At 59.0% G+C, this 455,523-nt stretch carries 436 protein-coding genes, 11 tRNA genes, 2 rRNA genes, 1 other RNA gene, 1 pseudogene, 2 riboswitches and 1 other annotated feature (1 of these 454 only partly in view); of the genes and pseudogenes, 176 read left to right on the top strand and 275 right to left on the bottom strand.

The genetic code is table 11. The features are described 5' to 3' along the window. From rseP to rpsB, 8 genes are all read right to left on the bottom strand, one after another. Positions 1-1,121 carry the 5' portion of a sigma E protease regulator RseP gene (rseP, locus tag GWQ29_RS05550; protein WP_275918934.1) on the bottom strand. The gene continues 232 nt to the left of window position 1, outside the view, so the window shows 1,121 of its 1,353 coding nt (coding positions 1-1,121); its start codon is at positions 1,119-1,121; the stop codon falls past the left edge of the window. A 171-nt stretch (positions 1,122-1,292) separates the two neighbouring features. Continuing rightward, the gene (gene ispC, locus GWQ29_RS05545; protein ID WP_265461648.1) at positions 1,293-2,486 is read right to left on the bottom strand and encodes a 1-deoxy-D-xylulose-5-phosphate reductoisomerase; all 1,194 of its coding nucleotides are present in this window, start codon (positions 2,484-2,486) and stop codon (positions 1,293-1,295) included. A gap of 67 nt (positions 2,487-2,553) precedes the next feature. Continuing rightward, positions 2,554-3,411 (bottom strand): phosphatidate cytidylyltransferase, encoded by an 858-nt coding sequence (locus GWQ29_RS05540; protein ID WP_240292249.1) that lies wholly within the window; start codon positions 3,409-3,411, stop codon positions 2,554-2,556. Positions 3,412-3,437: 26 nt separating this feature from the next. Next, entirely contained in the window at positions 3,438-4,214 is a 777-nt protein-coding gene (gene uppS / locus GWQ29_RS05535; protein WP_265421701.1) for a polyprenyl diphosphate synthase, read from the bottom strand. 72 nt (positions 4,215-4,286) lie between these two features. Further along, positions 4,287-4,844, bottom strand: a complete 558-nt coding sequence (gene frr, locus GWQ29_RS05530; RefSeq protein ID WP_005312078.1) for a ribosome recycling factor — start codon at positions 4,842-4,844, stop codon at positions 4,287-4,289. Between the two features lie 57 nt (positions 4,845-4,901). Next, complete coding sequence (gene pyrH / locus GWQ29_RS05525) at positions 4,902-5,636, bottom strand: UMP kinase (protein ID WP_005312076.1); 735 nt, start codon at positions 5,634-5,636, stop codon at positions 4,902-4,904. 71 nt (positions 5,637-5,707) lie between these two features. After that, entirely contained in the window at positions 5,708-6,589 is an 882-nt protein-coding gene (gene tsf, locus GWQ29_RS05520) for a translation elongation factor Ts (RefSeq protein WP_021139738.1), read from the bottom strand. A 104-nt stretch (positions 6,590-6,693) separates the two neighbouring features. After that, entirely contained in the window at positions 6,694-7,422 is a 729-nt protein-coding gene (gene rpsB, locus GWQ29_RS05515; protein WP_005312073.1) for a 30S ribosomal protein S2, read from the bottom strand. Between the two features lie 363 nt (positions 7,423-7,785). On the opposite strand from rpsB, the gene map reads away from it, so the two are divergent. From map to GWQ29_RS05495, 4 genes are all read left to right on the top strand, one after another. Beyond that, positions 7,786-8,574, top strand: coding sequence for a type I methionyl aminopeptidase (gene map / locus GWQ29_RS05510; protein ID WP_111589309.1), 789 nt, complete (start codon positions 7,786-7,788; stop codon positions 8,572-8,574). 89 nt (positions 8,575-8,663) lie between these two features. After that, complete coding sequence (glnD, locus tag GWQ29_RS05505) at positions 8,664-11,351, top strand: bifunctional uridylyltransferase/uridylyl-removing protein GlnD (RefSeq protein WP_275918933.1); 2,688 nt, start codon at positions 8,664-8,666, stop codon at positions 11,349-11,351. 135 nt (positions 11,352-11,486) lie between these two features. Continuing rightward, entirely contained in the window at positions 11,487-12,314 is an 828-nt protein-coding gene (dapD, locus tag GWQ29_RS05500; RefSeq protein WP_005312067.1) for a 2,3,4,5-tetrahydropyridine-2,6-dicarboxylate N-succinyltransferase, read from the top strand. Positions 12,315-12,442: 128 nt separating this feature from the next. Next, the gene (locus GWQ29_RS05495; RefSeq protein WP_131731367.1) at positions 12,443-12,826 is read left to right on the top strand and encodes a DUF3461 family protein; all 384 of its coding nucleotides are present in this window, start codon (positions 12,443-12,445) and stop codon (positions 12,824-12,826) included. Between the two features lie 256 nt (positions 12,827-13,082). Here GWQ29_RS05495 and ptsG read toward each other — a convergent pair whose 3' ends face one another. The 6 genes from ptsG to GWQ29_RS05465 form a co-directional block, all read right to left on the bottom strand. Continuing rightward, positions 13,083-14,513 (bottom strand): PTS glucose transporter subunit IIBC, encoded by a 1,431-nt coding sequence (gene ptsG / locus GWQ29_RS05490; protein WP_265461645.1) that lies wholly within the window; start codon positions 14,511-14,513, stop codon positions 13,083-13,085. 431 nt (positions 14,514-14,944) lie between these two features. Beyond that, positions 14,945-15,856 (bottom strand): MalM family protein, encoded by a 912-nt coding sequence (locus GWQ29_RS05485; protein WP_265461644.1) that lies wholly within the window; start codon positions 15,854-15,856, stop codon positions 14,945-14,947. 140 nt (positions 15,857-15,996) lie between these two features. Further along, complete coding sequence (locus tag GWQ29_RS05480) at positions 15,997-17,271, bottom strand: maltoporin (RefSeq protein ID WP_265461643.1); 1,275 nt, start codon at positions 17,269-17,271, stop codon at positions 15,997-15,999. Positions 17,272-17,795: 524 nt separating this feature from the next. Further along, complete coding sequence (locus GWQ29_RS05475) at positions 17,796-18,236, bottom strand: flavodoxin (RefSeq protein ID WP_265461642.1); 441 nt, start codon at positions 18,234-18,236, stop codon at positions 17,796-17,798. 90 nt (positions 18,237-18,326) lie between these two features. After that, complete coding sequence (gene truC / locus GWQ29_RS05470; protein WP_005312035.1) at positions 18,327-19,067, bottom strand: tRNA pseudouridine(65) synthase TruC; 741 nt, start codon at positions 19,065-19,067, stop codon at positions 18,327-18,329. 55 nt (positions 19,068-19,122) lie between these two features. After that, positions 19,123-19,458 (bottom strand): YqcC family protein, encoded by a 336-nt coding sequence (locus tag GWQ29_RS05465; RefSeq protein WP_265461640.1) that lies wholly within the window; start codon positions 19,456-19,458, stop codon positions 19,123-19,125. Between the two features lie 307 nt (positions 19,459-19,765). On the opposite strand from GWQ29_RS05465, the gene GWQ29_RS05460 reads away from it, so the two are divergent. The 5 genes from GWQ29_RS05460 to GWQ29_RS05440 all read left to right on the top strand — a co-directional run bounded on the left by GWQ29_RS05460 (position 19,766) and on the right by GWQ29_RS05440 (position 22,721). After that, on the top strand, positions 19,766-20,794 hold the full coding sequence (locus GWQ29_RS05460) for a DUF3549 family protein (protein WP_275918932.1): 1,029 nt from the start codon (positions 19,766-19,768) through the stop codon (positions 20,792-20,794). A 72-nt stretch (positions 20,795-20,866) separates the two neighbouring features. Continuing rightward, positions 20,867-21,166: a DUF3301 domain-containing protein gene (locus tag GWQ29_RS05455; RefSeq protein ID WP_005312029.1), complete on the top strand. Its 300-nt coding sequence runs from the start codon at positions 20,867-20,869 to the stop codon at positions 21,164-21,166. A gap of 124 nt (positions 21,167-21,290) precedes the next feature. Continuing rightward, positions 21,291-21,527 (top strand): DUF2789 domain-containing protein, encoded by a 237-nt coding sequence (locus GWQ29_RS05450; protein ID WP_005312027.1) that lies wholly within the window; start codon positions 21,291-21,293, stop codon positions 21,525-21,527. Positions 21,528-21,624: 97 nt separating this feature from the next. Then, entirely contained in the window at positions 21,625-21,930 is a 306-nt protein-coding gene (locus tag GWQ29_RS05445) for a hypothetical protein (RefSeq protein WP_159165773.1), read from the top strand. A 5-nt stretch (positions 21,931-21,935) separates the two neighbouring features. Then, positions 21,936-22,721 carry a Zn-ribbon-containing protein gene (locus GWQ29_RS05440; protein ID WP_275918931.1) on the top strand — a complete coding sequence of 262 codons (786 nt, stop codon included), beginning with the start codon at positions 21,936-21,938 and terminating at the stop codon, positions 22,719-22,721. A gap of 91 nt (positions 22,722-22,812) precedes the next feature. Here the strand turns inward: GWQ29_RS05440 and syd are convergent, their stop codons facing one another. Beyond that, positions 22,813-23,361: a SecY-interacting protein gene (syd, locus tag GWQ29_RS05435; RefSeq protein WP_275918930.1), complete on the bottom strand. Its 549-nt coding sequence runs from the start codon at positions 23,359-23,361 to the stop codon at positions 22,813-22,815. 178 nt (positions 23,362-23,539) lie between these two features. On the opposite strand from syd, the gene queF reads away from it, so the two are divergent. The 7 genes from queF to GWQ29_RS05400 all read left to right on the top strand — a co-directional run bounded on the left by queF (position 23,540) and on the right by GWQ29_RS05400 (position 32,703). After that, on the top strand, positions 23,540-24,388 hold the full coding sequence (queF, locus tag GWQ29_RS05430; protein ID WP_275918929.1) for an NADPH-dependent 7-cyano-7-deazaguanine reductase QueF: 849 nt from the start codon (positions 23,540-23,542) through the stop codon (positions 24,386-24,388). Between the two features lie 116 nt (positions 24,389-24,504). After that, a complete protein-coding gene (locus GWQ29_RS05425; protein ID WP_275918928.1) occupies positions 24,505-26,775 on the top strand; it encodes a hypothetical protein in 2,271 nt (756 codons plus the stop codon). Between the two features lie 91 nt (positions 26,776-26,866). Continuing rightward, the gene (locus tag GWQ29_RS05420; protein ID WP_275918927.1) at positions 26,867-28,486 is read left to right on the top strand and encodes a GGDEF domain-containing protein; all 1,620 of its coding nucleotides are present in this window, start codon (positions 26,867-26,869) and stop codon (positions 28,484-28,486) included. Positions 28,487-28,647: 161 nt separating this feature from the next. After that, positions 28,648-30,003 (top strand): nucleotide 5'-monophosphate nucleosidase PpnN, encoded by a 1,356-nt coding sequence (gene ppnN, locus GWQ29_RS05415; protein ID WP_275918926.1) that lies wholly within the window; start codon positions 28,648-28,650, stop codon positions 30,001-30,003. A 165-nt stretch (positions 30,004-30,168) separates the two neighbouring features. Then, entirely contained in the window at positions 30,169-30,966 is a 798-nt protein-coding gene (xni, locus tag GWQ29_RS05410) for a flap endonuclease Xni (RefSeq protein WP_275918925.1), read from the top strand. A gap of 164 nt (positions 30,967-31,130) precedes the next feature. Then, positions 31,131-32,138, top strand: a complete 1,008-nt coding sequence (locus GWQ29_RS05405; RefSeq protein WP_111589298.1) for an isocitrate dehydrogenase — start codon at positions 31,131-31,133, stop codon at positions 32,136-32,138. A 121-nt stretch (positions 32,139-32,259) separates the two neighbouring features. Continuing rightward, on the top strand, positions 32,260-32,703 hold the full coding sequence (locus GWQ29_RS05400; RefSeq protein ID WP_275918924.1) for a hypothetical protein: 444 nt from the start codon (positions 32,260-32,262) through the stop codon (positions 32,701-32,703). Between the two features lie 84 nt (positions 32,704-32,787). On the opposite strand, the gene rlmM is transcribed toward GWQ29_RS05400, so the two are convergent. The 6 genes from rlmM to dinB form a co-directional block, all read right to left on the bottom strand. Beyond that, positions 32,788-33,882 (bottom strand): 23S rRNA (cytidine(2498)-2'-O)-methyltransferase RlmM, encoded by a 1,095-nt coding sequence (rlmM, locus tag GWQ29_RS05395; RefSeq protein WP_059112140.1) that lies wholly within the window; start codon positions 33,880-33,882, stop codon positions 32,788-32,790. Then, complete coding sequence (locus GWQ29_RS05390) at positions 33,875-34,261, bottom strand: DUF423 domain-containing protein (protein WP_275918923.1); 387 nt, start codon at positions 34,259-34,261, stop codon at positions 33,875-33,877. The genes rlmM and GWQ29_RS05390 overlap by 8 nt, the downstream gene beginning before the upstream one ends. Before the next feature lie 32 nt (positions 34,262-34,293). Next, complete coding sequence (locus GWQ29_RS05385; RefSeq protein ID WP_058393503.1) at positions 34,294-34,932, bottom strand: alpha/beta fold hydrolase; 639 nt, start codon at positions 34,930-34,932, stop codon at positions 34,294-34,296. Further along, positions 34,925-35,845, bottom strand: a complete 921-nt coding sequence (locus tag GWQ29_RS05380) for a transcriptional regulator GcvA (RefSeq protein WP_005312000.1) — start codon at positions 35,843-35,845, stop codon at positions 34,925-34,927. The genes GWQ29_RS05385 and GWQ29_RS05380 overlap by 8 nt, the downstream gene beginning before the upstream one ends. Before the next feature lie 282 nt (positions 35,846-36,127). Beyond that, positions 36,128-38,269: a methyl-accepting chemotaxis protein gene (locus GWQ29_RS05375; RefSeq protein WP_275918922.1), complete on the bottom strand. Its 2,142-nt coding sequence runs from the start codon at positions 38,267-38,269 to the stop codon at positions 36,128-36,130. 66 nt (positions 38,270-38,335) lie between these two features. Beyond that, positions 38,336-39,388 carry a DNA polymerase IV gene (gene dinB / locus GWQ29_RS05370; protein WP_275909022.1) on the bottom strand — a complete coding sequence of 351 codons (1,053 nt, stop codon included), beginning with the start codon at positions 39,386-39,388 and terminating at the stop codon, positions 38,336-38,338. 130 nt (positions 39,389-39,518) lie between these two features. Here dinB and GWQ29_RS05365 point away from each other — a divergent pair, with 130 nt between their 5' ends. Continuing rightward, entirely contained in the window at positions 39,519-39,737 is a 219-nt protein-coding gene (locus GWQ29_RS05365) for a hypothetical protein (protein ID WP_275909023.1), read from the top strand. Positions 39,738-39,833: 96 nt separating this feature from the next. On the opposite strand, the gene nqrM is transcribed toward GWQ29_RS05365, so the two are convergent. The 8 genes from nqrM to GWQ29_RS05325 are packed head-to-tail and all read right to left on the bottom strand — an operon-like array spanning position 39,834 to position 46,932. Then, complete coding sequence (nqrM, locus tag GWQ29_RS05360; RefSeq protein WP_005311992.1) at positions 39,834-40,058, bottom strand: (Na+)-NQR maturation NqrM; 225 nt, start codon at positions 40,056-40,058, stop codon at positions 39,834-39,836. A gap of 11 nt (positions 40,059-40,069) precedes the next feature. Continuing rightward, positions 40,070-41,107: an FAD:protein FMN transferase ApbE gene (locus GWQ29_RS05355; protein WP_021139367.1), complete on the bottom strand. Its 1,038-nt coding sequence runs from the start codon at positions 41,105-41,107 to the stop codon at positions 40,070-40,072. Between the two features lie 3 nt (positions 41,108-41,110). Next, the gene (gene nqrF / locus GWQ29_RS05350; protein ID WP_005311988.1) at positions 41,111-42,334 is read right to left on the bottom strand and encodes an NADH:ubiquinone reductase (Na(+)-transporting) subunit F; all 1,224 of its coding nucleotides are present in this window, start codon (positions 42,332-42,334) and stop codon (positions 41,111-41,113) included. 18 nt (positions 42,335-42,352) lie between these two features. Continuing rightward, entirely contained in the window at positions 42,353-42,949 is a 597-nt protein-coding gene (gene nqrE, locus GWQ29_RS05345) for an NADH:ubiquinone reductase (Na(+)-transporting) subunit E (RefSeq protein ID WP_021139368.1), read from the bottom strand. Between the two features lie 3 nt (positions 42,950-42,952). Next, a complete protein-coding gene (locus tag GWQ29_RS05340; protein ID WP_265421686.1) occupies positions 42,953-43,585 on the bottom strand; it encodes an NADH:ubiquinone reductase (Na(+)-transporting) subunit D in 633 nt (210 codons plus the stop codon). Further along, positions 43,578-44,366, bottom strand: coding sequence for a Na(+)-translocating NADH-quinone reductase subunit C (locus GWQ29_RS05335; protein ID WP_021139370.1), 789 nt, complete (start codon positions 44,364-44,366; stop codon positions 43,578-43,580). The genes GWQ29_RS05340 and GWQ29_RS05335 overlap by 8 nt, the downstream gene beginning before the upstream one ends. Next, entirely contained in the window at positions 44,356-45,585 is a 1,230-nt protein-coding gene (locus GWQ29_RS05330; protein WP_021139371.1) for an NADH:ubiquinone reductase (Na(+)-transporting) subunit B, read from the bottom strand. The genes GWQ29_RS05335 and GWQ29_RS05330 overlap by 11 nt, the downstream gene beginning before the upstream one ends. A gap of 3 nt (positions 45,586-45,588) precedes the next feature. Further along, a complete protein-coding gene (locus tag GWQ29_RS05325; protein WP_275918921.1) occupies positions 45,589-46,932 on the bottom strand; it encodes a Na(+)-translocating NADH-quinone reductase subunit A in 1,344 nt (447 codons plus the stop codon). Between the two features lie 83 nt (positions 46,933-47,015). Here GWQ29_RS05325 and GWQ29_RS05320 point away from each other — a divergent pair, with 83 nt between their 5' ends. After that, a complete protein-coding gene (locus GWQ29_RS05320) occupies positions 47,016-47,330 on the top strand; it encodes a hypothetical protein (protein ID WP_059112150.1) in 315 nt (104 codons plus the stop codon). A gap of 43 nt (positions 47,331-47,373) precedes the next feature. On the opposite strand, the gene GWQ29_RS05315 is transcribed toward GWQ29_RS05320, so the two are convergent. Further along, positions 47,374-47,694, bottom strand: a complete 321-nt coding sequence (locus GWQ29_RS05315; RefSeq protein WP_059112151.1) for a BolA/IbaG family iron-sulfur metabolism protein — start codon at positions 47,692-47,694, stop codon at positions 47,374-47,376. A gap of 194 nt (positions 47,695-47,888) precedes the next feature. On the opposite strand from GWQ29_RS05315, the gene GWQ29_RS05310 reads away from it, so the two are divergent. From GWQ29_RS05310 to GWQ29_RS05285, 6 genes are all read left to right on the top strand, one after another. Further along, complete coding sequence (locus GWQ29_RS05310) at positions 47,889-49,022, top strand: methyltransferase (RefSeq protein WP_275918920.1); 1,134 nt, start codon at positions 47,889-47,891, stop codon at positions 49,020-49,022. 24 nt (positions 49,023-49,046) lie between these two features. Continuing rightward, positions 49,047-49,619 carry a YajG family lipoprotein gene (locus GWQ29_RS05305; RefSeq protein WP_275918919.1) on the top strand — a complete coding sequence of 191 codons (573 nt, stop codon included), beginning with the start codon at positions 49,047-49,049 and terminating at the stop codon, positions 49,617-49,619. A gap of 17 nt (positions 49,620-49,636) precedes the next feature. Beyond that, positions 49,637-50,188 carry a peptidylprolyl isomerase gene (locus GWQ29_RS05300; RefSeq protein ID WP_270688449.1) on the top strand — a complete coding sequence of 184 codons (552 nt, stop codon included), beginning with the start codon at positions 49,637-49,639 and terminating at the stop codon, positions 50,186-50,188. A 115-nt stretch (positions 50,189-50,303) separates the two neighbouring features. Further along, positions 50,304-50,633, top strand: a complete 330-nt coding sequence (locus tag GWQ29_RS05295) for a hypothetical protein (RefSeq protein ID WP_275918918.1) — start codon at positions 50,304-50,306, stop codon at positions 50,631-50,633. Between the two features lie 85 nt (positions 50,634-50,718). Continuing rightward, positions 50,719-52,098 carry an MFS transporter gene (locus GWQ29_RS05290; protein ID WP_275918917.1) on the top strand — a complete coding sequence of 460 codons (1,380 nt, stop codon included), beginning with the start codon at positions 50,719-50,721 and terminating at the stop codon, positions 52,096-52,098. Between the two features lie 156 nt (positions 52,099-52,254). Next, positions 52,255-53,097, top strand: a complete 843-nt coding sequence (locus GWQ29_RS05285) for an outer membrane protein OmpK (protein ID WP_021139380.1) — start codon at positions 52,255-52,257, stop codon at positions 53,095-53,097. A gap of 133 nt (positions 53,098-53,230) precedes the next feature. Here GWQ29_RS05285 and GWQ29_RS05280 read toward each other — a convergent pair whose 3' ends face one another. After that, positions 53,231-53,713 (bottom strand): YajQ family cyclic di-GMP-binding protein, encoded by a 483-nt coding sequence (locus tag GWQ29_RS05280; protein WP_005311958.1) that lies wholly within the window; start codon positions 53,711-53,713, stop codon positions 53,231-53,233. Between the two features lie 199 nt (positions 53,714-53,912). On the opposite strand from GWQ29_RS05280, the gene GWQ29_RS05275 reads away from it, so the two are divergent. Together GWQ29_RS05275 and GWQ29_RS05270 are read left to right on the top strand one after the other, a co-directional pair. Beyond that, the gene (locus GWQ29_RS05275; RefSeq protein WP_275918916.1) at positions 53,913-54,845 is read left to right on the top strand and encodes a 2-dehydropantoate 2-reductase; all 933 of its coding nucleotides are present in this window, start codon (positions 53,913-53,915) and stop codon (positions 54,843-54,845) included. A 35-nt stretch (positions 54,846-54,880) separates the two neighbouring features. Continuing rightward, a complete protein-coding gene (locus tag GWQ29_RS05270) occupies positions 54,881-55,456 on the top strand; it encodes a DJ-1 family glyoxalase III (RefSeq protein WP_275918915.1) in 576 nt (191 codons plus the stop codon). A gap of 110 nt (positions 55,457-55,566) precedes the next feature. Here GWQ29_RS05270 and alsS read toward each other — a convergent pair whose 3' ends face one another. Beyond that, positions 55,567-57,237: an acetolactate synthase AlsS gene (gene alsS, locus GWQ29_RS05265; protein WP_275918914.1), complete on the bottom strand. Its 1,671-nt coding sequence runs from the start codon at positions 57,235-57,237 to the stop codon at positions 55,567-55,569. Positions 57,238-57,264: 27 nt separating this feature from the next. Then, on the bottom strand, positions 57,265-58,044 hold the full coding sequence (gene budA / locus GWQ29_RS05260) for an acetolactate decarboxylase (protein ID WP_275918913.1): 780 nt from the start codon (positions 58,042-58,044) through the stop codon (positions 57,265-57,267). A 109-nt stretch (positions 58,045-58,153) separates the two neighbouring features. Between budA and GWQ29_RS05255 the strand changes: the two genes are divergently transcribed. Further along, positions 58,154-59,038, top strand: a complete 885-nt coding sequence (locus tag GWQ29_RS05255) for a LysR family transcriptional regulator (RefSeq protein WP_275918912.1) — start codon at positions 58,154-58,156, stop codon at positions 59,036-59,038. 287 nt (positions 59,039-59,325) lie between these two features. Here GWQ29_RS05255 and GWQ29_RS05250 read toward each other — a convergent pair whose 3' ends face one another. From GWQ29_RS05250 to atpD, 9 genes are read right to left on the bottom strand one after another with little or no spacing between them, the layout of a single operon-like run. Then, on the bottom strand, positions 59,326-60,207 hold the full coding sequence (locus tag GWQ29_RS05250) for a F0F1 ATP synthase subunit gamma (RefSeq protein ID WP_275918911.1): 882 nt from the start codon (positions 60,205-60,207) through the stop codon (positions 59,326-59,328). Then, positions 60,204-61,745, bottom strand: coding sequence for an alternate F1F0 ATPase, F1 subunit alpha (locus tag GWQ29_RS05245; RefSeq protein WP_275918910.1), 1,542 nt, complete (start codon positions 61,743-61,745; stop codon positions 60,204-60,206). Before GWQ29_RS05245 ends, GWQ29_RS05250 begins: the two co-directional genes overlap by 4 nt. Further along, complete coding sequence (locus GWQ29_RS05240; protein WP_275918909.1) at positions 61,735-62,523, bottom strand: hypothetical protein; 789 nt, start codon at positions 62,521-62,523, stop codon at positions 61,735-61,737. The genes GWQ29_RS05245 and GWQ29_RS05240 overlap by 11 nt, the downstream gene beginning before the upstream one ends. Before the next feature lie 3 nt (positions 62,524-62,526). Further along, positions 62,527-62,808, bottom strand: coding sequence for a F0F1 ATP synthase subunit C (locus GWQ29_RS05235; RefSeq protein ID WP_099991851.1), 282 nt, complete (start codon positions 62,806-62,808; stop codon positions 62,527-62,529). A gap of 2 nt (positions 62,809-62,810) precedes the next feature. Further along, positions 62,811-63,527, bottom strand: a complete 717-nt coding sequence (locus tag GWQ29_RS05230) for a F0F1 ATP synthase subunit A (RefSeq protein WP_265432998.1) — start codon at positions 63,525-63,527, stop codon at positions 62,811-62,813. After that, positions 63,517-63,819 (bottom strand): ATP synthase subunit I, encoded by a 303-nt coding sequence (locus GWQ29_RS05225; protein ID WP_275918908.1) that lies wholly within the window; start codon positions 63,817-63,819, stop codon positions 63,517-63,519. The genes GWQ29_RS05230 and GWQ29_RS05225 overlap by 11 nt, the downstream gene beginning before the upstream one ends. Further along, a complete protein-coding gene (locus tag GWQ29_RS05220) occupies positions 63,809-64,144 on the bottom strand; it encodes an AtpZ/AtpI family protein (RefSeq protein WP_275918907.1) in 336 nt (111 codons plus the stop codon). Before GWQ29_RS05220 ends, GWQ29_RS05225 begins: the two co-directional genes overlap by 11 nt. Beyond that, complete coding sequence (locus GWQ29_RS05215) at positions 64,137-64,526, bottom strand: F0F1 ATP synthase subunit epsilon (protein WP_270688414.1); 390 nt, start codon at positions 64,524-64,526, stop codon at positions 64,137-64,139. The genes GWQ29_RS05220 and GWQ29_RS05215 overlap by 8 nt, the downstream gene beginning before the upstream one ends. Next, entirely contained in the window at positions 64,516-65,937 is a 1,422-nt protein-coding gene (gene atpD, locus GWQ29_RS05210; protein ID WP_275918906.1) for a F0F1 ATP synthase subunit beta, read from the bottom strand. The genes GWQ29_RS05215 and atpD overlap by 11 nt, the downstream gene beginning before the upstream one ends. A gap of 533 nt (positions 65,938-66,470) precedes the next feature. On the opposite strand from atpD, the gene GWQ29_RS05205 reads away from it, so the two are divergent. Beyond that, positions 66,471-74,981, top strand: a complete 8,511-nt coding sequence (locus GWQ29_RS05205) for a glucoamylase family protein (protein ID WP_275918905.1) — start codon at positions 66,471-66,473, stop codon at positions 74,979-74,981. A 269-nt stretch (positions 74,982-75,250) separates the two neighbouring features. On the opposite strand, the gene GWQ29_RS05200 is transcribed toward GWQ29_RS05205, so the two are convergent. Both GWQ29_RS05200 and GWQ29_RS05195 read right to left on the bottom strand, forming a co-directional pair. Beyond that, on the bottom strand, positions 75,251-76,150 hold the full coding sequence (locus tag GWQ29_RS05200) for a hypothetical protein (protein WP_275918904.1): 900 nt from the start codon (positions 76,148-76,150) through the stop codon (positions 75,251-75,253). A 63-nt stretch (positions 76,151-76,213) separates the two neighbouring features. Continuing rightward, on the bottom strand, positions 76,214-76,636 hold the full coding sequence (locus GWQ29_RS05195) for a hypothetical protein (protein ID WP_275918903.1): 423 nt from the start codon (positions 76,634-76,636) through the stop codon (positions 76,214-76,216). 99 nt (positions 76,637-76,735) lie between these two features. On the opposite strand from GWQ29_RS05195, the gene GWQ29_RS05190 reads away from it, so the two are divergent. Beyond that, on the top strand, positions 76,736-77,683 hold the full coding sequence (locus tag GWQ29_RS05190) for an IS481 family transposase (protein WP_275918902.1): 948 nt from the start codon (positions 76,736-76,738) through the stop codon (positions 77,681-77,683). On the opposite strand, the gene GWQ29_RS05185 is transcribed toward GWQ29_RS05190, so the two are convergent. The 10 genes from GWQ29_RS05185 to GWQ29_RS05140 form a co-directional block, all read right to left on the bottom strand. After that, the gene (locus GWQ29_RS05185) at positions 77,637-78,389 is read right to left on the bottom strand and encodes a hypothetical protein (RefSeq protein ID WP_275918901.1); all 753 of its coding nucleotides are present in this window, start codon (positions 78,387-78,389) and stop codon (positions 77,637-77,639) included. The two genes, GWQ29_RS05190 and GWQ29_RS05185, sit on opposite strands and share 47 nt — an antisense overlap. Positions 78,390-78,452: 63 nt before the next feature. Beyond that, positions 78,453-79,595: a hypothetical protein gene (locus GWQ29_RS05180; RefSeq protein WP_275918900.1), complete on the bottom strand. Its 1,143-nt coding sequence runs from the start codon at positions 79,593-79,595 to the stop codon at positions 78,453-78,455. Between the two features lie 12 nt (positions 79,596-79,607). Further along, on the bottom strand, positions 79,608-83,042 hold the full coding sequence (locus tag GWQ29_RS05175; RefSeq protein ID WP_275918899.1) for a toxin VasX: 3,435 nt from the start codon (positions 83,040-83,042) through the stop codon (positions 79,608-79,610). Continuing rightward, positions 83,039-83,887 (bottom strand): DUF4123 domain-containing protein, encoded by an 849-nt coding sequence (locus tag GWQ29_RS05170; RefSeq protein WP_275918898.1) that lies wholly within the window; start codon positions 83,885-83,887, stop codon positions 83,039-83,041. Before GWQ29_RS05170 ends, GWQ29_RS05175 begins: the two co-directional genes overlap by 4 nt. 20 nt (positions 83,888-83,907) lie before the next feature. Continuing rightward, a complete protein-coding gene (gene tssI / locus GWQ29_RS05165; RefSeq protein WP_275918897.1) occupies positions 83,908-85,953 on the bottom strand; it encodes a type VI secretion system tip protein VgrG in 2,046 nt (681 codons plus the stop codon). Between the two features lie 11 nt (positions 85,954-85,964). Continuing rightward, positions 85,965-86,264 carry a type VI secretion system PAAR protein gene (locus GWQ29_RS05160; protein WP_275918896.1) on the bottom strand — a complete coding sequence of 100 codons (300 nt, stop codon included), beginning with the start codon at positions 86,262-86,264 and terminating at the stop codon, positions 85,965-85,967. 187 nt (positions 86,265-86,451) lie between these two features. After that, entirely contained in the window at positions 86,452-86,970 is a 519-nt protein-coding gene (gene hcp1, locus GWQ29_RS05155) for a type VI secretion system effector Hcp1 (protein ID WP_021140316.1), read from the bottom strand. A gap of 230 nt (positions 86,971-87,200) precedes the next feature. Next, the gene (locus tag GWQ29_RS05150; RefSeq protein ID WP_275918895.1) at positions 87,201-87,971 is read right to left on the bottom strand and encodes a LuxR family transcriptional regulator; all 771 of its coding nucleotides are present in this window, start codon (positions 87,969-87,971) and stop codon (positions 87,201-87,203) included. 348 nt (positions 87,972-88,319) lie between these two features. Further along, complete coding sequence (locus GWQ29_RS05145) at positions 88,320-88,922, bottom strand: histidine phosphatase family protein (RefSeq protein ID WP_265461619.1); 603 nt, start codon at positions 88,920-88,922, stop codon at positions 88,320-88,322. 52 nt (positions 88,923-88,974) lie between these two features. Then, on the bottom strand, positions 88,975-90,468 hold the full coding sequence (locus GWQ29_RS05140; protein WP_275918894.1) for a DASS family sodium-coupled anion symporter: 1,494 nt from the start codon (positions 90,466-90,468) through the stop codon (positions 88,975-88,977). A 267-nt stretch (positions 90,469-90,735) separates the two neighbouring features. On the opposite strand from GWQ29_RS05140, the gene GWQ29_RS05135 reads away from it, so the two are divergent. Next, positions 90,736-91,641, top strand: coding sequence for a LysR family transcriptional regulator (locus tag GWQ29_RS05135; RefSeq protein ID WP_275918893.1), 906 nt, complete (start codon positions 90,736-90,738; stop codon positions 91,639-91,641). A 756-nt stretch (positions 91,642-92,397) separates the two neighbouring features. On the opposite strand, the gene GWQ29_RS05130 is transcribed toward GWQ29_RS05135, so the two are convergent. Further along, a tRNA-Ser gene (locus GWQ29_RS05130) sits at positions 92,398-92,485 on the bottom strand. Between the two features lie 198 nt (positions 92,486-92,683). On the opposite strand from GWQ29_RS05130, the gene GWQ29_RS05125 reads away from it, so the two are divergent. Beyond that, a complete protein-coding gene (locus GWQ29_RS05125) occupies positions 92,684-93,433 on the top strand; it encodes a DsbA family protein (RefSeq protein ID WP_275918892.1) in 750 nt (249 codons plus the stop codon). 137 nt (positions 93,434-93,570) lie between these two features. Here the strand turns inward: GWQ29_RS05125 and galE are convergent, their stop codons facing one another. The 21 genes from galE to GWQ29_RS05020 form a co-directional block, all read right to left on the bottom strand. After that, positions 93,571-94,596: a UDP-glucose 4-epimerase GalE gene (gene galE / locus GWQ29_RS05120; RefSeq protein WP_275918891.1), complete on the bottom strand. Its 1,026-nt coding sequence runs from the start codon at positions 94,594-94,596 to the stop codon at positions 93,571-93,573. An 83-nt stretch (positions 94,597-94,679) separates the two neighbouring features. Further along, positions 94,680-95,699 carry a hybrid-cluster NAD(P)-dependent oxidoreductase gene (locus GWQ29_RS05115; protein ID WP_275918890.1) on the bottom strand — a complete coding sequence of 340 codons (1,020 nt, stop codon included), beginning with the start codon at positions 95,697-95,699 and terminating at the stop codon, positions 94,680-94,682. A gap of 132 nt (positions 95,700-95,831) precedes the next feature. Next, a complete protein-coding gene (gene hcp, locus GWQ29_RS05110; RefSeq protein ID WP_275918889.1) occupies positions 95,832-97,481 on the bottom strand; it encodes a hydroxylamine reductase in 1,650 nt (549 codons plus the stop codon). 218 nt (positions 97,482-97,699) lie between these two features. Then, positions 97,700-98,167 carry a Dps family protein gene (locus GWQ29_RS05105; protein WP_275918888.1) on the bottom strand — a complete coding sequence of 156 codons (468 nt, stop codon included), beginning with the start codon at positions 98,165-98,167 and terminating at the stop codon, positions 97,700-97,702. A gap of 131 nt (positions 98,168-98,298) precedes the next feature. Beyond that, complete coding sequence (locus tag GWQ29_RS05100) at positions 98,299-98,841, bottom strand: DUF3833 domain-containing protein (protein WP_192896222.1); 543 nt, start codon at positions 98,839-98,841, stop codon at positions 98,299-98,301. 14 nt (positions 98,842-98,855) lie between these two features. After that, positions 98,856-99,398, bottom strand: coding sequence for a chalcone isomerase family protein (locus tag GWQ29_RS05095; protein ID WP_275918887.1), 543 nt, complete (start codon positions 99,396-99,398; stop codon positions 98,856-98,858). Beyond that, on the bottom strand, positions 99,355-99,573 hold the full coding sequence (locus GWQ29_RS05090) for a TIGR02450 family Trp-rich protein (RefSeq protein WP_021140946.1): 219 nt from the start codon (positions 99,571-99,573) through the stop codon (positions 99,355-99,357). The genes GWQ29_RS05095 and GWQ29_RS05090 overlap by 44 nt, the downstream gene beginning before the upstream one ends. Continuing rightward, positions 99,570-100,049, bottom strand: a complete 480-nt coding sequence (locus GWQ29_RS05085; protein ID WP_275918886.1) for a DUF2878 domain-containing protein — start codon at positions 100,047-100,049, stop codon at positions 99,570-99,572. The genes GWQ29_RS05090 and GWQ29_RS05085 overlap by 4 nt, the downstream gene beginning before the upstream one ends. Positions 100,050-100,051: 2 nt before the next feature. After that, positions 100,052-101,308 (bottom strand): cyclopropane-fatty-acyl-phospholipid synthase family protein, encoded by a 1,257-nt coding sequence (locus GWQ29_RS05080; protein WP_234593174.1) that lies wholly within the window; start codon positions 101,306-101,308, stop codon positions 100,052-100,054. 121 nt (positions 101,309-101,429) lie between these two features. After that, positions 101,430-102,182: a DUF1365 domain-containing protein gene (locus tag GWQ29_RS05075; RefSeq protein ID WP_275909042.1), complete on the bottom strand. Its 753-nt coding sequence runs from the start codon at positions 102,180-102,182 to the stop codon at positions 101,430-101,432. Continuing rightward, positions 102,179-103,438, bottom strand: coding sequence for an FAD-dependent oxidoreductase (locus tag GWQ29_RS05070; RefSeq protein WP_275918885.1), 1,260 nt, complete (start codon positions 103,436-103,438; stop codon positions 102,179-102,181). Before GWQ29_RS05070 ends, GWQ29_RS05075 begins: the two co-directional genes overlap by 4 nt. Then, positions 103,435-104,169, bottom strand: coding sequence for an SDR family NAD(P)-dependent oxidoreductase (locus GWQ29_RS05065; protein ID WP_275906455.1), 735 nt, complete (start codon positions 104,167-104,169; stop codon positions 103,435-103,437). The genes GWQ29_RS05070 and GWQ29_RS05065 overlap by 4 nt, the downstream gene beginning before the upstream one ends. Continuing rightward, positions 104,166-104,594, bottom strand: coding sequence for a nuclear transport factor 2 family protein (locus tag GWQ29_RS05060; RefSeq protein WP_021140940.1), 429 nt, complete (start codon positions 104,592-104,594; stop codon positions 104,166-104,168). The genes GWQ29_RS05065 and GWQ29_RS05060 overlap by 4 nt, the downstream gene beginning before the upstream one ends. Position 104,595: 1 nt before the next feature. Continuing rightward, positions 104,596-106,017: a deoxyribodipyrimidine photo-lyase gene (gene phrB / locus GWQ29_RS05055; protein ID WP_275909044.1), complete on the bottom strand. Its 1,422-nt coding sequence runs from the start codon at positions 106,015-106,017 to the stop codon at positions 104,596-104,598. Then, a complete protein-coding gene (locus GWQ29_RS05050; protein WP_275906457.1) occupies positions 106,014-106,916 on the bottom strand; it encodes a MerR family transcriptional regulator in 903 nt (300 codons plus the stop codon). The genes phrB and GWQ29_RS05050 overlap by 4 nt, the downstream gene beginning before the upstream one ends. Positions 106,917-107,288: 372 nt before the next feature. Next, entirely contained in the window at positions 107,289-108,233 is a 945-nt protein-coding gene (locus GWQ29_RS05045) for a DUF523 and DUF1722 domain-containing protein (protein ID WP_059167975.1), read from the bottom strand. 174 nt (positions 108,234-108,407) lie between these two features. Next, positions 108,408-109,037, bottom strand: coding sequence for an outer membrane beta-barrel protein (locus GWQ29_RS05040; protein ID WP_087756313.1), 630 nt, complete (start codon positions 109,035-109,037; stop codon positions 108,408-108,410). 189 nt (positions 109,038-109,226) lie between these two features. Then, on the bottom strand, positions 109,227-109,775 hold the full coding sequence (locus GWQ29_RS05035; RefSeq protein WP_275918884.1) for a DUF3157 family protein: 549 nt from the start codon (positions 109,773-109,775) through the stop codon (positions 109,227-109,229). A 105-nt stretch (positions 109,776-109,880) separates the two neighbouring features. After that, complete coding sequence (locus tag GWQ29_RS05030; RefSeq protein WP_234595732.1) at positions 109,881-110,753, bottom strand: hypothetical protein; 873 nt, start codon at positions 110,751-110,753, stop codon at positions 109,881-109,883. A 44-nt stretch (positions 110,754-110,797) separates the two neighbouring features. After that, positions 110,798-111,076, bottom strand: a complete 279-nt coding sequence (locus GWQ29_RS05025) for a DUF6482 family protein (RefSeq protein ID WP_005311907.1) — start codon at positions 111,074-111,076, stop codon at positions 110,798-110,800. 31 nt (positions 111,077-111,107) lie between these two features. Continuing rightward, on the bottom strand, positions 111,108-111,704 hold the full coding sequence (locus tag GWQ29_RS05020; protein ID WP_275918883.1) for an HAD family phosphatase: 597 nt from the start codon (positions 111,702-111,704) through the stop codon (positions 111,108-111,110). A gap of 170 nt (positions 111,705-111,874) precedes the next feature. Then, positions 111,875-111,997: a sequence feature (Phe leader region), on the top strand. A gap of 38 nt (positions 111,998-112,035) precedes the next feature. On the opposite strand from GWQ29_RS05020, the gene pheA reads away from it, so the two are divergent. After that, on the top strand, positions 112,036-113,208 hold the full coding sequence (pheA, locus tag GWQ29_RS05015; protein WP_265461599.1) for a prephenate dehydratase: 1,173 nt from the start codon (positions 112,036-112,038) through the stop codon (positions 113,206-113,208). A gap of 68 nt (positions 113,209-113,276) precedes the next feature. Here the strand turns inward: pheA and GWQ29_RS05010 are convergent, their stop codons facing one another. Both GWQ29_RS05010 and GWQ29_RS05005 read right to left on the bottom strand, forming a co-directional pair. Next, the gene (locus GWQ29_RS05010) at positions 113,277-113,702 is read right to left on the bottom strand and encodes an LPP20 family lipoprotein (RefSeq protein WP_021140532.1); all 426 of its coding nucleotides are present in this window, start codon (positions 113,700-113,702) and stop codon (positions 113,277-113,279) included. A 16-nt stretch (positions 113,703-113,718) separates the two neighbouring features. After that, on the bottom strand, positions 113,719-114,339 hold the full coding sequence (locus GWQ29_RS05005) for a FlgO family outer membrane protein (RefSeq protein WP_005311899.1): 621 nt from the start codon (positions 114,337-114,339) through the stop codon (positions 113,719-113,721). A 194-nt stretch (positions 114,340-114,533) separates the two neighbouring features. On the opposite strand from GWQ29_RS05005, the gene GWQ29_RS05000 reads away from it, so the two are divergent. From GWQ29_RS05000 to GWQ29_RS04965, 8 genes are all read left to right on the top strand, one after another. Then, entirely contained in the window at positions 114,534-115,688 is a 1,155-nt protein-coding gene (locus GWQ29_RS05000) for a flagellar assembly protein FlgT (protein WP_125606212.1), read from the top strand. A gap of 50 nt (positions 115,689-115,738) precedes the next feature. After that, positions 115,739-115,815: transfer RNA gene (locus GWQ29_RS04995), tRNA-Arg, on the top strand. A gap of 264 nt (positions 115,816-116,079) precedes the next feature. Next, positions 116,080-117,138, top strand: a complete 1,059-nt coding sequence (locus GWQ29_RS04990) for a PQQ-dependent sugar dehydrogenase (RefSeq protein ID WP_275918882.1) — start codon at positions 116,080-116,082, stop codon at positions 117,136-117,138. A 20-nt stretch (positions 117,139-117,158) separates the two neighbouring features. Continuing rightward, positions 117,159-117,284 (top strand): entericidin A/B family lipoprotein, encoded by a 126-nt coding sequence (locus tag GWQ29_RS04985; RefSeq protein WP_021140529.1) that lies wholly within the window; start codon positions 117,159-117,161, stop codon positions 117,282-117,284. A gap of 100 nt (positions 117,285-117,384) precedes the next feature. Continuing rightward, on the top strand, positions 117,385-118,287 hold the full coding sequence (locus tag GWQ29_RS04980; protein ID WP_275918881.1) for a DMT family transporter: 903 nt from the start codon (positions 117,385-117,387) through the stop codon (positions 118,285-118,287). A gap of 95 nt (positions 118,288-118,382) precedes the next feature. Continuing rightward, a complete protein-coding gene (locus GWQ29_RS04975; RefSeq protein WP_275918880.1) occupies positions 118,383-120,326 on the top strand; it encodes a methyl-accepting chemotaxis protein in 1,944 nt (647 codons plus the stop codon). Between the two features lie 508 nt (positions 120,327-120,834). Next, entirely contained in the window at positions 120,835-122,280 is a 1,446-nt protein-coding gene (locus GWQ29_RS04970; protein ID WP_275918879.1) for an OprD family outer membrane porin, read from the top strand. 114 nt (positions 122,281-122,394) lie between these two features. After that, positions 122,395-123,225, top strand: a complete 831-nt coding sequence (locus GWQ29_RS04965; protein ID WP_275918878.1) for an SDR family oxidoreductase — start codon at positions 122,395-122,397, stop codon at positions 123,223-123,225. Positions 123,226-123,343: 118 nt separating this feature from the next. On the opposite strand, the gene GWQ29_RS04960 is transcribed toward GWQ29_RS04965, so the two are convergent. Further along, a complete protein-coding gene (locus GWQ29_RS04960; protein ID WP_005311886.1) occupies positions 123,344-123,676 on the bottom strand; it encodes a DUF1904 family protein in 333 nt (110 codons plus the stop codon). A gap of 70 nt (positions 123,677-123,746) precedes the next feature. Here GWQ29_RS04960 and GWQ29_RS04955 point away from each other — a divergent pair, with 70 nt between their 5' ends. The 4 genes from GWQ29_RS04955 (at position 123,747) to GWQ29_RS04940 (ending at position 127,320) form a co-directional block, all read left to right on the top strand. Next, on the top strand, positions 123,747-124,625 hold the full coding sequence (locus tag GWQ29_RS04955; protein ID WP_275918877.1) for a TraB/GumN family protein: 879 nt from the start codon (positions 123,747-123,749) through the stop codon (positions 124,623-124,625). 193 nt (positions 124,626-124,818) lie between these two features. Further along, positions 124,819-124,968, top strand: coding sequence for a DUF3149 domain-containing protein (locus GWQ29_RS04950; RefSeq protein ID WP_005311880.1), 150 nt, complete (start codon positions 124,819-124,821; stop codon positions 124,966-124,968). A 158-nt stretch (positions 124,969-125,126) separates the two neighbouring features. Further along, positions 125,127-125,708, top strand: a complete 582-nt coding sequence (gene smrA, locus GWQ29_RS04945; protein ID WP_113721813.1) for a DNA endonuclease SmrA — start codon at positions 125,127-125,129, stop codon at positions 125,706-125,708. Positions 125,709-125,841: 133 nt separating this feature from the next. Continuing rightward, the gene (locus GWQ29_RS04940) at positions 125,842-127,320 is read left to right on the top strand and encodes a carboxypeptidase M32 (protein ID WP_275918876.1); all 1,479 of its coding nucleotides are present in this window, start codon (positions 125,842-125,844) and stop codon (positions 127,318-127,320) included. A gap of 69 nt (positions 127,321-127,389) precedes the next feature. On the opposite strand, the gene GWQ29_RS04935 is transcribed toward GWQ29_RS04940, so the two are convergent. After that, positions 127,390-127,791 (bottom strand): VOC family protein, encoded by a 402-nt coding sequence (locus GWQ29_RS04935; protein WP_058393543.1) that lies wholly within the window; start codon positions 127,789-127,791, stop codon positions 127,390-127,392. Between the two features lie 188 nt (positions 127,792-127,979). On the opposite strand from GWQ29_RS04935, the gene GWQ29_RS04930 reads away from it, so the two are divergent. Together GWQ29_RS04930 and GWQ29_RS04925 are read left to right on the top strand one after the other, a co-directional pair. Continuing rightward, on the top strand, positions 127,980-129,548 hold the full coding sequence (locus GWQ29_RS04930; protein ID WP_275918875.1) for an AlkA N-terminal domain-containing protein: 1,569 nt from the start codon (positions 127,980-127,982) through the stop codon (positions 129,546-129,548). After that, positions 129,535-130,029 carry a methylated-DNA--[protein]-cysteine S-methyltransferase gene (locus GWQ29_RS04925; protein WP_021140519.1) on the top strand — a complete coding sequence of 165 codons (495 nt, stop codon included), beginning with the start codon at positions 129,535-129,537 and terminating at the stop codon, positions 130,027-130,029. Before GWQ29_RS04930 ends, GWQ29_RS04925 begins: the two co-directional genes overlap by 14 nt. On the opposite strand, the gene GWQ29_RS04920 is transcribed toward GWQ29_RS04925, so the two are convergent. Continuing rightward, positions 130,002-130,667: a class I SAM-dependent methyltransferase gene (locus tag GWQ29_RS04920; RefSeq protein WP_275918874.1), complete on the bottom strand. Its 666-nt coding sequence runs from the start codon at positions 130,665-130,667 to the stop codon at positions 130,002-130,004. The genes GWQ29_RS04925 and GWQ29_RS04920 overlap by 28 nt on opposite strands. 221 nt (positions 130,668-130,888) lie before the next feature. On the opposite strand from GWQ29_RS04920, the gene GWQ29_RS04915 reads away from it, so the two are divergent. Next, on the top strand, positions 130,889-131,836 hold the full coding sequence (locus tag GWQ29_RS04915; RefSeq protein ID WP_275918873.1) for an IS481 family transposase: 948 nt from the start codon (positions 130,889-130,891) through the stop codon (positions 131,834-131,836). Positions 131,837-131,839: 3 nt separating this feature from the next. Here the strand turns inward: GWQ29_RS04915 and tapY2 are convergent, their stop codons facing one another. The 6 genes from tapY2 to tppA are packed head-to-tail and all read right to left on the bottom strand — an operon-like array spanning position 131,840 to position 138,129. Beyond that, positions 131,840-132,115: a type IVa secretion system protein TapY2 gene (gene tapY2 / locus GWQ29_RS04910; RefSeq protein WP_265461900.1), complete on the bottom strand. Its 276-nt coding sequence runs from the start codon at positions 132,113-132,115 to the stop codon at positions 131,840-131,842. Further along, positions 132,112-135,723: a PilC/PilY family type IV pilus protein gene (locus tag GWQ29_RS04905; protein ID WP_275918872.1), complete on the bottom strand. Its 3,612-nt coding sequence runs from the start codon at positions 135,721-135,723 to the stop codon at positions 132,112-132,114. Before GWQ29_RS04905 ends, tapY2 begins: the two co-directional genes overlap by 4 nt. An 11-nt stretch (positions 135,724-135,734) precedes the next feature. After that, positions 135,735-136,172 carry a type IVa pilus pseudopilin TppD gene (tppD, locus tag GWQ29_RS04900; RefSeq protein ID WP_275918871.1) on the bottom strand — a complete coding sequence of 146 codons (438 nt, stop codon included), beginning with the start codon at positions 136,170-136,172 and terminating at the stop codon, positions 135,735-135,737. After that, positions 136,169-137,155 (bottom strand): type IVa pilus pseudopilin TppC, encoded by a 987-nt coding sequence (tppC, locus tag GWQ29_RS04895; protein ID WP_219598365.1) that lies wholly within the window; start codon positions 137,153-137,155, stop codon positions 136,169-136,171. The genes tppD and tppC overlap by 4 nt, the downstream gene beginning before the upstream one ends. Next, positions 137,152-137,718 carry a type IVa pilus pseudopilin TppB gene (tppB, locus tag GWQ29_RS04890; RefSeq protein WP_275918870.1) on the bottom strand — a complete coding sequence of 189 codons (567 nt, stop codon included), beginning with the start codon at positions 137,716-137,718 and terminating at the stop codon, positions 137,152-137,154. The genes tppC and tppB overlap by 4 nt, the downstream gene beginning before the upstream one ends. Before the next feature lie 3 nt (positions 137,719-137,721). Further along, entirely contained in the window at positions 137,722-138,129 is a 408-nt protein-coding gene (gene tppA, locus GWQ29_RS04885; RefSeq protein ID WP_219615116.1) for a type IVa pilus pseudopilin TppA, read from the bottom strand. A 393-nt stretch (positions 138,130-138,522) separates the two neighbouring features. Here tppA and GWQ29_RS04880 point away from each other — a divergent pair, with 393 nt between their 5' ends. From GWQ29_RS04880 to GWQ29_RS04870, 3 genes are all read left to right on the top strand, one after another. Next, positions 138,523-139,389 (top strand): AraC family transcriptional regulator, encoded by an 867-nt coding sequence (locus GWQ29_RS04880; RefSeq protein ID WP_234593084.1) that lies wholly within the window; start codon positions 138,523-138,525, stop codon positions 139,387-139,389. 236 nt (positions 139,390-139,625) lie between these two features. After that, positions 139,626-140,357, top strand: a complete 732-nt coding sequence (locus tag GWQ29_RS04875; RefSeq protein WP_275918869.1) for an AzlC family ABC transporter permease — start codon at positions 139,626-139,628, stop codon at positions 140,355-140,357. A gap of 23 nt (positions 140,358-140,380) precedes the next feature. Beyond that, on the top strand, positions 140,381-140,692 hold the full coding sequence (locus GWQ29_RS04870; RefSeq protein WP_234578583.1) for an AzlD domain-containing protein: 312 nt from the start codon (positions 140,381-140,383) through the stop codon (positions 140,690-140,692). A gap of 657 nt (positions 140,693-141,349) precedes the next feature. Here GWQ29_RS04870 and ispH read toward each other — a convergent pair. The 6 genes from ispH to murJ all read right to left on the bottom strand — a co-directional run bounded on the left by ispH (position 141,350) and on the right by murJ (position 148,853). Further along, positions 141,350-142,285, bottom strand: a complete 936-nt coding sequence (gene ispH, locus GWQ29_RS04865; protein WP_059111730.1) for a 4-hydroxy-3-methylbut-2-enyl diphosphate reductase — start codon at positions 142,283-142,285, stop codon at positions 141,350-141,352. Then, positions 142,285-142,737: an FKBP-type peptidyl-prolyl cis-trans isomerase gene (gene fkpB / locus GWQ29_RS04860; protein WP_270686802.1), complete on the bottom strand. Its 453-nt coding sequence runs from the start codon at positions 142,735-142,737 to the stop codon at positions 142,285-142,287. Before fkpB ends, ispH begins: the two co-directional genes overlap by 1 nt. After that, the gene (gene lspA, locus GWQ29_RS04855; RefSeq protein WP_096119710.1) at positions 142,734-143,234 is read right to left on the bottom strand and encodes a signal peptidase II; all 501 of its coding nucleotides are present in this window, start codon (positions 143,232-143,234) and stop codon (positions 142,734-142,736) included. The genes fkpB and lspA overlap by 4 nt, the downstream gene beginning before the upstream one ends. Further along, a complete protein-coding gene (gene ileS / locus GWQ29_RS04850; protein ID WP_275918868.1) occupies positions 143,234-146,095 on the bottom strand; it encodes an isoleucine--tRNA ligase in 2,862 nt (953 codons plus the stop codon). Before ileS ends, lspA begins: the two co-directional genes overlap by 1 nt. Next, the gene (gene ribF / locus GWQ29_RS04845; RefSeq protein WP_059111817.1) at positions 146,095-147,069 is read right to left on the bottom strand and encodes a bifunctional riboflavin kinase/FAD synthetase; all 975 of its coding nucleotides are present in this window, start codon (positions 147,067-147,069) and stop codon (positions 146,095-146,097) included. Before ribF ends, ileS begins: the two co-directional genes overlap by 1 nt. Before the next feature lie 224 nt (positions 147,070-147,293). Further along, entirely contained in the window at positions 147,294-148,853 is a 1,560-nt protein-coding gene (gene murJ / locus GWQ29_RS04840; RefSeq protein WP_275918867.1) for a murein biosynthesis integral membrane protein MurJ, read from the bottom strand. A 191-nt stretch (positions 148,854-149,044) separates the two neighbouring features. Between murJ and rpsT the strand changes: the two genes are divergently transcribed. Continuing rightward, the gene (gene rpsT, locus GWQ29_RS04835; RefSeq protein ID WP_005892298.1) at positions 149,045-149,308 is read left to right on the top strand and encodes a 30S ribosomal protein S20; all 264 of its coding nucleotides are present in this window, start codon (positions 149,045-149,047) and stop codon (positions 149,306-149,308) included. 49 nt (positions 149,309-149,357) lie between these two features. Here rpsT and GWQ29_RS04830 read toward each other — a convergent pair whose 3' ends face one another. The 8 genes from GWQ29_RS04830 to rppH form a co-directional block, all read right to left on the bottom strand. Continuing rightward, entirely contained in the window at positions 149,358-149,660 is a 303-nt protein-coding gene (locus GWQ29_RS04830) for a metalloregulator ArsR/SmtB family transcription factor (protein ID WP_005313481.1), read from the bottom strand. Positions 149,661-149,709: 49 nt separating this feature from the next. Continuing rightward, the gene (gene nhaR, locus GWQ29_RS04825) at positions 149,710-150,642 is read right to left on the bottom strand and encodes a transcriptional activator NhaR (RefSeq protein WP_021138578.1); all 933 of its coding nucleotides are present in this window, start codon (positions 150,640-150,642) and stop codon (positions 149,710-149,712) included. Continuing rightward, a complete protein-coding gene (locus tag GWQ29_RS04820) occupies positions 150,629-151,033 on the bottom strand; it encodes a hypothetical protein (RefSeq protein ID WP_265422198.1) in 405 nt (134 codons plus the stop codon). Before GWQ29_RS04820 ends, nhaR begins: the two co-directional genes overlap by 14 nt. Further along, a complete protein-coding gene (nhaA, locus tag GWQ29_RS04815) occupies positions 151,030-152,220 on the bottom strand; it encodes a Na+/H+ antiporter NhaA (RefSeq protein WP_059168770.1) in 1,191 nt (396 codons plus the stop codon). Before nhaA ends, GWQ29_RS04820 begins: the two co-directional genes overlap by 4 nt. A 224-nt stretch (positions 152,221-152,444) precedes the next feature. Next, positions 152,445-153,239, bottom strand: a complete 795-nt coding sequence (gene thyA / locus GWQ29_RS04810) for a thymidylate synthase (protein WP_275909287.1) — start codon at positions 153,237-153,239, stop codon at positions 152,445-152,447. Further along, positions 153,236-154,063, bottom strand: a complete 828-nt coding sequence (gene lgt / locus GWQ29_RS04805; protein WP_275909288.1) for a prolipoprotein diacylglyceryl transferase — start codon at positions 154,061-154,063, stop codon at positions 153,236-153,238. Before lgt ends, thyA begins: the two co-directional genes overlap by 4 nt. 67 nt (positions 154,064-154,130) lie before the next feature. Further along, on the bottom strand, positions 154,131-156,410 hold the full coding sequence (gene ptsP, locus GWQ29_RS04800) for a phosphoenolpyruvate--protein phosphotransferase (protein WP_265422192.1): 2,280 nt from the start codon (positions 156,408-156,410) through the stop codon (positions 154,131-154,133). A 12-nt stretch (positions 156,411-156,422) separates the two neighbouring features. Next, a complete protein-coding gene (gene rppH, locus GWQ29_RS04795; protein WP_005313497.1) occupies positions 156,423-156,950 on the bottom strand; it encodes an RNA pyrophosphohydrolase in 528 nt (175 codons plus the stop codon). A 733-nt stretch (positions 156,951-157,683) separates the two neighbouring features. Between rppH and mutH the strand changes: the two genes are divergently transcribed. Together mutH and GWQ29_RS04785 are read left to right on the top strand one after the other, a co-directional pair. Further along, on the top strand, positions 157,684-158,358 hold the full coding sequence (mutH, locus tag GWQ29_RS04790) for a DNA mismatch repair endonuclease MutH (RefSeq protein WP_275918866.1): 675 nt from the start codon (positions 157,684-157,686) through the stop codon (positions 158,356-158,358). A gap of 83 nt (positions 158,359-158,441) precedes the next feature. Then, positions 158,442-158,765, top strand: coding sequence for an isoamylase early set domain-containing protein (locus GWQ29_RS04785; RefSeq protein WP_005313501.1), 324 nt, complete (start codon positions 158,442-158,444; stop codon positions 158,763-158,765). A 128-nt stretch (positions 158,766-158,893) separates the two neighbouring features. On the opposite strand, the gene rplS is transcribed toward GWQ29_RS04785, so the two are convergent. The 5 genes from rplS to ffh form a co-directional block, all read right to left on the bottom strand. Continuing rightward, positions 158,894-159,241 (bottom strand): 50S ribosomal protein L19, encoded by a 348-nt coding sequence (gene rplS / locus GWQ29_RS04780; protein ID WP_005313505.1) that lies wholly within the window; start codon positions 159,239-159,241, stop codon positions 158,894-158,896. Positions 159,242-159,273: 32 nt separating this feature from the next. Next, positions 159,274-160,023 (bottom strand): tRNA (guanosine(37)-N1)-methyltransferase TrmD, encoded by a 750-nt coding sequence (gene trmD, locus GWQ29_RS04775; RefSeq protein ID WP_005313508.1) that lies wholly within the window; start codon positions 160,021-160,023, stop codon positions 159,274-159,276. Between the two features lie 34 nt (positions 160,024-160,057). Continuing rightward, a complete protein-coding gene (gene rimM / locus GWQ29_RS04770) occupies positions 160,058-160,579 on the bottom strand; it encodes a ribosome maturation factor RimM (protein ID WP_005313510.1) in 522 nt (173 codons plus the stop codon). Positions 160,580-160,603: 24 nt separating this feature from the next. After that, on the bottom strand, positions 160,604-160,852 hold the full coding sequence (gene rpsP, locus GWQ29_RS04765; protein ID WP_021141082.1) for a 30S ribosomal protein S16: 249 nt from the start codon (positions 160,850-160,852) through the stop codon (positions 160,604-160,606). A 179-nt stretch (positions 160,853-161,031) separates the two neighbouring features. Then, positions 161,032-162,411, bottom strand: coding sequence for a signal recognition particle protein (gene ffh / locus GWQ29_RS04760; protein WP_042467608.1), 1,380 nt, complete (start codon positions 162,409-162,411; stop codon positions 161,032-161,034). A 298-nt stretch (positions 162,412-162,709) separates the two neighbouring features. Between ffh and ccsA the strand changes: the two genes are divergently transcribed. Beyond that, entirely contained in the window at positions 162,710-163,501 is a 792-nt protein-coding gene (ccsA, locus tag GWQ29_RS04755) for a cytochrome c biogenesis protein CcsA (protein WP_034523623.1), read from the top strand. Positions 163,502-163,540: 39 nt separating this feature from the next. Further along, positions 163,541-164,821 (top strand): CNNM domain-containing protein, encoded by a 1,281-nt coding sequence (locus tag GWQ29_RS04750; RefSeq protein ID WP_021138818.1) that lies wholly within the window; start codon positions 163,541-163,543, stop codon positions 164,819-164,821. Between the two features lie 31 nt (positions 164,822-164,852). On the opposite strand, the gene GWQ29_RS04745 is transcribed toward GWQ29_RS04750, so the two are convergent. Continuing rightward, positions 164,853-165,326 carry an Rrf2 family transcriptional regulator gene (locus GWQ29_RS04745; protein WP_034523613.1) on the bottom strand — a complete coding sequence of 158 codons (474 nt, stop codon included), beginning with the start codon at positions 165,324-165,326 and terminating at the stop codon, positions 164,853-164,855. A 111-nt stretch (positions 165,327-165,437) separates the two neighbouring features. Between GWQ29_RS04745 and hmpA the strand changes: the two genes are divergently transcribed. Beyond that, positions 165,438-166,631 (top strand): NO-inducible flavohemoprotein, encoded by a 1,194-nt coding sequence (gene hmpA / locus GWQ29_RS04740; RefSeq protein WP_169046788.1) that lies wholly within the window; start codon positions 165,438-165,440, stop codon positions 166,629-166,631. 96 nt (positions 166,632-166,727) lie between these two features. On the opposite strand, the gene GWQ29_RS04735 is transcribed toward hmpA, so the two are convergent. The 8 genes from GWQ29_RS04735 to GWQ29_RS04700 form a co-directional block, all read right to left on the bottom strand. Then, entirely contained in the window at positions 166,728-167,318 is a 591-nt protein-coding gene (locus GWQ29_RS04735; protein WP_169046789.1) for an SEL1-like repeat protein, read from the bottom strand. Positions 167,319-167,787: 469 nt separating this feature from the next. Continuing rightward, positions 167,788-168,723, bottom strand: a complete 936-nt coding sequence (mdh, locus tag GWQ29_RS04730) for a malate dehydrogenase (RefSeq protein WP_017411604.1) — start codon at positions 168,721-168,723, stop codon at positions 167,788-167,790. 221 nt (positions 168,724-168,944) lie between these two features. Beyond that, entirely contained in the window at positions 168,945-169,607 is a 663-nt protein-coding gene (gene artM, locus GWQ29_RS04725) for an arginine ABC transporter permease ArtM (RefSeq protein ID WP_005313537.1), read from the bottom strand. A gap of 2 nt (positions 169,608-169,609) precedes the next feature. Then, positions 169,610-169,735: a hypothetical protein gene (locus GWQ29_RS04720; RefSeq protein WP_275918865.1), complete on the bottom strand. Its 126-nt coding sequence runs from the start codon at positions 169,733-169,735 to the stop codon at positions 169,610-169,612. 2 nt (positions 169,736-169,737) lie between these two features. Then, positions 169,738-169,863 carry a hypothetical protein gene (locus GWQ29_RS04715; protein ID WP_275918864.1) on the bottom strand — a complete coding sequence of 42 codons (126 nt, stop codon included), beginning with the start codon at positions 169,861-169,863 and terminating at the stop codon, positions 169,738-169,740. Between the two features lie 2 nt (positions 169,864-169,865). Then, positions 169,866-170,516: an arginine ABC transporter permease ArtQ gene (gene artQ / locus GWQ29_RS04710; RefSeq protein ID WP_275918863.1), complete on the bottom strand. Its 651-nt coding sequence runs from the start codon at positions 170,514-170,516 to the stop codon at positions 169,866-169,868. A 3-nt stretch (positions 170,517-170,519) separates the two neighbouring features. Further along, positions 170,520-171,257: a transporter substrate-binding domain-containing protein gene (locus GWQ29_RS04705; RefSeq protein WP_005313547.1), complete on the bottom strand. Its 738-nt coding sequence runs from the start codon at positions 171,255-171,257 to the stop codon at positions 170,520-170,522. A gap of 25 nt (positions 171,258-171,282) precedes the next feature. Beyond that, positions 171,283-172,023 (bottom strand): ATP-binding cassette domain-containing protein, encoded by a 741-nt coding sequence (locus tag GWQ29_RS04700; protein ID WP_005313549.1) that lies wholly within the window; start codon positions 172,021-172,023, stop codon positions 171,283-171,285. A gap of 201 nt (positions 172,024-172,224) precedes the next feature. On the opposite strand from GWQ29_RS04700, the gene argR reads away from it, so the two are divergent. After that, positions 172,225-172,695: a transcriptional regulator ArgR gene (argR, locus tag GWQ29_RS04695; RefSeq protein ID WP_005308670.1), complete on the top strand. Its 471-nt coding sequence runs from the start codon at positions 172,225-172,227 to the stop codon at positions 172,693-172,695. A gap of 103 nt (positions 172,696-172,798) precedes the next feature. Here the strand turns inward: argR and GWQ29_RS04690 are convergent, their stop codons facing one another. The 5 genes from GWQ29_RS04690 to glnK form a co-directional block, all read right to left on the bottom strand. Beyond that, positions 172,799-173,704, bottom strand: coding sequence for a Dyp-type peroxidase (locus GWQ29_RS04690; RefSeq protein WP_265461909.1), 906 nt, complete (start codon positions 173,702-173,704; stop codon positions 172,799-172,801). Positions 173,705-173,792: 88 nt separating this feature from the next. Then, entirely contained in the window at positions 173,793-174,827 is a 1,035-nt protein-coding gene (locus GWQ29_RS04685) for an ABC transporter ATP-binding protein (RefSeq protein WP_275918862.1), read from the bottom strand. Between the two features lie 73 nt (positions 174,828-174,900). After that, positions 174,901-176,526: an iron ABC transporter permease gene (locus GWQ29_RS04680; protein ID WP_169046792.1), complete on the bottom strand. Its 1,626-nt coding sequence runs from the start codon at positions 176,524-176,526 to the stop codon at positions 174,901-174,903. 39 nt (positions 176,527-176,565) lie between these two features. After that, entirely contained in the window at positions 176,566-177,573 is a 1,008-nt protein-coding gene (locus GWQ29_RS04675) for a Fe(3+) ABC transporter substrate-binding protein (RefSeq protein ID WP_234577295.1), read from the bottom strand. A gap of 251 nt (positions 177,574-177,824) precedes the next feature. Further along, positions 177,825-178,163, bottom strand: coding sequence for a P-II family nitrogen regulator (gene glnK / locus GWQ29_RS04670; protein WP_265461911.1), 339 nt, complete (start codon positions 178,161-178,163; stop codon positions 177,825-177,827). 201 nt (positions 178,164-178,364) lie between these two features. Here glnK and arfB point away from each other — a divergent pair, with 201 nt between their 5' ends. Both arfB and GWQ29_RS04660 read left to right on the top strand, forming a co-directional pair. Further along, the gene (gene arfB / locus GWQ29_RS04665; RefSeq protein WP_005313563.1) at positions 178,365-178,781 is read left to right on the top strand and encodes an alternative ribosome rescue aminoacyl-tRNA hydrolase ArfB; all 417 of its coding nucleotides are present in this window, start codon (positions 178,365-178,367) and stop codon (positions 178,779-178,781) included. Between the two features lie 43 nt (positions 178,782-178,824). Beyond that, positions 178,825-179,319, top strand: a complete 495-nt coding sequence (locus GWQ29_RS04660; RefSeq protein ID WP_159165465.1) for a methylated-DNA--[protein]-cysteine S-methyltransferase — start codon at positions 178,825-178,827, stop codon at positions 179,317-179,319. 319 nt (positions 179,320-179,638) lie between these two features. Here GWQ29_RS04660 and GWQ29_RS04655 read toward each other — a convergent pair whose 3' ends face one another. The 7 genes from GWQ29_RS04655 to GWQ29_RS04625 form a co-directional block, all read right to left on the bottom strand. Next, positions 179,639-180,835: a NupC/NupG family nucleoside CNT transporter gene (locus tag GWQ29_RS04655; RefSeq protein ID WP_059111745.1), complete on the bottom strand. Its 1,197-nt coding sequence runs from the start codon at positions 180,833-180,835 to the stop codon at positions 179,639-179,641. 182 nt (positions 180,836-181,017) lie between these two features. Continuing rightward, positions 181,018-181,953 carry a LysR family transcriptional regulator gene (locus tag GWQ29_RS04650; protein ID WP_275919013.1) on the bottom strand — a complete coding sequence of 312 codons (936 nt, stop codon included), beginning with the start codon at positions 181,951-181,953 and terminating at the stop codon, positions 181,018-181,020. Between the two features lie 82 nt (positions 181,954-182,035). Continuing rightward, positions 182,036-182,569, bottom strand: a complete 534-nt coding sequence (locus GWQ29_RS04645; protein WP_058394924.1) for a glutathione peroxidase — start codon at positions 182,567-182,569, stop codon at positions 182,036-182,038. 67 nt (positions 182,570-182,636) lie between these two features. Next, positions 182,637-183,200 (bottom strand): NnrU family protein, encoded by a 564-nt coding sequence (locus GWQ29_RS04640; RefSeq protein ID WP_275918861.1) that lies wholly within the window; start codon positions 183,198-183,200, stop codon positions 182,637-182,639. A gap of 212 nt (positions 183,201-183,412) precedes the next feature. Further along, entirely contained in the window at positions 183,413-184,546 is a 1,134-nt protein-coding gene (locus GWQ29_RS04635; protein ID WP_275918860.1) for a glycerate kinase, read from the bottom strand. Positions 184,547-184,555: 9 nt separating this feature from the next. After that, on the bottom strand, positions 184,556-185,818 hold the full coding sequence (locus GWQ29_RS04630; RefSeq protein WP_275918859.1) for a GntP family permease: 1,263 nt from the start codon (positions 185,816-185,818) through the stop codon (positions 184,556-184,558). A 119-nt stretch (positions 185,819-185,937) separates the two neighbouring features. Then, the gene (locus GWQ29_RS04625) at positions 185,938-187,053 is read right to left on the bottom strand and encodes a sugar diacid recognition domain-containing protein (RefSeq protein WP_275918858.1); all 1,116 of its coding nucleotides are present in this window, start codon (positions 187,051-187,053) and stop codon (positions 185,938-185,940) included. Positions 187,054-187,261: 208 nt separating this feature from the next. Between GWQ29_RS04625 and GWQ29_RS04620 the strand changes: the two genes are divergently transcribed. The 5 genes from GWQ29_RS04620 (at position 187,262) to GWQ29_RS04600 (ending at position 191,301) form a co-directional block, all read left to right on the top strand. After that, entirely contained in the window at positions 187,262-187,636 is a 375-nt protein-coding gene (locus GWQ29_RS04620; protein WP_005313595.1) for a YacL family protein, read from the top strand. A 50-nt stretch (positions 187,637-187,686) separates the two neighbouring features. After that, positions 187,687-187,986, top strand: a complete 300-nt coding sequence (locus GWQ29_RS04615) for a hypothetical protein (protein ID WP_275918857.1) — start codon at positions 187,687-187,689, stop codon at positions 187,984-187,986. Positions 187,987-188,162: 176 nt separating this feature from the next. After that, complete coding sequence (locus GWQ29_RS04610; RefSeq protein ID WP_169046798.1) at positions 188,163-188,993, top strand: CPBP family intramembrane glutamic endopeptidase; 831 nt, start codon at positions 188,163-188,165, stop codon at positions 188,991-188,993. Positions 188,994-189,196: 203 nt separating this feature from the next. Then, entirely contained in the window at positions 189,197-190,513 is a 1,317-nt protein-coding gene (locus tag GWQ29_RS04605; protein ID WP_275918856.1) for a sphingomyelin phosphodiesterase, read from the top strand. Then, the gene (locus GWQ29_RS04600) at positions 190,510-191,301 is read left to right on the top strand and encodes a hypothetical protein (RefSeq protein WP_275918855.1); all 792 of its coding nucleotides are present in this window, start codon (positions 190,510-190,512) and stop codon (positions 191,299-191,301) included. Before GWQ29_RS04605 ends, GWQ29_RS04600 begins: the two co-directional genes overlap by 4 nt. Positions 191,302-191,376: 75 nt before the next feature. Here the strand turns inward: GWQ29_RS04600 and GWQ29_RS04595 are convergent, their stop codons facing one another. Beyond that, positions 191,377-192,861 (bottom strand): alkaline phosphatase D family protein, encoded by a 1,485-nt coding sequence (locus GWQ29_RS04595; RefSeq protein ID WP_275918854.1) that lies wholly within the window; start codon positions 192,859-192,861, stop codon positions 191,377-191,379. A gap of 90 nt (positions 192,862-192,951) precedes the next feature. Then, on the bottom strand, positions 192,952-194,172 hold the full coding sequence (locus GWQ29_RS04590) for a DEAD/DEAH box helicase (RefSeq protein ID WP_169046801.1): 1,221 nt from the start codon (positions 194,170-194,172) through the stop codon (positions 192,952-192,954). 149 nt (positions 194,173-194,321) lie between these two features. Between GWQ29_RS04590 and GWQ29_RS04585 the strand changes: the two genes are divergently transcribed. Then, a complete protein-coding gene (locus GWQ29_RS04585) occupies positions 194,322-195,134 on the top strand; it encodes a transporter substrate-binding domain-containing protein (RefSeq protein ID WP_111588084.1) in 813 nt (270 codons plus the stop codon). 69 nt (positions 195,135-195,203) lie between these two features. On the opposite strand, the gene tpx is transcribed toward GWQ29_RS04585, so the two are convergent. Further along, entirely contained in the window at positions 195,204-195,704 is a 501-nt protein-coding gene (tpx, locus tag GWQ29_RS04580; RefSeq protein WP_131731649.1) for a thiol peroxidase, read from the bottom strand. Positions 195,705-195,942: 238 nt separating this feature from the next. Between tpx and GWQ29_RS04575 the strand changes: the two genes are divergently transcribed. Further along, on the top strand, positions 195,943-198,354 hold the full coding sequence (locus GWQ29_RS04575) for a zinc/cadmium/mercury/lead-transporting ATPase (RefSeq protein ID WP_275918853.1): 2,412 nt from the start codon (positions 195,943-195,945) through the stop codon (positions 198,352-198,354). Positions 198,355-198,561: 207 nt separating this feature from the next. Here GWQ29_RS04575 and pulA read toward each other — a convergent pair whose 3' ends face one another. After that, positions 198,562-202,596 (bottom strand): pullulanase-type alpha-1,6-glucosidase, encoded by a 4,035-nt coding sequence (pulA, locus tag GWQ29_RS04570; protein WP_275918852.1) that lies wholly within the window; start codon positions 202,594-202,596, stop codon positions 198,562-198,564. Positions 202,597-202,863: 267 nt separating this feature from the next. Here pulA and GWQ29_RS04565 point away from each other — a divergent pair, with 267 nt between their 5' ends. Continuing rightward, on the top strand, positions 202,864-203,274 hold the full coding sequence (locus GWQ29_RS04565; protein ID WP_275918851.1) for a hypothetical protein: 411 nt from the start codon (positions 202,864-202,866) through the stop codon (positions 203,272-203,274). A 57-nt stretch (positions 203,275-203,331) separates the two neighbouring features. Here the strand turns inward: GWQ29_RS04565 and dmeF are convergent, their stop codons facing one another. After that, positions 203,332-204,282 (bottom strand): CDF family Co(II)/Ni(II) efflux transporter DmeF, encoded by a 951-nt coding sequence (dmeF, locus tag GWQ29_RS04560; RefSeq protein ID WP_275909303.1) that lies wholly within the window; start codon positions 204,280-204,282, stop codon positions 203,332-203,334. A 71-nt stretch (positions 204,283-204,353) separates the two neighbouring features. Between dmeF and GWQ29_RS04555 the strand changes: the two genes are divergently transcribed. From GWQ29_RS04555 to GWQ29_RS04545, 3 genes are all read left to right on the top strand, one after another. Continuing rightward, on the top strand, positions 204,354-204,629 hold the full coding sequence (locus GWQ29_RS04555) for a metal/formaldehyde-sensitive transcriptional repressor (RefSeq protein ID WP_021138847.1): 276 nt from the start codon (positions 204,354-204,356) through the stop codon (positions 204,627-204,629). A 190-nt stretch (positions 204,630-204,819) separates the two neighbouring features. Then, positions 204,820-206,016 carry an amino acid aminotransferase gene (locus GWQ29_RS04550; protein ID WP_155602265.1) on the top strand — a complete coding sequence of 399 codons (1,197 nt, stop codon included), beginning with the start codon at positions 204,820-204,822 and terminating at the stop codon, positions 206,014-206,016. 58 nt (positions 206,017-206,074) lie between these two features. Continuing rightward, a complete protein-coding gene (locus GWQ29_RS04545; protein ID WP_265421078.1) occupies positions 206,075-206,998 on the top strand; it encodes a LysR family transcriptional regulator in 924 nt (307 codons plus the stop codon). Positions 206,999-207,109: 111 nt separating this feature from the next. Here the strand turns inward: GWQ29_RS04545 and GWQ29_RS04540 are convergent, their stop codons facing one another. The 6 genes from GWQ29_RS04540 to GWQ29_RS04515 all read right to left on the bottom strand — a co-directional run bounded on the left by GWQ29_RS04540 (position 207,110) and on the right by GWQ29_RS04515 (position 211,861). Then, a complete protein-coding gene (locus GWQ29_RS04540; protein WP_005313662.1) occupies positions 207,110-207,433 on the bottom strand; it encodes a DUF1820 family protein in 324 nt (107 codons plus the stop codon). A 198-nt stretch (positions 207,434-207,631) separates the two neighbouring features. Then, positions 207,632-208,552 (bottom strand): YjjW family glycine radical enzyme activase, encoded by a 921-nt coding sequence (locus tag GWQ29_RS04535; protein WP_275909304.1) that lies wholly within the window; start codon positions 208,550-208,552, stop codon positions 207,632-207,634. Beyond that, the gene (locus GWQ29_RS04530; RefSeq protein WP_275918850.1) at positions 208,542-210,068 is read right to left on the bottom strand and encodes a YjjI family glycine radical enzyme; all 1,527 of its coding nucleotides are present in this window, start codon (positions 210,066-210,068) and stop codon (positions 208,542-208,544) included. The genes GWQ29_RS04535 and GWQ29_RS04530 overlap by 11 nt, the downstream gene beginning before the upstream one ends. 116 nt (positions 210,069-210,184) lie before the next feature. Further along, positions 210,185-210,526: an AzlD domain-containing protein gene (locus GWQ29_RS04525; RefSeq protein ID WP_087756528.1), complete on the bottom strand. Its 342-nt coding sequence runs from the start codon at positions 210,524-210,526 to the stop codon at positions 210,185-210,187. Between the two features lie 2 nt (positions 210,527-210,528). Then, complete coding sequence (locus GWQ29_RS04520; protein WP_125597588.1) at positions 210,529-211,248, bottom strand: AzlC family ABC transporter permease; 720 nt, start codon at positions 211,246-211,248, stop codon at positions 210,529-210,531. Between the two features lie 136 nt (positions 211,249-211,384). Further along, positions 211,385-211,861: a L,D-transpeptidase family protein gene (locus GWQ29_RS04515; RefSeq protein WP_192873302.1), complete on the bottom strand. Its 477-nt coding sequence runs from the start codon at positions 211,859-211,861 to the stop codon at positions 211,385-211,387. A gap of 265 nt (positions 211,862-212,126) precedes the next feature. Here GWQ29_RS04515 and GWQ29_RS04510 point away from each other — a divergent pair, with 265 nt between their 5' ends. Next, a complete protein-coding gene (locus tag GWQ29_RS04510) occupies positions 212,127-215,276 on the top strand; it encodes a S41 family peptidase (protein ID WP_275918849.1) in 3,150 nt (1,049 codons plus the stop codon). Here the strand turns inward: GWQ29_RS04510 and GWQ29_RS04505 are convergent. The 5 genes from GWQ29_RS04505 to pgaA form a co-directional block, all read right to left on the bottom strand. Then, complete coding sequence (locus GWQ29_RS04505; protein ID WP_275918848.1) at positions 215,259-216,554, bottom strand: ferric reductase-like transmembrane domain-containing protein; 1,296 nt, start codon at positions 216,552-216,554, stop codon at positions 215,259-215,261. The genes GWQ29_RS04510 and GWQ29_RS04505 overlap by 18 nt on opposite strands. A gap of 178 nt (positions 216,555-216,732) precedes the next feature. After that, positions 216,733-217,047, bottom strand: coding sequence for a hypothetical protein (locus tag GWQ29_RS04500; RefSeq protein ID WP_017412598.1), 315 nt, complete (start codon positions 217,045-217,047; stop codon positions 216,733-216,735). Next, positions 217,034-218,284, bottom strand: a complete 1,251-nt coding sequence (gene pgaC / locus GWQ29_RS04495) for a poly-beta-1,6-N-acetyl-D-glucosamine synthase (RefSeq protein WP_275918847.1) — start codon at positions 218,282-218,284, stop codon at positions 217,034-217,036. The genes GWQ29_RS04500 and pgaC overlap by 14 nt, the downstream gene beginning before the upstream one ends. Next, positions 218,281-220,245, bottom strand: a complete 1,965-nt coding sequence (gene pgaB, locus GWQ29_RS04490; protein WP_275918846.1) for a poly-beta-1,6-N-acetyl-D-glucosamine N-deacetylase PgaB — start codon at positions 220,243-220,245, stop codon at positions 218,281-218,283. Before pgaB ends, pgaC begins: the two co-directional genes overlap by 4 nt. Further along, positions 220,245-222,629, bottom strand: coding sequence for a poly-beta-1,6 N-acetyl-D-glucosamine export porin PgaA (pgaA, locus tag GWQ29_RS04485; RefSeq protein ID WP_275918845.1), 2,385 nt, complete (start codon positions 222,627-222,629; stop codon positions 220,245-220,247). Before pgaA ends, pgaB begins: the two co-directional genes overlap by 1 nt. A gap of 669 nt (positions 222,630-223,298) precedes the next feature. On the opposite strand from pgaA, the gene GWQ29_RS04480 reads away from it, so the two are divergent. Next, positions 223,299-225,488, top strand: coding sequence for a glycoside hydrolase (locus GWQ29_RS04480; RefSeq protein ID WP_275918844.1), 2,190 nt, complete (start codon positions 223,299-223,301; stop codon positions 225,486-225,488). A gap of 68 nt (positions 225,489-225,556) precedes the next feature. Here the strand turns inward: GWQ29_RS04480 and GWQ29_RS04475 are convergent, their stop codons facing one another. Then, positions 225,557-227,407, bottom strand: a complete 1,851-nt coding sequence (locus tag GWQ29_RS04475; protein WP_275918843.1) for a M3 family metallopeptidase — start codon at positions 227,405-227,407, stop codon at positions 225,557-225,559. Positions 227,408-227,688: 281 nt separating this feature from the next. Between GWQ29_RS04475 and GWQ29_RS04470 the strand changes: the two genes are divergently transcribed. Both GWQ29_RS04470 and gbpA read left to right on the top strand, forming a co-directional pair. Further along, positions 227,689-229,386, top strand: a complete 1,698-nt coding sequence (locus tag GWQ29_RS04470; protein ID WP_275918842.1) for a methyl-accepting chemotaxis protein — start codon at positions 227,689-227,691, stop codon at positions 229,384-229,386. Positions 229,387-229,650: 264 nt separating this feature from the next. Beyond that, positions 229,651-229,736: riboswitch (cyclic di-GMP riboswitch) on the top strand. 66 nt (positions 229,737-229,802) lie between these two features. After that, entirely contained in the window at positions 229,803-231,227 is a 1,425-nt protein-coding gene (gene gbpA / locus GWQ29_RS04465; protein ID WP_275918841.1) for an N-acetylglucosamine-binding protein GbpA, read from the top strand. A 74-nt stretch (positions 231,228-231,301) separates the two neighbouring features. On the opposite strand, the gene cbl is transcribed toward gbpA, so the two are convergent. The 6 genes from cbl to GWQ29_RS04435 all read right to left on the bottom strand — a co-directional run bounded on the left by cbl (position 231,302) and on the right by GWQ29_RS04435 (position 237,242). After that, positions 231,302-232,249: an HTH-type transcriptional regulator Cbl gene (gene cbl / locus GWQ29_RS04460; RefSeq protein ID WP_058395371.1), complete on the bottom strand. Its 948-nt coding sequence runs from the start codon at positions 232,247-232,249 to the stop codon at positions 231,302-231,304. A gap of 186 nt (positions 232,250-232,435) precedes the next feature. Further along, on the bottom strand, positions 232,436-233,503 hold the full coding sequence (locus GWQ29_RS04455; RefSeq protein ID WP_234575925.1) for a sulfate ABC transporter ATP-binding protein: 1,068 nt from the start codon (positions 233,501-233,503) through the stop codon (positions 232,436-232,438). A gap of 85 nt (positions 233,504-233,588) precedes the next feature. Continuing rightward, positions 233,589-234,482: a sulfate ABC transporter permease subunit CysW gene (gene cysW / locus GWQ29_RS04450; protein WP_275918840.1), complete on the bottom strand. Its 894-nt coding sequence runs from the start codon at positions 234,480-234,482 to the stop codon at positions 233,589-233,591. Then, positions 234,479-235,318, bottom strand: coding sequence for a sulfate ABC transporter permease subunit CysT (gene cysT, locus GWQ29_RS04445; RefSeq protein ID WP_192896063.1), 840 nt, complete (start codon positions 235,316-235,318; stop codon positions 234,479-234,481). The genes cysW and cysT overlap by 4 nt, the downstream gene beginning before the upstream one ends. Before the next feature lie 278 nt (positions 235,319-235,596). Next, a complete protein-coding gene (locus GWQ29_RS04440) occupies positions 235,597-236,172 on the bottom strand; it encodes an alpha/beta hydrolase (protein ID WP_275918839.1) in 576 nt (191 codons plus the stop codon). A gap of 68 nt (positions 236,173-236,240) precedes the next feature. Next, entirely contained in the window at positions 236,241-237,242 is a 1,002-nt protein-coding gene (locus tag GWQ29_RS04435; protein WP_275918838.1) for a sulfate ABC transporter substrate-binding protein, read from the bottom strand. A 208-nt stretch (positions 237,243-237,450) separates the two neighbouring features. Between GWQ29_RS04435 and GWQ29_RS04430 the strand changes: the two genes are divergently transcribed. From GWQ29_RS04430 to GWQ29_RS04410, 5 genes are all read left to right on the top strand, one after another. Then, on the top strand, positions 237,451-238,713 hold the full coding sequence (locus GWQ29_RS04430; protein WP_275918837.1) for an MgtC/SapB family protein: 1,263 nt from the start codon (positions 237,451-237,453) through the stop codon (positions 238,711-238,713). A 79-nt stretch (positions 238,714-238,792) separates the two neighbouring features. Beyond that, on the top strand, positions 238,793-239,383 hold the full coding sequence (locus GWQ29_RS04425; RefSeq protein WP_005313735.1) for a sugar O-acetyltransferase: 591 nt from the start codon (positions 238,793-238,795) through the stop codon (positions 239,381-239,383). Beyond that, positions 239,380-239,721 carry a DUF1294 domain-containing protein gene (locus GWQ29_RS04420; RefSeq protein ID WP_021138873.1) on the top strand — a complete coding sequence of 114 codons (342 nt, stop codon included), beginning with the start codon at positions 239,380-239,382 and terminating at the stop codon, positions 239,719-239,721. The genes GWQ29_RS04425 and GWQ29_RS04420 overlap by 4 nt, the downstream gene beginning before the upstream one ends. A 175-nt stretch (positions 239,722-239,896) precedes the next feature. Next, the gene (locus GWQ29_RS04415; protein WP_111588049.1) at positions 239,897-240,109 is read left to right on the top strand and encodes a hypothetical protein; all 213 of its coding nucleotides are present in this window, start codon (positions 239,897-239,899) and stop codon (positions 240,107-240,109) included. A gap of 202 nt (positions 240,110-240,311) precedes the next feature. Next, positions 240,312-240,767, top strand: a complete 456-nt coding sequence (locus tag GWQ29_RS04410; protein ID WP_275918836.1) for a hypothetical protein — start codon at positions 240,312-240,314, stop codon at positions 240,765-240,767. Positions 240,768-240,833: 66 nt separating this feature from the next. On the opposite strand, the gene GWQ29_RS04405 is transcribed toward GWQ29_RS04410, so the two are convergent. The 4 genes from GWQ29_RS04405 to GWQ29_RS04390 all read right to left on the bottom strand — a co-directional run bounded on the left by GWQ29_RS04405 (position 240,834) and on the right by GWQ29_RS04390 (position 242,958). Then, positions 240,834-241,475 carry an FMN-binding negative transcriptional regulator gene (locus GWQ29_RS04405; RefSeq protein ID WP_275918835.1) on the bottom strand — a complete coding sequence of 214 codons (642 nt, stop codon included), beginning with the start codon at positions 241,473-241,475 and terminating at the stop codon, positions 240,834-240,836. Positions 241,476-241,727: 252 nt separating this feature from the next. Next, the gene (locus tag GWQ29_RS04400; RefSeq protein ID WP_275918834.1) at positions 241,728-242,243 is read right to left on the bottom strand and encodes a DUF4865 family protein; all 516 of its coding nucleotides are present in this window, start codon (positions 242,241-242,243) and stop codon (positions 241,728-241,730) included. 5 nt (positions 242,244-242,248) lie between these two features. Beyond that, a complete protein-coding gene (locus tag GWQ29_RS04395; RefSeq protein ID WP_275918833.1) occupies positions 242,249-242,641 on the bottom strand; it encodes a tautomerase family protein in 393 nt (130 codons plus the stop codon). Beyond that, positions 242,632-242,958, bottom strand: a complete 327-nt coding sequence (locus tag GWQ29_RS04390; protein ID WP_005891792.1) for a carboxymuconolactone decarboxylase family protein — start codon at positions 242,956-242,958, stop codon at positions 242,632-242,634. Before GWQ29_RS04390 ends, GWQ29_RS04395 begins: the two co-directional genes overlap by 10 nt. A gap of 96 nt (positions 242,959-243,054) precedes the next feature. Between GWQ29_RS04390 and GWQ29_RS04385 the strand changes: the two genes are divergently transcribed. Further along, positions 243,055-243,948 carry a LysR substrate-binding domain-containing protein gene (locus GWQ29_RS04385; protein WP_275918832.1) on the top strand — a complete coding sequence of 298 codons (894 nt, stop codon included), beginning with the start codon at positions 243,055-243,057 and terminating at the stop codon, positions 243,946-243,948. Positions 243,949-244,076: 128 nt separating this feature from the next. On the opposite strand, the gene argH is transcribed toward GWQ29_RS04385, so the two are convergent. The 5 genes from argH to argC form a co-directional block, all read right to left on the bottom strand. Next, positions 244,077-245,462 carry an argininosuccinate lyase gene (argH, locus tag GWQ29_RS04380; protein WP_111588055.1) on the bottom strand — a complete coding sequence of 462 codons (1,386 nt, stop codon included), beginning with the start codon at positions 245,460-245,462 and terminating at the stop codon, positions 244,077-244,079. A 193-nt stretch (positions 245,463-245,655) separates the two neighbouring features. Continuing rightward, a complete protein-coding gene (locus tag GWQ29_RS04375) occupies positions 245,656-246,891 on the bottom strand; it encodes an argininosuccinate synthase (RefSeq protein ID WP_275918831.1) in 1,236 nt (411 codons plus the stop codon). A 70-nt stretch (positions 246,892-246,961) separates the two neighbouring features. Next, positions 246,962-247,873, bottom strand: coding sequence for an ornithine carbamoyltransferase (locus tag GWQ29_RS04370; RefSeq protein ID WP_265461943.1), 912 nt, complete (start codon positions 247,871-247,873; stop codon positions 246,962-246,964). A 25-nt stretch (positions 247,874-247,898) separates the two neighbouring features. Continuing rightward, positions 247,899-248,678, bottom strand: coding sequence for an acetylglutamate kinase (gene argB / locus GWQ29_RS04365; RefSeq protein ID WP_058395388.1), 780 nt, complete (start codon positions 248,676-248,678; stop codon positions 247,899-247,901). A gap of 16 nt (positions 248,679-248,694) precedes the next feature. Next, entirely contained in the window at positions 248,695-249,702 is a 1,008-nt protein-coding gene (argC, locus tag GWQ29_RS04360) for an N-acetyl-gamma-glutamyl-phosphate reductase (protein WP_021139683.1), read from the bottom strand. Positions 249,703-249,980: 278 nt separating this feature from the next. Here argC and argE point away from each other — a divergent pair, with 278 nt between their 5' ends. Together argE and ppc are read left to right on the top strand one after the other, a co-directional pair. Then, positions 249,981-251,126 (top strand): acetylornithine deacetylase, encoded by a 1,146-nt coding sequence (gene argE / locus GWQ29_RS04355; protein WP_219593355.1) that lies wholly within the window; start codon positions 249,981-249,983, stop codon positions 251,124-251,126. Positions 251,127-251,338: 212 nt separating this feature from the next. After that, positions 251,339-253,972, top strand: coding sequence for a phosphoenolpyruvate carboxylase (gene ppc, locus GWQ29_RS04350; protein ID WP_021139685.1), 2,634 nt, complete (start codon positions 251,339-251,341; stop codon positions 253,970-253,972). 161 nt (positions 253,973-254,133) lie between these two features. On the opposite strand, the gene arsC is transcribed toward ppc, so the two are convergent. The 5 genes from arsC to GWQ29_RS04325 all read right to left on the bottom strand — a co-directional run bounded on the left by arsC (position 254,134) and on the right by GWQ29_RS04325 (position 258,426). Continuing rightward, positions 254,134-254,565, bottom strand: coding sequence for a glutaredoxin-dependent arsenate reductase (gene arsC / locus GWQ29_RS04345; protein ID WP_275918830.1), 432 nt, complete (start codon positions 254,563-254,565; stop codon positions 254,134-254,136). Positions 254,566-254,567: 2 nt separating this feature from the next. Next, positions 254,568-255,638, bottom strand: a complete 1,071-nt coding sequence (gene arsB / locus GWQ29_RS04340; protein ID WP_275918829.1) for an ACR3 family arsenite efflux transporter — start codon at positions 255,636-255,638, stop codon at positions 254,568-254,570. Positions 255,639-255,734: 96 nt separating this feature from the next. Further along, positions 255,735-257,534, bottom strand: coding sequence for an arsenical pump-driving ATPase (gene arsA / locus GWQ29_RS04335; protein WP_275918828.1), 1,800 nt, complete (start codon positions 257,532-257,534; stop codon positions 255,735-255,737). Between the two features lie 75 nt (positions 257,535-257,609). After that, positions 257,610-258,053 carry an arsenite efflux transporter metallochaperone ArsD gene (gene arsD, locus GWQ29_RS04330; protein WP_275918827.1) on the bottom strand — a complete coding sequence of 148 codons (444 nt, stop codon included), beginning with the start codon at positions 258,051-258,053 and terminating at the stop codon, positions 257,610-257,612. Between the two features lie 4 nt (positions 258,054-258,057). Then, complete coding sequence (locus tag GWQ29_RS04325; RefSeq protein ID WP_021139691.1) at positions 258,058-258,426, bottom strand: helix-turn-helix domain-containing protein; 369 nt, start codon at positions 258,424-258,426, stop codon at positions 258,058-258,060. 370 nt (positions 258,427-258,796) lie between these two features. Between GWQ29_RS04325 and mutS the strand changes: the two genes are divergently transcribed. Beyond that, a complete protein-coding gene (gene mutS, locus GWQ29_RS04320) occupies positions 258,797-261,352 on the top strand; it encodes a DNA mismatch repair protein MutS (RefSeq protein WP_275918826.1) in 2,556 nt (851 codons plus the stop codon). Positions 261,353-261,432: 80 nt separating this feature from the next. On the opposite strand, the gene GWQ29_RS04315 is transcribed toward mutS, so the two are convergent. Together GWQ29_RS04315 and GWQ29_RS04310 are read right to left on the bottom strand one after the other, a co-directional pair. Beyond that, complete coding sequence (locus tag GWQ29_RS04315; protein WP_169046834.1) at positions 261,433-263,031, bottom strand: BCCT family transporter; 1,599 nt, start codon at positions 263,029-263,031, stop codon at positions 261,433-261,435. Positions 263,032-263,040: 9 nt separating this feature from the next. Next, positions 263,041-263,568 carry a hypothetical protein gene (locus GWQ29_RS04310; protein WP_159165506.1) on the bottom strand — a complete coding sequence of 176 codons (528 nt, stop codon included), beginning with the start codon at positions 263,566-263,568 and terminating at the stop codon, positions 263,041-263,043. 161 nt (positions 263,569-263,729) lie between these two features. On the opposite strand from GWQ29_RS04310, the gene GWQ29_RS04305 reads away from it, so the two are divergent. Continuing rightward, entirely contained in the window at positions 263,730-264,209 is a 480-nt protein-coding gene (locus GWQ29_RS04305) for a MarR family transcriptional regulator (protein ID WP_005313803.1), read from the top strand. Between the two features lie 79 nt (positions 264,210-264,288). Here GWQ29_RS04305 and GWQ29_RS04300 read toward each other — a convergent pair whose 3' ends face one another. Further along, on the bottom strand, positions 264,289-264,870 hold the full coding sequence (locus GWQ29_RS04300) for a YjaG family protein (protein ID WP_265462632.1): 582 nt from the start codon (positions 264,868-264,870) through the stop codon (positions 264,289-264,291). A gap of 162 nt (positions 264,871-265,032) precedes the next feature. On the opposite strand from GWQ29_RS04300, the gene GWQ29_RS04295 reads away from it, so the two are divergent. Continuing rightward, a complete protein-coding gene (locus GWQ29_RS04295) occupies positions 265,033-265,977 on the top strand; it encodes a D-2-hydroxyacid dehydrogenase (RefSeq protein WP_275918825.1) in 945 nt (314 codons plus the stop codon). A 71-nt stretch (positions 265,978-266,048) separates the two neighbouring features. Here the strand turns inward: GWQ29_RS04295 and mepM are convergent, their stop codons facing one another. Next, the gene (mepM, locus tag GWQ29_RS04290) at positions 266,049-267,386 is read right to left on the bottom strand and encodes a murein DD-endopeptidase MepM (RefSeq protein WP_021139696.1); all 1,338 of its coding nucleotides are present in this window, start codon (positions 267,384-267,386) and stop codon (positions 266,049-266,051) included. A 260-nt stretch (positions 267,387-267,646) separates the two neighbouring features. Between mepM and GWQ29_RS04285 the strand changes: the two genes are divergently transcribed. Then, entirely contained in the window at positions 267,647-268,945 is a 1,299-nt protein-coding gene (locus GWQ29_RS04285) for a LapD/MoxY N-terminal periplasmic domain-containing protein (RefSeq protein WP_275918824.1), read from the top strand. Further along, complete coding sequence (locus GWQ29_RS04280; RefSeq protein WP_005313814.1) at positions 268,942-269,883, top strand: TAXI family TRAP transporter solute-binding subunit; 942 nt, start codon at positions 268,942-268,944, stop codon at positions 269,881-269,883. Before GWQ29_RS04285 ends, GWQ29_RS04280 begins: the two co-directional genes overlap by 4 nt. Here GWQ29_RS04280 and GWQ29_RS04275 read toward each other — a convergent pair. Both GWQ29_RS04275 and znuA read right to left on the bottom strand, forming a co-directional pair. Continuing rightward, positions 269,878-270,552, bottom strand: coding sequence for a transglutaminase-like cysteine peptidase (locus GWQ29_RS04275; protein ID WP_021139699.1), 675 nt, complete (start codon positions 270,550-270,552; stop codon positions 269,878-269,880). The genes GWQ29_RS04280 and GWQ29_RS04275 overlap by 6 nt on opposite strands. Positions 270,553-270,627: 75 nt before the next feature. After that, the gene (gene znuA / locus GWQ29_RS04270; protein ID WP_275918823.1) at positions 270,628-271,563 is read right to left on the bottom strand and encodes a zinc ABC transporter substrate-binding protein ZnuA; all 936 of its coding nucleotides are present in this window, start codon (positions 271,561-271,563) and stop codon (positions 270,628-270,630) included. A 94-nt stretch (positions 271,564-271,657) separates the two neighbouring features. Between znuA and znuC the strand changes: the two genes are divergently transcribed. Beyond that, a complete protein-coding gene (znuC, locus tag GWQ29_RS04265; RefSeq protein ID WP_021139701.1) occupies positions 271,658-272,422 on the top strand; it encodes a zinc ABC transporter ATP-binding protein ZnuC in 765 nt (254 codons plus the stop codon). A gap of 20 nt (positions 272,423-272,442) precedes the next feature. Next, positions 272,443-273,222, top strand: coding sequence for a zinc ABC transporter permease subunit ZnuB (gene znuB, locus GWQ29_RS04260; RefSeq protein ID WP_005313824.1), 780 nt, complete (start codon positions 272,443-272,445; stop codon positions 273,220-273,222). Between the two features lie 108 nt (positions 273,223-273,330). On the opposite strand, the gene GWQ29_RS04255 is transcribed toward znuB, so the two are convergent. After that, positions 273,331-274,239: a LysR substrate-binding domain-containing protein gene (locus tag GWQ29_RS04255; protein ID WP_275918822.1), complete on the bottom strand. Its 909-nt coding sequence runs from the start codon at positions 274,237-274,239 to the stop codon at positions 273,331-273,333. Between the two features lie 91 nt (positions 274,240-274,330). On the opposite strand from GWQ29_RS04255, the gene GWQ29_RS04250 reads away from it, so the two are divergent. After that, a complete protein-coding gene (locus GWQ29_RS04250; RefSeq protein ID WP_005313828.1) occupies positions 274,331-275,188 on the top strand; it encodes a DMT family transporter in 858 nt (285 codons plus the stop codon). Position 275,189: 1 nt separating this feature from the next. On the opposite strand, the gene GWQ29_RS04245 is transcribed toward GWQ29_RS04250, so the two are convergent. Beyond that, entirely contained in the window at positions 275,190-275,771 is a 582-nt protein-coding gene (locus tag GWQ29_RS04245; RefSeq protein WP_275918821.1) for a uracil-DNA glycosylase family protein, read from the bottom strand. A 102-nt stretch (positions 275,772-275,873) separates the two neighbouring features. Between GWQ29_RS04245 and rarD the strand changes: the two genes are divergently transcribed. After that, positions 275,874-276,776, top strand: coding sequence for an EamA family transporter RarD (gene rarD / locus GWQ29_RS04240; protein ID WP_275909329.1), 903 nt, complete (start codon positions 275,874-275,876; stop codon positions 276,774-276,776). On the opposite strand, the gene GWQ29_RS04235 is transcribed toward rarD, so the two are convergent. Next, entirely contained in the window at positions 276,758-277,492 is a 735-nt protein-coding gene (locus tag GWQ29_RS04235) for an ABC transporter substrate-binding protein (RefSeq protein ID WP_275918820.1), read from the bottom strand. The genes rarD and GWQ29_RS04235 overlap by 19 nt on opposite strands. Before the next feature lie 44 nt (positions 277,493-277,536). Here GWQ29_RS04235 and GWQ29_RS04230 point away from each other — a divergent pair, with 44 nt between their 5' ends. Then, positions 277,537-277,947 carry a GIY-YIG nuclease family protein gene (locus GWQ29_RS04230; RefSeq protein WP_265462622.1) on the top strand — a complete coding sequence of 137 codons (411 nt, stop codon included), beginning with the start codon at positions 277,537-277,539 and terminating at the stop codon, positions 277,945-277,947. On the opposite strand, the gene pspG is transcribed toward GWQ29_RS04230, so the two are convergent. The 4 genes from pspG to GWQ29_RS04210 form a co-directional block, all read right to left on the bottom strand. Continuing rightward, positions 277,944-278,162: an envelope stress response protein PspG gene (gene pspG, locus GWQ29_RS04225; RefSeq protein WP_265462621.1), complete on the bottom strand. Its 219-nt coding sequence runs from the start codon at positions 278,160-278,162 to the stop codon at positions 277,944-277,946. The genes GWQ29_RS04230 and pspG overlap by 4 nt on opposite strands. Before the next feature lie 46 nt (positions 278,163-278,208). Further along, the gene (locus GWQ29_RS04220; RefSeq protein ID WP_275918819.1) at positions 278,209-278,415 is read right to left on the bottom strand and encodes a PspC domain-containing protein; all 207 of its coding nucleotides are present in this window, start codon (positions 278,413-278,415) and stop codon (positions 278,209-278,211) included. Positions 278,416-278,417: 2 nt separating this feature from the next. Then, complete coding sequence (gene pspA / locus GWQ29_RS04215) at positions 278,418-279,080, bottom strand: phage shock protein PspA (protein WP_021139707.1); 663 nt, start codon at positions 279,078-279,080, stop codon at positions 278,418-278,420. 210 nt (positions 279,081-279,290) lie between these two features. Continuing rightward, complete coding sequence (locus tag GWQ29_RS04210) at positions 279,291-280,019, bottom strand: 1-acylglycerol-3-phosphate O-acyltransferase (protein ID WP_059111801.1); 729 nt, start codon at positions 280,017-280,019, stop codon at positions 279,291-279,293. 176 nt (positions 280,020-280,195) lie between these two features. Here GWQ29_RS04210 and GWQ29_RS04205 point away from each other — a divergent pair, with 176 nt between their 5' ends. From GWQ29_RS04205 to GWQ29_RS04165, 9 genes are all read left to right on the top strand, one after another. After that, positions 280,196-280,573 carry a hypothetical protein gene (locus tag GWQ29_RS04205; RefSeq protein ID WP_005313850.1) on the top strand — a complete coding sequence of 126 codons (378 nt, stop codon included), beginning with the start codon at positions 280,196-280,198 and terminating at the stop codon, positions 280,571-280,573. Between the two features lie 50 nt (positions 280,574-280,623). Beyond that, a complete protein-coding gene (locus GWQ29_RS04200) occupies positions 280,624-282,666 on the top strand; it encodes a protein-disulfide reductase DsbD domain-containing protein (protein ID WP_275918818.1) in 2,043 nt (680 codons plus the stop codon). Continuing rightward, the gene (locus GWQ29_RS04195; RefSeq protein WP_275918817.1) at positions 282,663-283,394 is read left to right on the top strand and encodes a DsbA family protein; all 732 of its coding nucleotides are present in this window, start codon (positions 282,663-282,665) and stop codon (positions 283,392-283,394) included. Before GWQ29_RS04200 ends, GWQ29_RS04195 begins: the two co-directional genes overlap by 4 nt. Before the next feature lie 2 nt (positions 283,395-283,396). After that, positions 283,397-283,921 (top strand): protein disulfide oxidoreductase, encoded by a 525-nt coding sequence (locus tag GWQ29_RS04190; protein ID WP_275918816.1) that lies wholly within the window; start codon positions 283,397-283,399, stop codon positions 283,919-283,921. Positions 283,922-284,105: 184 nt separating this feature from the next. Next, positions 284,106-284,582: a DoxX family protein gene (locus GWQ29_RS04185; protein WP_275918815.1), complete on the top strand. Its 477-nt coding sequence runs from the start codon at positions 284,106-284,108 to the stop codon at positions 284,580-284,582. 301 nt (positions 284,583-284,883) lie between these two features. Continuing rightward, on the top strand, positions 284,884-285,168 hold the full coding sequence (locus GWQ29_RS04180) for a DnaJ domain-containing protein (RefSeq protein ID WP_005313867.1): 285 nt from the start codon (positions 284,884-284,886) through the stop codon (positions 285,166-285,168). 6 nt (positions 285,169-285,174) lie between these two features. After that, a complete protein-coding gene (locus GWQ29_RS04175) occupies positions 285,175-285,705 on the top strand; it encodes a hypothetical protein (protein ID WP_021139714.1) in 531 nt (176 codons plus the stop codon). Between the two features lie 13 nt (positions 285,706-285,718). After that, positions 285,719-286,480 carry a hypothetical protein gene (locus tag GWQ29_RS04170; protein WP_005313872.1) on the top strand — a complete coding sequence of 254 codons (762 nt, stop codon included), beginning with the start codon at positions 285,719-285,721 and terminating at the stop codon, positions 286,478-286,480. Between the two features lie 11 nt (positions 286,481-286,491). Beyond that, positions 286,492-287,397 (top strand): hypothetical protein, encoded by a 906-nt coding sequence (locus GWQ29_RS04165; protein WP_275918814.1) that lies wholly within the window; start codon positions 286,492-286,494, stop codon positions 287,395-287,397. 299 nt (positions 287,398-287,696) lie between these two features. On the opposite strand, the gene GWQ29_RS04160 is transcribed toward GWQ29_RS04165, so the two are convergent. Further along, positions 287,697-288,020, bottom strand: a complete 324-nt coding sequence (locus tag GWQ29_RS04160; protein WP_275918813.1) for a hypothetical protein — start codon at positions 288,018-288,020, stop codon at positions 287,697-287,699. A 287-nt stretch (positions 288,021-288,307) separates the two neighbouring features. Here GWQ29_RS04160 and GWQ29_RS04155 point away from each other — a divergent pair, with 287 nt between their 5' ends. The 3 genes from GWQ29_RS04155 (at position 288,308) to GWQ29_RS04145 (ending at position 290,042) form a co-directional block, all read left to right on the top strand. After that, on the top strand, positions 288,308-288,559 hold the full coding sequence (locus GWQ29_RS04155) for a hypothetical protein (protein WP_345893276.1): 252 nt from the start codon (positions 288,308-288,310) through the stop codon (positions 288,557-288,559). A 70-nt stretch (positions 288,560-288,629) separates the two neighbouring features. Continuing rightward, positions 288,630-289,004 carry a hypothetical protein gene (locus GWQ29_RS04150; RefSeq protein ID WP_017413199.1) on the top strand — a complete coding sequence of 125 codons (375 nt, stop codon included), beginning with the start codon at positions 288,630-288,632 and terminating at the stop codon, positions 289,002-289,004. Between the two features lie 240 nt (positions 289,005-289,244). After that, complete coding sequence (locus GWQ29_RS04145) at positions 289,245-290,042, top strand: CPBP family intramembrane glutamic endopeptidase (protein WP_275918811.1); 798 nt, start codon at positions 289,245-289,247, stop codon at positions 290,040-290,042. 472 nt (positions 290,043-290,514) lie between these two features. On the opposite strand, the gene GWQ29_RS04140 is transcribed toward GWQ29_RS04145, so the two are convergent. The 9 genes from GWQ29_RS04140 to nudF all read right to left on the bottom strand — a co-directional run bounded on the left by GWQ29_RS04140 (position 290,515) and on the right by nudF (position 299,267). Continuing rightward, positions 290,515-290,943, bottom strand: a complete 429-nt coding sequence (locus GWQ29_RS04140; RefSeq protein WP_275918810.1) for a hypothetical protein — start codon at positions 290,941-290,943, stop codon at positions 290,515-290,517. 106 nt (positions 290,944-291,049) lie between these two features. Then, a complete protein-coding gene (gene parC / locus GWQ29_RS04135; protein ID WP_021141155.1) occupies positions 291,050-293,344 on the bottom strand; it encodes a DNA topoisomerase IV subunit A in 2,295 nt (764 codons plus the stop codon). Positions 293,345-293,428: 84 nt separating this feature from the next. After that, positions 293,429-295,324 carry a DNA topoisomerase IV subunit B gene (parE, locus tag GWQ29_RS04130; RefSeq protein ID WP_275918809.1) on the bottom strand — a complete coding sequence of 632 codons (1,896 nt, stop codon included), beginning with the start codon at positions 295,322-295,324 and terminating at the stop codon, positions 293,429-293,431. Between the two features lie 228 nt (positions 295,325-295,552). Continuing rightward, positions 295,553-295,954, bottom strand: a complete 402-nt coding sequence (locus GWQ29_RS04125; protein ID WP_275918808.1) for a GFA family protein — start codon at positions 295,952-295,954, stop codon at positions 295,553-295,555. A gap of 37 nt (positions 295,955-295,991) precedes the next feature. Further along, complete coding sequence (locus GWQ29_RS04120) at positions 295,992-296,615, bottom strand: NUDIX hydrolase (protein WP_275918807.1); 624 nt, start codon at positions 296,613-296,615, stop codon at positions 295,992-295,994. Between the two features lie 2 nt (positions 296,616-296,617). Then, the gene (locus tag GWQ29_RS04115) at positions 296,618-297,205 is read right to left on the bottom strand and encodes a YqiA/YcfP family alpha/beta fold hydrolase (protein WP_275918806.1); all 588 of its coding nucleotides are present in this window, start codon (positions 297,203-297,205) and stop codon (positions 296,618-296,620) included. 12 nt (positions 297,206-297,217) lie between these two features. Next, entirely contained in the window at positions 297,218-298,036 is an 819-nt protein-coding gene (gene cpdA / locus GWQ29_RS04110) for a 3',5'-cyclic-AMP phosphodiesterase (protein ID WP_011898312.1), read from the bottom strand. Between the two features lie 34 nt (positions 298,037-298,070). Beyond that, a complete protein-coding gene (locus tag GWQ29_RS04105) occupies positions 298,071-298,517 on the bottom strand; it encodes a DUF1249 domain-containing protein (RefSeq protein WP_021141263.1) in 447 nt (148 codons plus the stop codon). Between the two features lie 108 nt (positions 298,518-298,625). Then, the gene (gene nudF, locus GWQ29_RS04100) at positions 298,626-299,267 is read right to left on the bottom strand and encodes an ADP-ribose diphosphatase (protein WP_275918805.1); all 642 of its coding nucleotides are present in this window, start codon (positions 299,265-299,267) and stop codon (positions 298,626-298,628) included. Between the two features lie 306 nt (positions 299,268-299,573). Between nudF and tolC the strand changes: the two genes are divergently transcribed. Continuing rightward, on the top strand, positions 299,574-300,899 hold the full coding sequence (gene tolC / locus GWQ29_RS04095) for an outer membrane channel protein TolC (protein WP_125597039.1): 1,326 nt from the start codon (positions 299,574-299,576) through the stop codon (positions 300,897-300,899). Between the two features lie 168 nt (positions 300,900-301,067). Here tolC and hldE read toward each other — a convergent pair whose 3' ends face one another. Further along, positions 301,068-302,495: a bifunctional D-glycero-beta-D-manno-heptose-7-phosphate kinase/D-glycero-beta-D-manno-heptose 1-phosphate adenylyltransferase HldE gene (hldE, locus tag GWQ29_RS04090; protein WP_059169799.1), complete on the bottom strand. Its 1,428-nt coding sequence runs from the start codon at positions 302,493-302,495 to the stop codon at positions 301,068-301,070. 296 nt (positions 302,496-302,791) lie between these two features. Here hldE and lpxL point away from each other — a divergent pair, with 296 nt between their 5' ends. Both lpxL and GWQ29_RS04080 read left to right on the top strand, forming a co-directional pair. Then, positions 302,792-303,715, top strand: coding sequence for an LpxL/LpxP family Kdo(2)-lipid IV(A) lauroyl/palmitoleoyl acyltransferase (gene lpxL / locus GWQ29_RS04085; RefSeq protein ID WP_169046854.1), 924 nt, complete (start codon positions 302,792-302,794; stop codon positions 303,713-303,715). Between the two features lie 154 nt (positions 303,716-303,869). Next, positions 303,870-304,337: an energy transducer TonB gene (locus GWQ29_RS04080; RefSeq protein ID WP_275918804.1), complete on the top strand. Its 468-nt coding sequence runs from the start codon at positions 303,870-303,872 to the stop codon at positions 304,335-304,337. A gap of 94 nt (positions 304,338-304,431) precedes the next feature. Here GWQ29_RS04080 and GWQ29_RS04075 read toward each other — a convergent pair whose 3' ends face one another. Next, on the bottom strand, positions 304,432-305,400 hold the full coding sequence (locus GWQ29_RS04075) for a CYTH domain-containing protein (protein ID WP_275918803.1): 969 nt from the start codon (positions 305,398-305,400) through the stop codon (positions 304,432-304,434). Between the two features lie 169 nt (positions 305,401-305,569). Between GWQ29_RS04075 and GWQ29_RS04070 the strand changes: the two genes are divergently transcribed. Then, positions 305,570-306,250, top strand: a complete 681-nt coding sequence (locus GWQ29_RS04070; RefSeq protein WP_021140558.1) for a TIGR00153 family protein — start codon at positions 305,570-305,572, stop codon at positions 306,248-306,250. Positions 306,251-306,275: 25 nt separating this feature from the next. Beyond that, positions 306,276-307,541: an inorganic phosphate transporter gene (locus GWQ29_RS04065; RefSeq protein ID WP_021140559.1), complete on the top strand. Its 1,266-nt coding sequence runs from the start codon at positions 306,276-306,278 to the stop codon at positions 307,539-307,541. A gap of 65 nt (positions 307,542-307,606) precedes the next feature. Here the strand turns inward: GWQ29_RS04065 and GWQ29_RS04060 are convergent, their stop codons facing one another. Then, complete coding sequence (locus GWQ29_RS04060; protein WP_275918802.1) at positions 307,607-308,848, bottom strand: multifunctional CCA addition/repair protein; 1,242 nt, start codon at positions 308,846-308,848, stop codon at positions 307,607-307,609. A 266-nt stretch (positions 308,849-309,114) separates the two neighbouring features. Here GWQ29_RS04060 and GWQ29_RS04055 point away from each other — a divergent pair, with 266 nt between their 5' ends. From GWQ29_RS04055 to mltC, 5 genes are all read left to right on the top strand, one after another. Then, positions 309,115-310,758, top strand: a complete 1,644-nt coding sequence (locus GWQ29_RS04055) for an ExeA family protein (protein ID WP_275907912.1) — start codon at positions 309,115-309,117, stop codon at positions 310,756-310,758. Continuing rightward, positions 310,758-311,438, top strand: a complete 681-nt coding sequence (gene exeB, locus GWQ29_RS04050; protein ID WP_021140562.1) for a GspB family T2SS assembly factor variant ExeB — start codon at positions 310,758-310,760, stop codon at positions 311,436-311,438. The genes GWQ29_RS04055 and exeB overlap by 1 nt, the downstream gene beginning before the upstream one ends. A gap of 101 nt (positions 311,439-311,539) precedes the next feature. Further along, the gene (mutY, locus tag GWQ29_RS04045; protein ID WP_275918801.1) at positions 311,540-312,601 is read left to right on the top strand and encodes an A/G-specific adenine glycosylase; all 1,062 of its coding nucleotides are present in this window, start codon (positions 311,540-311,542) and stop codon (positions 312,599-312,601) included. 8 nt (positions 312,602-312,609) lie between these two features. Beyond that, positions 312,610-312,882, top strand: a complete 273-nt coding sequence (locus GWQ29_RS04040) for an oxidative damage protection protein (protein WP_005313967.1) — start codon at positions 312,610-312,612, stop codon at positions 312,880-312,882. Positions 312,883-312,971: 89 nt separating this feature from the next. After that, a complete protein-coding gene (gene mltC, locus GWQ29_RS04035) occupies positions 312,972-314,072 on the top strand; it encodes a membrane-bound lytic murein transglycosylase MltC (RefSeq protein WP_275918800.1) in 1,101 nt (366 codons plus the stop codon). A gap of 68 nt (positions 314,073-314,140) precedes the next feature. Here mltC and GWQ29_RS04030 read toward each other — a convergent pair whose 3' ends face one another. Next, a complete protein-coding gene (locus tag GWQ29_RS04030) occupies positions 314,141-314,521 on the bottom strand; it encodes a NirD/YgiW/YdeI family stress tolerance protein (RefSeq protein ID WP_275918799.1) in 381 nt (126 codons plus the stop codon). Positions 314,522-314,758: 237 nt separating this feature from the next. Between GWQ29_RS04030 and GWQ29_RS04025 the strand changes: the two genes are divergently transcribed. After that, complete coding sequence (locus GWQ29_RS04025; RefSeq protein ID WP_275918798.1) at positions 314,759-315,766, top strand: SGNH/GDSL hydrolase family protein; 1,008 nt, start codon at positions 314,759-314,761, stop codon at positions 315,764-315,766. 59 nt (positions 315,767-315,825) lie between these two features. On the opposite strand, the gene GWQ29_RS04020 is transcribed toward GWQ29_RS04025, so the two are convergent. Then, positions 315,826-316,560 (bottom strand): transporter substrate-binding domain-containing protein, encoded by a 735-nt coding sequence (locus GWQ29_RS04020; RefSeq protein WP_212540919.1) that lies wholly within the window; start codon positions 316,558-316,560, stop codon positions 315,826-315,828. Between the two features lie 232 nt (positions 316,561-316,792). On the opposite strand from GWQ29_RS04020, the gene ompA reads away from it, so the two are divergent. Beyond that, complete coding sequence (ompA, locus tag GWQ29_RS04015; protein ID WP_275910243.1) at positions 316,793-317,824, top strand: porin OmpA; 1,032 nt, start codon at positions 316,793-316,795, stop codon at positions 317,822-317,824. A gap of 75 nt (positions 317,825-317,899) precedes the next feature. Here ompA and GWQ29_RS04010 read toward each other — a convergent pair whose 3' ends face one another. Genes GWQ29_RS04010 through GWQ29_RS04000 form a run of 3 tightly spaced genes read right to left on the bottom strand, consistent with a single transcriptional unit; the run spans position 317,900 to position 321,385 of the window. Continuing rightward, a complete protein-coding gene (locus GWQ29_RS04010) occupies positions 317,900-318,469 on the bottom strand; it encodes a PqiC family protein (RefSeq protein WP_131731584.1) in 570 nt (189 codons plus the stop codon). Then, positions 318,469-320,115, bottom strand: a complete 1,647-nt coding sequence (gene pqiB / locus GWQ29_RS04005) for an intermembrane transport protein PqiB (protein ID WP_275918797.1) — start codon at positions 320,113-320,115, stop codon at positions 318,469-318,471. Before pqiB ends, GWQ29_RS04010 begins: the two co-directional genes overlap by 1 nt. Continuing rightward, on the bottom strand, positions 320,108-321,385 hold the full coding sequence (locus tag GWQ29_RS04000) for a paraquat-inducible protein A (protein WP_111588862.1): 1,278 nt from the start codon (positions 321,383-321,385) through the stop codon (positions 320,108-320,110). Before GWQ29_RS04000 ends, pqiB begins: the two co-directional genes overlap by 8 nt. Positions 321,386-321,560: 175 nt before the next feature. Between GWQ29_RS04000 and hfq the strand changes: the two genes are divergently transcribed. Beyond that, positions 321,561-321,920 (top strand): RNA chaperone Hfq, encoded by a 360-nt coding sequence (gene hfq / locus GWQ29_RS03995; protein ID WP_005313994.1) that lies wholly within the window; start codon positions 321,561-321,563, stop codon positions 321,918-321,920. A 136-nt stretch (positions 321,921-322,056) separates the two neighbouring features. Here hfq and GWQ29_RS03990 read toward each other — a convergent pair whose 3' ends face one another. The 4 genes from GWQ29_RS03990 to dapA all read right to left on the bottom strand — a co-directional run bounded on the left by GWQ29_RS03990 (position 322,057) and on the right by dapA (position 326,428). Next, positions 322,057-322,647 (bottom strand): beta-phosphoglucomutase family hydrolase, encoded by a 591-nt coding sequence (locus tag GWQ29_RS03990; RefSeq protein ID WP_234591928.1) that lies wholly within the window; start codon positions 322,645-322,647, stop codon positions 322,057-322,059. 65 nt (positions 322,648-322,712) lie between these two features. Beyond that, complete coding sequence (locus GWQ29_RS03985; RefSeq protein WP_219593081.1) at positions 322,713-323,816, bottom strand: HDOD domain-containing protein; 1,104 nt, start codon at positions 323,814-323,816, stop codon at positions 322,713-322,715. Positions 323,817-323,820: 4 nt separating this feature from the next. Then, positions 323,821-325,461 (bottom strand): sensor domain-containing diguanylate cyclase, encoded by a 1,641-nt coding sequence (locus tag GWQ29_RS03980; RefSeq protein ID WP_059169272.1) that lies wholly within the window; start codon positions 325,459-325,461, stop codon positions 323,821-323,823. A gap of 94 nt (positions 325,462-325,555) precedes the next feature. After that, positions 325,556-326,428, bottom strand: coding sequence for a 4-hydroxy-tetrahydrodipicolinate synthase (gene dapA / locus GWQ29_RS03975; RefSeq protein WP_111588866.1), 873 nt, complete (start codon positions 326,426-326,428; stop codon positions 325,556-325,558). A 279-nt stretch (positions 326,429-326,707) separates the two neighbouring features. Here dapA and rsmC point away from each other — a divergent pair, with 279 nt between their 5' ends. The 9 genes from rsmC (at position 326,708) to GWQ29_RS03930 (ending at position 331,694) form a co-directional block, all read left to right on the top strand. Further along, positions 326,708-327,736 (top strand): 16S rRNA (guanine(1207)-N(2))-methyltransferase RsmC, encoded by a 1,029-nt coding sequence (gene rsmC, locus GWQ29_RS03970; protein WP_275918796.1) that lies wholly within the window; start codon positions 326,708-326,710, stop codon positions 327,734-327,736. A 107-nt stretch (positions 327,737-327,843) separates the two neighbouring features. After that, a complete protein-coding gene (glgC, locus tag GWQ29_RS03965; protein WP_257981519.1) occupies positions 327,844-329,103 on the top strand; it encodes a glucose-1-phosphate adenylyltransferase in 1,260 nt (419 codons plus the stop codon). Next, complete coding sequence (gene glgA / locus GWQ29_RS03960) at positions 329,093-330,553, top strand: glycogen synthase GlgA (RefSeq protein ID WP_265462594.1); 1,461 nt, start codon at positions 329,093-329,095, stop codon at positions 330,551-330,553. The genes glgC and glgA overlap by 11 nt, the downstream gene beginning before the upstream one ends. Positions 330,554-330,669: 116 nt before the next feature. After that, positions 330,670-330,755 (top strand) — tRNA-Leu (locus GWQ29_RS03955). A 54-nt stretch (positions 330,756-330,809) separates the two neighbouring features. Further along, a tRNA-Leu gene (locus GWQ29_RS03950) sits at positions 330,810-330,895 on the top strand. A gap of 44 nt (positions 330,896-330,939) precedes the next feature. Continuing rightward, positions 330,940-331,025, top strand: a tRNA-Leu gene (locus tag GWQ29_RS03945). Positions 331,026-331,069: 44 nt separating this feature from the next. After that, positions 331,070-331,155: transfer RNA gene (locus GWQ29_RS03940), tRNA-Leu, on the top strand. A 71-nt stretch (positions 331,156-331,226) separates the two neighbouring features. After that, positions 331,227-331,312, top strand: a tRNA-Leu gene (locus tag GWQ29_RS03935). Positions 331,313-331,421: 109 nt separating this feature from the next. Next, complete coding sequence (locus GWQ29_RS03930) at positions 331,422-331,694, top strand: late competence development ComFB family protein (RefSeq protein ID WP_059111923.1); 273 nt, start codon at positions 331,422-331,424, stop codon at positions 331,692-331,694. Here GWQ29_RS03930 and GWQ29_RS03925 read toward each other — a convergent pair. After that, on the bottom strand, positions 331,689-331,898 hold the full coding sequence (locus GWQ29_RS03925) for a hypothetical protein (RefSeq protein WP_265462593.1): 210 nt from the start codon (positions 331,896-331,898) through the stop codon (positions 331,689-331,691). The genes GWQ29_RS03930 and GWQ29_RS03925 overlap by 6 nt on opposite strands. Before the next feature lie 301 nt (positions 331,899-332,199). On the opposite strand from GWQ29_RS03925, the gene nhaC reads away from it, so the two are divergent. Next, complete coding sequence (nhaC, locus tag GWQ29_RS03920; protein ID WP_087756607.1) at positions 332,200-333,609, top strand: Na+/H+ antiporter NhaC; 1,410 nt, start codon at positions 332,200-332,202, stop codon at positions 333,607-333,609. A 90-nt stretch (positions 333,610-333,699) separates the two neighbouring features. Here nhaC and GWQ29_RS03915 read toward each other — a convergent pair whose 3' ends face one another. The 5 genes from GWQ29_RS03915 to treR all read right to left on the bottom strand — a co-directional run bounded on the left by GWQ29_RS03915 (position 333,700) and on the right by treR (position 339,324). Further along, positions 333,700-334,032 (bottom strand): hypothetical protein, encoded by a 333-nt coding sequence (locus GWQ29_RS03915; protein WP_017412399.1) that lies wholly within the window; start codon positions 334,030-334,032, stop codon positions 333,700-333,702. Positions 334,033-334,407: 375 nt separating this feature from the next. Beyond that, the gene (locus tag GWQ29_RS03910; RefSeq protein ID WP_275918795.1) at positions 334,408-335,007 is read right to left on the bottom strand and encodes a sugar O-acetyltransferase; all 600 of its coding nucleotides are present in this window, start codon (positions 335,005-335,007) and stop codon (positions 334,408-334,410) included. Positions 335,008-335,022: 15 nt separating this feature from the next. Next, entirely contained in the window at positions 335,023-336,684 is a 1,662-nt protein-coding gene (gene treC, locus GWQ29_RS03905) for an alpha,alpha-phosphotrehalase (RefSeq protein ID WP_275918794.1), read from the bottom strand. A 70-nt stretch (positions 336,685-336,754) separates the two neighbouring features. After that, complete coding sequence (gene treB / locus GWQ29_RS03900; protein WP_011898304.1) at positions 336,755-338,185, bottom strand: PTS trehalose transporter subunit IIBC; 1,431 nt, start codon at positions 338,183-338,185, stop codon at positions 336,755-336,757. 191 nt (positions 338,186-338,376) lie between these two features. Then, positions 338,377-339,324 (bottom strand): trehalose operon repressor TreR, encoded by a 948-nt coding sequence (gene treR / locus GWQ29_RS03895; protein ID WP_275918793.1) that lies wholly within the window; start codon positions 339,322-339,324, stop codon positions 338,377-338,379. Positions 339,325-339,464: 140 nt separating this feature from the next. On the opposite strand from treR, the gene GWQ29_RS03890 reads away from it, so the two are divergent. From GWQ29_RS03890 to ansB, 3 genes are all read left to right on the top strand, one after another. Then, the gene (locus GWQ29_RS03890) at positions 339,465-340,415 is read left to right on the top strand and encodes an AEC family transporter (RefSeq protein ID WP_275918792.1); all 951 of its coding nucleotides are present in this window, start codon (positions 339,465-339,467) and stop codon (positions 340,413-340,415) included. A gap of 81 nt (positions 340,416-340,496) precedes the next feature. Continuing rightward, on the top strand, positions 340,497-340,691 hold the full coding sequence (locus GWQ29_RS03885) for a heavy metal-associated domain-containing protein (protein WP_265421008.1): 195 nt from the start codon (positions 340,497-340,499) through the stop codon (positions 340,689-340,691). Positions 340,692-340,822: 131 nt separating this feature from the next. Further along, on the top strand, positions 340,823-341,881 hold the full coding sequence (gene ansB, locus GWQ29_RS03880; protein ID WP_275918791.1) for an L-asparaginase 2: 1,059 nt from the start codon (positions 340,823-340,825) through the stop codon (positions 341,879-341,881). Positions 341,882-341,982: 101 nt separating this feature from the next. Here ansB and GWQ29_RS03875 read toward each other — a convergent pair whose 3' ends face one another. Continuing rightward, positions 341,983-342,969 (bottom strand): sodium:calcium antiporter, encoded by a 987-nt coding sequence (locus GWQ29_RS03875; RefSeq protein WP_275918790.1) that lies wholly within the window; start codon positions 342,967-342,969, stop codon positions 341,983-341,985. Positions 342,970-343,058: 89 nt separating this feature from the next. After that, positions 343,059-343,165: riboswitch (yybP-ykoY riboswitch) on the bottom strand. 204 nt (positions 343,166-343,369) lie between these two features. Here GWQ29_RS03875 and GWQ29_RS03870 point away from each other — a divergent pair. Then, positions 343,370-343,957, top strand: coding sequence for a superinfection exclusion B family protein (locus GWQ29_RS03870; protein ID WP_275918789.1), 588 nt, complete (start codon positions 343,370-343,372; stop codon positions 343,955-343,957). A gap of 72 nt (positions 343,958-344,029) precedes the next feature. Here the strand turns inward: GWQ29_RS03870 and GWQ29_RS03865 are convergent, their stop codons facing one another. The 4 genes from GWQ29_RS03865 to GWQ29_RS03850 all read right to left on the bottom strand — a co-directional run bounded on the left by GWQ29_RS03865 (position 344,030) and on the right by GWQ29_RS03850 (position 347,715). Beyond that, positions 344,030-344,488 carry a methylglyoxal synthase gene (locus tag GWQ29_RS03865; protein ID WP_021139003.1) on the bottom strand — a complete coding sequence of 153 codons (459 nt, stop codon included), beginning with the start codon at positions 344,486-344,488 and terminating at the stop codon, positions 344,030-344,032. 88 nt (positions 344,489-344,576) lie between these two features. Beyond that, positions 344,577-346,682, bottom strand: a complete 2,106-nt coding sequence (locus tag GWQ29_RS03860; protein WP_275918788.1) for a DUF885 domain-containing protein — start codon at positions 346,680-346,682, stop codon at positions 344,577-344,579. 201 nt (positions 346,683-346,883) lie between these two features. Further along, positions 346,884-347,363: a bacterioferritin gene (gene bfr / locus GWQ29_RS03855; RefSeq protein WP_005314068.1), complete on the bottom strand. Its 480-nt coding sequence runs from the start codon at positions 347,361-347,363 to the stop codon at positions 346,884-346,886. A 145-nt stretch (positions 347,364-347,508) separates the two neighbouring features. Continuing rightward, entirely contained in the window at positions 347,509-347,715 is a 207-nt protein-coding gene (locus tag GWQ29_RS03850) for a bacterioferritin-associated ferredoxin (protein WP_275918787.1), read from the bottom strand. Between the two features lie 138 nt (positions 347,716-347,853). Here GWQ29_RS03850 and GWQ29_RS03845 point away from each other — a divergent pair, with 138 nt between their 5' ends. Beyond that, positions 347,854-348,168, top strand: coding sequence for an HlyU family transcriptional regulator (locus GWQ29_RS03845; protein WP_275918786.1), 315 nt, complete (start codon positions 347,854-347,856; stop codon positions 348,166-348,168). Next, complete coding sequence (locus tag GWQ29_RS03840) at positions 348,165-350,231, top strand: GNAT family N-acetyltransferase (protein WP_275918785.1); 2,067 nt, start codon at positions 348,165-348,167, stop codon at positions 350,229-350,231. The genes GWQ29_RS03845 and GWQ29_RS03840 overlap by 4 nt, the downstream gene beginning before the upstream one ends. Here GWQ29_RS03840 and GWQ29_RS03835 read toward each other — a convergent pair. Continuing rightward, positions 350,218-350,937, bottom strand: coding sequence for an SDR family NAD(P)-dependent oxidoreductase (locus tag GWQ29_RS03835; protein WP_275918784.1), 720 nt, complete (start codon positions 350,935-350,937; stop codon positions 350,218-350,220). The genes GWQ29_RS03840 and GWQ29_RS03835 overlap by 14 nt on opposite strands. A gap of 208 nt (positions 350,938-351,145) precedes the next feature. Here GWQ29_RS03835 and GWQ29_RS03830 point away from each other — a divergent pair, with 208 nt between their 5' ends. Both GWQ29_RS03830 and GWQ29_RS03825 read left to right on the top strand, forming a co-directional pair. After that, on the top strand, positions 351,146-352,159 hold the full coding sequence (locus tag GWQ29_RS03830; protein ID WP_005314079.1) for a chemotaxis protein: 1,014 nt from the start codon (positions 351,146-351,148) through the stop codon (positions 352,157-352,159). A 352-nt stretch (positions 352,160-352,511) separates the two neighbouring features. Further along, on the top strand, positions 352,512-353,204 hold the full coding sequence (locus GWQ29_RS03825; RefSeq protein ID WP_275918783.1) for a B3/4 domain-containing protein: 693 nt from the start codon (positions 352,512-352,514) through the stop codon (positions 353,202-353,204). A gap of 97 nt (positions 353,205-353,301) precedes the next feature. Here the strand turns inward: GWQ29_RS03825 and GWQ29_RS03820 are convergent, their stop codons facing one another. From GWQ29_RS03820 to GWQ29_RS03810, 3 genes are read right to left on the bottom strand one after another with little or no spacing between them, the layout of a single operon-like run. Further along, entirely contained in the window at positions 353,302-354,474 is a 1,173-nt protein-coding gene (locus tag GWQ29_RS03820; protein ID WP_059113481.1) for a nucleoside recognition domain-containing protein, read from the bottom strand. Beyond that, positions 354,455-354,805, bottom strand: a complete 351-nt coding sequence (locus GWQ29_RS03815; RefSeq protein ID WP_275918782.1) for a hypothetical protein — start codon at positions 354,803-354,805, stop codon at positions 354,455-354,457. Before GWQ29_RS03815 ends, GWQ29_RS03820 begins: the two co-directional genes overlap by 20 nt. Next, entirely contained in the window at positions 354,806-355,321 is a 516-nt protein-coding gene (locus tag GWQ29_RS03810) for a ClbS/DfsB family four-helix bundle protein (protein ID WP_275919012.1), read from the bottom strand. 132 nt (positions 355,322-355,453) lie between these two features. Between GWQ29_RS03810 and GWQ29_RS03805 the strand changes: the two genes are divergently transcribed. Continuing rightward, the gene (locus tag GWQ29_RS03805; protein ID WP_265462582.1) at positions 355,454-355,786 is read left to right on the top strand and encodes a hypothetical protein; all 333 of its coding nucleotides are present in this window, start codon (positions 355,454-355,456) and stop codon (positions 355,784-355,786) included. Between the two features lie 176 nt (positions 355,787-355,962). Here the strand turns inward: GWQ29_RS03805 and GWQ29_RS03800 are convergent. The 5 genes from GWQ29_RS03800 to plsY form a co-directional block, all read right to left on the bottom strand. Next, positions 355,963-356,038 (bottom strand) — tRNA-Asn (locus tag GWQ29_RS03800). 8 nt (positions 356,039-356,046) lie between these two features. Beyond that, positions 356,047-356,122: transfer RNA gene (locus GWQ29_RS03795), tRNA-Phe, on the bottom strand. A 10-nt stretch (positions 356,123-356,132) separates the two neighbouring features. Then, a tRNA-Thr gene (locus tag GWQ29_RS03790) sits at positions 356,133-356,208 on the bottom strand. A 50-nt stretch (positions 356,209-356,258) separates the two neighbouring features. Then, positions 356,259-356,334 (bottom strand) — tRNA-Phe (locus GWQ29_RS03785). 47 nt (positions 356,335-356,381) lie between these two features. Next, the gene (gene plsY, locus GWQ29_RS03780) at positions 356,382-357,044 is read right to left on the bottom strand and encodes a glycerol-3-phosphate 1-O-acyltransferase PlsY (RefSeq protein ID WP_059169255.1); all 663 of its coding nucleotides are present in this window, start codon (positions 357,042-357,044) and stop codon (positions 356,382-356,384) included. A gap of 169 nt (positions 357,045-357,213) precedes the next feature. Between plsY and folB the strand changes: the two genes are divergently transcribed. From folB to GWQ29_RS03765, 3 genes are all read left to right on the top strand, one after another. Beyond that, entirely contained in the window at positions 357,214-357,585 is a 372-nt protein-coding gene (gene folB, locus GWQ29_RS03775) for a dihydroneopterin aldolase (RefSeq protein WP_275908312.1), read from the top strand. A 52-nt stretch (positions 357,586-357,637) separates the two neighbouring features. Beyond that, positions 357,638-358,147, top strand: coding sequence for a 2-amino-4-hydroxy-6-hydroxymethyldihydropteridine diphosphokinase (gene folK / locus GWQ29_RS03770; RefSeq protein WP_059113475.1), 510 nt, complete (start codon positions 357,638-357,640; stop codon positions 358,145-358,147). Positions 358,148-358,271: 124 nt separating this feature from the next. Next, complete coding sequence (locus tag GWQ29_RS03765) at positions 358,272-358,760, top strand: YbaK/EbsC family protein (RefSeq protein WP_275909893.1); 489 nt, start codon at positions 358,272-358,274, stop codon at positions 358,758-358,760. Between the two features lie 21 nt (positions 358,761-358,781). On the opposite strand, the gene mdtD is transcribed toward GWQ29_RS03765, so the two are convergent. The 4 genes from mdtD to GWQ29_RS03745 form a co-directional block, all read right to left on the bottom strand. After that, positions 358,782-360,170, bottom strand: coding sequence for a multidrug transporter subunit MdtD (mdtD, locus tag GWQ29_RS03760; protein WP_275918781.1), 1,389 nt, complete (start codon positions 360,168-360,170; stop codon positions 358,782-358,784). A 61-nt stretch (positions 360,171-360,231) separates the two neighbouring features. Beyond that, complete coding sequence (locus GWQ29_RS03755) at positions 360,232-361,359, bottom strand: GTP-binding protein (RefSeq protein WP_275918780.1); 1,128 nt, start codon at positions 361,357-361,359, stop codon at positions 360,232-360,234. Between the two features lie 71 nt (positions 361,360-361,430). Further along, positions 361,431-362,825: a D-arabinono-1,4-lactone oxidase gene (locus GWQ29_RS03750; protein ID WP_212539633.1), complete on the bottom strand. Its 1,395-nt coding sequence runs from the start codon at positions 362,823-362,825 to the stop codon at positions 361,431-361,433. Between the two features lie 193 nt (positions 362,826-363,018). Further along, positions 363,019-363,942, bottom strand: coding sequence for a LysR family transcriptional regulator (locus GWQ29_RS03745; RefSeq protein WP_058394577.1), 924 nt, complete (start codon positions 363,940-363,942; stop codon positions 363,019-363,021). A gap of 176 nt (positions 363,943-364,118) precedes the next feature. Between GWQ29_RS03745 and GWQ29_RS03740 the strand changes: the two genes are divergently transcribed. After that, entirely contained in the window at positions 364,119-364,868 is a 750-nt protein-coding gene (locus tag GWQ29_RS03740) for a 3-oxoacyl-ACP reductase family protein (RefSeq protein WP_275908308.1), read from the top strand. Between the two features lie 257 nt (positions 364,869-365,125). Here the strand turns inward: GWQ29_RS03740 and GWQ29_RS03735 are convergent, their stop codons facing one another. The 3 genes from GWQ29_RS03735 to GWQ29_RS03725 form a co-directional block, all read right to left on the bottom strand. After that, positions 365,126-366,709 carry an EAL domain-containing protein gene (locus tag GWQ29_RS03735; protein ID WP_275918779.1) on the bottom strand — a complete coding sequence of 528 codons (1,584 nt, stop codon included), beginning with the start codon at positions 366,707-366,709 and terminating at the stop codon, positions 365,126-365,128. Between the two features lie 334 nt (positions 366,710-367,043). Further along, a complete protein-coding gene (gene acnB / locus GWQ29_RS03730) occupies positions 367,044-369,641 on the bottom strand; it encodes a bifunctional aconitate hydratase 2/2-methylisocitrate dehydratase (protein ID WP_275918778.1) in 2,598 nt (865 codons plus the stop codon). Positions 369,642-369,869: 228 nt separating this feature from the next. After that, on the bottom strand, positions 369,870-372,128 hold the full coding sequence (locus GWQ29_RS03725) for a patatin-like phospholipase family protein (RefSeq protein WP_275918777.1): 2,259 nt from the start codon (positions 372,126-372,128) through the stop codon (positions 369,870-369,872). Between the two features lie 258 nt (positions 372,129-372,386). Here GWQ29_RS03725 and GWQ29_RS03720 point away from each other — a divergent pair, with 258 nt between their 5' ends. Both GWQ29_RS03720 and GWQ29_RS03715 read left to right on the top strand, forming a co-directional pair. Next, positions 372,387-374,297 (top strand): methyl-accepting chemotaxis protein, encoded by a 1,911-nt coding sequence (locus GWQ29_RS03720; RefSeq protein ID WP_275918776.1) that lies wholly within the window; start codon positions 372,387-372,389, stop codon positions 374,295-374,297. Between the two features lie 163 nt (positions 374,298-374,460). Further along, the gene (locus tag GWQ29_RS03715; protein ID WP_275918775.1) at positions 374,461-376,107 is read left to right on the top strand and encodes a methyl-accepting chemotaxis protein; all 1,647 of its coding nucleotides are present in this window, start codon (positions 374,461-374,463) and stop codon (positions 376,105-376,107) included. Between the two features lie 313 nt (positions 376,108-376,420). Here GWQ29_RS03715 and GWQ29_RS03710 read toward each other — a convergent pair whose 3' ends face one another. From GWQ29_RS03710 to ampD, 6 genes are all read right to left on the bottom strand, one after another. After that, positions 376,421-377,377 carry a sensor domain-containing diguanylate cyclase gene (locus GWQ29_RS03710; RefSeq protein WP_169046902.1) on the bottom strand — a complete coding sequence of 319 codons (957 nt, stop codon included), beginning with the start codon at positions 377,375-377,377 and terminating at the stop codon, positions 376,421-376,423. Between the two features lie 129 nt (positions 377,378-377,506). Further along, on the bottom strand, positions 377,507-378,934 hold the full coding sequence (lpdA, locus tag GWQ29_RS03705; RefSeq protein WP_021139031.1) for a dihydrolipoyl dehydrogenase: 1,428 nt from the start codon (positions 378,932-378,934) through the stop codon (positions 377,507-377,509). 160 nt (positions 378,935-379,094) lie between these two features. Then, positions 379,095-381,020, bottom strand: coding sequence for a pyruvate dehydrogenase complex dihydrolipoyllysine-residue acetyltransferase (gene aceF, locus GWQ29_RS03700; RefSeq protein WP_275918774.1), 1,926 nt, complete (start codon positions 381,018-381,020; stop codon positions 379,095-379,097). An 85-nt stretch (positions 381,021-381,105) separates the two neighbouring features. Then, a complete protein-coding gene (aceE, locus tag GWQ29_RS03695) occupies positions 381,106-383,766 on the bottom strand; it encodes a pyruvate dehydrogenase (acetyl-transferring), homodimeric type (RefSeq protein WP_275918773.1) in 2,661 nt (886 codons plus the stop codon). 79 nt (positions 383,767-383,845) lie between these two features. Then, the gene (gene pdhR / locus GWQ29_RS03690; RefSeq protein ID WP_005314150.1) at positions 383,846-384,610 is read right to left on the bottom strand and encodes a pyruvate dehydrogenase complex transcriptional repressor PdhR; all 765 of its coding nucleotides are present in this window, start codon (positions 384,608-384,610) and stop codon (positions 383,846-383,848) included. Positions 384,611-384,886: 276 nt separating this feature from the next. Beyond that, complete coding sequence (gene ampD / locus GWQ29_RS03685; protein WP_169047635.1) at positions 384,887-385,459, bottom strand: 1,6-anhydro-N-acetylmuramyl-L-alanine amidase AmpD; 573 nt, start codon at positions 385,457-385,459, stop codon at positions 384,887-384,889. Positions 385,460-385,608: 149 nt separating this feature from the next. Here ampD and GWQ29_RS03680 point away from each other — a divergent pair, with 149 nt between their 5' ends. From GWQ29_RS03680 to yacG, 9 genes are all read left to right on the top strand, one after another. Then, positions 385,609-386,079 carry a retropepsin-like aspartic protease gene (locus tag GWQ29_RS03680; RefSeq protein WP_011898292.1) on the top strand — a complete coding sequence of 157 codons (471 nt, stop codon included), beginning with the start codon at positions 385,609-385,611 and terminating at the stop codon, positions 386,077-386,079. A 4-nt stretch (positions 386,080-386,083) separates the two neighbouring features. Beyond that, positions 386,084-386,941 (top strand): carboxylating nicotinate-nucleotide diphosphorylase, encoded by an 858-nt coding sequence (gene nadC / locus GWQ29_RS03675; RefSeq protein WP_275918772.1) that lies wholly within the window; start codon positions 386,084-386,086, stop codon positions 386,939-386,941. A 335-nt stretch (positions 386,942-387,276) separates the two neighbouring features. Beyond that, positions 387,277-387,699 carry a pilin gene (locus GWQ29_RS03670; RefSeq protein ID WP_021139037.1) on the top strand — a complete coding sequence of 141 codons (423 nt, stop codon included), beginning with the start codon at positions 387,277-387,279 and terminating at the stop codon, positions 387,697-387,699. A 3-nt stretch (positions 387,700-387,702) separates the two neighbouring features. Further along, positions 387,703-389,409, top strand: coding sequence for a PilB family type IVa pilus assembly ATPase TapB (gene tapB / locus GWQ29_RS03665; protein ID WP_058394588.1), 1,707 nt, complete (start codon positions 387,703-387,705; stop codon positions 389,407-389,409). A 132-nt stretch (positions 389,410-389,541) separates the two neighbouring features. After that, positions 389,542-390,783, top strand: coding sequence for a type II secretion system F family protein (locus GWQ29_RS03660; protein WP_021140339.1), 1,242 nt, complete (start codon positions 389,542-389,544; stop codon positions 390,781-390,783). A 127-nt stretch (positions 390,784-390,910) separates the two neighbouring features. Continuing rightward, positions 390,911-391,786: an A24 family peptidase gene (locus tag GWQ29_RS03655; RefSeq protein WP_275918771.1), complete on the top strand. Its 876-nt coding sequence runs from the start codon at positions 390,911-390,913 to the stop codon at positions 391,784-391,786. A gap of 18 nt (positions 391,787-391,804) precedes the next feature. Beyond that, the gene (gene coaE, locus GWQ29_RS03650) at positions 391,805-392,419 is read left to right on the top strand and encodes a dephospho-CoA kinase (RefSeq protein WP_275918770.1); all 615 of its coding nucleotides are present in this window, start codon (positions 391,805-391,807) and stop codon (positions 392,417-392,419) included. A gap of 37 nt (positions 392,420-392,456) precedes the next feature. After that, positions 392,457-393,179 (top strand): cell division protein ZapD, encoded by a 723-nt coding sequence (gene zapD, locus GWQ29_RS03645; protein ID WP_162626251.1) that lies wholly within the window; start codon positions 392,457-392,459, stop codon positions 393,177-393,179. Between the two features lie 9 nt (positions 393,180-393,188). Beyond that, on the top strand, positions 393,189-393,383 hold the full coding sequence (gene yacG / locus GWQ29_RS03640) for a DNA gyrase inhibitor YacG (RefSeq protein ID WP_005314167.1): 195 nt from the start codon (positions 393,189-393,191) through the stop codon (positions 393,381-393,383). A 77-nt stretch (positions 393,384-393,460) separates the two neighbouring features. Here the strand turns inward: yacG and mutT are convergent, their stop codons facing one another. The 20 genes from mutT to rsmI all read right to left on the bottom strand — a co-directional run bounded on the left by mutT (position 393,461) and on the right by rsmI (position 416,379). Further along, positions 393,461-393,868, bottom strand: coding sequence for an 8-oxo-dGTP diphosphatase MutT (gene mutT, locus GWQ29_RS03635; RefSeq protein ID WP_099994491.1), 408 nt, complete (start codon positions 393,866-393,868; stop codon positions 393,461-393,463). Positions 393,869-394,034: 166 nt separating this feature from the next. Further along, positions 394,035-396,755: a preprotein translocase subunit SecA gene (gene secA, locus GWQ29_RS03630; RefSeq protein WP_021140335.1), complete on the bottom strand. Its 2,721-nt coding sequence runs from the start codon at positions 396,753-396,755 to the stop codon at positions 394,035-394,037. Between the two features lie 59 nt (positions 396,756-396,814). Further along, a complete protein-coding gene (locus tag GWQ29_RS03625) occupies positions 396,815-397,720 on the bottom strand; it encodes a M23 family metallopeptidase (RefSeq protein ID WP_021140334.1) in 906 nt (301 codons plus the stop codon). Positions 397,721-397,863: 143 nt separating this feature from the next. After that, positions 397,864-398,787, bottom strand: coding sequence for a UDP-3-O-acyl-N-acetylglucosamine deacetylase (lpxC, locus tag GWQ29_RS03620; RefSeq protein WP_017412296.1), 924 nt, complete (start codon positions 398,785-398,787; stop codon positions 397,864-397,866). Between the two features lie 101 nt (positions 398,788-398,888). Next, a complete protein-coding gene (gene ftsZ / locus GWQ29_RS03615) occupies positions 398,889-400,040 on the bottom strand; it encodes a cell division protein FtsZ (RefSeq protein WP_005305686.1) in 1,152 nt (383 codons plus the stop codon). A gap of 40 nt (positions 400,041-400,080) precedes the next feature. Next, entirely contained in the window at positions 400,081-401,340 is a 1,260-nt protein-coding gene (ftsA, locus tag GWQ29_RS03610; protein WP_005314183.1) for a cell division protein FtsA, read from the bottom strand. Further along, positions 401,321-402,073 carry a cell division protein FtsQ/DivIB gene (locus GWQ29_RS03605; RefSeq protein WP_166541517.1) on the bottom strand — a complete coding sequence of 251 codons (753 nt, stop codon included), beginning with the start codon at positions 402,071-402,073 and terminating at the stop codon, positions 401,321-401,323. Before GWQ29_RS03605 ends, ftsA begins: the two co-directional genes overlap by 20 nt. A gap of 97 nt (positions 402,074-402,170) precedes the next feature. Then, positions 402,171-403,625: a UDP-N-acetylmuramate--L-alanine ligase gene (gene murC / locus GWQ29_RS03600; protein WP_219614712.1), complete on the bottom strand. Its 1,455-nt coding sequence runs from the start codon at positions 403,623-403,625 to the stop codon at positions 402,171-402,173. Then, positions 403,622-404,707 (bottom strand): undecaprenyldiphospho-muramoylpentapeptide beta-N-acetylglucosaminyltransferase, encoded by a 1,086-nt coding sequence (murG, locus tag GWQ29_RS03595; RefSeq protein WP_275918769.1) that lies wholly within the window; start codon positions 404,705-404,707, stop codon positions 403,622-403,624. Before murG ends, murC begins: the two co-directional genes overlap by 4 nt. Further along, entirely contained in the window at positions 404,704-405,888 is a 1,185-nt protein-coding gene (gene ftsW, locus GWQ29_RS03590; protein WP_005314192.1) for a cell division protein FtsW, read from the bottom strand. Before ftsW ends, murG begins: the two co-directional genes overlap by 4 nt. Continuing rightward, positions 405,885-407,168, bottom strand: a complete 1,284-nt coding sequence (gene murD / locus GWQ29_RS03585) for a UDP-N-acetylmuramoyl-L-alanine--D-glutamate ligase (protein ID WP_275918768.1) — start codon at positions 407,166-407,168, stop codon at positions 405,885-405,887. Before murD ends, ftsW begins: the two co-directional genes overlap by 4 nt. Before the next feature lie 3 nt (positions 407,169-407,171). Beyond that, positions 407,172-408,254 carry a phospho-N-acetylmuramoyl-pentapeptide-transferase gene (gene mraY, locus GWQ29_RS03580; RefSeq protein ID WP_005314196.1) on the bottom strand — a complete coding sequence of 361 codons (1,083 nt, stop codon included), beginning with the start codon at positions 408,252-408,254 and terminating at the stop codon, positions 407,172-407,174. Then, positions 408,248-409,603 carry a UDP-N-acetylmuramoyl-tripeptide--D-alanyl-D-alanine ligase gene (gene murF / locus GWQ29_RS03575; RefSeq protein WP_275918767.1) on the bottom strand — a complete coding sequence of 452 codons (1,356 nt, stop codon included), beginning with the start codon at positions 409,601-409,603 and terminating at the stop codon, positions 408,248-408,250. Before murF ends, mraY begins: the two co-directional genes overlap by 7 nt. After that, on the bottom strand, positions 409,600-411,084 hold the full coding sequence (gene murE / locus GWQ29_RS03570; RefSeq protein ID WP_275918766.1) for a UDP-N-acetylmuramoyl-L-alanyl-D-glutamate--2,6-diaminopimelate ligase: 1,485 nt from the start codon (positions 411,082-411,084) through the stop codon (positions 409,600-409,602). The genes murF and murE overlap by 4 nt, the downstream gene beginning before the upstream one ends. Before the next feature lie 98 nt (positions 411,085-411,182). After that, positions 411,183-412,937: a penicillin-binding transpeptidase domain-containing protein gene (locus GWQ29_RS03565; protein ID WP_219597965.1), complete on the bottom strand. Its 1,755-nt coding sequence runs from the start codon at positions 412,935-412,937 to the stop codon at positions 411,183-411,185. Next, positions 412,934-413,248: a cell division protein FtsL gene (gene ftsL / locus GWQ29_RS03560; RefSeq protein ID WP_005314205.1), complete on the bottom strand. Its 315-nt coding sequence runs from the start codon at positions 413,246-413,248 to the stop codon at positions 412,934-412,936. Before ftsL ends, GWQ29_RS03565 begins: the two co-directional genes overlap by 4 nt. 3 nt (positions 413,249-413,251) lie before the next feature. Then, positions 413,252-414,190, bottom strand: a complete 939-nt coding sequence (gene rsmH / locus GWQ29_RS03555) for a 16S rRNA (cytosine(1402)-N(4))-methyltransferase RsmH (RefSeq protein WP_021140325.1) — start codon at positions 414,188-414,190, stop codon at positions 413,252-413,254. Continuing rightward, positions 414,191-414,649: a division/cell wall cluster transcriptional repressor MraZ gene (gene mraZ / locus GWQ29_RS03550; protein ID WP_021140324.1), complete on the bottom strand. Its 459-nt coding sequence runs from the start codon at positions 414,647-414,649 to the stop codon at positions 414,191-414,193. Between the two features lie 448 nt (positions 414,650-415,097). Next, positions 415,098-415,484: RNase P RNA component class A (rnpB, locus tag GWQ29_RS03545), an RNA gene on the bottom strand. A gap of 61 nt (positions 415,485-415,545) precedes the next feature. Next, on the bottom strand, positions 415,546-416,379 hold the full coding sequence (rsmI, locus tag GWQ29_RS03540; protein WP_005314319.1) for a 16S rRNA (cytidine(1402)-2'-O)-methyltransferase: 834 nt from the start codon (positions 416,377-416,379) through the stop codon (positions 415,546-415,548). A gap of 199 nt (positions 416,380-416,578) precedes the next feature. Here rsmI and GWQ29_RS03535 point away from each other — a divergent pair, with 199 nt between their 5' ends. Genes GWQ29_RS03535 through dolP form a run of 4 tightly spaced genes read left to right on the top strand, consistent with a single transcriptional unit; the run spans position 416,579 to position 419,862 of the window. Continuing rightward, entirely contained in the window at positions 416,579-418,366 is a 1,788-nt protein-coding gene (locus tag GWQ29_RS03535) for a penicillin-binding protein activator (RefSeq protein WP_275918765.1), read from the top strand. Then, entirely contained in the window at positions 418,287-418,679 is a 393-nt protein-coding gene (locus GWQ29_RS03530; RefSeq protein ID WP_096119763.1) for a YraN family protein, read from the top strand. Before GWQ29_RS03535 ends, GWQ29_RS03530 begins: the two co-directional genes overlap by 80 nt. A 9-nt stretch (positions 418,680-418,688) precedes the next feature. After that, positions 418,689-419,279: an SIS domain-containing protein gene (locus GWQ29_RS03525; protein ID WP_005314325.1), complete on the top strand. Its 591-nt coding sequence runs from the start codon at positions 418,689-418,691 to the stop codon at positions 419,277-419,279. Positions 419,280-419,283: 4 nt separating this feature from the next. Then, positions 419,284-419,862 carry a division/outer membrane stress-associated lipid-binding lipoprotein gene (gene dolP / locus GWQ29_RS03520; RefSeq protein WP_265462648.1) on the top strand — a complete coding sequence of 193 codons (579 nt, stop codon included), beginning with the start codon at positions 419,284-419,286 and terminating at the stop codon, positions 419,860-419,862. A gap of 53 nt (positions 419,863-419,915) precedes the next feature. Here dolP and GWQ29_RS03515 read toward each other — a convergent pair whose 3' ends face one another. From GWQ29_RS03515 to zapE, 8 genes are all read right to left on the bottom strand, one after another. Beyond that, entirely contained in the window at positions 419,916-420,341 is a 426-nt protein-coding gene (locus GWQ29_RS03515; RefSeq protein WP_017412546.1) for a ClpXP protease specificity-enhancing factor, read from the bottom strand. Beyond that, positions 420,338-420,967, bottom strand: a complete 630-nt coding sequence (sspA, locus tag GWQ29_RS03510) for a stringent starvation protein SspA (RefSeq protein ID WP_005314352.1) — start codon at positions 420,965-420,967, stop codon at positions 420,338-420,340. The genes GWQ29_RS03515 and sspA overlap by 4 nt, the downstream gene beginning before the upstream one ends. An 87-nt stretch (positions 420,968-421,054) precedes the next feature. Beyond that, positions 421,055-421,789, bottom strand: coding sequence for a cytochrome c1 (locus GWQ29_RS03505; protein WP_265462647.1), 735 nt, complete (start codon positions 421,787-421,789; stop codon positions 421,055-421,057). Continuing rightward, positions 421,786-423,003, bottom strand: coding sequence for a cytochrome bc complex cytochrome b subunit (locus GWQ29_RS03500; RefSeq protein ID WP_005314360.1), 1,218 nt, complete (start codon positions 423,001-423,003; stop codon positions 421,786-421,788). The genes GWQ29_RS03505 and GWQ29_RS03500 overlap by 4 nt, the downstream gene beginning before the upstream one ends. A gap of 2 nt (positions 423,004-423,005) precedes the next feature. After that, on the bottom strand, positions 423,006-423,599 hold the full coding sequence (petA, locus tag GWQ29_RS03495; RefSeq protein ID WP_005314362.1) for a ubiquinol-cytochrome c reductase iron-sulfur subunit: 594 nt from the start codon (positions 423,597-423,599) through the stop codon (positions 423,006-423,008). A gap of 295 nt (positions 423,600-423,894) precedes the next feature. After that, a complete protein-coding gene (gene rpsI / locus GWQ29_RS03490) occupies positions 423,895-424,287 on the bottom strand; it encodes a 30S ribosomal protein S9 (RefSeq protein WP_005314365.1) in 393 nt (130 codons plus the stop codon). A gap of 15 nt (positions 424,288-424,302) precedes the next feature. Further along, positions 424,303-424,731 carry a 50S ribosomal protein L13 gene (gene rplM, locus GWQ29_RS03485; RefSeq protein ID WP_005314367.1) on the bottom strand — a complete coding sequence of 143 codons (429 nt, stop codon included), beginning with the start codon at positions 424,729-424,731 and terminating at the stop codon, positions 424,303-424,305. Between the two features lie 266 nt (positions 424,732-424,997). Beyond that, entirely contained in the window at positions 424,998-426,092 is a 1,095-nt protein-coding gene (gene zapE / locus GWQ29_RS03480; RefSeq protein WP_275918764.1) for a cell division protein ZapE, read from the bottom strand. 140 nt (positions 426,093-426,232) lie between these two features. Here zapE and GWQ29_RS03475 point away from each other — a divergent pair, with 140 nt between their 5' ends. From GWQ29_RS03475 to GWQ29_RS03415, 13 genes and pseudogenes are all read left to right on the top strand, one after another. Next, the gene (locus tag GWQ29_RS03475; protein ID WP_005314374.1) at positions 426,233-426,613 is read left to right on the top strand and encodes a YhcB family protein; all 381 of its coding nucleotides are present in this window, start codon (positions 426,233-426,235) and stop codon (positions 426,611-426,613) included. A gap of 81 nt (positions 426,614-426,694) precedes the next feature. Then, positions 426,695-428,056, top strand: coding sequence for a Do family serine endopeptidase (locus GWQ29_RS03470; RefSeq protein ID WP_275918763.1), 1,362 nt, complete (start codon positions 426,695-426,697; stop codon positions 428,054-428,056). 89 nt (positions 428,057-428,145) lie between these two features. Then, positions 428,146-429,276 carry an outer membrane-stress sensor serine endopeptidase DegS gene (gene degS / locus GWQ29_RS03465; protein ID WP_111588915.1) on the top strand — a complete coding sequence of 377 codons (1,131 nt, stop codon included), beginning with the start codon at positions 428,146-428,148 and terminating at the stop codon, positions 429,274-429,276. A 316-nt stretch (positions 429,277-429,592) separates the two neighbouring features. Continuing rightward, positions 429,593-429,952: a transcriptional regulator gene (locus GWQ29_RS03460; RefSeq protein WP_021140220.1), complete on the top strand. Its 360-nt coding sequence runs from the start codon at positions 429,593-429,595 to the stop codon at positions 429,950-429,952. Between the two features lie 18 nt (positions 429,953-429,970). Further along, positions 429,971-430,336, top strand: coding sequence for an SFCGS family glycine-rich protein (locus tag GWQ29_RS03455; RefSeq protein WP_021140219.1), 366 nt, complete (start codon positions 429,971-429,973; stop codon positions 430,334-430,336). Then, the gene (locus tag GWQ29_RS03450; protein ID WP_021140218.1) at positions 430,336-430,632 is read left to right on the top strand and encodes a DUF4312 family protein; all 297 of its coding nucleotides are present in this window, start codon (positions 430,336-430,338) and stop codon (positions 430,630-430,632) included. The genes GWQ29_RS03455 and GWQ29_RS03450 overlap by 1 nt, the downstream gene beginning before the upstream one ends. 40 nt (positions 430,633-430,672) lie before the next feature. Continuing rightward, positions 430,673-431,449, top strand: a complete 777-nt coding sequence (locus GWQ29_RS03445) for a DUF4311 domain-containing protein (protein ID WP_005314394.1) — start codon at positions 430,673-430,675, stop codon at positions 431,447-431,449. 11 nt (positions 431,450-431,460) lie between these two features. Continuing rightward, the gene (locus GWQ29_RS03440; RefSeq protein ID WP_021140216.1) at positions 431,461-432,111 is read left to right on the top strand and encodes a DUF4310 family protein; all 651 of its coding nucleotides are present in this window, start codon (positions 431,461-431,463) and stop codon (positions 432,109-432,111) included. A gap of 186 nt (positions 432,112-432,297) precedes the next feature. Beyond that, the gene (locus GWQ29_RS03435) at positions 432,298-433,437 is read left to right on the top strand and encodes an amidohydrolase/deacetylase family metallohydrolase (RefSeq protein ID WP_275918762.1); all 1,140 of its coding nucleotides are present in this window, start codon (positions 432,298-432,300) and stop codon (positions 433,435-433,437) included. Then, positions 433,421-434,536 (top strand): DgaE family pyridoxal phosphate-dependent ammonia lyase, encoded by a 1,116-nt coding sequence (locus tag GWQ29_RS03430; RefSeq protein WP_275918761.1) that lies wholly within the window; start codon positions 433,421-433,423, stop codon positions 434,534-434,536. Before GWQ29_RS03435 ends, GWQ29_RS03430 begins: the two co-directional genes overlap by 17 nt. Then, positions 434,536-434,610, top strand: a pseudogene (locus GWQ29_RS03425) (2-dehydro-3-deoxyphosphooctonate aldolase); the annotation flags it as partial. The gene GWQ29_RS03430 and the pseudogene GWQ29_RS03425, both read left to right, overlap by 1 nt. A gap of 34 nt (positions 434,611-434,644) precedes the next feature. Then, positions 434,645-435,385, top strand: a complete 741-nt coding sequence (locus tag GWQ29_RS03420) for a KDGP aldolase family protein (RefSeq protein ID WP_270690995.1) — start codon at positions 434,645-434,647, stop codon at positions 435,383-435,385. Positions 435,386-435,488: 103 nt separating this feature from the next. Further along, positions 435,489-437,393, top strand: coding sequence for a PRD domain-containing protein (locus GWQ29_RS03415; protein ID WP_275918760.1), 1,905 nt, complete (start codon positions 435,489-435,491; stop codon positions 437,391-437,393). 18 nt (positions 437,394-437,411) lie between these two features. Here GWQ29_RS03415 and npr read toward each other — a convergent pair whose 3' ends face one another. The 10 genes from npr to GWQ29_RS03365 all read right to left on the bottom strand — a co-directional run bounded on the left by npr (position 437,412) and on the right by GWQ29_RS03365 (position 444,226). After that, positions 437,412-437,684 carry a PTS phosphocarrier protein NPr gene (gene npr, locus GWQ29_RS03410; protein ID WP_005314403.1) on the bottom strand — a complete coding sequence of 91 codons (273 nt, stop codon included), beginning with the start codon at positions 437,682-437,684 and terminating at the stop codon, positions 437,412-437,414. A gap of 20 nt (positions 437,685-437,704) precedes the next feature. Further along, positions 437,705-438,571: an RNase adapter RapZ gene (gene rapZ / locus GWQ29_RS03405; RefSeq protein WP_005314405.1), complete on the bottom strand. Its 867-nt coding sequence runs from the start codon at positions 438,569-438,571 to the stop codon at positions 437,705-437,707. 42 nt (positions 438,572-438,613) lie between these two features. Further along, positions 438,614-439,060 (bottom strand): PTS IIA-like nitrogen regulatory protein PtsN, encoded by a 447-nt coding sequence (ptsN, locus tag GWQ29_RS03400; protein ID WP_005314406.1) that lies wholly within the window; start codon positions 439,058-439,060, stop codon positions 438,614-438,616. A gap of 2 nt (positions 439,061-439,062) precedes the next feature. Then, positions 439,063-439,350 carry a ribosome hibernation promoting factor gene (gene hpf / locus GWQ29_RS03395; RefSeq protein WP_005305957.1) on the bottom strand — a complete coding sequence of 96 codons (288 nt, stop codon included), beginning with the start codon at positions 439,348-439,350 and terminating at the stop codon, positions 439,063-439,065. Positions 439,351-439,371: 21 nt separating this feature from the next. Then, complete coding sequence (locus GWQ29_RS03390) at positions 439,372-440,811, bottom strand: RNA polymerase factor sigma-54 (protein ID WP_059112774.1); 1,440 nt, start codon at positions 440,809-440,811, stop codon at positions 439,372-439,374. Between the two features lie 65 nt (positions 440,812-440,876). After that, complete coding sequence (gene lptB / locus GWQ29_RS03385; protein ID WP_005314412.1) at positions 440,877-441,602, bottom strand: LPS export ABC transporter ATP-binding protein; 726 nt, start codon at positions 441,600-441,602, stop codon at positions 440,877-440,879. 3 nt (positions 441,603-441,605) lie between these two features. Next, on the bottom strand, positions 441,606-442,133 hold the full coding sequence (lptA, locus tag GWQ29_RS03380; protein WP_005314414.1) for a lipopolysaccharide transport periplasmic protein LptA: 528 nt from the start codon (positions 442,131-442,133) through the stop codon (positions 441,606-441,608). Continuing rightward, entirely contained in the window at positions 442,120-442,680 is a 561-nt protein-coding gene (gene lptC / locus GWQ29_RS03375; protein WP_275918759.1) for an LPS export ABC transporter periplasmic protein LptC, read from the bottom strand. The genes lptA and lptC overlap by 14 nt, the downstream gene beginning before the upstream one ends. Beyond that, positions 442,677-443,231, bottom strand: coding sequence for a 3-deoxy-manno-octulosonate-8-phosphatase KdsC (kdsC, locus tag GWQ29_RS03370; protein ID WP_275918758.1), 555 nt, complete (start codon positions 443,229-443,231; stop codon positions 442,677-442,679). Before kdsC ends, lptC begins: the two co-directional genes overlap by 4 nt. Further along, positions 443,231-444,226, bottom strand: coding sequence for a KpsF/GutQ family sugar-phosphate isomerase (locus GWQ29_RS03365; RefSeq protein ID WP_034524103.1), 996 nt, complete (start codon positions 444,224-444,226; stop codon positions 443,231-443,233). Before GWQ29_RS03365 ends, kdsC begins: the two co-directional genes overlap by 1 nt. A gap of 207 nt (positions 444,227-444,433) precedes the next feature. On the opposite strand from GWQ29_RS03365, the gene mlaF reads away from it, so the two are divergent. Genes mlaF through murA form a run of 7 tightly spaced genes read left to right on the top strand, consistent with a single transcriptional unit; the run spans position 444,434 to position 448,952 of the window. Continuing rightward, on the top strand, positions 444,434-445,234 hold the full coding sequence (gene mlaF / locus GWQ29_RS03360; RefSeq protein WP_011898278.1) for a phospholipid ABC transporter ATP-binding protein MlaF: 801 nt from the start codon (positions 444,434-444,436) through the stop codon (positions 445,232-445,234). Beyond that, positions 445,234-446,013 (top strand): lipid asymmetry maintenance ABC transporter permease subunit MlaE, encoded by a 780-nt coding sequence (gene mlaE, locus GWQ29_RS03355; RefSeq protein WP_005314426.1) that lies wholly within the window; start codon positions 445,234-445,236, stop codon positions 446,011-446,013. Before mlaF ends, mlaE begins: the two co-directional genes overlap by 1 nt. A gap of 7 nt (positions 446,014-446,020) precedes the next feature. Next, entirely contained in the window at positions 446,021-446,512 is a 492-nt protein-coding gene (gene mlaD / locus GWQ29_RS03350; protein ID WP_125608556.1) for an outer membrane lipid asymmetry maintenance protein MlaD, read from the top strand. 9 nt (positions 446,513-446,521) lie between these two features. Next, positions 446,522-447,154, top strand: a complete 633-nt coding sequence (gene mlaC, locus GWQ29_RS03345; protein WP_005314430.1) for a phospholipid-binding protein MlaC — start codon at positions 446,522-446,524, stop codon at positions 447,152-447,154. Then, positions 447,151-447,423: an STAS domain-containing protein gene (locus GWQ29_RS03340; RefSeq protein WP_096119776.1), complete on the top strand. Its 273-nt coding sequence runs from the start codon at positions 447,151-447,153 to the stop codon at positions 447,421-447,423. The genes mlaC and GWQ29_RS03340 overlap by 4 nt, the downstream gene beginning before the upstream one ends. Next, complete coding sequence (gene ibaG / locus GWQ29_RS03335) at positions 447,423-447,680, top strand: BolA family iron metabolism protein IbaG (RefSeq protein WP_005306001.1); 258 nt, start codon at positions 447,423-447,425, stop codon at positions 447,678-447,680. The genes GWQ29_RS03340 and ibaG overlap by 1 nt, the downstream gene beginning before the upstream one ends. Positions 447,681-447,695: 15 nt before the next feature. Beyond that, complete coding sequence (murA, locus tag GWQ29_RS03330) at positions 447,696-448,952, top strand: UDP-N-acetylglucosamine 1-carboxyvinyltransferase (protein WP_275918757.1); 1,257 nt, start codon at positions 447,696-447,698, stop codon at positions 448,950-448,952. Positions 448,953-449,043: 91 nt separating this feature from the next. Here the strand turns inward: murA and pmbA are convergent, their stop codons facing one another. Continuing rightward, positions 449,044-450,387: a metalloprotease PmbA gene (gene pmbA / locus GWQ29_RS03325; protein ID WP_275918756.1), complete on the bottom strand. Its 1,344-nt coding sequence runs from the start codon at positions 450,385-450,387 to the stop codon at positions 449,044-449,046. 112 nt (positions 450,388-450,499) lie between these two features. Here pmbA and yjgA point away from each other — a divergent pair, with 112 nt between their 5' ends. Continuing rightward, the gene (gene yjgA, locus GWQ29_RS03320; RefSeq protein WP_021140203.1) at positions 450,500-451,024 is read left to right on the top strand and encodes a ribosome biogenesis factor YjgA; all 525 of its coding nucleotides are present in this window, start codon (positions 450,500-450,502) and stop codon (positions 451,022-451,024) included. A gap of 90 nt (positions 451,025-451,114) precedes the next feature. On the opposite strand, the gene GWQ29_RS03315 is transcribed toward yjgA, so the two are convergent. The 4 genes from GWQ29_RS03315 to GWQ29_RS03300 all read right to left on the bottom strand — a co-directional run. Continuing rightward, positions 451,115-454,198: a transglycosylase domain-containing protein gene (locus GWQ29_RS03315; RefSeq protein WP_275918755.1), complete on the bottom strand. Its 3,084-nt coding sequence runs from the start codon at positions 454,196-454,198 to the stop codon at positions 451,115-451,117. Between the two features lie 217 nt (positions 454,199-454,415). Then, positions 454,416-454,733: a PTS system regulator TmaR gene (tmaR, locus tag GWQ29_RS03310; RefSeq protein WP_005314445.1), complete on the bottom strand. Its 318-nt coding sequence runs from the start codon at positions 454,731-454,733 to the stop codon at positions 454,416-454,418. A gap of 360 nt (positions 454,734-455,093) precedes the next feature. After that, a 5S ribosomal RNA gene (gene rrf, locus GWQ29_RS03305) occupies positions 455,094-455,208 on the bottom strand. A gap of 123 nt (positions 455,209-455,331) precedes the next feature. Beyond that, positions 455,332-455,523, bottom strand: a 23S ribosomal RNA gene (locus tag GWQ29_RS03300); the annotation flags it as partial.

Below are 455,523 nucleotides of genomic sequence, written 5' to 3'. Positions count from 1 at the left end.
TAATCGGCACTGCTGCCTGCCCCTTTGGCAATGGAGATGGGACCGCTCAGGTTATCCAGAGATACGATGCCACCAATCAGCTTGCCAATCATGTCAAAGGTCAGCGTGGTCAGGCTCCAGGTCTTCTGGGCTCCCTGCCACAGGGCCTGCAAAGGCCCATACTGTAACAGAATTCGATACTCATCCGGTAATGGAACCAATTGCGGTGACAAGCCGACAAAACCGACCAGCTGGCCACGCACTTTTTTCACATCCGGAGTCAGGGTCAGGGTCAGTTCACTGCCTGCCCGCTCCACCACGACCTGCAATGGCTGCTCGGGGGATTGCTGGACCTGGTGCACGAACTGGGCCCACTCGGTGACCTCCTGCTCGCCCACCCGCTTGATGCGATCGCCCACCTGCAGGCCGGCTTTTTCACTGGCGCTCGCAGGCACTATGGCCTCGACCACGGGCAGTACCTTGCCGCCGAGGGGCACTATCCCCAGGCTGCCGACGGGGGACTCTTTGTCCGGATCGAACGTCCAATCCTCCAGCACGAGGGTCTTGTCCACCGCATAACTGGTGTTGGCCGCTTTCAGCTTGAGCTGGACGGCATCATCACCCAGGTGGCTGATGAGGGCATAGGTCACGCTCTCCCAGTCACCGGTCGCCTTGTCGCCGACACCGACGATCTCCATGCCGGGTTCGACCCCGGCCGCCGCCACAATGGAGGCGGGACGCACCTCCCCCACCACGGGTTTGACGGCAGGGACACCGATCATGAACATCAGCCAGAGGGCAAACAGGGCAAACACGAAGTTCGCCATGGGGCCCGCTGCCACTATGGCCATCCGCGCCCAGACACTCTTGTGATTGAAAGCAAATTGCTCATCGCCGGGTTTGAGCTCATCTACCCGACCATCCAGCATCTTGACGTAACCGCCGAGCGGGATCAGTGCCAGCACATATTCGGTGCCATCCTTGCCCATCCGGCGCCAGATAGCCTTGCCAAACCCGATGGAGAAGCGCTCGACCTTGACGCCGCAACGGCGGGCCACCCAGAAGTGGCCAAACTCATGCACCGCAACCAGCAATCCGAGGGCGATGATAAAGGCACCAATGTTCCACAGCACGCCGCCCATCAGCCTATCACCTCGAGATCACACCCATTCGAATCACCGAAGGAGGCAGTAACAAAGGCAGGTTTGTCATTCCACAGCACAGCACTCATCAGCCAGTTACCTCGATTTCATGCATGGTCCGGTACCCAAAGGCAACGATAAAGGCAGCACAATGCCACGAAATACCACTCATTAGCTAAGCTCCTCAATCAAATTGTGAGCACGGGCACGGGCCGCACCATCCAGCGCAATCAAATCCTCCAGTGAACCCACAGCGGAACTCCCCAGCGCCACCATGGTGGCCTCATTGACTCTGGCAATATCCATAAAACCGATCCGCTCTGCAAGGAAAGCCGCAACGGCCTCTTCATTGGCGGCATTGAGCGCCGTGGTCGCCGCCTGCCCTTGCTGACAGGCACTCATGGCCAGTGCCAGACAGGGATAACGCTCATAATCGGGCCGGATAAAGCTGAACTCTCCGACACTGAAGAAATCCAAAGGTTCCACTCCGGACTCAACTCGAGCCGGATAAGCCAGGGCATGCGCTATGGGGGTACACATGTCCGGATTGCCAAGCTGGGCCATCACTGAGCCATCCTTGTACTGCACCATGGAGTGGATCACTGACTGGGGATGGATCACCACCTGGATCTGCTCGGGCGCGGCGTTGAACAGCCAGCGCGCCTCTATGTACTCCAGCCCCTTGTTGATCATGGTGGCGGAGTCGACCGAGATCTTGGCTCCCATGGACCAGTTCGGGTGGGCGATGGCCTGGGCCGGCGTGACCTGTGCCAGCGCATTGATATCGGTATAACGAAACGGACCGCCTGAGCCGGTCAGCAGTATCCTGCTGATGCCCGCCCCTGCCAGATCGCAGTAGCCGGGCTGGCGCTGAATGGCTTCGGGCAGGCACTGAAAAATCGCATTGTGTTCGCTGTCGATGGGCAGCAGCTCGGCGCCATGCTCGCGCACCGCCTCCATGAAGAAGGCCCCGGACATCACCAGCGCCTCCTTGTTGGCCAGCAGGATCCGTTTGCCGGCACGCACTGCGGCCATGGTCGGTGCCAGACCCGCCGCACCGACGATGGCCGCCATCACGCTGTCGGCATCGGGGTGAGCGGCCACGTCACACAGAGCGGCAGGACCGGACAGCACCCGCGTCGCGCTACCGTGGGTCTTGAGCTGGCCCGCCAGTGCGGTCGCGGCAGCCTCATCCACCATGACGGCAAAACGGGGGGAAAACTCGAGACAGTCCCGCACCATGGCATCCACGCTGCGAGCGGCGGTGAGCGCCAGTACTTGCCAGCGCCCGGGATTGCGGCGCAGTACCTTGAGCGTACTCTGACCGATGGAGCCGGAGGCTCCCAGAATCACCAGGTTATGCATCAGAACTCCTGCTTGAGTAACAAACCAATGGAGCCGGAAGCGCTCAAAACCATCAGCAAGATGTGCATCAGAACTCCTGACTGAGTAACAGATAACTGAGCAGGAAGACTGGCAGGGCCGCGGTCAGGCTGTCGATCCGGTCGAGGATACCACCATGACCGGGCAATAGAGTGCCAGAATCCTTGATGCCTGCCTCCCGCTTGAACATGCTCTCGGTGAGATCGCCGAGCACGGAAGCCAGCACGGCCAGCAAGGAGCAGAACAGCACTATCGCCATCTTGGCGGGTACAAAGCCCATGAACCAGGTCACACCGACCGCCAGCAGGCTGGCGGTAAAGAGACCACCGCACATGCCTTCGATGGTTTTACCCGGGCTGACGGCCGGCGCCAGCTTGTGTTTGCCAAAGGCCTTGCCGAAAAAATACGCGCCAGAATCTGCCGCCCAGACCAGCCCCATGACGAACAACAAGATCCAGGACCCCATCATGGGGTCGTGATAGAAGTTGTAACCACGAATGGCCACCAGGGACCAGAAGAAGGGCACTAGGGTCACCAGACCAAACAGGGATTTGAGCCAGATGGACTCTTTCCACAACCTGGCGCTCCGGGGATAGCGCAATACCAGCAGCAGCCCGAACAGCCACCAGCTGACGGCGGTCCAGAGCACGCCCATCACCAGCGGATGCAGATGGGGGGTCCAGAGCTGATCGACCGGCAGCCAGAACAGGCTGGCACCGAGCAACAGACAGAACACCAGCGGCAACCATTGCTGCGGCTGGGCAGAGACGAAGCCACTCCACTCGCGGCTGGCCAACAGAAACACCAGAGCTGCCAACAGGGCAAAGAATTTCAACGGCAGGAAAAATAGCGCTCCCAATACCAGGGGAACAAGCAGTAATGCGGTAATAATTCGTTGTTTTAGCAAAAGAAACCTCTCTCTTGGGAGGGGATTTAGCCGGTCTGATGCTCGGCGATCAATTCCCGTATCTGTTCACCCGTACACCCGAAGCGACGCTCGCGGGCAACGAAAGAGGCAACGGCCTCACTGAACTCGGCCTCGTTGAAATCGGGCCACAATACCGGGGTAAAATAGAGCTCGGCATAGGCGAGCTGCCATAACACAAAATTGCTGATGCGATGATCGCCGCCGGTCCGGATCAGCAGATCGACAGGTGGTAAATCCGCCATGCAGACCTGCTCGGCCAGCAGGGACTCATCGATGGCATCGGCATCCAGCTCGCCTGCCGCCACGGCTCGGGCCAGTTTACGGGCCGCCTGGGCGATATCCCACTGACCACCGTAATTGGCAGCAATGTTGAGGGTCAGCCCCTTGTTGTCTGCAGTCAAAGCCTCGGCCTTGGCGATCCTGGCCTGCAAGCGCTCGCTGAAACGGGCGGTATCTCCGATCACCTTGAGCCGGATCCCGTTGCTGTGCAGTTGCTTGACCTCGCGGCCCAGCACTGTCATGAAGAGTTCCATCAGGGCACTGACCTCCCCTTCCGGACGCCGCCAGTTCTCGCTGGAGAACGCAAACAGGGTCAACGCCTCTATCTTGGCGCGCGCGGCAAACGTCACCGCCTCACGAACAGACTTCACGCCCGCCTTGTGGCCATAAACTCGCATCTTGCCACGACTCTGAGCCCAGCGCCCGTTGCCATCCATGATGATGGCCACATGACGAGGCAAGGACGAATTGGCACAATCACCTAACGCTGCCAAAAGCGACATTCATTTCTCCCACAAAGACAAAAGCGCCGTGCAGGGGCACTACACGGCGCTCGTAATATACCTGTCAGAGGCTTAGATTTCCATTAGCTCCTTTTCCTTCGCGGCCAGGGCGTCATCCACCAGCTTGATGAAGGAATCGGTGAGTTTCTGGATCTCTTCCTGGGCACGACGGTCATCGTCTTCGGAGATTTCTTTGTCTTTGAGCAGTGCTTTCAGATCGGCGTTGGCATCACGACGGATGTTGCGCACAGCCACACGGGCACCTTCCGCTTCGGCACGGACGATCTTGGTCAGATCGCGGCGACGCTCTTCGGTCAGCGGCGGCAGGGGCACACGCAGGGTCTGACCGTTGCTGGACGGATTCAGGCCCAGATCGGAGGTCAGGATGGCCTTTTCTACCGCCTGGATCATGGAACGGTCAAAAATGGAGATGGACAGGGTGCGGGCATCTTCTGCCACCACGTTGGCCAACTGTTTCAGAGGAGTGGCAGCACCGTAATACTCAACCTGGATACCGTCGAGCAGGCTCGGGTGAGCACGGCCGGTACGGATCTTGGACATCTGGGTCTTGAGCGACTCTACGCTCTTGGCCATACGGTCCTTGGCGTCGTTTTTAATCTCGTTGATCACAGTGGTTTTCCTTTTGGCGAACGAGCCATCACGCGGCTCGTGTCTATCATATTTATCTTATTTGCCGATGTGGTGGATCAGCGTGCCTTCCGGCTCACCCATGATAACCCGACGCAATGCACCCGGTTTGTTCATGTTGAACACGCGGATCGGCAGATCGTGGTCACGGGCCAGAGTAAAGGCTGCAAGATCCATCACCTTGAGCTCTTTTTCAAGCACTTCGTTGTAGCTGAGCTCATGATACAGCACGGCGTCCGGATTCTTAACCGGATCCTCGTTGAATACGCCATCGACCTTGGTCGCCTTGAGCACAACATCGGCTTCGATCTCGATGCCACGCAGGCAGGCTGCAGAATCGGTGGTAAAGAAGGGGTTGCCGGTACCGGCAGAGAAAATCACCACTTTGCCGGCGCGCAGCTGGCTGATGGCCTCGGCCCAGCTATAGGAATCGCAGACACCCTGCAGGGAGATGGCAGACATCAGACGGGCATTCACATAAGCACGATGCAGGGCATCACGCATGGCCAGACCGTTCATCACGGTAGCCAACATACCCATGTGGTCGCCCACCACGCGGTTCATGCCCGCTTTGGCAAGACCGGCACCACGGAACAAGTTGCCGCCACCGATGACCAGACCGACCTGAACACCCAACTCAACCAGTTCCTTGATCTCTTGGGCCATCCGCTCCAGCACAGCGGGATCAATGCCAAAACCCTCGGATCCTTGCAGGGCTTCACCACTCAACTTCAGAAGAACACGTCTGTATGCAGGCTTGGGATTGGTACTCATGTCACTGATTCCTGGTCATATAAAGACCGCGACATAAGTCGCGGTCTGGGGAAACGGAAAAACCGGTTCGATTAGGCCTTCTGAGCGGCCGCGATTTGGGCTGCTACTTCAGCAGCGAAATCGGTCTCTTGCTTCTCGATGCCTTCGCCCACTTCGAAACGGGTGAAAGAGACAACGTCAGCGCCTTCTTTCTTCAGCAGCTCGGCAACGGTCATGGAAGGATCCTTCACGAACGGCTGACCAGTCAGGGAAACCTCACCGGTGAACTTCTTCATGCGGCCTTCAACCATCTTCTCGGCGATCTCTTTCGGCTTGCCGGAGTTGATGGCGATGTCGATCTGAATTTCGCGCTCTTTGGCAACGACTTCAGCAGACACGTCTTCAGGCTTGACGAACTGCGGGCTGTTGGCAGCAACGTGCATGGCCAGATCTTTGGCCAGCTCGGCAGTACCACCGGTCAGCTTGGTGATAACACCAATGCGGGAACCGTGAACGTAGGTGCCCAGGTTGTCACCTTCAACCAGCATCACGCGACGCAGGTTCATGTTCTCACCGATCTTGGCGATCAGGTTGGTGATGGTCAGTTCGACGGACTCACCGTTACCGAAGTCAGCCGCTTTCAGTGCGTCAACGTCAGCAATTTTCTGGGTCGCAGCGATATCGGCGATCTTCTGGCCCATTGCCATGAAGCTGGCATCTTTGGCGACGAAGTCGGTTTCGCTGTTCAGCTCGATCATGACGGCAACGTTGCCTTCGGTACGAGCAAAGATCACGCCTTCAGCAGCGATACGGCCTGCTTTCTTGGCGGCCTTGGCCTGACCGGATTTACGCATGTTCTCGATTGCCAGCTCGATATCACCAGCGGCTTCTTCCAGCGCTTTTTTGCAATCCATCATGCCAGCGGCAGTGCGCTCGCGCAGTTCTTTTACCAGGGCGGCAGTAACGTTAGCCATGTCCAGTATCCTCGGTCTTGAATTGACAAGAAACAGGGGCCACAAGGGCCCCTGCTAACCAATTACATCAGCTTGGTTAATAAGGGCTTTACAGTCCTTATCAATTACTCAGCTTCAACGAAGCCATCTTGTTCAGCTTGAACAACGATGTCCTGAGCGCGAGCTTCCAGTACGGTGTCAGCAGCAGCATTCAGGTACAGCTGTACGGCACGGATAGCATCGTCGTTACCCGGGATGACGTAATCAACGCCGTCCGGGTTGGAGTTGGTATCAACGATGGAAACTACCGGGATACCCAGGTTGTTGGCTTCTTTGATAGCAATGTGCTCGTGGTCGGCATCGACAACGAACAGCACGTCAGGCAGGCCGCCCATGTTCTTGATACCACCCAGGCTCTTCTCGAGCTTGTCCATTTCGCGAGTACGCATCAGCGCCTCTTTCTTGGTCAGCTTTTCGAAGGTACCGTCCTGGCTCTGGGTTTCCAGATCTTTCAGACGCTTGATGGACTGACGAACGGTTTTCCAGTTGGTCAGCATGCCACCCAACCAGCGGTGGTTGACATAGAACTGGTCACAACGACCGGCGGCATCTTTTACGGCTTCAGACGCGGCACGCTTGGTACCTACGAACAGTACCTTGCCTTTCTTGGCAGCTACGGAGCTGATGAAGTTCATGGCATCGTCAAACATCGGAACGGTTTTTTCCAAGTTGATAATGTGAACCTTGCTGCGGGCACCAAAGATGTAGGACTTCATTTTCGGGTTCCAGTAACGAGTCTGGTGACCGAAGTGAACGCCGGCTTGCAGCATGTCGCGCATAGAAACTTTAGCCATTATATACCTCTGTATTGGGGTTAGGCCTCCACACATCCCATGTAACCGACCCCAAAGGGGCACCCCGGTACAGGTGTCGATGTGTGTGTGTTATTGATTAAGGGTGATGAAATGGTGGACGCAAGTTCCCCATTCCGGCGCGCTTTATACCATACCTTTGCTCAGGACACCACCGACCACAGTGCTAAAAATGGATCCCTGCGCGCAATGCTGACCAGAGGATTTGACGTTGTGATGACAATCACACTGGAAGTAAACGGGGGTTGGGGATAAAATTTTGGCCTGATTGCAAACGCATCTATTTTTCATTACCTGATTGTTGGGCATCGACAGGATGCGCAGTCAGGCCCCAAGAGAGATCCCATGTCCATTAAAATCAAGACACCGGAAGAGATTGAAAAGATGCGCGTTGCCGGCCAGCTGGCCGCCGATGTGCTGATCATGATAGCCCCCCACGTCAAGGCAGGCGTCACCACCGATGAGCTGAACACCCTGTGCCACGACTATATTGTCGACGTGCAGCAGGCTATTCCGGCTCCGCTCAACTACCACGGCTTCCCCAAGTCCATCTGCACCTCGGTGAACGACGTGATTTGCCATGGCATCCCAAACCACAAGAAATTGCGCGAAGGGGACATCATCAACCTGGACATCACAGTCATCAAGGATGGCTACCACGGCGATACCTCCGCCATGTTCATCGTGGGTGAGACCACACCGCTGCGTCGCCAGCTGTGCAAAGTCGCCCAGGAGAGCCTCTACGCGGCCATCAAGCAGGTGCGTCCCGGCATGTGCATCACAGAGATAGGTGCCCTGATCCAGCCCATCGTCGAGAAGGCCGGTTTCTCCGTGGTGCGTGACTACTGTGGTCACGGCATCGGCAGCGAATTCCACGAGGAGCCGCAAATCCTGCACTACCGCAATGGCGGCAAGCTGGAGCTCAAAGCGGGCATGTGCTTCACCATAGAGCCCATGGTCAACAGCAAGAAGTATCACTGCCGCATCAACCCGAAAGATGGCTGGACAGTGACCACCAAGGATGGCGGCGATTCCGCCCAGTGGGAACACACACTGCTGGTGACTGACGATGGCTGCGAGGTGCTTACCCTGCGCCCCGATGACACTATCGACCGCTATATCAAACACGGTTAACATCAAAAACCCCGGCGCCGAAGCGAGAAGGCACCGGGGTTTGTTTTTATCAGCCGCTGCGTATGCGTGCGACAAGAGCGTGAGATGCCATGGATGCCAGCCTGCTTTCCCCCCATCTGTTACCCGACGATCAGCTCACCCGTGACAACTGCAAAGAATATCTGGGCCGCTTTCTCGGCTGGTTGCACGCCCGTTTCGATGCCGGCGACAACATCATAGAGCTGGTTGCGACCCGCTCCGAATACATGGATGCGCTGCTGACCCGACTGTGGCAGAAGTTTGGCTTCGACAAGACAGATCTCAGCCTGATAGCCGTCGGCGGCTATGGCCGCGGCGAGTTGCATCCCCACTCCGACATCGACCTGCTCATCCTCTATGAAGGGGAGGAGCTGGACGAGGTGCTGGGACTGCGCATCGGTGAATTCATTACCCTGCTGTGGGATCTCAAGCTGGAGGTGGGTCAGGCGGTACGCAACGTGGCCGAGTGCATCGAGCAGGGCCGCGCCGACATCACGGTCGCCACCAACCTCATAGAGGCCCGTTTCATCACAGGCAGCAAAGCCGGTTTCGATCAGCTCACCCTGGCCACGCGTCCCGAGCGCTTCTGGCCGAGCGAGCAGTTCTTTCAGGCCAAGCGCGAAGAGCAGGCCCTGCGCCACCAGCAATTTCTTGGCACTGCCTACAAGCTGGAGCCCGACCTCAAGAGCAATCCTGGCGGACTGAGAGATATTCAGACCCTGGCCTGGGTCGCCCGCCGCCACTTCGGCGCCACCACATTGTTCGAGATGACCAGCCACGGCTTTCTCAACCGGGCGGAGTACCGTGAACTGCTCGATTGTCAGAACTTCCTGTGGAAGGTGCGCTTCGCCCTGCACATGGCCATCAACAAGGGTGACAACCGGCTGCTGTTCGACCGCCAGCGTACCGTGGCCCAGATGTTGGGGTTCGAGGGGGAAGGCAACAGCCCGGTCGAGCAGATGATGAAGCGCTTCTACCAGACGGTGCGGCGAGTCTCCGAGCTCAACGAGATGCTGCTGCAGTTGTTTGACGAGGCGATCCTCGGCAACACCGCCATGGACGTGCGCCGCCTCTGCGACGAATTCCAGCTGCGTGGCCGCCTCATCGATGCGGTGGACTCAGAGCTGTTTGGCCGTGAGCCCGCGGCCATACTGCGGCTCTTCTACCAGATAGCCCAGCATCCCGAGATTGCCGGCATTCACTCCGCCACCTTGCGCCAGCTGCGCGAGGCGAGGCGCAAACTCAATTGCTGGCTGCAGGATTTGCCCGATTGCCGCCGCCTCTTCATGGCGCTGCTGCGCCACCCCAACGGCATCGGCCAGCCCCTCACCCTGATGCACAAGTACGGCATACTGGCGGCCTACCTGCCCCAGTGGAACCTCATCGTCGGCCAGATGCAGTTCGACATGTTCCACGCCTATACGGTCGATGAGCACACCCACAGGCTGCTCAAGAACATTCACCAGTTTCCCAATCCGGCCAGCCGCCAGACCCACCCGCTCTGCCACGAGGTGTTTACCCGGCTGCGCAAGCCGGAACTGCTCAGCATAGCGGCCCTGTTCCACGACATCGCCAAGGGGCGGCGCGGGGATCACTCAGAGCTAGGCGCCGTGGACGCGCTGGAGTTCTGTCAGCTGCATGGCCTGGATCGCTACGAGAGCCGACTGGTGGCCTGGCTGGTGCGCCACCATCTGCTGATGTCGGTCACCGCCCAGCGCCGCGACATCTACGACCCTGACGTGGTCACCGACTTCGCCCAGAAGGTGCGCGACGAGCAGCACCTCGACCTTATCTATTGCCTGACGGTGGCCGATATCTGCGCCACCAACGACACCCTCTGGAACGACTGGAAAGGCACCCTGCTGCGCGAACTCTATTTCGCCACCCAGAAAGCCCTGCGTCAGGGGCTGGAAAACCCGCCCGACATGCGACTGCGCATTCGTGAGAACCAGCGCCAGGCCAAGCAAATTCTGGCACAGCGGGACGTGCCGGAAGAGGCCATCAACCAGCTGTGGAGCGATTTCAAGGCCGACTACTTCCTGCGCCACACTCCTGAGCAGATCGCCTGGCATTGCCGCAAGATCATCGAGCACGGCGACAATCCGGCACCGCTGGTGATCATCGGCAAGCACCCGACCCGGGGTGGCAGCGAGGTCTTTATCTACTGCCGCGACACACCAAATCTGTTTGCCACCGTGGCCTCGGCACTGGATCAGAAAAACCTCAACATTCATGATGCCCAGATCATGAATTCCCGCAGCGACTATGTGCTGGATACCTTCGTGGTGCTGGAGCCCAGCGGCGAGCCCATCAGCCCCAACCGCACCGCCACCATCAGAAAGGCGCTGGAGAAGGCCCTGCAGGAACCGGGCAAGCTGGTGCTGCGCAACAAGCCGCTGTCCCGGCGCCACCGTCAGTTCAGCGTACCGACCCGGGTGGTGTTTCTGCCCCACAAGGGCGAAACCCGTCACACCCTGCTGGAACTAACGGCACTGGATACCCCTGGCCTGCTGGCTCGTATCGGCGCCGTGTTCCAGCAGTGTGGCCTCTCCCTGCATGCGGCCAAGATCACCACCATAGGCGAGCGAGTGGAGGACTTTTTCAGCCTCACCACACTGGCGGGGGAGCCGCTGAACCAGGCCGAACAGCTGGCGCTGGAGGATCGACTGGTAAGCCAGCTCAACCCGCAGGAATCGGCGGATGAAGCTCCTGACGGCGAGCCGTTGACCGGCCTCACAAGGCGCCTTTCCTCATCCTGATTCTTCAAATAGAACAAGTGGTTGGGCCACATGAGTATAATAAATCGCCATTCTCCTGAAGAAATCGGCTTGAGCCCTTAAAAACAATTGGAAAAGTGTGATACAACAAACCGAATTTTTTAAAGGAAACCTGTCATGACCGAGTTGCAACAGATCATCGAAGCGGCCTTCGAGCGCCGTGATTCCATCACTCCCGGCTCCGTCGACGCCGCCACCAAGTCCGCCATCCTGCAGACCATAGACCTGCTGGACGCCGGCAAAGCCCGTGTCGCCGAGAAGATTGCCGGCGAGTGGGTGGTACACCAGTGGTTGAAGAAGGCGGTGCTGCTCTACTTCCGCATCAATGACAACGGCATCATCAAGGGCGACGATGCCCAGTACTACGACAAGGTTCCTCTCAAGTTCTCCGACTACACCGCCGAGCAGTTCAAGGAAGCGGGTGTGCGTGTGGTGCCGCCTGCGACGGCTCGCAAAGGCTCCTTCATCGCGCCCAATACAGTGCTGATGCCTTCCTACGTCAACATAGGCGCCTTCGTTGATGAAGGCACCATGGTCGATACCTGGGCTACTGTGGGCTCCTGCGCCCAGATCGGCAAGAACGTGCACCTCTCAGGCGGCGTCGGCATCGGCGGCGTGCTGGAGCCGTTGCAGGCCAACCCGACCATCATCGAAGACAACTGCTTCATCGGTGCCCGCTCCGAAGTGGTTGAAGGGGTTATCGTCGAGGAAGGTTCCGTCATCTCCATGGGCGTCTTCATCGGCCAGTCCACCCGCATCTATGATCGCGAAACCGGCGAAATTCACTACGGCCGCGTGCCGGCGGGTTCAGTGGTCGTTTCTGGCTCCCTGCCCTCCAAGTGTGGCAAGTACAGTCTCTACGCCGCCGTCATCGTCAAGAAGGTAGATGCCAAGACCCGTGCAAAGGTCGGCATCAATGCCCTGCTGCGTTCCATTGACGAGTAATGCCTCTCACCATTGAGAGCAAGGGCGCCTGATGGCGCCCTTTTGATTTTGGCGCCCCTGTCACAGGCAAGCCACATCGACTCGGTTAAGATAGATTGGTCAGGATCGTTTCAAACCGAGGAAGCCCGATGTACGAGAATCTGAAGAGCCTGGGGATCCAGGAACCCACCTCAGTGGACAGCTATACCCTGCGCCAGGAAGCCAATCACGACATCCTCAAGATCTACTTCAAGAAGCAGAAGGGCGAGTTCTTCGCCAAGAGTGTCAAATTCAAATACCCTCGCCAGCGCAAGACCATGCTGGTCGACTCGGGTACTCATGAGTACAAGGATGTCACCGAGATCAACGCCAATCTCAAGTACGTGGTGGATGAGCTGGACAACCTGACTCAGGGCGTACATATCCAGGCAGACCCGGATATCAAAAAGAAGATACTGCGTGACCTGCGCCATCTGGAAAAAGTGGTGCAGAACAAGATCAGCGAAATAGAGCGGGATCTGGAAAAACTGTAAGCCAGTACCAACAACAAGGGCGCCCATCAGGCGCCTTTTTTTGAGCTTGAATACGTGTCACACCACTGGCTCATGACGCTGGTATCAGGTGTTGGCACCTCACGCCTGCGCACTGCTCCCTTGAAGCACTTTTCGATACAGCAAGCCAAGATATCTGAATATGCCTTATCCAGGCTCTTTACCAGATCAAAGAGCGGCCAGCAAAAAGGGAGGCTTGCGCCTCCCTCTTCGGAACTCCGAAATCCAGGCAACAGGATTAGTTGCTCTTCATCCAGATATCCATGTCGGTTTTCAGGTTGTCGGACTTGGTACCGAAGATGGCTTGAACGCCGGAGCCAGAGACTACCACACCGGCAGCACCCAGTTTCTTCAGACCAGCCTGGTCAACCTTGGCCACATCCTTCACGCCAACACGCAGGCGGGTGATGCAGGCATCCAGAGAGGCAATGTTCTCTTTACCACCGAAGGCAGTAACCAGAGCTTCAGACATGCCGTCCTTGCTTTGGCTGACAGTCTCTTCAGCAGTCTCGTCTTCACGACCCGGGGTTTTCAGGTTCATGGCACGGATCACCACTGTGAAGACCACGTAGTAGATGACGGCGTAGACCAGACCCAGACCAACCAACAGCAGCATGTTGTCGGCACGGGGTGATTGCACCACGAAGTCGATGAAGCCGTTGGAGAAGGTATGGCCATGTACAACGCCCAGCATGTTGGTCAGCACGTAAGCCAGACCGGCCAGCAGAGCGTGAATCGCATACAGTACAGGTGCCACGAACAGGAAGGAGAATTCGATAGGCTCGGTGATACCGGTCAGGAAGGAGGTCAGGGCAGCGGAGGCCATGATACCAACAATCTTGGCGCGGTTTTCCGGCTTGGCAGAGTGAGCGATGGCAAACGCAGCGGCAGGCAGACCGAACATCTTGAACAGGTAACCACCGGCCAGTTGACCGAAGCCGTTACCGGCAGCACGGGAAGCGTCATCAGCAGTCAGGAAGCAGGTCATGATACCGTGAACAGTCTCACCGGCTGCGTTGACACAGGTACCCGCCTGATAGAAGAAAGGCACGTTCCAGATATGGTGCAGACCGAACGGGATCAGGGAGCGCTCAACCACGCCGTAGATACCGAAGGCCAGTACCGGGTTCTGGTTGGCAGCCCAGTCGGAGAAGGCACCGATGGCACCACCGATCGGCGGCCAGATGAAGGAGAGCACAACACCCAGGCCGATGGAAACAAAGCCGGTGATGATGGGCACGGCACGCTTACCGGCGAAGAAGCCAAGGTACTCGGGCAGCTGGATCTTGTAGAAACGGTTGAACGCCCAGGCAGCGACACCACCGGCGAGGATACCCCCCAGCACACCGGTATCTATGCTCTCTACGCCCATCACAGGTGCCATGACCTTCAGGGTCGCGACCATGATGCCGTAGCCGACGATGGCAGACAGACCGGATACACCGTCGTTATTGGTAAAGCCGAGGGCCACACCCACTGCGAACAGCAGGGCCATCTGGCCAAATACGGAACCACCAGCTTGCTCCATCAATTGGGAGACAATTTCTGGCAACCAGCTGAAGTGAGCGGCGCCCACCCCCAGCAGAATACCTGCAACTGGCAAGACCGATACTGGCAGCATCAGCGCCTTACCGACCTTTTGCAGATTAGAGAAAGCATTTTTAAACATGTGTGCGCTCCTGAATGAATTGTCTTCCCGTAAACGGTTCAGTCCAATTGATAGACGATCACGAGCATCATCTTTCATTGTCGTGAATTCGATTGGGGTTGTTTATTTTGACCAGCTGAATATAACCCAGCAGATCGGAAATTTCTTCCATCAGGCACAAGGGAATAAAAATTTTGGAGGGGAGATCACAAGATAATTTTGGGGGGAATTGCAGATTAATCAGGGATATATTTAGGCATTTTCATTGTATGCCATAAATATGAAAAGTGCTGTTTCGCATTGTATTTTAACCAATCAAACCAATACACAAGGAAACGCATTGTAACCAAACGTAACAGTTTGCTGTTTTTTCTATTTTAGTCTACCGATTAAAAAGGCCTCCAACAAGGGAGGCCTCAAATAAATATTATATTTTAAAGACCGGACAATATTCAGCCTTTCTGGGAACGCTTGACCGCATCAACAAAGACCGATTTCGCCTTGGTCGAACCGGCCCGCTCCGCCTCGCTGACCAATCTCATCGCCTTGTCGATGTCGCCGGCTTTCACCGCTTTCTCGATCTGGGATTGATAGAAGGCTTCGGTTTCGCTCAGCATGGGGGCCGCGCTCTTGACTGCGCCGGCTGTCGCCAGGGGCACGACAAGCTTGTTCGGTGCCGTGTTGACTACTGGGGTGTTGGCATCAATCACATCCTGATAGACAGGTTTGTAATAGTTGCTCTCGGTTTTAACGCCACTCAAATCCTCTACAGAGAGGCTGACCACGCCCCAGGGGGAGTGCGGAATGACAGGATCTTTTTCACCATAATCAACCACCCCCAGCGACTTGGTCATCAGCTTGGAAGGGCTCAAGATGGTGGTTGTTTTGTCCAGACCGCTCTGGTCTGTGTAGATCACCATGTAACTTTCGTTATTGGGGTTACCGACATAGGAGCGATCCACGGTAAACACGGCTTCCATACGATCCCCCTGCAGCATGCGTGCAGGCTCGTACTTGAACACGTCGCTGCCCAACTTGCGGGTCACATTGAATTTGGAATCAAGCATCAAGACGGTCGGGTTGAACAGCGATTTGTCGATCAACCCATCAACCGTGATGCGCAGGTCACCGGAGTTGACCGGCAACCGGAAGGCGGCAAAGTGGCTTTTCCCTTCGCTGAAAGTGTAAACGGGGGAGCTGCCATCAATGGGGATAAGCTTGGTTGCGCCCGGTTGTATGTCCTGAAACGGCAGACTGGCTACATCGCGGCAGCAGCTGCTAACCGTAGCCAATTGGCTCATCGCAACGTCGCGATTTCCCATGATGGACTTGAACTCCTGGGTCGGCGCTACCGTCGTTTCCAACGTGGCGCACCCACTCAGCACAACAGAACAGAACACAGTCAAGGCTAATCTTGAATATCTCATCGCGTGACCCTAAGAAATGTGTTGTAAAAAAAGCGCCCCCGTCATGCGGGGGCACTTGTAGTCATGACATTAGCAGCTTACCACCAAGCTTCAGCTTGAACACCGAAGTTCCAAGAATCATCCTGTTTCACGCCGTTCTCATCCGGACGGAATTGGCCATCAGAATCCAGATAGGAGGCATAAACGCGGATCTCCGGACGAGCCCAGAAGCTGGAGCCTGCGGACCATGCTTGTGCCAGGGTGTACTTCTTGCCGGTAGTGCTGGTGTCGGTACCATTGTTTGGCTTGTAGCTGTCATGGTGATAGCCAAGTTCGGCAATGGTCTTCATGGTGTCATTCCACTTGTACATCGGGCGAACGACTACGGAGAAAGTATCCTTGTCGGCGGTATCGTTCTCCAGATCACTGGCAGTACCGTAAACCAGTTGGTGACCAAATTCGACCTTGTCGCCAACCGGCAGTACACCCCAGTTGATGAAGCGCCAGCCATCGCCTTTTGATGCAGACTGGCTCATGCCACTACCAGAACCACTACCATAATCAACAGCTTGAGAAGCATAGCCATCAGCAAAATACTGAACGACAGTTTTGTTGAAGCCACCCAGCATGGACTGAGTCAGCTCTGCGGTCAGCATATGACCATTTTTCTCGTAATCCTTGCTACCCAGAGCGGCTTTCTGCTCATCGGTCAGATTGCCACGGGCGTAGTCATAACCCAGTTCAAGCGAACCGTCTTTCCACAGCGGAATGCCTGCGTAACGCAGATCCAGCACGTCAGTATCAACACGCTTGTCTACGCCAACCCCGCCAACAAACGCATCATAATCTTCCCACGGGTCATTACGCAGCCATGCAAAGGAGAGTTTGCCCGGGCCTGCCTGGATGTTTTCTACACCAGCGCCGGCACCAGACACATCCCAGTAGTAGAAGTCGGAGATGTGGATGTCGTGACGTTGATAGTAACGCTTACCGGCCCACAGGGTAGCTTCCGGCGCGAAGCCCAGCACGCCCTTGGCCTGGACGTTGAATTGGCGCAGAGCAAAGTCGGCATCGCTGCCGTTGGTGCTTTCCCAGTCACGACCCTGCTGACCGGAAACCATTGCAAACATGGAGTCTACGTAGAAGGACTTGCCATCCTTGTTGTAAGCCTCTTGACCCAGCTGAACTTCGCCGTAGGTCTCGGCTTCGTTGCCCAGACGACCGACTTTCTGTTTGGTGTAAGTTTGCAGGCTGCCGTTATCGGAAGTACCGACACCGGAACGCATGTAGCCGTGGAAATCAACGGCGAAGGCGGCTTGGGAAGCCAGGGCTGCGGTTACTGCTGCAGCGATCGGGAGCCACTTTGCTTTCATTTTCATTTTCCTTATTCCCGCTGAGAGGAGTGTGATCCTGATATTCAAGTTCTTATCACCTAGAAAAACGTTTCGGTGATAACCGGGATGGATTATAGGTAGCCAATTTCGAGACAAACATGAGCTGATTCACAAAATGGCGACAAATCGCCCACCACCACAACCAAGGGGGTTCAATGAAGATTAAAGACCAATAACTAGCAATAAATCACCCTTAAAACATAAAAAAACAGCTCAAAAAAATCTTGAAAACGCTATCAACAATTAATTTGCTTCGAGCATTAAGGTGAAAAATATCAATTCAATGACAAAAACATGACTGAAATCGCTTTCAATGCGGAACTTTTAATTTCCCTGCATGTCGGTCAGGACTGGAATAAAAGCCCAAATACATGATTGGGTGACAGGGAAATAATCGGCGAAATGATGGGAAATAGACTCAACTGACAGGTCTGAAACGCAGAAATAAACACCCCCGTGGACGAACCCATCGGGGATGAATAAAAAATGACGAGGAAATGGCCTTAGAGTTTATTTTCCCAGCCGGTGAGCCAGGCCAATGCCACCTTTTCCGGCTCATCATCGACGGCGGCATCTATCTCGAGGCGGGGTAATAGTGCACTCGCCCCCAGCTCCTGCAACAAACCGTCGAGCTGACGACCGGCACCGCAAAAGTGTTCGTAGCTGCTGTCCCCCATGGCGATAAGGGCATAACGCCAGCCTTTCATATAAGGAGCCCGATCCGCCAGGGCGGCGGCCAAGGGTTGCAAGTTGGGCGGAATATCGCCCTGCCCCGTGGTGGCGGTGATCAGCAGCAGGAAGCGGGAGGCATCTATGTCTTCCAGCACGGCCTCATCGAAAATCTGACATACATGTCCGGCTTGCTGCAGATGTTCAGCCAGCGTCTCGGCCACCAGCATGGCTGAGCCATAGACGGTTCCCACTACAAGATCTATCTGAGCCATAACGGATTCCTTTGACGAGTATGGCTTTACAGCATGCCACAACGCCGTCAAAGGCAACACCCTGTCAGGATGCGGGAATAGAGGGGATGATCAGTAGTCACTTTCACTGCCAGGCCAGCCCAGCTCGGCGAACAGCTGCAATAGATCAAGGCCCAGCGGCGCCTGGATCCGCATCGGGACCTTGAGGATCGGGTGCTCGAAACTGAGAGTACGAGCTACCAGCAACAGGCGTTCGCAGCCGAAGTGCTCACGAAAGAAGCGATTGTGGCGACCATCACCATGAGTGGTATCGCCCACTATCGGGTGGAAAAGATGTTCCATATGGCGGCGCAACTGATGCTTGCGACCGGTTTTCGGGAACAACTTGACCAGACTATAGCGACTGGTGGGGTGCTTCTTGGAAACCGCATGAGGCAGTTCGACCTGATGCAAGCAACGAAATGCTGTTACCGCCTCCTGGGCCGGGCGATCAGGATTGCTCATGGCATCGGCGATCTTGTCCAGCTGCTCCTTGAGGGGGTAGTCGATCACCCCCTGCTCCGGGGCCCAGCCCCGCACAAGCGCCAGATACTCCTTGTGTACCTGCCGGGCGGCAAAGGCCTCTGTCAGGATACGGGCAACGGCAGGATCCAGAGCAAACAGCAGCACGCCCGAGGTGGGGCGATCGAGGCGATGCACAGGGTAGACATGGCGGCCTCCGATCAGATCCCGGGTCATCTGCATGGCGAACCGGGTCTCGGCCTTGTCGAGCCAGCTGCGGTGCACCAGCAGACCGGAGGGTTTGTTGACCGCTACCAACCAATCATCCTGATAGAGCAGAGTCAGTTTCATTGCATCACCACATCGTCACTCGGCTGCGTCTCTCTCTGAAAGCGCAAGGTCAGACTCATTTTTCCACCACTTTACCGGTCAGCAACAGATCGAAGCGACCGATGAGACGCAGCAGGCTCGCCATCTCGGCCAGCTCGTTCTTGTAGACCTCGCTCGCCATGGGATAGAGGGAGACGCTGGTAGGCAAGGGGGCTTGCAGCATGACAAGCTGCTCCATGCGCGGGATCAGCACGAATTGCAGCCACTGATCGAAGCTCAGGGTATCGACACAGAACGGCAGCTCGCTCGCCAGAGCCTCTTTGCCTGGATACTCGTCTTGCCAGCGCCCCAGGCGCTGCAACTCGGCAGTGAGTTCACCCAGCAGGCCGGCTACCAGCAGATATTGATTCATCTCGTTCTCTTCCTCATTACTGCGATACCGGCCTGACGCTCCTCTGCATGGCAGATAAAGGCTGGCCGGGTTCCTCAAAAAAGGGCGCTACTATACACCGTCCCCCTCCCCCTCTGCCATGTTCCATTGGCAAGCAAGACTCAGCGTCCCCCACTGGCTATCTGATACAACCGCTTGATACAGATTGACCCGCAAGTGGGCTAATGCGTCTTTTTCAGCTCGTAACAGGGTGGCCTTGGTGCCCCCACTGGCTATCTGATATAAGCGCTTTATAATCGGCCCGCATCACTCTTAGCCGGATCACATCATGTCTACCATCAATACGCTGACCGAGTTTCTGACCCAGGCCGATACCCAGTTTCAACTGTTTGACATGGGTCGCCAGGTGCGACCGCTGGCAAGCGACGCCTTCAAACGCATAGAGCAGCAACAAGAGCCCTATCCCTGGCCACTGCAGCAGCATGCCTGGCTCGGCGTTCATTTCTTCCAGCCGGCAGAATCCCGACACTATCTCTGGTTCCTCAAGTTTGCACTCGATGAGCGTGGCCTGCTCATCGGCAGCGGCCCCAAGCTCTTTATGGATCAAGTGGTCGAGACCCTCGGCTACAAGCTGACCGGCGATCTGGATGAAGAGAAGGCCCAGCGACTGGCCGACAATCCCTATACTTTCCGTCCTGCCGAAGCCAAGATGGCCAGCCTGCATGCCAAGCTGGCTCGCCAGCTGGAACAGGCTCCTTCCGCCTACTATGAGGGCCTGTGCCACTATCTGGCTGCGCCGGGTGACGAGGGCTGGCAGGCGTTGGGACTGCAAGGTTTTGCCGACATGGCGGAGCGACTGCAGGACGAACGCAACCTGGCGCTGGTGTGCAAGGCCCTGCCAAAGCTGCCCCAAGCCCCGCTCTACGCCCTGTGTCAGAGCCTGGAAAATGTCCCGCTGCCGCCGGCCGTGCAAGGTGCCCTGTTCGAGCGGATCGGCAAGGAACAGGAAACTGCCGAGCCCAATGCCGAAACCCTGGCCTACCTGTGTCGGGCGCTGGCTTCCTGCAACGGCAATGCGATGCGCACCAACAAGCTGCTGACCCTGCTGCAAACCCAGCCAAGCCCGGCCTTGTTGCTCGCCATCGCAGGGCGCCTCTGGCCCGACCTCAAAGAGCCAAGCCTGCTCAACCTGTTCCTGGAACAGTTGGCGCTGCAGCCGACCCAGTTCTTCAATCAGGTGTTTGCCGAACTGGTGACCTTGCCGGCCCTGCGCAATGATATGCTGGCAAGACTGCGTGATCCTGAGCGCAGCAATGCACTCGGTCAGGCTATCGGACGTCTGTTTGCCTCGGCGTAACGGTTAATGGAATAACGGCCAGGTGGGCTGCCGCCTGGCAAAGACAACTCCAGATCACACAAGGAGCCCTTGATGGGTGAAATGCTCGGTATCTTGCTGCTTATCCTCGTCGGGGGCGCCTTCTGGCATCAGCGCCGCCAAGCGGAGCTCGCCTGGCAATACATGCGCCGCTACTGCCAGCATCACGATCTGCAACTGCTGTCTCTGGCACGCAGCCACCGCGCGCTGGCACACAGGCCGCTGCGACTCTTGACCTATTACGAGTTTGAATTTTCCAGCGATGGCGAGAGCCATTATCAGGGACAGTTGCGTATGCAGGGACTGCATATAGTCGGTGTCGACCTGCCGCCCCATCGCATCCCCGCCCAATAAGGCCCCCGGTAGCCAGATACGAGGCCAGAGCGGCCCTATCCCCCGGACGCATGCCATCCCAGTAAACAAGACGCGGCGGATCACAACCTATAATGTTCAGGGATGTCCCCTGGGAGAGATCAAGATGGAACTGTTGACCCACGACCTGCCTGCCCTGTTCGCCCAGCTGGGCCTGCCCAATGACGAGCTGAGCCTGCACCGCTTCATCCACGAACACAAACTGGACAATCAGACCCTGCTGCCCGAAGCCAGCTTCTGGACCCCATCCCAGGCTGGCTTCCTGCGCGATGCCCTCTGGAATGACTCGGACTGGTCGGAAACCATAGACCAGCTGGATGTGCTGCTGCGCCAGACCGACTGATCCCTTCTTTTACCACCCGCTTTCCAGAGGAGAGCGGTTTGGTTAAGCTCTGTGCCCCGTCAAGCCCGTATTACAGCACTACTGCGCAGGAGCCCCCATGTCCGCCCAAGAGATCATCCGCATCGCCAACGAACTGGCCGCCAAGGGGATCACCCCCTCCACTGCCATGGTCAAGGCCCGCCTCAGTCAGCCCGTTCCCATGGCCGAACTGCTCAAGGTGCTGAGCCAGTGGAAGCAGCAGCCCCACCCCACAGAACCGGCCCCGGCGAGCACGCCAGCCGCTGCCAATACCGGCACGCAGGCCGATGCCGTCAACCTGCAACAGTTGAGCGAGCAGCTCAACCGGCTCGAGCAGAAAGTCGATCGCCTGACCACCCTGCTGCTCCAACGCCAACCAGACTGAGCCCCATGTATATTCTCGAACTTTGCTTTGAGTGCTATCGCGATACCTCCCTCGGTGAGGCCGAACGGGCCATCGTCAACTACCTGGACATGCTGCGCTATCAGGGCCAGATCCTGGGACGGGAGTGTCCCACCAGCATGCATGAAGGGCAGTTCGTCAGCCGGGTGGTCTGCCCCGAACAGGACAGTCTGCATCCGGACAACCAGAGCGAACAGGTCAAGCTGGCTGAACAGCAGCTCAATCAGGCGGGTCTGCTCGCACCCAAGCTCCAGCTGCAAGGGATGGATTTGCTCTCCGACAGCACTGACCCTTGCGGTCACACCGACGAGCGGCCGAGCTGGATGCTGCTCTACACCAGCTTCCTGCACACCTGCTCGCCACTGCGCTGCGGTGACCACTTCGCTCCCATACCGCTCTACCGGCTGCCTGCCGTCGCCAACGGCGATCACAAGCAAATTATCAAGTGGCAGGAGGATTGGGAGGCGTGCGATCAGCTGCAGATGAACGGCTCCATCGCCGAACATGCGGCACTGCACGAGATAGGCGAAGTGGGCAGCCGCCTCCATCGGCGCGGCAGCGATCTGGTCAAGCAGCTGGAGGCCCTGAGCGGCATTCCCACTTACTACTACCTCTACCGGGTCGGCGGGCTGAGCGTATCCGAAGAGAGAAACCGCCCCTGTCCAGGCTGCGGCGGTGAGTGGGCACTGACAGCGCCGCTGCACGATATCTTCGACTTCAAGTGCGATCCCTGCCGGCTGATCTCCAACCTCTCCTGGGATTTCAAGGATTGAGCCTCCTCCCTTGAGATGGCACTACCTTGTGTCCAGATAGCAGAAGGGCCTTGCCGGATGGCAAGGCCCTTCTCGTCTCACAGAGACAGGATCAATAGGGCAGGGTTTCCAGCCGCTCGAGGAAGGCTGGCAGCGAGGGGGCCAAGGTGAGACGGCGACCGGAATCGAGCCACTCCAGCCATACCTGACCGCTATCGTTGTCCAGCGACACCAGGGTCATCTCGTTGCGGGTGGTGGCTATGAACAGCGATGGCGTGCGCTTTAACTTGCGCAGCATCAACAGATGACCGATGAGGTTTTCCCTGAGCAGGTCCAGATCCGCCTCGTTCCACGGCAAGATGAGCTCAAGGCGCAGCCCCTTATAGGAACAGGGGATGGGGCGACTGAACCAGTGACCAAACAGCGCCTGAGCCGCGGGATGCAGCACCAGCTCCAGCGCATTGGCCATGGCCGAAAAATCGGCCGCTTGCTGGCGCTGGTGAGGGCGCCAGGCGACCCGCCCCTCTCTGGGCTCATCCAGCTCGCAAGGGGAGCGCCAGTCAGCTTCCCACTCACACAGGGGCAATCCCCGCCTTGCCTCGCCATCACGCTGCCAGCGCAAAAAAAAGTGTTCCAGGGCAGACAAGACTTGATCCGACATCGAAATTCCCCACAATTGCTGCCAAAGTTCGCTATTGCACCATCAAACCCACGAGCAGACAAGGTGAAGCATGAGACGTCGCCATCCGGTGGCGATCCCCTGCAATATCCAGGTAGGGGCAAGCGCCCCTGACGCTGCCGGCGCAATGGCCCATTCAACGTCCGGATCCATAAACACAATGAGCAAACAAGAGAAATACGCCGGTGCCAGCGCCTTGCAAGGGCTGAGCCTGGGTCAGCAATCTGCCTACATCAGTCAGTACAGCCCTGCCCTGCTGCAACCTGTGCCGCGCAGCCTCAATCGCGACGACCTCGGCTTGACCGGCGAGTTGCCTTTCCAGGGTTGCGACATCTGGACTCTGTACGAGCTCTCCTGGCTCAATGCCAGGGGTAAACCCATGGTGGCTGTGGGTGAGGTGTCCGTGCCCGCAGTGAGTGCCAACCTCATCGAGTCCAAGTCGTTCAAGCTTTATCTCAACTCCTTCAACCAGACCCGTTGCGACTCGCTGGAAGCGGTACAAGCCATGCTGGTCAAGGATCTGAGTGCCTGCGCCGGCAGCGAAGTGAGCGTGACGCTGTTCCCCCTGGCACAGGCTCCGCACCACATTGCCGCCTTGCCGGGTGAGTGCATCGATGAGCAGGATATAGAGGTTGATTGCTATGAATTCGATGCCAATCTGCTGCAAGGGGCCGCGGGCGACGAAGAGGTGGAACAGACGCTGCACAGTCACCTGCTCAAATCCAACTGCCTGGTCACCAGCCAGCCCGACTGGGGCTCAGTGGTGATCCACTATCGCGGCCCACGGCTGGATCGGGAAAAACTGCTGCGCTACCTCATCTCGTTTCGCCAGCACAACGAATTTCATGAACAGTGCATCGAGCGCATCTTTACCGATCTCAAGCTCCTCTGCCGCCCGAGCCAGCTGACAGTGTATGCCCGCTACACTCGCCGTGGCGGGCTGGATATCAACCCGTTTCGCAGCGACTGGGAGCTTCCACCCGCCAACCTGCGGCTGATCCGGCAGTAAAGTTGGAGTCCTGGCTGACAGAGAAGGACCTTGGCTATCGTATCTGTCAGTAAACTCTGGACGTGCAGGGGGGGGCTTGGATAACATGCCCACACCCCTGTGCTGTCCTTAATACAATGAATCAACTGTTTTTTCTGGCAATGATGATGTCCTCCCTGTCGGCTCCTGATCTGGATCTGGCCAAGGAGCAATTGTCTATCGATCTGCAGCAGGCCCAAACCCTGGTACTGACCGATCCTGCCAGATGTGTCCAGATCACCTCTGCCTTCCTGACACGCACAGCCAATAATCCCAAGCAAATCATCAGCAATCGCCAGGAATATGGCTATCGCGAGCCATTGCTGAGCTATGGCACGGCAGCCCAGGCCACGGGCGCCCACCTGCTCAAGGGGGAATGCCTGCTGCAACTGGGCCAGTTCCAGGCGGCCCAGAAGGCGCTTGATCAAGGCATTGCCATGGCCACCAAGGAGCAGCAGCTGGAGTTGCAGGCCCACGGCCTCTATCTGAAGATCCGCAGCCAGAATCTGCAGGAGCACTCCCATGGCGCCAGCGCCACTCTGCTCGGCCAACTCGAGACCCTGCTCAGCACCCCCAGCCTCAAAGAGAGTCAGTTGCAGGTATACAGCCGCTTGCTGCGCACCAACGCCAGCATAGAGGCGCACCAGTTTGACGAGGCCAAACGCCAGCTGGCAGAGGCACGGCGCTGGGCCGATCAGGCCAAGAACCCGCTGGCCAGCGCCTGGGTCAGCGCTGTGAGCGGCGATCTCTACCATGCCCTCCAGCAGCCCCAACTCTCTCTTGGTGACTACATAGATGCCCAGCAACAGGCGAGAGGACTGCAGGATCCCCTCTTCCTCGGCCTGCTGTCGAACCAGATAGTGAACCTCTATCAGGCGGAGCAGGAGCCACAGAAGGCACTGCAATATGCCAATGAGGCCGCCAACTACTTCCACGCCCTCGGCAATCCCTCCCTGCTCAGCGATGCACTGATCGTGCTGGCCCGCCTCAACCGGGATCAGGGCGAGATGAACATGGCGCTGGTCTACTTCTTCAATGCGCTGGATCTGCTGGACGAGGGCAATAACCGCACCCGCATCGCCAATCTCAAGTACGAGATAGGCAAAACCTATCTGCAGACCGGCAATCTGACTCTGGCCCGCAACTACCTCACGGCGGCCCGTCAATCCCACGAACTGGGGGACGACAAGGAGCCGCTGATCGACACCCTGCTGTTGCTGGGTGAGCTGCACCTCAAGCAGAAGGAGGCGGGCATCGCCATCCTTCAGCTGGAAAATGCGCTGGCGCTGGCCAACCAGATTGGCGACGCCCAGCGCCAGTTCGAGATCTTCCGTCTGCTCTCGGTGGCCTACGAGCAGAAGGGCTACCTCAAGCAGGCGCTGGACAGCTACAAGAATTTCCACCAGCGCAGCGAGCAGGTTCGCCAGCAGCAGGTCGATCTGGAGCAGGAGGCGATCCGCGACAACTATGTCCAGGTGGAGCGGGAACAGCAGATCAAGGAGCTGGAGCAACAACTGGATACCAGCCAGCATCAGCAGGATCGCTACCTCTGGTCGAGCGTGATCACTGGCCTGCTGCTGACCCTGTTCATCTATCTGTTCTTCACCCTCTGGCTCAAGCTCAGGGTCGCACGCCTGCAGGGCAAACAACTGGGTGAGGCCATCTTGATCGAGCCACGCACCGGCCTTGCCAACTGGCAGCGGCTGATGAGCCGCTGGCCGCGGGAGATGGCAAGACGCCAGCAAAAATCAGAACGCTGGTATCTGAGCGAACGGCCCACCAGCGAATTCGACGACAAGTTGCATTACCTGCTGTTTCGGGTGCCCTTCCTGGTGAACAGCCTGGAGCAGCACGGCTATCAGGTGAGCCGAGAGATAGAGCAGGCTTTCGGCGCTTATATCAAGGGGCTGACACCGCAGGATGGCCGCATCTATGATTTGCGCGAAGGCCATCTGCTCTACGTGGTGCCCCAGCGCCACGTGGAGGACCTGCACAAGCTGGCTCAGGATCTGCTCGCGGCCTTTGCCGCTTTCCCCTGCCAGCACTCGCTGGATCGCCACATCAGCCTCGGTATCGTCAGCCACCCCTTCCTGCCCAAGGCGGCGACCGCCCTCGATCACCACGGCCTGTTCGACCTCTGCTATCTGGCACTGGCCGGAGCCATTCAGCTCAGCGAAAAATATCAGCAAAACGTCTGGCTGGAGCTTGCCGCCATCGATTGCCAACAGGCCGCATTTTTTAATGGGGATGTGTGGCAATGCTGCTTGATGGCAATTGACAAGGGACTGGTAAAAGTAAATTCTTCTCATGAAAAGCAATGGGTTAATTGGCTTCGACTTTCACGGACGAAAGCACCGGATAACCAATAACCCTATAGATAATCAACTGGGTCTGGAACTGGGTTCGACCGCCGTTGCTATCCAACACAAAAACGATAATGACAACAGGGCGACCTGAATAATGAATGATATCGCTGCCGTAGCAGGACAATTGGCCAGACTCAGGGAATCCCTTCAGCAAAAGCAGCTGGAGCTAGACGGCATAGTCACTTTTTCCGATGCAGAGCGAGCCCGCAGCATCCAGTTCATCGGTAAATTGATGCAGGCCTGTCGTGGCCATGACAGGGAGCTGGACAACAAGCTCGCCAAGCTCAAGCAAAAACTCGACGGCAATCCGCCGCTCTCCTCGCTGGATGCCGACCTCGCCGTCATCGAAAAGCTGTTGCAGCAACATGGCAATGCGCTGGAAGAGTCCATCAGCCTGACCAAGTCCGCCATCGACCTTGGCACCAAACAACTCAAATCCATCAAGGGCTTCCCGGAGGATACCCGCAAGTCCCTCAAGGAGTTTCTGGCAAGCCCGGATGGCTATGGCATCGGCGACCATCAAAAGAAAGTGATCCGCCTGCTGGAGTTTTACCAGCAGGCCATCAAGATCCAGCTGCTGCCGACCCAGCCCCTGCTAGCCCCGATGCCCGCCGCCAGCGTGCAGACCATGGCCATCACAGAGCTCTCGTCCCCTGAGCCTGCGATCCCGTTTGACGCCAGGGCTCACGCCCATATCGCCGACGAGTTGCAGCGGCTCATCACAGAGCTGGATTTTGCCGGCGCCGTTGGCGAGAGTCTGGCGGATATCCGCCGCCAGTTGCTCAATGGCATCACGCCGCCGCTGCTGGCGGAGATCTGCCTGCAGGTAATAGAGCTCATCATTGAGGGCACCCGCGAGGAGCGAAAATCCTCCCAGGCTTTCCTGAGTACCCTCAACGAGAGCCTCTCTGCGGTGCATTTCAGCTTCACCGAGTCCCTCGACGAGGGGCGCGCCCTGCAAAGCGCCACTCAGGATACCCGTCAGGCCATCGACAAGGAGCTGCGAGCCCTCGACCATACCCTGTCCAGCCACGACGCCTTCGGCGAGCTCAAGGATGCCATCTCGGGCCATATGGGTGCCATCAACATGCTGCTGCAGGACAGGGAAGCCATGGCTACCCGTGAGCGCCACCTGCTCACCCGCCTCTCCACCATGGAGGCCAAGCTGCGCCTGATGAAGGAGGAGACAGCCGAGTACAAGAAGCGGCTCACCATCCAGAAACACAAATTGTTCCTCGACAGCCTGACCCAGGTACATAACCGGGCGGCGCTGGACGAGCGGCTCGAACTCGAATACAAGCGCTGGCTGCGCTACAACACCCCGCTCTGTCTGGCCATCATCGACATTGATCACTTCAAGAACATCAATGACAACTATGGCCACATGGCCGGCGACAAGGCGTTGAAGGTGGTGGCCAAGGCATTGCAGGGCGCCCTGCGCGATACCGACTTCATCGCCCGCTTTGGCGGTGAGGAGTTCGTGGTGCTGCTGCCGAACATCAACCCGGACAAATACCAGAAGCCGCTGGAGACACTGCGCCAAACCATCAAGAGCATTCCGTTCCGCTTTCGGGATGCCAGGGTCGAGATCACCATCTCCATCGGTGCCACCCTGTTTCGGGAAGGGGATCACACCACGGATGCGTTCGAGCGAGCCGACAAGGCGCTCTACAGCTCCAAGCACTCGGGTCGGGATCAGGTCAACCTGGCCTGAATGCGGGCTGAGTTGCGGCTAAAAAAGCAGCAAACGCACTTCTCCCCTATTCCCCTGCCCTACCGCTTACATCTACTATCAAATTCAAGGGATGCCACATGGCATCCCGTTTTCTCCCCAGGGAAAAGCACAACGATAACAAGCGAGTGAAAGGGGAACTTATGATTACGCACATCAATCCTGTGGGCAGCATGGACTTGCTGTCACAACTCGAGGTGGATCGCCTCAAACAGACTGCTTCCAGCGATATCTATCAACTGTTTCGCAACTGCTCGCTGGCGGTGCTCAACTCAGGTAGCCATACCGACAGCTCCAAAGAGATACTGGAGCGTTTCAAATCCTTTGATATCCATGTGATCCGGCGCGAGCGCGGGGTCAAACTCGAACTGTTCAATGCCCCCGAGCATGCCTTTGTGGATGGCGAGATCATCCGTGGCATTCAGGAGCACCTCTTCTCCGTGCTGCGCGACATCCTCTATGTGTCGACCCAGCTGGAGTCGAACCGACTGGTCAACCTGACCAGCTCCACCCATATCACCAACGTGGTGTTCGCCATACTGCGCAACGCCAAGGCGATCCTGCCGGGGGCGGATCCCAATCTGGTGGTCTGCTGGGGCGGCCACTCCATCAACCCCACTGAATACCAGTACACCCGCGAGGTCGGCAGCGAGCTGGGATTGCGCGAGCTCAACATCTGCACCGGTTGCGGTCCGGGTGCCATGGAGGGGCCCATGAAGGGGGGCGCCGTCGGCCACGCCAAGCAGCGGGTACGCAATGGCCGCTACATAGGTCTGACCGAACCTTCGATCATTGCCGCCGAGCCGCCCAACCCCATCGTCAACGAGCTGGTGATACTGCCGGATATCGAGAAACGGCTGGAGGCTTTCGTGCGTCTGGGCCACGGCATCATCATATTCCCGGGCGGGGTCGGCACGGCCGAAGAGCTGCTCTATCTGCTCGGCATCATGATGCATCCGGCCAACGAGCGCCAACCCATGCCGATTATCCTGACCGGTCCGAAAGAGAGCGCCGATTACTTCCGTGCCATCGATGACTTCGTCAAGGCCACCCTGGGCGAACCCGCTACCAGCCTCTACCGGATCATCATCGGCGATGCGCCGGAAGTGGCCCGGGTGATGAAGGAAGCGATGCCGAAAATTCGCGAATATCGCAAATCGGTCGGCGATGCCTACTCCTTCAACTGGTCCCTCAAGATTGAGCCCGAGTTCCAGCTGCCGTTCGAGCCGGATCATGCCAGCATGGCCAGCCTGGATCTGCATCGCAACCAGCCGCCCCAATTGCTGGCAGCCAACCTGCGCCGCGCCTTTTCCGGCATCGTCGCCGGTAACGTGAAGGAAGGGGGCATCCGCGCCATCGAGAAGAAGGGCCCCTTCAAGCTGCACGGCGACAAGGAGCTGATGCACCTGATGGACAAGCTGCTGGAGAGCTTCGTCAAACAACAGCGCATGAAGCTGCCTGGCACCCAATACGTCCCCTGTTACGAGATAGTTCGTTAAAGGCTGTTAGTCGCCGGTGACCAGCGACAACATGGCACAAGGGGCGCAGCAGCGCCCCTTCCTTTTGCCATCTGTATGAGCATCTGACGCTCTGGCACCACCTGAACACTGTCATCAAGGCTGCCAGTTGTTACAATGGCGCGTCCTGACTGCCAAGAGCCCCCTATGCCACACCTGCTTATCATCGATGCCCTCAACCTCATCCGCCGTCTGCACGCGGTGCAAGCCCAGCAGGCGCTGACCCCGGCCCAGGCGCTCATCGCCACCCGTACCAATCTCATCAATACCTGCCGCAAGCTGCTGACGGGCAGCGAGCCGACCCACGTCATAGCGGTATTCGACGGCGAGATACACAGCTGGCGCAAAGAGGTCTACCCGGCCTACAAGGAGGGACGAACCCCCATGCCGGTGGAGCTGCGTGAAGGTCTGAACACGCTGCAGGATGCATTCTGGGAGTGTGGCGTAGACGCTTTGCTCTCCCAGACCGATGAGGCGGACGATCTCATCGCCACCATGGCCAGCGGCATCGCCAAGCACGGGGCAAGGGCCACCATCATCTCTACCGACAAGGGGTTCTGTCAGCTCATCTGCCCGCAGATCCAGATCAGGGACTATTTCAACAAACGCTGGTTGGATGCCGCCTTCGTCGAGCAACAATATGGCGTGGACCCGGCCCAGCTGGTGGATTTCTGGGCCCTGACCGGCATCGGCGGATCCAATATCAAGGGGGTACCCGGCATAGGCCCCAAGACGGCGACCCAATTGCTGCAGCAATATGGCAGCCTGTCGGCGCTGCTCGCGGCCTGTCAACAGGAGGAGGCCAGCAAGCCCTTGCTCAAGCTTCGCCAGTATCAGGACGATGCCCTGCTGGCCCAGCGTCTGGTCCGGCTGCAGCGTGATATTCCCCTGGGTTTCAACTTGCGGGAAATACGCTATCCCCCAGCACCCGAGAGCGAGGCATGACACCGGCTTGCCCCATTGACCAGCAATCCTGCCAATCATGACGGGACTCACCCTTGCTGTTGACAAAAACAGATAGAATGTAAAGAAACATGGAGGGTTAGTTGTATAAATGGTATAAAACGGCCGAATCCTCCCCCTCTGTTCCCTAGAAGTGGATACCTCTCATGTCAAAAAGAAAGATTACCGTTATCCCGGGCGACGGCATTGGCCCCAGCATCATCGAATCCGCCATCCAGATCCTGACCCACGCCGGTTGTGACTTCGAATACGAGTATGCGGATGCCGGTCTGGTCGCGCTGGAGAAGCACGGCGAGCTGCTGCCCCAGGCAACCCTGGATCTGATCGAGAAGAACAAGGTCAGCCTGAAAGGCCCGCTCACCACCCCGGTCGGCGGCGGCTTCACCTCCATCAACGTCTCCCTGCGCAAGAAATTCAACCTCTACGCCAACGTACGCCCCGTCATCTCCTTCAAGGGCACCAAGAGTCGTTACGACAACATCGATATCATCACAGTGCGCGAGAACACCGAAGGGATGTACTCGGGCGCCGGCCAGAAGCGCAGCGATGACAACAATAGCGCCGAGGCGATGAGCATAGTTACCCGCGACGGGGCAGAACGCATCGTCAAGTTTGCCTTCGAACTGGCCCGCCAGGAAGGACGCAAGAAAGTGACCATCATCCACAAGGCCAACATTCTCAAGTCCACCTCTGGCCTGTTTCTGGAAGTGGCCCGCGATGTCGCCGCTCGCTACCCGGATATCCAGAGCGAAGAGATGATTGTCGATGCCGCCTGCATGAACCTGGTGATGTACCCGGAGCGGTTCGATGTCATGGTCACCACCAACCTGTTTGGCGACATCCTCTCGGATCTGTGCGCCGGTCTGGTGGGCGGTCTGGGTATGGCACCTGGTGCCAACATCGGCGATGGCGCCGCCATCTTCGAAGCGGTCCATGGCTCGGCGCCGGATATCGCAGGCAAGAACATCGCCAACCCGACCTCGGTGATCCTCGCCTCCATCCAGATGCTGGAATACCTGGGCATGCAGGACAAGGCTGAGCGCATCCGTGAGGCAGTGCGCGCCACCATCGAATCCGGTGATCGCGTGACCCGGGATCTCGGGGGGACCGCCTCTACCAGCGAGTTCACCCAATCCATCATAGACCGTTTGTAATTCATCTTAATTCGTTGATTCAAAAGGGGAGCTCAGGCTCCCCTTGTTTTATCTCGCGGCGCGCTACCCGCCTAGTCAATTGACTACTATGTTCAATGCATAAGGGATAAGGAGATCCATTATGCGCGCTATTTTTCCCCTGTTGCTTGTCAGCAGCAGCGTCATGGCAGTAGACAGACCGGTCGAAAATGCTTGGAAACAGCTTCCGGCAGCCCAGTCGCAGCCCGCCAGTCAGGTATGGCGTTCCAGTCTGGATACCAATGATCTGCTCAAGGCACCCAAACCGCTCTCCTTCGGGGTAGACATCATGACGGACAGCGATGGCAACCAGCAGGTTACCACATACCAGAAGCTGAATTTGACGGCGGAGAAGAGCGTGAGCCTCTCCTTCGAGCACCACAAACCCAGGATCAAGTTCAAGGCTGCTGGCATGAATACGGCCATCAAACTCAGAGGGGATGGGGTCAAGTTGCAGTTCAATCCGATCGACAAGAGCATCCCCCTGCAGATAGAGCTCAAAGTGACGGATGACGAGTCATCCCTGCGTCTCGACTACCGCTTCTAACACTGGCTGCATGGCGCAGATAGCAAAAGACCGATGGCATCGCTGCCATCGGTCTTTTTTCTGCTCACGGCAAGGGACAGGATGTCACTCCTTGGCTTCCAGCTTGGAGACCCAGTACTTGTTGTAGACGTGTACCGTGATCTCTTCGCGATCGTGATAGAGCTGCTTGGCCTGAATGACGAAGGCGTTGTCTACCTCCTTGAGCAGGCCGCGCAACACCTCTATGTTGTGTACCGCTTCGGCGTAACGCTTCTTCATCGGCAGCTTGAGGTTGAACATGGCCTCCTGACAGTCGTTCTCGCGGAACCAGTCGGCGATCATGTGAACAACCCGTGCCGGCTTCTCCACCATGTCACACACCAGCCAGTAGATATTCTTCTTGCTGGGGCGCCACACAAAGCCATCATCACGCAGGTGCTTCACCTGACCGGTATCCATCAGGGACTGGGCCATGGTGCCGTTATCCACCGCTGTCACCATCATGCCGCGACGCACCAGCTGATGGGTCCAGCCACCCGGACAGGCGCCCAGATCGACCGCTTTCATGCCGGAGGTGAGGCGCAGGTCCCACTCTTCCCGCGGTACGAACACATAGAAGGCCTCTTCCAGCTTGAGGCTGGATCGGCTCGGTGCATCCGGCGGGCAGCGCAGACGGGGAATGCCCATGTGGAATTCGGAGTTGTTGAACGAGTAGGAATACCCCAGCAACAGGTGATCGTTGGCCATGAAGAAGGCGTGGAACACCGGACGGTGCGGCGTCTCTTTCTTGGTCAGCAGCTCCTTGCTGCGCAGGGCCTGACGAAGCGGCACTGTGAACTTGCGGCAGAAGGCCGACAGCTCTTTCGCTTCGTTGGTATCGGCGGTTTCAACTCGCAGATCGCCACAGATGGTGTATTCACGGGTCGCTTCTATGATGGGCGAGATCCGATCAGCCACATCCAGATCCTTCAGCTCGTGGGTCACCACCAGCATCTGACGGATAAAGATAAGCTCCCTGAATGGCAACTTGCGCGCCAGCAGATCGGCCTGCTCCTCGTCATACAACTCGAATATCACGTAACCGCTGTCGTCCTTGACCCGGGCGAAACCGTAGCACTGCATGTTACTGGCACGCTCGGTGATCTCTGCCGCCGCCTCTTTCTCAAAACCGGGGCGGCAATAAAGCAGCAGATTATTCATTTTTTCCTCCAAGACGACAGCCAGCCCATATCAGAGCCGCCCATCCCAACATAAAACAGAGGCCACCGGCCGGGGTAATGAGCCCCAGCCCCTTGCTGCCAAGCAGCACCATGGCGTAAATACTGCCGCAGAATCCAAGGATCCCCAGCAAAAATGCGGTGCCAGCGAAGGTGATTACCTTGCTGCGCACACCGCACCAACCCAGCACCAGCAGGGCCAATGCGTGAAAAAACTGATAATGCACGGCGGTGTTGAACGCCGCCAGCTGCGAAGCCGTAATACCGCTCGTCGCCAGACCGTGGGCGCCATAAGCCCCCAGCATGGTCGCCGTCAGGCCAAAAAAACCCGCCAGTACCAGCCAATGTCGATGGATCTGCATTCTTACCCTCCTCGTTCTCTCCGTCGCGACCGTCAGCCCTGTGCCAGCGTCGCCGCAATGAAGCACCTGATATGATCAGCCGCCTGCTGCAGGTTCTCCTGCTCGCTCACGCCGCTGGCTTTTCGCGGTTTGAAGCCATGGTCACCATCGGTCAGCCAGTGGACCGATACGTGGGGTGAGAAGGGAAAATCTGCCAGTTCGGCGCGCGTGCCGAAGGTGTCGCGCTCCCCTTGCAACAGCAGGGTCGGCGTCTTGATCTGCTTGAGCACCTCGCCCCGCCAGCGGTCGGGCTTGGCCGGGGGGTGGAAAGGATACCCGAGAATGAGCAATCCTGCAGCATTCATCTCGTCCCCACCTTCGCCATACAGCTCTGCCGCCATGCGCCCCCCCATGGACTTGCCCGCCAGGAACAGCCTTGGGTGAGCGAACAGCTGCGCCATCTGGCGCCAATGGTCGAGCAATACCGGCTGCCTGTCCGGCGGCCTGCGCTTGCCATCCTGGGCCCGCTTGGTCATGTAGGGGAAGTTGAAACGCACTACCTCGATATCGGGCCCCGCCAGCAGGCGTGACAGCTCGCAAAGAAAGGCGTGTTCCATGCCGGCCCCGGCGCCATGGGCCAGCAGAATACGAACGGGGGCATCACTCGCCCCCTCTCTCATCACATCAGGCATCGGCGAGCCGTGCCCTGCGACGAGCCTCTTCCTGCTCCACCAGCTCCAGCATCCAGTCGCGGAAGGCCACTATCTTGCCCTGATCGGACTGCTGCTCCTGACATACCAGGTAGAACGCATTCTTGCTCACCAGCACCTGCTCGAACGGGCAGATAAGGCGCCCCGCTTCGATTTCTGGCTGGGCAAGCACACTGTGACCAAGCGCCACCCCCTGACCGTGGATCGCCGCCTGGATCACCATGGTGGAGTGACTGAAGATGGGCCCCTGATTGACGTTGGGCGCATCGATGTCGAGCTGGCGAAACCAGGCTTTCCAGTCACGGCGGGAGGTATCGTGCAACAGAGTGTGGCGGATCAGATCATCCGGGGTGCGCAGTGGCTTGGGGCCGGTCAGCAACAGCGGCGAGCAGACAGGGATCAGGTACTCGGTGTGCAGCTTGTCGGCACGCAGTCCAGGCCAGTTGCCACGGCCGTAGTAGATGGCCACGTCCACATCGTCGGTCAGCGATCCCTCGTCCATGTCCACCGCCTTGATCCGTACGTCTATGTCCGGATGACGTTCGCTGAACTTCACCAGTCTGGGTACCAGCCACTGGATGGCAAAACTTGGCTGCAAGCTGACGGTGAGCGCCCCCTTGGCACTGCGGGCCAGCAGCTTGTCGGTCGCCTCCGAGATGGAGGTGAAGATGTCTTTGATATCGAGGAAGTAACCCTGCCCCTCTTCGGTCAACAGCAAGGAGCGGTTCTTGCGGCGAAACAGCTTGATGCCGAGATACTCTTCCAACGCCTTGATCTGGTGGCTGATGGCAGCCTGGGTCACAAACAACTCTTCCGCTGCCCGGGTGAAGCTTAAGTGACGAGCCGCGGCTTCGAATGCTTTCAGGGCATTGAGCGGGGGTAAACGACGAGACATGAGACCAGCCGACGATGAGTTTTTCTAATGGGCCGCATTATAATTTGTCGGTTGCGGGTCGACCAGTGAATAAACATAATTCGCTTCGCAATCCGTTGTCATATGGCTCACTTTTTCTCTTCCATGTTGGTTTACATGTGATTTTTGTGAGTCAGTGGTCTGCGATTGTGGTGTTGTGTTTCTTCCTCTGCGGGAAGAGGGGCTTAAATCGGACCGATTTAACCCAGTCTGTCATCTGAATGTGTTTGGCGCCTCCGGTTGGATGGCGCCTTTTTTCTTATCCTATACCTTGAACTGCCCCACCAGCTGCTGCTGTTTGTCCGCCAGCGCCGACAACTCGCGACCGTTTTCGGCGGAGGCCGCCGCCTCGGCCCGTATGGTATGGCTCACATCGCGAATGTTGCTGACGTTGCGATTGATCTCGTCCGCCACCCCGCTCTGCTCCTGCGCTGCCCTGGCAATCTGCTCGTTCATCTGATGAATGGTCGCCACCGCATGGATGATCTGCTCCAGCACGCTGACCGACAGATCCACTTTTGTCAGCGTCACATCCGCCTGGCTGTGACCCGTCATGATCGCCTTGACCACGGCCTCGGTACCGGACTGAAGCTGCCCTATAAGGGTCTGGATCTCGACGATGGCATTCTGGGTACGCCCCGCCAGATTGCGCACTTCGTCGGCCACCACGGCGAAGCCACGGCCCTGTTCACCGGCCCGCGCCGCCTCGATGGCGGCGTTCAGCGCCAACAGGTTGGTCTGCTCGGCGATCCCCTGGATCACCACCAGTATGTCGTTGATGTTGTCGCTGTTGGCGGCGAGTCGCTCCACCACAGGTTTGGCATCGCTGATCACCGCCATCAACTTGCGCATGGCCTCCTGGGTATCGGCCACCACATACTTGCCCTCCTGCGCCGAGGTATCTGCCTGGTTGGCCGCCGCCACCGCCGAGTTGGCGTTGCCCGCCACCTGCAAGGCAGTGGCACTGAGTTCCTCGAATGCAGTCGCCACCAGATCCACCTCCTGGTACTGGGCCTGCATGCCGGCACTGGTGCGTTCGGCAACCTGAGCCGCCTGCTCCGCACTGGCGCGGGTGCCCGCAACGGTATCGATCACCTGACTGATGGTGGATTGCAATTTGTTGAGGAAGCTGTTGAACCACTTGGCCAACTCGCCAATCTCGTCATTGCGATGCAGGTCAATCCGCTGGGTCAGGTCTCCCTCCCCCGTGGCTATGTCCTTGAGGCGAGCCACCACGGCGCGAATGGGGGCGACTATCTGACGAGCCATCAGCCAGATGCAGAGCAAGGCAACTACCGAAATCACGCCGCCAATCACCAGTTGGGTGACCACGCTGCCATTGGCCTGGTTGGAGAGTTCGTCTTGCAGCTGGCGGGCCGAGGCCAGCACAACGGTGCGGGGAAGCTCGATATAGATGCCCCATTTGTGCTCGGTGCCGCGCATGCTGACCGGCACGAAGGTTTGCAGCAGAGTCCCGTCAGGGCTCCAGCGTGTCATTGTCTGCCCCTGGCCGATCCAGCCTTTCAGATCGCCAGTCAGTGCCTGATATTGCTGCCCCAACGGGCTGCCCAAGGTGACGTCAAACCCATCCACCCCGGCGGCTCGCCCTTCGTGACTAACCAGCAATACCTTGCCCTGTCCGTCGTACAGCGCCTGATCCATCTCCTTGACCAGACTTTGCAGGGTCGCCAGCGAGATATCGACCCCGACCATGCCGAGCAGGGTCTCCTGCTCCAGCAGGGGCACTGTCACCGAGGTCATCAGCACCTTCTGCGACCCCACATCATCGAGGTAGGGCTCGAGCAGGCAGAGCGCCTTGCTGCGAATGCTGCAACGATACCAGTCGTTCTCCACGCCACCTGCTGCCGTGGGGCTCTCGTCCGCCAGCACGGATTCGTCTTGCACCTCAGCTTCTATCTTGCCGTCGACCCGGGCCCAGTAAGTGGAGAAGCGCCCCTTGTCATTGGCACCCAGCTCGCTGGAACCGTGGTAGTTGCTGTCTTCCCCATCCAGCTGATCGGGCTCGAACACCGCATAGACACCAAGCAGGTTGGCGGAAGCCGCCGCCGCATCGTGCAGTTGCTGATTGACGGCACCACGCAGCGCCTCGGAAGAGCCAAAGTTGTCGGCCGCATTCTTGCGCTGGAACAATATGCTCTGAGCCAGCAGAGTGGTACGAAAATAGGCCTCATCCAGATAGCTGGTGACCTTGGCCGCCTGCTCGGATCCCATCGCCTTCATCCAGTTTTCGGCCGAGCGTTGCGCCTCCTCAGTGGTGGAGGTCAGCACCTGATCCTGCATCCGGGCGGCGCTATAAAGAGAAGAGGCAACCAGGGCACCAGCACTGGCCAATAAACAACAACCGGCGATCAGGGTGATCCGCCCCTGAACAGAAAGAGAACTCATGCCACCATTCCTAGCTCATACAGATGTGATCAGTGTATCGGTTTTGGATACAAAAACTTAACCTAATCAAGCAAAATCCAGGCTCAGCTGGTTAACTTCCCCGTCACGAGGCAGGCCCACCACCAGTCCTAGCAGTCGAATGGGCTTGCCCTGCGCCCGAAGCAGCCCTTCATGGAGCAGATCGTGAAACAGCTCGGGCTGATAGCCGCCACGGCGATAGACAGTGGTCTGCTGAAAATCGGCGAACTTGAGCTTGATCCCCTGCCCCATTAACTGCTCCCTGGCATAGCCAGCGGCAAAACGACGCTCCAGCTCGGGAATAAGCTGGCTCAGTACCTGCCAGCAGGCGGCCTCATCCAGCACATCGCTGGCCAGCGTTGTTTCCACGCCAATGGTTTTACGGATCCGCTGCGCCTGCACCGGCTGATCATCACGGCCCCAGATCCGGCCCGTCAGCATCTCCCCCAACTTGCCAAACCGGGCGATCAGCTCATCACTGCTGAGCACTCTCGCATCCTCACACGAATAGAGTCCCTGGGACTCCAGCCGATCGGCCGTCTTGCGCCCAATCCCCGGCAACTTGGCCAAAGGCAACTGGCGCACGAACTCATCCACCTCCTCTGGCCGGATCACGAACAGGCCGTCGGGTTTGCGCTGCTCCGACGCGAGTTTGGCCAGAAATTTGTTCGGTGCGACCCCGGCCGAAGCGGTCAACCCCAGTTCGGTCACTATGGCATGGCGGATCTCGGCCGCCATCAGGGTGGCACTGCCACCACAGCAGTTACTGTCGGTGACATCGAGGTAGGCTTCGTCCAGCGAAAGCGGCTCCACCAGCTCGGTGTAACGCAGGAAGATGGCGCGCAGCTGACGGGAGGTCTCCTTGTAGACCGCCATTCGTCCCGGAATGAGTACAAGCGGCGGGCAGAGCTTCTTGGCCAGGCCACTCGGCATGGCGGAGCGCACCCCGAAACGGCGCGCCACATAGTTGCAGGTCGAGATGACCCCCCGCCGATCGGAGGAGCCCCCTATCGCCAAGGGTACGTCCCGCAGAGCCGGGTTGTCCCGCATCTCTACCGCCGCATAAAAGCAGTCCATGTCGATGTGAATGATTTTGCGCATACCACTGTACGAATAAACAGTTAACTCACCCATGCTAACCCAGCGCACCCGTTTCTGCCATCGGCATGAAACAACGAACAGGCATAAACTCTTAAGGCACCACTCACAACAACTGACAAGGAGGAAGGGCATGAGAGCACTCTGGCTGGGAGTAGGACTGGGACTCTGCCTGCTGCCGCTGTTTGGCAGTACCAAGGACCACCCGACCGCCGAATGCAGCTGGCTGCATGATCGCATCGAGACACTGGAGAAGGCCATCAAGCAAGGGGATGAGCTGGGAACACGGGAGGAACTGGCGCGCTGGAAGGTCGAGTTCAAAAAGAAAGCCTGTCATCAATACGACTACTGAATCACCCTTCCACCAAAGAAAAAGCGGGCTGACCCCAAGGTCAGCCCGCCTGTCATTCAGCCTTGGCCCGAGTGCAACTCGAAAACCCAGGCCCGCTCAGATGATCCGGTTATCGGTCAGCATCTTGCGACGGGCCTCTTCCTTGGCCATCTTCTTCTTGCGGTTGTCACAGGGTTCCGGGCAATCGCACTCTTTTTCGATACCTATAGTGCCCAGTCCACCACAGGAGCCGGAAATGGTCTTCTTCTGGAAGATGTAACCTATGGCCATGGCCACTACAACGACCAGAAATACCCCGAAGGTGATCAGAAAAATCTGCATGCTAGTGCCCCTTACTTTCTAACCAGGTACTGTTTGAACGCATCTGAATAGGCTTCGTCAAACCCATCGGCCGTCTTGGTGATCACGAAGATCGCCAGTCCGCGCTCCTTGGCATACGCCAGGCTCTTCTCGGGCCCGAGCACCATGAACACGGTCGCCAACCCGTCTGCGGTCATGCAGGAAGGGTGAATGACGGTCACCGACACCATGCGATGCTGGATGGGTTTGCCCGTCATGGGATCGATAGTGTGGGAGAAACGCTGGCCATCCATTTCGTAGTAATTGCGGTACTCGCCTGAAGTGGCAACCCCGTTGTCCCCCGGCACTATCACTTCCTGCACCGAGCCGGCATTGGCGGTCGGCTTCTCGATGGCCACGCGCCAGGGGTGCCCCTTGCCGTTGACGCCATTGATCCGCAGCTCGCCGCCGATCTCCACCAGATAATTGCGAGACCCCATGGACTCCAAATACTCGGCCACCTTGTCCACCCCGAAGCCCTTGGCAATGGCAGAGAGATCCACGTAGAGGTCCGGAATATCTTTTTGCAACGTATCTGCATCGGCGGAGGTGATCACATGCAAATTGCCCAGACCAGTCTTCTGACGGGTCTGGGTGATCAGCTCCTCGGAGGGGATCCTGGTCGGACGCGCATCCGGCCCGAAGCCCCACAGATTGACCAGAGGGCCGACGGTAACGTCAAGCGCCCCACGGCTCTCACGGCCCAGATGCAGGGATTCAGTTACCACCCGGGCGGTATCGCGAGAGACCACCACAGGGGTCGAGCTTCTGTGCTGGTTGAAGCGCGACAACTCGGAATCGGGGCGGTACGTCGACATCTGGTCGTTGACCCGCTCCAGCAGAATGTCTACTTCAGCCTGAAACTTGGCCGGATCCTGGATGATCTCATCCGCGACCTTGATGGAATAGTAGGTACCCATGGTGCTGCCGGTGATGTGGATCTCCGGCTTGGATTGGACCGTTTCCTGACCGCACCCAGTCAAGAAAAAGGCTAGCCCTAAGGCTAGCCAGGTCTTTACAACGCTGTGCATTTATTAACCACCAAAGTCATCCAGCAGGATGTTTTCGTCTTCAACACCGAGGTTCTTCAGCATGTTGATGACGGCAGCATTCATGACGGGAGGTCCACACATGTAGAACTCGCAATCTTCCGGCGCCTCGTGGTTCTTGAGATAGTTCTCGAACAAGACGTTGTGGATGAAGCCGGTGTAGCCATCCCAGTTGTCTTCCGGTTGCGGATCAGACAGGGCGACGTGCCACTGGAAGTTGTCATTCTCGGCCGCCAGCATGTCGAAATCTTCGACATAGAACATCTCGCGCTTGGAACGGGCACCGTACCAGAAGCTCATCTTGCGATGGGTCTTCAGGCGACGCAGCTGGTCGAAGATATGGGAGCGCATCGGCGCCATACCCGCACCACCACCGACGAACACCATTTCGGCATTGGTATCTTTGGCGAAGAACTCACCGAACGGACCCGAGATGGTCACCTTGTCGCCAGCCTTGAGGCTGAAGATATAGGAGGACATCTGGCCGGGAGGCGCAGTCCAGTTGCTGGGCGGCGGGGTCGCGATCCGCACGTTCAGCATTATGATGCCGAACTCTTCCGGATAGTTGGCCATGGAATAAGCACGAATGATCGGCTCGTTGACCTTGGACTCCAGTTCGAAGATCTTGAAGCGATCCCAATCCCCGCGATACTCCTCGGGAATATCGAAGTTCTTGTACTGCACGTGGTGAGCAGGGGCTTCGATCTGGATATAACCACCGGCGCGGAACGGCACGCTCTCGCCATCGGGGATCTGCAGCTTGAGCTCCTTGATGAAGGTGGCCTTGTTATCGTTGGAGATAACAGTACAGTCCCACTTCTTCACCCCGAAGATCTCTTCAGGCAGCTCGATATCCATGTCGGAACGCACTGTGACCTGACAGGCCAGACGCTCCCCATGACGGGCTTCACCCTTGCTGATGTGATCCAGCTCGGTCGGCAGAATATCACCGCCGCCAGCTTTCACCCGCACCTTGCACTGACCACAGGAGCCACCGCCGCCACAGGCGGAGGAGACGAAGATGCCGCTGCCGGCCAGCACGCCGAGCAGCTTGCCACCCGCCGGGCTGGTGACAGCCTTGGCCGGGTCGCCGTTGATGCTGATTGTCACGTCACCTGCGGTCACCAGCTTGGACTTGGCGAACAGAATAACTGCCACCAAAGCCAGCAGGATCACGGTGAACATGACCACACCCAGAATAATTTCCATCTATTATTCCTTTTCCGATTACAGGGAAATACCAGAGAAGGACATAAAGCCCAGCGCCATGAGTCCCGCGGTGATGAAGGTGATGCCCAGTCCACGCAGACCTTGCGGCACGTCGGAGTACTTCATCTTCTCGCGGATCCCCGCCATCGCCACGATGGCAAGCATCCAGCCAGCACCCGACCCCACGCCATAGACCACAGACTCCACAAAGTTGTAGTCACGCTGCACCATGAAGGAGACGCCACCGAAGATGGCGCAGTTCACGGTAATGAGCGGCAGGAAGATACCGAGCGCGTTGTAGAGCGCAGGGAAGTACTTGTCCAGCGCCATCTCCAGGATCTGCACCAGGGCTGCAATCACACCGATAAAGGTGATGAAGCTCAGGAAGCTGAGATCCAGGCCGGAGACCAGAGCACCATCCTTGAGGACGTAGTTGTAGATCAGGTTGTTGGCCGGAACGGCAACGGTCTGAACCACGATAACGGCAATCCCCAGACCCATGGCGGTCTTGACCTTCTTGGACACTGCCAGGAAGGTACACATCCCCAGGAAGAAAGAGAGGGCCAGGTTTTCGATGAAAATCGAACGAATCAACAGACTCAGATAGTGTTCCATACCTTAATCCTTCGCCTCCACCTGCTTGGGATCCTTGGTGCGAACGCCCCAAATGATCAGACCAATGATGAAGAACGCACTCGGCGGCAGCAGCAGCAGACCGTTAGGCACATACCAGCCACCATTGTTCACCAGCGGCAGCAGCTCGATACCGAACCAGGTGCCGGAGCCCAGGATCTCACGCACTGTGGCCACGGTCAGCAGCACAGCGCCATAACCCAGACCGTTACCGATACCATCCAGGAAGGAGGGCAACGGGGCGCTCTTCATGGCATAGGCTTCGGCACGACCCATCACGATACAGTTGGTGATGATGAGGCCCACGAATACCGACAGTTGCTTGGAGATCTCATAGGCATAAGCCTTGAGCACCTGGTCAACCACGATAACCAGTGACGCTATGATCGCCATCTGGGCGATGATCCGCACACTGTTCGGGATCTGGTTGCGGATCAGGGAGATGAACAGGTTGGAGAAGGCAGTGACCGCGGTAACGGCCAGCGTCATCACGAATGCCGTCTTCATCTGGCTGGTAACGGCCAGCGCGGAACAGACACCCAGCACCTGCAAGGCGATGGGGTTGTTGCCGAGCACAGGCGTCAACAGCAACTTCTTCATTTCGCTCTTGTCAGCCATTGTTGATTTCTCCTGCACGAATCTTGGCCAGGAAAGGACCAAAGCCCTTGGGTCCCATCCAGAAGTCGAACGTGTGCTGTACACCGTTACCGGTCAGAGTCGCGCCAGACAGGCCATCGATCTCATGCTTGGAACCTTCAGGGGCGTGGCCCTTGATGACTCGCAAGGCTGGCATGCCGTCCTGATCGAACAACTTCTTGTCCTTGAACAGACCTTGCCAGACCGGGTTTCCAATCTCGCCGCCCAGACCCGGGGTTTCACCATGGTCATAGTAGGTGATGCCCTTGATGGTCTCGCCATCTGCCGCCACGGCAACGAAGGCATACATGGTGGACCACAGACCCTGGCCATAAATTGGCAGAATGATGTTGTCGACCTTGCCTTGCGCATCCTTGGCGAAGAACACAGGGATCAGCCTGGAGATTTGACGCAAACCAGCCTTGTCATCGGCAGGTGCCAGACGAATGCTTTTTGCCGGGTCTTTCGCTGCCAGCTTGGTGTCGAAGTTGTCGGCATCGCCGTCAACGAATTCACCGGTAGTCAGGTCAACCAGACGCGCTTCAATCTTGTCACCGTACAGTTGGGCCAGGTCACGCTTGGCCACACTGCTGATATCGACACCGGCAACGGACAGGATATTGCTTTGCTTGTCCAGCGCCTTGTTTTCCAGCTGAGCCGGACGCAGCCCCACAGCAGCCACTGAGACCACGATGGAACATACCAGACACAGACCAGCCACGACGGTAAGGGTGCCGACGGTAGAGTCTTTATTAAACGCCACGAGCGATCCTCCGCTTGATGTTCGCCTGCGCCACGAAATGGTCAAACAAGGGGGCAAACAGGTTGGCAAACAGAATGGCCAACATCATGCCTTCCGGGAACGCTGGGTTCACCACCCGGATCAGCACTACCATGACGCCGATCAGGGCGCCATACCACCACTTGCCCTTGTTGGTAAAGGCGGCGGAGACCGGATCGGTCGCCATGAATGCCATACCGAAGGCAAAGCCGCCCAGCACCAGATGCCAGTGCCACGGCATGCTGAACATGGGGTTGGTATCGGAACCTATGACGTTGAACAGCAGGGAGGTGGCGACCATACCGATCATCACGCCTGCGATGATGCGCCAGGAGGCGATCCGCATGTAGACGATCATGGCAGCACCGATGAGGATCATCAGGGTAGAGACTTCACCGATGGAACCCGGCAGGTTGCCAAGGAAAGCGTCCATCCAGCTGATGGCCTGGCCGGTTGTACCGTTGATCAGCGCCATCTGACCGCCCTGGGCCCATTGGCTCAGCGCAGTCGCGCCCGAATAGCCATCAACGGCAACCCAGACGGCATCACCGGAGATCTGGCCCGGGTAGGCGAAGAACAGGAACGCACGACCCGCCAGGGCCGGGTTCAGGAAGTTCTTGCCGGTACCACCGAACACCTCTTTGGCCATCACCACACCGAAGGTGATGCCCAGAGCGGCTTGCCACAAGGGCAGCTCTGGCGGCACTATCAGGGCGAACAGGATGGAGGTCACGAAGAAGCCTTCGTTGATCTCGTGCTTGCGCACCATGGCGAACAGCACTTCCCAGAAACCACCGACCAGGAACACGGTCAGGTAGATGGGCAGGAAGTGAGCCGCACCGATCAGCATCTTGCTGCCGATACCGGCAACCGCTGGATCCAGTGAGGCTCCCAGCAGAGTCGCTATGGTGTATTGCCAGGTATCGGCACCGGCCGCGCTGCCCAGATGGGCGATGGCGGCGATGGACTGGTTGCCGACGTTGAACATGCCCCAGAACATGGCCGGGAACACGGCCAGCCACACCATGATCATCATGCGCTTCAGATCGATCGCATCACGGACGTGGGCAGCGTTGCGGGTCACGGACCCGGGGGTATAAAACAGGGTGTACGCCGCTTCGAACAGGGCATAGTACTTGGCGTACTTGCCACCCGGCTCGAAGTGATGTTCCATATTTTCAAGAAGTTGCTTGAAACTCATCGCTTAACCTTCCAGTTCTATCTTGGTCAGGCACTCACGCAAGATCGGGCCGTACTCTGTCTTGCCGGGGCAGACGAAGGTACAGAGCGCCAAATCTTCCTCATCCAGCTCAAGGCAACCGAGCGCTTGCGCACTGTCGGCATCGCCGGAGACCAGATCCCGCAGCAGCAGGGTCGGCAGGATGTCGAGCGGCATCACACGCTCATAGTTGCCGATAGGCACCATGGAGCGATCACTACCGTTGGTGGTGGTAGTGAAGTTGATGAGCTTGCCCTTCATCAGATGAGAGAGCGTCGTACGGGTGATGGAGAATTTGCTGGCACTGGGTTTGACCCATCCCAGAAACTCTTTCTCACGACCTTCACTCAGCACGCTCACCTGATTGTGGTAACGACCCAGGTAGTCATGGACTCCTTCGGCCTTGGCACCACTGAGCAGGGAACCGGAAATGACGCGGTTTTCACCCGCGCGCAGCTCGTTGTTGGTCAACTGGCTGATGCAGGCACCCAGACGGGTACGCAGCAGGCGTGGCTTGAGTACGTTCGGGCCAGCCAGGGCGAGCACCTTGTCGGTGAAGATCTGGCCAGTGGTGAACAACTTGCCGTACGCGATGACATCCTGATAGTTGATATGCCACTGCACCTTCTTGGCGCTGACCGGATCCAGGAAATGGATATGGGTGCCAGGCAGACCGGCAGGATGCGGACCGACGAACACTTCTTCTTTGACTTGCGCCAGAGAAGCGTGCGGCAGGCTGGCCTCGCCTTTACAGACGTAGACGGCGCCATCGGTCAGGCGCGTCAATACGGCCAGACCATCGAGGAAAGCCTGTGACTGTTCCTTGATGATGAGCTCGGCATTGGCAGCCAGCGGGTTGGTGTCCATGGCGGTGACGAAAATGGCACGGGGAGAAGACTCCACGGCCGGCACCTTGCTGAACGGGCGAGTACGCAACGCAGTCCATTGGCCTGATGCGACCAGGATCTCCTGCACCTTGCTGCGCGCGAGCTGTGCCAGCTCGGCAGACGCAAAGTGTTCAAAGGTCACCTGCTCGTCGGACCCATCGATATCGATGACAACGGATTGCAGAATGCGCTTGGCACCCCGGTTGATCTCTGAAACCACACCGGTGGCAGGGGCCGTGAATTTAACGCCAGGGTTCTTCTTATCTTCGAAGAGCTCCTGACCTTTAATGACGCGATCACCTACTTTGACAAGCATAGTAGGACGCATCCCCACGAACTCTTCGCCGAGTGTAGCAACACGGGTGATGGCCGGGCCATCGTAGATTACTTGCTCCGGAGCACCCAGCACGGGGATGTCCAGTCCTCTTTTAATTGTAATCATACTCACTTGCACTACCGTTAAGGGAAGACAGGTTGGTTAGCGCCGAGAAATACATCACGACGAGTTGTTGAATGAGCCCGTTCATGTTGCAGGATAATGTCGAAGCGACAAACAAATCAGCAACATACAGGGTCATTCAAAAGCGCTTGAGTTTAGCACTTATGGCAAGTCAGCTTCTATGCAAAATGGGGAAAATCCCCGCTCTATCACAAAATCATCGAAATTTAATCGCGCCGTTTTTTTCGCTAAACCTCAGGCTCTGCGTTGAGTTAGCCATTAATACCCCAAAATGGGTAATAGTTTTTATGTTCAAAAATGGATTAGAAATTTTGATGTCTGGGCAGGGGAATAGCGCCCTGCTTCCGGACACAAGACGCAGCCCAAAAAACGTTTGTTAATTGTTAACTGGTCGCGGATTAAGTAACTGATTAGTCAATAATGTTAGGTCAGCCCATTTTTGCTGACACAGCTCGGCGTCTTTGGTGCCTGTTCCCGTTGCAACCACTCCTGCTCCGTATAGGTATGCAACGCCAGTGCATGAATGGCGCCAGCCAGCTCGTCGGCCAACACGGCATTGACCTGACGATGACGGGCCAGCAACCGGTGACCTTCGAAATGCGGGCTCACCACCACCACCTTGAAGTGGCTCTCGGAACCCGGTGCCACCCTGTGCATATAGCTTTCGTTGACGACCTCAAGATGAGTGGGGGACAAGGCAGCGGCCAGCTTGGCCTCTATCTGTTGTTGCATGGTCACGAGCATCACTCCCAAAATAGATGTCCGGCCATTGTAGCCAGAGTTGGCGGTATGACGAAATTGCCCCGCGTGGGAAAATGGCCGCAAATTTGCCCCGCCCACACAGCTGCCGGACTGGTGAAATTCTCCGCCCCCGCTAGAATAGCGCCACTTTGCGCCCCGTCGGCGCCTGTTTTATGAATCACGTTGGACTCTCGCTTATGCAAACCCTTCTCGACACGGCTCATTGTCATCTGACCCTGTATCGCTACCCACGCCAGAGCCAGGATCCGTTGCAAGCCTGGGATGCGGCAGACGAGTATCTGATCAATACCCTGGCTGAGACGCCACTCGAACAAGCCGGCCCCGTCATCATCATGAATGACGGCTTCGGCGCACTGGCGGCGTTTCTGCATCCTCACGCCCCTGTCTGTGTCAGCGACTCCTATATCAGCGAGCGGGCGACCCTTGCCAACCTCGCAGAGAACGAACTGGATCCTCACGCCATCAGATTGCAGGATGCGCTGGCGCCGCTGCCCCCTGCCCCGGCACTGGTAGTGATCAAGGTATCCAAGTATCAGGCGCTGCTGGAGCAGCAACTGCTGGCATTGCGTGCGGTGGTCACACCGGCTACTCGCGTCATTGCCGCCGGCAAGGCCAAGGACATTCACAGCTCGACCCTGGCACTGTTTGAAAAATACCTGGGGCCAACCCGCACCTCGCTGGCCTGGAAGAAGGCGCGCCTGATCCATTGTGAGCCGCAAGCGATATACCCGGAACTGGCCAACCCCTATCCGACGGTCTGGCCGCTGGAGGGCACCGGCATGCTCATCCACAACCATGCCAACGTGTTTTCGCGCACCAGCCTGGATATAGGTGCCCGCTTCATGCTGGACAATTTGCCTGTCCACAGTGCGCGCAAGGTGATCGATCTCGGTTGCGGCAACGGTGTGCTGGGGCTGGCTCTGCTGGCGAAGGATCCCGAGGTGGAAGTGACCTTCATCGACGAGTCCTATATGGCAGTGGCCTCGGCGCAGCTGAACGTCGAGCACAATCTGCCAGACGGCCTGCCGCGGGCCCGCTTCATGGTCAATAACTGTCTCGACGGTGTGGCTGTCGGTTCGGCGAACAGGATCCTCTGCAATCCCCCCTTCCACCAGCTGCAGGCTATTACCGATCATATTGCCTGGCAGATGTTCACCGATGCCCACCGGGTGTTGCCCCAGGGGGGCGAACTCTGGATAGTAGGCAACCGTCATCTGGATTATCACAACAAACTCAAGCGCCTGTTTGCCAACGCACAAGTCGTTGCGTCGAACAGCAAATTCGTTATTTTGAAAGCCATCAAACGCTAAAGATAAGGTTAAAGGAAACCCATGATGAAAAAGTCAATCTTGCTGCTGGCCGCCCTGATGCTGGGTGGTTGTGCCACTCACTGGCCGGAAACCGCGCTGCTGAACCCGCAGGTCATCCCCTCCAACCAGCAGTACTACTCTGGCAACCGCATCACCCTGGAAGGGGTCGACAAGCGTGAAGCCGCCTACGTCTTCTCCATCAAGAAGAAAGAGAAGGCAGCCGTGCTGGTCAACAGCGAACAGCCGCTCAACAACCTGCTGGCCGAGAAACTGGCCGAAGGGCTGCGCAGTCAGGGACTGATCGTTGGCAACAGCGGTACCACCAACCTGACCCTGGCCATCTCCAGCGCCGCCGTCACGGTGGAAGAGAAAACCTTCACCTATGTCACCAAGTCCCACGTCAGCCTGCAGGTGATTGCCGACTTCCAGGGCAGCAAGCTGACCAAGCAGTTCAACATGTCTTCCAGCAAGGAAGGTCCGGGGGAGCCGAGCATGGCCGAACTGGAATCCATCCTGAACCAGCAATTGGGCAGCCTGCTGCAACAGATCATGACGGATGACGCTCTGCGTGGTTACCTCAAGGGTCAGCCGAGCTGAGAAAGGAGAGCTAAACAATGAAGAAACTCTGGTTACTGGCCATGCTGATCGCCCCGCTGGCGTTTGCCGGCCCCAAGGTCAGGATGGAGACCAACCACGGCAATATAGTGGTGGAGTTGGCATCCAAACAGGCGCCGCAGACGGTGAAGAACTTCCTGCGCTACGTAGCGGACGGCAGTTATGACGGCAGCCTGTTCCACCGGGTGATCCAGGATTTCGTGGTGCAGGGGGGCGGCTACAACCAGCAGTTCCAGCAACTGCCGACCTTCGATCCCGTGGTCAACGAATCCAAGGGCGGCCTGCCCAACAAACGCGGCAGCATCGCCATGGCCCGTACCCAGGCCGTGGACAGCGCCACCCGCCAGTTCTACTTCAACCTGACCGACAACAATAACCTCAACGCCAATGCCAGCGCCGGTTATACCGTATTCGGCCAGGTCGTGCAGGGTATGGATGTACTGGACAAGCTGGCCCAGGTGCAGACGGGTTACAGCTCCATTCTGCGCGCCAACGACGTACCCACCAGCCCCATCATCCTGAAGAAGGTGGTGTTGCTGGCGGAGAAATAACGCGAGCCGGATCACATTCCTCCGCGTCTTTGCCCGGGTCACCGGCGCCCCTTTCTATACTCTGGCCCTGCCCCGTTTCCCGGGGCATGGCCCACCCGAGGAGAAGGAGGTTCCGGTGATCTACCACCAGAACTTAACCCAACACGCCGTCCCGCTGGCTCGGGCGGTTCGTCACTTTCTGGCACGAGAAATCCCCTATCAGCAGTTGGAAGCCTTGAGCTGGCAGCTCCTCTCCCACTGGCAAGATTTGCCCCACGCTCCCTATAACACCCAAGCCGCCACCGATCAGGAGGGGGTCTTCTGGTTCCTGCTGCACAGCCTGCATCAGTGGGATGAGCAGCAGATCATCGCCGATGTCTGGCTGCGCATGCAGCTGATGGCGTGTGCCAATTATCTGACCATGGAAGGCCCCTGCCCCCGTCACTGCATGGGTTCCCGCCCCTGAATCCTGGTCCGCCCTGCTCGGCTTGCCTTGGCTATCCCCCCCGAACCTGACAAAATGGCGCAATTTTCCCAGAGGAGTCAGGTATTTGAACACTGTCCGCACACCGAGCTGGCGAGACTCGCTCGCCGTCTATCTTGAGTCTCGGGTCCTCATACTGTTTGCCATGGGCTTCTCTTCCGGTCTGCCGCTGCTGCTGGTGTTTGGCACCCTGTCGTTCTGGCTGCGCGAGGCCGATGTCAGCCTGACCGACATAGGTTACATGAGCTGGGTAGCACTGGCTTATGGCTTCAAGTGGCTGTGGTCACCGCTGGTCGATCGACTGCCCCTGCCACTGCTCTCCCGCTGGCTGGGGCGGCGTCGCAGCTGGATGCTGCTCTCCCAGATACTGATTGCCGCATCACTGGTGGGCATGGCCTTCTGCGATCCCAAGACCCAGCTGGCCCAACTGGCCCTGTTCGCCCTGTTGGTGGCGTTCGCCTCCGCCACTCAGGACATCGTCATCGACGCCTATCGCATCGAGTCGGCGCCGGAGCGGCTGCAGGCAGCCATGGCCGCCTCCTATATGACAGGTTATCGACTGGCGATGATCATGGCGGGTGCGGGGGCACTGGCGCTGGCAGCCTGGCTTGGCAGCAACACCGGCTATGACTACAACGGCTGGCGACTCACCTATCTGCTGATGGCGGGACTCATGTCTCTTGGCGTCATCACCACACTGATCTGCCATGAGCCGGATATCGATCTCGCCGGTCAGAACAAACAGCAGGAGGCGCGCAAGGCGCTGCTGCTCTCCCATGGCTGGCCAACCTCGCTGGCCGGAGTCGGTGCCTGGATCTATGAGGCCATCTGGTGTCCGTTTGCCGATTTCTTCCGCCGTTACGGTGGATCGGCCATGCTGATCCTCGGGCTCATCGCCTGCTATCGCATCTCGGACGTGGTGATGGGCGTGATGTCCAACAGCTTCTACGTGGACATGCAGTTCAGCAAGACAGAAGTGGCCACCATTACCAAGGTGTATGGCGTCATCATGACGCTGGTGGGTGCTGCCCTGGGGGGCGTGCTGGTGATGCGCTTTGGTACCTTGCGGATCCTGTTCCTCGGCGCCCTGCTCACCGCCAGCACCAACCTGTTGTTTGCCCTGCTCAACGAAGTGGGCCACAACCTGCAGCTGCTGACCCTGATCATCTCGGTCGACAACCTGAGCGCCGGCATAGCGACTGCCGCCTTCGTGACCTATCTGTCGAGCCTGACCAACGTGGCCTTCTCCGCCACCCAATACGCCCTGTTCAGCTCAGTCATGCTGCTGATGCCCAAGCTGCTGGCAGGTTTTTCCGGCCGCTTTGTCGAACAGTTTGGCTACAGCACCTTCTTTATTGGCACCAGCCTGCTTGGCATTCCGGTGTTGATCCTGATCGTCATGGTTGCCAGACGAGGAAGGGCTTTGCTCTCGGAATCGGACAAATAGCAAGCGTTTGCGTGAAATTGGGGGTGATTAGATTCACACTTCCGAATAAAGTTCCCCGGTGCTTGTTTCTCCGATGAATTTATTTGGCTAGAATCCCTCCCGCTCCTTGTGGGCAGGCTACGGAAAACCTCAACTAACGCACAAGAGACCAATAAAATGGCCAAATTTACCAAGACTCTGATCGCTGCCGGTCTGCTGGCTGCTGCCGCTACTCCGGCCTTCGCTGCTGACTACAGCGGTGACATCCACAAGAATGATTACAAGTGGATGCAGTTCAACGTCATGCACACCATCGACCAGCGTCCCTTCACCTCCGGTCAAGATAGCTACAACGATACCTATTTCGAAATGGAATTCGGTGGTCGCTCCGGTCTGTTTGACCTGTACGGCTACGTTGATGTGTTCGACATCTTCGACTCCCGTCACAGCGACAAGCACAATGGTCAGAACCTGTTCATGAAGTTTGCGCCGCGTATGTCTCTGGATGCGCTGACTGGTAAAGATCTCTCCTTCGGCCCGGTGCAAGAGGTGTACATCGCCTCCCTGAACAACATCGGCGACAACCAGATGGAAAACATGATCGGTCTGGGTGCTGATGTCATGGTTCCCTGGTTCGGCAAAGTTGGCATGAACCTGTATGCCCGCCACGCTACCGAAAACCAGTTCTTCACCGAAGAAGAAGGTGACTGGAACGGTTACTGGTTCGCCATGAACTGGTTCAAACCTTTCTATACCTTCAGCAACGGCAGCTTCGTTTCCTATCAGGGTTACCTGGATTACGCCTTCGACCTGGATACCCACAACCGTGCTGACCGTACCAGCGACAACATGGCGACCTTCCACGGTATCTACTGGCACTCCGACCGCTACGCAGTGGGTTATGGCCTGAAGTACTTCATGGATGCCTACGGCACCAAAGACGGCTCTACCGCGTTTGACGGTACCGCCTGGAAGAGCTCTGGCTTCAGCCACTACTTCTCCGTTACCTACAAGTTCTAATCGAACGGGTAATGTGGACACAAAAAAACCGGAGCAGCTGCTCCGGTTTTTTTATGGCTCTGACATCGAGCCTTTTACTATCGCACTATGTGCAATCGAACAAGGGGGAGGGCCAAACCCTCCCCGCCCGTCATCAATCGCGGAAATTCTGGAACTGCATCGGCTGACCCAGCTCGGCACCACGTACCAGCGCCATGGCTTCCTGCAGATCGTCACGCTTCTTGCCGGTGACCCGCACTTCATCACCCTGAATGGCGACCTGCACCTTGATCTTGGAATCCTTGATCAACTTCACCAGCTTCTTGGCGATCTCTTTCTCAATCCCCTGCTTGAACTTGACGTTCAGGTGGAAACGCTTGCCTGAGTGAACGCTGTCACCCACGTCCATTGAGCTGTTCTCGATGTTGCGCTTGAGCAGGGCTGCGCGCAGGATCTCGACCATCTGCTTGAGCTGGAAGTCGGCATCGGCCTCCAGCTTTACTTCTTCCTTGTTCAGCTCGAAGCTGGCTTCAACACCACGAAAATCGAAACGGGTCGCCAGTTCACGATTGGCGTTATCGACGGCGTTCAACACCTCGTTCATTTTGACTTCAGAGACAATATCGAATGACGGCATGTCAGGGCTCCTCATGTTGCGCTATAAGGGCGCAAATCTACCAGAAAACCGGCAAATTTGCTGATTTCGATGGGGTTGCTCTGCTAGAATCCCCTGCGCACAGGAATGGCGAGACCCGTTAGTGTCCGCCAAGCGACATTTCACTTATCCCCGGTAAATGGTTGATCGGAATGCAACCCTACCTTGATTGAGTCTCTCCATGCCAAGCGGATTACAGAGTTCCCGACTGCCCTCCTCCCCCCAATGGTCACTGCTGGGCTGCGGCGCCCTGGGTGGCGTCTTCGCCTCCCTGTTGACTCAAAGCGGCCAATTGACCCGCGTCTTGCTGCGCGATCGCCACCGTTCGACCCTGCACCCCGGGATTGATTTCACCTCGCTGGAAGGCCAGACCCAGCTGATCACCATCGAGCGCGGCTTCGTCGACCAGCCCGGTCAGATCAAGCGCCTGCTGGTGATGACCAAGGCAGGTCAAGTCGTGTCCGCCCTGACCCCCTTGGCAGGCAAGCTGGCGGCGGGCGTGCCCATAGTGCTGCTGCACAATGGCATGGGCATTGCCGAGCAGGTGGTGCAGCTGTTTCCGCATAATCCTGTCATTGCGGGCGTCACCAGCCACGGCGCCATGCAGAGCGGTCACTTCGTGTTCCGCCACACTGGCAAGGGCGAGACCTGGCTCGGCCCGGTCAATGAAGCGGCCAGGGCTCATGCCTCCCTGGCAGAGGATCTCGCCGCCGCCCTCGGCCAGGCCGGCTGGGATGAGCAGATCCTGGCTCGCCAGTGGCAAAAACTTGCCATCAACTGCGCCATCAATCCGCTGACGGCGCTCTATAAGCTCAAAAATGGCGAGCTGGCAGGCCCTCGCTTCGCCGATGCCCTGCAACAGATCTGCGTGGAAGTGGCCGACGTCATGCAGGCCGAAGGCCAGCCGACCAGCAGCGATGAGCTGCTGCGCCGCGCCATGACTGTGGTCGAGTTGACCGCCGACAACTACTCCTCCATGCATCAAGATATGGAGCAGGGGCGCGAGACCGAGATCGAGGCAATCACCGGCTTCCTGCTGGCCTGCGCCGCCAAACACGGCATAGCGGTGCCGGTCAATCAGGGCCTCTATCAGGCCATCAAAGAGAAGAGCTGAGCCCGCCGAGATGGCGGGTAACCAAGGAGTGCAGCATGACAGTATTGGTATTGGTAGCACCGGGGTCTGAAGAGATCGAAACCGTCGCCATCGTCGACACCCTGGTGCGCGCCCGCATCGAGGTGCTGCTGGCCTCCTGCTGTCCGGCGGGTCTGCGCCAGATCCGCGCCTCCCGCGGGGTGCAGCTGGTCGCTGACTATCATATCGACGAGCTGACCAGCCGTGACTTCGAGGCCATCGTCGTGCCGGGCGGCTTGCCCGGCAGCGAGGCAATCCGCGATACGCCGCTCGCCATCGATCTGCTCAGGGAACAGGCGGCGCTCGGCCGCTGGCGGGCGGCTATGTGCGCCGCCCCCGTGGTGGTACTGCAGCATCATGATTTGCTGGGAGATGCCAGCGTGACCTGCCACCCAGGCTTGCAGGCCCAACTGCCCACCAGCCAGCTCAGCACGGCGCGGGTCGTGACGGATGAGACTCATCACCTGATCACCAGCCAGGGGCCGGGCTCCGCCATCGAATTTGCCCTCGAAATCGTGCGGATGCTGCGCGGGGACGACACCGCCCTCGCGGTCGCCGGCCCCATGGTGATGCCCCCTTCTGTCATGCCATGACCCCTGTTGCCATCGCGGATGCCCTCTCGTCATGACAGAGCGCCCCTTGCCAGCCGGCAAGGGGCGCTCTGTTGTTGGCGGACACCACTCGGACTGCCCCCCTTCAATCGCTAGCTCAACAACTCTGGCCTGAGCTGCTCCATCAGCAGGTGGTTGTCACTGTAATCCACCGGTATGGCCACCACGGCAGGCCCAACGACCGCCATGGCGGCGCGCAGGATCGGCCGCAAGTCTTCGGCACTGGTGACCGCAAACCCGGCCGCCCCGAAGGACTCGGCATAGGCCTTGAAGTTGATGGGCCCGAAGCTCACCCCCGAGCTGCGACGGTACTTTTTCTCCTCCTGCATCGCCACCATGTTGTAGCCGTTATCGACCCAGATGATGTGCACTATGTTGGATTTGAGCCGCACCGCCGTCTCCAGCTCCATGCTCGACTGCATGAAGCTGCCATCGCCGGAAACAGAGATGATCTTCTCCCCCGGCCGCACCATGGCTGCCCCTATGGCCCAGGGCAGCGCCACCCCCATGGTCTGCTGACCGTTGGAGATAAGCACCTGGCGCGCCCTGAAGCTGTAGAGGTAGCGGGCAATCCAGATGTGGAAGCTGCCCATGTCCACGCACAGTGTCATGTCCTGCCCTATGATGTCCTGCAGCTCCTTGACGATGCGCAGCGGATGGATGGGCATGCCTCCCAGATGCTGGGCATGCTGGGTCAGCTGGTGACGCTGGGCCCGTATCTCACCAAGCAGGGCCGCGATGGCGGGGTCCCGTGCCAGCGGCTTGTGCAACATCTTGGTCAAGCAATACAGATTGGCACTGATGGAGCCCACCAGCTCAACCGCCGGGCAGTAGCTGCTGTCGATCTCCGCAGGCAGGGCATCGATGTGCAGCAATTGCCGCTCACCCGTGCCATTCCACAGAACAGGGTCATACTCGATGGGGCTGTAACCTATGCAGATCACCAGATCCGCATCCTGCAGCAACCTGTCCCCCGGCTGGTTGTTGAACAGCCCGACCCGACCGGCGAAGTCATCGAAATGGTGGGTATCCACCACACCGGCCGCCTGATAGGTGCCCGTCACCGGCAACCGGCTTTTGTCGAGAAAAGCACGCACCGCGAGGGAATTCTCGGGCCGGCTGGCCAGCAGGCCGAGCAGCACCACCGGCTTGCGGGCCTGCGCCAGCAGGCTCAGCGCCCTGTCTATGCCTGCCTCATCGGCGGCGCCCGGTTCGGGTATGGCTCTGGGCACCAGGATGGCGCCATCGGTCGGCTCGTTGATGATGTCCATGGGCAGGCTGACGAAGGCCGCGCCTGGGCGGCCCAGCTCGGCACAACGAAAGGCGTTTGCCATCACCTCGGACAGGGCGGATCCGGTTCCCACCTGGGCGCTGAACTTGGTGACGGGGCGGCACAGGCTGACGGTGTCCAGGCTCTGGTGAGTGAGCTTGAGGCCATCGGCACGTCGCACAGCGCCCCCCAGCGCCACCATGGCATCCCCTTCCGAGGTGGCGGTCGCAAGGCCTGTGATCAGGTTGGCGCAACCTGGGCCCGAGGTCACCAGCGCCACCCCGGCCTTGCCGGTCAGACGGCCCACGGCGGCGGCCATGAAGGCGGCGTTCGCCTCGTGGCGTACCACTATGGTGTCGATGGGGGAATCTTCCAGGGCATCGAATACCCGGTCGATCTTGGCCCCCGGAATACCGAATACCTGCTTGACGCCCTGCGCCTCCAGATGGCGTACGACCAGTTCGGCCCCGCAGCCCCAGTGTTGATTTTCCATGAGAATAACTCCTTGTAGGCGAAGGGATTAACCTTCGGCAGCGCGGATGGCGCGGTCCAGATCGGCGGGATTGAGGTCAGCCTGTTGAAAGGCAGGGTTGCGCGGCAGCTCTATGTTGAGATGCTGAACCACAGACAATTGCAGCTGGCCGTGGCCCATGGCGTAATCGAGGATGTGACCACCGCCCTTGCGATCTTCGGTGATGAAATGTTCGTGATAGCCGGCCACATTGATCCCCTGCACGAAGGGCGGGCAGCGAAAGCCCACCAGGGTGCCGCGCCGCTGGCTGAACGAGAACAAGGGCTGTGCCTCTATGGCCTCCAGCATGGGCTTGTAGGGCGGGGTCTGGCAGGGCACTGTGCGTACCTGGGCATGCTCAAACAGACCATCGAGGCGAAGAGCGACGAAGACGTTGTCGGTGCCCACCAGCTGATCGATCCACTGATGGATCTCGTCGCGGCTGAGGGGGTGATCGAAGCGGCGCTCCAGACAGGGTCGAAAGTGAGTCATCACCGCAAACGGGGTTTTCTGGCCAGCCTGAGCCGGACGGGCCGAGCCATCGGCCTTGAGTTGATGGATCTGGCGCTCGAACGCAATCAGCTCGCCGTCGAGCCGGTTGAAAGTGCCAAGGCCGAAGTCGCCGTGGCGCAGCAGATCGGCCATGGTGGTCTCGCCCTCATAGACGCCGGCCAGCAGGGCGCTCATCAAGGAGCTCTGATAGACCTCGCCACCACCCTGACGGGCTTGCCAGCGAGCAAACTGCTGGCTGATCTCGATGGCGCAGTCACACTGTGTATGGGTTTCCATTTGGATTTAACCTCCAATCCTGTTAGGTTGGCAAATCAGGATTCAATAGTGACCAAGATCACACTTTGATACCAATATCCAAACCCATCAGCTTCGAGACGTACCAGATATGGAATTTCGTTACCTGCGCTACCTGGTAGCCGTGGCAGAGAAGCAGAGCTTTACCAAGGCGGCCGAGGCGCTGGGCATGGCCCAGCCGCCCCTCAGCCAGCAGATCCGCAAATTTGAGCAGGAGGTGGGCACGCCACTGTTTCACCGGCTGACCCGCAGTGTGGAGCTGACCGAGGCGGGGCTGAGCCTCTATCAGGATGCCAAGGGCATACTGTCGCAAACCGAGCAGGCCATGCAGAAAGCCCAGCGCATCGCCCGCGGTCAGCTTGGCTCCCTGCGCCTGGGCTTTGCCGGCTCCACTGTGCTGCACCCGAGCGTGCTGCGGCTCATCCACGACTTTCGCCAGGCCTGGCCAGAGGTGAGCCTGCATCCCATCGAGAACAGCATGCCCAATCTGGTGCGCGACCTGATGAGCGAGGAGCTGGATGCCGCCATACTGCGCCTGCCGTGCAGCAGCAGCTCGGCGCTGACTCACCATCTCATCGATGAGGAGGAGATGCTGATCGCCCTCCCCCCGCACCACCCGCTGGCAAGCACGGGCGCCATCGCCATCGAGGCCCTGGCGCAGGATCCCTTCATCCTGTTCCCCCGCGAACTAGGGCCGGGCCTGCACGATGCCATCACCCAACGCTGCCAGCGGGCCGGTTTCAGCCCCCGTCTCGGCAGCCAGAGCCCGCAGGTGATCTCCACCGTCGGCATGGTGCAGGCCGGTTTCGGGGTTGCCATCATCCCGCGCTCTGTGAGCGAACTGCATCCCCACGGCGTCAGCTATCACCCCATCGCCGATGAACCGCTCACCACCCGCATCAGCCTCGCCACCCGCCGCCATCCACGCCAGAAGAGCCTGCAGCACCTGATAGGACTAATCCCTCGCCAGCGCTGAGCCTCCCCGGGCACTGGCCGACATCCCATCAGCAGAACAACAAGGTACATGTGAACAAGACACTGGCGGGGGTCAGAGCCATGGACGAGGTGGCAGGGCCGGGCACACTCGTGCGGCCAGCATCCAATCCGGTTGGACAGGCGACCTAAATGGATTGATGAGGTTCACGAACATGGGCATTCATGGCGTTATCCAACCGACAGGCCAGCATGCGACCGCCATGAATTGTCACCCTCTCACCGGGCATGCCACGGGTGATATACGCCCTCCTCTCTCTTGCCTTGGATCTAATCATCCGGCAGCACATCAAAACCGGCGATCACATCAAACAGCTCTTCATCAATGGCACTCTGGCGAAGGCGATGAAATTCACTTTCAAGCGTATCCAGCAATTCACCAATGTTTTTCTCCGCCCGTTGCATGGCTGCAAACCGGCTGGCATTTTCACTCGCGAGCGACTCGGCGCACGCACGAAACAAGGAGATAAAGAGATACTCGCGCACCAACGCCATCTGGGTATTGTCCCTGCGACCGATCAACTCTGGCAGACACTGGGTCGGCCAGCTCCGGGTCATCAAGGCCTGTTGCCAGGTGGCATCGAGGGGGAGGAAGGGTTGACAGACAGGCTCGTAAAGCGAGCCGGACTTTGGGCGGTTGTGAAACAAGAGGATATTGCTGACTTCTCCGCGCTCGCGCAGAGATTCTGTCTCGATAAGGATCTCGCTGACCAGCGGAGTGATCGCCGAGATGGCGCTGGGCAGACGAAAAGCCCGTCCCAAGGTAAGGGCGCTGTCATCGAGGCGGGAGCGGATACGATCCCCTGCGGTCCAGATGATTTTACGACCTGGCAGCTTATCCAGCGTTTCACTGACGAACTCAGCCAGTGATTCGTTAAACTGCCCGACCAGCCCCTGATCCGACCCGAATACGATGACACCCGTGGGTCCCTCATCCTTGAGCGCTGCGGACCGAACCAGGTCGCCCTGCTGTTGGCGAAAAAAGGTCAGCAGGCCGAGTTGAACCGTTCGGTCATAGTCATCCAGGGAACGCACCGCATTTTCATACTGACCAATGCTCGAGGCGGCCATCGCCTTCATCGTCCGCACAACGGATTCGAGGTCACTGGCACTGGCTATCTGGCGACGCAGACTGACGGCCGTTTTACTCATTCGCTTACCTCGTCAACCGGCTGGAACTGAACGAGTGCTTGCCGCGCCAGGTCAACTATCTGAGCACTGTCTTCATCCTCGAGTGTTTCGGTGCTTTCCAAGCGGGCGCAGAGCGCTGGCGAGACCTGGTCGGCGGCATCGCAAACGGCGTCCTCGGCTTCTTTCATCCTGTCGAGCGGGATCTGATCAAACAAACCCGCACTCAGCGCCAGCAACACTGCAATTTGCTGCACCATGGGGAAGGGTGAAAATTCTTGTTGTTTCAAACAGGCACGGATGCGACGGCCGTGCGCGAGCTGCAACTGAGTGGCTGCATCGAGTCGGGCGCCGAAGCGCGAGAAGGTTTCCAGCTCTTCGAACTGGGCATAGGCCAGCTTGAGATCACCGGCAACAGCCCGATAGGCAGCACGCTGCGCCTTGCCGCCAACCCGCGACACGGACTGGCCGACATCGACCGCAGGCAACACCCCCAATTCGAAGAGAACGGGTGACAGGTAAATTTGACCATCGGTGATCGATATCAGGTTGGTCGGAATGTACGCCGACATATCCTGAGCTTCTGTCTCTATGATGGGCAAGGCCGTCAGAGAGCCGCCACCAAGTTCCTTGCACAGATGGGTAGCTCTCTCGAGCAGACGCGAATGGATGTAGAAAATGTCACCGGGAAAGGCTTCGCGACCCGGCGGTCGACGCAGCAGCAAGGAGAGTTCGCGATAGGCACGGGCGTGATGTGTCAGGTCATCGTAAACCACCAGCACATCGCGCCCTTGCTCCATGAAATACTCAGCAATGCTGGTCGCGGCATAGGGCGTGATATAGGCCAGACCAGGGGGATCGTTTCCTTCAGCAACGACGACAACCGTGTACTCCAGCGCCCCCTTTTCTCGCAGCGTCGCAATCACCTTGGCAACGCCGGCGGCACGCTGGCCAATGGCACAGTAGACACAGAGCACATTCTTGTCACGCTGATTGAGAATGGCGTCCAGTGCAATGGCCGTCTTGCCAGTCTGCCTGTCACCCAGGATCAATTCGCGCTGGCCGCGTCCAATGGGAATGAGCGCATCAACGACCTTGATGCCGGTTTGCAAGGGCACTGTGACCGGGGCCCGATCCATGATATCAGCGGCAGGACGCTCGATCGGCAGGCGCTCCCCGGGCGACAAGGGCCCTTGATCGTCGAGGGGCTCGCCCAGGGGATTGATGACCCGGCCAATCAAGCGCTCCCCGACCGGCACATCGACAACATGACCACTGCGCTCAACCTGGTCGCCAGCGTGCAACAACCAATAATTTCCAAGCAGCACAACGCCAATCTCATCTTCATCGACATTGAAGGCAATACCCTGAATGCCGCCGGGGAAAACAAGTACCTCTTCAAAGCCGATACCCGGCAGGCCGGAGACGCTGGCAATACCGGCGGTAACGCGGGTGATATAGCCGACTTCCCGGGTCACTATGCCATGAACAAAGGTGTCGCGGCCCCTCTCAATAGCGGAGAAAGTCGATGCCAATACCTGCTGCAGAGTATCAGGAGGCATTGGCTGTACCTTCTGAAGTACTGGCGGGTTTGAGCAGCTCACCAATGCTTTTTTCCAGGCTGACCAAGTATTCGGCAATGCTCCAGTCAACCTTGTAACCTTCGGCGCGCAGCTCTATGCCACACACGAGTTCCGGCACAGTTTCATAGCGCAACGCGGGGGCCTTATCTTGTAATGGCTGGATAGTCGTCTCCAGCAAGTTGCGCTGCTCGTCCGACAACGCGAAGGTACTGCTGACCACCAGTGGCTGCCCGGAGGTCTGCAGCGCCTTGCTCAGCGCCGCCTTGTCGGTGTCGTTCAGGTCACGCAGATGGGCGACAAACACATCGACCATACGGGCCTCGAGCGTGATACCGGCAAGACCGGTCAATGCCTTGTCCGCAATGGCAAAGACCTCCTGGCTGGTCCGCTGGCGAATATCATGGTGCAGTGCGTGCGCCTCGCTTTGCAGGGAGGCTTTGCCTTTGGCAATCAGGGCGCTCGCAGCTTGCCTTGCCTCGTCAAGCAGCCGCTGGCGCTCGACATGAGCAGCCTCTGTTGCCTCTTTGAGGAGTGTTGCCTTGTTGCGATCGAGCTCGGAATTTCGTTGCTCAAAATTTTCTCTCTCCTCTGTAGCCGATGCTTGCTGTTGAGCTGCATTGGCCAGCTCGGTAGCAATGCGCTTCTCACGGGCGTCAATTGCATCGAGTATCGGGTGATAGAGAAAGCGTTTCAGCAGCCAGGCCAGGATCAAAAAGTTGACCACTTGCGCGCCGACGGTGAACCAGTCGATAAGCATGATCTATTTTCCTGCCACGGCGGCGATGGCTTGATTCCAGAACGGATTGGCGAAGATCAGGATCATCGACACCACAAAACAGTAGATAGCCACCGACTCGACCATGGCCAAGCCAACGAACAGGGTACGAGTGATGGTGGCTGATGCATCAGGTTGTTGCGCCAGCGCGCTAAGCGCCATCGCCACCGCCCGGCCTTCACCGAGCGCCGGGCCTATGCTGCCAATGGCGATGGTCAAGCCAGATGTGATAATCGAAGCAATGGCAATGAGGGTCAAACTGTCCATGATCAGTCCTTTTGGGAAATGGGTGTGGTTTCGGGAGCTACTTCAGGCTTGGGTTCACGGACCCGGGTGGCAGCGGCGATGTAGACGGCCGCCAGAATGCTGAAGATATAGGCCTGCACCATGCCGGTCAGCAGTCCTAACGCACTCATGATTACAGGAAAAATAAAGGGGGTTATGGTGAGCAAGATGGCAAGGATCATGGTTCCGCTCATCATGTTGCCAAACAGACGGGCGGCCAATGCCAAGGTGCGTGACAATTCGCTGACAATATTGAAAGGCAACATGATCAGGGTCGGCTTGACGTAGGCTTGCAGATACGCGGTCAGGCCGCTGTCGGCAATGCCGAAGATCGGGACGGCAAAAAATACGCAAATAGCCAGTGCCGTGGTCGTCGACAAGGAGCCGGTGGGTGGCTCGTAGCCAGGTATGATGGTGACCAGGTTGGCGCTGGCGACAAAAAGAAACAACGTCCCAATAAAGCCGAGGTAGAGCCGTGGCTTGAGCAGCCCGACTTCCGCAATCTGATCGACGATACCGGTGACTATGATTTCCAACAGGTTCTGCCAGCGGCTACGGTCCAGTCCTTTCGACAAGCGACGGGTCACCAGCCATGAACCGAACGTCAATACGAACATAAGGCCCCAGCTGTAGACGATGGTGGCATTGAGCTTGACAAAGCCGAATTGCCAGAAAACAAGGACGTCCGGGCTAAGGTGCATATTGAGCACCGATCAATACTGGCATCTTGCGAGTGACTCGTGTGACAACAAGCCGAGCGAAGATAAACCCCAGCAGCAGAGCCGCCCAGCGCTGCCAGTCAGCACCACCAACGAGCCAAAAGCCCACCATCACGATCGCCGAGCGCAGAAGCAGACTGCAAAAAAACCAGAGGGCTGTCTGGGCAGAGGCGACGCCTCGGCGAACCGTCCACCACAGGCCGCCAAAAAAGAGCAGGCCCAGCACGACGCCGGCAAACAGGCTGCCACTCAAAATGAGCCATTCATTCATCATGTTTTTTTCCCTTATCGTGAATTTCACTGTCTTCTTTTGCCAGCCAGCGCCAGGCATTGAAGCAGCCGAGGGTCAGACCCGCAGCCAGCAGCGCCAACGTCCATGACTGGCCGCCCGGGTATCGCTCATCAAGCCAAAGACCCAGTGCCGCCCCCAGCAATGTGGGGATCGCGATCGACCAGCCAATCAGACCCATCATGCCCAGACCCGACCAGACGGTGCGTGTGACTTGTTGCTGCGCCTTTACTTTTCGCTCAGCCTTGTTGCCAATCAGCTCGCTGAACCCGCGTTTGCCATCGCCCGGCTTGTGTCCTTGCTCAGTCATGTTGCATGGCCACGAAACGGTGTACAAAACCCGCTTCAAGTTTTGACAGCGCAGCTCGCGCGCTTTTTTCCTGCTCATCAAGCGTTAAAAATTCTCGCTCAACGGCGGCACGCAATTGTTCAAGTTCCAGGTTGCCGATGGCATTGCGCACGGACACCAGTACCTCGTCACCCGTCTTCACCAATACCCCCTGATCGACCGCAACACAGACCTCGTGCTCTGTACTCGTCTCGAACACCAGAATGCCCGGCACCAGTACGGCAGCGCAGTCGAGCCGATTGGGTAGCAGACCAAAGGATCCATATGTCGATTCGGCAACGATGCGCAGCACATCCGCTTTCTCGGCAAACACCTTGAAAGGCAACAAAATCTTAAGTCTCATGGGAACTCGCTTTCTCTTTGTTGGCTTGTTTGTCGAGCGCTTCATCGATGGCTCCGATCATATACAGTGCACTTTCCGGTACATCCTTGAACTCGTCGCGCAAAATACGCTCGCAACCCGCCAGGGCATCATCCAGGCTCACCTGTCGCCCCTGCATGCCGGTGAATTGTTCAGTAGTGAAAAATGGCTGAGTCAGAAAACGTTCCAGTCGCCGGGCACGCGCCACCACGTTGCGGTCCTCGCTCGACAGTTGCTCCATACCAAGCATTGTAATGATGTCTTTGAGATCGGCGTATTGCGCCAGGGTACGGCGGATCGCCTGTGCCAGCGTGTAGTGTCGCTCGCCAATGATGCCAGGCGTCGCCATTTTGGAATTTGACTGCAAGGGATCAATGGCCGGATATAGCCCTTCGCTCGCCCGTTTGCGCGACAGCACAATCGATGCGGAGAGGTGCGAGAAGGTATGCACGGCGGCCGGATCCGTGAAGTCATCTGCGGGTACATAAACGGCCTGGATCGACGTGATGGCACCGGTATCGGTATTGGCGATGCGCTCCTCCAGTTGGGCCAGCTCAGTGCCCATGGTCGGCTGGTAGCCAAGACGAGCCGGCATCTGCCCCATCAGCCCCGACACTTCCATGCCGGCCTGGATAAAGCGGAATATATTGTCGACGAGCAGCAACACATCGCTATGCTCGTCATCACGAAAGTACTCCGCCATGGTCAGCGCGGCATGACCCACACGAAATCGGGCGCCCGGGGATTCGTTCATCTGCCCGAACACCATCACCATGTTGTCGAGCACGCCAGCGGCCTTCATATCGCGATAGAGCTCCTCCCCTTCGCGACAGCGTTCACCTATCCCGCAAAAGATGCTCACCCCTTTATGCTGACCCAGCATGTTGTGGATCATTTCCGTGAGCAAGACAGTCTTGCCAACGCCTGCACCGCCAAACAGGCCGGCTTTACCCCCGCGCTCCAAGGGCATGAGTACATCGATCAGCTTGATCCCGGTCAGGAAAATCTCAGGCTGCGTCGAGCGCCTTGCCAATGCCGGCGGCGTGTTGTGTACGCTACGCCAATCCACGGTTGGGGGCGGCAGACGATCGATCGCTTGACCAAAGACATCAAACATTCGTGACAGCGTGCCCTTGCCGACCGGCGCCAACAGGGGGCCACCACTGTCGCTCACCAGGGTGCCCCGCGCCAATCCCTGGGTGGGAGTCAGGGCAATGCCACGCACGCGTTGTGCATCAAGCTGGGCTTGAACCTCGATGACGATGTCCCCCTCATCACCCGTTCTCAGCAGTGAATGAATGGGGGGTAATTGCGTGTCGAAGCGAACATCCACCACGCTGCCACGCACCGAGACCACGATGCCGGTACGGGATGGTGCTGTCTTGTCAGTCATATCAACTCCCTAGTCTGCGTTGTCCTTCAACCATGACCAGGAGACAACCAGACTGTCACTGGCAACCCTGACAAGGAAGTGGCCTGAGGCATGAGCGAACTCAAGTGAATCGTTGAGCAAGGTGCAACAGGACGGTTCGACCTTACCAGTACGGCCTACCTTGATATGTACGTTAACGAACAGACAGCCCGCCGCCCTCCCGCCATAGTGTTTTCGCGGCTACTGCATTTTTATTTTAATTACCACGACTGTCAGATCTGGCGACAGGTCATTTATGCCCGCCTTTGAAGAACCGCCAGGACTCACCTTTCCCGTTCTTCCAGTGAACCGTTCATTCGCTACCCAACACCTGGGCCCTTCCCTTGCCTGTCTGCCTGTCGCGCGACAGGCGAGGCTGGCCCCTTCATCAGTCATGCATGTCGATGGCTCCGACCGAGCCGCCGACAACAGAGAGACATTACCCATATCCAACGATGGATTGATGTTCCACGAACGCGGACCCGGGTCCGGTAACAACAAGCAGGGAGATATCCATGAATGGTTGGTGCGCTAGGTTATTTGGCTTCAAGCCAACCAATGACCCTTGGCAGGACAAGGAGCCCGTTCGTGAAGAGCTGTTCGGCATAGAGCGGCTGGAATCCCACGCCATGACGCTGGCAGAAGCCCAGTCAGTCACCGCCAGACCGGCGGCGGTGCAATCATTGCATCTGCGCCTGAAAGAAAACGAGGCGGTCTTGTCATCCGCCCATCAGGCAAATGCAGCTGAACTCGAACTGGGACATGATCTGACCCATGCGGCCGAGTGGTTCCTCGACAACTATCACCTGGTCGAAGCCCAGCTCTACGAGATCCGCAGCAGCCTGCCCACCAGCTACTACCGCCAGCTGCCAAAGCTGGCCGAAGGCCCCTTTGCCGGTTATCCCAGAGTTTTTGGTATCGCCTGGGCTTTCATTGCCCACAACGACAGCCACTTCGACCCCGAGACCTTGAGCCGTTTCATTCTGGCCTATCAGCGTGTGCAACCCCTGACCATCGGTGAGTTATGGGCTGTGCCCATCACCCTCAGGATCGTGCTCATTGAAAACTTGCGGCGTCTGGTTGAACAGATCTCGCTGGCCCGCCAGGCCAGAGCCGATGCAGATCTTCTTTGCTCGCGCCTGCTCGCCTCTGGGTGCGCCTTGTCGGCACTGAACGAAGATATAGCTTCTCGTGCCACAGGCCCCCTGTCCGAGATTTTTGCCGCTCAACTCGTCAAACAACTGCGTGACCAGGATCCCGATATCACACCGGCACTCGGCTGGCTGGAAGCGCGCCTGACGCTGCAGGGGGGGTCCATCGATGAGGTGGTCCAGCATGCACAGCAGCGGCAGGGGGCCTCCAACGTCACCATTCGCAACATCATCACCAGCATGCGATTCATCTCGAACATCGATTGGAGCGAGCAATTTGAAAAGATGAGTCTGGTGGATCAGCAGTTACGAGCCAGTACCCACTTCGCCGAGATGGACTTTCCCACCCGCAATCTCTATCGCCGGGCAATCGAGCTGCTGGCCCGCTCTTCCCCCCACGATGAGCTGGATGTCACGGCGCGGGTCCTGTCGGCGACCCGACAAGATGTCGACACCTTGCCAGATGACATGAAACTCAGGGTGCAGGATCCCGGTTATCATCTGATGGCCGAGGGCCGACTCGCCCTGGAAACCGATCTGGGTTTTCGCCCCCCGTTACGCCTTCGACTTCACCGGTTTCATTCCCGACTCGGGATCGGCGGCTATGTCGGCATCATTACCCTGCTGACGCTGCTTTTGCTGACATTCACCTACCAGCAGCTCGCACAGCCCGGTGAGCCATGGTCCCTCTGGATGCCGCTCTTCATCCTGTTTGCCTTCTTGCCGGTCAAGGCGGCAGCCATCTCGCTGGTCAACTATCTCATCAGTTTTTATCTGGTGCCCATGCCTCTGCCGGCCATGGATCTCACTCACGGCATTCCCTCATCCCTGCGCACCATGGTGGTCATCCCCACCCTGCTGACCTCTCACTCCGATCTGCTGGCACAAGTCGAGCAGCTGGAGATCCATCACCTGTCAGGGATCAGTGGCGACCTCAGCTTTGCCCTGCTCTCCGACGGGATGGATGCAGCCCAGGAACACATGCCCGAAGATGCGGCCCTGCTGAGCGAAGCCAGTCAGGCCATCGCCCGCTTGAACAGCAAATATGGCCCCGGGCCGTCAGGGGATCGCTTTCTGCTGCTCCATCGCCACCGCCAGTTCAACCCGGGCGAAGAGTGCTGGATGGGCTGGGAGCGCAAGCGTGGCAAGCTCTATGAGCTGAACCGTTTGCTGCGAGGCGCAACGGACACCAGTTTTATGGTGATCGATGGTCAGCCCCCTGCCGTCCCCCAAAATGTGCGCTATGTCATCACGCTGGATGCAGATACCCGATTGCCGCGGGATACCGCCAGTCGCCTGATTGCCAAGATGGCGCATCCACTCAACTGCGCGCATTTTGATGCCGAGCAGCAGCGCGTCACCCATGGCTATGGCATTCTCCAGCCCCGTGTCACCCCCTCTCTTCCACTGGGTCAGGATGGCTCTTATTACCAACGGCTCTACTCAGGGCCCGGCGGCATGGATCCCTATGCAGCCACCGTTTCGGACATCTATCAGGATCTGTTCGGGGAGGGCTCTTTCACCGGCAAGGGCATCTACGACGTCGATGCTTTTACCGCCGCGCTGGAAGGGCGTGTACCGGAAAATAGTCACCTGAGCCACGACCTGTTTGAGGGCATCTTTGCCCGCGCAGGGTTGGCCTCGGATATTGAAGTTGTCGAAGAGTTTCCATCGCGGTACGACGTCAGTGCCAAACGGCAGCATCGCTGGACACGCGGCGACTGGCAACTGCTCGCCTGGATCTGTCAGCGCAAACATGGCCAGCACTCACTGCCCCTGATAGGGCGTTGGAAAATGTTTGATAACCTCTGCCGTTCACTGCTGGCACCGAGTGCCCTGCTGGCTTTTCTCGCATCCTGGCAACTGCCGTTGGGCACGGCGGTGGCGGCGGATCTGATGCTGCTTGCCTGTCTTGCTCTTCCGATATTTTTGCCCCTCATCTTCACCATACTCCCCCGCAAACAGGATATTTTATGGCGCCATTATGTGGGCAGGATTGGCAACAGCCTGCAGCGTGCCGTCATGCAAACCCTGCTCAGCCTCACCTTTCTGGCCGACCAAACCTGGCGCATGACAGATGCCATAGTCCGTACTCTGTTCCGGTTATCCCTGTCACATCGCCACCTGCTGGAGTGGACCACCACGGCCCAAACCTCGGGCGCACCGCGACTGGCCTGCCTGGGCTTTTACCAAATGATGATGAGCGGTGCGGTACTGGGAATGGGAGTGTGCGCCATGACGCTGTTCAGTGCCCCCACCGCCTGGCCGCTGGTCCTGCCTTTTGGCACCCTCTGGCTGCTGGCGCCCCTGGTGGCGTACTGGACCAGCCGGCCCCGTTATCTGAGCAAACAGATGACCTGCAGTGCCAGGGAAGCGGTAGAGCTGCGGCTGATTGCCCGCAAGACGTGGCGCTATTTCGAGACCTTTGTGACCGATCTCGACAACCAGCTGCCACCTGACAACTTTCAGGAAGTTCCGACAGAGGTCATTGCCCATAGAACCTCGCCCACCAACATGGGGCTCTATTTGCTCTCGACCCTGGCGGCCAATGACTTTGGCTGGGCCGGGCGCGAGGCCGTCATCAAACGGCTGGAAGCCACCCTGGAAGTGATGCAACACTTGCCGCGCTTCAAGGGCCACTTCTTCAACTGGTATGACACCCGGCGTCTGCTCACCCTGGAGCCGGCCTATGTCTCTTCCGTTGACAGTGGCAATCTTGCGGGCCATCTGCTGGTGGTCGCGAGCACCTGCGAAAACTGGCAACAAGCCGCCGACAACAGCTCGATACGCAGCGGCTTGCAAGACACCTATCTGCTGATGCGTCAGGCCATGCAAGCCTACCCGGTGAAAAACAGCGAGCCGGTGAACACGCTCACGGCCTGCCTGAAAGCAATCCGCAGCCAGATCTATGGTGAGCAGCCCGTAACAAGCCAGCTAGCTGAGCTCGAACGGCTTGCGCAGCAAGGCGTCGAGACAGCCCATCGTATTGATCTGCCAGCGCATCCCAAAGAGGGGGCCGAGGTCATCTTCTGGTCAGAGGCGCTCAGGCAAACGGTGGCCGAACATCGCCTGGATGACGCCAGCCTCCCCGATGCGCTTGCGCCACGGCTGCAAGCACTGGCCGAACGCGCACGCACCTTGGCCATGGGAATGGACTTCGCATTCTTGCTGGATCCGGAGCGCCAGCTGCTCTCCATCGGGTATTCCCTCTCCGACAACCGGCTCGACAACAGTTGTTATGATCTGCTCGCCTCAGAGGCAAGGCTTGCCAGCCTGTTCGCCATCGCCAAAGGTGATGTCGTGACCAAGCACTGGTTCAAGCTGGGTCGCTCTGCTACCCCGCTGGGCCAAGCTGCGGCCCTGATCTCCTGGTCCGGCTCCATGTTCGAGTATCTGATGCCCTCCCTTGTCATGCGGGCCCCTATCGGCTCTCAGCTGGAGTGTACCAACCGCCTGATCGTCGACTTGCAGATAAGCTATGGCCACTCGCTGGGCATTCCATGGGGCATATCGGAGTCGGCGTTCAACGCCCGGGACATGGAGTTCACCTATCAATACTCCAACTTCGGCATTCCCCAGCTTGCCCTCAAGCGCGGACTGGCCGAAAACCGGGTGATAGCACCCTATGCCACAGGTCTGGCCGCCATGGTCAACCCTGGCGCTGCCTTGAAAAACTATCAACGGCTGGCTGCCATGGGTGGCGGAGGGCGTTACGGCTTTTACGAGGCGCTGGACTTTACCCCGTCCCGTTTGCCCGATAACCAGGATGTGGCCATAGTGCACAACTTCATGGCCCATCATCAGGGGATGACCATCGTCGCCCTCGCCAATGCCCTGCATCAGGGGTTGATGCGCGCCAGATTTCATGAAGAGCCCATCATTCAGGCTTGTGAACTGCTGCTGCAAGAGCGGATCCCGCAGGACATGCCCATTGTCAGACCCCGTGCCGCCGAGATAAAGGCATCGCGGATCAGGACCATACAGGACGTGCGATCAGTACGCCGCTTGTCCTCATCGACCCTGGGCGCCCCCGTGACCCACCTGCTCTCCAACGGTCGCTACAACGTCATGCTCACCAGTGCGGGGGCCGGCTATAGCCGTTGGGGCAACATTGCCATCACCCGCTGGCATGAGGACGCCACTCGGGACCACTGGGGTTCTTTCCTCTTTTTGCACGATGTCCACAGTGGTGAGACCTGGTCTCCTTGTGCGCACCCGCTGGGCAATTCCGACCACAAGGGGGAAGTTGTTTTTGCCGAGGATCGGGCACAGTTCATTCATCATCACGACCGCCTTACCACCACACTGGAAGTCCTGGTGTCCGGTGAAGCGGATGGCGAAGTACGACGTATCTCGCTGAACAACCGTGGTCGCAGCACCCGCTGTATCGAGCTCACCTCTTACGCCGAGGTCGTGCTGACCACACCGGAAACTGACAGGGCGCATCCCGCCTTCAGTAAACTCTTTGTGGTCACCGAATTTCTGGCGGAGCTGGGCGCGCTGATTGCGACCCGGCGCCCCAGAACACCGGAAGACAGCGAGATCTGGGCCGCTCACTTCATCATTGTCGAGGAGCAACTGGCCGGTACGCTTCAATATGAATCCGATCGCGCCCGGTTTATTGGTCAGGGTCGAACCCTGGCCTCGGCCCATGCCTTGCAGCGGGATGTTGCCCTGTCCAACACAACGGGCACAGTGCTCGACCCCATTTTCTCGCTGCGCCAGCAGGTGCAGGTCTTGCCCGGCAGCAGTACCAAGGTTGCATTCTGGACGCTGGTGGCTTCATCGCGGCAGGCCTTGCTCGATCTCATCGATCAGCACCACAACCGCCATGCCTTCCAACGAGCCAAGACGCTGGCATGGACCCAGGCACAGGTGCAGTTGCACCATCTGGATATTCAGGCGGCGGATGCGGCCAACTTCCAGCGGCTCGCCGCTCCCCTGCTCTACGCTGACTCGCGCTTTCGCGCCTCATCGAACACCATATTGCATGGGCTGGCACTGCAATCCGCCCTCTGGCAGCTCGCCATCTCAGGTGACCTGCCCATCATACTGCTGCGCATCGATGACATAGAGGATCTGGCCCAGGTACGCGAACTGCTGCTGACCCATGAATATCTGCGCATGAAACGTCTGGCCGTCGACCTGGTGATCGTCAATGAGCACGCCGCCACCTATGTGCAGGATCTGCAAAATGGCATAGAGACAGCCGTGCGCAGCAGCCAGTCCCGACCCCGCTTCCATAGCGAGCTGGCCCGCGGCTCCGTCTATACGGTGCGCACCGATCTGATGAATGCCGAGGTTTGCCAACTGCTGTATGCGGCGGCGCGGGTCGTACTGGTCGCTCGCCGTGGTTCCCTGCAGGAGCAACTGGCCCGTCTGCCAGACACATCCCAGTCACCGCAACCCTCACCTGTCTTCAGGGCGCCCCACATCAGCGCCAGCAAACATTTACAGCATCCCGAGCTGGAGTGTTTCAATGGGCTGGGTGGGTTTGCCAAAGACGGACGTGAATATGTCACCTTGCTCAGCGCGGGTCACACAACACCCGCCCCCTGGATCAACGTGATTGCCAATCCGCAGTTTGGCTTTCAAGCCTCCACCGAAGGCAGTGGTTACACCTGGGCAGACAACAGCAAAGAGAACCAGCTGACCGCCTGGTCCAATGATCCTGTGACGGATCCCGTCAGTGAAGTCATCTATATTCGCGATGAAGAGACCCTTGATCTCTGGACGACGACCGCTCAGCCCATTCGTGATGGCGGTACCTATATCGCTCGTCATGGTTACGGTTACAGCAGTTTCGAGCATCAGGTTCACGGCATCCATAGCGAGTTGCTGCAATATGTCCCGGTAGCGGATCCCGTCAAGATCTCCCGCCTGACACTGCGCAACCAGACGAATGCCCCCCGTCGTCTCTCAGTGACCTGTTACGTGGAATGGGTATTGGGCGCCTCTCGCAGCGTCACAGCCCCCTTTATCACGACCCAGATGGATGCGCAGACGGGGGCCATGCTGGCACACAACCCCTGGAATGCCGCCTTCCCTGGCCGGGTAGCCTTCCTCGATCTGGGGGGACAGCAAACGAGCTGGACCGCCGATCGCAGTGAGTTCCTGGGATACCGTGGTCAACCCGCCTCTCCTGCGGCGCTGGCAAGCCATAAAGCCTTGTCTGGCAGCACAGGGGCCGGGATTGACCCCTGCTCTGCGCTGCAAACCCATGTTGATCTTGCCCCGGGTCAGAGCCTTGAGCTTGTGATCCTGCTCGGTCAGGCAGGCTCAACCGAACAAGCCCGAGCCCTCGTCACCCGCTATCGTCATGATCTCGATGTGGTGCTGGACGAGGTGGAGGCTCAATGGCAGACACTGCTCGGGGCCGTTCAGGTCAAGACCCCGGACAGGGCCATGGACATAATGCTCAACGGCTGGCTGATGTATCAAACGCTCGCATGCCGGATCTGGGCTCGTTCTGCCTTCTATCAGGCGGGAGGCGCTTACGGTTTTCGCGACCAGTTGCAAGACGGTATGGCGCTCAGCTTTGCCACCCCCCGGAGCACACGACAACATTTGTTGCGCACGGCCGCTCGCCAGTTCATTGAAGGGGATGTGCAGCATTGGTGGCTGCCCCACTCGGGCCAGGGTGTGCGCACCCGGATCTCCGATGACAGGGTCTGGCTGGCCTTCGCCACGGCCACCTACGTTCGAAGCAGTGCCGATGACAGCATTCTCGATGAGGAGATCCCGTTTCTGGAAGGCCCGGCACTGGGCACGGAGCAGCAGGATGCCTTCTTCCTGCCACAAGTATCCGAAACGTCAGCCTCTCTGTATGAGCATTGCACTCGCTGCCTGGACCAAGCCATGGCGCTCACAGGGAGCAATGGTCTGCCACTCATGGGCTCGGGTGACTGGAACGATGGGATGAATCAGGTCGGCAGTGAAGGCAAGGGGGAGAGTGTCTGGCTAGGCTGGTTGCTGCTGCGCACCATCAGTCTGTTTGCCCCTCTGGCCCACGCACGTCAAGACAAGCGTGCCGAGCTCTGGCTGGCTCATGCCAATCGGGTCGGGGTCGCGCTGGAACGCAAAGCCTGGGATGGTGCCTGGTATCGCCGGGCGACCTTCGATGACGGCAGCTGGCTGGGTTCAAAAGAGAGCCCCGAATGCCAGATAGACTCCATCGCACAATCCTGGGCCGTCCTGTCCGGTGCGGCCAACCCGACCCGAGCCAGAATAGCCATGCAATCCCTGGAGCAACACCTCATCAAATACGATCAGGGTTTGTCTCTGCTGTTCAGTCCACCGTTTGACAAGCTGACCCAGAATCCGGGATATATTCGCGGATATCCGCCCGGACTGCGCGAAAATGGCGGCCAGTATACTCATGCCGCCATCTGGGCCATCCTCGCCTTCGCGCGCCTCAAAGAAGGCACCAAGGCTTATGACCTGTTCTGCCTGCTCAACCCCATCAACCATACACTGGATCCTGAGGCCGTCGAGCGTTACAAGGTTGAACCTTACGTGATGGCTGCGGATATTTACTCAGTCGCGCCGCACAACGGTCGTGGCGGCTGGACTTGGTACACGGGGGCGTCAGGCTGGATGTATCAGGCCGGTATCGAAGGCATATTGGGGATCCGTCGTGAGGGGCAGCTGTTGCTCATCGCCCCCAACTTGCCCGCGCATTGGCCCGGATTTAGCGCAACCATCACCCTTGATGCCGCCCACTACAACATAGCGGTGAATACAGAGGTGTTATCGGGGCTGCAAGCAGACACAATCCGACTCGATGATGTGCTGATGGAGCCTTGCGGCTCACCATTTCGCGTACCACTGACCGACGGGCACCACAGGATTGACATTACCCTGGCGGTGCAATGACAGAGTCTGATTGAACAAGGTAGAGACAAAGCGGCCTGCTCCCGGGCCGCTTTTTGCTTGATTGCACGCACCCCCAACGTTTTATCCTGATCATGACGTGATTGCGCCAACCATTTTTCCAGCTCGCTGTGCTTGAAGATATTAATCAGCACAGTCAGCAGCAGATAGCCCCCCAGCACAAACAAGTGGTTAGCATCCAGATGGCGCTGATGAAGAAATATCGCACCAGTAACAGGCGCGAAAGAAAGCGTTAGCCGGTATGGGTATTGTCAGGGGGCAAAATCTGATAGTTGGGCTGGTTTGCCGTCACGGGTACCAACTTTAGAAAGGCCAACTATTCGTTCATTTTTCAATAAAAAGAGTTCCGACCCAGGTAATTGCTTCATAAGCAGCGACAACACTTTATGCATATCTTCGGGATGGCAATAACAGTCGAGATTTGAATAATATCCGAAATAAAACCTGTCTGTATCACAGGATATATATGGCCTCTTGTGGGTCACTTTTATCATGTGGGGGTGTCCACGCTTGATAGCACTTATTGAGGTGCTTTCTACATTTTTAAAACCGGTGAAGAAAAATGCCATCACGGCAAAACCACCCGCGCCGACCAAGGCGGCCGGGCCTAACAACGCCACGCCGACGATGCAAACCACGACCCCAAACCAAGCCAGCCCCCGCACTACCGCGTAGGCTGCATCCGGAATAGCATCATGATAGGTGGTGACCAGCCCCTCTGTGGTGAGCCGATAGTGGTACTGTTTGTCGGCCAACCAGAGGTAGCGGATAAATGGCGCAAAAATCAGTGCCATGAAAAAAAAACCATACCATTGGTCAGACTCGTACCAGTGCGCAACCAAGCCCATCAGCACCATTATCCCGCAGGGAATCATAACAGCGAGCCACCCCATGCCATACACAGTCGCTACCTTAAGATCCCACTCATAGAGGGTGGGCGCCTCGCGTACCCGCTGTTGGCGCAGCTGATAGAGTCGGTCTTGCTCCTCTTTGGGTAATTGCAGGAACTCACTGCGCGGCAGGTCTTCATAGTGGCTGTCATCCTGCGGCGGCACATTGGTCATCACCGGCAGGGGGCTGAATACGGTACGGGCGCCGAAGCGTTCCTGGCGGTACTGGCCGGCAAAAAATGGCAATGTTGAGCGTTTCATCCGTGTTCTATATCGATGCTGTCAGGTGGGTGACAGTCACATCCCGCCCAACGATGGTATCCATTAGGGTGTCAACGCCTGAGCGGCCTGCGGGGTTATCTCCTCCCCCAGCAACTCACGCACGTCACCCACGGTGAAGATGTTCCGGCCCTGGGCGTATTGTTCGGCCAGCAACTGGTTGCAACGGGTCAGCCGTTCGCTCGGTTTGGCCCACTGCTCGGGTGGCAATGGCTCACTCCAGGCTGCCAGCTCGGGATGGGCTGCGAAGTAGTGTTCGGCGAAGCGCTGCTGCAAGCGGCTCTGGATATTGATACGCAGTATGCCAAAGCGGGTGCCGTTGAGTTCCCACCAGAGGCGGCGCAGGGGGGAGAAGGCGCTGCGGGGTATCTTCCGTTCTCGGCAGAACTCATCAATCATGCCATCAAAGGTGACCGGGGCCGGCTCGTCGATAGCCTCGGGCCCCTCTTCCATATAGCGGCGGATCATCTCCCACTCGGCTAGCTGTGATCTCTATGTAGGTTGTTCACTCGGGGCATTCCCGGAGAATTGGAGGCGCCAACCAAACCAATCATCCGAGGTGCCCCAGTGAACAACCATAAAAATGCCCGATTAACCGTCTTTGGTCGACAGCTTCTTGTCCAACGTATCATTGAGCAGGGCCTGCGCGTTGAAGAGGCCGCTCACGCTGCCGGCGTCAGTACCCGCACCGCTTACAAGTGGCTCACTCGATATCGCCAGGAGGGGCCTGATGGCTTGTACAATCGCTCTTCTCAACCTGCATCCTGCCCTCATGCCATTGATGACCTGCGCCAACAGCGGATTATCGAACTGCGCAAACAGCGACAAACCTATCGGCACATCAGCCAATCTCTGGGCATAGGGCACAGTACTGTCGCCCGTATCCTGCAACGAAGGGGACTGAATCGGCTGGCTAATCTGGAACCTGCCCCTCCAGTACAACGCTATGAACATGAGAAACCGGGTGACTTGCTGCATCTGGACATCAAAAAGTTGGGGCGCTTCCGTCGTCCCGGCCATCGGGTGACTGGTGACCGCCGCCTGGATTCCCGTGGAGCGGGATGGGAGTATGCGCATGTGGCGATTGATGACCATTCCCGTGTGGCCTTCAGCGCCCTGCTGCCTGATGAAACGGGACGCAGTGCCTGCCTGGCGCTGTTACAGGCACTTCGCTACTACGCCGGGCTCGGCATTCGCTTCCGTCGGCTACTCACTGACAATGGCGCCTGTTATCGGTCGAAACGCTTCCAGAAGCTGTGTCGTCGCTTGGGACTCAAGCACCTGCGCACCAAACCTTACACGCCCCAAACGAATGGCAAAGCAGAGCGCTTCATTCAGACAGCGCTGCGTGAATGGGCTTATGCACGGAGCTATGACTCGTCAGCGCAACGGGCAGAACACTTGCAACCGTGGCTGCATGAGTACAACTGGCATCGTCCTCATGCAAGTCTGGGCTATAAGCCCCCCATCAGTCGTCTTCAATCTGTGAACAACCTGGTGGGTTTACACAGCTAGCCCCCACCTCCTTGCTAAGGGTGCCGACGTTCATGCCGGACCAGAAGTGGCCGGGTCGCTCGTCCGAGTTGATACCGAAAAACAGGCTTGCCATGGTCATGACACCGCTGACCGACACCGCTGAGCCCTCCCCCACCATGGCGCACATCTCTTCCCAGGGGAAAATCCGGACTTCGGTGCGCTTGGTGCGCTTGTCCCAGCGAGACAGCATCATCTCGCGGCGCTGGCGGTGAAAGCGAAACGGTAATACTCGGCGAAGTTGTTGTTGATGCTCCCACAACATTTTTACCGTGATAAGCAAAGCAAGACCGGGCCCCATCCCCAATCCCAGAACGGCCCCCAGCAAATTCATCCAGCTAAACTCCATCACCCATTGGTTATGTCCAACCCAGACCTCCTGATAGTTGCCAGCCCAGACGCCAGCCCAGCCCAGCCCATTGCTCAAACCAGATCCGGGAGGTCCCCAAAAGAATGCAGCAAAAACGACCAATCCCATGATCCAATACATATACAGAATTTGTGTTTGAAAGAGGGAGCCGCCCGCCCCCCCCAGCTCGATATAGTGGGAGTGCTTTTTGGTCAGCCAGTCGGTGCGGCGCACCGGTGGCACATTGGTCATCACCGGCAGGGGGCTGAAGACGGTGCGGGCGCCGAAGCGTTCCTGGCGGTACTGGCCGGCAAAAAATGGCAATGTTGAGCGTTTCATCCGTGTTCTATATCGATGCTGTCAGGTGGGTGACAGTCACATCCCGCCCAACGATGGTATCCATTAGGGTGTCAATGCCCGAGCGGCCTGCGGGGTTATCTCCTCCCCCAGCAGCTCGCGCACGTCACCCACGGTGAAGATATTGCGGCCCTGGGCGTATTGTTCCGCCAGCAGCTGGTTGCAACGGGTCAGCCGTTCGCTCGGTTTGGCCCACTGCTCGGGCGGCAATGGCTCACTCCAGGCTGCCAGCTCGGGATGGGCTGCGAAGTAGTGTTCGGCGAAGCGCTGCTGCAAGCGGCTCTGGATATTGATACGCAGTATGCCAAAGCGGGTACCATTGAGTTCCCACCAGAGGCGGCGCAGGGGGGAGAAGGCGCTGCGGGGTATCTTCCGTTCTCGGCAGAACTCATCAATCATGCCATCAAAGGTGACCGGGGCCGGCTCGTCGATAGCCTCGGGCCCCTCTTCCATATAGCGGCGGATCATCTCCCACTCGCTAGCCCCCACCTCCTTGCTAAGGGTGCCGACGTTCATGCCGGACCAGAAGTGGCCGGGTCGCTCGTCCGAGTTGATACCGAAAAACAGGCTCGCCATGGTCATAACACCGCTCACCGAGACGGCTGAGCCCTCTCCCACCATGGCGCACATCTCTTCCCAAGGGAAAATCCGGACTTCGGTACGTTTGGTCCGTTTGTCCCAGCGCGACAGCATCACTTCGCGGCGCTGGCGGTGAAAGCGAAAGGGCAACACCCGGCGCAACTGCTGTTGATTCTCCCATATCAACTTACTTGTAAATAGCAGAGCAAACCCCGGCCCAAAACCCAATCCGCCAATCGCCATCAGCAAGTTTACCCAGCGAAACTCCATAACCCATTGGTCTGGCCCCACCCAGACTTCCTTATACAATCCAGCCCAGACACCGGCCCAGCCCTGACCATCGCTCAAACCAGTTCCAGGTGGTCCCCAAAAAACCATGGCAAAGATAATTAGTCCCACTACCCAGACCGAAAACATCAGCTGAGTTTGAAAGAGAGAGCCACCCGCCCCCCCCAGCTCGATATAGTGGGGGAACTTCTTGGTCAGCCAGTCGGTGCGCCGTACCGGCGGCACATTGGTCATCACCGGCAGGGGGCTGAATACGGTACGTGCACCGAAGCGCTCCTGCCGGTGCTGACCGGCAAAAAAAGGCAATACTGAGTGTTTCATACGTCCTCGCAATCAGTTCAGCAGAGGTTGCAGCTGGGCCACTATCTTGCCACGCATCAGGGGGAAGTTGTCATCCTCTTCCAACGCCTCAACCTGGCTCCAGCCCGGCTCATCCCCGGCCAGCTTGGCCTCTTCCAGCCCCTGAAGCTGCTGGAGATTGAGGGAGAAGCGTAGCCCCCCCTGCTCCTCAAATAATTGGTTACCCTCCGCCGTAGTGACCGAGAGCACCAGATGCAGCCACTCCATGCGACGTCTGCTGACATCATCCTGGGGCCAGTCGAAGTCGAGTCGGGTATACAACCCCTCCTGAGCCACAGGTGCGGTTTGGCGAAAGTGGTCAGTGAAATCGACCAGCTTGCCCTCGCTCTTCACCAGGACGGCGAGTTTAACCTGCTCGGGGGCTGTCATGGGCAGCAGGATACGCAGTTGGGTCAACACCCGTTGCTGTACCGGCACATCAATGATGTTACCCACTATCAAGCGCTGCTGCTTCTTGGTCTCCGTTTTGTATTTAATCCTCAGGCGCGGGGTCTGCATCACCTCCTGCCACTTGCGCAGCTGGGTATCGTAATCCCATTCCTGGTTGGCATGTAGAAATGGCAGCATGCCGCGCGAGCCCCAGCGGGACTCGCTGACCCAGCGCATCAGCGGGGTCGAGGTAAGGAAGTTGTAGGCCAGCTCGCCGCCGAAGATCAGGGCGCTGGCCAGCCACATATAGGGGTTGAAGCGCACCGCGAAGCGCAGCGTGACGGCGGCGGCCCGCTGCCAGCTGATCTCCCCGGCGATGGCAGCCATGGTCATCCGCCCCCCAGCGAACGCAATTTTGCCGCTGGCATAGGCCTGCAAGCCATCGCCACTCAGGGTAATCGCAGAGGCGACCATAGGCTCCCACTCGCCCCGGCGCCAATGCCGATCCATTTTTGACACTCGTTTGAATCCATCAAATATGGCAGCGCCGGATCCAAGAACCGCTACCAGTGTTGTCCCTACCGTCACCACCCTGCCGGCCGTCTTTAGGGGGCTATCAGCACCGTCCTTTAACCAGTGACAATAGGCGGCGGTGCGCACCACCTCGATGCTGAGTGCCAATGCTGCCCCCGCCAGCCCCAAGCTAGCGGAGATAATGTCAAAATTCTGCTCCCCTGTATTCTTGCTCTTATGCGTCAAATCCCCCGATGTTTTGGCGAAGTTAAACCAGTTGGCTACCAACACCACCAGACCCAGGCTGCCGCTAAGGGTCGCCCCCCCCAAGGCGGGTCTGGCCGCATTGCCAAACAACACCTGGTTGCGCAAGGCGGCGCGACTCAAACGCAAGTGCTCTTCTATCTCGGTCAGGGTCGCGCCGCTGGCTTTGATCACGATATGGGATACGGGGTGTGGCTCGCCGGGGCGGGCCACTGGCTGGCTGTATGCAAACACCCGCTCGCGCAGAGCAGCACTTTCGCGCTGCACCGCTGCCCACTCAGTATTGGCGCTAGCGCGAGTCTTGCTATCGGTGTGCGTGCCCTTGCTCGCCTTGTTGTATTCGCGGGTGGCAGACTCAGCCCGTTCGCGCAGCGCCTCCATCGTGCCCAAGGTTTTCTGCTGCCACTCTGCGTGACCTACGTCACTCTGAGTGCCGATATCGAGGGTAACGGCCGCGTTCTTAGCCTGACCCAGCAGCATGGCGACGGTGCCGGGTCTGGCATGGCGTAGCAGACTATCTGCCTGACCCTGTGCCGTGCGTATACGCTCTGCCATCTTTTGCAGCTCAGGAATCGCCAGACGACCGAGTTCCGACGCCAGCCTGCTCATGGAGCCTTGCAACTGTGTAGGGATGCTGTCTATTAGCTTGAGATGCATGCCCGCCATCTGTGCCTGAAACTCCTTGAGGCCAGCCAGGCCATCGATCAGCGCACTGGTGCTGTCTTTGACCCCCAGAGCGTTGTTGATGTCCCCTTCAAGCCCGTCGTAGTCTTCCACGGTGGCGATATTGTCGGCATTGGAGACCCAGAAATGGGTGTTCTGCTCACCCAAGGTGGAGAAAAATGCACTGACTTTCTGCCTGTGTTCCGGATCGTCTCCCAGACCGAGCAACCAGTGATACTCCAGATCCAGCCGACGTTTGAACTGCTCCAGTACCTCTTTGTCATAAACGGGAATGGCCGTGTAGGCTGCTGGCAGCATGGCAACCCTGTCAGTTTCGAGCTGGAAACAGGTTTCCCGCCAATAGGTCATCTTGGCCTGAGCTGGCCCGTACCAGGCGCGCATGGCATCCTCGTCGATACGCTCCAGGATCCCCCGTGAAACCCGAATTCCCATCCAGCTTTCGCCGTAGAGCAGGTCTTCCTTCTGCTCACCGGCGCGGTCAAACATCTCCTTTAACTCACGACTGGAGACACCAGCCTCCTCTGCCATGGCGTCGTTCTTGTCCAGCTCAGAGCGATAGGCCTCTATCGCCTTGCTATCGCCAAACGGGGAGGCACTGGGGCGATTCATCTTCTCCAATGCGGCTTCATAGTCCTGCTTGGCCTTCCAGTAGTCGCGATAGCGATTTTCTAATGCGTTGGGATGGCTCTTGCTGTATTCAGCCAGCTTTTGATTGTCCGCCGACTGCATCAACAAGAGGTCATCGCTCATCTCAATGAGCTGGAGCAACTGAGCGGCGGCAAAGTAATCGGCGCGGTTGTAGCCTTCGGCCATCCATTGCTCTTCTTGCTCCAGCATCGCCTGATAGGCACTGGCCAACTCTGTCATCAGACCGATCGGATCCTCCAGCAGCAAGATAGCTGCCTCGCCTTGATAGTCGGGCAGTATCTTGCCGGTCAACACGCTGACGCTTTGCGTATTGGGGGGCTGAGTCAACCAGCTCCATTGATCGGTTTTGGCATTAGAACTCTGCTGCGGGTGTACCTCTGCCAGATGGTTCTCAAGCTGCTCAGGCGGCAGCAGGTGTCGAGACCCATTTTGACAATCGAAGCTACCCAGCGGACAGCTCTGCATCATCTTTTGACGTAGCTTTGAGGAGCGCAGTAACTGGCCTTGCAGCTTGGGCGAGATCTTGGTGCGACTGTAGAGCACCTGCACAGAGCCGGAACGACTGACCACTATGGTGGAGTCCGATTCCTGATAAACAAACTCCTCCTTGTCCGAGGCGGATGTCAGCCCTTTCTGCTCCAGCTTGGCGACGACCCCATTCTCCGCCAATTGATAGGCATGGATGATATCTGGGCGCTTGCTGTGGATCAGGTAGAGATAGCTTGTCTCATCAATCAATCGGATCCCGACGGGGCGGTACTTGATGTTGGCAGAATGGTTGCTGGCTATGGCCGGATGCTCCGTTTTCCGTTCAACCAGGGCATAGCGAACTGGCAACAGTTGGATCTTGTTTTTCTTCAATGGGCAAGCCTTGGCGCCCCCCTGAGCATCGGCACTGCTGGCAGCAGCAGCATCTTGATTCGCACTCATATCCCAATTCCTATTCTGTGTTGTGCCTCTGCGAGTTCGGCGGCTTGCTCAATTCTCTGTGAGGGGGTGAGTGAAGAAGTACGCATGATCAATGCCGTGATGACGGGATAAGCGTCACTCTCCTTCCAGGCCGTGCCGAGATAGCCCAGTACATTGAAGAAAAACAGCAGATCTCTTGTGCTTTCGAACCCCCTGCCATAGCCCCACTCGGCCCACTCGGCGATCCACTGAGGGGCATCTGTTTGCTCAGCCAAACGTTCGGGAAACCATTTATCCATGTGGCGCCAGATAGCATCCAGAGTGCTCAACCAGGTGACTTCCCCCAGCCGAGTCCACTGCGTATCCGAGAGTCTGAACCGTTTGCCAACCGGCTCGCCCAACTCAGGTGACACTGTCTTGTGCCACCACACTGGCTGGTTGGCTTGCCGCACCGGGATCCAGACCTGCTCAACGTCTTGCCAGAGCCAGGGCTCGTCATCCATAAACAAACGCCACATGGTTTCAGGCATGGCAAGTTTGAGCAGGATCCGGCTGCCGTAAGGGCTTTCGACTTCGATTAGCGTTCTCAGTCGCTCAGCAAGAGGCAACAAGCCAAGCTGGGACGATAACAGGTAACCCCATGATGGTTCACGGTTTTGCATAAACCAATCGAGCAGATTAGGCGTTGCACACACCAGACAGGGGCTCACCTCTCGCAGGCTGTCCCAGGGAGCATAAAGATAAATGGGTTGATAAGCGGGAGCATCATCCTGTTCGAACAAAACCCTTTCCAGCTCGGGAATACGGGCACCATCAAGCAGCAAATAGAGCCGCTCAGCGTTGGCCAGCTCGATATCGGGCATCATCTCGAGTGGGATAGCTCCCATCAGTCGCCCCCTTCCTGCCTGGCCAACTGCTCACAAATTTCACACACTGGCTCGGCAGATTTTAGCGTCGCAATCTGACGCACAGGCTCCATCGGCGGCGGCGGTGCGACCACTTCAACCTCACCGGGCTGGATCGGCATCTGGCCCCCCCAGCCGGAGCCGGAACCCGGGCTGCCGCCCGAGTTCATCTTGATGGAGCCGCCGCTGAGGGTGACGCCGCTTGGGTCGATCTTGACGAAGCTGCCGCCCACTTTCAGGGTCAGCTCGGCGCCTGCCTCCATCACTATCTTCATGCCAGCCTTGTGGTGTACTTCGCTGCCAGCATCCACCAGCAGGGACTGCCCTAGTTTCTGATGCATGGAAGCATCGACGGTCAGCGACAGGTCACCCTTGATATGGTCGCGCTTCTCCCCCTCCACCGTCAGGTGGTCATTTGCCTTGATGCGAGTCACCCGCTCGTTGTCAATATCCCTATGCTCATCGTGCTTGATATGCCATGCAGCATCGTTTTCGATAAGCACGTTCAGGTCTTTCTGACCGTGGATATAAATCTCTTCCTGCCCCGCCTGGTCTTCAAAACGCAGTTCGTTGAAGCCCTCTCCCTGATGGGTTTCGGTGCGCAGCACAGTACGGGTCTTGTTGGCAGGCAAGTCGTAGGGCGGCCGGTTGGTGGCGTGGAAGGTGCGGCCGGTGACGATGGGCTGGTCCGGGTCCCCTTCTAGGAAAGAGACGATGACCTCGTGGCCGATGCGCGGAATCGCAATCATGCCGTACTGGCCGCCAGCCCAGCCCTGGCTCACCCGCACCCAGCAGGAACTCTGGTCGTTGGAGCTGCCATATCTGTCCCACGGGAATTGCAGTTTCACCCGGCCGTGTTCGTCGCAGTAAATCTCCTCCCCCTCAGGCCCCACCACGATGGCAATCTGCGGGCCGTCCACCATGGGCTTGTGCGGCGCTTGTGGGCTGCCGATGCGCGCCCGCCAGGTGGTGCTCGCTTTGACCACCCCAAACTCGTTGTGGTAGACGGTCGGGCCGCTGCCCCCCTCCTCTTCCAGCGCCTGGGGCTGCAAGCCGGTGTGGCTGATGCGCACGATTTGCCAGTTGGTGTTGAGGCTGCCGTTCGGGTGCTCGGTCAGCGAGAAAAACTGGCCTGGCAGCAGGGCTGCACTGTTGGATTTGCCGCTGCCCGCCACTGCGTCATTGCGCAGCGCATCGAGCCTGTGCTGGGCAAACGCTTTGCCGCTGCCGTCCTGCTTGTAGCGACCCGGATAGTCAAAGTGCTGATAGCTATCGCGCTGATGCTCCAGCTCGCGGCCCTGTTTCTTGTGGGAGAGCCCGTAGGCCGGGGTCTTGAAGCTGTAGTCCTTGAGCTCCACATCAGAGGGGCGCACCGCTTCCCGGTAGTGGAACTGGCGCACATATGGCCCTTGTTCCAGCGAGCGGTTGCCCAGGTTGAAGAAGAGTTCGGGGCCGGCTGTTAATGCAGCCGCATCGTCAGCAAACACGATGCGGTGTTTGCCCGCGTCGAATTCATGGAAATAGAAGAGCCCCTCTTCGGCGGCGAGCCGGTTGACGAACGCAAGGTCGGTTTCCCGGTACTGCACGCAGTATTCCCGCTGGGCGTGCTCGTTTTTCAGCGCAAAGGCGTAGTCGGTGATGCCGTGCTCTTGCAGCAGGATGGAGAGGATTTCATCGGGTTTCTGCGCCTGGAAGATGCGGGAATTGTGACGAAGCGAAAGCCGCCACAACGCCGGCTGCACCATGAGCTGATAGCGGGTACGGCGAAAACCGCTGTCCCCCTGAGCAAAGTCACTGACAACACCACACACACGCCGCTGCAACTCGCCGTTGTACCACACCATGAGCTCGCACGGCTGGTCCAGCACATCGGCAAAATCGACATCCGGCTGGGGGCTGGCCAATTCCAATCGCAACTGGAACGGGCTGTTCAGCGCCTCTTCCAGCGCAAACTCGGCCACCACGAAAGTGCTCTCGGGCAGCGCCCCCACCTTGACGGTAAATTGTAATCCTGTGCTGTCTGCCATAACGCTGTTCCTTATCCTTCCTGTCCGCTGCCCGAGCCAATCACAACGCCACCGCAACCGATGGCGGTACCGGTCACAGCGATGGGTTTGCCACTGCGCCGCAAAGAGCACAGGACAGTGCCGACGCCCCCCGAGATACTGCGCGGATGGGGGCGATTGTTGGGCTTGTCATGGGGCGCCAGCGGATCGCCCTGACGGGCCACTGGCTTGCCGTCGAGAAAGACGTCCGGGCTGGCGGCAATCACTGGGGATGGGTGAAAACCATCGTGGTCGGTGCCTGTGTCACCGAGCAATAAAATAGCGGAACACATCTCGACTGGCCTCTGTTGTGCTTTGCAATAAGGCCGAGATCCTGGGCCATATGGCAAAACACAAAAGCTCCGACCACATCCAGATGAACAGGCCGGAGAAAATTTGCACAGGTCTGGCAACCGCTGACACTGCGAGTGCCAGAACCCTGGGTGTGCAACAAGGAATAACGTTAAGAGAGAGCGGAGCTTACGCTTCGCTGGGTGCGCGCCAGTCGTCAGAGCCGGAGGTACCGGCAACTGTGTGTTCCCAGTCAATCTTGCGGTAGGCCAGAGAGACCTGGATCAGCTGGGTGAAGTCAGACTTCGCCGGATCCTGGCAGTGGGGCATCTGGCAGTCGATATCAACTATGGTGGCATCGGTCAGCACGGTAGAGAAGAAGTGCTCCTGCTTGCCCTCAACGGAGGTGCGGTACCACTTCAGGGTCACTTTCGGCAGCATTTCACCGGAGGCCAGGGCGTTGTACATCAGCGGTACGGCCTTGTTCAGGGCAACGGTGAATTTGAACGGCTTGTGGACACGCTGACCAGCCGGTTGACCAGATTGCGGGTCAGTCGGCACTGTGACGACGTGTTGGAACTCTTGTACCAGCATCTCATCTTCGTGGCCCTGCACGAAGATGTTGCCGACGGAATCGGAGGTGAAGGCACTCGCGGTGATGTTGCCCTGGGTTTTACCTTCGATGCTGATATAACATGGAGTTGGCATGTGTATGCTCCTGATTGGTTGAACGGTAATGACACTCGACCGAAACCATTAGCAGCGACCATGCCACTCTTTTTATTTCATATTTTTCAATGCATTAACAACATAGCTCTGCATTAGCCAGCTCACATGACGCAATAAGCTGCGCTCGACCACCGTTTACACCGGGAATAGTTGCCCATCCAGCTGAATATTTCGAAAATTGCGCAATTTGTTGCGCGATACAAAGTGAATCACTGCCCTTCATCCACATTGGCAACCAATGCCATCTCTACATTCAGTCTGACGACGCCCTGCTTCAGGGCCCATGAGATGGCCTGGCTCTTGCTGCTGGCTCCCAGCTTGCTCACTACATTGTTCAGGTGAAACGTCACGGTACGAGGAGTGATCCCCAATATCTGGGCAATGTCACTCACCTGCTTTCCCTCCGCCGCCCATCGGCACACCTCCAGCTCCCGCACGCTCAGCGCATCCTGCGGTGACAGACCGGCCAGACAGACCCGGGCTACCGCCTCGAAGATATGCATGGAGAGCCAGCTGAGAAACGGCACCGCAGAGAGCCACTGTTGGCTACTACGTGGTGTGCTGGTGATGAAGGAGAGCAGGCCCACATGGCCGTTGGCACCGTGCCAGGGAAAGGTCACGCCATCACGAATGCCGAATTCGCTGGCCAGTTGCATCACCTCCTGGCCCTGCTCATCGCAACTCTCGTCATCGCGCGCCACATCGGCCCACAGAATGGGAGTGCTTTGGGTCATGCCGCGTTTGACGATGGGATCGATGGCAAAGAAGCCGCTGGCCGTGTAGGTATCTACCCAGGCTTGCGGGCAACCGTTAAAGATGATGACGTCGGGACGCTGGATGGTACTGGGGAAGATCAGGCCGAGCCTGAAATAATCGAACCCCATGCGCGCTGTCAGTTCACGCAACAAGGTCACTATGGTGCGCTCATCAGCGGCCGTCTCAAACTGGGCGATGAGATCCAGCGCATGCAGGGTGTTCATTTCTACGGTATGAGGATCATGCACGAGATAGGGTGGCCAAATATGGAAACGTGCCACATGTTAACAAGCATCAACAACTCGTAAACCAGCTCCCATCACAGAACCAAAGTTTTTCGGTAAATAATGCCTGCAAACTTGGCGTTTGCTACGTACACCACAGAAGTTTTAAACGAAGTTACACATTAATTTCGAATACACTAAACACCAGATAAACGTTCTATTGATAACCTCAAAAAAAACCATATGAATCTCATAAAAGAAATTATAGCAATAAAAATACAAAGGTCTGCAAGACTATAGAGGGAGAAAAGATTATGACTCTTCCTTAAAGGAAGAGTCATAATCTAATTAATCCGCTACAGATTTATCAGGTGATAACCCACCTATGTTATAGGCTTCCAGTTGAGGCCGATATGAATGCCTGGAAAAATTAAAAATTGTCAGACTCCCAGGCGTTACAGGTAACAGCTGTGAAGGCTTCAATCCCAAGAACGCCACACAAGCTGCTCTTATAACACCGCTGTGCACTACAGCTAAAAGATCTCCATCGCCGGCCTGAACCCATGAATGGAGTGCCTTTTCTATTCTGGATAAAAATACATCCCATTTCTCACCACCTTCAGGGGTAAATGTACCTGCCCGCCATGCATCATAAAGACTACTTTGTGTTGCGATTAACTCAGGCTTGGATTGTCCTGTCCACACCCCCATATTCAATTCACGTAACTCAGGATCTGAGAGTGCCTGACCATATCCAATGATCTCCGCAGTTTGTCGAGCACGGCCAAGATCCGAGCTGACAACTCGTACGGGAGAAAGCTCGCGTATATTTGGAATAATCGCCTTTGCCTGAGCAATCCCGCGAGGAGAAAGAGGTGTATTCTCATGTCCTTGCAGACGTTTTTCTATATTCCATAGTGTTTCACCGTGTCTCATAAGAATAAGACGCATATTTATACCTCCACGTTATCAATATAAAGACACCACTCATAGCTGATGAACATCACAATGTATACCCAAGTAGCTTAAACCAGCTTAATACTGCGATGGAAATAATGCTGGCCCCAATAAAACAAGTGATAACACCATATTTCAGCTGATCTAGAACTGTAAAAAATCCTGTGGAGAAATAAATAGCATTAACTTTCGAATGAGGTGGCAATGTAATTGTGTATGTCAAGGTAAAGGCTGCTGCTAGAGCGAGTGTAACTGGATTAAGGCCTAATGTTTTAGCCAGTGCAATAAATGCAGGAATCAAAATAGTAGTACGTACCGTTTTAGAAGTAAAAATCATGTGGCTATACATGCTTAGGAAAATAACCACAACATAAGTGGTTGTTGGAGTCATTGTTTCCAGTCCCAAGCCATAGACCAGCTTACCAATTATCCATTGAGCCCCCTGGGTTGATTCCAGCGCATTACCTGCAGCATAGGCACCGGCCGCAAATAACATCAAGTCCCATTTTATATTTGCCTCAGACCATGTCAGCAAGCCAACTTTCGGCATCAAACATAAAACTGCAGCTATCACAGCTGTCATATATACACTGATACTCCAGCCATTGAACCAGACCGCGTGATAGTCCTCCGTTGCCCATAGCACGACAGTAAAAATAAAGATCGCTATCGCTCGTTTTTCATTGCTGGTTATCTTACCCAGCGACGCCAATTCGGCTGTGAGTTTATTCATTCCTTCAGAAAAACCCACTTCGCCCTTGAATGAAAACAGCCGTAATCCTACGCCATAAGTAAGAAGCATAGTTAGAATTGCTGTTGGCATGCTGGCCATCAACCAATCCATATAACCAATATTTGCACCAGTTTGTTCTTCAATAAATCGAACAGCTATCATGTTTGCTGCAGTACCCGTCATGACACCAGATGTAGCAATAGCATCAGCTTGCACCCCTAGCAACATTGTTAATTTACCAAAGTTGCTTTCACCTGGGATAGCTCGATAAATTTCTAATAAAATAATACAAATAGGCACCATTAGACTGGCTCTAGCGGTTGTCGATGGAACGAAAAAGGCCAATGCAAAGTTGATGAATATCAGAACCAATAGAGTTTTTTTAGGGGTCTGACCAAAATGAGTAATCATCCATAGAGCAAAGCGACGAGCCAGATTCGACTTCATCATGGCGGATGTCAAAATAAATGCTGAGACCATTAACCATATGACATCAAATCCCAGGGTGCTAAATGCAGCTTTTTCTTTTACTGTATTGGTCAGCACCAACATAATGATAGCAATTATGGATGTCAAATAGATGGGCAATGATCCTGACACCCACATCACCAAGGCTGAACAAAATATTGCCAATGCCTTTTTACCTTCAGCAGTCAGGCCTTCAGGAGTTGGCATAAACATCAAAACTAAAAACACTACTATTGCAATAGGAATACCAAATTTATTAAAAAATGATGAGTTTTTTAGTTTCTTGTTTAATTGTTGAGGGGGCATATTATGCGATTCACCCAATGGACTGATGTTCATGCGACTTTCTCCTTTTAGCATGTGCCATGTTACTTTCATGAAAAACAGTATGTAAATCCAATTGCTTTTTTGAATTTAAGTCATAAGATTTACCTATTAGGGGGATATCGATAGAGAAAGTCTATATGATGAGTGAGTGTCGCCCCCAATAGTAACCCTCATGGTAGTAACTTGAAATCAGGAAGAAAATGATATTAAACCACTGTTCTTCTTACGCAGCTTATGGCATATATATTTTATAACATACCTAACTTTTAGGTGAAAATGATGAATTTAAATCAGCTTCAAGCATTTCTCATTCTGTCCGATTGTCTTAATCTGACCGAAACAGCCAATCTCATGCACTGCTCACAACCAGCAATGAGCCAGAAAATACGGACATTGGAGCAGGAACTAAACACAGTACTATTTGATCGCATTGGGAAGCGTATGCATCTGACTCATCAAGGGGAGGAGTTTCGCATTTACGCAGCACAGGTTATTAATACATTACAAGCAGCACATGAACATCTGCGCCAACTTGATAACCCGCTTAAGGGGACTATTACATTTGGAGCCAGTAATTTTATTGGTGTCTATCTTATCCCAAGACTGCTTTCATTGTATAAAAAACAGGCTCCAGATATTAAATTCTTAATAGATATTACGTCCTCACAACATTTACTACGTAAATTGGAGGCAAATGAGGTCGAGTTTCTATTACTGTCTGATCAGATAAAAATAGATTCAGAGCGTTACTTACTAACTGATTTTTATCGCGATACTCTGGTGTTGGTCAGCTCACCTAATCACCGCTTGGCGCAGCAGCGTCATTGTCAGTTGGCTGATTTGTGCAATGAAACTTTTCTGACCAAACCCATTGGCTCGGCAACACGCTCATTCCTGTTCAAGACAATAGAGTCCTATAACGTCCAGTTACATAATTTGCTAGAGATCTCAAGTCAGGAAGCAATTAAACAAGGTGTCATTCACAACCTAGGCATTTCTATTATTTCACGGCTGGCAGTTTCTCATGATATTGAAAGTGGAAGACTGGTCGAGATCCCTATAGAGGGACTCACATTCGAACGAGGCATCCGCATCGTCCATCATGTGGAGAAACATATGCCGCCTGCAACTGCTTTATTTATAAAAGAAATTCAATTCCTTGCGAGGAGCCTATCAAAAATATGAAAAATGTTGACATTACCAATAATAAATTCGAGTGGTATTTACCGCTGCTATTAAAAATTCTTTCTTAGAGTTTAATATAAATCAGCGCGCATATGGCCACTCTCATATGAGGAACTGCCTTATTAATAAATGTTGTACTAAAGCCTCTCACCGAAAAATGCACTATGGCATTCAATCATGTTCACCATCCTCCAATATCAACGCTCGATCTTTCATTAATGCCAAAGCCATCAGCCACATTGATAAATAGCAGGTCCTCATAATCCCACAGCAAATGCTTTCCATCCCATAAATCCCTTGAACAGGTTGCGAGCCTCCCTCCTTAGACATCTTGGCCACTTTCTTCACCCACTGGACAATAGACAGGAGATAGTCGCTCAGATCGCATGTTGACAGACAGAGTAAACAGTGCTTCACGCAATTGACAGTGGAAGGATCCGTTGGAGCAGCCAACTGCATGATGATGCTATCCTGCGGTGGCTTCGGCGGTCACAGTCCCGTTTCAGCATAATGGGAATGATGGTCCATTTAGGAAGGAACACTTGTAGTCAGGAGTAATGCTATCTGGCCTGGCGGCAGAAAGGCGCACTTGTAACAGCGGTTGGCATCGAATTTTGCATGGTGTATTGGGAGACTAAAACCAAACCACAAAAGGATTTTAATCTTGTTTGAATGTGTGACCGCCAATGCCTTCGCTCATCATTTTTTACATAGCAAAAAGGCCATCCTTTCGGATGGCCTTTTTGGCTGAATAAATGGCGGAGGAGGTGGGATTTGAACCCACGGATGGTCGCCCATCGCCGGTTTTCAAGACCGGTGCATTCAGCCGCTCTGCCACCCCTCCGCGACAGTGCGGCGAATATTACCCATGGCGATCTGCCTTGTAAATCCCCTTTTGGTTCGTTTGCCGATTTATTGGGCTAAATGACGCACAAAGTCGATAAAATGGGCAGAACCAGCGCTTTTTCAACCAGATAACTTGACTTGAAAACAGACTCTCCCACTATAGTGGCCATCACGAAATTTCCAGCAAGATGGACTTATGAGAATCAAAAATGCCCTGCTTTGCGCTCTGACTGGCGCCACCCTACTTGCAGCGCCGGTTCAGGCAAGCGAGCTGACCAAGAGCGATGTCGAGCAAATCGTGCGCGACTATCTGGTCAAGAATCCGGAGATCCTGGTCGAGATGTCCAATGCCCTGCGTGCCAAGCAGGAGAGCCAGCAGGCGGCCAACGACAAAAGCCTGATCGAGGCACACGCCAAGCAGCTCTATTCCAATAAGGATCCCGAGAGCGGCAACCCCAAGGGCAACCTGACCGTGGTCGAGTTCTTCGATTACAATTGCGGTTACTGCAAGCGCGCCCATCCGCTGATCAAGCAACTGCTGGGTGAAGACAAGGATATCCGCTACATCTACAAGCAGTTCCCCATCCTGAGCGAAACCTCTTATTTCGCCGCCCGTGCGGCGCTGGCGGTGCAACTGGGTCAGCCTGACAAATACCAGGCCTTCCATGAGAAGCTGTACACCCATCAGGGCCCGCTGTCCGATGAGGCCCAGGTGAAGCAGCTGGCGGAAGCGGCCGGGGTAAACTGGAGCAAGGTCGAGGCCAAGATCAAGGACGGCAGCATAGATCAGAACCTCGGTACCAACCGGGCGCTGGCCGAAGCCATGAGCATCTCAGGCACACCGGCCTTCATCATAGGCGACCAGATTTTGCGTGGCGCCCCCCGCGATCTGGCAAGCCTGAAAGGCTTCATCAAGGATGTGAGAGCGGGCAAGAGCATTCAGTAAGCCAGCCCTTCGCACATAAAAAAACGCCCCAGCATTGCGATGCCGGGGCGTTTTGCCATTCAGGCTTCAGCCCCTCAGGCCTGATGGACACTAGTGAGGTGCTGTCGGCAAGGCGAAGAGCAGCGCATGACCCTTGATCACGGCTTCACAGCAGGACCATAGCCATTCGGGTTCTGACTTTGCCAGCGCCAGGTATCGATCATCATCTGCTCCAACCCGCGCTCCGCCTGCCAGCCCAGCTCATCACGGGCCTTGTGCGGCTCGGCCCAGCATTCGGCTATGTCACCGGGACGGCGCGGTTTGATCTGGTACGCTATGGTGCGACCGCTGGCCGCCTCGAACGCCCTGATCATCTGCAGCACGGAATAGCCCTGACCGGTACCCAGGTTGTAGGTAAAGACACCTGTATCGGCAGCGATGCGGGCCAGCGCCTTGAGATGGCCGAGGGCGAGATCCACCACGTGGATGTAATCGCGCACGCCTGTGCCATCCGGGGTCGGATAGTCGTTGCCAAACACCCCCAGCTCCTTGAGCTTGCCGACACCCACCTGGCTGATATAGGGCAGCAGGTTATTGGGGATGCCGTTGGGATCTTCACCGATGAGGCCGCTCTCGTGGGCGCCGACCGGGTTGAAGTAGCGCAGCAGCACTATGGCCCAGCGGGGATCGGATTTGGACAAGTCACGCAGTATCTCTTCCACCATCAGCTTGGAGCGACCATAGGGGTTGGTCGCGCTGGTGGGGAAATCTTCCCGCAGCGGCACAGAGGCCGGATCGCCATACACTGTGGCCGACGAGCTGAACACCAGCCGGAACACGCCAGCCTTGGCCATCTCATCGCACAGCACCAAAGTGCCTGTGATGTTGTTTTGATAGTAGGTGAGCGGGATCTGGCTCGACTCCCCCACCGCCTTGAGGCCGGCGAAGTGGATCACGGATTCAATCTTGTGGGCGGCAAACAGCTGCTGCAGGCAGGCTCTGTCCAGCACATCCCCTTCCACAAAGATGACCGGCTTGCCGGTGATCCGCTCGACCCGCTTGAGGGACTCGGGGGAAGAGTTGGACAGGTTGTCCAGCACCACCACCTGCTGCCCGGCACCCAGCAGCTCAACCAGGGTATGTGAGCCGATGTAGCCGGCGCCGCCCGTGACCAATATTGTCATTTGTTATCCCGTGTTCTGGTGAAACTGGGTTGAGTCTACTCGCCCGGTTTCACCAGGAAAAGGCTGAGATACTCATGACACCATCAGTAATCGAGACTGATATCCCCCTTTGCGGTGCAGGAACAGGCCAGTGCGACGCCGCCCTCCAGCTCCTGTGCACTCAGCGTCATCACGCTCTGCCGTTCGATCTCGCCAATCGTGGTGCAGCGACAGGCGCCACATACACCGGCGCGACAGGCGGCTATCATGGTCTCGCCAGCCCCCTCCAGTGCGGCCAGCAGGGTCTGGCCCGGCAGTATCTTCACCTTCTTGCCGCTCTTCTTGAGAGTCAGCCAGAAATGGTCGCTGGCGGCAGCAACCGGCGCCGCGCCCGATGTAACAGCGGGCAGGCCGAACGACTCCTGATGCAACTGCTCCGCTGGCAACCCCAGCTCCGCCAACATGCGACTCACCGCCGCCATGTAAGGCGCAGGACCGCACAGGTAGACGTGGCGGCTGTGCAAGTCCGGCGCCAATTCCTTCAGCATGTCCGGGCTGAGTCGGCCCACCCAGGGATAAGCCGTCGGCGCCTCTTCCGGTACTTGCTCCAGCACTAAAGCGTGGCGCACGCCGGGATGAGATTCGGCCAGCGCAGCAAGCTCATCTGCGAAGATCACATCCGCTGGCGAGCGGGCGCTGTGGATAAAGCGGATGTCCGCCTCAGGCCGTTTGGCAAGCTCGTCGCGCAACATGGCCCACATGGGGGTGATGCCGGAGCCTGCGCTGAGCAGCAGCGGCCGCTCGCAGGGCAGCGCAGTCAGGTTGAAGTCGCCAAAAGGGCCGTCGACCCGGATCTCGTCCCCCACCTGCAGACTTTGGTGCAGATGGTGGGAGACTAGCCCCACATCCTTGATGGTGACTTGCCAGAAATCATCCTGCGGGCAGGAAGAGAGGGTATAGGCGCGGCACATGGGCTGGCCGTCTATCTCTGTGTGCAGAGTGACGCACTGACCAGCCAGCACGGGGGGCAGGTTGCCTGCGAGCGGCATAAACTGCCAGCTCACCACATCATGGGTATCGGCGCGACGACCGATGCAGCGCAGGGTGAGAGAGGTGGAGGTCATCACAAGGCTCCTCATTTTGAAAACATGTTTTTTAAACACGACGCTTTGAAAAAAAGGCGAGCCACCAGGCTCGCCAAAGGCTTACAACATGCTGAGATGATCAGGCCGGCACGGCCTGCGCGATCACCGGATTCAGGCAGCCAGGATCTCGGCGAGATCTGCTTCGGCCGTGGTGGTCCCTTTCAGGCCAAACTGCTCCTCCAACACCTTGAGCAGGGCCGGGGTCAGGAAGGCCGGTGCGGTCGGGCCGGTGCGAATGTCTTTCACACCGAGCGCCAGCAGGGTGAGCAGAATGACGATGGCCTTCTGTTCGAACCAGGAGAGCACCAGGGTCAACGGCAGGTCATTGACGCCACACTCGAACGCCTCAGAGAGCGCCAGCGCCAGCTGGATGGCAGAGTAGGCATCGTTGCACTGACCCACGTCCAGCAAACGGGGAATGCCACCTATGTTGCCAAAATCGAGCTTGTTGAACTTGTACTTGCCGCAGCCCAGGGTGAGCAGCAGGCTGTCTTTGGGGGCGGCCTTGGCAAACTCGGTGAAATAGGCGCGCTCGGCCTTGTCGCCATCGCAACCGCCCACCAGGAAAAAGTGGCTGATTTCACCCGCTTTCACCTTCTCAATCACTGCCGGGGCAGCCTGCATCAGGGCATTGCGGGCAAAGCCGATGGTGATGAAGTGCTCGAGCTCTGTGTGCTTGAAACCGTCCAGCGACAAGGCTTTTGCCACCACGGCGGAGAAATCGTCCCCTTCGAGGTGCGTCACGCCCGGCCAGCCGACGATGGAGCGGGTGAAGATGCGGTCGCTATAGTCGCCCACGTTGGGATCTATGATGCAGTTGGAGGTCATCACAACGGCACCGGGGAAGTTGGCAAACTCCTTCTGCTGGTTTTGCCAGGCGGAGCCGTAATTGCCCACCAGGTGCGGGTACTGCTTGAAGAAGGGGTAGGCCAGCGCCGGCAACATCTCGCCGTGGGTGTAGACATGGATGCCAGTGCCTGTGGTCTGCTCCAGGATCAGCTTGAGATCCACCATGTCGTGACCGGAGACCAGGATGCACTTGCCCGGCACCGGTGTGACGCGCACTTGGGTCGGCTCGGGGTGGCCAAACGCCGTGGTTTCGCCCAGATCCAGCATCTCCATGACACGGAAGTTGAGCAGACCAATCTCCATGGCGCATTTGAACAGGGGATCCAGCTCGCTCGGGTCAGTGCTGAGCCAGCTCATGATGCGATGAAACTCGGCGGCTACCTCGCTATCCTGCTGACCCAGTACCCGGGCATGTTCCATGTAGGCGGCAGCCCCCTTGAGGCCGTAGAGGCAGAGCAGACGCAACCCCATGATGTCTTCGTGCACCTCGCTCTTGCCGCTATTGACCGCGGTTTGCGGCGCATGGGCCAGCTGGGTGAGCAGCTCGTCACCCGGCTCGAAACCGGCGGCCTCGGGCAAGCCGGTGACTTGCACCGCCAGTGCTGTCAGACGGTCGGCCAGCTGCTGACGATGAGCCAGCGCCTGGTTGACATAGGAAACAATGCGGGCGGAGTCGAAGTTGACGTTGGTGAGGGTGGCGAAGAAGGCCTTGGGCACGAAGGCATCGATCTCGTTGTCGATGACGCCATGTTCGCGGGCGGCCAGCGCCCAGGCGCTGAGGCCCTGCAGCGCATAGATCAGCACATCCTGCAGATCCGAGGTTTCGGCCGTCTTGCCGCACATGCCTTGTGCATAAGCACAACCATTGCCTGCCGGGGTACGAATTGTCTGTTCACATTGCACACAAAACATCATGCCTCTCCTAATTGGACATTTCAGTTACTTGTTTTGTGGCGATTCTATGCCCCTCGCCAAAAACTTAATAGGCATTCAATTTGACAATTAAGTTTTCATTGATGCAGATCAAAAACAAAAAAGCCGCCCAAACAGGGCGGCAAGCGGGTGGATAAAAGGAGAGACAACTCAGGTTTACAACAAAGGTTTACAACAAAACTCACATCAACAAGCGGTCAGGCCAGATAGGCGCGCAGCATCCAGACCAGTTTTTCCTGCTGCTGCACATAGTCGGAGAGGATGGATGCCGTCCCCTCGTCACCGGCCTCAGCGGCTTGTCCCAGGATCCGGCGTTGTGCGACCAGCAGCTCGCGGAAGCTCTCAAGCAGGGATTCGACACAGGCACGACCGTCATGCAGCCCCTTCTGCTCCGGGATGGCAGAGACTTTCAGGTAGTCGCTGAAACTGTGCATGGGTACCCCATCCAGGGTGAGGATGCGCTCAGCCAAGGCATCGACCTTCAGCAGCAGATCGTTATAGATCTCTTCAAATTTCAGGTGCAGTTCGAAGAACTGGTTGCCGCGGATATTCCAGTGGAAGCCACGGACGTTCATGTAGAGGATCTGGTAGCTGGCCAGCAACTTGTTCAGCTCGGTGGCCAGGGCTTGTGATTGAACGGTATCAAGACCAATCGGACTTTTCATGTTTCACCTCCAGATTTGACGACGGAGCCAGATTAACGCCATTCAGACTCAAGAGGTAATCGTTGCTACCTGAGTGATTGATAGGGAATGGCTATCGCCTGGTGTGACAACCCGCTGATTATCCAGATTTATCACCCTTGGATGCGTTCGATATAGAGGATCACCTCGCCCAGATGAATGCCGAACTTGCTGATCTCGGCCCGATTGATCAGGCGATCTTCATCCAGCAGGTACATCCAGTCATCAAAGCTCACCCTCACCACCTGCTCATCTGGCAGTACCAGATCGAGCTGATAGCGCCAGTTGAGAGCAAAACCTTCCGTCTTGCCTACCGCCTCCCCCACTACGTCGGATGCGGTACCGCGCCAGTGACCATCGGCCCCCTTGCTCAAAAACCAGGTCCGGGTCTGCTGACGGCCGTCATCAAAGTAGAACTGCTCAAACAGTTCGCCCTTGCCATCCTGCCAGCGCCCCACCATCTCGACCCGAAAGCGACTGGTCACTTCGCCGCTGCGGTCTGTCACCAGGCCATGAGCCACCAGTTTGCCATTGAAGAAACGGGCGAGATCCCAGTTCGGCCCCTGACCGCGATAGTCATCCAAACTGGCACCACAGCCAGTGAGCAACAGGAGTGGCAACAAGAGCAGAAAACGACAGCAACGATAGAAAGACATTGAGTACTCCAGCATCAGAGTTGGCCGCGCAGGCGGCGGGTAAGGGCAGGATCGCGACTGTTGTCGGCAAGCCAGATGGCCAGAAAGGCGACCGCAAATTGTGGATCAGGAAGAGTGCCGAGGGGTTTGTCCTGCCACCAAAAGTGGCCAATACCGGCTTCATCCACATAGAAGGTCAGTGTGTCCCCCGCCGCCACATCGGGCCAGAAGACTGCCAGTTGCCCAAGCCACTGCTGGCGCTGCGTCTCGCTGCCAAGCCCCAGCCGTTGCCACTCCTCTGCGGTGGCGGTCAGCAGGTCATCCCGGTCGATATCTCTGGCGTAGGTGAGGGTCAGTGCCTGTGGATAGTGGCCCGGCTGATAGCGGCCACTCTGGCTGTAGAGGGTGGCATCATAGAGTTTGAACCAGAGCCAGTTCATCTCCCCCTGTCCGACCGGACGCAGCTGTTGCCAGGGGGCGGCAGATGCCTGTGCAGAGGGTGCCATCATAGCGCCAAGCGCGGCAATCAGGAGGCTAATTCCACCCCATGTGCCAATGCGCGGGATCTTCCAGTTCATGCCAATCCATCTCCTGTTCCAGCAAGGTGTTGATATCCTGCATCACCACGCGCGCCAGTCGCCCCTGCGCATCACGCTGGCAGGCAACCACCAGATAATAACGCTCGGTCAGCTCGTGCTGGCTCTCTTTGGTCCACTTGGAAAACAACAAGGCGTCGGTCGAAAAGGTGTTCATCTTGATTCACCCTCAAGCTTGACCGTTACCCACAGGAGTACGGGTAACCACCACATCCAGATCACCGCCAATAGTGCTGTGCTGATCCAGATGCCCCAGGGTAAGTGTACTGCGCCCATGGCCGCTCCCGCCACATAGGAGGAGGCGCCACCCGCCATGCCAAACAGCGCTTGCTGCCAGCGAGGCAAGGGGCGCAACCAGCGCAGTCCATGGCTGAGGCTCAAGGCAAATCCCAGCCACAGCAGCACCAGCCAGAGAGGAAAGCCGGCCGGGAATTGAAACAGCCCCAGTTGCCAGAGCAGGCCATCGAGCAGACAGCCAGCCAGAGCCACCGGCAATAGCCACAGATCCCCCTTGCGGCTTGGAGAGAAGATGAAGTGGAGCAGCAGCAGCAGCAGCAGCGGACCCGGCTGCTGCCATTTCACCGCCAGCAGCCAGTAGAGGTTGAACCCCAGCAGATGGGCCCACTGCCACATGGTCAGTGACCGCTCACTGGCACATCACCGCGCCAGCCCGTTGGTCCTGGTTTGGCCGCCTCCAGCTGGACCAGACTGATGGCCCGCTCCCAGAAGCCCCCCTCGCAATAGGCGAAATAGAAGTGCCACAACCGGATGAAATCCTGGCTGTAACCCAGCTTGGGCAGCTCGGGGGCCAGCGCCAGAAAGCGCTCGCACCAGTGCGCCAGGGTACGGGCATAGTGATGACCGTGATCGTGCAGCCGCACCAGCTGCATGTCGGTCTCGCGGGCAATCAGTCCCGCCATCTGGGAGACACTCGGCAGGCAGCCGCCCGGAAAGATGTAACGCTGGATGAAGTCGACACTGCGCACATACTGGGCGTGGCGCTGATCGGCAATGGTGATGGCCTGAATAAGCAGGCGGCCACCGGGTTTGAGCAAACGTGACAACTGGCGGAAGTAATCGGGCAGGAAGGCGTGGCCCACCGCCTCTATCATCTCGATGGAGACCAGTTTGTCGAAGGTCCCCTCCAGTTTGCGATAATCCTCCAGCAGCAAGGTGATGCGATCTCCGAGTCCCTCCCGCTCGATCCACTCGCGCGCATAGTCATGCTGGGCCTGGGAGATGGTCGTCGTGGTCACCCGGCAGCCATAGTGACGGGCCGCATAAATGGCCAGCCCGCCCCAGCCTGTGCCTATCTCCAGCAGGTGATCGTCCGGCCTCAGCTCAAGGCGCTCGCAGATGGTATGCAGCTTGGCCTGTTGTGCCTCCTCCAGAGTGGACTCTGTCCCCGGATAGATGGCACTCGAATACTGCATATGGCTGTCGAGAAAACCTCGATAAAGGGTATTGCCCAGGTCGTAGTGGGCGGCGATGTTGGATCGTGAACCTGTCAGGGTATTGCGATTGAGCCAGTGGCGCGCCTTGTTGAAGGGGAAACTCAGCCAACTGAGCCGCCGCTCCAGGCTGTCGAGCAGTGTCATGTTGCGGGCCAGCAAGCGTACCAGCGCCACCGGATCCGGGCTGGTCCAGAGCCCTTCTACCCAGGTTTCACCGGCGGCAATGCTGCCTCCCAGCAACAAGCGGCGATAGAAGGCCGGATCCTTTACCACCACTTCGGCGTGCAGGTCAGTGCCAGCCACCCCGAAACTATGACGATCGCTGCCGTCCCGCAGCAGCAGTTGACCGTGCTCGAGACGCCCCAGCAGCTTGAGCAGCAGTTGCCTTGCGCCTTTATCGATGAAAGAGGCCGAACTTGTTGATTGCACCAGTTCCATTAGCGAGTCTCCGGATGGCTGAAGAATAAGTGGCAGAGAGTCTGAATTGAATCTGCTTCATGAATTGAGCTGGCCTCCGGATAAGAAATTGAGGCTGCGGAAGTGGATTGTATCTGCTCCATTAGCGCGTCTCCGGATGGCTGAAAATAGGTGTTCGTTTGATAAAAAGACGCAGGGCCTGCCAGTAGATACCGAGCAGCACCTTCAGGGTCATCCAGGGCCAGCGAGCGAGCAGCGCCATCAGTCCCTTGCGGGACAGGGGCTCGCGGCTCAGCGCCAGGGTGGCGTCAAACAACTTGGCCTCGCCGGACTGGGGATGACTCTCTATGTGGATCAATGTCTCCTGCTCCGGTGGGCGAATGCGCCAGTGGTAGCGCATGGCCAGCCCCATAAACGGGGAGACGTGAAAATCCTTGTCGTGGGGCGTCAGCGCCGCCAGATCCAGCAGGTAATAGTGACGCTCATTCCAGGGGGTGTTCGACACCTCGGCCAGCAGGTAACGCGCCTCACCCTGCCGGTAGCAGAAGTAGAAGTTGACCGGGCTGAAGTAAAAGCCCATGCAGCGTACATTGCCGAGCAGCAGCACTCGCCCGTCCTGCTCGGCTGTGCCCCCCAGCTCTGCCACCTTGTGCCACACCGCCTGCTTGAGGCTCCCCTCGCTGCCTTTGAGATAGTCTTTGCGATGAAAGGAGAGCAACCCGGCCCGCTCCACGCCAAACCAGCGCCCCTGGCTGAGGCTCGGCAGCTCGTCCAGATCCAGCCCCAACATGAAGAGGCTGTAGGAGAAGGCGTGGGCCCTGGGTGCGAAGCGGCGATGTCGCACAGAGCCCTGCCAGATGGCACTGACTGTCTGAGCCATGGTGACAGCACTCATAGCTCGGCTCCGAAGCGTCTGGCGACGTCCAGGGCGCTGCGCACCCCGTCTTCATGAAAACCGTTGTACCAGTAGGCACCGCAAAAGTGGGTGTGATGCTGACCACAGATCTCCAGACGTGCCTGCTGCGCCTGGATGGATGCCTGATTGAACACAGGGTGGTGATAAACGAAGCGGCGCAGCACCTTGCTCTCGTCCACCTTTCCTTTGGGATTGAGGCTGACGCAGAAGGGCTGCGGTGAGTTCACCCCCTGCAATATGTTCATGTTGTAGCTCACCAGCGGCCGCGCCTCGTCGTCCCCGTCCAGCTGATAGTTCCAGCTGGCCCAGGCCTTGCGGCGAGTGGGCAAACAGCTGACATCGGTATGGAGCCAGACATCGTTGGCCTGATAGGCCATGTCGCCCAGAATCGCCTGCTCCCGCTCGCTGACATCCTGCAACAGAGCCAGCGCCTGATCGCTGTGGCAGGCGAGGATCACCTCGTCAAACTGCTCCTCGCCATAGCTGCTTTGGATCAGCACCCCCTCGGCCAGGCGCCGGATCCCCTGCACTGGGCAGGCGAGGCGGATCTGCTGTTGCCAACCTGCGGTCAGCGGGCCTATGTACTCCCGCGAGCCGCCGGGGATCACGTACCACTGAGGGCGATTGGCCACATCGAGCAGGCCATGGTTGGCAAAAAAACGCAGGAAAAAGCCAAGGGGAAAGGCGCGCATGTCCGCCAGGGTGGATGACCAGATGGCCGCCCCCATGGGCAGAATGTAATGGCGGGCGAAGTAGTCACTGAAATCCCCCACCTGCAAGAAATCCCCGAGAGTCAGCTCAGGACTATCTTGCTGCCGTTGACTGTCGGCCAGCCAGGCGCGCGCTTCCCGGTTGAAACGCAGGATCTCGGCGACGAAGCGGTAAAAACTAGGGCTCAGCAAATTGCTGCGCTGGGCAAACAGGGTATCCAGGTTGTGGCCGTTGTACTCGAGCCCCTCCGGGCTTTTCACCGAAAAGCTCATCTCGGCGTCCTGGCGCGCCACGCCGATCCGCTCCAGCAATTTAAGGAAATTGGGATAGGTGCGATCGTTGAATACGATAAAGCCGGTGTCGATGGCATAGCTGCGGCCACCCTGGCTCACATCGACGGTCGCAGTGTGGCCGCCCAGCGTGGGCGCGGCCTCAAACAGGGTAACGTCGTGCAACCTGTGCAGCAGAAAACCGGCGGTGAGGCCCGAGATACCCGAGCCGACGATGGCAATCTTTTTCTTCATGAATGGCGTCCTTTCGAAACAAGCGAGCTGCCAAGGCGCAGCCACAACCACACCGGCAGTGCCCCCAGCGCGCGCAGCAGCCAGATAAAGCGGCTGGGGAAGTGGATCTGATGCCGACCCGCAGCAAGCCCGGTCATGATGACCCGGGAGGCCTGCTCCACCGGCACCAGACAAGGCATGGGAAAATCATTCTTGGCGGTAAGCGGCGTCTGTACAAAACCGGGACGGATCAGGGTCACCGCGATTCCCCTGGCCTTGAGATCGAGTCGCAAGGTGGCAGCCAGATAGTCGAGTGCCGCCTTGGAGGCGCCATAGGCTTCGGCCCTTGGCAGCGGCAACCAGCTCACCGACGAGCTGACGATGGCAAGCCGCGCCCCCTCGCCAAGCAGCGGCAAAAAGGCGGCAAGAGCATGGCCGGTAGCGATGAGATTGGTCTCGATCACCCTGGCAAACAGCTCGCCGTCAAAGCCGTCCGCCACATCCATGTATTCGCAGTTGCCGGCATTGAGGATCAGCAGATCAAGGGGTGGCAAGCTGGCCGCCACCTCTGCCATGGCAACCGCATCCCGTGCATCGAACTGCAAGGGGGTGATGCCGTCCCGGGCCAACTGCGCCAGCCGCTCGCCATCGCGACCACAACCCCATACCTGCCAGCCCGCCTGCCGGTAATCCATCGCCAACTGGCGACCCAGCCCGGAGCTGGCACCCGTGATCAACACTCGTCCGCTCATGATCCCAACCTCCCCTTGATGGTGCGCACCAGGGCGCCCAGCAGCGGCAACTGCTCGTAGAGCATGGCGCCGAGATCGAAGTAGTCGCGATGCAGACACACCTTGTCTGCGTCGTCGAACTCAAGCCGGGTGGCCCCCTCAACCCTCACCGGCTGACCCGCAGCCAGTCTTGGGTGAGAGAAGGTCATGACCCAGCTGATCCAGGCCTCACGACCCTGTTGCTGCTGGCTGGTTATCTCGAAGCGGCAATAAGCGAGGCGCTGGTACATGGCAGCAAAGTAGTCGGTGAGCGCGGCCAGCCCGTCGATGCGGTGCGCCGGATCGATGAAGATCACCTGTTCGGCATAAACCTCTGGCAAGCGGTGCAGTTGCTGCTTGTCCAGTTGCTGGTAAAGGGCAATAAAGCGGGCCAGCGGCTCCTTCATCCTATTTCTCCAGATTTCGAAACATCTCGATGGCTCTCACCCGAGCAAGGGCGTGATCCACCATGGGTGCCGGATACCCCCTTCCTCCTTTGAGTCGCAACCAGTCATGGGGCTGATGCACGTAGGCGGCGGGAATATCGGCCAGTTCAGTTACCCAGGTACGGATAAAGTCTCCTTGTGGATCAAATCGTTGCCCCTGAGTGGTGGGATTGAACACCCGAAAATAGGGGGCCGCATCGGCACCTGTGCCTGCGGCCCATTGCCAGCCACCGTTGTTGGCCGCCAGATCCCCGTCAATCAGCTGGCTCATGAAGTAATCTTCCCCGAGGCGCCAGTGGATATGCAGATCCTTGGTGAGGAAACTCGCCACTATCATCCGCAACCGGTTGTGCATCCAGCCGGTGGCATTGAGGCAGCGCATGGCCGCATCGACGATGGGATAACCGGTACGTCCCTCGCACCAGGCGGCAAAGGCCACGGGATCCCAGCTCCAGGGCAGAGCAGCGGTCTCGGGTTTGAAGGGCAGGTTCATGGAGAGGGTTGGCACCAACACCAGCAAATGACGATAAAATTCGCGCCAGACAAGTTCGTTGAGCCAGACGAAACCGGGTTCTGCCTTGGATTGAGGCCGGTGGCCGAGCCGTTGTTGCAGCGCCCCGACGCACTGACGCGGACTTATGATGCCGGCGGCCAGATAAGGCGAGAGGATGGAGGTGCCCGCCTGCGCCGGAAAATCCCGGGTCTCCCCATAGTCAAGCACCGCCTGTTCCAGAAAGGCGTGCAGACGGCGCTGAGCTTCCGCCTCTCCCACTGGCCAGCGGGGATCCGGCGTTACTTCGCCGAGCGCCCCATAACTCCATTCCCTCGCGGCCAGCGGTTGCCACGGCAGCGGCTCGGCGCGCGGAGCGGGGGCGCGATGAATGACGAAGCCATCCTCCTCCAGCGCCTTGAGCCAGGCACGGCTGAAGGGGGTGAACACCTTGAACATCTCCCCTGACCCGGTCAGCACCCGTCCCGGTGGAAGCACGCAGCAGCCGTTGAACCAGTGGCAGCTCACCTCCTGTTCGGCCAGCATGGCGCTGACGGCCAGGTCGCGGCGCTGCTCGTCGATCTCGATGGCCTGATTGGCATACAGCTGGCTAACACCCAGCTCGCGGCTGAGGCTCGCCAACGCCGTTGGCATCTCGGCAAAGGTCTCCACTCGCAGCAGATGGAGCGGGATACCGAGCGCCGCCAGCGCCCTGCCCAGCTCATCCACCTGCGCCAGCAGAAACTGCTGACGGATAGGGGCCATCTTGTGCTGCTGCCACTGGGTCGGAGAGATGACAAACAGGGCGGCCACCTCTCCCGCCTCGGCGCAAGCGTGTCGCAAAGCCGGATTGTCGGCGAGGCGCAAGTCATTGCGAAACCAGACCAGCTTCATGATGCCTTCCTCCCGCGACTGCGCTTGCCCTGGACTGGCGTCTCTGCCGACTGTGCAGCCAGCCAGTCGGCAAGGGTGGGCTGCCACCCCTGGGTCGCCAGCCACTGGGCGTCATAGAGACTGCCCAGCTCACCAAACAGACAAGTACCATCGGGCCAGCTGGCGGTCATCAGCTCCTGCTTGCCAAGTCCGGCACCCAGCAACACCAGCCAGGGCGTCATGGCACGTCCTTCGAGCAAGGTGGCCAGCCTGGGCTCGACGGCCCCCAGCAGTTGCACCTCATAACCCTGGCTTACCAGCTCATAGGCGCTCCAGACCAAGTCGAGGGGACCAAGCTGCCCCCAGCTTGCGAGGGTAACCGGGCGTCCCTTCTCTTGTTCGATGAGGTGGCGAGCGAAGCGGGTATGGAGCCAGCCCAGCCAGACCTGTTGCAGCAGCTCGCCATCGGGCCGCTCACGCCACAGGCCGAGCAGTTGATCCACCAAGGGTTGCAGCACCCGGCTGCGCACCAGCTCGAACGGGTAGCTCGCCAGCAGTTCGTTAAGCTGCGCTTCGACCTTGCGCTGATTGAAACCAAGTACAGCCTGGCTGATCTGCTCCAGGGTCTGCTGCCAGTGATCGCTGACCAGCTGGGTCTGAGGCTCACTCAACAGTCCCTTGACCTGACCTATGCTCACCCCCCGCTCCAGCCAGCTCAGGATCTCGCCGATCTGGCGAATATCCTGCTCGCTGTAGAGGCGGTGCCCCTTCTCGGTACGGGCCGGTTGCACCAGACCATAGCGGCGCTGCCAGGCACGCAGGGTGACGGGGTTGACACCGGTCAGGCGGGAAACGTCGCGGATGGGATAGATCCCCTCATCCGGCTGGGTGACATCATCTTGTTTGGGTAGGTCAGACATAACGACTTCCATTCAATCTATGGGGCGCCCCGGCCCAAGGGGCCGGGGTCGCAAAACAGGGATCAGAGCCCGTAACGAAGCTTGAGCGTATCGGGATGCAGGTCGGGATAGACCTGCTCGACCATACCAAGCCGCACTTTCAGAGCCCGTAGCGAAGCTTGAGCGTATCGGGGTGCAGGTCGGGATAGACCTGCTCGACCATACCAAGCCGCACTTTCAGAGCCCGTAGCGCAGCTTGAGCGTATCGGGATGCAGGTCGGGATAGACCTGCTCGACCATACCAAGCCGCACTTTCAGAGCCCGGAACGAAGCTTGAGCGTATCGGGATGCAGGTCGGGATAGAGACCTGCTCGACCATACCAAGCTGCACTTTCAGAGCCCGTAACGAAGCTTGAGCGTATCGGGATGAGGATTGAGATAAACCTGCCCGGACAGATAGGGATTGGGGTATTCGCGCAGGTAGTGGCGGATCAGGGTCAACGGCACCAGCAGCGGGAAAATGCCGGTGCGGTACTTGTCGATGGTCTCGGCCAGCTCCTGCTTCTGGGAAGGAGTCAAGACCCGCTTGAAGTAGCCCTGCAGGTGCATGAGCACATTGGTGTGGCTGCGGCGATTGGCTCTCAGGGTCAGCGCTGTCATCAGCCCCTTGATATAACTGTCGGCCACCTCCTGCAAGTTGGCCTTGCCAAGGTTGCCAAGCAGTTTGCCCAGCGCCCGATAGTGGGTAGTGGCGTGAGAGAGCACCAGATACTTGTAGCGGGAGTGGAACCGGATCAGCGCCGCGGCCGTCAGCCCCTGGGCGCAGAGTTGCTGCCAGTCGTGGTAGGCGAAGACCCGCAGCACGAAATTTTCCCGCAGTATGGGATCGCACAGCCGACCGTCTTCCTCCACCGGCAGCAGGGGATTGGCTTCCATCAACGCCTTGGCGAACAGGCCAATTCCCTCCTTGGCACTCCCCTCGTTGTTGGCGCCATAGATACGCACCCGCTCCATGCCACAACTGGGTGACTTGGCGCAGAGGATATAGCCGGAGATGAAGTCAAGCTGGCGAGCCTTCTGCTCGCTGAAGGCGATCAGCTGTTCGGTGACATCGAAGCTGCCGTTGCTCGCCTCGGCGCGTATTTCGCCGTTGCGCTTGACCAGCCGGATGGCGGCGCGGGGCGATCCCAGACCGATGGCCATCTCGGGACAGACGGGGTGATAGTCAAAGTGAGCGCCAAGATCCCGTTCGCAGAAACTGGAGCGCTTGTGGCCCCCATCGAACCGCACTTCCTGTCCCAGCAAGCAGGCACTGATACCGACTTTAATCTTGTACATATTGGCGCTCCTTGTATAAGCCTTGATTCAGTTATAGCAGTTATACAAAAGAATGGAAGCTGTATAACTATTGCGGACTGAATACGGCGCAAGGGCGACATCTGGATCACCAGAAACCAAAAAGCCCATGACTGACGTCATGGGCAAGCAATCAAGACACTGCGGGAGGGAAGATCAGAAGCTGTACTTCACACCCAGGCTGGAGATGGAACCTTTTTGCAGATCCCAGTTGCGATAGGTGTAGTCGGCGGTGAGGGCCAGGTTCTGGCTCACCTTGTAGGCGGCGCCCACTTTGAAGTCCTGCATGTCGTCGGTCATGTTGGCGTAACGGTAGCCGGTGGAGAGCTCGACGGCGCCAATGTCATAGCGCAGGCCCACTTCACCATACATGCTGCCGCTGTTCTTGCGGTTGATGTTGTCCCAGCCAGTGTTGTTCACGTTGGCAGCCTGCTGGCGCTCCATGCTGTAGCCCATCAGACCCGCTTCACCGTACAGGTTCAGACCTGTGCTGAGCGGGGTGTAGACACCCAGACCCAGGCTGGAGATGCCCATGCTGTCATTGCCGTCGTTGCGGGAGGTGTATTCACTGCCCATGCGGCCATAGAAATTGGAACCGAAGCTCTTGGAGACGTCCAGGTTCAGACCACCGAAGTCGCGGTTGTTGCTGTCTTTGCCACCGATGTAGTCGGATTTGGTGTGGGCCCAGGTCAGGCCGCCCTTGGCGTAGCTGAAGGCATCCTGTGCCAGAGCGGAAGTAGAAGCGAAACCGGCCAGAACCAGAACAGAAAGTGCAACTTTTTTCATTTTGATGACTCCTCGTGTTGAGCTAGCTGAGACCTAGCTGGAATGGAGTCATTGTGCCGAGGGGCGTGCAGAATGCCGAGCGGCAAGCTGTTGCCAAATCATGTCAGATGTAAGCAACTGTTGCTGGCGGTTACCGGGTTAACAATTGAACTGAAACAGGCTCCGTTATGGAGCCTGTTTGGCAAGGGTTTAGCGAAACTCCACTTCCTCAATCTCGACCCGCACCAGGGGGTTGCCGGTCAGGCCGGCCGGGCGCGGCATCTCGAGCACCAGGGAGGGACGCTGCTGCCCCTTGCGCAGATAGGATTCCGGCAGACGGTTCTCACCGACCCAGAAACGGGCCTCCTGTCTGGCCAGCTGCGCACCCTGTTCGCTGAACAGGGTGACAGTGCCGCGCACCCGTACCACGCTGCGGGTGCCGGTGTTGCTCACCGTGAATTGCAGCAGCAAGGGATCCGAGCCCTCAACCTTGTCGAGCTTGACGCCGATGCCGTCCTTGACCGCCTGAGCCAGCAGGTCCGGATTGGTCATCGCCTGCTCGGTCAGCACAGGCACGGCCACCGCGCCCGTGGCCCTCTCGCCGCTCGTCGTCGGCTTGATCAGCAGATATTCCCAGGTGAAGTCATCGTTGAGCTGCACCTGGCGGCCATCCGGCAGGGTCACCTGGGTCATGGGGGCGGCCTGAGCCAGCAGGGGGGACAGGCAGAGGGCAACCAGCAGGCGGGACAAGGGTTTCATAGGGTGATGGCTCGGCGTCGATGGAAAAGGGCGTCAGTATAAAGAGTCGGCTCCGGCTTGCCTATGACACGACTCACGTTCTTGTCCTCTGCCGTGGCGCTCGTCTCAGCGCAGAGACTCCTGTCGATCCTCTTCCTGCACCATGTCCAGGGTCACCAAATCGAACTCTGTGCTCTTGAGGGCATTGAGGATATCCGGTTGCAGATCAAAGGCCTGAGCACGAAGCTTCGGTGGCACTCTCACCCGCGCCAGCGTGGTCGCCTGATCGGAGAGGGTATGAAAGAACACCTGCGCCTCCTCCAACCCCATGTCGGCCAGCATCTGCTCCGCCATGTCCACCATCCGCAGATGATGCTTGTCCACCAGCTCGGGATCGGAGAAGCGGCGGCTCAAGCAGCCATAGGCACTCTTGCCCCAGCGCCCCAGTTGCCGCTTGTTGAAACCATAGCGAAAATCCCTGTGGGTCATGCCCTGCTCGGCAAACAGCCAGAGAGTGTTGGCCGGCAGGCTGCCAAAACGACGCAGGTACTCCTGTTGCTCCTCGACCGGTGCGGGCAACAGCATGGGCAGATGGCTCCAGTCGGTTTCCTGCGCCATGAGGTGGCAGATATAGCGCACAGGGTCGATGACCTCGTTGAGGTGACGCAGGTGATCGCAGAAGATCATCTCGTCGGTCTTGATGACGATCTGCTCGATACCGTAGCGCTGGCAGTAGCGCTTGGCCCGCGCTATCTCCTTGCGGTGGCGGGTCGGGCTGTCCAGGGTGATGGCCCGGATCCGGACGCCGCTGGCACGGCACAAATCCATGCTGTAGCAGGATTCCAGTCGGCCAGAAAAGGAGACCACCAGCTCGCCGTAACTGGCCAGGGTCTCGATAAGTGACTGTTCCCTGGTCTGAAAGGTCTGATCGTATCCTCGATTCAGCACAACTATATTGGCAGCCATAACGACAGCACCGGATGATGAATTGGCGGCCATTGTGCCGGTGCAATCCTGAATACACCCTTAAAAAACAAGTTTAATCAGAATTTAATTATAATTTCATGACAATTATCTTCATTTTCATCTTGGATGGAGTCATAAATCCGCAGTTTCGCCTGGTGCACTCTATGTGCTCGCAAAAAGCCTTCGGCCTGTTCGAGGGAGCCGAATGTCAGCCGTGCCCCCTCACTGTCGGTGAGACATTGCATCTCGCCATCCACATCGACGCAGAGCTGGTAACCGCTGCCATCCTTGCAGGCAATCAGCAAGCCAGCATCCGGATAGTGACTCAACCAATTGCGAAACCGGCCATGCTCCATGACTTCTCCTCGAGCATTCCTTACAGTCAACTCAACCGGGCAGATAGCCCAGCGATACCAGCTGCTGACGACAGCTATACGCATCGGTAAACACCACGCCCCTGATCCCCAGCGCTTCGGCAGCGGCCACATTGGCGGGGCTGTCATCGATAAACAGACACTCATCGGCCTTCAAATCAAACGACACCAGCAGGTAGCGGTAAATATCCGGCTCCGGCTTTATCATCCGCACCCGCGCCGATACCACCTTGCCGCTGAAGAAGCGCCAGAATAGCTGCTGCTCCAGCCAGTCGATGCTGGCATGGCCCATGTTGGAGAGCGCATAGAGAGTGTGGCCTGCGCCATGTAGCTCGGCTATCAGGGTCAGCATAGCGGGATCCGGCAAGAGCGAAGCGGGCACAGCCTGCAAAATGGCCAGATTCTCTGCCGCTGACAAACCTGTACGCTCCTGCGCCTGACGGGCCATGGTATGCAGTGACAGCGTGCCCCTGTCCACTTCCAACCAGTCCGGGTGGTTGAACAGCCGCTCCGCCAACGCCTCAGCGCCGTCCGGCCCCCTGACCGAGCGCACTATGGCCACAGGATCCCAACTCACCACCACCCGCCCCAGATCGAAAATAATCGCCATGTTCACTTCCTCCATATGCCTCTGCCACCAGGCTGACAGTGCCAATCCAGCTCTTTAGCGCCCCGGCCAGCGCCAGCAAATACCCTGCTCTGTTCGCACCCCACGGGCAAGTTTTACTTGCATCCCGGGTCCAAATCCCTTAATGGTTATGACGATATTTTCAGGACAAGACCCATGCACGCACCATTCTTCTTTGCTTTCTCGTTTATCCGGCCCACATGAGGGAAGGCCCTGTCGTCGCGTGAACAGCAACCAAAGACGAATCGAGCCTCCCCTAGTGGAGGCTTTTTTTTGCAGCTACAACAATCGATTACTTGGATAGGGAACAATCATGGCTACGCTCGACGAGATCAGACAAGACATCACCCGGTTGGATCAGGAGCTGCTTGCCCTGCTGGCCAAGCGCAAGACTCTCAGTATCGAGGTCGCCCGTGCCAAGCAGGCCAATCCCCGTCCCATTCGCGATACCCAGCGCGAGCAAAACTTGCTGGTCGCCCTGATCCAGCAGGGCCGGCTGCTGGGGCTGGATGCCCAGTACATCACCCGCATCTACCACACCATCATCGAAGATTCGGTGCTCTCCCAGCAGGCCTATCTGCAGAGCCTGCTCAACCCGGAGCAGCAGGAGCCCATGACCAGCGTCGCCTATCTAGGCCCGCGCGGCTCCTACTCCAGCCTGGCGGCCCGCAAGTATCTGGCCCGCTACAAGGATCAGGTGATAGAGGTGAATTGCCAGAACTTCCGCGAGGTGCTGGATGCGGTGGAGTCAGGGCGCGCCGCCTTTGGCGTCTTGCCCATCGAGAACACCAGCTCGGGCTCCATCAACGAGGTGTATGACGTGATGCAGCACACCAGCCTCTCCATCGTCGGTGAGCTGACCTATCCCATAGAGCACTGCATCCTCACCGCAGTGCCGACAGAGCTGGGTCGCATCAAGACTTTCTACGCCCATCCCCAGGTGTTCCAGCAGTGCTCCTACTACCTCAGCAAGCTGGAAGGGGCGCGCCACGAGATCTGCGATTCTTCTTCCAGCGCCATGATGAAGGTGAAAGAGCTGGCCAGCCCCGATGCCGCCGCCATCGGCAGCGCAGCCGGCGGTGAGCTCTATGGCCTGAACGTGCTGGCCGAACAGCTCGCCAACCAGAAGGAGAACTACAGCCGCTTCATCGTTGTGGCGCGCAAACCCATCGACGTAGCGCCGCAAATTCCGGCCAAGACCACCCTCATCATGTCCACCTCCCAGAAACCGGGCTCCCTGGTGGAGGCGCTGCTGGTGCTGCGCAACAACGAGATCAACATGACCAAGCTTGAATCCCGGCCGGTACAGGGCAACCCCTGGGAAGAGATGTTCTATCTGGATGTCTCCGCCAACCTGCAGACGCCGGCCATGCAAGCCGCATTGATCGAGCTGACCAAGCTCACCCGCTACATCAAGGTGCTTGGCTGCTACCCGAGCGAAGACGTCAAGCCGACCACAGTGCCGCCGGTCCTGATGGGCAACTGACAGTACCAGCAAACAAAAAGGCGAACATCATGTTCGCCTTTTTGTTTTTACCTCAGCTCGGCACGCCGTCAGAACTGACCCGCCATCAACTGGTTGATGTTGTAGAGGGCACGGGTATCGAGCTCCATCTCGGTGGCATAGGTATTGCCACGGGGATAGGAGGCCACCACCCGGGCGCCGCGCACCATGCCGGCCACGGACACATCCAGCGAATTGGAGGTCTGGGTCAGGTCCTTGTAGCTGCTCTGCCCCCGCACCTGCTGGCCATTAAGCTGTTCAGCCAGCTCGCGGTAGGCATCCATCTTGGAGGCCCGGATGGCTTGCAGCATCTTCTCAGACTGGGACGGGCCGGGCTGTATATCGATCACCGCATAGCCGACCGCCTTGAGCACCGGGAAGTCATCGGGCTTGTTGTTGCCACCGTAGTTGACCACCCGATTGCCACTGCATGCGGTCAGCAGCAGGGCCAGCAGGCATCCAAACAGGATTTTCATTGTGCTCACTCCTATATCAGGGCGTCAGGTTGACCAGATGGCCGCCGGGACGCGCCTGACTATCGCGCATCAGATAACCACGGTTGATGGAGGCCCGGCCGAACGAATTGTTGGCGCCAAACAGGTATTTTTGCGGTATCAGGCTCTGGGCTGTGGTCTCCACCATCTTGGTCCGCAGATCTATGATGCGGGCATTGACCAGGATCCCCTTGCCATTGCGGCTGAAGGTGCCGGTCAGGATGCGGGAGATGGGCAGACGGGGGGAAAGGTCCTTGTAATTGCGGCTCATCACGAAGTCACCCTGAGGGGTTACCTTGATGCTGCCGGTCATCTTGAAGTCCACCACCACTTCCCCACGGCGGTTCAGCTCGTAAATAAAGCTCTCCTCAATCTGCTGCCCCATCCAGTTGGTGTCCTGCAGGGTATCGAGATCGACGAAAGAGGAGACAGCGATGGGCTCGGTCAGGGTCGTGAGCGACTTGCGCTCCATCAGCTGATCGGTCATGCGGGCCACCAGCCAGTTGAGCTCCATGCCAGCAGCGGCCTGGCGAGGGTCACCCTGATCCCGGTTGATGGGGTCGGAACTACAGCTGGTCAGGGCCAGCGCAAGGGCCAACGCCGTGATGAGTTTGTTCATGGATACCTTTCCTGTATCTGCACCTGATTCGTTATCGGTTCGACCGGCCAAAGCTTGAGTCAGGAATGAGGCATGAATCTTGCTTTTGATTTGCAGTGTGCTGTGCAACTGACACGGTTCTGTGGTCTGTATCGGCCGGCGCCGTCACTTCGACAGGAGTGAATGCGCCGACCCGCATATTCAAGGTGTTTGTCATGAAATTACCGCTGCTGTTAATCCTGCTGCTGGCCAGCCTGTCAGCCCGGGCCGAGCTTATCGAAGCCCAGGGCAGTGCCGCCATTTTGGGGGGCGACGAGGCCTATGCCCGTGAGCAGGCGACCCGCGACGCCCTGCGCCAGGCCCTGCTGGCGAGCGGCGCTGCCGTCTCCAGCATACAGCGCCTAGAAAACGGCAGCCTGCGCTCCGAGCAGATCCAGATCCGCTCCGGTGGCGACATTCGCCAGTACCGGCTCAAGCGGGAAGAGGTGCGCAACGGCCGCATGTACATCACGGTACAGGCCGATATCCAGGCCGAACGCCAGATATGCCAGACCCAGCATTACGCCAAGGATTTGACACTGGTCAGGCTGCGGCTGCGCTATCCGGATCAGGCTAGCTACGGCGCCCTCGACGACATGCCTGCCAACCTGTCACGCCGTATGTTCGAGACCCTGGCCAACGCACCGCAAGGCGTGGCAGCCCGTCAGTGGCTGGACGAGAACCTGCGCATCGACCCGCTCCACCTGCAACAGGGGGATCGCAGCGCTCTGGAGGAGATCAAGGCCCTCAGCCTGCGCACCGACAGCCAGTATCTGGTGCTCGGCAGCATAGACGACCTCTCCCTCGAGCCTCAGGGCAACCAGCTGACCAGCTGGTATGAAGACCCCATCCGCAATTTTCGCATGCAGCTCTACCTGTTCGATGGCATCAACGGCAGCCTGATCAGCCGCAAGGAGTATCAGGGGCGTGCCAACTGGACCTTCGGCAAGCGGGACCAGGTCGGCAGCAGCAGCGGCCAGTTCTGGCAGTCGAGCTATGGCCAGGAGGTGAATTATCAGTTGCAGGAAGCGGCGCAGGATCTGGTCGCCCAGCTCAACTGCGCCCCGGTTACCGCCCGGGTGATAGGTCAGAACGAGCGGGGCCCCCACATCAATCTCGGCCGACGCAACGGCGTCAGGCTGGGGGATCAGTACCGCATCCAGCACAGCGCCGACTTCATCGATCCTTACGGCAAATCCCGCATGATGCGCAACCCGGCCGACGGCCTGTTCGAAGTGGTACAGGTATTCGAGGATGGCGCCATCATCAGCAGCCAGAACAAATATTCACCGTTTAACATCCAGATCGGGGATTTGGCAGTATTGGAATAAGAATCAAGGGTTTAAAAGGGAGCGGCTTCTTGTATAATGCCCGCCACAAAGCTCCCGTAGCTCAGTAGGATAGAGCGGTCCCCTCCTAAGGGACAGGCCACTGGTTCGACTCCAGTCGGGAGCACCATATAAAACAAGGGGTTAGCATCATCATGGTGCTAACCCCTTGTTGTATGAACTCTTCATCGTTAACCCAAAAGCGCAAACCTTTCACTCCCCTTCTTCGTCAACACACACCAGACATCTGACAGACACTCCCTAATTCCGGCTCGTACAGGGGCGCATTGCTTCTGATTCTTCTGTCACGTCTCTCTATACTTCAGCGATCTTCAGCGATATTGACCCAATCCGGAAACTTGTATTTCGACCGCTCACTGTAGAGGAGGCCCACATGTTCAGGCTGCTGGTAGTGTTGCTCTGTCTGATAGCGCCTGTCCGGGCCATCACCCTGATCCCGCTGGTCGAGGGGCTTTCCCATCCCTGGGGCCTGGTGCTGTTGCCGGGCGGGGAGTTTCTGATCAGCGAACGGACAGGCCGTTTGCTGCGCATCGACCCGCAAGGGAAGCGCCATCCGGTGCTGGGACTGCCGCCCATCGCCAGCGCCGGCCAGGGGGGATTGCTCGATCTGGCCCAGGACAAGGAGGGCTGGATCTATCTGAGCTACAGCGAACCGGGTCAGGGCGGTGCAGGCACGGCAGTGGCCCGTGCCAGATTGCAAGATGACCGGCTACACCAGTGGCAACTGCTGTTTCGCCAGCAGCCGAAAATGGGCGGGAGTGCCCACTTTGGTTCCAGGCTGCTGACGGGGGACGATGGCTACCTCTATATCACGCTGGGAGATCGCTATCGGGGGCGAGATCAGGCCCAGTCCCTCGATAACCACCTGGGCAAGACCATACGCCTGCATCTCGATGGCCGGGTACCACAAGACAACCCCTTTGTGCAGCAAGCCGGGGCCCTGCCCGAGATCTGGAGTCTGGGTCATCGCAACATGCAGGGGGCTGCCCTGCACCCCGTCACAGGCCAGTTCTGGGCCCACGAACACGGTCCCCAGGGCGGCGATGAGGTCAACCTGATCCAGCCCGGCCGCAACTATGGCTGGCCCAGCGTAAGTTTTGGCGAAGAGTATGGCGGCGGCAAAATTGGTTCGGGCACTGCGGCCCCCGGCATGGTGCCGCCGAAGTGGATCTGGGTCCCCTCCATCGCCCCCTCCGGCATGACGTTTTATCAAGGCACCCTGTTCAAGGCGTGGCAGGGAGACCTGCTGGTCGGTGCCTTGCGGGGTCAGGCCCTGTTGCGCCTGAAGATGGAGGGAGACAAGATAGTCTCGCAAGAGCGTTTGCTGACCGAGCTGGGTGCCAGGATCCGCACCGTCAAGGAAGGACCGGATGGCGCCATCTATCTGCTAACCGATGCCCCTGACGGACGCTTGCTGAAACTGATGCCCTAGCTCACCCGGGAGGAGACAAGATGAAACAGATGAAATATGGGCTGCTGCTCTGCTGCGCCCTCTTGATGGGCTGCAACACCGTCAGTGGTGTCGGCAGGGATATCGAAAAAGCGGGGGAAGTGATCCAGCGCTCAGCCAGTAAATAGTCGACAACCAGACCAAAACAGGGATGGTCAGGAGGGAGGGTCGGTCTGCTAGACTGGCCCTCTTTTTATCCATCTTATTCATCTTGCAAAGGAGTGTTGGATGTCGGGTTCTTCGTGGTGGGACAAGTCCACCGGCCTTGCGCTGTTGACCATACTGCTGTGGGCCTCGCTGGCGGCGCTCACCTCCCGGGTCACCAGCGTGTCGCCACTGGTGCTGGTGGGCCTGGTGCTGTTTTTCTGTGGCGTCGGCGCCCTGCCGTTCTGGCGCCAGTGGCGGGCCCGTCCGGTCAGCTGGCTGGTGACCATCACAGCGCTGCTGCTCTATCACCTGCTGCTGTTCATGAGCTTTCGGCACGCCCCCGTGCTGGAGGCGAACCTCATCAACTACCTCTGGCCCCTGTTCATCATACTGTTCACCCCCTTGCTGCTGCCCGGTCACCCGCTGCACAGCCGTCACTTGCTGGCCGGCGCGCTCGGTCTGGCCGGATCCGTACTGGTGATGGTCAACGGCGAGTTGCAACTGCAGGTCGCCTATCTGCCGGGCTACCTGCTGGCACTGGGTGCCGCCATCATCTGGGGGGCCTATTCGGTGCTCTCCCGCCGTCTGCCACCTGCACCGGCCGTGGTGACGGCGGCGGCCTGCCTGCCCGCCGGGCTACTGGCGTTGCTGCTCGCCTGGTGGCTGGAAGGGCCGCTGCCCATTGCGCAGATCCCCGCCGACGACTGGTGGCTCATCGTCGGGCTCGCCCTCGGCCCCATGGGTGCGGCCTTCGTTACCTGGTATCTGGCATTGCGGGACGGGGATCCGCGCCGTATCGGAGCGCTTGCCTACCTGACACCGCTACTGAGCACACTGTTGCTGGTGCTGCTCAACGGAGAGGAGCTGACTTCCCGCCATCTGCTGGCCGGTGCCTTCATCATGGGTGGGGCCCTGCTTGGCATGCTGGGCAAGTCACCTGCGGTCCGCAAGCAGGAGGAGCCCGCAGCATCATCATTGTCATGACTTCGCAGTCATGAACCGGATGTCATAAAAACGCCATCTTTCCTGCTTAAGCTCACGGCGACTTCCAGTCCCCTGGCTCAAGCAGGAATTCTGACGTGAAAATTGCCCACTATGCCTCCCTCTCCTCCCTGGTACTGCTGCTGGTCGCTGGCGTACAGGTCGGCGCCCTGTTTCATGGCTGGCAACAGCTGGATCAGGCCGAGCAAGCCCAGCATCAACATGAACGGCTGCAACAACGGCTGACCGATACCCTGCAAGGCACCTTGCGCGACTACCTGAGCAGCGGCGATCCCCTGCGCCTGGCCGAAGCCCAGACGGTGCGCCAGCTGGCGCTCGGCCAACTGGCACAGCAGGACGAGCAGCTGACAGCCCCGCTGCGCGCCCTGCTCGAGAAGATGGGAGAGCGCATCGATGGCGATTATCTGGCGGCAGGCAAGCTCTCTGGCAACAGCCAGTGGCTGTTGCAAAATGCCGAGAACGAACTGACCACCCAGGCCAGGGCACTGCTGCGCTACGGCCAGCAGGGAGCCATGGATCCGGGTACGGATCAGGCCAGTGCCGAGGCTTACCGCAAAGGGGCGGCCGATCTGCTGGCTGCCCTGCCGGGGCTGGGCCACCTGCGCCAGAACTACATGGAGCAGGCCAGCCCCAAACTGCTGGAGGGGCTGCAATTCGAGCTCGCCGCCTTGCAAAAACAGGCTGAGCAACTGGCCGCCCTACCGCCGCTTGGGCTGTTTGAGGCCCCCCCCGTCGACGAGTTCACCCTGGGCGAGCCGGTGCGCAAAGAGCTCGGCGCCCAGCCGCGCAGCGAACTGCTCTCCCTGCTCAAGCGCTATCCGCAAGAGCTGGAAAACAGCCGCAAGGCGCTGCAACAACAACAGACGGCCCACCAGGCAGTGCAACAGGACATCACTCGCATGCTGCAAGCAAGCGGGGAGATGGGAGAGCAGCTCACCGCCGGGCGGCAGGCCGTCAACCAGGAGCTGGCTCTCATCCTCGGCAGTCTGGCGCTCTGTCTGGTACTGGTCGCCCTGCTGTTTGCACTGGTGCAGCGTCGCTGGCTGGTCAAACCGCTGCTGCGGCTGCGCGGTGCGTTTCTGCAACTTGACGAAACAGGCCAGGCCGAAACCCTGCCACCGGGGCGCGAGCGCAACGAACTCAGCGACATAGTCGAGAGCTACAACCGGCTCATCGTTCGCCTGCAACTGGATCAGCAGCAGAAAGAGGGCCAACTGTCGGCGGTCTCATTGAGCCTGCAGGGCATGGTCAATCAGGTCGAAGAGATCCACCACAGCACCCGCACGACCGAGCAGGCGGTGGACGAGAGCGACCTGATGATGAGCGAGTTGAACCAGCTGGCCGGCGAGGTCCATCAGGTGGCCGCCGAGATAGCACAGCATGCCCAGCACAACGAACACTCCATGAGCCAGAGCGAGCTGCTGGTAGGGGGCATGTTGCAGGCCACCGCCCAGACCGGGCTTGCCATCGATGAAAGCGACATCGCCCTGACCCAGCTCAAGCGTTCGGTGGATGACGTCACCGCCATCGTCGACGTGATCGGCCACATCGCCCAGCAAACCAACCTGCTGGCACTCAATGCGGCCATCGAAGCGGCCAGAGCGGGCGAGCAGGGGCGCGGTTTTGCGGTGGTGGCAGACGAGGTACGCCACCTCTCCGCCGATACCCAGCGCTCCCTTGGCCAAATCACCGAGATCCTGGTGCGACTCACCCAATCCGGCGATCAACTCGGCACTGTGCTGGCGCGGATCACCACAGAAGCAGCCGCCCAGCGCCAGCAGGCGGAGCAGTTGCGCCAGACCACACAGGCGGTGAGAGAGATGGCGCGCAGCACAGCCGTCATCGCCCTGCAAGGGGCGGACAATGCCAAGAGCCAGGAGCACAAGCTGGCCAGCTTCGCCGACCTGATTGCTCGCATCAGCCAGCATGCCCGCCAGGGCAGCCGGCTCTCGGTTCAGGTGTCTGAACACATCCATCATCAAGCCAGCCAGATCCCCCGTATTCTCGGCCATCAGGCCTGAATCAGCCGCTGGACTCCCCTCCCAAACGCCCTGTCCCTGCGTCCCGACGTGGGGGCATATCTTTTTTTGTGCCACAAAATTATCTGTTGCATACAGGTTAACGAAAAAAGTTATGCTCCTTGTAAGAGATCCGCCCTCATCGGCAGGTCATTTCACTTGAAAACGCTATCAGCTGCGATATGAGCGGGCTGGGAGTGTCCACACCAAGATCCATGATTATTTGCACTCGGTCATATTTTTGAAACTTGGTGGGAACTTTCCATTGATATTTCGCACCGCGAACGTACTCTTGGAATTGTCCGATAGCCAAGAATCGGAACATAAAAAATAAATGATGTGATGAACAGAACTGCACCACCGCAGATGTGCCAAGACGTCGCGGCCGCAGCCGACATAGAAAGAATTTTTTGCCCTACGGGGTCTTGATTGCAATGCCAATACCGAGCGGCGGGCCCTTGCCTGACTGCCGGACAAAAAGCTAAGTCCATAAAATCAGGAGCAATACAAAATGGAAAAAGTGATCTTCAAGCGTGCCGCATTGAGCGCAGCTGTTGTTGCCGCCTTGGTCGCCCCCGGTATGGCATTTGCTGCCGACGAAGCCGGTCCTGCCTATGCTGCCGCCGCCAGCAAATTCTATGAAGAAGGCAAACTCAACGGTGGCCTCTTCTACTTCCAGCGTGATCGTCAGCGTATCGATGGTGACCCGACTGCCGCCAAGAAAGAAGGCAAGTACCAGTCCAACCTGAGCCACGCTACCACTCAAGCCGCTCTCAACTTCAACTCGGGTTATGCCTGGGATATCGTCGGTATCGACGTGGGTGGTTTTGGTGCCTATGACCTGGCCGTGACCGAGAACCATGCGGTCAACCAGGAGAACGAATTCTCCTTCGCCGGCAACAAATGGGGCGAAAACTACAAGGATGGCTCCCCCAAAGGTGGCTTCAGCCTGGCCAACGCCTCCCTGAAACTGAAAGCGCTGGACGGCGCCGTCACCGCCAAGGGCGGTCTGACCCAGCTCTACGTACCGGGCGTGATCGGTGTGAACTGGTCCTATCAGCCGGGTACCTACCGTGGCGGCCAGATCGAGGGTAACGTCGGTGGCCTCTACCTGACCTACGCCATCGCCGACGAATACAAGTCCCCCTGGTACAAGGAGACCCAGAAGTTCTCCCGTGCCAAGGCATGGATGGATCCGTTCGCCGATGAAAACGTCATCGACTACATCCAGGGTGTCGCCGCCCGTTACACCTTCGAGAACGGCACCGCCATCACAGGTTCCTACGGTAACTCCGAAAACTACATGGACAGCTACCACTTCAAGCTGGCCCACAAGTTTGACGTGCTGAACGGCCTTTCCACCAGCTACCAGTTCTACGGTTCCGAAACCGACACCTATCAGAAGGGTGGTGCCGACATCGAGACTTATGACGGCATGGCATGGCAGCAAGCCCTGACCGCCGCCTGGGGCATGGGTCCGTACGGATTCCGTGTGGAAGGGCTGTGGACCAAGGCCGAGGGTAGCGAAGGCAACTACCTGCCCCGTCTGACCCGTGGCTACGGCAACTCCCAGGGCGCTAACGAAATCTGGTGGGACTCCCGCTCCGACTGGAACGCGAACAACGAAAAAGCGCTGTTCTTCGGCGTGACCCGTTCCCTGGATGATCTGGTGGGTGCACCAGGCTGGTCCGTCGGTGTCTCCGGCGCCTACGGCTGGGATATCCAGAAAGGCGACGGCACCAAGGCTACCAACGGTGAAGATACCGAATGGGCAGCCAACTTCGACGTCATGTACACGGTGCAAGATGGCAAGCTGAAAGGCACTCTATTCAAACTGCACTACACAGATTACAACAACGACATCAGCCAGGGCGGCGGTTGGACCGAATACCCCAACATCTTCGCCTCCGAGCATGACGTCAAGTTCCACATCATAATGCCGTTCACCATACTGTAAGCAGGCGGTGCAACCTCAGCAAACCGGGCCCCTTGGCCCGGTTTTCTTTTTGGTCGCACTCAGGCTACCATGCCCACCTTGGCCACACTCAGGCCGCCACCATGGATGATTTTTATGCCCAACCCCTTCGTGCTCATCACCGGCTGTTCCAGTGGTATCGGCCTCGCCGCCGCCAAGGCGCTCGGTGACCACGGCTTTACCGTGATCGCCTCCGCTCGCAAGGCCGACGATGTAGCACAGCTGCAACAGCAGGGTTTACTGGCTGTACAACTGGATCTGGCCGATACCGCCAGCATTGAGCAGGGTGCCGCCGAGGCACTGACGCTGGCCGGAGGCCGTCTCTACGGCCTGTTCAACAACGGTGCCTATGGCCAGCCTGGCGCACTGGAAGACTTGCCCACAGAGGCGCTGCGTGCCCAGTTCGACACCAATCTGTTTGGCTGGCATCACCTGATCCGCCAGATACTGCCGACCATGCTGGCAGCCCGGGAGGGGCGCATAGTACAGAACAGCTCGGTACTGGGGCTGGTGGCCATGAAGTATCGCGGCGCCTACAACGCCAGCAAGTTTGCCCTTGAAGGCTATACCGACACTCTGCGCCTCGAACTTGAGGGAAGTGGCGTGCACATCAGCCTGATCGAACCCGGTCCCATCGATACCCGCTTTCGTGCCAATGCCCACGCCGCCTTCGTGCGCCATATCGATCCGGCCCAGAGTCGTCATCAGGGCGCCTATCGCCAGACCCTGACCCGGTTGGAAAAAGAGGGGGCCACCAGCGGCTTCACGCTGCCAAGCGATGCCTGCATTCCGCCACTGCTCCATGCACTGCAGAGCAAGCGCCCCAAGCATCGCTACCCTGTCACCTTCCCGACCCGGTTGTTTGCGATACTGCGCCGCCTGCTGCCAAGCAGCTGGCTTGACCGGATCCTCTCCAAGTCGGCCTGAACCTTGATTCACACAGGGTGAGTGGCACCGCCTGCTCGCCCTGCGGTTGATGATGTGACCCCCGTCTGCCCCTTGCCCGCCATCTGTCCCGCAGCCAGGATGAAGGTCGATACTCCCCTCAATAGTGCTGACCGTTGCTGTAATAGTGACTTTTGACTATGGGCAGCACCTGTACCACCACATAAGTCTGCTCCCCCAGCACCGCCTTCAGATGGCGGGTGATGAGCGCTGCGGCGGCATCTTGCATCGCCTGCGGCCGCTCGAACCAGACCAGCTCCACAAACGGGAAGCCAGCTTCGATCGCACCATTGCGTACCCAGCTGCTGTCGACACACTCCAGAGTGACAAATTCAGGCTTGCCGCCAGTGAGGGCGCACAGCTCAGCCAACAAAGGGGTGCTGATCTGCTGGAGGGTATCGACTGAAACGGCCCTAAAACGAAGATGGGGCATGGGAAACCTCTTGGCTGTGACGAATGAGGACTTATCATAGAGAACTCAATCCGCTCACATAAGGTGCCTCATGAGATTTCATCGCACGCTGATTTCCTTCCTGCTCTGCCTGTTGCTGCCTTTGACCGCCTTTGCCGATCCCGCCTTCTATCGGGTGAACAAGGGCGACCAGCAGCACTGGCTGCTGGGCTCCATCCATGCGGGCAAACCCTCCCTCTATCCGCTGCCCGACCCCATAGAGCGCGCCTGGCAACAGAGTCATGCCCTGGTGATGGAAGCTGACCTGACCCACATAGGTGAGGAGCAGTGGCAGGATATGGGCACCATCACCCGCCTGACCGATGGCAAGACGCTCAAGGATCATGTCTCAGCCGATCTCTACCGACGCACCATCATAGCCGCCGGTCAGAACGGCCTGACCGAGACCATGCTCTCCCCGCTGCGCCCCTGGTTTGCCGCCATCACCCTGACCCAGGCCGCGCTCGAACGCACCGGTTTCAGCAGTGCACTCGGAGTGGATCAGCACTTTGCCAAACGTGCCACCGAGAGTGGCAAGCCCATAGTGGGCTTCGAGACCCTGCTCGAACAGCTCGGCTATCTCGCCAGCGTCGGCGACAACCAGACGCTGATGCTATCCACCACCCTGGATGAGCTTCCCCAGCTGGAAACCGGCTTTCGCGATGTGATGAAAGCCTGGCAGGACGGGGATCAGGCCACCCTCGTCAGCCTGCTGAAAGCAGAGATGGCGCCGCCCAAGCTGCAAGCCTGGCTGGAGCAAACCCTGCTGGCGGAACGCAACCACAACTGGCTGAAAAAGTGGCCAACCCTGCCAAACGAGAGCTTTATCGTGGTAGGTGCCCTGCACCTTTACGGCGACCAGGGCCTGATCGCCCTGCTGGAGCAGCAAGGGTGGCGCGTCACGCCGCTCACCAATCCAGCCGCGAAGTAAACGACAAGGGCATGACGTGAAGGCCCGGCCAAACCGGGGGACTGTCCCAACACGCACTGGGCCGAATGGGAGGCAGCTCACAGATCAGGCTGCCGATTAAATAACCGCAAGGGGACTTGATCGAGATCATCTCGTCAGGCCCAAAGAGGTATCTATCATGCCTGTCATCAATGGGATGACAGGAGTGTGTGAGATGGAATTCTGGATGAACCTGATGTTCGGCAACAGCGTGGGACTCATGTCCATGTTGGTGATTATCGGCACCTTCCTGCTGATCAGTTCCTATGCGGTCTATTTCATCTACAAGGTGATGAGCGCCAAGCCGCCGAAAGAAGAGCAGTAACGCCCCTGCGTCAGGCGATCCCCCCGATCGCCTGGCATTGTCTAACGGCCAATAGTGCCTGCCTGTCGGCCAGCATCAGCCGGCCGATGCTGGACGCCATTTTCTGACTCGCCCCTGCCCGCTATAATGCCCGCTCATTCCAATGCGGGGAGCCTGCCGTGTCTTGCAACGACGAACTCTCACTGTTTCGCAATGAAGTGGCCGATGTACGCCCCATTCGCAGCGACAATATCCATTCCCCTGCGGGCAAGCCCGTCCCGACGGAAGCGCAACTGGCGCGCCGTCAGGCGGCTACCGCCGAGCAACTGGCACTCGACCACCTCACCATGGAGGCGGTGGAGATGCGCGATCCCCATGACATCATCGGCTTCAAGCGCGATGGGGTGCAGGAGGGGGTCTACAAGAAGCTGCGACTCGGCAAATATGAGTTGCAAGCGAGCCTGGATCTGCATCAGAAGACCCTCAATGAAGCGCGTCAGGCGCTGGTGCAATTCATTGCGGATTGCGAGGTGCGGGACATCCGCTGCCTGCTGATCCTGCACGGCAAGGGGGAGCGCAGCACGCCGCGTGCCCTGCTCAAAAGCTATGTCAGCGCCTGGTTGCCGCAACTGCCCGCCGTCATGGCCATCCACAGCGCCGAGCGCCGCCACGGCGGCAGCGGTGCCCTCTATGTGCTGCTGCGAAAAAGCGAGCGCCAGAAGGCGGAGAACCGCGAGCGACACCAGAAGCGGCTCGGCTAGTCAGCAACCGTCATCTGGTCAGGCCCCTTCAGCCAGGGTGGTAAAACGCGCGATGGCAGTGTTAGCATCGATCGGCCCCGATCATGCCAGGTACGGGGTGCATACCATCAGGGACGATAACAAGGACAATCCCATGTCATATCAAAAACTTGAACAACATCAGCAACAGCTGCACCGGCTCTCCCACCTCAGCGCCATCTGCGGCTGGGATCAGGCCGCCATGATGCCGGAGGGCGGTAACAAGGCACGCGCCGAGGCCATGGCCGAACTCGGCGTGCTGATCCACCACAAACGCACAGCCACCGAGCTTGGCGACTGGATAGCCAAGGCCGAAAGCGAGCCGCTGGATGATGTCCAGCGCGCCAATCTCGCCGAGATAAAACGCCACTGGCAGGATGCGAGCCTGCTGCCCACGGATCTGGTGGAGGCCTTGTCCCTCGCGGGCAGCAAGTGCGAGCACGCCTGGCGCAGCCAGCGCAAAAACAACGATTGGGCAGGCTTTGCCCCCAATCTGAAGGAAGTGGTTGCCCTGTCACGGGAAGTGGCGCGCCTTCGCGCCGAGGCACTTGATGTGCGCCCCTACGACGCCATGCTGGCGCTGTACGAACCCGGCATGACGAGTGCGCGGCTGGATCAGATCTTCGGCGATCTCACCGGCTGGCTACCCGGCCTGATCCAACAAGTGAGTGAACAGCAGAAGCATGAATCCATCTTGATCCCGCAAGGTCCCTTCCCCATCGCAAATCAGCAGGCGCTCGGCCAGGAGGTGATGGGGCTGCTCGGCTTTGATTTCGCCCACGGCCGGCTCGATGTGAGCAGCCACCCCTTCTGTGGCGGCGTGCCGACCGACGTGCGCATCACCACCCGCTACAACGAGCAGGAGTTCGTCTCCAGCCTGATGGGTATAGTGCATGAAACCGGTCACGCCCGTTACGAGCAGGGGCTGCCGCGTCAGCTGCTGGGCCAGCCGGTGGCCGAAGCGCGCTCCATGGGCATTCACGAGAGCCAGAGCCTGTTTTGCGAAATGCAGCTCGGCCACGATACGGCCTTCCTGGCGCTGCTGGCGCCGCGCATTCGCGCCCACTTTGGCGAGCAGGCGGCGTTTGACCCGGCGAACCTGGCCAAGCTCTACAACCGGGTCGAGCCCGGCTTTATCCGGGTCGATGCGGACGAGGTGACCTACCCGGCTCACGTAATCCTGCGCTACGAGCTGGAGCGTGACCTTATCGAAGGGCGTATCGAGGTGGCGGATCTGCCCGAGCTGTGGGATGCCAAGATGCAGCAGTGGCTCGGCCTCTCCACCAGGGGCAACTACCAGAATGGCTGCATGCAGGACATTCACTGGACAGACGGCTCGTTTGGCTACTTCCCGAGCTACACGCTCGGCGCCATGTATGCGGCGCAGTTGCGTTTTGCGCTCGAGAAAGAGCTGGGGAACATGAGCAGCGTGATCGAGGCGGGTCGCCTGCCGGAGGTGCTCGCCTGGCTTGGTCGCCACATCTGGTCACAGGGCAGCCTGCACAGCACGGATGAGCTCATCCGCCGCGCGACCGGTGAGGCACTGAACCCGCGCTGGCTGCGCCAGCATCTGGAGCAGCGCTATCTGAAATAACGGATGCGGCGACAGCAAATGAAGAGGGCAACGGGGCAGCGAGACTGCCCCGTTTTTATGGGCAATCCATCACAGCGGGTCGGGGGTGGTGAGAAGCTCGCGCAATTGCAGGATATTGCCTTCCGGATCGAACGCATTGCGCAGCACCAAACCCGGTCCCGGCCACTGCTGCGGCAACAGGCCGCCACCGAGGTCGGCCGCCTTCGCCTCGGCCCAGGCGAGGCTTGGCACGGTAAAGAACAATTTGATCGCCCCCTCTTCCCGCAGGATCGGTGGCACCTGGATATCGATATCGCAGGCAATCGACTCGGGGATGGCGTGGATCAGCAACTGGATGTCGTGATTTTCCATCACCACTAAGCCGGCTTCCTGACTGCGAATGTCCATCTGCAGCAAGGTGCGGTAGAAATGGGTCAGCAGGCCGAGATCCTTGGCGTAGATCAGGGCGCCGGCGCGAGCGGGTCCGGGCATGGTGCAATCCTCCTTGGATGTTGTCACCCCAGATTCTCACACTTGCCCGCCCGGTTCGACCGCTTTCAACCTCGTCATCGGCTCTCTCCCGACGACAATTTTATTTCAATTCCTGTCCGTTTCTGGCTAGTCACTGCGCTCTCTCCCCCTTACTCTCAGCCATACACCCAATGCAGAGCTTGCATCCCATGACCCCACAGCCCGTCAGTGACAACCCTCAGGATGAGGGGACCCCGAGCCTCAGCCGCGAACAGTGCCATGCAGCCCGCCTCGCCCGCGATGCGCGCTTCGATGGCCGTTTCTTTACCGGCGTGCTCTCCACCGGCATCTACTGCCGCCCCGTCTGCCCCGCGCGGCCACCGCACGAGCACAACGTGCGCTACTTCCGAAGCGCAGCTGCCGCCGAGCAGCATGGTCTGCGCCCGTGTCTGCGCTGTCGCCCCGAGCTGGCCCCTGCCGCCAGCGGCGATCTACCGCCCGGACTCGCCCGTTTGCTCACTCGGATCGAACGTGGCGAGCTGGCAGACACAACGCTCGCAATGCTCGCGCAGCAGGCCGGGATCACGGAGCGCACGCTGCGCCGCCAGTTCGAACAGCACCTTGGTGCCTCGCCAAAACAGGTGGAGCAGACGCGCCGCCTGCTGCTCGCGAAACGGCTGCTGACCGAAACTGCACTGCCCATCACGGATATCGCATTTGCGGCAGGCTTTGCGAGCATCCGCCGCTTCAACGATGCCTGGAGCCAGGCGTATGGCCTCGCGCCCCGAGCACTGCGACAACAGCAAGGAAGTGAAGCGACGGCAGAGGGTGGCGCTGCACTCACGCTGCAATTGCCGTATCGCCCCCCCTACGATGTGGAGGCCATGCTGGCGTTCTACCAGCTGCGAGCGATACCCGGGCTGGAGCGGGTCGATGGAAATGTGTATGAACGGCGCCACAGGGTCGGCGATCAGTCTGGATGGATCCGCATCGAGCAGGGCAAGGGCCATAGCATCAGGCTCACAGTGCATGATCTGCCGCCCGCGGCACTGCCTGATCTCTTGTATCGCGTGCGCCGCATGTGGGATCTCGATGCCGACATGCAGCGCATCGGCGAGCGGCTCGGCCAGGATCCGCTGCTGGCCCGTTTGCAGTCACGCTGGCCCGGGGTGCGACTACCCGCCGGTTGGGATGAGTACGAAGTGATGCTGCGCGCCATCGTTGGCCAGCAGGTATCGGTCAAGGGCGCCATCACCATCATGGGTCGGCTGGTGGCGCGTACCGAGGCGCAATTCGGCGTGGCCCAGCTGCCTACACCGGCGCAGCTGTGTGCACTGGATCTCGACGGCATCGGCATGCCCGGCAGTCGCATCCGCACGCTGCAAGGGCTCGCCGCTGCGCTCGCGAGCGGTGCGCTTTCCCTGACCACGGCCAGCGACGAGCAATTATTGGCCTTGCCGGGCATAGGCCCCTGGACTGTCGCCTACTGGCGGCTGCGCTGCGGGCAGGATCCGGACGCCTTCCCCGCCTCCGATCTGGTGCTGCAAAAGGCGCTGGGGGGCGGCGACAAGCTGCCGGTGAAGGAGGTATTGGCGCAAAGCGCAGCATGGCAACCGTGGCGCGGCTATGCCGCGAGCTGGCTGTGGCACGCCATGAGCGAGCAACCAGCGCTGCTGATCAACAAGCCATTGACCCCCACTGCGAGCCTGGTTTCACCCACAACGGGGAGCAATGCGCCCCAAAGCCATGACGAGGAGATAACCCATGATCCGCTATGACATGTTGCCAACAGACTGCGGCGATCTGCTGGTCGCCATCAACGCCCGCGGCCTGGTGCACGTGGACTTTGTGGCTGGCCTGCGAACACTGCCCGATATGAGCGGCTGGCAACAAGACAGTGAGGCGCTCGCCCCCTATCTTGCCGAATTTGCCGCCTATTTCGCCGGCCGTCTGCAGCGCTTTACCCTGCCGCTCGCCGCCCACGGCACGGCTTTTCAGCAGGCGGTATGGCAGGCGCTGTGCGACATTCCCTATGGCGAGACCCGCAGTTATGGCGATATCGCCCGCGCCATCGGCAAACCGGCGGCGGTACGGGCAGTGGGCGCGGCGAACGGTCGCAATCCGCTCTCGATCATAGTGCCGTGCCATCGCGTGATAGGCCAAAACGGCAGCCTAACCGGTTATGCGGGTGGACTGCCCATCAAGCAGCAGTTGCTGGCGCTGGAATGTGATCAGTCACGTTCAGCCAACCAGCCATGAAAACCGAGCGCCTGAAAATAGCGCCAGCCAGTGCCAAACCCGGCGGCCCCCAGCAGTTGCCGGGTTTGCTCCTCATTCAAGGGGAAAAAGTCCCGATCCAGACGCTGTATCATCTGCTCGCTGGCCGAGAGCGGTAAACCTGCCAGATGGGCCTGCAGGCCCATAACCGCTCGCTCGGTGTCATCTTGCGCCGCCATCAAGTCGGCCATCAGCAAGGGAGATCCCGCCCGGAGCTGACGGGCAATATCCCGCAGTAGCGCCGTTTTTTGCTCAAGGGGAAGGAAGTGCAGTACCAGCAGACAGAGCGCACCGTCACACCCCAGGCTCTGCACCGGTAGTGGCCCCTCCCACCATGTGACCCGTTCGGCCATGTCAGCCAGCTCCGCCCGCTGGCGGGCCTGTGCCAGCATGTCCGCCGAAATATCCTGGGCAATAAACTGCCATTCGGGACAGGACTGTCCCAGCAGCAAGAGTTCACTGCCCGTGCCGACCCCCACCAGCAGCACACGGGCGCGAGGGCCAAGCCTCGTCATCAGCTGGGCCGCACTGAGCTGATGCAGGAGCGCATAACTGGGTACCAGCCGCGAGATGCGCTGATCATAATCTTGTGCCCCGTCACCTTTGAATCGTTCCACCATCTGCCCCTCCTTGCTCGTTGAAACCCTTGATACGGGCTCCTGTCGGGAGAAGGTAAAGCGCCATGATGACGCCAGAGTTCAGGCCTTGTACGCCGCCCACAAGACGCCCCGGAAACGGCGACCAGGAGTGCCGCTAGCTGTGATCTCTCTGTAGGTTGTTCACTCGGGGCATTCCCGGAGAATTGGAGGCGCCAACCAAACCAATCATCCGAGGTGCCCCAGTGAACAACCATAAAAATGCCCGATTAACCGTCTTTGGTCGACAGCTTCTTGTCCAGCGTATCATTGAGCAGGGCCTGCGCGTTGAAGAGGCCGCTCACGCTGCCGGCGTCAGTACCCGCACCGCTTACAAGTGGCTCACTCGATATCGCCAGGAGGGGCCTGATGGCTTGTACAATCGCTCTTCTCAACCTGCATCCTGCCCTCATGCCATTGATGACCTGCGCCAACAGCGGATTATCGAACTGCGCAAACAGCGACAAACCTATCGGCACATCAGCCAATCTCTGGGCATAGGGCACAGTACTGTCGCCCGTATCCTGCAACGAAGGGGACTGAATCGACTGGCTAACCTGGAACCTGCCGCGCCAGTACAACGCTATGAACATGAGAAACCGGGTGACTTGCTGCATCTGGACATCAAAAAGTTGGGGCGCTTCCGTCGTCCCGGCCATCGGGTGACTGGTGACCGCCGCCTGGATTCCCGTGGAGCGGGATGGGAGTATGCGCATGTGGCGATTGATGACCATTCCCGTGTGGCCTTCAGCGCCCTGCTGCCTGATGAAACGGGACGCAGTGCCTGCCTGGCGCTGTTACAGGCACTTCGCTACTACGCCGGGCTCGGTATTCGTTTCAGTCGGCTACTCACTGACAATGGCGCCTGTTATCGGTCGAAACGCTTCCAGAAGCTATGTCATCGCTTGGGACTCAAGCATTTGCGCACCAAACCTTACACGCCCCAAACCAATGGCAAAGCAGAGCGCTTCATTCAGACAGCGCTACGTGAATGGGCGTATGCACGGAGCTATGACTCGTCAGCGCAACGGGCAGAACACTTGCAACCGTGGCTGCATGAGTACAACTGGCATCGTCCTCATGCAAGTCTGGGCTATAAGCCCCCCATCAGTCGTCTTCAATCTGTGAACAACCTGGTGGGTTTACACACCTAGCCATTATCTGGGCTGTGACGCCTCCTGCTGTCTGGCAGCCTCCTGGCTGAATGGCTGTTCTGTTGGCTGGCACTCCACTACCCTCCTGACCATTAAAAGCTGCCCATCCATTTCAAACCCTTTCTTTTTAAAGGCGATTTCAGCCCTCTGGCTATCCGTTATCGTCCCCTGAATAACGACATAGACACCATTATCCAGCTCGACATAGCATTTTCTATCCACTCCAGCATGAACACTGGCTGCGCTCAACAAGGCCATCAGCCACAGGATCCTTTTCATTGGGGCTCATCCTCATACAGGTATATTTTCTTGGGCGTCATATCCATTTCAGCCTCATCCGCCCCCTCCGAACACTCGCCCTCTCCGGTACAGCGCTCAGGCACACCCTCGCCCTCGTCTTTGAGAATGACCTCTTCACCCGGTGCGCCACCAATAATCCGGATCTTCGAATCGTCACCCGCATGGATCACCAGATCATCGGCCACCTTGTTGTTTACCTCCACATAGCGCTGAGGGGTTTCGTTACCATCCTGGTCCACCACGTATTTGAAAGACGTACCGTAATGCATGTCGACCATATACTGCCGCATGGCACCAATTGACTGGATAGTACACTCCTCGAATGACTGGACCTGCGGCAAGAAAGAAGTGAAATAGAGCTTGCCTTGCAGCACTACCCCTGCCCCCATGGACTTCTCTCCTGACTCCGCCAGCCAATACTTCCAACCCGATTTACTGGTGATGGCCGCTCTCAGGCTGAGCAAGTCATTGGTCGCCGTAACACCGGCCAGAGGATCTACCGATACATCATACAAGTCCGTCATCGTGATGGGAGCAGGAGCCCCGGTGTTGTAGTTCTTGGCAACGACCCCGTAGTCACGCAGCATAAAATAGGCGTTTTGCACTGTAGACTCGGACGATGGACGGTTTCGATCACCAGAACCAATCAGCACGGCATCGAATGGCCTCTCCTTGAACGAGAAATAGTCTTCGCCACTGATCACCGTCTTGGTCACTTGCTTGTTAATGGTCCGCACCACCACCGGCTGGGTAAAGAAGCGGCGGTCATTCGCCTGCACATCGTCAGACCCCAGGCTGGCGAACTTGAAAACGCTCCAGGCGCCTGTGCTGGTTGAGGGCATATCCAAACGCCAGATATTACCGCCCGTATCCCCGGCATAAATCCGGTCGGTTCTCCCGTCACCGTCACTGTCGAGTGTGGAAACCGGCCCCGGCATACTGTCGACCATTCCAGTCACCTGCTTGTTGGTACTGGAGTCCGTTCCCGGTGTTGCACTGAATACCAGTGCGCCACTATCGGCATCGACCATGTAGAGCCCCATCCCCTTGCTGTCGGAGCTACCGATCCCAACCTTGCTCTTGTTGGCGTCGTAACCACCGGAAAACACCATCACCAGTCGCTTGTTACTCGGGGAGGCATCCCAAGGTACATAGGCTACCTCCGGCACTGACCAGGTTTCGCCGAGCAACGAGAAGCCAGTGGTCTGACTATTGATCACCCACTTCAAGCTGGGCGCATCAGGATTGGTGATATCGAGTGCATAGTAACTACTGCCGCCAGCACGCAAACCGAAGAACAGCCAGACAAAATCCCCCTCTGATGCCTTGAGGACACCATTGCTATTGGCATCCTTGATCAGCGCCACCGGAGAAGCATCAACGCCGTAGAGATGATCCGCAGACTCGGCATTGAGACGCAGAGCCTCCTGTTTGGGCAGCAACTCGTAGGGGATCATGGCCCAGCTCTCATCAACCGTACTGCCGAGGTCCTTGAACATGTGCAGGAAACCGGCATTGGTTCCCATCAGGATGCGCAAGTCAGGCGTACAGGTGCTCTGGCCTGAAGGAATGGTACAGCCATAGTTGACCACCAATGGACGGGAGTGCAACGGGTCCCCCACTATGTATGGGCGGATGGTGGTACTGTCATCATAATCCTCATCATCCACGTCGACCCCTTTGGTCCAGTCGATCTGGCTGTCGAGTTCGGTGGAACTGGCCAGCTGCATGTAGCTGGCAAGGTTGTCGGCAGAGCCGGCAATCGACACAAGGTTGGCTTTGTTAAAAACGTCCAATCGCTTGGGTGATGCAACTGAATTGATCACATAAAGGTTGCGATTGGTCTTCTCGGCCAACATGGCCTGCACGCCGCCCTTGGCAACCGAATTACCATCCCGCTCCGATGACCAGTAGGTCTGAGCCTGCTCCAGAATGGAACCATCCGCCTTGATGGCGGGCAGGCCGTTAACATCCGCCACATACCCATCGCCAGACAGGGTCAGCTTCTTCAAGTTGCCCTTCCAGCGCGGCCCGGTATCGGGCTCGAACATGGCGTAATAGATATTGTTGAGACTGCGAGTCCGGTCAAAGTTGTTGGTGGTGATCGCCGGTGACACCAGAGAGGTGTTTATCCGCAAAATGGCCAGCAGGGAAGATCGCAACGCCTGCGTGAGCGCTTCAGCGCTGACCGCCGGGTAGTATTGACCGCCTCCACGCCTCGCTGTCTCTGCCAGCAGATTGCCTGCCCCGGAGATGGCTTCATCACCAAATCCCACGGTAAACGTGGTCACAGTCTGCTTGCCGGGCGATGAAGTGTTCACATCCTTGTTCTTCATGTAACCGGCCATCGCCGCTAGATAGCTCTTGGAGGTGCCAGAACCATATCCCACTGTCGAGCCGTAGGCAGCCCGCTCATCTGCGCTTAGCGAGTCCGTCAACGCCTTTACTGCGCTGTCAGCAGCCGTATCGCTGGTTGGTGCACCATCGGTAACATAGATGACATAGCCGTTATTTGAACATTTGTCATAAGGCGAGGTGTAAGTACCTTCAGGGTCTTCGGCGAGCTTGTCCCGCGTACCGCCTTGTTTGCCATAGAGTACGGGTTGCCCCCCGTAGAAACGGTAGGCTTCATAGAGGGTTTCACACAGTGGCGTATTGGTAGAGGCAGACAGGCCCTCCACTGTATTGAGCAAGTTCTGCTCGGCTGTGATGGCGCCGACCATATAGTCATTGCTGAGGATGCGGCGTACAACTCTGCCGCCATTGGTGCTGGTACTGTTGTTGGTATTGAAAATGGCCAAACCGAAATCAACCCCGGGAGTGGAGGAGATCACAGACTTGACCGCATCCTTGGCGATGCGCAGACGTGACTCAACGGCGTACCCCGTCGGCCCGTAATACCAACGAATATAGTTGGCCGTGTAGAGGGTTACACTGGTGTTGCTACCCGATGTGGCGTCATTCGCGTTACCGGTGTAGTACCACTCACCACGAGTATTGCTGGTTTTGTCGACCGGATAACCGTCACCGACCGACCCCACCTCCAGCGTCCCGCTGAAAGGATTGGCCGGATTGCGGTTCTGAATATCCTGCTTGCAGTCGACGATGGTGATGTCATCTTCGTTCTCGCCAGAGATGGTCTCCCAATCCCCCTGACGAGGCACCCCATTGCGATAGCTTGAATAGACATAGGTCCAGACTTGGGACTGAAAATAACCTACAGTGCCAAGAGGGGTCTTGGATGAAGCACAAGCATTGATACTGTCGCGAAAGCGTCGATTGCTGTTGATGGCTGGTACCGAGCCGTCGGTAGAGTAATAGACATAATTACGCGAGTTGCCGGTATCCGGATCCCGGTTCAACGATGGATAGACAGTGGCAGGATTGTACTTCTCTCGCTCCAGCTCCATGGTTTCCGCCATACTGCCGGAGTTGTCGAAGATGATCAGCACCTTGGGCCGATAATCCCCCGCTTTCGAGAAGTCATAGATAAACAACTCGGTATCATCCGAGTAGGCATCACTGGCGACAGCAGGCACACTCAGTGCGCACAGGGCCATCAACCACAGTTTTCCATGATGTAACATCGCTGCCGCTCCTATTCAGCCTTCTTTAACAATGGCTGTTCGACCCCAACAGTCCAGGTCATGGGACGTCCCTGTTTCCCGTACGCCTGGCTTGCCTCGAGCTCCATATAACGGCAGGCGGGTATGACGTTCTTGCTGGTTGCGTCAAATCGTCGCTTGCACACGGTTTCACTTCTATATTGCATGATGGCATTACCCATGGAGCCACTCACTGTTGACGTCGCAGTAGAAACAGAAGGCATCTGAGCAATCTGGGTAGCGAGCCCTGTTTGCTGCATGGCGCCACCTATGATGCCCTCCACCCTGTGCTCGACCTGCTGTAACGCTGCCGCCGCCCCACTGGCACGCAGATCCATGCCACCAGATTGCATCAACACCACGGCGATCAGTGTCAAAGGAGCCAGGATCACCAGCGCAACTATCAATGCCACACCACGTGAATGCCTCACTGCCCACCTCCCGCCATCATCATGGGATTGCGCAGCACCACAGTGCTTTCCAGAAGCAGGCGGCGAAATCCATCCCCATTGCCGGCCACGCTGACATCACCCAGTTGATAGACATTGTTATTGGTGTAGCGGCTGGATGCCTGCAGCGAGCGCACCAGCAAAAACACACGGACTGCTATCACCCGCCCTTCACCCCACTCTTGCGAGGTGACTGCATCTATGGCAGAAAACTTGTCGATACGACCATCCGGCACATTGCTGGTGTCGACCCCGAACAACAGCACCATCCGCTCAATACCATCCACCAAGGCCCCTGATATCAACCAGGATCCACCATCAGCAGTGAGCATTCGCTTGCGCAGTTCAAAACCACCGCTGCCGTTAGGAGAGAGATAATAGACGTGGTGCTGGTACTCCCAAATCTGACGCATCGGCATGGTTGTCTCGGAGGGAGCTGTCTCATTACCTCTGAATAAATGAGCCAGTTGAGTATTGGTAGCCATATAGAAGCGATTGGCATCCAACCCTCCCGTCACCGGATTGCCAATCAGGCGCTTGATGCTGATGACATCCGTGTTGGCCACGCGAGTAGGGGATGAAATACAGGCAAAACCGCTCATGGTGCCTGCCGTGCTGATATGGGTAACCCAGAGTGGGCGCACCGGGAAGAGGCTGGAGGGAAGGCTCCCTTCATTTCGCTCATCCAGACAATCATTTGCCACGGTAGCCCCGGAAGACAAGGTCAGCTCATCGCCCACAGTCAAAGCCCCTCCCGTGAAGTCACCCCAGAATCCGGCCCAGCGTAAATCCTGGGTGATAAGACGCATGGCAATGCGGCCGTTCTCGAGCAGCTCGCTCTGATCAAAGGACTCATTGGTAGTAGAGCGGGAGGCAACAAAAACAGCCAACACGCCACCCAGCAAAAAAACGCCGATGACCATGGCGATAAGCCATTCAACCAACGTAAAACCGCGACTGTTCACAGGGTTGTCGTCAGAACAAACTGACGCCTCGTCAAATCCAGGCCAGCAATTCCGCAAGAAGCGGTAATGGCGGGGGCTACAGCACCGGCTGCCGCACCATCATGGGACGATTCGCGACCCGCCCAGAAGATGGCGACGGTCAACGCATTGTTTGCACCTTTGATAATGCAGCCAGTGGGATTGCGCAGGGTCGTTCCAGCCCCGGATGCCGCACTACCCAGTAGCGACTGTCGCCAGAAATAAAGGTCAAGCGCCAGCAAATCGGCATTGCTGCAACCGCTCATGGTGCCATTCTCATTGGCACAAGATGGCAAGGATGAGGTTCCGCCACTGACAATCCAGGTATTGCTGGCCTGAAGCTCCCATGCCCCACGGTTTACCTTGAGACGCTCAACCATGTCATTGGCCAGCCAGCTGGCAATGGTTCTCTGTCTTGCCTCATAACTGGAAAACTTTGCTTGTACCTGCATGGCAACCAACCCCAACAGACCAAACGAAAGCACTACCGCCGCTATCATTACTTCCAGCAGACTGAATCCAGCCAGGCAAGTTAGCCGTCTCATCACTCAATCCCAACAATCGTTGTTGGTACTGTCGCTGCTATCCAGAGCGCTTCTCGTACCATTTTGATCGATTGAAAACACCACGCAGTCGCTATCAGCCCCTTGCGCACCGGATGCTGTTGCGGACAACCGGAAAGAGTTGCCAGCGGCAGACAAAACCAGACGATAGTGGCCAGCATCCGAGCTTTCAGAAAGATTGAGGTCTGCAGCCGAGGAGGTGTATTGATTGAAATCCATGAAGTAGGTTTCCTGCCGGTTGGCAGCGTCCAACAGCATCTTTTTGGCATCGACACGGTGGCTGGTCAGCAGGTACTGCTGATAAGAGGGGTAAGCGATGGTGCCAAGGATCGCAACAATGGCGACGACAATCATCAACTCAACAAGAGAAAAGCCTCGAAAGAACCCAATCATATCCCATCCTTGGTGATTGACCGCGTTACAAGTTTAACGCCGAGCCTGTCACCACGACAAACTCGGCGTCAATATCATCATACTTTATTCTTAAGCCTTTCTGGCTGCACTCAAATAATTCTAAGCTCGGGCGGTACTTCAAACTGAGTCGCCTCTACTTCCCAAGTCAGTCCCCCTTCAAGTGGCCACTACAAACCCGCATACCCAGAGCTCAGGCAAAAAGGCTTCATACAAAACCAACTGAGAGGTACACTCAACCACCCTAAGGTGGTTTTTGATACGTGATATGAGGCCATAGATTTTTTGCGGCTTGCAACGACACCAGAGCGGAACCCATTGAACCGCCACCAACTCGCTAGAAAGATGTCTGAAAAAAATCCAGACAACGTCTAATTGGGAACAGCACTTTTATACAAAGTGGCACAGGTTGATATTGTGACGACAGAGAGGAAAGAACAGACCCACTTTCAACACATCGATGCGCTAGGTGGCGTTGACATGCTTCAGGCGCGCTATTACAAGCAGCGCTTTGCCCGTCATGTCCATGACACCTTCTGCATTGGCGTTATCGATCAGGGAGCCCAGCGATTTTACCGCTCCGGGACAGAACACGTTGCACCGCGCGGAGATATCATCATAGTCAACGCAGACGACGTGCATACTGGCAGCTCCGATCTAGAGCAAGGTTGGGGCTACCGTGCCATCTACCCCCATCCAGAGATGCTGCGCAATATCCTGCGACAGACACCAGATGACACAGATTTTATCCCCTGGTTCCCCGATGCGGTGATCCACGATCCCGGTCTTTCGGAACAGCTACTGCTTACCTTCAATATGCTGGAGCAAGAAGGCAATAAGCTGCTTAAAGAGACCCTATTGCTCTCTTCACTCATGCTGCTGAGTTTGCGCTACAGTAGAACGCGTAAAACTCAGGTGGAGCGGCCAGCCGGCACACTACCTATCCTTCGAGCTAAAGAGTTGATGGATTGCTGTCCACAAGAGGAACACACACTGACACGGCTCGCGGAACTGGCAGGCCTGAGTCAGTGGCATTTTCTTAGGCAATTCAAGGTGGTAACCGGCATGACACCACACGCATATCTGGTGCAGGCACGCCTGCGCAAGGCTCGTGTTTTGCTGCGACAAGGCGTATCCATCCTTGATACAGCCATCATCTGTGGCTTTACCGATCAAAGCCATTTCCACCGCCATTTTAAAAGTTCTGTTGGTCTAACGCCCGGCGAGTTCATCAAAAGCTGACCTCTCAGGAACAAATCGAGATTATTTATCGACTAACTACAGGGTGGGTGGAAAACTGCCGACTTAAAACCGTTAATGAAACGCTACTGAGAGCAGTGCTCTATCCATCTGCTGATCAACCAGAGCGCTTTATTTGTGCTCACTCATGTTTTCCACCTTAAGCAAGATCATTCAATACTGCCACCTCTGGGTCCGTTAATATTAATGGCCCATTTACCTAACCTATGAGAAAGGCAATGATTGAATCAGGCACCTGCTCCTCCCCTGAGCAGCAGTCATCTTCGCGCTCATCTTTTGTGCGTGGAGCTATCGAAATGCTACCTCTGTGTGTATCAGTGATTCCATGGGGCATACTGGCTGGCTCGATGGCTATACAGGCTGGTTTAACTTTCTGGCAGAGCGTAGGAATGTCTGCCATTGTTTTTGCCGGTGCAGCTCAGCTAGTTACCCTCGGCATGATAATGACAGGAGCAAACTTATTTGCAATTCTTGTGTCAGTATTTTTTATCACATCACAGCATTTCATATATGGTCTGACACTAAGAGAGTTTGTGTCCCATCTGAAGATTAAACTTCGTCTGCCTATTGGTTTTTTGCTAACCGATGAGCTGTTCGCCCTGAGTGAGACAAAAAATAAAAGATCGGAATTAACACCAAGTTATTTAATCGGCGCCGGGCTGACCTTCTACCTTTCTTGGAATGTTTTCAGCCTGATGGGTATTGTAATGGCATCTTCTGTACCTGACCTTGACAAATATCACCTCGATTACTCTATCGTCGCCACTTTTGTCACCATTGTTGTGCCGATGGTAAAAAAAATAAGCACCCTTATTGGGGTTGTGGTTTCCCTGCTACTCGCCATGCTTCTGAGCTATTGGCAGCTGGAGGGAGCCATTGTCATCTCCGGACTCTGCGGCATGTTCTCTGCGGTACTTGCATCTGTGCTGCTGAAAGAAGAACAGTCATAAGAATGATTAAATAAGGATAAAAGATGAGTTGGTTTCTGATTTTAGCACTGGCAACAACAGTATTCTTTAATCGTTATATTTTTCTTGAACCGAATGTACCATTGAAAATACCAAAAATTATTAATAGGGCACTTAAATATTCTGCGCCATGCCTCATGACTGCAATCTGTGGCCCTATCATACTAATGGAACATGGTGTAGTAAGAGACTTCCCTCAGAATCCGTACTTTCTGGGCACACTTATTAGTGTCATTGTAGCATTTTACATTAAGAATATTGTCAATGCTGTTTTGTTAAGCATGGCCATATTTTACACCATTAATTATTTAATTTAGCCAGACCATCAGAGGATAAATAATGAACTGCATGAAAAAGGACTATCATCAGTCCACAGAAATAAGAAATAGCTATGAAATATTACCTCTCCAAGGCATCTGGAGTTGGTTGACAGGAAAAGAAAAACTTGGCCTAAAAACACCTTGAGAAAGCAATTCATCTGAGTTGATTGTTTGGTCATTGCTCTGGGTAGTGATTGGCCTGTAGTTAACGCGTTTAGCAGTATTTTATGCACAATCTCTCGGTGCATATATTGAATCGCCCTTGATTTCTAGACACTCTGTTGCTGAATCTGAACTGATGCAAAGCCTCTGTTGGTTACTATCTATGCCTTTCACTGTTGGACGAAGGATATTGGTCTAACGTTTTGGTAATCCAGCAGTCGGAGGTAACAGCCTGGTTTTTATTCTTAACGCTAGCATTCTGCAGAAGGCAGACCCAGTCATCATGGAAAGGAAATTGGCTCATGCATCGGGCAAGATAGTGACGGTCCGACAGCAAGCCTAAAGAGGCGCTGCTACAGAGCGAAATGAATGCACAGATAAGGAGAGCACACACTGAGCCAACTGAACGGTCGCGACCAAGCAGCGAAAACGCACGATGACCAGAGAACGCTCTCCATGAAAAAATGCCGGCTCTAGAGCCGGCACTCTCTTCTAAAGGATCCGCAGCTCGGGCGGCACTTCAAACACCACGTTCTCTTCACGACCTGGATGCTCGACGACCATATTGCCACCCAGCTCGCGCAGGCGGGCGATGACGTTCTGCACAAGCACGTCCGGTGCGGAGGCCCCTGCAGTGACACCGATCGCCTTGACCCCCTCCAGCCAGCCGGTTTCGATCATGGAAGCATCGTCGATAAGATAGGCTTTGCTGCCCACCTTCTCGGCCAGCTCGCGCAGACGGTTGGAGTTGGAAGAGTTGCGTGACCCGACCACCAGCATGACGTCTACCAGCCCCGCCATCTCCCGTACCGCATCCTGGCGGTTCTGGGTGGCGTAGCAGATGTCGTCCTTGCGTGGCCCCTGGATCTTGGGGAACTGCTTGCGCAGGGCGTCGATCACATCCGAGGTCTCATCGACACTCAGGGTGGTCTGGGTGACGAAGCAGAGATCATCCGGATTCTTCACCTTGAGCCTGGCCACATCGTCAGGCGTTTCCACCAGATACATGCCACCTTCGCGGTTTTCGTATTGGCCCATGGTGCCAATCACCTCAGGATGACCCGCATGACCAATGAGCACGGCCTCGGAGCCCTTGCGGCTGGCACGATGGACTTCCATGTGTACCTTGGTCACCAGCGGACAGGTGGCATCGAACACCTTGAGAGCACGGGACTTGGCCATCTCGCGCACCGTCTTGGCCACGCCGTGGGCGGAGAAGATGACGATACTGTCATCCGGCACCTCGTCCAGCTCCTCGACGAACACGGCACCCGCCTCTTTCAGCTTGTTCACCACATAACGGTTGTGCACCACTTCATGGCGGACATAGATGGGTGCCCCGAACTTTTCAAGCGCGCTCTCGACAATGCTGATGGCGCGATCGACACCGGCACAAAAGCCACGAGGATTAGCGAGCAAAATATCCATCAGATCACCTTTTCCTCATCATCAACGCCCAGGATCTCCACCTCGAAGGTGACGGTATGGCCGGCCAGGGGGTGGTTGAAATCGACCGTCACCGACATGCCTTCCACCGCCCGTATGATACCGGGCAGTTCGCTACCATTGGGTTGGTCGAACAGAATGATGGTGCCAATCTTGGGCTCCACATCTGCGCCGAACTTGGCTCTGTCCAGATGGTAGATGTTGTCAGGATTGGAGAGACCAAACGCCTGCTCAGGGGTCAGCGTGAAGCTCTTGCTCTCCCCTGCACACAGCCCCAGCAGACACTGCTCGAAGCTGGCTGTCAGGCTGCCATCTCCCATCCGCAGGCGTGCCGGTTTGCCTTGCAGCGCAGTGCTGTCAGCAACTGAACCATCTTCCAGCTTGATGGCAAAGTGGAACAGCACACAGCTGTCAGCGGCTATCTGCTGGCTCATGGCGCCTCCTTCTTCTTTTCGGAGCGGAAGCCTTCCAGCACTATCATGACTGCACCGATGAAGATGAAGCTGTCGGCCAGGTTGAACGCCGGCCAATGGGAACGCTGCCAGTAGAAATCGAGGAAATCGACCACATGGCCCAGTACCAGTCGATCAAACACGTTGCCAAGGGCACCGCCGATGATGAGCGAATAGGCGATACCGCTCCAGCGTTGGGTGACGGATTGCTTGCGCAACCAGTGGATCAGCAAACCACAGATGGCAAACGCCAGCACGGCGAAGAACCAGCGCTGCCAGCCACCTTGATCGGCCAGGAAGCTGAATGCTGCCCCCTTGTTGTAAACGTGGACCAGATTGAAAAAGGGGGTGATCTCCACCCCCGGGTAGCCAAATGGCAGCATCTTGACCACGGCGAGCTTGCTCGCCTGGTCCAGTACGAATGCCAGCACCGCCAGCCACAGCCAACGCAGGCCGCTTTTATGTTGAGTCATGTTCATCAGGCAAATTGACGTGTTTCGCCGTCACCCTCGACGTTGGTGACGCAGCGGCCACAGATCTCTTCGTGACCGGCAATGGTGCCAACGTCTTCCACATGGTGCCAGCAGCGGTCGCACTTGGCGGCGGCGGACTGGGCCACGCTCAGCCAGAGGTCATCGCGCTCGGTCGCAACGGAACCTTCCGGTGCGCTGTCAGCAGTGATGACCTTGGCCTTGGAGGTGAGCAGCACGAAGCGCAGCTCATCGGCAAGGGCATTCAGGCGCTCGGCCAACTCCGGCTTGGCGAACAGGGTCAGTTCGGCCTGCAAGGAGCCGCCGATGCGCTTCTCGCCCCGGGCCGCTTCCAGCGCCTTGTTCACTTCACCGCGCACTGTGAGGATCTCGGCCCAGAAGGCATCGTCCATCTGCTCGCCGGCATCCAGCCCGAACAGGCCGTCATACCACTCCTCGGTGAAGACGAACTCGCTGCGCTCGCCGGGCAGCAGTGCCCAGATTTCATCAGCGGTAAAGCTCATGATGGGTGCCATCCAGCGCACCATGGCCTGGGCGATGTGATAGAGCGCAGTCTGGCAGGAACGACGAGCCAGGCTGTCTGCCTTGGCGGTGTACTGCCTGTCCTTGATGACGTCCAGATAGAAGGAACCCATCTCGATGGAGCAGAACTGCATCAGCTTCTGGGTCACGCCGTGGAAGTTGTACTCTTCAAAGGCCGTCACTATCTCGGCTTGCGCTGCCTTGGCACGACCCACTGCCCAGCGATCTACCACCACCATGTCGGCGGCAGCTACCATGTCTGTTGCCGGATTGAAGCCATTCAGGTTGGCCAGCAGGAAGCGGGCTGTGTTGCGAATGCGGCGATAAGCATCGGCAGAGCGCTTGAGTATCTCGTCGGAGACCGTCATCTCGCCGGTGTAATCGGTACTGGCGACCCACAGACGCAGTATGTCGGCTCCCAGCTTGTTCATCACATCCTGCGGGCTGACTACATTGCCGATGGACTTGGACATCTTACGACCCTGACCATCCACGGTGAAGCCGTGAGTCAGTACCTGGTTGTAGGGAGCCTTGTCTTTCATGGCCACGCCGATCATGAGCGACGACATGAACCAGCCGCGGTGCTGGTCGGAGCCTTCCAGATAGAGGTCGGCGGAGTGACCGTTGAACTCGGGACGAGCATCTACCACTGAGGAGTGGGTCGAGCCTGAGTCAAACCAGACGTCCAGGGTGTCAGGCACCTTGTCGTACATGTCTGCGTCGCTACCCAGCAGCTCGGCCTTGTCCAGATCCCACCAGGCCTGAATGCCGGACTGCTCGACACGCTTGGCGACTTCGTGCATCAGGCGCACGGATTCCGGGTGAAGTTGCTGGGTCTCCTTGTGAACGAACAGGGAGATGGGCACACCCCAGGTACGCTGACGAGAGATGCACCAGTCAGGACGGTTCTCGACCATGGCCTGAATGCGGTTCTTGCCCCAGGCAGGCACCCAGCCGCTCTGTCCGTGCTGGGTGATCCCGTCTTTCTCAATGCGCTCTATCTCTTCCAGCGCGCGCTTGCGCAGACCCTTCTGCTCCATGCTGATGAACCACTGCGGGGTGGCACGGAAGATGATCGGGGTCTTGTGACGCCAGCAGTGCGGGTAGGAGTGGTTGAACACCATGTGGTGCAGCAAGGCACCGCGCTCGGTCAACACCTCAACCACGGCCGCATTGGCCTTGAACACGTGCTGGCCGGCAAACAGTTCGGTATCCGGCAGGTAAACGCCGTTGCTGCCAACCGGATTGGCCACTTCCAGACCGTACTTCTGACCGACCACAAAGTCTTCCTGACCGTGGCCAGGGGCGGTGTGAACGGCGCCGGTACCGGCATCGAGGGTGACGTGATCACCCAGTACCACAGGCACATCGAAGCGATAGAAGGGGTGGTTGAAGCGCAGCAGCTCGAGCGCGGCACCCTTGGTGTAACCCAGATTGTGGAACTTCTCGATACCGGCCCTGTCCATCACATCCTTGACCAGCTCGGCGGCCAGGATCAGGCGCTCGGGGTGTTCACCTTCGACTTGCACCAGGGCATAGTCCAGATCGGCATGCATGGCGATGGCGCGGTTGGCGGGCAGAGTCCAGGGAGTCGTGGTCCAGATCACCGCAGAGATGGGGCCCTTGCCAGTGTGGCCTTCAGGGCAATCAAACTTGGCGGCCACGGTCGCCTCGTCAACGGCCTTGAAGCGCACGTCGATGGAGGGGGAGTTCTTGTCGTAGTACTCCACTTCCGCTTCTGCCAGCGCAGAACCGCAATCGGTACACCAGTGCACTGGCTTGGAGCCTTTGTGCAGATGGCCATTTTCAACGATCTTGGCCATGGAACGGATGATGTTGGCTTCGGTGCCAAAGTCCATGGTCAGGTAGGGATGTTCCCAGTCACCCAGCACACCCAGACGGATGAAGTCGGTCTTCTGCGCTTCGATCTGGGTTTTGGCATATTTGCGACACTCGGCGCGAAACTCGGCAGCGGAGACTTTCTCACCCGGCTTGCCAACCATGCCTTCCACTTTCAGCTCTATAGGCAGACCGTGACAATCCCAGCCAGGCACATAGGGAGAATCGAAGCCGGAGAGGCCCTTGGACTTGATGATGACGTCTTTGAGGATCTTGTTGACCGAGTGACCGATGTGAATGCTGCCGTTCGCATAGGGGGGGCCGTCATGCAGAATGAAGGAGGGTTTGCCCGCTTTGGCGCGGCGAATGGCGCCGTAAAGATCCTGATCGTACCAACGTTTCAGCATGTTGGGTTCGCGTTTGGCCAGATCGCCACGCATCGGAAACTCGGTTTCCGGAAGATTCAGGGTGTGTTTATAGTCGCTCATCAGTCCTGGGTTCCCTTCTTTTCTAAAAGAGTGCTGGGTAAATTGAGTAGTGGCAGCCCGAACCAGGCTCGGGCCGCCAAGGCATCTCGTTCGATCTGCTCTTTCAAGGCGGTGAAAGAGGCAAACTTCTGCTCTTCGCGCAGCTTGTGGCGAAGCAGCACCTTGACCTGCTGACCATATAGATCACCAGAAAAATCAAATAGATGTACTTCCAATCTGGCTTGTGTGCCATTCACTGTCGGCCGTACACCCACATTGGCTACGCCGGGGAAGGTCTTGCCGGAACATAACACTTCCACTGCAAACACGCCACCGACCGGGATGACCTGGCGCTTGAGTGCCAGATTAGCGGTGGGAAAACCTATGGTGCGGCCCAGCTTGTCACCGTGGGCCACCCGACCGCTGATGGTATAAGGGCGGCCGAGCATCATCTCCACCTCCGCCATCCGGCCCGCTTTCAGGGCCTCGCGTACGAGTGTGCTGCTGACCCGCTGCCGTTCGAGCTGGAAGCTCTGGGTACTGATCACCTCGAAACCGAAGCGATGGCCCGCCTCCTCCAGCAGGTGGAAGTCCCCTTCCCGCCCCTTGCCGAAGCGAAAATCATCGCCGACCACCAGATAACGCACCCCCAGTTTTTCGACCAGCAACTGCTCGATGAAGCTGTTGGGGGACTGCTCGGCGAAACGATGGTTGAAGCGCACGCAGAGCATGCGGTCGATCTGCATGCTCTTGAGCGCTTCGTATTTCTCCCGCAGCCGGCTGAGGCGAGCAGGCGCAGCCGATCCGGCAAACAGTTCCAGTGGCTGGGGCTCGAACAGCATGACGCAGGCTGGCAACTCCAGTTGAACGGCTTTTTCCTGCAAGCGCGCCAACACGGCATGATGACCCTGATGGACCCCATCAAAGTTGCCTATGGTCAATACACATCCCCGGTGACGGGGCTTGATATTGTGAATACCGCGGATAAGCTCCATCAGTGCCTTGTGCGTTGCTGCCATGGAAATCGGCGGATTATATATCAGCCAGCTGGCAGGGTCAGCCCTCATGGCCCGATTTCAGGCATCTTGCCCAGATCCCCTGCCCGCCGAGGCAATCCCGTATGGTGCAGCAGGGTCAGTCCTGCTGCCGATCCGACTTCAGCTGTCTTGCTCCGCTCCCACCAGAGTGCTCCAGTACGGCTATAGCCGGATCAGACCGGCTACTGACCCGCTCTAAGGTGTCTTGGCCGAATGCCAAGTAGCAGCAAGATGGCCCCGTACATTCCCCCTCCCAGGCAGAGCAGCATGGTCAGCTGCAAGCTGGCCTTGCCCATGCTCCAGGCAGCCCACTGGGCGAGATCCGGTGACAGATAGGCAAGCACGCCGCCCATCAGCACGGTCGCCACCAGCGACTTGAGGCAGAACAGCCCGGTATTGCGGGACGGACGGTAAACCCCTTGTTGATACAAGCCCTTGAACAACAGAGCCGCATTCAACGAGCCTGAACAGGCGGTGGATAGCGCCAGCCCCACATAGCCAAGGGGGAAGATGAAGATGAGGTTGCACACCATGTTGGCGATCATGGACATCACCCCGATCCGCACTGGCGTTCTGGTGTCCTGGCGAGCGTAGTAGCCCGGTGCCAGCACCTTGATCAACATCAGCGACAACAGGCCCGTGGTGGAAGCCAGCAGACTGGCACTGGACATGCTCACCTCATGCATGCCGAACTCGCCGCGCATGAAGAGCACTCGCAGTATGGGCTCGCGCAACACGGCTATCCCCACCATGGCCGGCAGGCCGAGCAGCATCACCATCCGTACCCCCCAGTCCATGGTGCGAGAGAAGTCGGCCGGGTCCGCATCCACATGCTTCTTGGCCAACGCAGGCAAGATAACGGTACTGATGGCCACCGCAAACAGGCCGAGGGGGAACTCCAGCAGGCGATCCGAGTAATAGAGATAGCTGATGGCGCCGGTGGCAAGGAAGGATGCGAGCATGGTGTTGATCAGCAGGTTGATCTGACTGACCGACACCCCGAACAGCGCCGGGATCATCAGGGTACGGATCTTGACCACCCCTGGGTGGCGCCAACCCCACTTGGGCCACACCAGCATGTTGATCTGGCGCAGAAAGGGATACTGGAACAGGAACTGCACCAAACCACCCAGAAAGACACCGATCGCGAGAGCAATCTCGGGTCTCTCCAGCAGGGGCGCTATCCACCAGGCAGCCCCTATCATGGTGAGGTTGAGAAACACAGGGGTGAACGAGGATACAGCGAAACGGCCAAAGGTGTTGAGGATGGCCCCCGCCATGGCGGTAAAGGTGATGAACCAGAGGTAGGGGAAGGTGATTTTGAGCATCAGGCTGGCCAACTCGAACTTCTCTGCAGCGGGTCCGCCGTGCAACCAGTCCCAGAACCAGCCCCAGCCGAACAGCGCCGTCAGTACACCCGAACCCAACACACCCAGCAGGGTCACGACTGTCACTATCCCCCCCAGCGTACCCGCTACCGCGGCCAGCAATTCGCGCACTTCACGCTCGTCGCTATTTTTCTTGTACTCCGTCATCACGGGAACAAATGCCTGGTTGAAAGCACCTTCAGCGAACAAGCGACGCAGAAAGTTGGGAATGCGATTGGCAAAGAAGAAGACGTCTGCGGCCACCCCGGCACCGAGCAGATTGGCGATGACTACATCGCGAACCAAGCCCATCACACGGGACACCAGCGTCATTCCGGACACTATCATGCCGGATTTGATCAATTTCTTACTCAAGACGAGGCCTCTGGAACTGTCAGAATGAAAAGAATGCTGCTAGAATCGGCCGACAGTTTAACCGCCTCCCAACTGACACACCACCGGGGGGCGGTGTTTATTTGCACAAATCATTTGACAATATGTGGTTGAGAAGGCATATTTCCGGGCCTTTTCAATACACTCGCTAAGACAGTTTTAGGAGTTTTACCTTGGCTAATATCAAATCTGCTAAGAAGCGCGCGATTCAATCAGAGAAACGTCGTCAACACAACGCCAGCCGTCGTTCAATGACCCGTACCTATCTGAAGAAAGTAATTGCTGCCATCGCTTCTGGCGACAAAGCTGCTGCCGTTGCTGCTTTTGCTACCGCTCAGCCGATCATGGATCGCATGGCTACCAAAGGCCTGATCCACAAGAACAAAGCTGCTCGTCACAAGAGCCGCCTGTCTGCCCAGATCAAAGCTATGGCTTAATCAGCTCCGGCTGAATAACGCTAAAAAAACCGGCCTTAGTGCCGGTTTTTTATTTATCTGCACTGCAATACAGTCTGTGCAGCAAACCTATCATCTCGCGTACCTCGTGGCTGCGCAGCGAATAGTAGACCGTCTGGGCCTCTTTTCGCGTCTCCACCAACTCATCCCGCCGAAGCACGGCCAAGTGCTGTGACAGGGCTGACTGGCTCAATCCGAGTACCTCGTTAAGCTCCCCCACAGACAGTTCCCTGTCCAGCAGCTGGCACAGAATAAACAGTCTTCGCTCGTTGGCCAGCGCCTTGAGCAGTGCCACAGCACGGCTCGCATTCGCCTCCATCTCTTCCAGTTGCATCTCATCCCCTTTCGCTCGAGGCAAGAATCATACTCTGTGAGCCGTCGATTTAAAATGACAGGGTTGCCGGTTGAATCGTGGCAAAGTCCTCCTGGCCTGCAAACAGGAAGGAGAAGTCACTCTCGCACACCCGTTTTACCGCCGGATGCTGGATCATGCGCTCGGCAAAGATGACGTAATACTCTTCCATCAGATCCTGGGTCTCCCCAATCAGCATCACTTCTTCCCCTTCCAGGATCTCTTCCCGGTAGATGGTCGGCGCCATGAAGATGCCCTGATTGAAGAAGCCGAACGCCTTCATCAGGGCCGCATCATCGAACTCGCCGAGAATGCTGGGGGAGATCCCCTGCTGCTCGAACCACTGGGTCAGCTGGCGACCCATGGCGGTGCGGCGACCCGGGATCAGCAACTTGCGTTCTTCCAGACAGGCCGGGAAGGCCTTCTCCGGCAAGGGCGCCTTGCAGAAGAAGCTGACGCCACAACCGCCGAGTCGCTTGGAGAGCAGGCCCGCATGCTGGCTGGAGTCAACCGGACAGTCGGAGAGGATCATGTCGAGCTTGTGCTCGCTCAACTGCTCCAGCAAGAGCTCATGGGTTGATTCGAAGCAGCGCAGGTGGATGGAGCCATCGTTGGGAATGACAGAGAGCAATACCCGGCTGGCGAGGCGCTTGGAGAGTGCATCGGCGATGCCGACGTCAAACAGGATCTGGCTCTCCTTGCGGTAGTTGACGATATCCAGCATCTCGTAGGAGAGGCTGAACATCTTGTCTGCGTAGCGAAACACCAACTGGCCGAGCTCGGTAGCCTCCAGGGATCGCCCCTTTCGCTTCAACAGCTTGCCGCCAAGACGTTGCTCCAGCAGTTTGATCTGACCGGTCACTGTCTGCGGCGTCAAAAAAAGGGCCTCTGCCGCCTGAGTGACAGTGCCCTTCTTCTGAGTCATCCAAAAATAGTAGAGGTGATTGTAGTTAAGGTGTGACATCCGATGGGATTCCCGCTTTACGCGGACTCCGGTAGCAGCTGAGTTCAGCCGCCAGAATGTCATACATGTCGCTGATCGAGTCAACCTTGTTTGCAGTGAAGTTCGCCTGCAGTGTGCTTTTGAGATGGGCCTTGTCCGGCATCCGCTCACCGCAATAACGCTTGTTGGACTGCTTGACCATCTCACCAGCCCGGCTGCTCAGCGCCCGCTCGGCGAAGGTCTCACCAAACTTGGCCTTGGCCTGCTTGTCTCCCAACATGAGCGCGCTGTCGACCACACCGTTCAAATAGGCAGAGCAGCTCGCCGATACTGCATCTTGCTTGCAATCCTCCAGACTGCCGGCCCAAACAGCCGGACTCATCAGTATCATTAACCACCCATATTTTCTCATAACCCCTCCGTGCTTTGATCCGCTTCCCGGTTGGGAAGCGACATCCGCAAGGCGAGATAACCGACGACTGCCGCCAGCGTGGACCCCACCAGGATCCCGAGACGTGAATAGCTGCCGTAATCCAATCCGCCATGCTCGAACGCCAGCGATGCAATGAACATCGACATGGTAAAACCGATACCACACAAAATGCTGACGGCAAAAATCTGCTTGAAGTTGACCCCGCTCGGCAATTGAGCAATGCCCAGTTTGACCGACAGCCAGCTGATGGTGAATACCCCAAGCGGTTTGCCCACAAACAACCCGAGCATGATACCCATTGGAACCGGACTCAGCAGGGAGGACAAACCGATTCCATCAAGGGAAACCCCGGCGTTGGCAAAGGCAAACAGCGGCAGGATCAAATAAGCACTCCAGGGATGCAAAGCATGCTCCAGATGCTTGAGCGGTGAGGCATAGCGCTTGCCGTTGAGCGGGATCATGAAGCCCACGATCACGCCAGCCAGGGTCGCATGGACGCCAGACTTGAGCACCGCAACCCAGAGTACCAATCCGACCAGCATGTAGAGGCCAATCCTGTCCTCGCCACGACGATTCATCCACAGCAGAGTCAGGGTCGCAAGGATGCCAACTGCCAGTGCCTCCAGCGACAGCTGCTGGGTATAGAAGAGCGCTATGATGATGATGACCCCAAGGTCGTCCATGATGGCCAGTGCCAGCAGGAACACCTTCAGACTGACCGGAACCCGCTTGCCCAACAATGCCATCACGCCGAGAGCAAACGCGATATCGGTCGCAGCCGGAATAGCCCAACCGGCACGTGCAGCTTCATCCGAGTAGTTGAAAAAGGTGTAGATGAGTGCCGGTGCCAGCATGCCCCCGACTGCAGCGATGGCAGGGAAAGTCGCCTGCACGCGGGAAGATAGTGCTCCTTCCAGCATCTCACGCTTGACCTCAAGCCCGACCAACAGGAAGAAGATGGCCATGAAACCGTCGTTGATCCAGAGCAACAGCGGCTTGTTGATATCAAGAGCTGCGATTCGCACCTGTACCGGCGTATCCAGGAACGCCTGATACCCACTCGCCAGACCCGAGTTGGCCAGTATCATCGCCAGCACGGCCGCCATGATCAGAATGATTCCGGAGGCGGCCTCCAGCTTAAGAAATTTTTTGAATACATCACTCATGGTTAAATTATCCTCGGCATTGCTTTGATTTGAGTCTATATCCCATAACAATTAATGGAAAATCGTTTCTTACTGCTAAATACAACGGGAAAACCGAGAATATAATGGAGGGGCATCTGCGATTTGCCGGTTCTCGCCGTCCTCTGTACGACAACGGCTCAACCGATGAAATGAATTTCAAACTGTATTGATATATGAAAAAGGCGCCCCGGGGCGCCTTTCGATCAGATGGCGACGGGCGCCTTGATACCGGGATGGGGGTCATACCCCAGGATTTCGAAATCCTCGAACCGATAGTCGAAGATGGAATCGGGCTTTCGCTTGATCGCCAGCTGAGGCAAGGGCCTCGGCTCACGAGAGAGCTGCAGCGCAGTCTGCTCCATATGGTTGGAGTAGAGGTGCACATCACCCCCGGTCCAGACGAAGTCGCCCACTTCCAGATTGCACTGCTGAGCCATCATGTGAGTCAGCAGAGCATAGCTGGCGATATTGAACGGCAGGCCGAGGAAGACATCACAGCTACGCTGGTAGAGCTGACACGAGAGCTTGCCATCCGCCACGTAGAACTGGAAGAAGGCGTGGCAGGGAGCCAGCGCCATTTTGTCCAGTTCACCCACGTTCCAAGCTGAGACTATGATGCGGCGCGAATCCGGATTGTGCTTGATGTCATCCACAGCCCGCTGGATCTGATCGATGACAGCGCCGTCGGCCGCCGGCCAGGAGCGCCACTGGGCGCCATAAACCGGGCCCAGATCGCCATTCTCGTCGGCCCACTCATCCCAGATGCTGACACCCTGCTCTTTCAGATAGGCGGTATTGGTGTCGCCATTGAGGAACCAGAGCAGCTCGTGAATGATGGAACGCAGGTGACATTTCTTGGTGGTGACCAGCGGGAAACCCTGCGCCAGATTGAAGCGCATCTGATGCCCGAACAGGGAGACGGTACCAGTGCCAGTCCTATCGGACTTGACGGTGCCCTCATCCAGGATCTTCTGCATCAGGTCGAGATAAACCCTCATTGCTTGACCTCCTTCCCGGCATTACCGAACAACTGCGGACGCTTGTAAGCAGCCCAGACCATCAGGGCTCCGGCGACAATCATGGGCATAGACAGGATTTGGCCCATGCTGATCTCCTGGAAATAGAGACCAAGCTGGCTGTCCGGTTGGCGTACAAACTCCACCAAGAAGCGGAACAGACCATAACAGAACAGGAACAGGCCGGAGATGGCGCCACCGGGCGGGTTCTTGCGCCAAAAGAGATTCAGGATAATGAAAAGCACCACTCCTTCCAGCGCGAACTGATAGAGCTGGGAGGGATGGCGCGGCTCGGGCCCAGCCTCAGGGAATATGATGGCCCAGGGCACATCGGTCACCCGTCCCCACAGCTCACCGTTCAGGAAGTTGCCGACACGACCCACACCCAGACCAAACGGAATGAGCGGCGCCACAAAGTCGGCCACAGTAAAGAAGTGACGCTTGGTCTTGTGGGCAAACCAGATCATGGCGGTAATGACACCGATCAGGCCACCGTGGAAGGACATGCCACCGGTCCAGATCTTGAACAGGTAGAGGGGGTCGGCCAGGAACATGTCGAAGTTGTAAAACAGTACATAACCAACCCGGCCACCGAGGATCACCCCGAGGAAGCCGTAAAACAGCAGGTCAGAGACCTCGTTGCGGGTCCAGCCGCTGTTCGGTGCATCGGCGCGACGTCCCGCCAGCCACATGGCGAAGGCGAAACCAAACAGATACATGAGACCATACCAGCGTACCGATAGTGGCCCCAAACTGAATGCTACAGGATCAACCTGCGAGAAAACCCAATATCCATCGTGCTGCATATGCGGCCCCAGTCATTAGAAAAGCCGCATTTTCCGATCATTCGTCAGCAGGGACAAGGCATGATTATCAATCAGTCTGTTTCGTTTTGTGACCGGCCCGCAGCAAGCCGCCCAAACCGTGCTCTTCCAGATAACGAGCGAACAAGCCACGCAGCACATGGGGATTGTCGTGCTTCAGGCCATCAGCCATCAGCGCAGTCAACTCGCTCAGGGTGGATTGACGCAGCACATACTTGATTCTGGAGATGTTGTGGGTGTTCATACTGAAGCGGCGATACCCCATGGCCAGCAACAGCAGTACGCCAACAGGATCGCCCGCCAGCTCGCCGCACACAGACACAGGTTTCTGGTAACGATGGGATGCATCGACCAGCAGTTGCAGGGCGCGGATCACAGCAGGATGGAAGGCATCGTAGATGTTGGCAACGCGGGCATTGTTGCGATCCACTGCCAGCAGATATTGGGTCAGGTCGTTGCTGCCCACCGACCAGAAGTCGATGAGCGGCGCCATCTCCGGCAGGATATAGAGAGCGGAGGGCACCTCTATCATCACCCCCAGGCTGGGGTAGCGGATCACCGCATCGCGGCTGGCCGCCTCTTCAGATACTTCCCGCCAAGCTTGATCGAGCAGCCGGCGGGAGGCCTTGATTTCACTGACGCTGCTGATCATCGGCAACATGATGGCCAGATTGTCCAGCCCTTCGCTGGCCCGCAGCATGGCCTTGAGCTGTACCAGGAACAGTTCGGGGTGATCCAGCGTGAGCCGGATCCCCCGCCAGCCAAGGAAGGGATTTTCCTCGACGATGGGGAAATAGGGCAGTTGCTTGTCTCCCCCCACGTCCAGGGTCCGCATGCAGACAGGGCGATTGCGATAGGTTTCCAGAATGCCACGATAACGCGCCGTCTGCTCCCACTCAGAGGGGAAGCTGTCTTGCAGCATGAAGGGGATCTCGGTGCGATAAAGCCCGACCCCGTCCGCCAGATGATTGAGGGAGATCTCGGTATCTGCACTCAGCCCCGCATTGAGCAGCAATGACACCGGGGTGCCGTCGGCAGTTTCCGATGGCTGGTTGTCGACGCTGCGCACCAGCGTATCCAGCGCCCGCTCCTCATTGAGCAGTTGCCGATACTCGGTCAGGATCACCTGATTGGGCTCGATGAAGAGATCGCCGCTGTAGCCATCGACCACCAGCATGCGACCGCCGATGTCGCCGAGCGGCAAATCCACCCCCATTATGGCCGCCACCCCCATGGCGCGGGCCAGTATGGCGGCGTGGGAGTTGGTACCGCCCTTGAGCGATACCACACCGGTCAGGAACTCTCGCGGCACCTCGGCGAGGATGGTGGCCGTCACCTCGTCGGCAACCAGCACCACAGGCTCGCCGACCGTGATGTGTTCGGGTTCATTCTGCACCAGTCGGCTGATGAGCCTCTGGGCTATGTCCTTCACATCGGTGGATCGCTCCTGCAGATAGGGGTCTTTCATCCCCTTGAACTGCTCGATCAACCGGTCACTGATGAGCTTCACCGCTGACACGGCCGTCCAGTGCTCTTTGCTGACCTTGTTGCGGATGGGCTTGATGTAACCGGGGTCATTGAGCAGATGCAGGTAGATGTCGAAGATGGCGACCGAGTCCTGGCTGTAGCTCTCGCGAAAACGCAGGGCCAGACTCTCCAGATCGTGGCGCACCACTTCCACTGCCACGTTCAACCGTTCCAGCTGCTTGGCATGCTCCTCATCCTTGCGCGGCGTGATGGCGCTGAGTTCCTTGCGAGGCCGCCACACCCAGGCCTTGGCCATGGCGATGCCACTGGCACCGGCGATACCACGCAGTGGCTTGCTCCAGTCGGTTTTCTGCAACCAGCCCTTGGCCTGGGCCTGGGCGATGCGCGCGGCCAGCTGGGCTGCCAGCGTCACCATGAAGGACTCCTCCCCCTCATCGAAACGGCGACTGTCTTTTTGTTGCACCACCAAAATGCCCACCACCTGGCGCTGATGCATGATGGGAGCACCGAGGAAGGAGCGGAACGCCTCTTCCGCGACATCTGGCAGGAACTTGAAACTGGGGTGTGAGGGGGCATCGGCCAGGTTGATCAGCTCTTCGCGCTGGCCCACCAGACCGACGATACCCTGCTCGAACGGCAGGGTTGCCTTGCCCACCGCCGACTCGGCCAGACCATCGGTCGCAGCCAGTCGGTAGCGGCGCATGTCCGGCTCAGACACATAGACGGAACAGCAGTCCACCGTCATGGCCCGCCGGGTCTGGCTGACCAATGCCTGCAAAGCCAACTCCAGAGTGTTGGCTTCGGCCATGCTTTCGACGATGCGTCTGAGATCCGTCAGCAACGAATGTGCTCCTTAGCGAGAGCGGTTGCGCCGCCCATCTTTCCGATTTACTTGCACCACAGGCACTGGCATCGCCAACGGGGCAAACTCCGTCATCACCCGTCGATAGACTTCCCGTTTGAAGGAGACAACCTGGCGTACCGGGTACCAGAAACTGACCCAACGCCAATCATCAAACTCGGGGTGACCATGACAGCCGAACTGGATCCTGGACTCCCTGCCCGGATCCAGCTGTAGCAAGAACCATTTTTGTTTTTGGCCAATACAGACCGGTGAACTGTCCCAACGAACAAGGCGTTTTGGCAAGCGGTACTTCAGCCAGTTGCGACTGGTGGCCATGATGGTCACATCCTCGGGCTTGAGGCCTATCTCCTCATACAGCTCACGATACATGGCCTGTTCTGGCGTCTCACCGTCATCAACTCCTCCCTGCGGAAACTGCCAGGAGTGCTGCCCATAGCGCTTAGCCCACAATACTTGCCCGTCACGGTTACAGATCACGATTCCGACATTGGGACGAAACCCGTCGCCATCTATCACGTGATCACCTTATAAAGGCTGAATCTATAAGGAGATTGTTCCACATTCACTCCGTGGCAGCAAACAAGGACTGCAATCCCCCACGCATGAATAACTTTCAATTTCAAGCCGACTTATGAACAAACCCAAGGATCAAGCCCCGCAAGTTGCCCACCCAGACTGTGCATAAGCCTGTTAGCAAGCGGGTATATACAGTAGTTTTGGTTATCTACTCTAAATTAAGCATCAGCATACAGCATGGCGATAAAAACAAAATATGTATTTAAATACATAGTGTTAAATGAACAGTGCTGGATCAAGATCCATGTCTTTCCCTGCCGGAGATCCGGGATCCCGATTGTGAACAAGTTCAACTGTTCAAAGATCCACCGCGGCCAATTTATCCACAGGAGTGGCACACTATCTGCCCTGCCATCGCAGCAAAAATCGGTGCAGTTTCACATTTTTTTGTAACAACACCCTGACTATTACCACTTTACGGCAGTTATCCAAGATTTCTGTGGATAACTGTGTGCAACAGCATGAGCAAACCCTTGGACAACTATTTCAACTCGGGATCCTGTGCCGGAAAGATCTGCACCATAAAGACAAATTCGTTTAAAATCATTATGATAAGTCCTTACCTACAAAACGCCCCCCCCTGTGCAGCCCCCTGTCAGGAACGGTTATAAAAACAGCGATCCTCATCAGGGATCAGACTTGCTAAAATAATTCCCCTTTGCAGGAGTCATTCATGCCCACCAATCCCCAGTCAGAACAGGAACTGCTGGCCCGTGCCGACGCTATGGCTGGCTTCTCGCTGGCACAGCTGGCCAGCGATGCAGGCATTGCTGTCCCTCGCGATTTGAGGCGGGACAAGGGCTGGGTCGGTCAACTTATCGAGTGGCAACTAGGGGCCAGCGCAGGCAGCAAGCCGGAGCAGGACTTCCCCGAGCTCGGCATCGAGCTCAAGACGATCCCCATAGATCCTTATGGCAAGCCGCTGGAAACCACCTTCGTTTGCGTAGCACCACTGATCGGCGTCAGCGGTCAGCGCTGGGAAGAGTCGAATGTGCGCAACAAGCTCTCGCGAGTACTCTGGATCCCGGTGGAGGGTAGCCGTGACATCCCCGTAGGAGAGCGCCGGATCGGCATGCCGCTGATGTGGAGCCCGAGTGAAGAGGAAGATAAATTGCTGCGCCAGGACTGGGAAGAGTTGATGGACATGATAGTGCTGGGAGAGGTCGAGCAGATCAGTGCTCGCCATGGCCAGGTGTTGCAGTTGCGCCCCAAGGCAGCTAACAACAAGGCGCTGACCCGTGCCATCGGCCGCAATGGTCAGCCAATTCTGACACTGCCACGAGGCTTTTACCTCAAGACAGGGTTCACTCATGGCCTGCTGCAACAACACTTTGCCCTGCCCCTTTGATCTCCGTTATAAACATCCTTGTCATAAAGTGATATAAAAATAGCCAGCAGCTATTTCTTCGCAATCAATGACAAGGAGGCGTCATGCCGATCAACAAGCAATTTCTCAAGTCCCGCCCCGAGGTCAAGGTGACCTTCGCGGTGGAAAAAGAGGCTGCAGGTGAAGCCGAGCAGGTATTGCTGCTGGGAGAGTTCAGCCAGTGGCAACCCATAGAGCTCAAACGGATGAAGAGCGGGGAGTTCAGAACCACCCTAAACTTGCCCACCGATGGCCCCAGCCATTTCGAATACTGCTACCAGCTGGTGAAACCGAACGGAGAGACGCTCTACGACAACGACTGGGAGGCGGACGACTATGTGCCAGGCCCCTTCGGACGGGACAACTCTGTGGTACGGGTCAATCAGTAAGCTGCGGTCAGAACGCTGGCGTACGGTCAGGATCCTGAACAGCGGACACAAAAAAGGCTCGCCATTGGCGAGCCTTTTCACTACCTGTCGAGCTATTTGCCGACATATCGACACCAATTCGAATCGAATTAGTTGAGCTTCTCTTTGATACGAGCAGCTTTACCGGACAGGTTGCGCAGGTAGTACAGTTTGGCGCGGCGAACATCACCACGACGCTTCAGTTCTACACTGTGGATCAGCGGAGAGTGAGTCTGGAATACACGCTCAACACCTTCGCCGTTGGAGATCTTGCGAACGGTGAAAGCAGAGTGCAGACCGCGGTTACGCTTGGCAATAACGATGCCTTCGAAAGCCTGCAGACGCTCTTTGCCACCTTCTTTAACACGAACTTGAACACGTACGGTGTCGCCCTGGGCAAATGCCGGGATGTCGGTACGCAGTTGCTCTTGTTCAAGCTGCTGAATAATCTTGCTCATTGTCTTTCCTTACCTAGGATAAACTGAAAACTCTACTTAACGCTGTCACGCACTTCGCGGACATACTCGGCAAGAAGTGATTCTTGCTCGTCAGTCAGAGCTAGGTTGTTAATAAGTTCCGGCCTTCTTTGCCAGGTTCGTCCGAGCGACTGTTTGAGACGCCAGCGCCTGATCACTTCGTGATTGCCGCTTGTCAGCGCCTCGGGCACCGCCAATCCATCCAACAACTCCGGCCGAGTGTAGTGGGGATGATCCAGCAAGCCATCCGTGAAGGAGTCTTGCTCGGCACTGGCCTGATCACCCAAAACCCCGGGGACCAGACGCGAAACCGCATCGATCAGGGTCATGGCAGGCAACTCGCCACCACTTAACACGTAATCCCCGATAGACCACTCTTCGTCGACTTCGGTTTGTATCACGCGTTCATCGATACCTTCGTATCGACCGGCTACCAGAATCAGTTTCTGATTCGTCGCCAACTCGGTTACGCCAGCTTGAGTCAGCTTGCGTCCCTGAGGAGAGAGATAGATGACTTTCGCCCCGTCTCCCGCCGCTTGCTTGGCTGCATGAATCGCGTCACGCAGCGGCTGAACCATCATCAACATGCCGGGCCCACCACCATAAGGACGATCATCGACCGTACGGTGTTTGTCGTGGGTAAACTCCCGGGGGTTCCAGCACTCAATCTGCAGCAGGCCGCTCTTGACGGCCCGACCCGTTACCCCGTGCTCGGTAATGGCTCGGAACATTTCCGGGAAGAGGCTAATCACCCCAATCCACATAAGAAACCTCCGGCACTCGTGTTACCGCGGGAAACTAGAAACCAGGATCCCAATCAACTTCGATTGTTCGAGCAGTCAGATCAATATGCTTGATCACCTGCTCTTCCAGGAACGGAATCAACCGCTCCTTCGCGCCAAAGGCATCTTTTACATTGGCCTCAACCACCAACACATCGTTGGAGCCGGTTTCCATCAATTCGGTCACCTTGCCCAGGTCGTATCCCTTGGTGGTCGATACCGAGCAACCAATCAGGTCACGCCAGTAAAACTCACCTTCAGGCAACGCAGGCAACAGATCGGCGGGTACGCCAATCTCGACATTGGTCAATGCCAGGGCATCTTCACGCAGATCGATACCATCGATCTTGCAAATTAGACCCTTGTTGTGACGTTTCCAGGCCGAGACCTTGAGTTCACGCCACACCCCGTTCTGATTGATCATCCAGGGGTTGTAATCGAAAATCGCTTCGGCAACATCGGTGAAGGAGTTCACTTTAAGCCAGCCCTTGATGCCATAAACGGTACCCAGAGTGCCCAGAACTACAGGTTTTTCCACCTTAACTCCTTACCGTTGGGCTGATTAAGCAGCTTTGGCAGCGTCTTTGATCAGCTTGGCAACGCGGTCAGAAACAGCGGCACCAGTAGCAACCCAATGCTCGATACGAGCCAGGTCCAGATTCAGCTTTTCAGCAGAACCAGAAGCGACCGGGTTGAAGAAACCAACGCGCTCGATGAAGCGACCGTCACGAGCGCAACGGCTGTCAGAAACTACTACCTGGTAAAACGGACGCTTTTTCGCGCCACCACGTTGTAAACGAATGGTTACCATATCGTCCTCATAAACATCTAATGAACAAGGCCTGCAAATACGCAGACCCTAGCTTAAAATAAGCCGCGTAATTCTACTTGGATTCGTAATAATTGCAACCAAGCCAGCTATTTTTTGCGCAAGGGTTGGCATGAAAAAGGCTCACCTCGGTGAGCCTTTCTGCCTGACAAGCAGGAAAATCAGAACGGACCGCGACCACCGCCACCGAATCCGGGCGGCAGCATGTTCTTCATCTGCCCCATCATCTTGCGCATGCCGCCCTTGCCGGACATCTTTTTCATCATGCGCTGCATTTCGGTGAACTGCTTGAGCAGCTTGTTCACGTCCTGCACCTGCATGCCGGAGCCTGCAGCGATGCGGCGCTTGCGGGAACCCTTGATGAGATCAGGATGGGCGCGCTCCTTGGGCGTCATGGAGCTGATAATGGCCTCCATCCGCACTGTGAGTTTGTCATCCATCTGATCTTTCACGTTATCCGGCAGGCCGGACATGCCCGGCAGCTTGTCGAGCATGCCCATCATGCCACCCATGTTGCGCATCTGGGCCAGCTGTTCACGGAAGTCTTCCAGATCGAAGCCTTTGCCACTCTTGACCTTGTTGGCCAGTTTGGCTGCCTTCTCCTTGTCGACCGTGCGCTCCACTTCCTCGATAAGCGACAGTACATCACCCATGCCGAGGATGCGGGAAGCGAGGCGATCCGGATGGAATGGCTCCAACGCGTCTGTCTTCTCACCCATACCGATGAACTTGACCGGCTTGCCGGTGATATGGCGCACGGAAAGGGCGGCACCACCACGGGCGTCACCGTCGGCCTTGGTGAGGATCACGCCGGTGAGCGGCAGCGCCTCGTTGAACGCCTTGGCAGTGTTGGCGGCATCCTGACCCGTCATGGCATCCACCACGAACAGGGTCTCGACCGGCTTGATGGTGGCGTGGAGATGGATGATCTCGTCCATCATGTCGCTGTCGACGTGCAGACGACCGGCGGTATCCACGATCACAACGTCATAGAACTTCTTGCGCGCCTGATCGATGGCTGCGGTGGCGATATCAACCGGTTTCTGGCTGGCATCACTCGGGAAGAAGTCGACGCCGACATCGCTTGCCAGGGTTTCCAGCTGCTTGATCGCCGCAGGGCGATAGACGTCGGCACTGACGACCAGCACTTTCTTCTTGCTTCGCTCTTTGAGCAACTTGGCCAGTTTACCAACCGTAGTGGTCTTACCGGCACCCTGCAGACCTGCCATCAGTATGATGGCGGGCGGCTGGGCAGCGAGGTTGAGCTGTTCATTGGCCTCCCCCATCACAGAGACCAGCTCGCCGTGCACTATCTTGATGAAGGCCTGGCCCGGGCTCAGGGACTTGGCTACTTCCTGGCCCACGGCACGTTCTTTCACGCGGGCAACGAAGTCACGCACTACCGGCAGGGCGACGTCCGCCTCGAGCAGCGCCATGCGCACTTCGCGCAAGGTATCCTTGATGTTTTCTTCGGTCAGCCGGCCACGGCCACTGACATTGCGCAAGGTGCGCGAGAGTCGTTCAGTCAAATTCTCAAACATGACGCATTCCGGTTCTTGGCGTAACAAATAGGGGGATTATACCCCAGTCAGCCCTGTGAGGACGATTATTCACCGCTCGTGGCGCTCATCAGCCAGCTAACGGGCAAGCTTAACAAATGGGGGCATTATAATACCTCAGCCAGCGTGAGGTAGCGCTGGAGGACAATTATTCACCGCGCAAAGCGGTCGCCTGCTGCCTATATATGGGCAGATCGGCGGTAGCACAACTGGCGAGCATATCTTGTGCAAGGTATACTGCCACTCCTGTTCCAACCGCTTGTTCAACAACGACCTGGTTATGATCGTGATCTCTATTCTGGCCCTGGCATTCTATCTGCTCGCCATCGTCGCCTCGCTGCACCTGCTGCTCAATGCCAAACAAGTCGGGCAAGCGCCCCTGTTTGCCTGCATAGGACTGGCTCTGGTCGCCCATGGCGCGTCGGTTGCCAGCGAAGTGCTGGTGACCCATTCCGGCCAGAATCTCAGCATGCTCAACGTCGCGTCTCTGGTCAGCCTTATCATCAGTTGCTTCATGACCTGCGTCACCCGTCGCTTCAACGGCTGGATCCTGCTGCCCGTGGTCTACAGTTTTTCCGCCCTGCTGCTGGCCGCCAGTGCCCTGATACCGGGTCGCTATATCACCCATCTGGAAGCTCACCCCCAGTTGCTGCTGCACATAGGTCTCGCGCTGATGGCCTATTCGGTGCTGATGATCGCCGGTCTTTTTGCACTGCAGCTTGCTTGTCTGGACCGTCAGTTGAAGTCCCGCAAGATCAGCCAGCTACCGTCCATGCCCCCCTTGATGACGGTAGAGAAGCGTCTGTTCCAGCTCATCTCGGCAGGTCTGTTCCTGCTGACGCTTTCCATCGCCTCCGGTCTGTTCTTTCTGGAGGACATGTTCGCCCAGGGTAAATCCCACAAGGCAATCCTCTCGATCCTTGCCTGGTGCGTCTACGTATTGCTGTTATGGGGTCACCATACTCGTGGTTGGCGTGGCCGCAGGGTCATTACCCTGAGTTTTGTCGGCAGTGTCATCCTGACGCTGGCCTATTTCGGCAGCCGCTTCGTGAAAGAAGTGCTGCTGAGCTGATATTCACTTTTACTCACCTAGCCCCAACAGGAGCCCTTTTTGGACAGCATCTCAACGAGTACACTACTGATTGTCCTCGTTATCTTGATCTTTCTATCCGCTTTCTTCTCCAGCTCCGAAACCGGCCTGATGTCCATCAACCGCTACAAGCTGCGGCATCTGGCACAGACCAAACACAAAGCCGCACGCCGTGTCGAGCAACTGCTCGCCCGCCCTGATCGTCTGCTGGGCCTGATCCTGATAGGCAACAACCTGGTCAACATCTTCGCCTCGGCCATCGCCACCATTGTCTGTATCCGGCTGTTTGGCGATCTGGGTGTTGCCATCGCCACCTTCGGTCTGACCCTGGTCGTGCTGGTATTTGGCGAAGTCACCCCCAAAACCCTAGCGGCCATGTTCCCCGAAAGAATTGCCTACCCCGCCTCCTGGATCCTCAAGGGGCTTATGGTGCCGCTCTACCCCTTCGTCTGGCTGATCAATGGCATCACCAGCGGCCTGCTCAAGCTGCTGCGAGTCACTCCCAACAAGAATGATGCTCTCAATACCGAGGAACTGCGCACCATAGTCAACGAGGCCGGAAGTCTCATCCCCCAGCGCCATCAGGAGATGCTGCTTAGTATCCTGGACCTGGACAAGATGACGGTGGAGCACATCATGGTGCCACGCAGCGAGATCTACGCCATCGACATCAACGATGACTGGAAAAGCATACTGCGCCAGCTGGCCCACGGCGCCCACACCAAAATACTGCTCTATCGAGACAACATCGATGACGTGGTGGGCTTTCTGCACGCCCGCGATGCGCTGCGGCTGATGGCCAGGGATCAGTTCAACAAGTCGAGCCTGCTGCGGGAAGTGGACGAGATCTACTTCATCCCGGAAGGGACGCCGCTCAATGTGCAACTGGCCAAATTCCAGCGCAACAAGGAGCGGATCGGCCTCATTGTGGATGAGTACGGTGACATTCAGGGGCTGATCACTCTGGACGACATTCTGGAGGAGATAGTGGGCGATTTCACCACCACCATTACTCCCGCGCCCAGCGAAGAGATCCATCCTCAACCGGACGGTTCTTTCCTGGTGGAAGGATCGGCCAGCATCCGCGAGCTGAACAAGGAGATGAACTGGCAACTGCCCATCGACGGGCCGAGAACCCTCAATGGCGCAATTCTGGAATATCTGGAAGAGATCCCCCAGCCCAACATCAGCCTGCGGCTCGCTGGCTATCCCATCGAGATCATGGAAGTAGAGAACAACATGGTGAAGATGGCGCGGATCATGCCAGATTTATACCGCAACGTATCGGGTTTCGAAGATTGAAAAAAGGCTGCCGATGGCAGCCTTTTTTATCTCACTCATTCTCGTCGTCGGGCTCTGGTTCCAGCACCAGGGTCGGGATCAGTTCACCGAACACCTTCTGCAGCTCGTCGCGATTGGCCAGCAGGTCTTGCAGCGTGTAGCTGTCCATCACCGCCAGGAAGGCGTTCATCGCCTCCTTCAGGGCACTTTTCAGCAGACAGACAGAGACGATATGGCAAACGGGCGAGTTGCAGTCGATGCCGTCCAGGTTGCCCTCCAGCGCACGGATCACCTGGCCAATATTGACTGTCTCTGGCGCGCAAGCCATGCGGATCCCGCCATTCTTGCCCCGCTGTGACTGCAGATAACCCAGCTTCACCAGCTGATTCACCACCTTCACCATGTGGTTGCGAGAGACGTCATACAAGGCGGAAACCTTGGCCACGCTCGACAATTCCCCCTGTGGCAAGGTTGCCAGATAGAGCAGGGCTCTCAATCCAAAATCGGTATAGCTAGTTAGTCTCATAGGGCCTGTGTCGCATCACGCGGAAAATTGATTATTGATCCAGATCAAATAAACATCTAGGATGCGGCTTATTAAGTGACATTTTAAATGTTTAATTAGAAAGGACCCCTTATGTTAGATCAAGCCACCATCGCCGTCATCAAAAGCACCATACCTTTGCTCGAATCGGCGGGCCCTGCACTCACCCAGCACTTCTATCAGCGCATGTTCAGTCACAACCCCGAGCTGAAGGATATTTTCAACCTGGCTCACCAGCGCAGCGGCGGCCAACCGCTGGCCCTGTTCAACGCAGTGGCGGCTTATGCCAAGAACATCGACAACCTGGGGGCCCTGGCAGGTGCAGTAGAACGTATCGCCCACAAACACACGGGCTTCATGATCCAGCCGGAACAATATCACATTGTAGGTAGTCATCTCTTGGCCACGCTCAAAGAATTGGGCGGAAGTGCAGTCACCGACGAAGTGCTGGATGCCTGGGGCAAGGCTTATGGGGTACTGGCCAGTATTTTCATCGGCCGGGAGAGCGAGATCTATCAGGAGAAGGCGAGCGAGATCGGTGGCTGGCAAGGCCCCCGCCCCTTCATCATCAAAGAGAAGCGGGTCGAGAGCGAGCTCATCACTTCCTTCATGCTGGCGCCGATCGATGGCAAACCCGTGCTGCATTTCAAGCCGGGCCAGTACCTCAGCATCCAGCTCAACCACCCGGAACTGGAATATCAGGAGATCCGTCAGTACTCCCTCTCCGATGCACCCAATGGTCGCGATTACCGTATCAGCGTCAAGCGCGAGCCGCAGGGTCAGGTTTCCAACCTGCTGCATGACCATCTGCAAGTCGGTGACAAGGTGGACCTGATGCCGCCAACCGGTGATTTCTTCCTGCAAGCCAGCTCCAACACCCCAGTGGTGCTGCTCTCCGCCGGCGTGGGCCTCACCCCCATGCTGAGCATGCTCAACCAACTGCTTAGCACGGGCCATGATACCGATGTCTGCTGGCTGCACGCTTGTGAACGGGGTTCGCTGCATGCCTTCAAGGAGGATATCCAGCGCAAACGCCAACAGCACCACAAGCTGCAGAGCCGGGTTTGGTATCGGGAGCCAAGTGATCAGGATGAGCAAGGGAAGGACTACGACTTCAGCGGCACCATGGACTTGAGTCAGGTGTCCGGGTTGCTGGTACCGCAGGCCCACTACTACTTCTGCGGCCCACTCGGCTTCATGCAGGGGATCAAGACACAACTCAGCTCGGCGGGTATCCCGACCGAACAGTTGCACTACGAAGTTTTTGGCCCCCACCAGGATCTTTAATCGGGGTTGCACCATATAAAGCAGTGAGGACCCGGCCTGTCATGGCACGGCGGCCGGATCCGGACCCACAGGTGAGAGCCTGTGGGTCCTTTTTATTTAACGCATCGCCTTGGCACGGGCAATGGCGTTGGCAGGCATGCGGTTGCCCAGTCGATTCAGCAGGCTGGTCGCCTTCTGATGCTTGGCCTTGTCACCAATGACAGCACTGTGCAGCCAGTGATACGCCTCTTCATAATCCAGCGGGCTGCCCAGCCCCTGCAGCAACATCTCGACCCACTCTATCTGTGCCCGCTGAAACCCCAGACTGGCCGCTTCACGCATCAGGGTTTCAGCCTTGAGCAGATCTTTTTGCACCAGGGTGCCCTTCCAGTAATAACGGCCCAGCTGTTCCAGCGCAGGTGCCAACCCCTGATTGGCTGCCTCCCACATGAATTTGACCCCGAGCTCCGCATTGGGCTTGATGCACACTCCCCAAGCCAGCATGTCTCCCCACAGGAACTGATAGGCAGGCACCTTCATTACCTCGGCCCGCACCTCGATATCTTGGGTGAGCTGGCATCTGTCCTGTTTTACCTGCTGTAAATGACGCCCCTGTTCAATCCAGTTGAGCAGCTCGTCCTGACGATAGAGGGGCACAGCCTGCAGGTTGCCGCTGTCATCTGCACCGCTCGTCGGCGTGCTGGTCATGGGTTGACTGGTTGGAGAAAGCCCGCCATCCGACACTGTGGCAGACGCGGCTGATGAGGCAGCCGCAGCTGGCTGCGCCATTGAAGGAGCGACTGGCAGTGGTGCTGCAGGCCCGGCTGCAGACACCTCAGGCTGATATGACGCGACCGGTCCGGCGGCGGAAACCGCAGGCTGAGATACAGCCACCGGCTCGGCAGCGGAAACCGCCGGTGGGGATGTGATCGCTGACTCTGCCACGGAAACTGCACTGCTTGCCGTAGGTCCGGCGGCGGATACCTGTGGCTCCGCGCCCTGTGCCTGGGTCGTCAGCAAACAAGCAAGGCCAAAAAAGGTAAGGGGTTTCATCATAAGGTTCTCCTGCTGCTCTCTGTTATCGGCAGCCAGGCCCATCCCCTTAGCCCGTCACCGTCAGCACCCTGCAGCAATGACAAAGGGGAGCCGAAGCTCCCCTTATTGTCAGCCATGCGGCTTACTTGACGAACTCGACACCCAGCTGGATATCGGCTTTCAGAGTGGCCAGCATGCCCTCCATCGCCTCTTGCTCGAAGGCACTCAGCTTGCCGTAGTCCAGCACGGTTTCGACGCCGTTCTTGCCCAGCAAGATGGGCTGCGCGAAGAAGGTAGCGTGCTTGCCATCCCCTTCCACATAAGCGCACTCGATGACGTTGGCTTCGCCCTGCAGACCCTTGATGAGGGACAGGCCAAAACGGCAGGCAGCCTGACCCATGGAGAGGGTGGCAGAACCGCCACCGGCCTTGGCTTCAACCACTTCGGTGCCGGCGTTCTGGATACGCTTGGTCATGGCTGCCACTTCTTCTGCAGAGAAGGAAGCCCCTTCGATCTGGGACAGCAGCGGCAGTATGGTCACGCCACTGTGGCCGCCGATCACGTTGACACGCACCTTGTCGACATTCAGACCCTTGGCGTCGGCCACGAAGGTCTCGGCGCGGATCACATCCAGGGTGGTGACGCCAAACAGGCGACGCTTGTCGTAGACACCGGCTTTTTTCAGCACTTCAGCCGCGATGGCGACCGTGGTGTTGACCGGGTTGGTGATGATGCCGATCAGCGCTTTCGGACAGGAGGCGGCACATTTTTCGACCAGATTCTTGACGATACCGGCGTTGATATTGAACAGATCGGAACGATCCATGCCGGGCTTGCGCGCCACACCGGCGGAGATCAGCACCACATCGGCGCCGACCAGAGCGGGGCTCGGATCTTCACCGCAGAAACCTTTTACTTTCACGTCAGTCGGGATATGGCTCAGATCGACCGCCACACCCGGAGTGACAGGGGCTATGTCATACAGGCTCAGTTCGGAACCAGCAGGGAGGCGGTTTTTCAACAGCAGAGCGAGGGCTTGGCCGATGCCACCGGCGGCACCCAGAACGGCAACTTTCATGATCAACTCCATGTTTAAGCGTAGGTTTAAGGTTGTTTCTTGTTGTGGGCCCAACCTTAATGGATCCCCCCATAAAAAACAATCTGATAACAGTTGCAATCACGGGTTCTGTGAGCCAATAAACAGGCGGCGCATAAAAATGGGGGGAAATGCAAAAAATCAGAGGAGAAGCACAGATTTCCCGCATTTATACCTACCACAAAGAGGTAGATCTACCGAGCTCACGCCTGGAATGCCAGGGCTCGCCGTTCACACCAGCGAAACCCAATTGTTAACAATCCGTTCATGGTCAGGTAAAGCGCACCGGCCACAGTGAACACAGCCAGGGTGTCATAGGTCTGGGCGTTGAGGCGCTGGGCCAGGCCCATCACGTCCATGATGGTGATGGTGCTGGCCAGTGAACTGCCCTTGAGCACCAGGATCACCTCGTTGGAATAGGCGGGCACCAGTCGCCGCGCAGCATGGCGCACCTTCATCCACAGGGTCTGCCCGGCCGAAAAGCCGAGGGCACGGCAGGCCTCCACCTCACCGGACGGAATGGCATCGAGCGCCCCCTTGAACAAGCGGGTTGAATAGGCCGCAGTGTTGAAACCAAGGGCCAGCACGGCGCAGAACCAGGGCTGCTTGAGCAGCGGCCAGAGCGGCCCGGATTTGAGCCACTCGAACTGTCCCGGCCCGTAGTAGATGAGGAAGATCTGGATCAGCAGCGGCGTGCCGGTGAAGATCAGCACCCACAGCTGTACCAGCTGGGTCGCCACCGGAATGCGCTGCTCCAGCACCCATGTCATGGCAGCCGCCATCAGTACGCCGAGCAGCAGACTGAGGGCAGTTAATTGCAAGGTGATCGCCAGACCACCCAGCAGAGTCATGAAATAGTCCTGCATGGTCAACCTCCGTAGCGGCGGGTATAGCGGGCTGTCTGCTTAAACCCGAATTCACTCAGCTGACTGAAGACGGTCGATTGCAGAGTGATCACTAATCCCCCCAGCAGAGTCGTGAAATAGTCCTGCATGGTCAACCTCCGTAGCGGCGGGTATAGCGGGCTGTCTGCTTAAACCCGAATTCACTCAGCTGACTGAAGACGGTCGGTTGCAGGGTCATCACTAATCCCCCCAGCAGAGTCGTGAAATAGTCCTGCATGGTCAACCTCCGTAGCGGCGGGTATAGCGGGCAGCCTGCTTGAGGCCGAATTCACTCACCAGACTGATGGCAAGATAGATGAGGGCCGCGGCGGCATACCAGGTAAAGGGTTCATAGGTGCTGGCCGAGGCCATCTGGGCCTGACGCATCATCTCGTTCACCCCTATGAGGGAGACCAGCGCCGTATCCTTGAGCAACACCAGCCACTGATTGCCGAGGCCCGGCAGGGCATGACGCCAGGCTTGGGGCAACACGATGCGAAAGAAGATGTGCCCCTTGCCAAGACCGAGCGCCAACGCCGCCAACCGCTGTCCGGCGGGCACTGCATTGATCGCTGCCCGCAGAGTCTGGGTGGCATAGCTGGCAAACAGCAGAGAGAGCGCCAGCACGCCACAGGCGAACGGGCTGAATTCCACATACTCGCCTGTAATGAGAAACAGCACCTGGGTCGAGCCGAAGTAGATGAACAGCACCACCAACAGCTCGGGCAAGCCACGGATCAAGGTGGTCAGTGTAGCCACAGGCCACACCAGCCAAGGCTGTTTACTCAGCTCGGCGGCGCTCAATCCCAGCGCCAATACCATGCCGCCGACCAGTGATGCCAAGGCCAGCCCGAGGGTCATCCAGGCTGCATCCAACAACAGGCTCAACATGGCTTACTGCGCGAAGTATTTGTCGAAGATTTTTTGATAGGTGCCGTTGGCCTTGATTTCGGCCAGCCCCTTGTTCAGCTGGGTCAGCAGCTCCAGGTTACCCTTGGCCACTGCGATGCCAAAGCCGGTACCGAAGTACTTGGCATCGGTCACAGGCGCACCGATCACGACGTACTCCTTGTGCTGCTTGAGCCAGTCGGCCGCGACTGCAGTATCGGCAAACACACCATCGGTACGGCCATTCATCATGTCGAGGAAGGCACTCTGGTAACTGGCATAGGGCACTGTCAGCAAGCCTTTGCTGATCCAGTTATCCACCAGATAGGACTGATGGGAGGAACCATTCTGCACGCCGACCGTCTTGTCGACCAAGTCTTCCGGCCCCTTGAAGGTCCCTTTCTTGGCCACGAACACGGCTGAGTTTTCATAATAGATGTCGGAGAAGTCGACCTGGGCTGCCCGCTCCGGGGTCACATCCATGGCTGCGATGGCAGCGTCATAGCGACGGAACTTGAGGCTGGGGATCAGGCTGTCGAAGGCCTGGTTGTGGAAGCTGCACTCCAGCTTGACCTGGGTACAGATGGCACGGGCCAGGTCGATGTCAAAGCCCTGAAACTCGTTTTTGTCGTCCAGATATTCGAACGGTGCATAAGTCGCCTCGGTGGCGAACTTGATCTCTTTGGCCAGCACAGAGGTGCTCAGCAAACCCATGGCAGCAACCAGCAACAGACTCTTTTTCATGACAGCTTCCTTATCGATTTGAATATCAATGCATCAAGAATTCGGCAAACCGGCTGGTTTGCGGGGATTGGAAAATGGCGGCGGTACCGGACTCGATGATCCGCCCCTTTTCCAGATAAATCACCTGACTGGCCACCTTGCGGGCAAACTCCACCTCGTGGGTCACCACCACCTGGGTAATACCGGTCTGGCCCAGATTGCGGATGATCTCGGCCACCTCTTTGGTGATCTCGGGATCGAGTGCAGCCGTCGGCTCGTCAAACAGCAGCACTTGCGGATCCATCATCAGGGTACGGGCAATGGCCACCCGTTGCTGTTGACCACCCGAGAGGCGGGCAGGCCAGGCATCACGCTTGTCGGCCAGTTGCAACTGGGTCAACAGGTAGGCGCCCTTCTCGATAGCCGCGGCCTTGCTCATGCCGAGCAACTTGACGGGTGCCTCTATGAGGTTCTCCATCACGGTCAGATGTGGCCAGAGATTGTACTGCTGGAACACCATGCCCACCTTGCGACGCAGTGCCTGCGCCTGACGGTTGAATTCGGCAGCAGACAGGCCGGACGGGAAAGAAAATTCACTTTCACCGATGCGCAATACGCCGGCATCCGGCGTGTCCAGCAAGTTCATCATGCGTAGCAGCGAGCTCTTGCCAGCACCGCTCGGGCCCAGCAGCACCAAGGTTTCACCGGGCTCAGTCCGAAAGCTGACATCTTGCAGTACCGGCACCTTGTGCCAGGATTTTGCGATACCGATTAGTTCAATACCCATACAGCCCAATTGAATAAGTTTTCAAAATTTCGTCCCGATTTTAGCCCCAACATGGGGGGATGCAAGCTAATTTTGAATCAATATGCAGCACAACCGCCGCTTCCTTGCAAAAATAGGCACATGAATGCAAAATGGGCACGCTGTTCATATCTGCCGCCTGAGCGTGACAGGCAGCCACACCTCCTCATTCGTGAGTCCAAGATGAAACACAACGACAAGCAAGAAAAACTGGCCAAGGCCTTTAAAGCCTTGCTGAAAGAAGAACGATTTGGCTCCCAGGCAGAGATAGTGACTGCCCTGCAAGAGATGGGCTTCGAAAACATCAACCAGTCCAAGGTATCGCGCATGCTGAGCCGCTTCGGCGCCGTTCGCACCCGCAATGCCAAGATGGAGATGGTTTACTGCCTGCCGGTGGAACTGGGTGTACCCACTACTTCCAGCCCGCTCAAGAACCTGGTACTCGACGTCGACCACAACGGCGCCCTGGTCGTGATCCACACCAGCCCGGGTGCAGCCCAGCTGATCGCCCGCCTGCTCGACTCACTCGGCAAGGCAGAAGGGATCCTCGGCACTATCGCCGGTGATGACACCATCTTCATCACTCCGACCAGCGACACCGATATCGAAGAGCTCTATCTCTCCGCCCTCGAGCTGTTCGAACAGACCCCTTAATGTCAGCCAATGCGCAGGCCACCGCCTACTAGCGGTACCGCCAGAACGCAAAATCCCGGCCTTGGCCGGGATTTTTGTTTTCTGCGCACAGGTAAATGCTGACTTATTGACCCTTTGCCACCAGAAAATCTTCCGAGGGGGCAAAGAAGGCCGCACCAGTCACTGCCGTGGTGAAGCGCAGCAGGTGATCAAAATGGCCGCCCTCCCCCTTGTACATGCTGGCCATCATGGCATTGAAGTGCAACGGCGTGCGGCAGCAGGAGATGAAATAGAGTCCCTGCTCCGTCATGGTGCCCCAGGGCATGCTCTGACGCAGTATCTCCATGGATTCACCTTTGGGCGTCTTGAGGTTGACCCGCTTGATATGGGAGGTCAGCGGCTTATCGGCCGACTCGTATTCGATGTTGTCGCGCTTGGTGCGGCCAATGATGTCTTCCTGCTCCTTCAGGGCGAGCTTCTCCCAGTCGCTCATGGCATGTACCCAGCGCTGCACATGGACATAGGAGCCGCCGGCAAACTCGCCTCCCTCAAGCAAGGCCACCTCAGCGCGGTGTTCGTCTTGCGGGTTCTCGGTGCCATCGACGAAACCGGTCAGGTCACGGCAATCCAGGTTGCGGAAACCGCGCACCTCTTCGGCCAGTTCCACCAGTCCGGCCAGCAGCGCCATCACCCTTTGACCGGCGTGATGCAAAACATCGACCCGATCGGCACGCAACTGCACGAAGAGGTCGAACGGCGTATTTGGCGCCTGCTGACCGTTGGCTGATTGCGTCATAAAGCCGCGAAACTGGGGCGGACGGGCCACAGGGTAGAGGTCATCCCAGGCATCGGCGCCGACGGCGACCAGGCCGGTGAAACCGGCATCGGGGAAATCGGCGGCAACCGCTTCCCACAGGGCAGGCAAGCTGGCCAGACGGGCAACCAGTGCGGTCGCCTCTCCTGTGCGATTGAACATCAGATAGAGGGCGTGCAGATTCGGCTCTGCGCAGATCCCGGCTTGGGCTTTCATTTGTCTCTCCCCTGTATAGGCATTAGCGTGGCGCAATTATAAACCAGAGTGAATTCAATTCATTGATTTCATAACGATATCAAGTTGTTCACTGCACTGGTTCAAACAACACCAACCCATGGGGAGCGACCTTGACCCGAGCGCGATCCCCGCCGAGTGGCTCACCTATGCTCGCCTCCAGTCGCTGACCGCCACACTCGAACAACACCCGACAGTGATGACCGAGAAACTGCTGCTCCAGCACTGTCAGTTCGCCGTCCACGACGGCCTCCAGCAACAGTTGCTGGGGTCTGAGCATCAGTTGCAGCAGCTCGCCCAGGTTGCGACCATGGGGCTCGCAGCCAGATACCACTCCCAGCGCTGTCTTGACGCTGTGGCTATCCACTACCTCGGCAGCCAGATAGTTGACCCCGCCCAAAAACTCGGCAACGAAGCGGTTCTGCGGGCGGCGATAAAGCTGCTCCGGCTGTCCCACCTGCTCGATATGACCCGCCCGAAACAGAGCCAGCCGGTCGGCGAAGGCAAACGCCTCCTCCTTGCTGTGGCTGACGAAGATGGCGCCGATCCCCTGCTGCTTGAGCAGGGTGCGGATCTCGAGGATCAGCTTCATCCGCACCTGGGTATCTATGTTCGAGAAGGGCTCATCCAGCAACATCAACTTCGGCTTGCACACCAGTGCGCGAGCGATGGCAACCCTTTGCTGCTGCCCGCCAGAGAGTTGATGGGGATAGCGATCTCCCAGTCCCTGCAGCTTGACCAGCGTCAGCGCCTCCTCCACCTGCTGCTGACGGGCGGGGCGGTCAAGGCGAGCCAGCCCGAAACCGACGTTGTCGGCCACCGTCAGATGGGGGAAAAGGGCGTAATCCTGGAAGATCATGCCGATGTTGCGCGCCTCGGGTGGCACGCTGACGCCCGGCCCATCCAGCAGGGTAGCACCGAGGCGGATCTCCCCTTCGGCCAGCGGCAACAGGCCTGCAACGGCCTTGAGCAGCGTGGTTTTACCGCAGCCACTGGCCCCCAGCAGACAGACAATCTCGTTGTCGGCCACCGACAGAGACAGCTGCTCCAGTACATTGCGACCGTTATAACGGCAACTGACGTTCTCAACCTGCAAGCAAGACACGGCTGACTTCCTCATATTCTTTTGATTCAGGCCGACCTGCGCCGGACAACAATTCAGGGAGTGATCTGCAGACTCAGTGCCCCTGGCTATCCAGGCTGCGGTTGACCCAGATGAGCGGCAACAGTCCTACCAGCACGATAACGATGGCCCCCAGGGCGCCGCGCTCCAGCATCTCGTCCGAGACAAATTGATAGACGTGGGTCGCCAGGGTATCGAAGTTGAACGGCCGCAGCAGCAGGGCGGCGGGCAGCTCCTTCATGGATTCGATGAATACCAGCATGGCACCGGCAAACAGACCCCGTCGCACCAGCGGCAGATGAACCCGTCGCAGCATACCGCCATCTCCCTGTCCCAGGGAACGGGCCGCCATGTCGAGGCTGGGGGAGATCTTGCCCATGCTGCTCTCCACAGAACCGATGGCAATGGCCACGAAGCGCACCAGATAGCCGAATACGATGGCAGTGAGGGTACCGGTCAGCAGCAAGCCAGGCCCCTGCCCCCCAAGCCACTCGGCCAGATCATTGATACCAAAATCGAGGGCTGTCAGCGGCACCAGCACGCCGATGGCAAGCACTGTACCCGGCATGGCGTATCCCATGGCGGCGATACGCAGGGGCAGCAGACTCTTGACGCCGCCATCGAGGCGGCGGAAGAAACCGAGCAGCAGAGCTATCCCCATGGCCAGCAGGGCGGTCAGCGCCGAGATGAGCAGACTGTTGCCAGCGAAGCGGACAAACTCCGGCGTCCAGGAGAGTTCGAAATAGCGCACGCCGTAATCGAGCAGGATGACAAATGGCAGGCCGAAACCCGCCAGCACCAGTCCCCAGCACCAGAGTCCGGCCAGCCAACGGCTGACTCCCTTGAGTGGATAACGCAGCGGCTGCTCATGACCCATGGATTTCTGAAACACCTGCTGACGCTGGCGGGAGCGGCGCTCCAGCGCGATGAGCAGCACCACGGCCAGCAGCATCATGCAGGAGAGCTTGGCAGCGGTGGCCAAACTGCCATAGCCAAGCCAGGTATCATAAACCGCCGTGGTCAGGGTGTTGATGGCAAAGAAGTGGACAGTGGCAAAGTCGGCCAAGGTCTCCATCGCCACCAGGGAAACCGCCACCATGATGGCGGGGCGTGCCAACGGCAAACTGAGGCGGCGAAAGCTCTGCCAGGGGGTGCATCCCAGCAAGCGGCTGGAGTGGATCAGGCTGACCGACTGCTCCAAGAACGAAGCGCGGGCCAGCAGATAAACGTAGGGAAAGAGCACCAGTGCCAGTACCCAGGCGGCGCCGCCCAGGGATCGGATGGCCGGGAACCAGTAATCCGCCGGTCTGCTCCACTCAAACAGGGTGCGCAGCCCCGCCTGCAGCGGCCCCGAGTAGTCAAGAAGGTCGGTGTAGACGTAGGCAACGATGTAGGAGGGCATGGCCATGGGCAGCATCAGCGCCCACTGCAGGGCACGGCGCCCCGGTACCTGACACATGGCTACCAGCCAGGCGGTAGGTACGCCGAACAACAGGCTGAGCAGCACTACGCCCGCCACCAGTCCCAGCGTATTGGCCAGATAATCGAACAGCACAGTATCGGCGAGGTGGCGAAACAGGTCTCCGTCTGCCGAGAAGGCTGAGAAGATCAGGGCGAGTACCGGCAAACCCAGCAGCAGGGCGGTGGCCCAGCTGCTGACAATCCATCCACAATTTTTCATGAGACCACAGAAGTGGATGGGGCCCTTGGCCCCATCTGATTACAAGTCGAATTTTACTTCATCCAGCAACTGCAAGGCATCCTTGCGGTGCTTGGCGTACTCGCTGACCGGCATGGGATCAGACTTGAAACTGCCCCAGGACTTGACCATGGCGGAAGGCTCGACCCCGACCTTGACCGGGTACTCGGCATTCACGTCCGCATACATGTGCTGGGCAGTATCGCCAGCCAGGAACTCCATCAGCTTCTGGGCGGCTTCCTTGTTCTTGGCATGCTTGGTCATGGCCACGCCGCTCACGTTGACGTGGGCGCCACGGTCAGCCTGGTTCGGGAAGTTGATGTAGACCGCATCAGCCCAGGACTTCTGAGCCGGATCTTTCAACATGGCCCCCAGGTAGTAGCTGTTGCCGAGGGACAGATCGCAGATGCCATCCTTGATCGCCTTGACCTGATCCCTGTCGTTGCCTTGCGGCTTGCGCGCCAGGTTGGCTTTGACCCCTTCCAGCCAGGTTTTTGCATCCGCCATGCCGTGATGGGCGATCATGGATGAAACCAGCGCCACATTGTACTCATGCTTGCCGCTGCGGGTACAAATTTTCCCTTTGAATTCAGGCTTGACCAGATCTTCGTAGCTAATGGTGTCGAGTTTGCCGAGGCGTTCCTTGCTCGAATAGATGGCACGCACTCGGGTGGTCAGGGCAAACCAGCGATTCTCCGGGTCACGATAGATGGAAGGGATATTCTCCTGCAGTATCTTGCTGTCTACCGGCTGCACCAGCCCCTTGTCCACCAGATCGGTCAGACGGCTGATGTCCACGGTCAGCATCAGGTCGGCCGGAGAGAGCTTGCCTTCCCGCTCCAGACGCTCGTTCAGCCCCTCTTTGGCGAACACCACGTTGACCTTGATGCCCGATTCCTTCTCGAACTGCTGGATGATGGGCTTGATCAGTTCATCCTGACGGTTGGAGTAGACATTCACCTCTCCCGCCGCCAACGCCCCCTGAGCAGCCAGGGTAGAAAAAGCCAGTGCCAGCATCTTCATTTTCATCATCCATTCCTTGAGTTGCTATATCGAGTGATAACCATTTCTGTTTGTATTTTGCATTGGCCTCGACAGCCGGATCAAGAAAACATGGAGTGCGGGATCACATATTTAAGCGCCGTTCAAACAAAAGGGCCGGATAGAATCCTATCCAGCCCCACCATGGAGTCAATCAACGACTACCTATCGGCAACCCGTCCGGTCTGGCAATCCGAAACAGGGTTACCCATGCTCAAGCCGCCAGGGCACCCGAACGATCAGAGCGCCTCTTCATCGCTTTCACCGGTACGAATGCGCACCGCCTGCAACAAATCGTAGACAAAAATCTTGCCATCGCCGATCTTGCCGGTATACGCCGCCTTGCAGATCGCCTCTATGACCCCTTCGACGTTGTCATCGGCCGTCGCAATTTCCAGCTTCACTTTGGGTAAGAAGTCGACCTGGTACTCGGCTCCCCGGTATAATTCGGTGTGCCCTTTCTGGCGGCCAAACCCCTTGACCTCGGACACTGTCAGTCCTTCGACTCCCAGGCTGGCGACGGCTTCACGCACATCGTCCAACTTGAAGGGTTTGATAATCGCAGTAATCAGCTTCATCTGGTTGCTCCCAATCCATGGTATGTGGTGAATTGGGTATCAATTCTTGTGCCAAGTCTTTTTATTGTTTAATTTCAAAAAGATAGCATTTATGCCCTGGATGAATCCCCCCCGGCATCACCAAGGGAGCACATCTCGCCCCATAATGAGGCACCAAGCTGAACCAGCCTCTCCCTATGCACCAAACAAGAGCACAGCAGTATGCTAGTCATCTCCAACAGCGTCACCCTCCCCTGGCATGAGCTGCAGTTTCAAGCCATGCGAGCTCAGGGGGCCGGCGGCCAGCACGTCAACAAGACTGACTCCGCCGTCTGGTTGCGCTTTGATTACCGCAGCTCTCCCAGTCTGCCCCCGCTCTACAAAGAGGGGCTCGACAAGCTGAGCGACAGCCGGGTACACGATGGTTTTATCCAGATCCGGGTCGAGACCCATCGCAGCCAGGACATGAACCGAAAAGAGGCCATGAGCCGCTTGGTGGAGCTGCTCAAGAAAGCCGCCTGGCGCCCCAAGGCCCGTCATGCCACCAAGCCGACCCGCAGCTCCCAGCGCAAGCGGATCGACGCCAAGAAGCGCAAGGGCGACATCAAGTCGGCCCGCGGCAAACCCGTGCTGGAGTGATGCTGCCAGCCTTACGACTTGCCCACGCCAAGGATGAGAGAAGATGAGATACAGTTTTTGCGACAGCGCCCACGGCCCCCTGCTCATCGCCATCGATCGGGATGGCCTACGCCACGTGGAGTTCATGCAGGGCGAGCGCCCCATAATGCCAACCCCGCAGTGGCGTCAGGATGATCTGGCGCTGGCCCCTTACGTCGAGCAGTTTGCCGCCTATTTCGCCGGCCGTCTGCAACGCTTCGATCTGCCGCTCGCCGCCAAGGGAACCCCCTTCCAGCAGTCAGTGTGGCGCGCTCTGTGCGACATTCCCTATGGCAAGACCGTCAGCTATCTCGAAATAGCCCAGTCCATCGGCAACCACAAGGCGGTGCGAGCCGTGGGTGCCGCCAATGGCCGCAATCCTCTCAGCATCATAGTGCCCTGTCACAGGGTGATAGGGCGCAGCGGCGAGCTGACCGGTTATGCCGGCGGCATCCCCATCAAGCGCTGGTTGCTGGCACTGGAACAACAGAACGCCGGTTCGTTCGAGTTGACTCCTTGATAGTGGCGACATCCCTGTAAAACACTCACTTCAGCCATTGGCACAGCAGAGATCCGGCTTGTTCGAGTGGCGCCGTTTTGCGTTTATAAACATGAACATAGTATGAAGAATCGCCTCAGAAGGGCTTCAGACAGGGTCAGGCATCATGGCTTCACACTTGGATGGCATGGCTCATCCCTCATTCAAGTGGCACCCATGTGACGCTTCCAATCTGTCTTTTTCCCCGCGCCTCCTCTGAGGCGCTTTTTTTGTCTGAAAAACAACCACAAAAAGCCCGCCGAAGCGGGCTCTGACCGGAAGGTGCCAGCTTCGAGGTCAATCAGAGGGCGAGGAACAGCCCCGCCAGCGAGGCGCTCATCAGGTTCGCCAGCACACCCGCCAGTATGGCGCGCATGCCGTAACGGGCGATGAAGGACTTGCGCTCCGGCACCATGGCGCCCAGGCCACCGATGAGGATCGCCATGGAGGAGATGTTGGCGAAACCGCACAGGGCGAAGGTGACGATGGCCTTGCTCGATTCGTTCAGGGTCTGATCCTGCACCAGGGCGATGAAAGCGACGAATTCGTTGATGACTATCTTGGTCCCGATCAGGGCGCCAGCCGCCTGGGCCTGATCCCAGGGCACGCCGATCAGCCAGGAGACGGGGGCGAACAGCCAGCCCAGTATGATCTGGAAGCTCAGCTCCAGTCCCACCAGATCACCGGCCCAGCCGAGCAGGCCGTTGAGCATGGCGATCACCCCGACGAAAGCCAGCAGAGTCGCGCCGACCGCGACCGCTATGTTGAGGCCTGCCATGGCGCCATCGGCCGCCGCTTCGATCACATTGGTCGCACGGGGGATCTCCACATCCTGACAGTGGTCAACGTCTTCGGCCGCAGGCGGCACCAGGATCTTGGCCATGGCCAGACCGGCAGGTGCCGACATGAAGGCAGCCGCTATCAGGTACTTGAGCTCAACCCCGATACTGGCGTAGCCCACCAGGGTGCCGCCAGCCACGGAGGCGAGACCGCAGCTCATCACGGCGAAGAACTGGGAGTCGGACATCTTGGAGAGGTAGGGCTTGACCACCAGCGGCGCTTCCACCATGCCGACGAAGATGTTGGCGGTGGCGGAGAGGCTCTCGGCACGGCCGGTACCCAGCAGCTTCTGCAGACCGCCCCCCAGCAGGGCGATGACCCGCGGCATCAGGCCTATGTGATAGAGGATCGCGATCACCGCAGAGAAGAAGATGATGACCGGCAGCACGTTGAACGCAAAGATGAAGCCCAGCTTGAACTTGGCCAGATCCCCGAACAGGAAGGCGATCCCTTCCTGACCGTAACCGATCACGCTGCTGACGCTCTCGCTGACCCCATTCAGCACGTGCTGACCGGCAGGCAGCCAGAGCACCAGACCGGCAAAGAGGACTTGCAGGCAGAGCGCGAGACCCACTGTTCTCAACGGGATACGACGACGATTATCAGAGCAGAGTACGGCCAGGGCCAGGATACTCAGTATGCCGAGCAGGGCAATCATAGGGACTCCATCAGGTGAGGCAAAAGATGGGCGCGGATTCTGCTCCCCCCGCCCCACTACTGCAAGCCCGCCTGGTTACAGCCCTGTTAGCAAAAACGTTTGCACGATATCGGTTGCGCCAACCTGCTGATTTGGTTCAATTTTGGTATCACGCGAAAGCCAGCGTTCTTATATGGAAACAATTATTCCTCCGCACCGGACAATTTGCCGCCGAGCCAGGGGGCAAGTCGCTGCTCCCAATAGGGATTGGGGCCGAAGCTCTCCTTGAGGAAATCGATGAACAGCCGGATCTTGGGATCCAGATGTTCGCGCCTGGCGTAGACGGCGTGCACCGCCATCTTCTGGTTCGGCCGCCACTGGGGCAGCAGGGGGATCAGCTGACCGGACTGCAACTCCTTGTCCAGCAAGTAGTTGGCGACATAGGCGATACCGAGCCCGGCCAGGGCGGCATCGCGCACAGCCTCCGCCAGATCCACCCGGTAGTTGCCTGCCACCTGCACCGTCTGGCGCTCCTTGCCCTGGCGAAACGACCACTCGTGGTAGCGCCGCTCCCGGCTCTGGTAGGTGATGCAGTTGTGCTGGGCCAGATCTTTCGGGTGCAAGGGTGTGCCGTGGCTCAGCAGATAGTCAGGCGAGGCCACCAGCACGAAGTGGATATCCGCCAGCCGCTGCCCCACCAGCGCTTCGGGCTTGTCTTCATAGGTGGTGATCCAGAGATCCAGCCCCTCATCCACCAGGTTGGTTCTGTGATCGAACAAGGAGACTTCCAGCTCCAGCTCGGGGTAGCGATCCTGAAACGCCTTGAGGCGCGGGATCACGTGCAGCCGGCCAAACGACTGGCCCACCCCAAGATGAAGCACGCCACTCACCTTGCCACGGCGCTCCGCCACCATGGAGTCCGCCTCCAGCGCCACCGCAACCAAAGCGCGGCAGTGACGGGCATACTCCAGGCCGAGTTCGGTCAGGGAGAAGCGGCGAGTGGTGCGCTGCACCAGCTGGGCACCGAGTTCGGCCTCAAGCTGGGCCAGCTGTTTGCTGATGTGGGATTTGGAGACGCCGAGCCGCCGTGCGGCCGCCGAGATGCCCTGTTCACGGACCAGGGCATCGAAGATCACCATTTGGGGCAGACGTTGCAGCACAGAGTTACCAGACCGGAAAGCGGGCCTCCATTATTCCAGAGCAGCCCGCAGCGGGGTAGACCTAAAGCCCAAGCGCCCGTTTGACCTCTTTTTGCAGGGGATCGTCGGCCGGATTCTGGTTCGCACCATAGCTTGCTATCAGCTTGCCATCGCGCCCTATCAGGTACTTGTGAAAGTTCCAGCCCGGCGCCTCGCCCGCGGCCGCGGCCAACCCCTTGTAGAGCGGGCTCGCATCGTCACCGCGTACCGCCAGCCGGTTGAACATGGGGAAGGTCACTCCGTAGTCACGGCGGCAAACAGCGGCAGTTTTGTCCTCATCCCCCGACTCCTGCCAGAAGTCGTTGGACGGAAAACCCAGCACTATCAGCCCCTTGTCCTTGTAGGTCTGATAAAGCGTCTCCAGATCCCCAAACTGGCCGCGATAACCGCAATAAGACGCCGTGTTTACCACCAGTACCACCTTGCCTTCGGTCAACTGGCAGAGGTTGTGGCGCTGGGTGCTGTTGAGCTCCCGTTGCTCCACATTGAAATAATCAGGGCAGGCGGCAGAGGCCGTCCCGACACCAAGCAGCAATAACAAAGTGAACCATTTCATCAGGCAACTCCTTTTGAACAGATGAGCGTCATACGCACAGATGGCGCAGCCGGTTCATCCCCATCATTTAGCGCAAGGGTATGCCGGTCAGCCAGCCATGACCCCAGAAGATCAAGACAGCCGTGACCGCAAGTCCAGCTCCCACGCTGATACCAGTCCCAACCCAGTTCGCTGTGGGACGGGGATGACGCTGCCAGTCCCGCACCGAAATCCAGATGATGCTGACCAGGGCCCACAGACCGATACCGCCGAACAGCACCAGGGAGCGGGCCTCGCTGTTGACCGCAAGATGGGCGCCAGCCCAGAGCAGGGTACCAAGTAGCTGGGGATGAACCAGCCAGCGCCGCAAGTGGTTGGGCCCCTGGCCCGAGAAGAAAAGGATGAGCGCGACTGGCATCACGCCCATCACCAGAGCCGGGCCCCAGGCGGGCGGAAAATAGAGTGGCATGGGGCTGGACGAACGCCAGCCAGCCAGAATCAAGCCGAAAGCGACGAACACCAGCAGCGAGAAGAGTCCCTTGTAACGGTTCTCCCCCAACCGGTCGCGCAGGCGGGTTCGATGGGCCGCAGCGAAACAGGGATAGAGATGGATAAGGGTAAACAGCAGTACCCCCAGGGTCAGCAAGATCATGGGTGGCTCCTTGTACTATGGGGGATCACTATGCCGCAAAGTGGTCGGCCAAAATATAGAAACCGTAGAAAAGCGATGGAGATACAGCAAGATAATGAAAAAAGCCGATCGGGAGATCGGCAAGGTGTTGCGGCCAGATCTGCAGCAAAGACAGGTCATCACCGCGACACGGGGCAGGGTAAAGCCGGTGCCCGGCACCGGCCAAAAGAGGATCAGCGTCGCAGCATATAGAGCGCGGCCACGTTGCGGGCCGTGAGCTGCAGGTTGGTGGTGGCTGTCGCCAATGCCTCCGGCAGGGACATGGCGCGGTTGACCACGGCGAACACCGCATCCAGCCCGTGCTCATGCACCACACCGTAATCGTCGGTGAGACAGCCCGAAATACCTATCACCGGCTTGCCAAACTGCTTGGCACAGCGTGCGACACCGATTGGCGTTTTGCCGTAAATTGTCTGGCTGTCGATACGCCCCTCCCCCGTGATGACGAGATCCGCATCGGCCACAGCCTCGGCCAGTTTCAACGCCGCTATGACGATCTCGATGCCGGGCTTGAGCTCGGCGCCGAGCAGGCCCACCAAGGCCGCCCCCATGCCACCGGCGGCGCCCGCCCCCGGGATTTCTCTCACCTGTTTGCCAAGGACCTGCTCGATGCAGTCGGCGTAGCGGGAGAGGTTGGCATCGAGTTGGGCCACCATGTCGGCGTTGGCCCCTTTTTGCGGGCCAAACACGGCGGAGGCGCCTTTCGGGCCGCACAGCGGATTGTCCACGTCACAGGCCACCTCTATGGTGATCCTGCTCAGCCGGGAGTCGAGCCCGCTCAGATCTATGGTGGCCAGATCCGCCAGCCCGACGCCGCCCGGCGCTATGGGAGTGCCATCGCGTTTCAGCAACTTGCCGCCGAGCGCCTGGATCATGCCGGCACCGCCATCGTTGGTGGCACTGCCGCCGATGCCGAGGATCAGGTGCTTCACCCCCATGTCGAGGGCCGCCAGGATCAGCTCACCGGTACCGAAGCTGGAGGTGTGCAGCGGATTGCGCAGCTCGGGGGGGACAAGGTGCAGGCCGGAGGCTGCCGCCATCTCGATGACGGCACGCTCGCCATCCCCCAGCAGGCCGACGAAGCCCTGCACCTGGTTGCCGAGCGGCGCTGTCACATAAAACGGCAGTATGCGACCATCGGTGGCATCCACCAGGGATTGTACTGTGCCCTCGCCGCCATCGGCCATGGGCAGCTTGATGTAGGTGGCCTCTGGCAACACCTGCTTGAAACCCGCCTCGATGGCATCGGCCACCGCCATGGCGCTCAGGCTCTCCTTGAATGAATCCGGTGCGATAACAATTTTCATATCAGTTCCTCAGGCGAGACCAAACACGCCAAACATCAGGGTGGAGACGGCTGCTATGGTCAGACCGACGGCTGTTTCATAAGGGATAAGCTTGAGGCGCTCCCCCACGCCCATGTGGACGCTGCCACCAGTGGCATGGAAGAAGGAGCCGTGGGGCATGTGGTCAAACACGGTAGCACCGGCATGGATCATGGCGGCCCCCGCCAGACTGCTGATGCCCAGCTCAATCAGGGTGGAGCTGAACACGTTGGAGGCCACCACTGTACCGGCCGTGGTCGAGGCGGTCGCCAGCGACATCAAAGCGCCCGAGATGGGGGCCAGCAGGTAGGAGGGCAGACCTGAGGCGGTCAGGCCGCTGATCAGCACATCCTTCAGACCCGAGTTGGCAATGATGCCCGCAAGGGTACCGGTACCCAGCAGCATGATGGCCACCGGCGCCATGCGGGCCAGACCGGAGACCGCAAACTGGTTCACCTTGCTGAACTTGCCCATCATAAGGGCACCAACCAGGCCGCCGAGGGGCAGTGCAATCAGCGGGTCCACCACGATGCCGGCGATGGGGCGCAGGGCCAGCAGCAGTATGGCAACCAGGGGCGCACTGATGGCGGCGCCAAAGCCGGGCAGCTTGCTGCCACTGAAGCTCACCACCTCGTCGGCGGCGACCTTGCTGCCCTTGTTGTTCAGACGCTTGGCCAGCCAGTAGGCCATCACCAGCCCGAACAGACCCGGTATGATGCCGGCCGCCATGACGGAGGTGAGGGGGAGATGGAAGGCATCGGCCGCGGCGATGGCGTTCGGGTTGGGGGACATGACGTTGCCCGCCTTGCCACCGCCTATCATGGCCAGCAGTATGGCCGCCTTGGATAGGTCGGCACGGCGCGCTATGGCCAGCGCTATGGGGGCGACCGTGATGACGGCCACGTCCACGAAGACGCCGACCGCAGTCAGGATCAGGGTGGCGAGCGCCAGCGCCAGCAGGGCGCGGGTCTCGCCCAGCTTCTTGACTATGGTCTCGGCGATGGTGGTGGCCGCGCCCGATTCGATCAGCACGCCCGCCAGCACACCGGCTGCCAGGATCCGCATCACGGCCGTGGTGATCCCCTGGGCGCCACCTATCATCAGGGCGACGGTCTGGGTCAGATCGGCCCCGCCGATCAGGCCACCAGCCAGGGCGCCGACTATCATGCCGTAGGCGGGCGGCACCTTCTTCAGGATGAGGAAGATGGCGATGGAGAGCGCGGCGAGAGCGCCGAGCGCGGATACAGGGATCATGACGGGCACCTTGAATGGGAGTGAGTGGTGGCCATTATGGTGATCCGGGATCGGAATGCGTTGGCTGAAAAGCCAAATAAGGTCTCTTTAAAGAGATGTTTTTTGTTCGTTAGAACAAATCAGCTGTCGAGATTGAGCCCGAGGTAGAGCAGGAACTTGTCGTCTAACTTGTTGAAATTCAAACCGGTTATCTGCTCGATCCGGGTCAGCCGATAGCGCAGTGTATTGGGATGGATGAAGAGCGCCTCGGCACAGGGATGCAGATCACAATCCTGCAAGAAATATTGGCGCAGCGTCTTTTGCAGCGTTCCCTTTGTGTCCTCCTGCGCCAGCCTGAGCAGGGGCGCCCGCAGCTGATCCGCCTGCCAGGAGTCCGCCAGACTGCCGAGCAGTACCGGCAACCGGTAATCCTCGAAGAAGTAGACCTGCTTGCGCGGCGCCTGCCGCATGCCCCGGCGCAGAGTATCCCGCGCCGTCTGGTAGGAGCGCGCCAGACCATCTATGCCGCCGAAGTAATCACCCACCCCTATCCGTACCTTGAAGTGGGGAATGCGGGCCAGCAACTGCTTGATGCGGCTGCGCTCCTGCTCCGATTGCCAGACACCCTCGCTCAGCTGGGCCGGTTTGAGCACCACTATCTCGTCGAGGCCGTTGATGGCCACCAGATTGTCCCGCTCCGGATTTTCCAGCAGATGCACCAGCTCCCGCAGGCGGGCGGGATCCGCCTCCTCCAGCGCCAGTACCGCTACCACCCGAGGCTGGGCCAGATCCAGCTCGAGGAAACGGGCCGCCTGTTGCAGTTGATCGACCCGCCCCTCGCCGCGAATGAGCTGCAGTACCAGCTCCTCCTTGTGGCGCTTGTCCCACTGCAACTGCTCGGTGAGCGCCGCCTGCTCCAGAATGAGCTCGGCCGTCATACGCACCAGCTCGGCGTAAGCACACACTATGTCCGGATCGCCCGAGATGCCGATGACCCCGAGCAATTCCCCCTGATAGGCAATGGGCAAATTGATGCCAGGGCGCACCCCCTTGAGCTGCTGGGCGGTCGCCTCGCTTATCTCCACCACCCGGTTCTCGGTCAGCGCCAGCACGGCGCCCTCGTGGCGCTGATGGAGGCGCTCGGGATTGCCGGAGGCAATGATCAAACCGTGTTCATCCATCACGTTGACCGAGAACGACAGTATCTTCATCGCCCTGCTCACTATCTGACGGGCCAGGGTATCGTTTAGCTGCATAACATCTCCGGACAACAAGCTGGCATGACGCCTCGTGGCCCACAATCACAGGGGCCGACGTGCAAAGATCCCACATCATCAAGACAAGCGCGGGAGGGATCGCTAGAATAGGCCACTTTACGCTATGTGTGACCCACCATGGATCATGGATCTGACGCTATGCCAGTCCGCTTTGTGGTGGCCTCATCCTTCCGATATGGACTCCGCTATGGACTATGAATTTCGCCGCGACCCGTTCGGTGGCTATCGCGCCCGGTTCTCCATGGGTCATGAGGCCATCGGTCAGTGGTTGATCGATGAAGTTGGCAAGGATGAGGAGAAGCTCGATGAGCTCTTCTCCATCATCGACCAGCTGTCCAATCGCACCCGCACAGAGTACCAGCTGCACGGCGGTGACTATTCACTGCTGCTCACCCATGAGGAAGCCGAGGTGAAAGCCAACGTCCTCAATATCGAACAGGATGAGGATCTCGACGATCTCGCCTACTACGATGATGAGCAGCTGGCCATGTGCGGGCTGGAAGACTTTGCCCAGGTGCTAGGCTCCTGGCGCGCCTTTATCCGCAACGAGGATATGGGCTGAATACCCAAATTTCGGGCGAGCATGCCCCTTGCAACCCAACAGGATTGACTATGTCTATTTACGATTTTGACGGCGAACAACCAGAACAGCCGGAAGACGAGCAGGACCAGACCAAACAGACCGTGCCTGCCAAGAAGAAAGGCAAGCAGGTGATGAACACTCAGGTCAACCTGAGCCCGCGCGATGCCAGCCGTCTGAACGGCCTGCACGTCGAAGCCATCACCACTCTGGACGACGTCAGCCTGCCGAAGAACGTCATCTTCAAGGCCGGCCTCATCGCCCTGGGCGAGCTGGAAGCCACCAAGCGTGCCGACATCATAGCCCGCGTCATCGCAGAGTCTGGTCGCTAAAAGGCACCAGTACTGGCAATGCAGCCTCAGAAAAGCCGGAGCCTCAGCTCCGGCTTTTTCATGGCTGTACCCCACAGCGGACTCGCCCTTGCTGGGATCCGACCAGCCTATTAAGGCTTGTGTCATGATGTGACGACTTGTTAAGGTGCGGGACTTTTATCGGCCTTGGAGACTCAATGTTACCTCTACCTGATTCGCTCATCTGGGGAGCACTGGCGCTGGCCGTCTTGCTCTGTCTGGTCCGTCAACGCCTGCCCGGCCTGATCCTGCTGGGGGTCGCCCTGCTGGCCGCCCTTTACCTAGACCACCTCAGCCCTTCCGCTCTGCTGATCACGCTGGCGGGCCTGCTGCTGGCCTGGCGCACCCCCGGCCTGCCCCAGCCATGGCGTGGCGCCGCCCTGACGCTGGTGCTGCTGTGGGCCATAGCGCTGATGCTGCACCTCATCCCCGGCTTCAGCAATCTGAAGGTGCTGGACCAGGTACAGGCAGGCCCCGCCAGCGTGCCCTTCAACATGTACCTCAATCTGGACAAGCCGCTGGTCTTCTTCGGCCTGCTGCTGGCCTGGCCTGCCTTGCTCGGCCAGGGCGGTGCGATCCGCTGGCGAGCGCTGGCCCTCTTGCTGCTGCCGCTGGCGGCCCTGCTGATCACCGCCTGGCAGCTGGGGGCGCTCAAGCCCGAAGCGGGTCTGCCCCACTGGTGGTGGCTGTTTGCCCTCAACAATCTGCTGTTCACCTGCGTGGCGGAAGAGGCACTGTTCCGCGGCTTCATCCAGCAAGGGGTGGCCGCCCGCAGCCGACTCTGGCTCGGCATCCTGGTCGCCAGCCTGCTGTTCGGCACCGCTCACCTGGCCGGCGGCCCGCTGCTGATGCTGTTTGCCGCACTGGCGGGGGCCTGCTACGGCCTGGCGTTCCACGTCAGCGGTCGTCTGAGCGTCGCCATCGTCATCCACTTCCTGTTCAACTTCGCCCACCTGGCCCTTTTTACCTACCCATTGGCCAGTCGCTGATCCCTGGCGCCCCGGTCGGACGCCCTTGTTATTCCTGCGTGCTGTCACTGCGACAACACTCACCCCCATTCTCTCTCTTGCTGATTCCTCCCTCTCCCCATATGGGGCCTTTCATTTATTTGTAACAAAAATGTAAATGAAATGACCTCTATGCCCGCCATAACAGTCACTTTCCATCGTGCCTCAACCAAAAGGACTTAATGATGCACAAGCCCCTCAGTTATGCCGCCCTGCTGCTGGTCAGCCAGTTTCCATTGCAGGCGCTGGCCGATACCGATGTCTACCTCACCAACAACGGCCCGGAACCCCTGCAGCTGGCGATCAGCCAGAGCGGCAGCGGCCAGCTGCAGGCTGGCAGCCAATGGATCCAGCACAGAACGGAGCTGGGCCCCTGGGAGAGCGCCATGGTGCTCAGCTTCAATCGCTACGAGGGGGTGAAGGCGGGCAAAAGCTATCTGTTCGAAACCCGTGTCACCACGGCCAGCGGCGACACCTATCGCCTCAACCAGTTGATGGAGGGCACCTGGTGGAACACCACATTGCAGCACGGTGGCGACACCCCGACCGTCAGCTCGGGGTGGAAGAGCGACCGCGCCCTGCATCGTACCCAGGGGCCGCAGGAGCTGGCCTTTGCCGCCAAATTCACCGGCCGTTACGACGATCTGCACTACATGCTGACCCCGCCACAACCACGGGAACAACCGGAGCCTTCACAGAGCAAGCTCAAGGTGGCCAGCTACAACGTCTGGGCGCTGCCGGTGATCGCCTCCAGCATTGGCGAACGGTTAACCTTGCTGCCCGATTACCTCAAGGGCTATGACGCCCTGCTGCTGCAAGAGGTGTTCGACGGCCGCCGCGAGGGCTTCCTGCAGGCGCTGGCCAAAGAGTACCCCTATCAGACCAAGGTGCTCGACAAGCCGGGGGTCAACATCCACGACGGCGGCGTGGTGATCGTCAGCCGCTACCCAATCGTGCGGGAGGCCCAGCTGGTCTATCCCCAGTGCACCGGCACCGACTGTTTCGCCGACAAGGGGGTCATGTATGCCGAGGTGATCAAGGGGGGCAAAGCCTGGCATCTGTTCGCCACCCACACCGCCAGCTTCGACACCGACGAGGCGAGACGGCTGCGCCAGATCCAGTTCGGCCAAATTCGTACCCTGGCCGCCAGCCTCAAGATCCCGGCCAGCGACACCGTCATCTATGGCGGCGACTTCAACGTCAACAAGCGCAAGTTTGCCGATGACTACGCCAGCATGCTGGCCAACCTTGACGCCCATGAACCCGGCTATGGCGGCTATACCGAAGCCACCTTCGATCCCAGGATCAACCCCTATGCAGGCGGCCCCCTCTCCGGAGGTGCCAACGTCGAGTATCTGGACTATCTGGTGGTGAGCCGGGAGTACGGCGCAGCCCGTCATAACCTCAACAGCGTCTGGATCCCGCGCAGCAGCGATGGCAGCCTCTGGCCCGCCAGCAACCTCTCCGATCACTTCCCGGTCAAGGGCGAGATCAGCCGATGAAGCGCCGCTACGGGATCCTGGCCCTGGCAGTCCTCTCGCTCTTGCTGCTCAACCTCGGCTGGCAGAATGAGCCAGGGTCTGCCCCGGCAAACGCCGAGGTTAATCAGCATGGGGGAAGTCAGCCGCAGCAGACACCAGCCGCGCCGATGACAACCCTCATGCCCCGACTCACCCCGGCGGTCAGCGGGGGCCAGTCCACCAAGCAGCCCCCCAGCTGGCGAGAGATGCCTGCGGAGCTGAGCCAGCAGCTCGCCAGCGAGATAAGCGACACCGACCAGCCGCTGAGCGAGCGGCTGGTCAATCTGATCGCGCTGGAATCCCAGTGGATGAGTGAGGGGGAGAGCCTGACCCGGTTGCAGGGGCGTTACGCCCAGGCCCTGGATCAGTTGGCCGGCGACAGCGAACAGCTGGCGCTGGCCGAACGGCTGGCCGCCCTGACCCGGCTGCAGGATGAGTGGGCGGCGGATCACCCGGATCTGGCGGCGGATCTGTTCAACCCGGATGCCCGCCTCTTGCAGGCGCGCCAGTTGTGGGGGGATGAGGAGCTGGAGACATTGGCCCGCCACTTCCTGCCTGCCGACCGGGCCGAGGCCAGCGTGGCGTTTGCCGGTGCGCGCCAGCAGCAGCTGGATCAGCGCGGCCACTACCAGCAGCAGCTGACCGAGCTGGAGCAGCAACTGGCGGCCAGTCAGGGGAGCATGGATCCCGAGCGCTGGCAGCAGCACAGAGAGGAGGTGCTCGGCCAGTTTCGGCGCGACTTCTTCGCCCAGGCACAGGACAAGCCCTGAGCATGAAACGGCCCGGGGAGCCTGACGTGGAAAAGAAAAAAGGGCCCGCCGGGGCCCTTTGCGTTTGCCCGACCATCAGGCCAGCGGATAGCTGGCGGCCAGCCCGTTCTCGCAATGCCAGTTGGCCCACAGCTTGTGGTCACTGCCCATCAGCAGGGTGGCGAAGTTGCGGGTGCGCAGATAGACGGGAGCGCCGAACGGCTTGATGAGCTCGGCGCGTATCAAGCGGTTCTCGTCGAGGTATTCGGGATTGTCGTTGGTCATGGCGAGGATCCCCATCCACTGAAACTGGGTGGGGCAGGGATGGACTATGCCGGAGGAGACCAGCTGGTGCACATTGGTGACCCCTTCCCGCTTGTCCTGGATGACGCCCAGGCAGCCCACGTGCACGTCGCCGGAGAGGATCAGTGTCTTGCTGCCCTGATCCTGCTGGCGTCGCAGTCGGGCGTTGTCCAGCAGCCGCATGATGAGACGGGCCCGCTCCCCCTGATGGGCCTTGGCCCGCCAGTGATCCTTGAGATCGTCGGTCAGCTCCTCTTCCCAGGGGGTGGCATCCAGCGCCGCCTCTGTGAAGGAGAAGTCCCGATAAACCACAGGCACCCCCGCCATGACCAGCAGGTGGCCCGCGTCGCAGGCGGCCAGCGCACCGTTGACCTGCTCCCACTGGGACTGGCTCATCACCTGGGCCTGGGTGCGGGTTGCTCTGTTGTCCAGCGCCAGGATCCGGTAACCCCGAAACGTCAGCAGCCAGGAGTGGTGATTCAAATTGACCGGGTCCAGCAGGGAGGCATTGGCGCTGCTGCGCAGCTGGAACAGCCGGAAATAACGGGACGCGGCAGCATAGATGGCCCGATAGACATCACAGCCCTGCAGATCCTCGGGATAGCTGCCCCAGCCATCGAAGATGTCGTGGTCATCCCACATCATGGCGCTTGGCACCCGGGCCAGCAGGCGGGCCACCTCGGGCCGGCTCCACTGCTTGCAGTAGAGATCGCAATAGAAACGATCGAGCTGCTCCTCCATGGTGCGGGTCGCCTTGCGTTTGACCTTCTCCGTCCTGTCCAGCTCGTTCCAGGCCTTGAGGCTGGGAACCGTGGTCCAGAGGGAATCGGCATAGACCTGATCCCCCCCCATCAGCAACAGCGAGAAGGGATGCGCGGCGTGTTCGGCGGCAAGCCTGTCCCACATCACATAGGGCTGAGGCGTGGAGGTGAGCAGCTTGAAGTCGGAAAAACCGTTGCAAGAGGCGTAACCGATGCGCACCGGCTCCGCCAGCCCCGGCAGATGAAACTGCCAATGGTCGTCCCCGGCCAGATCCCGGGCGGGTTCCCCATCTAGCAGGATGCGGTACTCCACAGCAGCACCCTCGGCGGCCGGGCTTGCCGTCCAGCTGGCCCGCCACAAGCCCCCTCTGGGGGTATCCGCCTGCTTGCTGGCAGGCAGCAAGGTGCCGTTGATCCTGATGCTGGCGCCCTTGCAGCCGGGCCCCGCCAGAAAACAGATGCTGTACTGCGTCTCAGCTTCGAGCCCCAGCAGGGGCCCCATTAACAGGCTTGTCATCTTCTATCCCTCCATGGTTGAACCCATGGAGCATAGTAAAACCGGCGTCCTTTGATACTGCCCAATCGGGCAGTCCAACTCAGCCTTGAACTAGACCTTGCCCTTGAACTGCTTGACGCTGCGCTTGTTGGCGGTGCGACGGTTAGCCTGCTTGTCGCGAGGTGGGCGCTTGCCCTCCCCGCTGGCGGGCAGGTCGGTCACCGGGAAACCTGCGAGTTCCCCCAGCGGCAGCTCACGGCCGGTCAGGGTGCGGATCGCCGCCAAGATATCGCTCTCGCCGTGACACACCAGCGAGATGGCCAGCCCCTCGCACCCGGCGCGAGCGGTACGGCCGATACGGTGAACATAAACGGGGGCGCTGGCGGGCAAGTCCAGGTTGATGACCACAGGCAATGCCTCCACATGTATGCCCCGCGCCATCAGGTCGGTGGCCACCAGCACCCGCACCTTGCCAGCCTTGAAATCGTCGAGTGCCAGCTCTCTAACCGCCTGTTCCTTCTCCCCATGCAGGGCGGCAACCGGGATCCCCGCCCTGGCCAGCTTCCTGGCCACGCCGTCGGCATCGTCCCGCGCACTGATGAACACCAGCACCTGCGGCCAGGCCTGCTCCTTGAGCAAGCTGATCAGCGCAGGCACCTTGCTGCTCTTGTTGACCAGATAGAGCCGCTCCTCGATCTCGTTGACCAGGCTGTTGAGGGGATTGGCCTCGATGCGGGTCGGTGCTGTCAGCAAGCCATTGGCAAGGTCATCCAGCTCTGCAGGTAGTGTGGCGGAGAAGAGCAGGGTCTGACGCTGCGAGGGCATCTCATTCATCAGCCACTGGATATCGGGCCAGAAACCCATCTCCAGCAGGCGATCCGCCTCATCCAGCACCAGCTGTTGCAGGCCATCCAGCCCCAGCACTTGCTGAGTGAGCAGATCCCGCAGTCGCCCCGGCGTCGCCACCAACAGTTGCGGCCCCAGCGCCAGCTCTGCCTGTTGCCGCTCCTGTGTCACGCCACCGCACAGGGTCAGGACGCGTAGCCCCAGCGCCTCGGCGACCCCTTGCAAGGCAGCGCTCACCTGCATCGCCAGCTCGCGGGTCGGCACTACGACCAGTCCCTGCACTAGGCAGGAGGCGGGATCCAGCCGTTGCAGCAGCGGCAGCCCGAACGCCAGCGTCTTGCCGCTGCCGGTCTGGGCCAGCGCCAGCAGGTCCTGCCCCGCCAATACCAGGGGTATTGCAAGCTGCTGGATGCGAGTCGGCGTGTGCAGGGTGGCAGGCAGGGCAGCCAGCAAGGCGGGATGGAGGTCGAGTTCGCTAAAGGTCATGGGGGTACGCGGATAAAGAAGTGGGAGGCGAAGTCTAGTTAGCGGGGCATAAGAAGTAAAACCCTATCCGCAAGCGGCAAGAGGAAGAGCACTGTGCCCGGGTCATGGCTGTCTACAATAGTATTATTCACCTCGAAGGCAGACAGACCATGCTCAGACATATCCCCATGCTATTGCTCGGCCTGCTCGGTATCACGACCATAGGTCTCTCCCAGACCTCGTCGACCACCTCCATCCCCCCAGCCCAGCCGGTCCGCGTCATCAAGGCCCACCTTGGTGAATTGCCAGGCCTTATCAACGCCGACAAGACAGGCCCCTTCGTCGATCTGGTCCATGAGATTGATGCGCTCTACCCCGATATGACTATCGAGATCACCATCTACCCCATTGCCCGCGCCATGGCGGGGGTGATCAACGGCAAGGCCGATTTCAGCCTGCCCGCCATTCGCAATCTGCACGATGCAGACATGCTGCCCTATCGCTTCAGCACCCGCAGCTTTGGCAAGGTAGCTCATGTCATCTACAGCAATACAGCGAATCCTGTCACCACCGACATGGCCTATGGCATCGAAGCGACGCAACGGGATTTGTTAATCGAGGCCGTACCCGGTGAGCTCCCCTTTCAAGTACAACGTTCCATGAGTATCGAGCAATCCCTTCGCAAGCTCTCCCGTGGCCGTATCGATGCCTTTATCTGGGCACAGGAGGAAGCGGACCTGATGCTTCGCCAGCTGGGGTTGACCAATATCCAGCGAGAATTTTTTGGCGACTTTGAAGATGTGTTTATTATTCAGAAGGGCGCAGCCGGCAATGAGATGGATGCGTTTTTGGCGCAAGCCATAGAAAGGTTGGCGGCATCAGGCAAGCTGGAGGAGATATACAGCAAGATCCACAGACCCTACGAACACTGGCAGCCACACCCTGAGCCATTACCCGCCACCCAGCCTGTAAAGACCCCCTGATAACCGGGTTCCATCCATAAAAAAATCCCGCCACGGGCATGCCGTGGCGGGATTTTTGCGCTCGGAAGCTTACAGGGCAGCCAGGGCGGCCGCGTAGTTCGGCTCATCGGCTACTTCGGCGACCATCTCGCTGTGCAGCACCTTGTCGTCTGCATCCAGCACCACGATGGCGCGGGCAGTCAGGCCCACCAGCGGACCGGAGGAGAAGGCCACACCGTAATCCTGCATGAAGGCAGCACCACGCAGGGTGGAGAGGGTCACTACCTTGTCCAGACCTTCAGCGCCGCAGAAGCGGGACTGGGCGAACGGCAGATCGGCGGAGATGCAGAGCACGACTGTGTTCTCCAGCGCGCTGGCCTGTTCGTTGAATTTGCGCACCGAAGTGGCACAAGTCGGGGTATCGACGCTCGGGAATATGTTCAGGATCTTGCGCTGACCGGCGAAGCTCGCCAGGGTCACGTCAGACAGATCCTTGGCAACCAGGGAGAAAGGCTTGGCCTGCTCACCGGCAACGGGGAAGTGACCGGCTACGGAAACGGGGTTGCCTTGCAGAGTAACGGAATTGCTCATGTTATGTCCTTGATTATCGAGGGAGGATAGGGCCACCCAGTATAGGCTCCCCGGGCGAGGACAAACACCCGTCAATCACAAGGATATAGCGGCACTTGCTCCTGGACCGAACTGGCAGCCCCTCTCAAACGAGAGAGGGAGATAAAGAGGCTTGACCTTGGACTTAACACCAAGGTTTACACTCGGCTCAGTTATCCAAGGTTCCGCACCGGCGGGACCCATCCAAGAGGGACTCATCATGAGCAAATCCTGCTGCAGCCATCAACACACAGCGGCCACCGGCAAGGCCGTCACCAGCCAAGTCGAACATCAACACGACAGCCACTGCTGTGACAATGTCGAACAGGTCAGTTGCTGCGCCAGCAAGGCACCCCATGATCATCAGGATCAGGGGGTGAGTGAATCACCGGGGGATGAAGAGCCCCCCAGAGGAAGTTGTCAAAGCCAGAGCTGCTGCAGCCCGCAGCCGCCTCATGACCATGACCATGACCAGCATGATCACCATGAGCACACCACCGACACCACCGAGCCGTTAGTCGCGCCGGAGCAGGACAGCCGCCGCCACAGCTGGCAGGTACTGGGAATGGATTGCCCCAGTTGTGCCCGCAAGATAGAAACCGCCGTCAGCCGGGTTGCGGGCGTGCAGCAGGCCCGCGTGCTGTTTGCCACCGAGAAGCTGGTGGTGGATCTCGCCCCCGGCCTCTCCCCCGACCCCGTCACCGCCGCCGTGCTGGCCGCGGGCTTCCGGCTCAAAGGGGAAAGCGGTGGCAAACAGGAAGCCGTCAGTAAGCGCAGCCCGCAGATGACCCTGCTCGCCAAGTATTGGCAGCCCCTGTCGCTGGCCGGCCTGATGCTGGTGGCTGCCCTGCTGCCGAAAGAGTTCGGCCAGCCGCTGTTTACCCTGGCCACCCTCTGGGGCCTGTGGCCCATCTCCCGCAAAGCCTGGGCCCTGACCAGGAGCGGCTCCCCCTTCGCCATCGAGACCCTGATGACGGTGGCTGCGCTGGGCGCCCTCTTCCTAGGTGAAACCGCCGAGGCGGCCATGGTGCTGCTGCTGTTCATGCTGGGGGAACATCTGGAAGCCTACGCCGCCGGCCGTGCCCGCGCCGGCGTCACCGCCCTGATGGCGCTGGTGCCCGACAAGGCACTGCGTATCCGCACCAGGGCTGACGGTGACATACGGGAAGAGGTGGCTGCCGACCAGCTGCGTCCCGGCGACATCATAGAAATCGCCCCGGGTGCCCGCCTGCCGGCGGATGCCCGTTTGCTCGACGCCCTTGGGGCGTTTGACGAAAGTGCCCTGACCGGTGAGTCCATTCCGGTGGAGCGTCGCCAGGGCGACAAGGTGCCCGCCGGCAGTCTGGCGGCGGATCGGGTGTTGCGCCTCGAGGTGGTGTCCGAACCCGGCAACAACGCCATCGACCGCATACTGCACCTGATCGAGGAGGCCGAGACCCAGCGCGCCCCCATAGAGCGCTTCATCGACCGCTTCAGCCGCTGGTATACCCCTGCCATGATGCTGGTTGCCCTGCTGGTGGTGATAGTGCCACCGCTGGCCTTTGGCCAGAGCTGGGACGAGTGGGTCTATCGCGGACTGGCGCTGCTGCTTATCGGCTGCCCCTGCGCCCTGGTGATCTCCACCCCGGCGGCAGTGACCTCCGCCCTGGCGGCGGCAACCCGCCAGGGGGCCCTGATCAAGGGCGGCGCCGCGTTGGAACGACTGGCCCATATAGACACAGTCGCGTTTGACAAGACAGGCACCCTGACCCTGGGCAAGCCGCAACTGACCGAACTGGTCAGCCTCAATGACCAGCCGGAGGCCGAACTGTTGGCACTGGCCGCCGCCATAGAGCAGGGATCCCATCATCCGCTGGCCCGCGCCGTGGTGGCCGCCGCCCGTGAGCAGGGGCTGACTCTGGCCGCAGCCCGGGATCTGCGCGCCCTGCCAGGCATGGGGGTGGAGGGACGCATCGACGGCACCCTCTGGCAACTGCTGGCACCGAGCCGGATTGACTCGCTGAGCAATGCCCTCAACGCACAAATAGCCACCCTTGAGCAGCAGGGCAAGACGGTGGTCGTGCTCGGCCAGCCGGGCGCAGCACCGGCGGCCCTGTTGGCGCTGCGGGACCAGATCCGTCCCGAAGCGGCAGCGGCCCTGGCGGAGCTCAAGGGGCTGGGACTGCGCAGCATTATGCTGACCGGTGACAACCCCCGCGCCGCCGAGGCGATTGCCAACGAGCTCGGCATGGGCTGGCGTGCCAGCCTGCTGCCGGAAGACAAGGTGGAAGAGATCGCCAAGCTGGCTGCCAGCCAGAAGGTCGCCATGATAGGGGATGGCATCAACGACGCCCCCGCCATGAAGCGGGCCAACATTGGCATCGCCATGGGTGGCGGCACAGACGTGGCGCTGGAGACGGCCGATGCCGCCCTGACCCACAACCAGCTCGGTGGCATCGCCGCCATGATCCGCCTGTCGCGGGCAGCACTGGCCAACATCCACCAGAACATAGCGCTGGCGCTGGGACTCAAGGCCATCTTCCTGGTCACCAGTCTGCTCGGCATCACGGGCCTGTGGATTGCCGTGCTGGCGGATACCGGTGCCACCGCCCTGGTGACGGCCAACGCCCTGCGTCTGCTGCGCAAGCGCTGATCCAGCCCGCAAACGAGATCGCCATATGCCAAGCCGTCCCCCGACAGGGACGGCTTTTCTCTTTCCCCCCACTTCACACCTGCAAAGAAAAAGCGCGGCTGCCGGTTGGCAGTCGCGCTTTGTTTACTCTCTCGGAGTTATCCCCCCCTTGGCAAGGTGGAATTCAACCCGGGGCTGCCGAGCCAGCCCCGGACTCTATAGGTGTGCTTACTTGGCACTGCACTCCTGAATGACGGCGGTACCGGCCTTGGTACCAGCCGGGTCAACCTTCACCAACACGCTCCACAATCCTTGCGGTAATGTGATGCTGTTGTTGGCACTGCCAGCCTGGGAGAAGCCGAGAGAGTAGCCCGTCTCGGCAGTGACAGCGCCACCGCCGTTGAGCAGGTACTCCTTGCTCCAGTCTTCATTGGCGACCTTGAACTCGCTGGTGCCCATGTAGTTGAACGCGGCCTGATAGATGGCGAGGTCGCCGTCCATCCCCTTGTAGCTCAGCTGATACTGGGGCTGGGCAGCCCAACCGGACAGCTCACCCTTGACGAACAGGTTGTAGCCGAGCGGATTGCCCGCCACCGTATCCAGCACCTTGCAGCTCTGCACCGGCTCGGTGAAGCTGACGCTCAGGGTCGGTTTGTCCTTGTTCATTGCCGTGAACACAAACTTGTAGCTGCCCGCCTTGTCAGCGTTGAACGGCAGATCCCCGCCATTGGCGCAGAGCACGCTGACCTGACCTGTCGCCAGCTGGTCGGTGTCACTGCACTTGCCGTAGTTGATCGGGCCGTCCCAGTCACTACCGGCAATCTTCACCTGGGTGGTACCAAGCTGATCGGTCGTCACGTCGGTGGTGAACTCGTAGGTAAAGTTGCCACCAAAGATCATTTTGTTGACCGGATCCCACTCGTTCAGGAAACCACGCACAAAGACATCGGTGTCACCAAAGGGCGGAACCGTGCTCAGGTCTATCTTCTTGCTCACCGGCAGACCCACGCCCTGGGCTCCGGCCTGCGGTTTGACGAACACGGCGGCAGACCAGGCTCCCAAGGTCAGCTGACCACCACTGGCAAGGGCGCCATCGGCGATGCTGCTACCGGCATGGTGGGCCGGGCTCAGCTGCAACGTGCTCAGATCGATGGGCTGATCCTTGCCATCACGGAAGTCGCCGATGCTCTGGGGCTGGTTGGTGGCGTTGATCATCACCACCAGGCCCTCGATGGCGGGATCCAGATCCGCACCGGCATTGACGCCATCATCCACCGTCATGACGATAAGCCCCGGCACCTGGTCAGGCCCGGTATTGCGGAAATCAACCCGCTTGATCACCTCGGCGCCGCTGCCAAGGCGCAGCAGACGGGAGGATTGACGCAGCTCGGCCAGCTCCTGATAGAAGCCCACCATGGTCGCCATGTCGGCCCCGCTCGGCTTGACGTGCTTGCCAAGTACCTGCTCGATCAACGGGTAGTTGTCCCCATCCTTGTCCTTGCGCGGCAACCCCTTGTCGAAGTTGTTGTCGGCAAGGGTGTAGTCGACCCTGTTGTACCAGTCACCCGAGTCATAGCTGTCCCGCTCCATGGACTTGGAGCGCAGCAGCTCGACACCTGCGTGGGTAAAGGGAATGCCCTGCCCCAGCATGGCGGTGGCCAGCGATACACCCTGCATCCGCACCAGATCGGCTCCTTCCGGCGCCTTGTAGATCAGGTTGTCGAACAGGGTCTGGTTGTCGTGCTTGTCGACATAGTTCTGGATCTCGGTCGGATCCTGGGCATAACCCGCAGCTTGACCGTTGTAGTCGATGTCGGAGCCCTTCTTCGGCATGCCGTCCTTGTCGGTCAGCACGAACTCCTTGAGGTTGCCGGCCATGCCGAGGCGAACCAGGTCGGATTGGTGCAGCGCGGTTGCCAGCTCGACGCCGTCCATCTCGTTGGCATCCACCAGGGCACCGTTGCCAAAGCCCTGGGTCTTGCGAATAGTATCGCCGCCGTCAAACGGGCTGCCGCCGCGCACCGCATCACGCAAGCGGTCGGAGAAGGAGCCGATGCCGGTGCCGGCCAGGTGCTTCTGGGTCGCCTGCACGAAGCGCTTGTCATCCTGCACTTCGCCGAAGTTCCAGCCCTCGCCGTAGAAGTACATCTCGGGGTTGACCTGCTTCACGGCGGCCAGCGCCTGCACCATCTGATCTTTCGGGTGGTGACCCATCAGATCGAAGCGGAAGGCGTCGATCTTGTAGTCGCGGGCCCAGGTCACCAGAGAGTCATCCATCAGCTTGGCGAACATGGCGTGTTCCGGCGCCGTGTTGGAGCAGCAGGTGGAGTTCTCGACCGAGCCGGTCTCCGGATTGAGGCGCTGGTAGTACCAGGGCACTATCTTGTCGAGCACCGACTTGGGACCGAGGCCGGCTTCGTTGGTGTGGTTGTAGACCACATCCATCACCACGTTCATGCCGATGTTCTGCTTGATGGCCTTGACCATCTCGCGGAACTCCAGGATCCGCTGGCTACCCTCGGCATCGGTGGCGTAGGAGCCTTCCGGCGCCGTGTAGTGATAAGGGTCATAGCCCCAGTTGAAAGAGTCAACGCCACGCAGATAGCCGGAGAGCTCCTGCACTTGCGGGCTCTCCTTGCTGTCGGCCCCTTGCAGATCGGCCAGCACGGCTTCTATGGTCTGGCCACCGCCGCAGTAACCACCAAACTTGGAATCCTTCACCTCAGCATTGACCTGACACAGCTTGCTGAAGTCATCCTGGAGGTTGGCTACCTTGGCCGGATCCTCGTTGACGGTGGCGATGTCGAACACAGGCAACAGGTGCAGATGGCTGACGCCGCTTTGGGCAAGGGATTGCAGATGCTTGACCGGTACGCTGTCGCTGTCGGTCAGGCCGAGGAACTTGCCTCTGTGTTCCGGCTTGGTGGACTCATCGTTGCCGGTCAGATCCCGGACATGGGCCTCATAGATGGTGATGTCGGCAGGGTTCTGCTGGCTGTGGGGCGCCTTCAGGTTGTCCCACCCTTCCGGCTTGAGGGCCGGATCATCGAGATCCACCACCTGGCTGAACTCGGAGTTCATCGCCAGGCTCAGGGAGTAGGGGTCTGTTACCTGATAGGATTCCAGCTTGCGACTGAGCGGGTGATAGACCTCGATATCATAGCGGTAGAATTTTCCGACCAGCTCCTGACCCCCTTGCACGCTCCAGCTGCCGCTGGCGTCGTCTTGTGTCATGGTGCGCTCGCCGAGGGCCTTGTGCTGCTCGTCGAACAACGCCAGCTTGACCGACTTGGCGGTTGGCGCCCACAGCCGGAAGGTGACATTGCCCCCCTCAACGATGGCGCCATAGGCCAGCTTGGTGGCTTCCTCTGCGTAGAGGGCATCGAGGGCGCCGGCGCTCTGCACCAAGGTCGCCCCCTGCAAAATGCCGTCGGCATCCGTACCTATGGCCACCAGCTCGCCCTTGAGCAGGGGCTTGAGATCTTTGCCGGATGGCAGGGCGAAGGCCGCTGCATCCTTGAGGTGCGGGTACTTGGCCTGCTGTTCGGCGGTCAGGCTGGTCGCGGTCAGGCTGAGATAAGGGAAGTCGAACACACCCTCGGCATTGGCCTTGATGGTGCCCGACTCTGTGTAATAGAGGCGCACATGGGGCTTGTCCTTGCCCCCTTGCCAGATCAGGGTGTTGCCGTCGATCAGATGGGCGCTGGCCCCGGCCACGCCAAAGGCAGCGGTAAAGGCATCGGCACGACTGTCGAAGACTTCGCTCTTGCCCGCAACTATGGCCACGGTGCGATCAGGGTGATCGCTGAAGACCACCTTCATGTCGGCGCCGGTCAGGTTGGCGAGATCGCCGTTGCGAACAATAAAGTTGATACAGCCTTCCAGCTTGGCCAGGGGAACCACCCAGCTGGGGCCGAAACTGTCGACCGCCGTCGGGGTATTGGCCTTGTCATCCCAACCCGCATTCAGACCGCTCTCGGCGGTGGCGTTACAGGCGTCGTTGTTCCACAGGTGCAGGCTGTGGTTGGCAAAGGGCCCTTCTATCCCGCGCGCGGCGCTGGTCTGGGTATCCACCAGGGCGATCACCGCCTGATCGGGGCCGGCAACCAGTTGCTCGGCAGGGGGCTGCACATCGGGCAGACGGGCGACAGGCCCATCCGTCGGTTCAGGGGTGGAGGGTGAAGAGCTGTTGTCATTGCAGCCGGACAAAAGCGCGAGCAGTGAGGCTGTTACCAGCGCCACTTTGGTCTTTTTCATATCCATTTTTTTATAATTCCCGCTGTAGTTAGTCTCGATATCCGAGTACCCGGTCATTGCCGAGCGATGCCATATTAATCAGCGGCAATCGTTTCAAATGTGAGCAGAAGGGCAAAAAAACCAACCATTTTCAACAAGATAACGTTTTCATAACGAAAGTTGGATCCGGCTCACAGACCCGGCCACCATTTGGCGCCATATCTGGTCGAACCCGCTGGCACCTTGAAAAAAACCAGTTTTCAATCAGCCAGATAGCGTGAGCAGGAGCAGCAGATGAAAAGGATTGAAGAGCAGGCCAAACGGCTGGATCTGGAGTATCAGGGGATTGCGCAGCTGTTTGACCAGTTTTGCCAGCAGGCGGGCGGGCTCGCAGAGCAGTATCACTTCTTCAATTGGCCCGACTTTGAAGACACGCCGCCCCTGAGTCGGGCCTTCACCCTGCTGGGAGAACCCCGTGAGCTGCGGCTGCGCTGCCTGCCGGGAGAACGCGGCACCTTGAGCGGCCTCATCCAGGTGCGCGGCGAAGATGGCACAGTGCATGCCAGCCTGGGTTTTCGGGCGGATGGTCACCTGTTGCTGGAGTCCGGACACTTGCTGAACAACCCGCCCGGGCTGCTGCTCAAGCTGCTGCTGGGGGCCATCTGGCAGCACAAGCCGGACGATGACCACAGCCAGCATCACTGACGCGCACCAAAGAAGGGGCCTTGGCCCCTTCTTTGAGCATCCACTCGACGTGTCTGCTTATGGCTGGGCGATCTCTATGGTGATGTGGACCAGCTCCTCGTGGATGGCGAGCCGCTCACGGATCTGGCCAGCCGGGATGGGCGTCGCCATCAATAGAGAGAGTACGCAGGCATACTGCTCCTGCCCCACCCGCCAGACGTGCAGATCGCGGATCTCGGCGTCCGGCAAGTCGGCTATCACCTCGCGGATCTCCGCCACCAGCGGGGTATCCATCTCGGCATCCAGCAGTACCCGGCCCGAGTCGCGCAGCAGCCCCCAGGCCCACACCGCCACCAGCACGGCCCCCGCTATACCCATCAGGGGATCCAGCCAGTCGGCTCCCCACAGCATGCCACCCACCAGCGCCAGGATGGCCAGCACAGAGGTGGCCGCATCCGCCAGCACATGGATGTAGGCGGCACGCAGGTTCAGATCCTGATGACCGTGATGATCAGCATGGTCATGATGAGAGTGATCGTGATCATGATGACCATGGCTGTGACCGTGATGATGACCCTGATCATCCTTGAGCAGCCAGGCACAGGCGAGGTTCACCAAGAGGCCCACCAGCGCGATGGCGATCGCCTGTTGATAGTGGATCGGACTGGGATCCAGCAGCCGGAACACCGACTCGAACAGCATCAACCCGGCCACCCCCACCAGCAGCAAGGCGCTGGTGAAGCCCCCCAGTACCTCTATCTTCCAGGTACCGAAGCTGAATCTGTGGTCGCGGGCAAAATGACGTGCGGCACGATAGGCCAGCACGGAGAGGCCGAGCGCCAGCGCGTGGGAGCTCATGTGCCAGCCGTCCGCCAGCAGCGCCATTGAGTTGTAGAACCAGCCACCGCTGATCTCCGCCACCATCATGATGACGGTGAGCAGCACGGCCCAGCGGGTTTTCTGTTCCGCCAGCGGATTACCCTGGTGCACAACGGGTTGATGGCAGTGGGATGAGACGAGGGATGACATGGATTTCTCCTGAGGGCGATGATGCAATATACTATACCCCAGTATAGTTTTATTGATCGAGAGGATCCTCCATGTCACACACCATTCACGGCAAGAAGAAGCTGCTGGCGCGGGTGCGCCGCATCAAGGGCCAGACAGGTGCACTGGAAACCGCACTGGAGCAGGAGGGTGACTGCGCCGCCATTTTGCAGCAGATCGCCGCCATCCGCGGTGCCGTCAACGGCCTGATGCTGGAGGTGCTGGAGGGTCATATGCGCGAGCATCTCGGCGCCGAAGAGGCCACCCCGGCCGAGCGGCTGGAGGATCTGGATCAGGTGGTGCGGGTGCTGAGATCCTACCTGAAGTAAAGGCTCCCCGGCCTGCTCGCCACTGGCGCCAGCCATGGGAGCAAGTCCGGACCCGAGCCCTTTACAGCAAAGGGGACCAGGGCCGTGCACGGCAGGTCCGTTTCAGACTTGAGCCCTCGCCCGCTTTACGCCATCATGACCGCCGATCATTGATCCCCTTACCCTGGATTCCACTTCGCAAGGACCCCCCATGTTTGAACACGTCGATGCCTACGCTGGCGACCCCATACTGACCCTGGTCGAGACCTTCCACAAAGACACCCGTGAGCAAAAGGTGAATCTGGGGATCGGCCTCTATTACGACGAGCAGGGCCGCATCCCGCTGCTGGCGTCCGTGCAACAGGCTGAAGCCCGGCGCGCCGCTGCACCAGCTCCGCGCCCCTATCAACCGATGGAAGGGGCCGCCAACTACCGCACTGCGGTGCAGCACCTGCTGTTTGGCGCTGACCATGAAGCGGTCAAGGCCGGCCGCATCGCCACCATCCAGACCATAGGTGGCTCCGGCGCGCTCAAGATCGGGGCCGACCTGCTCAAGCGCTACTTCCCGACCTCCGAGGTGTGGGTCAGCAATCCGACCTGGGACAACCACAAGGCCATGTTCGAGGGGGCCGGCATCCAGGTGCACGACTACCCCTACTACGACGCTGCCACCGGCGGCGTCCAGTTTGATGCCATGATCGACTGCCTGAGCGCCCTGCCGGCCAGGAGCATAGTGCTGCTGCATCCCTGCTGTCACAACCCGACCGGCGTGGATCTCTCCTCTGCCCAGTGGGACAAGGTGATCGCGCTCGTGGTGGATAAGGGGCTAATTCCCTTTATGGACATCGCCTATCAAGGCTTCGGTGATGGTCTGGAAGAGGATGCCTACGCCATCCGTGCCATGGTGGCCGCCGGCGTCAGCTTCTTCGTCAGCAACTCGTTTTCCAAGAACCTCTCCTTCTACGGCGAACGCTGCGGCGGCCTTTCGGTCATCTGCAAAGATGCCGAAGAGGCGGGTCGGGTGCTGGGCCAGATGAAGGCGACAGTGCGTCGCAACTACTCCAGCCCCCCCACCCACGGCGGCCAGATCACAGCGGCCGTGATGAACGATGCCAGCCTGCACGCCCTCTGGGTCGATGAGGTGAGCGAGATGCGCATCCGCATCAAGGCCATGCGCCAGAAGCTGTTCGAGGTGCTGAGCGCCAAGGTGCCTGGCCGTGATTTTGGCTACTTTATCAGCCAGCGTGGCATGTTCAGCTACACCGGCTTCACGCCGGAGCAGGTTGACCGCCTGCGCGAAGAGTTCGCCGTCTATCTGGTGCGCTCCGGTCGCATGTGCGTGGCGGGCCTCAACAGCCGCAACGTCGACTATGTGGCCGACGCCATGGCCGCCGTGCTCAAGGGCTAACCCGTGCAAGCCCCGCTCAAGCGGGGCTTTTTGTTTGTCCCTATGTTGTGGAGCTGTCATGGATCTGATTGCACTGTCCAGGCTGGGAGGCCGTCATCTGGTCACCCTGCATCTGCTGCTCGACAGCCAGAGCGTCACCCGCACGGCCGAGCGGCTCTGCACCACCCCTTCCACCGTCAGCAAGACCCTCAACCAGTTACGGGATCTGCTCGGCGATCAGCTGCTCTACCGCCAGGGCAACCAGCTGCTGCTCACCCCCATGGCCGAACGACTCGGCCCTACCCTGCACCGACTGCTGAGCGAGCTGAACAATCTCACCAGCCAGGGCGGTTTTGACCCCAAAACCTGGCAGGGACAACTGAGGTTTGCGCTGCGGGAAAGCAGCATGGTCTGGCCGATGGGGCCCATTCTGGGCCAGCTGATGCAGGAAGTACCGGGCCTGGTGCCCAACGTCTGGAACAAGGATGAGCAAGGTCTGACGGCACTGGCAGCGGGCAAACTCGACTTTGTTATCCTGCCCCACGACCAGAGCCAGCCCCTGCCCCGCCAGCCGGGTCTGGTATGGGAAACCCTGCGGGAAGACAGGCTGGTCTGTCTGCTGCGGGCGGACCATCCGGCGCTGGACAAGCCCTGGGATCTGGATGCCTACCTGAGCTGGCGCCATATCGCCATTCGCGATCAGGAACTGGCCAACCCCTTCTTCGAGCAGAGCCTGGCCCAGCTGCAGGTACGCCGCCAGATTGGTGCCACTCTGCCGGATTTTGGCAGCGCATCAGCCCTGCTGCGCCAGAGCGATCTCATCCTGACCGCCATCGAGGGTTGGGCGTTACAGAGCGCGGCTTTGGGGTTAGCGATCCGTCCAGTCCCGTTCGACTATGGCGCAGTCACCCACAGCCTGGTGTGGTATGGGCCGGCGGGCGAAGAGCCGGCGCTGTGCTGGTTCAGACAGCGGATCCTGACACTGGCCAGGGAGCTGGGTTAACGCCCCCGGGCTACACGCATTGCAGATCCTGCGGGCGCCATTACAGACCCGAAGAGGAGATGGCCCCACCAGGGGAACTCCCATGGCAAGGCTCGCAGAGAGGAGAAAGCCTCAGGGCTTCCTGGTGTAGATGGGATTGGGGAAGGGCGCGATGTTGTTGCCCAGCTCAGTGATGCGGGCGGCCCCTTGTTTGCGCACCTGATCGACCCGCAATACATGGTGCATGGGGATCATGGTGCGGTCGACGTCGGCAAATTCACTCTTCAATTTCTCGTGGCTGGGATCGACGATCAATGCCGTGTGGTTATCCCACACGAAGTGAGCGATCTCGATAAAGCCGAACAGCTGACCCTGACTCACTTCCCTGACATAGACTTCATAACGCTCGCTGTGGCAAATGAACTGCACTCGGTATAAGGCGTTGGATTCACTCATGTTCGTCTGTTGATTGTGGGCGAATACCCCATTCTAGCCGCCCCCTCTCAGAGCTCAAATAGACAGCAATCACAGTTACGTCATCTTCAGACTCAGACTGCAAAAAAGCCGCCTCCAGACTCAACATCAGGCAGGGCGCTGGCAAAAGCATCCCATCAAATTGCTTTGCGATCAGTTAATTAGCCTGCAAACACAGGGTCAGATAATGGCCGGCAGGGAAACGGGTCCAAGTCCCCTGTCGCTCACCGCCCTGGCGAGGCGGGTCAGCTCATCTCTGCCCGCCTCCGGCCAGCTCGTCGCCACCCCGCGCACACCATGCTGACGAAAGCCGTTGAGGCGGATGGGCACTGGCCCCAGACTCTGCAAGAAGAGGACAAGCGCTGCCCCCAGCTTGCCGTCGGCATCCAGAAAATCGCTGCGTCCCGGCACGTGGAGCAGCCGCAGCTCGGCCAGCTTGCCATGCCTCGCCAGCAGGCGCAGCGAGGCCAGCACCCGCTCGCGGCCAACACCTGTGAGTGAGTGGTGCACCGAGTCGCGCCACCCCTTGAGATCTATCATGGCGCCGTCCAGTACCGGCAGCAGCCGCTGCCAGCCCATTTCGCCAAGGGATCCGTTGCTGTCGAGCAGACAAGTCAGGTGCGAGAGATCCTGTGCCTGCCTGATGGCCGTGAACAGGGCGATCACGAACGGCAGCTGAGTCGTGGCCTCGCCGCCAGAAACGGTAATGCCGGTGAGCAGAGGGCCGTAGCGGCGCAGCAGGGCCAGCACCTCGGCAACCGACATCTGGCTGGTCTTGGGGCTGGCATGGCGCGGGCAGCCGTCGATGCAGCGATCGCAATCGGTGCAGAGCGCCGCCTGCCAACGCACTCTTCTCTCGCCAGGACGGCCCTCGATGAGCGTCAGGGCACCGCTCGGGCAAGTTGCCACGCAGTCACCGCAGTGATCGCAAAACCCCATGGTGTGAGGGTTATGGCAGCCGGGGCAGCGAAAGTTGCACCCCTGCAGGAAGAGCACCAGCCGGTTGCCCGGCCCGTCCACGCAGGAGAAGGGCAGCCAGCGGCTGACCGTTGCGGTGCGCTCCGTTGGCTCCCTCCTTTCCTTGCCACATTCAGTAGTCACACAGGGTCGCCTCACGGCCAACCACTCTCGGCGCTCGCTGACGAATGGCCGTCAGTTCACTCGCCTCGGCACCGAGACAGGTGGTCTGCAGCCGCGACCCTTCGGTCGCGAAACGGGCCACGTCGCTCTTGCGGATCATGTAGCCGGTCACCCGCACCAGATCGCTGTCCGCCACGTTGGCGGTGAACTCGCGCATGCCGATGGCGAGGGCCCCCTTGCAGAGCTGCAGCAGCGCCTGCGGGTTCTGGCGTATGGTGGGATCCAGGGTCAGGATCTCGCTGATCCCGGAGTGATAGAAACCGTGGTGCGGCGCCAGGGCCAGCACATGGCTGGCGGGATCCGGCTCCTGACCGTAAGGGATGCGCACCCCGGGAGTCACACCGCGATCCACGCTGAGCCCGCCCTGAGAGTGGAGCAGGGCGCGACCACCCCAGGCGTGTACCTGTGGCGTCCCGGTCACATGGCGGGAGAGCTGGGCCGAGATGCGATAGCCAAGCTGGTTGGCCTCCTCGTCATGTCCGTAGCGCTCGGGCAGATTCTCCTTGTCCATCAGCAAATTGACCGCCTCCGCCATGCCATAGATGCCGAACATGGGCACGAAGCGGTCTTCGTCGATCAAGCCCTCCTGCACCAAAAAGCTGTCGAAGAAGCCGGACTCCTGATGGAGGAAGGCGGCGCGCGCGCCGATCAACTGAGAGGCGAGACGGCAGTAGTGGGGTAGCAGACAGCCCATGAAGTCGTCTATGCCGTGGGCCTGCTCGGCCACCCGCTTGAGGGAGAGTCGCACCAGGGTATTGGCGCCACCGGCCTGGGGCAGAGCGTTGTAGCAGCTGACGATGCCAAAGCCACGCTGGTCGAAGGTGTTGCTATGGAGCGGATAGTTGGCGATGTGCGGCTTGCTGCAGCTGGCTATGTTCTGCACCGCCAGCATCAGCAGGTTGTCCGGGGTCTGCGCCGGATCGTGGAACAGGGTCAGGTTCGGCGCCACCTGCTTGAGCTCGCCGTCGATGCGCAGGATCAGGCGGCAGAGACGGTTGTCATCGGGGCCTATATTGACGTGCATGAAGGCGTCCGGCAGGACCCGATCCAGATAGATCCAGAACCCTTTCAGCTTGCGATGGAGGGTTTCGTCATCCAGCTCACCCACAAAGGGCAGCAGCAGATGATCGAGGCGCCCCAGCCAGACCGGCATGCCGGTGACGGAGGGCACATGGTGGTAGAGGATGCGCAGGGCATCGAGCGCCTCGTCAAAATCCTTGGGGGGCGCCAGCTCCAGCCATGCGGATCCCTGACTCAGGAACTTTGCATAATCCGGCAGCACGTAGCGCGGCTTGTAGGGAGCATGTCCCTCGAACATGTCACAGAGAAAACCCTGCGCCAGCGCCTCGGCGACCGCCGGTGTCAACTCTGGGTAAGGCAGCGCATTTTCGGCGGCCAGCGCCAGGGCATGGTTCTTCTGAGCGGGCGAGAGCAGGGGATCGCGCACTATGCGCTGACAGGTTTCGGTGAAAGACATGGGGAGCTCCTTGGCGGATAGTCCCTAAATCCTCACACTTGAAAGGTGTTTTTTGAAGTGACATTCACAACATGGCGGATATCCATAAAGGACATCCACCATGCCAGATCACGGACCTACCCCAGCCAGGGCAAGAACGCGGCCATGCCCCCCTGCCAGCGCAGCAGGAAGAAGCCCCCCATGCCCACCACGACCACCAGCAGGGTCGGCAGCCGCAGCAGGGTCAATGCCGTCACCAGCAGGGTAGCGGCTAGGTAGTCCGGATCCCAGTCCAGCCCCTTGCCCGGCTCATAGCTGAAGACGATGGGCAACCAGATGGCGGTCAGCACCGACTGGGCCGAGAAGCTGAGGAAGGCCCCCATCTCGGCGCCGGGTTGATAACGGGTCAGCCGCGAGAAGAAGGCGAAGCGATTGAAGAAAGTGATCAGGGCCAGCAGGCCTATCATCAGCCAGCTCATTGTCATCTCCTCATCCGGTGCAGCACATAGCCCACCACCATGCCGGCCAGCGCCGATATGATGATGTAGACCTCCGCCAGCAGCGGCTTGGTGAGCAGCGCTGTGCCGCCGCTGACCAGGGTCGCCGCCACCATGGGCAGGTTCTTGAGGGCGGGTATGGTCATGGCGATAAAGGTGGCCGCAATGGCGAAGTCCAGCCCCATCTTGTCCAGGCCGTCTATGTACTGACCGGCGGCGATACCGAGCAGGGTCGCCAGATTCCAGAACAGGTAGAACACGAAGCCCGCGATCAGGGCATAACCGGGATGGAAGCGGCCGCTGCGCTCCCTGTCCTTGAGCGCCACCGCAAACATCTCGTCAGTCAGAAAGAACGCCAGACTGGCACGCCAGCGCAGGGAGAGCGGCAATACATCGCGACGGAAGGTAAAGCCATAGAGCAGATGCTGGGAGGTGATGACGAAGGTGGATCCCATGATGGGCAGCAGGGGCGTCCCTGCCCCGAACAAGGTGGTAGCCGAAAGCTGGGCAGCACCGGCATAGACCAGCAGGGACATGCATTGGGCCTGTAGCGGGCTCAGCCCCACCTGCAATGCCAGGGCGCCGCACAATATCCCCCAGGGGATGACGGAAATGGAGAGCGGCAAAATATCGAGGGTGGCGCGCCACCAGAGCGCGCGGGCGCTCTCGGCACCGGCGGGAAGGGCACTCGTTGCTGACGGCATGGGGTCATCCTTGTTGCATCCACGGCGAGCGGGAAAAACTAGCACGACACAAGGTCGCAGACCAAGGACTAAAACGGATACTGCAAGGGTTCAGAAATGCAGTGCGCCCCCATGAAGGGGGCGCGCAGAGAGGCAATCAGGGCTGGATGATGATGGGGGTGCCGGGCTCGATGGCGTTCCACACTTCGTCCAGATCATGGTTGAGCATGGCGATGCAGCCATTGGTCCAGTTGGACGGCTGCAAGCGGGTGTTGCCTATGCTGTTGCGCTGACCATGGATCATGATCATGCCACCCGGTCGCACACCCAGCTCGTTGGCCGTCTTGATGTCGTCCAGGTTCGGGTAGTTGATGTGGATGGCCTTGTAATAGTTGGAGTTGGTCTTCTTGTAGTCGAGGATGTAACGCCCTTCCGGCGTACGCTGATCCCCTTCACGCTGCTTGTGTCCCTTTGGGGCCGGCCCCAGGGCAATCCAGTAGCGTTTGACCTCCTTGCCATCCTTCATCAGGGTCAGGCTGTAGGAAGACTTCTTCACCACTATCATGTCGGCAGACAAGGTGGCAAAACTCAATGCGGGCCACAGCCCCAGCAAACACAGTAATACGGCTCTCATTCCATCCCTCGACAAGCCTCTGGTTAGGGCTTTTCTTGTTACCAAATCATCTGAATGGCACCACCCCGTGGGGCGGGCGAGCGCCATCATATTGGATCGCCATCAATACTCAATATATCCAGAGAAACATATCCCGTGCCATCTTTTATAAATTGTTACAATTAACAGCCAAAACAAGGGGATATCCCCCCTATATCGGGATAGTGCCCCCCGGGCGATTGGGGGGAAGATAAGGCGCTTTTTCACCTACTTGGAAACTTCCATCATGCGATGCCGACTCTCTCTGCTGATCCTGCTGATCTGCTCCCCCTTGCAGGCGGCCGAACCGCTCTGGCTGCGCGAGCCTGCGCTCTCCCCCGATGGCAAACAACTTGCGTTCACCTGGCAGGGCCGAGTCTACCTGAGCGCAGGGGATGGCGGACTCGCCATGCCGCTCACCGACAGCGACTACCTGAGCCAGCGCCCGCTCTGGTCACCGGATGGCAAACAGATCGCCTTCGCCGCCAACTTATATGGCAACGAAGATGTGTTCGTGGTACCGAGCGCAGGGGGCGATATGGTGAGACTGACCCGTGACTCCCGCCCCGATCTGCCCCAGGCATTCAGCGCCGATGGCAAGCAGTTGCTGCTGAGCAGCCAGCGACTGACCACGCCCGAATCGGATCACTTCGTGGCGGAAGGATTCCAAGCCAGCGCCCTCTACTGGACCCCGGTCGGTGGCGGCGCCCTGACGCCGGCACAACCTCTGCCCGCTACCCTGGCTCGCACCCACGGCAAGCAGCTGGCCTATCAGATGCCGGGCATGGATCAGCCGTTTCGCAAACATCAGCACTCGTTTGCCGTCTCCCGCCTCTGGCTGTTCGATGGCAAAGCCCATCACCAGCTGACAGAAGACAGGGTCGCCGCCAGTGATCCCGTCTGGGATGACAAGGGTGAGGCACTCTATTACCTGAGCGAGCGCAGCGGCGATTTCAACGTCTGGCGGCGGGACCTGGCCAGCGGTCAGGATCGTCAACTCACCCACTATCAGGGTCACCCTGTGCGCGGCCTCTCCGCCTCCCGCCAAGGGGATCTGGTCTGGTCCTGGCAAGGGGAACTGTACCGTCTCGATGCGGGCAGCAAGACACCGCGCAAGCTGGCTATACAGCCGCTCTTTGCCAACGCGCCCGCCGAGAGGAGCTGGATGCCAGGCCCCATCGACGAGGCCCTCGCCCGCCAGGATGGTGACGAGGTGATACTGGTGAGCCAGGGGGACTTGTATGCCATCGATACCCGCCGCGAGCGAGTGCGCCAGCTCACCCGTCATCCCAGCGAGCAGTCATCCCCCCTGTATGTGGACAAAGAGAAGGGGCTCATTTATCTCTCGGAGCAGGATGGTCCGGCCGCCCTCTATCGCCTGAACAAAGCGCAGCCGGATGGCTTGTTCAGCGATCCCGGCACCCTCACGGAACAGAAGCTGCTGGCCATGCCGGATGCCGCCATCAGCAAGCCGACCCTCTCCCCCGATGGCAAGCAGCTCGCCTTCGTGGTGGATGGTCAGGCCGTCCACCTGCTGGATCTCGCCAGCGGCAAACAGCGACCGCTGGTCGCCGCCGAGTTCAACCCCTCCCGCCATACAGTGGAGCTCGCCTTCGCCCCCGATTCCCGTCATCTGGCGCTGACCATACAGCCTGACTCGGCCCAGCAGGAGATCGCCGTCATCGACATAGCGGACCCCAAAGCCGAGCCGATCAATGTCAGCCTCAACGGCTATCGGGATATGAGTCCTGCCTGGAGCCAGGATGGCGGCATCCTCTACTGGCAATCCACCAAATACGGAGTTCTGGGTGCCGATGGGGAGCCGCTTGGCGGCAGCCTGCTCGGCCTCTACAGCAGCCGCGCCGCCAAGAGCGACTTCATCGCCGAGCAGACGCCCCCCAAAGCGGGTTACGGCTTCGAATCCGACCGGTTGGCACACAGAGAGGCGCTGCAACTGCAGCCCCCAGGCCTCATCCTCGCCAGCCGCATCGTCGATGATCACCTTATCTCGCTGGTGGAAGAGAGTGACACCAACGGCGAGAGCGAGATCAAGGGCTACGCCCAGGATCTGCGCAAGGGCGAGACCCGAGTGCTGTTTGACGGCCAGCCCGGCCCGGCGCAGGCCAGCCTCAATCAGGATGCCAGCCTGGCCACCCTGGTGCGGGAAGGAGAAGTGACCCTGATTGACACAGGTTCAGGCGAGGCAAGGTCACACCCTTTCGACCTGCTGCAGACCGGAAGCTCGCTGGCGCTCATGACCGCCGCCTATGACCAGATAACCCGGCTCACCCGCGACGAGTTTTATCGTGCCGACATGAACGGCGTGGATTGGGATGGCTATGTGGCCGCCTATCGCCGCCAACTGGCCGGTATCAACAATGGCAGGGACTTCGGTCATCTGCTGGCGGAGCTGGCCGGTGAACTGAACGTTTCCCACACCTGGGGAGTGGGTCCGGCGTCATCCCCGCGAATGCCCGACAACACCGCCAGCCTCGGCGGCTACTGGCAAGATGGCAAGACGGGGGTTGAACTGGTCGCCCTGCTGGCCGGCGGCCCGCTGGAACAGGAGACAGACCTGACACCGGGAGCCCGTCTGCTGGCCATCAATGGCACCGAGATTCCTGACCTGAACGCGCTGGATGCCCAGCTCAACCACCAGGCCGATCAGCGGCTGGCCCTCACACTGCTGCCCAAGGGGAGCAAGGCGCCGGTGCAGCTCGACGTCACCGCCATGGATTTGCAGCAGGAGTACAAGTTGCAACTGGATGGCTGGGTCGCCAAGCGCCGCGCCCGGGTGGCGCAGTTGAGTCAGGGTCGGGTGGGATATGTCTATCTGCCGGAGATGAACAGCGCCGTGTATGAGGAGATGGTCGCCGATGCCCTCGGCCGTCAGCGTAACCGCGAGGCGCTGATCGTGGACGTGCGCTTCAACAAGGGGGGCTATCTGGCCAATACCCTGGTGGAGTTCCTGACCGGCAGCGGCAGTGACAAGGGCATGGCGCGCAGCTGGCCACGCCACGGCAAAGGGGAGACAGACGCCGCCACCCGCCAGTGGACCAAGCCCTCGGTGGTGCTGGCCAATGCAGGCAGCTACTCGGAAGGCTCGGCCTTCCCCCAGTACTACCGCACCCTCAAGGTCGGCCCCATCATAGGTGAGCCAGTCCCGGGCACGGGCACCATGGTCTATGCCCATGACTCCAGACTGATCCCCGGACTCGCCTACGGCATCCCGACCCTGGGGCTGCGCAACCCGGATGGCAGCTTCTACGAAAATCAGGAGCTGATCCCGGATCTGCAGGTCGCGCTCACACCAGCCGACATTATCAGCGGACGAGATCCCCAGCTGGAGGCAGCCGTCGAGGCTGCCCTCGCCCAGCTGTCAACGAAAGCGAAATAGCTCGCGATGCAGGCGCCCGCCCGGCAACAGCCGAGTCAGGGCGTCTGCCATTCCTTCCGGCCCGCAGAACCAGACGTCACCGGGCTTGCCCTGTGCAAGACCGGCCAGATCCAGCCGCCCCGCCTCCTTGTCCAGATGCAGCCGATAACGAACCCCGGTACGCTGACACAACTCGGCCAATCGCTGGTGATAGACGGCGCCGGCCAAGTCCGGCGCACACTGGATCAATGTGATCCCCTCCCCCCGTTCACCACGGGCCACCAGCCCCTCCAGCCAGGCGACGAAAGGGGTAATGCCGATCCCGGCGCCGAGCCAGAGCGACTGCCCCTGCCGGGGGGGACAGACAAAGGCGCCATAAGGTCCCGTCACTGTCACTGGGCCATCGACCCGGGCCGCCTCGACCAGCTGGCGGGTATGATCCCCCAGCGCCCGCACCGCAATCACCAGCTGACGCTTGTCGGGCGACACCCGCACCAGGGTAAAGGGGTGCGGCCCCTCCTTGGCATCAAACTCGAAGAAGGCAAACTGGCCTGGCCTGTAGTGCGACAGCGGCGTCTCCAGCTGCAAGGTGAATTCACGGGTACTGTCCGCCAGGGTGCGCAGCGCCACTATGCGGCCCTGATGGCGATCCCGCTGACCGGTCAAGCCCAGCAGGGAGTAAACCGCAGCCACAGCCCCTGCGCCGCCCAGCAGCGAGATCCCGAGCCCCACGGGTGTCAGCAGGCCAACCTGGGGCAACAGGCAGAGACCGTGTACCCACCCCGCCAGATAGATGAGCGGCGCCAGACGGTGGATCACCCGAAAGCGGCCATAGCTCACCAGCGACAACAGGCTCACCACCACCAGGGCTATCAGCAGATAGAAGCTCCACTCCCCCAGTGTATTGCCAAGGGCATGCAGGGAGAGGCCATTGCCAGCCCCTGCTCCCGCCCCGCCACCAGCCCCCCGGCGGGCAGGCCGGGTCAACCAGCCGGCCGTCACAGCCCACTTGGGTGCTTCCACCAGCAGCCAGTGACTGGTCAGGGCCAGGGTCGCGGCCATGGCGCTGTGACGATGGAGCCGCAACATGCGATCCAGCCCGCCACACCAGACTTCCAGCCTCGGCAAACGCAGCGCCAGCAACAGGGTCAGCGCCATGTAGCCCAGCCCCAGCAGGCCGGTCAGCAACAGCATCTCATGGCGCCAGGGCCAGATGCCGTTGGTATCCCCTGCATATCCAGCCCACCAGATCAGTGCCGCCAGCACCGGCAGCAGCCATAACGCCCGCTTGGTCACCATTTGTTGCTCCTTGTCCCGTCATCTCATGCATTGCTCACCCGGCTCGCCCAATGGCCACGCCGGTATCCTGATCCCATTACACGCCTGTGCCATGACAAGACTTTGCCAGCCACCGGCCATTTGGTGACAGAGTGTGACAAGAGGGAAGATACAAAAATGGGGCCGGATGGCCCCATGGTTAACCGGCTTTGCGCAGTGCCCGCTTGCGCATCAGGCGGTAAAGCAGCTGATTGTATTTGGCCCAGGAGTGGATCAGCAGGAAGATGCCAAGCAGCAGGGCCAAAAACAGCTGCCCGGCGCCCTGCGCATCCAGCGAGCCGATAAAGCTGTCCCCTTCCCCTTTATCCAGATAGTTGAGCCAGGGTTGCAGCGCCAGAAACAACCAGCCAATCCAGGTCACCAGCAGGATCAACAGATCCCGTAGTCGGTACTGCCAGCTGCAACGGGCACCGTTGCGTATGATCATCTCGTTGGCGAACTTATTTTTTGTCACGGAAGGACTCTCCTCTGTCAGGGCTTTCCCATACGGCAAGCTGGCCACGGCGACGCAGGATCGCCTTGGGCACGGCAACGATCACCGTCACCAGATTGAGCAGCCAGTAGATAAGCGGATACCAGATACACCAGACGAAGCTGCGGGCCATTGTCTTGTCATAGTGGTTGTCGATGAAGATGCTGACCCCGAACTGCAGCAGGCAGATGGCGGTCATGATGACACCGGTCCACTGGAACAGCTGACCTTCGGCCAGCTCCCCCAGATCGGGCCGGATCAGCCAGATCAGCGCCAGCAGCAACATGCTGTAGCACCAGAGGACACTGGAGAGGTACTCCAGCAGCAGCAACCAGAAGTGGCGGTTGCGCCAGCGCATTGCCTGCAGGCCGTAACGCAGTATCACTTCGGCCCCGCCCTGGGCCCAGCGCAGCCGCTGCTTGTAGAGACCGCGCACCGTCTCCGGCATCAGCACCCAGCACAGTGCCTGGGGCTGGTAATGGATGAGCCAGCCCGCCAGCTGGAGTTTCCAGCTGATGTCGATGTCTTCGGTGACCATGTCCGTGCTCCAGCCACCCACCGCCTCCACCGCTGACTTGCGAAAGGCCACCACCACCCCGGACACGGTAAAGACGGTGCCATAGATGCGCTGGGCCCGCTTGATAAGGCCTATGATGGAGCTGAACTCGCCGGTCTGGATCTTGCCGATGATGGTGGAGCGGGTACGCACCCGCGGGTTGCCGGTGACGGCCCCCACCTTGGGGCTCTCGATGAAGTGCTTCACCATCCAGCGCACAGCGTCATGATCGAGTACCGCATCGCCGTCTATGCCCACCAGTATCTCCCCCTTCGCCCGTTCGAGACCATTGTTGAGCGCCATGGCCTTGCCCTGATTGTGCTGGTGCAGCACGGTAAGGCGCGCATCCTGCGCCGCCAGCCGATCCAGTCGCTGCCCCGTGTCATCCTTGCTGCCATCGTTGATGGCCAGCACCTCGAAATCGGGATAGCGCTGGCGCAGCAGGTGGCTGATGGTCTCCTCCACATTGGCCCCCTCGTTGTAGCAGGGCACCATCAGAGTCACCTTGGGATAGCTAGGCAACGCCAGCCCGGTTCTGGCGAGCGCTATGTCCCGCCGCTCCCACTGGAAGTAGTAATAGAGGCCGCCACAGATCCACACCATGGCCATCATGCTGGGGTAGGCCAGGGTAAAAATCGCAATGCCTGAGAGAAATCCGCTCACCGTGCCGCCCCCGCTTGTGTGGCCATGGCCGCACTGACGGGCACGGCGGGAGCCACCGGCAGCTGGACTGGCTGAGGCTGGGTCTGCACCGAGAAGACGAGCTTCAGCACGGCGGGATCCGGCTGATTGTTGTGAAAATCGTCCGGGTAGTAGCCGAAGTTTTTCACCCCCTTGCGCTGGATGATCTGCATCCAGCGCGCCAGCTCCTCATCCGGGATCGGCTGATCGGTGCGCCAGTTGCGGCTTTGCAGCTCGAACACCAGCCGCTCGGCCGGCACCTGGGCCAGGGATGTTTCCGCCAGCCGGGCCAGCCACTCATCCGGATTTTCTGCCTGTTCCATGTAGGGCATGGCCATCACGGCCGTGTAGTCATAGGCCTTGGCGAACGCTGCCATGCTCTGGGCAAACCACTGCTGGGCGTCAGGCTCGGTCACCAGTGCCGCATAGATGTTGCGGGCTGTCTTGAGGCCGTCAGCCCCTCCCTGGCGATAACGGGCAGCAGCGTCACGCAGCGCCAGCGTAAAGTCGATCAGCAAATCAGTCTTGTGCTCACCCTGAGCCCGCAGGGCCTGGGGGGAGCGCGCCAGCGGCATGGGCCCTTCGTAATCGCTGAGGAAGGCGTCATCGTGGAACAGCAGGCCGTCGAACTTGGTGTAAAAACCGAGATCCTCGTAGATATCCAGCAGCAGCTGACGGCTGGCTGCATCCCAGGGTGATAGGCGCAGATACTGCCCCCTGGCGGGGGCGCCGGTGCGACTGTCGGTCACATAGGTGTGGTTCGGCCCCATGTCATAGGCCATTACCGGCATCCAGGCATACACCTTGACCCCGACCCGGGTCTTGAGCTGCCAGGCGACCCGATTGAACAGATCCGCCCTGACCGGCATGTGACGATTGGGGAAGTAGAGCGCCTCCGCTACCCCGTCACCGTTGTCATCGGCATAGGCCTGCAGATAGACGGTGGTGATGCCGTATCCCTTGATCCGCTCCAGCAGCAGGTCGATGTTCTTGTTCAGCTGCAGCGGATCCTTGTCATAGACATAGTCCAGATCCACGTGCACCAGTCGCTCCTCCTGCCGCTCCCAGGTATTGCCTCCCATGATCTCGTCCAGAGTCTCCAGGCTGGTGTCCTCCTCCAGCAGATAACGGCGCACAGTGGCTCCGGAATCCCCCAGGGTGTTGAGCCCCTCAATCAGGGTGAAGCTGTAGGGTATGCCGCTGTCACGGGCCAGGTTCAGCGCCGTCTGGTTGAAGGCACCATAGGGCCAGACCATGATGCGCGGTGCCCGGCCGGTCTGCTCCTTGAGCTGGCGGACAGACGCATCGAAGTCGGCTTTAACCCGCACCTGATAGTCCGCCATGGTTTCGTAACCGGCCGGACTCCAGCCCGCCGTGGTCACCGCCGGCTGCACATTGCCCTGGGGATTGGCGAGCAAGCCGTAGTGGGAGGCGAAGGTGTGGGAGGCTATCTCCACCAGTCCGGAGGCCTGCATCTCGCGGATCTGCGGCCAGCCGACGAAGTAGCTGCGCGGCAGCCTGTCGTTGCCATAGGGCACCAGCTTGTCGTCAGGCACATCCAGCCAGCTGCCCACCAGGGCATAGACAGCCGGGTAGTTGTAGAGCTTGAGCAGCGGGTAGACCAGCCGGTAGAAGCTCTCGTAGCCATCGTCGAAGCTGAGCAGAATGGCCTTCTCCGGCAGGGCTGCCTTGCCAGCCTTGGCATCCAGCACCTGCTGGAAGCTGACCGGGTGATAGCCCTGCTGCTTGATCCAGTTGAAGTGGCGGATCAGGGTGTCGCGCCGTATGGTCTGGGGGTAGAGCTTGAGGTTGGGGGTCAATTTCAGATCGACGATATCGTGGTAGCAGAGCACCACATAGTCATCGGGTTGACGGGCAGCCTGTGCGGCCAGTGGCATGAGCACGGACAACAACAGGAAAAGAGGGGCAAGCCAGCGTCTCATCACATGAAACTCCATTGCAGATTGGCGAAGACGAAATTTCCATATTCGGGGTTGCCGTCGTAGACGGCCTGGCGCCGGCCCAGGCCATAGCCCAGGCTCAGTGCGGGGGAGAACACCCAGTCGTGGCGATAGCTGAGTTGCCAGCCCGGGTTGCCGCCATACTCCTGCTGCCAGTACTGATTGCCGCCGATGACAAGGCTCTGCAGCAGGGCGCGACGGCCATCCAGCGGCAGCCGGTAACGCCCCGCCAGTTCCAGCTCCAGATTGCGATCCCGCAGGGGATTGAAGTAATCCACCGCCACCGCCTCGTTGCGGGAGGTGGCAGCCCGCAGTGTGGTGTCGAACCACCAGCGATCCCGACGCCAGAGATCCTGACGCAGCCAGCCGGAGGCGGTGAGCCGCCGATTGCCATCACTGATGTCCATCCGTTCCAGCCGCAGGCCCGCCTCCCGGGTCTCGTCCTGGCGCCAACCCAGATCGAGCTGATATTGATCTGCGTAGTTGCCCCGAGCCAGCGCCCGCAGCGGGGTATCGGCGCTGTTGAGGTTGATGGCAGCACCCAGGGTCCAGCGATCGCCCAACCGCCAGTCGAGGCGGCTCCACAGATAGCCCTTGTGATTGAGCTCACTGCCCATTCCCCCTTCTAGGGTCAACAGCAGCGGATAGAAGGAGACTTCGGCCCCGAGCCCGCTGTAGGCGGCACGCTCCGGCTGCCCGTCAAATTCACCGAAGCTGCCCTGACGACGGACAAACAGCCGATCACCGCCATCATTGCGAGCGCTGTAAAAGCGGCTGTCGTAACTCCAGTCACGACTGGCCTGTACCGAGCCCCCTTCATTGCGACCATGGGTCAGCTCAGTGGTCAGCATGGGGGCCTGCTCCAGAGCCAGCCGCTGTTGCAAGTCCCGGCGATCCTTGGTCAGGTTGCCGAGGGCCCGCACCGCCTGCGGTGTCTGTTGCCACTGCCCCTGATCGAGGCGGGCGTGGAGGCGACCCGGCTCGGCGAGTCGGGTACGGCCAGTCGGCAGCCAGCGCACCGCCTGCTGATAGGCCTGCTCGGCGCCATCCGGGTGACCGCGCCAACGGCGGATGTCCCCCAGCTGCAACCAGAGCCAGGGATTGGCAGGGGCCGTTTTCAGCCAGCCTTCCAGCTGCGCCTCTGCCTGCCCGGCCTGACCCCGCCAGGCCAGCAGCAGGGTTCTGAGCTGCAGCACCTTCTCGTAGTCATCGTTGGGCATGCGCATATTGCCGGTGAAATCCCAGCGAGTCGGCGGCTCCTGCCAACCCGCCAGCAACCCCTGGGCGGCGCCGTAACGCTCCGCATCAGAGTAGGCGTAGAAACGCTTCTCCAGCAGCGTCTTGTCTTTGGCCCGCTGCGGGGTCGCCAGTTGCCGATAGATAAGGGAAGCCTCGTCCACTCGCCCCAGCCCAACCAGCGCATCGGCCCGCGCCTCCTGCACGTATTCCGGCAGCGGCCCCTCGGCTTGCAGGGCGGCAGACTCCCGCTCCGCCTGGGCAAACTCACCGAGGGCAACCAGGGTCACCACCAGATCACGGCGGGCACTGAGGTAGAGCACATGATCGCGGGGAGCCCGGGCCAGGATCTTGTCCTGCAGGGCCAGGGTGTGAGTGAGGGAAGTGCGAGCCAGCGCCGGATCCTCGGTCTGCGCCGAGATCCGCAGCAAATTGACCGCCTGGTAGTAGTCGAGCCAGAGCCGATCCACCGGCTTGAACAGGGCAGGATACTGCCCCATCAAGTCGGCAGCGGCGGGACCCGCCCCCAGGCTCACCGCTACCCGATAGAGCGCCAGCACCTGTTTACTGTTGCCGGGTTCCAGCGCCAGCCACTGCTGGCGGGCCAGCATCTCCCCCATGGGATCCTCGGCCTGACGGGCGGCATAGATACGCGCCTCCAGCACGGCCCGATCGCGACCGAAACGGGCCTCGTACTCTCCTGCCGCCTGATGGGCCAGCACACGGTTGCCCTGATCGCTGGCGGTGAGAAACAGGCCAAGCCAACCGGTGGGATTGCCCGGGTCACGCCCCTGCAACACCCGGTAATAGCTGATCGCCTCAAAGTAGCGCTTCTCGTCCCGGGCGGCGCGGGCCACCCCTTCCAGCGTGCTGTTGGCAATGGGACTGAACTCGCAGGGGGCGCAGGCTGCCAGCGCCCCCTTGCGATCACCGCGCCACAGCTGCACGGCGATCAGATCGTCCAGCACCTTGCCGTCGCCGGTTTGTCGATAGAGGGCATCCAGTCCTTGCGCCGCGGCGTCAAGCTCCCCTGCCCTGGCCTGGATGACCCAGGCTTCCCGTACGCTATCCACTCCGCCAGCCAACACCAACAGGGGCAAGAGCGCCAATAACCAAAAGATGCGATTCATTCGCAACATTCCACCTTTGACACGCGCCGGGCAGATCGGTCCTTGAATGCCCTGACGATTACGCACATATGTCCGACCCTGCTGCCGTGGCAACGCAGGGTGACTTCCTGACGGATGTGCGGTTGTGATGGTGAAAGGCGAGGGATGAACCAACGCCTTCCTCAATGCGCGGTCCAGCTGTCTCCGGGAAGAGACCTGTGACTTTCCGAACCCGATTCGCATCGGGGGTGGCGAGGCGGCCAATTCTGCAGCGGTGGGCGAGTTAGTCAATCGAGTCAGACAGGAACCATTCTCGATAAGCCACCGTCTGTTGCCTGTCCCTGTGGACTCAATTTTTCACTATTACTATTGAGGTAATTAACAGAATTCCATTTTGATTGGCCTGCATCGATGGTCCATCAAGCAATGGGGTTAAGCTTCCCCCCTTGATTGCCCCCTGCAGCGAATCTGGCGCATCCGAATCCAGTATTGGCTGACTACGACAGACTACGTCACGACCACAAACAAGCCCCATCTGATAACCTCCCTGACAGGAAATCATCGACCTCAACCGCTTCTGGCCCCTGGCAAGAGGCCAGGGCTTGCCGCCGCTGGTGCGGGCAAATTTGGCTGTACCGCAGAACGGGCAAGGGCGTACCCTGATGCCATCGACTTGGCCAAGGATCTTGAATGAAGGGTTTACGGATAAAGGCGCCAGTACTGGGCTGCCTGCTGATTTCACTGCTGGCGGCGCCTCTGGCCGCCGCCCCCCTGATACTGCAAGGGGAGACGCTGAGCTATCGCATCGCCCCCGATACCCTGGCCATCTCGGTCAACAAGGTGCCGGTCAGTGCCGGCCAACCCGCCCGTCAGGTCGACAAGCTGACCCGGGGTGAGCAAGAGGCCAGCTGGCACTGGCCTGCCCAGGACGCCAGGGTCGAGGTCAAACTGGACGGTGATGATCTGCTGCTGATCCTTGTCAGCGACACACCCCGTCAGCTGGCCTGGTACAGCCTGCCGAAAAACCAGACCCACCTCTCCATGGCCTTTGGCGAGGGCAGCCGCTTCTCGGTGCGTGACAGCGACTGGCTCGGCTATGTCGGCGACGAACTGGCTGAACTCAACACCCATTACGACCTCAAGCTGCCGCTGTGGAGCCAGGATGCAGGCAAACAGACCTACAGCTGGATCCTGCAAACCCCCTACGACAACCAGCTCAACTTCACCCGCAAGGGGGGGCGCCTGCAACTGAGCGCCCGCCACGAATTCAGCAGCTTCAACCAGCAGGCTCCCATGGTGGTGCGTCTGAGCGTGGGGGATGACTGGCTGGCAGGGGCCCGTCGCTACCGGGAGTGGCTGCAGGCCGAGGGGGAGTGGCAATCCCTCGCCGACAAGTTTGCCCGGATCCCCGCTGGCCGCCGCCTGATTGGTGCCAGCCATGTCTATCTGTGGGGAGATGCCCTGCTGGATCGACAGGATGTGAAGGATTGGCCTGGCCTGCAGGCCAGACTCAATCAAAAGCTGGCCTGGCTGCAAGCGTTCAGCGGCGAGGAGCGGGAAGCGCTGGCCACAACGGCTCCCGAACCCTGGCAGCAGACATTGATCATGGCCGGGCTCAACCGGCTGATTGCCAGCCAGCTCCCCCTGCCCGCCCAGCAGGGCCCCGTCAGCCAGAGCAAGGTGCTGGCCCTGCGCCAGCAGTGGGTCAGGGGTCAGCTGGGAGATCTGCTGGTTGCGCAGACTCGCTGGGGACAGGGCCTGTCACTGCCTGTGATAGAGACGCTGCAACAGGCGGGACTGCACAAGCTCTGGCTCGGCACCCCGCAATGGACGGCGGCCCTGCAACAGGGTTATGCCGTCACCGCCGCCCAGCGCCTGGGCTATCTGGTGGGCAGCTATGACTCCTACGATACCGCCATCCTTCCCGGCAGCAACGACAGCTGGCTCACCGCCCAGATCCCTCCCAAGATCGGCAAGCGCTGCGCCATCATGGAGGCCAACGGCAAACCCAAACCTGGCTTTGGTGGCGAGGGAGCCTACCTCAATCCCGGTTGCACCCTGCCCTTCGCCAAGAGCCGCATGAGCGAGCTGGCCAAAGCCAGCGGCATCAACAGCTTGTTCCTCGACGTGGACGGCACCGCCATGGCTTCCAACGATTACAACCCGGCCCATCAACAGGGCAGCCAGGCGATGATCGCCGCCCGCAATGCCCGCATGGCCTGGGTGGGAGAGCGGCTCGGGCTGGTGCTGGGCTCGGAGGATGGCAATGCCCTCACCAGCAAGCCGCTGATGTTTGCCCACGGCATCCAGAGCTGGGGGTTCGGCTGGCAGGATGCCAGCATGCGCAAGCAGGCCAAGTCCCCCTATTACCTCGGCAAGTGGTGGCCGGACGAAGCGCCGCAGGTCTTCTTTCAGCCCGCGCGCCTCAAGCCACGCTACCTGAAAACCGTGTTCAATCCGGCGGACAGGTTGCCCCTCTATCAGGCTGTGTTCCACGACTCTGTGCTCAACAGCCATCACTGGCTGCTGGACAACCTCAAGTTTCCGGGCATCAAGGAGGAGCGCGCCCTGCTCGGCCTGCTTTACAACACACCGCCGCTGGTCAACCTGAGCCGCAGCACCCTGGAGAGCCGTCTGCCCGAGTTGGTCAGACTGAGCGATCAATTCGCGCCGCTGCACGAGGCATTGTGGGACAAGGCGCTGGTGGGATTTCGCTGGCGCGACGGGGTGGGCCGGGTGCAGGAGACCCGATTCTCGGATGGCAGCCGGCTGGTCGCCAACTTCAGCAACAGCTCCATCATGCTCGATGGCCAGAAACTGCCGGGCAAGCACCTGCTCGTCGCCCTCAAGGGCAAGCCGGTCACCCTGCTGACGATGTAATCGACTCGCTCGCCATATAAAGAGAGAGCCCTGCCAATTGGCAGGGCTCTTTTGCAGGCGGGGTTCATCTAGCCCAGGGTGGCGGGCTCGACTTCGCTCTGGCGCCGGATCCAGCCCTCGAAGTCCGCCAGCATGCGCGCCTCCGACTCGCTGTTGTCGGCAATCAGCTCAGTGCCATGCACCACCCGGATGCGGGCATTGAGGGGCGCCCCCTCACCGGCCGGCGGCCTTTGCTGCGCCGCCGCCATGCAGGCTTGGGCCTGCGCCCAGGCGTCGGCCACGCTCTGGTTGCATACCTCGGCCAGCGGCACTGCGCTGAATCCCTCGCCGGTCAGGCTCTGCAACGTCTCATCGTGGGTCATGCCGTTGCCCGGCCCCCAGTAGTGAGCCGCCAGATCCGGTCCGATGCGCGGGTTGTCGGTGAGGTATCCATCGCGCTGAAGGAAATAGGCGCGGGTCTGCTCCACCGCCATCAGTGCCAGCAGATAGCCGTGATAGGCACAAGCCGACTCCTGATTCAGCAGATGCGGAATGGCCAGCAGCGGCCTCGGGCTCTCTGTCCCCAGTATCTTGCGCTCCCACTGACGGGCCAACGCCAGCACGGCGTCCGGAGTGCGCTCGCTCTCCTCCATGGCGTAAAGATCCCGCTCGAAGTAGGAAACCAGCGCTATCTGGCGCTCGTTGAAGGCACGAAACGGCTGACGCGCCGCTATCATGGCCTTGATGAGCGAATCTGGGATCACCTCTCCCGCCGCGTTCCTGGCATAGCGCTTGAGCCAGTCCGCATCGTCCAGCAGGCTGTCGCAGAACATGGACTGGGTCTCGGCATAGGCCATGGAGGTGGGTGGAAACTCCTGTGAAAAGCAGGGGGCGTTGCCAGTCACATTGGCAAAGTGAGCGGCGTGGCCCCCCTCGTGGAACAGGGTATTGAGGCCACTCCAGCCGCTGCCCACCTGAGCCGGGTTGGCCAGACTGGTGAAGTTGACCACGGCGGGAACCCACTTGTCCTCCTGCCAGAAGCTGGGCACAGGGCCGTGGCAGAAGCCGTTCTCGTATTTCCCCTCCCGGGTCAGCAGATCCAGGGTCAGAGTCGCATCCCGATACTGGATGCCGAGCCGGCGGAAGCTCTCGACCCAGTCCTTCAGCGCCCGCGAGAAAGGCACATAGGGGTCGAGCTGGCGGGTCACGTCGCCGCTGACGAAATAGCGCAGGTTGTGGGGCAGCAGCGCCGCCTCTCCCTTGGCGCTTTTCAGCTCTGCCAGACTCTGTTGCACCCGCTGCTCGGTGCGGGCGATAAAATCATCCAGCACGGCAAACAGCTGTTCCGGGCTCATCTGCTCGTTCTTGCGCACCTTGTAATCGAAATAGTCGCGATACCCCATGGCACGGGCGAAGCGGTTGCGGATCGCCACTACCTCGAGAAAGCCGTTGTCGACCACCCACTGCTCCAGGGTATGGAACATGGCCAGCGCGCTCTGGCGCACCGCCTCGTTCGGGCTGGCGGCAAGGGAGGTGCTGGCGGCGGGCAGACTGCCGACGACCTGCTGACCCTGCTCATCCAGCAAGCCGAGTTTCAGCTCCCGGCGACGGGCAAACAGCGCGGCCTCGGCCGCCACCAGCTCGTCCATCAGGGCGGCGGCAGCCGGATCCTCGATGACGTTGCACTCGAAGAAGGCAATCCAGCCCCCCAGACCACGCTTGAGATCCGCCTCTTCGGCCTGGGACAGCATCTCTCTGAGCTCCGGCAGTCGGGCCGGGTTGGCGCAAAACGCCTTGCAGGCCTGCTCGGCGGCGGTGAAACCTGCCTGATCATCACTGGTGCCCATGTAGGTGGACCAGAACAGGTCCTCCTTGCGCCTGTGTACCTGCAGGTAATCGGCATTGAGCTGATTCAAATAATTCCTGGCAATGGAATGCATAAATTCCCTCTTGTATGGGGCTGACCCGCACGGGTGCCCGCTCCTTTTTGGTGAAATGCCAAGCCATTCACATTTTTTGGCAAATGATGCGCCGGGATGCGCACAACCACGCTACCAAAAGCGACGGTTTCTGTCTGCTGGCTATACTGGTTGTCAAAACACTCAATTAGCATTCAGTCACCACAAACCATTGAAAGTTAATTAAATGTTAACAGCCAAGTAATCAGGGCCATTGTCATGTCTGGCCACAACAAGACCCACAGGGAAATCAGGGAGACCTTATGTTCAAGCTTGGTGATATCGCTGTGAGCCGCAAATTGATGTTGCTGCTCTCACTGGCGCTAGTCGGTTTCATCGCACTGCTGCTTATTTCGGCCAGTGCCTTGCATCGCAATCTGATGAGTGAGCGGGAGGCCCGGCTGCAGGCCGTGCTGGATCTCGCCATGAGCCGCATCCAGTCACTCGCCACCACCTTGCCCGCCGCACAGGCTCAGGCAGAAGCCAAGGCCATGCTCAACAGCATGCGCTTCGATGGCGACAACTATCTGTTCGTACTCGATGAAACTCGCCACGTTGTGGTACACCCCGTCAAACCGGAACTGGTTGGCCAGCAGATGGGCCAGAGCGGCGCCGAGACAGCCGGGGATCACTGGCAACGCATGGTGGAACTCGGCAAGGGGGGCCAGCATGGCCGCCTTGAATACCAATGGATAGGACCCTCCGGTGATGCCGCCCAGAAGATGTCGCTGGTCGCCGGCTATCAGCCCTGGGGCTGGATCCTGGGCTCTGGCGTACTGCTGCAGGACATTCAGGCCACCATCTGGTCCCAGTACCAGCTGATGGGCGGCGCCACCCTGCTGGTGATCCTGCTAATGGGGCTGCTGGGGTTTGCCATCAGCCGCTCCATCGTCAATCCCCTGGCCGAGATCAAGCGAGCCATGCAGCAGGTGGCGGCCGGGGATCTGGTGATCAGCATACCGGTACACGGCAAGGATGAAATGGGGGTCGTCGCCGCCTGCACCAACCAGGGGCTCGACGCCATTCGTCACGCCCTGATCGAGGCCAGCCAGGGGGCCCGCAACGTGGCAGATGCCGCCCTGCGGATCGCCTCCTCGGCAGAGGAGACCAATCAGGCGGTCAACAGCCAGCGGGATCAACTCTCCCAGCTCGCCACCGCCATGAACGAGATGAGCGCCACCATTGCCGATGTGGCGGGTCACGCCGAAAATACCGCCCGGGATACCCAGGAAGCCACCAGCGAGGCCGGGCTGGGCAACCGTGACGTGCATGCCAGTGTCAATGGCATACAGGCGCTGGCCACCGAGGTGGAACAGGCCACCCAGCAGGTCAATCAGCTCAAGGAGGGAGTGATGCAGATAAGCGAGGTGACCGCCGTCATCAGCGCCATCTCCGAGCAGACCAACCTGCTGGCCCTCAACGCCGCCATTGAAGCAGCCAGGGCCGGGGAACAGGGACGCGGCTTTGCCGTGGTCGCCGACGAGGTACGCCAACTGGCGAGCCGCACCCGCCAGTCCACCGAGGAGATACAGAGCACCATAGCCCAGCTGCAGCAGCGGGCAGTGACCGCCGCCAGTGCCATGGATGCCAGCCGCAAGCTGGCGGAGAGCAGCGTCAGCCAGTCCGAAAAGGCAGGGCAGGATCTCTCCCTCATCGTCAACCACATCCAGCATGTGAGCGACATGGCGATCCAGATAGCCACAGCGGCGGAACAGCAGAGCGTGGTGGCCGAGGATATGAACCGCAACGTCAGCGGCATCAATGATTCGGCCCAGGAGATGTCACAATCCGCCACCTATCTGGCGAAAGAGAGCGAGCTGCTGGCAGACCTCTCCCGCAGTCTGGATGAGCGACTGGCGGTGTTCAAACTCGGCACTGCCATCGATCAGACCCTGGCACAGCGGCTGGCCCCGCTGCATCAGCAATCACATCAGGCCGAACGCCCCCGCGCGCGCCACTGAATCGTCTCGCCTTGTCGCACTCCATCCTCTGTCAGCCCGGCTGGCAGAGGATTTTTTCATGGATGAAAAATGTCGAATTTTTGCATCTTATCGACATGATGACCGACATTCGGTGTGATGAGACGATTAAATAATCCATTAAAAACATAACGTTAATTTTTAGCTCTACTCCGATGAGTCAAGCTGTAAACATTTACACTTAATTAACTAATCAAAATTGGCCATGATGATGGTGTCGCAATACGCGACACCATGACCCTTTATGTAGTCATTTGGCAAACTGGTTGAAAGGCCAGGACGCAAAGCCTCCGGTCTAAAGACATGTCGTCCAGGATAGCGGGGTTGCCACACGCAAGTGTGTATCGGGGAACTCCCCTGCCAACTTGACTGCCCACATCTATCGAACAGAGGAATGTATGGCAGCAAAAATCCAACTCAATCACGTCGCGGCAGCGCTTGCGCTGCTGGCCAGTGGTGGCGTTCTCGCCCACGGCTACATCAGTCAGCCGGAATCGCGCAACTATCTGTGCAAGACCGGTGGCAACAGCCAGTGTGGCGCAGTGCAGTGGGAGCCCCAGAGCGTGGAAGGCCCCTCCGGTTTCCCGCAATCCGGCCCTCAGGATGGTCAGATTGCCTCGGCGGGCAGCCCGAACTGGAGTGAACTCAACGCCCAGACCAGCGACCGCTGGACCCGCCGCGAGGTACAGGCCGGGCCATTCGCCATCAGCTGGACCTTCACCGCCAACCATGTCACCCGCAACTGGCGTTACTACCTCACCAAACAGGACTGGAACCCGAACCAGCCGCTGACCCGTGCCGCCTTCGATCTCACCCCTTTCTGCGTGGTGGATGGCAACATGGTACAGCCGCCCAAGCAGGTCACCCACAACTGCAACCTGCCGGAGCGCACCGGTTATCAGCTGATCCTGGGGGTGTGGGAAGTGGGCGATACCAGCAACAGCTTCTACAACCTGATCGATGCCAACTTCAAGGGCGGCACCCAGCCCCCCTTGAGCTGGAGCCAGGGGGGCACCATTTATCCCTCCACCGATCTGGCGGCCGGTGACAAGGCCAGAGCTCTGGTGTTCGACGCCAACGGCGTGCGCCCCGATCTGCAGACCGAGCTGACCATCGCCAGCCCGGAGCAGGGCCAGAAGAACAACTGGACCCACGCCCTGGCGAGCAAGATCAATGCAGAGCAGAGCCAGATCCGCGCCGGCCAGCAGAGCGGTGAAGGCCAGTTCAACCCCGTCTACGGCCAGAACACGGTCTACTTCAAGGCCGGCAGCACGCTGGAGCGGGTCGAGATCCAGCTCGAACAGCTGCAACCGCCGGTGGGCAACGACATCAGCGTGAGCGGTCTGGAGAGTGAATACCTGCTCGACGACGGCAAGGTGACCCTCGACTTCACCATCACTGCCCAGGGGGATCTGACTGTCACCAATACCTTGTATGACCACGGGGGTGTGGCCAGGGGCCAGTCTGCCGCCGATATCAAGGACAGCAGCCAGAGCTTCACCATGCCGCTCACCGGGCTTAGCGCCGGCCACCATCAGCTGGTGATCGAGGCCAAGCCGAAGGCGGGTGGCGAAGCCCTGCAACAAACCCTGGACCTGATGCTCAAGGATCCGGCCGCCAGCGGTGACTACCAGTTCACCTTCCCGCAGGGACTGACCTCCTACACGGACGGCACCAAGGTGTTGCAACCCAAGAACGGCAAGGTCTATCAGTGCAAGCCCTTCCCCTACCGAGGCTGGTGCAGCCAGTGGTCGGCCAGCGCCACCCAGTATGAGCCAGGTATTGGCACCAACTGGCAGGATGCCTGGATTGCCTTGAACTGACCCGGCACAGAGTGATAACGCAATAAACAAAACGGGGAGCCACTGGCTCCCCGTTTCACATCGTCTGGCAAGGTTCAGATCTGGTAGTCGATGACAGGCTCACCGCCCATGGCGCGGGCCTGAATGTCTGCCAGCGCCAGCTCCGGATTGCAGAGCTGGATAAACTGCCAGGCGAAATTGTGCTGGAACTGCCCCTGCTTGAGCCCGATCCAGGCGGTGTGTGGCGCAAACAGCCGGCTGCCGTCAAGCTGCACCAACCCCCTGTCGCGCTGGGTATCGAATGCCATGTCCGCCAATATGCCGACCCCCATCTCCAGCTCGACATAGGTCTTGATGACGTCCGAATCCTGGGCAGTCAGCAATATCTGCGGCGTGATCCCCGCTTCGGCAAACGCCTCATCCACCCGCGCCCGTCCGGTCAAGCCGGCCTGATAGGTGATGATGGGCCAGTGTGCCAACGCCGCTAGGGTCAGCTCCCGCTCGGCGGTGAGGGGGTGCTGCTCGGGCACCACTATGTTGTGGTGCCAGCGGTAGTAGGGAAACGCCACCACCCCTTCGCTCTTGTCGAGCCGCTCGCTGCTGATGCCGATATCCACCTCGCCGGTCTGCACCAGCCGCACTATCTCCTCAGGGCTGCCCTGACGCAGCTCCAGTTGCACCAGCGGAAACTGTTCGCGAAACGCCTTCACCACCCGCGGCAGGGCGTAACGGGCCTGGGTGTGGGTGGTTGCCACCAGCAGCCTGCCGGACTCGCGGTTGGCAAAGGTGCTGGCCAGTTTGCGGATATTGTTGGCGTCATTGAGAATGCGCTCGGCGATCACCAGCAACTCCTTGCCCGGCTCCGTCATGCCGAGCAGCCGCTTGCCATAGCGGATGAACAGCTCTATCCCCAGCTCCTCCTCCAGCTCGCGAATATGGCGGCTGACCCCGGACTGGGAGGTAAACAGGGCATTGGCCACCTCGGTCAGGTTGTAATCCCGCCGCGCCGCCTCCCGTATAATGCGTAACTGCTGAAAATTCACGCCATCGCCTCCTGCGCTGACTGGCCGGTCGGGTTGGTCCCGCCGCCGTTTTTGTTATTGCCAGCCCGACCCTGTGCCGGACTGCAAGCCTGATACTGTTATCGCGATAAGAGAGTCACACCCTGATCCTGTCGGTTGGCATAGGATGGCGGCGAGTCGCTCTCGCCTGGATGCAAACCCTGGCCATCAAATCTGGTAGTCCGGATAGAGCTGGGCCTGCCTGGCCACCAGTCGCACCCCCTGCCCCGGGGCAAATGCCCTGGCCGCCTCTTTGCTCAATTCGGCCTCGAAGTGTGCACCGTTTGTATCCCCAATGCCACGCAACTCCACCCGGATACGGGGCCCCATGGGCAGCAGTCGGGTGATGGTGGCGCGGATCCCCCCGCTTGCATCTGCAGGCACTATCTCCAGCTCGTGGGGACGCACATAGGCGATCGCAGCGCTGCCCTCCGCCAGATGGGAGCTGATGGGGCCTCCCAGCCACTGTTCGCCGATGCCAAGCCCCTGACCTGCCACCCGACCGCGAAACAGGTTCACGCTGCCGAGAAAGCTGTGCACAAAGGCACTGGCGGGCTGGTCATAGACCTCGGCCGGCGTGCCTATCTGCTCGACCCGGCCGGCGTTCATCAGCACCACCCGATCCGCTACCTCCAGCGCCTCCTCCTGATCGTGAGTCACGAACAGGCTGGTGACATGCAGCTCGTCATGCAGTTCGCGCAACCAGCGGCGCAGCTCCTTGCGTACCTGGGCATCGAGGGCACCGAAGGGCTCATCCAGCAGCAGCACCTTGGGTTGCACCGCCAGGGCGCGGGCCAGGGCGACCCGCTGGCGCTGACCGCCGGAGAGCTGGGTCGGGTGGCGATCGGCCACATGGCTGAGCTGCACCAGATCCAGCAGCTCCTTGACCCGGGCGCGGATGACAGCCTCGGTGGGACGCTCTGACCTCGGCTTGACCCGCAGGCCGAATGCCACGTTCTCGAACACCGTCATGTGGCGAAACAGGGCGTAGTGCTGGAACACGAAACCCACGTTGCGCTCACGCACATCAAGGTCGGTTGCATGCTCACCGCGGATGATGACGTGGCCAGAGTCGGCCTGCTCCAGCCCGGCTATGATGCGCAGCAAGGTGGTTTTGCCACAGCCGGAGGGGCCCAGCAGCGCCACCAGCTCGCCATCGTGAAAGTCGAGGTTGATGTCGGCCAGCGCCGCGTACTGGTTGAAATGCTTGTTGAGCCCTTGAACCTGAATGCTCATAGATGCCTCTTTTCAATAATCGTTATATCGAGATCAATGGGGTATGGGGCCCGGCAGCTCGCGCAGCCGTGCCTCTCTCGCAATATCAGTGGGGCTTGTCAGGCTGCACACGTAGCCGGGCCAGCAGGGTTTCGCCCAGCAGGGTGAAGATCCCGAACAGGGCCAGCAGGCTTGCCACCGCGAAGGCGGCGCCGGTCTGGTACTCGTTGTAGAGGATCTCGATATGCAGCGGCAGAGTATTGGTCTGGCCGCGAATATGGCCGGAGACCACTGAGACAGCCCCAAATTCCCCCACAGCCCGGGCGGTACAGAGCAGCAGGCCATACATCAGGCTCCAGCGGATACCGGGCAGGGTGACACGCCAGAACATCTGCAGACCGCTCGCCCCCAGCATGATGGCCGCCTCCTCCTCTTCCGGGCCACGGGCCTCCATCTGGGGCAGCAGCTCGCGCACCACGAAGGGCACAGTAATGAAGGTGGTGGCCAGAATGATGCCCGGGGTGGCGAAGATGACCTTGATGTCGTGCTCGCTCAGCCAATCGCCAAACCAGCCGCGACTGCCGAACAGCAGCACCAGCATGAGCCCGGCGATCACCGGCGAGACAGAGAACGGCAGGTCGATGAGTGTGATGAGCAGCTGCCGACCGGGGAAGCGGAAGCGGGCTATGGCCCAGGCCGCCGCCAGCCCGAACAGCAGGTTGAGGGGCACGGCGCAAAGCGTGACCAGGGCGGTCAAGCCCAGGGCGCTCAGGGCATCCGGCTCGCTGATGGCGTGCCAGAAGAAGGCGATCCCCGGGCTCAGCGCCTGAATGAAGACGGTGGCCAGCGGCAACAGCAGCAGAGCGGCAAACCAGCCCAGTCCAAGGGCAATGAGCAGCCATTTGACCCAGACGGGCTCACGCGTGACGGAAGGGTGGCGGGCCAGCGGGGCTGGCGCCACACCCTGGACCAGATCCAGTGTCGAGTTGGATGCGCTCATACGCGAGTCCCTCCTATGCGTGCCCAGCTCCAGGCCTGCAACTTGTTGATGAGCAATAACAAAATAAATGAGACCAGCAGCATGACCACGGCGATGGCAGAAGCACCTGCATAGTCGTACTCCTCCAGATGACTCATGATCATCAGGGGGGCAATTTCGGAAACCATGGGCAGGTTGCCGGCGATAAAGATGACGGAGCCGTACTCCCCCACGCCACGGGCAAACGCCAGGGCAAAACCTGTGAGCAGTGCCGGGATCAGGGTTGGCCACAACACCCGCAAAAAGGTTTGCCAGCGGTCAGCCCCCAGGCTGGCGGCGGCCTCTTCCTGTTCCGTCTCTGCCTCCCGCAGCACTGGCTGCAGGGTGCGTACCACGAAAGGCAACCCGATGAAGGTGAGGGCAATCACCACGCCGATGGGGTTGTAGGCAAGCTCTATGCCCAGTGGGGCGACCCACTGTCCGATCCATCCGTTGGGGGCGAAGATGGCGCACAGGGCAATACCGGAGACGGCGGTGGGCATGGCGAACGGCAGATCGATCAGCGCATCCACCAGCCGGCGACCGGGGAAGCTGTAACGCACCAGTACCCAGGCGAGGATCAGGCCAAACAGGCTGTTCAGCAGCGCCGCGATGAAAGCGGCACCGAAACTCAGGCGAAAGGAGGCGAGCACCCGGGGTGAGCCGATCACCTGCCAGAATTCCCCCGCAGTAAGATTGTTCACCGCGAACAATACCAGCGCCGAGAGCGGCAGCAGTACCAGGATACCGAGATAGAGCAGGCTGAAGCCGAGGGTCGGACCAAAGCCTGGCAAGACGGAGTAAGAACCAAATCGCATAACGCTTCCGTTTGTTATGAAAAACATTCGATACAGCGATTCTGCGCACGCCTGTTTGAGACAACAAACACCAATAACGCCTTTGCTAAGCACTTTTTTATCTAACCAGGGCGGCACTGGTTTTTAGCGCCATAAAATGAAAAAAAAGGTCTTTTATATAAATAAAAGACCTAAAAAATGGAGCGTCGTGCAATGTACCAAGCAATCAAAATCAGGCTGTTGTCATGTCGGGTGCTTTCTCTCCTTCTCTGCAAATTGAACGGGTATTGGCAACCCTTTCACCGAAAACTGAGGGCCGCGCGCCGCTCCCACACCGCCGGCGTCGGCGCCACCACCATCTCGGCCCGCCGATAGAGGGTGCCGAGCAGGTTGAGCCCCTGGTGCCACTCGCCGTGGCCGGACTGGGCATTGAGGTGGCCCACCTCGCCTGCATCAAACAGCGGCACCTGCCACTGCCGGCTCCAGTATTCGGCCCGCTCGAAGCTCATCCAGGGATCGTTGCGGCTGGCCACCAGCTGGGCCGACACCTTGAGCGAACCGGCCAGCGCCTCATCCACTATGCCGAAATGGGCAGGATCCGCCGGCGCCACGATAAAGAGCGAGGCCACCTTGTCGGGCTGCTGGCGCGCCGCCGTGATGGCCGCCAGGGCGCCGAATGAGTGGGCCACCAGATGGGCCCGGCCGCGCCGGCTGCGCAGCTTGCTCGCCAGCTTGGCGCTCCAGACCGTCAGGTCCGGTTTGTCCCACGGCAGGCCAACCATCCGCTGCCAGTGGGGGAAATATTGATGCCAGCGGCTCTGCCAATGATCCGGCCCACTGTTGTGCAGACCGGGAACCAGGAGGATCTTGTTCATCTTGGTGCTCCTATCAGCTGGCACAGGGGCCAGTGCGGGGTGAACATGCCACAAGGAAGCAGGGTGCCTTAGCCGCCCGGCTGGTAAATCTGGTCAAACAGCCCGCCTTGGGCGAAGTGCTTCTGCTGGGCCTTGTCCCAGTCCCCTTCCAGATCCTTGACGGTAAACAGGGTCAGTTGCGGGAACTGGGCTGCCGTCTCCTTCTGGATCGCCGGATTGCTGGGACGGTAGTGATACTTGGCGATGATGCGCTGCCCCTCGTCAGAGTAGAGATACTCAAGGTACCCCTTGGCGACAGCCTCGGTGCCATGCTTCCTGGCCACCTTGTCGACCACGGCCACCGGAGGCTCCGCCAGGATGGAGACGGACGGCACCACTAGTTCAAACTTGTCGCTGTTGCCCGCCTGACCCAGCACCAGCAGGGCTTCGTTTTCCCACGCCAGCAAGACATCGCCGAGACCGCGCTCGATAAAGCTGGTGGTGGCACCACGGGCACCTGAATCCAGCACCTTGACGTTCTTGTAGAGATCGCCGACAAACTGTCTGGCCCCCTCCTCACTGCCGCTTTTCTTCAGGGCATAGCCCCAGGCCGCCAGGTAGTTCCAGCGCGCCCCGCCGGAGGTCTTGGGGTTGGGGGTGACGATGGCCACATCCTTGCGCACCAGATCGCCCCAATCCTTTATCTGCTTGGGATTGTCCTTGCGCACCAGGAAGACGATGGTGGAGGTGTAAGGAGATGCGTTGTTGGCAAGGCGACTCTGCCAGTCGGCGGCGATAAGCCCCTCCTTGGCGATGGCATCGACGTCATAGGCCAGCGCCAGCGACACCAGATCCGCCTCCAGTCCATCCACCACGGCCCGCGCCTGCTTGCCGGAACCACCGTGAGACTGGCTCACCACAACATCGTCACCCGTCCTGGTTTTCCACTCTTTGGCAAAGGCGGCGTTGTACTCCTGGAACAGCTCGCGAGTCGGATCGTAGGAGACGTTGAGCAGACGGATCTCGGCGGCATTGGCCTGACCGAGGGCCAACAGGGAGAGCAGGGTCAGGGCTGTCATTCGTAGTTTCATGGTGATACTCCATATCCTTGGGTTGAATGCAGCATGCCGCGGGCTTGTTATGCCGAGAACCAAGAAATAACGCTTTGCTTATCTCTTTTGCTCATATCAATCCGCCGCACGGCCCCACTCGCACACTCTGTGAGCCATGCCTCTCTGCCCCGGTACAGCCTGTGCCATCATGGGTTCAAGGCAATCACACAGCGAAAAGGAAGTCGTTATGTGGATCAATGCAGACCCCGTCAATGGCGCCCTGGTGTCGCTGGCCATCGGCCTCATCATAGGGCTGGAGCGTGGCTGGCAAGTGCGCCAGCTGGGGGACAACCAGCGCATCGCCGGGATGCGCACCTATGGCCTCATCGGCCTGCTCGGCGGCGTCTGCGCCCTGCTGTTGCCGACCCTGGGCCCCTGGCTGCCGCTGCTCGGTCTGCTGGCGGTGGTCATGGGCTGCGGCCTCTCGGTCTGGCTGGCCCAGCGCTGGCAGGGGGAGTTCGGCCTCACCAGCTCGGTGGCCATGCTGCTCACTTATCTGCTGGGGCTGATGTCCGTGCTACTGAGCCCGAGCGAGGCGGTGGCCTGCGCCGTGCTGGCCGCTCTCTTGATGGGGCTCAAGGGCAAGATCCAGCAAGGGATGCTGTTTCTCAGCGAAACCGAATTTCACGCCACACTGCGCTTTCTGCTTATCTCCCTGGTGCTGCTGCCGGTGCTGCCCAACGAGGAGATGGGGCCCCTCAATGCCTTCAACCCCTTCAAGATCTGGCTGATGGTGGTGGTGATCGCCGGCATCTCGTTTTGTGGTCACTTCGCGGTGCGTCTGCTCGGCACCCGCGCCGGGCTTGTGCTCACCAGCATGCTGGCGGGGCTCGCCTCCTCCACCGCTCTCACCTTGCAGTTTGCCCGCCTCAACAAGGAGCAGGGCGGGCTGGAACGGCTGCTGGCCACCGGCATACTGCTGGCGGGGGCCACCATGTGGGTGCGGCTGCTGGTGCTGGTATTGCTGATCCACAAGGGGCTGGCGATGCGCCTCGCCGCTCCCCTGCTGCTGCTGGCAGTCATTGTCTACGGCTTTGCATTCTGGTTCTGGCGCCAGCGGGAAGCGCTGACCGACGGGCCCGTACAGCCCAGAACCAGCAATCCGCTGGATCTCGCCACCGCCATCAAGTTCGGCCTGCTGCTGGCGCTGATAGGTTTCATGGCAACACTGCTGCAAAGCCGGGTGGGTGACTCGGGTGTCTATCTGCTGGCACTGGTGTCGGGGATCACGGACGTGGACGCCATTACCCTGTCGCTCTCCCAGCTTTCCCACAAGGAGCTGGGGCTGGAGGTCGCGGCCCGGGGCATACTGCTGGCAGGGCTGGTCAACTCGCTAGTGAAAGGTGTGTTGGCACTGGGTATTGGCGGGCGCCGGCTGGGACTCATGGTGCTGCTACCCTATCTGGTTTCTGCCCTGCTGATCCTGCCGCTCATCTGGCCAAGCGCCTGATCTTGCAGCAAGTGACAGCCTGACGCTGCAAGACGGGTGGCGTATACTGGCCCCTCTTGGCACATGAGGAGAGACGAGCATGGCAAGCGACTGGGACAAGATACTGGCGGGCGGCGCCCTGGATAGCCAGAGCGAGGAGATAGCGAATGACAGGATCCGGGGTCAGGCGCTGCTGGCACAACTCAATGCGTCATCCGCCGGGGATCACCCCCTGCGCCAGCGCTTGTGCGGCGAGCTGTTCGGCCACTGTCCCGCTTCCAGCTGGATAAGCACTCCTTTCACTTGTGAATTTGGCCGCAATATTCACATAGGTGAGCAGACCTTCTTCAACTTCAACGTCACCATTCTCGACGTGGGTGAAGTGCATATTGGCAACCATGTGCTGCTGGCCCCCAACGTGCAGATCTACACGGCCACCCACAGCATGGATTACCTGGAGCGCCGCAACTGGACCGCTTACAACAAGCCGGTACATATAGGCGATGACTGCTGGATCGGCGGCGGCGCAATCATCTGCCCCGGAGTCACCATAGGGGCGCGCTCCATCATAGGGGCTGGCGCCGTTGTGACTCGCGACATCCCCGCCGACTCGGTGGCAGTAGGCAACCCCGCTCGCGTGATCCGCAGTCTGAGCCCTGACGCCCCCCGTGGCTGGGAGCTGGCACTGTGATCTGGCTCGCCCTGTTTCCCCTGCTCTGGACCGCCTGGCTTGGCCTTGTTGACGCCAACTGGTGGCCGCTCGCCATCCTCACCACCATGAGCCTGCTGACGGTACTGGCCTACGCCCACGACAAGCGGCAGGCCATTCGCGGCGGCTGGCGCATCCCCGAATCTCGCCTCCATCTGCTGGAGCTGTGCGGTGGCTGGCCCGGGGCCCTGGTCGCCCGTCACTGGTTGCGCCACAAAACCCAGAAGGGCAGCTACCGGCTGGTGTTCTGGTTTATCGTGCTGCTGCACCTCACCCTGTGGGGACTCTGGCTCGGACGCCCCCTCTGGCAGGGTGTCTGAGGGGACAAGACCCGCTACCACCACAAACATGGCTGGCATCAAGTTCCTGGCAACGGATGGCATAAGCCCGGGTATCACAGGGCTCATGCTCACCACCAGAGCGGGCATTGCGGCCCCTCACCGGGTATGAGACAACAGAGCCATTTCTCGCGTATTTATCGACAAGGAGTCACTCATGACCATGTGGACAGGCATAGTCCTGATCGTCTTTATCAGCATGCTGTTCGGCTATCTCACCAAACGTGCCCGCTACCAGCTGGGAGATGCCCGCATCACTGACCGCCTCGGCAAGCAGGATGTGATCATCAACAAGTTGCAGGAGCGTATTGCCAACCTGGAAGCCATCGTCATCGAAGAGGAGAAGCGTCGCCCCTTCAGGGACCTCTGATCCGGCGACCTCGGCGGCAAACCGGCCAGCCTGGCGCTGCAAGGGTTTGCCGCTTCTCCCGCAATCCTTCCCCTTCCCCCTATAGCCCCAAAAACTAAATTCACAGCAGGATCAGCACCCTGTCTTCGATTGCTTAATTTTTCGCCAACCTGGCTCAATCCCTGCTCTGTCATTGTCATCAGCCGTACCGGAGAGTGACATCATGATCAGCACCCTGCTTCCCATCGCCTCGATAGCCCTCAAGCTGGGCAGCTATCTGCTGAGCAGCAACGCCAAAGCCCAGCCCGAACCTGAGCCGGTACAGGAAGAACGCCTGCCCCCCACAGTCCAGAGCCTGTTCCAGCGGCTGGGGGTCAAGGATGCCGACAGCGAGCAGAACCGCCCCGCCATCAACCAGTTTATGAGCGAGCTGATGCAGACCCTGGGTCAGGAAAACAATGGCCACTCTCTGACCGAGGCCATAGACACAGCCCGCAACCAGCTCGCCAACGGCACCCAAAGCACCCGCTTGGATGCCCTGCAAAGCAGACTCGATACCCTCAAAGGCGCACTGGGCAGCAGCGATCTGAACCTGGATCAACTGCTAAGCGCCTTCAAGCAGACCCTGCCCAATGGCAAGGGCGAAGGGGTCGGCAAGCTGCTCAATGCCAGTGCCTGATTGAAAATAAACACATAAAAACGGCAACCTTGGATTGCCGTTTTTATTGAGACCAGACGGGATAATCTATTGCTGTGGCAGCGACTGTGGTGGACTCAACATAGACTCTGCCATCTCTACCAGCCCGCGATCTTGCAAGGTATTGGCCGCGCCCTGACGATCCGCCGCCTCCTTGTTCTGGCTCAGTTTGAACTTGCCGACCAGCTCGGTTATTTCAATTTCGATGCCGACCACGGCCTGCACTCTGGCCTCAATATATTCCCTCGGCGCATCCGCCATCTTCCAGGGGGCAGGCTCGGCGGATTCATGACGCCGCGTCAGGTTCGCCAGCAGCCGGCGCACGAAGCGCGCATCATCGTGGATACGAATTCGGCCGTGGGCGTGTACCACGCTGTAATTCCAGGTCGGCACCTGCTGGTGATGCACTTGCTTGCTCGGATACCAGCTGGGGGAGATATAGGCATCCGCGGCCTTGAAGATCACCAGCACCTCGTCGCCATTGCTGGCCTCTTGCCAGAGCGGGTTGTTGCGGGCGACATGGGCGCGCAATACGCCCTGCTCCCCACTCCCGGCATCCAGCTCGAACGGCAGATGGTTCGCATCCAGCCCCCGCTCACCGTGGGTGATCAGGGTCCCCAGCGGATGGGCCAGGATCAGTTGATGCAGCGATGCGAGGTCGGGCGTTTCGAAATGGGATGGCAGATACATGCTGGCTCCTTTATCCGGGGTGGTGTGTCCGTACGCAATGTCTCGAGATCATGCCCTGCCTGGCAAGCGCCGTCATCTCGAATCTGCCTGCCGACATCCTACGAGGACCTTGATCGTATGGGGCTGGCAACGACCATCAGGCATTCAACACCAGCACTTCACTGCAAACCAGATTTAACACCGTATGCTGGTGAAGCATCAGGTCAAATGACGAGTGAGGACATAGATCCCCCTCATGTCGTCGTTACCCACTCAGGCTGGAACTCCTTTGGCGAGATAACCAATGTGATAGACGTCGGCCCCTGGCGGCATCGTCGGCGGCAGCGACGGCAGGAAATCCACCTCCAGCCATTGCCAACGGGAAACATCCCATCCGCTCAGCATGGCCCCGGTGTGCAACTCGGCCAGGCTGCAATGCGGCGCAATGCGGGTGCGCCGCAAGATGGCCACCCTGGCCTGGTCAAGCGCCTCCATCTGCTGGGCTGACAGCAGATGCCAGGTCTCGATATGGGGCCAGCCAAAGTGCCTGGTGAGCGCCGCGAAGCCCTCGCTGGCAAGGAAACTGTGCATCGCCTCGACGCTTTGCCACACATAGAAGGGGGCATAGCGATTCTCCCGGCATGGCAGTGCGGCCTCGTCATGGCGGCCATAGAGATAGGCCTTGAACAGCAAGCCGGGAAAGCCGTCGAGTTTGGCGCCATTGCTGGCGATACGCTCTTCGATAAGCCTCATGTCGTAATCCGCCGGCAGGGTGAATCTGTAATGCATGGCGATCATAAGATCACCCCCTGCCGAAACATCATACCCCGTCCGAAACTCCACTCCTCGCTGCCGTTCAGCTGAATGACCACCATGAGGTTGTCGGGGTGAATGTCCATGTCTGCGTGCAGACGCTCGGCAAGCCGCAGATAGAGTCGCTGCTTGACCTCAGTGCTGCGCGGCCTCCCCGCCAGGATCTGGAAGAGGATGAAGTCTCCGTCCCGCTGGCCGGTCTGATAGTGGGGATGATAAACAAGCGCCTTGGCTGGCAAGACCTCCAGGATCTGGAATTTGTCCTCCCGCGGTACATCAAACACCTCCACCAGGGTCTCATGATAGAGGTCGGAGAGCTGTTGCAGGCGCACGTCACTCATCCCCTCGCGCAGAGTGATACGGGTCAGCGGCATGGGTGCGGCTCCTCACGGCTGGGCAGGTAGCTCACGGCGGTGACCGCCGCAGGCAATCCGGCGTAGAAAGCGAGATGGGTGAACAGCTCCTCCAGCTGCTCCCGTGTCAGGCCGTTTTGCTGGGCAAACGCTATGTGCCACGGCAGCTGTTGCACCCGGCCCAGCGATGCCAGTATGGCCAGGGTGATCAGGCTGCGTTCGCGCGCAGACAGGGCGGGCCGCTGCCAGATATCGCCAAACAGCGTCTCTTCCGCCAGCTGGGACAGTCTCGGCGCTGCCAGCGCCAGGTCGTCACGATCAAGAACAGGATGGGTCATGGCAATCTCCTTGGTTGGTGAAGCCACTCTCTATCACTGCTACAATTTTAAAAATCAAAACGTTCAAGACAAACAATCCCGATTATCAGGACTATCATGCAACCCCTTCCCCTGAACCTGGATCTCGATGCTCTGCGCAGCTATGTCCTTGGGCTGGACTGTGGCAGCTTTGCGCTGGCGGCGCAGCGGCTGTGCCGTTCCACCTCGGCGGTCAGCGCACAGTTGAAAAAACTCGAACAGCAATGCGGTACCGAACTGGTCATGAAGAGGGGCCGCCACCTGGTCCCGACGGCCAGTGGCGAACGACTGCTGGGATATGCCAAACGGCTGCTGGAGCTCAACGACGAAGCCGTGCTTGCCCTGAAAGGGGAACTGCTGCAAGGGGAGATCAGGCTGGGGGTTCAGGAAGATTTTGGTGAATCCCTACTGCCTGCCGTGCTGGGCCCCCTCTGTCGTCAGCACCCCGCGCTGCGCATGACGACGCGCATCGATCGCAATGCACAGCTGATGAAAGGTATCAGGGAGGGAACCCTCGACATGGCCCTGGCCTGGCAGCACCCGGAAGAGAGGATGGACGCCCATCTCATCGACATAGTGTCACTCCAGTGGATTGCTCACCCGAACTGGGATCGGGCGCCCCTGCTGGCACGCGGAGAGCCCTTGCCCCTGGTGCTCTTCGATGCCCCCTGCCTGATGCGTTCACGGGCCATCAAGGCTCTGGACGATGCAGGTATCCCGTGGCGCATCGCCTTCACCAGCCAGAGTCTGGGCGGGATCTGGGCGGCCTTGCAGGCAGGGCTAGGGATCACAGTGCGCTCTGCCATCGGCATGCCGGCCTCTCTCTCCCCGTTGGCCGATGTGCTGCCGTCGCCGGGCACGCTGGGGGTCGTACTGCTGGGAGCAGGCAATGGATCCGGTGAGGCCGAACGCCAGTTGCAAAGCCTGCTCACCCAGGCGGTGCAGCGGGCCCATGCCACGCACCAGAGCTGAGGATACGGTCTCTTTTTCCTGGCATCTGGGCAGGCAATCTCCCTCCCCTTTATTCATCATCAGGCAAACAAAAAACGGCAACCCCTGGGGTTGCCGTCTTGTGCTCATGGGAATCAATCCGCTTTGCTTTAACCCGCCCGCTTGGCCAGCCACTGTTCGGCGGCGGTGAGGGCCGCATCCACCAGCTCGCGGGCGACGCCGCCTTTGGCGACCCGCTTGGCCAGCGTCGCTTCCAGCTCCAGGTTGGGATAGACATCCTCGCCGATGACGGGGCTGAAGCGCTGGAACTCGGGCAGCGAGAGATCTTCCAGCGGCTTCTTCACCTCAAGCGCATAGACCACTGTCTCGCCGACGATATGGTGCGCCTCACGGAAGGGTATCCCTTTGGCCACCAGATAGTCCGCCAGCTCGGTGGCATTGGCATAGCCGCCCTGGGCCGCCGCCTTGGTACGCTCGACGTTCACCTTCAAGTCGATCAGCACCAGCGCCGCCATGTCCAGGCAGTCGTGCCAGGTGTCGAGGGCATCGAACAGCCCTTCCTTGTCTTCCTGCATGTCCTTGTTGTAGGCCAGCGGCAGTGCCTTCAGGCTCATCAGCATACCCATCTGGGCGCCGACCACCCGCCCTGTCTTGCCACGAATGAGCTCAAGCGCATCCGGGTTCTTCTTCTGCGGCATCAGGGAGGAACCCGAGGTGACCGCATCGGAGAGCTCGACAAAGCCCGCCTCGCCGGTGTTGTAGAAGATGAGGTCTTCGGCAAAGCGCGACAGGTGGGTCATGGAGAGGGACGCCACGTGCATCAGCTCCACCACGTGATCCCTGTCCGACACCGAATCCAGGCTGTTGCGGGTCGCGCCGCCAAAGCCCATATCCAGCGCCAGCGCTTCACGGTCGATGGCATAGGCGGTACCCGCCAGGGCGCCGCAGCCGAGCGGGCTGGTGTCGAGGCGCTTCAGGGCATCCTGCAGACGGGAATAGTCCCGCTCCAGCATCTCCACATAGGCCAGCGCCCAGTGGGCGAAGGTGACGGGCTGGGCGCGCTGCAAGTGGGTGTAGCCCGGCAGCACGGCAGCCTGATTGGCACGGGCAGAGGCGACCAGCCCGGATTGCAGGGCACTGATGGAGCCGAGCAGCAGCTCCCCTTGCGCCTTGCACCAGAGTTTGAGGTCGGTGGCGACCTGATCGTTGCGCGAGCGGCCGGTGTGCAGCTTCTTCCCAAGATCGCCGACGGCGGCGATGAGCTGACTTTCGACCCAGGAGTGAATGTCTTCGGCATCGGAATTGAGGATCTGGTGGGGATCCTGCTGTACCGAGGCGAGCAGCACTTCCATCGCCTGTTGCAGCTTTCCTTGCTCGTCGGCGGTCAATACGCCCACTTTCACCAGCGCCTTGGCCCAGGCCATGGAGCCCTGGATATCCTGCTCCGCCAGCCGGTAATCGAACCGCAGCGAATCGTTGAACTGCTTGAACCGGCTATCGGCTCCCTGACTGAAGCGTCCACCCCAAAGTGCCATACTACTCTCCTTGAATGCGTTGTCGGCGGCGCCTTGCGCCGTCGAGCTTGAAATCGTGCCCTGTTTTTCTGCGAGCCTGTTATCTCACAGAAGCGGCCGAGGCGCTGCCGCTCTGCTCACACCCCGCCATATGGGAGGGCTGATAAAAGAGGGGGCCATGCCCCCTCACCTGTATCAGCGGATTGGCGTCAGCTTAGCCGTGGGTGTGGTCACCGCCGATCGCCTGATGCTGCTCCTTCATGGCGCGGATCCGGCTGGCCAGGGTGTAGAGACGGATAAAGCCTTCTGCATGGCTCTGGTCATACACTTCATCGGCACCGAAGGTGGCGAAGTCTTCGGAGTAGAGGCTGTTCGGCGACTTCTTCTGCACCGCAGTGACCTGACCCTTGTACATCTTCAGAATGACTTCACCGTCGAGATCCTCGGCGATGGCATTGGCGGAGGCGACAATGGCCTTGCACAGCGGGGTGAACCAGCGACCGTCATAGACCAGGTGAGAGAACTCGGCACCCAGCTTTTCCCGCCAGGCGCGGGTCGGTCTGTCCAGTACCAGCTCTTCCACGGCGCGCAGTGCCGCCACCATGACGGTGCCGCCCGGAGTTTCGTAGCAGCCACGGGACTTCATGCCCACCATGCGGTTTTCGGTGATGTCGATCCGGCCCACGCCGTGCTTGCCGGCACGCTCGTTCAGGGTGGTCAGGATCTGGTGCGGGCTCAGCGGCTGGTCGTCCACGGCAACCACTTCGCCTTTGGCGACGGTCAGCTTGACGTATTCCGGCTCGTTCGGTGCCTGCTCGGCAGAGACGGTCCACTGCCAGACCGCTTCGGACGGCTCGTTCCAGGTGCTCTCCAGCTCGCCACCCTCGGTGGAGATGTGCCAGGCGTTGGCATCACGGCTGTAGATCTTCTTCAGAGTCGCCTTGCAGGGAATGCCGCGGGCTTCCAGATAGGCCAGCAAATCTTCCCGGGAGCGCATGTCCCACAGACGCCAGGGGGCGATCACTTTCAACTGGGGTGCCAGGGCAGCCACGGCACCTTCGAAACGCACCTGATCGTTGCCCTTGCCGGTACAACCGTGAGAGATGGCATCGGCGCCTTCCGCCAGGGCCGCTTCCACCATCGCCTTGGCAATGATGGGACGGGCCATCGAGGTGCCCAGCAGGTAGGTGCCTTCATAGACGGCGCCGGTTTTCAGGGTCGGATAGACGTACTCTTTGACGAACTCTTCCCGCAGATCCTTGACGATGCATTTGACCGCACCGGACGCGATGGCCTTTTGCTCTATCCCTTCCAGATCGTCACGCTCCTGACCCACGTCGGCGACGAAGGCGATGATTTCGGCATCGTAGTGCTCTTTGAGCCAGGGAATGATGGCCGAGGTATCCAGTCCGCCCGAGTAAGCCAGTACGATCTTGTTGATTCCGCTCATTTTACTTCTCTCCATGATGATTCGATAAGGTGTTGTAATTCAGGGTCGGTGGCCGCGTTGCTTACTTACGCTACTTGTTGCCAAGCAGGGTCAGCAGCACGGCGTTCTGGATATGCATCCGGTTCTCTGCCTCATCCATGATGAGGGAAGCAGGTCCGTCCATGACGTCGGAAGTGATCTCCAGCTCCCGGTGCGCCGGCTGGCAATGCAGCACGTGCTGGATGCCGGTGCGCTCAAGCAGGGCCTGGTTGATCTGATAAGGCATGAAGATATCTTTTACCTGCTCCATTGGTGTGTTGTCACCCATGGAGACCCAGGTATCGGTATAAACCACGTCAAACCCTTCAATGTCGCCCACGTCATCACTGATGTGAATGGTGGCGCCGGAATCGGCCGCCAGCGCCTGGGCCTGCAGGAAGATCTGGGTATCCGGGCCATAGCCTTTCGGGCAGATCAGGGTCACGTCTGTACCCAGGGTCGCCCCCAGCAGCAACAGAGAGTGGCTGACGTTGTTGCCATCGCCGAGGTAGGCAAGCTTCACCTTCGACAGATCGTCGTAATGCTCGGCAATGGTCATAAAGTCGGCCAGCCCCTGACAGGGGTGGTAAAGATTACACAGGCTGTTGACCACGGGCACAGAGCCGTAGGCTTGCAGGTCAACCAGGGTCTGGTGATCGAATACCCGCGCCACTATAGCGTCACACCAGCGGGACAGGTTGGCGGCGAAATCCTTCACCGATTCCCGCTTGCCCAGGGCACCGTTCTGTTGATCCAGATAGACGCTATGGCCGCCGAGTCTGGCGATGCCGATGTCGAAGGTCACCCGGGTGCGCAAAGAGGGCTTCTCGAACAGGGTAACCACGCTCTTGCCCGCCAGCGCCTGGCTGTACTTTTTCGGGTCGGCCTTGACCGCTTTCCCCAGCGCTATCAGCGCCTCGATCTGAGCCTTGCTCAGATCACTATCTTTCAGAAGATGTTGCATCGGAGGTTCCTTTTTCCAGCCAGGGTTAGAGGGTGACTTGGGTGCCGACGGCACCGCCAGCCAGCAGCTTGAGCAGTTGATCCGGGTAACGCCAGCTGGCAACACAGACCGGCTTGCCGAGGGTCTCGGCGGCGTGCAAGGCGGCTTTCACCTTGACCGCCATGCCATCGCTGATCACGCCCTTCTCCATCAGATCCAGTGCGGTTGCCTTGTTCAGCTGCGGCACCAGCTTGCCCTTGCCATCCAGGATGCCGCTCACGTCCGACAGCATCACCAGATCGGCGCCGAGCGCCTCGGCGATGGCGGTGGCAGCCTGATCCGCGTTGACGTTCATCAGCTGGCCGTCGGCCGTGATGCCGATGGAGCTCACCACGGGCAGGAACCCCTGCCCCAGGATACCGGTCACCAGTGCCGGGTTGCCTGGCTGGCAATCACCGACCGCACCGAGATCCGGATCGAGCTGGGTCACCTGGCACAGACCGCCATCGGCGAGGCACAGACCCACGGCCGGAATGCCGGTGGCAATGGCCTTGGCCATCATCTGCTTGTTGGCCGTCCCGGCCAGCGCACCCGCAATGAAGGGGATCTGCTCGAACGGGGTGACCCGCAGGCCGTTCTTCTTGGTGGAACTCAGGCCCAATCCCTTGAGCAGGTCATCCACCAGACAGCCGCCACCATGTACCAGCACCAGGGGTCTGTGTTGCTCATCCAGAAACGTTTTGAGGGTGCCGAACAGGGCGGTCAGCGCCTCGTCGTTCTCGATCAGGGCGCCACCCAACTTGATAACCAGTGTCTGCTTGTCCATATCTCTCAATCCTTTCTTAAATCAGGCCGGTGGCCGGGTCAAAACCGAATTTAATATTTATGCATTGCATTGCCTGGGAGGCGGCGCCCTTGAGCAAGTTGTCGATGGCAGAGACCACCACCAGCATATTGCCCTGCTGCTGCCAGGCGATATCGCAGTAGGGAGTGCTTGCCACGCCACGGATGGAGGGCATCTGGCCGGTGAGGCGCACCAGGGGTTTTCCTTCGTAGGCCTTGAGGAAGGCCTGATCCACCTGGGTCGGCGTCACGCCATCCGCCAGCTGCACATAAATGGTGGCCAGGATGCCGCGCACATAGTTGCCAAGGTGGGGCTGGAACAGCACCTCCTTGCCCAGGTGGTGGCTGATCTCCGGCTGATGCCTGTGGTTGAAGGTGCCGTAAGGACTCAGGCTCACTTCGCAAAAACTGGTATTGATGGCTGCCTTGCGACCGGCCCCAGAGACGCCGGATACCGCATTGATGATGGGCTGCCACCCCTCGGCAATCAGACCGGCCTGTTGCAGCGGTTTGAGGGCGCACAGAGAAGCAGTCGGGTAGCAACCTGGCACAGCAATCAGCTGGGCGGCGGCAATGGCATCGCTGTTCCATTCCGCCAGACCGTAGGCGGCCTGCTCCAGCAACTGCTCGTTCTCGTGGGTGAAGCCGTAGAAGGAGGAGTAGAATTGCTGGTCCTTGACCCGGAAGGCGCCGGAGAGATCGAACACCGGCAGCCCCTTGGCCAGGAACTTGGGTGCGAGCTCGGCACTCACCTCATGGGCGGTCGCCAGCAACACCAGGTCGGCCTGGGTCAGGATCCGGGTCATGCCATCTTCATCCAGCGGCAGCAGCGGCTGATCCAGCGCGCCGACCCACTGGGGATGCAGAGAAGAGAAGCGCTTGTGGGCATCCTGGCTGCCGGCGGAAACATAGAGACCGAACAGCTTGAGTTGAGGATGGTTCTGGACCAGTGCGGCCAATTCGGCTCCCGCGTAGCCACTGGCACCGACGATAACGGTGTTAAGCATTTTTGAGTATTCCAAGTCAGAGTTCGAAATTCACAGCATGGCGCTGCAGACAGTGCAAGGGGTGAGGAACCGCCCCTTCAATGCAACGAGTGCGGAGGGGCAATTCAGGCGGGGTTGTGTCGTCGGTTATAGATCAGGTGACAGAACATTAACTTTCCCTTACAACTAGAAGCCTTGTTGATGAGCCACGAATTCAGGCAAACTCACAGAATATTCATGCACTCACTTTGCATTTGTATTTTCTAACAGAAACGTTCCGGGGACGCAAGGAGCAGCTGATGGCCAATCTGGATTTTTTTGCACTTTATAAGAATATTATTGCGATTCCCTCTATTAGCAGCACAGATCCGCACTGGGATCAGAGCAATGAGGCGGTGATCCGGCTGCTGGCCGACTGGTTCGGCCAACTCGGCTTTCAATGTGAAGTGACGGCGCTGCCGGAGCTGCCCGGCAAGTTCAATCTGGTGGCCACCATAGGCCAGGGAGAAGGCGGCCTGCTGCTGGCGGGCCACACGGACACAGTGCCGTTCGATGAAGGGGGCTGGAGCAAGGATCCCTTCAAGGTGACCGAAGAGGGCAACCGCCTGTACGGCCTCGGCACCATCGACATGAAGGGCTTCTTCGCCTTCATAGTGGAAGCGCTCAAAGAGATCGACCTCACCACTCTCACCAAGCCGCTGCGCATTCTGGCCACCGCCGATGAAGAGACCACAATGGCGGGGGCACGCGCCATCGCCGCCGCGGCCGAGATCAAACCCGACTATGCAGTGATCGGCGAACCGACCGGGCTGGTGCCCGTGGTGGCCCACAAGGGCCACATGTCGGAAGCGATCCGCATTACCGGCAAGAGCGGTCACAGCTCGGATCCCGCCAACGGCGTCAATGCACTGGAGATCATGCATCAGGCCATGGGGCGGGTGCTGCGCCTGCAACTGCGTCTGGAAGAGACCTATGCCGACTACCGGTTCGCGGTGCCGCAACCCACGCTGAATCTGGGATACATACATGGGGGAGACAGCCCGAACCGCATCTGCGGCTGCTGCGAACTGCACATCGACATGCGTCCCACCCCGCAAGTGGGGCCGGACGAGCTGATGGGCATGCTCAAAGAGGCGCTCGCGCCCATAGAGGTTCACCAGCCAGGCTGCCTGCACCTGCAACACCTGCACGAGCCCATCCCCGCCTATGCCTGCGCGGACGACTCAGTGCTGGTGCGCGAGGCGGAGCAGGCAAGCGGGCACAAGGCGGAATCGGTGAACTACTGCACCGAAGCGCCCTTTATCCAGCAGTTGGGATGCCAGACAATTGTGATGGGCCCTGGCCACATAGCCCAGGCCCACCAGCCGGACGAATACCTGGATCTGTCGTTCGTCAAACCCACCACGGCAGTGCTGCAACACCTGATCCGCCGGTTCTGCCTGTAAGCCATAGGGTATGTAAGTAAGTTACTGACAGTCCGCCCGGGACAGGTGAAGGAAATACATGTTCTGAATCGGCCTGTTATTTGACCTTGCGCAGACAATCTGGGTAGATTGTCACCCTAAGATGACGGAGCATATGTTGTAATCACACAACAATAAGTGAGGCTGTCTCTCACCTCGGATGGAGAGAGACACCAACCAGATAAGGATGTGGAATGAACGAAAAGTACGCCGCTCTACGCGCCAACGTAGGCATGCTGGGTCAACTGCTGGGCAAGTCCATCAAGGATCATCAGGGACAAGCCTTCCTCGACAAGATCGAAACCATTCGCCAGTTGGCCAAGTCCTCCCGCAAAGGCAATGAGGCAGACCGGGAACGTCTGCTCGAAACCCTGCGCACCCTGAGCGATGACGAGCTGTTGCCGGTGGCCCGCGCCTTCAGCCAGTTCCTCAACCTGGCCAACGTGGCCGAACAGTTCCACACCATCTCCCGCCGCTGCGAAGAGCAGGTCTGCACGCCGGATCCGCTGGAGCAGATGTTCGCCAAACTCAAGGCATCCAACCTGTCGCAGGAGGCCATCATCCAGGCCGTGCGCGAGCTGGATATTGATCTGGTGCTGACCGCTCACCCGACCGAGGTGACCCGTCGAACCCTGATCCACAAGCACGTCCAGCTCAACGACTGCCTGGAAGCGCTGGAACTCTCCGATTTGCTGCCCCGCGAACGGGACAAGATCCTCAATCGCATCGAACAGCTGGTCAATCAGGCCTGGCACACCAACGAGATCCGCGAGCAGCGTCCGACCCCGGTAGACGAAGCCAAGTGGGGCTTTGCCGTGGTGGAAAACAGCCTCTGGCCGGCCATTCCCGAATTCATGCGCAACTTGGACGAGCGTCTGCAACAGCACCTGGGTGTGCGGCTGCCGCTGGATGCCGCGCCGGTCAAGTTCACCTCCTGGATGGGCGGTGACCGCGACGGCAACCCCTTCGTCACGGCCAAGGTGACCGCAGAGGTACTGGAACTGGGCCGCTGGATGGCGGTGAGCCTCTTCTACAAGGACATCAAGGAGCTCACCTCCGAGCTCTCCATGTCCGACTGCACCGACGCCGTACGCGAGCGGGTGGGTGATCACCCCGAACCCTATCGCGCCCTGGTGCGCGAGCTGCGTGAAGCGCTGCGCGAGACCCAGGAATACCTCACCGCCAAGGTGCAGGGTCAGGTGAGCGAGAGCCGCGACCTGATCACCACCACGGCCCAGCTGCGCGAGCCGCTGGAGCTCTGCTACCACTCAATGCACGCCTGCGGCATGGGCAACATCGCCGACGGCATGCTGCTGGACGTGCTGCGCAAGCTGGCCTGTTTCGGCATCCATCTGGTCAAGCTGGACATACGTCAGGATGGCGAGCGCCACGGCCAGGTCTTCTCCGAGCTGACCCGTTATCTGGGCATGGGCGACTACGCAGAGTGGAGCGAAGACGACAAGCAGGCTTTTCTGCTCAATGAGCTCAACTCCCGCCGCCCCCTGATCCCGACCGACTGGGAGCCGAGCGACGAGACCCGCGAGACCATAGACACCTGCCGGGTGATCGCCCAACACGACCCGGATGCGTTCGGCATCTACATCATCTCCATGGCTGGCGCCCCGTCCGATGTACTGGCGGTGCAACTGCTGCTGAAAGAAGCCGGTTGCAAGTTCCGCATGCCGGTCGCCCCCCTGTTCGAAACCCAGGAAGACCTGATGGCGGGCACCGCCGTGATGGAGCGCCTGTTGTCGGTGGACTGGTATCGCGGTTACATCCAGGGTCGCCAGTACGTGATGATCGGCTACTCGGATTCCGCCAAGGACGCGGGCATGATGGCCGCAGGCTGGGCCCAGTACGCTGCCATGGAATCTCTGGTGGCACTGGCCGAAGCCAGCAATCTGCGCCTGACCCTGTTCCATGGCCGTGGCGGCACCGTCGGCCGTGGCGGCGCCCCCGCCCATCAGGCGATCCTGTCCCAACCGCCGGGATCCCTGCGCGGTGGGCTGCGAGTGACCGAACAGGGCGAGATGATCCGCTTCAAGTTCGGTCTGCCGAAAGTCGCCATTCACAGCCTGAACCTCTACACCAGCGCCGTGCTGGAAGGGAACCTGCTGCCGCCGCCCAAGCCCAAAGAGAGCTGGCGCGCCGTGATGGAGCAACTTGCCACCGTCTCCTGCGATCACTACCGCAGCATAGTGCGTGGTCATCCGGACTTCGTGCCCTACTTCCGCGCTGCCACCCCTGAAATGGAACTTGGCAAGCTGCCGCTCGGCTCACGCCCGGCCAAGCGCAAGCCCAACGGCGGCGTCGAGAGTCTGCGCGCCATCCCCTGGATCTTCGCCTGGACCCAGAACCGGCTGATGCTGCCGGCCTGGCTTGGCGCCCACAAGGGGCTGGAGCATGCCATCACGGACGGTCAGAAGAGCGTGCTGGAAGAGATGAGCCGCCAGTGGCCCTTCTTCCGCACCCGCCTCGAGATGCTGGAGATGGTGTTCCTCAAGGCCGACCTCTGGCTCGCCGAGTACTACGACACCCGTCTGGTACCGCAAGAGCTGTGGAATCTGGGCAAGCAGTTGCGCCAGGAGCTTGCCGACGCCATCCAGATCGTGCTGCAGCTGCGCCCGCAGGGAGACCTGCTGGACGATCAGCCCTGGATCAAGGAGTCCATCAATCTGCGCAACCCCTACACGGATCCCCTCAACGTGCTGCAGGTCGAACTGCTGGGCCGCTCGCGCAACCACACCGAGACCCTGCATCCCGAACTGGATCAGGCGCTGATGGTCACCATCGCCGGTATTGCCGCAGGCATGCGCAACACGGGTTGATTAACAGCAGGCTTTAGCCATCTCGATCAAACCAAAGGGCGCCTCAGCGCCCTTTGTTGTTTTCTTGCAGCTAGACACAGGTGATGGCCTGATGATAAGAGCGACAAGAGACAAGGTTCGATTCGCAGAACGTCATCAACTCCAAGGCCTGCTCTTGACCTTTACTTGATCCGCTTCCCCTCTGCATCAACGACCCTCTCCCCATCTTCCTTGGTAAAAGCGCCTTGCTGGGGGCTCGGCAAAATATCCAGTACCACTTCGGATGGACGGCACAGTCTGGTACCAAGCGGGGTCACCACTATGGGGCGGTTGATCAGGATGGGATGGGCCAGCATGGCGTCAATCAACTCATCATCGCTGAAGCGGTTTTCGGCCAGTTCCAGCGCCTCATAAGGAGGGACGTTCTTGCGCAGCAGGTCGCGCACCGGCATCCCCATGGCCCCAATCAGCGCAACCAGCGTCTCGCGGCTCGGCGGTGTTTCCAGGTAGTGAACGACGGTCGGTTCAACCCCTGAGTTGCGGATAAGTTCCAGTGTATTGCGGGAGGTGCCGCAAGCCGGGTTGTGGTAAATAGTGATCTGGGTGTTATGCATGATTAAGCCTCTGCGTTTGGATAGTTGCGTTTCATTCTAAGAGCCACATTGACCAGGGCGATCAAGACAGGCACCTCCACCAGCGGGCCTATCACACCGGCAAACGCCTGATCCGAATTCAGGCCGAACACGGCGATGGAAACCGCAATGGCCAGCTCGAAGTTGTTGCCGGTGGCAGTGAAGGCAATGGAAGCATTCTTGTCATAGGGAATACCCAGCTTCTTGCCGACCAGGAAACTGGTGAAGAACATCAGCACAAAGTAGACCACCAGCGGGATGGCAACGCGTACCACATCCATCGGCAGCTCGACGATCATCTCGCCCTTGAGGCTGAACATCAGCACTATGGTGGCCAGCAAGGCGATCAGTGTGATGGGAGAAATGGCGGGGATAAAACGCTCGTTATACCACTGCTCACCCTTGGCCTTGACCAGGTATTTCCGGCTCAGGAAGCCTGCCAGGAAGGGGATCCCCAGATAGATCAGCACGCTTTCGGCGATATCCAGCATGGTGATATCCACCGCGAAACCCTGCAAACCAAACAGCGGGGGCAGCACTGTAATAAACAACCAGGCCATGAAGCTGTAGGTGAGGATCTGAAAACCGCTGTTGAGCGCCACCAGACCCGCACCGTACTCCTTGTTGCCGCCCCCCAGATCGTTCCACACCAGCACCATGGCGATGCAGCGTGCCAGACCGATCAGGATCAGGCCCACCATGTAGTCCGGGTAGTCATGCAAGAATGTCAGGGCTATCACGAACATCAGGATGGGGCCGACGATCCAGTTCATCACCAGAGAGAGGGTAATTGCCTGACGGTCGCGGGTCATGGCCCCCATGGTGCCGTAATTCACCTTGGCCAGCGGCGGATACATCATCAGGATAAGGCCGATGGCCAGCGGGATATTGGTGGTGCCGACCGACATGGCCTCGTTCCACTGAGCCACCTGGGGGAACAGATAGCCAATCCCCACCCCCATGCCCATGGCGACAAAGATCCAGAGGGTGAGATTGCGGTCGAGAAAGCTCATTTTTTTGCTGACGGGCAGATCGCAGCAGGCATTGGTACTCATCAAGAGACTCCATGGGGATTGGATGAAACGAAGGACTCAACCCGGGCAAATGCCTCTGTTGGTTGCGCCTTGGCAGTAAACTCGCTCTGATGCATGTCACCCCGCCCTGTGGACAGGGTGACACAGCGCTTGCAGCGCCTTGACACCCACCGGCTCGACGGCCTGCAAGGGCACTACGGCATAACGCTTCGCATGCTCCTGCTTGACCGCGTCGATATGGGGCTGCTGGCGATACGCTCGCTGGGCCAGCAGAGGCGAGGTGACGCAGGCCGGGGCCAGCATGTGATTGACCACCCAGGCCCAGGGCTCGATACCGGCACGGCGCAGGTCGGCTTGCAGGTTGGCCGCCTCCTGCACCGGGGTGGGCTCGGGCAGGGTGACTATCATCACCTTGGTCTGTGTCGGATCTTGCAGCTGCATCATGGGGGTGGTGAAGTGCATCCCCTTGCCCCCCATCTGACGGGCAATTTCCCTGTGATAGGCACCGGTCGCATCGAGCAGCAAGAGGGTGTGGCCGGTGGGCGCGGTATCCATCACCACGAAGCGCTTGCCCGCCTCGCGGATGATCCGCGAGAAGGCCTGAAACACGGCTATCTCTTCGGTGCAGGGGGAGCGCAAGTCTTCTTCCAGCAGGGCCCGGCCCTGGGCATCCAGACTCGCCCCTTTGGTGGCCAGCACCTGGGCACGATAACGCTCGGTTTCGGCGTGGGGATCGATACGGCTGACCTCCAGGCTGGGCAGTGCCCCTGCCAGTGTCTCCCCCAAATGGGCCGCGGGATCTGAGGTGGTCAGGTGAACCGGCAGGCCCCGACTGGCAAGCTCTACCGCCACCGCTGCCGCCAGGGTGGTTTTACCCACACCGCCTTTGCCCATCAGCATGATGAGCCCGTGGCCATCGCTGGCCAATTCATCGACAAGTTGCTTCAAGCCAGGATGTTGCTGGCCCTGTGACTCGGCGGCCGGGCGTTCGACCTCGTCGGTCCCGTTGACAGGCGCTGCACCGAGCAACTGGCGCAGGCTGTCCACCCCTACCAGATTGGTGGCCAGCAGCGGCACTCTGTCTTGTGAAAGACTGGCCAGCAGCGCTGGTATCTGCGCCATCGCCTGTTGCTCACGTTGCCATACGGCAGTTGCCAGGGGGTCATCCGCCAGCTCGCTTTGGGGGAAGATGCCATTGATGACCAGTTGCTGATTGGCAAGGCCGATAGCGGCCAGTTCGTCATGGGTACGCGTTACTTCCCGCAGGGTCGAGGCTTGCGCCCGAGCCACCAGAACAAGCCGGGTTTTCCCGGCATCTGAGAGGGCTGCAACGGCCTCTGCGTATTGGCTTCGCTGTTTTTCCAGTCCGGCCAGTGGCCCCAGACAGGAAGCATCGCCCTTGCCCTGCTCCAGAAACTCGCTCCATGCCCCCGGCAGTTGCAACAGACGTATGGTGTGACCTGTGGGTGCCGTGTCGAACACGATGTGGTCGTATTCCCCAATCAGCTTGCTGTCGGTCAAGAGCGCGGTGAACTCGTCAAAGGCGGCAATCTCTGTAGTGCAGGCACCGGAGAGCTGCTCTTCAATGCTGCGCACCACGCTGTCGGGCAATTTGCCACGCACTGGGCCGACGATACGTTCCCGATAGGCTTGTGCGGCGGATTGCGGGTCTATCTCCAGTGCCGACAGTCCGCTGACTGCCGCTATGGCGGTAATCTTGTTGCCTATTTGGGTATCAAAGACCTGACCTACGTTTGAAGCCGGATCCGTGCTGACCAGCAGCACCCGTTTACCGCTGTCACACAAGGCGACCGCGCTGGCACAGGCCAGCGAGGTCTTGCCTACGCCACCCTTGCCGGTAAAAAAGAGAAACGGCGGTGCATCAGTCAGAAACGAATAGCTCAGAAACGAGGACATAAGAGACTCCTATCAGGCAGAACAAGGCAATCAACCCCGCAGGCGGCAGGGATGCGGCCAACTAAAGGGTCACGCTTAGCAGCAACCGCTGCTGCCGGAGCAGCATCCACCCTTGACGATCCCTTTGATGGCGCCCGCTTTGCCCGGCCCGGCGGCTGGCGGATTGGCTTCAGCATCATCGATTTTTGCACCACCGCTTTCAGCCGCGTTCAGTGACGCAAGACCGGCATAGCGGGTCAACTCTGCGCGGCTGGGATAACGGCCTGTCAGCACCACCTGACCATCGACCAGCACCAGCGGCAAGCCTTCCTCCCCTGCGTGGACAAGAAAGGCACTCACCGCCGCAGTCTCGGCAAACACCATGGGTTGCTGGGCCAGATTGAATCGCTCTATGGCAACCCCCTGCCCCTTGGCCCAGGCAAGGTCGGCGGCGAAGCTCACCAGGCGCTGTTCAACCTCGGTTCCGCACACACCGCTGGCACAGCACAGTGCCGGATCGAAAATCTGGATAATTGACATGGTATTACTCCTTATTGCAGCAAGATTGCTCGGGCAATACATGGGGCGAGCAGCCGGATTCGGCCCGCATCACGCCACAGGCTTCGGGGTGACCGGCACAGCACTCCTCGGTGAGATAACCGATCAAATCGAGCATCAGGGGGATATTGGCGCGATAGCGCAGAAAACGCCCCTCCTGCTCCACCGATACCAGCCCGGCGTGAAGCAGGGCCTTCAAGTGAAACGAGAGGCTGTTCGGTGCAATGTCGAGCTCGCCAGCGAGCTCACCGGCCACCCGCCCTTCCAACCCGGCCTTGACCAGCAAGCGCCATACATCGAGACGGATACCGGATGCGAGAGACTCGAACACCCTGGTGGCCACATCTTTGTGCATTTGAAGTCCCTCAACCCATGGAATGGATTCAACTATACAAGAATAGTTGAAATGATCAATATGCCTGCACTATCTCTGCACTCTGTTTTTGGCATTTTCCCTGTTGCGGGTAGTCCGGATGATTTTGTGAATGCATGGTCTTTGTTGGCGCGGCAGGGATGATAAGATTGGCAGCAACTCGTGGCCCTGGTTGTGGTGTGACGCTTTGCCACCCGGGCTGACGCGCACCGGACTCAATGTCCTCCCCGGATGATCGCCTCATCGAGCCTCTCATTCAGACAGACGCTCATCCGTGGAAAAACAGCACATCACAGACCCGATGCCAGATGACAACACAGCTCAAAAACAACGACTTAATGGTGGATGCACATTGATTAACATAGAAAACATCCAGCAGCACACCCCCATGATGCAGCAATACCTTGGCCTCAAGGCCGAGAACCCCGAGATACTGCTGTTCTACCGGATGGGTGACTTCTACGAACTCTTCTACGACGATGCCCGCAAGGCCTCCCAGCTGCTCGATATCTCCCTGACCAAGCGCGGCCAGTCGGCAGGCAACCCCATTCCGATGGCGGGAGTGCCCTATCACGCCATCGAAGGCTACCTGGCCAAGCTGATACAGCTCGGTGAATCTGCCGCCATCTGCGAGCAGGTGGGGGATCCCGCCACCAGCAAGGGGCCGGTGGAGCGCAAGGTCATTCGCATCATCACCCCGGGTACCGTCTCCGACGAGGCGCTGCTCTCGGAGCGACAGGACAACCTGATCGCCGCCGTCTATCACGATGGCCGCCGCTTCGGTTACGGCACCATGGACATAGGTTCCGGACGCTTCTTCATCAACCAGTTCGACAAGGAAGAGACTTTACTGGCGGAGCTGCAACGCACCAACCCGGCCGAGCTGCTCTATCCCGAATCCTTCGCGTTTTTGCAGCACGTCGAGGGCCGCCGTGGCCTGCGCCGCCGTCCCGAATGGGAGTTTGAACTGGGCACAGCCCGCAAGCTGCTGTGCCAGCAGTTCGGCACTCAGGATCTGGTGGGCTTTGGGGTCGACAAGAGCGAGACAGCCCTGTGCGCCGCCGGCTGCCTGATGCAGTATGTCAAGGACACCCAGCGCACCGCCCTGCCCCACATCCGCAGCGTGCGCCTCGAGCAGCCGGACCATGCGGTCATCATGGATGCCGCCACCCGCCGCAACCTGGAGCTGACCCAGAATCTGGCGGGCGGCTATGAAAATACCCTGGCCGAAGTGCTGGATCGCACCGCCACCCCCATGGGCAGCCGTTTGCTCAAGCGCTGGATCCACCAGCCGATCCGCGATCGGGTGATCCTGAAAGGTCGCCAGAGCACCATCAAGGAACTGATCGAGCAGAACCTTTATGACGAGCTGGGCGGCCTGCTGCGCCAGGTCGGCGACGTGGAGCGGGTATTGGCTCGCCTCGCCTTGCGCTCTGCCCGCCCCCGCGACCTCACTCGCTTGCGTCAGGCGTTTGCCCAGTTGCCAGAGCTGCAGCGCCTGCTGGCGGACAACCGACACGAAGCGGTACAGCAACTGGCTGAGCGCGCAAGCACCTTCCCCGAATTGCTGAGCCTGCTGGAGCGCGCCGTGATGGAGGTGCCGCCCGTGCTGATCCGCGATGGGGGCGTCATCCGTGACGGCTTCAATCAGGAGCTGGACGAGCTGCGGGATCTGGCCAACGGCGCCACCGCCAGTCTGGCCCGCATCGAGGAACGCGAGAAGGCGCTGACCGGCATCAACACCCTCAAGGTGGGCTATAACAGGGTGCACGGCTTCTATATCGAGGTGAGCCGCGCCAACAGCCATCTGGTACCGGCCCACTACATCCGCCGTCAGACCCTCAAGAACAACGAACGCTACATCATTGACGAGCTCAAAAAATACGAGGACAAGGTGCTCACCGCCCAGGCACAGGCGCTGGCGCTGGAGAAACGGCTCTACGAAGAGCTGCTCGACACCTTGCTGCCCCACCTCGGCGATCTGCAGGAGTCGGCGTCCGCGCTGGCAGAGCTGGATGTGCTGGCCAACCTGGCCGAGCGGGCCGAGACCCTGGACTACCGCTGCCCCGCCCTGATTGACGAGGATCAGATCCTGATCGAGGCGGGCCGTCATCCGGTGGTGGAGCAGGTGATGAGCGATCCCTTTATCGCCAACCCGATCCGGCTTGAACGGGAACGGCGGATGCTGATCATCACGGGCCCCAACATGGGGGGTAAATCCACCTATATGCGCCAGACGGCCCTTATCGTGCTGCTGGCCCATATCGGTGCCTTCGTACCCGCCGACAGCGCCCGCATCGGCCCCATAGACCGCATCTTCACCCGGATCGGGGCGTCGGACGATCTCGCCTCCGGCAGATCCACCTTTATGGTGGAGATGACCGAAACAGCCAACATCCTCAACAACGCCACCGCCCGCAGTCTGGTGTTGATGGACGAAATTGGCCGCGGCACCAGCACCTACGATGGTCTCTCCCTGGCGTGGGCTTGCGCCGAGCAGCTGGCGAGCAAGATTGGCGCCTATACCCTGTTCGCCACCCACTACTTCGAGCTGACCCGGCTACCGGAGCTGATGGAGGGGCTGGCCAACGTCCATCTGGATGCGGTGGAGCACGGCGACACCATCGCCTTTATGCACGCGGTGCAGGAAGGTGCGGCCAGCCGCTCTTACGGCCTGCAAGTGGCAGCGCTGGCGGGGGTACCGAAATCGGTGATCAATCAGGCTCGCCACAAGCTGGCGGAGCTCGAAAGCGCCACGCCCCTGGTCACAGGGGAAGTTCGCCCTGTCCCCAGACCGCTGCTGCCCCAATCCCACCCTGTGGTGGATGAGCTGGAAGCGGTACGGCCGGACGAGCTCACCCCTCGTCAGGCGCTGGATCTCCTCTATCGCCTCAAGCAGATGCTGTAACCGCCAGCCGACTAGAGCAGCATACAAAAGGGGAACCTCACGGTTCCCCTTTTACTTTGCACGGTTTGACTCTCAGGCCATCAGCCCGGACCTATCCGATCCATCAGGCTCAGGTTGACCGAGCCGGGGTGACGCTTGAGCTTCTGTCGATACTCGAACTGATGCTGACTCTCCTGCTTGAGCCCCAGCACCAGGGAGTAACACATGGCCAGCATGATCACCGAGAACGGCAGTGCGGCTATGATGCTGGCCGCCTGCAAGGCTGCCAATCCACCGGACACCAGCAAAATAGCGGCGACCAGCCCCTGCCCCAAGCCCCAGATGGCACGGTGCAGCACCGGCGGCTCCTGATCACCGATGGAGAGCAGCGTGGTGATGACCAAAGTGCCCGAATCGCTGGAGGTGATGAAGTAGGTGCAGATAAGCAGGGTCAGCACCGCCTTGGCGATCCAGCCGAAGGTCTCCCACTGCATCAGGTCCACCGTCTTGTAGAGTGCCATGGTCACGTCCTGATTGACCGCCGCCACCACGCCACCAGCGCCGAACAGCTCCAGGTTCATGGCAGTACCGCCAAACACTGTCAGCCAGAGCATGCCGAGCAGGGAGGGTACCAGCAGCACGCCGAGCACGAACTCGCGAATGGTACGGCCCTTGGAAATACGGGCGATAAACATGCCGACAAACGGTGCCCAGGCGATCCACCAGCCCCAGTAAAACGCGGTCCAGCTCGACTGCCAGGCCGAGGTACCGTTGGCTTCGGTGTTGGTCCAGAAGCTCAGCTTGACGATGTTTTGCAGGTAGTCACCGATATTCTGCACATAGGCGTTGAGTATGTAGGTGGTCGGCCCCAGCACCAGGAAGAGGCCTAGCACGAAGACGCTCAGCCAGATGTTGAGCTCGGAGAGGATCTTGACCCCGCGCCCCACGCCGGAGACCGCAGACAGGGTCGCGATCAGGCTGATACCGCCGATGAGCCAGAGCTGGTTGGACTGCGACACCGCCATGCCGAACATCTGGTTCAGACCGGTATTCATCTGGGAGACGCCGAGGCCGAGGGAGGTTGCCACCCCGAACACGGTACCGAACACCGCCAGCACGTCGGCGGCATGACCCCAAAAGCCGTAGATGCGCTCACCGAGAATGGGGTAAAGCACAGAGCGAATGGCCAGGGGCAACTTGCGGCGATAACTGAAGAAAGCCAGCGACAGGCCGACGATCACATAGATGGCCCAGGGGTGAAGACCCCAATGGAAGAAGGTCAGCCGCATGGCGATCTGGGCCGCCTCCGGCGTCATTCCTTCGGTGATGAAGGGGTTGCCCTGCAGGTGATTCATGGGTTCTGCAATGCTCCAGAACACCAGACCTATGCCCATGCCGGCGCTGAACAGCATGGAGAACCAGGCAAAGTAGCCAAACTCCGGTACCTGATCGTCGTCACCCAGGCGGATGCTGCCAAAGCGGCTGAACATCAGATAGACGGCGAAGAACAGGAACAGGGCGACCACCAGAATGTAGTACCACTTGAACCCGGCAATGATCTGATCCTTGGCGCCGGTAAACCAGGCGGCGGCCGTCTCGGGTACAAAGACGCCGAACAGCAGGAACAGTGTGATGACGGTGAGGGCCGTCATGGCCATGGTCGGGTTCAGGCCTTTCAATAGCCCTTTGGTTGCTCTCATCGGGCCTCCTTAGTCGTTGTTGAAAAAGTCTTCACCCACATGCTCGCCTGCACCGCCGATGGCGCGATAGACCATCTGGCCGGCAGCAAGTTCGCGATGATCTACCAGAGTGACGGAAGGTTGACCATTCACAGCATGGCGCTTGCCCAGGAAAATAGCCATGGGAACACCCAGATTGGAAATGCCGCTGGTGATCCAGAGCCGGTTGAAGTCGTAGGATCCGCCGATAAACTCCAGTTGGGCCAGACCGGTATCGAGGCCGGTCAGGTAGAAATTCATGGCACTCTCGTCAGGGAACAGGTGGACCAGCACATAGGCATAGCGCAACTCGTTCACCAATTCCTTTAGGTTGAAAGCACCAGTCTCGCTACAAGAGAGCGGCAGCTCACCGTCGTAATGATGCACCTTGAGGGTATTGGGATCCTCTTCATAGGCAGGCTGATAACGTACGAACGCCGAGGTGTCAGGCAGTTCGTAACGGACTCTGACCACACGTAAATCAGCCACTAGAGACCTGATGTCCAGATAGTCATTCATCATTTTACTCCTCAAATATCAGGTTAAAATTCGGTGAACGGCCGATAATCTAACACAAAAACCATTAGAGCAGAAATTATTAGACCAAAACCATATTGATCTTGTGATGAAATAGGCGGAGAATTTTGCGCCTCTCAACAGCCCTGCAATGACTCACACCCATGGAAAAACATGATGAAGTGCTGGTTGCACTGCGCCAGATTATTCGTGCCATCGATATGCACTCCAAGCGCTTGATCAAGGAAGCCGGGCTGACGTCGCCGCAGCTCTTGCTGCTCAAGGGGATCAACGAGCTGGGACAGATTTCCATGCGTCAGCTGGCCGACCACACCAACATGAGTCAGGCCACTGCGACCACCATCATGGACCGTCTCGAGAGCCGCCAGCTGGTACAGCGCATTCGCAGTGAAACCGACAAGCGAAAGGTTCACGCGACACTGACTGACGCAGGTCGTGCCCTGCTGGCCCAGGCGCCAACTCCGCTGCAAGAACGTTTCATCCAGCGCTTTCAGGCACTGGAAGCCTGGGAGCAGACCCTGTTGCTCTCCTCCCTGCAGCGCATCTCGTCGATGATGAATGCCGACGCGATAGATGCAGCTCCCGTGCTGAGCGTTCGGCCGCTCACCGAAGAACGGGCATGAAAAGGGTACGGGCATAAAAAAAGCTCCCGACGGGAGCTTTTTTTCTATGGAGACGTTTTCTACAGACCCAGTGGCTGTATCACTCGTCCAGGCTGATGCCGATGTTGGACACACCGTCCTGGGCTGCAAATACCTTGATCGCCAGGATGCGGTCACTGTCACGCTCGTGGGCCACCCGCTTGAGCAGCTCAACCTGAAACTCCAGCTCGGCCTCGATATACTCGTGCTCGTAGAGTTCTTCTTCGGTCAGATCGCGCTCTTCCAGCATCTCGATGAAACCGGCTACGGTTCCCACTGAGGCATGGCTGGCATCTTCGGCCTCTTCACCGACCCGGCAGATCACCGAGTTGTAGGCGCTGCCGAGTGCCACGCAGGCATCCAGCGCCGGATAGGCACCGTAGGATTCAAACTTGCTGGGCTCCGGAATGTAAACTTCAAACGCCTCCAGGATAGCCCCCAGATTGACGCGGGATCCCTTCACTGTCAGGTAGTTCCACATCTGATCCAGCGCGTGTCGAAAAGCCTTCGCATCACCAAAGCCGGATGCCTGGGCAAACAACGCATAGTTGGGGTACATGCGCTCTGCCAGCGCCAGGGTGTAGACGGTCTGTTGCCAAGGCTGTAGCTCGGCCAGTCGCTTATAAAACTTGTCACCAAACACTGGAGTCGGATCCTTTGCAAAATGTGGGACAGATTGTAGCCCACGAGGGGCCGCACGAAAACGAAAAAGCGGCCTGGTCGACTATCTTGCCCGATCAACTCGGGTAAGATGAAGGCAGAGCGGCCTCTCTCCCACGCCGCAAATCTGATAAGGAACAAGAGTATGAGTCAACGTACCCTTCTTTTGCTCAGCCAGGACAACGCGCACTACGAGCGTCTGCTCAAGGCGGCTCACCTCCCCCATTTGCGCATTCTGAGAGCCGACAACCAGAGCGATGCCGAGAAACTGATCGGGGAAGCCCATATCCTGATGGCCGAGCCGGCACGTGCCAAGCCGCTGCTGGCCAAGGCCAACAAGTTGAGCTGGTTTCAGTCCACCTATGCCGGGGTCGATGTGTTGCTGGATGCACGCTGCCGCCGCGATTACCAGCTCACCAATGTGCGCGGCATCTTCGGCCCGCTGATGAGCGAATATGTCTTCGGCCACCTGCTCAGCCTGATGCGTCAGTTGCCACTCTATCGGGAACAGCAAAAACAGCGACTGTGGCAGAGTCATCCCTATCAGGGGCTCAAGGGACGCACCTTGTTGATCCTGGGCACAGGCAGCATAGGCCAGCACATAGCCCACACCGGCAAGCACTTTGGCATGAGGGTGCTCGGCGTCAGCCGCAGCGGCCGTGAGCGGGCCGGTTTCGATCAGGTGTATCAGCTACCGGCACTCAACAAGATGCTGGCCCAGGCCGATGTCATCGTCAGCGTCCTGCCCGCCACCCGCGAGACCCATCATCTGTTCACCGCATCCCGTTTCGATCATTGCAAGCCGGGCGCCATCCTGTTCAACGTCGGTCGCGGCAATGCCATCAACGAAGGCGATCTGCTCACTGCCCTGCGTACCGGCAAGCTGGGCATGGCGGTGCTGGATGTGTTCGAGCAGGAACCCCTGCCCGCTGACAGTCCGCTCTGGGGCCAGCCCAACCTCCTCATCACGCCGCACAACAGCGCCTACAGCTTCCCCGATGATGTGGCCCTGATCTTCGTGCGCAACTACATCCGCTTCATCGACGGCCAGCCGCTGGATGGCAAGATAGACTTCGACAAGGGTTACTGATACGCCCATGACACCAATGAAAAGGCCCCGCCAATGTGGCGGGGCCTTTTCTATTTGGCTGGAAACCGGCTTCAGCCTGCCTCCATCTCCTTGCGATAACTCTTCACCTTGGCGAGGAACTGGCGCTTGGCCTTGCCGGAGAGCGGCTCCGCCATCGGCAACTTGACCTTCATGGCATCGACCGGGCGGTTGTTGATCCGCACCTCATAGTGCAGGTGAGCACCGGTGGACCGGCCCGTGTTGCCGGAGAGCGCAATCTTGTCACCCATCTTCACCTTCTGGCCGGTTTTCACCAGCAGCTTGCTCAGGTGCAGATAACGGGTCATCAGGGTACGACCGTGCCTGATCACCACATAGGTACCTGCCAATGGGTGGCTGGTCGCCTTGAGCACGACACCATCGCCGGTAGCCAATACAGGCGTGCCCACCGGCAAGGCAAAATCGGTGCCCTCGTGGGGGCGGACCTGGCCGGTGATGGGGTGACGGCGGTTCGGGTTGAAACTGGAGCTCACCCGATAGCGGCTGTGGGTCGGATAGCGACGGAAGCCGCGCTCCAGACTGTTGCCCTGGCCGTCATAGTAGTTGCCATCTTCGGACAGCCAGGCCGAGACCCCCTTGCCCTGATTGAACACTTCAACGCCCAGCAGCTGGGTGTTGCCCGTGCTCTTGCCCTCGACCGTCTCCTGACGAACCAGCACCCTGAATTTATCGCCCTTTTTCAAATCCTTGGCGAAATTGAGCCGCCACTGGAACAGGTTGGCAATCTTCTGGATATGGCTGGCCGGGATACCCGCATTGCGGGCACTGACATAGAAACTACCGTTGATGACGCCGTCATAACTCTTCTGCTGCCACTCCACCTCTTCATTGAGCATGTTGGCGCTGTAAGTGTCGTCGGTACGTTCCAGGACCAGGGTCTGCTTGATGTTCAGACGAATCTTCATCTGTTGCAGTATGTTGTCCTGATCGATCAGCAACTCTATGGTCTGGCCAGGCTTGAGGCGGGCAAGGTTATTCTTGCTGTCCGCATCCAGCACCTTGTAGAGGGTGGTGGTAGAAAGTCCCAGATTGTTGAAGATGGTGGTCAGATTCTCACCACTGCGCACCCGATAATCCTGCCACTGGGGAGTGGCATCGGTCGGGATGTCATCTTCCGGGGTCGCCGCTTCCACCAGCTCGTGATCCGGGATGTCGTTAAAGTCCGTATTGTCTTCGTTGGTTGCTGTGCCATGGGTCGCAATCGGCAACTCAAGACGCAATGGCCGCTCCAGGATGTCACCTGGTGCCGGCAATATGGCTACCGCGGACAGCGTCATGGCCGTGAGCAGTAACATGGCATAAAAATGCTTGCGGGGAACCGGGGGTTCCCAATTGGCAGCCTGTGCTACCAAGGGACGGAGACGTTTCATCCGCTATCCTGTCATTAGATCCAATGGGTGTTAGTGGTCGGTCTGATTGTTATAAAACCGTATAAAACTGATTGTTTGACCTAAATACTCACAATAAGTTCATACCAATCTGCATGAACCTCACATTTTATGCATAACATTCCCTTATGGGCAGAAATGATCGTCTTTTTTAACTATTTTTTCCTATTTTTAAGAACCGGGTCCGATCGTGTTTGACCCAAGGTTTCATGATGTTGCGATAACTTTTCCATGGAGTGGATATGTCGTTAGCAAAACTGTTAAACCGAATCATCCTGATCCTGTTCGTTATCGGTGCCGCCCTGCTGTTCATGCTGGAAGTCACCACGGTACGTCAATCCATCATCGACCAGATGTCAGCCAATCTTGAAACGGCCATCACGGCACTCGGGCTGGTACTGCAAGGTACCCTGCTCAACGATGACAAGGTGCTGGCAGAAACCATCGTCAATGCCATGTTTGACGGCGGTTTCGTCAGCTCGGTCACCCTGCTGGATCCTGACGGTCAGCCGCTGTTTCAGAAGGTCTTCCACACAGCGCAGCAGAACGTACCAAGCTGGCTCCCTTCTGTTATCGACATGCCGCCAGTCAACATTGAGCAGGAACTGACCGATGGCTGGCGCATGCTGGGCACCCTCACCCTGGAGGGACATACCGGCTACGCCTACCAGCATCTGTGGAATGCCATCAGCCGTACCGGACTGGCCCTGCTCGCCGGCTTGCTGGTATTCACCCTGGTGATCTCCTGGGTATGCAGCCGCCTGCTTCGCCCCCTCGAGCAAATCAACCAGCAACTGGTCAGGATCCGCAAACGCCAGTTCAGCGGCAGCCTGGAATCCCCCTGGCTGCAGGATCTCAAGGAGCTGGTCATCTCGGTCAATCAGCTGGTCTCCGAGCGCAAGCGTGACCTGCTGCAACAAAGGCTCAAGGTCACCCAGCTTGGCAAGCAGCAGGCAGTGACAGTTGAGCTTCCGCTGCAAGGGCTGATGGACGGGGAAGAGGGTATGCAACAACAATATTTCTTCTCCACCCAGGGCAAGATCCGCCTCTACAGCCGCCTTGTCCCAACCATTTCCCCCTCTCTGGACAGCTCGCCGGACGAAATCCAGCACCTGCTTGAACTCTGGCTGCGCAACCCGGCGGAAGGGCTGCAACTGCCCCTCAGCCTGCTCAGTCATGCCGACTGGACACAATTTGCGCCGCTACTGGCCAAAGCAAGGGGAAAGACCCTCGACTGGCGCTGGGATCTGGCAAGCTTCCCGCCTCTCGGGGAGGAACGGCTCGCTACCTTGCAGGAGCAGGGCGTCGAGATGGCATTTAGCGCCATCCCCATGACCAACGACACCTTCAACCAGCTCGACCCCATCAATCCCGTCTTCATCAGCTGCCAGCCGTCACAGGATCCCCTCTATTGGAATCTGGTCGCTCAATGCCTGCACAGTTCGGGCTACACCCTGCTGGCTGAAGCCAGCGAGATCCAGGATATAAATACCCTGCGCGCCTGGGGTATCGATGGCTATGCCAGCAAGGAGGCATCATGAACAGAACCTGGTCGTTGCTCGCCCTGCTGTGGCCGCTGCCGCTGCTGGCCAACCCCGTTACCCTCGCCACCGGCGGTGAGCAGGGGATCTATCATCAGGTCGCCAGGGAGTTCTGCCGACTGGCCAACAAGAGTGATCCCGAGCTGCAATGCAAACCGCAGGCCACCTCAGGTTCCATCGAGAATCTTCGCCAATTGCAGGCTGGCCAGACAAGCTACGCTCTGGTGCAATCGGACTGGCTCTATCAGGCCAGCAAGGGGCTGGGTCCCTATGTCAGCCAGCCTCAACCCGAGCTGAGAGCCCTGTTTGCCACCCATGCAGAACCCTTCACCATAGTGGTGCGGGCCGATGGCGATATCACCAGCCTGGAGCAACTCAAACTTGCTCCCATCGACATGGGGCTAAAGAGCTCGGGTACCCGCCAGACGGCGCTGGCGCTGTTCGACCTGCTGGGTGCAAAGGAGCAGGATCTCGATCTGAAGAGTGCAGGCAATCTGGTCGATGCACTCTGCAGCAAACAGATAGATGCCTATGGCCTGGTGATGGGCCACCCGAACCGGATCGTGCTCGATACCGCCAAGCGCTGCGCCATCCGCTTTCTGCCGATTGAGGGAACGCTGCGGGAGCAACTGATCAAGGGAGTCAAGTATTACCAGCGCAGTCAGGTGCCCGCTCGCATCTATCCCGGCAACCTGAAAGCGACCCCCACCTTTGCCATCGCGGCTACCCTGGTGACCAATGCCGCTACGCCGGAGGCCGATGTCTATCGCCTGACCAGAGCCATGCTGACCCAGCAGACCAACTTCAACGAACAAACCTATGGCTACGCCAACCTGTTTCACAAGGCGCGCAACAAGACAGGCCCGGTGCTGAGCATCGAACAGCACCCGGGTGCTGCCAAATATTTCGAGGAGCTGAAAACAGCGGGGAAACTATAACTGACGACGGGGGGAGCGCAGTTGCTCGCTGGAGAAACGGGTCTTCATCGATGTCCACTGCGCCAACCGGTCAGCACTGCCCGCCAGGGTGCCTTCACGGCGGGATTTCATGATCCAGATGCTCTTGGCGTCGAAGCTGTAAACAGGGATGAGATCGGTCCGCTGGCTACCGGGCAGGATCCGGCTGTTGATGTTGTCGAGCACCATAGGGTCAGACTTGGGAGTCGGGAAATAAAGCGTCACCATGTGAAACTGGTTGTATTTCACCGCCTTGACATAAGCCAGCCGCAGCTTTTTCTCATCCACCCCCAGCTCCATCAGGGTGTAGTACTTGGCAATGCTGTAATCCTCGCAATCCCCACCTCGGGCACCGATGAACTCCAGCGGATTGGCCCAATAATCCTCATCTCCCCACAGTCTGGGATCCTCGCTGTAGGTCAGGTTGTTGAAGTAGTTGTTCACCAGCTCTATTTTCTGCTGATCCGTGGTGCCGGCCCTCGGTGACAGCAAACGGGAGAACGCCTCGGCCCGCTGGATCGCCCTGCCACCATAAACCTCCTGCAACTTTGCCCGCAGTTCAGGGCTGGCGATATATTCGGAGAGGCGAGAGGCTTGCACGCTGGCGCAGAGCAGCGCCAGCGTACAGGTGGGAATAAGCAGCCATTTCATACGAGACACTCCATGTCAGATGATGAAGGTCAGTATAGTTGGCCACGGTTGACCTATCGATCAACCCGCCCTGGCTCAGCGGCACTGGGCGAAGGCGTCGGCCAGTTGCTGCATGAACTGCGGATAGCCATCCGGCCCGAGCGGCACCTGCTCACCCACTTCGTCCAACAGCAGCACCTTGGCACCGGTATTGCGGGCGACCGACTCGATCACTGCCGGCGAGAACTGCGGCTCGGCATAGATGCAACTCGCCTGTTTCTCCTGCAGCGCCTTGCGGATATCGACCAGCGTCTTGGCGCCAGGGCGACGCTCCGGGCTCACGGTAAAGTGCCCCTTGGAGCTCATGCCGTAGTGACGCTCCCAGTAACCATAGGCCTCGTGAAACACGAAATAGCCCTTCTGGCTCACCGCCTTCATCTGCCCGGCAATCAGCTTGTCCTTGGCATCCACCTTGCCCTTGAAGGTCAGCAGGTTGGCACGATAGCGCTCGGCATTGGCCGGATCCTGGGCGCTCAAGGTTTCGCTCAATGCGCTGGCGATGACCAGTGCCTGGGTCGGCCCCAGCCAGATATGCGGGTCCACCCCTTCATGATGATGCCCTTCGTGTCCGTCATGGTCCGCGTGATCATGGGCAGCATGGTCGTGCTCATCGGCATCATGATGATGGCTGTCATGGCTCGCCTGAGTTGCGTAATTGAACAGCGGCATCCCTTCAACCTGAGTAAGGGTCAGCACATGCGGATGTTTGGCCAGCGGCTTGGCCATGAAACCTTCCAGCTCGGGACCCACCCACACCACCAGATCGGCGCCGTTGATACTGCGAATATCGGAGGGGCGCAGGGCAAAATCGTGGGGGGAGGCGCCGGTCGGCAACAGTACCTTGGGCTCGCTCACGCCATTGGTGATCGCGGCCGCGATAAAGCCGAGGGGCTTGATTGTGGTCAGCACCTCGAGGGCACGGACAGGCAGACTCACTGCCAGCAGGGCAGTAATCAGTGTAAGAATTCGCATAGAGATCTCGTCAGGAAGTGAGTGTGTGATAATATAACAAACCAATGCTGCTGTTATATTATAACTCTCACAGGCTGTAAACCCCGGAGCTGTCATGACCCAACTGGTGGAGCTGAAAGAGGTCTGTCTTTCGTTCGACGGACGATCCGTGCTCGACAAGGTCTCCTTTACCCTGAATAAAGGCAAAATCACTACCCTGGTCGGCCCCAACGGGGCGGGCAAGAGCACATTGAGCAAGCTGGTGCTGGGCCTGCTCACCCCGGATTCCGGCGAGATCCATCGCAGTCGGGACCTGAGGGTCGGCTATGTCCCCCAGCGCCTCTATCTGGACCCTACCCTGCCGCTGACGGTGCGTCGCTTTCTGCAACTCGGCAAGAATGGCCGCCTCTCCATCGATGAGGCGCTGGATCGGGTCGGCGCGGGGGACCTGCTGGACAACCGGATGCAGAAACTCTCCGGCGGCGAAATGCAGCGGGTGCTGCTGGCCCGCGCCCTGCTGGTCAAACCCGAGCTGCTGGTGCTGGACGAGCCGGTTCAGGGCGTGGATATCACGGGCCAGATCGAGCTCTACGCCCTCATCAGCCAGCTGGCGGCCGAGCTAAACTGCGCCGTGCTGATGGTCTCCCACGACCTGCATCTGGTGATGGCAAGCACCCATGAGGTGATCTGTCTCAATCGTCACGTCTGCTGTCACGGTGAACCGGAAAGCGTGGCACGCCACCCTGAATTTGCCCGCCTGTTCGGGCGCCCTGAACAGGAGGTGCTGGCGGTCTACACCCACCATCATCACTGCGACGGCGAACATCATCATCACGAACCGCAGGCGCCCGTCATCCGCCTGCCGTCTCGCAATCAATAAGCGCAGCTAAGGACATTCAAGTGGACAGCTTTCTGTTATATGCCCTCGCGGCAGGTCTCGGCATCGCCCTGCTGGCCGGGCCTCTGGGCAGCTTTGTGGTGTGGCGCAAGATGGCCTATTTCGGCGACACCCTCTCCCACGCCTGCCTGTTTGGCATAGCGCTGGGGATACTGCTGCAGGTGGATCTCACCCTGGCCGTGGTGGTCTGCTGCCTCGCCATGGCCATGCTGCTGGTGATCATGAGCCGCAACCAGCAGGTGGCGACCGATACCCTGCTCGGCATCCTGGCCCACAGTGCCCTGTCGCTGGGCCTGGTCACCTTGAGTTTTATGGATAACGTGCGGGTGGATCTGATGGCCTACCTGTTCGGCGACCTGCTCTCGGTACAGCCGGTGGATCTGCTCTGGATCTACGGTGGTGGCGCCCTGGTGCTGCTCACCCTGTGGCGGTTGTGGGATCCCCTGCTCTCCATGACCATCTCGGAAGAGCTGGCGCGGGTGGAAGGGGTCAGAGTCGATGTGCTGCGCTGCGTGCTGATGCTGCTGATTGGGCTGGTGATCGCCGTAGCGATGAAGTTTGTCGGGGCGTTGATCATCACCTCCTTGCTGATCATTCCCGCCGCCACCGCTCGCCGTTTCAGCCAGACGCCGGAGCAGATGGCCGGTTTTGCGGCGCTGATCGGCTGTCTGGCTGTGCTGGGCGGGCTCAGTCTCTCCTGGTATCAGGACACGCCTGCTGGCCCTTCCGTCGTGGTCTGTGCCACCAGCATGTTTATTCTGAGCCAGTTCAAGAAAGCCTGAATCTTGGGTGGCCTGATGCTTGCCATCAGGCCACTGCAAATCCCTCGGTGGCGTCTGTGCCGCCAGCCTGTGTATTCTGCGCCACGTCAAAAAAGCCCAATCTGAGCATCAGGGCTGGGCTTTTGTTTGCAAGGCCATGCTCTGGCGCGTCTCCATCATCAGCCATTGGCGCAACCGGCTGATGGCGGGCTCATGGGCCCGGGATCGTTTGCAGGTGAAATAGAAGGCATCCCCCGTCTCCAGCTGGTGTACCGGCAAGGCCACCAGCTGGGGATCATCCGGCCGCAACATGTAGTCGTTCACAAAGGCCACCCCCTGATCCCAGGCCGCCGCCTCCATCGCCAGCAACACATGACTGAAGTGGTGCATGCGCGCCTCATCGGGAATGATCAGCTCACCCGCCTTGGCCCAGCGCTGCCAATCCTCTCCCCGCGCCTTGTAGATGGACTGTACCGACAGGAGCGGCAGTTGCCAGATGGCCTGCGGCCACTCCCCTTCAACTTGCTGCAACAACCGTCGGCTGCAAACCGGAAAGAGCCGCTCCCGATAGATGAGATCGTGGCAATAGCCACGACCATGGGGCGAGACTGTGATAAAGCAGTCTGCCACCCGATCGGAAAGCTCAGGATCTTCCGCCACCATCTCCAGGCTCAGATCCAGCTCGGGATAGAGCTGACGCAAGCCCGCCAGGCGCGGGATCAACCACTTCACCGCGAACGAACTGTAGACGGCAAGCCGGACTCGCATCTCGCCACCGCCGCGCAGTTGTTCGCTGCTCTGGGCGATCTGGCCGAGCCCGGCCGCAATACCTTCGAAGTAGACCTCCCCCTGGGCTGTCAATGACAACAGCCGCCCCTGGCGCAGCAGCAGCCGTTCCCCCAGAAAATCCTCCAGCAACCGGATCTGATGGCTGACCGCACTCTGGCTGACGTTCAGCTCAAGGGCCGCGCGAGAAAAGCTGAGCAGGCGGGCGACAGCCTCGAAATATTGAACGGCACGCAGGGGAGGCAGTTTCATTATCCAAAATTCTCATAGATGGTGATTTTTTATCATTTTACTGGATAACTGACCCCGCGCTACCCTGCCCTCATCTGACGTGGGAGGTGGTATGAATGCAGTCGGGATCGGGATCCTCTATCTGGTGCTGGGCAATATGGTGGCGGTCTTTTCCGATGCGCTGGTCAAGGTGCTGGAGCCGAGCCAGCCCGTGTTCCAGTTTGTCTTCTTTCGCCAGCTCTCCGCCGCCCTCTTGCTGACGCCCTGGCTGCTCTGGTCTTGGCGTCGCAATCCGCCGGTCGCCATCAAGTGGCATCTGCTGCGAGCCCACATCTGGGCGGTTGGCGTCTGCCTGATGGTGATCGCCCTCACCCGCTTGCCGCTGGCCACCGCCAATGCCCTCTTCTATGCGGCGCCCCTGATGATGGTACCGCTGGCAGTGTGGATGGCGGGGGAAGCCATCTCGCGCCAGAAGGTGCTGACCGCGCTCATCGGTTTTATCGGAGTGCTGATCGTGCTGCGGCCGACCGAGGTGAACTGGGCCGCGCTGGCGGCACTCGGGGTGGCGCTCTCCATGGCGCTCAACAACTTGCTGATCAAGCGGATCCCGCTCAAGCAACCCATCGCCCAGACACTGTTCTTCACCAACGTGCTGAGCATGCCTTTCATACTGGCGCTGGCGCTATGGGAAGGGGGCGACTGGCAGTGGCAGATGTGGTGGCCCGCCTTCGGCTCATCGGCGCTGATCATGGTCTATGCCGGCTTGTGCGTGGTGGCCTATCGCAAGGCGGAGGCGAGCAAGATCGCCTCGGCGGAATATACAGGCCTCTTGATGGCGGTTGCCATCGGGGTCTGGCTGTTTGACGAGCAGCCGGGTCTGCCGCTGCTGCTGGGGTGCTTGTGCATCATAATCCCGCTGCTTGCCATGGCCCGCAGCAAGCCAAAACCCCTGGCAGAACCGGCGGCCTGAATCAACGCAGCAAGGGGGCGACCCTTTGCTGCAGATGGGGGAGCACGTCCTGCTCGAACCAGGGGTTCTTCCTGAGCCAGAAGGTATTGCGGGGAGACGGGTGCGGCAACGGCAGCCAGGCGGGACCATAGTCGGCCCATTGTCTTACCGTCTCGGTCAGCGAACCTTTGCCGGCCTTGCCCAGATAGTACTGTTGGGAATACTGGCCGATGAGCAGGGTCAGCTCGATATTGGGCAGCAGAATCAATACCTTGTCGTGCCAGGTGGGCGCACATTCAGGACGAGGGGGCAGATCCCCCGACTTGCCCTTGCCGGGGTAGCAGAGCCCCATCGGCATGATGGCGATGCGGGACTCGTCGTAGAAGGTCGTTTTATCCACACCGAGCCAGTGACGCAGCCGATCGCCAGAGGGGTCATCCCAGGGGATGCCGCTGGCATGCACTCGGGTGCCGGGAGCCTGACCGATGATCAGCAGACGAGCACTCTCTTTCCCGCGGATCACAGGGCGCGGGCCCAGCGGCAAATGAGCCTCGCACAACCGGCAGGCCCGGATCTGTTCAAACAGCATATCGAGTCGGTTCATGGGCCCGATGGTAACAGAGTTTTCCCCCTGATCCTGCTTGTGAAAGATTCAACAGATACTTATCATGCGGCCCCTAATGTTTAATTTAATAAACGAAAAACGATGAAAAACTGGATGGGCACCGGCAGCGCGGCCCTCTCATTCGCGCTGTGGGGCATGCTGCCCCTCTATTACCAGTTCATGCCCGAGGTCAACATGTGGGAGCTGCTTTCCCACCGTGTACTCTGGTCTGTCGTTCTGCTGGCTGCGCTCTTTGCTCTCTTTGGCTATCAGGTGCCCTGGGCACGGCTGCGCAGTGAACCGCGCCAGCTGGGCCTCATACTGCTGGCGGGCCCCGTCATGTCCATCAGCTGGTGCATGTTCACCTGGTGTCTGACCACGGGTCAGGTGCTGGCCACCAGCCTCGCCTTCTTCATGACGCCGCTGTTCAATATCGTGTTCGCCGTCATCTTCCTCAAAGAGAAGCTCACAGTGCAAAAGCACCTGGCAGTCGCCCTGGCACTGGCCGGACTCGCCTACATGCTGTTCTCCTACGGTCAGCTGCCCTGGTTCTCCCTCATCATGGGGGCCAACTTCGCTTTCTATGGTCTGCTCAAAAAGAAAGTGCACTACGACGCCGGTGTCAGCCTCTACCTCGAAGCCCTGGTCCAGCTTCCCGTCGCCCTGCTGATCATTGGCGCTCTGACGCTCAACGGCATGAGCCAGTTCATGGCCGGTGACTGGGCCGACCGACTGCTGCTGATGGGCAGCGCTCCCGCTACCCTGCTGCCGGTGGGGCTGTTCTGTTACGGCATGATGCGCACCCGCATGAGCACGATGGGGCTGCTGCAATATATCGAGCCGAGTCTCGCCTTCCTGCTCGCCATCCTCTGGTTTGGCGAGGCGGCGGATCCGGTCAAATCGGTCGGGTTTGCCTTTGTCTGGGCGGGCCTGCTGGTGAGCCTGCTGCCGCTGCACCACCTCAGGCGCGGCGGCAGCAATGATGCTCAGGGTCTGCTGCGATAGGATTCCAGAATGGCATGCCACTTGGGATCACGATCCATCTGTTCGGCGATGTCGTTCAATCTGGTATGCAGCTTGTGACGGGATTTGGGCAGCAGCAGGTGGCGGGTATAACTGGATTGGGGGAAAGGTGAAATAAAGAGTTTCCCCTCGAAACCGGGGTCATGGGTAAAAAAGGCCAGCGCAGAACCGGACACCAGAGTCACATCGATGCGGCCCCGCACCAGCAGGCTGAAATTGATTTTGACCTTTTTGGCATCGTGGCGCACCAGATCGCCCCGGGCCACAGCATCATCGATGCCCTGATAGCGGTAGCCCTCTATGCCACCGAAGATCAGACCCTTGAGTGAATCCGGGCCACGATAGGTGACAGGTTTGGCCAGGCTGGAGATAAGCTCGTTGGTGTCGCGCATCATGGGAAAGGTCCACAGATAGTGCTCGCGCTGAGGATCTCCGACCCAGGCAGGATTGACCCAGCTCACCAGACCGTCAAAGCCAGGATCCGACATCTCAAGCGCCAATCTGGCGCGATTCACCAGCCAGAGCTCAAGTCTGGGTTCTCCGCCAAGCTTTTCATTGAGATACTTCACCAGATCCCGGCTCAGCCCGGTCGTCTCCCCCGTCACGAAAGGGGGATGCTGATGATAATCATAGAGACGCAGCGTCTCTCCATGAGCCGACATCGGCAACAGACACCACAACCAATACCAGACTCGCATCGGACCTCCTTGGGCTGATCTTGAGTTTGGCACAGACAGATCGAATGAGAAAATCCGTGATGGACGCCAAACCGACTACCCTGCCCCCGCCAAACCAATGGTCCATCTATCTGGTTCGCACTGCGGCCGGTCTGCTCTATACGGGGATCAGCACAGACCCGATCAGGCGACTTCGCCAGCACCAGAGCGGCAAAGGCTCACGCGCCCTGCGCGGCAAGGGACCATTGGTGCTGGTGTGGCAGCAGACAGTTGGTAACAAGGGTGCCGCGCTGCGGCTCGAATATCGCCTCAAGCAGCAGAGCAAAACCTTCAAGGAGCGCCTGGTGCAAGAGCCGGATCGCTGGGCCGACTGGAGTCAGCCCTGGCTGACGGTCGTCACGCCGCCCCTGGAAGCACCACAAAAAAGGCCACTGCAAGCAGTGGCCAAGGAAGGATCCGATAACAGGGAGGGTTAACGGTAGGTATTGGATTGCTTGCGCCTGTTGCTGAGGAACCAGCACACCACCAGCAGCACCAGCAACCAGGGCGCCAGCTTGATGATGAGAGCAAACATGCCGGCCAGGGCGCCGAACAGCACGAAGACACCGCTCACCACCAACATGGCCAGCACGGTGAACCCCGTCAGCGCCATCGCGACCAACACCAGTATCAAGACGATAAATTCCAGCATGTTCTGCTCCTCACAGGCTTCTCTTGCCGGCTGAATGACCCCGGGGTCAGTCCAGCCAACGTTTCAATTCACGACGGGGCGGCATGATCAGCACCGCCAGCAGATAGGCGGCCAGGGTCAGCGGCGGCATCAGGATCAGGGCGATCAGCGCCATTATCCGGACCGTCACCCTGGAGAGCCCCAGCCGGCTGGCAATGCCGGCGCAGACCCCGGTCAACTTGCGATGGGCAAGGTCTTTCGGCCAGGGCGTCATGATTATGCCTCCACCTTCTGACCCTTCAGACGGGCCAGCTCGCGTTCAATCTCGTCATTGAGTTCCAGCTCGCGGAACTGGGCCTCCAGCGAGGGATTCTGCCCCAGGGTTGCCGCCTCCAGCTGGGCTTCCAGCTGATCGACCCGCCCCTGAAAACCGTCAAAGCGGGCCATCAGCTCATGCATGCGCTGATTGTCGACCTGAGCACGGGCACGGATGCGACTGTGGGCTGTCTGCTCCCGCAGGGTCAGCATCTTTTGCTTCTCGCGGGCCTCGCTCAGCTTGGCCGCCAGTCGCTCGCTGTCGGCGGTGAGCTGGGCCAGCACCTCGGCCACACGGGCCTTGTCCTGCTCCAGCTGCTCGCACTTTTTGACCTCGGCCAGCTTCTCTGTGAGAGCGGCACGGGCCAGATCCTCACGCCCCTTCTGGATGGCGAGCTCGGCCTTGGCCGACCACTCCAGGATCTGGTGTTGCAACGCCTGCTGGTGACGCTCCAGCTGTTTCTGCTCGGCGATGACGCGGGCGGCCTGGGTTCTCATCTCGACCTGCACCTGCTCCATCTCTTCGATCATCAACCGCAGCATCTTCTCCGGCTCTTCACTCTTGTCGAGCAGGCTGTGCAGGTTGGCATTGATCACGTCGGTCAGGCGGCTGAATACGCTCATGGTCTGGCTCCTTGTTCATTGGGATGGCTATCTCTTCCCATAGCATTACAAGAGCCGTGCCAAAATAATTTATTGTTGTTTTACATATAGATATGGATTTTATGCTGAGATTAAAGATGAGAGAGTTGGTTAAAATAACCAATAAAGTGGTGATTTTAACCAACAAAAAAGGGAGCCAGCGGCTCCCTCCATGTCATCTTCCGTTCAAATTCAGGCAGCCTGATGACGACCCAGCTTGCTATCCAGTTCAACCAGCTTGCTTTCCATCGCTGCACGGCAGGTATCGGACAGATCTCGAATGCCGGCGGCGCCGTGCTCCTTGCTGCACAGCGGAGCCATCACCTCGACCAGCACTTCACCATTGTCCCAGCGGTTCAGGTCAACCTGACCGAAGTAGCTGGAGCAGACGATGGGCACCACGGGCACCTCGGCCTGCACGGCGGTGTGGAAGGCGCCGGCCTTGAACGGCAGCAGGCCACGGCCCTTGGAACGAGTGCCTTCAGGGAACATCCAGATGGAGGTACCGTGATTCTTGATGCGATCCACCACCTGACCTATGGTGCCGATGGCACGAGAGCGGTTGGAGCGATCGATCAGCACGTTGCCGGAGAGCCAGAAGATAAGACCGAAGAAGGGCAGCCACAGCAGACTCTTCTTGCCCACTGCCACCACGCCCGGCATGACGGCACCGGTCACGGTGAAGATGTCGAAGTTGCTCTGGTGGTTGCAGACGTAAACCGCCGGGCCGAGCGACTTGATCTCGTCCGGTATGGTTACCTTGACCTTGAGCCCGAGCAGCGGGCAAACCGCATGGTACATGCGGGCGAAGACAAAGACGTTGTTGGGATGACGCGGACGCACCAGACAGAGCAACAGACCGAACACGAACCAGAAGACGAGCAGCAGGGTTAGCAGCAGCACACGGGCAAGTTTGAGCATCGAACACCTCGGATTTTAACTCGGCGCAGTATACTGATCCCCCTTTTAGCGAACAAGCGTTCGCCAAACAGAACTGACCACCCCGCAGCGCACATATGGTCGTATCGAATCCTGCTGACTTGCCCCTGACATTATTGATCGATAGGATATGCACCATTCAACAGGGTAGGGCGAGCATGATTTTGCGACAACGCGTGGCGACAAGACTCCTGCTGCTGGTCTGCATTCTGGTGCTCAACTGTGCGGCCCAGCCGCTGGCCCGGCTGGCTCAGCTCGATCAGGCCCTGAGTTGCCAGCTGCTGCCTGTCCCATCTTCCGGCGCCGAAGCCGACGATGCCCAAACCGCGACACCCCAGCCGAGCAGTTGCCAGCTCAACGGCAAGTGGCTCAGTGCCGCTACCCTGCTCTGCGTCGAACAGATCTTCTTTGCCATCGCCTTCGTGATTGCCCTGCTGGCGCCGCTGTCGCGCCGCTCTCCCGCCTTGCCCCCACCCAGAAACATATCTCCGCCTGAACGGCGACTTCATCTTACTCTCTGTGTCTGGCGAGAATGAGTTAGCCGCGGTTTACACCACCCTAACTTTCATTTTCAAGAGACAAAAAAATGTCAAACATCATCAAGACCGCCCTGTTGATGGGCGGCCTGCTGTGGCAATCCATGGGATTGGCCAGCGATACCGGCTGGCTTGCCAGCCCCCAGAACGATCACGCCAAAGTGCGGCTGCAAGCGGATACCCGAGATCCCGCCCAAACTCGTGTGCTGCTGAGCCTGGAGCTCGAGTCCGGCTGGAAGACCTATTGGCAGAACCCGGGGGAAGGCGGCATTGCCCCTGAAATCTTCTGGGATGCCCCTCAAGCCACCCAGCAGTGGCACTGGCCTGTGCCGGAGCGATTTGACGTCAGTGGTATCTCGACCCAGGGCTATCAGAAGACCGTCAGCCTTCCTATCACGCTTGCTCACAGCAGCAGCGATGCGCTGACTGGCACCCTGCGCCTTTCGACTTGCAGCAATGTCTGCATTCTGACCGACTACCCTTTTACCCTTGCGCTGGATGGCTCTGCGCCGGAAGGGTTCGACTTTGCCTACGCCCAGGCGATGAGCAAGCTGCCACAAACCCTGCCGGATACCGTCATCCTCAAAGCGGGTTATCAGCAAAACCAGCTGCAGCTGACCGCCGACAACCCGCAAGGCTGGCAGGATCCCCAGGTTTTCCTCCAGCGTCTGGAAGGGGCCGAATTTGGCAAACCCGAGCTGGAGGTGCAAGGCAACACCCTGATCGCCCGTATTCCGGTCAGCGATGGCTGGCAAAGCGATGCGCCCGACATCCGTAACCAGCAACTCGGGTTCGTGCTGAGCAGTGGTGAACAGGCCTGGCAGAGTGACGCCAGCATAGGTGACCCGCTGACCCTGCCCCAGAGCGCTCACTCCCTTGTCTGGTTGCTGGGCGCCGCCCTGTTGGGTGGCCTTATCCTCAATCTGATGCCCTGCGTGCTGCCGGTGCTGGCGCTCAAGCTGGGATCTGTGTTGCAACTGGAAACCCGCGAGCGCCGTCCGGTTCGCCTGCAATTCCTGGCGGCCAGTGCCGGTATCCTGGTCTCCTTCTGGGCGCTGGCACTGATGAGCACACTGCTGCGCGCCACCCAGGGGGCGGTCGGTTGGGGTATCCAGTTCCAGAGCGTCTGGTTTATCGGCTTTATGGTGGTGGTCACCCTGCTGTTTTGTGCCAACCTGCTGGGGCTGTTCGAGTTAAGGCTGCCAAGCAACCTCAATACCCGTCTCGCCACCACGGGCGGCAACAGCCTGGGCGGTCACTTTCTGCAGGGGTGCTTCGCAACCCTGCTGGCGACCCCCTGCTCCGCCCCCTTCCTCGGTACAGCGGTCGCCTTTGCGCTCGGGGCACCCCTGGGTCAACTCTGGCTCATCTTCACCGCGCTGGGGATTGGCATGAGCCTGCCCTGGCTGCTGATCGCCGCCTTCCCCCGTCTCGCACTCTGGCTGCCGAAGCCGGGCCGCTGGATGGGCCGCCTGCGCATTCTGCTCGGTCTGATGATGCTGGGCTCCAGCCTCTGGCTGCTCAGCCTGCTCGGCAACCATATCGGTCAATTCTGGATGCTGATCCTGATGGCGCTGATGCTGGCTGCCCTGCTGCTGGCCGTGGTGTGGCGTCATGGCATTCGGGGTGTGACCCTGGGACTGGCCCTCACCTGTCTACTGGGTGGAGCCCTGCTGCTGGGCGGCGCCTTTACGATGGAAGGAAAACCCCAGCGAGATACCGTCAACTGGCAGCCACTCTCGGAGCAAGCCATCCAGGACGCGCTGGCGCAGAACAAGCGGGTTTTTGTCGATGTCACTGCCGACTGGTGCATTACCTGTAAAGCCAACAAATTCAACGTGCTGCTGCGAGATGATGTGCAAAAAGCGCTGAGCGCCCCCGATGTGGTAGCCCTGCGCGGGGACTGGAGCCGTCCCTCCGCCAGCATCGCTGATTTCTTGCGCCAGCGCGGCAGCGTGGCCATTCCCTTCAACCAGATTTATGGGCCGGGCCTGCAGGGTGGCGAGATCCTCTCCCCCCTGCTGGACCGACCGACCCTGCTTGGCACCCTGAAGCAAGCAGCCATAGCCCCCTATCAAGGAGACACCAAATGAAATCGCCCCTGCTCACCCTGACCCTGCTGGGCACCCTGCTGACCCCGGCCCTGCACGCAGCCCCCTTCACCCCGGAGCAGGAGTCCCGCATCAAGGAGCTGATCCGCGAGACCCTGGTGGCCAACCCCAAAATCCTCGATGAGGTGGCCGATGCCTGGGAGAAACAGAATGCGGCGGATCAGGCCAGCCAGCTTGGCAACTTCATCAAGGGCAACCAGGATGTGCTGTTCAACAGCGCTACCAGCCCGCGCCTGGGCGCCAAAAACCCCAAGCTGACCCTGGTGTCGTTCACCGACTACAACTGCCCCTTCTGCAAACAGTTCGATCCCCACCTGACCAAGCTGCTGAAAGCCTACCCAGATGATGTCGGGCTGGTGATCAAGCTGTTGCCGTTCAAGGGGCAGACCTCTGCCAAGGCGGCCCAATACAGCCTGACCCTGTGGCAGCTGGATCCTGCCCGCTTCCTCGCCCTGCACGACAAGCTCATGAGCAAGCAGGGCATGCTGACCGAGGCTGATATCAACAAGGCACTGGCGGCCACCGGCAACACTGCGCTCAAACCCGAAGCCAGGACCACCGAGGAGCTGCGCAACAGCCTTCGCATCGGCACGCTGCTGGGAGTGCAAGGGACACCGGCCACATTGATCGGCAACCAGCTGGTGTCGGGCGCCATCCCCTATGAAGAGCTTGAGCAAATTGTGAAAGCCGAACTGGCCAGGAAGGGGTAACCATGGAAGCCAAACCATCCCTCCCCCATCGCCTGCGACGCTGGGGCAAAGAGGCACTCTGGCTGCTGCTGTTTGGCGTGGTCATTTCGACGGCGCTGGACCTCTGGCGCAGCCCGGCGCTGCCAGAAGGCAGCCCTCTGCCCACCCTCACCCTGCAAGATGGCACTACCGCCGACCTGCTGGCCATGAGCCGGGACAAGCCGCTGCTGGTCTACTACTGGGCCAGCTGGTGCGCCGTCTGCCGCTTCACCACACCGACCGTGGAGCAGCTCTGGCAGGACGGTGAAAACGTGCTGACGGTGGCACTGCGCTCAGGCAACACGCAGCAGTTGAGCAAGGGGATGGGCAAGAAAGGGCTGACTTTCCCGACCCATAACGATGAGCGAGGGGACCTCGCCGCCCGCTGGCAGGTGAGCGTCACCCCCAGCTTCCTCATCGTCAAGGACGGCAAGGTGGTGAGTACCACCACAGGCTGGAGTTCGGGTCTGGGGCTGAAACTGCGCCTGGCCTGGGCCAGCCTCGGCTAAACCGGCCTCACGGGTGCCGACATTGGTGCTCTTGTCCCTGATGAAGAAGAGCACCACTCGGCCCAAATATGATCGAGATAGAGGTAGCGTTTGCCCAAACGGGCGGGACAACCCCTGTTGACCGCCCGCATCCGGCCTCTATCGACCATCGACTTCACATCCTCATACAAATACAGGAGTGGATATGACTTCCATCATCGCGCGTTTTCTGTCGACCCGGAGTGGCCGCTATTTCTTGCCGCTGACACTGATCCGGATAGCGTTCGGTCTTTTCTTCTTTGCGTCCGGTTTGAATAAATTGATCCAGCCAGATAACCAGCAGGCCATGCTGCACACCATGATAGAGGCAGGGCTCCCGTATCCTGCCTTTATGGCAACCTTTGTGGCAGGCAATGAAACCCTGTTTGGCTTGCTGCTGGTTTTTGGTCTGCTGACCAGGTTGTCCTCGCTGGTATTGCTGGTGATCAACATTGTTGCCCTGGTGACCATAGGTCTTCATCAGATACCCGCCGACGTGACCGGGCTCGAATGGTATAGCTGGCTGCTCTATCTGCCCGAGTCTGTCTATATCCTGCTATGCATCTTGCTGGTGGTACAGGGTTGTGGCCCCTGGGGGCTCGATCGCCATCTTGTTCGCCTGCTGCCAGAGGCGGGGCACTGAACTCCCCTTGGCAAGCCGCAGTTGTTTGTTTACTGCACCACTCAGCTCAGATGACTCAACGCCCGGCCTGCCGGGCGTTTTTTCAACCACCATCACACATGCCCCACCCTCTTCTTGCCAAAATGGCAGCGCTCGGAGCTTTTTTCGCATTAGCAACTTGCTTGCCATACCGCCTCCTATTCATGGCGGAGCTGGCCTGTTTCCGTTAAAATGACGGGTTTTTGCCGTGCCTGGTTTCTCAAGCTCCACCATCAGGCGCCCGCATTGTGAATTCCAAGATGCCAGTGATGCAGGATCTGCCATGAACAACTACTTTCGGGTACTGGGCGTCAAGTCCAATGCCAGCGAAAACGACATCAAAAAAGCCTATCGACGGCTGTCGAACCAGTACCACCCAGACAAGCTGTTGGGGGCGAGCGAAGAAGAGCGAGAGCTGGCAGCCATCAAGCTGCACCAGGTAAAGCAGGCCTATGAAGTGCTGTCAGACCCGAAACAACGGGCCGCTTTCATCAAGGATTTCAACAACGTCATCGTGACCGATCCCGCTTCTGCCATGCAGGAGATGTGGGACCAATTTTACCCCTGAGGCGCTATGCAAAAAAAATGGGACCAGGCGCGGATCAAAGCGCTGATGAGTGATGCCAGTGAGAACATCGAATCCTACCGGGATCAGGACGACCCCAAGGCGCTGGAGCAATTCACCGGCAAGATGAAGACACTGCTGCTGGCTGACATGAGCATGCTGGAATTCATGCCTGAATACCTGCCGCTGGCCCTCTATGGCAGAGTGCAGTTCCCGGCCAAGGCCAAACCCGAGTGGAACAAGTGGCTCGGCAGCGGCGTACAACCCTCATGGGACGAATTCAAGGTGTCGGTGGCGTTCAACAATGCCGACCTGCCACTGGTGAAAGCGGTACGGGCCCAGAGCGAAGATCAGCTGATCGAAGCCTGCGCCGTGCTGTTCCAGCTGGACAACCCGCTGCCGCGCGGCGGCCGCCGTGCCGATGACGACTACGAACTGCGTGACGACGACGATGACGACGGGGAAAACGCTGACGCCGACTACAACGGTGATGGTGACGACGACGGCGATCAAGACATGTACGACGAAGTACGTTTCTAACTTGGGGCAAAGCATGCACAGTCTGATAGAAATTACCGCCATCGAGATCAAAGAGCTGGCCGTGATCGAGCCGAAACAGGCCAGCGAGAAATTCGAACTGATCGCCAAGACAATGTCTGACGATCAGTTGGCCGAAGTCATTGAACAGATTGATATCGTCACCCTGACCCAGATCAACGGCCAGCACGACATGTCGTTCCCGTCGATCATCTCCGAGCTGATGACCCCGGAGCGGATCCGCGACATCGTCTGCCAGCAGCCCCTTTACTGGGAAGAGGCGATCAAGAACAACGCCGAAGAGCTGCAGCAGCACACCTTCGACTTCCTCAACTACCTGATCCGCACCCAGGACAGCGACGCCAAGCAGGCGGAGATCCTGGAGTGCATCGCCGAGGATCCGGCCGGTCTCTTCTACCTCGCCATCCCCTTCATCGAGTTCTATCGCGGTGAGCGCTTCGAGGATGAAGAGGGCTTCCACGACACGCTGCACGCCGAAGAGGAAGATCTGGAAGAGGCGCTCTCCTACAGCGACCGCCAGCAGAGTGAAAATGCCCACGACTACCCGCTGGATGACCCGCGCAGCCTCTTGATGCTGATCCGCGAGCTGACCCCGGACGTGGAAAAAGCCATCAAGGCACTGCTGCGCAATGAGCACTCATCCTGGGAAGGGATTATCAGCAAGTTCGCCAGCGAGCTGGTGATGCAGGCCAAAGATAAGAACGATGCCTCCGACGAGTACGCCGAAGTCGACGACATGTTCAGCTTCCTGGATTGAGGAACTCCGTCATGCAACTAGTCATACGCGATGTCAATCAGGGCCCCTTTCTCACTCAGGTGCTGCGCTTTGGCCGCGAGAGCGAACACTTGAGCGATCAGCAGCTGGGCCAGATCAAGGGCAAGGCGGTGCTGATGAGCCTGAAGTTCGCCGACAAGTACTACAACAAGTACAAGATGCATCTGCTGGAACAGGCCGCCCACGACGTCATCGGCGTGGTCAGCCTGGGCCTGCTGGAGCTGTCGCAACGGGATACCGCCAAGGCACTGGCCCTGCTGCAGGCGCCGGAGGGGCCCATCAAGCCGTTCCAGAAGGGCTGGTCCATGCTGATCTCGGTCAGCGCCAAGCAGCCAGGTGGCAACAGCCTCTATGGCGACGTGGATGCGCGGCTTTTGGACAAGATCTCCAGCCCGCCGGATGTGGAGGAGTGGCAAGGGTGGCAGGAGTACGAGAAGGCGCTGGTGGAGCATAACAAGGCCCGCCTGATGAGCCTGATCGATCAGCACTTCTTCGCCTGCGAGAACGACCACCCCACCATGGAGGACAAGCTGGCCGAGGCCCTGCTCTACCGCATTCTCTGCGGCAATGGCAGCGGCGCCGCCAAACTGAAGGTAAAGCAGGATCTCAAGCGTCGTCTGGCGCGGGAAATCGTGCTGCAAGAAGCCTGGTACGACACCGACTATCTGGCCGCCCAGCTGGAGCTGCTGCTGGCGGAGCTGCCGAGCGAACTGATCACCGGTCTGCGTCAGGAACTCAGCAAGGGGTTTGTCCCCAACCTGCTGCACACCCTGGGCTTTGTGCGCCAGTACCAGTTGCTGCAACAAGAGAACGCCGAGCCGGAGAAGCTCGACAATTTCGAGATGCGCGCCGGTCTCAAGCACCCGCTGCTTGGCTGGCCGCTCTACCACGACTTCTAGGCCAGCTTTGGCTCGGGGCCACTGCCAACGCCACCGCTGGTGGCAGCAAGCAGGATCTGCCCCGTCATGACCCAACAACGCCCGGCTTGCCGGGCGTTGTTATATCTGACCACCACAGTGACGAGCGGGAAACACTGGGGGACGAGGTCAGGCCATCCAGGTAGGGTGCAATAAGCGAAGCGCATTGCACCGACAAACCCGCGTATCAAGGGTGATGCAACTGCCCCCGTTCACGTCCCCGTGGGCTGCGGGAACAGGGTTTGAATGAGAGGGCAGTCTCAGCCACGCCCCTCAAGACCTCAGTGCGCAATAGTCCACATGGCGCTATCTACCCCGGTTTCACGAAAGTCGATGATCGCCGGATACTGTTTACCACACCCTTCCACCGTCCAGCGCTCTTGCCAATAACGGCTACCCGGCTCTCCCTTTGGCGGCTGCAACACAACCGGCACAAAGCGCTCTGGCGCCTCACAGCCCTTGGTTGCCACCCAACCCGCTACACCGACCATGGCATCCTGGATCAACTGCTGATTGGCCAGGGTTCCCTCCTGTACCGGTTCGGGCTTCTCGGCTTGCGCGTACAAGGCCCAGCAGCAAAACAAGAGCGGGACATATTTCATCATCAGATCTCCAGCAGGTAATCGACAAAATTGGTTCGTTTGGGGCTTTTATGATGCACTGAAACACTCCTAAACAAAATCTCTCTCGGTGCAAGGAAGGGATTATCAAGCCTATGCCTCCCTCCCAGATGGTGAGCCGAAGACGGGGGAAAGTCCGGTATTCCTATCGAATCCCCATAGGAACTACCTCGTTAGCGTCATTGGTCCATAGAATGTAAGGAATATAATGAATCCCCCATACCAGCAGCAGGGGCCATGCTGTGAGCAGAAAGCCCGACCGTATTACCGCGATGCAGCAGATCATCGATGCAGTGAAGCAGGAATTTGCGCTCTATCAGCCGGATACCTTCAGATGCGGACCAGACAATAGCTGCATCGGCTGCCCCAAGAAGCTGATGGAGCTGGTCGACACTGACTTATCCTATTGGCAATATCGGATAGATCGCGGCATCCCGCCCTCCTTCGACGAGCTCAACCGCTTTGGCAAGATGTGCAAGAACATCCGCCGGGCGCTGATGCGCAATGGCCGCATTCCCGCCTGATGCTTTGCACCTGCGTCTGATAAGGTTTACCGACAGGCCCAGATCGGGCACAAACGAGAAGGAGAGGAAGATGACCCAGGAGCGGATCCAGACCCGATATAGACTGGCGGGCACCTTTACCACTCAGGCCGAGCTGGAGCAGGCCATCGCCCGGGCGATAGAGGCCCACAAACAGGACTTCTTCCCCCTGCTGGAACGACTGGTAGATGTGGGTGACAATCGGGTCAAGCTCAGCCAGAAAGATCCGCTGCGGGTACTGGGGGTGGAGCTCGACAAGGCTGACACGGGGGGCAACGCCCGCCTCAACTACGAATCCAATTTCGCCGAGGGCTGCCGCCTTATCGACGAATATGACCAGCACCAGACCAGCGTGCCCTTTCGCCTGGAAGGCGATGAGCTTGTCTTCGACCTTGAGCTGCCCATAGCGTGGAATTTCAATAATTGAAGGCTCGGCGGTGCAATTCACCTTGTTTATTGCACCGGCAGCATATGTGAAATCGATGGGGTGTCAGTCATGGTGCTACGGACCGAATGAAGCGGCTATCAGGAAGGCGTGAGCCCGCGAAATAAGGGATTTACACCTTGATGGTTGGCATTTAAATAAAGATGCAAGAGCCGCCAATTAACCTAGTCATCTGGTATACGGTTGTTTCCAGGACAACAAATTGAAATATCGAGGGGCACCATGCTTGAGCATCAATCCGCAGCAATACCGGTATTGAATGACAGTGATTACTATGGTTTCGAGCACAAAAGTGCTGGGGATTTTCCCTTTTATCGAGAGGGGCCCCATGCATTATCTGCCCGCCGCTGGGTACTGCTCCTGCTGAGTGCGGCGCTGGGTTTCTCGATGCTGACGTTGCCTGTCGAATTTTTTAAAACCACCATGGGCGGCTTTGTTCCCGCCATCCTGTTTCCGCTTATCCCGCTGGTCGTGCTCGCCATGATGGTAGGTAAAGGGTGGCGAGCACTATTTCGCACGCCGACATGGCGGGATATTCTGTTGATGGTGGCCATTGTTGGCGCCAATATTCTGGTCTCCTTCACCGTTGCAATCTTGCTGCAGCTGCTTTTCAAGATGAATACCAATCCGGTCAACACCCTGCTGGCAGGGGCATCCGATACGGCACTCATCCTCTTTTATTTAAAAACGGCTCCGCAACTCTTAGGTGAGGAGGTGGTCTCCATATTGCCGTTTCTGGCTGTGCTCTGGTTTTGTCACCAAGCACTCGCCATGACGCGCAAGCGTGCAATCATCACCGCCTGGCTCTGTACTGCGCTTATCTTCGGTGCGTTGCATCTGCCCACTTATGAGTGGAATTTTGTGCAATGTTTTTTGGTCATCGGAACGGCCCGCATTGTGCTGCTAAGTGGCTACATCATTACCAAAAACATTTGGGTATCAACCGGCGCACACATTATCAATGACTGGCTGCTGTTTACCATCATGGCGGCTTTTCTGGGCGTTCACGCAGCTGGGTAGGGGCAATCCGTACAGCCCACTGCACCGGCAACCTCGCGGGGTCAATCACGGTGCAATTCACCTTGTTCATTGCACCCAAGTGGTTACCTCCCCTAACCCTCTCCCAAAGGGAGAGGGGACAACTCAACACCAACCTCAGGCCGTGGTGGTCATGCCATCAACTGTCGGTGATTAAAGAACTCCCTTCTCCCACTCTTTGCCATAGATAAGGGGAGAAGGGTCGGGGATGAGGGGGAGCAAGCCATCGACAAGCAGCAGAGCGTCAAATAAAACAGAGGCAAGTAGGGTCGATTAGCGCAGCGTAATCGTCCGCACCGCAAGCTCGGTGGCTATGGACATAGAGAAGAGATCAGCTGGAGCACCAGCAGAATCACGGTAACCTGTTTTCGCGAGCGTCTGATTACGCTTCGCTAATCAAACCTACGGCCCTAACATTACCACCCCATATATTTATTATGAGAGGGACTAGGTGTTAATTAAAAAACTGAAGTTCCAAATTTAACTTTTTTAAAAAATTATTCGTCAATGGAAGTAATAGCAATGATGCTACGGCATAAATTAAACCAAAAAAGATATTAATGTGAGATATTAAAAAGAAAAACGCATAATACAGAATCATGAATGCACATGATGTTAATAACTTCACCCAAGGTATCGATAAATTACCTTCAACTATTCCAATTTCGACATTGGCCTTTTCTCCAGATATAGCAATATGTACTATTGTAAAGCATGAAAAAATAATTAGAGAAATCACAAATAACACAATCGCTATTTGTAGGGGTAAACTGCCATCGATTACATTAGACTCAAGCGTTAAAGTTGTTAAGATCACAGCCAAACAAATCCCCGAAAGACTAGAGTAAACCCATTTCAACTGTTCAAGCGCATCATGTGACATATAAGTCCTACATATACAATCGAGAATCATGCCTAAAAAATTCATTTAATAATCGATAGAAAAAATAATTTTAAGAAGAAGGGCGATTTCGCGCCCTTCTTCTTAATTACCCTTCCTGACTTTCCTCAGCAACCGGCTCGGCACCGGCGGCGGGTTCAATCTCGATACGATCTACTCGCTGCAAACCGCGGGGCAGCTTGGCGCCACGGCGTCCGCGCTCGCCGCGGTAGTAGTCGAGATCGGCAGGTTTGAGAGTCAGCTTGCGCTTGCCGGCAAACAGGGTGACATATTGCCCCTGCGGGATAATGGCGGCCATCACCATAAACTCTTCCCGTGCCTTGACCCGCGCCGACGGTATGCTGATCAGCTTGTTGCCCTTGCCCTTGCCGAGCACCGGCAAGGTGTTGAGCGGGAACAACAGCATGCGCCCCTCGTTGGAGATGGCCATGCAGAGATCGGTCTCTGGCGAGCCAATCTTCTGGGGTGCCATCACCAGGCCCCCTTCCGGCACTGTCAGCAGCGCCTTGCCGTTCTTGTTCTTGCCGATGAGATCGTCATAGGTGCAGACGAAACCGTAACCGGCGTCGGAACAGATGAGATAGGGTTCCCCCTCGTTGCCCATCACCAGATGGCGCACCTCTTCGCCTGCGCCCAGCGCAAAGCGGCCGGTGAGTGGTTCGCCCTGACTGCGAGCCGATGGCAGGGTGTGGGCTTCCAGTGCATAGGTGCGCCCCAGGGTGGAAAGGAACACCGCCTGCTGGTTGCTGCGGCCACAGGCGTGGGCCAAATAGCCATCCCCTGCCTTGTAGGAGAGCCCCGCCACATCCACGTCGTGGCCCTTGGCAGCACGCACCCAACCCTTGTCAGAGAGGATAACGGTGACCGGCTCGCTCGGGGTCAGCTCTTTTTCGGTCAGAGCTACCGCGCTGGCACGCTCCACCAGCGGGGTGCGGCGATCGTCGCCGTACTTCTCGGCATCCGCCAGCAGCTCTTTCTTGAGCAGGGTGTTAAGGCGACGCTCGGAGCCCAGCAGCAGTTCAAGCTTGTCGCGCTCTATGGCCAGTTCGTCCTGCTCGGCACGCAGCTTGAACTCTTCCAGCTTGGCCAGATGGCGCAGTTTCAGCTCGAGGATCGCCTCGGCCTGGGTCTCGCTGATGTTGAAGCGCTCCACCATCACCTTGCCCGGCTCATCCTCGGTGCGGATGATCTCGATCACCTCGTCGATGTTGAGATAGGCCACCAGCAAGCCTTCGAGGATGTGCAGGCGAGCCAGCACCTTGTCGAGGCGATACTGCAGGCGACGGCGCACCGTCTCGCGGCGGAAAATGATCCACTCGGAGAGGATCATCTTGAGGGTCTTCACCTGGGGGCGGTTGTCCAGCCCCAGTATGTTGAGGTTGACGCGATAGTTCTTCTCCAGATCCGTGGTGGCGAACAGGTGGGCCATCAGCGCCTCCATGTCCACCCGGTTGGAGCGGGGAATGATCACCAGACGGGTCGGGTTCTCGTGGTCCGATTCGTCGCGCAGGTCGGTGACCATGGGCAGCTTCTTGGCCACCATCTGGGCGGCGATCTGCTCCATGATCTTGGCGCCGGAGGCCTGATGGGGCAGCGCCGTGATGACGATGTCGCCATCCTCCTCGTTCCACACAGCCCGCTGCTTGATGGAGCCCTTGCCGGTCTCGTAGATTTTGCGGATGTCATCGCGCGGCGTGATGATCTCGGCGCTGGTCGGGTAGTCCGGCCCCTGAATGTGCGCCATCAGCGCATCCAGCCCGGCATTGGGGTTGTCGAGCAGCTCTGCACAGGCGTAGGCCACTTCCCGCGCGTTGTGGGGCGGAATGTCGGTCGCCATGCCCACGGCTATGCCTGTGATACCGTTGAGCAGTATGTGAGGCAGGCGGGCGGGCAGCACTACCGGCTCTTTCATGGTGCCGTCGAAGTTCGGCGTCCAGTCCACAGTGCCCTGGCCGAGCTCGGAGAGCAGCAGCTCGGAGAAGCGCGACAGGCGCGCCTCGGTATAACGCATGGCGGCGAAGGATTTGGGATCGTCCGGCGCACCCCAGTTGCCCTGACCGTCCACCAGCGGGTAGCGGTAGGAGAAGGGCTGAGCCATCAGCACCATGGCTTCATAACAGGCGCTATCGCCGTGAGGGTGGTATTTACCCAGCACGTCACCCACGGTACGGGCGGATTTCTTGTGCTTGGAGAGGGCCGACAGACCCAGCTCGCTCATGGCGTAGATGATCCGCCGCTGCACGGGTTTGAGGCCATCGCCGATGTGCGGCAGGGCACGGTCCATGATGACGTACATGGAGTAGTTCAAGTAAGCCTGTTCGGTAAAGGTGCGCATTGGCTGGCGCTCTACCCCGTCCAGACTGAGCTCGATAGCATCACTCATGTGATAGTTCTCTTTCGGTTCGGGAGCCGCCACAGGGCGACTCCGGCTAAATGCTTGCTGGCCCGCACAGGGCCAGCAGACGGCTTAGATGATGGCAAGGTTGCCCTTCTCTTCCAGCCACTCGCGACGATCCGGGGCGCGCTTCTTGGCCAGCAGCATGTCCATCAGTTGCAGGGTCTCGTCCCCCTCCTCCATCTCGCCCATGGTGAGCTGCACCAGACGGCGGGTGTTGGGATCCATGGTGGTTTCCCGCAGCTGTTTCGGGTTCATCTCGCCCAGACCCTTGAATCGGGTCACCATCACCTTGCCCTTCTTCTTCTCGGCCTCGACCCGCTGCAGCACGCCGTTCTTCTCGTCTTCGTCGAGGGCATAGTAGACCTCCTTGCCGATGTCGATCCGGTAGAGCGGCGGCATGGCCACATAGACGTGGCCCTTGTTGACCAGGGTGCGGAAGTGCCTCACAAACAGGGCGCAGAGCAGGGTGGCTATGTGCAGACCGTCCGAGTCCGCATCCGCGAGGATGCACACCTTGCCGTAGCGCAGGCCGGAGAGATCTTCGGAGTCGGGATCGAGCCCGATGGCTACAGAGATGTCGTGCACTTCTTGCGAGGCGAGCACCTGGCCGGCCTCCACCTCCCAGGTGTTCAGTATCTTGCCGCGCAGGGGCATGATGGCCTGAAATTCGCGATCCCGCGCCTGCTTGGCGCTGCCACCCGCCGAGTCACCCTCCACCAGGAACAGTTCGCCTTGCATGGGGTCGGCACAGTTGCAGTCGGTGAGCTTGCCGGGCAGAGCCGGGCCCTGGGTAATCTTCTTGCGCACCACCGTCTTGGCGGCACGCAACCGGCGCTGGGCGCTGGAGATGCAGATCTCGGCAATCTGCTCCGCCAGCTCGGTATTGCTGTTGAGGAACAGGCTGAAGGAGTCCTTCACCACCCCCGACACGAAGGCCGAGCTCTGGCGCGACGATAGCCGCTCCTTGGTCTGACCGGCGAACTGGGGATCCTGCATCTTGATGGAGAGGATGTAGGCGCAGCGATCCCAGATGTCTTCCGGGGTCAGCTTGACCCCGCGGGGCAACAGGTTGCGGAACTCGCAGAACTCGCGCATGGCGTCGAGCAGGCCCTGGCGCAGGCCGTTGACGTGAGTACCGCCCTGCGGCGTCGGGATCAGGTTCACATAGGATTCGGCGAGGCACTCGCCCCCTTCCGGCAACCAGCACAGCGCCCAGTCCACCGCAGACTGCTCTGTGCTGAAGGCGCCGACGAAGGGCTGCTCCGGCAGGCAGGTGAACTGCTTGACCGCATCGACCAGATAATCCTTGAGGCCATCTTCGTAGCACCACTCCAGCTTGATGCCGGTGTTCTTGTCGAGAAACTTGATGGTGAGGCCGGGGCAGAGCACGGCCTTGGCCTTGAGCAGGTGCTCCAGCTTGGTGACCGAGAAGCGGGGCGAGTCGAAATAGCTCGCCTGCGGCCAGAATCGCACCCGGGTGCCAGTGTTGCGGCGCCCGCAGGTGCCGGTGATGGTCAGATCAGACACCTTGTCGCCGCGCTCGAAGGCGATGTCATAGACCTGGCCATCGCGACGCACCGTCACCTCGACCCGATCGGAGAGGGCGTTCACCACCGAAATACCCACCCCGTGCAGACCGCCGGAGAACTGGTAGTTCTTGTTGGAGAACTTGCCCCCCGCGTGCAGCTTGCAGAGGATCAGCTCCACACCACACACCCCCTCCTCCGGGTGGATATCGACCGGCATGCCACGGCCGTCATCGATCACCTCGAGGGACTGGTCTTCATACAGGGTCACCTCCAGGGTACGGGCGTGGCCCGCCAGCGCCTCGTCGACGCTGTTGTCGATGACCTCCTGGCCGAGGTGATTGGGCCGGGTGGTGTCTGTGTACATGCCGGGGCGACGACGCACCGGTTCGAGGCCATTGAGGACCTCAATGGCATCCGCATTGTATTGAGTGGACATGGAGGGCCTTGCGAATTGACGTTTGGGGAGAATCTTACTCGTTGGGAGGGCCTTGGACAAACCCGACGGCGGGAAAGGGTGATCCAAACAGGGGCCGACAAGATACTGAGCCGGGATCAGATGCGCCTGACGCCACAGAGAGTGCCTGTGTCAGCCTGGAGAAGGAGACATTGAAACCAAAAGACGCTGCCACCCTGATGATGACATCTGCGGATGACGCCCTTGTGGCTATTTCCCTCTATCGGCCGGATGGTTTACCCCGTCGCGCAGCGGCACCTCAGCCAGCTCGAACGGGTTGACCCCCTCCAGACAGGCAAGGTTGTAACCATACTCGGCCGGGTTGGATCGACGTTGATGATGGGTATAGATGCCGCAGATGCTGCAGAAGTAGTGCTTTGCGGTGCGGGTGTTGAACTGGTAGCAGCGCAGTTCGGCCTCCCCTTGCAGGATGCGTATGCCGTCCAGCGGCACAGAGGCGACGATGGCGCCCCGTCGCCGGCAGAGGGAGCAGTCGCAGCGACGGGGATCCACCACCCCATCCGGCAAGGTAAGTTCCAGTACCACGGCCCCGCAGTGACAGCTGGCCCTGTGCTTTTCCTCAATCCGGGTATTGCCAATGCGTTTGATCATCCAGCCTCCTTGCTAGCTGATGCGCCCTCCAATCGGGTCAGTCGAACAGGGTATCGCGCCGTCTTTGCAACAGATGGCCATGCAGGGTGCGCAGTTGGGACGCCACCACCCGATGACGGGAGAGTTCAGGCAAGTCGTCGATGGGGAAGTAACCTGCACCTTGTGTTTCATCGGTTTCGCCGAGCAGCTGACCGCCGATCACCTCGCACAAAAAGAAAGCCTTGTGGGCGTGGGGCAGCTGGGGCGGATGGGGGTGCTTGAGCTTGTCGAACAGAGCCAGCAGCTGCACGGCCCGACATTCGAGGCCAGTCTCTTCAACGACCTCGCGCACCACGGCACCGGCTGGCGAGTCCCCGATATCACACCAGCCGCCGGGCAGGGTCCAGCAACCGTCGCTGCGCTCCTGCACCAGCAGGATATGGCCAGCCTTATCAACGATAAGGGCTCGTACATCCAGCTTGGGAGTGGGGTAGCCGCGATCGAGGTCGATCCACTCGGCGATGGCGTCCGGTTTCAGGTCGCTATGACTGGCAATCAGGGCGACCGTGGCCGCTCTGAGCGCCTCAAAGCGGCCAATATCGAAGGGATCCCTGGAGTAGGTGAGGCCGGCCTGCGCTGTGGCCAGCACCTGTTCCAGAAAGGTGGCCAGCGGCGGTTGCATCGCTAGAGCCCGAGGAAGTGGATGATCTGGGCGGGGTAGCGTTCAAACCCTGTGAAGGCGTGATTGCCGCCGCACTCCAGCGAGAGACGGGCGAGCTGATATTCGGTCAGCGCCTTGCGATAGTCGAGCACCTCGTCCTCCTGCTGTTGCAGGATCCAGAGCCGTTCAGGCGCCGTTACAGGTACCGCCAACGCCTTCAGTTCATCCATGTGTACCGGCAGCAGCTCGAAGCACTCGTTGGTATAAGGATTGGTCTGGGGGCCCAGATAGTCGCAGAGCAGCTCATGGGGGCGCACCGCCGGATTGATCAGGGCCGCGCGACAGCCGTACTGCTCGGCCACCCGGGTCGCCATAAAACCGCCGAGCGAGCTGCCCACGGCGCCGAGCTTGAGATGGGCGCCATGACGGGCACTGACATCTTCAATGATTTGTTCGATGGCAGCCCAGGCAGCGGCAGGCGTATTGGGCTGGGCCGGAATAATGACCTCGATGTCGGGTCTGTATTCGGCCACCCAGGCAGCCATCTGCTGTGCCTTGGCAGAGCCTGGCGAAGAGTTGAAACCGTGCAGATAAAGGAGAACCGACTTCATGCAATGCTCTCCTCAATAACCGGTGGCATCGGGGTCTGGCACAAACTGCCCCACTGGCAGGCGCCACACCTGGCTCGCCACCCGGCCATCGGGATGCAGGGTGAGATAGCGCCAGCCCGGGCCGGACTCATCCAGCGCGAAACCATCGCTGAGCGGTTTGAACTGGATGCAGGTGGAGGGGCTGGCAATCAGCCGCACCCCGCGGTGCACCTCGTCAAATTCCTGATGGACATGGCCAAACAAGATGGTTTTCTGCTGGGGATGACGAGCCAGCACGGCGAACAAGTCGTCGGCATTCTTGAGATTGTGCTGATCCAGCCAGGCGCAACCGACCGGCACAGCCTGATGGTGCAGGGCGATCAGGGCGTGGCGCTCGGGATGTTGACGCAGTGCGCTGTCCAGCGCCGCCAGTTGGTGATCCCCCAGCACGCCATGGGGTTTGCCGCGTACCTGGGTATCGAGCAGCATCACTTGCCAGTGTTCGCCCACCAGTTGCTTGGCCTCGCTGATCCCTGCCGCATGCAGGTACTCGGTCATCAGGGGGCCGTCGTCGTGGTTGCCGGGCAACCAGTAGATGGGGCGCGCCAGCGGAGCCATCATGCTGGCAAAGCGCTGGTAGGACTCCGGACTGTGATCCTGCGACAGATCGCCAGTCGCCAGGATCAGGTCGAACGGGTGCTCATTGACCTGCACCTGTTCCAACACGGCAGCCAGGCTCTCTGCGGTGCGCACAGCCAATAGCCTCCCCTCGGCACTCGCGAAGAGATGGGTGTCGGTAATTTGTAACAGGCGCACACTGCCGTCCTGCGCCTGGGGTAGCTCTGTTTCCAAAATCACGCTTCTTTGTATAAGTTCAACTAGAGGATTAGAGGATGTTGATCAAGCTGGTACCATGTCTGAGACAAAATCTTAGCCAATCGGCCAGAAACAGATTTACCTGCTCCTTTTCATCCCGCTGGTGCATTTTTTTATTGGGATAATCATAACGTGGTTGCAACCTCGAAATCTGTTGCGCCGCACACACTTCCGCCATCCGCACGTCATGATACAAACGAATCTCGATGCGAGCCTGCAAGTAGCTCGGCAATTCCGGGTTGTGCTGTGCCAGGATCACCTGACTGGTAAAGCGGCTCTCCTCGCTGACGATGAGCTGGAACTGCAACCCGTTGCCCACCTGATAGCGGCGTTCGGCCCCGACTGTGCCACCGGGTGGCAGCAGTTTCATCAAGGCCATATAGTTCACCTCGCAGGTGCGCTGCAAGGACATCAAGTCAGGCACATAGCGTTTCATCGGGCTCTGGACTAACGGCATAGCGCAGCTCCATCAATCAACACCCGTGAGTAATTCACCTCGCAGGTACGCTGCAAGGACATCAAGTCAGGCACATAGCGCTTGCCCTGCTGCTGGACGCGCACCACCTCAGCGCTCCGCCAGCCAGCGAGCCCGCAGCTCGCCGTGATTGAGGGCCAGCCACTGCAGTGCGATGACGGAAGCCGCATTGTCGATACGCCCCTCCTTGAGCCAGGCATAGGCCTGTTCACGACTCACCACGTGAACCCGGATATCTTCGCCCTCTTCCGCCAGACCGTGGATCCCTTCGGCCTTGCTGGCATCCACCTCACCCACATAGACTTCGATACGCTCGGTACTGCCGCCCGGGCTCACCAGATAACTGATGGCATGCTCGCAGCGACCGACCTCAATCCCCGCCTCTTCCACCGCTTCCCGGCGCACCACCACCTCGGTAGTCTCCCCTTCATCTATGATGCCGGCCACCAGCTCCAGCAGCCAGGGGGTGGAACTGGTCTCGATGGCGCCAATGCGAAACTGCTCCACCAGCACTATCTGGTCGCGCACAGGATCATAGGGCAGCAGCGCGGCCGCATGGCCGCGCTCGAACAGCTCGCGCACTATGGGCTCATTCCAGCCCCCCGCAAATAACCTGTGTTGCAGGCGATAGACATTTACTTTGAAGAAGCCGTTATATCCCGATGATTTTTCGATAATTTTTACATCATCAGCAGAATAGTGACGGGTTTGGGGCAAGGCTTGCTGCGACATACGAGACTCCCGCCAGCTTGACTTGGCTCGGTTTGACCATAAAATCCGAGAACATGAATGAACATTCATTCACTCGTTCCCGACGGAGATGAGGGATGGATTTTAGCAGTCACAGGACATTTGGCTAGGCACGAGGGGGAGAAAACTCCCCCTCGTGCTTGACGTTCCTGTCGCTGGAAAAGAGACAGTTATCATAATATTTTGCTTATAGTAGAGTGATTAAGCTGAAATCAAGCTTGCTCAGTGACAATACCCCTCCTTCATCCAGCGACAGCTTTGGGTTAATACATAAGGTTAAAACGATCTATGAAAAGAACACTCTTGTCAGCCATGGTGTTGCTGGGCGTCAGCGCCGGCGCCCACGCCGAGAACCTGCTCGACATTTACCAACAAGCCCAGATCAAGGACACCCAACTGCAGGAATCCAAGGCCAAGCGTGACCAAGCCTTCGAGAAGATCAATGAATCCCGCGCAGCCCTGCTGCCGCAAATCAATCTGGGAGCCGGCCTGAACTACCTGCAAAACAAGGGTGATACCCAGACCAACAGCAACGCTACTGGCTCCCTCTCGCTGGATCAATCTATCTATCGTCGCAGCAACTGGGTCAACCTGGACCTGACCGAGAAGAGCGCCACCCAGTCCGATGTGGCCTACAACCTCGAAATCCAGAATCTGATGCTGCGCACCGCCCAGGCCTATTTCAACGTGCTCAAGGCAATGGACACACTGGAATTCGTCCGCGCCAACAAGGCCGCCGTAGAACGTCAGCTGGAACAGACCCAGCAGCGTTTCGAAGTGGGCCTGACCGCCATCACGGACGTGCATGAGGCCGAGGCCGAGCGCGATCAGGCACTGGCGGACGAGATCAATGCCGAGAACACACTGGACAACAGCTACGAGAGTCTGCGCGAGCTGACCGGCATCGACCACCGTCAGCTGGACGTACTCAATACTGAGCGTTTCAGCCCGCAGAAGACGCCGTTCAACTCCGACAAATGGCTGGAGCTGGCACTGGACAAGAACCTGCAACTGCACAGCGCCCGCATCGGCAAGGATATCGCCAAGGAGCAGATCGATCTGGCCAAGACCGGTCACGAGCCGACGCTGGATCTGGGTGCCGGCCTCTCTACCAGCTACAACGACTACAAGGACGAGATCCGCAACCCCGAGAGCAACAGCAATCAGGGCAACATAGGCCTGAACTTCAAGTTGCCGCTCTACACGGGTGGCGCGACCACCTCCCAGGTCAAGCAGTCCCAGTTCAATTACGTGGCGGCCAGCGAGCAGCTGGAGCGCAGCTTCCGCTCTGTGCAGAGCACGGTGCGCTCCTCGTATAACAACGTGAACGCCAGCATAGGTTCGGTACGTGCCTACGGCCAGTCCGTCATCTCCGCCGACAGCGCCCTCAAGGCCACCGAAGCGGGCTATGAAGTCGGTACCCGCACCATAGTCGACGTGCTGGACTCTACCCGCAAGCTGTACCAGGCCAAGCAGAAACTCTCCGAAGCCCGTTACAACTACATTCTCAGCATCCTCTCCCTCAAGCAGGCCGCCGGCACGCTGGAGCAGAAAGATCTGGAGGAAGTAAACCAGGGACTGATACCTGCCGCTCAGGTCAAGAACAAGTCCTGATCCCGACTCGCATCCAGTAAAAAGGCGACCCCAGGGTCGCCTTTTTGTTATCCGCTTTCTATTGTCCGCACCGGCCGCTTCTCTTGCCGCAGACTGGTGAACGCCGCGAGACTTCCATACTCCGGTGCGGGCCAGACATAAAAAACCCGGCCTGGGCCGGGTTTTGACTCAGCCGCGTTCGCGGATAGTCTTGATGATGTCGCTGGTGGAGCAGCCATCTTCGAAGTTGAGCACGCGTACTTCACCGCCGTTGGCGGTCACTTCATCATAACCGGCGATATCCTTCGGCTTGTAGTCACCCCCCTTGACCAGCAGGTCGGGCAGCACTTCGGCGATCAGCCGCTGGGGCGTATCCTCAGCGAAGGGCACCACCCAATCCACGGCCCCCAACGCGGCCAGCACGGCCATGCGACGGTCGGTCGAATTGACCGGGCGACCCGGCCCTTTCAGGCGACGGACGGAGTCATCGGTATTGACCGCCACTATCAGGCGATCTCCCAACTTGCCGGCATTGGCGAGGTAGGAGACGTGACCGGCGTGCAGTATGTCGAAGCAGCCGTTGGTCATCACCACCTTCTCGCCACGCAGGCGAGCAGCCTGCACGGCAATCTTGAGCTGAGCCTCGGACATGACGCCAAAGCCGGTCTCCTGCTCGGTGTAGAGCGCATTGGCAAGCTCCACCGGGCTGACGGTGGAGGTACCCAGCTTGCCGACCACGATACCGGCGGCGGTGTTGGCCAAGGCACAGGCCTCGTCCAGGCTCATGCCGGCGGCCAGCGAGGTGGCCAGGGTGGAAATGACGGTATCACCGGCACCGGTCACGTCGTAGACCTCGTGGGCCTGGGCTGGCAGGTGCAGCTCGGGCTGGCCTTCGCGGATCAGGGTCATGCCGTTTTCGGAGCGGGTGACCAGCAGGGCTTCCAGCTCGAAACGCTTGACCAGCGCCAGTCCCTTGGCGACCAGATCCTCTTCACCCTTCACCTTGCCCACCACGGCCTCGAACTCGGACATGTTGGGGGTCAGCAGGGTGGCGCCGCGATATTTCTCAAACTCGGTCCCCTTGGGATCGACCAGCACAGGAATACCGGCAGCGCGGGCACGCTGGATCATGCCGGGTACGTCGTTGAGGGCACCCTTGCCATAATCGGAGAGGATCATCACGTCGCTGCTGGGCAACGCCTGCTCCACCTTGTTCATCAGCAGAGTGGAATCGACATCGTGGAAAGCCTCTTCGAAGTCGAGGCGCAGCAGTTGCTGGTTGCGGGAGAGCACCCGCAGCTTGGTGATGGTCGGATAGTCGGCCAGACGAACGAAATCACAGGCGACCTTGACGCCAGCCATCTGGCCAGCAAGGGCATCGGCCGCTTCATCCTGACCGGTCAGGCCAAGCAGAACGGCGTGGGCGCCCAGAGCGGCGGAGTTGAGAGCCACGTTGGCGGCGCCACCCGGGCGCTCCTCAATGTGCTCAACCTTGACCACGGGCACCGGTGCCTCGGGCGATATCCGGCCGGTGGGGCCATGCCAATAGCGGTCCAACATGACATCGCCAACGACCAGAACGCGGGCTTTTGCAAACTCGGGCAGGGTGATTTTCATCTGTATCGACTCTCAAAACCTGAAAAATCAGCCGCCGATTTTATCACACTCTTTTACGGGGTGTGAAAAAAGCACGCGGCCCTGCTTCGCTACCGTGAGCCGACACAGTGAGCAGACATAGACCAGCCATGTCAGCTCTGACCAGGCGAGAGGCCATTCGCACCCGACCCCGCTTTTCGGCTAGAATCCCCCGATTGCCAGTAAAACTATCCAATCAGGATATCCACGAGCCTTTATCGCCTCCCCTTTTTGGCTGGACTCTCCAGATCATGGCGATTGCGAACAAGAGATTTTTCATGGCCCACGAACACGCCCCTCGCCTCGAACCCCATCTGTTCCATCCCCGTTATTGGGGGAGCTGGATCGGCCTCAGCCTGCTTTGGCTGCTGGTATTGTTGCCCTGGCGCAGCCAGATGTGGTTGGGCCGTCAACTGGGCACCCTGGCCCGCGTATTGTTGAAATCCCGCGTCAAAATTGCCCGCCGCAACCTTGAACTGGCCATGCCGGAATTGACCAAGGATGAGCGGGAGAAGCTGCTCAGGCAGAATTTCGAAAGCGTTGGCTGCGCCATCTTCGAAGTGGGTATGGCCTGGTTCTGGCCCGACTGGCGCATGCGCAATCTGATGAAGGTAGAAGGGGAAGAGCACGTCATCGCCGCCATGGAAAAGGGTCAGGGCATGCTGCTGCTCTCCTGCCATTTTCTGACGCTGGAGCTCAACGCCCGCTGCTTCGGCCTGGTCAGGCCGGGGGTTGGCGTCTACCGCCCCAACACCAATCCTGTCCTGGAATATGCCCAGTACCACGGTCGCTGCGCCTCCAACAAATATCTGGTGGACCGCATGGACGTGAAGGGAATGATCAAGGCGCTGCGCAACGGCGATGCCCTCTGGTATGCCCCGGATCACGACTACGGCTCCCACGCCAGCGTGTTCGTCCCCTACTTCGCCGTTGAGCAGGCGGCCACCATCACAGGGACCGCCACCCTGGCCCGGGTGAAAAACACAGTTACCCTGCCCTGCTACAACATTCGCACAAAAGAGGGCTATGTCTTGCACATAGGCGCCCCTCTGGCGGACTACCCCAGCGGCGATGACGTGGTCGATGCCACCCGTGCCAACAAAGAGATAGAGGCCGCAGTACGCAAGGCCCCCGAGCAGTACATGTGGCTACATCGCCGCTTCAAGACCAGACCGAGCCCGGATGACATTGGATACTATTGAGTAAGAAAAAGATGAAAAGACCGCCGAAAGGCGGTTTTTTATGGCCTGCCGCCCACAAAGGGTTTTCATTCGTAGCTGAATATTTTATTAATAACCCTGCCGAGCGGCGGGCGGCCCCCGCCAGGAACAATAAAGCGAACGAAGGGAAGCGAACATGAAAGCCACTCTTTTACTGGGCGCCCTGTGCGTATTGACCGGTTGCAGTCACCAGACCCAGAGCGTGCACCTCACCTCACTCCCCCTGAGCAACATCACGGATGTGAATGCCCAGTGGACCCCCCTGACCAGAGTGGAGTCACGCTATCCCAAGGAGGCCATTCTGGCCGAAAAGATGGGATGCACCTCACTCGAGTATGTGATCAATGAAGCGGGTCAAGCCGAGCAGATCCACGTACTGGCTCGCAGTGACGAACAGTTCAGCGAGGTCGCCATAGAGACGCTGCAACAGTGGCAGTGGCAGGCGACTACCGCCAATCCGGACCATACCCCCATCAAGTCCCAGACCCGATTCGAGTTCTGTATCGAGCACAACGGCCAGCCCTGTGACACCGGCGGGCTGGCGCAACTCTGCCAGGGGGAAGACATGGTTCGCAGCACAGGACTGGTCTACACCCAAGTCTGAAGCCTTCGCCTGTGATGAGAGTGTCGACCATGAAAAAGGTGAGCCCGGGCTCACCTTTTTCGTCACTACCCGTCACGCCCGCCGGGCACAAGCATCATGCAGTAGCGTGCAACCAGGCGGCGATGGCCAGTTGCAGCCGCACATAGTCAGCCCGATGGAAGAGAGCAGACAGTGCCGTCTGCCACTCAGGTTCGGCCACGTCTTGCGCCAGCAAGGCCAGATGAGTCGATAAGTCGGTCAGCGCCGCCAGCCAGGCCGGTGCCACCAGCGTATCGGCTGCCTCGATGACAAGCGCAATACCTTGCCGGATCTCTTGCAGCGCCAGGCGTCGCTGCTCGGGGTCCGCCTGTTCCAGCCAGTACTGCTCATGATGTTGCCAATGCTGCAGGCCCGAGGTGATGCGCATAGCGGCATCGACCCCATTGACCACAGGCAAGGATTGCAACGCCAGCGGCTTGCCGAGCCCTGCCAACCGATAGCCGCGCTGCGCCTTGGATTGCGCGCCCAGCCTGACACCACCCAGCACGGTCAGCCGTTCTGCCAGCGCGAACAGGGCGCTGGCATCGCCGGATTTAAGCTCAAGTTCCAGTTCGTTGATGGCCGTTTTTCCCAGCGAGCCGACGATCTCGCCCTGATCCCAGGCCAGCTCGATCTCGGCTCCCTCGAAGGCAATCAGCCAGTGACGACGCAGGAAATCGGTACGGAACTGGGCAACCAGCTTGCCCTGAATCTCGTCGCGGACAGCCAGACTCGGGAAGATCTCGTCCGGAAAGGCAGATAGCCGCGGAACATCCCCATGCACAGGGGCATTATATTCAGGCCTGGCGTGCAATCCCCCCACCACCTGACCCCGGCATTTAATCGTCTGCTCGGCAAAATCATCACTGCGACGAATGCGTAATCCCATTTCGAGCCGACGTAAATCCAGGGTCGGCGTATCAAAATAGACATTGCCAAGCTCCACCTGGGAATTGGATATAATTTCAATAGAATTCAGCAGGTTGGATAATGATTGTTGAATGTCTTGTGAGACAAAAAACTTTATCTCGATCTCAGTTTGCATAGTCATTCCGGGCTGGCAGGCAACTTGGGGGGGCATGATACTGAACGCGAGGATATAATGCCTGCGATACATCAGGATTAATTCACGGTTTTATTGATGGCGCAGTTCGGTTATCCTGCGCGCCTCATAACATCGTATCGAGTGTTTTTTCACCGACACAGGTTTGACCATGCCAGTAAATACTATTTTGGGGCTTTTTGCCAAGTCCCCCATCAAGCCGTTACAGAAGCATATCGTCAAGGTTCACGTGTGCTGCGAGCAGCTCATCCCCTTCTTTGATGCCGTGGCCGAAGACCGTTGGGAAGATGCCGAGAAGATTCGGGAACATATCGCCCAGCTGGAAAAAGAGGCGGACATCCTCAAACGTGAAATTCGTCTGAAACTGCCTCGTGGTCTCTTCCTGCCGGTCGCCCGTACCGACCTGCTGGAGCTGCTGACTCAGCAAGACAAGATTGCCAACCGTGCCAAGGATATCTCCGGTCGCATGCTTGGTCGTAAAATGGAATTCCCTGCCGAGATGCGCGCCGATTTCATGGCCTATCTCAAACGTTGTATCGATGCGACCGCCCAAGCCGAAAAAGCCATCGGAGAACTCGATGAGCTGCTCGAAACCGGCTTCAAAGGACGAGAAGTTGAAATGGTTGCCGAGATGATCCACCAGCTGGATCTTATCGAGGACGATACTGACACCATGCAGATCGGGCTGCGCCAACAGCTGCAAGCCGTTGAGCAGAAGTACAATCCGATCGACGTTATGTTCCTCTACAAGATCCTCGAATGGGTAGGTGACCTGGCAGACCAGGCCGAGCGCGTTGGCGCCCGTCTGGAACTGATGCTGGCTCGTTCGTAATCGACTGACTGGGTAAACACTATTAATGGACATTATCGCGAATTACGGCACTACTCTGGTGCTCGTGGCGGCCTTGTTCGGCTTTTTGATGGCCTGGGGTATAGGCGCAAATGACGTGGCCAACGCCATGGGCACATCGGTCGGCACCAAGTCCCTGACTATCCGTCAGGCAATCATCATCGCCATGATCTTCGAGTTTGCCGGTGCGTATCTGGCGGGCGGTGAAGTGACCGCCACCATCCGCAATGGCATCATAGATACCAATGCCTTTGCCGATACACCGGATCTGCTGGTGCTCGGCATGATCGCCTCTCTGCTGGCGGCGGGCTCCTGGTTGATCCTGGCCTCCTACTTTGGCTGGCCTGTCTCGACCACCCACTCCATCATTGGCGCCATCGTCGGTTTTGCGATGGTGAGCATTGGTCCGGAAGCGGTGCAATGGAGCAAGTTCGGCGGCATCGTCGGCTCCTGGATTATCACTCCGGCCATCTCCGGCATCATCGCCTACTTCATGTTCATCAGCGTGCAGAAGCTCATCTTCAACACAGATGATCCTCTGGCCAACGCCAAGCGTTACGTGCCCTTCTACATGTTCCTGACAGCGCTGGTGATCTGTCTGGTCACCATCAAGAAGGGGCTGACCCACGTCGGTCTGCACCTCACCGACGGCGAAGGGATCATGCTATCCGTCGCCATCTCCATCGCCGTGGCGTTTGCCGGCTGGCTCTACATTCGCGGCCAGAAGTACAACCCGCAAGATGACAGCAAGATGCACTTCGCCAACGTGGAGAAGGTATTTGGCATCCTGATGGTCATCACTGCCTGTGCCATGGCCTTTGCTCACGGCTCCAACGACGTGGCCAACGCCATCGGTCCGCTCTCGGCTGTCGCCTCCATAGTGGCATCAGGTGGCGAGATCGCCGGTCAGTCCTCCATTGCCTGGTGGATCCTGCCCCTTGGCGGCATAGGTATCGTCATCGGTCTGGCGACCATGGGCGGCAAGGTAATGGCAACGGTCGGTACCGGTATTACTCACCTGACCCCGAGCCGTGGTTTCGCCGCCCAGCTGGCAACTGCCGCGACCGTGGTGATTGCCTCCGGTACCGGTCTGCCCATCTCCACCACCCAGACTCTGGTCGGTGCCGTCATGGGTGTCGGTCTGGCGCGCGGTATTGCGGCACTGAATCTGGGTGTGCTGCGCAACATAGTGGTCTCCTGGATCATTACCCTGCCCGCAGGAGCCATCCTGGCCATCGCCATTTTCTACGTCTTGCAAGCTTGCTTCTCTTGACGCAAGCGGCAGCAAAAAGCCCGGGTCACTGACCCGGGCTTTTTTATATCTGGCAGCAGAAGAAGCTACTCCTCGTCGATAAAAGTCCACTCGTCGCGCACCCGACTGATGGCATCGAGCCGGCGCTTGGCGAGCTGCTCGCGAATGGCCTCCCCCTTGAAACCGGCTGCCACTATCTCCTTCACGGGCACGGCCTGGGCCGCGCCGAGCGCCTGAGCCACATAGTCGGGCTCGGCATAGACCCGATCCTCGAAGCCAGTACGGCCGTGGAAGTCGGCACGGCAGGCATCCAGCAGCTGGGCGAAACGCTCGGGTCTGCGCCAGGCATCCGCCTTGTCGAACACCTTGAGCAGGGTCGCGGGCTTGAGTTCGAAGGCGATGTGGATATGGGTGTGCAGATCGCTCACCAGCAGCGCCAGATCGCGGCAGTCGTTCGGCACCCGAAAGCGCTCGCAAAAGTCGCGGATCAGCGGCAGTCCCTTCTGGCCGTGACCGTGGTGGCTCGGCCAGAAGGCAGGCGGAGTCAGTCCCTTGCCAAAGTCGTGGCACAGGGCGGCGAAGCGCACCGCCAGCTCGGGGGAAAGACGACACGCCTGCCCCAGCACCATGAGAGTGTGGATGCCGGTGTCGATCTCCGGATGCCACTTGGCGGGCGCCGGCACACCGAACAGGGCGTCCAGCTCGGGGAACAGCGCCTTGAGGGCGCCACATTCACGCAGCACCTCGAAGAAGACCTGAGGGGTCTGCCCCAGCAGCACCTTCTCCAGCTCCTTCCAGACCCGCTCCGGGGTCAGGTGAGCCAGCTCACCTGCGTCGGTCATCTCGCGCATCAGCGCCAGCGTCTCGGGGGCCACCACGAAGCCCTGGGCGTGGAAGCGTGCGGCGAAGCGGGCAACCCGCAGGATGCGCAGAGGATCCTCGGCAAAGGCCGGGGAGACGTGACGCAGCATACGCTGTTCCAGATCCTGGATACCGCCGTAGGGGTCGTGCAGCCGGCCCTCTTCATCCTCGGCGATGGCATTGATGGTGAGATCCCGGCGCAGCAGATCCTGCTCCAGCGTCACTTCGGGGGATGCGTGGCAGACAAACCCGGTGTAACCGCGGCCCTGCTTGCGCTCGGTGCGGGCCAGCGCGTACTCCTGCTGGGTCTTGGGATGGAGAAACACGGGGAAATCCCGGCCAACCTGACTGAACCCCAGCGCCAGCATCTGCTCCACGGTCGCCCCCACCACCAGGTGATCTCGATCCCCTTGCGGCAATCCCAACAGGCGATCCCGCACTGCGCCCCCAACCAGATAAGTCTGCAATCTGCGTCTCCCTTGATAAACCTGCCCCGATTATACCGGTTTAGCCAACAGAGACTATGCCTGCTCCCCGCCTCGCCGGCGATAACCCTGCCGTACTGCAAACTACACTCCCGGCCCACACAATGGCGGCACTTTCGATCCCTTGGCCCCGCTCAAAACGCCGAAGTGGAGCAAGGCAGGCGCCAGCCCCCCTTATGGCATCCGGGTCTTTGACATCCCAGTGGGGAGGCTTTAACCTGCCGCCCATAACAATGGAATGGATCCTTATGTACACACAGTTCTTCGGTCTGTCGGAGCCCCCGTTCTCCATCTCGCCCAACCCCAAATATCTCTATATGAGTGAACGTCACGGGGAAGCCTTGGCCCATCTCAACTACGGGTTGCAGGATGGCGGCGGCTTCGTGTTGCTGACCGGGGAAGTGGGAACCGGTAAAACCACCGTCTCCCGCTGCCTGTTGCAGCAGTTGCCGGCCGAGACCGAGATCGCCTACATCCTCAATCCATCCCTGACCGAGCGCGACCTGCTGGCGGCCATCTGCGACGAGTTCCAGCTGCCGTACGACAAGGACGCCGGCCTCAAGCTGCTGTTCGATCTCATTCGCGATCACCTGCTGGTCAATCTGGCGGCAGGCAAGCGCAGTGTTGTGCTGGTGGATGAAGCCCAGCATCTGCTGCCCGGTGTGCTGGAGCAACTGCGCCTGCTCACCAATCTGGAAACCGACGAGAAGAAGCTGCTGCAAGTGGTGCTCATCGGCCAGCCCGAGCTGCAACAGATGCTGCGCCAGCCCCTGCTGCGCCAACTGGCCCAGCGCATCACGGCCCGTTACCACCTGTTGCCCCTTTCGCATCAGGACGTGGATGCCTACGTGCGCTTCCGGCTGCAGGTCGCAGGCTGTGTTCAGCCCATCTTTACTCCCAAGGCGACTCAGACCCTGCACCGCCTCTCCGGCGGCATTCCCCGCCTCATCAACCTTATCTGCGATCGCGCCCTGATCGCCGCCTTCGCCCGTGGCAGCCACAAGATAGTTCACGGCGACATCAGCCTGGCGGCCTATGAGGTGAGCGGCATTCGCGACGAGGGCACCTGGCAGTCCGGCCTCATGGTCGCTCTGGCGGGGGCCTTGCTGGTCGCCACCGGCTGGTGGGGCTGGCAGTTCTTCGGCTTCTTCCCCGAGCGCCCCGTGATCAAGGTAGAGGTGCCGGTCAAGGTAGACGACACCCCTGAGCAGCAGGAGCAGCTGACCCGCGCCATCAATCAGGCACTGGAGCCGGATAGCGCCATGCAGAATCTCTACAAGGTGTGGGGCTACCAGACCGAGCTGGAGGAGGCGACCTGCGACAACGCACCGCGCGCCGGCTTGCGCTGCCAGGAGGGCGACGCCTCGCTGGCGGAGCTGCAGGCCCTGCAACACCCGGCCCTCATCAGCCTGACCGACGAAACCGGCGGCATCTACTACGCGACTCTGGTGAGCCTGGGGCCGGACAAAGCCAACCTGCTCATCGGCAACCAGAGCTGGCAGGTAGACAGGCAATGGCTGTCCGATTTCTGGGGCGGCAGCTATACCCTGCTGTGGCGCATGCCCAAGGGTGGCGTTGCCCTGATCGGCAACAATGCCGGCGCGACCCAGGTACAGTGGCTGGACAATGCTCTCAGCCGCGCCCTGCAGCAACCGGATCGCAAGGTGCGGCGCTTCGATACCGAGCTCAAGAGCAAGTTGCAGCAGTTCCAGCGCGAGCAAGGGCTCAATCCGGACGGCATCGCCGGCAGCAATACCCTGCTGCGCCTCAACGTGATGGCCGGTGAACCCATGCCCAGACTGGAAGATGAGTCCAAGCGCACCGGCACGCCGGCCAAACTGGATGCCATGGACGACGAGTCCATGGTCACACTGTCCGAGGAGGCTTCCTGATGTCTACCCTGCTCAAGGCGCTGCGCCGGGCCGATCAGCCCCAGTTCACCTCGCATATTCCGGCGATGGGGTTGCCCGTCACCCAGGAAGAGGAACAGAACCGGCGCTGGATCTGGTGGCTGCTGGCCCCGCTTGCGTTGCTGATGGGCGCTGGCGCCAACTATGGCTGGCACCTGCTCAACAACCGCCCCATCGAGAAGACAATCGAAGTGAAAGAGGTGGTCACCCCCCCCTTCGTGCGCATCGAGCCCAGGCCCATGATCACACGCCCGCTGCCCCCGCCGCTGCCTGAACCCGTGGTCCGTCCCAGAGCGGTGCCCGAGAACAAAACGCCGGCTGCCAACAGCAGTCAGGGGCTGGCCGAGCGCATCATGAATGCCCTCAACAACACGCCGCTGATGGAAGAGGCTGTACCGCAGGCCCAACCCGAGGCGCAGGCCATGCCGATCAGCGCCCTGCCGCTGGAGCTGAAGCAACGGATCCCCGCCCTCTCCTACGGCTCCCACGTCTTCTCTTCCAATCCGGCCAAACGGGCCGTGATGCTGAACGGACGTGAGTTTCGCGAGGGGAGCGAGGTCGCCTCCGGGGTGACCCTGATCGCCATAGCACAGGACTACATCATATTGCAGGTGGCGGGTCAGAACGCCAGCCTCAAGGCACTGCAGGATTGGCGCGGCTGATCCAATCGTTATCCAAAAACCGGGGCAGCCCCGCTGACCTGATGTCAATTTCAAGAGGGAGCCCGAGAGCTCCCCTTTTTAATCAATAACATGAGCATAATGTGAACAACTCAGACAACACGACCTTCGCCACCCGGATCCTCGACTGGTATCAGGTCCATGGCCGCAAGACACTGCCCTGGCAGCAAGACAAGACCCCCTATCGGGTCTGGGTCTCCGAGATCATGCTGCAGCAGACCCAGGTCGCCACCGTGATCCCCTATTACCAGCGCTTCATGGCCCGCTTTCCTGACGTGCAGGCCCTGGCCGACGCCCCCATCGACGAGGTGCTGCACCACTGGACCGGGCTCGGCTATTACGCCCGCGCCCGCAACCTGCACAAGGCGGCACAGCAGATCCGTGATCTGCATGGCGGCCTGTTTCCGGAGCGGCTGGAAGAGGTGATGGCCCTGCCCGGCATTGGCCGCTCCACCGCGGGTGCCGTGCTCTCCCTGTCGCTTGGGCAGCCCCACGCCATTCTGGATGGCAACGTGAAGCGGGTACTCACCCGCTGGCTGGCGCTGCCGGGCTGGCCCGGTCAGAAACAGGTGGAGAACGATCTGTGGGAGCTCGCTATCCGCCTCACCCCCAAACTCGGCGTGGCCCACTACAACCAGGCCATGATGGACATGGGCGCCACCGTCTGCACCCGCAGCAAGCCCGCCTGTGACCGCTGCCCGGTGCAGACCGATTGCCAAGGCTTGTCGCAAGGCAAGCCCACCGCCTACCCCAACTCAAAACCGAAGAAGAGCATTCCGGCCCGCACCGGCATCATGCTGCTCATTCGTCACGGCGACGAGCTGCTACTGGAGAAGCGGCCGCCGCAGGGGATCTGGGGCGGGCTCTACTGCTTCCCGCAGGTGGAGTCACCAGCCGAAATCGACGGACTCTTGCAGCGGCTCGGGCTGAGCGGCCATGATTATCGGGAGCTGAGCGGATTTCGGCATACATTCAGCCACTTCCATCTCGATATTCAGCCTTTTCTGATTGAAATGGATGCACCACCGGCCCCCCAGCTCATGGAAGCGGATAACCGACTCTGGTATAACTTACGCCATCCTGCAGAAGTGGGACTGGCAGCCGCCACGGCCCGCCTGCTTGCCTACCCGGACTTACAACCATAGAGGTCAACATGAGCCGTACTGTATTTTGCCAACGCCTGAAAAAAGAGGGCCCGGGCCTGGATTTCCAACTCTACCCCGGTGAACTCGGCAAGCGGATTTTTGACAACATCAGCAAGGAAGCCTGGACCGAATGGCAGAAGAAACAGGTGATGCTGATCAACGAGAAGAAGCTGAACATGATGAACCTGGAGCATCGTCAGCTGCTGGAAAAAGAGATGGTGAGCTACCTGTTTGAAGCGGGCGAAGTGGCCATCGATGGTTATACCCCTCCCAGCCAATGAGTTGTACCTGTGAGCCAGCGAAGGCTATGCATCTCTTAGCTCACAGCCAATGAATGACGGGCGGCTTCGCCGCCCTGTTTGAGGATCCTATGGGCCGAATTTTTTGGCTGCTTTGCACCCTGCTGTTTCTCTCTGCCTGCTCATCTTCCCCCAAGCCCAGCGGGAGCGAGGATGACGCCCTGGTCAACGGCAAGGACATTCGCGGTTTCGAACACATGATCAGCGCGCTCTCCCATAACGTGAACGAGATATGGGGGCGTGAGGCGCTGTTTGCGGGCAAGTTTGACTACGTCAAATACACGGATCAGTACAAGAGCCGTGCCCACATCAATTTCTCCAGCGGCCACATCATGGTGGAGACGGTCTCCGGACTCGACCCCCAGGCTCACCTGCGCCGCGCCATCATAGAGACACTGCTGACCCCGGACGATCCGGCTGAGGTGGATCTGTACTCCGACCGGGAAATCCTGCCCGGTGGCGAGCCCTTCCTCTATGGTCAGGTGCTGGACAACCAGGGGCAGCCGATCCGCTTCGACTGGCGCGCCGAGCGTTACGCCGACTACCTGCTCAGTACGGCGATGAAAAAACGCACTCTGGGGATCCGTACCATCTTCTTCGTCGATATTCCCATGGTGGCCAACCATGAAGACAAGCGGGGTTACAAGTACGCCAGCATCATTCGTCAAGCGTCCCGCAAGTACGGGGTGGCAGAGAGCCTGATCTATGCGGTGATCAAGACAGAGAGCAGTTTCAACCCCTATGCGGTCAGCCACGCCAATGCCTACGGCCTGATGCAGGTGATCCCGGCCACCGCAGGACGGGATGTCTATGTAAGGGTCAAGGGCAAGAATGGCCAGCCAACCCGGGATGATCTGTTCAATCCGGCCTACAACATAGACGTGGGAACCGCCTACCTGCATCTGTTGCAGACCGTCTATCTGGCGGATATCCAGGACCCGCTCTCCCGTCGCTATGCGGTCATATCGGCCTACAACGGTGGCGCAGGCGGGGTGCTGAATACCTTCTCCAGCGATCGCAAGGCAGCGCCCGGCAAGATCAACCAGCTCTCGCCAGAAGTGGTCTACCAGATCCTGACAGAGCAGCATCCCAAGGCGGAAGCGCGCCGCTACCTCTACAAGGTCAATCAGGCCGAAAAGGGGTTCAAGCGCTCGCTGGCTCGCACCGGCTAGCGGCCAAAACAGAAGGGCGCCTCCAAAGAGGCGCCCTTTTTACATATGACCTGTGCTGCGGTTGTGCCTTACTTGGCGATAAACCCGCCCTTGCTCTGCGGTGTGGCGCCTACCTTCTCCAGGCTCTCCACTTCCACTTCGGTCTTGTTCCAGCTGTGGTCCACTTCACCACGGATACGGATCAGATCGTCCGGGCCCACTTCGGTGCCACGCCACACATCCTGATCCACTTCCACTTCCACTTCGCCACTGGGATCGCGGAACATATAGTTCTCGCCGCCCAGGTGTTTGACCAGGTTACCCTCCAGGGTGGCCCAGCTGTCATCGGCCAGATCCTTCAACTGAGCGACGGACACCTTGTTCTGATCCTGCGGGCCCGTATAGGCCGCCATGGCGAAAGAAGAGATGGACATCAGGGTCAACAGACCGATTACGCTTGCCTTGTTCATTTCATGCTCCTGTCATTGGGTACGGGAGCAGTGTGCAAGCCGGGGCGTGAAACAAACGTGAAGCCTCCCCATCTGGGTGAAGGGGATGTGACCGTAATCGATTTAATCAGCACTGCCTGCTGAGAAATTTAATTCGGCTGGTTACGCTGCAAAATGGCAAAACAGCTTCCCAGCCCGTTTGCCTATCGAGGAAAAGCCTGCAGGCACCACCTGCTTCACATCAACGAGAACGACAAGATGAAAAAATGGTTCGTGTGTTTATTGGGACTAATCGCGCTAACAGTTCAGGCCGCCGACAGTCGCCCCGCCTTCTCCCGGATCGTGATGTTTGGCGACAGCCTCTCCGATACCGGCAAGATGTACAGCAAGATGCGCGGTTACCTCCCCTCCAGCCCGCCCTACTATGAGGGCCGCTTCTCCAACGGACCCGTCTGGCTGGAGCAGCTGACCAAGCAGTTCCCGGGTCTGACCATCGCCAACGAAGCGGAAGGCGGTGCCACTGCCGTGGCTTACAACAAGATCTCCTGGAATCCCAAGTATCAGGTCATCAACAACCTGGACTACGAGGTCACCCAGTTCCTGCAGAAAGACAGCTTCAAGCCGGACGATCTGGTGATCCTCTGGGTCGGTGCCAATGACTATCTGGCCTATGGCTGGAATACGGAGCAGGATGCCAAACGGGTTCGCGATGCCATCAGCGATGCGGCCAACCGCATGGTACTGAACGGTGCCAAGCAGATACTGCTGTTCAACCTGCCGGATCTGGGCCAGAACCCCTCGGCCCGCAGTCAGAAAGTGGTCGAGGCGGTCAGCCATGTCTCTGCCTATCACAACCAGCTGCTGCTGAACCTGGCACGCCAGCTGGCCCCCACCGGCATGGTAAAGCTGTTCGAGATCGACAAGCAATTTGCCGAGATGCTGCGTGATCCGCAGAACTTCGGCCTGAGCGACGTCGAGAACCCCTGCTACGACGGCGGCTATGTGTGGAAGCCGTTTGCCACCCGCAGCGTCAGCACCGATCGCCAGCTCTCCGCCTTCAGTCCGCAGGAACGCCTCGCCATCGCCGGCAACCCGCTGCTGGCACAGGCCGTTGCCAGTCCTATGGCCCGCCGCAGCGCCAGCCCCCTCAACTGTGAGGGCAAGATGTTCTGGGATCAGGTCCACCCGACCACTGTCGTGCACGCCGCCCTGAGCGAGCGCGCCGCCACCTTCATCGAGAACCAGTACGAGTTCCTCGCCCACTGATGACAAGGGGCCGACACATGGTCGGCCCCTTCTTTTTGCTCCTTCGATCCCCTATTGGGTCAACGGTAACGTTTCACGATACCGTCATAGATGCCATTCTGCCTGATGGTGGCCAGCGCCTCCTGCAGCCGTTTGATGACCTCCGGCGCCGTCTCCAGGCTCGCTGCCACATAGAGTTCTCCTCCGGTAAAGTCCTCGATGTCGTGCACTATCTTGAGGGTGCTGGGATCGTAGCCCGCCTGACGCACATAGTAATTTGCCGACTCCTGCGACACGGGCCAGAGGTCTATCCGCCCCATCAACAGCTTCAACATATTGGCCTCGTTATTGTTGTTGCGCTGCAGGTTGGAAAAGTTGCGCCCCATCAGGTACTGCTCCAGCGCATCATTGCGCACAGTGCCGATGGACCAGGTTCGCGCCTGCGACAGCTCGCTGAATGGCTTGATGTCGTCACGCTTGGCCAGGGCAAACACATGAAAGTTGATCTTGGCGATCACCCCTATCCACTGAAATTGCGCCTCACGCTCGGGGAAGCGACTGATGCTGTAAATAAGCACATTGGGCCGACTGCGAGCCAGTGAAATAGCTCTCGCCCAGGGGTAGATATCCAGATTGTACTCAAACCCCGCCTCCTCCAGCATGGCCTCCACCACCTCTGTACCCAGCCCCTTGATCTCGGCCTCCTCCAGATAGTTGTAAGGTGCATAATCCTCGGTCACCACCTGCAAGGTTTCGACGGCCCACCCCGGGGCCAACCACAGCGACCAGCACAGCCATATCCATTTGCCGTTCATCTCCACCTCGGTGTGATCCTGCCTCGCTTAACTATTGTCGCCCAGCCCCAGAGATCAAATCACGCCGACCGGCGGCGGGAGTAATAATCACAATATGCTTTATATCAGTTGCTTGAGAAGCTGAGGAAAGGGACTACGTTTAACCTGTTGTGGCTGTGCTATAGCCCCGACCCATAGAGGAGAGGCGACACAAGATCCCCCCTCACCCAACATGCAATTGCAGAGGCTCAACATGAATAAATCACTGATTACCTTACTGGTTTCAGGCTTGCTTGCGACCAACGCCCACGCAGCCGGACAAGACAACACCTGGTATGGCGGCGCCAAATTGGGTTGGTCCAATTTCTACGGTGTCGATGAAAACAACATCACCACCCTGCTCGATGAAGACAACGATGAAGTGGGCGCCGGTGCTTTCGCCGGTTATCAGATAAACCAGAATCTGGGGATCGAGCTGGGTTACGACTACTTGGGCAACTACAAGTACAGCGGTACCCGTAGCGGCGCGGCCTTCAACGATAAAGTAGAGGCTCAGCTGGCTCAGCTTACCCTCAAACTCGGCTTCCCGGTGGCAGAGAATCTGGATCTATACGGTCGCCTTGGCGGCGGATACGGTTGGGCCAGCAGTGACAAGCTGGATAACGACGGGCGATTCAACTTCGTCGGGGCACTCGGCGCAGAATACGCCTTTAATCTGGATTGGGCCGCCCGCCTCGAATACCAATACAGCTCGCCATACGGCGACCGCGAAGATACGGGTTTGCGCATGGACAATGGTCTGCTGGCCGTCGCCATGGTTTATCGCTTCGGCCAGGTCGCCCCTGTGGTAGCAGCCCCGGCGCCTACACCAGCCCCGGAGCCCGTCATGGTCGAGAAGCAATTCACCCTGAGCTCGGACGTACTGTTTGACTTCAACAAGGCGACCCTCAAACCGGAAGGCGGGCAGGCGCTGGATACCCTCTACGGTGAGATTGAGGCAGCCCGGCCCACGGATGGCGTCGCTACCGTAATAGGCTATACCGACCGCATCGGCTCGGATGCCTATAACCAGCGGCTCTCGGAGCAACGTGCCCAGACAGTCGCTGACTATCTCGTCGGCAAAGGCCTGCCAGCGGGCAAGGTCAACGTGGAGGGGCGTGGCAAAGGGTCCCCTGTCACCGGCGACAGCTGCACCAGTAAATCCAAGCATGAGCTGATCGTCTGCCTGGCTCCGGATCGCCGGGTCGAGGTCAAGGTGGAGGGAGTATCAGAAGTTCAGCAATAGTCTCATGACGCCACTTTGGTGGCTCCACGATAAAAAACGGGAGGCCGAGGCCTCCCGTTTTCATTCACGTCAGACTCAGGCGCCTTTGCGCACCTCTGCCGCAATCTGGTCAAGCAGCTGTTGCCAGCCTTGTCCCAGCTCGCTGACCAGGGAACCATAACCGTCGGCTGGCAGCACTCGCACCTGCTGGAAGGGAACATCACGCAAGACTGTGCCCTCTTCCGTCAACAAGCGCCAGCGGCCGCTCAGCACGGCACGTCCATCGTGGCGCCCCTGGAAGCGTTCGACCGAGATGCTCAGGACAGGGCCCTTGCGGGCACCGTCCTGGCGCACCACCCAGCCGGGCAGGCGGCTGGACAAGCCACTCAGGGTCAGCTGATTGAGCTGAGCATCGAGAAAACCTGCCCAGCGATGATACTCGGCGAAGTGCAGCTCATTGCCTTCCAGCTGATAGACCAGACTGACCCTGTCCAGCTGGCCCGACAGCGCAACCGGACGCAGCACCAGCTGATGTTGGGGTTGCGCCGTCACCGCGGCGGCCGGCTGTGCCTCTGCATCGAGAGAGTAGTAGTGCAGCGCCGTCGGGGCCGAACTGCAACCCGCCAGCAGGCCCAGCAAGGCCAGCGTCATTATCTGTTTTTTCATCATTGACCTCGCTTGGGCTCAGGATCGCGGGGACGGGCGCGATCAAAGATCAACGAACTCGGTTGTTCGTTGAGTGAATGCACCAGAGGCTGCAACTCACGCATCAGCTGATTGAGCGACTGTACCGACTGGCGCAGATCCTGATTGGTCTGGGAGTTGGCATCGTACTCTTGCAACGTGCTCTGCAGCTGCTTCAGGCTGTCGTTCAGGGACGCCGGCAACTGCTGGGTCGAGCTCTGACCGGTAAACTTGTTCAGATTGGTACTCACGGCACTGATGCTCTTGAGGGTCTGATCCAACGTGGCCAGGGTGCTGTTGACCTGCGTCAGCGTCTTGGCCGTGTCCATGTCGACGAACTTGTCGAGGATCTGGTTCACCTTGCGCTCGATCTGGTCCAGCCCGGCCTGAACGGTCGGGAACACCTGATAGCCGGCCAGCTTGACGGCCTGATACTTGGGGGCATCCGGATAGAAGTTCAGATCCACCACCTTGCCCCCGGTCAGCAGGCTGGAGGTCTTGAGCGTCGCCCGCAATCCTTCCTTGAACTGCTTGCCGAACAGGGCACGCCACTGCTCCTTCTCAGCATTGGCATAGCGGTGAGAGAGCCGCTGCACCTCGATGCGCGCCAGTACCGGTATCTGCCGGCTTTGGAACATCTGCACCCCTTTCTCGTCGATGAGGTAGGGGGCCGAGATGACGGTACCGACCCGGATGCCGCGATATTCCACCGCCGCCCCCGGATGCAGGCCACCGACACTGTCTTCAAACAGAAACACGTAATCGATGAACTGATCCAGACTACCGGCAAGCACACTGGCTTCATCCTGGAAGAGTGTGAAACCATCCATCTGCTTGACCGGCTCACCGGGGGCCCAGCCGGGCGGCAACCCCATTGTGATGCCACCGTCGAGCAGACTCTCCAGAGAATCCATCTTCACCTTCATCCCCTCGCTGCTCATGGAGACCTCGAAACCAGGGGTCATCCAGAAGCGGGTGTTGGCGCTCACCAGCACGTCATAGGGGGTGTTGATGAAGATCTGGTACTGCATCTCGCTCTTCTCGGGCAGGAATTTTGCCTCTTCCACCTGGCCTATGGTAAAGCCCTGATAGTTGATGGGCGACCCCACCCCGAGCGCACGGGTATCCCGGCTGCTCAGGGAGAGCCGCAGCCCCTTGGCATCCTGGGAGGCCAGTGGCGGCTTGTCCAGCATGGCGTATTCGTCCAGGGGCTTGCCCTTTCTGCCAGGCGCCAGCTCGATATAGGCACCGGAGAGCAGAGTGCTGAGACCGGAGACCCCTTCCCGGCCAACCCTGGGCTTGACCACCCAGAATTGACTGTCTCTCTTGAGCATGCCGGCAGCAGCGTTGGTCAGGCGAGCCTTCAGCACCGCATGGCTGTAATCCTCACTGAGTTCCACTGCCTCGATACGACCCACTTCCACCTCGCGGGAGCGGATCACCGTCTTGCCCGCCACTATCCCTTCGGCGGTAGCCACTGTCAGGGTGAAGCTGGGACCTTGCGAATACCAATGCTGGAACAGCATCCAGACCCCGATGAACAGCGCCAGCAGCGGCACCATCCAGATTGCGGCGGCCGAGCTCAGAAAATCAGAGCCGGGTTTCCACCTTTTCTTACGCTCACTCACGTTCGCGCTCTCCTTGTTGTAAATCCCAGATCAGGCGGGAGTCGAAACTCATGGCGGCCACCATGGTGATCAACACCACACCCGCAAATGCAACGGCTGCAGGGCCCGGATAGACGGTCATCAGGTTGTCGAGCCGGATCAGGCCCGCCAATATGGCCACCACGAAGACGTCGATCATCGACCAGCGTCCCACAAATTCAGTCATGCGATAGAGCTTGAGCTTGCCAAGGGGCGAGGCCCCGTGGCCGCGCTGTACCATATAGCAAAGCCACAGCAGCGCCAGGATTTTCACCAGCGGCACCACAACGCTGGCGATGAAGATCACTGCAGCTATGGGGTAAGACCCCATGGCCCACAACAAAACCACCCCGCCCATGATAGTGGAAGGGCTGTCATCCCCGAGGAAGACGGTATCCATGATGGGATAGAGGTTGGCTGGCACGTAGAGGATCACAGAGGTGAAGAGCAGGGCCCAGGTCCGGTTGATGCCACCCGGCTTGCGGCTGTGCAGGTGCTCACCGCAACGCTTGCAGCTGTGCTCCCCCACCTCGCCAAGAGCGCCGCAGATGTGGCACCCCACCAACCCGGATGCCATGGCGCTGGCCTCGGCATCAGCATCGAGCTCGCGGGGTTCGGTCGGCCCGAACAGCCGCTGCCACAGCCACATGCGATCCAGCGACGAGATCGTCTTGATGAGCAGTACCGTGTATCCGACGAAGGCCCAGAACGACAGCCCCATCTTGATGTCGGCCATCCCCATCAGTTTGACCAGCGAAATGAGCACCCCGATGAGGAACACATCCACCATCAGCCAGGGCTTTATCCGGCAAAGCAAACGGCCTAGCGCACGCAGGGAATTGCTGTGCAGATCCTTGTCGACCCGCCACAGCACCAGCATGATGGAGCCCACATAGACCAGCGGCAGGCCGATAAGCGTCAAACTCAGCACAGCCCCAAGAAACAGGTAGCCCTGATCCACCAGGGTGGTGATGCACTGCAGAAACGTCATCTCCTGCCCTACGCCCTTGGCCGAGAAGGACATAAAGGTGAAGGAGTTGGAGAGCACAAACATGATGATGGCCGCAAAGCCATAGGAGATGGGCCTGCGTTCCTGCTCCGGCAGATGGACGCTCAGGACATGACCACAGCGCGGACAGCTGCTCTTCTCCCCCACGGCCAGCACTGTGGCCGGAACCAGCAGGTCACACTCTTCACATGCGGTCGCGTCATGGGTATAGGTGGGTTTGTGTAGGTTTGAAACCGGATGCAAGATGAAACCCCAAGATGAGGCCCGCCACGGGCCAGAGGCGCCAATTATTACAGCCGTGGCCCCCGCCGACCAGTACTGTCGTTACACCATACGGGATGGGCGTGAGAATGACTTTGACAAGCCAGTAGCCATTTAGCACAATCAAACGCCACTTTTTTCCGCGGGACAATAATTTATGACAACTGAATCCCCAAGCTACTCCACGATTGAGCAAGCCTTCTCCCTCGGGAACGGGCAAGATTCTGCCCTCAACTGGTTGCGTAAAAATCGCAGTCAGGTCGCCATCTTCCTGGTGAGCGGCATCAAGCTGGAAGGAACCATCAGCGGCTTCGACCAGTACAGCGTACTGTTGACCGATGCCCATGGTAACCAGCAGCTGGTCTACAAGGCCAAGATCTCCACCATCGCCATGCATTCCGGCCGTCCCCAGGTCAGCATACAGCGCGCCCGCAAGCCACGCGTCTCCATGGCGCCGCGCCCCCACGGAGCCCCGAGTCGTTACGACGACAATCAGGGCGGCAGCAGCGAGCAGTAACTGGCTTGCCTGAATCACCCCGAGACCATTGCTGCGTCAAAGGGTGACCGAGTCCATTCTCATTGATTATGTCTGTCCCGTATGAGAATGGACTCTATGCTTGGCCCGCTCGCGTCTCTCCCTCACCGCTTTCTCTTCAGTACTGCAAGTCGACCGGCTTGCCATCCCTGACCATGCAGGTCTGCATCCCGGCAGCCTGACCGGCCTGCGCACCAATTCCCGTATCCTCGAATACCAGACAGGTCGTCGGTTCAAGTCCTAAACGACTCGCTACCAGCAGGAAAGTATCTGGGTGGGGCTTGTGCAACTCCACATCGTCAGCGGTCACCACCACGGAGAAGTAGCGATCCAGTCCGGTATTGCGCAGCACGGCTTGCGCGTTGATACGCGGCGACCCTGTGCCTATCCCCATGGGGATCTGGCCGTGATAACGCTGGACCAGTTCCAGCATGGCCGGAAAGACGGCCACCTTGTGCAGATTGGCCACATAGTGCTCTGTCTTGCAACGGGTCACGACCACGGGATCCAGGGCGATCTGCTGCTGCTCGGCAACCAGCAGGGCAATTTTTCGACTCGGCATGCCTCCCAACTCATAGAACCAGTCAGCATCGAAGCGAAAGCCAAACTCACGGGAAGTGTGTTCCCAGGCGGCAAGATGCAGCGGCATTGAGTCCACCAGGGTGCCATCGAGGTCAAATACCAGGCCTTGAAATCCGGATAGGGTCATGGTGCAGGATCTATGTCTGAGAATGGGTCCCCATTCTAGCCAGAGCCACTCCTCATCGCCATGCCCTAGGTGGCGAGAAACGCTTGCCCCCACATTTGTGCCTGAAAATAGATGGGTGTCAGCCTGGCAGGATCCAGCTGGTAGTGCGGTGCCAGCTGGGCAAGCAGCGGCCAGTCTCCTTGCTCGTAGGTTTTCACCAGTTGGAACAGATGAAAGAGTGGCCCCTCATGGAACTCCAGCGCTCGCTGCACATCCTTGGGCAGATGAGCCTTGAGCTGGGCGGAGAGCAGTGAACCATCCAGCACCAATCCCACCAGAAAGGCCCAGCTGGCGGCATCCTTGCCAAGCGCAGTCATGGCAATCAGCTCGCAGAAGCGGCCACGGGCGATGGCCATGCGGGTACAGGCCTCCGGCATGTGATGACTGACCCGCGCCAGCCCGTAGATGAGGACGAACTTGCGGATCTCCTGCTCCCCCAGATAGGAGAGGGCTCTCGGCACAGAAGTAATGGAGCTGACGTGATCAAAGCCGGGAGCATTGACATAGGTAAGCAGCTGACCCGGCAGCCAGGCGTCCTGCTCCAGCAGGCTGGCGACCCTGGCAAAAGAGAACTCCTCGTGGCAGATGACTTGCAGTATCTCCTGCACCAGCTTCATGTCCGGCTGGGCTGCGCGCTGATTGACCAGTTCGGGACGAGCAAGAAAACCGCCGGCGAAGAAATCGACCCCGGCCTCCTTGAGCGGCAAAAAATCCCCCCAGGTCTCGATGTCCAGAGCCATTCGCTTGTGCTCGGTCGGCTGGCTGATCCCCTCCTCTCCCATCCAGAACACCAGCAGACGGCAGGCGTTGAGCCAGCGTGGTTCGCGCTGGGCGCAGTGCACGGCCAGACGCCGCCGGTAGTCACGCCACTGGGTCAACACGGGAAACGAGGCGGGCAGGCGCTCGGCAGAGGCCTCGACCAGCGGAATGGTATCCGGGTCAAACAGCAAGGGACGTTGCTCATCGAGCTGTTCATGGCTGAAGGGCAACAAGTATTGACGCCCCTGGGCCAGCAGACGGCATTGCGCTGCGAGCAGAGTCCACTCGGCAGGGTCGGCAAGCTGGTAATCAATGCCATAGGCAACGAGGGCAAGACGGCGGTTGAAGATGGGGTAACGACGTAACAGCATGGGCTCACCGATAGGCTAGCGTACACGCCCTCCCCTGCGACTTGGCATGATAGAGCGCCTGATCGGCCTGTTCGGTCAGGCTCTGCCATGTTCCATCCAGCGAGGGAACCAGATAGCTAAAGCCTATGCTAACCGTAATGAAATCAGCAACTCGGGAAGCCGGATGCGGGATCTTTAATTCACTCAGCCCCTGATGAATCTGTTCGGCCAACCGCTCGGCTTCACCAGGCTGCGGACCGCACAGCAGGATCACAAACTCCTCCCCGCCGTAGCGCGCCACCAGATTGGTGCGTCGTCGCTCCGCCTCCTGCAACAGGCTGGCCACCTGTTGCAGACACAGGTCTCCCTTGGCATGACCGAAGTGATCGTTATAGGACTTGAACTCATCCACATCGATCATCAACACCGCCAGCAAGCTCTGATGACGACGGGCCCACTCCCACTCCCGTTGCATGGTGAGATCCCAGTGACGACGGTTGGCGATGCCGGTCAAGGGGTCTTCCAGCGACAGCATGGACAGTCGTTTGTTGGCCTCCTCCAGTGCCCGGTTGGTTTCTGCCAGCTGCATGGTGCGCTCGCTGACCCTCAGCTCCAGTTCCCGGTTGAAATGCTCCAGCGCGGCCTGGGTGCGTTGGCGGATCAACAGCTGGGAGAGCATGGCGGCGTACTGCTTGAAGATCTCGCTCTGGTAGGCCTTGAGTGGCCGACGCCACAACAGGTTGTCGGCAGCGATCCAGCCGATGGGCATGTCACCGTCCCACAGCGAAACCATGGCATTCCAGCCGCGCCCCACCTCCTGCTTCTCGTAGTAGAGCGGCGCATCTTCCAGCACCAGCACATAATCCTTGCGACGCAGCGCCTCCTGCACAGTGGGGTGCTCCGGGATGGGGCTGACGAAGTGGTGCTCGTCGATGAGCTCACCCGCCTCGTTGGTGCCCCAGGTTCCGCGCATGGTCTTGAACTCGGCGTCGACCAGGAAGATGGCGATGCGATCAAACTGCAGATCCTGGCGCGCCAGCGCCACCGCATCGTGCAGCAGCTGCTGCTCGCTATCGCAGCGGGAAAGCTTGACCCCCACCTGATGGAGCGCCTGCAACATGCTGAGGAAGGAGTCCTGCAACGCCTGACTGCGGATGAGGTCGGCCTGGGTGTGTCTGCGCTGATCCCGCTCCTGATCGATCTGGCTGGCGAGCAACCGGCTCTCCAGCTCGGCGGCCAGGTAGTGCATCAGCAACTGGATACTCTGCTGCTGGCGTCGGGAGAGGCGATCGAGACGACGGCGGGTTTCCAGATAGACCACGGCCTCCAGCCCCTTGTGGCGCTTGAGGGGGAAGCAGGCGCGCAGGCGCGGCGTTTCCGGTTCGACGGTTTCCCAGACATCGGCGGTCGGGGCTGTCTGCTCCACCACCAACTGACCCTTGTCGAGCGCATGTTCGATGAAGATGATGGGGAGTTTGGCGGGCGCAAGGGCCTCTGCATTCAGGCAGATCAGCCCCTGCTCCAGTTGAAAACTGTAAAGTTGGGACTCGGGCGCCCGCAACCACAGGTAAATCTGTTCGGCTTCTGTCTTTTCCCTGACTGCTGCCAGTGTCACTTCACAGAGGTGTTCAAAACTGGTGAAGTGCTCTGGATCCCATTCCTGCATGCCTGCCATCCTTGGTTGTATCCAAGCGAGTATATCGGCAAACATTGCACATTAATTGACTAGGCAGTCAAAAGCGCGATCCAGAGCCCAATTTTTATAACAAATTCAATGCCTGCATCGCACTACGGATGCGCTCGCGGGTCGCCTCGGACAACGGCATAACCGGCAGACGGCACTCTTCGCTGCAAAAGCCCAGCAGGGAGACCGCATACTTGGCACCTGCCGGACTCGGCTCGGCAAACATGGCCTGATGCAGCGGGATGAGTTTGTCCTGCAGTTCACGCGCTTCCTGCCACTTGCCGGCCAGGGTCAGGTTCTGCACCTCGGCCACCAGTCTGGGTGCCACGTTGGCGGTAACAGAGATACAGCCTTGCCCGCCACCTATGTTGTAAGCCACCGCGGTAGCATCTTCACCTGAGAGCCAGGCAAACGGCTTCTTGATGAGCTGACGCTCGGTCCAGGGACGAGCCAAGTCACCGGTGGCATCTTTCACGCCGGCGATGCGCGGCAGTTCGGCCAGACGGGCCAGGGTGGCAGGTTGCACGTCAACGATGGCGCGCGGCGGAATGTTGTAGACGATGATGGGCTTGCTGGTGGCGTCGTGTACCGCCTTGAAGTGGTGATAGAGTCCCTCCTGATTGGGACGGTTGTAATAACCGGCCACGTGCAGGGTGGCATCGGCCCCCGCCTGCTCGGCATGACGGGTATATTCAATGGCCTCGACCGGGTTGTTGGAACCGGCTCCAGCGATCACTGGCACCCGGCCGGCTACCTGCTTGACCACCAACTTCACCACGCGGCAATGCTCGTCGTGGGTCAGGGTCGGACTCTCGCCCGTCGTACCGACCGGCACTATGCCGTGAGTGCCCTGCTCTATGTGCCACTCCACCAGGCGGGCCAGTGCGGCCTCATCCAGCTGGCCCTGTCGAAATGGGGTGATCAGGGCAACTATCGAACCTTGAAACATGGGATTTCCTTCTCCTGGATACGGTAAAAATACTAATAAAAAACCCCGGTACGGGTTGCGCAACCGGGGTTGAATCTTCTCAGGGATGAGAGGTTACGCGCGAACGTCGGCAGGCCCGAATGTCAGGCTTTTTTTGTGCTTTCGTTTCAACTCGTTGGACCGCATTTCATCATCTCTGGTCAAAAAATGGTGTCTGGGCATATTTCGGGAACACGGCATAAATGTCAAGGCGAAAGGGGCTATGTATAATGGCCGCCCAAAATTGCGTGGAGAGACCCGATGAGCAGCCCTATCAGTGCCGTCAGCCAGATGCTGGAACGAAACCAAGCCCTCTTTGTCGGCAAGCGGCTACTTGTCTGCGGCACCCTGGAGGATGACTATCCCCGCCAGCTGGCTGAGCTGGCCACTTCCCTGACTGTGTTTACCACGGATTATTGCTACTACCGCAGCCAGCAGGCAACGTTGGGGGACGCTATCCTGTTCGACCACCAACTGGGCGGTGCCCCCCGTTTCGATGCTCTGCTGCTGCTGATGCCCAAGGCCAAGGCAGAGGCCCAATACCTGCTGGCCATGATGACCCCCTTGCTGGAGGCGGGTGCAGACCTGTTTCTGGCTGGGGAGAATCGCGGCGGCATCAATGGCGCCGACAAGCTGCTGGCCCCCTATGGCAACAAGCCAGTCAAGCGCGACTCGGCCCGCCGCTGCTCTCTCTATCACGGCGAACTCAGCAAGCCGGTTATCCCGTTCGAATTGGATGCCTGGTTCAGCCGTTATGAGTGCAAGGCCGGTGACACCGAACTGACCGTGCTGGCCCTGCCCGGCGTTTTCAGCGCCGCCGAACTGGATCTCGGTACCCAGATGCTGCTGGCCAGTCTGCCCACCATGGGCGGCAAGTTGCTCGATTTTGGCTGTGGTGCCGGCGTCATTGGCTCTGTGCTGGCCAAACGCAATCCGGGGCTGAAGGTCAAGATGGTGGATATCAGCGCACTTGCGCTGGAGTCGAGCCGCCGCACCCTGGCCATCAACGGTTTGCAGGGACAAGTCCAGGCCTCCGACGTCTATTCCGACATCACAGGAAAGTTTGACCACATCGTCTCCAACCCCCCCTTCCACGCCGGTCTAAAGACCTTCTATGCGGCCACCGAAACCTTCCTCGCCAAGGCACCTGAGTACCTATCGGCGAATGGTGGCCTGACCATAGTCGCCAACGCCTTCCTGCGATATCAACCTATACTGGAAACGCACTTCAAACAGACCGACATAATCAGCAGCGATGCCAAATTCAAGGTCTATCTGAGCAAAGTGTAAATAAGTGTAACCAGCGTCAGGAAACTGGTAGTGAGCCCCATCCGGGATCTGATAAGGTAAATACCAATCGTATAACCACCCCTTTAGGGGTGTTTTTTTGCAGTGATCTGAAAACCTTTTCACATCATCAACTCAGGGAGAGAAATACGATGGCAGGCATACTCACCATGATACTGGCGGGCGGAGAAGGAACCCGTCTCCAGCCGCTTACCACCACCCGCAGCAAGCCCTCTGTCCCGTTCGGTGGCAGTTATCGACTGATCGATTTCGTCCTCAACAACTTCGTCAACGCGGACTTCCTGCGCATCTACGTCTTGACCCAATTCAAGTCCCAGTCCCTCTATCTGCATATGAAGAAGGGCTGGAACATAGTCGGCATCACGGACCGCTTCATCGACCCTATTCCAGCCCAGATGCGAATGGGAAAACGCTGGTATGACGGCACGGCCGACGCCATCTATCAGAACCTGCGTTTCATCGAGATCTCGGACCCGGAGCACGTCTGCATCTTCGGCTCAGACCACATCTACAAGATGGACGTGAGCCAGATGGTGACCTTCCACAAGCAGAAGGCCGCCGCCCTGACCGTCGCCGCCCTGCGCATGCCCATCGAGGAGGCGAGCGCCTTCGGGGTGATAGAAGTGGATCAGGAAGGCCGCATGATCGGCTTCGAAGAAAAACCCAAACATCCGAAGCACATTCCCGGCGACCCCACGCAGGCGCTGGTTTCCATGGGCAACTACATCTTCGAAACCGAAGCGCTTTATCGCGAGCTGAAGCGTGACGCCGCCGAGGAGAACTCCAGCCACGATTTTGGCAAGAACATCATTCCCAGCATGTTCCCCCGCGCCCCCGTCTATGTCTATGACTACAGCACCAACGTGATCCCGGGCGAGAAACCCACCGTCTACTGGCGCGACGTGGGCACGCTTGACTCTTATTGGCAGGCACATATGGACCTGGTCGCCGACGATGCCCCCTTCTCCCTCTATAACCGCAAGTGGCCACTGCACACTCACTATCCGCCCCTGCCGCCCGCCACCTTTGTCGATACCGATGACTGCAAGGTCAAGATTGCCAACTCCCTGATCTCTGGCGGTTGCTTCATTCAGGGCAGCCAGATCCAGCGCTCCATACTGGGATTTCGCTGCAACATAGGCCCCTGCAGCCACATCAGCGAGTCAGTGTTGCTCGGGGATGTGAAGATAGGCGAAGGTTGCTCCATAAGACGCGCCATCATTGACAAGAACGTTGAAATTGCACCCGGCACCGTGATCGGTGAAAATCTGGACCATGACAGAGAGAGATTTACCGTATCCGAAGGCGGTATCGTCGTGGTACCTAAGGGAGCAAGAGTTGGCTATTAACCCACTGAAAATCCTGTTTGTTGCCTCGGAAGTTGAGGGGCTTGTGAAGACCGGGGGCCTGGCAGATGTAGCCAGAGCCCTGCCATTGTATCTGGCCCAGAAGGGCCATGACGTCAGGATCATCTTGCCCTTCTACAAGACGATCAAGCGCCGTGATGAGGCCAGACTGATCGCCTCTCGCTGGTTGCCAACCCATCCGGGACTGCCGGACATCGGCTATCGCATCTATCAGATGGAGCTGGAAGGGGTCTGTGTCTATCTGCTCGACTGCCCGCAATATTTCGATCGACCCCAGCTCTACGCCGAGAACAACCAGGCTTATGGCGACAACGGTGAGCGGTTCGCCTTCTTCTCGGCCGCAGCGCTACATGCCTGCGAGCAGCTGGACTTCGCCCCCGAGATAGTGCACTGCAACGACTGGCATACCGGTCTGCTGCCGCTGCTGCTCAAGACCCGCCATGCTCACAACCCCTTCTTCCAGCACACCCGCAGCGTGATCAGCATTCACAATGCAGCCTTTCAGGGGGTATTCGGTCGGGAGCAGTTCTGGGCCATGCCCGAGATTGCTGACTATGAACAGCGCATCAGCTACGACTATGGTCACGTCAATCTGCTCAAATGCGGTGTGCTCTATGCCGACAAGATCAATGCTGTCAGTCCCAACTATGCCAGTGAATTGCTGACCCACCTGGGCGCCCACGGCATGGCCAGCGTGTTCCAGCAGCGGGCTGCCGACTTGCGCGGCATTCTCAATGGCTGTGACTATAAGGATTGGGATCCGGCATTTGACGACTTCCTGCCCGCCACCTATGACGTGGACAACCTCGCTGGCAAACGGGTCTGCAAACAGACGCTGCAGCGGGAAGCAGGCCTGCCGGTCACGGACTTGCCCATCTACGGCATGGTGTGCCGCCTGACCGAGCAGAAAGGGGTACACCTGCTGCTACCCGTGCTGGACAAGTTCCTGCATCACAAGGTGCAGGTGGTGATAGTGGGGTCGGGTGATCCCTCCCTCGCCGCCCAGTTGCAGGCCACGGCACAGCGATACCCGGACAAGCTCGCCTTCCTCAACACCTATGACGACAGACTGGCCCATCTGGTGGAAGCGGGCGCCGACTTCTTCCTGATGCCCTCTCTGTTCGAGCCTTGCGGCCTCAACCAGATGTACAGCCTCGCCTACGGCACCTTGCCGCTGGTACGGGCCGTCGGTGGCCTCAAGGATACTGTCGTGGACTGGGATGCGGAACCTGAGCATGCCACCGGCTTCTGTTTCAACGATCCAACCGCCAATATCCTGCTCGATGCCATGCGCCGCAGCCTGCTCTATTACCTGCAGGATCCCGAGCGGTTTGCCCAGGTACAGCGTAATGCCATGAATACCCGCTTCAACTGGCCGGATTCGGTCACTCAATACGAGCAGATGTATCAGGATGCACTGGCCCGGCAGTGATGCTCATTGCTGAACTTTTGTTCCCTTGATGCCGCTTTGAACGTCAACAGCGAAAAAAGTCCCCTTTGGCTGTTGACGCTCATCCAAAACTCTATAGAATCCCCCACCGCAGTGATGCGAAGGTGGCGGAATTGGTAGACGCGCTAGCTTCAGGTGTTAGTGTCCCACGGATGTGAGGGTTCGAGTCCCTCTCTTCGCACCAATACTGCCATGCTGATTCAGCAGCATTGTAAATCCAACTGGAAAACCCGAATGTGCGAAGGTGGCGGAATTGGTAGACGCGCTAGCTTCAGGTGTTAGTGCCCCCCGGGTGTGAGGGTTCGAGTCCCTCTCTTCGCACCATGCTTCTCCAGACAGCATGTAAATCAAAACTGGTAACACAATGTGCGAAGGTGGCGGAATTGGTAGACGCGCTAGCTTCAGGTGTTAGTGTCCCACGGATGTGAGGGTTCGAGTCCCTCTCTTCGCACCATGCTTCTCCAGACAGCATGTAAATCAAAACTGGTAACACAATGTGCGAAGGTGGCGGAATTGGTAGACGCGCTAGCTTCAGGTGTTAGTGCCCCCCGGGTGTGAGGGTTCGAGTCCCTCTCTTCGCACCATGATTCTGACATGTAAAAACAGAGCAATGCGTTCCAACCGCATTTAAAAACCAGCTGGAGAAAATCAGTGTGCGAAGGTGGCGGAATTGGTAGACGCGCTAGCTTCAGGTGTTAGTGTCCCACGGATGTGAGGGTTCGAGTCCCTCTCTTCGCACCATTCCTTATATAAAAGGCCCATCACGAGAGTGATGGGCCTTTTGTTTTTACTCCTTGTTATGACTATGCTTTTGACAACTTACCGCCCATCGTCATGCCAAGGAGCGCATATGATACTGGATACCGATATTCACAACTTCTATGAACATCTGGTGCTCAAGGAGATCGAAAAGCAGGGGCTGAATCAGAAACTGAACAGCGAGCAGATGGCCGATCTCTGCTGCCTGACCCTGAACCAGCTGCCTTCCCACTATATTCGCCACGATGTCGACATGATCTACTTCCTGACCGACGCCAAGCGTACCGAGATGGAAAACAACGTCATCGCATCGCTCAAACAGGCGCAAGAGAAGGTCAAGAACGCCCCCGCAGCCCAGTCATAACCAGGATTGCTGCCAGAGCAAAGCCGCTATGCCTGTCATCCCGGCCACCGGCAGCAGTATCAGGACAGGTCTCAGCCTGGGTTCCAGCATGACCCAGGCAGCCAGCACAAAGCCCAGACTCCAGATGCCGTACTCCTTTTCCTGACCCCAACCCAGCACGGCCAGCAGTCCGACCAGCAGCACGACTCTCACGATCCAGATCATGGTGATATATCCTCTTGCATTAATTGATAACGATTATCATTTGTATTTTGTGAGTATGCAATCGGACTTTGCTATCGGTGTCGAATGTCACATTCGGGCCAATAGAGCGCTCAAATACAGGTTATGAGATCAACTAATTTGTAATTTTTTCAATCAAAATTGCATTTTTGCTAAATCAGTTGGGATTCCCCCCCCCAGGTTTGTGGTAGATTGCGGCCTCTTTTGGGTTGGCTCCTCGGGATACAGGTATCCACAGGACGAGAGGGTCCGACCTTGGCGAGCAAGAGTTTAGGAAGCATCTATGCAAAACCAGCAAAACCAAATTCGATTACCGGGCATGTTGCAGGTATTTGGCTGTCTGGCCATTTTCCTGGCCCTGGCATTCTCGTTCACCAGCGTGCTGGACCTGCCAATTCAGTTGGCACTGTTCATCGCCTGGTTCGTCATCATGGGGCTCGGCATCAAGCTGGGTCATGATTACAAATCCCTGGAGCAAGCTGCCGTTGACGGTGTTTCCAAAGGGATGGGGGCCATCCTGATCCTGGTCTCCGTCGGCGCCCTGGTCGGCACCTGGATCGCGGGCGGTATAGTCCCCAGCATCATCTACTTCGGCCTCAAGGTAATACACCCGTCCATCTTCCTGCTGGCAACGCTGATCATCTGCTCCCTCACCTCGCTGGCCACCGGTACCTCCTGGGGCTCTGCCGCCACCGCCGGCATCGCCATGATGGGGATAGGCCACAGTCTTGGCGTCCCTGCGCCACTGGTGGCGGGTGCCGTGCTCTCAGGCGTCTACTTCGGTGACAAGCTCTCCCCCCTCTCCGACTCAGTGGTACTGGCCTCCACCATGTCCAATGTCGACGTGGTGGAACACATCAAGGGGATGCTGCCCATCAGCCTGCTCTCCTACATCATTACGGCCGCACTGTTTACCGTGGTCGGCATGCAGTATTCGGGCAACGTCAGCCTGGAGCAGGTCAATCTGGTGATGGAGGCGCTCGACAACCAGTTCAACATCACCCCGCTGGCCATAGTGCCGGTCGTACTGGTACTGGGTCTGCTCGCCAACCGCAAACCCGCCTTCCCGGTGATCAGTTTCGGCGCCCTGCTGGGGCTTGTCTGGGCCATAGCATTCCAGGACATGGATCCGGTCAAGGCGATGCATTCCGCCTACAGCCCCTTCCCCATTACCTCAGGTATCGGCTTTATCGACAACATACTGGGGCGCGGCGGCATGGAATCCATGCTGGGTTCAGTCGCCGTCATCATCTTCGGTCTGGGCTTTGGTGGCCTGCTGGAGAAGGTAGGTATTCTGGAAGTGATCGCCAATGCCTTCGAGAAGCGCATCAACAGTATCGGCAGCCTGACCAGCCACACCATAGGGACAGCCTTCCTGGCCAACGTATTCGGTTCGGCCATGTATGTATCCCTGATCCTGACTCCCAAAATCATGGCCAAGAACTACGACCGGCTGGGACTGGCACGCAAGAACCTCTCCCGCAACGCCGAGTTCGGCGGCACCCTCACCTGCGGCATGGTGCCCTGGAGCGACAACGGTATCTTCATGGCCGGGGTACTGGGGGTGGCGACCCTCGACTACCTGCCCTACATGTGGCTCAGCTTCACCTGCATCATAGTGACCATCACCCTCGCCTATCTGGGCAAAGCGGTGAACCGGGTTCCCGTCATCGAAGCGGCCAGCTCCCGCTGATCCACACAGCAACAACAAAGGCGCCTCAGGGCGCCTTTGTTGTGTCTGGACAGTTTTCAGGGGTAGAAACCGCGGCTGATGTGGCTCTGCTTAGCGCTGCTTGCCGCTGCCGATACCGAACGGGATGCGGTAGTCGCTGCTCTGCTCACCCAGGCTGACGGTCAGGTTGCCCTGAGTGCGGCTCGGAATACGTACCTGCTGGGTGCCCATCAGATTGGCGTGAACGGAAGCCACCACATCCCCGGACTCGTTGCGCACTTCCAGCATGGGGTTGGTTTTGCCATCCACAGCGGCGGTTGCATGCCAGTTCACAAACAGCACGCCCGGTGCAGCGTTGAAGTCAGCGGGAACGGAAGCCTGAGCAAAACCGGCAGTCATCAGGCCTGCAACGGCCAGCATCTTGATTACGTTTTTCATGTTCATTCACTCTCTTGGTTTTTGTGTCATTGCCAAGGCCGGTTCGGCCTGAATCAATGCATCCTTGCAAGAGGTTATTCAAATAGTATGTAGTTCTTTCACCGACGTCTGACACTCTGGTTTCTGGTGTCATCGCCTGAAACAACCTGTTATTTGGCCACCTGGCGTTCCTGCCTAAGCGTTGAGTGAATATTAAACACCTCTGCCCACCTTTGTTAGCGAGATAAACTGGCCTAGATGTTCAAAAAAACTGACCGTGATGTAAATCACAGGTTCAGATACAGCTCACGGTGCAACTGACACTGAACTTCGGAGGGGATAAGAACCGGGATGAGGGGGAAACTTCATGCATAAAGGGCAGGATCCCCTGCCCCTTGATATTTAGATGCTCGCCAGCTCCTCTGCCGTCATGGGCCGCAAGACCCTGCAAGGATTGCCGACGGCAACCACATTGGCCGGAATGTCTCTGGTGACCACAGAGCCTGCGCCGATCACGCTGTTGTCCCCTATGGTGACACCGGGGCAGATAACTGTGCTGCCGCCGATCCAGACGTTGTTGCCTATGCGCACTGGTTTGCCAAACTCGACCCCCGCCACCCGAGGGACAAGGGCAACGGGGTGAGCGGCGGTGTAGATCTGCACCCCGGGGGCCAACAGCACGTTGTCGCCGATATGCACTTCGCACACGTCGAGGATGGTGCAGTTGACGTTGGCGTAGAAGTTCTCTCCCACATGGATATTGGCGCCATAGTCGCAGAAGAAAGGCGGGTTGATAGCACACACATTGCCTCGGCTGCCGAGCAGTTCCCGCAGCAGCGCATCCCGCGCCGGTTTCTCCTGCCAACTGGTGTTGAAGGTGTGATAAAGGAAACGACAGCGCTCGCGCGCTGCCTTGAGCTCGGGGTCGCCCGCATCATAGGGCTGACCCGCCACCATCTTTTGCCACTCAGTGCCGTGCACCGGGGCCATTGCGTTTGCCATCACCTCGCTCACCACCTACTCCACCAGCCAGATCAGAGATTCATAGGGGCGCAGCATACAAGATTGCGGCATTGCCGGACTATCGGGGTAGTTGCCAAGCAGCAGATGACCCTCCCTCTCTTGCAGATCTTGCGGCAAGTCGAAGGCCACAGGCTCACCGTAGAAATTGCTTACCACCAGCAGGGTCTGACCCTTGGCACTGCGGGTATATGCCCAGATGTGCTGATGGCCTGGCACCTGCTCCTGATAATCCCCCTGCGTAAAGATGGGATACGCCTTGCGAAGCGCGATCAGATTCCGGTAGTGCCAGAACACTGAGCCCTGATCGGCCAGTGCCGCTTCGGCGTTGATCTCGGTGTAATTGGCAGCGGGCCTGAGCCAGGGCGAACCTTGGGTGAAGCCGGCATTGGGGGCTGTGCTCCACTGCATGGGTGTACGGGAGTTGTCGCGAGACTTGGCACCGAGAATAGCGAGGATCTCGGCTTCGTTCATGCCTTCGGCCTGCTTGATGGCGAAGATGTTGCGGCTCTCCACATCCTGGTAATCGTCGATGCTCTGATAACCGGGGTTGGTCATGCCGATCTCCTCCCCCTGATAGATGTAGGGGGTGCCCTGCAGCCCGTGCAGCGTACTGGCCAGCATCTTGGAGGCGGCAACGCGATGCTCGCCCTCGTCCCCGAAGCGGGAGACGATGCGCGGCTGATCGTGGTTGCACCAGAACAGGGCCGACCAGCCCTTGCCATGCATGCCGCTCTGCCAGTGGTTGAAGATACGCTTCAGTTCGAGGAAATCGAACGGCGCCTTGGTCCACTTGTCGCCATTGGGATAATCCACCTTCAGATGATGGAAGTTGAACACCATGGAAAGCTCGGAGCCATCTAGGGCACCGTAGCGCTGGCAGTGCGCCAGCGAAGTGGAGGACATCTCCCCCACCGTCATAGCGCCGACCGGGGCGAATACGTCGCGGCTCACATCCTGCAGGAATTCGTGGATACGCGGCCCGTCGGTATAGAAGCGGCGGCCATCGCCCACGTCGTCGTTAGGGAAAGTCTGATCCTTGGATATCAGGTTGATGACATCAAGACGGAAGCCATCAACCCCCTTGCCGGCCCAGAAGTGAATGATGTTTTTGACCTCGGCGCGCACCGCCGGGTTTTCCCAGTTGAGATCCGCCTGCTCGCGGGCAAACAGGTGCAGATAGTACTGGCCGGTGGCTGCATCCAGCTCCCATGCACTGCCGCCAAACTTGGATTGCCAGTTGTTCGGCACACCGCCATCCACAGGATCTTTCCAGATGTAGTAGTCGCGGTAGGGGCTGTTTTTATCCCCCAGCGCCGATTTGAACCAGGCGTGCTCGGTAGAGGTGTGGTTGACGACTATGTCCATCACGATACGAATGTCACGGGCATGGGCTGCCGCCAGCAGCGCCTCGAAATCGGCCATGGTGCCGTAAGCGGGATCAATCTGGTAGTAATCGGCAATGTCATAGCCGTTATCCACCTGGGGGGAAACATAGACGGGGGTCAGCCAGAGGGCATCAACCCCCAGGGTCTTGAGATAATCGAGGCGGGCCATGATCCCCTTGAGATCGCCGGTGCCACGGGCACCCGAATCCTGAAAGCTCTTGGGGTAGATCTGGTAAATCACGGCGCTCTGCCACCAGGGTGTTTGGCTCATGGGTCTTGCTCTTGTCTCGAATGAAAAAGGGAGAGGGCGGCCCCTTGCGAGGCCGCCCTGATGAGTGCACTCAAGCGATGGCTTGAGCCAGTTTGCCCGAGGCCTGTTGACGCTTGTAGACCAGCAGGGTCAGCACCAGGGGCACCACAATCGCCACCAGCATGGCGATGGCGTAGATGGCCCAGTATTGCGGCTGGATGGAGAGGATACCCGGCAGGCCCCCTACCCCTATGCCGTTGGCCATCACACCGGCGAAACCGCAGATGAGGGCCGCGCAGCTCGAGCCCACCATGGCGCACAGCATGGGGAACTTGTACTTGAGGTTGATTCCGTACATGGCCGGTTCTGTTACCCCCAGGTAAGCCGAGATAGCGGCAGGCACGGAGATCTCCCGCTCGTTTTCCTTGCGGCTGATGAGGATGATCCCTACCACGGCAGAGGCCTGGGCGATATTGGAGAGGGCGATCAGCGGCCATATCGGGGTGCCACCCATGCTCTGCATCAGCTGCAAGTCCACCGCGTTGGTGGTGTGGTGGATGCCAGTAATGACCAGGGGCGCATAGAGGAAGCCGAACAGGGCGGCACCAATGGGTGCAAACGAACCTGTCATGGCGGCCTTGGCGGCAAAGCCGACACCGTCACCAATCCAGCGACCGAAGGGGCCGATAAAGGCGTGCGCCACTATCACCGCCAACAGCAGGGAGATAAAGGGCACTATCACCAGATAGAGATACGCCGGAATGATGCGTTTGAGGTTGGTTTCAACCCAGGCCAGGAATACCCCCGCCAGCAGGGCCGGAATGACCTGGGCCTGATAGCCCACCTTCTGGATGACGAAGAGGCCGAAGTCCCACACTTCCGGGGTCTGCTGGCCGATGCCATAGGCATTCATCAGCTGCGGCGAGACCAGGGTGATACCCAGCACGATACCGAGGATCTCGGAGCCGCCCATCTTCTTGACCGCGGACCAGCAGACACCCACCGGCAGGAAATGGAAGATGGCCTCGCCCAGCAACCAGAGGAAGGCGTGGACCTGAGCCCAAAACTGGCTGATCTCGACCAGGGTGTGGGTCCCGTCGTCGAACATCTTGATGTCGCCGATGACGTTGCGAAAACCCAGGATCAAACCGCCTGTGATGATGGCGGGCAACAAGGGCACGAAGATCTCCGCCAGGTGGGAGATGCCGCGCTCCAGCGGATTCATGTTCTGACGGGCAGCCAGCTTGGCGGCATCCTTGCTGCCACCGCTGACACCAATCTCCTCGGTGAGCGCCTTGTACCAGTCATCCACCTCGTTGCCGATCACCACCTGGAACTGGCCAGCATTGGTGAAGCAACCCTTTACCGCCGGTATGGTCTCGATGGCCTTGCTGTCTGCTTTCGCCGGATCGTTCAGGACGAAGCGCAGCCGGGTCAAACAGTGGCTGACGGTGGCGATGTTCTCCTTGCCGCCGATCTTGTCGATCAGGGTGGCAAGCTGCTGTGCGTTGATCTTGGACATGAGTCTTCCCTCTGTGACTCCATTGATATTGGTCTGCCTCGCCCTTTTGGGCCAGTCTGTCGGCCGGAGCGTTTTTGGTATCGTTCCCATTCAGCATGCAGGCAATTTGGTCAGATCGAAATGGGAACGTTCCCATTTCGTGGTCAACATCACAGAAAGCGCGTTTTTTGTTCAGGGCTAAGTGATGGTGCTCACAGTGTGTGGCAGGGTGCTATGGTCGCCAGCGGACAGCGGCCCTGCTCAATCTGGCCGAGCAGCTGGCGGGCCGCCTGCTCCCCTGCCCTTTTGTAGCCCAGATCCAGGCTGAGGGCGTTGGGGAAGAGAAAGGTGAGCATGGGGTTGTTGCCAAGGCCGGTCACCAGCACTTCGCTACGCCCTTGTTCTTGCAAGTATTTTGCTGCACCTATGGCGAGGGTGTCGCTGGCGCAGACCAGCGCCTGGGTGGTGGGGGTAAGCAAGTCGGCAGCCAGCCGGTAGCCACTTTGCAGGCTGAGATCGCCGAGGGCACTGCGCGCCGTCAGTCCCTGTTCGGCGCAGTAGCCGAGATAGGCATCGAGCCGGCGCTGACCTGTGGTGAGATCCGAGGTATCGACACCGAGATAGGCGATGTCGCTTATCCCGCGGATGGCCAGCTCTGCCAGCATGGAGCGCACAGCCCCCCCATCGTCGAAACAGACCGAGGAGAAACCAGGATATTCACGCGCCACCAGCACCAGTTTGTCCTTGAGCGTGGCCATGGCCGCATAGTCCAGATCGTTGAAAGCAAACAGGATAATGCCATCCACTCCGCGCCGCTCCAGCACAGCCAGATGCTCCTGCACCTTGGCCGGGGCAAACTTGCTCTCCATCAGCACGGCGTCATAGCCACGCTGATAGAGGGTCTCCAGCATGCCGCGCACCGCCTGATTCTCCGAGCTGGAATCGAGGCGCGAGACGATGATCCCCACCACCTGCTGGCTCTGGCTACGCATGGCCCGCGCCGACTTGCTCGGCACGAAGCCGTGTTCGGCGATGACCTGCTCCACCCGCTCGCGGGTCGCCTGTTTCACCTTGGGATCCTGGTTGAGCACCCGGGAGACGGTCGACTTGCCGACGCCCGAGAGGCGGGCGATATCGAGGATGGTCAGTTTCTTGTCCATGAATTGGCTCACAGGGGGATCGGCGGTGGAATTGCCCACATTGTTGTGATTAAGCCCTGTGAATACAAGCCCATGGCGTTAGAATACCTTTTTTGCCCCGGCGATCGCCGCGCCGTTCGCCATTGCACAGGACGCGCATCATGGATCTGTTGGCAAGTCTGCACTTCTCCCTCTCCATCACAGGTCCCATCTGTGTGGTGCTGCTGCTCGGCATCTGGCTAAAGCAGCTGGGTCTGCTGCCAGACAGCTTCGTCGAATCCGCCTCCCGCCTGGTGTTTCAGGTCACCCTGCCCGCCCTGCTGTTTCTCAGCATGGTACGCACCGATTTTTCCACCATGCCGAGTCCATGGCTCATTCTCTACGGCTTGCTCGGCACCCTCACCGGCTTTCTGATCCTTGAGGCACTGGCGGCCCGCTTCATCCCGGAGCGGCGTCAGCGCGGCATCTTCGTGCAGGGCAGCTTTCGCGGCAACATGGGGATCATGGGGCTGGCCTATGTGCAAAACGCCTACGGGCCGGAGGGGATCGGCGCCGCCGCCCTGTTGGTGGGCTCGGTAACCGTGCTCTACAACATCCTGGCCGTCATCACCCTCACCCGCAGTCTGGGGGGCGGCAAAGGGATCAAACCCATTCTTAACGGGATCGCCAAAAACCCTCTCATCATCGCCATCCTCTCGGCCCTGCCATTTGGCCTGCTCGGCATTGAGTTGCCCCAGCTGATCATCACCACGGGCAACTACTTCGCCAACATGACACTGCCACTGGCCCTGCTCTGCACCGGCGCCAGTCTCAATCTCAAAGCCCTGCGCGGCGGCGCCATGCTGACCGGCTGGGCCACCGTCAACCGGTTGTTCTGCATTCCCTTGTTGCTGGTGCTGGGGGCCTGGGCGCTGGGCTTCAGCCAGCAGGCCCTCGGCATACTGTTTTTGATAAGTTCCACCCCCACTGCCGCCGCCAGCTATGTGATGACCCGCGCCATGGGGGGCGACAGCGCACTGGCAGCCAACATCATAGCCACCACCACGCTGGGCTCGCTCATCACCACCAGCCTGGGCGCCGCCCTGATGAACTATCTGGGGTTGATGGGCTAGTCTGCATTGGGTATGGCAGGGCTTGACCTTGCTGCGGGCGGCAGCTTTAGGCTGGCTGCACATCAACAGAGGAGTGATCCCATGACCATCGAACTCACCATTTCCGGCATGTCCTGTGGTGGCTGCGCCGCCAGCCTGCAAAAAGCCCTGCTGGCCCAGAGTGCAGTGACCCAGGCCCAGGTGGATTTTGCCAGCAGCAAGGCCGTCGTCGAGAGCGAACTGAGCAAGGCGGAGCTGATCGCCCTGATTGAAGCCAAGGGTTTCTTGGCGAGTTAAATTATCTCTATAGAGGTATAAATCAGGTTAAAATTCTGTACCCAGCTGTTTTTTGGTGAGAGTCATCACAGACCCCCTCAACAGAAAGCGCAAACTTGCTGCAATTTTTATCACTCAGAAGGATTTGCAGCATGACTCTCCCTATCCGCAAGACACTGATCGCCACCGTACTTGGCCTGACCCTCTCCCCGATGGCCATGGCCCTGCCACAGGTTCATATCCTGGCTACCGGTGGCACCATAGCCGGAGCGGGACAGTCCGCCACCCAATCCAACTATGAAGCAGGCAAGGTGGCCATCGAGACCCTGATCGCCGCCGTGCCCGAGATGAAGAACGTGGCCGAGGTGCAGGGGGAGCAGGTAGTCAAGATCGGCTCCCAGGACATGAATAACGAGGTGTGGCTGACCCTGGCCAAACGAGTCAACGAGCTGCTGGCCAAGGATGACGTGGATGGCATCGTCGTCACCCACGGTACCGACACCATGGAAGAGACTGCCTACTTCCTCAACCTCACCGTCAAAAGCGACAAGCCTGTGGTGCTGGTCGGTGCCATGCGCCCCTCCACCGCCATGAGTGCCGATGGCCCGCTCAACCTCTACAACGCCGTGGTCACCGCCTCCGACCCCAGCTCCAAGGGCCGTGGCGTCATGGTCGCCATGAACGACACCGTGCTGGATGCCCGCGACGTCACCAAGACCAACACCACAGGGGTGCAGACCTTCGCTGCCCCCAACTTCGGCCCGCTGGGTTACATCCATAACGGCAAAATCGACTATCAGCGCACACCGGCACGTCTGCACACCAGCAAGACTCCATTCGACGTGAGCAAGCTCGACAAGCTGCCGCAAGTGGGCATCGTTTACAGCTATGCCAACGCCACCGATCTGCCGGCCAAGGCCATGGTGGATGCCAAGTTTGACGGTATCGTCAGCGCTGGCGTGGGCAACGGCAACCTCTACCACACACTGTTCGATACCCTGGCCAAAGCGAGCAAGGACGGCATCCGCGTGGTGCGTTCCGCCCGCGTACCGACCGGCGCCACCACCCTGGATGCCGAGATCGACGATGCCAAGTACGGCTTCGTGGCCGCCGGCACCCTGAACCCGCAGAAGGCACGCATCCTGCTGATGCTCTCCCTGACCCAGAGCAAGGATCCGGCCCAGATCCAGCGCTGGTTCCAGCAGTTCTGATCCCGGTGCTCAGCGTCAGCTGAGATATTTTGATGACAATAAAAAGGGCAGGATGGAATCCTGCCCTTTCTCATGGCGTCATCTTCACATGGATCGTACCGTCAGCTCACCACCAGCCAGCCACAGAAACCGAGATAGACCAGCCCAACCCAGGCCAGCCTGCCCGCCGTCATCTGCGCACGGCTGAAGCCCCACCACAGCAGCACTACCGCCAGCAGGGTCACCAGCGAGGAGACCATCATGGTGCTGTCCAGCAACCAGGGGGTAAACAGCAGGCAGAACGCCTTGGGGATCGTACCCTGGATCATCATGGCGCCTGAGATGTTCGCCAGCGCCAGCCGGCTCTTGCCCTGCCGCACCCAGATCAGCACGTTCATCAGCTCCGGCATCTCGGTCGCCACCGGGCTCAGCAGCAAGGCCGCCAATACGGGGGAGAGACCAAACAGCTCGCCCATGCTCTCCAGCTGATGCACAAACAGCTGGGCAGCCAGCGCCACCACCACCAGCGCCACCAGGGTCTGCAACAGCACCTTGCCGAGCGCCGGGATCTCGGCCTCGGGATCCAGCTTGAGGGGCTCGGGCAACTCGACCTCGTGGCTGTCGGTCTGCTTCAGCTCGCGCCGCACATAGACCAGATAAACCAGCACAAACAACGGTGCCAGCCAGGCCTTGCCGGTGAAGGCCACCATGCCGAGGGCAACAGCCACCAGGAAGATACCGACAAACCAGGCTTGATCCCGACCTATCTCGCGCTGCACCTCGCCGTCGATGACTCGATGGGCACGGCTCATGCACAGCAACAGGGTCACGCCGACGGCGGCATAGCCTATGGTGGAGAGTACAAGAGGGCCACCGAGAGCGGCGCCGATCCCAATCTGTTGCTGGGCGGGAGCATCCCCCATCAGCAGGGCGGTCAGGGTGACGATGCATTCGGGCAAGGCCGTACCCAGGGCTGCCAGCAGGGAGCCGGTGGCACTCTGGGAGAACTTGAAGTGATGGCCGGTCCATTCGATACCGTTGACGAAATATTCGCAGGCCAGGTAGATGGTGACGGCAGAGAGCAGAAATAACAGCAGGGTGATAAACATAATAGTCAACCGCCAGGCGAGCAGAACAACCGATGGACCCGATACGGCTCGCCCGGCTGGCTTGCGTATCGAGGCCAAAGGTCTTGCAGAGCGATAGATGCTATCGCCGCCCATGCCATGGATCGGAAGATCCAAGAATGTTGACATGAGCCCTGCCCGGATCACGGGCGGGTTGCTACTCCCCAATGACAGTGCGGGCTTTTTACCAAACCGGCGGCCAGCTCACAAGGCAAACTAATGATCATTAACTCAGTAAGTTGTAAGAGAATGTAACTCGTCACTCGGTCAGCTCCCTCGATTTCTCCGTCCGGATCTCCACTCTTTCCCCTGGCATCCACGCCTTGGCACAACGATTGCTATGAGTTGATTACTGTCCACAATAGTTTGGGAAGGATGAACGATGAAACGGTGGATCCAACATTTCTATCAACTGAACCGCCTCAACTGGCTCATGGTCTGGTTGTTACTCTGCTGCAGCATCATATTGCTGTTTCCGGCCGGTCTGATGAAAGGTGCAGTCAGCCAGTGGGCCACGCTCCACGCAGCCTGGCTCGGGGTCGGCATGCTGATCGCCATCTCCTACTTCTGCAGTCAGGCATTTCTGATCGCCTGGGAGTGGGCCTGTGAAGAGTGGCAGTCCCGCCGCCAACAGGATCTGCTGGCCCAGATGATTGCTTTCCTCGACTTCAACGAGAAAGCGGTACTGCGCGAGTTCGTGCTGCAACGCAAAAGCGTCATAAATTTGCCGATCACCGAGCCTGCCGTCAAAAACCTGATGGATGCCGGCGTACTCACCTACGCCTATGGCAAGCCGATACGGGAGAAAGAGGACGAGAACCAGATCCGGGCACTGATGATTGCCCTGCCGGCACGGCCGCTGCTCACCTACAAGGTGCTGGGCCTCTCCCGCGGCAAGATGAGCGACGAGCAGGTGGAGCAGATCATGAGCGCCAGACCCAAATTCGCCCAGAAGGGTTTCCAGCGTTAACGTGCTGCCATCTTTCAAATAAAAGAGCCGGACTGTGTCCGGCTCTTTGCTCTCTGTTATATCTGTTTGTTTTTATTCGGTCCTGGCTTTCAAATAGCCAGCATAATCCGGGATCTGTACGCTGAATGCCTGCCGCATATGGGGGCAATCCATGATGAAGTCTGCAGTCGCCTCGTTGGTGGCAACTGGAATGTTCCATACCGCAGCAAGGCGCAGCAGCGCTTTCACATCCGGATCGTGGGGCACCGCATTGAGGGGATCCCAGAAGAAGATCAGCACGTCTATCTTGCCTTCGGCAATCAGGGCCCCGAGCTGCTGGTCACCGCCCATGGGGCCAGAGAAGAGGCAGGTAATGGGCAGTTGCGCCTGCTTGCCGAGCATGGTGCCCGTGGTGCCGGTCGCATAGAGATGGTGGAGCTTGAGCTCCTCCTTGCGGCGCATCACCCAGTTCAGCAAAGGGGTCTTCATGTTGTCGTGAGCCACCAGCGCCACCCGCTTGTGGGGGGCCATCTCACGTGCAATCAGTTCCATGTAAATCATCCGTAGCATTGTGATGGAAATAGAGCCGTATCCTAATCGAAAGCGGCGCCCGCTGCCTTGCCGGGCGCCGTAACTGTGATCACTTCGACTGTTCAATCCACTGCCGGTTCTTCTGCTCCAGCACAGAGATGGGCAACATGCCGTACTCCAGTACATGGTGGTGGAAGGCCTTGAGGTCAAACTGGCTGCCAAGGGCCTGCTCGGCGGACTCCCGCATCCGGATCAGCGCCAGCTGACCCGCCTTGTAAGACGTGGCCTGACCGGTATAGGCCATGTAGCGCGGCACCTCTGATCCTATGTCTCCCGCCCCCAACGCCGAATTCTCCTGCATGTAATTGACGGCCTTGTCGTGGCTCCAGCCATACCAGTGAATGCCGGTATCCACCACCAGCCGCATGGCCCTGAGCATCTCCTCGTTGAGGCGTCCGAAATACTGCAGCTGGTTGTTGAACGCGGACGAGCCCTCGACCTTCACATCCCCCACGGCCGGATCGTAGAGGCCGCGCCCCTGATAGAGCCCCATGTCGTGATCCGCCAGGTATTCGGTGTAGAGCGCCCAGCCCTCCGCATAGGCGGTATAGGAAGCGTTCGCCACATACTGCGGGAAGTCGGGATCCTTGGCCGCCAGCTCCTGGGCTATGGTGATCTGGAAGTGGTGGCCAGGCGCCGCCTCATGGGCCAGCAGGGTGCTGATGTTCCAGCTCTGCAAACCATAGGGATAGTAGGTATTGAGGAAGAACTGCCCCTTGCGACCGGTCTGCGGGTTGCCGTCCTGATACCAGGCAACGCCGCCATAGGGCGCATCCTCATAGGAAACGGGCACCACCTCGTAATCCAGTTTGGGGATGGTGCGCTCGGCATCGAAGAAGTCCGGCAACACCAGCGCGGCCTTGCTCTTGAAGGCGTTGTACTCCTGCTGTGCCCGCTCATGTTCGGCCAGCGCCTGCTGTTGTGGCTCACTCAGCGCCGCCCCTGCCGCATTGCTCGGATTCAAACCGGCAGACCAGACAGCCAGCGGATTCTGGTAGAAGAAGGCAGGCTCGTTGAGATAGCGGAAGAAGTCATAGATCTGGCCGCTTTGCTTGCTCTGGGCCACCTCCTCGCTGTCGCACTTGCCGACGGTATGACACACCTTGACCATGGCGCCGAAGATCCGCTCCACCTCGCTCAGCCCCAGCGCATGCACCTGCTCCGGCGTCATCTCGGTGGTGGTGTGCTTCTTCAGCAACCAGCGATACCAGTCACGGCCATTGGTCATGCCGCAGAAGCCATCGTCACACTCACCGTTGCCAAGACGCACCGCATAAGCGCCGCCATGCTGATAATCCAGATAGCCCCGCAGCGCCAGATAGCGGCCGTTGATGCTGTCCAGCACCGCCTTGTAATCGGTGCGCAGTGCCTCGTCGGCCTCCCCTGGCAGCTGTTGCCAGCCGAGGTAGGCACCGGAGATGGCTTCACCGTCCAGCTTGCTGTCGAGCTGGGCCAGCAGCCTGTCCACCAGCTCATTCGGCAAGGTGTTGCCCTGGGTGCTGCCCAGCTCGAACTGATGCTTCACTTCGGCCAGATAGGCGTCGTAGGCCTTGAGCCAGGTGAGGTGTTCCTGATACCAGGCCAGCGGTGCCGTCACCGCCTTCGCCCGCGTGGCTACAACAGTCCCCGCAGGTGTACGGTCCAGATCACGCCGCCAAGCTGCATCTCCCGGCGCGACTCGTTCGGCCGAGCTCTGCTCGAAGTAATCGAAGCCGCTGCTGATTGTGCGGGCGGCCTTGCCGCTGGCGGGCGCAGCCCCGACCTCATCGGCCAGATCCACCACCCGATTGCGGAAGTGATGGATCGGGATCTGGGATTGAGGCAGCTCGTAGCCCGCCAGGTTGATCTGCAAATCCCAGCGGATCATGTCGTAGAACAGTCGATCCCGCTCGCTCAACATGCTCGGATCCATGGCATCCAGCCGGGTGAGCAGCGAACCGTCAAGCGCCTTGCGCTGGGCGATCCCTGGCGCATCAATGGCAAATCCGTAAGGGTCCAGCGCCTGACTCGCACGCTGGGCCTCGTCCATGATTTGCATCAGGGATGCCTTGGTAGCGACGGGATCCGCCGGCGCGTTGGAGCTGTTGTCATTGCAGGCAGCGAGAGAGAGTGCGATGGCGCAAGCCAGCGCAAGCTTGTTGGGCAAGAAGTGCATGGTGTAGTCCTTTAACCTGTTGTTATTGTGTACCCCCGATAGGGGTTCCAATAGTGCACATCTGCCCAACATATTTTTGCGACCTGATTAACAAAAATAAGCTTATTTTTCATATGGATAAGCCGAATGAAAAGCTATGCAACGGATATGAAAAAACCCGCCTTGGCGGGTTTTTAAGTCAGCTTTTCATGCCATAACTATTCAGGATGAGCCGTGATGCAGCTGTGACTGCTGATAGTTCTCCAGCCCGATGCGATCGATGAGATCGAGCTGGGTCTCAAGCCAGTCTACGTGCTCCTCTTCATCTTCCAGAATGTCCTGGAACAGGTCACGGCTGATATAGTCCTGCACCGACTCGGCATAGGCGATGGCCACTTTCAGATCGGGGATGGCGTCCATCTCCAGCGACAAATCACAGCGCAGCATCTCTTCCACCGTCTCACCGATGCGCAGCTTGCCCAGATCCTGCAAGTTGGGCAGCCCTTCCAGAAACAACACCCGTTTGACCAGCTCGTCGGCGTGCTTCATCTCATCGATGGACTCGTGATACTCCTTGTGCCCGAGCGCCTTGAGGCCCCAGTCATCGTAGATGCGGGCATGCAGGAAGTATTGGTTGATGGCAATCAGCTCATTGGCCAGCACCTTGTTGAGGTGGGCAATGATCTTGGGATCTCCTTTCATCGACTCTGCTCCTTGGTTCGTGCCTGAGGCTTCGATCGTTAGAGCTTAGTCCAGAAAAGTGACAACAAGAGGTCTGGCGAGCCTGCTCGCCTGAAAGGAAGGGTGACCCTGCTGCCGGGTCGGGTTGGAAAACGCCTGCTCTTGATCAGGCCACTTCGTAGTAGAGCGGGGCCGTTTCCAGCTCTGCCTTGTCGAGTTCGGCGGTGATGATCTCCATGGTCATGCGCACGCACTTGCCACACTGGGCACCTACCTCCAGCGACTGTTTGAGTTGACGAAACTCGCTCTTGCCTGCCTGTACCGCCTTGCGGATCTGGGTATCTGTGATGCCACGGCACAAACAGACGTACATAGTGTTTACCTCATGCTGGAATGCCATGAAATCTAAATGAGAATGGTTCGTAGTGCAAATAACAATTAGTAATAAGATCCCTCGCTTGCCAGCCATCAGCCCCTTGGGGACAATACCTCTGTCACAGAGGAAAACATCATGCTCAAGAAACTGTTCACAGCGCTGTTCGGGAGCCAACCAGCCCAGGCCGTCGACGTCACTCCCAGCGAATACGCCGGTTATCTCATCTATCCAGAGCCCATGGCGGAAGGGGGTCAGTACCGGTTGGCGGGCCGCATCACCAAGGAGCTGGATGGTGTGCTGCAAACCCATCGATTTATCCGATCCGATCTGTTTGCCAACCCAGCCGATGCTGAACGTTTCATGGTGCAAAAGGCTCATACCTTCATCGACCAGATAGGGGATCGCATGTTTGAACCGCGCGTCAAAGCGGGCGACAGTTCAGCCTCATGAGCCCTGTCGAGGTGAAAGCCCTGCGCCAGACCCTCGCCCATGCTGGCGAGCGGCGACTGATCTGGCTGGAAGGGGATGAGGCTGATTGCATCGTCCGTGCCGAGCCGCTGCTGGACGGTGCCATCTTCTGGCTGGGGGAAGGCCCCGCCCACCACGGGCCCGTTCCCTCCGCCAAGGCGCTGCAACGGCTGGGTCAGGAGTGCGACACGCTGGTCTTCAACGCTTTCAGCGGCTTTCATCCCGACGCCTTCGGCGCCCTGGCGGGCACACTGCGGGCGGGCGGCATGCTGCTGCTGCTGACACCGCCCAGAGAGCTGTGGCCAGCATGGCCGGATCCCGACCGGATCAGATTGGTAGCCCAGCCGGAGGAGGCAAGCTGGGCGGGTCACGGCTTTATCGCCCGGCTGGTGCGGCTGCTGACAGGCGATCCCGCTCTTTCTCTGGCTCCACCGGTTTGCCAACAGCCCTGGCAACCGATAGGCGCCGAACGGCCATTGAGTAACGATCAGGCTCTTGCTCTGCCCGCCATCCACAGGGTGCTGCACGGCCATCGCCGCCGCCCCCTGGTGCTGAGCGCCGATCGGGGACGCGGCAAGAGCAGCCTGCTGGGCCTCGCCGCCGCCGCGCTGCTGCGCCAGCAACCCGACCTGAAGATAGTGGTAACGGCGCCCTCTCATGCCACTGTCGCCACCCTGTTCGCCCACGCCGCCCGGGCGCTCGAGACCACCCAAGAGCAGCTTGTGGGCCTCGAGTTCTGTTCACCGGATCGACTGGTACATGAGGCGCTGCAGGCCGATCTGTTGCTGGTGGATGAAGCCGCCGCCATCCCAACGCCGCTGCTGGAGGCCATGCTGGCCCGCCACAATCGCATCGTCTTCGCCACCACCGAGCACGGCTACGAGGGGACGGGGCGCGGCTTTCACCTGCGTTTCAAGCGAGTGCTTGACCGCCAGACGCCGGATTGGCAGGAGATCCACCTGGCCGAGCCCATCCGCTGGAGCACTCGCGACCCGCTGGAACCGCTGGTATTTCGCCTCCTTGGCCTCAATACCGAGGTAGATGCTCCCCAACCGCCGACCAACCCGAGCTGGCGGCTGATCGGGCAAGGGACGCTGGCCGCCGATGAGGCACTGCTGAATCAAGTATTCGGCCTGCTGGTGCTGGCCCACTACCAGACCACGCCGAGCGACCTCAGATCTCTGCTGGAGAGTCCGGATCTCGACATCCACCTGCTGGAACAGGCGCAGAGCCTGCTGGGGGTCGCGCTGGTAGCGCGGGAGGGCAATATCGCCCCTGAACTCGCCGAGGATATCTGGGCGGGCCGACGGCGCCCACGCGGCCATCTGCTGCCCCAGTCCCTGCTTGCCCACGCCGGTTTCAAGACAGCCGGGGGACGCAGCTACGCCCGGGTGATGCGCATCGCCATCCACCCGGCGCTGCATCGCCACGGGCTCGGCTCACGACTGCTCAGCCAGCTGGAGGACTACTACCGGCAGGAAGGGCTCGATTATCTCGGCTCCGCTTTCTCGGCCAGCGCCGACTTGTTGCCCTTCTGGCGCAAGGCCGGGCTGGTGACACTGCGCATCGGTTTGCAGCGGGATGCCGCCAGCGGCAGCCATGCCGCCCTGCTGCTCAAGGCGTTGAGACCCGAGTGGCAAGCCGAGCTGGACCTGTGGCGCCAGCGCTTCGTACAACAGCTACCTACCCTGCTGGCCGGGGAGTTGAAAGAGCTGGATCCCGAACTGGTGTGGCAATGTGTGAAGGGACAAGAGCTGGCCGTGCCTGAGCTGGATGAGTTTGAACGGGATGAGCTTGATTGCTTCGCCCATCACCACAAGCCGTTCGAGCTGTGCCAATCCACTCTACAGCGCTGGCTGACAGGCAATCTGCCGCGACTGGCCTCCCTGATGCCAAGCGAGCGCCAGCTGCTGATCGCCACCATCTGGCAATACGCGGACTGGGGTCGACTGGCTGCCAGGCTGCAACTGGCTGGCAAGCCAGCCATCATCAAGGCGCTGCGAGCCCTGCTGGCTCGCCTGCTGGATGCCCCTACCACTCGATAGTCTTGCCCTGCCAGTCGAGATAGCTGAGTTCGCCGTCAGGCACAAGTCGCGCCATCAAGCTCACCAGATGGCAGGCTACCTGCTCTGGCGTCTGCAAGCTGCCGGCCGGCACATTGGCGTGAAACGGACGCGAGAGCTGGGTATCCACAGTGCCCGGATGAAACGCCAGCAGCTTGACGCCCGGGGCACGCCGGGCGAGTTCGATGGACGCGCACTTGAGCAACATATTGAGAGCGGCCTTGGCAGCACGATAGCCATACCAACCACCAGCGCGGTTGTCACCAATGCTGCCGACCCGGGCACTGAGCACCGTCAGGGTGCAAGGTGAGGCGCCAAACAGCGGGAGCAGCTGGTTGATCCAGCGCAGCGGCAGCAAGGCATTGGTCTGGTAGAGGCGAGTCATGGCCTCGACATTGAGCGCTTCCAGCCGTTTTTCCGGCTTGATCTCCCCCTGATGCAAGACGCCATTGCAGATCACCAGATGGCGTAAACCAGGTGCCAGTCCGGCAATATGGCTGACGCAACGGCTCATCTGCTGGTCGCTGTAATCGCAGGGCAGCCAATGCAAGCGGGGATCATCACTCCCGGCGGGGGCCTGCTGACGACTAACCGCAATGACTGGGTTGGCTCCTGCCGCCAGCCAGTGCGCCACCAGTGCCTGCCCGATTCCGCCCCCTGCCCCTATCACAACCACAGCCTCTGCCATGTTCCGCTCCTGTTTGTGGTGAGTGTGATGGTCTTCTCCATCGCATCTTTGTTTCCCTGTTAAGCTGTTACGTGCCTTCCTACTTGCGGGATCAAGCAGTTATGAGGGTTATGTTGTGTGGATCTCTCCGGTGTGGACGGATCCATTCCTATACTGAGGGAAAACCGCAGCCGGTGCTGCCAGCGCAACCAGAAGCACGAGAGTCGCCATGATGTCCAAAAACGGGGAAGAGCGTAAATCCATCCTGACCGAGAGCGGGACCAACGAGCTCGAAATCATCGAGTTTCATCTCAAGAAGCATCTGCCAGATGGCAGGGAGAAGATTGCCTATTACGGTATCAACGTCGCCAAGGTACGCGAGGTGATCCGGGTACCGGAAACGACCGACTACCCCAATGCCCAGCGCCACATGGTCGGGGTTTTCTCGCTGCGTGAACGGCTGATCCCACTGGTGGATCTGGCGGGCTGGCTCGGGATCCGCACCAACCCGGACAACAGCAACAAAGTGGTTATCGTCACCGACTTCAACAAGATGGCGAACGGCTTTCTCATCGACAGTGTCAGCAGGATCCATAGAGTCTCCTGGGAGGATGTGGAATCCCCCAGCCAGTTTCTGGAAGCGGGCGAGAATGATTGCGTGGTCGCCGTGGTCAGGCGCGATGGCAACCTCATCATGATCCTCGATTTCGAGAAGATCATCGCCGACATCAACCCAGAGCTCAGCATGGAGAAATACGATGTGACCCAGGATCGCAAGGTCATCATCGACGATCGCATGATGGCACTGCGCCAGGCCAAGAGCATTCTGGTGGTCGACGACTCGGCCTTCATCCGCAAGATGATAGAGACAACGCTGCGCACCGCTGGCTACAACGTGGTGACGGCCAAGGACGGGGGAGAAGGGCTGGAGATGCTGACGGAGTTTGACCGCCTGTCACAGGAGGAGAAGATACCTGTGTCCGAGTTTGTCAGCGGCATCATCACAGACGTCGAGATGCCCCGAATGGATGGCATGCATCTGCTCAAACGGCTGCGGGACACCCCCGCCTTCAAGACCACCCCCATCATAATGTTCTCGTCGCTGATGAGTGATGACAACCGCCAGAAGGCATTGCAGCTGGGGGCCAATGACACCATCACCAAACCCGAGCTGGGCCGCATGGTCGGCATGATGGATAACTTGCTGCTCGGCATCCCCATTCCCAAACCGGGCAATCTGTAATGTCGTCAGTCTGACACTCAAGCAAACGGGCGCCTCGGCGCCCTTGTTGTTGATGTTGTTGATGTTGTTGATGTTGTTCCGCAGCATCAGAAATAGCGCTCCTGAGCGGTTCATCCCATTTCGCGAGAGAACAACGAAAAGGCAGAGCTTCCTTCTGGATCGAGATCCCATGCCAATCGTTCACTGACGGGCTGCTTGTCATTCCAAATCCTTATTGGCCTTAAGATTTTGTAAATTTTCTTATTGCCATCGCCCAAGCAAGATGGCTCTCAAATTGAGTTTGATGTGGCTGATGCCATGCGCCATCGAGACATCAAATGTCGTCTCTATCAATGAATCCCCTGGAGTCGCTATGCCGTTGTTCAAGCCGTTAATCACCCCTGAAGTGACCGATATGGCTCCCGGATTCCGGGCCTTGAGTATCACTGTCCAGGCGGCTGCCATTGCAGACCCCACTGTGGGGACGCGGGCTCTGGAACAAGCCTCCCTTGCCATGGCCAGAGAAGATGCACCCTGGGCTGATGCACACCTCTCTGCCTGGGCGGACCTCTTTAGAAAGTTTGGCGCCAAACCACAGCGCACTCCCTGCTCCGCCGAAGCCCTGAGAAAACGGGTTGCCCGTGATAGCAGCCTGCCGAGTATCGATCCTGTCGTTGACCTCTATAACGCCATCAGCATTGAGTACGCCATACCGGTCGGGGGCGAAAACCTGACTACCTATGAAGGGATGCCAAGGTTGGTAGTTGCCGATGGCAGCGAGCGATTCGACACAATGAAGGGCGGCGAAGTGGCTCATGAATCTCCAGAACCCGGCGAAGTGGTATGGCGGGATGACAAGGGGGTGACGTGCCGACGCTGGAACTGGAGACAGGGGGTCAGGACCAGGCTCAGTGTGGAGTCGAGCATGATGTGGTTCATTCTGGAGAGCTTGCCCGAAATGCCCCTGGAAGCTTTGCAAGCAGCCGGGAACAAGCTGATTGAAGGCATACAACAGATGATGCCCGGAGCCGTGATAGAACAAACCGTCATTGGCCATGTCGAGTGAGCACAACGCCGGGCTGGCCGTCTCGATGCTGCCAGCGTGATCGCAACGAGAAATGCAAAGAGGCTCCGAAGAGCCTCTTTTGTTATCTGAACCCGACTCAGCCCAGCAGCAGGTAGAGCTGATGGGCCGCCACACCGGCGCAGAGACCACCTATGGTATGAGCCACTATGGCGCGGGAGGTGAGATGGCGATAACCGAGCGCATCCAGCATGGCGGTGTGAGTACTCAGAAAGCCGCTCCAGCACATGCCCATGGCGGTGAATACCGCCACCTCGTTGCCGGTGATCCACCCCTTGCCGATGAAAGGAGGCACCAGCGACATGGCGGCCCCGACCGCTCCCAGCGAAGTTACGGGGAAGGCCACCAGCTCGGCATGGGTAAAACCGAACAGCATCTCGAACAGCCAGCCCACCTTGGCCGCCAGCACGGGCAGCAGCGCCACCCCCTGGAAGGCCTCGCCGGTATAGCCCTTGTCGCCAGGACCAAAGGTCAGCAACATGACGAAGGTACTGATGATGAGCACACCCGGGATCACCGCCATGCCGAGCTCCACCCCGGACTTGCCACCATCGAGCAGGGCATTGAGCACCCGGAGCCAGGTGGGAGCCGCTTCCTGACTCAGCCCGGGCTTGGCGCCCACACTCACCACTTCGTCATCAATCAGGGTCTCCCCCACCAGCGGCCTGATCATGCGCTGCATCAACCGGGTCGAGACCACTGAGCCGATGAGGGCACCGAGCAGACCTATCAAGGCCGCACTGGCAGTGGATTCACCGCTCGGCAGTTGCAGGGTGGCCATGAAGGTCACCACGATCAGCCCCATGCCAAAAGCCGTCCCGAAGTTGGTCAGAGACACCAGTTGCCAGGGGGTGAAGCCCTTGCGAAAGCGACTGTCTTTGGCGAGGCTGATCACCGCCGGGTTGTCTGAAAAGAACGTCATCAGAGCCGCCAGGGCGGTGCGGCCCGGCAGACGGAAGATGGGCTTCATCAGTGGCGCCAGCAGCACCTCCAGCAGGCGGATCACCCCGAACTCACTGAGCAGCTGGCTCAGCGCCCCCGATAGCACTGTAATCCCCATGATGAAGAGCACAGTATTGAGCAGCAGCTGATGGGCCGTATTGAACAGGGTGTTGACCAGGGCGGAGAGCCCCATCAGACTGCCGAGGTAACCGAACAGGCTGCCCAGAATGGCCAGTACCAGTACCGGCTCCAGCCAGCGGCGAAGGGAGGTTTGCGTTGCATGCGAATCTTTAACTGCTTGATTTTCCATACCAATCCTGATGACTGTCTCTGTGTGAATCGTTGTTTTTGTTATTGAACTCGTGACACCGGATGAACAGCCCGCCGAACTGGCGACTGAACTCAGGAGGAAACACCCGCTTGCCAGACAAGGCAGCATGGCAAGCCGCCTCACGCCAGGGGGAAGATAAACCCGGCACCCGGGAAAATTGAGGGGCGGGAGTATAACAACCGGGGCAAGTCAGCGGAAGAATACGGGCCACTTCAGCCAGCATCGCCATCGGGAACACCGGGAACACCGGGAACACCGGGAACACCGGGAACACCGGGAACACCGGGAACACCGGGAACACCGGGAACATTCATACCCGAATACCGTTCCCCTTCAACCATTTGCGCAATCGCCCGTTGGCATTGTGGTAGGGAGAGGTGGTATTGAACTGGATCATCCGCCCCAGGGTCCACTGCTCATACCAGGGGCGACCATACAGCTCATCGTCACCGCGCGTCACGATCAGCTCGACGATGCGGGCCCTGGCCGCCATCAGCCGGGCCAGCAGTGCCGAATAGGCCAGCCCCTCATAATCCCGATAGAACTTTTGGGCCAGCCTGCCCAGCTCGTTCCACTTAAAGCCCGTCTCGGGAAAATCCACCGGCAAGCCCGCCGCATCCCGCTCTATCCACTTGATCACCAACTCATTCCAGCCGATGAGGTAGGCCACCAGGTTGGCCACGCTCATGGAGGTGCCCTTGCTGCACCCCTCCATGGCCAACTCCTGTGCCTTGCTCTCGGGGACGGCCTGCAACGCCTTGAGCAGCTTGCCAAAATTCGTGTCGATGGCGAGCAGCAGCTCGGCCTTGTTGCTGGGGATCCCCATCACCTTTTCCTCCTTCATGCCTGCCACCCTGCCGCCCGGTCGGAATTGCCGCCAGCGGCGCCGAGTGCTAAGCTCGCGGCATCTGCGACCTGCGTTCCCACGCCGCCACTCCCGTCACAAGCAAGAACAGCAATGAATCAGCTCATTACCTATATCAAGGCCATCCATCGGCAACCTGGGCCAGCAACCATCACTCATCAGCAGAGTGAGCACTATAGCGAGAATGACGAGAGTGGCACCCTGATCCAGCACCAGCAAACCACCTATTGGTTCGCCAATGGGGTCGTCATCTGTCATCAGAGAGAGCAGGACCAGGTCCCCTCAGAACAGCTGTGCGCCGAATGCTGGATAAGCTATCGAGTTGTCACCAGCCACATGCCCATCACGCCGCCACGCAAGCTGTTCCACAACCTCTGTCAGGAGGCATTCTGGCTGAAGATGCAGGGCATCACGCCGGCAAGGTGATGTAGGACTGATCCACAGATGAAACAACAGCAGGGAGGAGGGACTTAATAGACTCAACGATCACCAGCAGGCCATCATCTCCATCGACAAACAACAACTGAACCTCTCATGCGATTCTGGTCAGCCGTAAAAAACAGGCAAAGAAAAAGCCCAGCATTGCTGCTGGGCTTTTATGTTGGCTCCTCCTGCTGGACTTGAACCAGCGACATACGGATTAACAGTCCGCCGTTCTACCGACTGAACTAAGGAGGAATTGTACTTGGTGCCCAGAGACGGAATCGAACCGCCGACACGGGGATTTTCAATCCCCTGCTCTACCGACTGAGCTATCTGGGCAATATATAAATGGTGCCGGCTACCGGAATCGAACTGGTGACCTACTGATTACAAGTCAGTTGCTCTGCCTACTGAGCTAAGCCGGCACACTTAAACCACTGTGCATGAACTAATTTTTACTTCATGGCACCAAATTTGGTGCCCAGAGACGGAATCGAACCGCCGACACGGGGATTTTCAATCCCCTGCTCTACCGACTGAGCTATCTGGGCGTGGGCGCTATTAAACGGATTTTAAGGCAGGTGGTCAACGGGAAATTTCACTTTTTGTCTCGTTCGTCTCTTTTTTGCGCAACATCATCCATTTCCCCTACTTCTTCCTGTCGGCGCTGTGCCTGGCGGCCCCAGACTCTGGGTTCTTCCCCCTTCAACAGACGGGCTATGTTCTCGTGATGGCGGATAAGGATGAGGCAGGAGAGCAGGGAAACCGGCAGTGTGTATTCTGGCTTGATCAGATAGGTAAAGAGTGGGCTAAGCAACACGGTAATGATGGAGGCCAGCGAGGAGTAGCCGCTCACCAGCAATACCAGCAGCCAGGTGCCGATCACGGCTCCCCCCATGGTGAAGCCAATGGGCATCATGGTGCCGAGTGCCGTCGCCACCCCCTTGCCACCCCGAAAGTGGAAGAAGATGGGGTACATGTGACCTAGGCAGGCAGCAACCCCGATAAAGCCGAGGTAGACGGGCTTGATTTGCAGATACCAGGCAAGATAGACAGGCGCCGTGCCCTTGAGCACATCGAGCAGCAAGACCACCAGCGCAGCCACTCGACCACCGAGACGCAACACATTGGTCGCTCCCGGATTATGGGAGCCATGATCCCGTGGATCCGGCAGACCCGTGATGCGGGAAACCAGCACGGCACTGGACAGCGAGCCGCCCAGGTAGGCCAGAATAATCATCAAAATCGTCAGGGCCGTCATCTTGGTCGTTTTTACCACGATATGAATGGGGTATGATGCAGGCCACATTCTCTGGCTTGGGGTTGCCCAAAGGCGTGTCGCCCAAACCGACCGCGCGGCAAACTGCTTGCCGAGCCTGCATCCCTGCGCTGTCATCACAGCCCATCAAGAGTAAAGAAGAAGTACTGTCATGGACAAGGTGTTTATTCGCGGACTCGAGGTTTTGACCACCATCGGTGTATATGAGTGGGAGAAGGGCATTCGCCAGAAGCTCTGTTTCGACCTCGAAATGGGGTTTGACAACCGTCCCGCCGCTGCAACCGACGATATCAATCTGGCACTGGATTACGCCACCCTCTCTCGCAAGATCTGTGATCACGCCTCCAGCAAGGTGGTGGAGCTGGTCGAAACCATGGCCGAGCAGGTCGCCATGCTGGTACTGGCCGACGAGCGGGTGCAATGGGTCAAGGTCACCCTGACCAAACCGGGTGCTGTCCCCAATGCGGCTGGCGTCGGGGTAGAGATACTGCGCCATCGCACTCCGGCTGCGAGCACCTGCTGATGACCAGCATCTATATCAGCCCGGGCGCCAACCAGATAACAGGGAGCACTGCATGACCCGTATCTACATCAGCCTGGGTTCCAATATCGAGCGGGAGCACCATATCCGCGCCGGTCTCGATGCCCTGCATGCCGAATTTGGCGAGCTCACCGTCTCCCGGGTATTCGAGAGCGAGGCGGTTGGCTTTGCCGGTCGCCCCTTCTACAACCTGGTAGTCGGCGCCGACACAGATCTGCCGCTGGCGACCCTGTGCCAACGGCTGCGTGCCATGGAGTTTGCCCACGGCCGCGAGCCGGATGCCAAGAAGTTTGCTCCGCGCACCCTGGATCTGGATCTGCTGCTGTATGGCGATCTGGTCTGCGATGTACCGGTCGCGCTACCCCGTGGCGAGATCCTCACCAATGCCTTTGTCCTCTGGCCGCTGGCCGAGCTGGCACCGAGCCTGCGCCACCCGGTTGATGGCCGCACGCTGGACGAACTGTGGCAAGGTTACGACAAGGCATCCCAGCGACTCAGCCCCATTCCCTTTCACTGGGAAGCGCGCGAGCTGCAGCATCACTGAATCAACAAGGGCACCCTAGGGTGCCCTTGTTGCATCTTGCAAGGCGGCTTATCCGCCATAAGAAAGTGTGATTGGGCCCGACCCCCCATGGCTGGCAGGATAGGGCTCGCCACAGGAGACCCCCATGCCGCTCGATACCATTCACGACTTCAACTACCAGCTACTGGCCCAATTGCCTCACCAGCGCTATCAGCACGAACCCATCCTCGACTACGCCACCGATGAAAGAGTCAGGGCCCGCTTTGGCTGGCAGGCGGTGTTCAGCAAGACCTTGTTTCTCAAATTCAAGGATGGCCGCTTCGCCCTGCTGCTGACCCATCAAGGGGGGCGACTCGACAACAAGGCGGTCAAGGCCGCGCTCGGTGCCAAGCCGTCTATCTGCACCGCCGAGGAAATGCAGGCAGAGATTGGCTGCCTGCCGGGAGCCGTCTGCCCCTTCCTGCCGAGGGCTGATATTCCCTTGCTGGTGGACTCGGCCCTGTTGACCCATGATGCCTTCACCTGGACGCCGGGCCACCCGGAGCAGACCTTTATCCTGGCGACCGAGCATCTGCCCCGAGTGCTGGCCCAGTTACCCTGCCAGGTCAGCTATCTCACCACGATTCAAGCCTGATTGCTGACGACAGCGACCGGATCACGCCTTGTCGCTTGCCAGTTGGGCAAAGATGAGCGCCGCCAGCATGGACATGAGACCGATGCACAAATAGGTGAGGTGGAAACCGGCCAGCCACTGCCCACCCGAGGCTGACGAACCGGCGGAGAAGAGCCCCAGCAGGCTGGCGGCGATGGCGACCCCCAAGCTCATGGAGAGCTGCATCACCACAGACAGCAGTCCATTGCCGCTACTGGCATGCTCCGGGCTCAAATCCTGCAGGGTCAGGGTATTCATGGCGGAAAACTGCAATGAGTTGATGGCGCCAAACACCATCAGCCAGCCCAGCAGCACCCCATAGGGAAGCTGGTTATCGATGAAGTAGAAGCTGGCGATCATGGCCCCCAGCGCCAGTGTGTTGCCGATCAGGATGCGGCGATAACCGATGCGCGGAATCAGCTTGTTCACCAGCGTCTTGGTCAGCATGGCGCCGAGCACAGTGGGGATCATGGTCATCCCCGCCTTGCTCGGTGAGAACCCCAGCCCCAGTTGCAGAAAGAGCGGCGTGAGGAAGGGCATGGCGCCGCTGCCGAGGCGGGCAAACAGGTTGCCCCAGACACCGATGGCGAAGGTGGATGTCTTGAACAGCGCCAGACTGAACAGCGGTTGCTCGGCATTGGCGGCATAGAGCCAGTAGCTCGCCATGGCGGCCAGACCGGACAGCAACGCAAACAACGCCCAACCGGTGGAGATGCTGTGCTCACCCAGCCCCTGCAAGCCCACCGACACCAGCACCATGCCGGCGCTGAACAGCACGAAGCCCTGCCAGTCGAACTTGGCCGTGCCTTGACGCAGGTCGGGCATGAAGTGCCAGCTGGCGATAAAGCCGAGTATCCCCACCGGCAGGTTGATGAGAAACACCCAGTGCCAGCTCGCCACTTCCACCAGCCAGCCCCCCAGCGCGGGGCCTATCAGCGGCCCCACCAGCCCTGGGATGGTGACGAACGACATCACCCGCAGCAGCTCATGTTTGCTGTAGACCCTCAGCACGGCGAGGCGCCCCACCGGCATCAGCAGGGCGCCGCCGACCCCCTGCAACACCCGTGCGGCCACCAGCATGGGCAGCGTATTGGCGGCGGCGCAGGCCAGAGACCCCAGGGTAAACAGCAGGATAGCCGCCAGATAGATACGGCGAGTGCCGAACCTGTCCGCCAACCAACCAGAGGCGGGAATGAGCAACGCCACCGTCAGCATGTAGGCGATGATCACCGACTGCATCTGCAGCGGGCTCTCACCCAGGGTTTCGGCCATGCTGGGCAGGGCCGTATTGAGGATGGTGCCATCCAGGGTTTGCATGAAGAAGCCGACCGCCGCCAGCGGCGGCAGCCACTTGCGTTGGGCAGGCGTAACCATGTGTGTGCTATCGGGCATGAGCAGCCACCTCCTCTTCAGATAAAAAAAGACCCGCACGAAAGCGGGTCATCTCAGCCTGTCAGGCATCCGGCTGGCCGAGCATGGCTCTGAGCTGCTCTTCCAGACTGGGCTCGGGGGCCTTGAGCGTATCAAGGAACAACTGCTCTATCCCCACCTTGTCCTGACTTTTCACGATAAACACCAGCCGGGACTGGGCCTTGCCCTCCGGCCAATCTCCCAAAGCCTGCTGCGGATAGAGCTGGCCGTGGACGCCGTGGATCACCACGGGCTGGCTCTCTCCCTCCAGCTGCAATATCCCCTTGAGGCGCAGCAGGGCATCGCCATATTGGGCCTGCACCGCATCGATGGCGGCCAGCAGGCGAGAGGGCTTGAGCGGCTCGCCGATGCGCAGGGAGAAGCTCTCTATGTTGCCGTGCTCGAAGTGAGTAGGCGCGGCCGTGCCCACCTTGGCGGCGAACGGCTTCATCTTCGGCTGCATCGGCGAAGCCAGTCCCTGCTTGGGGGATTCGGTGCGCAGCCAGGCCAGCAGCTGGCGCACGTCACGCCCCGCCGCCTCGTTGTAGGCACCCAGCTTTTCCAGCACCGCAGGCGACAGCTCGCCGTTGGTGACCCGCTCGATGGGGGCCGCCGGGTTGAGGGCGGCCAGCTGGGCCTCGACGCGCGCCAGCTGCTCGTCCTCCACCAGATCCCCCTTGCTCACCACCAGCAGATCCGCCAGCGCCACTTGTTTCACCGCTTCATACTGAGCCGCCAGCTGCTGTTCGATATGACCAGCATCCACCACTGTGACTGTGCCATCGAAGCGGTAGCGCTGGGCGATAAAACCCTCTTCGCGCAGGGTAAACAGCACGGGCGCCGGATCCGCCAGACCGGTTGTTTCTATGATGAGCCTTTTGAACGGCTTGATCTTGCGCTGGATGGCGCGCATGAACAGCCCTTGCAGCGCTTCCACCAGGGAGCCCTGCACCGAGCAACAGATGCAGCCGGAATCGAGCAGCACCACCTGCTCGTCCACCTGCTGCACCAGATGGTGATCCAGCCCGACAGAGCCGAATTCGTTGATCAGCACGGCGCACTCGCCAAGTTCCGGCTGCTTGACCCAGTGGTTGAGCAGTGTGGTCTTGCCGCTGCCGAGAAAACCGGTCAGCAGAGTCACGGGGATCCGGGTGTCTTGCATATCTGTCATATGGATGACTCCACTTGGGTCGGCAGGGTGATGAGCACGCGGGTATCTTGCATATGGGTCATTTTCAATCCTTACCGGTTGGCAAACAGGTCGCTGAGCCAGCGGTTCTCGAAGCGGCCATGGGGATCGAGCTCGCCCTTGAGGGCCAGGAAGTCGTTCCAGCGCGGCAGCAGGGCCGGGAAGTCGTAGAGATCCATCGCCAGATGCTTACCGAAGTGGGGAATGCCACCGAGGGGCACCAGCAGTTGCTGCAGCTCTCGCATCTGCTCCATGGAGCCGTTGACGAAGGTGCCGTCCGCCGCCAGATAGACCAGGAAACCGACCCAGCAGACCGATTTATCGTAGGCGGCGCTGAGCCAGGCCTCGGAGGGACCGGTACAACGCAGGATAAAGGGGTAGTGCAATACGCCCGGGTTGGCCTGCTGCCACGCTTGCAGGGTCTCCAGCGCCTCATTCATGCGGTGCAGCGGCACCGCCACCTCACAGTTGATCTGGGGTGCGGGTATCCCCTTGCAGAGGATCTGGTAGACGTTGCCCACCAGATCGGAGGCGTCCTTGAAGCGGCGCACCGTCTCGAAGTGCTCCCCCGCCAACGCCTCATCCTTGGTGTCTTTCGCCATTTTCTGCAGGGTGGCATCTATGGTGGCATTCATGCGGGCATCGATGTCGCCCTCCAGCAGCAGCGGCTCGCTGCCGGCGGCGCGGTAACGGGCCACCTCTTCCTCGGAAGCGGGATCCACCAGCCAGATGTGGCTCTCGCCGGTCCAGGCGAACCACCAGCTCTTCACGAAACCGTGCTCGCGATTGAGCCGCTCGTTGTGCTCCAGCAGGAAGGGATAGTCGGTGGTGAACTTGGTGCAGCGCATGATGCGGTTAGGCACGGTGCGAAGGCGCACGTCGAGCAATATGCCGAGCATGCCCATCCCCATTACGAAGGCACCGAAGCGCGGATCGGTGCGATCGACCCGGATGATGTCGCCATTGGCCAGCATCACAGTCATCGCCTCCACGGCATCGCACAGGGCGGACTGGTGCAGCCCCTGGCCGTGGGTGCCGGTGCTGAGCGCACCGCCCAGTGTCTGGATGCCGATGACGCCCGGGGATGCCGGCAGCATCCGCTCCATGGCGATGAGATCGGCGTAGATGGTATCGAGCGGCGTGCCCGCCTGATAGGTGACGGTATCGGCGGTTTTCGCCAGCTGGCCGCGCAGCAGGTACAAATCCACCAGCAGCGCCTGACTGCCCTCGGCATAGACGCTGTGAATGGGCTCGAAGGAGAGGCCTGAGCCGATCAGCCGCAGCTTGCGCTCCGGGTATTCACGCAGCAGCGCCTGCAGCTCGTCGCGGTTTTTCGGGCGCCACACCTGATCCAGGGCGCCGAGGGGGTTGGTCCTGGACCAGTTGAACAGCACCTCCCGATTGTTGATCGCCTTGATGCTGTGAAATGCCTGGAACTTGACCGTCATACCGCGCCTCATCTGACTTCTAAATGAGCGGCAATTCTACCGAAAAGCGGACCACAAGGCATGAAAAACAAGCCCCTACAGTCGGGGGTGGATAAGGAGAGCTGCCGGCTCTGCGCTGACAGGTCACGACACCTGGCGGGCACAAGATGCCTCCCTGGCTCGCATGTGACTGCCGGACAGTGACGACACAGACTCAGCGGGCCCGGAAACCACTGCCACTCTTTTGCGCCGCCAGCAACAAAGCATCGACCACTACGCGCAGCTTGGGCTGCATATGCTGGCTCCTGGCCCAGATGACATTGATCGGCATCTCGCCACCGGACTGGTCATGAAGCACACAGACCAGCGCTCCCGAATCCAGCTGTTCGTTGACCAGCCAGGTCGGCACCTGAACCAGGCCAAGACCAGCCAGCGCCGCTGCCAACACAGCCTCACCATCCCCCATTTCATAGCGTACCGGGATGTCGTAAGCCTCAGTCCGGCCTGCGCCATTTCGGAGCAGCCAGCTATGGCGATGCCCAGAGCGCCAGTCAATGATGCAGTCGTGCCGTGACAACTCATCCGGGGTCAGGGGAACCCCGCGTCGTGCCAGATAGGAAGGGGCCCCGCAGATGACCAGCTTCTGCTCTCCCAGCCGACGCGCAACGAGATCGGCCTGATCCTCCAGCGCACCTATGCGCACCACCAGATCGATGTTGGCCTCAATGAGATCGACCTTGCGCTCATTGAAGGTCACCGACAGATCCAGCTGCGGATGGCTGCCAGCCAGATCCAGCAGGATCGGCAGTACATGCCGGCGGCCAAACGCAGCGGGAAGATCGATTCGAACGCGACCCGACGGACTCTGTTGTCCCGATGCAAAGCTCTGCTCTGTCGCCTCCAGCACCCGAATCGCCTGGAGACAACTGACCAGATACGCCTCCCCCTCCTGGGTCAAACTCACCCGACGGGTTGTTCTGTGCAACAGCTTGACCCCCAGTCGCGCCTCCAGCCGCACTATGCTCTTGCTCAACGCCGAGCCGGTCAGCCCCAGCGCCAATGCCGCCACGGTAAAGCTGCCCGACTGCGCCACGGCGACAAAGTGTCTGACACTCAGAAACGGGTCTTGTAGTGCCACGGATTCAGTCCCTGAAGGAAATAGAGATTGGAATAATAGCCACTTAATCAATTTCAAGGAATCAATCACACTGTTTACAGGCTCATTCAACGCCGCATCTTGCACGTAATGGATTGGATGACCTTGAGTTCCCAACTCGCTCAGACATGACTTCATGACCAGACAGGAGAGACCAGATGTTGACCGTTAAATCCCTCAGTGGCCAAGTTGCCTTCGTACAAGGTGGTTCACGCGGCATTGGTGCCGCCATTGTAAAACGCCTCGCCCGCGATGGTGCCGCCGTTGCCTTCACTTATGTCTCCTCGGCCAGCAAGGCAGAAGAAATTGTCGCGACCATCACGGCTGCAGGTGGCAAGGCGCTGGCCATCCGTGCCGACAGTGCAGATGCCATCGCCGTACAGCACGCCATCCGCCAAACCGTCACTACCTTTGGTCGACTGGACATCCTGGTCAACAACGCCGGGGTGTTGGTATGGGGCGACATTGAAGAGCTGACCCTGGACGATCTCGATCGCACCCTGGCCGTCAACATTCGCAGCGTGTTCGTGGCCTGCCAGGAAGCAGCACATCACATGGGCAAGGGGGGGCGCATCATCAATATCGGCAGCACCAACGCTGACCGCATCCCCATGGCGGGGGGTTCCGTCTACGCCATGAGCAAATCGGCCCTGGTCGGCTTGACCAAAGGCATGGCACGGGATTTGGGCCCGAAGGGCATCACGGTGAACAACGTGCAGCCAGGCCCGGTCGATACCGATATGAACCCGGCTGACGGGGAATCGGCGGCGCAGCTCAAGGGGATGATGGCGCTGGCCCGTTACGGCAAGGATGAGGAGATCGCCAGCTTCGTCGCCTATCTGGCAGGGCCCGAAGCGGGATACATAACCGGCGCCAGCCTGACCATAGACGGTGGTTTCTCCGCCTGACCAGGTGGATGAGCCTCCCAGTAGCCATAAGTAGTCTCTGCACTGGTCCGGGAGCCGATTGCTGAGCCGAAGACCCCCCCTTTGATTCAAAGGGGGGGTCTGCTTTTGAGCAATACTGCTGCGCGAGTCTACTCGTGGAGAAAAAACCTGTTCCGCCCTTCTGGTATCGTCACTCAAAACGCCCATTCCCTGCCTGGGCAACATGAATCCGGTACTCTGTTGTTCTAAAGAATAGGGATTACAACCGCATGAGCCGCTCAGCCCAGATGAGGATCCGCCAGCTCGGGCAAGCTGCTGGCCAAGGCCTCTCCCTGTGGCAAATCGTCACAGAAGCGCTTGAGCGGCATGGGGCGACCAAACAGGTAGCCTTGCAGGTAGTCGACTCCCTTGGCTCTCAGATAGGCGGCCTGCAATTCGCTCTCGACCCCTTCTGCTATCAGTAACAAGCCGAGTCTGGCGCCCAGGTCGATGACATTCGCCACTATGTGCTCGGAGAGTGACTCTGTACCGATACGCCCGATAAAGGATTGGTCGATCTTCAGATAATCCACGTGGAACTGCTGCAGATAGAAGAGGCTGGAGTGACCCGTTCCGAAGTCATCGATGGCCAGCTTGACCCCCATCTGATCCAGTTGCCGGAACAGGGAGAGGGTATTCGGATCCACCACCAGCAGCTCACGTTCGGTCAGCTCCAGCACCAGCACTATCTTGCCGGGGGCAAACTGCGCCAGAAAAGTGCGGCACTCCTGCAGCAAAGCCAGGTCGCGACAGTGGGCCGCGCTGATATTGAAACTGATGTGAAAGCCATCGGGCAGGCGTACCTGCTCCCGGCTCAACACCTGGGCCACCTTCTTCATGATCAGGGTCGTCATGGGTACTATCAGCCCGGACTCCTCCGCCTGGGGAATAAAGAGGTCGGGACGGATAAGACCTGAATTGGGATGCTGCCAGCGCATCAGCACTTCCACCCCCATCAACCTGGTGTCACTCGTGGTAACCAGAGGTTGCAGATAGGGTTCGAACTCCTTGGCCCGCAACGCTCTGCGCAACTCGCCGACCGGGGAACCCGGGCGGCCCAGCAGCCACCATACCAGCAGTGCAAACGCTAACGAGAGACCGCATAGCAGAGAGAGGATCAGAGATTTGTGATCCCACAGCGAATGCCAGTAAGCCAGGGTCACGTAACCGGCATGAATGGAGAAGGGGTAGTGCGGTGAAGTCAGCTCGGTTCTGGCCAGAGCATGCAGGTCGGGGGCCTTGTCCAGATAGTGGCCTGCTTCATCAAACCAGGTGCTGCCCACCCGCATGAAGAGATTGCCGGCGTGATGGCTCAGGGTCAGCATGACGCTCAGGTATTCCCCATCGATGGCGCTCAAGGCCGCATGCCCTTCCTGCTCACTGCGCACTATCAGCAAGGGATGATTGGCCCGCACCTGATTGCCACGCATCAGCAGCAACTTGCGCGCTATATAGGGGCTGGCATCATCGACCTCACGCACGGAGCCAAACAGGGAGGTGCAGTACAGCATCCCCTCCTTGATCAGATTGACCGAGCGAACAAAAGGCACCAGTGCGACCTGCTCACGCAGCTGAAAATCTATCTCGTCACAAGGCGCGCCCACCAGCGGCAGCACCTGACGATTGGCCCGCTCGGCGTGATCCAGCATGTTTTCCATGAGCGTCATCGCCTTGTGGGCGGCGGCGGCGGAACCGGACTCCAGCTCCTCCATATAGCTTTTGTGCGTTGCCCATCCTCCCACCAGCAGCGGCAGGATGAACACCATGAAAGCGCAGCAGAGCCGAAGCCAGCGGCGGGAGAGATCGATATAAAAAAAATGCATAACCGATTCATCCAAAGAAACGGCCCGCCAGCCCGAATCAGGTGAGCATCAGGCAAACGGCAATGTGGTTATGACGACAAGCCCCACCAGTCTGCGCTGACCGGGCCTTCCCCCTGCTTTCCCGCAGTGACTGTCGCGGGGATCCCCCTCTCTTCTTTCTGGCAATGCAGGACAAAAGGAGGGGTGCAGCTTACCTCAGCTTGCCATCCGAACCACTTATCCTGAATAAATATTTGTGTCTGTATGCATCGTATGCAGCCCTGTTACCCAATAAAAAAAGAGCCCCGGCACTGCCGGGGCTCTGTTGCATCAGATGACGGCGAATGCCGGAATCTTATACCGCTTGTTGCAGGATCACCGCATCGGCCTTCTTGGTGTAGGAGGCGATCTCGTTGAAGTTGAGGTAGCGATAGGTATCGGCCGCAGTGGCATCCAGGGTCTTGGCGTACTGCAGATACTCGGCAACGGTCGGGATCTTGCCAAGGATGGCGGCAACGGCAGCCAGCTCAGCAGAGGCCAGGTAGACGTTGGCACCCTTGCCCAGACGGTTCGGGAAGTTACGGGTGGAGGTAGAGACCACAGAAGCCCCTTCCGCCACACGCGCCTGGTTGCCCATGCACAGGGAACAACCCGGGATCTCGATGCGAGCACCGACGCGACCGAAAATGCCGTAGTAGCCCTCTTCGGTCAGCTGATCCTTGTCCATCTTGGTGGGCGGTGCGATCCACATGCGAGTCGGCAGTTCGCCCTGATACTTCTCGAGCAATTTACCGGCGGCACGGAAGTGGCCGATGTTGGTCATGCAGGAACCGATGAAGACTTCATCGATCTTGCTGCCAGCCACGTCGCTCAGCAAACGGGCATCGTCCGGATCGTTCGGCGCACACAGGATGGGCTCCTTGATGGTAGCCAGATCGATCTCGATGATTTCGGCGTACTCGGCATCCTTGTCCGCTTCCATCAACACAGGGTTAGCCAGCCACTCCTCCATCCCCCGGATACGGCGGGTGATGGTGCGCGGGTCGCCGTAGCCTTCGGACAACATCCATTTCAGCATGACGATGTTGGACTTGAGGTACTCGGTGATCGGCGCCTGATCCAGCTTGATGGTGCAACCGGCCGCGGAACGCTCGGCACTGGCGTCGGCCAGCTCGAACGCCTGCTCCACCTTCAGGGTCGGCAGACCTTCGATCTCGAGGATACGGCCGGAGAAGATGTTCTTCTTGCCCGCTTTCTCGACAGTCAGCAGCCCTTTCTGGATGGCGGCATAAGGGATGGCATGAACCAGGTCACGCAAGGTGATGCCCGGTTGCAACTCGCCCTTGAAGCGCACCAGCACGGATTCCGGCATGTCCAGCGGCATCACGCCGGTCGCGGCGGCAAAGGCCACCAGACCGGAGCCCGCCGGGAAGGAGATACCGATGGGGAAACGAGTGTGGGAGTCACCACCGGTACCGACGGTATCCGGCAGCAACATGCGGTTCAACCAGGAGTGGATGACGCCGTCACCCGGACGCAGAGAGACACCACCACGGTTCATGATGAAGTCCGGCAAAGTGTGGTGAGTCTGCACGTCGATGGGCTTGGGATAGGCTGCTGTGTGGCAGAAGGACTGCATGGTCAGATCGGCGGAGAAGCCGAGGCAGGCCAGGTCTTTGAGCTCATCGCGGGTCATGGGGCCCGTGGTGTCCTGGGAGCCTACCGTGGTCATTCTGGGCTCGCAGTAGGTACCGGGGCGAATGCCCTGCACGCCACACGCCTTGCCCACCATCTTCTGGGCCAGGGTGTAACCCTTGCCGGTATCGGCCACAGGCACAGGACGACGGAATACGGTGGAGAACGGCAGACCCATGGCTTCGCGAGCCTTGTCGGTCAGGCCACGACCTATGATCAGCAGAATACGGCCACCGGCACGTACTTCGTCGATCAGCACCTCGGTTTTCAGTTCAAACTGGGCCAGCACCTGATCGGTGCCGTGCTTGCAGATCTTGCCGGCAAACGGGTAGATGTCGATGACATCGCCCATCTCCAGCTTGGAGACATCCACTTCGATGGGCAGGGCGCCCGCATCTTCCATTGTGTTAAAGAAGATGGGGGCAATCTTGCCGCCGAGGCAGACACCGCCGGCGCGCTTGTTCGGCACGAACGGAATGTCGTCACCCATGAACCAGAGCACCGAGTTGGTGGCAGATTTACGGGAAGAGCCGGTACCGACCACGTCGCCGACATACGCCAGCGGGAAACCCTTCTCTTTCAGGGCATCTATGGTCTTGATGGGGCCGACGGTGCCGTCATTGTCCGGAGTGATGCCGGGACGGGCATTTTTCAGCATGGCCAGGGCATGGAGCGGAATATCGGGACGGGACCAGGCGTCCGGCGCAGGGGACAAGTCATCGGTGTTGGTTTCACCAGTCACCTTGAACACGGTCACAGTGATCTTCTCGGCCAGCTCGGGGCGAGAGAGGAACCACTCGGCATCGGCCCAGGATTGCATCACCTGCTTGGCGTGAGCATTGCCCGCCTTGGCCTTCTCTTCCACGTCATGGAAGGAGTCAAACATCAGCAGGGTGTGAGACAGCCCCTTGGCAGCAAGAGGGGCCAGGGTGGCATGGTCCAGCAGGTCGATCAGCGGCTGAATGTTGTAACCACCCTGCATGGTGCCCAGCAGCTCAACGGCTTGTGCGGCGGTCAGGATGGGAGAGTGGGCTTCGCCCTTGGCGATGGCGGTGAGGAAACCGGCTTTGACATAAGCCGCTTCATCAACACCTGGTGGAATTCGGGAGGATAACAGCTCTTTCAGAAAGTCTTCTTCGCCAGCGGGCGGGTTCTTGATCAGTTCAACCAGGGCGGCGACCTGCTCTGCATCCAGAGGTTTGGCAACCACGCCCTCGGCGGCACGTTCTGCGACGTGTTTACGGTATGTTTCAAGCACGACTAATTCCTCTTTGGTCTTTTTTTGGGGTTCGCCCAGGCTCGCGGCGATCGTCCTTGCGGGACACCCGTAGGGTGCCCCTCACTATATAAGTTTTAACGAGTAATTAAAATCCAAACCCTGTACAGATATTCAACAAGCCAGGCTAACCAATTAAACTTGCTCACATTTTGTCACCACATAAAAGCCAGGCAAGAAATAAGTTAACAAAAAGGCATCATTTGGCCGTTATTCGAATGTGGTGCCCAATTGCAGATAGAACATGTTGTTGCCCCCCTCTGCCATGCCGTAGCCGAGGAAGATGGGGCCGAGGAAGCTCTCTATCCCCACGTAGACGGATCCTCCGGTGAAGGAACTCTCGATACTGATGTCTTCCCCCTTGTCCCACACCCCTCCTTGTTCGAGGGAGCCCCCAAGATAGAGCGGCGCCCGCAGCGCACCAAAGTCGTTGTCGACCACCCGATAGATGTAGCGCAGCCCGCCAAACAGACTGTAGCGACCGCTCAGCTGGTAGTGCTGGAAGCCGGACAGGCGGAACAGCCCGCCCAGATCCTGCACCAACAGTGGCACCTCTTCTTGGGAGGTGGAGCCACCCCCTTCCAGTATCAGGTTCAGGCTGTGTCTGTCCCAGGACCAGGGCTTGATCATAGAGAGGTGATAATTGACCCCCTCATTTCGCTCGTTTTCTTCATTATCATTGTGATAATCCAGCCGGACATGGGAATAACCCCCCTTGATGTCCCAGAAAACCCCTTCATAGGGGAAGTAGCGGCTGTCGAGGGTATCGTGCTCGAAACGGACATAAGGCCCCCAGGAGATGGCATCCGAATTCACCCCATTCAAGTTCCTGACATCGATACTGCCCATCTTGCCGTCCACCCCCAGCGAGAGGCGACTCCAGGGCTGCAGATTCCAGCCCAGAGCCAGATCGGTACTGAAGAAGGAGTACTCAGTATCGAGATAGTTAAAAGACTGATCTTCCGGATCCGGGTTGAAAAGGCTTCGCTGGGTCTGGTCATACGCAAAGCTCGCCTCGCCGTAGAAGGTCTGGGAAGGCTCCAGCGGCGAATAGAAGTCGGTCTTGAGGTGCTTGGCGGTGCCCAGGGAGGCCTCAGTCAGCCACTCGGCGCCCCACTCATTCAAGTTGGTGAGTGTGTAGGACATGCCGACGTTGTAGTTGGAGCTGCTCTCGAAGTCGTCGGAGAAGCCGAACTGGAAGTTGAGGTAGCCCGGCCCCCAGTTTTTCTCGCTGGCATCCACCACCAGCACGTTCTCTCCGTCGCGCTCTTCCACCTCATAGGTGATGCGGTCAAACGACTCCAGTGCGTAGAGGCGGCGAATGCCCGCCTCCAGACTTTCATTGGTCTGTATCTTGTCGGGTTTCACCTTCAACATGGCGCGCACCGTCTCATCGGAGAGGCGTGACTTGTTGAGGATCTCCACCTTGTCGATGTAGTAGGCGGGCTGACCGCTGCGCTCGGCACGGCGGCTCAGCTTCTGGTGGCGATAGACGGCGTACTCCCTGGGCGAGAGGGAGAGCGCATCGAGTTGGGTAGCGGCGCGGTTGGCCACCGCCTCCCCCTGCTTGATCCCTTCCGGCATCAGGGCAAAGTCGGCAATGCCCATGTTGCCGAATTCAGGGGTCAGCAATATGTCTTTCGGCCCCAGCAGTGCCTTCTGCTTGTCGGTGCCGACCTGGGTCATGTAGGTGGTGAGCTGATCTATCATGGCGAGGCCGGATTTGAGGGATTCCCGGGTGCGCAACCTGGCGCCTATGTCCACCGCTATCACCACATCAGCCCCCATCTCCTTGGCGACATCGACCGGCATGTTGTTGACTGTGCCGCCGTCGGCCAGGATATGTCCCTCCCACTCCACCGGTTTGAGGGCACCAGGAATGGACATGGATGCCTGCATCGCCTTGGCGAGACTGCCATCACCCAACACAAAGGGGGTCACAGTCTCCATGTCGGTGGCCACGGCGCGATAGGGGATGGGCAAGTCGTCAAAGCTCTTCTGCACCGGCAGGTTGGAGGTGGCGTGGCGCAGCAAGCTGGCCATGGACTGGCCCTGGAAGAATCCATCCGGGAACTGAACCGAATCACCGTTGACACCGATATCGGTGCGCAGCTGATACTTCTCGCTCTGCTGCTTCTTGCGCAGGGATAGCTCGTCCCGACCGACCTTGTCCTGATATCCCTTGTTCCAGTCGATGGCCAGGGTGGTGCGCTCCACCTCCTCGGCGCTGAGCCCCATGGCGTACATGCCCGCCACGTAGGAGCCCATGCTGGTACCCACTATGATATCCACCGGAATGCGTTTCTCCTCCAGCACCTTGAGGATGCCGATATGGGCCGACCCCTTGGCACCGCCACCGCTCAGCACCAGGGCAATCCTAGGCCGTTCGGACTGGGCCGCCGCCATGAGTGGCAAGCTGGCCAGCAAAATCAGAAACAGGTGGGTCCATCCCCGACGAAAGATGCGCATATGATTTTCCATTGAATCCAGTACGAGCCAAGTAAGCAGTGACGCTTACTATAAAGTGCGAAAAGCTAACCGCAACAGCCACGACAGCAATATAGGGCTGTGATGGAGGCGCTGTTCGTTGATAAACCGGAGCTGCACCAGCGCGCCCCTGTGAGCGCAAACGCAATCCATCAATAAAACCGGTTAGCCCCTCAAGGGCATCACCACACTGCCGTTAATATGTGCTCAATCCCGTCTCCACACTTCTGAGTCACTCCCATGCTTGCACGCCTGACACTCAAACAGAAAATTCTGGCCACCGTCACCCTGGCCGTGGTGCTCTCCTGCCTGCTGGTGGGTTACTTCAGCCAGCGCTCGGCGCAACAACTGATCGAAACCCGCATGTTCGAGCAGGAGCTGCCCAACCTGACCCAGCGTATCGGCAAGGAGATCGAGAAGGATCTGACTTCGGTTGCCAATGCCGCCAGACAGCTGGCCAACGACCGCTTCGTACTGGACTGGGTCGCCCGCGGCATGCCCAAGGAGCAGGAGTCCATCCTCATTGATCAGCTCAAGGACATGACGGCCCAGTATGGTTTGGTGACCGCCTCCTTCGCCGATCGGCAGAGCGCAGCCTACTACAACCAGGATGGCTTCCTGCGCAACCTGACCCCTGAGCAGGACGCCTGGTTCTACGGCTATACCAAGAGCCCGCAAGACCTGATGCTCAGCATCTTTCGCGAGACCAATGGCGAGGTGAAGCTGTTCGTCAACTTCCAGCAGCTCAACGGCCGCGGTCTGGCGGGGCTCGCCAAGTCCCTCGACAGCATGGTCAGCATGCTCGCCAACTTCCGGATCGGTGACAGCGGCTTCGTGTTCATGACAGATGGCAGCGGCAAGGTGAAGCTGCACTCGGATGCCGCCCGTATCGATCGGGACAACCTGACCCAACTGGCCAGCGGCACCACAACCAACCTTCTGACCAAGCAAGCGTTCGCAGCCACCCAGGCCGAGGTCGATGGCCAGGCCGTGATACTGGCCACCAGCTACATCCCCATGCTCGACTGGTATCTGGTGGCCCAGGTGCCGGAAGCCGAGATCTATGCCGAGCTGGACAAGGCACGACTGCACATTGTGCTGGTGAGCCTGGCCATCGCCGCCGGCATGGGCTTGCTCGGCATGCTGCTGGCCGGTTCCGTCAGCCGCCCGCTCAACGAGCTGGCCCGCCTGTTCCGTGAACTGGGCAGTGGCGATGGCGATCTCACCCAGCGCCTCAAAGTAGAAGGCCACGACGAGCTGACCCAGGTTGCCACCGGCTTCAACAACTTCGTCGCCAAGATCCACGGCTCCATCGAGCAGGTCGCCAGCAACTCCCGCCAACTGGCCGCTACCGCCAACGAGGTGGCCAGCAAGGCGCAGCTGACCCAGCACAACTGTACCGCCCAGCGCGACCGTACCGTCCAGGTGGCGACCGCCATTCACGAGATGGGGGCGACGGTAGGCGAGATCGCCGGCAACGCCTCCCTGGCGGCGGACGTCGCCAGACAGGCCAACGAGCAGGCGGATGCGGGGGCTGTCGTCGTCGCCCAGGCCCGCCACGGCATCGTCGGCCTCTCCAGCGAGATTGAGCAGGTCGCCGGTGTCATTGAATCCCTGGCCAACCAGACCGACTCCATCGGCAGCATTCTCGACACCATCCGCAGCATCTCGGAGCAGACCAACCTGCTGGCACTGAACGCAGCCATCGAGGCGGCACGGGCAGGTGAACAGGGCCGGGGCTTTGCCGTGGTAGCCGACGAGGTACGCAATCTGGCGAGCCGATCCGCCGCCTCCACCGCCGAGATCCAGGGCATGATCAACCGGCTGCAGGAGCAAAGCGCCCGCGCTGTCAGTGCCATGGCCCAGGGTCGCAGCCAGAGTCTGGAAGTGGTGGCTCAGGCTGACGAAGCCAATGCCGCCCTTGGCCATATAACGGCCCACATCACCCAGATCAGTGACATGAACATCCAGGTCGCCACCGCTACCGAGGAGCAATCCAGCGTGGTGGGCGAGATCAATCGCAACGTGGAAGACATCAACCAGCTCACCATGGAGACGGCCGACATAGCCCACCAACTGACCGAGTCGAGCCGCAGCCTGCAACAACTCTCAGGCGAGCTGGACAAGCTGGTCGGCAACTTCCGTCTGTAAGCGGCGTCGGGAGTCACGCCTCAAAAAGGAGCGCCATGGCGCTCCTTTTTATGCGGCTTGCGGCCCATTCCCCGTGCCTTTGCCCGGGAGGCGGCCAATTCATATCTATACTGGCAACAACCCTCATCAACCACATCATGGCCAGCCATGAAGGAGCACTCCCTTGCTAGAAGGTAAACTGACGCTCAAATTGCAGCTGATCCTGGCTGTCACAGTGCCCTGTCTCGCCCTCTTGCTCGTGGGTGGCGCCAGCCTGAGAAGCATGGGCTCCATCCAGCAGCAATCCACCGAGCTCTACCAGAACACGGCCACCCCCATGCGCGCCATGGCGGAAGTGGTATCACGTATCCCCCGCATGCGGGTGGGGATCGACATGATGCTGCTGCAAGATACCTCCCTCAAGGATGAACGGGGCGTACTCAGCCGGGTCAAGGATGCCCGTGACGAGGACATTCCCGAGATGCGTCAGGCCATGCAGCAGGCGGTAACCGCCCAGACGGATCCGGCGGCCAGAGCGGATGCGCAAAAACTGCTGAGCCAGTTTGAAGGAATGGAGAGCAACGAGCTGAACCCCATGCTGCAGGCGCTGGAAAAAGGGGACATGGAAGCGGCGAGAGGCATCTATCGGGATCGCTATACGGTCACCTATGGCACCATGCGCAAGGATGCCAACGCCCTGCTCGACGGCCTGATCCAGCAGGCACAGCAGCGCCATCAGCGCGGTGAGCAGAGCTATGCCAGCGGACGAATGCAGATGATCTCCATCATCAGCGGCGCCATCCTCATCTCGCTGCTGGTCTCGGTGCTCATCCTGATCAACCTCAAGCGTCGGGTCGGCTTCCTGCAACAGTACATCGGCTATGCCGCCGAGCATCTGGCGCTGGACTCCCGCGCCAAGCTCACTGGCAACGACGAGCTGGCGGAGATCACGGAGAGCTTCAACCACTTCGTCAGCAAGATCCACAGCGCCATCGAGCAGGTCGCCAGAAACTCCCACCAGCTCGCCGCCACCGCCGACGAAGTGGCCAGCAAGGCGCAGCTGACCCAGCAAAACTGCACCGCCCAGCGTGACCGCACTGTGCAGGTGGCCACCGCCATCCACGAGATGGGGGCAACCGTGAGCGAGATAGCGGGCAACGCCTCGCAAGCCGCCGAGGTGGCCAGACAGGCCAACGACCAGGCTGAAGCAGGCGCTGGCGTGGTGGCCCAGGCCCGCCACGGCATAGTCGGTCTCTCTGACGAGATTGCACTGGTGGCGGGCGTGATAGAGTCGCTGGCGACGCAGACCGACTCCATCGGCAGCATCCTGGAGACCATTCGCAGCATCTCGGAGCAAACCAACCTGCTGGCCCTCAACGCCGCCATCGAGGCGGCCCGCGCCGGTGAACAGGGCCGCGGCTTCGCCGTGGTGGCCGACGAGGTACGCAACCTCGCCAACCGCTCCGCCGCCTCCACCGCCGAAATTCAGGGCATGATCAACCGGCTGCAGGATCAGAGTGCCCGTGCTGTCAGCGCCATGACTCAGGGCCGCAGCCAGAGCCTGGCGGTAGTGACCCAGGCCGACGAGGCCAATGGCGCACTCGGTCAGATCACCGCTTACATCACCCAGATCAACGACATGAACATCCAGGTCGCCACCGCCACCGAAGAGCAGTCGAGCGTGGTCGGCGAGCTCAATCGCAACGTGGAGGACATCAACCAGCTCACCATGGAAACTGCCGACATAGCCCACCAGCTGACCGACGCCAGCCGCAGCCTGCAACAACTCTCCGGCGAGCTCGACAAGCTGGTGGGCAATTTCCGGCTGTAACCCCTTCTTCCCCTCACACGAGGAGCGCCGCGGCGCTCCTCGTCATATCAGCGGCAAGCCATGACGCACACCCGCAAACTCGCCTCCGCCCCTTCCTGGAAATGCCCCATAATCAGGGAAATAACAGGAGGTATCATGAGCAAGCTGGTGGTGACTATGTTGCTGGGGAGTCTGCTCTGCGCCTGCAGCAGCGGGCCAGTGCGGGTGCACGGGGCCGATGTCAGCGTGGACGATACCCGGATCCGGGTCAGTGATGGCAGCAATGGGGGCAATGGAACCTTCTGCCCTCCAGGTCAGGCCAAAAAAGGCGCTGCTAGCGCCCTTTTTTACAATCGTACATCTGCTTGTCCGCCTGTTGCAGCAGCAGATCCAGCGCCGGTGGCGAAAGCGCATCATAGTGCCCCACCCCGACCGAGCAGCTCAGCCGATAGGGTTTGCCGCTCTCCCGGTTGAACCCGGCCAGTGCCTCATCGAGCCGTGCCAACACCCGTGGCACCTCTGCCGGCCCAGTACCCGGCAGCAATACCGCAAACTCATCCCCACCCAGTCGGGCAAAGATGTCCGCATCCCGAAAAACGCCACACATCAGACACGCCATCTGTTGCAGGGCATCGTCACCGACGTCGTGCCCCAGCCGGTCGTTGATCTCCTTGAACCGGTTGAGGTCGAGAAACAACAGGGTTGCCGCTCGCCCCTGACGATGGGCGAGTTGCAGGCACTTGTGTGCCAGCAGCATGAAACCGCGCCGGTTGGTGATGCCGGTCAGCTCATCCATGGTAGCCAGCTGGATCGCCGCCAGTTCGCGCTCCACCATGCCGGCCAGATCCGTCAGCAAGTCCCGCTGCCGCTCATCCAGCAGGCGCGGCTTGCGATCTATGATGCACAGGGTCCCCAACTTGTACCCCTCCCCAATCTGCAACGGGCTGCCCGCATAGAAACGGATATGGGGATCCCCGGATACCAGCGGATTGTCGGCGAAGCGCAGATCCCGGGTCGCATCCTCCACCACGAAGAGCTCATCGCCGAGAATGGCATGACCACAGAAGGAGATGTCCCGCGGCGTCTCCGGCACAGGCAAACCACAGCAGGATTTGAACCACTGCCGATCCTCATCCACCAGTGACACGAGCGAGATGGGCACATCGAACATGTTGCGGGCCATACGGGTGATCCGGTCGAATCTTTCTTCGGCAGAGGTATCCAGAATGGCCATACGGCGCAGCGCATCGAGGCGCAGGCGTTCGTTGTCAGGAGTGGCCGGTGTTTGCATCGCAGGATCCATCGCGTGAAGTAACAGCCTTCAGCATAGCAATCGGCCCCGAACAAATCTCTTTATTCATCAAAAACAAAAAAGCCGCTCCTAAGAGCGGCTTTTTTCATGTTGGCTGCAAGAAGAAAATTACTTCTTCTTTTTGGCCTTGGCGTTCGGCAGGTCGGTGATGGAACCTTCGAACACTTCTGCAGCCAGACCCACGGACTCGTGCAGAGTCGGGTGAGCATGGATGGTCAGGGCGATGTCTTCGGCGTCGGCCCCCATTTCGATGGCCAGACCGATTTCACCCAGCAGTTCACCACCGTTGGTACCCACGATGGCACCACCGATGACGCGGCCGCTCTCCTTGTCGAAGATCAGCTTGGTCATGCCGTCGGAGCAATCAGAGGCAATGGCGCGACCGGACGCAGCCCACGGGAAGGTGGCGACTTCGAAGTTCAAGCCCTGTTGCTTGGCTTCCTTCTCGGTCAGACCAACCCAGGCCATCTCTGGCTCGGTGTAGGCGATGGACGGTATCACTTTCGGATCGAAGTAGTGCTTCTTGCCGGCGATGACTTCGGCCGCAACGTGGCCTTCATGAACACCTTTGTGCGCCAGCATAGGCTGACCGACGATGTCACCGATGGCGTGGATGTGAGGCACGTTGGTACGCAGCTGCTTGTCCACCTCGATGAAACCGCGCTCGGTCACGGCAACGCCGGCCTTCTCGGCATCCATCAGCTTGCCATTCGGCACACGGCCTACGGCAACCAGCACGTTGTCGTAACGTACCGGCTCGGCAGGAGCGTGCTTGCCTTCGTAAGAGACGTACAGGCCGTCTGCTCGGGCTTCAACTGCGGTGACCTTGGTCTCCAGCATGATGTTGAATTTCTTGGCAACGCGCTTGGTGTAGATCTTGACGATGTCTTTGTCGGCAGCCGGTACCAGCTGGTCGGCAAATTCCACCACGTCGATCTCGGAACCCAGGGAGGAGTAAACGGTACCCATCTCCAGACCTATGATGCCACCGCCAATAACCAGCAGCTTGCCTGGTACGGAAGTCAGTTCCAGCGCATCGGTTGAATCCCATACACGCGGGTCATCATGGGGGATGAAGGGCAGTTTCACCGGACGGGAGCCGGCCGCTATGATGGCGTTGTCGAAGGTCACGGTCGTCTTGCCGTCAGCACCGTCTACTTCGAGGGTGTTCGGGCCGGTAAACTTGCCGAAACCGTTGACCACCTGAACTTTACGCATCTTGGCCATGCCAGCCAGACCGCCGGTCAGCTGGTTGATGACCTTCTCTTTCCACAGACGAACCTTGTCGATGTCGGTCTGCGGGGCACCGAAGATGATGCCGTGTTCGGACAGCGCCTTGGCTTCTTCAATAACTTTGGCGACGTGCAGCAGTGCCTTGGACGGGATACAACCCACGTTCAGGCAGACGCCACCCAGGGTGGAGTAACGCTCGACGATAATGGTATCCAGACCCAGATCGGCGGCACGGAAAGCAGCGGAATAACCGGCAGGGCCAGCACCCAGTACTACGACCTGAGTTTTGATTTCTTTACTCATCATGACCTCTTTGTCGTTCTTATATATCCCCGGACGGCGCAGTCTTATGCCAACTCAATGCCAAACAAGGCGGCTGCAACCGTGAAAAAACGGGGCAAGTTTACAATCCTGTTAATGAAATGAGAAGTAAAAAGGGCAGGCTCTGGGCCCGCCCTCTCACTTACAGGACCAATCGACGAATGTCGGACAACACACCACTCAAGGTGGTGACGAAGCGGGCTCCGTCAGCACCGTCTATGACCCTGTGGTCATAGCTCAGGGCCAGCGGCAGCATCAGGCGAGGCACGAACTCCTTGCCATTCCACTTCGGCTTCATCTCGGACTTGGAAACACCGAGGATGGCCACTTCCGGCGCGTTGACGATCGGGGTAAAGCTGGTACCACCGATGCCACCCAGGCTGGAGATGGTGAAGCAACCGCCCTGCATGTCGGCAGCGGTCAGCTTGCCGGCACGGGCCTTCTTGGAGATCTCGGCCAGATCGCGAGACAGCTCGTAGATGCCCTTCTTGTTGACGTCACGCACCACAGGAACCACCAGGCCCCCCGGAGTGTCTACCGCCACACCGATGTGGATGTACTTCTTCATGATCAGCTTGCTGCCGTCTTCGGACAGTGCGCTGCAGAAGCGTGGGTGTGCTTCCAGGGCCTTGGCGGCGGCTTTCAGGATGAACACTAGCGGGGTGATCTTCACGTCCAGCTTCTGCTTCTCGGCCAGCAGGTTCTGCTCTTTGCGGAACGCTTCCAGATCCGTGGTATCGGCTTCGTCGAACTGGGTGACGTGCGGGATCATGGCCCAGTTGCGATGCAGGGCAGGACCGGAGATCTTCTGGATCCGGGTCAGTTCCAGCTCTTCGACCGGGCCGAACTTGCTGAAGTCAACCTTGGGCCATGGCAGGACACTCATGCCGTTGCCAGTGCCGGTACCGGCTGCCGGGGCAGACTCGGCACGCTTGACCGCATCCTTCACATAGGCCTGCACGTCTTCTTTGACGATGCGACCCTTGCGACCGGAGGCCTTCACCTTGGCCAGGTTGATACCGAACTCACGGGCCAGGCGACGTACGGCCGGGGCGGCATGTACGTAAGCGTCATTGGCAACGAAGTCGGAAGAAGCAGCAGCCTGGGCAACCGGTGCCGGAGCCGCGGCAACAGGGGCAGCAGCGACCGGGGCGGCAGCCTGAGCAACCGGAGCCGCAACAGGGGCAGCACCAGCCACTTCGAATACCATGATCAGGGAACCGGTGGAGACCTTGTCACCCGCCTTCACCTTGATCTCTTTGACGATGCCGGCGAACGGTGCTGGCACTTCCATGGAGGCCTTGTCACCCTCCACGGCGATCAGGGACTGATCGGCTTCGACCTTGTCACCCACGGCGACCATGATCTCGGTCACTTCGACTTCGTCACCGCCGATGTCAGGTACATTGACCTCTTTGGCAGCGGCGGCCACAGGGGCAGCAGCCACGGGAGCAGCAGTCTCAACCGGCGCAGCAACGGCGGCAGGAGCAGCGCCCGCCACTTCAAATACCATCACCAGAGAACCGGTAGACACCTTGGCGCCAGCGGCAACCTTGATCTCGACCACGCGGCCCGCGAACGGCGCCGGCACTTCCATGGAGGCCTTGTCACCTTCCACGGCAATGATGGACTGGTCGGCTTCAACCATGTCGCCCACGGCAACCATGATTTCGGTCACGTCCACTTCGTCGTCACCAATGTCCGGTACGTGCACATCTTTGCGCGCGTCGGCCACAGGGGCGGCGGGAGCGGCAGCAGCAACCGGGGCGGCAGCCTGAGCCGGAGCGGCAGCAGCAACCGGGGCGGCAGCCTGAGCCGGAGCGGCAGCAGCAGCGCCTTCCGCTTCGAAGATCATGATCTGGGAACCGGTGGCAACCTTGTCGCCCACCTTGATCAGGATCTCTTTGACGATACCGGCAGCCGGTGCCGGTACTTCCATGGAGGCTTTGTCACCTTCCACGGCAATCAGGGACTGGTCGAGTTCGACCTTGTCACCCACGGCCACCATGATCTCGGTGACTTCAACTTCATCGGCGCCGATATCCGGAACCATAATCTGTTTGGACATAGTGCTTTATCCTCTTACGCGTCTGTCGCGTTAACCTTTGCAAGGCAGTGCCGGGCAATGTGTCCCGGCACTGCACTCGATCCTCTTACGCGTACAGCGGGTTGACCTTATCGGCATCGATGCCGTACTTGGCGATGGCGTCAGCCACAACCTGCTTGTCGATCTCGCCGCGCTTGGCCAGTTCGGTCAGGGCAGCAACAACCACGTAGAATTCGTTCACTTCGAAGTGACGACGCAGGTTGGCACGGCTGTCGGAACGGCCGTAACCGTCGGTACCCAGCACACGGTAGTGCTCGGTCGGTACGAAGGCACGCACCTGATCGGCGAAGGACTTCATGTAGTCGGTCGCGGCTATGGTGGCTTCGGAACCCAGTACGGTCGCGATGTAGGGTACGCGAGCCTCGGTGGTCGGGTGCAGCATGTTCCAGCGATCCACGTCCTGACCGTCACGGGCCAGTTCGTTGAAGGAGGTGACGCTGAACACGTCGGAACCCACGCCGTATTCGCTGGCCAGGATCTGGGCGGCGGTGCGCACATGACCCAGGATAGAACCACAACCCAGCAGCTGTACCTTGCCCTTGGTGCCAGCAACGGTTTCCAGCTTGTAGATACCCTTGCGAATACCCTCTTCTGCACCTTCCGGCATGGCCGGCATGGCATAGTTTTCGTTCAGGGTAGTGATGTAGTAGAAGACGTTCTCCGGCTTCTCACCGTACATGCGACGCAGGCCGTCCTGGACGATAACCGCTACTTCATAGGCGTAGGACGGGTCATAGGAGATGCAGTTCGGGATGGTGTTCGCCAGGATATGGCTGTGCCCATCTTCGTGCTGCAGACCTTCACCGTTAAGGGTGGTACGACCCGAGGTCGCGCCCAGCAGGAAGCCACGGGCTTGCTGGTCACCGGCTGCCCACGCCATGTCGCCGACGCGCTGGAAGCCGAACATGGAGTAGTAGATGTAGAACGGGATCATCGGGCAGTCGTTGGTGCTGTAAGAGGTCGCAGCAGCCAGCCAGGAGGACATGGCGCCCAGCTCGTTGATACCGTCTTGCAGAACCTGACCCTGCTTGTCTTCCTTGTAGTAGGAGACGATGTCGCGGTCTTGCGGGGTGTACTGCTGACCGTGCGGGCTGTAGATGCCGATCTGGCGGAACAGACCTTCCATACCGAAGGTACGGGCTTCGTCAGCCAGGATCGGCACTATGCGCTTGCCGATGGACTTGTCTTTCAGCAGCACGTTCAGGGAACGCACGAACGCCATTGTGGTGGAGATCTCGCGAGCCTGCTCACCCAGCAGGGGACCAAAGGTCTCCAGCGCCGGGATGTCCAGCTTGGTGGTGGTCTCACGCAGACGGGTCGGTACATAGCCTTTGAGCGCGGCACGGCGGGCGTGCAGGTATTTGTGCTCTTCGGTACCCTCTTCGATCTTCAGGTACGGCAGGTTTTCCAGCTGCTCGTCGGTGACCGGCAGGCTGAAACGATCGCGCAGGTGACGCACAGAGCCCAGATCCATCTTCTTGACCTGGTGGGCAATGTTCTTGCCTTCGGCCGCTTCGCCCATGCCGTAACCCTTGATGGTCTTGGCCAGGATGACAGTCGGCTTGCCCTTGGTCGCTGCGGCTTTGGAGAAAGCTGCAAACAGTTTACGGGGGTCGTGACCACCGCGGTTTAGGGCGAAGATCTCCTCGTCGGTCATGTCTTTGACCAGCGCGGCGGTTTCCGGGTAACGGTTGAAGAAGTGCTCACGCACGTAGCCGCCATCGCGGGACTTCATGGTCTGATAGTCGCCGTCCACGGTTTCGTTCATCAGCTGGATCAGCTTGCCGGACGTGTCTTTCTTCAGCAGCTCATCCCACTTGCGACCCCAGATAACCTTGGTGACATCCCAGCCGGCACCTGCGAACAGGCCTTCCAGCTCGTTGATGACCTTGCCGTTACCTACGACCGGACCATCCAGACGCTGCAGGTTGCAGTTGACCACGAAGACCAGATTGTCGAGCTTTTCACGCACGGCAACGGTCAGGGCACCCTTGGCTTCCGGCTCGTCCATCTCGCCGTCACCCAGGAAGGCGTAAACGGTCTGCTCGGAGCAATCCTTGATGCCACGGTCGGTCAGGTACTTCAGGAAGCGAGCCTGATAGATGGCGGCGATGGGGCCCAGACCCATGGAAACGGTCGGGAACTGCCAGAAGTCCGGCATCAGTTTCGGGTGCGGATAGGAAGGGATACCCTTGCCGTCCACTTCCTGACGGAAGTTGTCCAGCTGATCTTCGGTCAGACGACCTTCAGCGAACGCACGGGCGTAGATGCCCGGGGAGATGTGACCCTGGAAGTAAACCAGATCACCACCGTCCTTCTCGCTGCGAGCGCGGAAGAAGTGGTTGTAGCAAACTTCGTAGATGGTCGCAGAGGAAGCGAAGGAAGACATGTGACCACCGAGGTCCAGGTCTTTCTTGGAGGCGCGCAGCACTATCATCATGGCATTCCAGCGGATGATGGCGCGGATGCGACGTTCCATCTCCAGATCGCCCGGGTAAGCCGGTTCGTCACTGGACGGGATGGTGTTGATGTAGTCGCGATTCGCCTTGGCAGCCACGTCCACACCGCTCACGCGGGCTTTCTCGGCCAGTTGTTCAAGAATGAACTGAGCGCGTTGCGGACCCTCTTCACGCAGCAGGGATTCCAGAGAGGCAAGCCACTCCAGCGTTTCTATCGGGTCCACATCGTTCTTCAGGATATCAGACATGGCTGGTTCCTATTTTGTTGTGATTGCACGGCATTGCACGGCGAAGGGCGCAAGCATTCGACAATAAAGCCTTGTGGGATTAGTTTTCCTGCTGACGGATCCGACGCATGGATCGCTGGATCCGGCTGTCTTCCCTCTGCATATCCAACAAGGTGTCCTCGATAAAGGCCAGGTGCTCATGACAAGCAGCCCTGGCCCGCTCCGGAGCCCCCGACAGGATAGCCTCGATCAGATGCGCACGATGGCGACGTATCTTGGCTACCACTCCCGGACGGCGATTCAAAATTTCGTTATTGCGTAAAATGTTCTGCTCAAGCATGGGGCCCATGGCCCGCAACAGGTGCAGCAGCACCACGTTGTGGGACGCCTCGGCCACCGCCAGATAAAACTGGGTAACAGCGGCGGATTCGGTGACCAGCGAACCTTGCTGGCCGGCTTCCTCGATGGCGGACTGCGCATTGCGTATCCGCTCGAAGTCGGCATCGGTTCCCCGCAACGCAGCATAGTAGGCACAGATGCCTTCCAGCGCGTGACGAAACTCCAGCAGGTCATACTGGGCTTCCGGGTGGGTGCTGAGCAGCTCAAACAGGGGATCGGCGATCCCCTTGCTCAAGGCATTTTGTACGTAAGTGCCACCGCCCTGACGGCGATACAAGAGTCCTCTGGCTTCCAGGCGCTGGATGGCCTCGCGCAGGGAGGGGCGCGATACCTGAAACTGGATGGCGAGTTCCCGCTCGGGCGGCAACTTCTGGCCCGGTTGCAAACTGCCTTCCAGAATCATCTGTTCCAACTCGGCGACAATGGCGTCGGCCAGCTTGGGTTGAGTAATCTTGAGATAGGGCATGAGGCTGCTTTGTTAAATTGGTATTACCAATTTCATGAATGGGGCGAAAATTAGCAGAGGGCTTGGAAAAAGTCCACCCAAAAGATGATCTGAATCAAGGTTCACCCTTGCCACTTAAGGGGTAAAAAGAGGGATTTATGATTTAGCTCATAGAAATTGGTCTGACCAATATTTTTGAGCTGGCTCACAGGCAACAATTGATCAACAGCAGGAAAAAATGGCCTGCCACAAAGGCAAGCCATTGATTTTAAAAACACTAACTTATCTTTAGAATATTTACTTAAAGTTGAGCATTTGCCGATAGCGCTGCCATTCGAAACTGTCACCCGGATCCGTCTTGCGACCGGGGGCGATATCACAATGGCCGACAATTCGTTGCGCAGTAATGGCGGGATAATGGCGAGATATGGTTCGACTGAGCCCTGACAGCACCTCATATTGCGCATCGCTGTAGGGCTGCTCGTCGGTCCCCTCCAGCTCGATGCCGATGGAAAAGTCGTTGCAGGCCTCTCTCCCCTCCCAGCTCGATATCCCGGCATGCCAGGCGCGTGCGCCAAACGGCACGTATTGCACCAGCTCACCGTCCCGCCGGATCAGGCAGTGGGCCGAGACCCGCAGCTGATGAATGCTGGCGAAATAGGGATGCGCGGTCGGATCGAGCCGGCCCAGAAAGAGATCGTCAATCCAGGGACCGCCGAACTCCCCTGGCGGCAGGCTGATACCGTGTACCACCAGCAGGGAGATATCGTCCACACTGGCTCGCTCGTTGTGGTGCGGTGACGGCACCTTGCGCGCCTGCTCACACCAACCGTCTGAATCAATGGAAAAAACTGCTTTAGGCTGGGTCATCATCTACTCGTTCTGCAATGGAATGGCGCACTTGACAAGGGGCGACTGGGCAGCAAGATGATCCGCCTCTCACGGTCGCCGCAATCGCCTGAATCCAGTCAGGCAACTGTGATAGGCTGAGCCCTCTGTTGCCCAACGCAGGAAAGGATATGCACCCTATGGCACGCCGCTTCTGGTTGCTGGCCTGGCTCTCTCTGATGGGGCTGCTGACCCTCTATTTCCACCACAGCTCGCAACCGACCGTGACCGCCAGCGGCGAGCTGCTGCTCAAAGCCGATGCCAGCGGCCATTATCGTCTGGAGGGTGCCATCAACGGCCAACCGGTGCAACTGCTGCTGGACACGGGCGCAACCCGGGTCACAGTGCCGCTGCATGTGGCCGAGCGCATCGGGCTGACCCCGAGCGGACATAGTCGTGTCAACACGGCAGCCGGCACTATCCAGGTTCAGACCGGTCAGATCGAAACTCTGGCGATGGGTCCGCTGACCTTGTACGATTTGCCCATCTTTATCAATCCAGCGGCCGGCGGAGACGAGATCCTGGTGGGTATGAATGCCCTCGGCCGGCTGGAATTGCGCCAAAAAGACAGGCAGTTGCTTCTCAGACCCTTGCAGGAATAAAGGCATGTTTCAACAGGATATCAGCCGCGCCGTGCGCGTCGCGCTACTCGAAGACCTAGGTCAGGCCCTCACCACGCTCGATCAACCGGATGCCAGCGCCGATATCACGGCCCAGCTGATCCCGGCGGATCGCATTGCCAGCGCCCGGGTCATCACCCGGGAGGCGGGCGTCTTCTGTGGCCAACCCTGGGTGGATGAAGTGTTCGCCCAGCTCGGCGGCGAGATCAAGGTGGAGTGGAAAGTGCAAGATGGCGAACAGCTCTCTCCCAATCAGGAGCTGTTTCGCCTGCACGGCCCGGCCCGCGTCTTGCTGACCGGCGAGCGCAACGCACTGAACTTCGTGCAGACCCTTTCGGGTGTTGCCACACTCACCGCCCGCTACGTGGCCGAACTGGCGGGCACTGACTGCCGTCTGCTCGATACCCGCAAAACCCTGCCGGGGCTGCGCACCGCCCAGAAATACGCAGTCACTTGTGGCGGTGGCAAGAATCACAGAATCGGCCTGTTCGACGCCTACCTCATCAAGGAGAACCATATCCTTGCCTGCGGCGGCATAAGCGAAGCCATCACCGAAGCCCGCCGCCTCAATCCGGGCAAACCTGTTGAGGTGGAGGTCGAATCCCTGGCCGAGCTGGCACAGGCACTGGCCGCCAACGCCGATATAGTGATGCTGGACAACTTCGATGTGCCCATGATGCGCGAAGCCGTGGCCCTCAATCAGGGCCGTGCCAAGCTGGAGGTCTCCGGCAATGTGACGCTGGACACGCTGGCAGAATATGCCGCCACCGGCGTCGACTTTATCTCGGTAGGGGCACTGACCAAGCATGTGCGGGCACTGGATCTCTCCATGCGCTTTATTTAGCTGGATAAAGCCAACTGAGAAAGACTCGCGATCTCATCATGGCTCGGCTGACATATAAGAAGGTGAAGGACTTGCAAAAGGCGCCACGGGCGCCTTTTCTTTATGCAGGATCCCTCAGCAAAGGAGTGTGATGATGGACCCCATCCCGCCAGTAAAAAAGAGCCAGTAGAGGCTCTTCATCCATGATTTATATCAAGTTCCTCGCAAATGACAGGAAAGTAGTTAACAAAGGCGATGCGCTCTGTTGCCAAGTCGAACAGCTCGGATAAGATACTGACGTGTGGATAGTTTTCCACCAGCACGTCTCAGGAACCAAGGACAAAAGGATATTTGACATGAAGAAGCAATCAGGCTTTACCCTTATCGAACTGATGATCGTGGTCGCGATCGTCGCCATCCTGGCCGCCATTGCGCTGCCGGCGTATCAGACTTACACCAAGAAGGCGAAATTTACCGAGGTGGTGGCTGCAACTGGGGCACTGAAAACTGCAGTTGAAGTTTGCTTTAATGCAAATGGAGACATGACTCAATGCCTTACCGCAGGGAGCAATGGTATTCCTGCAATTGCTGGTTATCCAAAAGGCTTTGTTCAGTCCCTGACACTAGCAGCTGCGCCCTCTAACGCTAGCGCAGCTGCAATCACAGCTACAGCAACCAGTGCTCTAGATAGTGACACTTACATCATTACCGGTGAAAACGATAATGGTGCGGTAACGTGGACAAAATCTGGCACTTGTACCACAAGCGGCCTTTGCTAACGCATGACCTCTAGCCCCAATAGCGGCCTGGCGTTAAGCCTGGCCGCCTCATCCCTGCTCAGTGAGTCCGACTCACAGCGTTACCTGAGCCAAGCCAAGGCCCAGCGCAAACCCTTCGTGACATTTCTGATTGAAAACGAGATCCTCGACAGCAAGGCGCTGGCGGATTTTTGCGAGCTGGAATATGGGGTACCTCTGCTGGATCTTGCCGCCTTCGACCTGGCCGAGATCCCGCAGAAGTACCTCAATCAGAAGCTGATTGAAAAACACCATGTGCTGCCCATCTACACCCAGGGCCACACCCTCTATATCGCCATGTCGGATCCGACCAATGTGTCGGCACTGGAGGATTTTGGCTTCAGCTTCGGGCTCCATACCGAAGCCCTGCTGGTGGAAGAGAACAAGCTCACCGCCGCCATCGGCAAGCTGCTGGAAAGCGAGCAGGATGCCCTCGGCATGGAGGAGATCGACGAGTCGGAGATCTCCGAGCTGGAAGTCTCGGACGAAAACTCCCGCCTCGATGAGAGCGTCAATACCGCCGATGACGATGCCCCCATCGTCAAATACATCAATAAAATCATGATGGATGCCATCAAGCGCGGCGCCTCGGATCTGCACTTCGAACCCTATGAGACCAAGTACCGTATCCGCTTTCGTATAGACGGCATACTGCACGAAATAGCGACGCCGCCGGTCAATCTGGCCAACCGCTTTTCGGCCCGCCTCAAGGTGATGGCGCGACTCGATATCGCAGAGCGACGGCTGCCCCAGGATGGTCGCATCAAGTTAAAGCTGTCGCGCAACAAATCCATGGATATGCGGGTCAACACACTGCCCACCATGTGGGGCGAGAAGATCGTTATCCGTCTGCTGGACTCTTCCGCAGCGCGGCTCAATATCGAACAGCTCGGCTTCGACGACCGGCAGAAGGCGCAATATCTGCGTGCCCTCTCCAAGCCCCAGGGCATGATACTGGTGACAGGCCCGACCGGCTCTGGCAAGACTGTCTCTCTCTATACCGGTCTCAATATTCTCAACACCACAGAGGTCAACATCTCCACTGCCGAAGATCCAGTGGAGATCAACCTGCCCGGCGTCAACCAGGTACAAGTCAATCCCAAGGCGGGGCTGACCTTCGCCAGCGCCCTGCGCTCCTTTCTTCGCCAGGATCCCGATGTGGTGATGGTGGGGGAAATCCGGGATCTGGAAACCGCCGAGATTGCCATCAAAGCCGCCCAGACCGGCCACCTGGTGCTCTCCACCCTGCACACCAACTCGGCTGCCGAAACCCTGACCCGGATGATGAACATGGGGGTCCCGGCCTTCAACATCGCCTCTTCGGTAACCCTCATCATGGCCCAACGCCTCGCTCGCAAGCTCTGCGATCACTGCAAGGCGCCGGAAGTGGTGCCCGAGGCTGAACTGCTGGAGCTGGGCTTCACCCAGCAGCAGTTGGCCGCCGGCTTGCGCCTGTTCAAGCCAGTAGGCTGCAAAGAGTGCTCGGGGGGCTACAAGGGTCGGGTCGGTATCTACGAAATCATGCTAATGTCTGAAAACATTGCAAAATTGATCATGCAAGGAGCCAACTCCCTGCAAATTGCAGCGATTGCTCAAAAAGAGGGGATGCGAACCCTGCGTGTCTCGGGCCTGGAGAAGGCCCGCCTGGGGGTGACCAGCCTGGCAGAGATCAACCGGGTGACCACCAACTGACAGACCATTTCCAATCAGACTGACTGATCCAGGTGATGCCGAACCGGCATCCTTGACGATTCCCATCAGGCCAGGGCATCCAGGCAACAAGAGAGTGGCTCGGATGCCAGCGCCCAATTGCAGGATGCAGTGATGGCAACGCTAACGCAAAAACAGAATGCCCCCAAGAAAGTCTTTGCCTTCCGCTGGAGCGGGGTAAATCGCAAGGGTCAGAAGGTATCCGGCGAGCTGCAGGCCGACAGCATCAATACGGTCAAGGCCGAACTGCGCAAGCAGGGGGTCAATGTCACCAGAGTGAGCAAAAAGAGCCAGGGGCTTTTTTCCAAGGGTGGCGCCAGGATCAAACCGATGGATATCGCCATCGTTTCCCGTCAGATCACCACAATGCTCTCCGCCGGGGTACCTCTGGTGCAGAGCCTGCAGATCATAGCCCGCAGCCATGAAAAAGCCGCCATGCGAGAGCTGATGGGCCAGATCGCTGCCGATGTGGAGACAGGCACCCCGATGTCAGATGCCCTGCGCCGCCACCCTCGCCACTTTGATGCACTCTATTGCGATCTGGTGGAAGCAGGCGAGCAATCCGGCGCGCTGGAAACCATCTACGATCGCATCGCCACCTATAGAGAAAAATCGGAAGCGCTCAAGTCCAAGATCAAGAAGGCGATGTTCTATCCTGCCATGGTCATCCTGGTCGCCATCGTCGTCACTTCCATACTGCTGCTGTTCGTCATCCCGCAGTTCGAGGACATCTTCAAGAGCTTTGGCGCCGAGCTGCCCATCTTCACCCAGTTTGTCATCGGCATCTCCCGCTTCATGCAGGATTGGTGGTATGTGATTTTTGGCGGGATAGGGCTTGGCATTTTCCTTTATGTACGAGCGTGGCGCGCGTCCCAGAAGGTCAAAGACAACACAGACAAGTTCATCCTCACCATTCCCGTGGTGGGCATGATACTGCACAAGGCGGCCATGGCCCGCTTCGCCCGCACCCTTTCCACCACCTTCTCGGCGGGCATACCCCTGGTGGATGCACTGATCTCGGCCGCCGGCGCCTCAGGCAACTATGTCTATCGAACCGCCGTCATGGCCATTCGCAACGAGGTGGTAGCCGGCATGCAGATCAACGTGGCCATGCGCACCGTGGATCTCTTCCCCGACATGGTGATCCAGATGGTGATGATCGGTGAGGAGTCAGGCGCCATCGATGATATGCTCTCCAAGGTCGCGACCATCTTCGAGCAAGAGGTCGATGACTTGGTCGACGGCCTCACCAGCCTGCTGGAACCTCTCATCATGGTGGTGCTGGGGGTACTGGTCGGCGGCATGGTCGTTGCCATGTACCTGCCCATCTTCAAGCTGGGTGACGTGGTAGGTTAAGGAGGCAAAAGACGCCTCTCTGATGGCGCCTATGTCCGATTACGCTGCGCTAATCGAACCTACGAGGCTGCGCCGCAAGTATCCTGCGGCCGCTACATATATGGTTTTTCAACACTGACGGTTGGTTATGACACTTCTTCTCGAGCTGGCACACGGCTTGCCATGGCTCTATTTCTCGCTGGTATTTCTCTTCTCCCTGATGATCGGCAGCTTTCTCAATGTGGTGATCCACCGCCTGCCCATCATGCTGGAACGGGAATGGCAGGCCGAATATCGCAGCTATTTCAGTTCAGACACGCCGCAGCCAGAAGCTGACGAGCGCTACAACCTGATGGTGCCGCGCTCCTGCTGCCCTCACTGCAATCACCCCATAACGGCACTGGAAAACATTCCCCTGCTGAGCTGGCTCTGGCTCAAAGGTCGCTGCCGGGGCTGCCAGGCCGCCATTTCGGCTCGCTATCCGCTGGTGGAGCTGCTGACCGCTCTGCTCTCTGTGGTGGTTGCCATGACGCTCACCCCTGGCTGGGGCACGCTGGCTGCCCTCCTGCTGACCTGGGTGCTGGTGGCGCTCACCTTTATCGATCTGGACAAGATGCTGCTGCCGGACCAGCTCACCTTGCCGCTGCTGTGGGGCGGGCTGCTGTTCAACCTGCTTGGCGGATACGTGCCTCTCGGCGATGCGGTCATCGGCGCCATGGCAGGCTATCTGGTGCTGTGGAGCCTCTACTGGGCCTTCAAGCTGCTTACCGGCAAGGAGGGCATGGGCTATGGGGACTTCAAACTGCTGGCGGCGCTGGGAGCCTGGCTTGGCTGGCAGGCGCTGCCCATAGTACTGCTGCTCTCTTCTCTGGTCGGCGCCGTCTTCGGCATTGGCCTCATGTTGCTGCGCAACCATCACCAGAGTAAACCCATCCCCTTTGGCCCCTATCTCGCCATCGCAGGCTGGATCGCACTGCTCTGGGGCGATAGCATCACCCGCTGGTATCTCTCCACTGTCCTCTGAAAAAGGGTGCACTGACCCATGTATATCGTTGCAATCACAGGTGGTATTGGCAGCGGCAAAACCACCATTGCCAACCAGTTTGCCGAGCTTGGCATAGACATAGTGGATGCGGACGTCATCGCTCGCGAAGTCGTGGAGCCCGGCACACCGGCCCTAGCCGCCATCGTCGCCCAGTTTGGCCCCGAGATGCTGGATCCGCAGGGGCAGCTCGATCGGCGCCGCCTGCGGGAGCGGGTATTCAGCGATCCTGACGCCAAGGCCTGGCTCAATGGCCTGCTCCATCCGCTGATCCGCCAGGAGATGCTGCGCCAGTGCGCCAACGCACGCTCGCCCTATTGCCTGCTGGTGGTGCCGCTGCTGATCGAGAACAGACTGACCCAGCTGGCCAACCGGGTGCTGGTGATCGATGTGGATGAGGCAACCCAGATTGAGCGGACCTGCCGCCGGGATGGCGTTAGCCGGGCGCAAGCAGAGGCCATTCTCGCTGCACAGGCAAGCCGTGCCGAGCGGCTCGCGGCAGCCGATGACGTGCTGGACAACCAAAATGACGCAGCCGAGACCATAAAGCGCCGGATTTTAGCGCTGCACGAGACATATATGGCATTTGCCTCTCAACAAGCCAGTCAAGTGTGAGTACACTAGGCCGGTTTATGGCTGGCCAGGATTAGGCATGATTTACGATTTTCCCCTCAATGAAAAAAGCCGGACCTATCTTCGTCTGGAGTCTCTCTTTTCCCAGATCCGCGACAATCTGGACAGTGACCAGTCCTGGGCACACATCGCCTTTTTCAAGGGGCTGTTCGATCTGCAAGAATTGCTGGAGCGCGGAGACCTGCGAGCCGATCTCATCAAGGATCTGGAGCGTCTCGGCCAGCGTCTGAGCCACTGGGCCAGTCTGCCGGATGTCGATCTGGAACAGATCAAACAGATGCAGCAGGAGAGCACCCAGCTCTCTCGCAACCTGCTCAGTGCCTCACGCCCCGGCGCTCGGCTGAAAGAGGATAGACTGCTCGGCTCCATCCGTCAGCGCTTCTCCATTCCGGGGGGTCTGTGCGCCTTCGATGTACCGCAACTGCACCACTGGCTAGGTACGCCGACGATTGTTCGCAACCAGCAGATGCAACTTTGGCTCAGCGACATCAATCTGCTGATGAATGCCATTACCCTATTGCTGCGGCTATGGCGTGAATCCGGCAACTTCAGTAACGAGCTCGCTACCAATGGTTTCTTCCAGGATACTGCCGAGAATGCGGAACTGATCCGCATCCGCCTGCCCGATGCCCAGCAGTGCTATCCGACGCTGAGCGGCCACAAGAACCGTTTCGCGCTGCGCTTCCTGCCCACTACAGAGCAACAGATTGGCGACGTTCCCTTCCAGCTCGCCTGCTGCTAAGGAGTAACCATGGTCACCAAAGTAAAGTGCCCGACGTGTAAAACCGAATTGGAATGGGGGCCGCAGAGCCCGTTTCGCCCCTTCTGCAGCAAACGCTGCCAGCTGATCGATCTTGGCGAATGGGCTGATGAAGAGAAGCGAATCCCGGGCCCCATCAACCCGGACCTGCTGCCTTACCCGGATGAAGGTGAGCAGTGGCAGTGAGCCGCACACAAAAAAGGGCCGACAAGGCCCTTTTTTAATTGCTGTCAAATCCGTAGCAATGACTTAGCCGGGGTCAATCAGATCGCCAGAGAGGCTTGCAGCCGCCCCACGATAGGACCGTTGGCATCCGGGAACTGGTATTCATGCAGTGATGCCAGCGGCACCCACAGGCACTCCTGCCCCTCCTTGCCAAACGGCTCACCGCTAAAGCGGGTTACCTTCCAGATATCCAGCAACACCTGCTTCTCGGGGTAGTCATGATGCAGCTCCATGAAGGGAGCGCAATCCAGCACCCGGATACCGATCTCTTCCCACAACTCCCTGTCCAGCGCGGTGAGCAGGTCTTCCCCCGCCTCTACCTTGCCACCCGGGAACTCCCAGCGATCGCCCTGATGGCGGTCTGAAGAGCGCTTGGCGATGAAGATATCGCCCTGCTCATTCTCGATGACGCCAACCGCCACCCAGATCCGTTTTTTCTGTTCCATCTTGTTACCCCTGCGCCCTCGGCTTGATCGGACCACTCGATGATGCCCGGTATCCAATGACACTTCGCCCATCGAACCTGCAAACCGAGGCTAGCGCCTCATCGTCTTCACCTGTTTCATAAAAACAAGGCGGGCACCGGGCCCGCCTTGTCATCGCCCGATCCAATCAGGTCAACTGACCGTGGCAATGCTTGTATTTTTTGCCGGAGCCGCAGGGGCAGGGATCGTTGCGACCGATCTTCTGCTCATCCCGCACGAAGGTGGTGTGACCCTCTTCGGCAGCAGCCTCTTCATCGGCCAACTGGCTCTCTGCGGTGGCATGGGTGTAAGTGCGGGGAGCTGCTTCGGACTGCTGGCGCTGCTGCTCTTCCAGGGCTTCCACGTCACGCTCCTGCACCTGAACACGGCTCAGTATGCTGACCACGTCGCGCTTGAGGGTTTCCAGCATCTGGGTGAACAGATCGAAAGACTCGCGCTTGTACTCCTGCTTGGGGTTCTTCTGGGCGTAGCCGCGCAGATGGATGCCCTGACGCAGGTGATCCATGGCCGCCAGATGCTCCTTCCACAAGCCATCCAGGGTTTGCAGCATCACCGCCTTCTCGAAGTTGCGCAGCACCTCGACACCGACCAGTTCCTGCTTGTGGGCATAGAGTTTGGTGGCTTCGTCCAGAATGCGCTCGCGCAGCTTCTCTTCATACAGCTTGTCATCTTCCGCCAGCCACTGCTGCAATGGCAGATCCAGCCCGAAATCGGCTTTCAGACGCGCTTCCAGACCCGGTACATCCCACATCTCTTCCAGAGACTGGGGCGGAATGTATTCGTCGATCACGGCGCCATAGACATCGTCACGGATGACGTGAATGGTCTCGGAGATGTCGTTGGTATCCAGCAGCTCGTTGCGCTGCTCATAGACCACCTTGCGCTGGTCGTTGGCCACGTCATCAAACTCAAGCAAGCTCTTGCGGATGTCGAAGTTGCGGCCTTCCACCTTGCGCTGGGCATTTTCGATGGCCTTGGTTACCCAGGGGTGCTCGATGGCCTCGCCCTCTTCCATGCCCAGCTTCTTCATCATGCCGGTCACGCGATCGGAGGCGAAGATCCGCATCAGGGTATCTTCCATGGAGAGATAGAAACGGGAGGAGCCCGGGTCACCCTGACGACCGGAACGGCCGCGCAGCTGGTTGTCGATACGACGGGATTCGTGACGCTCGGTACCGATAATGTGCAGACCACCTGCGGCCAGCACTTCATCGTGACGCACCTGCCAGGCCGCTTTCAGCTCGGCGATTTGCTCGTCGGTCGGGTTATCCAGCTGGGCAATCTCGGCCTGCCAGTTGCCACCCAATACTATGTCGGTACCACGACCGGCCATATTGGTGGCGATAGTAACAGCGCCAAGCTGACCAGCCTGAGCCACGATCTCCGCTTCCATGGCGTGGAACTTGGCGTTCAGTACCTTGTGCGGAATATTCTCCTTGGTCAGGATGCCGGAGAGCAGCTCGGAGTTTTCGATGGAGACAGTACCCACCAGCACCGGCTGACCACGGGAGACGCAACCGCGAATGTCTTCGACGATGGCGGCATATTTCTCCTGGGCGGTCAGATAGACCAGATCGCCCATGTCTTTACGCACCATCGGCTTGTTGGTCGGGATAACCACTGTATCCAGGCCGTAAATCTGCTGGAATTCAAAGGCTTCGGTATCCGCCGTGCCCGTCATGCCCGCCAGCTTGTCATAGAGACGGAAGTAGTTCTGGAAGGTGATGGAGGCCAGAGTCTGGTTCTCGTTCTGGATCTTGACCCCTTCCTTCGCCTCGACGGCCTGGTGCAGGCCATCAGACCAGCGACGACCCGGCATGGTACGGCCGGTGTGTTCGTCGACGATGACGATCTCGTCTTTTTGCACTATGTAGTCGACGTTGCGCTCAAACAGAGTGTGGGCACGCAGACCGGCGTTGACGTGGTGCAGCAGGCTGATGTTGGTCGCGGAGAACAGAGAGTCCTCTTCGGCCAGTAGCCCTTCTCGCTTGAGCAGCTCTTCCACGAAAATCTGACCATTTTCGGTCAGCAGGGCCTGACGGTTCTTCTCGTCTACCGTGTAGTGACCTTCGCCTGTGTACTCTTCGGTATCTTCCTTGTCCTGCTTGATCAGTTGCGGGATCAGCTTGTTGACCTGGATGTAGAGGGCGGAGCTGTCTTCGGCCGGGCCTGAGATAATCAGCGGGGTACGGGCTTCATCGATGAGCACGGAGTCGACCTCATCCACCAGCGCATAGTTGAGCGGACGCTGGACACGCTGCTCTGGCGAGAACGCCATGTTGTCACGCAGGTAATCAAAACCGAATTCGTTGTTGGTACCGTAGGTAATATCTGCAGCATAAGCGTCACGCTTCTGGGACGCATCCATGCCAGGCACGTTGCAATCGACCGTCATGCCGAGGAAGGTGAACAGGGGGCGGTTAGCCTCGGCATCACGCTTGGCCAGATAGTCGTTCACCGTCACCACGTGCACACCACGACCGCTCAGGGCATTCAGATAAGCCGGCAAGGTAGCAGTCAGCGTCTTGCCCTCACCGGTTTTCATCTCAGCGATGCGGTTGGAGTCAAGCACCATGCCGCCGATCAGCTGGACGTCGAAGTGACGCATGCCAAACACCCGCTTGGAGGCCTCACGCACGGTCGCGAACGCTTCCGGCAGCAACTGATCCAGCGTCTCACCCTGCTCCAGACGCTGACGATATTCAGCTGTCTTGGCCTGCAACTCGCTATCGGACAAAGCCTCGAACTGAGGCTCCATCGCATTGATCTGTTTTACAATTTTGCGCAAAGCCTTGAGCGTTCTGTCGTTCCGGCTGCCGATAATCTTGGTAAGCAGTGTGCTAATCATGGGTACCAACTATTTCTGGTTATATAAGTGTTCCGTCACTGGAACCTGGAGAAAAAAACCTAACCCCGTCTGGCGTTGAGAAAGCGTGCGGGGTTGACCTGACGACCGTCTTTCAATACTTCGTAATGCAAATGGACCCCGGTCGCGCGACCGGTGCGTCCCATCAAGGCAATCTTCTGACCCTGATCGACTAGCGTGCCCACTTCAACCAGCAACTTGGAGTTGTGGGCATAGCGGGTCACCAAACCATTGCCATGGTTCACTTCCACCATGTTGCCAAATTCCGGATGGCGGCCTGCCCAGCTGATGATGCCCGGGCCCGTCGCCAAAATAGGGGTACCGGGCTTGCCACGGAAATCGACCCCTTTATGCATCTTGGCGCGACCGTTGAACGGGTCGACCCGACCACCAAAGCCTGACGAGATCCAGACCCGCTCCTGTTTGACAGGCGAGCCTGAAATAAAACCGGCATCGGCTATATGGTGATTCATGATGAAAGATTCAAGTACCGACAGCTGCTCTTCACGACTGCTGAGCTGCTGGCTGAGATGCTTCATGGAATCCTGCAATTCATTCAGGTTGACTTCCAGATCCACATCATAGGAAGGACCGCCCATAGGGGGCAGTTCCTTGAAATTGAACTCCTCGGGATCGAGGTCTGCCTGCTCGGTCAAGCGTTCACCGAGCGCATTGATACGACCCAACTGCCCCTGCATGGTGCCCACCTGGGCGGCCAGCATGGCAAGTTGTTCGCGGGCTTCATCTGCCCCTTGAGTGGATGTCTGTTGTTCGGCCATGGCCAGCGCCACTTCGAGCGCATCCATTTTCTGGTGCCAGCTCTGCCAGAGCCAGCCGCCACCCAGGGCCAATACAGAGAAGAGGATTCCGCCGACCCAGGCCAGACGTTGTTTGGGCAAATGCAACTTGCGTCGCTGCTTGCCGTTGAGGATCAGGGTAATGCTCATAGAAATCTGTCTGCTCGGTCAGGTGAGGCCAGGAGCCTGCACGGGAAATAAAACCGGGAGATAATCGGTATCGGTATCAGGATGGAAAAATGAATGACAGGACGTCGGTGCGGAGAGATGACCGACGTCCTGTTGCACAGCTATCAGGCCAGAACCAGACCGTTATCGTAGTAAGCGATAGGCGCTTTGGCACCCTCACCCTCGAAGGTCACCAGTTCCCAGGCCTCCTGTTTGGCCAGCAAGGCACGCAGCAGCTTGTTGTTCAGAGCATGGCCGGTCTTGTAGGCACGGAATTCGCCGATGATGCTGCGGTTACACATATAAAGGTCACCGATAGCATCCAACATCTTGTGTTTGACGAATTCATCTTCATAACGCAAGCCATCTTCGTTCAGTACCCGGTAGTCATCCAGCACAACGGCATTTTCCAGGCTTCCGCCCAATGCCAGGTTCTGGGAACGCAGGTACTCGATGTCACGCATGAAGCCAAAAGTACGGGCACGACTGATCTCTTTCACGAAAGAAGCACCGGAGAAGTCCAGCACGCAACGCTGATTGCGTCCTTCAAATACCGGATGCTGGAAATCGATCTCGAGATCCATTTTGAAGCCGTTGCGATAGGGGTGGAATTCCGCCCACTTGTCGCCGTCTTCAACCCGGATGCTCTGCTTGATCCGCACGAACTGCTTGGCAGCATTTTGCTCGCGGATACCGACTTCTTGCAGCAGGTAGATAAAGGGGTGCGCACTGCCGTCCATCACCGGGATCTCGGGTGCGTCAACCTCCACATAGAGGTTGTCTATCCCCATCCCGGCCAGCGCGGCAGAGAGGTGCTCAATGGTAGAGACACGGACACCGGCTTCGTTGACCAAAGCGGTACAAAGCACGGTATCGCGCACCTGATCGGCATTGGCTGGCAGCGCTACCACAGGATCAAGATCGGTACGCAAGTAAACGATCCCTGTGTTAACAGGCGCCGGACGGAACGTCATTGTGACTTTCCGGCCCGAATGCAGGCCAACACCAGTGGCCTGGACACTCGTTTTCAAGGTTCTTTGTCTAATCATGGGCGTATCCGCTTAACAGCTCATATTCCGGACCAGATGGTCGTTGGCAGGCCATCTTAGCACATTACTTAAGCAACAAACAAACTAGTGCCATTAGAGGCTTAGTCAGCTTGCTTGCGCAGGAACGCAGGAATATCGAGATAATCCGGTTCACGACGAGCTTGCGGCTCGGCGTTGACCACCTTGGCCGGAGCCTCTTCCATCACGCGAGACTGCAGGGCTTCGCTGATCAGGGGCTGACGGGCCGGACGCTCTTGTACCATGTTGTTTTTGACCAGCGTGATGTCGGGCTTGCGCTCGGCACCGATACCGGTAGCCACAACGGTCACACGCAGTTCGTCGTGCATTTCCGGGTCGATTACGGTACCCACCACCACAGTGGCGTTCTCGGAAGCGAAGGCCTTGACCGCGTTACCCACGGTTTCGAACTCTTCGATGGTCATGTCCATGCCGGCGGTGATGTTGACCAGGATGCCACGGGCACCGGCCAGATCCACGTCTTCCAGCAGCGGGCTGGAGATGGCTTTCTCGGCCGCTTCTTCGGCACGGTCATCACCGGAGGCGGAACCGGTACCCATCATGGCGGTACCCATTTCACGCATCACGGTACGCACGTCCGCGAAGTCGACGTTGATCAGGCCCGGACGGGTGATCAGCTCGGCTATACCCTGTACCGCACCCAGCAGTACATCGTTGGCTGCCTTGAAGGCGTCCAGCAGGGAGATGCCACGACCCAGCACCTTCAGCAACTTGTCGTTGGGGATGGTGATCAGGGAGTCGACGTTCTTGGACAGCTCTTCGATGCCGTGGGCGGCGAAGCCCATCCGTTTTTTCCCTTCGAAGGAGAACGGCTTGGTTACGACAGCAACTGTCAGTATACCCATCTCGCGGGCCACTTCGGCCACGATCGGTGCAGCACCGGTACCGGTACCACCACCCATGCCGGCGGCGATGAACACCATGTCGGAACCGGTCAGCAGCTCACGCAGCGCTTCCCTGTCTTCCATGGCCGCATCACGACCCACTTCCGGATTGGCTCCGGCACCCAGACCCTTGGTGATGCCACCACCGATCTGCAGAGTTGTGTTGGCGCTGGAGTTACGCAGAGCCTGGGCGTCGGTGTTGACGGTAATGAATTCGACACCTTCGATGTTTTGACGAACCATGTGCTCGACTGCGTTACCGCCGCCGCCACCCACACCAATCACTTTAATGACGGCTTCGTCAGTGTGGCTATCCATAAATTCAAACATGTTGTCTCTCCGCTTTATTTGCCTGACTCAGCAAAATCTTTTAGAACTCGCCACGCAACCAGTTGCTGACCCGTTTGACCAGCCCACCTACGCTTGCCTTGGCGGCATATTCCTTGCTACTGCCTGAAGATTGATGGGTGCGGCCGTACTGCAGCAACCCGACCGCGGTCGAGTACACAGGCGCCTGCACATAATCACTCAATCCCCGTATATTCATGGGCTCTCCCACCCGGACCTGGCTTTGGAAGATCTGCTCTGCGCACTCCACAATGCCTTCGATCTGGGCAGCGCCGCCGGTCAAGACCACACCGGCTGCCAGCTGATGCTTGACCCCCTGCGCTTTCAACTCGCTTTGTACCCGCACCAGCTCATCATTCACCATGGAGAGCAACTCGGTGTAACGGGGTTCAATCACTTCAGCCAGTGTCTGCCGTTGCAGGCTACGCGCCGGACGACCGCCGACACTGGGTACTTCAATATTGTCTTCCTTGCTGACCAGACGGCCGAGGGCACAGCCATAGCGCACCTTGATCGCTTCTGCGTCAAGCGGCGGTGTGCCGAAGGCGTAGGCGATATCGCTGGTCACTGTGCTGCCGGCGTACGGGATCACCTTGGTGTGGCGCAGGGCACCGCCGGTAAACAGCGACATGTCCATGGTACCGCCACCTATGTCCACCACGCAGACACCCAGCTCTTTCTCGTCTTCGGTCAGCACGGCATAGCTGGAAGCCAGCGCGGAGAAGATCAGCTGATCCACTCGCAAGCCGACCTTCTCCACACATTTTTCAATGTTGCGGGCCATGTCGTTGTGGCAGGTGATCAGGTGCACCTTGGCCGCCATCCGCACACCGGACAAACCAACCGGGTTCTTGATCCCTTCCTGGTAGTCGATGGCAAACTCCTGGGGCAGCACATGCAGCACCCGCAGCTCATCGGACAACCGTACCGACTTGGCGGTGTGGATGACGTTGTCCACGTCCTCCTGGGTCACCTCCTCATCGGAGATGGGCACCATGCCGGTTTCGTTGCGGCAATCGATATGCTTGCCGGACAGCCCCAGATACACAGAGCTGATCTGGCAGTCGGCCATCATCTCTGCCTCTTCCACCGCACGACGCAGGGACTTGACCACGGAATCGAGATCGTTGACCCCGCCCTTATCCATGCCACGCGAGGCGTGACTGCCCATGCCGATGACATTGAGCTCACCGTCTGGCAGCACTTCGCCGACCAGAACCGCCACCTTGGTTGTGCCGATATCCAGTCCGACAATCAGATTTCTATCTGCGGTTTTGGTCATTCACTTTCTCTTCGTTCTTCTTCCAGCCAACTGCCATTCCGGTGTCATATCGAAGATCCACATAAGCAACCCGCTCACGGGGTTCGATGACCGGAAAAGCATCGATAAACCGCTGCAGTCGGAGCGCAATATCCGCGCGCCCCAAAAACAGCTGAATGTTGCCATCCAGGGTCAATTCCCAGGCATGGCGGGGAGTCAGATTCACCCCCAGCAACTTGTATCCTCTGGCCGCCAGCTGCGCCTCGTACTGACGGCTGGCTTCCAGCACCTTGGCGGCCTGGTCTTCAGGCCCGGATAGCTGCATCAGGGGGGTCTTCACCCTGTCCGGCGCACTGAACACCTCACCCTTGGTGTTGACGAAGCGGTTGCCATTCCAGCGTGCCGCTACCGCCTGTTCGGTGAGATAGACCTTGATCTTGTTTGGCCACTTCTTGCGTACAGAGACCTGGGCCACCCAAGGCAAGGCGTTCAACCGCGCCTGTAATTCGTTAACGTCCAACTCGAAGAAGTTACGCAGCTCGGCACCATCCAGCACGGCGCTACGCAACTCGTCGGTTTGCAAATACTGGTGTTGCCCCTGCAGCAAGAGCTCGCTCATGGGCAACCGGTTGGCATCCGTCAGCCAACCTTTAACATCCAGCGCAGTCTGGTAGAGACCCCACATGACCAGGATGAAAAATGCCACCCCTGCAATGAAGCCACCCTTGGTGCGCCCTTGTGCACTTGCCTCCACCCGATCTTTCCCCGTTTAACGCGCCACTTTGGCCCTTTGCAGACCGGCTCGCCATTATATAGGCGCCGGCTTGGCGGTCAAAATACTCATTGGGCCCTCAGGCGCCGGATTTCATGCTGTCGATGCTCAATTTCATCTCACCAAGACGACGGGACAAGGCACCTACGTTCCCGGCCCCCTGGGTCAGCACCAGATCCCCCTCGCCAATCAGGTCCGCCAGTATCGCAGGGACATCGTCCGGAGTAGCGGCAAAGATGGGTTCCAGGCTGCCACGGGAACGGATGGAGCGGCACAAGGCTCGACCATCTGCCCCGGGGATTGGCTCTTCGCCGGCGGCATAGACTTCCAGCATCACCAGCACATCCACCTTGGAGAGCACGTCCGAGAAGTCTTCATAGAGATCGCGGGTACGGGTGTAGCGGTGTGGCTGGAACACCATGACCAGGCGCTTGTCCGGCCAACCGGCGCGTGCGGCATTGATGGTCACCTTGACTTCGCTCGGGTGGTGACCGTAGTCATCCACCAGCATGGCCTTGCCACGACCTGTCTCGAATTCACCATATTGCTGGAAGCGGCGTCCTACCCCTTCAAACTTGGCCAGCGCACATATGATGGCATCATCGCCGATCCCGTCTTCGGTAGCGACAGCAATCGCTGCGGCAGCATTGAGCGCATTGTGGATGCCAGGCAGGTTCAAGGTCACTGCCAGCTCGCCTGCATCCTTGCGACGCACCCGGAAACAGCTGCGATTGCTGGTCTGCACGAAGTCCAGTACCTGCACATCGGCGTCGTCGCTCAGACCGTAGGTGATGGTCGGGCGAGCGATCTCGGGCAACATGCCACGGATCACGGGGTCATCCACACACACCACGGCCAGACCGTAAAACGGCAGGTTGTGCAAAAAGTCGATGAAGGTGGCCTTCAGCTTGGAAAAGTCGCCACCGTAGGTTTCCATGTGATCCGCTTCGATGTTGGTCACGATGGAAACCATGGGCTGCAGATGCAGGAAGGAGGCATCGCTCTCGTCCGCTTCTGCAATCAGATAACGGCTGCTGCCCAGACGCGCATTGGTACCGGCGCTGTTGAGCAGACCGCCGATGACGAAGGTCGGATCCCTGTCCGCTTCGGCATAGATGCTCGCCACCAGACTGGTGGTGGTGGTCTTGCCATGCGTCCCCGCTATGGCGATACCATGACGAAAACGCATCAGCTCGGCCAGCATCTCGGCGCGGCGCACCACGGGTATGCGCAACTCGCGGGCAGCCAGCAACTCGGGGTTATCCTGCTTGATGGCGGTAGAAACCACCACCACGCTCGCCTCGCTCACGTGGTCGGCACTGTGCCCCACGAAGATATGGGCACCCAGCGACGCCAGTCGCTCAGTCACCGCATTTCGGGCCAGATCAGAACCGGTCACCTGATACCCTTCGTTGGCAAGCACCTCGGCGATCCCGCCCATACCGGCGCCACCTATGCCGATAAAGTGGATGCGACGCACCCGACGCATTTCAGGGATCATGGTACGCAGTTTTGCCAGTTCAACCTTGGTCATAGTTCTCTCTCATTCTGCCCGGCTGCAAGTCGCTTGCATTCATCGGCAACCCGCTCGGCGGCATCGGTAATGGCAACACGACGGGCGGCCTGGGCCATGTTCAATAGGGTTTCCCTGCGCCCGGCAAGCCAGGAGAGACGCGCGGCCAGCGAGGTCGTTGTCAGCTCGGATTGGGGCAGGAATTCAGCAGCGCCACCATCGACCAGGGTCAGGGCGTTGCGGGTCTGGTGATCATCCACCGCATGGGGCAGTGGCACAAAAATGGCGGCGACGCCGGCAGCGGCCACTTCGGAGACGGTCAGGGCCCCCGCGCGACACACCACCAGATCGGCCCAGGCATAGGCATCGGCCATGTCCTTGATAAACTCGCTCACCTCGGCATTGATGCCGTGCTGGGCATAGGCAGCGGAGACAGACTCGCCATTGCCCTTGCCACACTGATGACGCACTTCAATCGGCACGCCGGCAGCCGCAACCGCCGCTGGCACCTGTTCGTTGAGCACCCGGGCTCCCAGGCTGCCACCGACGATCAGCAGATGCAGCGGCTCTGTGCTGCTGCTTCGCTGCGGATCCGGCAAGGCGACCACTTCGGGTCGAACCGGGTTGCCCACCACAGCAGTGCGACGACTCGGTGCAAATGCCCCCGGGAAGGCCATCAGCACCCGCTTGGCGAGGCGTGCCAACAGTTTGTTGGTGAGGCCGGCCGCCGCATTCTGCTCGTGCAGCAGCAGGGGAATGCCAGACAGCCAGGCCGCCACGCCGCCAGGGCCTGAGGCAAAGCCGCCCATGCCGAGCACAACGTCGGGCCGTATGGTCTTGAGCACGCGGCGAGCCTGCAGCACCGACTTGACGATGCGATAGGGTGCAGCCAGCAGACGCTTGATGCCGTTGCCACGCACTCCCTGAATGTCGATGAAGGAGATGGGATAACCGTGGGCGGGTACCAGCTCGGCCTCCATACGGTCGGCGGTGCCGAGCCAGTGGATGGTCCAGCCCTGGGCCTTGAGGCGATCGGCCACGGCCAGGCCAGGGAACACATGGCCCCCAGTACCGCCTGCCATCACCAGCAGTGTCTTGCTCACGAAACCTCCCGCACGCGCGCCTGGGCACTGGCCTGACGCAACTCAAAATCGATACGAACCAGCATGCTCACCGCCACCATCATGATGATGAGACTGGAACCGCCATAACTGACCAGCGGCAGGGTCAGCCCCTTGGTGGGCATCATGCCGCTGGCGGCGCCGACGTTGACGAAGGTCTGGAAGCTGAACCAGATGCCGATGCCAATGGCCAGATAGCCTTCATACAAGCGCTCGGCAACCAGCGCCTGGTGACCCAGCTTGAGCGCCTTGAACGAGAGCGCAAAAATGAGAAACAGCGCGCCCAGCACGCCGGCATAACCCAGCTCTTCACCCAGGATCGCAAACACGAAGTCGGTGTGGGCCTCCGGCAGGTATTCCATCTTCTGGATGGAGTTGCCAAGCCCCTCACCAAACCAGCTGCCACGACCAAACGCCATCAACGACTGGGTCAGCTGGTAACCGCTGCCGAACGGATCGGCCCAGGGGTCAAGGAAGGAGGTCACCCGCCGCATCCGGTACGGCTCGGCGATAACCAGAGTCACCACGGCGCTCACCCCCACCAGGATAAGGCCGATGAACTGGCCCAGGCGCGCCCCTGCGAGGAACAACATGCCCAGAGAGGTGACAAACATCACGACCACAGAACCCAGATCAGGCTGGGCCAGCAGCAGAATAGCGACCACGAACAGCACGGCCATCGGCTTCATGAAGCCGATGAAGCGCTCGCGCACCTCGCTCTGGCGGCGCACCAGGTAGCCCGCCAGATAGACAAACAGCGCCAGCTTGCCAAACTCCGCCGGTTGCAGGTTGAAGGGGCCAAGGGGCAGCCAGCGGATAGAACCGTTGACGCTGCGCCCCACCAGCAACACCAGCACCAGCATCAGGATGGCGAGTACCAGCATGGGGCCGTTGTAATGCTGCCAGCGTGCCATGGGCACTTGCAGCACAAACCAGGAGATGCCAAGGGCCATCACCAGAAACAGGCCGTGACGCTTCACGAACATGAAGGGATCGTTGTTGATGGCGATCCCCTCCGGGATCGAGGCCGAGGCCACTATCACCAGCCCCACCGCCATCAATGCCAGCGCCAGCACCACCAGCTGCCGATCGTAGAGACCCGCAGGGCGCGCCGGTAACAACCAGCGTTGCAGCAATCCTGCGACGGAGCGAAGGGCGCTCATAGTGCCAGCACCATTTTGGTGAAGTGATCACCACGGGCTTCGAACGACTTGAATTGATCCAGACTGGCGCAGGCCGGCGCCAGCAACACCCAGTCACCCGGTCTGGCATCGGCTGCGGCCTTGGCCACGGCGGCATCGAGGTCGGATACCCGCTCGGTCTGCTCACCGAGAGCGAGCAGTATGTCGGCATCCTGACCGAAGCAATACATGTGATCGATCTGGTGGCCAAGCAGTGCCTGCAGCGGACCAAAATCCTGTCCCTTGCCCTGACCACCGGCCAGCAGTAACAGGCGTCCCTTGACCGCTTCCCGCACACCGGCCACGGCAGCCAGAGTGGCGCCCACATTGGTGGCCTTGGAATCGTTGATCCAGCGCACTCCGTTCACCTCCCGCACGAAGCGGGCTCGGTGGGGCAGGCCTTCAAAACGGCGCAGCACGGCGAGTTGCGGCTCGCGGGGAATGCCTACCGCATCGCACAGGGCCATGGCGGCCAGGGCATTCGCCTGATTGTGGGCACCGACGATCTTCATTTCGTCCACGGGGAGCAGCGGCTCACCGTGCAGGGTCAACCAGTGGCGGCCATCCAGCAGGCAGCGGCCATAGCCGTTGCAGTCGAGACCGAAGCTCTGCCATACCTGACCCACGTCGGGCTGGGTCTGGGCATCGTCCCGGTTGACCAGAATGTGTTTGGAATGCTGGTGGATCTCCATCTTGGCGGCGCGGTAATCGGCCATGCCCTGATAACGATCCATATGGTCTTCAGACAGGTTCAGCACCACGGAGGCGGCGGCACGCAGGCTGTGGGTGGTTTCCAGCTGGAAGCTAGAAAGCTCCAGCACGCAGAGATCCATCGGCTGCTTGAGCAGCTCCAGCGCTGGCGTACCTATGTTGCCACCAACGCCAACCTTGAGGCCGGCCTCGGCAATCATCTCGCCGACCAGGGTGGTGACTGTGCTCTTGCCGTTGGAACCCGTGATGGCGATCACCGGCACCTGGGTCTCGCGCACGAACAGCTCGATATCGCCAACGATACTCACCCCGAACTCGGCCGCAGCTTTCAGTTCGGGAGTGGCCAGGGCAATGCCTGGGCTCGCCACTATCATGTGCGCCTGCTTGAGCAGATCGCCATCCAGCCCATGGATCATTTCTACCTCGGCGGGCAGTTGATCCTTGCCAGGTGGATTGGCGCGGGTATCCATCACCAGAGGCGTGACGCCACGGCCGAGGAAGTAGTCGACGCAGGAGAGTCCGGTTTTACCGAGTCCTATGATGATGACCATGGTTTACCTCACCTTCAGGGTGGCGAGGCCAAGCAGCACCAGCATGAGAGTGATGATCCAGAAACGCACGATAACGCGCGGCTCCGGCCAGCCTTTCTTCTCATAATGGTGATGAATTGGCGCCATGCGGAAGATGCGCACGCCGCGCAGCTTGTAGGATCCCACCTGCAGGATCACGGAGACGGTCTCCATCACGAAGACCCCCCCCATGATCACCAGCAGAAACTCCTGGCGCACCAGCACGGCTATGGTGCCAAGCGCGCCGCCGAGGGCCAGGGAACCGACGTCCCCCATGAAGACCTGGGCCGGATAGGTATTGAACCAGAGAAAGCCCAGGCCCGCCCCGACGATGGCGGTGCAGACGATCACCAGCTCGGAGGTATAGGGCACGTAGGGAATATGCAGGTAGTTGGCGAAGTTGACGTTGCCGGTCGCCCAGGCGATCAAGGCAAAGCCCCCTGCCACCATCACGGTCGGCATGATGGCCAGCCCATCCAGACCGTCGGTCAGGTTAACCGCGTTGGAGGTGCCGACGATGACGAAGTAGGTCAGCACTATGAACATCAGCCCCAGCTGCGGCATCACATCCTTGAGGAAGGGTACCACCAGCTGGGTCTGGCCGTCGTGGGTGGCCGTGGTATAGAGGAACACAGCCACCAGCAGCGCAACGGCGGATTGCCAGAAGTACTTCCAGCGGGCGATCAGGCCGTCGGTATTCTTGCGCACCACCTTGAGGTAGTCATCGGCAAAGCCGATGGCGCCGTATGCACCGAGCACGAACAGCACCAGCCAGACATAGGGGTTGTCGAGACGGCTCCAGAGCAGCACAGAGATGAAGATGGCCGCGATGATCATCAGCCCCCCCATGGTCGGGGTGCCCCGTTTGCTCAGATGGGATTCGGGGCCGTCGTTGCGGATCACCTGACCGAATTTCAGGATCTGCAGGCGACGGATGAGGTGAGGCCCCATCCAGAGCGCCACCACCAGACCCGTGATGATCGACAAAATGGCGCGAAACGTCAGGTAGGAGAAGACGTTGAAGAAGGTGAAGTGCGGGGTGAGCAGTTCCGCCAGCCAGACTAGCATGTGGCTGACTCCTGACGGTCAACGACCATCTTGACGATATCTTCCATGCGGGAGCCGCGGGCACCTTTGACCAGAATCGAAATTTCTTGATGTGTATTTATCATTTGCGCAAGCACTTCAAACAACGACGCCTTGTTATCGAAATGTCGGCCAGCCGCGGCATCTGCGGTGTGGCGACTCTGTTCCCCTACTGTCAGCACGGCGTCCAGACCGCACTCACTGGCATGGCGTCCGACCCGGGCGTGTTGCTCGGCAGACTCCTCACCCAACTCCTTCATGTCACCGAATACCAGCACCTTGTAGCCACCCATGGCAGTCAGGGCATCGATGCCCGCCAGCACGGACTCCACGCTGGCGTTATAGGTGTCATCCACCAGAGTGAGCCCACCCCAGCGCTGTACGCAAAAGCGTCCCTTGACCGGCGCCATCTGCTCCAGCCCCGCCTTGACGGAGGCAAGCGAAGCTCCGAGCGCCAGACAGCCTGCGGCAGCAGCCAGGGCATTGGTCACGTTGTGGCGACCTGGAATGGCCAGAGTCAGGCTCAATTCCCCGTTCGGCGTCACCATCACAAATTCGGCGCAGCCCTGCCCGTTGAGCGCTATGCCACGGGCATGGAAAGGCTGATTCTGATCCTCGATGGAGAAGGCACAGTGGATCCCGGCTGCCTGCCACTTGGGCCAGAAGGCGCTATCGGCGTTGACGATGGCGGTTCCCTGCTCGCTCAGACCTTCAAAAATCTCGCTTTTCGCGTGGAAGACACCCTCAAGGGAGCCGAAGCCCTCCAGATGAGCCGCCGCCACGTTATTGATGAGGGCGGCATCGGGTCGGGCCAGCGACGTGGTCCAGGCGATCTCGCCCGGGTGGTTGGCACCCAGCTCCATCACCGCAAACCGGTGCTGCGGTTCGAGCCGCAACAGGGTCAGCGGCACGCCCACTTCATTGTTGAAGTTGCCGGCGGTGGCCAGCACTTCCCCTTCGTGCCGCAGGATGGCGGTCGCCATCTCTTTCACCGTTGTCTTGCCACAGCTACCGGTAATGGCCAGCACTTTCGGGTTGATGCGCTCGCGCACCAGCTTGCCGATATGCCCCAGCCCCTTGAGACTGTCGGTCACGACAAGCTGTGGAATGGCCAATGGCAGCTCGCGCTCCACCAGCAGGGCAGAAGCCCCTGCGGCAACGGCCTGCTCGCAAAAATCGTGGGCATCGAAACGCTCACCGCGCAGCGCAACAAACAGGGCGCCCTTCCCCAAGGTGCGGGTGTCGGTACTGACAGTCGTGATCTCGCCGTCTTCACCAATCAGACGGGCATCAATCACCTGCGCCAGGTCGGCAAGCCTGAGGGTCATCATGTGAATGACTCCAATAATGTGTGCAAGGCGGCGGCGACGGTTTCCCGGTCGCTGTAGTGCCGCTTGTCGGTTCCAATGATCTGATAATCCTCGTGGCCCTTACCGGCCACCAGGATGATGTCCTGTTTGCTCGCCTGACCGAGGGCCAGTGCAATCGCCTTGACCCTGTCGTGCTCGATCTGCACGGCAGCAGGATCGCGAAGGCCCGCCACCATGTCCGCCATGATCTGGGCCGGCTCCTCGGTACGGGGGTTGTCGTCGGTGAGGATCACGCGATCCGCATGCTGCTCTGCCATGGCGGCCATCATGGGGCGCTTGCCGCGATCCCGGTCGCCACCGCACCCTACCAGACACCAGAGCTGACCTTCGCAGTGTACCCGCAGGGCCTGCAACGCCTTCTCCAGCGCGTCCGGGGTATGGGCATAATCGACCACGGCGAGCGGTGCATTGCCGCCACCGAAGCACTCCATGCGACCGGTCACCGGTTGCAATTGAGGCGCGGTTGCCAGCAGCGCGTTGAAGTCATAACCGAGCACCAGCATGGCGCCCATGGCGGCCAGCACATTGCTGACGTTGAAGCGTCCGAGCAAGGGGGCGGATAATACACCATTCCCCCAACTGGAGTTAATCTGTGTGCGAAAACCTTGTTGGTGGAAGTGGGGATCCTGCGCCGTCAGCTGTCGACCCGGATGGTCTGCAATCGGGCCGTTTACGCTGAATGCCACCGCAGCGGGATAGGCCGCCAGCCACTGGCGCCCCAGCCGGTCATCGGCATTGATGACGGCGCAGGGTTCATCGACCAGTTTGAGCAGCTCTTCCTTGGCGGCGCCATAGGCTTCCATGGTGCCGTGGTAGTCCAGATGATCCCGGCTCAGGTTGGTGAAAACGGCGGCAGCAAACGGCAGCGCCGCAACACGATGCTGTACCAGACCATGGCTGGACACCTCCATCGCTACCAGATCCGCCCCCTGCTGTTGCAGGTCTGCAAGATTGGCCTGCACCTGCACCGCACTGCCGGTGGTGTTTTCTGCTTCAACCAGCTCACCGAACAGGCCATTGCCTATGGTGCCCATCACCCCGGCCTTGCCACTCAGCAGGGTACGCCAGTTGGCAACCAGCAGCGCAGTGGTGCTCTTGCCGTTGGTACCAGTGATGCCCACCAGATCCAGCTTGTTGGCTGGTTGCCCGTAAAAATAGCCAGCCAGCTCGGAGAGCCTGGCTGGCAGATCACGGATCCCGATGCAGGGAATGGTCAGAGGCGGCGCGACAAATTCCCCGTCCTCCTCAAACACGATGGCGGTCGCTCCCTGAGCCACCGCCTGTTCGATAAACCGTCTGCCATCCATCTGATGCCCGCGGATAGCGATAAAGAGACAGCCTGGCCCGACCCGCCGACTGTCCAGCTGGATATCGGTGAGGCTGAGCGCCGGAGCACTGATGCCGAAGGGGCGCAGCAGTGAATCAAGTGCGCGGTGCAACATGGGAAGCCTCCGTACGGGCGAGAAGGCGGGTGCTCAAACGGTAAAGCGACATGGAAAAGGCCCCGAAAACAACAGAAACAAACAAGAAATGCAGCAGATCAAGTACGTGGCGCAGCATGGGTGGCCTCCGTACGGGCAAGTTTGGGGGGTACCGAAGGCGGTATTGCATCGGGACGAATATTGAAAAGTTGCAGCACCCCACCCATGGCTTCGGCAAACGGTGGCGTCGCCACGGCACCGCCATAGTAAGCGCTGCCCTTTGGCTCGTTGATCACCACCACCATGACGAAACGGGGATTGCTGGCCGGGGCGAAACCGGCAAACCAGGCCATGTAGTCCTTGCCGTAACCGCCGGCGACGGCGACTTTGGCGGTACCACTCTTGCCGCCAACCCGATAGCCAGGGATTTGTGCTTTCGGGATGGCATTGCTGACCACATACTCCAGCGCCTGCAGCATGGCGGTGGCATTGTTGTGGTCGATGACCTGCTCACCCTTGGGCGGCGTGGTTACCTTGACGATGGAAAGCGGCACCCGCTTGCCCTTGTTGGCCAGAGTGGCATAGGCAGACGCCAGTTGCAGCGGGGTGACCCGCAGACCATAGCCAAACGAGAGTGTTGCCCGCTCGATATCGGACCAGCGGCGGCGCTGGGGCAGCATGCCGCCGCTCTCGCCCATCAGACCACTGCCCGTATCCATGCCGAAGCCAACCATGCTGAGGGTATTGATCATCTCCTGCGCTGGCATCCGCAGCGCGATGCGCGACATGCCGATGTTGGAGGAGTAGCGCAATATGTCATACAGGTTGGTCGCTTTGTGGATACTCACGTCGCGGATCTGCTTGGCCCCGATAAACAGGGGCCCACCCGGAATAATGTCCTTCCAGCTGGTGACCCCCGCCTGCAGGGCGCTCAACAGGATCAGGGGCTTGATGGTCGAACCCGGCTCATAGGTATCTGTCACTACACGGTTGCGCACCCGAAAACTCTGGTACTGGCCACGGTTGTTCGGGTTGTAGGAGGGGGTGTTGACCATGGCGAGCACCTCGCCGGTCTTGATATCCAGCATCACCATGGAGCCGGACGTCGCCTTGTTCTCGTCGGTGGCACGCTTGAGGGCACGATAGGCTAGCGCCTGTACCCGTTGGTCGATGCTCAGCTGCAGATCGTTGGCGTTCTTGCCCTCTTTGACCAGCCCGAGTCGCTCTATGACTCTGCCCTGGCGGTCTTTGCGCACCCGCATCTCGCCCGGCGTCGCCGTCAACCACTCGTTGTAGCTGCGTTCGATCCCCTCGATGCCACTGCCATCTATGTTGGTTACCCCCACCAGATGGGCGCTGATCTCGCCGGTCGGATAGAAGCGACGCGCCTCGGGACGCAGATAAATACCGCCCAGCTTGAGGCCCTTGATGTATTCCGCCACCGCCGGTGTCACCTGCCGCTGCAGATATACGAAGCGCTTGCTCGGGTTGGAGATGCGGTGCTTGAGGGTATTGATGTCGAGCTTGAGCACGGCAGAGAGCGCCAGCCAGGCGCGTTCATTATGGATGGCGCCAGATTCGTGCACGGTTTTGGGGTCGGCCCAGACCGCTTCTACCGGTACTGACACCGCCAACTGTTCGCCGTTGCGATCCGTGATCATGCCACGCACAGCCTGGGTGGAGGTGGTTCGCAGGGAACGCATATCCCCTTCCTGGCGCAGTCGATCCGGGTCAATTACCTGAATCCAGGCCAGCCGCAGGATCAGGCCGGCAAACGCAATGCCGATAAAGAACACCAGCGTGCGAAAGCGCCACGGATAGAGTGACGGCGCTTTGGCTTTGGGTGGAGTCTTGGCAGATGCCTTGCGTTTCATGGTTGTGTAATTACCTTCTCGGTGGTCACCAGCGGGCGAGCCATCTGCAACTTGTCCATGGCCAGACTCGCCACCCGGGAATGCTCAGCCAGGGTGCCCTGTTCCAGCAGCAGGTGGCGCCATTCGATGTTGAGTCGATCCTCCTCGGCCATCAGATCGTTCTGCTTGGCTGTCAGACCGCGAGTCATGTTGGTCACCAGGATCACGCCAAAGGCGGTGATCAGCACGGCAAAGGCCAGTACAACCGGCAACTTGTGCCGCCAGAGATCAGCGAGGATCTCTTTGGCCAGATGAACACGCACCTCGCTCATGGCTTACTCCGCCAGACGCTGGGCGACCCGCAGCACAGAGCTGCGGGATCGGCTGTTTTCGGTGACTTCATGCTCGGAAGGCTTGAGCGCCTTGCCAACCGACTTCAATTTGCGACCACCGGCCAGTTGAGCTTCGGTCAAGGGGATACCGCGCGGTACTTCGGGGCCTTTCTCGTGCTTGCGGATGAAGTGTTTCACCAGCCGGTCTTCCAGCGAGTGGAAGCTGATGACGGAGAGGCGCCCTTCTGGTGCCAACGCCTGCAGGGCACCATCCAGTGCTGTCTCTATCTCGTCCAGTTCGCTGTTGATATAGATACGGATCGCCTGGAAGCTGCGTGTGGCGGCGTGCTTGCCCTTCTCCTTGCTCGGATTGACCCGGGCAATCATTTCAGCCAGCTGGCGGGTGCGTACGTAGGGCTCGGTGACCCGATCGTGGACGATGGCGCGGGCTATCTTCTTGGCAAAGCGCTCCTCACCGAAGGTCTTCAAGACCCAGGCGATATCATCCACATCGGCACGGGCCAGCCACTGCGCGGCACTCTGGCCGGAGGTGGGATCCATACGCATATCTAGCGGGCCGTCCTTCATGAAACTGAAACCACGTTCGGCATCATCCAGCTGGGGTGAAGAGACACCGAGATCCAGCAGGAAGCCATCCACTTTACCCAGCAAACCGCGCTCATCCAGATAGGAGACGATACCGGAGAAGGGACCATGCACGATTTCAAAACGGGGATCCTGGATCTTGGCCGCCTCGGCAATGGCCTGGGGATCCCGATCGATGGCGATCAGCCGGCCATTGGGGCCAAGGTGCTGGAGAATGAGACGAGAGTGACCACCCCGGCCAAAAGTACCGTCCACGTAGATACCGTCCGGCTTGATGGCCAGCCCTTCAACGGCTTCGTGCAACAGCACTGTGATGTGTTCAGCGGCTTGGGTCATTTATAAAGAAAAATCCTGTAGTCGTGGCGAGCTTGCCCAGTCATCCTCAGGCAGGCCCTGAATGTCATCATTGACCTGTTGTTGCCAGCGGGCTTCATCCCACAGCTCAAACTTGTTGAGCTGGCCCACCAGCATGATCTTCTTGTCCAGCCCTGCGTGGCTGCGCAGTGGCTGGCTGAGCAGCAGACGGCCATTGCCGTCCAGCTCGCATTCGGTCGCATGGCCGAGCAACAACCGCTGCAAGCGGCGTTCTACGGGATTCATGCTGGAAAGCATCTTGAGCTTGCGCTCGATCTCTTCCCATTCGTTCAGGGGGTAAAGCAGCAGACAAGGATGGGCAATATCTATGGTGCAGACCAGCTGGCCGTCGCTTTCGTCGCGCAGCCAATCACGGTACTTGGTCGGAATCGCCAGTCGCCCTTTACTGTCCAGGCTGATGGCATGTGCACCACGCAACAAATTGCAGTCCCTGAAAATGAGTTAAGGGGGCAAATCGCCCGATAAAAACCACTTTGATCCACTTTTCCCCACCTTGAAGTTTAAGGACGTGCTGAGGGCTTTTCAAGCGAGGATATCGGGCATGGGGAACATATTGACGCAGCGTTTGGTCACTAAGGATTAAATGAGTTGATTTTCCACAGGTTATTTGTGTTAACAGCGATACGATTAATTGAAATCAATTAAAAAATAAACAAGTTGAACGAATAAGACACTCCAGTGTCATCTCTCGTTGGCCCAACGAAAAACAACACTCATGCAGCACACAGATCAATCATAACCATATGATTTATAAAGGATAATTTTGGTGAAAAATCATTTACCAACAAATATCACGGCTCAAACAGGGCAATATTTCTCCAAAAATAAAAAAGAGCCCCACGATAAATCGTGGGGCTCTTCGGAATGAGGTCGGAGTCGGCCTGTAAGCCGGGTTCTGTACCGGGTTGCCCCGGGTAGCAATCATTCCTCTAGGCCAGCAATCGCTCGCTGGCTCAAGCAACCTACCCGCCCCCAACGCGGGCCGCGCCAATAGGGGCCTATTTGGTCTTGCTTCGGGTGGAGTTTACCGTGCCACGAACTGTTGCCAGTCGCGCGGTGCGCTCTTACCGCACCCTTTCACCCTTACCTGATCCCTTGCGGGCCATCGGCGGTCTGCTCTCTGTTGCACTGGTCGTAGGCTCACGCCCCCCAGGCGTTACCTGGCACCCTGCCCTATGAAGCCCGGACTTTCCTCCCCTCCGCCCGTCTGTCCCGAGGGACACAACGACGAAGCAGCGATTGCCCAGCCGACTCCGAGGCGCGGATTATAGCCTCGTGACACTGTGGGGTAAACCGGCAATTCCCGTTTACAGCAATTAATAGTGCTCTAATCCGTACTTGTAGAGTGCATTCTTCTTCACACCATGGATTTCTGCGGTGAGCGCAGCCGCTTTTTTCAGTGGCAACTCGGTCACCAGCAACCCCAGGGTACGGATCGCCTCGGCAGGCAGCTCTTCTTCCGTTTTGCTGGCTCCCGCGACCACCAACACTATCTCGCCACGGCAGCGGTTATCATCCTGACCAAGCCAGGTCAGCATCTCGGAAGCGGGCAAACCATGGATGGATTCAAAGGTCTTGGTCAATTCGCGACACACCACCACCTGACGCTCGCCCAGAATGCGAGCAATCGCTTCTACCGTATCCTGCACCCGACGTGGGGATTCATAAAATACCAGTGAGCGGGTGTCTTCGATCACGGCCTGCAATCTGTCATCACGCCCTTTGCTTTTGGCGGGCAAAAATCCTTCGAAGGCGAAGCGGTCGGTCGGCAAACCGGCGGCGCTCAGGGCCGTGATGGCGGCACAAGGACCAGGCAGTGGTACCACCTTGACGCCTGCTTCTCGACAGCGGGTGACCAAGTGGTAGCCTGGGTCACTGATGAGCGGAGTCCCCGCATCGGAGACCAGGGCGACGGTCTTGCCTTCCTTGATCCGGCCGATCAGCACATCGGCTTTCTGCTGCTCGTTATGATCGTGCAGCGCGAAGGTGGGTACCGAGATTTGGTAGTGGCTCAGCAGGATACCGGTATGACGCGTATCCTCGGCAGCCACCAGATCGACACTGCGTAAAATGTCCAATGCACGCTGGGTAATGTCCGCCAGATTACCGATCGGAGTGGGGACTATATACAGGGTTGGGATGTCACTCATGGGATCTCCGAGTGTCCCGACAATTGTGTCGCCATATTGGCCCGTTTACACTATGGGGAACTTCAACACTGGTCGGGGAATGAACTTGAACCGGGTTACAAAGCAGCTAAGTGTATCACGACTCTTCGGCATCATACTCGCGGCAGCACTGCTCGCCGCCTGTGCGTCGGGGCCCAATCAACCTTCCGGGCAGCCAGGTATGCCGTCGGCCTTCTCGGATCTGACCAAAAATGCCCAGTGGTATCTGGAGCAGGTGGATCCTGTCAAACCTGCCGAAGCCTTTACCTGGCAGGTGATGGCGGCACGCAGCTACTTGGCACTCGGCCAGGCCAAGCCGGCATCGGCGCTATACCAGCAACTACAGAAGCAGGCCCAGAGCGCGGAGCAGAAAGCGCAGCTGCAACTGTTGCAGGCACATCTGTTGCTCGCCCAGGGCAACGCCAACCAGGCGCTGATCCTGCTGGAGGGCAAACCCGACGTGCCGCTGGATGCCGATACGCAGAAAAATTGGTATCGCCAGCGGGTAGTGCTGCAGCTGGATATCAACAACAAGTTTGGTGCAGCCAAGTCGCTGATCTTGATGGAGCCCTATCTGGCCCAGAATGAGCTGGCGACCAACCATCAGCAAATCTGGTCTCTGCTGAAAAGCATGACGCCTTCCACCTTGCAGGCACTGGAAGAGGCACCAGCCCCTGACGTGACCACAGGTTGGCTGCGACTGGCGGCACTGGTTAACGAGTTTGGTGCCCAGCCCAGTCAGCTGGCCCGTCAGCTGGCAGGATGGAAACAGGCTTTCCCTGACCACCCGGCCCAGAAAGACATGCCGGCCGGTCTGGGGGATCTCGCCACCAGCCACATCAATGCGCTGCAGCAGATCGCCGTGTTCCTGCCGCTCTCGGGCAATCTCGAGCCGCAGGGTGCAGCCATTCGCAACGGTATGTTGATGTCTTACAAGGAGAATCAGAGCCAATTTACCCTGAACTTCTACGACACCCAGACCAAGGCGATGGGCGAACTCTACAAGCAAGCCATTCAGGAAGGGGCCAACATGATCATTGGCCCGCTGCTCAAGGACAGAGTCGAGGAGCTGCTCAAGGCCAATCCGACCGTGCCCGTGCTGGCGCTGAACGAGTTGGACAAACCTATCGTCAACGACAGCACCTTCTACTTCTCGCTCTCTGCCGCTGCCGATGCAGCCCAGGCAGCGCAATATCTCTACGGTCAGGGTTATCGAAAACCGCTGCTGATCGCTGCCCAGGGCCGGATTGGCTACAGCAGTATCAAGGCATTCGAGCAGGCATGGGCCACAGTGAGTCAGGACAAGCCGGTCGTGGCCACCTTTGGTGCTCGTAACGAAGTGCAGGGCATGGTCAAGAATGCTCTGAGTGGTCGCTCGACCGCACGGGCCGGGGAGGTGGTACAACTATCCGCAGCCGCGCCACGCAGCATAGATGTGGTCTACGTGGTCGCCAATAGCCTGGAGACCCGGATGATCAAGCCCTACGTGGACATCTCGGTCAATCCCATGGGCAGCCTGCCCATCTACAGCAGCTCACGCAGCTACGACAGCGCCACCACAGAGGTCGCCTCCGAGCTCAATGGTATGCACATCTCAGACATGCCGCTGCTGCTGGGTGGCTACGAGCAGCAACGGGAGCAGATCGCACTGCTCTGGCCGCAGACCCAGGGTGACCTGATGCGCCTGTTCGCACTGGGCTACGATGCCGTCAGCCTGGCAGAAAACCTGCAGCAGATGCGCAAGGTCAATGCCATGCAGCAACCAGGCATGAGCGGACAGCTGAGCGTGGATGCAAATGGCAACATTGTGCGGGTACTGGATTGGGCCACCTACCAGAATGGTGCACTAGTCAGCGACAGTGCAGCACCTCAGCTTGAGGGAGCCCTCAATGAAGGATCTATTGGCACGGATGAGCCAGCAGTGGCAGAACCTGTTTCCGTCACCGACGAGCAAGGGACAACACTTTGAGCAAGTAGCGGAACGCTGGTTGCAGGCTCGCGGCCTGCAACCCGTGACTCGCAACTACCGCTGCCGCGGCGGCGAAATCGATCTCATCATGCGCCAGGGGAATACCCTGGTGTTTGTTGAGGTCAGATACCGCGCTCATGCCAGCCATGGCGGGGCAGCCAGCTCTGTCACCCGGCGCAAACAGCACAAGATCGTGCTGGCAGCGCGCCACTATTTAACGCAACATGCCATCAACGAGGCCAGTCAGGCCTGCCGATTCGATGTGATCGCGTTTGAGGATGACCAGCCAAACTGGATCCAGAACGCATTTTAAGAGGACCCTATGACTGACCGCATCAAAGAAAACTACACCGAAAGCATCCAGACCAAAATTGCCGCCGCCGAGGCGCTGCCGGACGCTATCCATACTGCGGCCCAGATGCTGACCATCTGTCTGCTCAATGGCCACAAGGTGATGGCATGCGGTAATGGTCCCTCTGCGGCACTGGCCCAGCTGTTCATCTCCGAGCTGGTCAACTGTTACGAGACCGAGCGCCCTTCCCTGCCCGGCATGGCACTGACCCCAGACATGGCCACCATCAGCGCCATCGCCACCGATCATGGCTTCGAAGAGGTCTATGCCAAACAGATCAGAGCCCTGGGGCAAGCCGGCGACATCCTGGTGGTCATCACCACCACAGGCAACAGCCGCAGCCTGATCAAGGCTGCAGAAGCCGCGCTTTCACGGGATATGACCATAGTGGTGCTCGGCGGGGGAGACGGTGGGGAAATCGCCGGACTGCTCGGTCCCAACGATGTGGAGATCCGGGTACCATCCGCCCGACGCCCCCGTATTCTGGAGGTTAACCTGTTGACCCTACACTGCCTGTGTGATCTCATCGACCAGACACTTTTCCCGCAACAGGAAGATTGAAACCATGAAGAAGCAAACTCTCCTGCTTGGCCTGCTGGCTGGCACCCTGCTGCTGCAAGGCTGCGCAGCCGTGGTGGTAGGCGGTGCTGCAGGCACTGCCAAGGCTTCCGGCGATCGCCGCACTCTGGGTGCCCAGTGGGATGATCAGGCCATCGAACTGAAAGCTGCCAATCTGTTGGCCGACAACAAACCGTTGAGTGCAGCCAGCAAGATCAGCGTCTACAGCAACAACGGCCGCGTACTGTTGGTGGGTCAGACACCTTCTGACGCTTACAAGCTCGAGGCTGGCAAAATAGTTGCCCGCATCGATGGCGTACGGCACGTCTACAATGAGCTGCGACTCGGCCAGCCAGTCAGCATAGGGGTACGCAGCAATGACTCCTGGATCACCTCCAAGGTCCGTGCAGACATGCTGGGGGCCAAGAACTTCGACAGCGCCAAGGTCAAGGTGGTCACCGAGAACGGCGAGGTGTTCCTGATTGGCCTGGTGACTCGCAAGGAAGGGGACCACGCCGTTGAGATAGCTCGTCACGTCAGTGGCGTGAAGCGCGTGATCAAAGCGTTCGAGTTCGCCCAGAACTGAGCACGCAGGTAGCAAACTGATATAAAAAAACGCAGCCAGTTGGCTGCGTTTTTTTATTTGATGACTTTCAGCGTCGGCCGACCGGTCGGACGCGGTGGTTCCGGCTCAGGCTCCACCGGTGCTTCAGCCTGCTCCAGCCAGAGGTCGTAACCTGGCTCGGGCGGGAACAGGGTGCCCACTCCGTTCTCCCTGGCATGAATTGCCAATATGGCAGCCATAGGGATATAAACCTGCTGGGAGACACCGCCAAAACGGGCACTGAAGCTGACCGCTTCATTGTCCATGTGGAACTGTCCTACCGCCCGCGGCGCTATGTTCAGCACTATCTGTCCATCCTGAACAAACTGCATCGGCACCATCACATGGGGGATATTGACGTTGACCACCAGATGCGGTGTCAGCTCGTTATCCAGCAACCAGTCAAAGAACGCCCGTAACAGATACGGGCGACTGGGTGTCATTGTTGGTTCCATGCTCATACGCCAGCGCGGATCTCACGTTCGGCTTCAGTCAATGAAGCCTGGAAGGACTCACGCTCGAACAGACGAACCATATAGGCTTTCAGCTCTTTGGCACCACGACCGGCGAAATCGATCCCCAGACTGGGCAGACGCCACAACAGCGGTGCCATGTAGCAATCGACCAGACCGAACTCTTCGCTCATGAAATACGGCATTTCACCGAAGATCGGCGCGATGGCCAGCAGGTTGTCACGCAATTCGGCACGCGCCGCATCGACATCGGTACCTGCCATGATCTTGTCGGCCAGGGAGTACCAGTCCAGCTCGATGCGATGCATCATCAGACGGCTGTTACCACGGGCAACCGGGTAAACCGGCATCAGGGGCGGGTGCGGGAAGCGCTCGTCCAGATACTCCATGATGATGCGTGAGGTGTACAGTGCCAGCTCACGATCGACCAGAGTCGGTACAGTGTTGTACGGGTTCAGCTCGGCCAGCTCATCCGGCAAGTTGCTTGGGTCAACCTGGCAAATATCTACGCTAACACCCTTCTCCGCCAGGACAATACGCACCTGATGGCTGAACATATCGTTGGCACCGGAAAACAGCGTCATTACCGAACGCTTATTGGCAGCTACAGCCATTGAACCCTCCCGTCATTAAAAAGCAGAAACGGCAATGAAGCATCTTGGTCTTCATTGCCGTGCATTATATTACCCGGATCTGGTCGCTTAGTGAACGTCGCGCCAGAATTCCTTCTTCAACAGCACAGTGAAGATGAAGAAGATTACGATGAATCCAAGTACCCAGAAGCCCATGCGTTCGCGCTCCTGTTGTACCGGTTCAGCCGAGTAGACCAAGAAGTTTACCAGATCCAGTACCGTCTGATCATACTCTTCGTTATTCATTTCACCGTTGCCGTCAGATTTGACACTGACAACCTGCTGTACGTCCACCCCATCCACAGTGTGAGTCGCAAACTCGGCACGGGGCGTGCCTTGCAGCGGCTCCAGCACGTGAGGCATGCCCACGGACGGGAAAACAGCGTTGTTCACGCCAAACGGACGAGTCTCATCCACATAGAAAGAGCGCAAATAGGTATAAACCCAGTCAGCCCCGCGCACCCTCGCTACCAGCGTCAGGTCGGGAGGTGGAGCACCAAACCACTTGGCAGCATCCTTCTCCGACATTGAGATTTTCATCAGATCACCGATTTGGGCTCCCGTGAAGATAAGATTTTCCCTCATCAGCTCATCAGGAATCCCCAGGTCTTGCGCAACGCGGTTGTAGCGCTGGTACTGGGTAGAGTGACAACCGGCACAGTAGTTCATGAAGGTCGTGGCACCACGCTGCAGAGACGTCTTGTCACTCAAGTCATAGTCGGCCTGGTCCAGTGGGAAAGTACCGCCAGCAGCAAGCGCCAGGCTGGGCAGCAAGGCCAGCACTGCAAATATTATTCTTTTCATTTGAATGTCACCCTCTCCGGCAGCGGCTTGGTACGCTCATTCTTGCTGTAGAAGAACAGCAGGACAAAGAACCCGAAATACCCCAGCGAGCAGAACTGGGCAACCAGGGTCAAGGTCGGGGTCGATGGCAAGACGCCGAGGATACCGAGAATGACGAAGCAGACCACGAACTGGGCAATATTCAGCTTGTGCAGCGTACTGCGATAGCGAACGGAGCGCACCTTGCAACGATCCAGCCAAGGCAGCAGGAACAGCACTACGATGGAGAGACCCATCATGATGACGCCGAGCAACTTGTCCGGCACAGCCCGCAGGATGGCGTAGAAAGGAGTGAAGTACCACACAGGAGCGATATGCGCCGGCGTCTTCAGACCATTGGCCACTTCAAAGTTCGGCTTCTCGAGGAAGTAGCCCCACATATCCGGCTTGAAGAAGATGATGGCGCAGAAGAAGAACAGGAAACCGGCCACGCCGATCATGTCCTTGACGGTGAAGTAAGGGTGGAAAGCCACCGCATCCAGCGGCCAGCCGTTAGCATCCTTGTGCTTCTTGATGTCGATGCCGTCAGGGTTGTTGGAGCCCACTTCGTGCAGCGCCAGTATATGCATGGCCACCAGCATCACCAGCACCAGCGGCAACGCTATGACATGCAGTGCGAAGAAGCGGTTCAGGGTCGCCCCCGAGATGACGTAGTCACCACGGATCCACAGGGTCAGATCCTCTCCGATCACCGGAATGGCACCAAACAGCGAGATGATGACCTGAGCCCCCCAGAATGACATCTGGCCCCAGGGCAGCAGATATCCCATGAAGGCTTCCGCCATCAGCACCAGGAAGATCAGCATGCCGAAGATCCACAGCAACTCACGCGGCTTCTGATAAGAGCCATAGATCATGCCGCGGAACATGTGCAGATACACAACGACAAAGAACGCTGAGGCCCCGGTGGAGTGCATGTAGCGCAGCAGCCAGCCGTAGTCCACATCCCTCATTATGTATTCGACTGAAGCAAAGGCACCCTCAGCGGAGGGGTTGTAGTTCATGGTCAGCCAGATGCCGGTGATGATCTGATTGACCAGTACCAACATGGCCAGCGAGCCAAAGAAGTACCAGAAATTCAGGTTCTTTGGTGCCGGGTACTTGGCCATATGGTCGTTGTACATGGCAGTGAGCGGAAAGCGATAGTCAATCCAGCCCATCAGTTTGGAAAACATGGTCAGGCCTCCTTGCCATCATCGGCACCGACCAGGATGGTGGTGTCGCTAAGATATTGGTACGGCGGAATGACCAGGTTCAAGGGTGCAGGCACCCCCTGGAACACTCGACCAGCCATGTCGAACTTGGAGCCATGGCACGGGCAGAAGAATCCGGAGGTCACGCCTTGGACCTGCTCACCGAAGTTATCCGGCAGGTAGGAAGGAGAGCATCCCAGATGGGTACAAATGCCGACCGCAACAAAGATTTCGGGTTTGATGGATCTGTAGCCGTTATGGGCATAATCCGGCTGCTGTGGTTCGTCAGATGCGGGATCCCGCAGCTGGCCATCGTGAGCCGCCAGTGCATCCAGCGTCTGCTTGGTGCGTTTCACCACCCAGACCGGTTTGCCTCGCCACTCAACACGGATGAGCTGGCCTGGTTCCAACTTACTGATATCCACTTCTACCGGAGCGCCCGCCGCTTTGGCCTTGGCACTCGGGTTCCATGACTTTATAAACGGCACTGCGGTAAAAGCAGCTCCTACCCCACCAACGGCAACCGTTGACCAGGTAAGAAATCTGCGGCGACCGGTATCAACTGGCGCATTGCTCATCCAAAAACTCTCCCATGTGGACTCCGCACATTCTTATTGTGTCCCTGTTCCCCTTTCTTCCATGACAACAGCGGCGGAAGCGGAGTTACAATTGTCACAGAAAAACCGAGGGAATTTTAAAGAAAAGATAACAACTTGACAAGAAAGACCAGCGAAGGGCAAAAACAATAAATATACATTTTTTTGTCTTTTGTGACGTGGTGTTAGCATTGGCGTAGGTAATATTACCAATAAAAAAAGCCTGGCACATGGCCAGGCTTTTTTGACACTCGTGAGAGTGAGTACAAAAAGCGAATTAACGCTTGGAGTACTGCGGACGCTTACGAGCTTTGTGCAGACCGACTTTCTTACGCTCAACCTTACGGGCATCGCGAGTAACAAAGCCTGCTTTACGCAGTTCGGCGCGCAGGGTTTCATCGTACTGCATCAGAGCACGAGTGATACCGTGACGGATCGCACCAGCTTGACCGGAGATGCCACCACCATTAACGGTGATGTACAGATCCAGTTTCTCGGTCATCTCAACCAGTTCCAGCGGCTGACGAACTACCATGCGGGCAGTCGGACGGCCAAAGTACTGCTCCAGGGAGCGCTGGTTGATTACGATTTTACCGCTACCCGCTTTGATAAACACGCGAGCAGTGGAGCTTTTGCGACGGCCGGTACCGTAGTATTGATTTTCTGCCATGTTGCCAGTTCCCGATTAGATATCCAGTACTTGAGGTTGCTGAGCAGCATGAGCATGCTCGGCGCCTGCGTAAACTTTCAGTTTACGGAACATGGCACGGCCCAGAGGACCCTTCGGCAGCATACCTTTGACAGCAGCTTCGATTACCATTTCCGGCTTACGCTTGATCAGCTTGTCGAAGCTGATTGACTTGATACCACCCGGGAAACCGGAGTGAGAATGGTAGATTTTATCGGTAAATTTCTTACCGGTTACATGTACCTTCTCAGCGTTTACAACGATGATGTAATCACCGGTGTCAACGTGCGGAGTATATTCAGCTTTGTGCTTACCACGCAGACGAGAAGCGATCTCGGTTGCGATACGACCCAGAGTTTTACCCTCTGCGTCCACAATGTACCAGTCACGTTTTACGGTTTCTGGCTTGGCAACGAAAGTTTTCATTAAGTTAAACCCAATTACCTGTTACAGACCCAATTGCTTATGGGGGCTCTCCCACAAACAACAAACGATGGCCTACCTGTACCCCTTCGAATACAAGTAAAGCTTAAAGTGTCGCTGTCTTATCGACAGCTGTAACGTGGGCCGGGCGATTATAAGTGAAGTTGCCTTAAATATCACCTGCTAATTTCACTGCCATGAAGCTAGCAAATGTCGCCCGGCCCTACCTGCCGCAGATGCCCATCCGACTGGCAGGCGCGGTATTGTGACTAAGGAAGGTGCACTCTGGCAAGGTATTCGTGCGATTGCATTTCTTGAAGCCGTGAAAGACAACGTTTGAATTCGAAATTCAACAGCCCGTTCCCGTAGAGTTCTGTCATGGGGACAGCCGCCGACATGATGAGTTTGACGTGCCGTTCATAGAACTCGTCCACCATGGCGATGAAGCGGCGAGCCGCATCATCCGTGCCCGCCCCCATGGGTTGCACATTGGCAAGCAGCACAGTATGAAACAGTCGGGCCAACTCTATATAGTCGCCCTGTGAGCGAGGAGTACAGCAAAGTTGCTCGAACTCCATGTACAGCACACCTTCCCCCATTCCCAGTGACGTCAATTGACGATGATTGATCTCGACACTGCCAGCGTTGACCTGCTCCAGACCCGTTAACTGTTGGAAATATCGGTCCAGATTGGATTTTGCCTGCTGATCCAGCGGAAAGTGATATATCTCTGCCTGCTCCAGGGTACGCAAGCGATAGTCGATGCCACCATCCACGTTAAGTACCTCGCAATGACGCTCGATGAGCTCGATTGCTGGCAGAAAACGGGCTCGTTGCAGACCATTGCGATAAAGGTCCTGTGGCGGGATGTTGGATGTCGCCACCAGCACAACGACATGACCAAACAGCTCCTGGAACAAGGTGCCAAGCAGCATGGCATCCGTGATGTCGGAAACAAAAAACTCATCGAAACAGATGACATCTGTCTCGCTGGCGAGCTTGCTGGCGATGAGCTTGAGCGGATCGGCCTGCCCGGTCAGCCCCCTGAGTTCGTCATGCACCCTGTGCATGAAACGGTGGAAGTGGATACGCAGTTTTCGCGTCCCCGGCAGGCTCTCGAAAAAAGTATCCATCAGCCAGGTCTTGCCTCTGCCCACTCCGCCCCACATATATAGTCCGAGGACAGGCTCCTTGGCCTTGGGCTTTTGCAACCAGCCCAACAGGCCGCGGGATCTGGTCGGAGTCGGGCTTTGGCACAAATCCTGATAGAGTCGCTCCAGGCGGGTCACGGCCATCGCCTGGGCCGGGTCGGCCACAAAGCCGGGGCGCTGCAAATCCTGCTGATATTTTTGCTGCGGGGTCATCCTGTCAACCGCCTCCAAGTCCCTGAATGAAGGACAAAATGGTATCACGCTCTCGGGGTGCACGGTATAGTGCCATCAAGGCGTAGCGGCCATCCAGGCCGCCTCAACACACATTGATTTAGCTGTAACAAGGAGCATCTATGAGTCTGTTAAACGGGATCCTGCTGGCTGTCGCCGCCTTGATTATCGGTATCATCATCGGTCGCTTCACGGTGCGCAGCCGGGATGCCGGACGTCTGGAACAAGAGCTGAAAAAAGCGCACACGGAGCTGGAAAGCTACCAGGGCCAGATCAATACCCACTTTGCCGACAGCGCCGCCCTGATGGAGCAGTTGGCCGAGCAGTATCAAACCCTCTATCGCCACATGGCTGAGCAGAGCAAATTCCTGGCCAAGGCACAGGAACCGCTGTTCCGTGAAGCACTGCTTGAAGAAAGTGCCGATACCCCGGCTAACGAAGAACCCGGCGTACCGCCCCGTGACTATGCCGGCGCCTCCGGTCTGCTCAAGCAGTCCAGTTAGTTCCCCGCGGAACTAATTGCGCTGTGTTGTGGTCAGACCTTGACGATTGCATTGCAACTTTTTCTGGGAGCTGTTTTTCATATGCGTAAACCTCTTTCTGTGCTCAGTGTGCTAGCCCTCAGTGTCGGTATCGCCATGTCTGCGGCCCCTGTGCAGGCTGCACTGCCCTCTTTGCTGGCGAACAATCAGGAGATGCCGAGCCTGGCGCCGGTTCTCGAACAGGTCACGCCTGCCGTGGTCAATATCTCCGTCTCTGGCAAGAAAATCACTCGCCAGCGTCTACCGGAACAATTCCGCTTCTTCTTCGGCCCCAACATGCCTGATGAGCAGGTGAGCGAGCAGCCCTTCCAGGCGCTGGGCTCCGGCGTCATCATAGATGCCAAGAAGGGCTACGTGATCACCAACGCCCACGTCGTACACGAGGCGGACGAGATCAAGGTCAACCTGAAAGATGGTCGTGAATATGCGGCCAAGAAGATAGGCGAAGACAAACAGTCCGATATCGCCCTGCTGCAAATCAAGGCCGAGGATCTGGTGCAGATCAAATTTGCCGATTCAGACGAACTGAGGGTCGGCGACTATGCACTGGCCATCGGCAACCCGTTTGGCCTGGGCCAGACAGTCACCTCCGGCATCGTCAGCGCCCTGGGACGCAGTGGCCTCAACATCGAAAATCTGGAAAACTTCATCCAGACCGATGCGGCCATCAACTCCGGCAACTCGGGCGGCGCCCTGCTCAACCTGCGTGGTGAGCTGATCGGCATCAATACCGCCATTTTGGGCCCCAACGGTGGCAACATAGGTATCGGCTTTGCCATTCCGTCCAACATGGTGCGTGACCTGTCTGAGCAGATCGTCAAGTACGGTGAAGTTCGCCGTGGCCAGCTGGGGATCACGGGCTCTGAACTGACTTCGGATATCGCCAAAACCTTCGGTTACAACAAGAAGGATGGCGCCTTCGTCAACCAGGTCATGCCTGACTCCGCCGCCGCCAAGGCTGGTATCAAGCCAGGCGACATCATCGTCAGCATAGATGGCAAGGCAATCCGCTCGTTTGGCGAACTGCGAGCCAAGATAGCGACCATGGGTGCCGACAAGCAGGTCGCGCTGGGCCTCATCCGCGACGGCAAAGAAGAAACCGTCAAGGTCATGCTGAAGAAGGCCGATGACAGCGAGATCCTGGCCAGCGTCCTGCACCCTGCACTGGAAGGGGCCAAGCTCAGCACCATCTCGGAGCCGGTGACAGGCGTGGCTGTCTCCGATATAGCGGCTCGTTCCCCTGCTGCGGCCTCCGGTCTGCAGAAAGGCGACATCATCATTGGCGTCAACCGCCTGCGGGTAAACTCGCTGGCCGAGCTGACCAAGGCATTGAAAAACAAGCCGGATGTGCTGGCGCTGAACATACAGCGCGGAGAGTCTTCTCTCTATCTGGTGATCCGTTAATAACCTCACACCCGCGGCCCTCGCCGCGGGTGATTTTTATCCACCGATAGTGTTATTCTCTGCCCGCTGCATGTACGGATGAGAATGACATGAAAATCCCACCTTTGATCAGTTACTTGGGCAAGTCTGTCGGCTTCGGTCTCACCGTTGCGGCTCTCCTGTTGCTGCTGTTTCCCGATTTCCGTGGCGGTGCCCAACTCCCCGGCATCATCACCAATGCCCGTGAACTGAGCTTCTCTTACGCAGCTCATAGAGCCGGCCCTGCAGTCGTCAACATCTACACCCGCAGTTTCTCCCGCAATCAGGGCAATCAGGCTGAACTCAGACCCCAAGGGCTGGGCTCGGGTGTCATCATGAACCAGCGCGGTCATGTGCTGACCAACTATCACGTCATCGCCGATGCGGACCAAATCATAGTCGCACTGCAGGATGGGCGGGTGTTCAGTGCCGAGCTGGTCGGCACTGATCAGTTAACCGATCTGGCGGTGCTCTACATAGAATCGGACAACCTGCCGGTGATCCCTCAGGATCCCGACAGGCAGCCGGATGTGGGGGACGTTGTGCTCGCCATCGGCAACCCTTACAACGTCGGCCAGACCATCACCCAGGGCATCATCAGTGCGACCGGTCGCCTTGGTCTCTCCAGCATGGGACCGGACGGCAACGGGCGGCAGGACCTGCTTCAAACCGATGCGGCCATCAACGAAGGCAACTCGGGGGGCGCCCTGGTCAATGGCCGCGGCGATCTGGTGGGAATCAACACGGCCGCCTATCACCTCAACGGCAATCAGGAGAGCTACGGTATCAGCTTCGCCATCCCTTACCGGTTGGCCAAACGGATCATGGATGAGCTGATCACCAACGGCCGTGTCATTCGCGGCTACCTCGGCATCTCCAGCGTTGAACTCAACCCCATAGTGGCGCGCATGATGAACCTTGGTGATTTGCGCGGACTCGTGATCGAGAGTCTGGATCCTGACGGCCCAGCTACCAAGGGCGGTCTGAAACGGGGGGATGTGCTGCTCAAGATCAATGGGGAAGCGCTCAGCGGCGTGCGCTCCGCCATGGACAAGATTGTCGAGAGTCGTCCCGGCACCAAACTCACCATATCAGTGTTTCGTGATGGCAAGCCGCTGGAAGTGGAGGTCACCATAGAGGAAGACCTGCGCTACCAGCAGGGCAAGGCCAATACGAATGTCAGTGGCGCTAACGCCAGCTGACCCTCTTGTCTCTTCATATCACAAGGGCGGGTAACCGCCCTTTGTCATTTCTGCGGATCCTCGTTCCCCTCATACGTGAGACGACTCACAGTTTCAGCCTGTGCGGCTCTGGGGCCATCTGCCAGAGAAGTGCGCCATCGATCACACTAATCCAGCCCCGATAAGCTCCCTTTCCCCTGCCGGTACACAAAAATGGACCTTTTAAGCCGCTTCGCACGGGAATTTCCGCTTCGAATCGGAAAAACGCTGCCTCCTCTGCACGCCCCTGCGGGCTTAGGGTAATCCCATACCTTCTGCCAGCCTTGGAGAGCAGACATTGCACACAGAGACTCATGACCAGAACCTGACCCCGGACAGCCCGGCGTTGCTGCACCAGACCGACCTGATCCTGGCACGCATCCACACCCTGCTAGGCGATCAGGGCATACGTCCCAACGAGGTGCAAAAGCAGATGCTGGCTTCCCATGTCAAAGCCATGGTGTGGCGTTCCCATAGCGGGGAATCCCTGCCGGAGGTCGATCTCAGCCTGTTTGACGAGATCTCCCCCCTTTCCCTGCGACTGGCCGAACAGGTCGTCGCCTGGCTGGACAAGCTGGCCTATGAAGAGGCTCACCTCTTGTCCGTCCATTTCGAAGTCGCCAAAGAAAATGAACTCAGCTCAGTGCTGAATCAATAACAAAAAGGAGATATCCAGATGTCAGCCATCAAACTCGTGATTGGAGATCGTCTCGGCAAGGGTCAGAAAGTGGGGGCAGGGGCAGAAGCCGCCGGCGCCAGCGTGACCGTGATACCCGGCATGGCCGCCGACATGAAGCTCGGTGATGTGATGAACAAGGAGCAGGCGGATCTCGGCATCTCCTTCTGCGGCAGCGGTGGCGCCGGTGCCATCACGGCCCAGACCAAGTACGGCTACAAGTGCCGCTACGGCATGCGCTCCGTCGAGGAGGGGGTCACCGCCATCAATGACGGTTGCGTGGTGCTGGGTTTTGGCTTCATGGACAAGGAAGAGCTTGGCCAGAAGCTGGTAGAAGCCTTCGTCAAGAAGCACGGACGCGCCTGATGAAAGAGGACTTCACCACCCAGATCATCGTCAACGGCAAGGGGGCGACCCGCCAGCAGGCGTTCGCCGCCGCCCTCAGCCAGGTGCAGCACACTCTGCTCAAGGACAACCCGCGCGTCATGCTGCGGATCGAACCGGTCGAGGTGCAGGTGCTCAAGGCCGAGGAGTCGGTCCGGGTGGAGAAGTTCCTGTTCTTCTTCCTGCCGCGCCAGCGCCGCGAATTCCGCGTCCAGCTGGAGATCACGGTCAAGGTCACCAGCCTGGACGCCGACAAGGTGACGTTCACCCTGGTGTAACGCCACCCGCTGCGACAACCCCACAAGAGGGATACATTGGATGTTTCTAATCATATTTATCAAGTCACTCATCATCGGCGGCCTGGTGGGCGTCGGTGTGGGGGCCGGCGCGGCGCGGATGTTTCACGCCCCGACCGTGCAGGGCATGGGCGCCTTCCGTACTCTGGGTGAGCTCAACTCATGCGAAGGGGATCCCGCCTCCCACTTCTCTTTCGGTCTGGGCTTCTTTTTCAACGCCTGGGCCTCGACCGTGGCAGCGGGTGCCTTCACCCAGGACGTGGATCACCGCATCCTGCCGAACTGGGGGGCGGCGGCCCTGATGATCCGCAACAGGGATCTCGCCAGCACTCTGCACGACCCGAAAAAAATGGCCATCGCCTGCGGCATCATTGGCGCCATAGTGGTGGCCTTCCTCAACAGCACGGCTGCCGCTGTACCGGCCGCCCTGCAGGTGACAGCGGTCAAGGTGCTGGTGCCTGCCGCCAACCTGCTGGTCAATACCGTCATGCCGGTGATCTTCTGGCTGGCCGCCATCGAAGCGGGCAAGAAGTCCGGTTTCTGGGCCACCATCTTCGGCGGTCTGGCGCAGCTCATCATGGGCAACGCAGTACCGGGTCTGGTGCTCGGCATCCTGATCGGCAAGGGGGTTGAAGAGAGCGGCTGGAACCATGTCACCAAGGTGATGATGAGTGCCATCGTCCTGCTGTTCGTGCTGAGCGGCTTCTTCCGCGGCTTTGACCTCAAGCTGATTGAATCCTTCCACATGGGCATCCCCCTGTGGCTGGAAAACGTCCATAACCTGCTTGCCAATAAATAAGGGGCCACACCATGGATGAGAAACTGAGAAACAACTTCTGGTACGCAGACTGGTCCTTCCCCATCTTCGTCGGCCTGCTGTCGGCCGGGGTCTTTGCCGGAACCCACATGTACTACCTGTACGGTGTCGGCGCCTTCAACGAGGTGGCCTTCGTCGCCATGCTGAAAGCCGGCATGGACACCGGTGCCTACGGCGCTGTGGCGGCCTTTGGCGCCAGCTTCCTGTTTGCCCGCATCATAGAGGGCTCCCTGGTGGGGATCCTGGACATAGGCGGCGCCATCCAGACCGGCGTCGGCCTGGGCGTGCCCGCCCTGCTGCTGGGGGCCGGCATTCTCTATCCAGTGGAGAACTTCGGCGCCTCGCTGGTGACCGGCATGGTGATTGGTCTGGCGATTGGCTACATCATCATCCTGGCGCGCAAGTTCACCATCAACCAGAGCAACTCCACCTACGGTGCGGACGTCATGATGGGTGCAGGCAACAGCTCGGGCCGCTTCCTGGGCCCCCTGATCATCCTCTCCGCCATGGGTGCCTCTATCCCCATAGGACTGGGTTCCCTGCTGGGGGCACTGCTGTTCTATGTATGGAGCAAGCCCATCACAGGGGGCGCCATCCTGGGCGCCATGCTGCTCGGCACCTTCTTCCCGGTCGCCCTAGCTTAATCACAGGCCGTCTCTCGGGCGGCATTTAAGAACCTGTTTGCGATCTGTCGCGAGAGGTCGTCAGCAAGGTGAAGAGCAACGCAGGAACCGGAGCGTATAGATATACGTGAGGATTCCGAGCAGCACATGAGCCTTGATCACGGCCTCGCAGTAAGAGCGCAAGCAGGTTCCAAGAGGGATATAAGCATGTACGACATGATCATCAGAGCGGGACGCCTGGGAAATGGCGAGCTCATCGATATCGCCATCCGGGACGGCAAGATAGCGGCCCTCGGCCAGCTGCCGGCAAAGACCGAGGCGAAGCAAACCCTGGATCTGGCTGGCCGGGTGCATGTAAGTGCGGGTTGGATCGACGGCCACACCCACTGCTATCCCGCCTCCCCCATCTATCACGATGAGCCGGACAAGGTAGGGGTGGAATCCGGCGTCACCACAGTCATTGACGCGGGCAGCACAGGCGCCGACGACGTGGATGACTTCCAGCGGCTGGCCTCGGGCTGCAAGACCCGGGTGCACGCCCTGCTCAACATCTCCCGCATCGGCCTGCTGCGCCAGAACGAGCTGGCGGACAGCCGGGATCTGGATGCCGATCTCGCGTCCGCCGCCATTGCCCGCCACCCCCACTTCATCGTCGGCATCAAGGCGCGCATGAGCGGCAGCGTGGTGGGCAAAAATGGCCTGCAACCACTGCGCATGGCCAAGGCGCTGCAACAGGCCCACGGCCAGCTGCCGCTGATGGTGCATGTAGGCAACACGCCACCAGACCTGGACGAGATAGTTTCCCTGCTGGGGGATGGCGACCTGCTGACTCACTGCTTCAACGGCAAACCCAACCGCATCCTGACCCCGGCTGGCAAGCTACGGGTTGCGGTGCGCGAGGCGATGCAACGGGGCCTTTTGCTCGACATAGGCCACGGCGGCGCCAGCTTCAGCTTCGAGGTGGCGGAGCTTGCCATCCGTCAGGGGATACTGCCCCACACCATCAGCTCGGATATCTACTGCAAAAACCGCATCAAAGGGCCCGTCTACAGCCTGGCCCACGTCATGTCCAAGTTTCTCGCCATCGGCATGACGCTGGAGCAGGTGATCGCCTGCGTCACCGAACAGGCCGCCGATGCCCTGCGCCTGGCCGGAAAGGGGCGGCTCGAGGTGGGCGCCGATGCCGATCTGACCCTGTTCGAATTGGCCAGCGGCCCGACCCTGTTTATGGATACCGAGGCACAGTCGCGCAGCGGCGACCTGCAACTGCTTCCCCTCGCCGCCCTGGTGGGTGGTGACCTGGTTCTGACTCACTATGGGAAATCACACCATGCCTTCTGTTTATGAGAAATATCAGCTCAAACCCGTGATCAACGCCTCCGGGCGCATGACCATTCTCGGCGTCTCCACCCCAGAGCAGGAGGTGGTCGATGCGGTCAACTTCGGCCTGGGCCACTACTTCGAGGTGAAGGATCTGGTCAACAAGACAGGTGCCTACCTGGCAGGCTTGCTGGATGTGGAAGATGCTGTGGTGGTCTCCTGCGCCAGCGCCGGCATAGCCCAGTCGGTGGCCGCCGTGATAGTGCGTGGCGACCCCTACCGGCTGGAGCAGCTGCACGCCCATGCCCACGGGGTGCCGAGTGAAATCGTGCTGCCCAAGGGGCACAACGTCAACTTCGGCGCGCCGGTCGGCACCATGGTAAACCTGGGTGGCGGCAAGGTGGTGGAGGCCGGTTATGCCAACGAGTGCTCCCCCGTCCAGTTGGCCGCCGCCATCAATCCCAATACCGCAGCCATCCTCTACATCAAGTCCCATCACTGCGTGCAGAAGAGCATTCTGTCGGTGGCAGAGGCGGCAGAAGTGGCCAAGGCTCGCCAGCTGCCACTGATCGTCGATGCGGCAGCGGAAGAGGACCTGCGTCTCTATTACAACCAGGGGGCGGATCTGGTGATCTACAGTGGCGCCAAGGCCATCGAAGGGCCCACCAGCGGGTTGGTGCTCGGCAAACGTCAGTATGTGGAATGGGTCAAGCAGCAGGCCAACGGCATAGGCCGGGCCATGAAGGTGGGCAAGGAGGGGATCCTCGGCCTGACCCGCGCCATAGAGCGCTATCTGGAAAAAGAGAAGGAGAGCGGCGCCGCCATGGTCGCCAAGATGGCCCCCTTCATCGAGCGCCTCAACCAGCTTCCGGGCGTCAGCGCAAAAGTGGTATGGGACAATGCGGGGCGCGACATAGCCCGCACCGATATTGCTTTTGACCACCAGCAGATCGGCATAACCACAGTCCAACTGGTGGCTCGACTGCAACAGGGCAACCCCGCCATCTACTGCCGTGGCTACAAGGCCAACGAAGGCCACATCGAGATCGACGTGCGCAGCGTCACCGCCCCCCAGCTCGACCAGATCCATGCCGCCATTGCCAACCTCGTTCAGGAGAATCATTGATGTCCCTAACTCCCAATTACTACCGCAACCGTGTCTGCCTCAATGTATTAGCGGGCTCCAAACAGCATGCCGTCATCGAAGGCCATATCTAATTCCGGAGGATCTCTGATGTCCCTAACTCCCAATTACTACCGCAACCGTGTCTGCCTCAACGTACTGGCGGGGTCCAAACAGAATGCTGTCGACATTTATGAGGCGGCCGAAGGCCATGTACTGGTCGGTGTACTCTCCAAGAACTATCCGGATGTGCCCTCCGCGGTCGCCGACATGCGCGATTACGCGAAGCTCATCGACAACGCTCTCTCCATCGGGCTGGGGGCGGGCGATCCACGCCAGTCCGCCATGGTAGCCGAGCTGGCTTGCCAGCTGCAGCCCCAGCACGTCAATCAGGTCTTCACAGGGGTGGGTGCCAGCCGGGCGCTGTTGGGCCAGCCAGAGACGCTGGTCAATGGCCTCATTTCCCCCACCGGCACCCCCGGCATGGTGAAGATCTCCACCGGGCCCCTCAGTGCCCAGCAACCGGACGGGATTGTGCCCATCGACACTGCTATCGCCATGCTCAAGGACATGGGCGGCAGCTCGGTCAAGTTCTTCCCCATGGGAGGGCTGGAGTGTCGTGACGAGTATCAGGCGGTGGCCGAGGCCTGTGCCCGCCACGGCTTCTGGCTGGAGCCCACAGGTGGCATCGATCTCGACAACTTCGAAGAGATAGTGCGGATCGCACTGGACGCCGGGGTCGAAAAGGTGATCCCCCACGTCTACAGCTCCATCATCGACAGCGAGAGCGGCCAGACCCGCCCCCAGGATGTACGCACCCTGCTCGCCACGGTGAAACGACTGCTGGCGTGATGAAAGATGGCACCGGTCCGATCACTGGCCGGTGCCTGGCTTGTTAATGACCCGCTTGTTAACATCGACCCTTTATTTCGCGACAGGAGTCCCGTCCCCCCTCATGACCAAGCTGCCCCACCCCAGACTCCATCAACTGCTGACCCAGCTCCATGCCGAACCGCTGCCACAGGAGGAGCTGGCTCGCCGCCTCAATGTCTCCACCCGCACTGTGCGCACCGACGTGGCGACCCTCAACGAGCTGATTGCCACCCACGGCGCCCACCTGATCCACCAGCGTGGCAGCGGCTACCAGCTCAAGATTTACAATCAGGGGCTGTTTGATGAGTTGCTGGCGGCCCAGGAGCAGGAGAGCAGCCTGCCGCGCACCAGCCGCGAGCGAGTGCTGCACCTGCAGATCTTGCTGCTGACGGCGGAACAGGGGATCAAGCTCGACGAACTGGCGGATACCTGGTATCTGAGCCGGGCGGCGCTGCAGGGGGACATGGCGGAAGTGCGGGAGCGGCTCGCCCACTTTGGCTTGCTCATCGACAGCAAGCCACGGCTGGGCATGCGCATCCAGGGTGGGGAGACGGCGATCAGGGCCTGCCTCACCCAGTTGCTCTATCAGGAGCTGCTCCACAACAACCAGTTGCAGAGCCTGCTGCCCAACCTTTGCCCCAGCAAGACGCTGGAGGTAGTGGGCAATCACATCCATGCCCAGCTCAGCCGCCATCAGCTGCGCCTCGCCGACGAGAGCCTGCAGCAGCTCACCATCTACTGCGCCGTCGCCCTGCTGCGGCAGGCTGCGGGGCACGAGCTGCGCCAGTTTGCCAGCGAAGACATCACAGAGACGCTGGCCGCCGTAGCCAGTGACATTTATGCAGAGCTGCCGACCCTGATGCCACCGGGAGAGGAGGAGATCGCCTGCCTCGCCATCCAGATCCAGGCCCGCCTCACCGCTGACACGCCCAGGCTCAGCCCGGCCATGGCCGCCGAGAGCGAGCAGTTGGTCGAGCATCTGCTTGCCTATATCCATCAGCACTATCCCTATGATCTGCGCGGCGACCTGCAGTTGCGAGCGGATCTGCAGACCCATATCAGCGCCATGCTGCTGCGGGTCAAATACCAGATTGGCAGCCACAATCCGCTGGCGGATCACATCAAGCAGTACTATCCCCTCGCCTACGACATCACGCTGGCCGCCATTTCGGAGTGGATAAAACAGACACCTTACCGGCTGACCCACCACGAAATTGGCTACCTGGTAATCCATATCGGGGTAGGGCTGGAGCGCCACTACGACATCGGCTACACCCGCCGTCCCCAGGCACTGCTGCTGTGCGATGCCGGCAACGCCACCTTCCGGGTGCTGGAGGCGCGCATCAAGCGGGAATATCCCCAGCTGCAACTGGCCAGCCTGGAGTCGGTGCGAGATTACGAGGGATTGACGCGGATAGAGCAGGATTTTGTCATCAGCACTGTCAAGGTGAGCGAGAAGAACGTGCCCGTGGTGCAGGTGGCACCTTTCCCGACCCAGTATCAGCTGGAGCAGCTCGGCAAACTGGTGCTGATCGACCGCACCCGCCCCTACCTGCTCGACAAATACTTCGATGCCGACCACTTCATGGTGGTCAATGAGCCACTCAACCAGAGTCAGCTGTTCGCCCGCATCTGCGATCAGCTGGAACAGGAAGACCTGGTGGAAGCGGGGTTCAGAAGTTCACTCCACGAACGGGAGCGCATCGTCTCCACCCTGCTGGGAGAAGGCATAGCCCTGCCCCACTCACTCGGCCTGCTGGCCCGCCGCACCCTGGTCTATACAGTGCTGGCACCACAGGGGATCGACTGGGGCAATGGCGAGACAGCCACTCTGATATTCATGCTGGCCATCAGCAAGGCGGACTACGAAGAGGCGATGGGGCTCTACGATCTGTTTCTGGCGCTGATGAACGAAAAAGCCAGCAAGAGTCTGCTGGCTTGTCGGGATTTTGCCAGCTTCAAGGGGCTGGCGCGCACCGGTTCCTGAACCAGGGCGGGGAGTGAGTCACTCCTCGTTGAAGCCGGAGGTGAACAGCGCCACCACGGCGGCCAGCGCCTCCACTTCTTCGGGGCCCTCCACCTGTACTTCCACCTGCTTGCCCTGGGCTGAATCCAGCATCAGCAGGCCGATCACGCTGTCTGCATCGGCCTCGATGCCGTCCTCATTGCGCAGCAGCACGTGGGCATCGAAGCCCTGTACCAGCTCGAACAGCATCATGGCCGGTCTGGCATGCATACCCAGTTTGTTCTTCACTTCCACCGAGGCTGAGACGGTCATCTGATCTTCCTATTGGTCCATCAATGTTGCGGCGTACTTTTGTCGAGGGTGCGGTGGCGGATCTGGACGTTCTTGCCGAGCAAGCGGAACGCGCCAGCCAGCTGCTCTGCGATGAACACGGACCTGTGCTGACCACCGGTGCAACCAATTCCCACAGTGACATAGCTACGATTGTTGCGCTCCAGATGTGGCAACCAGGTCGCCAGCATGTTTTCAATCTGCAGGATGAACTGCATCACGTCTGGCTGGCTGGAAAGGTAGCGGGCCACAGGCTCATCCTTGCCGGTAAAGGGTTTGAGCTCGGGGATCCAGTGTGGATTTGGCAGGAAGCGAGCATCGAACACGAAGTCGGCGTCCTTGGGGATGCCGTACTTGAAGCCGAATGACTCGAACACCAGCACCAACTCGTTCTCTTTCTTGCCAAGCACCCGGGTCTTGATGAGCTCACTCAGGTCATGAATGCTGAGGCTGGTGGTGTCGATACGCAAATCGGCAGTCGAGGAGAGCGGCGCCAGCAGATTGGTCTCTTCACGGATCGCCTCATCCAGTGAGAGCTGCTTGCGGGACAAGGGGTGCAGCCGGCGGCTCTCGCCGTAGCGCTTGAGCAGGGTGGAGTTCTCCGCATCGAAGAAGAAACTGGAAAATTCCACCCTGCCCTCATTGCGAACCTGAGCCAGCAGGGTCTCCAGCTTGTCTGCGCTCACCGGCAGGTTGCGCACGTCGATACTGACCGCCAGCTTGTCATACTGGCTCTCGACCGACACGATCAACTGGGGCAGCAGGTTGACCGGCAGGTTATCCACACAGTAATAACCCAGATCCTCCAGCACGCGCAGGGCAACTGTCTTGCCCGAGCCGGAGCGCCCACTTACCACTATTAATTGCATCTTGCTGCCTCACCGCTTGGGGTCATCACGAGGGCCCGAATATCAGGCCGACGTCATGATCTGATAGAGATCTTCATCGCTGGTTGCCTGGCGCAACTGGCGGCAAACCGCCTTGTCGCCCAGTTTGGATGCCATCAGGGAAAGGGTCTTGAGGTGCTGTTTGCACTCACTTTCCGGCACCAGCAGGGCAAAGAGCAGGTCAACCGGTTGATTGTCGATGGAGTCGAAGGGGATAGGCTCTGCGAAGGTCATCAGGATGGCGGTCGGTGGAAACTCGTCACCGATCCGGCCGTGGGGAATGGCGATACCGGCACCGATCCCGGTACTGCCCATTTTTTCTCGTGCCAGCAAACACTCGAACAGTGTCTGGCGAGAGGTCCCCAAGCGCTCAGCGGCTAATTCACTGATGATCTCGAGGGCGCGTTTCTTGCTGGTACAAGGGACCGCACTTTTGGTGCAGTCCCGACTCAGTATGTGTTCAAGTTGCATAGTTATTTTTGATTTAACTTATCTTTGTGCTTGATGATCTGCCGATCCAGCTTGTCCAGCAGGGTATCAATCGCAGCATACATATCAGCATGCTGTGAATTGGCGAACACCTCACCACCGCTGACATGCAGCTTGGCTTCGGCGATCTGGTTCAGTTTTTCTACGCTCAACACCACATGAACATTGTTGATGTGGTCAAAGTGACGCTCGAGTTTGGCAAATTTGTTATTCACATAATCACGCAGAGCTTCGGTGATCTCGACATGGTGTCCGGTCAGGTTAATTTGCATAACGTCTTCCTTTTGTTTTGCCTAAACCAGGCGTTTGCGCTGATTGGATGGCGGGATCAACAAGGATTCACGGTACTTTGCGATCGTGCGTCTCGCCACCATAATACCCTGTTCGGCCAGCAAATCCGCGATCTTGCTATCACTTAGCGGCTTGGCGGGATTCTCCGCCGTCACCAGCTTCTTGATCAGCGCGCGAATTGCGGTCGATGAGCACTCTCCTCCTCCTTCTGTGTTCACATGACTGGAGAAAAAAAACTTCAGTTCGAAGATGCCGCGGGGGGTATGCATGTATTTCTGGGTCGTTACCCTGGAAATGGTCGACTCATGCATCTCCACCGCCTCGGCGATATCGTTGAGCACCATGGGCTTCATGGCTTCTTCACCATACTCGAAAAAGCCCTGTTGTTGCTCGACAATACAGGTCGCCACCTTGAGCAGGGTGTCGTTGCGACTCTCCAGACTCTTGATGAACCACTTGGCTTCTTGCAAGTGGGAGCGAATGAACTGGGTATCCTGGCTGGTACGCGCCTGACGGGCCATGGCGGCATAGGTCTCGTTGACCCGGATGCGCGGTGCAGAATCAGGGTTGAGCTCGACGACCCATTTGTTGCCCTTCTTGACGACGGTGACATCCGGGATCACGTACTGGGAGTCACTCTGTATGATGCCGTTACCCGGCCTGGGCTCCAGCTGCTGGATAAGGTCCAGCACCTCCTTGAGGTCACTCTCCTTGAGCTTGGTCTTGCGGGCCAGGGTGCGGTAATCACGGTTGCCGAGCAAGTCCATGTGCTCCTTGATCACCTCCCTGGCCTCATTGAGCCAGGGCAGTTCAGGAGCGTACTGGCCAAGCTGGATCAGCAGACACTCCTGCACCGAGCGCGCTGCGATGCCGACCGGATCGAAATGCTGCACCCGCTTGAGCACGGCCTCGACCTCGTCGAGTTCCACCTCGACATCCTCGCTGCTCACCGCCGCCTGTATATCTTCGAGAGAGACGGTCAGATAACCGGAGTCATCAATGGCATCTATGATGGCCAGCGCAATGGCAGCATCCAGATCGCTGAACGGGGTGAGGCGCATCTGCCACAGCAGATAGTCCTGCAGGTTCTCGGTGGTTTCCCCCTGATAGACGCTGTCCTCCCCATCGTGGATGGGGCCTGCGCTCTGGGCTGTGCCAGCTGAATAGACATCTTCCCAAGTGGTATCTACCGGCAGTTCGTCCGGCATCTGATCCTGGGCCATGGCATCGCTGGAATCGAGCTGACTATCGTCGACGGGCTCTTCCGGGCTGGTCTCCTGAACGTCATTCTCCTCTTGCTCAAGCAAAGGATTGTTATCGAGCGCTTGCTGAATTTCCTGCTGGAGTTCCAGGGTGGAGAGCTGGAGCAGACGAATCGCTTGTTGTAATTGCGGCGTCATGGTCAGGGACTGACCGAGACGCAACTGTAATGTCGGCTTCATCTACGTCGGGATATCCTTATGTTCAGCGAGGCAGTCGTCAAAGGAAATGAAGAGATGCCCCCTTACTATAGACTGAATTGATCGCCCAAATAGACGCGCTTGACCTGTTCATCGGCAAGGATCTCGGCCGGTGCACCTTCGGCGATCATCTTGCCGTGGCTGACGATATAAGCCTTCTCACATACGTCCAGAGTCTCCCTGACGTTGTGGTCAGTGATCAAGACACCAAGGCCTCTATCTTTCAGATGCTGGATGATCTTCTTGATGTCTATTACAGAAATGGGGTCGACCCCGGCAAACGGCTCATCCAGCAGAATAAAGCGCGGCTCGGCCGCCAGCGCGCGGGCGATCTCGACCCTGCGTCGCTCCCCCCCTGACAGACTCTGACCCAGGTTGTCACGGATATGGGTGATGTTGAACTCTTCCAGCAGTTGTTCGACCTTGTCTTCACGCTCTTCGCGGCTCAGCCCCTTGCGGGTCTGCATGACCCCCATCAGGTTGTCGAACACGGACAGACGACGGAAGATGGAGGCCTCCTGCGGCAGATAGCCGATGCCGTTACGGGCACGGATATGCATGGGCTGCTGGCTGATGTCCTGATCGTCGATGGTGATGAGGCCGGCATCGCTCTGCACCAGCCCCACTATCATGTAGAAGGAAGTGGTCTTGCCGGCACCGTTCGGGCCGAGCAGGCCGACGATCTGGCCGGTACCCACCTCCAGACTCACGTCACTGACCACCATGCGACGCTTGTAACTTTTTTGCAGGCCGGCTGCTTTCAACACTGCCATGGTTTATTTTCCCTGCTTCTTCTGGTCGGCGGGCTTGTCGAAGTTCTCTACCTGATCAGGCAGGAACACCGTCTTGACCCGCTGGGTCGGCCCCTTGCTCTCGGCGATCATCTTCTGTTTGACGATGTCGTAGCGGATCAGGTCACCGTTAACCTGGCTGTCTTCCTGTTTGAGCTGACCGTTACCGGTAATGGTCACCAGGCGATTCTTCAGCTCGTAGCGAATGCTGTTGCCGTGGGCGTTGACCGGTTTGCCGTTGTCCAAGATCTGGAAGAAGGTGGCAGGCTTGCCATAGGCCGTCATGACCTCGGCCCCTTTGTCGCCGGAACGGATCACCACCACCTTGTCAGCCTTAATCTTGATGGTGCCCTGAGTGATGATGACATCGTCACTGAAGGTGATGCGGTTGTCCTGCATCTCGGCCACCTGTCTGACCGCATCCACATAGACCTTTTCGGCAAAGTCGGACTCTTTGGCACTCACGGTACCGCACAGCAGCAAAGCCGCGAGGGCCAGATTAGCGTTTTTCATTGAAATAGATGGCATGGCCCTGATCCAGTAATTCAAAATATTTGCGTTCCAGATGACCCTTCAGGCCAACGCCTTCGGTCTGGAATTCCTTACCCACTATGCTGACATGCTGATTGCTTCTCACATTCTGAGTCACCAGATCCAGCTCCAGATAGGGGGTATCCAGTGTGGAGATGAAGGAGGTGGGCAGCAGGCCATCCAGATGTACCTTGTCGCGCAGGATCACGTTGTCGTCTGTATTGAGGACACCTGTGTCGGCCGTGACTTTCCACTCGGCCTCACCCTGCTTGTCGAACATGTAGACCACCGGCTTGTTGAAGGTAGCCTGCTCGATGACTTGGTAATACTCCGCATACTCGGACTCCAACCGTTCTGTGCGTCGACCGTTGACATCAAAACGGGTGGTCACCAGGTTCCTTGCGGTGAAGTCCGGCTGGTAGTTTTCTGCCTTGGTAGTCGGCTCCGGCGTCAGGTCGACATCACCAATCTGCCAGGCGGCCAGCGCCACCAGAAACAGCAGGACGAACAACAGTGTCTGTCTGCTCATACCGAGGCCTCTGGCTGATAATCGCCATGCCCTTGCGCCTGCAGTAGGAGGTCACATACCTCACGCACAGCGCCGACGCCGCCAGCCAGTCGAGTCACCATGTCGGCCCGGGCCAGTACCAGCGGATGAGCATCGGCCACGGCAATGCCGAGCCCGCAGGCCTGCATCACCGGCAGATCTATGGTGTCATCCCCCATATAGGCGGCTTGTGACGCTTCCAGACCCAGCCTGGTCAGCAGCGCCTCGAAGTGGGGCAGCTTCTGATCCGCCCCCTGTACCAGATGCTGCACCCCTAGGCTCTTCATCCGATCGCTGACGATGCGGGAGTTGCGCCCGGTGATGATGGCTATTTCGATCCCGGCGTTGAGCAGGGCCCGCATACCGGCGCCATCGCGGGTACAGAAGGTTTTCAGCTCTTCGCCGTCATTGCCCATATAGATGAGGCCGTTGGAGAGCACCCCATCCACATCGCACACCAGCAGGCGGATTTGCGCCGCCCTGTCGTATTGGCTGCGCGTCACCGGACCATAAAGGGTCGGTACGTTTTGCATCAAATTACTCCGGCTTTCAGCAGGTCATGCATGTTGAAGGCCCCCAGCGGGCGCTTGTCACCATCCACCACCAGTAATCCGTTGATCTTTCTGGTTTCCATCAGTTTGACCGCTTCTGCCGCCATCATCTCGGGGCCAACGGTAACACAGTTGGTCGTCATCACCTTGGCGATCGAGGTGTGATGGATATCCACCTGCAGATCCAGGATCCGGCGCAAGTCACCATCGGTGAACAGTCCGGCCAGCAGACCCTCTTCGTTGACGACCGCCGTCATGCCCAGACCTTTGCGACTCACTTCCAGCAGCGCCTGGCTGATGGTGGCATCTATCCCCACCTGGGGCAACAGATCGCCACTATGCATCAGGTCACCGACCCGCAGCAGCAACCGCTTACCAAGGGAGCCACCAGGGTGGGAGAGCGCGAAGTCATCGGCGGTGAAGCCGCGGGCTTCCAGCAGGGCAACCGCCAGTGCATCGCCCATCACCAGGGTAGCCGTGGTGCTGGAGGTAGGCGCCAGGCCCAGCGGGCAGGCCTCTTTATCCACCTTGATGCACAGATGCACGTTGGCCTCTTTGGCCATGGTGGAGGCCGGATTGCCGGTCATGCAGATCAACTGGATGCCGCGACGTTTGAGTACCGGCAGCAGGGCCAGGATCTCGTCGCTCTCACCGGAATTGGAGATGGCGATGATGAGGTCACCGCTGGAGATCATCCCCAGATCCCCGTGGCTGGCTTCACCCGGGTGGAGGAAGAAGGCAGGGGTGCCAGTGCTGGCCAAGGTGGCAGCAATCTTGCTCCCGATGTGACCTGACTTACCCATGCCGGTGACCACTATCTTGCCACTGCAGCGCAGCACCAGCTCGCATGCCTTGTCAAAGGCATCGTTCAGGTACTGGTAGAGTCCATCAATCGCTTGTTTTTCAATGTCCAGCACAGTACGGGCGCTGCGACGAAAATCGAACAGTTCAGACACTTTCTCAGGCTTTACAGACATAAGGGCACAGCTCCGGGCGGAAATTTGCTGCGGGATTATAAAAAAGTCTGTCGAGATAAGCGAATCGGATACTTCTCGGTCCCAAAAGAGAGACAATCTGTGACGCAAAACTGTCGCGCTTTTGAGGAGGCAGGCTGTTCAATAGTTGTTCCTTGCTGTTGCTTAGACCTAGACTAGCCCATAAAATTCGCTCTTCATTTACACCGGATGGACAATTGTTTGAACAATGACCTTATCACCATCTCCGATCTGACCTTCAGTCACGGAGATCGGCTGTTATACGACGGGATCAACCTGACCATTCCCCGTGGCAAGGTCACTGCGGTCATGGGCCCGAGCGGCATCGGCAAGACCACATTGCTGCGGCTGATCGGTGGCCAGATCAAGCCGGAGTCCGGTCATATCCTGTTTGACGGGGAAGATATCCCCACCCTCTCCCGCTCTCGCCTGTACGAAGTGCGCAAGCGGATGAGCATGCTGTTCCAGAGCGGCGCCCTGTTTACCGGCATGACGGTCTACGACAACGTGGCCTTCCCGCTGCGGGAGCACTCCGGTCTGCCGGAGGAGCTGATCCACACCATTGTCATGATGAAGCTGCAGGCCGTGGGTCTGCGCGGGGCGGCTCAGCTGATGCCGTCCGAACTCTCCGGTGGCATGGCACGCCGTGCGGCGCTGGCCAGATCCATAGCGCTGGATCCGGACCTCATCATGTATGACGAACCGTTTGTCGGCCAGGACCCCATCACGATGGCGGTGCTGGTCAAGCTGATCAAGGAGCTGAACAGCGCCCTCGGCATCACCTCCGTCATCGTGACCCACGACGTGAACGAAGTGCTGACCATCGCCGATTACGCCTATATCATCGCCAACCGCAAGGTGGTGGCGCACGGCACGCCGGCGCAGCTGCGCGAAGAGCATAATCCCGAAGTCGAGCAATTCCTGCTTGGATTGCCCGACGGTCCTGTCCCGTTTCATTTTCCGGCAGGCGACCTGCTACAGGATCTGTGATGTTGATAAGCCAAGTAAGCAAGCTGGGCCGGGTTGGCGTGCGCGTCATCAGCTCCATCGGCCGTGCCACCATAATGCTGTTTCATGCGCTGGCAGGCAAACCCGAGCCACGCAAGCACTTCCCCCTGCTGCTTCAGCAGTTGTATGTCGTGGGTGTGCAGTCCGTTGCCATCATACTGGTCTCCGGCCTCTTCATCGGCATGGTGCTCTCGTTGCAGGGTTACAACGTATTGAAAGACTTCGGCGCCGAGCAGAGCCTGGGCCCGCTGGTTTCCCTCTCCCTGTTGCGGGAGCTGGGTCCCGTTGTGACCGGCCTGCTGTTTGCCGGCCGCGCCGGCTCTGCACTGACTGCCGAGATCGGCCTGATGAAGGCCACAGAACAGCTCTCCAGTCTGGAGATGATGGCGGTCGACCCGCTGCGCCGGGTAGTGGCCCCTCGCTTCTGGGCCGGCGTCATCAGCATGCCGCTGCTGGCCTTCATGTTCAGCCTGATCGGCATCTTCGGTGGCAAGCTGGTCGGTGTGGATCTGCTGGGGGTGGACGAAGGCAGCTTCTGGTCCGCCATGCAAGCATCCGTCGACTGGCAGGATGACATCATGCAAGGTGCCATCAAGAGCCTGATCTTCGCTCTGGTAGTCACCTGGATTGCGCTCTTTAACGGTTATGATGCCAAGCCGACCTCGGCCGGGATCAGTCAGGCCACAACCCGTACCGTGGTCCACTCCTCCCTGGCCGTGCTCGGCCTGGATTTTATACTCACCGCAGTCATGTTTGGATAAGGTAAAGATGAAGTTCAGCAAAGTAGAATTCCTGGTTGGCGCCTTCATGCTGGCCGGCATCGGTGCCATTCTGGCGTTGGCACTGCAAGTAGCAGGGTTGAGTTTCAAACCGGAAGGAGAAACCTATACCCTGCGCGCCCATTTCGATAATATCGGCGGCCTGAAAGTGCGCTCACCGGTCAAGGTTGGTGGCGTCGTCGTCGGTCGGGTCAGCGACATCACCCTGGATGCCAAGAGCCAGGTGCCGGTCGTCTCCCTGCTGATGCAAAAGAGTGCCGGCGAGTTTTCCGAAACCAGCACCCTCTCCATCCTGACTTCGGGCCTGCTCGGCGAGCAGTACATAGGCCTGATGCCGGGTTTCACCGACGAGGAGATGGGTACCAGCATGCTCAAGGATGGCGACATGATTGAAGACACCAAATCAGCCATTGTGCTGGAAGACCTGATTGGCAAGTTCCTCTATAGCCAGTCTTCCGACACCAAATCCGACAGCAAGTAAGGAGTAACCATGTTCAAGAAGATCGCCCTGTTGCTGGGTCTGATGACCAGCATGCTGTTTTCCCTGGTGGCTCACGCCACCAATGCCGCCGACCCCTATGCCCTGGTGGACGAAGCGGCCAAGCAGACCTTTGCCCGCCTGAAGGCGGACAAGTCCCAGGTCAAGAGCAATCCGGATCACCTGCGGGTCATCATCCGTGAAGAGTTGCTGCCCTACGTGGACAACCGCTTCGCTGCCTACAAGGTGCTCGGCAACCAGATCAAGCAGACCACCCCGGCCCAGCGTGACGCCTTCGTCGAGGTGTTCACCGAGTACATGGTGAGTTCCTATGCCGATGCGCTGGCCCATTTCGACAAGCAAACCGTCAAAGTCGAGCCGGGCAAGGCGCCGGGTGACAGCAATATCACAGCCGTCAACGTCAGCGTGAAAGAGGCCGGCAAGCCGGATATTTTCCTCGAATTCAAGCTGCGCAAGAACAACAAGACCGGTGAATGGAAGGCCTTCGACATGGTCGCCGAAGGGATCAGCCTGCTCTCCGCCAAGCAGAACGAGCTGGGCGGCCTCATTCGCCAGAATGGCATAGATGCAGTGATCGCCCAGCTGCGTGCTCACAATGCCAAGCCGTTGGTCATCAAGTCATGAAATTTAGCGGCGATCTGCAGGCACCACAGGTCAATGCCCTGTGGCAACGCCGCGCCGAGTGGTGGCAGGAAGATCAGCTCGAACTGAGTGGCGTCACCACCCTGGACTCCGCCGGGCTGGCACTGCTGGTCAAATGGGCCAAAGCCGTATTGGTACGAGGCGCCACACCGCAACTGGTGGGCGCCTCCACTGATTTTTATACCCTGGCCAACCTGTATGGAGTGGCCAGTCTGTTTCAGTCAACTCCGCTCACAACTGAGGACGCATAATGCAAGTCTCTGAAATTGAAGCGATACTCCTTGAGGCTCTGCCATTGTCCGAAGTCCATGTCAAAGGAGACGGCAGTCACTATCAAGTGATCGCCGTCGGTGACATGTTTGACGGCATGAGCCGGGTCAAGAAGCAGCAGGCCATCTATGCCCCGCTGATGGACAAGATCGCCAGCAACGCCATCCACGCACTCTCCATCAAGGCCTTTACCGATGCCGAGTGGAAACGCGAACGTAAATTCCTACTGCCCTCCTGATTGGTATCTAAGTAAATGGACAAATTCAAGATCGATGGTCGTTGTACTCTCAACGGCGAAGTGACCATCTCTGGCGCCAAAAATGCCGCCCTGCCGATCCTGTTCGCCACCCTGCTGTGTGATGAGGAGATCCACCTCTCCAACGTACCGCGCCTGAAAGACGTGGGTACCACCCTCAAGCTGCTGGAGATGCTGGGCGCCACCACCAAGGTCAACGGCAACGTGACAGTGCTGACCGGTGCGGTGAACAACCACGTCGCCCCCTACGAGCTGGTGAAGACCATGCGCGCATCCATACTGGCGCTCGGCCCGCTTGCTGCCCGTTTCGGGGCTGCCGACGTCTCCTTGCCCGGTGGCTGCGCCATCGGTGCCCGTCCGGTGAACCTGCACGTCCACGGCCTGGAGCTGATGGGCGCCAAGATTGCCATCGAGGATGGTTACATCAAGGCCCGTGTCGATGGCCGCCTCAAGGGCGCTCATATCCTGATGGACATGGTTTCCGTCACAGGTACCGAGAACCTGATGATGGCCGCTACCCTGGCCGACGGTCGCACCGTGATCGAGAACGCCGCCCGTGAACCGGAGGTAGTCGATCTGGCCAACTTCCTCAACGCCCTTGGCGCCAAAGTTCAGGGCGCGGGCACCGACACTCTGACCATCGACGGTGTCGAGCGTCTGCACGGTGGCAGCTACAGCGTGCAGCCTGACCGTATCGAAACCGGTACCTTCCTGGTTGGCGCAGCGATTACCGGTGGCAAGGTCACCTGTCGCAAGACAGATCCTTCCCTGCTGGAGGCGGTATTGGTCAAGCTGGAAGAGGCAGGCGCCTTGATCGAGAAAGGGGCTGACTGGATCACCCTCGACATGACAGGCCGCACTCTCAAGCCCGTCACCATCAAGACAGCTCCCTACCCGGCCTTCCCGACCGACATGCAGGCACAGTTCACCGTGCTGAACACCGTCGCCAAGGGCACCGGCATGGTCACAGAGACCATCTTCGAGAACCGCTTCATGCACGTACCGGAACTGGTGCGAATGGGTGCGGACATAGAGCTGCAGGGCAATGTCGCCATCTGCCGTGACACCGAACAACTCAAGGGTGCCCAGGTGATGGCCACAGACCTGCGCGCCTCCGCCAGTCTGGTGCTGGCAGGCTTCGTCGCCGAAGGCTCCACCATAGTCGACCGTATCTATCACATCGACCGTGGCTACGAAGATATCGAGCACAAGCTGCAAGGTCTGGGCGGGCGCATCGAGCGTATCAAGGGCTGATTGCCAACCCTTGAACATGTCTGTTAAAAAGGCCCCCTCGCGTTGGCGAGGGGGCCTTTTTCATATCATGGATTCAACGTGAGGACGGGTATTAATGTCCCGCCAGCTTCATGTTCTCCACCAGTACGGAACCTGTCTTGAGGCTGGAACGCTCATCCTCGTCACGCCCCACCGCCACTATATGGCTAAACATCTCGGTCAGGTTGCCTGCTATGGTGATCTCTTCCACCGGGTAGGCAATCTCGCCATTCTCGACCCAGAAACCGGCTGCGCCACGGGAGTAGTCGCCATTGACGATGTTGACCCCCTGCCCCATCAGCTCGGTCACCAGCAGGCCTGTCCCCATCTCCTTGAGCATCCCCTGGAAATCCTGGCCCGTGTTGGAAACTTGCCAGTTATGGATGCCACCGGCATGACCCGTGGTGGTCAGTCCCAGCTTGCGGGCGGAGTAGGAGGTAAGCAGCCAGCTCATCAGCTCGCCGTTGCGCACTATGTCCATATTCCGGGTAAGTACCCCTTCCCCGTCAAACGGCGTACTGGCCAGTCCACCCAGCAGGTGGGGAAACTCTTGGATAGTGAGCCACTGGGGCAGGATCTGCTTGCCCAATTTGTCGAGCAAGAAGCTCGACTTGCGATAGAGGCTGCCACCGCTGATGGCCATCACCAGATGGCCCCATAAACCGGCGGCTGTGTCCGGGTGAAACAGCACGGGCGCATGGCGAGTGGAGATCTTGCGGGCACCCAGGCGGGAGACGGTGCGTTCCACCGCCTCATCGGCGATGCGTTGCGGACTCCAGAGCCCACCCAGGTCACGACTCGAGGAGTAGCCGTAGTCCCGTTGCATGTCGCCATCCAGCTCGCCAATCAGAACGCAGCTCAGGGAGTTGCGTGACGCCGCATAGCCTTTGACGAAGCCGTGGCTGTTGCCATAGACCTTGATGCCGAGGTGGCTGGAGAAACCGGCCCCATCGGAGTGTTTGATCCGGGCATCGCGACCCAGCGCCAGCCGCTCACACTCGATGGCCAGCTCGATCCCGCGCTGGGGATCCAGTTCGATTTGGTGGCACAGTTGCAGATCGGGGGCATCCCAGGCCAGCAGCTCGGCATTTGCCAGACCGGCACAATCATCGGCAGAGGTATGGCGGGCGATTTCCATGGCCGCCTCGACAGCGGCGCGGATGGCTGGCTTGCCCAGATCCGTGGTGGAAGATGAACCCTTGCAACCATCGCGATAAACCGCAATGCCCAGAGCACCATCCTTGTTGAATTCGATACTTTCCAGTTCACAACCCCGAGTGTTCACCGACAACCCGGTCTGTTTGCTGATGGAGACTTCGGCCAGCGAGGCGCCCAGTCCTTTGGCTATCTCCAGTGCCTCGGCAACGACGGCCTCGAGATGGGCTTGATCCTGGCGAATTTGGTCTTGCTGATCCATAACTCACATCTATATGAAGGAAGGAAAGGGGCTAAGCATATCAGACCCCTGCGCCCAGCGGGAGAAGCTGGTAACATATCCACCAACGTGAATGACAGGAATCAAGAGACCGATGAGTCAATATCAAGACGACAACGAGTTGGAAGACTGGGGCCCCAGCAAGACTCAGCTCAAGCGTGATGCAGAGGTGCTACAAAAGCTGGGCGCAGAGATAGTCTCTCTAAGCCACAGTGAGCTGGAAAAAATCCCGTTGGATGAAGAGCTTGCCGATGCTGTCGAGCTGGGCCGCAAACTCAAACCCAAGAAAGATGAGTCCTTCCGTCGCCATTTGCAGTTCATCGGCCGCTTGATGCGCAGCCGTGATATCGAGCCGATCGAAGAAGCGCTCTCCATCATCAAGAACCGCCACTCCACCGTGAATGCCCGCTTGCATCGCCTGGAACAGTGGCGTGAGCGCCTGATCAACGAAGGCGACAGCGCACTCAACGAGTTGATGTCCCAGTTCCACGAGCTGGATCGCCAGAAGCTGCGCCAGCTGATCCGCTCCGCCAACAAGGAACGGGAACTGAACAAGCCGCCGGTCGCCTATCGCGAAATGTACCAATACCTGCGTGGCGAAATCGAAGACCTGCTGTAAGTGATGGCTTACGCCTCATGGCGAGCAGCAAGCAACACAGCGTAAAACGGGGCCAACATATGGCCCCGTTTTTTTATCCTGGTTTGCGAGCTAATTGCCCGCCATACACTGTGTATGAGTACCGGGTTGCAGATAAGGCATCAGCAGTGGAGCCATCCCCTTGAGCACCTGCACTGGCAGGGCAGAGGTGAAGCGGAACTTGTCAGACTGGCTGCCCGGCACATAGGCGGTCAGGGTACCGAAGTGATCCTCTCCCAGAAAGAAGACAAAGGTCGCGGTCCGGTTGCGCGCCAGCGAACTGGTGACATTGCCATAACGACCCACTGTCTCGATCCGGTTGTCGCCAGTCCCCGTCTTGCCCCCCATCGGCAGCACAGTGCCATCCGGCAGAGCAAAGGCACCGGCGATACGCCTTGCAGTTCCCCCTTCCACCACCTTGGAGAGTGCATTGCGCAAAGCAGTCGCTACTTCTGCGGGCAGCACCCGGGTGCCCTCGGAGTGAACGGGCTCAAAGTTGGTCTCAAACGGTGTGCCCTTGGCAAACGAGAGATGTTCGATACGCAGGGTGGGAGCCCGAATGCCACCGTTCTGAATGATCCCCATCAACTCGGCCAGCGCGGCGGGTCTATCCCCTGAGCTGCCCAGAGCCGTCGCCAACGATGGCACCAAATGGTCGAATGGATAGCCCAGCTTGGCCCAACGCTGATGGATATCGAGGAAGGCCTCGACCTCCAGCATGGTACGGATACGGCTGTCACGGGCACTGCGGTGACGAGTTTTGAACAACCAGCTGTATACCTCTTGTCGTTCATCCCGGCTGGCTTCAACCGCATCGGCAAAGGTCGCCTTGTCGAACTCCTTGAGATAGGCAAGCAACCACAGCTCCAGCGGATGCACCCGCGCGATGTAACCCTGATCCGGCAAGGAATACTTGCCTGGGCCATAGCTGGTATAAAGCTGCTCAATGCGTCTGTCGCTGAGCTTGTCACGCGGCAACCGTTTGGCCAGGAAGGCGGCAAAGGTCTCCTGCGAGGCATCCGGCATCAGATAGCGATGCACGGCGGCAAGTCGTACGGCGCTGGGCTTGAGGCCATCCAGGAAGGTGTCGAGCTGCTCATCTGCCGTCTTGCCGCGATACTTGCGCCAGAAGCGCAGCAGATAGGTTTGCCCCTCCTTATCGGCAAACTTGGCCAGATACTCGGTACGACGGGGATCCTTGTCATCCTTGAGCAGCTGGGCGCGGTTGCCCTCCCGATAGAGGCTGTAGCGCACTATGTCCCGCATCAGACGCACGAAGGGCAAGTTGATTGACTCGCGCAGCGCATCTCGTATTGCAGGAATGCGTCCGTTATCCTCACGGCGGAAGTTGTTGAAGGTGTGCATACCGCCCCCGGTGAAGAAGCCTTCGTTCGGACTGGCGGAGTATGGGCGATCCAGTGCGGCCTCCAGCATCAGCGGCAGGCTCTTGTCCTTGGCCGTCATCAGATAGGAGACGGCCCAGCGACTGAGGTTGTCCTGACCCGAGACCTCAATCTTGCGCAGGCTCTCTGCTGGCATATCGGAATAGTTGTCGTGCAGCTCTGCAATGATTTCCAGATAGGTGGTCAATACCCGCAACTTGGCAGTGGAACCCAGCTCCAGCTTGCTGCCTTCGTTGATGTCGAATGGCTGATCCGTGTTGTCCGTCTGCACTCGTACCTTGAAACCTTCCGGTGATTTCTCGAACAGAGTGAAACTGTAACGCACATCCCCTGTCTTCTCCGGCGAGAGCAGGCGCTCACCAAACAGGCCGACCTGAGCAGCAAACGCGGGATCGGCAAGCTGTTGCAGATAACGGGAGATCTCGTTTTGCAGCGGCATATTGAGGCTGGTATCCGCGCTCATATCCATCCGGTCCAGATCATACAGCTGCACCCCGAGCTGGCGGCTCAGGCGAGTGCGCGCGACCTGCAAACCCTTGTTGTTGTTGACTCGGGTCATAGCGGGGGACTGGAGGAAGTCGCGGAAACCAAGTTTGGCCTTGAGCGCAGCCTCCATCAGTGGCGGCGTGATCATGCCCTCCTGCACGAACAGTCGCAGATAACTGTCCGTCAGGGTCGCCAGTGCATCCCGTCCCTGCGCCAGATAATAGGAAGGGCGACGGTGTGCGATCATCAGCGAAACAACCTGCCGCAAGGCAAGTCCTTGATCTTCAAGTGCCGCATCCTGGTTACGAGCCGGATCCAGCAGCCGATTGACCTCGTTCACATTGGCGCCAAACCAGACCCACAAGCCATCACCCAGCCCATGTACCTCGCCATAACCAGGGGCAGCCGAGAGTGGCACAGAGTTGAGATAAGCCCAGGCAACCAGCTTGCGCGCCTCCAGGGTTTCCGGCCCCAATCGATACGCCCGCACACTGGCTGACGCCATCTGGCGGATCTTCTCGGTCGGTGACAGCGTCAGACCATCGGGAGAGTGGCGGTACTTCTCGACCTGAGTCGCCAGTGTACTGCCCCCTGCGGACTGATCCTGCATGTCCAGTGCCTTGCCCACCTGTGACATGGCCGCCTTGGCAAAGCGGGGCCAATCTACCGCCGGGTTTGCCAACGGCTGCTCGTTGCTCAGCAGATCGCGGTTCTCGATAAACAACAACGACTGGATGACCAGGGGAGGAATGGAAGCAAAATCCGGGTAATGGTGAGTCGGATACTTGAATTGATAGAAGGGCTCGGCGCGGCAGTCATGCAGGGTCAGACCGGCCTGTACTTTCTCGGTATAGGGAACAAAGAAACCACGGCTGGCATAGTCATAGAGCGCATCGGAAAAGTGTGTCTGCTCGCTGACCTGATAACCCCGTTGCAGCAAACGCTCCTGCATCATGGGCAACAGCACATAGCCGAGCCGCTTGTCGAAGGGGCCATCCTCAGGGAAGATTATTTGCTTGCTGGGGCCAGCTTCGACCTGATAGGTCAGCTTGGCCGCATAGCGGGAGATCTCCTGCGACTGCAGTCGGGAGGTCTGCATCTCATAGCCAACCAGGGCAATCGCAGCCGCCAGGCACAGCAAAAAGAGAAAGCAGAACAACCAACGCCACCAGGGACGACGCTTGCGCTTGTACTTGCCGTCCGCGCTTGGGACAGATGAATCTTGAGATGCCACTTTGTTCAAATCCGTCTGTTCTGATGCGCCCATATCAGCCCCGCCATGGTTGCGCAATTTATTGTGTTTCACTCAAGCTTAGTCTTTTCAAGTCAATGGCTTGAAAACTGTTGACCGCTTTGTAGCGATGGTAACAGGGCGATCAAAAAAAGGGGAGCCGATTGTTGCAGCTTGATGAGAGATCCGAGCTGATGGCAGAAAACAAAACACCGGCCTAAAGCCGGTGTTTTCAGGTAGCAAAGAGGCTTGCTTACTTGCTGGAGCTCATGGCTTTGAGCTTGGCACTCAGGTCTTTACGCTCTTTGGACAGCTCGGCATTCTTGATGATGTGATCATCAACGCGCTCTTCATAGTCGGTACGCATGTTGGCGATGATGGCCTGAACCTCATCGATACTCATGCCGGGCTTGATGTAGTCACTCAGGTTGTCGAGCAGCAATACACGCTTCTGGTTGTCACGGATCTTCTTCTCGTTGTCCGCGATTTCACGCTTGAGTTTGTTCTGGCGACGGGACATACGCACATATTCCAGTACATCGCTGAAGGTGGACTTGTTTACTTGTTCCATATCGATACCACTGACTTAAGGTTGATAAAAGCAGGCCAAGCATTACCGGTACAAGAGAGAAAAAAAGAGAGTGTACAGGTAAACCCGAGATGCCCTTACTCTACCGAGTTATGAGGCATATACAACCCTAATTGCAGGCTTGGCAGCGGGTTTTGGCAGGAGAACATCAATAGGAACACTAAAACTCAAGAGCCATGATAGCGCACAAAACGGTCACGTCAGGAGGCAAGACGCCAGTAGTGCTTTGGTGTCTGAGCTAAGGCCATATAGAATGTGCCGTCATAAGGTGATAGCCGACCAAAACTTGAATTTCAGGCAATAAAAAACCCCGCTCGATGAGCGGGGTTTTTCGTGTTGGGTGCCTGGCAGTGTCCTACTCTCGCATGGCGAATGCCACACTACCATCGGCGCTACCGCGTTTCACTTCTGAGTTCGGCATGGGATCAGGTGGTTCCACGGCGCTATGGCCGCCAGGCAAATTACTTCAATCTGAGAAAGCTGACGTAAATAACGATGTTGCTCGTGGCTTGTCGTTATCACTGAATTAGTTAGTAGTTCTTCATTCGCTACAAGGCCAGAAACACTTCTTGGGTGTTGTATGGTTAAGCCTCACGGGTAATTAGTATGGGTTAGCTCAACACATCACTGCGCTTACACACCCCACCTATCAACGTTGTGGTCTCCAACGGCCCTTTAGGACCCTCAAGGGGTCAGGGATGACTCATCTCAGGGCTCGCTTCCCGCTTAGATGCTTTCAGCGGTTATCGATTCCGAACTTAGCTACCGGGCA

Origin of the sequence: Aeromonas sp. 2HA2 (assembly GCF_029237345.1) — a bacterium.
In the GTDB taxonomy this organism is placed as follows: Bacteria; Pseudomonadota; Gammaproteobacteria; order Enterobacterales; family Aeromonadaceae; genus Aeromonas; species Aeromonas salmonicida.
The sequence above is the reverse complement of the archived record's forward strand: the minus strand, read 5'-3'. Positions and strand labels throughout refer to the sequence as shown.

What these genes read in the sequence shown, in the direction of transcription:
- ispC (WP_265461648.1), bottom strand. Translation starts at nt 2,486, where the DNA reads ATGCATAACCTGGTGATTCTGGGAGCCTCCGGCTCCATCGGTCAGAGT.
- uppS (WP_265421701.1), bottom strand. Translation starts at nt 4,214, where the DNA reads ATGTCGCTTTTGGCAGCGTTAGGTGATTGTGCCAATTCGTCCTTGCCT.
- pyrH (WP_005312076.1), bottom strand. Translation starts at nt 5,636, where the DNA reads ATGAGTACCAATCCCAAGCCTGCATACAGACGTGTTCTTCTGAAGTTG.
- tsf (WP_021139738.1), bottom strand. Translation starts at nt 6,589, where the DNA reads ATGGCTAACGTTACTGCCGCCCTGGTAAAAGAACTGCGCGAGCGCACT.
- rpsB (WP_005312073.1), bottom strand. Translation starts at nt 7,422, where the DNA reads ATGGCTAAAGTTTCTATGCGCGACATGCTGCAAGCCGGCGTTCACTTC.
- map (WP_111589309.1), top strand. Translation starts at nt 7,786, where the DNA reads ATGTCCATTAAAATCAAGACACCGGAAGAGATTGAAAAGATGCGCGTT.
- glnD (WP_275918933.1), top strand. Translation starts at nt 8,664, where the DNA reads ATGGATGCCAGCCTGCTTTCCCCCCATCTGTTACCCGACGATCAGCTC.
- dapD (WP_005312067.1), top strand. Translation starts at nt 11,487, where the DNA reads ATGACCGAGTTGCAACAGATCATCGAAGCGGCCTTCGAGCGCCGTGAT.
- GWQ29_RS05495 (WP_131731367.1), top strand. Translation starts at nt 12,443, where the DNA reads ATGTACGAGAATCTGAAGAGCCTGGGGATCCAGGAACCCACCTCAGTG.
- ptsG (WP_265461645.1), bottom strand. Translation starts at nt 14,513, where the DNA reads ATGTTTAAAAATGCTTTCTCTAATCTGCAAAAGGTCGGTAAGGCGCTG.
- GWQ29_RS05480 (WP_265461643.1), bottom strand. Translation starts at nt 17,271, where the DNA reads ATGAAAGCAAAGTGGCTCCCGATCGCTGCAGCAGTAACCGCAGCCCTG.
- GWQ29_RS05475 (WP_265461642.1), bottom strand. Translation starts at nt 18,236, where the DNA reads ATGGCTCAGATAGATCTTGTAGTGGGAACCGTCTATGGCTCAGCCATG.
- truC (WP_005312035.1), bottom strand. Translation starts at nt 19,067, where the DNA reads ATGAAACTGACTCTGCTCTATCAGGATGATTGGTTGGTAGCGGTCAAC.
- GWQ29_RS05465 (WP_265461640.1), bottom strand. Translation starts at nt 19,458, where the DNA reads ATGAATCAATATCTGCTGGTAGCCGGCCTGCTGGGTGAACTCACTGCC.
- GWQ29_RS05460 (WP_275918932.1), top strand. Translation starts at nt 19,766, where the DNA reads ATGTCTACCATCAATACGCTGACCGAGTTTCTGACCCAGGCCGATACC.
- GWQ29_RS05455 (WP_005312029.1), top strand. Translation starts at nt 20,867, where the DNA reads ATGGGTGAAATGCTCGGTATCTTGCTGCTTATCCTCGTCGGGGGCGCC.
- GWQ29_RS05450 (WP_005312027.1), top strand. Translation starts at nt 21,291, where the DNA reads ATGGAACTGTTGACCCACGACCTGCCTGCCCTGTTCGCCCAGCTGGGC.
- GWQ29_RS05445 (WP_159165773.1), top strand. Translation starts at nt 21,625, where the DNA reads ATGTCCGCCCAAGAGATCATCCGCATCGCCAACGAACTGGCCGCCAAG.
- GWQ29_RS05440 (WP_275918931.1), top strand. Translation starts at nt 21,936, where the DNA reads ATGTATATTCTCGAACTTTGCTTTGAGTGCTATCGCGATACCTCCCTC.
- syd (WP_275918930.1), bottom strand. Translation starts at nt 23,361, where the DNA reads ATGTCGGATCAAGTCTTGTCTGCCCTGGAACACTTTTTTTTGCGCTGG.
- queF (WP_275918929.1), top strand. Translation starts at nt 23,540, where the DNA reads ATGAGCAAACAAGAGAAATACGCCGGTGCCAGCGCCTTGCAAGGGCTG.
- GWQ29_RS05425 (WP_275918928.1), top strand. Translation starts at nt 24,505, where the DNA reads ATGAATCAACTGTTTTTTCTGGCAATGATGATGTCCTCCCTGTCGGCT.
- GWQ29_RS05420 (WP_275918927.1), top strand. Translation starts at nt 26,867, where the DNA reads ATGAATGATATCGCTGCCGTAGCAGGACAATTGGCCAGACTCAGGGAA.
- ppnN (WP_275918926.1), top strand. Translation starts at nt 28,648, where the DNA reads ATGATTACGCACATCAATCCTGTGGGCAGCATGGACTTGCTGTCACAA.
- xni (WP_275918925.1), top strand. Translation starts at nt 30,169, where the DNA reads ATGCCACACCTGCTTATCATCGATGCCCTCAACCTCATCCGCCGTCTG.
- GWQ29_RS05405 (WP_111589298.1), top strand. Translation starts at nt 31,131, where the DNA reads ATGTCAAAAAGAAAGATTACCGTTATCCCGGGCGACGGCATTGGCCCC.
- GWQ29_RS05400 (WP_275918924.1), top strand. Translation starts at nt 32,260, where the DNA reads ATGCGCGCTATTTTTCCCCTGTTGCTTGTCAGCAGCAGCGTCATGGCA.
- rlmM (WP_059112140.1), bottom strand. Translation starts at nt 33,882, where the DNA reads ATGAATAATCTGCTGCTTTATTGCCGCCCCGGTTTTGAGAAAGAGGCG.
- GWQ29_RS05390 (WP_275918923.1), bottom strand. Translation starts at nt 34,261, where the DNA reads ATGCAGATCCATCGACATTGGCTGGTACTGGCGGGTTTTTTTGGCCTG.
- GWQ29_RS05385 (WP_058393503.1), bottom strand. Translation starts at nt 34,932, where the DNA reads ATGCCTGATGTGATGAGAGAGGGGGCGAGTGATGCCCCCGTTCGTATT.
- GWQ29_RS05380 (WP_005312000.1), bottom strand. Translation starts at nt 35,845, where the DNA reads ATGTCTCGTCGTTTACCCCCGCTCAATGCCCTGAAAGCATTCGAAGCC.
- GWQ29_RS05375 (WP_275918922.1), bottom strand. Translation starts at nt 38,269, where the DNA reads ATGAGTTCTCTTTCTGTTCAGGGGCGGATCACCCTGATCGCCGGTTGT.
- dinB (WP_275909022.1), bottom strand. Translation starts at nt 39,388, where the DNA reads ATGCGCAAAATCATTCACATCGACATGGACTGCTTTTATGCGGCGGTA.
- GWQ29_RS05365 (WP_275909023.1), top strand. Translation starts at nt 39,519, where the DNA reads ATGAGAGCACTCTGGCTGGGAGTAGGACTGGGACTCTGCCTGCTGCCG.
- nqrM (WP_005311992.1), bottom strand. Translation starts at nt 40,058, where the DNA reads ATGCAGATTTTTCTGATCACCTTCGGGGTATTTCTGGTCGTTGTAGTG.
- GWQ29_RS05355 (WP_021139367.1), bottom strand. Translation starts at nt 41,107, where the DNA reads ATGCACAGCGTTGTAAAGACCTGGCTAGCCTTAGGGCTAGCCTTTTTC.
- nqrF (WP_005311988.1), bottom strand. Translation starts at nt 42,334, where the DNA reads ATGGAAATTATTCTGGGTGTGGTCATGTTCACCGTGATCCTGCTGGCT.
- nqrE (WP_021139368.1), bottom strand. Translation starts at nt 42,949, where the DNA reads ATGGAACACTATCTGAGTCTGTTGATTCGTTCGATTTTCATCGAAAAC.
- GWQ29_RS05340 (WP_265421686.1), bottom strand. Translation starts at nt 43,585, where the DNA reads ATGGCTGACAAGAGCGAAATGAAGAAGTTGCTGTTGACGCCTGTGCTC.
- GWQ29_RS05330 (WP_021139371.1), bottom strand. Translation starts at nt 45,585, where the DNA reads ATGAGTTTCAAGCAACTTCTTGAAAATATGGAACATCACTTCGAGCCG.
- GWQ29_RS05325 (WP_275918921.1), bottom strand. Translation starts at nt 46,932, where the DNA reads ATGATTACAATTAAAAGAGGACTGGACATCCCCGTGCTGGGTGCTCCG.
- GWQ29_RS05320 (WP_059112150.1), top strand. Translation starts at nt 47,016, where the DNA reads ATGTTGCAGGATAATGTCGAAGCGACAAACAAATCAGCAACATACAGG.
- GWQ29_RS05315 (WP_059112151.1), bottom strand. Translation starts at nt 47,694, where the DNA reads ATGCTCGTGACCATGCAACAACAGATAGAGGCCAAGCTGGCCGCTGCC.
- GWQ29_RS05310 (WP_275918920.1), top strand. Translation starts at nt 47,889, where the DNA reads ATGCAAACCCTTCTCGACACGGCTCATTGTCATCTGACCCTGTATCGC.
- GWQ29_RS05305 (WP_275918919.1), top strand. Translation starts at nt 49,047, where the DNA reads ATGAAAAAGTCAATCTTGCTGCTGGCCGCCCTGATGCTGGGTGGTTGT.
- GWQ29_RS05300 (WP_270688449.1), top strand. Translation starts at nt 49,637, where the DNA reads ATGAAGAAACTCTGGTTACTGGCCATGCTGATCGCCCCGCTGGCGTTT.
- GWQ29_RS05285 (WP_021139380.1), top strand. Translation starts at nt 52,255, where the DNA reads ATGGCCAAATTTACCAAGACTCTGATCGCTGCCGGTCTGCTGGCTGCT.
- GWQ29_RS05280 (WP_005311958.1), bottom strand. Translation starts at nt 53,713, where the DNA reads ATGCCGTCATTCGATATTGTCTCTGAAGTCAAAATGAACGAGGTGTTG.
- GWQ29_RS05275 (WP_275918916.1), top strand. Translation starts at nt 53,913, where the DNA reads ATGCCAAGCGGATTACAGAGTTCCCGACTGCCCTCCTCCCCCCAATGG.
- GWQ29_RS05270 (WP_275918915.1), top strand. Translation starts at nt 54,881, where the DNA reads ATGACAGTATTGGTATTGGTAGCACCGGGGTCTGAAGAGATCGAAACC.
- alsS (WP_275918914.1), bottom strand. Translation starts at nt 57,237, where the DNA reads ATGGAAAATCAACACTGGGGCTGCGGGGCCGAACTGGTCGTACGCCAT.
- budA (WP_275918913.1), bottom strand. Translation starts at nt 58,044, where the DNA reads ATGGAAACCCATACACAGTGTGACTGCGCCATCGAGATCAGCCAGCAG.
- GWQ29_RS05255 (WP_275918912.1), top strand. Translation starts at nt 58,154, where the DNA reads ATGGAATTTCGTTACCTGCGCTACCTGGTAGCCGTGGCAGAGAAGCAG.
- GWQ29_RS05250 (WP_275918911.1), bottom strand. Translation starts at nt 60,207, where the DNA reads ATGAGTAAAACGGCCGTCAGTCTGCGTCGCCAGATAGCCAGTGCCAGT.
- GWQ29_RS05245 (WP_275918910.1), bottom strand. Translation starts at nt 61,745, where the DNA reads ATGCCTCCTGATACTCTGCAGCAGGTATTGGCATCGACTTTCTCCGCT.
- GWQ29_RS05240 (WP_275918909.1), bottom strand. Translation starts at nt 62,523, where the DNA reads ATGCTTATCGACTGGTTCACCGTCGGCGCGCAAGTGGTCAACTTTTTG.
- GWQ29_RS05235 (WP_099991851.1), bottom strand. Translation starts at nt 62,808, where the DNA reads ATGGACAGTTTGACCCTCATTGCCATTGCTTCGATTATCACATCTGGC.
- GWQ29_RS05230 (WP_265432998.1), bottom strand. Translation starts at nt 63,527, where the DNA reads ATGCACCTTAGCCCGGACGTCCTTGTTTTCTGGCAATTCGGCTTTGTC.
- GWQ29_RS05225 (WP_275918908.1), bottom strand. Translation starts at nt 63,819, where the DNA reads ATGATGAATGAATGGCTCATTTTGAGTGGCAGCCTGTTTGCCGGCGTC.
- GWQ29_RS05220 (WP_275918907.1), bottom strand. Translation starts at nt 64,144, where the DNA reads ATGACTGAGCAAGGACACAAGCCGGGCGATGGCAAACGCGGGTTCAGC.
- GWQ29_RS05215 (WP_270688414.1), bottom strand. Translation starts at nt 64,526, where the DNA reads ATGAGACTTAAGATTTTGTTGCCTTTCAAGGTGTTTGCCGAGAAAGCG.
- atpD (WP_275918906.1), bottom strand. Translation starts at nt 65,937, where the DNA reads ATGACTGACAAGACAGCACCATCCCGTACCGGCATCGTGGTCTCGGTG.
- GWQ29_RS05205 (WP_275918905.1), top strand. Translation starts at nt 66,471, where the DNA reads ATGAATGGTTGGTGCGCTAGGTTATTTGGCTTCAAGCCAACCAATGAC.
- GWQ29_RS05200 (WP_275918904.1), bottom strand. Translation starts at nt 76,150, where the DNA reads ATGAAACGCTCAACATTGCCATTTTTTGCCGGCCAGTACCGCCAGGAA.
- GWQ29_RS05195 (WP_275918903.1), bottom strand. Translation starts at nt 76,636, where the DNA reads ATGATCCGCCGCTATATGGAAGAGGGGCCCGAGGCTATCGACGAGCCG.
- GWQ29_RS05185 (WP_275918901.1), bottom strand. Translation starts at nt 78,389, where the DNA reads ATGAAACGCTCAACATTGCCATTTTTTGCCGGCCAGTACCGCCAGGAA.
- GWQ29_RS05180 (WP_275918900.1), bottom strand. Translation starts at nt 79,595, where the DNA reads ATGAAACACTCAGTATTGCCTTTTTTTGCCGGTCAGCACCGGCAGGAG.
- GWQ29_RS05175 (WP_275918899.1), bottom strand. Translation starts at nt 83,042, where the DNA reads ATGAGTGCGAATCAAGATGCTGCTGCTGCCAGCAGTGCCGATGCTCAG.
- GWQ29_RS05170 (WP_275918898.1), bottom strand. Translation starts at nt 83,887, where the DNA reads ATGATGCCCGATATCGAGCTGGCCAACGCTGAGCGGCTCTATTTGCTG.
- tssI (WP_275918897.1), bottom strand. Translation starts at nt 85,953, where the DNA reads ATGGCAGACAGCACAGGATTACAATTTACCGTCAAGGTGGGGGCGCTG.
- GWQ29_RS05160 (WP_275918896.1), bottom strand. Translation starts at nt 86,264, where the DNA reads ATGTGTTCCGCTATTTTATTGCTCGGTGACACAGGCACCGACCACGAT.
- hcp1 (WP_021140316.1), bottom strand. Translation starts at nt 86,970, where the DNA reads ATGCCAACTCCATGTTATATCAGCATCGAAGGTAAAACCCAGGGCAAC.
- GWQ29_RS05150 (WP_275918895.1), bottom strand. Translation starts at nt 87,971, where the DNA reads ATGAACACCCTGCATGCGCTGGATCTCATCGCCCAGTTTGAGACGGCC.
- GWQ29_RS05145 (WP_265461619.1), bottom strand. Translation starts at nt 88,922, where the DNA reads ATGCGTCTTATTCTTATGAGACACGGTGAAACACTATGGAATATAGAA.
- GWQ29_RS05140 (WP_275918894.1), bottom strand. Translation starts at nt 90,468, where the DNA reads ATGAACATCAGTCCATTGGGTGAATCGCATAATATGCCCCCTCAACAA.
- GWQ29_RS05135 (WP_275918893.1), top strand. Translation starts at nt 90,736, where the DNA reads ATGAATTTAAATCAGCTTCAAGCATTTCTCATTCTGTCCGATTGTCTT.
- GWQ29_RS05125 (WP_275918892.1), top strand. Translation starts at nt 92,684, where the DNA reads ATGAGAATCAAAAATGCCCTGCTTTGCGCTCTGACTGGCGCCACCCTA.
- galE (WP_275918891.1), bottom strand. Translation starts at nt 94,596, where the DNA reads ATGACAATATTGGTCACGGGCGGCGCCGGCTACATCGGCTCACATACC.
- GWQ29_RS05115 (WP_275918890.1), bottom strand. Translation starts at nt 95,699, where the DNA reads ATGACCTCCACCTCTCTCACCCTGCGCTGCATCGGTCGTCGCGCCGAT.
- hcp (WP_275918889.1), bottom strand. Translation starts at nt 97,481, where the DNA reads ATGTTTTGTGTGCAATGTGAACAGACAATTCGTACCCCGGCAGGCAAT.
- GWQ29_RS05105 (WP_275918888.1), bottom strand. Translation starts at nt 98,167, where the DNA reads ATGAAAAGTCCGATTGGTCTTGATACCGTTCAATCACAAGCCCTGGCC.
- GWQ29_RS05100 (WP_192896222.1), bottom strand. Translation starts at nt 98,841, where the DNA reads ATGTCTTTCTATCGTTGCTGTCGTTTTCTGCTCTTGTTGCCACTCCTG.
- GWQ29_RS05095 (WP_275918887.1), bottom strand. Translation starts at nt 99,398, where the DNA reads ATGAACTGGAAGATCCCGCGCATTGGCACATGGGGTGGAATTAGCCTC.
- GWQ29_RS05090 (WP_021140946.1), bottom strand. Translation starts at nt 99,573, where the DNA reads ATGAACACCTTTTCGACCGACGCCTTGTTGTTTTCCAAGTGGACCAAA.
- GWQ29_RS05085 (WP_275918886.1), bottom strand. Translation starts at nt 100,049, where the DNA reads ATGTGGCAGTGGGCCCATCTGCTGGGGTTCAACCTCTACTGGCTGCTG.
- GWQ29_RS05080 (WP_234593174.1), bottom strand. Translation starts at nt 101,308, where the DNA reads ATGGAACTGGTGCAATCAACAAGTTCGGCCTCTTTCATCGATAAAGGC.
- GWQ29_RS05075 (WP_275909042.1), bottom strand. Translation starts at nt 102,182, where the DNA reads ATGAGTGCTGTCACCATGGCTCAGACAGTCAGTGCCATCTGGCAGGGC.
- GWQ29_RS05070 (WP_275918885.1), bottom strand. Translation starts at nt 103,438, where the DNA reads ATGAAGAAAAAGATTGCCATCGTCGGCTCGGGTATCTCGGGCCTCACC.
- GWQ29_RS05065 (WP_275906455.1), bottom strand. Translation starts at nt 104,169, where the DNA reads ATGAGCGGACGAGTGTTGATCACGGGTGCCAGCTCCGGGCTGGGTCGC.
- GWQ29_RS05060 (WP_021140940.1), bottom strand. Translation starts at nt 104,594, where the DNA reads ATGAAGGAGCCGCTGGCCCGCTTTATTGCCCTTTACCAGCAACTGGAC.
- phrB (WP_275909044.1), bottom strand. Translation starts at nt 106,017, where the DNA reads ATGAAGCTGGTCTGGTTTCGCAATGACTTGCGCCTCGCCGACAATCCG.
- GWQ29_RS05050 (WP_275906457.1), bottom strand. Translation starts at nt 106,916, where the DNA reads ATGTCTGACCTACCCAAACAAGATGATGTCACCCAGCCGGATGAGGGG.
- GWQ29_RS05045 (WP_059167975.1), bottom strand. Translation starts at nt 108,233, where the DNA reads ATGTACAAGATTAAAGTCGGTATCAGTGCCTGCTTGCTGGGACAGGAA.
- GWQ29_RS05040 (WP_087756313.1), bottom strand. Translation starts at nt 109,037, where the DNA reads ATGAAAAAAGTTGCACTTTCTGTTCTGGTTCTGGCCGGTTTCGCTTCT.
- GWQ29_RS05035 (WP_275918884.1), bottom strand. Translation starts at nt 109,775, where the DNA reads ATGAAACCCTTGTCCCGCCTGCTGGTTGCCCTCTGCCTGTCCCCCCTG.
- GWQ29_RS05030 (WP_234595732.1), bottom strand. Translation starts at nt 110,753, where the DNA reads ATGGCCGCCAATTCATCATCCGGTGCTGTCGTTATGGCTGCCAATATA.
- GWQ29_RS05025 (WP_005311907.1), bottom strand. Translation starts at nt 111,076, where the DNA reads ATGGAGCATGGCCGGTTTCGCAATTGGTTGAGTCACTATCCGGATGCT.
- GWQ29_RS05020 (WP_275918883.1), bottom strand. Translation starts at nt 111,704, where the DNA reads ATGGCGATTATTTTCGATCTGGGGCGGGTGGTGGTGAGTTGGGATCCT.
- pheA (WP_265461599.1), top strand. Translation starts at nt 112,036, where the DNA reads ATGGCTACGCTCGACGAGATCAGACAAGACATCACCCGGTTGGATCAG.
- GWQ29_RS05010 (WP_021140532.1), bottom strand. Translation starts at nt 113,702, where the DNA reads ATGAAAATCCTGTTTGGATGCCTGCTGGCCCTGCTGCTGACCGCATGC.
- GWQ29_RS05005 (WP_005311899.1), bottom strand. Translation starts at nt 114,339, where the DNA reads ATGAACAAACTCATCACGGCGTTGGCCCTTGCGCTGGCCCTGACCAGC.
- GWQ29_RS05000 (WP_125606212.1), top strand. Translation starts at nt 114,534, where the DNA reads ATGAAATTACCGCTGCTGTTAATCCTGCTGCTGGCCAGCCTGTCAGCC.
- GWQ29_RS04990 (WP_275918882.1), top strand. Translation starts at nt 116,080, where the DNA reads ATGTTCAGGCTGCTGGTAGTGTTGCTCTGTCTGATAGCGCCTGTCCGG.
- GWQ29_RS04985 (WP_021140529.1), top strand. Translation starts at nt 117,159, where the DNA reads ATGAAACAGATGAAATATGGGCTGCTGCTCTGCTGCGCCCTCTTGATG.
- GWQ29_RS04980 (WP_275918881.1), top strand. Translation starts at nt 117,385, where the DNA reads ATGTCGGGTTCTTCGTGGTGGGACAAGTCCACCGGCCTTGCGCTGTTG.
- GWQ29_RS04970 (WP_275918879.1), top strand. Translation starts at nt 120,835, where the DNA reads ATGGAAAAAGTGATCTTCAAGCGTGCCGCATTGAGCGCAGCTGTTGTT.
- GWQ29_RS04965 (WP_275918878.1), top strand. Translation starts at nt 122,395, where the DNA reads ATGCCCAACCCCTTCGTGCTCATCACCGGCTGTTCCAGTGGTATCGGC.
- GWQ29_RS04960 (WP_005311886.1), bottom strand. Translation starts at nt 123,676, where the DNA reads ATGCCCCATCTTCGTTTTAGGGCCGTTTCAGTCGATACCCTCCAGCAG.
- GWQ29_RS04955 (WP_275918877.1), top strand. Translation starts at nt 123,747, where the DNA reads ATGAGATTTCATCGCACGCTGATTTCCTTCCTGCTCTGCCTGTTGCTG.
- GWQ29_RS04950 (WP_005311880.1), top strand. Translation starts at nt 124,819, where the DNA reads ATGGAATTCTGGATGAACCTGATGTTCGGCAACAGCGTGGGACTCATG.
- GWQ29_RS04940 (WP_275918876.1), top strand. Translation starts at nt 125,842, where the DNA reads ATGTCATATCAAAAACTTGAACAACATCAGCAACAGCTGCACCGGCTC.
- GWQ29_RS04935 (WP_058393543.1), bottom strand. Translation starts at nt 127,791, where the DNA reads ATGCCCGGACCCGCTCGCGCCGGCGCCCTGATCTACGCCAAGGATCTC.
- GWQ29_RS04930 (WP_275918875.1), top strand. Translation starts at nt 127,980, where the DNA reads ATGACCCCACAGCCCGTCAGTGACAACCCTCAGGATGAGGGGACCCCG.
- GWQ29_RS04925 (WP_021140519.1), top strand. Translation starts at nt 129,535, where the DNA reads ATGATCCGCTATGACATGTTGCCAACAGACTGCGGCGATCTGCTGGTC.
- GWQ29_RS04920 (WP_275918874.1), bottom strand. Translation starts at nt 130,667, where the DNA reads ATGGTGGAACGATTCAAAGGTGACGGGGCACAAGATTATGATCAGCGC.
- tapY2 (WP_265461900.1), bottom strand. Translation starts at nt 132,115, where the DNA reads ATGAAAAGGATCCTGTGGCTGATGGCCTTGTTGAGCGCAGCCAGTGTT.
- GWQ29_RS04905 (WP_275918872.1), bottom strand. Translation starts at nt 135,723, where the DNA reads ATGTTACATCATGGAAAACTGTGGTTGATGGCCCTGTGCGCACTGAGT.
- tppB (WP_275918870.1), bottom strand. Translation starts at nt 137,718, where the DNA reads ATGAGACGGCTAACTTGCCTGGCTGGATTCAGTCTGCTGGAAGTAATG.
- tppA (WP_219615116.1), bottom strand. Translation starts at nt 138,129, where the DNA reads ATGATTGGGTTCTTTCGAGGCTTTTCTCTTGTTGAGTTGATGATTGTC.
- GWQ29_RS04875 (WP_275918869.1), top strand. Translation starts at nt 139,626, where the DNA reads ATGATTGAATCAGGCACCTGCTCCTCCCCTGAGCAGCAGTCATCTTCG.
- GWQ29_RS04870 (WP_234578583.1), top strand. Translation starts at nt 140,381, where the DNA reads ATGAGTTGGTTTCTGATTTTAGCACTGGCAACAACAGTATTCTTTAAT.
- ispH (WP_059111730.1), bottom strand. Translation starts at nt 142,285, where the DNA reads ATGGATATTTTGCTCGCTAATCCTCGTGGCTTTTGTGCCGGTGTCGAT.
- fkpB (WP_270686802.1), bottom strand. Translation starts at nt 142,737, where the DNA reads ATGAGCCAGCAGATAGCCGCTGACAGCTGTGTGCTGTTCCACTTTGCC.
- lspA (WP_096119710.1), bottom strand. Translation starts at nt 143,234, where the DNA reads ATGAACATGACTCAACATAAAAGCGGCCTGCGTTGGCTGTGGCTGGCG.
- ileS (WP_275918868.1), bottom strand. Translation starts at nt 146,095, where the DNA reads ATGAGCGACTATAAACACACCCTGAATCTTCCGGAAACCGAGTTTCCG.
- ribF (WP_059111817.1), bottom strand. Translation starts at nt 147,069, where the DNA reads ATGGAGCTTATCCGCGGTATTCACAATATCAAGCCCCGTCACCGGGGA.
- GWQ29_RS04830 (WP_005313481.1), bottom strand. Translation starts at nt 149,660, where the DNA reads ATGCAACTGGAAGAGATGGAGGCGAATGCGAGCCGTGCTGTGGCACTG.
- nhaR (WP_021138578.1), bottom strand. Translation starts at nt 150,642, where the DNA reads ATGTCACACCTTAACTACAATCACCTCTACTATTTTTGGATGACTCAG.
- GWQ29_RS04820 (WP_265422198.1), bottom strand. Translation starts at nt 151,033, where the DNA reads ATGAGAAAATATGGGTGGTTAATGATACTGATGAGTCCGGCTGTTTGG.
- nhaA (WP_059168770.1), bottom strand. Translation starts at nt 152,220, where the DNA reads ATGAGTGATGTATTCAAAAAATTTCTTAAGCTGGAGGCCGCCTCCGGA.
- thyA (WP_275909287.1), bottom strand. Translation starts at nt 153,239, where the DNA reads ATGAGGGTTTATCTCGACCTGATGCAGAAGATCCTGGATGAGGGCACC.
- lgt (WP_275909288.1), bottom strand. Translation starts at nt 154,063, where the DNA reads ATGCAGCACGATGGATATTGGGTTTTCTCGCAGGTTGATCCTGTAGCA.
- mutH (WP_275918866.1), top strand. Translation starts at nt 157,684, where the DNA reads ATGCCCACCAATCCCCAGTCAGAACAGGAACTGCTGGCCCGTGCCGAC.
- GWQ29_RS04785 (WP_005313501.1), top strand. Translation starts at nt 158,442, where the DNA reads ATGCCGATCAACAAGCAATTTCTCAAGTCCCGCCCCGAGGTCAAGGTG.
- rplS (WP_005313505.1), bottom strand. Translation starts at nt 159,241, where the DNA reads ATGAGCAAGATTATTCAGCAGCTTGAACAAGAGCAACTGCGTACCGAC.
- trmD (WP_005313508.1), bottom strand. Translation starts at nt 160,023, where the DNA reads ATGTGGATTGGGGTGATTAGCCTCTTCCCGGAAATGTTCCGAGCCATT.
- rpsP (WP_021141082.1), bottom strand. Translation starts at nt 160,852, where the DNA reads ATGGTAACCATTCGTTTACAACGTGGTGGCGCGAAAAAGCGTCCGTTT.
- ffh (WP_042467608.1), bottom strand. Translation starts at nt 162,411, where the DNA reads ATGTTTGAGAATTTGACTGAACGACTCTCGCGCACCTTGCGCAATGTC.
- ccsA (WP_034523623.1), top strand. Translation starts at nt 162,710, where the DNA reads ATGATCGTGATCTCTATTCTGGCCCTGGCATTCTATCTGCTCGCCATC.
- GWQ29_RS04745 (WP_034523613.1), bottom strand. Translation starts at nt 165,326, where the DNA reads ATGAGACTAACTAGCTATACCGATTTTGGATTGAGAGCCCTGCTCTAT.
- hmpA (WP_169046788.1), top strand. Translation starts at nt 165,438, where the DNA reads ATGTTAGATCAAGCCACCATCGCCGTCATCAAAAGCACCATACCTTTG.
- GWQ29_RS04735 (WP_169046789.1), bottom strand. Translation starts at nt 167,318, where the DNA reads ATGACCAGCACGCCGACGAGCGGTGCAGATGACAGCGGCAACCTGCAG.
- mdh (WP_017411604.1), bottom strand. Translation starts at nt 168,723, where the DNA reads ATGAAAGTTGCCGTTCTGGGTGCCGCCGGTGGCATCGGCCAAGCCCTC.
- artM (WP_005313537.1), bottom strand. Translation starts at nt 169,607, where the DNA reads ATGCAGGACTATTTCATGACTCTGCTGGGTGGTCTGGCGATCACCTTG.
- GWQ29_RS04720 (WP_275918865.1), bottom strand. Translation starts at nt 169,735, where the DNA reads ATGCAGGACTATTTCACGACTCTGCTGGGGGGATTAGTGATCACTCTG.
- GWQ29_RS04715 (WP_275918864.1), bottom strand. Translation starts at nt 169,863, where the DNA reads ATGCAGGACTATTTCACGACTCTGCTGGGGGGATTAGTGATGACCCTG.
- artQ (WP_275918863.1), bottom strand. Translation starts at nt 170,516, where the DNA reads ATGTTGAGCCTGTTGTTGGATGCAGCCTGGATGACCCTCGGGCTGGCC.
- GWQ29_RS04705 (WP_005313547.1), bottom strand. Translation starts at nt 171,257, where the DNA reads ATGAAAAAGAGTCTGTTGCTGGTTGCTGCCATGGGTTTGCTGAGCACC.
- GWQ29_RS04700 (WP_005313549.1), bottom strand. Translation starts at nt 172,023, where the DNA reads ATGGGTATTGAACTAATCGGTATCGCAAAATCCTGGCACAAGGTGCCG.
- argR (WP_005308670.1), top strand. Translation starts at nt 172,225, where the DNA reads ATGAAACACAACGACAAGCAAGAAAAACTGGCCAAGGCCTTTAAAGCC.
- GWQ29_RS04690 (WP_265461909.1), bottom strand. Translation starts at nt 173,704, where the DNA reads ATGAAAGCCCAAGCCGGGATCTGCGCAGAGCCGAATCTGCACGCCCTC.
- GWQ29_RS04680 (WP_169046792.1), bottom strand. Translation starts at nt 176,526, where the DNA reads ATGAAAAATTGTGGATGGATTGTCAGCAGCTGGGCCACCGCCCTGCTG.
- GWQ29_RS04675 (WP_234577295.1), bottom strand. Translation starts at nt 177,573, where the DNA reads ATGAAAATGAAGATGCTGGCACTGGCTTTTTCTACCCTGGCTGCTCAG.
- glnK (WP_265461911.1), bottom strand. Translation starts at nt 178,163, where the DNA reads ATGAAGCTGATTACTGCGATTATCAAACCCTTCAAGTTGGACGATGTG.
- arfB (WP_005313563.1), top strand. Translation starts at nt 178,365, where the DNA reads ATGCTAGTCATCTCCAACAGCGTCACCCTCCCCTGGCATGAGCTGCAG.
- GWQ29_RS04660 (WP_159165465.1), top strand. Translation starts at nt 178,825, where the DNA reads ATGAGATACAGTTTTTGCGACAGCGCCCACGGCCCCCTGCTCATCGCC.
- GWQ29_RS04655 (WP_059111745.1), bottom strand. Translation starts at nt 180,835, where the DNA reads ATGATTGCCCTGCTCGGCATACTGAGTATCCTGGCCCTGGCCGTACTC.
- GWQ29_RS04650 (WP_275919013.1), bottom strand. Translation starts at nt 181,953, where the DNA reads ATGGTGATCTTCGATGCCCTGGTCCGTGAACAGGGCATCTCGGCGGCC.
- GWQ29_RS04645 (WP_058394924.1), bottom strand. Translation starts at nt 182,569, where the DNA reads ATGAAATGGTTCACTTTGTTATTGCTGCTTGGTGTCGGGACGGCCTCT.
- GWQ29_RS04640 (WP_275918861.1), bottom strand. Translation starts at nt 183,200, where the DNA reads ATGATCTTGCTGACCCTGGGGGTACTGCTGTTTACCCTTATCCATCTC.
- GWQ29_RS04635 (WP_275918860.1), bottom strand. Translation starts at nt 184,546, where the DNA reads ATGAAAATTGTTATCGCACCGGATTCATTCAAGGAGAGCCTGAGCGCC.
- GWQ29_RS04630 (WP_275918859.1), bottom strand. Translation starts at nt 185,818, where the DNA reads ATGATCCCTGTATCCGCGCTCGGCGCTCTCGCCGCGCTCTCCATCGCC.
- GWQ29_RS04625 (WP_275918858.1), bottom strand. Translation starts at nt 187,053, where the DNA reads ATGCAGCTAAACGATACCCTGGCCCGTCAGATAGTGAGCAGGGCGATG.
- GWQ29_RS04620 (WP_005313595.1), top strand. Translation starts at nt 187,262, where the DNA reads ATGGACTATGAATTTCGCCGCGACCCGTTCGGTGGCTATCGCGCCCGG.
- GWQ29_RS04615 (WP_275918857.1), top strand. Translation starts at nt 187,687, where the DNA reads ATGTCTATTTACGATTTTGACGGCGAACAACCAGAACAGCCGGAAGAC.
- GWQ29_RS04610 (WP_169046798.1), top strand. Translation starts at nt 188,163, where the DNA reads ATGTTACCTCTACCTGATTCGCTCATCTGGGGAGCACTGGCGCTGGCC.
- GWQ29_RS04605 (WP_275918856.1), top strand. Translation starts at nt 189,197, where the DNA reads ATGCACAAGCCCCTCAGTTATGCCGCCCTGCTGCTGGTCAGCCAGTTT.
- GWQ29_RS04600 (WP_275918855.1), top strand. Translation starts at nt 190,510, where the DNA reads ATGAAGCGCCGCTACGGGATCCTGGCCCTGGCAGTCCTCTCGCTCTTG.
- GWQ29_RS04595 (WP_275918854.1), bottom strand. Translation starts at nt 192,861, where the DNA reads ATGACAAGCCTGTTAATGGGGCCCCTGCTGGGGCTCGAAGCTGAGACG.
- GWQ29_RS04590 (WP_169046801.1), bottom strand. Translation starts at nt 194,172, where the DNA reads ATGACCTTTAGCGAACTCGACCTCCATCCCGCCTTGCTGGCTGCCCTG.
- GWQ29_RS04585 (WP_111588084.1), top strand. Translation starts at nt 194,322, where the DNA reads ATGCTCAGACATATCCCCATGCTATTGCTCGGCCTGCTCGGTATCACG.
- tpx (WP_131731649.1), bottom strand. Translation starts at nt 195,704, where the DNA reads ATGAGCAATTCCGTTACTCTGCAAGGCAACCCCGTTTCCGTAGCCGGT.
- GWQ29_RS04575 (WP_275918853.1), top strand. Translation starts at nt 195,943, where the DNA reads ATGAGCAAATCCTGCTGCAGCCATCAACACACAGCGGCCACCGGCAAG.
- pulA (WP_275918852.1), bottom strand. Translation starts at nt 202,596, where the DNA reads ATGGATATGAAAAAGACCAAAGTGGCGCTGGTAACAGCCTCACTGCTC.
- GWQ29_RS04565 (WP_275918851.1), top strand. Translation starts at nt 202,864, where the DNA reads ATGAAAAGGATTGAAGAGCAGGCCAAACGGCTGGATCTGGAGTATCAG.
- dmeF (WP_275909303.1), bottom strand. Translation starts at nt 204,282, where the DNA reads ATGTCATCCCTCGTCTCATCCCACTGCCATCAACCCGTTGTGCACCAG.
- GWQ29_RS04555 (WP_021138847.1), top strand. Translation starts at nt 204,354, where the DNA reads ATGTCACACACCATTCACGGCAAGAAGAAGCTGCTGGCGCGGGTGCGC.
- GWQ29_RS04550 (WP_155602265.1), top strand. Translation starts at nt 204,820, where the DNA reads ATGTTTGAACACGTCGATGCCTACGCTGGCGACCCCATACTGACCCTG.
- GWQ29_RS04545 (WP_265421078.1), top strand. Translation starts at nt 206,075, where the DNA reads ATGGATCTGATTGCACTGTCCAGGCTGGGAGGCCGTCATCTGGTCACC.
- GWQ29_RS04540 (WP_005313662.1), bottom strand. Translation starts at nt 207,433, where the DNA reads ATGAGTGAATCCAACGCCTTATACCGAGTGCAGTTCATTTGCCACAGC.
- GWQ29_RS04530 (WP_275918850.1), bottom strand. Translation starts at nt 210,068, where the DNA reads ATGTCTTTCACCGAAACCTGTCAGCGCATAGTGCGCGATCCCCTGCTC.
- GWQ29_RS04525 (WP_087756528.1), bottom strand. Translation starts at nt 210,526, where the DNA reads ATGAGCTGGCTGATGATAGGCCTGCTGGCCCTGATCACTTTCTTCAAT.
- GWQ29_RS04520 (WP_125597588.1), bottom strand. Translation starts at nt 211,248, where the DNA reads ATGCCGTCAGCAACGAGTGCCCTTCCCGCCGGTGCCGAGAGCGCCCGC.
- GWQ29_RS04515 (WP_192873302.1), bottom strand. Translation starts at nt 211,861, where the DNA reads ATGAGAGCCGTATTACTGTGTTTGCTGGGGCTGTGGCCCGCATTGAGT.
- GWQ29_RS04510 (WP_275918849.1), top strand. Translation starts at nt 212,127, where the DNA reads ATGCGATGCCGACTCTCTCTGCTGATCCTGCTGATCTGCTCCCCCTTG.
- GWQ29_RS04505 (WP_275918848.1), bottom strand. Translation starts at nt 216,554, where the DNA reads ATGGTGACCAAGCGGGCGTTATGGCTGCTGCCGGTGCTGGCGGCACTG.
- pgaB (WP_275918846.1), bottom strand. Translation starts at nt 220,245, where the DNA reads ATGAGACGCTGGCTTGCCCCTCTTTTCCTGTTGTTGTCCGTGCTCATG.
- pgaA (WP_275918845.1), bottom strand. Translation starts at nt 222,629, where the DNA reads ATGAATCGCATCTTTTGGTTATTGGCGCTCTTGCCCCTGTTGGTGTTG.
- GWQ29_RS04480 (WP_275918844.1), top strand. Translation starts at nt 223,299, where the DNA reads ATGAAGGGTTTACGGATAAAGGCGCCAGTACTGGGCTGCCTGCTGATT.
- GWQ29_RS04475 (WP_275918843.1), bottom strand. Translation starts at nt 227,407, where the DNA reads ATGCATTCCATTGCCAGGAATTATTTGAATCAGCTCAATGCCGATTAC.
- GWQ29_RS04470 (WP_275918842.1), top strand. Translation starts at nt 227,689, where the DNA reads ATGTTCAAGCTTGGTGATATCGCTGTGAGCCGCAAATTGATGTTGCTG.
- gbpA (WP_275918841.1), top strand. Translation starts at nt 229,803, where the DNA reads ATGGCAGCAAAAATCCAACTCAATCACGTCGCGGCAGCGCTTGCGCTG.
- GWQ29_RS04455 (WP_234575925.1), bottom strand. Translation starts at nt 233,503, where the DNA reads ATGAGCATTCAGGTTCAAGGGCTCAACAAGCATTTCAACCAGTACGCG.
- cysW (WP_275918840.1), bottom strand. Translation starts at nt 234,482, where the DNA reads ATGAGCGCATCCAACTCGACACTGGATCTGGTCCAGGGTGTGGCGCCA.
- cysT (WP_192896063.1), bottom strand. Translation starts at nt 235,318, where the DNA reads ATGCGATTTGGTTCTTACTCCGTCTTGCCAGGCTTTGGTCCGACCCTC.
- GWQ29_RS04440 (WP_275918839.1), bottom strand. Translation starts at nt 236,172, where the DNA reads ATGAACAAGATCCTCCTGGTTCCCGGTCTGCACAACAGTGGGCCGGAT.
- GWQ29_RS04435 (WP_275918838.1), bottom strand. Translation starts at nt 237,242, where the DNA reads ATGAAACTACGAATGACAGCCCTGACCCTGCTCTCCCTGTTGGCCCTC.
- GWQ29_RS04430 (WP_275918837.1), top strand. Translation starts at nt 237,451, where the DNA reads ATGTGGATCAATGCAGACCCCGTCAATGGCGCCCTGGTGTCGCTGGCC.
- GWQ29_RS04425 (WP_005313735.1), top strand. Translation starts at nt 238,793, where the DNA reads ATGGCAAGCGACTGGGACAAGATACTGGCGGGCGGCGCCCTGGATAGC.
- GWQ29_RS04415 (WP_111588049.1), top strand. Translation starts at nt 239,897, where the DNA reads ATGACCATGTGGACAGGCATAGTCCTGATCGTCTTTATCAGCATGCTG.
- GWQ29_RS04410 (WP_275918836.1), top strand. Translation starts at nt 240,312, where the DNA reads ATGATCAGCACCCTGCTTCCCATCGCCTCGATAGCCCTCAAGCTGGGC.
- GWQ29_RS04405 (WP_275918835.1), bottom strand. Translation starts at nt 241,475, where the DNA reads ATGTATCTGCCATCCCATTTCGAAACGCCCGACCTCGCATCGCTGCAT.
- GWQ29_RS04400 (WP_275918834.1), bottom strand. Translation starts at nt 242,243, where the DNA reads ATGCATTACAGATTCACCCTGCCGGCGGATTACGACATGAGGCTTATC.
- GWQ29_RS04395 (WP_275918833.1), bottom strand. Translation starts at nt 242,641, where the DNA reads ATGCCGCTGACCCGTATCACTCTGCGCGAGGGGATGAGTGACGTGCGC.
- GWQ29_RS04390 (WP_005891792.1), bottom strand. Translation starts at nt 242,958, where the DNA reads ATGACCCATCCTGTTCTTGATCGTGACGACCTGGCGCTGGCAGCGCCG.
- GWQ29_RS04385 (WP_275918832.1), top strand. Translation starts at nt 243,055, where the DNA reads ATGCAACCCCTTCCCCTGAACCTGGATCTCGATGCTCTGCGCAGCTAT.
- argH (WP_111588055.1), bottom strand. Translation starts at nt 245,462, where the DNA reads ATGGCACTTTGGGGTGGACGCTTCAGTCAGGGAGCCGATAGCCGGTTC.
- GWQ29_RS04375 (WP_275918831.1), bottom strand. Translation starts at nt 246,891, where the DNA reads ATGAGCGGAATCAACAAGATCGTACTGGCTTACTCGGGCGGACTGGAT.
- GWQ29_RS04370 (WP_265461943.1), bottom strand. Translation starts at nt 247,873, where the DNA reads ATGCAACATCTTCTGAAAGATAGTGATCTGAGCAAGGCTCAGATCGAG.
- argB (WP_058395388.1), bottom strand. Translation starts at nt 248,678, where the DNA reads ATGGACAAGCAGACACTGGTTATCAAGTTGGGTGGCGCCCTGATCGAG.
- argC (WP_021139683.1), bottom strand. Translation starts at nt 249,702, where the DNA reads ATGCTTAACACCGTTATCGTCGGTGCCAGTGGCTACGCGGGAGCCGAA.
- argE (WP_219593355.1), top strand. Translation starts at nt 249,981, where the DNA reads ATGGCCAATCTGGATTTTTTTGCACTTTATAAGAATATTATTGCGATT.
- ppc (WP_021139685.1), top strand. Translation starts at nt 251,339, where the DNA reads ATGAACGAAAAGTACGCCGCTCTACGCGCCAACGTAGGCATGCTGGGT.
- arsC (WP_275918830.1), bottom strand. Translation starts at nt 254,565, where the DNA reads ATGCATAACACCCAGATCACTATTTACCACAACCCGGCTTGCGGCACC.
- arsB (WP_275918829.1), bottom strand. Translation starts at nt 255,638, where the DNA reads ATGAGTACCAATGCCTGCTGCGATCTGCCCGTCAGCAAAAAAATGAGC.
- arsA (WP_275918828.1), bottom strand. Translation starts at nt 257,534, where the DNA reads ATGTCCTCGTTTCTGAGCTATTCGTTTCTGACTGATGCACCGCCGTTT.
- arsD (WP_275918827.1), bottom strand. Translation starts at nt 258,053, where the DNA reads ATGTCAATTATCCAGATTTTCGATCCGGCACTGTGCTGTGCCAGCGGT.
- GWQ29_RS04325 (WP_021139691.1), bottom strand. Translation starts at nt 258,426, where the DNA reads ATGCACAAAGATGTGGCCACCAGGGTGTTCGAGTCTCTCGCATCCGGT.
- GWQ29_RS04315 (WP_169046834.1), bottom strand. Translation starts at nt 263,031, where the DNA reads ATGAGAGCAACCAAAGGGCTATTGAAAGGCCTGAACCCGACCATGGCC.
- GWQ29_RS04310 (WP_159165506.1), bottom strand. Translation starts at nt 263,568, where the DNA reads ATGAATGACTATCTGGACATCAGGTCTCTAGTGGCTGATTTACGTGTG.
- GWQ29_RS04305 (WP_005313803.1), top strand. Translation starts at nt 263,730, where the DNA reads ATGGAAAAACATGATGAAGTGCTGGTTGCACTGCGCCAGATTATTCGT.
- GWQ29_RS04295 (WP_275918825.1), top strand. Translation starts at nt 265,033, where the DNA reads ATGAGTCAACGTACCCTTCTTTTGCTCAGCCAGGACAACGCGCACTAC.
- mepM (WP_021139696.1), bottom strand. Translation starts at nt 267,386, where the DNA reads ATGAAACGTCTCCGTCCCTTGGTAGCACAGGCTGCCAATTGGGAACCC.
- GWQ29_RS04285 (WP_275918824.1), top strand. Translation starts at nt 267,647, where the DNA reads ATGTCGTTAGCAAAACTGTTAAACCGAATCATCCTGATCCTGTTCGTT.
- GWQ29_RS04280 (WP_005313814.1), top strand. Translation starts at nt 268,942, where the DNA reads ATGAACAGAACCTGGTCGTTGCTCGCCCTGCTGTGGCCGCTGCCGCTG.
- GWQ29_RS04275 (WP_021139699.1), bottom strand. Translation starts at nt 270,552, where the DNA reads ATGAAATGGCTGCTTATTCCCACCTGTACGCTGGCGCTGCTCTGCGCC.
- znuA (WP_275918823.1), bottom strand. Translation starts at nt 271,563, where the DNA reads ATGCGAATTCTTACACTGATTACTGCCCTGCTGGCAGTGAGTCTGCCT.
- znuC (WP_021139701.1), top strand. Translation starts at nt 271,658, where the DNA reads ATGACCCAACTGGTGGAGCTGAAAGAGGTCTGTCTTTCGTTCGACGGA.
- GWQ29_RS04255 (WP_275918822.1), bottom strand. Translation starts at nt 274,239, where the DNA reads ATGAAACTGCCTCCCCTGCGTGCCGTTCAATATTTCGAGGCTGTCGCC.
- GWQ29_RS04250 (WP_005313828.1), top strand. Translation starts at nt 274,331, where the DNA reads ATGAATGCAGTCGGGATCGGGATCCTCTATCTGGTGCTGGGCAATATG.
- GWQ29_RS04245 (WP_275918821.1), bottom strand. Translation starts at nt 275,771, where the DNA reads ATGAACCGACTCGATATGCTGTTTGAACAGATCCGGGCCTGCCGGTTG.
- rarD (WP_275909329.1), top strand. Translation starts at nt 275,874, where the DNA reads ATGAAAAACTGGATGGGCACCGGCAGCGCGGCCCTCTCATTCGCGCTG.
- GWQ29_RS04235 (WP_275918820.1), bottom strand. Translation starts at nt 277,492, where the DNA reads ATGCGAGTCTGGTATTGGTTGTGGTGTCTGTTGCCGATGTCGGCTCAT.
- GWQ29_RS04230 (WP_265462622.1), top strand. Translation starts at nt 277,537, where the DNA reads ATGAGAAAATCCGTGATGGACGCCAAACCGACTACCCTGCCCCCGCCA.
- pspG (WP_265462621.1), bottom strand. Translation starts at nt 278,162, where the DNA reads ATGCTGGAATTTATCGTCTTGATACTGGTGTTGGTCGCGATGGCGCTG.
- GWQ29_RS04220 (WP_275918819.1), bottom strand. Translation starts at nt 278,415, where the DNA reads ATGACGCCCTGGCCGAAAGACCTTGCCCATCGCAAGTTGACCGGGGTC.
- pspA (WP_021139707.1), bottom strand. Translation starts at nt 279,080, where the DNA reads ATGAGCGTATTCAGCCGCCTGACCGACGTGATCAATGCCAACCTGCAC.
- GWQ29_RS04210 (WP_059111801.1), bottom strand. Translation starts at nt 280,019, where the DNA reads ATGCTCAAACTTGCCCGTGTGCTGCTGCTAACCCTGCTGCTCGTCTTC.
- GWQ29_RS04205 (WP_005313850.1), top strand. Translation starts at nt 280,196, where the DNA reads ATGATTTTGCGACAACGCGTGGCGACAAGACTCCTGCTGCTGGTCTGC.
- GWQ29_RS04200 (WP_275918818.1), top strand. Translation starts at nt 280,624, where the DNA reads ATGTCAAACATCATCAAGACCGCCCTGTTGATGGGCGGCCTGCTGTGG.
- GWQ29_RS04195 (WP_275918817.1), top strand. Translation starts at nt 282,663, where the DNA reads ATGAAATCGCCCCTGCTCACCCTGACCCTGCTGGGCACCCTGCTGACC.
- GWQ29_RS04190 (WP_275918816.1), top strand. Translation starts at nt 283,397, where the DNA reads ATGGAAGCCAAACCATCCCTCCCCCATCGCCTGCGACGCTGGGGCAAA.
- GWQ29_RS04185 (WP_275918815.1), top strand. Translation starts at nt 284,106, where the DNA reads ATGACTTCCATCATCGCGCGTTTTCTGTCGACCCGGAGTGGCCGCTAT.
- GWQ29_RS04180 (WP_005313867.1), top strand. Translation starts at nt 284,884, where the DNA reads ATGAACAACTACTTTCGGGTACTGGGCGTCAAGTCCAATGCCAGCGAA.
- GWQ29_RS04175 (WP_021139714.1), top strand. Translation starts at nt 285,175, where the DNA reads ATGCAAAAAAAATGGGACCAGGCGCGGATCAAAGCGCTGATGAGTGAT.
- GWQ29_RS04170 (WP_005313872.1), top strand. Translation starts at nt 285,719, where the DNA reads ATGCACAGTCTGATAGAAATTACCGCCATCGAGATCAAAGAGCTGGCC.
- GWQ29_RS04165 (WP_275918814.1), top strand. Translation starts at nt 286,492, where the DNA reads ATGCAACTAGTCATACGCGATGTCAATCAGGGCCCCTTTCTCACTCAG.
- GWQ29_RS04160 (WP_275918813.1), bottom strand. Translation starts at nt 288,020, where the DNA reads ATGATGAAATATGTCCCGCTCTTGTTTTGCTGCTGGGCCTTGTACGCG.
- GWQ29_RS04155 (WP_345893276.1), top strand. Translation starts at nt 288,308, where the DNA reads ATGCAGCAGATCATCGATGCAGTGAAGCAGGAATTTGCGCTCTATCAG.
- GWQ29_RS04150 (WP_017413199.1), top strand. Translation starts at nt 288,630, where the DNA reads ATGACCCAGGAGCGGATCCAGACCCGATATAGACTGGCGGGCACCTTT.
- GWQ29_RS04145 (WP_275918811.1), top strand. Translation starts at nt 289,245, where the DNA reads ATGCTTGAGCATCAATCCGCAGCAATACCGGTATTGAATGACAGTGAT.
- GWQ29_RS04140 (WP_275918810.1), bottom strand. Translation starts at nt 290,943, where the DNA reads ATGTCACATGATGCGCTTGAACAGTTGAAATGGGTTTACTCTAGTCTT.
- parC (WP_021141155.1), bottom strand. Translation starts at nt 293,344, where the DNA reads ATGAGTGATGCTATCGAGCTCAGTCTGGACGGGGTAGAGCGCCAGCCA.
- parE (WP_275918809.1), bottom strand. Translation starts at nt 295,324, where the DNA reads ATGTCCACTCAATACAATGCGGATGCCATTGAGGTCCTCAATGGCCTC.
- GWQ29_RS04125 (WP_275918808.1), bottom strand. Translation starts at nt 295,954, where the DNA reads ATGATCAAACGCATTGGCAATACCCGGATTGAGGAAAAGCACAGGGCC.
- GWQ29_RS04120 (WP_275918807.1), bottom strand. Translation starts at nt 296,615, where the DNA reads ATGCAACCGCCGCTGGCCACCTTTCTGGAACAGGTGCTGGCCACAGCG.
- GWQ29_RS04115 (WP_275918806.1), bottom strand. Translation starts at nt 297,205, where the DNA reads ATGAAGTCGGTTCTCCTTTATCTGCACGGTTTCAACTCTTCGCCAGGC.
- GWQ29_RS04105 (WP_021141263.1), bottom strand. Translation starts at nt 298,517, where the DNA reads ATGCCGTTAGTCCAGAGCCCGATGAAACGCTATGTGCCTGACTTGATG.
- nudF (WP_275918805.1), bottom strand. Translation starts at nt 299,267, where the DNA reads ATGTCGCAGCAAGCCTTGCCCCAAACCCGTCACTATTCTGCTGATGAT.
- tolC (WP_125597039.1), top strand. Translation starts at nt 299,574, where the DNA reads ATGAAAAGAACACTCTTGTCAGCCATGGTGTTGCTGGGCGTCAGCGCC.
- hldE (WP_059169799.1), bottom strand. Translation starts at nt 302,495, where the DNA reads ATGAAAATCACCCTGCCCGAGTTTGCAAAAGCCCGCGTTCTGGTCGTT.
- lpxL (WP_169046854.1), top strand. Translation starts at nt 302,792, where the DNA reads ATGGCCCACGAACACGCCCCTCGCCTCGAACCCCATCTGTTCCATCCC.
- GWQ29_RS04080 (WP_275918804.1), top strand. Translation starts at nt 303,870, where the DNA reads ATGAAAGCCACTCTTTTACTGGGCGCCCTGTGCGTATTGACCGGTTGC.
- GWQ29_RS04075 (WP_275918803.1), bottom strand. Translation starts at nt 305,400, where the DNA reads ATGCAAACTGAGATCGAGATAAAGTTTTTTGTCTCACAAGACATTCAA.
- GWQ29_RS04070 (WP_021140558.1), top strand. Translation starts at nt 305,570, where the DNA reads ATGCCAGTAAATACTATTTTGGGGCTTTTTGCCAAGTCCCCCATCAAG.
- GWQ29_RS04065 (WP_021140559.1), top strand. Translation starts at nt 306,276, where the DNA reads ATGGACATTATCGCGAATTACGGCACTACTCTGGTGCTCGTGGCGGCC.
- GWQ29_RS04055 (WP_275907912.1), top strand. Translation starts at nt 309,115, where the DNA reads ATGTACACACAGTTCTTCGGTCTGTCGGAGCCCCCGTTCTCCATCTCG.
- exeB (WP_021140562.1), top strand. Translation starts at nt 310,758, where the DNA reads ATGTCTACCCTGCTCAAGGCGCTGCGCCGGGCCGATCAGCCCCAGTTC.
- GWQ29_RS04040 (WP_005313967.1), top strand. Translation starts at nt 312,610, where the DNA reads ATGAGCCGTACTGTATTTTGCCAACGCCTGAAAAAAGAGGGCCCGGGC.
- mltC (WP_275918800.1), top strand. Translation starts at nt 312,972, where the DNA reads ATGGGCCGAATTTTTTGGCTGCTTTGCACCCTGCTGTTTCTCTCTGCC.
- GWQ29_RS04030 (WP_275918799.1), bottom strand. Translation starts at nt 314,521, where the DNA reads ATGAACAAGGCAAGCGTAATCGGTCTGTTGACCCTGATGTCCATCTCT.
- GWQ29_RS04025 (WP_275918798.1), top strand. Translation starts at nt 314,759, where the DNA reads ATGAAAAAATGGTTCGTGTGTTTATTGGGACTAATCGCGCTAACAGTT.
- GWQ29_RS04020 (WP_212540919.1), bottom strand. Translation starts at nt 316,560, where the DNA reads ATGAACGGCAAATGGATATGGCTGTGCTGGTCGCTGTGGTTGGCCCCG.
- ompA (WP_275910243.1), top strand. Translation starts at nt 316,793, where the DNA reads ATGAATAAATCACTGATTACCTTACTGGTTTCAGGCTTGCTTGCGACC.
- GWQ29_RS04010 (WP_131731584.1), bottom strand. Translation starts at nt 318,469, where the DNA reads ATGAAAAAACAGATAATGACGCTGGCCTTGCTGGGCCTGCTGGCGGGT.
- hfq (WP_005313994.1), top strand. Translation starts at nt 321,561, where the DNA reads ATGACAACTGAATCCCCAAGCTACTCCACGATTGAGCAAGCCTTCTCC.
- GWQ29_RS03990 (WP_234591928.1), bottom strand. Translation starts at nt 322,647, where the DNA reads ATGACCCTATCCGGATTTCAAGGCCTGGTATTTGACCTCGATGGCACC.
- GWQ29_RS03985 (WP_219593081.1), bottom strand. Translation starts at nt 323,816, where the DNA reads ATGCTGTTACGTCGTTACCCCATCTTCAACCGCCGTCTTGCCCTCGTT.
- GWQ29_RS03980 (WP_059169272.1), bottom strand. Translation starts at nt 325,461, where the DNA reads ATGCAGGAATGGGATCCAGAGCACTTCACCAGTTTTGAACACCTCTGT.
- dapA (WP_111588866.1), bottom strand. Translation starts at nt 326,428, where the DNA reads ATGTTTCAAGGTTCGATAGTTGCCCTGATCACCCCATTTCGACAGGGC.
- rsmC (WP_275918796.1), top strand. Translation starts at nt 326,708, where the DNA reads ATGAGCAGCCCTATCAGTGCCGTCAGCCAGATGCTGGAACGAAACCAA.
- GWQ29_RS03930 (WP_059111923.1), top strand. Translation starts at nt 331,422, where the DNA reads ATGATACTGGATACCGATATTCACAACTTCTATGAACATCTGGTGCTC.
- GWQ29_RS03925 (WP_265462593.1), bottom strand. Translation starts at nt 331,898, where the DNA reads ATGATCTGGATCGTGAGAGTCGTGCTGCTGGTCGGACTGCTGGCCGTG.
- nhaC (WP_087756607.1), top strand. Translation starts at nt 332,200, where the DNA reads ATGCAAAACCAGCAAAACCAAATTCGATTACCGGGCATGTTGCAGGTA.
- GWQ29_RS03915 (WP_017412399.1), bottom strand. Translation starts at nt 334,032, where the DNA reads ATGAACATGAAAAACGTAATCAAGATGCTGGCCGTTGCAGGCCTGATG.
- GWQ29_RS03910 (WP_275918795.1), bottom strand. Translation starts at nt 335,007, where the DNA reads ATGGCAAACGCAATGGCCCCGGTGCACGGCACTGAGTGGCAAAAGATG.
- treC (WP_275918794.1), bottom strand. Translation starts at nt 336,684, where the DNA reads ATGAGCCAAACACCCTGGTGGCAGAGCGCCGTGATTTACCAGATCTAC.
- treB (WP_011898304.1), bottom strand. Translation starts at nt 338,185, where the DNA reads ATGTCCAAGATCAACGCACAGCAGCTTGCCACCCTGATCGACAAGATC.
- treR (WP_275918793.1), bottom strand. Translation starts at nt 339,324, where the DNA reads ATGGACAAGAAACTGACCATCCTCGATATCGCCCGCCTCTCGGGCGTC.
- GWQ29_RS03890 (WP_275918792.1), top strand. Translation starts at nt 339,465, where the DNA reads ATGGATCTGTTGGCAAGTCTGCACTTCTCCCTCTCCATCACAGGTCCC.
- GWQ29_RS03885 (WP_265421008.1), top strand. Translation starts at nt 340,497, where the DNA reads ATGACCATCGAACTCACCATTTCCGGCATGTCCTGTGGTGGCTGCGCC.
- ansB (WP_275918791.1), top strand. Translation starts at nt 340,823, where the DNA reads ATGACTCTCCCTATCCGCAAGACACTGATCGCCACCGTACTTGGCCTG.
- GWQ29_RS03875 (WP_275918790.1), bottom strand. Translation starts at nt 342,969, where the DNA reads ATGTTTATCACCCTGCTGTTATTTCTGCTCTCTGCCGTCACCATCTAC.
- GWQ29_RS03870 (WP_275918789.1), top strand. Translation starts at nt 343,370, where the DNA reads ATGAAACGGTGGATCCAACATTTCTATCAACTGAACCGCCTCAACTGG.
- GWQ29_RS03865 (WP_021139003.1), bottom strand. Translation starts at nt 344,488, where the DNA reads ATGGAACTGATTGCACGTGAGATGGCCCCCCACAAGCGGGTGGCGCTG.
- GWQ29_RS03860 (WP_275918788.1), bottom strand. Translation starts at nt 346,682, where the DNA reads ATGCACTTCTTGCCCAACAAGCTTGCGCTGGCTTGCGCCATCGCACTC.
- bfr (WP_005314068.1), bottom strand. Translation starts at nt 347,363, where the DNA reads ATGAAAGGAGATCCCAAGATCATTGCCCACCTCAACAAGGTGCTGGCC.
- GWQ29_RS03850 (WP_275918787.1), bottom strand. Translation starts at nt 347,715, where the DNA reads ATGTACGTCTGTTTGTGCCGTGGCATCACAGATACCCAGATCCGCAAG.
- GWQ29_RS03845 (WP_275918786.1), top strand. Translation starts at nt 347,854, where the DNA reads ATGCTCAAGAAACTGTTCACAGCGCTGTTCGGGAGCCAACCAGCCCAG.
- GWQ29_RS03840 (WP_275918785.1), top strand. Translation starts at nt 348,165, where the DNA reads ATGAGCCCTGTCGAGGTGAAAGCCCTGCGCCAGACCCTCGCCCATGCT.
- GWQ29_RS03835 (WP_275918784.1), bottom strand. Translation starts at nt 350,937, where the DNA reads ATGGCAGAGGCTGTGGTTGTGATAGGGGCAGGGGGCGGAATCGGGCAG.
- GWQ29_RS03830 (WP_005314079.1), top strand. Translation starts at nt 351,146, where the DNA reads ATGATGTCCAAAAACGGGGAAGAGCGTAAATCCATCCTGACCGAGAGC.
- GWQ29_RS03825 (WP_275918783.1), top strand. Translation starts at nt 352,512, where the DNA reads ATGCCGTTGTTCAAGCCGTTAATCACCCCTGAAGTGACCGATATGGCT.
- GWQ29_RS03820 (WP_059113481.1), bottom strand. Translation starts at nt 354,474, where the DNA reads ATGGAAAATCAAGCAGTTAAAGATTCGCATGCAACGCAAACCTCCCTT.
- GWQ29_RS03815 (WP_275918782.1), bottom strand. Translation starts at nt 354,805, where the DNA reads ATGTTCCCGGTGTTCCCGGTGTTCCCGGTGTTCCCGGTGTTCCCGGTG.
- GWQ29_RS03810 (WP_275919012.1), bottom strand. Translation starts at nt 355,321, where the DNA reads ATGGGGATCCCCAGCAACAAGGCCGAGCTGCTGCTCGCCATCGACACG.
- GWQ29_RS03805 (WP_265462582.1), top strand. Translation starts at nt 355,454, where the DNA reads ATGAATCAGCTCATTACCTATATCAAGGCCATCCATCGGCAACCTGGG.
- plsY (WP_059169255.1), bottom strand. Translation starts at nt 357,044, where the DNA reads ATGACGGCCCTGACGATTTTGATGATTATTCTGGCCTACCTGGGCGGC.
- folB (WP_275908312.1), top strand. Translation starts at nt 357,214, where the DNA reads ATGGACAAGGTGTTTATTCGCGGACTCGAGGTTTTGACCACCATCGGT.
- folK (WP_059113475.1), top strand. Translation starts at nt 357,638, where the DNA reads ATGACCCGTATCTACATCAGCCTGGGTTCCAATATCGAGCGGGAGCAC.
- GWQ29_RS03765 (WP_275909893.1), top strand. Translation starts at nt 358,272, where the DNA reads ATGCCGCTCGATACCATTCACGACTTCAACTACCAGCTACTGGCCCAA.
- mdtD (WP_275918781.1), bottom strand. Translation starts at nt 360,170, where the DNA reads ATGCCCGATAGCACACACATGGTTACGCCTGCCCAACGCAAGTGGCTG.
- GWQ29_RS03755 (WP_275918780.1), bottom strand. Translation starts at nt 361,359, where the DNA reads ATGACAGATATGCAAGACACCCGGATCCCCGTGACTCTGCTGACCGGT.
- GWQ29_RS03750 (WP_212539633.1), bottom strand. Translation starts at nt 362,825, where the DNA reads ATGACGGTCAAGTTCCAGGCATTTCACAGCATCAAGGCGATCAACAAT.
- GWQ29_RS03740 (WP_275908308.1), top strand. Translation starts at nt 364,119, where the DNA reads ATGTTGACCGTTAAATCCCTCAGTGGCCAAGTTGCCTTCGTACAAGGT.
- GWQ29_RS03735 (WP_275918779.1), bottom strand. Translation starts at nt 366,709, where the DNA reads ATGCATTTTTTTTATATCGATCTCTCCCGCCGCTGGCTTCGGCTCTGC.
- GWQ29_RS03725 (WP_275918777.1), bottom strand. Translation starts at nt 372,128, where the DNA reads ATGCGCATCTTTCGTCGGGGATGGACCCACCTGTTTCTGATTTTGCTG.
- GWQ29_RS03720 (WP_275918776.1), top strand. Translation starts at nt 372,387, where the DNA reads ATGCTTGCACGCCTGACACTCAAACAGAAAATTCTGGCCACCGTCACC.
- GWQ29_RS03710 (WP_169046902.1), bottom strand. Translation starts at nt 377,377, where the DNA reads ATGCAAACACCGGCCACTCCTGACAACGAACGCCTGCGCCTCGATGCG.
- lpdA (WP_021139031.1), bottom strand. Translation starts at nt 378,934, where the DNA reads ATGAGTAAAGAAATCAAAACTCAGGTCGTAGTACTGGGTGCTGGCCCT.
- aceF (WP_275918774.1), bottom strand. Translation starts at nt 381,020, where the DNA reads ATGTCCAAACAGATTATGGTTCCGGATATCGGCGCCGATGAAGTTGAA.
- aceE (WP_275918773.1), bottom strand. Translation starts at nt 383,766, where the DNA reads ATGTCTGATATCCTGAAGAACGATGTGGACCCGATAGAAACGCTGGAG.
- pdhR (WP_005314150.1), bottom strand. Translation starts at nt 384,610, where the DNA reads ATGCCCTATCTCAAGATTACTCAACCCAAGCTGGCCGACGCCATTGTC.
- ampD (WP_169047635.1), bottom strand. Translation starts at nt 385,459, where the DNA reads ATGACCCAGCCTAAAGCAGTTTTTTCCATTGATTCAGACGGTTGGTGT.
- GWQ29_RS03680 (WP_011898292.1), top strand. Translation starts at nt 385,609, where the DNA reads ATGCACCCTATGGCACGCCGCTTCTGGTTGCTGGCCTGGCTCTCTCTG.
- nadC (WP_275918772.1), top strand. Translation starts at nt 386,084, where the DNA reads ATGTTTCAACAGGATATCAGCCGCGCCGTGCGCGTCGCGCTACTCGAA.
- GWQ29_RS03670 (WP_021139037.1), top strand. Translation starts at nt 387,277, where the DNA reads ATGAAGAAGCAATCAGGCTTTACCCTTATCGAACTGATGATCGTGGTC.
- tapB (WP_058394588.1), top strand. Translation starts at nt 387,703, where the DNA reads ATGACCTCTAGCCCCAATAGCGGCCTGGCGTTAAGCCTGGCCGCCTCA.
- GWQ29_RS03660 (WP_021140339.1), top strand. Translation starts at nt 389,542, where the DNA reads ATGGCAACGCTAACGCAAAAACAGAATGCCCCCAAGAAAGTCTTTGCC.
- GWQ29_RS03655 (WP_275918771.1), top strand. Translation starts at nt 390,911, where the DNA reads ATGACACTTCTTCTCGAGCTGGCACACGGCTTGCCATGGCTCTATTTC.
- coaE (WP_275918770.1), top strand. Translation starts at nt 391,805, where the DNA reads ATGTATATCGTTGCAATCACAGGTGGTATTGGCAGCGGCAAAACCACC.
- zapD (WP_162626251.1), top strand. Translation starts at nt 392,457, where the DNA reads ATGATTTACGATTTTCCCCTCAATGAAAAAAGCCGGACCTATCTTCGT.
- yacG (WP_005314167.1), top strand. Translation starts at nt 393,189, where the DNA reads ATGGTCACCAAAGTAAAGTGCCCGACGTGTAAAACCGAATTGGAATGG.
- mutT (WP_099994491.1), bottom strand. Translation starts at nt 393,868, where the DNA reads ATGGAACAGAAAAAACGGATCTGGGTGGCGGTTGGCGTCATCGAGAAT.
- secA (WP_021140335.1), bottom strand. Translation starts at nt 396,755, where the DNA reads ATGATTAGCACACTGCTTACCAAGATTATCGGCAGCCGGAACGACAGA.
- GWQ29_RS03625 (WP_021140334.1), bottom strand. Translation starts at nt 397,720, where the DNA reads ATGAGCATTACCCTGATCCTCAACGGCAAGCAGCGACGCAAGTTGCAT.
- lpxC (WP_017412296.1), bottom strand. Translation starts at nt 398,787, where the DNA reads ATGATTAGACAAAGAACCTTGAAAACGAGTGTCCAGGCCACTGGTGTT.
- ftsZ (WP_005305686.1), bottom strand. Translation starts at nt 400,040, where the DNA reads ATGTTTGAATTTATGGATAGCCACACTGACGAAGCCGTCATTAAAGTG.
- ftsA (WP_005314183.1), bottom strand. Translation starts at nt 401,340, where the DNA reads ATGACCAAAACCGCAGATAGAAATCTGATTGTCGGACTGGATATCGGC.
- murC (WP_219614712.1), bottom strand. Translation starts at nt 403,625, where the DNA reads ATGACCAAGGTTGAACTGGCAAAACTGCGTACCATGATCCCTGAAATG.
- ftsW (WP_005314192.1), bottom strand. Translation starts at nt 405,888, where the DNA reads ATGAGCGCCCTTCGCTCCGTCGCAGGATTGCTGCAACGCTGGTTGTTA.
- murD (WP_275918768.1), bottom strand. Translation starts at nt 407,168, where the DNA reads ATGGTCATCATCATAGGACTCGGTAAAACCGGACTCTCCTGCGTCGAC.
- mraY (WP_005314196.1), bottom strand. Translation starts at nt 408,254, where the DNA reads ATGCTAGTCTGGCTGGCGGAACTGCTCACCCCGCACTTCACCTTCTTC.
- murF (WP_275918767.1), bottom strand. Translation starts at nt 409,603, where the DNA reads ATGATGACCCTCAGGCTTGCCGACCTGGCGCAGGTGATTGATGCCCGT.
- murE (WP_275918766.1), bottom strand. Translation starts at nt 411,084, where the DNA reads ATGTTGCACCGCGCACTTGATTCACTGCTGCGCCCCTTCGGCATCAGT.
- GWQ29_RS03565 (WP_219597965.1), bottom strand. Translation starts at nt 412,937, where the DNA reads ATGAAACGCAAGGCATCTGCCAAGACTCCACCCAAAGCCAAAGCGCCG.
- ftsL (WP_005314205.1), bottom strand. Translation starts at nt 413,248, where the DNA reads ATGAGCGAGGTGCGTGTTCATCTGGCCAAAGAGATCCTCGCTGATCTC.
- rsmH (WP_021140325.1), bottom strand. Translation starts at nt 414,190, where the DNA reads ATGACCCAAGCCGCTGAACACATCACAGTGCTGTTGCACGAAGCCGTT.
- rsmI (WP_005314319.1), bottom strand. Translation starts at nt 416,379, where the DNA reads ATGAGTGACATCCCAACCCTGTATATAGTCCCCACTCCGATCGGTAAT.
- GWQ29_RS03535 (WP_275918765.1), top strand. Translation starts at nt 416,579, where the DNA reads ATGCCGTCGGCCTTCTCGGATCTGACCAAAAATGCCCAGTGGTATCTG.
- GWQ29_RS03530 (WP_096119763.1), top strand. Translation starts at nt 418,287, where the DNA reads ATGAAGGATCTATTGGCACGGATGAGCCAGCAGTGGCAGAACCTGTTT.
- GWQ29_RS03525 (WP_005314325.1), top strand. Translation starts at nt 418,689, where the DNA reads ATGACTGACCGCATCAAAGAAAACTACACCGAAAGCATCCAGACCAAA.
- dolP (WP_265462648.1), top strand. Translation starts at nt 419,284, where the DNA reads ATGAAGAAGCAAACTCTCCTGCTTGGCCTGCTGGCTGGCACCCTGCTG.
- GWQ29_RS03515 (WP_017412546.1), bottom strand. Translation starts at nt 420,341, where the DNA reads ATGAGCATGGAACCAACAATGACACCCAGTCGCCCGTATCTGTTACGG.
- sspA (WP_005314352.1), bottom strand. Translation starts at nt 420,967, where the DNA reads ATGGCTGTAGCTGCCAATAAGCGTTCGGTAATGACGCTGTTTTCCGGT.
- GWQ29_RS03505 (WP_265462647.1), bottom strand. Translation starts at nt 421,789, where the DNA reads ATGAAAAGAATAATATTTGCAGTGCTGGCCTTGCTGCCCAGCCTGGCG.
- GWQ29_RS03500 (WP_005314360.1), bottom strand. Translation starts at nt 423,003, where the DNA reads ATGTTTTCCAAACTGATGGGCTGGATTGACTATCGCTTTCCGCTCACT.
- petA (WP_005314362.1), bottom strand. Translation starts at nt 423,599, where the DNA reads ATGAGCAATGCGCCAGTTGATACCGGTCGCCGCAGATTTCTTACCTGG.
- rpsI (WP_005314365.1), bottom strand. Translation starts at nt 424,287, where the DNA reads ATGGCAGAAAATCAATACTACGGTACCGGCCGTCGCAAAAGCTCCACT.
- rplM (WP_005314367.1), bottom strand. Translation starts at nt 424,731, where the DNA reads ATGAAAACTTTCGTTGCCAAGCCAGAAACCGTAAAACGTGACTGGTAC.
- zapE (WP_275918764.1), bottom strand. Translation starts at nt 426,092, where the DNA reads ATGACCCCGCAGCAAAAATATCAGCAGGATTTGCAGCGCCCCGGCTTT.
- GWQ29_RS03475 (WP_005314374.1), top strand. Translation starts at nt 426,233, where the DNA reads ATGAGTCTGTTAAACGGGATCCTGCTGGCTGTCGCCGCCTTGATTATC.
- GWQ29_RS03470 (WP_275918763.1), top strand. Translation starts at nt 426,695, where the DNA reads ATGCGTAAACCTCTTTCTGTGCTCAGTGTGCTAGCCCTCAGTGTCGGT.
- degS (WP_111588915.1), top strand. Translation starts at nt 428,146, where the DNA reads ATGAAAATCCCACCTTTGATCAGTTACTTGGGCAAGTCTGTCGGCTTC.
- GWQ29_RS03455 (WP_021140219.1), top strand. Translation starts at nt 429,971, where the DNA reads ATGTCAGCCATCAAACTCGTGATTGGAGATCGTCTCGGCAAGGGTCAG.
- GWQ29_RS03450 (WP_021140218.1), top strand. Translation starts at nt 430,336, where the DNA reads ATGAAAGAGGACTTCACCACCCAGATCATCGTCAACGGCAAGGGGGCG.
- GWQ29_RS03445 (WP_005314394.1), top strand. Translation starts at nt 430,673, where the DNA reads ATGTTTCTAATCATATTTATCAAGTCACTCATCATCGGCGGCCTGGTG.
- GWQ29_RS03440 (WP_021140216.1), top strand. Translation starts at nt 431,461, where the DNA reads ATGGATGAGAAACTGAGAAACAACTTCTGGTACGCAGACTGGTCCTTC.
- GWQ29_RS03435 (WP_275918762.1), top strand. Translation starts at nt 432,298, where the DNA reads ATGTACGACATGATCATCAGAGCGGGACGCCTGGGAAATGGCGAGCTC.
- GWQ29_RS03430 (WP_275918761.1), top strand. Translation starts at nt 433,421, where the DNA reads ATGCCTTCTGTTTATGAGAAATATCAGCTCAAACCCGTGATCAACGCC.
- GWQ29_RS03420 (WP_270690995.1), top strand. Translation starts at nt 434,645, where the DNA reads ATGTCCCTAACTCCCAATTACTACCGCAACCGTGTCTGCCTCAACGTA.
- GWQ29_RS03415 (WP_275918760.1), top strand. Translation starts at nt 435,489, where the DNA reads ATGACCAAGCTGCCCCACCCCAGACTCCATCAACTGCTGACCCAGCTC.
- npr (WP_005314403.1), bottom strand. Translation starts at nt 437,684, where the DNA reads ATGACCGTCTCAGCCTCGGTGGAAGTGAAGAACAAACTGGGTATGCAT.
- rapZ (WP_005314405.1), bottom strand. Translation starts at nt 438,571, where the DNA reads ATGCAATTAATAGTGGTAAGTGGGCGCTCCGGCTCGGGCAAGACAGTT.
- ptsN (WP_005314406.1), bottom strand. Translation starts at nt 439,060, where the DNA reads ATGCAACTTGAACACATACTGAGTCGGGACTGCACCAAAAGTGCGGTC.
- hpf (WP_005305957.1), bottom strand. Translation starts at nt 439,350, where the DNA reads ATGCAAATTAACCTGACCGGACACCATGTCGAGATCACCGAAGCTCTG.
- GWQ29_RS03390 (WP_059112774.1), bottom strand. Translation starts at nt 440,811, where the DNA reads ATGAAGCCGACATTACAGTTGCGTCTCGGTCAGTCCCTGACCATGACG.
- lptB (WP_005314412.1), bottom strand. Translation starts at nt 441,602, where the DNA reads ATGGCAGTGTTGAAAGCAGCCGGCCTGCAAAAAAGTTACAAGCGTCGC.
- lptA (WP_005314414.1), bottom strand. Translation starts at nt 442,133, where the DNA reads ATGAAAAACGCTAATCTGGCCCTCGCGGCTTTGCTGCTGTGCGGTACC.
- lptC (WP_275918759.1), bottom strand. Translation starts at nt 442,680, where the DNA reads ATGAGCAGACAGACACTGTTGTTCGTCCTGCTGTTTCTGGTGGCGCTG.
- kdsC (WP_275918758.1), bottom strand. Translation starts at nt 443,231, where the DNA reads ATGCAAAACGTACCGACCCTTTATGGTCCGGTGACGCGCAGCCAATAC.
- GWQ29_RS03365 (WP_034524103.1), bottom strand. Translation starts at nt 444,226, where the DNA reads ATGTCTGTAAAGCCTGAGAAAGTGTCTGAACTGTTCGATTTTCGTCGC.
- mlaF (WP_011898278.1), top strand. Translation starts at nt 444,434, where the DNA reads ATGGACAATTGTTTGAACAATGACCTTATCACCATCTCCGATCTGACC.
- mlaE (WP_005314426.1), top strand. Translation starts at nt 445,234, where the DNA reads ATGTTGATAAGCCAAGTAAGCAAGCTGGGCCGGGTTGGCGTGCGCGTC.
- mlaD (WP_125608556.1), top strand. Translation starts at nt 446,021, where the DNA reads ATGAAGTTCAGCAAAGTAGAATTCCTGGTTGGCGCCTTCATGCTGGCC.
- mlaC (WP_005314430.1), top strand. Translation starts at nt 446,522, where the DNA reads ATGTTCAAGAAGATCGCCCTGTTGCTGGGTCTGATGACCAGCATGCTG.
- GWQ29_RS03340 (WP_096119776.1), top strand. Translation starts at nt 447,151, where the DNA reads ATGAAATTTAGCGGCGATCTGCAGGCACCACAGGTCAATGCCCTGTGG.
- ibaG (WP_005306001.1), top strand. Translation starts at nt 447,423, where the DNA reads ATGCAAGTCTCTGAAATTGAAGCGATACTCCTTGAGGCTCTGCCATTG.
- murA (WP_275918757.1), top strand. Translation starts at nt 447,696, where the DNA reads ATGGACAAATTCAAGATCGATGGTCGTTGTACTCTCAACGGCGAAGTG.
- pmbA (WP_275918756.1), bottom strand. Translation starts at nt 450,387, where the DNA reads ATGGATCAGCAAGACCAAATTCGCCAGGATCAAGCCCATCTCGAGGCC.
- yjgA (WP_021140203.1), top strand. Translation starts at nt 450,500, where the DNA reads ATGAGTCAATATCAAGACGACAACGAGTTGGAAGACTGGGGCCCCAGC.
- GWQ29_RS03315 (WP_275918755.1), bottom strand. Translation starts at nt 454,198, where the DNA reads ATGGGCGCATCAGAACAGACGGATTTGAACAAAGTGGCATCTCAAGAT.
- tmaR (WP_005314445.1), bottom strand. Translation starts at nt 454,733, where the DNA reads ATGGAACAAGTAAACAAGTCCACCTTCAGCGATGTACTGGAATATGTG.